Source organism: Pediococcus damnosus, assembly GCF_001611155.1.
Classification (GTDB): Bacteria; Bacillota; Bacilli; order Lactobacillales; family Lactobacillaceae; genus Pediococcus; species Pediococcus damnosus.
Map to the genome: position 1 here is coordinate 1,268,771 of NZ_CP012294.1, position 461,373 is coordinate 1,730,143.

Annotated in this window: 389 protein-coding genes, 8 tRNA genes, 3 rRNA genes, 11 pseudogenes, 4 riboswitches and 2 other annotated features (1 of these 417 running past the window's edge); of the genes and pseudogenes, 300 read left to right on the top strand and 111 right to left on the bottom strand. The window is 38.5% G+C overall.

Going from position 1 to position 461,373, the window contains the following annotated elements; genetic code table 11:
* Nucleotides 1–209 precede the first annotated feature (209 nt).
* The gene (locus ADU73_RS05990) at nt 210–1,439 is read right to left on the bottom strand and encodes an IS110 family RNA-guided transposase (RefSeq protein ID WP_062913283.1); all 1,230 of its coding nucleotides are present in this window, start codon (nt 1,437–1,439) and stop codon (nt 210–212) included.
* 351 nt (nt 1,440–1,790) lie between these two features.
* Here ADU73_RS05990 and ADU73_RS05995 point away from each other — a divergent pair, with 351 nt between their 5' ends.
* Nucleotides 1,791–3,419, top strand: coding sequence for an ABC-F family ATP-binding cassette domain-containing protein (locus tag ADU73_RS05995; RefSeq protein ID WP_062913284.1), 1,629 nt, complete (start codon nt 1,791–1,793; stop codon nt 3,417–3,419).
* A gap of 70 nt (nt 3,420–3,489) precedes the next feature.
* On the opposite strand, the gene ADU73_RS06000 is transcribed toward ADU73_RS05995, so the two are convergent.
* On the bottom strand, nt 3,490–3,972 hold the full coding sequence (locus tag ADU73_RS06000) for a nucleoside 2-deoxyribosyltransferase (protein ID WP_062913285.1): 483 nt from the start codon (nt 3,970–3,972) through the stop codon (nt 3,490–3,492).
* Nucleotides 3,973–3,992: 20 nt separating this feature from the next.
* On the bottom strand, nt 3,993–4,637 hold the full coding sequence (locus ADU73_RS06005) for an NAD(P)-dependent oxidoreductase (RefSeq protein ID WP_046871169.1): 645 nt from the start codon (nt 4,635–4,637) through the stop codon (nt 3,993–3,995).
* A gap of 143 nt (nt 4,638–4,780) precedes the next feature.
* Between ADU73_RS06005 and ADU73_RS06010 the strand changes: the two are divergent.
* A pseudogene (locus ADU73_RS06010) lies at nt 4,781–6,294 on the top strand (gluconokinase).
* A gap of 82 nt (nt 6,295–6,376) precedes the next feature.
* Nucleotides 6,377–6,583, top strand: a complete 207-nt coding sequence (locus tag ADU73_RS06015; protein WP_046871168.1) for a PLD nuclease N-terminal domain-containing protein — start codon at nt 6,377–6,379, stop codon at nt 6,581–6,583.
* A 93-nt stretch (nt 6,584–6,676) separates the two neighbouring features.
* Here the strand turns inward: ADU73_RS06015 and ADU73_RS06020 are convergent, their stop codons facing one another.
* The gene (locus ADU73_RS06020; protein ID WP_046871167.1) at nt 6,677–7,315 is read right to left on the bottom strand and encodes an AAA family ATPase; all 639 of its coding nucleotides are present in this window, start codon (nt 7,313–7,315) and stop codon (nt 6,677–6,679) included.
* A 29-nt stretch (nt 7,316–7,344) separates the two neighbouring features.
* Nucleotides 7,345–8,103 carry a hypothetical protein gene (locus tag ADU73_RS06025; protein WP_062913286.1) on the bottom strand — a complete coding sequence of 253 codons (759 nt, stop codon included), beginning with the start codon at nt 8,101–8,103 and terminating at the stop codon, nt 7,345–7,347.
* 174 nt (nt 8,104–8,277) lie between these two features.
* Between ADU73_RS06025 and ADU73_RS06030 the strand changes: the two genes are divergently transcribed.
* The 6 genes and pseudogenes from ADU73_RS06030 (at nt 8,278) to ADU73_RS06055 (ending at nt 13,999) form a co-directional block, all read left to right on the top strand.
* Nucleotides 8,278–9,087: an alpha/beta fold hydrolase gene (locus ADU73_RS06030; RefSeq protein WP_046871165.1), complete on the top strand. Its 810-nt coding sequence runs from the start codon at nt 8,278–8,280 to the stop codon at nt 9,085–9,087.
* 647 nt (nt 9,088–9,734) lie between these two features.
* The gene (locus tag ADU73_RS06035) at nt 9,735–10,775 is read left to right on the top strand and encodes an oxidoreductase (RefSeq protein ID WP_046871164.1); all 1,041 of its coding nucleotides are present in this window, start codon (nt 9,735–9,737) and stop codon (nt 10,773–10,775) included.
* A 125-nt stretch (nt 10,776–10,900) separates the two neighbouring features.
* Nucleotides 10,901–11,224, top strand: a complete 324-nt coding sequence (locus ADU73_RS06040; RefSeq protein ID WP_052694478.1) for a helix-turn-helix domain-containing protein — start codon at nt 10,901–10,903, stop codon at nt 11,222–11,224.
* Between the two features lie 129 nt (nt 11,225–11,353).
* Nucleotides 11,354–12,199 carry a sulfite exporter TauE/SafE family protein gene (locus tag ADU73_RS06045; protein ID WP_046871162.1) on the top strand — a complete coding sequence of 282 codons (846 nt, stop codon included), beginning with the start codon at nt 11,354–11,356 and terminating at the stop codon, nt 12,197–12,199.
* Nucleotides 12,199–12,600 carry a DUF1634 domain-containing protein gene (locus tag ADU73_RS06050; protein WP_062903910.1) on the top strand — a complete coding sequence of 134 codons (402 nt, stop codon included), beginning with the start codon at nt 12,199–12,201 and terminating at the stop codon, nt 12,598–12,600. Before ADU73_RS06045 ends, ADU73_RS06050 begins: the two co-directional genes overlap by 1 nt.
* Nucleotides 12,601–12,874: 274 nt before the next feature.
* Nucleotides 12,875–13,999, top strand: a pseudogene (locus ADU73_RS06055) (NADH-dependent flavin oxidoreductase).
* A 44-nt stretch (nt 14,000–14,043) separates the two neighbouring features.
* Here the strand turns inward: ADU73_RS06055 and ADU73_RS06060 are convergent.
* Nucleotides 14,044–15,258: a DUF2075 domain-containing protein gene (locus tag ADU73_RS06060; protein ID WP_046871160.1), complete on the bottom strand. Its 1,215-nt coding sequence runs from the start codon at nt 15,256–15,258 to the stop codon at nt 14,044–14,046.
* Nucleotides 15,259–15,379: 121 nt separating this feature from the next.
* Here ADU73_RS06060 and ADU73_RS06065 point away from each other — a divergent pair, with 121 nt between their 5' ends.
* The 4 genes from ADU73_RS06065 to lepB are packed head-to-tail and all read left to right on the top strand — an operon-like array spanning nt 15,380 to nt 17,252.
* On the top strand, nt 15,380–15,904 hold the full coding sequence (locus tag ADU73_RS06065; protein ID WP_046871159.1) for a GNAT family N-acetyltransferase: 525 nt from the start codon (nt 15,380–15,382) through the stop codon (nt 15,902–15,904).
* Between the two features lie 21 nt (nt 15,905–15,925).
* Entirely contained in the window at nt 15,926–16,633 is a 708-nt protein-coding gene (locus ADU73_RS06070; protein ID WP_046871158.1) for an SDR family oxidoreductase, read from the top strand.
* A gap of 14 nt (nt 16,634–16,647) precedes the next feature.
* A complete protein-coding gene (locus tag ADU73_RS10735; RefSeq protein WP_414477485.1) occupies nt 16,648–16,803 on the top strand; it encodes a S26 family signal peptidase in 156 nt (51 codons plus the stop codon).
* On the top strand, nt 16,803–17,252 hold the full coding sequence (gene lepB / locus ADU73_RS06075) for a signal peptidase I (RefSeq protein ID WP_371861581.1): 450 nt from the start codon (nt 16,803–16,805) through the stop codon (nt 17,250–17,252). The genes ADU73_RS10735 and lepB overlap by 1 nt, the downstream gene beginning before the upstream one ends.
* A gap of 40 nt (nt 17,253–17,292) precedes the next feature.
* Here the strand turns inward: lepB and ADU73_RS06080 are convergent, their stop codons facing one another.
* Entirely contained in the window at nt 17,293–17,844 is a 552-nt protein-coding gene (locus ADU73_RS06080; protein WP_046871157.1) for a YiiX/YebB-like N1pC/P60 family cysteine hydrolase, read from the bottom strand.
* A gap of 138 nt (nt 17,845–17,982) precedes the next feature.
* Here ADU73_RS06080 and ADU73_RS06085 point away from each other — a divergent pair, with 138 nt between their 5' ends.
* Complete coding sequence (locus ADU73_RS06085) at nt 17,983–19,170, top strand: MFS transporter (RefSeq protein ID WP_062913287.1); 1,188 nt, start codon at nt 17,983–17,985, stop codon at nt 19,168–19,170.
* 46 nt (nt 19,171–19,216) lie between these two features.
* Here ADU73_RS06085 and ADU73_RS06090 read toward each other — a convergent pair whose 3' ends face one another.
* On the bottom strand, nt 19,217–20,056 hold the full coding sequence (locus tag ADU73_RS06090) for an aldo/keto reductase (RefSeq protein ID WP_062913288.1): 840 nt from the start codon (nt 20,054–20,056) through the stop codon (nt 19,217–19,219).
* Between the two features lie 576 nt (nt 20,057–20,632).
* The gene (locus ADU73_RS06095) at nt 20,633–23,203 is read right to left on the bottom strand and encodes a cation-translocating P-type ATPase (protein ID WP_081113860.1); all 2,571 of its coding nucleotides are present in this window, start codon (nt 23,201–23,203) and stop codon (nt 20,633–20,635) included.
* A 121-nt stretch (nt 23,204–23,324) separates the two neighbouring features.
* Here ADU73_RS06095 and ADU73_RS06100 point away from each other — a divergent pair, with 121 nt between their 5' ends.
* Both ADU73_RS06100 and ltrA read left to right on the top strand, forming a co-directional pair.
* Nucleotides 23,325–23,522, top strand: coding sequence for a hypothetical protein (locus ADU73_RS06100; RefSeq protein WP_046870766.1), 198 nt, complete (start codon nt 23,325–23,327; stop codon nt 23,520–23,522).
* Nucleotides 23,523–23,626: 104 nt separating this feature from the next.
* Complete coding sequence (gene ltrA / locus ADU73_RS06105) at nt 23,627–25,012, top strand: group II intron reverse transcriptase/maturase (protein WP_046870767.1); 1,386 nt, start codon at nt 23,627–23,629, stop codon at nt 25,010–25,012.
* Between the two features lie 303 nt (nt 25,013–25,315).
* On the opposite strand, the gene ADU73_RS06110 is transcribed toward ltrA, so the two are convergent.
* From ADU73_RS06110 to ADU73_RS06135, 6 genes are all read right to left on the bottom strand, one after another.
* The gene (locus tag ADU73_RS06110) at nt 25,316–26,167 is read right to left on the bottom strand and encodes an alpha/beta hydrolase (RefSeq protein WP_145930487.1); all 852 of its coding nucleotides are present in this window, start codon (nt 26,165–26,167) and stop codon (nt 25,316–25,318) included.
* Nucleotides 26,160–27,413, bottom strand: a complete 1,254-nt coding sequence (locus ADU73_RS06115) for a PTS transporter subunit EIIC (protein WP_056985943.1) — start codon at nt 27,411–27,413, stop codon at nt 26,160–26,162. The genes ADU73_RS06110 and ADU73_RS06115 overlap by 8 nt, the downstream gene beginning before the upstream one ends.
* Nucleotides 27,414–27,537: 124 nt before the next feature.
* Entirely contained in the window at nt 27,538–29,151 is a 1,614-nt protein-coding gene (locus ADU73_RS06120) for a BCCT family transporter (RefSeq protein WP_081036054.1), read from the bottom strand.
* Between the two features lie 476 nt (nt 29,152–29,627).
* Nucleotides 29,628–30,203 (bottom strand): sugar O-acetyltransferase, encoded by a 576-nt coding sequence (locus ADU73_RS06125; RefSeq protein ID WP_062913290.1) that lies wholly within the window; start codon nt 30,201–30,203, stop codon nt 29,628–29,630.
* A gap of 107 nt (nt 30,204–30,310) precedes the next feature.
* A complete protein-coding gene (locus tag ADU73_RS06130) occupies nt 30,311–31,678 on the bottom strand; it encodes an ISLre2 family transposase (RefSeq protein ID WP_062913107.1) in 1,368 nt (455 codons plus the stop codon).
* Nucleotides 31,679–31,798: 120 nt separating this feature from the next.
* Complete coding sequence (locus ADU73_RS06135; protein WP_062913291.1) at nt 31,799–32,863, bottom strand: Mbeg1-like protein; 1,065 nt, start codon at nt 32,861–32,863, stop codon at nt 31,799–31,801.
* A gap of 207 nt (nt 32,864–33,070) precedes the next feature.
* Between ADU73_RS06135 and ADU73_RS06140 the strand changes: the two genes are divergently transcribed.
* The 8 genes from ADU73_RS06140 to ADU73_RS06175 all read left to right on the top strand — a co-directional run bounded on the left by ADU73_RS06140 (nt 33,071) and on the right by ADU73_RS06175 (nt 48,924).
* On the top strand, nt 33,071–34,813 hold the full coding sequence (locus ADU73_RS06140; RefSeq protein WP_062913292.1) for a thiamine pyrophosphate-dependent enzyme: 1,743 nt from the start codon (nt 33,071–33,073) through the stop codon (nt 34,811–34,813).
* Between the two features lie 166 nt (nt 34,814–34,979).
* The gene (locus tag ADU73_RS06145; protein WP_046871149.1) at nt 34,980–35,738 is read left to right on the top strand and encodes an exodeoxyribonuclease III; all 759 of its coding nucleotides are present in this window, start codon (nt 34,980–34,982) and stop codon (nt 35,736–35,738) included.
* A 14-nt stretch (nt 35,739–35,752) separates the two neighbouring features.
* Nucleotides 35,753–37,780 (top strand): NAD-dependent DNA ligase LigA, encoded by a 2,028-nt coding sequence (gene ligA, locus ADU73_RS06150; RefSeq protein WP_062913293.1) that lies wholly within the window; start codon nt 35,753–35,755, stop codon nt 37,778–37,780.
* Between the two features lie 100 nt (nt 37,781–37,880).
* On the top strand, nt 37,881–42,893 hold the full coding sequence (locus ADU73_RS06155; protein WP_062913294.1) for a bifunctional glycosyltransferase/CDP-glycerol:glycerophosphate glycerophosphotransferase: 5,013 nt from the start codon (nt 37,881–37,883) through the stop codon (nt 42,891–42,893).
* Between the two features lie 175 nt (nt 42,894–43,068).
* Entirely contained in the window at nt 43,069–43,884 is an 816-nt protein-coding gene (locus ADU73_RS06160) for an ABC transporter permease (RefSeq protein WP_046872457.1), read from the top strand.
* A gap of 21 nt (nt 43,885–43,905) precedes the next feature.
* On the top strand, nt 43,906–44,994 hold the full coding sequence (locus tag ADU73_RS06165) for an ABC transporter ATP-binding protein (RefSeq protein WP_046872458.1): 1,089 nt from the start codon (nt 43,906–43,908) through the stop codon (nt 44,992–44,994).
* A 22-nt stretch (nt 44,995–45,016) separates the two neighbouring features.
* Complete coding sequence (locus tag ADU73_RS06170) at nt 45,017–47,815, top strand: YfhO family protein (protein WP_062913295.1); 2,799 nt, start codon at nt 45,017–45,019, stop codon at nt 47,813–47,815.
* Nucleotides 47,816–47,889: 74 nt separating this feature from the next.
* Nucleotides 47,890–48,924 (top strand): acyltransferase family protein, encoded by a 1,035-nt coding sequence (locus tag ADU73_RS06175; protein WP_046872460.1) that lies wholly within the window; start codon nt 47,890–47,892, stop codon nt 48,922–48,924.
* Between the two features lie 89 nt (nt 48,925–49,013).
* On the opposite strand, the gene ADU73_RS06180 is transcribed toward ADU73_RS06175, so the two are convergent.
* A complete protein-coding gene (locus ADU73_RS06180) occupies nt 49,014–49,757 on the bottom strand; it encodes a DUF4811 domain-containing protein (RefSeq protein WP_046870624.1) in 744 nt (247 codons plus the stop codon).
* A complete protein-coding gene (locus tag ADU73_RS06185; protein WP_046870623.1) occupies nt 49,757–51,235 on the bottom strand; it encodes an MDR family MFS transporter in 1,479 nt (492 codons plus the stop codon). The genes ADU73_RS06180 and ADU73_RS06185 overlap by 1 nt, the downstream gene beginning before the upstream one ends.
* A 202-nt stretch (nt 51,236–51,437) precedes the next feature.
* Between ADU73_RS06185 and ADU73_RS06190 the strand changes: the two genes are divergently transcribed.
* The 3 genes from ADU73_RS06190 to ADU73_RS06200 all read left to right on the top strand — a co-directional run bounded on the left by ADU73_RS06190 (nt 51,438) and on the right by ADU73_RS06200 (nt 55,140).
* Nucleotides 51,438–51,875: a MerR family transcriptional regulator gene (locus ADU73_RS06190; protein WP_226996023.1), complete on the top strand. Its 438-nt coding sequence runs from the start codon at nt 51,438–51,440 to the stop codon at nt 51,873–51,875.
* Nucleotides 51,876–51,933: 58 nt separating this feature from the next.
* A complete protein-coding gene (locus tag ADU73_RS06195; protein WP_052694443.1) occupies nt 51,934–53,094 on the top strand; it encodes a hypothetical protein in 1,161 nt (386 codons plus the stop codon).
* Between the two features lie 294 nt (nt 53,095–53,388).
* On the top strand, nt 53,389–55,140 hold the full coding sequence (locus tag ADU73_RS06200) for a hypothetical protein (protein WP_056986375.1): 1,752 nt from the start codon (nt 53,389–53,391) through the stop codon (nt 55,138–55,140).
* Between the two features lie 198 nt (nt 55,141–55,338).
* Here ADU73_RS06200 and ADU73_RS06205 read toward each other — a convergent pair whose 3' ends face one another.
* Nucleotides 55,339–57,765, bottom strand: a complete 2,427-nt coding sequence (locus ADU73_RS06205; RefSeq protein WP_057772737.1) for an LTA synthase family protein — start codon at nt 57,763–57,765, stop codon at nt 55,339–55,341.
* A 128-nt stretch (nt 57,766–57,893) separates the two neighbouring features.
* Here ADU73_RS06205 and ADU73_RS06210 point away from each other — a divergent pair, with 128 nt between their 5' ends.
* The 4 genes from ADU73_RS06210 to ADU73_RS06230 all read left to right on the top strand — a co-directional run bounded on the left by ADU73_RS06210 (nt 57,894) and on the right by ADU73_RS06230 (nt 64,148).
* Nucleotides 57,894–59,261 carry an ISLre2 family transposase gene (locus ADU73_RS06210; RefSeq protein ID WP_046872291.1) on the top strand — a complete coding sequence of 456 codons (1,368 nt, stop codon included), beginning with the start codon at nt 57,894–57,896 and terminating at the stop codon, nt 59,259–59,261.
* An 879-nt stretch (nt 59,262–60,140) separates the two neighbouring features.
* Complete coding sequence (locus ADU73_RS06220) at nt 60,141–61,604, top strand: DUF6056 family protein (protein WP_145930488.1); 1,464 nt, start codon at nt 60,141–60,143, stop codon at nt 61,602–61,604.
* A 218-nt stretch (nt 61,605–61,822) separates the two neighbouring features.
* Nucleotides 61,823–63,190 carry an ISLre2 family transposase gene (locus tag ADU73_RS06225; RefSeq protein ID WP_046872291.1) on the top strand — a complete coding sequence of 456 codons (1,368 nt, stop codon included), beginning with the start codon at nt 61,823–61,825 and terminating at the stop codon, nt 63,188–63,190.
* Between the two features lie 122 nt (nt 63,191–63,312).
* Nucleotides 63,313–63,437, top strand: a riboswitch (FMN riboswitch).
* Nucleotides 63,438–63,554: 117 nt separating this feature from the next.
* Complete coding sequence (locus ADU73_RS06230) at nt 63,555–64,148, top strand: ECF transporter S component (RefSeq protein WP_046872079.1); 594 nt, start codon at nt 63,555–63,557, stop codon at nt 64,146–64,148.
* Between the two features lie 62 nt (nt 64,149–64,210).
* On the opposite strand, the gene ADU73_RS06235 is transcribed toward ADU73_RS06230, so the two are convergent.
* Nucleotides 64,211–65,284, bottom strand: a complete 1,074-nt coding sequence (locus ADU73_RS06235) for an aminopeptidase P family protein (RefSeq protein ID WP_046872078.1) — start codon at nt 65,282–65,284, stop codon at nt 64,211–64,213.
* A 250-nt stretch (nt 65,285–65,534) separates the two neighbouring features.
* Between ADU73_RS06235 and ADU73_RS06240 the strand changes: the two genes are divergently transcribed.
* A complete protein-coding gene (locus ADU73_RS06240; RefSeq protein ID WP_081036107.1) occupies nt 65,535–66,008 on the top strand; it encodes a GNAT family N-acetyltransferase in 474 nt (157 codons plus the stop codon).
* Between the two features lie 636 nt (nt 66,009–66,644).
* Here the strand turns inward: ADU73_RS06240 and ADU73_RS06245 are convergent.
* A complete protein-coding gene (locus tag ADU73_RS06245) occupies nt 66,645–67,007 on the bottom strand; it encodes a DUF1304 domain-containing protein (RefSeq protein ID WP_046872289.1) in 363 nt (120 codons plus the stop codon).
* A 139-nt stretch (nt 67,008–67,146) separates the two neighbouring features.
* Nucleotides 67,147–67,749 carry a nitroreductase family protein gene (locus ADU73_RS06250; RefSeq protein WP_062913298.1) on the bottom strand — a complete coding sequence of 201 codons (603 nt, stop codon included), beginning with the start codon at nt 67,747–67,749 and terminating at the stop codon, nt 67,147–67,149.
* 179 nt (nt 67,750–67,928) lie between these two features.
* Here ADU73_RS06250 and ADU73_RS06255 point away from each other — a divergent pair, with 179 nt between their 5' ends.
* The 5 genes from ADU73_RS06255 (at nt 67,929) to ADU73_RS06275 (ending at nt 72,414) form a co-directional block, all read left to right on the top strand.
* Complete coding sequence (locus ADU73_RS06255; protein WP_062913299.1) at nt 67,929–69,638, top strand: SH3-like domain-containing protein; 1,710 nt, start codon at nt 67,929–67,931, stop codon at nt 69,636–69,638.
* Between the two features lie 147 nt (nt 69,639–69,785).
* Nucleotides 69,786–70,106: a hypothetical protein gene (locus ADU73_RS06260; protein WP_046872287.1), complete on the top strand. Its 321-nt coding sequence runs from the start codon at nt 69,786–69,788 to the stop codon at nt 70,104–70,106.
* 146 nt (nt 70,107–70,252) lie between these two features.
* A complete protein-coding gene (locus tag ADU73_RS06265; protein WP_046872286.1) occupies nt 70,253–71,086 on the top strand; it encodes a YitT family protein in 834 nt (277 codons plus the stop codon).
* A 69-nt stretch (nt 71,087–71,155) separates the two neighbouring features.
* Nucleotides 71,156–71,770, top strand: coding sequence for a histidine phosphatase family protein (locus ADU73_RS06270; RefSeq protein WP_046872285.1), 615 nt, complete (start codon nt 71,156–71,158; stop codon nt 71,768–71,770).
* A 134-nt stretch (nt 71,771–71,904) separates the two neighbouring features.
* A complete protein-coding gene (locus tag ADU73_RS06275; protein WP_062913300.1) occupies nt 71,905–72,414 on the top strand; it encodes a hypothetical protein in 510 nt (169 codons plus the stop codon).
* A gap of 386 nt (nt 72,415–72,800) precedes the next feature.
* On the opposite strand, the gene ADU73_RS06280 is transcribed toward ADU73_RS06275, so the two are convergent.
* Complete coding sequence (locus ADU73_RS06280) at nt 72,801–74,657, bottom strand: FAD/NAD(P)-binding protein (protein ID WP_046872283.1); 1,857 nt, start codon at nt 74,655–74,657, stop codon at nt 72,801–72,803.
* Between the two features lie 197 nt (nt 74,658–74,854).
* Here ADU73_RS06280 and ADU73_RS06285 point away from each other — a divergent pair.
* From ADU73_RS06285 to ADU73_RS06310, 6 genes and pseudogenes are all read left to right on the top strand, one after another.
* Nucleotides 74,855–76,299 (top strand): annotated as a pseudogene (locus tag ADU73_RS06285) (glycoside hydrolase family 1 protein).
* A 413-nt stretch (nt 76,300–76,712) separates the two neighbouring features.
* Nucleotides 76,713–78,368 (top strand): peptide ABC transporter substrate-binding protein, encoded by a 1,656-nt coding sequence (locus ADU73_RS06290; protein WP_046872282.1) that lies wholly within the window; start codon nt 76,713–76,715, stop codon nt 78,366–78,368.
* 173 nt (nt 78,369–78,541) lie between these two features.
* Nucleotides 78,542–79,258 carry a gamma-glutamyl-gamma-aminobutyrate hydrolase family protein gene (locus tag ADU73_RS06295; RefSeq protein ID WP_046872281.1) on the top strand — a complete coding sequence of 239 codons (717 nt, stop codon included), beginning with the start codon at nt 78,542–78,544 and terminating at the stop codon, nt 79,256–79,258.
* Between the two features lie 299 nt (nt 79,259–79,557).
* Nucleotides 79,558–82,770, top strand: coding sequence for a YhgE/Pip family protein (locus ADU73_RS06300; RefSeq protein ID WP_062913301.1), 3,213 nt, complete (start codon nt 79,558–79,560; stop codon nt 82,768–82,770).
* A 516-nt stretch (nt 82,771–83,286) separates the two neighbouring features.
* The gene (locus ADU73_RS06305) at nt 83,287–83,913 is read left to right on the top strand and encodes an HAD family hydrolase (RefSeq protein ID WP_046870627.1); all 627 of its coding nucleotides are present in this window, start codon (nt 83,287–83,289) and stop codon (nt 83,911–83,913) included.
* 33 nt (nt 83,914–83,946) lie between these two features.
* On the top strand, nt 83,947–84,180 hold the full coding sequence (locus ADU73_RS06310) for a helix-turn-helix domain-containing protein (protein ID WP_062913302.1): 234 nt from the start codon (nt 83,947–83,949) through the stop codon (nt 84,178–84,180).
* Nucleotides 84,181–84,419: 239 nt separating this feature from the next.
* Here ADU73_RS06310 and ADU73_RS06315 read toward each other — a convergent pair whose 3' ends face one another.
* Nucleotides 84,420–84,962, bottom strand: coding sequence for a sigma-70 family RNA polymerase sigma factor (locus tag ADU73_RS06315; protein ID WP_052694444.1), 543 nt, complete (start codon nt 84,960–84,962; stop codon nt 84,420–84,422).
* Nucleotides 84,963–85,320: 358 nt separating this feature from the next.
* Between ADU73_RS06315 and ADU73_RS06320 the strand changes: the two genes are divergently transcribed.
* The 5 genes from ADU73_RS06320 to apf (ADU73_RS06340) all read left to right on the top strand — a co-directional run bounded on the left by ADU73_RS06320 (nt 85,321) and on the right by apf (ADU73_RS06340) (nt 89,995).
* Nucleotides 85,321–86,571: a PTS sugar transporter subunit IIC gene (locus tag ADU73_RS06320; protein WP_226996025.1), complete on the top strand. Its 1,251-nt coding sequence runs from the start codon at nt 85,321–85,323 to the stop codon at nt 86,569–86,571.
* Between the two features lie 30 nt (nt 86,572–86,601).
* A complete protein-coding gene (locus ADU73_RS06325) occupies nt 86,602–86,790 on the top strand; it encodes a hypothetical protein (protein WP_046870631.1) in 189 nt (62 codons plus the stop codon).
* A 17-nt stretch (nt 86,791–86,807) separates the two neighbouring features.
* On the top strand, nt 86,808–87,992 hold the full coding sequence (locus ADU73_RS06330) for a GNAT family N-acetyltransferase (protein WP_062903889.1): 1,185 nt from the start codon (nt 86,808–86,810) through the stop codon (nt 87,990–87,992).
* Nucleotides 87,993–88,375: 383 nt separating this feature from the next.
* Nucleotides 88,376–89,014: an aggregation-promoting factor gene (gene apf, locus ADU73_RS06335; RefSeq protein WP_046870633.1), complete on the top strand. Its 639-nt coding sequence runs from the start codon at nt 88,376–88,378 to the stop codon at nt 89,012–89,014.
* 270 nt (nt 89,015–89,284) lie between these two features.
* Nucleotides 89,285–89,995, top strand: a complete 711-nt coding sequence (apf, locus tag ADU73_RS06340; protein WP_046870634.1) for an aggregation-promoting factor — start codon at nt 89,285–89,287, stop codon at nt 89,993–89,995.
* A gap of 127 nt (nt 89,996–90,122) precedes the next feature.
* On the opposite strand, the gene ADU73_RS06345 is transcribed toward apf (ADU73_RS06340), so the two are convergent.
* Nucleotides 90,123–91,580 (bottom strand): NCS2 family permease, encoded by a 1,458-nt coding sequence (locus ADU73_RS06345; RefSeq protein ID WP_046870635.1) that lies wholly within the window; start codon nt 91,578–91,580, stop codon nt 90,123–90,125.
* A gap of 311 nt (nt 91,581–91,891) precedes the next feature.
* Here ADU73_RS06345 and ADU73_RS06350 point away from each other — a divergent pair, with 311 nt between their 5' ends.
* Both ADU73_RS06350 and ADU73_RS06355 read left to right on the top strand, forming a co-directional pair.
* Entirely contained in the window at nt 91,892–93,265 is a 1,374-nt protein-coding gene (locus ADU73_RS06350; protein WP_056986223.1) for an MATE family efflux transporter, read from the top strand.
* Between the two features lie 18 nt (nt 93,266–93,283).
* Nucleotides 93,284–93,472 (top strand): hypothetical protein, encoded by a 189-nt coding sequence (locus tag ADU73_RS06355; protein WP_056986222.1) that lies wholly within the window; start codon nt 93,284–93,286, stop codon nt 93,470–93,472.
* A 100-nt stretch (nt 93,473–93,572) separates the two neighbouring features.
* On the opposite strand, the gene ADU73_RS06360 is transcribed toward ADU73_RS06355, so the two are convergent.
* Complete coding sequence (locus ADU73_RS06360; protein ID WP_046870637.1) at nt 93,573–94,775, bottom strand: acetate/propionate family kinase; 1,203 nt, start codon at nt 94,773–94,775, stop codon at nt 93,573–93,575.
* Between the two features lie 225 nt (nt 94,776–95,000).
* Between ADU73_RS06360 and ADU73_RS06365 the strand changes: the two genes are divergently transcribed.
* The 3 genes from ADU73_RS06365 to ADU73_RS06375 all read left to right on the top strand — a co-directional run bounded on the left by ADU73_RS06365 (nt 95,001) and on the right by ADU73_RS06375 (nt 99,022).
* On the top strand, nt 95,001–95,960 hold the full coding sequence (locus tag ADU73_RS06365) for a LacI family DNA-binding transcriptional regulator (RefSeq protein WP_062913303.1): 960 nt from the start codon (nt 95,001–95,003) through the stop codon (nt 95,958–95,960).
* A gap of 91 nt (nt 95,961–96,051) precedes the next feature.
* Nucleotides 96,052–97,713, top strand: a complete 1,662-nt coding sequence (locus ADU73_RS06370; protein ID WP_062913304.1) for a glycoside hydrolase family 13 protein — start codon at nt 96,052–96,054, stop codon at nt 97,711–97,713.
* A 25-nt stretch (nt 97,714–97,738) separates the two neighbouring features.
* Nucleotides 97,739–99,022 carry an alpha-amylase family glycosyl hydrolase gene (locus tag ADU73_RS06375; RefSeq protein ID WP_062913305.1) on the top strand — a complete coding sequence of 428 codons (1,284 nt, stop codon included), beginning with the start codon at nt 97,739–97,741 and terminating at the stop codon, nt 99,020–99,022.
* A 237-nt stretch (nt 99,023–99,259) separates the two neighbouring features.
* Here ADU73_RS06375 and ADU73_RS06380 read toward each other — a convergent pair.
* A pseudogene (locus ADU73_RS06380) lies at nt 99,260–100,470 on the bottom strand (IS110 family RNA-guided transposase).
* Between the two features lie 442 nt (nt 100,471–100,912).
* Between ADU73_RS06380 and ADU73_RS06385 the strand changes: the two are divergent.
* The 7 genes from ADU73_RS06385 (at nt 100,913) to pgmB (ending at nt 109,800) form a co-directional block, all read left to right on the top strand.
* Nucleotides 100,913–102,169, top strand: coding sequence for an ABC transporter substrate-binding protein (locus ADU73_RS06385; RefSeq protein WP_046871574.1), 1,257 nt, complete (start codon nt 100,913–100,915; stop codon nt 102,167–102,169).
* Between the two features lie 10 nt (nt 102,170–102,179).
* Nucleotides 102,180–103,061 (top strand): carbohydrate ABC transporter permease, encoded by an 882-nt coding sequence (locus ADU73_RS06390; protein ID WP_046871575.1) that lies wholly within the window; start codon nt 102,180–102,182, stop codon nt 103,059–103,061.
* On the top strand, nt 103,061–103,936 hold the full coding sequence (locus tag ADU73_RS06395) for a carbohydrate ABC transporter permease (RefSeq protein WP_080945529.1): 876 nt from the start codon (nt 103,061–103,063) through the stop codon (nt 103,934–103,936). The genes ADU73_RS06390 and ADU73_RS06395 overlap by 1 nt, the downstream gene beginning before the upstream one ends.
* A gap of 16 nt (nt 103,937–103,952) precedes the next feature.
* Nucleotides 103,953–105,593 carry a glycoside hydrolase family 13 protein gene (locus tag ADU73_RS06400; RefSeq protein WP_062913459.1) on the top strand — a complete coding sequence of 547 codons (1,641 nt, stop codon included), beginning with the start codon at nt 103,953–103,955 and terminating at the stop codon, nt 105,591–105,593.
* A 69-nt stretch (nt 105,594–105,662) separates the two neighbouring features.
* Nucleotides 105,663–106,766 carry an ABC transporter ATP-binding protein gene (locus ADU73_RS06405; RefSeq protein WP_056986320.1) on the top strand — a complete coding sequence of 368 codons (1,104 nt, stop codon included), beginning with the start codon at nt 105,663–105,665 and terminating at the stop codon, nt 106,764–106,766.
* Between the two features lie 111 nt (nt 106,767–106,877).
* On the top strand, nt 106,878–109,139 hold the full coding sequence (locus tag ADU73_RS06410) for a glycoside hydrolase family 65 protein (protein WP_046871577.1): 2,262 nt from the start codon (nt 106,878–106,880) through the stop codon (nt 109,137–109,139).
* A 1-nt stretch (nt 109,140) separates the two neighbouring features.
* Nucleotides 109,141–109,800 (top strand): beta-phosphoglucomutase, encoded by a 660-nt coding sequence (pgmB, locus tag ADU73_RS06415; protein ID WP_056986321.1) that lies wholly within the window; start codon nt 109,141–109,143, stop codon nt 109,798–109,800.
* A 112-nt stretch (nt 109,801–109,912) separates the two neighbouring features.
* Here the strand turns inward: pgmB and ADU73_RS06420 are convergent, their stop codons facing one another.
* Nucleotides 109,913–110,920 carry an aldose epimerase family protein gene (locus tag ADU73_RS06420; protein WP_046871578.1) on the bottom strand — a complete coding sequence of 336 codons (1,008 nt, stop codon included), beginning with the start codon at nt 110,918–110,920 and terminating at the stop codon, nt 109,913–109,915.
* Between the two features lie 261 nt (nt 110,921–111,181).
* Here ADU73_RS06420 and ADU73_RS06425 point away from each other — a divergent pair, with 261 nt between their 5' ends.
* From ADU73_RS06425 to ADU73_RS06435, 3 genes are all read left to right on the top strand, one after another.
* Nucleotides 111,182–111,856 carry a CPBP family intramembrane glutamic endopeptidase gene (locus tag ADU73_RS06425; protein ID WP_052694509.1) on the top strand — a complete coding sequence of 225 codons (675 nt, stop codon included), beginning with the start codon at nt 111,182–111,184 and terminating at the stop codon, nt 111,854–111,856.
* Between the two features lie 104 nt (nt 111,857–111,960).
* Complete coding sequence (locus ADU73_RS06430; protein WP_046871579.1) at nt 111,961–113,622, top strand: glycoside hydrolase family 13 protein; 1,662 nt, start codon at nt 111,961–111,963, stop codon at nt 113,620–113,622.
* Nucleotides 113,623–113,718: 96 nt separating this feature from the next.
* Nucleotides 113,719–114,243, top strand: coding sequence for a DUF4283 domain-containing protein (locus tag ADU73_RS06435; RefSeq protein WP_046871580.1), 525 nt, complete (start codon nt 113,719–113,721; stop codon nt 114,241–114,243).
* Nucleotides 114,244–114,300: 57 nt separating this feature from the next.
* Here the strand turns inward: ADU73_RS06435 and ADU73_RS06440 are convergent, their stop codons facing one another.
* A complete protein-coding gene (locus ADU73_RS06440) occupies nt 114,301–115,128 on the bottom strand; it encodes a hypothetical protein (RefSeq protein ID WP_046871581.1) in 828 nt (275 codons plus the stop codon).
* 154 nt (nt 115,129–115,282) lie between these two features.
* Nucleotides 115,283–116,275: an ROK family protein gene (locus tag ADU73_RS06445; RefSeq protein ID WP_062913306.1), complete on the bottom strand. Its 993-nt coding sequence runs from the start codon at nt 116,273–116,275 to the stop codon at nt 115,283–115,285.
* Nucleotides 116,276–116,572: 297 nt separating this feature from the next.
* On the opposite strand from ADU73_RS06445, the gene ADU73_RS06450 reads away from it, so the two are divergent.
* A complete protein-coding gene (locus ADU73_RS06450; protein ID WP_046871583.1) occupies nt 116,573–117,436 on the top strand; it encodes a DegV family protein in 864 nt (287 codons plus the stop codon).
* Between the two features lie 84 nt (nt 117,437–117,520).
* Here the strand turns inward: ADU73_RS06450 and ADU73_RS06455 are convergent, their stop codons facing one another.
* Nucleotides 117,521–118,363, bottom strand: coding sequence for an aldo/keto reductase (locus ADU73_RS06455; protein WP_046871584.1), 843 nt, complete (start codon nt 118,361–118,363; stop codon nt 117,521–117,523).
* Nucleotides 118,364–118,855: 492 nt separating this feature from the next.
* Here ADU73_RS06455 and ADU73_RS06460 point away from each other — a divergent pair, with 492 nt between their 5' ends.
* Nucleotides 118,856–119,110 carry a GlsB/YeaQ/YmgE family stress response membrane protein gene (locus tag ADU73_RS06460; protein WP_046871585.1) on the top strand — a complete coding sequence of 85 codons (255 nt, stop codon included), beginning with the start codon at nt 118,856–118,858 and terminating at the stop codon, nt 119,108–119,110.
* Between the two features lie 453 nt (nt 119,111–119,563).
* Here ADU73_RS06460 and pnuC read toward each other — a convergent pair whose 3' ends face one another.
* Nucleotides 119,564–120,331, bottom strand: a complete 768-nt coding sequence (gene pnuC / locus ADU73_RS06465; protein ID WP_046871145.1) for a nicotinamide riboside transporter PnuC — start codon at nt 120,329–120,331, stop codon at nt 119,564–119,566.
* Between the two features lie 227 nt (nt 120,332–120,558).
* Here pnuC and ADU73_RS06470 point away from each other — a divergent pair, with 227 nt between their 5' ends.
* From ADU73_RS06470 to ADU73_RS06530, 13 genes are all read left to right on the top strand, one after another.
* Entirely contained in the window at nt 120,559–121,578 is a 1,020-nt protein-coding gene (locus ADU73_RS06470) for a YdcF family protein (RefSeq protein WP_062913307.1), read from the top strand.
* Nucleotides 121,579–121,615: 37 nt separating this feature from the next.
* The gene (locus ADU73_RS06475; RefSeq protein ID WP_052694475.1) at nt 121,616–122,530 is read left to right on the top strand and encodes a hypothetical protein; all 915 of its coding nucleotides are present in this window, start codon (nt 121,616–121,618) and stop codon (nt 122,528–122,530) included.
* A 182-nt stretch (nt 122,531–122,712) separates the two neighbouring features.
* Complete coding sequence (locus ADU73_RS06480; RefSeq protein ID WP_046871143.1) at nt 122,713–122,982, top strand: hypothetical protein; 270 nt, start codon at nt 122,713–122,715, stop codon at nt 122,980–122,982.
* Nucleotides 122,983–122,995: 13 nt separating this feature from the next.
* Nucleotides 122,996–123,565 carry an alkaline shock response membrane anchor protein AmaP gene (amaP, locus tag ADU73_RS06485; protein WP_046871142.1) on the top strand — a complete coding sequence of 190 codons (570 nt, stop codon included), beginning with the start codon at nt 122,996–122,998 and terminating at the stop codon, nt 123,563–123,565.
* Between the two features lie 10 nt (nt 123,566–123,575).
* Nucleotides 123,576–123,770, top strand: a complete 195-nt coding sequence (locus ADU73_RS06490) for a DUF2273 domain-containing protein (RefSeq protein WP_046871141.1) — start codon at nt 123,576–123,578, stop codon at nt 123,768–123,770.
* 76 nt (nt 123,771–123,846) lie between these two features.
* Complete coding sequence (locus tag ADU73_RS06495; RefSeq protein WP_062913460.1) at nt 123,847–124,392, top strand: Asp23/Gls24 family envelope stress response protein; 546 nt, start codon at nt 123,847–123,849, stop codon at nt 124,390–124,392.
* A 176-nt stretch (nt 124,393–124,568) separates the two neighbouring features.
* Nucleotides 124,569–126,104 (top strand): AcpB/EbpR/MafR family transcriptional regulator, encoded by a 1,536-nt coding sequence (locus tag ADU73_RS06500; RefSeq protein WP_046871140.1) that lies wholly within the window; start codon nt 124,569–124,571, stop codon nt 126,102–126,104.
* 213 nt (nt 126,105–126,317) lie between these two features.
* Nucleotides 126,318–127,823 carry a hypothetical protein gene (locus ADU73_RS06505; RefSeq protein WP_046871182.1) on the top strand — a complete coding sequence of 502 codons (1,506 nt, stop codon included), beginning with the start codon at nt 126,318–126,320 and terminating at the stop codon, nt 127,821–127,823.
* 42 nt (nt 127,824–127,865) lie between these two features.
* The gene (locus ADU73_RS06510) at nt 127,866–128,204 is read left to right on the top strand and encodes a hypothetical protein (RefSeq protein WP_145930489.1); all 339 of its coding nucleotides are present in this window, start codon (nt 127,866–127,868) and stop codon (nt 128,202–128,204) included.
* Between the two features lie 387 nt (nt 128,205–128,591).
* Nucleotides 128,592–129,320, top strand: coding sequence for a WxL domain-containing protein (locus ADU73_RS06515; RefSeq protein WP_046871184.1), 729 nt, complete (start codon nt 128,592–128,594; stop codon nt 129,318–129,320).
* Nucleotides 129,321–129,346: 26 nt separating this feature from the next.
* Nucleotides 129,347–130,420: a WxLIP family cell surface protein gene (locus ADU73_RS06520; protein ID WP_052694479.1), complete on the top strand. Its 1,074-nt coding sequence runs from the start codon at nt 129,347–129,349 to the stop codon at nt 130,418–130,420.
* Between the two features lie 257 nt (nt 130,421–130,677).
* A complete protein-coding gene (locus ADU73_RS06525; RefSeq protein ID WP_046871185.1) occupies nt 130,678–131,295 on the top strand; it encodes a response regulator transcription factor in 618 nt (205 codons plus the stop codon).
* A gap of 425 nt (nt 131,296–131,720) precedes the next feature.
* Nucleotides 131,721–133,502, top strand: a complete 1,782-nt coding sequence (locus tag ADU73_RS06530; protein WP_062913308.1) for a KxYKxGKxW signal peptide domain-containing protein — start codon at nt 131,721–131,723, stop codon at nt 133,500–133,502.
* 40 nt (nt 133,503–133,542) lie between these two features.
* Here the strand turns inward: ADU73_RS06530 and ADU73_RS10575 are convergent, their stop codons facing one another.
* Nucleotides 133,543–134,589: a hypothetical protein gene (locus ADU73_RS10575; RefSeq protein ID WP_193394630.1), complete on the bottom strand. Its 1,047-nt coding sequence runs from the start codon at nt 134,587–134,589 to the stop codon at nt 133,543–133,545.
* A gap of 28 nt (nt 134,590–134,617) precedes the next feature.
* Here ADU73_RS10575 and ADU73_RS06540 point away from each other — a divergent pair, with 28 nt between their 5' ends.
* The 3 genes and pseudogenes from ADU73_RS06540 to ADU73_RS06550 all read left to right on the top strand — a co-directional run bounded on the left by ADU73_RS06540 (nt 134,618) and on the right by ADU73_RS06550 (nt 138,831).
* Nucleotides 134,618–136,174, top strand: a complete 1,557-nt coding sequence (locus tag ADU73_RS06540; RefSeq protein ID WP_062904481.1) for an LPXTG cell wall anchor domain-containing protein — start codon at nt 134,618–134,620, stop codon at nt 136,172–136,174.
* 281 nt (nt 136,175–136,455) lie between these two features.
* A pseudogene (locus ADU73_RS06545) lies at nt 136,456–137,766 on the top strand (IS1380 family transposase).
* A gap of 858 nt (nt 137,767–138,624) precedes the next feature.
* Nucleotides 138,625–138,831, top strand: coding sequence for a glycosyltransferase (locus ADU73_RS06550; RefSeq protein ID WP_062913309.1), 207 nt, complete (start codon nt 138,625–138,627; stop codon nt 138,829–138,831).
* A gap of 163 nt (nt 138,832–138,994) precedes the next feature.
* Here the strand turns inward: ADU73_RS06550 and ADU73_RS06555 are convergent, their stop codons facing one another.
* Entirely contained in the window at nt 138,995–140,209 is a 1,215-nt protein-coding gene (locus tag ADU73_RS06555) for an IS110 family RNA-guided transposase (protein WP_145930490.1), read from the bottom strand.
* Between the two features lie 269 nt (nt 140,210–140,478).
* On the opposite strand from ADU73_RS06555, the pseudogene ADU73_RS06560 reads away from it, so the two are divergent.
* Both ADU73_RS06560 and ADU73_RS06565 read left to right on the top strand, forming a co-directional pair.
* Nucleotides 140,479–141,282, top strand: a pseudogene (locus ADU73_RS06560) (glycosyltransferase); the annotation flags it as partial.
* A 2-nt stretch (nt 141,283–141,284) separates the two neighbouring features.
* Nucleotides 141,285–142,268, top strand: a complete 984-nt coding sequence (locus ADU73_RS06565) for a glycosyltransferase family 2 protein (RefSeq protein ID WP_056986064.1) — start codon at nt 141,285–141,287, stop codon at nt 142,266–142,268.
* Between the two features lie 264 nt (nt 142,269–142,532).
* Here the strand turns inward: ADU73_RS06565 and ADU73_RS06570 are convergent, their stop codons facing one another.
* On the bottom strand, nt 142,533–143,738 hold the full coding sequence (locus ADU73_RS06570; protein ID WP_056986063.1) for a CotH kinase family protein: 1,206 nt from the start codon (nt 143,736–143,738) through the stop codon (nt 142,533–142,535).
* A gap of 30 nt (nt 143,739–143,768) precedes the next feature.
* A complete protein-coding gene (locus tag ADU73_RS06575; protein ID WP_056986062.1) occupies nt 143,769–144,269 on the bottom strand; it encodes a GW dipeptide domain-containing protein in 501 nt (166 codons plus the stop codon).
* Between the two features lie 231 nt (nt 144,270–144,500).
* Here ADU73_RS06575 and ADU73_RS06580 point away from each other — a divergent pair, with 231 nt between their 5' ends.
* Together ADU73_RS06580 and ADU73_RS06585 are read left to right on the top strand one after the other, a co-directional pair.
* Nucleotides 144,501–145,391, top strand: a complete 891-nt coding sequence (locus ADU73_RS06580) for a YihY/virulence factor BrkB family protein (protein ID WP_046871591.1) — start codon at nt 144,501–144,503, stop codon at nt 145,389–145,391.
* 85 nt (nt 145,392–145,476) lie between these two features.
* Nucleotides 145,477–145,788 carry a DUF3899 domain-containing protein gene (locus ADU73_RS06585; protein ID WP_145930491.1) on the top strand — a complete coding sequence of 104 codons (312 nt, stop codon included), beginning with the start codon at nt 145,477–145,479 and terminating at the stop codon, nt 145,786–145,788.
* Between the two features lie 52 nt (nt 145,789–145,840).
* Here the strand turns inward: ADU73_RS06585 and yidA are convergent, their stop codons facing one another.
* A complete protein-coding gene (gene yidA / locus ADU73_RS06590) occupies nt 145,841–146,647 on the bottom strand; it encodes a sugar-phosphatase (protein WP_046871593.1) in 807 nt (268 codons plus the stop codon).
* Nucleotides 146,644–148,020 (bottom strand): HD domain-containing protein, encoded by a 1,377-nt coding sequence (locus ADU73_RS06595; RefSeq protein ID WP_062913311.1) that lies wholly within the window; start codon nt 148,018–148,020, stop codon nt 146,644–146,646. The genes yidA and ADU73_RS06595 overlap by 4 nt, the downstream gene beginning before the upstream one ends.
* 227 nt (nt 148,021–148,247) lie before the next feature.
* Between ADU73_RS06595 and ADU73_RS06600 the strand changes: the two genes are divergently transcribed.
* From ADU73_RS06600 to ADU73_RS06625, 6 genes are all read left to right on the top strand, one after another.
* Complete coding sequence (locus ADU73_RS06600; RefSeq protein ID WP_046871595.1) at nt 148,248–148,688, top strand: YwiB family protein; 441 nt, start codon at nt 148,248–148,250, stop codon at nt 148,686–148,688.
* Nucleotides 148,689–148,733: 45 nt separating this feature from the next.
* Nucleotides 148,734–149,318: a DNA-directed RNA polymerase subunit delta gene (gene rpoE / locus ADU73_RS06605; RefSeq protein WP_062903871.1), complete on the top strand. Its 585-nt coding sequence runs from the start codon at nt 148,734–148,736 to the stop codon at nt 149,316–149,318.
* Nucleotides 149,319–149,493: 175 nt separating this feature from the next.
* On the top strand, nt 149,494–151,095 hold the full coding sequence (locus ADU73_RS06610; protein ID WP_062913312.1) for a CTP synthase: 1,602 nt from the start codon (nt 149,494–149,496) through the stop codon (nt 151,093–151,095).
* Nucleotides 151,096–151,328: 233 nt separating this feature from the next.
* On the top strand, nt 151,329–152,609 hold the full coding sequence (locus ADU73_RS06615; protein ID WP_046871598.1) for a UDP-N-acetylglucosamine 1-carboxyvinyltransferase: 1,281 nt from the start codon (nt 151,329–151,331) through the stop codon (nt 152,607–152,609).
* 9 nt (nt 152,610–152,618) lie between these two features.
* Nucleotides 152,619–153,911, top strand: coding sequence for a transcription termination factor Rho (rho, locus tag ADU73_RS06620; RefSeq protein ID WP_046871599.1), 1,293 nt, complete (start codon nt 152,619–152,621; stop codon nt 153,909–153,911).
* A 108-nt stretch (nt 153,912–154,019) separates the two neighbouring features.
* A complete protein-coding gene (locus ADU73_RS06625; RefSeq protein WP_046871600.1) occupies nt 154,020–154,277 on the top strand; it encodes a type B 50S ribosomal protein L31 in 258 nt (85 codons plus the stop codon).
* Nucleotides 154,278–154,391: 114 nt separating this feature from the next.
* Here the strand turns inward: ADU73_RS06625 and ADU73_RS06630 are convergent, their stop codons facing one another.
* The gene (locus ADU73_RS06630) at nt 154,392–155,624 is read right to left on the bottom strand and encodes a multidrug efflux MFS transporter (RefSeq protein WP_046871621.1); all 1,233 of its coding nucleotides are present in this window, start codon (nt 155,622–155,624) and stop codon (nt 154,392–154,394) included.
* An 89-nt stretch (nt 155,625–155,713) separates the two neighbouring features.
* Here ADU73_RS06630 and ADU73_RS06635 point away from each other — a divergent pair, with 89 nt between their 5' ends.
* Nucleotides 155,714–156,430: a class A sortase gene (locus tag ADU73_RS06635; protein ID WP_046871601.1), complete on the top strand. Its 717-nt coding sequence runs from the start codon at nt 155,714–155,716 to the stop codon at nt 156,428–156,430.
* Between the two features lie 44 nt (nt 156,431–156,474).
* Here the strand turns inward: ADU73_RS06635 and ADU73_RS06640 are convergent, their stop codons facing one another.
* On the bottom strand, nt 156,475–156,942 hold the full coding sequence (locus ADU73_RS06640) for a low molecular weight protein-tyrosine-phosphatase (RefSeq protein ID WP_046871602.1): 468 nt from the start codon (nt 156,940–156,942) through the stop codon (nt 156,475–156,477).
* Between the two features lie 104 nt (nt 156,943–157,046).
* On the opposite strand from ADU73_RS06640, the gene ADU73_RS06645 reads away from it, so the two are divergent.
* The 10 genes from ADU73_RS06645 (at nt 157,047) to ADU73_RS06690 (ending at nt 165,694) form a co-directional block, all read left to right on the top strand.
* Entirely contained in the window at nt 157,047–157,637 is a 591-nt protein-coding gene (locus tag ADU73_RS06645) for a LemA family protein (RefSeq protein ID WP_046871603.1), read from the top strand.
* Between the two features lie 30 nt (nt 157,638–157,667).
* Nucleotides 157,668–158,567: a zinc metalloprotease HtpX gene (gene htpX, locus ADU73_RS06650; RefSeq protein WP_046871604.1), complete on the top strand. Its 900-nt coding sequence runs from the start codon at nt 157,668–157,670 to the stop codon at nt 158,565–158,567.
* Between the two features lie 71 nt (nt 158,568–158,638).
* Nucleotides 158,639–159,421, top strand: a complete 783-nt coding sequence (locus ADU73_RS06655; protein ID WP_046871605.1) for a hypothetical protein — start codon at nt 158,639–158,641, stop codon at nt 159,419–159,421.
* Nucleotides 159,422–159,601: 180 nt separating this feature from the next.
* Nucleotides 159,602–160,978, top strand: coding sequence for a UDP-N-acetylmuramoyl-tripeptide--D-alanyl-D-alanine ligase (locus ADU73_RS06660; protein WP_046871606.1), 1,377 nt, complete (start codon nt 159,602–159,604; stop codon nt 160,976–160,978).
* A gap of 177 nt (nt 160,979–161,155) precedes the next feature.
* Nucleotides 161,156–162,718: a degradosome RNA helicase CshA gene (gene cshA, locus ADU73_RS06665; RefSeq protein WP_046871607.1), complete on the top strand. Its 1,563-nt coding sequence runs from the start codon at nt 161,156–161,158 to the stop codon at nt 162,716–162,718.
* A 292-nt stretch (nt 162,719–163,010) separates the two neighbouring features.
* Complete coding sequence (gene acpS, locus ADU73_RS06670) at nt 163,011–163,370, top strand: holo-ACP synthase (protein ID WP_046871608.1); 360 nt, start codon at nt 163,011–163,013, stop codon at nt 163,368–163,370.
* 6 nt (nt 163,371–163,376) lie between these two features.
* Nucleotides 163,377–164,504: an alanine racemase gene (gene alr / locus ADU73_RS06675; RefSeq protein ID WP_046871609.1), complete on the top strand. Its 1,128-nt coding sequence runs from the start codon at nt 163,377–163,379 to the stop codon at nt 164,502–164,504.
* A gap of 77 nt (nt 164,505–164,581) precedes the next feature.
* A complete protein-coding gene (locus tag ADU73_RS06680) occupies nt 164,582–164,854 on the top strand; it encodes a hypothetical protein (RefSeq protein ID WP_141306217.1) in 273 nt (90 codons plus the stop codon).
* Between the two features lie 18 nt (nt 164,855–164,872).
* Nucleotides 164,873–165,244, top strand: a complete 372-nt coding sequence (locus ADU73_RS06685; RefSeq protein ID WP_062913313.1) for a type II toxin-antitoxin system PemK/MazF family toxin — start codon at nt 164,873–164,875, stop codon at nt 165,242–165,244.
* 84 nt (nt 165,245–165,328) lie between these two features.
* Nucleotides 165,329–165,694 (top strand): DUF488 domain-containing protein, encoded by a 366-nt coding sequence (locus ADU73_RS06690; protein ID WP_046871612.1) that lies wholly within the window; start codon nt 165,329–165,331, stop codon nt 165,692–165,694.
* On the opposite strand, the gene ADU73_RS06695 is transcribed toward ADU73_RS06690, so the two are convergent.
* On the bottom strand, nt 165,691–166,179 hold the full coding sequence (locus tag ADU73_RS06695) for a GNAT family N-acetyltransferase (RefSeq protein WP_062913314.1): 489 nt from the start codon (nt 166,177–166,179) through the stop codon (nt 165,691–165,693). The two genes, ADU73_RS06690 and ADU73_RS06695, sit on opposite strands and share 4 nt — an antisense overlap.
* Before the next feature lie 42 nt (nt 166,180–166,221).
* Nucleotides 166,222–166,266: riboswitch (PreQ1 riboswitch) on the top strand.
* Between the two features lie 7 nt (nt 166,267–166,273).
* Between ADU73_RS06695 and ADU73_RS06700 the strand changes: the two genes are divergently transcribed.
* On the top strand, nt 166,274–166,783 hold the full coding sequence (locus ADU73_RS06700; protein ID WP_046871614.1) for a QueT transporter family protein: 510 nt from the start codon (nt 166,274–166,276) through the stop codon (nt 166,781–166,783).
* 377 nt (nt 166,784–167,160) lie between these two features.
* Here the strand turns inward: ADU73_RS06700 and cbpA are convergent, their stop codons facing one another.
* The 4 genes from cbpA to ADU73_RS06720 all read right to left on the bottom strand — a co-directional run bounded on the left by cbpA (nt 167,161) and on the right by ADU73_RS06720 (nt 172,210).
* The gene (gene cbpA, locus ADU73_RS06705; protein WP_046871615.1) at nt 167,161–167,808 is read right to left on the bottom strand and encodes a cyclic di-AMP binding protein CbpA; all 648 of its coding nucleotides are present in this window, start codon (nt 167,806–167,808) and stop codon (nt 167,161–167,163) included.
* A 333-nt stretch (nt 167,809–168,141) separates the two neighbouring features.
* On the bottom strand, nt 168,142–169,518 hold the full coding sequence (locus ADU73_RS06710; RefSeq protein WP_062913143.1) for an ISLre2 family transposase: 1,377 nt from the start codon (nt 169,516–169,518) through the stop codon (nt 168,142–168,144).
* Nucleotides 169,519–169,672: 154 nt separating this feature from the next.
* Complete coding sequence (locus ADU73_RS06715; RefSeq protein ID WP_046871616.1) at nt 169,673–171,064, bottom strand: L,D-transpeptidase family protein; 1,392 nt, start codon at nt 171,062–171,064, stop codon at nt 169,673–169,675.
* Between the two features lie 183 nt (nt 171,065–171,247).
* Nucleotides 171,248–172,210, bottom strand: a complete 963-nt coding sequence (locus tag ADU73_RS06720; protein WP_062913315.1) for an L-lactate dehydrogenase — start codon at nt 172,208–172,210, stop codon at nt 171,248–171,250.
* Nucleotides 172,211–172,537: 327 nt separating this feature from the next.
* Between ADU73_RS06720 and pth the strand changes: the two genes are divergently transcribed.
* On the top strand, nt 172,538–173,095 hold the full coding sequence (pth, locus tag ADU73_RS06725; RefSeq protein WP_046871618.1) for an aminoacyl-tRNA hydrolase: 558 nt from the start codon (nt 172,538–172,540) through the stop codon (nt 173,093–173,095).
* A gap of 145 nt (nt 173,096–173,240) precedes the next feature.
* Here the strand turns inward: pth and ADU73_RS06730 are convergent, their stop codons facing one another.
* Entirely contained in the window at nt 173,241–174,470 is a 1,230-nt protein-coding gene (locus ADU73_RS06730) for an IS110 family RNA-guided transposase (protein WP_056986621.1), read from the bottom strand.
* Between the two features lie 349 nt (nt 174,471–174,819).
* On the opposite strand from ADU73_RS06730, the gene mfd reads away from it, so the two are divergent.
* The 22 genes from mfd (at nt 174,820) to ADU73_RS06840 (ending at nt 198,620) form a co-directional block, all read left to right on the top strand.
* Nucleotides 174,820–178,326 (top strand): transcription-repair coupling factor, encoded by a 3,507-nt coding sequence (mfd, locus tag ADU73_RS06735; protein WP_046871619.1) that lies wholly within the window; start codon nt 174,820–174,822, stop codon nt 178,324–178,326.
* Nucleotides 178,327–178,345: 19 nt separating this feature from the next.
* On the top strand, nt 178,346–179,938 hold the full coding sequence (locus ADU73_RS06740) for a putative polysaccharide biosynthesis protein (RefSeq protein ID WP_420892288.1): 1,593 nt from the start codon (nt 178,346–178,348) through the stop codon (nt 179,936–179,938).
* A 519-nt stretch (nt 179,939–180,457) separates the two neighbouring features.
* Nucleotides 180,458–180,727 carry an RNA-binding S4 domain-containing protein gene (locus ADU73_RS06745; RefSeq protein ID WP_046871932.1) on the top strand — a complete coding sequence of 90 codons (270 nt, stop codon included), beginning with the start codon at nt 180,458–180,460 and terminating at the stop codon, nt 180,725–180,727.
* A gap of 212 nt (nt 180,728–180,939) precedes the next feature.
* Complete coding sequence (locus ADU73_RS06750) at nt 180,940–181,311, top strand: FtsB family cell division protein (RefSeq protein WP_062913316.1); 372 nt, start codon at nt 180,940–180,942, stop codon at nt 181,309–181,311.
* A 156-nt stretch (nt 181,312–181,467) separates the two neighbouring features.
* Nucleotides 181,468–181,959 carry a S1 domain-containing RNA-binding protein gene (locus tag ADU73_RS06755; RefSeq protein WP_046871931.1) on the top strand — a complete coding sequence of 164 codons (492 nt, stop codon included), beginning with the start codon at nt 181,468–181,470 and terminating at the stop codon, nt 181,957–181,959.
* Nucleotides 181,960–182,041: 82 nt separating this feature from the next.
* Nucleotides 182,042–183,439 (top strand): tRNA lysidine(34) synthetase TilS, encoded by a 1,398-nt coding sequence (tilS, locus tag ADU73_RS06760; RefSeq protein WP_062913317.1) that lies wholly within the window; start codon nt 182,042–182,044, stop codon nt 183,437–183,439.
* On the top strand, nt 183,439–183,981 hold the full coding sequence (gene hpt / locus ADU73_RS06765) for a hypoxanthine phosphoribosyltransferase (protein ID WP_046871930.1): 543 nt from the start codon (nt 183,439–183,441) through the stop codon (nt 183,979–183,981). The genes tilS and hpt overlap by 1 nt, the downstream gene beginning before the upstream one ends.
* A 96-nt stretch (nt 183,982–184,077) precedes the next feature.
* Nucleotides 184,078–186,255 carry an ATP-dependent zinc metalloprotease FtsH gene (ftsH, locus tag ADU73_RS06770; RefSeq protein WP_046871929.1) on the top strand — a complete coding sequence of 726 codons (2,178 nt, stop codon included), beginning with the start codon at nt 184,078–184,080 and terminating at the stop codon, nt 186,253–186,255.
* A 122-nt stretch (nt 186,256–186,377) separates the two neighbouring features.
* Nucleotides 186,378–187,262 carry an Hsp33 family molecular chaperone HslO gene (hslO, locus tag ADU73_RS06775; RefSeq protein ID WP_046871928.1) on the top strand — a complete coding sequence of 295 codons (885 nt, stop codon included), beginning with the start codon at nt 186,378–186,380 and terminating at the stop codon, nt 187,260–187,262.
* A 133-nt stretch (nt 187,263–187,395) separates the two neighbouring features.
* On the top strand, nt 187,396–188,403 hold the full coding sequence (gene dusB, locus ADU73_RS06780; RefSeq protein WP_062913318.1) for a tRNA dihydrouridine synthase DusB: 1,008 nt from the start codon (nt 187,396–187,398) through the stop codon (nt 188,401–188,403).
* Between the two features lie 94 nt (nt 188,404–188,497).
* Nucleotides 188,498–189,970 carry a lysine--tRNA ligase gene (lysS, locus tag ADU73_RS06785; protein WP_100078178.1) on the top strand — a complete coding sequence of 491 codons (1,473 nt, stop codon included), beginning with the start codon at nt 188,498–188,500 and terminating at the stop codon, nt 189,968–189,970.
* Between the two features lie 498 nt (nt 189,971–190,468).
* A 16S ribosomal RNA gene (locus ADU73_RS06790) occupies nt 190,469–192,046 on the top strand.
* A gap of 88 nt (nt 192,047–192,134) precedes the next feature.
* Nucleotides 192,135–192,209 (top strand) — tRNA-Ile (locus ADU73_RS06795).
* Nucleotides 192,210–192,222: 13 nt separating this feature from the next.
* A tRNA-Ala gene (locus tag ADU73_RS06800) sits at nt 192,223–192,295 on the top strand.
* A 173-nt stretch (nt 192,296–192,468) separates the two neighbouring features.
* Nucleotides 192,469–195,391: ribosomal RNA gene (locus ADU73_RS06805) — 23S ribosomal RNA — on the top strand.
* A gap of 91 nt (nt 195,392–195,482) precedes the next feature.
* Nucleotides 195,483–195,599 (top strand): 5S ribosomal RNA (rrf, locus tag ADU73_RS06810).
* Together the 16S, 23S and 5S rRNA genes with 4 tRNA genes alongside form the textbook arrangement of a ribosomal RNA operon.
* Nucleotides 195,600–195,605: 6 nt before the next feature.
* Nucleotides 195,606–195,678: transfer RNA gene (locus tag ADU73_RS06815), tRNA-Asn, on the top strand.
* Nucleotides 195,679–195,730: 52 nt separating this feature from the next.
* Nucleotides 195,731–195,803, top strand: a tRNA-Thr gene (locus tag ADU73_RS06820).
* A 114-nt stretch (nt 195,804–195,917) separates the two neighbouring features.
* Nucleotides 195,918–197,396, top strand: coding sequence for a peptide MFS transporter (locus ADU73_RS06825; protein WP_226996026.1), 1,479 nt, complete (start codon nt 195,918–195,920; stop codon nt 197,394–197,396).
* 132 nt (nt 197,397–197,528) lie between these two features.
* Entirely contained in the window at nt 197,529–198,350 is an 822-nt protein-coding gene (locus tag ADU73_RS06830) for a metallophosphoesterase (protein ID WP_056986386.1), read from the top strand.
* A 106-nt stretch (nt 198,351–198,456) separates the two neighbouring features.
* Nucleotides 198,457–198,539, top strand: a tRNA-Tyr gene (locus ADU73_RS06835).
* 9 nt (nt 198,540–198,548) lie between these two features.
* Nucleotides 198,549–198,620, top strand: a tRNA-Gln gene (locus tag ADU73_RS06840).
* Nucleotides 198,621–198,826: 206 nt separating this feature from the next.
* Here the strand turns inward: ADU73_RS06840 and ADU73_RS06845 are convergent.
* From ADU73_RS06845 to asnB, 4 genes and pseudogenes are all read right to left on the bottom strand, one after another.
* Nucleotides 198,827–199,690 (bottom strand): GW dipeptide domain-containing protein, encoded by an 864-nt coding sequence (locus ADU73_RS06845; protein WP_062913319.1) that lies wholly within the window; start codon nt 199,688–199,690, stop codon nt 198,827–198,829.
* Between the two features lie 503 nt (nt 199,691–200,193).
* Nucleotides 200,194–201,699, bottom strand: coding sequence for a UDP-N-acetylmuramoyl-L-alanyl-D-glutamate--2,6-diaminopimelate ligase (locus ADU73_RS06850; RefSeq protein WP_062913320.1), 1,506 nt, complete (start codon nt 201,697–201,699; stop codon nt 200,194–200,196).
* A 19-nt stretch (nt 201,700–201,718) separates the two neighbouring features.
* A complete protein-coding gene (gene dapG, locus ADU73_RS06855; protein WP_226996027.1) occupies nt 201,719–202,948 on the bottom strand; it encodes an aspartate kinase in 1,230 nt (409 codons plus the stop codon).
* Nucleotides 202,945–204,822, bottom strand: a pseudogene (asnB, locus tag ADU73_RS06860) (asparagine synthase (glutamine-hydrolyzing)). Before asnB ends, dapG begins: the two are co-directional and overlap by 4 nt.
* A gap of 294 nt (nt 204,823–205,116) precedes the next feature.
* Between asnB and proC the strand changes: the two are divergent.
* A complete protein-coding gene (gene proC, locus ADU73_RS06865) occupies nt 205,117–205,914 on the top strand; it encodes a pyrroline-5-carboxylate reductase (RefSeq protein WP_046872056.1) in 798 nt (265 codons plus the stop codon).
* 190 nt (nt 205,915–206,104) lie between these two features.
* Here the strand turns inward: proC and ADU73_RS06870 are convergent, their stop codons facing one another.
* Nucleotides 206,105–207,310 (bottom strand): IS110 family RNA-guided transposase, encoded by a 1,206-nt coding sequence (locus tag ADU73_RS06870; RefSeq protein WP_062913321.1) that lies wholly within the window; start codon nt 207,308–207,310, stop codon nt 206,105–206,107.
* Between the two features lie 350 nt (nt 207,311–207,660).
* Here ADU73_RS06870 and ADU73_RS06875 point away from each other — a divergent pair, with 350 nt between their 5' ends.
* Complete coding sequence (locus ADU73_RS06875) at nt 207,661–209,295, top strand: peptide ABC transporter substrate-binding protein (protein ID WP_062913322.1); 1,635 nt, start codon at nt 207,661–207,663, stop codon at nt 209,293–209,295.
* A gap of 53 nt (nt 209,296–209,348) precedes the next feature.
* Here ADU73_RS06875 and ADU73_RS06880 read toward each other — a convergent pair whose 3' ends face one another.
* Nucleotides 209,349–210,767: a C69 family dipeptidase gene (locus ADU73_RS06880; protein WP_046871890.1), complete on the bottom strand. Its 1,419-nt coding sequence runs from the start codon at nt 210,765–210,767 to the stop codon at nt 209,349–209,351.
* A gap of 453 nt (nt 210,768–211,220) precedes the next feature.
* Between ADU73_RS06880 and ADU73_RS06890 the strand changes: the two genes are divergently transcribed.
* From ADU73_RS06890 to ADU73_RS06900, 4 genes are all read left to right on the top strand, one after another.
* Nucleotides 211,221–211,418, top strand: coding sequence for a hypothetical protein (locus tag ADU73_RS06890; RefSeq protein WP_046871888.1), 198 nt, complete (start codon nt 211,221–211,223; stop codon nt 211,416–211,418).
* Nucleotides 211,419–211,503: 85 nt separating this feature from the next.
* Nucleotides 211,504–211,809 (top strand): hypothetical protein, encoded by a 306-nt coding sequence (locus ADU73_RS06895; protein ID WP_046871887.1) that lies wholly within the window; start codon nt 211,504–211,506, stop codon nt 211,807–211,809.
* Between the two features lie 93 nt (nt 211,810–211,902).
* The gene (locus ADU73_RS10665) at nt 211,903–212,037 is read left to right on the top strand and encodes a hypothetical protein (protein WP_257722202.1); all 135 of its coding nucleotides are present in this window, start codon (nt 211,903–211,905) and stop codon (nt 212,035–212,037) included.
* Between the two features lie 8 nt (nt 212,038–212,045).
* Nucleotides 212,046–212,708, top strand: a complete 663-nt coding sequence (locus ADU73_RS06900) for an endonuclease III domain-containing protein (RefSeq protein ID WP_371861580.1) — start codon at nt 212,046–212,048, stop codon at nt 212,706–212,708.
* A 423-nt stretch (nt 212,709–213,131) separates the two neighbouring features.
* Here ADU73_RS06900 and ADU73_RS06905 read toward each other — a convergent pair whose 3' ends face one another.
* Entirely contained in the window at nt 213,132–213,737 is a 606-nt protein-coding gene (locus tag ADU73_RS06905; RefSeq protein WP_046871886.1) for a TetR/AcrR family transcriptional regulator C-terminal domain-containing protein, read from the bottom strand.
* 125 nt (nt 213,738–213,862) lie between these two features.
* Here ADU73_RS06905 and ADU73_RS06910 point away from each other — a divergent pair, with 125 nt between their 5' ends.
* From ADU73_RS06910 to ADU73_RS06935, 6 genes are all read left to right on the top strand, one after another.
* Nucleotides 213,863–216,610 (top strand): YhgE/Pip domain-containing protein, encoded by a 2,748-nt coding sequence (locus tag ADU73_RS06910; RefSeq protein ID WP_062904007.1) that lies wholly within the window; start codon nt 213,863–213,865, stop codon nt 216,608–216,610.
* Between the two features lie 185 nt (nt 216,611–216,795).
* Entirely contained in the window at nt 216,796–218,409 is a 1,614-nt protein-coding gene (locus ADU73_RS06915; RefSeq protein ID WP_062913323.1) for a peptide ABC transporter substrate-binding protein, read from the top strand.
* 19 nt (nt 218,410–218,428) lie between these two features.
* On the top strand, nt 218,429–219,595 hold the full coding sequence (locus ADU73_RS06920) for an ArgE/DapE family deacylase (RefSeq protein WP_046871660.1): 1,167 nt from the start codon (nt 218,429–218,431) through the stop codon (nt 219,593–219,595).
* Between the two features lie 147 nt (nt 219,596–219,742).
* Complete coding sequence (locus ADU73_RS06925) at nt 219,743–221,041, top strand: Y-family DNA polymerase (protein WP_046871661.1); 1,299 nt, start codon at nt 219,743–219,745, stop codon at nt 221,039–221,041.
* The gene (locus ADU73_RS06930; protein WP_052694514.1) at nt 221,034–221,351 is read left to right on the top strand and encodes a hypothetical protein; all 318 of its coding nucleotides are present in this window, start codon (nt 221,034–221,036) and stop codon (nt 221,349–221,351) included. Before ADU73_RS06925 ends, ADU73_RS06930 begins: the two co-directional genes overlap by 8 nt.
* 4 nt (nt 221,352–221,355) lie before the next feature.
* On the top strand, nt 221,356–221,772 hold the full coding sequence (locus tag ADU73_RS06935) for a YolD-like family protein (RefSeq protein WP_046871663.1): 417 nt from the start codon (nt 221,356–221,358) through the stop codon (nt 221,770–221,772).
* Between the two features lie 180 nt (nt 221,773–221,952).
* Here the strand turns inward: ADU73_RS06935 and rlmD are convergent, their stop codons facing one another.
* Both rlmD and ADU73_RS06945 read right to left on the bottom strand, forming a co-directional pair.
* A complete protein-coding gene (gene rlmD, locus ADU73_RS06940; RefSeq protein ID WP_046871664.1) occupies nt 221,953–223,395 on the bottom strand; it encodes a 23S rRNA (uracil(1939)-C(5))-methyltransferase RlmD in 1,443 nt (480 codons plus the stop codon).
* Between the two features lie 41 nt (nt 223,396–223,436).
* A complete protein-coding gene (locus ADU73_RS06945; RefSeq protein ID WP_046871665.1) occupies nt 223,437–223,904 on the bottom strand; it encodes an 8-oxo-dGTP diphosphatase in 468 nt (155 codons plus the stop codon).
* A gap of 141 nt (nt 223,905–224,045) precedes the next feature.
* Between ADU73_RS06945 and ADU73_RS06950 the strand changes: the two genes are divergently transcribed.
* The 3 genes from ADU73_RS06950 (at nt 224,046) to ADU73_RS06960 (ending at nt 226,834) form a co-directional block, all read left to right on the top strand.
* Nucleotides 224,046–224,930 carry an NAD(P)-dependent oxidoreductase gene (locus ADU73_RS06950; protein ID WP_080945535.1) on the top strand — a complete coding sequence of 295 codons (885 nt, stop codon included), beginning with the start codon at nt 224,046–224,048 and terminating at the stop codon, nt 224,928–224,930.
* 68 nt (nt 224,931–224,998) lie between these two features.
* Nucleotides 224,999–226,210 carry a multidrug effflux MFS transporter gene (locus ADU73_RS06955; RefSeq protein ID WP_046871666.1) on the top strand — a complete coding sequence of 404 codons (1,212 nt, stop codon included), beginning with the start codon at nt 224,999–225,001 and terminating at the stop codon, nt 226,208–226,210.
* 81 nt (nt 226,211–226,291) lie between these two features.
* The gene (locus ADU73_RS06960; RefSeq protein ID WP_062913324.1) at nt 226,292–226,834 is read left to right on the top strand and encodes a MerR family transcriptional regulator; all 543 of its coding nucleotides are present in this window, start codon (nt 226,292–226,294) and stop codon (nt 226,832–226,834) included.
* A 61-nt stretch (nt 226,835–226,895) separates the two neighbouring features.
* Here the strand turns inward: ADU73_RS06960 and ADU73_RS06965 are convergent, their stop codons facing one another.
* Nucleotides 226,896–227,831, bottom strand: a complete 936-nt coding sequence (locus ADU73_RS06965; RefSeq protein ID WP_046871668.1) for a glycosyltransferase family 2 protein — start codon at nt 227,829–227,831, stop codon at nt 226,896–226,898.
* Nucleotides 227,832–227,957: 126 nt separating this feature from the next.
* Between ADU73_RS06965 and ADU73_RS06970 the strand changes: the two genes are divergently transcribed.
* From ADU73_RS06970 to ADU73_RS06985, 4 genes are all read left to right on the top strand, one after another.
* Nucleotides 227,958–228,608, top strand: a complete 651-nt coding sequence (locus tag ADU73_RS06970) for an ABC transporter ATP-binding protein (protein ID WP_046871669.1) — start codon at nt 227,958–227,960, stop codon at nt 228,606–228,608.
* Nucleotides 228,605–229,378, top strand: coding sequence for an ABC transporter permease (locus ADU73_RS06975; RefSeq protein WP_046871670.1), 774 nt, complete (start codon nt 228,605–228,607; stop codon nt 229,376–229,378). Before ADU73_RS06970 ends, ADU73_RS06975 begins: the two co-directional genes overlap by 4 nt.
* A gap of 123 nt (nt 229,379–229,501) precedes the next feature.
* The gene (locus ADU73_RS06980; RefSeq protein ID WP_046871671.1) at nt 229,502–230,944 is read left to right on the top strand and encodes an APC family permease; all 1,443 of its coding nucleotides are present in this window, start codon (nt 229,502–229,504) and stop codon (nt 230,942–230,944) included.
* A gap of 129 nt (nt 230,945–231,073) precedes the next feature.
* Nucleotides 231,074–232,486, top strand: a complete 1,413-nt coding sequence (locus tag ADU73_RS06985; RefSeq protein WP_046871675.1) for a C69 family dipeptidase — start codon at nt 231,074–231,076, stop codon at nt 232,484–232,486.
* Nucleotides 232,487–232,695: 209 nt separating this feature from the next.
* Here ADU73_RS06985 and ADU73_RS06990 read toward each other — a convergent pair whose 3' ends face one another.
* On the bottom strand, nt 232,696–233,868 hold the full coding sequence (locus tag ADU73_RS06990) for an IS256 family transposase (protein WP_010620873.1): 1,173 nt from the start codon (nt 233,866–233,868) through the stop codon (nt 232,696–232,698).
* Nucleotides 233,869–234,026: 158 nt separating this feature from the next.
* On the opposite strand from ADU73_RS06990, the gene ADU73_RS06995 reads away from it, so the two are divergent.
* On the top strand, nt 234,027–238,403 hold the full coding sequence (locus ADU73_RS06995) for a hypothetical protein (protein WP_046871682.1): 4,377 nt from the start codon (nt 234,027–234,029) through the stop codon (nt 238,401–238,403).
* 202 nt (nt 238,404–238,605) lie between these two features.
* On the opposite strand, the gene ADU73_RS07000 is transcribed toward ADU73_RS06995, so the two are convergent.
* Nucleotides 238,606–239,214, bottom strand: coding sequence for a C40 family peptidase (locus ADU73_RS07000; protein WP_062904010.1), 609 nt, complete (start codon nt 239,212–239,214; stop codon nt 238,606–238,608).
* A gap of 166 nt (nt 239,215–239,380) precedes the next feature.
* Here ADU73_RS07000 and ADU73_RS07005 point away from each other — a divergent pair, with 166 nt between their 5' ends.
* The 10 genes from ADU73_RS07005 to ADU73_RS10760 all read left to right on the top strand — a co-directional run bounded on the left by ADU73_RS07005 (nt 239,381) and on the right by ADU73_RS10760 (nt 254,055).
* On the top strand, nt 239,381–241,750 hold the full coding sequence (locus ADU73_RS07005; RefSeq protein ID WP_046871683.1) for an ATP-dependent DNA helicase: 2,370 nt from the start codon (nt 239,381–239,383) through the stop codon (nt 241,748–241,750).
* 212 nt (nt 241,751–241,962) lie between these two features.
* On the top strand, nt 241,963–243,255 hold the full coding sequence (locus tag ADU73_RS07010) for a NupC/NupG family nucleoside CNT transporter (protein ID WP_046871684.1): 1,293 nt from the start codon (nt 241,963–241,965) through the stop codon (nt 243,253–243,255).
* A 310-nt stretch (nt 243,256–243,565) separates the two neighbouring features.
* The gene (locus tag ADU73_RS07015; protein ID WP_062913325.1) at nt 243,566–243,838 is read left to right on the top strand and encodes a hypothetical protein; all 273 of its coding nucleotides are present in this window, start codon (nt 243,566–243,568) and stop codon (nt 243,836–243,838) included.
* 219 nt (nt 243,839–244,057) lie between these two features.
* Entirely contained in the window at nt 244,058–246,163 is a 2,106-nt protein-coding gene (locus tag ADU73_RS07020; protein ID WP_145930492.1) for a DUF7601 domain-containing protein, read from the top strand.
* A gap of 113 nt (nt 246,164–246,276) precedes the next feature.
* On the top strand, nt 246,277–247,701 hold the full coding sequence (locus ADU73_RS07025; RefSeq protein ID WP_046871687.1) for a SpaA isopeptide-forming pilin-related protein: 1,425 nt from the start codon (nt 246,277–246,279) through the stop codon (nt 247,699–247,701).
* Nucleotides 247,702–247,807: 106 nt separating this feature from the next.
* On the top strand, nt 247,808–248,638 hold the full coding sequence (locus ADU73_RS07030) for a class C sortase (protein WP_062916590.1): 831 nt from the start codon (nt 247,808–247,810) through the stop codon (nt 248,636–248,638).
* A 215-nt stretch (nt 248,639–248,853) separates the two neighbouring features.
* Nucleotides 248,854–249,570 (top strand): class A sortase, encoded by a 717-nt coding sequence (locus ADU73_RS07035; RefSeq protein WP_062913327.1) that lies wholly within the window; start codon nt 248,854–248,856, stop codon nt 249,568–249,570.
* Nucleotides 249,571–249,679: 109 nt separating this feature from the next.
* On the top strand, nt 249,680–250,597 hold the full coding sequence (gene rihC, locus ADU73_RS07040) for a ribonucleoside hydrolase RihC (protein ID WP_046871689.1): 918 nt from the start codon (nt 249,680–249,682) through the stop codon (nt 250,595–250,597).
* Nucleotides 250,598–250,761: 164 nt separating this feature from the next.
* Nucleotides 250,762–252,264 (top strand): SWIM zinc finger family protein, encoded by a 1,503-nt coding sequence (locus tag ADU73_RS10755; protein WP_226996028.1) that lies wholly within the window; start codon nt 250,762–250,764, stop codon nt 252,262–252,264.
* Between the two features lie 6 nt (nt 252,265–252,270).
* On the top strand, nt 252,271–254,055 hold the full coding sequence (locus ADU73_RS10760; RefSeq protein WP_257722208.1) for a DEAD/DEAH box helicase: 1,785 nt from the start codon (nt 252,271–252,273) through the stop codon (nt 254,053–254,055).
* 443 nt (nt 254,056–254,498) lie between these two features.
* Here the strand turns inward: ADU73_RS10760 and ADU73_RS07050 are convergent, their stop codons facing one another.
* A complete protein-coding gene (locus tag ADU73_RS07050; protein WP_056986240.1) occupies nt 254,499–255,929 on the bottom strand; it encodes an SEC10/PgrA surface exclusion domain-containing protein in 1,431 nt (476 codons plus the stop codon).
* 346 nt (nt 255,930–256,275) lie between these two features.
* Between ADU73_RS07050 and ADU73_RS07055 the strand changes: the two genes are divergently transcribed.
* Together ADU73_RS07055 and ADU73_RS07060 are read left to right on the top strand one after the other, a co-directional pair.
* A complete protein-coding gene (locus ADU73_RS07055) occupies nt 256,276–257,655 on the top strand; it encodes a GH25 family lysozyme (RefSeq protein ID WP_052694520.1) in 1,380 nt (459 codons plus the stop codon).
* 14 nt (nt 257,656–257,669) lie between these two features.
* A complete protein-coding gene (locus ADU73_RS07060) occupies nt 257,670–258,359 on the top strand; it encodes a hypothetical protein (protein ID WP_046871691.1) in 690 nt (229 codons plus the stop codon).
* 56 nt (nt 258,360–258,415) lie between these two features.
* On the opposite strand, the gene ADU73_RS07065 is transcribed toward ADU73_RS07060, so the two are convergent.
* From ADU73_RS07065 to ADU73_RS07075, 4 genes are all read right to left on the bottom strand, one after another.
* Nucleotides 258,416–258,850 carry a type II toxin-antitoxin system HicB family antitoxin gene (locus ADU73_RS07065; protein WP_046871692.1) on the bottom strand — a complete coding sequence of 145 codons (435 nt, stop codon included), beginning with the start codon at nt 258,848–258,850 and terminating at the stop codon, nt 258,416–258,418.
* Between the two features lie 21 nt (nt 258,851–258,871).
* Nucleotides 258,872–259,072: a type II toxin-antitoxin system HicA family toxin gene (locus ADU73_RS07070; protein ID WP_046871693.1), complete on the bottom strand. Its 201-nt coding sequence runs from the start codon at nt 259,070–259,072 to the stop codon at nt 258,872–258,874.
* A gap of 256 nt (nt 259,073–259,328) precedes the next feature.
* Nucleotides 259,329–259,451, bottom strand: coding sequence for an AbrB family transcriptional regulator (locus tag ADU73_RS10430; protein WP_100078054.1), 123 nt, complete (start codon nt 259,449–259,451; stop codon nt 259,329–259,331).
* Nucleotides 259,452–259,767: 316 nt separating this feature from the next.
* Nucleotides 259,768–261,144, bottom strand: a complete 1,377-nt coding sequence (locus tag ADU73_RS07075; RefSeq protein ID WP_056986623.1) for an ISLre2 family transposase — start codon at nt 261,142–261,144, stop codon at nt 259,768–259,770.
* Between the two features lie 184 nt (nt 261,145–261,328).
* On the opposite strand from ADU73_RS07075, the gene ADU73_RS07080 reads away from it, so the two are divergent.
* Nucleotides 261,329–262,762 (top strand): hypothetical protein, encoded by a 1,434-nt coding sequence (locus ADU73_RS07080; protein WP_062913328.1) that lies wholly within the window; start codon nt 261,329–261,331, stop codon nt 262,760–262,762.
* Nucleotides 262,763–262,767: 5 nt separating this feature from the next.
* Nucleotides 262,768–262,917, top strand: coding sequence for a hypothetical protein (locus tag ADU73_RS10520; RefSeq protein WP_158510933.1), 150 nt, complete (start codon nt 262,768–262,770; stop codon nt 262,915–262,917).
* A gap of 101 nt (nt 262,918–263,018) precedes the next feature.
* On the opposite strand, the gene ADU73_RS07085 is transcribed toward ADU73_RS10520, so the two are convergent.
* Nucleotides 263,019–263,888: a MurR/RpiR family transcriptional regulator gene (locus ADU73_RS07085; protein WP_046872188.1), complete on the bottom strand. Its 870-nt coding sequence runs from the start codon at nt 263,886–263,888 to the stop codon at nt 263,019–263,021.
* 156 nt (nt 263,889–264,044) lie between these two features.
* Between ADU73_RS07085 and ADU73_RS07090 the strand changes: the two are divergent.
* The 5 genes and pseudogenes from ADU73_RS07090 to ADU73_RS07115 all read left to right on the top strand — a co-directional run bounded on the left by ADU73_RS07090 (nt 264,045) and on the right by ADU73_RS07115 (nt 268,386).
* Nucleotides 264,045–264,734 (top strand): annotated as a pseudogene (locus ADU73_RS07090) (N-acetylmannosamine-6-phosphate 2-epimerase).
* Between the two features lie 105 nt (nt 264,735–264,839).
* Nucleotides 264,840–265,373, top strand: a complete 534-nt coding sequence (locus tag ADU73_RS07095) for a Dps family protein (protein ID WP_046872186.1) — start codon at nt 264,840–264,842, stop codon at nt 265,371–265,373.
* Nucleotides 265,374–265,974: 601 nt separating this feature from the next.
* On the top strand, nt 265,975–266,622 hold the full coding sequence (locus ADU73_RS07105; RefSeq protein ID WP_062913330.1) for a sulfite exporter TauE/SafE family protein: 648 nt from the start codon (nt 265,975–265,977) through the stop codon (nt 266,620–266,622).
* A 310-nt stretch (nt 266,623–266,932) separates the two neighbouring features.
* A complete protein-coding gene (locus ADU73_RS07110; RefSeq protein ID WP_046872183.1) occupies nt 266,933–267,526 on the top strand; it encodes a type IV toxin-antitoxin system AbiEi family antitoxin domain-containing protein in 594 nt (197 codons plus the stop codon).
* A gap of 20 nt (nt 267,527–267,546) precedes the next feature.
* The gene (locus tag ADU73_RS07115) at nt 267,547–268,386 is read left to right on the top strand and encodes a nucleotidyl transferase AbiEii/AbiGii toxin family protein (RefSeq protein WP_046872182.1); all 840 of its coding nucleotides are present in this window, start codon (nt 267,547–267,549) and stop codon (nt 268,384–268,386) included.
* Nucleotides 268,387–268,549: 163 nt separating this feature from the next.
* Here ADU73_RS07115 and ADU73_RS07120 read toward each other — a convergent pair whose 3' ends face one another.
* On the bottom strand, nt 268,550–269,320 hold the full coding sequence (locus ADU73_RS07120) for an acetoin reductase (protein ID WP_062913331.1): 771 nt from the start codon (nt 269,318–269,320) through the stop codon (nt 268,550–268,552).
* A 747-nt stretch (nt 269,321–270,067) separates the two neighbouring features.
* Here ADU73_RS07120 and ADU73_RS07125 point away from each other — a divergent pair.
* The 4 genes from ADU73_RS07125 to ADU73_RS07140 all read left to right on the top strand — a co-directional run bounded on the left by ADU73_RS07125 (nt 270,068) and on the right by ADU73_RS07140 (nt 276,387).
* Nucleotides 270,068–273,067, top strand: a complete 3,000-nt coding sequence (locus tag ADU73_RS07125; protein WP_062913332.1) for a type I restriction endonuclease subunit R — start codon at nt 270,068–270,070, stop codon at nt 273,065–273,067.
* Between the two features lie 18 nt (nt 273,068–273,085).
* The gene (locus ADU73_RS07130) at nt 273,086–274,672 is read left to right on the top strand and encodes a type I restriction-modification system subunit M (protein ID WP_371861602.1); all 1,587 of its coding nucleotides are present in this window, start codon (nt 273,086–273,088) and stop codon (nt 274,670–274,672) included.
* On the top strand, nt 274,669–275,322 hold the full coding sequence (locus ADU73_RS07135; RefSeq protein WP_062913333.1) for a restriction endonuclease subunit S: 654 nt from the start codon (nt 274,669–274,671) through the stop codon (nt 275,320–275,322). Before ADU73_RS07130 ends, ADU73_RS07135 begins: the two co-directional genes overlap by 4 nt.
* A 147-nt stretch (nt 275,323–275,469) precedes the next feature.
* The gene (locus ADU73_RS07140) at nt 275,470–276,387 is read left to right on the top strand and encodes a site-specific integrase (RefSeq protein ID WP_046872541.1); all 918 of its coding nucleotides are present in this window, start codon (nt 275,470–275,472) and stop codon (nt 276,385–276,387) included.
* Nucleotides 276,388–276,395: 8 nt separating this feature from the next.
* Here the strand turns inward: ADU73_RS07140 and ADU73_RS07145 are convergent, their stop codons facing one another.
* On the bottom strand, nt 276,396–276,896 hold the full coding sequence (locus tag ADU73_RS07145; protein ID WP_081113863.1) for a restriction endonuclease subunit S: 501 nt from the start codon (nt 276,894–276,896) through the stop codon (nt 276,396–276,398).
* Between ADU73_RS07145 and ADU73_RS07150 the strand changes: the two genes are divergently transcribed.
* Together ADU73_RS07150 and ADU73_RS07155 are read left to right on the top strand one after the other, a co-directional pair.
* Nucleotides 276,873–277,517, top strand: a complete 645-nt coding sequence (locus ADU73_RS07150) for a restriction endonuclease subunit S (protein WP_081113864.1) — start codon at nt 276,873–276,875, stop codon at nt 277,515–277,517. The two genes, ADU73_RS07145 and ADU73_RS07150, sit on opposite strands and share 24 nt — an antisense overlap.
* A gap of 150 nt (nt 277,518–277,667) precedes the next feature.
* Nucleotides 277,668–278,573 carry a restriction endonuclease gene (locus ADU73_RS07155; protein ID WP_062913335.1) on the top strand — a complete coding sequence of 302 codons (906 nt, stop codon included), beginning with the start codon at nt 277,668–277,670 and terminating at the stop codon, nt 278,571–278,573.
* 47 nt (nt 278,574–278,620) lie between these two features.
* Here the strand turns inward: ADU73_RS07155 and ADU73_RS07160 are convergent, their stop codons facing one another.
* The gene (locus ADU73_RS07160; RefSeq protein ID WP_046871636.1) at nt 278,621–278,857 is read right to left on the bottom strand and encodes a hypothetical protein; all 237 of its coding nucleotides are present in this window, start codon (nt 278,855–278,857) and stop codon (nt 278,621–278,623) included.
* Nucleotides 278,858–278,890: 33 nt separating this feature from the next.
* The gene (locus ADU73_RS07165; RefSeq protein WP_046871635.1) at nt 278,891–279,679 is read right to left on the bottom strand and encodes a competence protein ComK; all 789 of its coding nucleotides are present in this window, start codon (nt 279,677–279,679) and stop codon (nt 278,891–278,893) included.
* 457 nt (nt 279,680–280,136) lie between these two features.
* Between ADU73_RS07165 and sstT the strand changes: the two genes are divergently transcribed.
* Entirely contained in the window at nt 280,137–281,447 is a 1,311-nt protein-coding gene (gene sstT / locus ADU73_RS07170; RefSeq protein ID WP_046871634.1) for a serine/threonine transporter SstT, read from the top strand.
* 168 nt (nt 281,448–281,615) lie between these two features.
* On the opposite strand, the gene ADU73_RS07175 is transcribed toward sstT, so the two are convergent.
* Nucleotides 281,616–282,701: a GntR family transcriptional regulator gene (locus tag ADU73_RS07175; RefSeq protein ID WP_062913336.1), complete on the bottom strand. Its 1,086-nt coding sequence runs from the start codon at nt 282,699–282,701 to the stop codon at nt 281,616–281,618.
* Between the two features lie 183 nt (nt 282,702–282,884).
* Here ADU73_RS07175 and ADU73_RS07180 point away from each other — a divergent pair, with 183 nt between their 5' ends.
* From ADU73_RS07180 to ADU73_RS07200, 5 genes are all read left to right on the top strand, one after another.
* Complete coding sequence (locus ADU73_RS07180; RefSeq protein ID WP_046871632.1) at nt 282,885–284,180, top strand: glycoside hydrolase family 125 protein; 1,296 nt, start codon at nt 282,885–282,887, stop codon at nt 284,178–284,180.
* A 62-nt stretch (nt 284,181–284,242) separates the two neighbouring features.
* Nucleotides 284,243–285,541: a PTS sugar transporter subunit IIC gene (locus tag ADU73_RS07185; protein ID WP_046871631.1), complete on the top strand. Its 1,299-nt coding sequence runs from the start codon at nt 284,243–284,245 to the stop codon at nt 285,539–285,541.
* A 36-nt stretch (nt 285,542–285,577) separates the two neighbouring features.
* Nucleotides 285,578–287,023 carry a 6-phospho-beta-glucosidase gene (locus ADU73_RS07190; protein WP_062913337.1) on the top strand — a complete coding sequence of 482 codons (1,446 nt, stop codon included), beginning with the start codon at nt 285,578–285,580 and terminating at the stop codon, nt 287,021–287,023.
* A 318-nt stretch (nt 287,024–287,341) separates the two neighbouring features.
* Complete coding sequence (locus ADU73_RS07195; RefSeq protein WP_141306320.1) at nt 287,342–288,466, top strand: DUF3800 domain-containing protein; 1,125 nt, start codon at nt 287,342–287,344, stop codon at nt 288,464–288,466.
* A gap of 106 nt (nt 288,467–288,572) precedes the next feature.
* Nucleotides 288,573–288,887, top strand: a complete 315-nt coding sequence (locus ADU73_RS07200) for a hypothetical protein (RefSeq protein ID WP_046871628.1) — start codon at nt 288,573–288,575, stop codon at nt 288,885–288,887.
* A gap of 78 nt (nt 288,888–288,965) precedes the next feature.
* Here ADU73_RS07200 and helD read toward each other — a convergent pair whose 3' ends face one another.
* Nucleotides 288,966–291,248, bottom strand: coding sequence for an RNA polymerase recycling motor HelD (gene helD / locus ADU73_RS07205; protein WP_062913338.1), 2,283 nt, complete (start codon nt 291,246–291,248; stop codon nt 288,966–288,968).
* 262 nt (nt 291,249–291,510) lie between these two features.
* Here helD and ADU73_RS07210 point away from each other — a divergent pair, with 262 nt between their 5' ends.
* The 8 genes and pseudogenes from ADU73_RS07210 to ADU73_RS07245 all read left to right on the top strand — a co-directional run bounded on the left by ADU73_RS07210 (nt 291,511) and on the right by ADU73_RS07245 (nt 299,454).
* Nucleotides 291,511–292,434 (top strand): BglG family transcription antiterminator, encoded by a 924-nt coding sequence (locus ADU73_RS07210; RefSeq protein WP_062913339.1) that lies wholly within the window; start codon nt 291,511–291,513, stop codon nt 292,432–292,434.
* Between the two features lie 24 nt (nt 292,435–292,458).
* Nucleotides 292,459–293,409 (top strand): BglG family transcription antiterminator, encoded by a 951-nt coding sequence (locus ADU73_RS07215; protein ID WP_062913340.1) that lies wholly within the window; start codon nt 292,459–292,461, stop codon nt 293,407–293,409.
* Between the two features lie 21 nt (nt 293,410–293,430).
* Complete coding sequence (locus ADU73_RS07220) at nt 293,431–293,889, top strand: PTS sugar transporter subunit IIA (RefSeq protein ID WP_046871626.1); 459 nt, start codon at nt 293,431–293,433, stop codon at nt 293,887–293,889.
* A gap of 12 nt (nt 293,890–293,901) precedes the next feature.
* Nucleotides 293,902–294,216: a PTS fructose transporter subunit IIB gene (locus ADU73_RS07225; RefSeq protein ID WP_046871625.1), complete on the top strand. Its 315-nt coding sequence runs from the start codon at nt 293,902–293,904 to the stop codon at nt 294,214–294,216.
* Nucleotides 294,217–294,236: 20 nt separating this feature from the next.
* Nucleotides 294,237–295,280 carry a PTS fructose transporter subunit IIC gene (locus ADU73_RS07230; RefSeq protein WP_062913341.1) on the top strand — a complete coding sequence of 348 codons (1,044 nt, stop codon included), beginning with the start codon at nt 294,237–294,239 and terminating at the stop codon, nt 295,278–295,280.
* Between the two features lie 3 nt (nt 295,281–295,283).
* A pseudogene (locus ADU73_RS10435) lies at nt 295,284–295,448 on the top strand (glycoside hydrolase family 38 N-terminal domain-containing protein); the annotation flags it as partial.
* Nucleotides 295,449–295,566: 118 nt separating this feature from the next.
* The gene (locus ADU73_RS07240; RefSeq protein ID WP_046872291.1) at nt 295,567–296,934 is read left to right on the top strand and encodes an ISLre2 family transposase; all 1,368 of its coding nucleotides are present in this window, start codon (nt 295,567–295,569) and stop codon (nt 296,932–296,934) included.
* Between the two features lie 3 nt (nt 296,935–296,937).
* Nucleotides 296,938–299,454 (top strand): glycoside hydrolase family 38 N-terminal domain-containing protein, encoded by a 2,517-nt coding sequence (locus ADU73_RS07245; RefSeq protein ID WP_081113866.1) that lies wholly within the window; start codon nt 296,938–296,940, stop codon nt 299,452–299,454.
* 381 nt (nt 299,455–299,835) lie between these two features.
* On the opposite strand, the gene ADU73_RS07250 is transcribed toward ADU73_RS07245, so the two are convergent.
* Nucleotides 299,836–299,908 (bottom strand) — tRNA-Thr (locus ADU73_RS07250).
* Between the two features lie 1,579 nt (nt 299,909–301,487).
* Nucleotides 301,488–301,663 (top strand) — a binding site (T-box leader).
* A gap of 71 nt (nt 301,664–301,734) precedes the next feature.
* Between ADU73_RS07250 and trpS the strand changes: the two genes are divergently transcribed.
* From trpS to ADU73_RS10670, 7 genes are all read left to right on the top strand, one after another.
* On the top strand, nt 301,735–302,754 hold the full coding sequence (gene trpS / locus ADU73_RS07255; protein WP_046872466.1) for a tryptophan--tRNA ligase: 1,020 nt from the start codon (nt 301,735–301,737) through the stop codon (nt 302,752–302,754).
* A 631-nt stretch (nt 302,755–303,385) separates the two neighbouring features.
* The gene (locus tag ADU73_RS07265) at nt 303,386–304,309 is read left to right on the top strand and encodes a Ppx/GppA family phosphatase (RefSeq protein WP_046872468.1); all 924 of its coding nucleotides are present in this window, start codon (nt 303,386–303,388) and stop codon (nt 304,307–304,309) included.
* Between the two features lie 67 nt (nt 304,310–304,376).
* Nucleotides 304,377–305,642, top strand: a complete 1,266-nt coding sequence (locus ADU73_RS07270; RefSeq protein ID WP_046872469.1) for a hydroxymethylglutaryl-CoA reductase, degradative — start codon at nt 304,377–304,379, stop codon at nt 305,640–305,642.
* Complete coding sequence (locus ADU73_RS07275; RefSeq protein ID WP_062913343.1) at nt 305,635–306,591, top strand: hypothetical protein; 957 nt, start codon at nt 305,635–305,637, stop codon at nt 306,589–306,591. The genes ADU73_RS07270 and ADU73_RS07275 overlap by 8 nt, the downstream gene beginning before the upstream one ends.
* Before the next feature lie 90 nt (nt 306,592–306,681).
* Nucleotides 306,682–307,023 (top strand): hypothetical protein, encoded by a 342-nt coding sequence (locus ADU73_RS07280; RefSeq protein ID WP_062904541.1) that lies wholly within the window; start codon nt 306,682–306,684, stop codon nt 307,021–307,023.
* 709 nt (nt 307,024–307,732) lie between these two features.
* Nucleotides 307,733–308,947 (top strand): IS110 family RNA-guided transposase, encoded by a 1,215-nt coding sequence (locus tag ADU73_RS07285; protein ID WP_100077853.1) that lies wholly within the window; start codon nt 307,733–307,735, stop codon nt 308,945–308,947.
* 238 nt (nt 308,948–309,185) lie between these two features.
* Nucleotides 309,186–309,314, top strand: coding sequence for a hypothetical protein (locus ADU73_RS10670; RefSeq protein WP_257722203.1), 129 nt, complete (start codon nt 309,186–309,188; stop codon nt 309,312–309,314).
* 221 nt (nt 309,315–309,535) lie between these two features.
* Here ADU73_RS10670 and ADU73_RS07290 read toward each other — a convergent pair whose 3' ends face one another.
* The 3 genes from ADU73_RS07290 to ADU73_RS07300 are packed head-to-tail and all read right to left on the bottom strand — an operon-like array spanning nt 309,536 to nt 311,070.
* Nucleotides 309,536–310,414: a LysR family transcriptional regulator gene (locus ADU73_RS07290; RefSeq protein WP_046871935.1), complete on the bottom strand. Its 879-nt coding sequence runs from the start codon at nt 310,412–310,414 to the stop codon at nt 309,536–309,538.
* A 44-nt stretch (nt 310,415–310,458) separates the two neighbouring features.
* Complete coding sequence (locus ADU73_RS07295) at nt 310,459–310,863, bottom strand: type II toxin-antitoxin system HicB family antitoxin (RefSeq protein WP_046871936.1); 405 nt, start codon at nt 310,861–310,863, stop codon at nt 310,459–310,461.
* An 18-nt stretch (nt 310,864–310,881) separates the two neighbouring features.
* Nucleotides 310,882–311,070: a PspC domain-containing protein gene (locus ADU73_RS07300; RefSeq protein WP_046871937.1), complete on the bottom strand. Its 189-nt coding sequence runs from the start codon at nt 311,068–311,070 to the stop codon at nt 310,882–310,884.
* 260 nt (nt 311,071–311,330) lie between these two features.
* Between ADU73_RS07300 and ADU73_RS07305 the strand changes: the two genes are divergently transcribed.
* From ADU73_RS07305 to rsmA, 8 genes are all read left to right on the top strand, one after another.
* A complete protein-coding gene (locus ADU73_RS07305; protein WP_046871938.1) occupies nt 311,331–312,959 on the top strand; it encodes a malolactic enzyme in 1,629 nt (542 codons plus the stop codon).
* A gap of 83 nt (nt 312,960–313,042) precedes the next feature.
* Nucleotides 313,043–314,425 (top strand): class II fumarate hydratase, encoded by a 1,383-nt coding sequence (locus ADU73_RS07310; protein ID WP_062913344.1) that lies wholly within the window; start codon nt 313,043–313,045, stop codon nt 314,423–314,425.
* Nucleotides 314,426–314,494: 69 nt separating this feature from the next.
* The gene (locus ADU73_RS07315) at nt 314,495–315,460 is read left to right on the top strand and encodes an AEC family transporter (protein WP_062913345.1); all 966 of its coding nucleotides are present in this window, start codon (nt 314,495–314,497) and stop codon (nt 315,458–315,460) included.
* A gap of 482 nt (nt 315,461–315,942) precedes the next feature.
* The gene (locus tag ADU73_RS07320; RefSeq protein WP_046871941.1) at nt 315,943–316,791 is read left to right on the top strand and encodes a DUF72 domain-containing protein; all 849 of its coding nucleotides are present in this window, start codon (nt 315,943–315,945) and stop codon (nt 316,789–316,791) included.
* A gap of 333 nt (nt 316,792–317,124) precedes the next feature.
* Entirely contained in the window at nt 317,125–319,155 is a 2,031-nt protein-coding gene (gene metG, locus ADU73_RS07325; protein ID WP_046871942.1) for a methionine--tRNA ligase, read from the top strand.
* Between the two features lie 307 nt (nt 319,156–319,462).
* Complete coding sequence (locus ADU73_RS07335; protein ID WP_056986091.1) at nt 319,463–320,248, top strand: TatD family hydrolase; 786 nt, start codon at nt 319,463–319,465, stop codon at nt 320,246–320,248.
* Nucleotides 320,235–320,786: a ribonuclease M5 gene (rnmV, locus tag ADU73_RS07340; RefSeq protein WP_062913346.1), complete on the top strand. Its 552-nt coding sequence runs from the start codon at nt 320,235–320,237 to the stop codon at nt 320,784–320,786. Before ADU73_RS07335 ends, rnmV begins: the two co-directional genes overlap by 14 nt.
* A gap of 14 nt (nt 320,787–320,800) precedes the next feature.
* Nucleotides 320,801–321,676, top strand: coding sequence for a 16S rRNA (adenine(1518)-N(6)/adenine(1519)-N(6))-dimethyltransferase RsmA (gene rsmA / locus ADU73_RS07345; RefSeq protein WP_046871946.1), 876 nt, complete (start codon nt 320,801–320,803; stop codon nt 321,674–321,676).
* A 442-nt stretch (nt 321,677–322,118) separates the two neighbouring features.
* On the opposite strand, the gene ADU73_RS07350 is transcribed toward rsmA, so the two are convergent.
* Nucleotides 322,119–322,679: a TetR/AcrR family transcriptional regulator gene (locus ADU73_RS07350; RefSeq protein ID WP_062913347.1), complete on the bottom strand. Its 561-nt coding sequence runs from the start codon at nt 322,677–322,679 to the stop codon at nt 322,119–322,121.
* 179 nt (nt 322,680–322,858) lie between these two features.
* Between ADU73_RS07350 and ADU73_RS07355 the strand changes: the two genes are divergently transcribed.
* Complete coding sequence (locus ADU73_RS07355) at nt 322,859–324,292, top strand: MDR family MFS transporter (RefSeq protein WP_046871948.1); 1,434 nt, start codon at nt 322,859–322,861, stop codon at nt 324,290–324,292.
* 5 nt (nt 324,293–324,297) lie between these two features.
* Nucleotides 324,298–325,044 (top strand): DUF4811 domain-containing protein, encoded by a 747-nt coding sequence (locus ADU73_RS07360; RefSeq protein WP_046871949.1) that lies wholly within the window; start codon nt 324,298–324,300, stop codon nt 325,042–325,044.
* Between the two features lie 71 nt (nt 325,045–325,115).
* On the opposite strand, the gene ADU73_RS07365 is transcribed toward ADU73_RS07360, so the two are convergent.
* Entirely contained in the window at nt 325,116–325,427 is a 312-nt protein-coding gene (locus ADU73_RS07365) for a DUF2316 family protein (RefSeq protein ID WP_046871950.1), read from the bottom strand.
* A gap of 18 nt (nt 325,428–325,445) precedes the next feature.
* Complete coding sequence (locus tag ADU73_RS07370) at nt 325,446–326,447, bottom strand: amidohydrolase family protein (protein WP_046871951.1); 1,002 nt, start codon at nt 326,445–326,447, stop codon at nt 325,446–325,448.
* Nucleotides 326,448–326,744: 297 nt separating this feature from the next.
* Here ADU73_RS07370 and ADU73_RS07375 point away from each other — a divergent pair, with 297 nt between their 5' ends.
* On the top strand, nt 326,745–326,984 hold the full coding sequence (locus tag ADU73_RS07375; RefSeq protein WP_046871952.1) for a Veg family protein: 240 nt from the start codon (nt 326,745–326,747) through the stop codon (nt 326,982–326,984).
* Nucleotides 326,985–327,234: 250 nt separating this feature from the next.
* Nucleotides 327,235–328,089 carry a 4-(cytidine 5'-diphospho)-2-C-methyl-D-erythritol kinase gene (gene ispE, locus ADU73_RS07380; protein ID WP_056986094.1) on the top strand — a complete coding sequence of 285 codons (855 nt, stop codon included), beginning with the start codon at nt 327,235–327,237 and terminating at the stop codon, nt 328,087–328,089.
* A 359-nt stretch (nt 328,090–328,448) separates the two neighbouring features.
* Here the strand turns inward: ispE and ADU73_RS07390 are convergent, their stop codons facing one another.
* Together ADU73_RS07390 and trhA are read right to left on the bottom strand one after the other, a co-directional pair.
* A complete protein-coding gene (locus tag ADU73_RS07390; RefSeq protein ID WP_046871955.1) occupies nt 328,449–328,697 on the bottom strand; it encodes a hypothetical protein in 249 nt (82 codons plus the stop codon).
* A 38-nt stretch (nt 328,698–328,735) separates the two neighbouring features.
* Nucleotides 328,736–329,398 (bottom strand): PAQR family membrane homeostasis protein TrhA, encoded by a 663-nt coding sequence (gene trhA, locus ADU73_RS07395; protein ID WP_046871956.1) that lies wholly within the window; start codon nt 329,396–329,398, stop codon nt 328,736–328,738.
* Nucleotides 329,399–329,618: 220 nt separating this feature from the next.
* Here trhA and ADU73_RS07400 point away from each other — a divergent pair, with 220 nt between their 5' ends.
* The 8 genes from ADU73_RS07400 to ADU73_RS07435 all read left to right on the top strand — a co-directional run bounded on the left by ADU73_RS07400 (nt 329,619) and on the right by ADU73_RS07435 (nt 336,247).
* Nucleotides 329,619–330,131, top strand: a complete 513-nt coding sequence (locus tag ADU73_RS07400; protein ID WP_046871957.1) for a TetR/AcrR family transcriptional regulator — start codon at nt 329,619–329,621, stop codon at nt 330,129–330,131.
* A 205-nt stretch (nt 330,132–330,336) separates the two neighbouring features.
* Complete coding sequence (locus ADU73_RS07405; RefSeq protein ID WP_046872318.1) at nt 330,337–330,822, top strand: DUF2798 domain-containing protein; 486 nt, start codon at nt 330,337–330,339, stop codon at nt 330,820–330,822.
* A gap of 160 nt (nt 330,823–330,982) precedes the next feature.
* The gene (locus tag ADU73_RS07410) at nt 330,983–331,555 is read left to right on the top strand and encodes a histidine phosphatase family protein (RefSeq protein ID WP_046872317.1); all 573 of its coding nucleotides are present in this window, start codon (nt 330,983–330,985) and stop codon (nt 331,553–331,555) included.
* Nucleotides 331,556–331,642: 87 nt separating this feature from the next.
* Nucleotides 331,643–332,107 (top strand): universal stress protein, encoded by a 465-nt coding sequence (locus tag ADU73_RS07415; protein ID WP_046872316.1) that lies wholly within the window; start codon nt 331,643–331,645, stop codon nt 332,105–332,107.
* A gap of 171 nt (nt 332,108–332,278) precedes the next feature.
* On the top strand, nt 332,279–333,646 hold the full coding sequence (locus ADU73_RS07420) for an ISLre2 family transposase (protein WP_046872291.1): 1,368 nt from the start codon (nt 332,279–332,281) through the stop codon (nt 333,644–333,646).
* Between the two features lie 132 nt (nt 333,647–333,778).
* Nucleotides 333,779–334,015, top strand: coding sequence for a hypothetical protein (locus ADU73_RS07425; protein WP_046872315.1), 237 nt, complete (start codon nt 333,779–333,781; stop codon nt 334,013–334,015).
* A 163-nt stretch (nt 334,016–334,178) separates the two neighbouring features.
* Nucleotides 334,179–334,628, top strand: coding sequence for a universal stress protein (locus ADU73_RS07430; RefSeq protein ID WP_046872314.1), 450 nt, complete (start codon nt 334,179–334,181; stop codon nt 334,626–334,628).
* 83 nt (nt 334,629–334,711) lie between these two features.
* Nucleotides 334,712–336,247, top strand: coding sequence for a multicopper oxidase family protein (locus ADU73_RS07435; protein WP_062913348.1), 1,536 nt, complete (start codon nt 334,712–334,714; stop codon nt 336,245–336,247).
* 303 nt (nt 336,248–336,550) lie between these two features.
* On the opposite strand, the gene ADU73_RS07440 is transcribed toward ADU73_RS07435, so the two are convergent.
* On the bottom strand, nt 336,551–337,918 hold the full coding sequence (locus tag ADU73_RS07440; protein WP_046872291.1) for an ISLre2 family transposase: 1,368 nt from the start codon (nt 337,916–337,918) through the stop codon (nt 336,551–336,553).
* A gap of 388 nt (nt 337,919–338,306) precedes the next feature.
* On the opposite strand from ADU73_RS07440, the gene abc-f reads away from it, so the two are divergent.
* Nucleotides 338,307–339,815 (top strand): ribosomal protection-like ABC-F family protein, encoded by a 1,509-nt coding sequence (gene abc-f / locus ADU73_RS07445; protein ID WP_062913349.1) that lies wholly within the window; start codon nt 338,307–338,309, stop codon nt 339,813–339,815.
* A 125-nt stretch (nt 339,816–339,940) separates the two neighbouring features.
* Nucleotides 339,941–340,252, top strand: coding sequence for a hypothetical protein (locus ADU73_RS07450; RefSeq protein WP_046872308.1), 312 nt, complete (start codon nt 339,941–339,943; stop codon nt 340,250–340,252).
* 52 nt (nt 340,253–340,304) lie between these two features.
* Here ADU73_RS07450 and ADU73_RS10525 read toward each other — a convergent pair whose 3' ends face one another.
* From ADU73_RS10525 to ADU73_RS07465, 4 genes are all read right to left on the bottom strand, one after another.
* Nucleotides 340,305–340,481 (bottom strand): hypothetical protein, encoded by a 177-nt coding sequence (locus tag ADU73_RS10525; protein WP_155387000.1) that lies wholly within the window; start codon nt 340,479–340,481, stop codon nt 340,305–340,307.
* 12 nt (nt 340,482–340,493) lie between these two features.
* On the bottom strand, nt 340,494–341,849 hold the full coding sequence (locus ADU73_RS07455; RefSeq protein WP_046872307.1) for a PTS sugar transporter subunit IIC: 1,356 nt from the start codon (nt 341,847–341,849) through the stop codon (nt 340,494–340,496).
* A 241-nt stretch (nt 341,850–342,090) separates the two neighbouring features.
* The gene (locus tag ADU73_RS07460; protein WP_062913350.1) at nt 342,091–343,401 is read right to left on the bottom strand and encodes an IS1380 family transposase; all 1,311 of its coding nucleotides are present in this window, start codon (nt 343,399–343,401) and stop codon (nt 342,091–342,093) included.
* Nucleotides 343,402–343,579: 178 nt separating this feature from the next.
* Entirely contained in the window at nt 343,580–344,953 is a 1,374-nt protein-coding gene (locus ADU73_RS07465; RefSeq protein ID WP_046872306.1) for a glycoside hydrolase family 1 protein, read from the bottom strand.
* 196 nt (nt 344,954–345,149) lie between these two features.
* Between ADU73_RS07465 and ADU73_RS07470 the strand changes: the two genes are divergently transcribed.
* Nucleotides 345,150–345,863: a GntR family transcriptional regulator gene (locus ADU73_RS07470; protein ID WP_046872305.1), complete on the top strand. Its 714-nt coding sequence runs from the start codon at nt 345,150–345,152 to the stop codon at nt 345,861–345,863.
* Between the two features lie 55 nt (nt 345,864–345,918).
* Here the strand turns inward: ADU73_RS07470 and ADU73_RS07475 are convergent, their stop codons facing one another.
* Nucleotides 345,919–346,620 (bottom strand): GntR family transcriptional regulator, encoded by a 702-nt coding sequence (locus ADU73_RS07475; protein ID WP_046872304.1) that lies wholly within the window; start codon nt 346,618–346,620, stop codon nt 345,919–345,921.
* Nucleotides 346,621–347,004: 384 nt separating this feature from the next.
* Here ADU73_RS07475 and ADU73_RS07485 point away from each other — a divergent pair, with 384 nt between their 5' ends.
* From ADU73_RS07485 to ADU73_RS07520, 8 genes and pseudogenes are all read left to right on the top strand, one after another.
* The gene (locus ADU73_RS07485) at nt 347,005–347,319 is read left to right on the top strand and encodes a PTS sugar transporter subunit IIB (protein WP_046872302.1); all 315 of its coding nucleotides are present in this window, start codon (nt 347,005–347,007) and stop codon (nt 347,317–347,319) included.
* A gap of 249 nt (nt 347,320–347,568) precedes the next feature.
* Nucleotides 347,569–347,871 (top strand): PTS lactose/cellobiose transporter subunit IIA, encoded by a 303-nt coding sequence (locus tag ADU73_RS07490; RefSeq protein ID WP_414477500.1) that lies wholly within the window; start codon nt 347,569–347,571, stop codon nt 347,869–347,871.
* A gap of 75 nt (nt 347,872–347,946) precedes the next feature.
* Nucleotides 347,947–349,398 (top strand): 6-phospho-beta-glucosidase, encoded by a 1,452-nt coding sequence (locus ADU73_RS07495; RefSeq protein WP_046872300.1) that lies wholly within the window; start codon nt 347,947–347,949, stop codon nt 349,396–349,398.
* A gap of 136 nt (nt 349,399–349,534) precedes the next feature.
* Entirely contained in the window at nt 349,535–350,281 is a 747-nt protein-coding gene (locus ADU73_RS07500) for a MurR/RpiR family transcriptional regulator (protein WP_226996029.1), read from the top strand.
* 315 nt (nt 350,282–350,596) lie between these two features.
* Nucleotides 350,597–351,919 (top strand): annotated as a pseudogene (gene celB / locus ADU73_RS07505) (PTS cellobiose transporter subunit IIC).
* 211 nt (nt 351,920–352,130) lie between these two features.
* Complete coding sequence (locus ADU73_RS07510) at nt 352,131–352,592, top strand: hypothetical protein (RefSeq protein ID WP_046872297.1); 462 nt, start codon at nt 352,131–352,133, stop codon at nt 352,590–352,592.
* Between the two features lie 18 nt (nt 352,593–352,610).
* On the top strand, nt 352,611–353,696 hold the full coding sequence (locus tag ADU73_RS07515) for a DUF871 domain-containing protein (RefSeq protein WP_046872296.1): 1,086 nt from the start codon (nt 352,611–352,613) through the stop codon (nt 353,694–353,696).
* A gap of 403 nt (nt 353,697–354,099) precedes the next feature.
* Nucleotides 354,100–354,699: a lysophospholipid acyltransferase family protein gene (locus tag ADU73_RS07520; protein WP_052694556.1), complete on the top strand. Its 600-nt coding sequence runs from the start codon at nt 354,100–354,102 to the stop codon at nt 354,697–354,699.
* Between the two features lie 109 nt (nt 354,700–354,808).
* Here ADU73_RS07520 and ADU73_RS07525 read toward each other — a convergent pair whose 3' ends face one another.
* Complete coding sequence (locus ADU73_RS07525) at nt 354,809–356,038, bottom strand: IS110 family RNA-guided transposase (RefSeq protein ID WP_056986621.1); 1,230 nt, start codon at nt 356,036–356,038, stop codon at nt 354,809–354,811.
* Between the two features lie 350 nt (nt 356,039–356,388).
* On the opposite strand from ADU73_RS07525, the gene ADU73_RS07530 reads away from it, so the two are divergent.
* Genes ADU73_RS07530 through ADU73_RS07540 form a run of 3 tightly spaced genes read left to right on the top strand, consistent with a single transcriptional unit; the run spans nt 356,389 to nt 359,077 of the window.
* Nucleotides 356,389–357,222, top strand: a complete 834-nt coding sequence (locus ADU73_RS07530) for a glycosyltransferase (RefSeq protein WP_062913353.1) — start codon at nt 356,389–356,391, stop codon at nt 357,220–357,222.
* Nucleotides 357,223–358,209, top strand: coding sequence for a glycosyltransferase family 8 protein (locus tag ADU73_RS07535; protein ID WP_056986200.1), 987 nt, complete (start codon nt 357,223–357,225; stop codon nt 358,207–358,209). It begins immediately after the preceding gene.
* On the top strand, nt 358,196–359,077 hold the full coding sequence (locus ADU73_RS07540) for a lysophospholipid acyltransferase family protein (protein WP_046871075.1): 882 nt from the start codon (nt 358,196–358,198) through the stop codon (nt 359,075–359,077). The genes ADU73_RS07535 and ADU73_RS07540 overlap by 14 nt, the downstream gene beginning before the upstream one ends.
* A 650-nt stretch (nt 359,078–359,727) precedes the next feature.
* Here ADU73_RS07540 and ADU73_RS07545 read toward each other — a convergent pair.
* Complete coding sequence (locus tag ADU73_RS07545) at nt 359,728–360,363, bottom strand: TetR/AcrR family transcriptional regulator (RefSeq protein WP_226996030.1); 636 nt, start codon at nt 360,361–360,363, stop codon at nt 359,728–359,730.
* 233 nt (nt 360,364–360,596) lie between these two features.
* Here ADU73_RS07545 and ADU73_RS10675 point away from each other — a divergent pair, with 233 nt between their 5' ends.
* The 5 genes from ADU73_RS10675 to ADU73_RS07565 all read left to right on the top strand — a co-directional run bounded on the left by ADU73_RS10675 (nt 360,597) and on the right by ADU73_RS07565 (nt 363,315).
* Nucleotides 360,597–360,728 (top strand): hypothetical protein, encoded by a 132-nt coding sequence (locus tag ADU73_RS10675; protein WP_257722204.1) that lies wholly within the window; start codon nt 360,597–360,599, stop codon nt 360,726–360,728.
* Between the two features lie 218 nt (nt 360,729–360,946).
* Entirely contained in the window at nt 360,947–361,534 is a 588-nt protein-coding gene (locus ADU73_RS07550) for a hypothetical protein (protein ID WP_046871074.1), read from the top strand.
* 72 nt (nt 361,535–361,606) lie between these two features.
* Nucleotides 361,607–361,828, top strand: a complete 222-nt coding sequence (locus ADU73_RS07555; RefSeq protein WP_046871073.1) for a hypothetical protein — start codon at nt 361,607–361,609, stop codon at nt 361,826–361,828.
* 37 nt (nt 361,829–361,865) lie between these two features.
* Nucleotides 361,866–363,086: a CPBP family intramembrane glutamic endopeptidase gene (locus tag ADU73_RS07560; protein ID WP_046871072.1), complete on the top strand. Its 1,221-nt coding sequence runs from the start codon at nt 361,866–361,868 to the stop codon at nt 363,084–363,086.
* Nucleotides 363,087–363,111: 25 nt separating this feature from the next.
* On the top strand, nt 363,112–363,315 hold the full coding sequence (locus ADU73_RS07565) for a hypothetical protein (RefSeq protein WP_046871071.1): 204 nt from the start codon (nt 363,112–363,114) through the stop codon (nt 363,313–363,315).
* A 66-nt stretch (nt 363,316–363,381) separates the two neighbouring features.
* Here the strand turns inward: ADU73_RS07565 and ADU73_RS07570 are convergent, their stop codons facing one another.
* Entirely contained in the window at nt 363,382–364,560 is a 1,179-nt protein-coding gene (locus ADU73_RS07570) for a GNAT family N-acetyltransferase (RefSeq protein WP_046871070.1), read from the bottom strand.
* 194 nt (nt 364,561–364,754) lie between these two features.
* Here ADU73_RS07570 and ADU73_RS07575 point away from each other — a divergent pair, with 194 nt between their 5' ends.
* Genes ADU73_RS07575 through ADU73_RS07585 form a run of 3 tightly spaced genes read left to right on the top strand, consistent with a single transcriptional unit; the run spans nt 364,755 to nt 367,136 of the window.
* Nucleotides 364,755–365,660, top strand: a complete 906-nt coding sequence (locus ADU73_RS07575) for a metal ABC transporter solute-binding protein (RefSeq protein WP_062913354.1) — start codon at nt 364,755–364,757, stop codon at nt 365,658–365,660.
* Entirely contained in the window at nt 365,657–366,352 is a 696-nt protein-coding gene (locus ADU73_RS07580; RefSeq protein ID WP_046871548.1) for a metal ABC transporter ATP-binding protein, read from the top strand. The genes ADU73_RS07575 and ADU73_RS07580 overlap by 4 nt, the downstream gene beginning before the upstream one ends.
* The gene (locus ADU73_RS07585; protein WP_046871547.1) at nt 366,345–367,136 is read left to right on the top strand and encodes a metal ABC transporter permease; all 792 of its coding nucleotides are present in this window, start codon (nt 366,345–366,347) and stop codon (nt 367,134–367,136) included. The genes ADU73_RS07580 and ADU73_RS07585 overlap by 8 nt, the downstream gene beginning before the upstream one ends.
* Before the next feature lie 87 nt (nt 367,137–367,223).
* Here the strand turns inward: ADU73_RS07585 and ADU73_RS07590 are convergent, their stop codons facing one another.
* Nucleotides 367,224–368,129, bottom strand: a complete 906-nt coding sequence (locus ADU73_RS07590) for a helix-turn-helix domain-containing protein (protein ID WP_062913355.1) — start codon at nt 368,127–368,129, stop codon at nt 367,224–367,226.
* 114 nt (nt 368,130–368,243) lie between these two features.
* Here ADU73_RS07590 and ADU73_RS07595 point away from each other — a divergent pair, with 114 nt between their 5' ends.
* The 6 genes from ADU73_RS07595 to ADU73_RS07620 all read left to right on the top strand — a co-directional run bounded on the left by ADU73_RS07595 (nt 368,244) and on the right by ADU73_RS07620 (nt 375,880).
* Nucleotides 368,244–369,452, top strand: coding sequence for an MFS transporter (locus ADU73_RS07595; protein ID WP_062913356.1), 1,209 nt, complete (start codon nt 368,244–368,246; stop codon nt 369,450–369,452).
* Nucleotides 369,453–369,477: 25 nt separating this feature from the next.
* Complete coding sequence (locus ADU73_RS07600) at nt 369,478–369,753, top strand: hypothetical protein (RefSeq protein ID WP_046871544.1); 276 nt, start codon at nt 369,478–369,480, stop codon at nt 369,751–369,753.
* A gap of 204 nt (nt 369,754–369,957) precedes the next feature.
* On the top strand, nt 369,958–370,785 hold the full coding sequence (gene purR, locus ADU73_RS07605; RefSeq protein ID WP_080945526.1) for a pur operon repressor: 828 nt from the start codon (nt 369,958–369,960) through the stop codon (nt 370,783–370,785).
* Nucleotides 370,786–370,821: 36 nt separating this feature from the next.
* On the top strand, nt 370,822–372,231 hold the full coding sequence (gene glmU, locus ADU73_RS07610) for a bifunctional UDP-N-acetylglucosamine diphosphorylase/glucosamine-1-phosphate N-acetyltransferase GlmU (RefSeq protein WP_062913357.1): 1,410 nt from the start codon (nt 370,822–370,824) through the stop codon (nt 372,229–372,231).
* A 97-nt stretch (nt 372,232–372,328) separates the two neighbouring features.
* Nucleotides 372,329–373,318, top strand: coding sequence for a ribose-phosphate diphosphokinase (locus ADU73_RS07615; protein WP_056986595.1), 990 nt, complete (start codon nt 372,329–372,331; stop codon nt 373,316–373,318).
* Between the two features lie 288 nt (nt 373,319–373,606).
* The gene (locus tag ADU73_RS07620) at nt 373,607–375,880 is read left to right on the top strand and encodes a MucBP domain-containing protein (protein ID WP_062913358.1); all 2,274 of its coding nucleotides are present in this window, start codon (nt 373,607–373,609) and stop codon (nt 375,878–375,880) included.
* Nucleotides 375,881–377,089: 1,209 nt separating this feature from the next.
* Here the strand turns inward: ADU73_RS07620 and ADU73_RS07625 are convergent.
* The 3 genes from ADU73_RS07625 to ADU73_RS07635 form a co-directional block, all read right to left on the bottom strand.
* Nucleotides 377,090–377,413, bottom strand: coding sequence for a magnetosome magnetite crystal formation protein family (locus ADU73_RS07625; protein ID WP_046871540.1), 324 nt, complete (start codon nt 377,411–377,413; stop codon nt 377,090–377,092).
* 123 nt (nt 377,414–377,536) lie between these two features.
* Nucleotides 377,537–378,268, bottom strand: coding sequence for a C40 family peptidase (locus ADU73_RS07630; RefSeq protein ID WP_046871539.1), 732 nt, complete (start codon nt 378,266–378,268; stop codon nt 377,537–377,539).
* Nucleotides 378,269–378,524: 256 nt separating this feature from the next.
* Entirely contained in the window at nt 378,525–378,962 is a 438-nt protein-coding gene (locus tag ADU73_RS07635; protein WP_062913359.1) for a hypothetical protein, read from the bottom strand.
* Between the two features lie 210 nt (nt 378,963–379,172).
* Here ADU73_RS07635 and ADU73_RS07640 point away from each other — a divergent pair, with 210 nt between their 5' ends.
* Both ADU73_RS07640 and ADU73_RS07645 read left to right on the top strand, forming a co-directional pair.
* Entirely contained in the window at nt 379,173–379,823 is a 651-nt protein-coding gene (locus tag ADU73_RS07640; RefSeq protein WP_046871537.1) for an MIP/aquaporin family protein, read from the top strand.
* Between the two features lie 312 nt (nt 379,824–380,135).
* Entirely contained in the window at nt 380,136–380,462 is a 327-nt protein-coding gene (locus tag ADU73_RS07645) for a heavy metal-binding domain-containing protein (protein ID WP_046871536.1), read from the top strand.
* 75 nt (nt 380,463–380,537) lie between these two features.
* On the opposite strand, the gene ADU73_RS07650 is transcribed toward ADU73_RS07645, so the two are convergent.
* The gene (locus ADU73_RS07650; protein ID WP_062913360.1) at nt 380,538–381,296 is read right to left on the bottom strand and encodes a potassium channel family protein; all 759 of its coding nucleotides are present in this window, start codon (nt 381,294–381,296) and stop codon (nt 380,538–380,540) included.
* 230 nt (nt 381,297–381,526) lie between these two features.
* Between ADU73_RS07650 and ADU73_RS07655 the strand changes: the two genes are divergently transcribed.
* Nucleotides 381,527–382,498 (top strand): asparaginase, encoded by a 972-nt coding sequence (locus ADU73_RS07655; protein WP_046871534.1) that lies wholly within the window; start codon nt 381,527–381,529, stop codon nt 382,496–382,498.
* Nucleotides 382,499–382,568: 70 nt separating this feature from the next.
* Nucleotides 382,569–384,488, top strand: a complete 1,920-nt coding sequence (locus ADU73_RS07660) for a M13 family metallopeptidase (RefSeq protein WP_062913361.1) — start codon at nt 382,569–382,571, stop codon at nt 384,486–384,488.
* Nucleotides 384,489–384,821: 333 nt separating this feature from the next.
* Here ADU73_RS07660 and ADU73_RS07665 read toward each other — a convergent pair whose 3' ends face one another.
* Entirely contained in the window at nt 384,822–385,787 is a 966-nt protein-coding gene (locus tag ADU73_RS07665) for a hypothetical protein (protein ID WP_062904041.1), read from the bottom strand.
* A gap of 298 nt (nt 385,788–386,085) precedes the next feature.
* On the opposite strand from ADU73_RS07665, the gene ADU73_RS07670 reads away from it, so the two are divergent.
* Entirely contained in the window at nt 386,086–387,414 is a 1,329-nt protein-coding gene (locus ADU73_RS07670; protein WP_062913362.1) for an NCS2 family permease, read from the top strand.
* Between the two features lie 72 nt (nt 387,415–387,486).
* Here ADU73_RS07670 and ADU73_RS07675 read toward each other — a convergent pair whose 3' ends face one another.
* The gene (locus ADU73_RS07675) at nt 387,487–387,738 is read right to left on the bottom strand and encodes a hypothetical protein (protein ID WP_046871530.1); all 252 of its coding nucleotides are present in this window, start codon (nt 387,736–387,738) and stop codon (nt 387,487–387,489) included.
* Nucleotides 387,739–388,135: 397 nt separating this feature from the next.
* Between ADU73_RS07675 and ADU73_RS07680 the strand changes: the two genes are divergently transcribed.
* The gene (locus ADU73_RS07680; RefSeq protein ID WP_046871529.1) at nt 388,136–388,318 is read left to right on the top strand and encodes a hypothetical protein; all 183 of its coding nucleotides are present in this window, start codon (nt 388,136–388,138) and stop codon (nt 388,316–388,318) included.
* Nucleotides 388,319–388,459: 141 nt separating this feature from the next.
* Nucleotides 388,460–389,326: a ribonuclease H family protein gene (locus tag ADU73_RS07685; protein WP_046871528.1), complete on the top strand. Its 867-nt coding sequence runs from the start codon at nt 388,460–388,462 to the stop codon at nt 389,324–389,326.
* A 9-nt stretch (nt 389,327–389,335) separates the two neighbouring features.
* Here the strand turns inward: ADU73_RS07685 and ADU73_RS07690 are convergent, their stop codons facing one another.
* Nucleotides 389,336–389,863 carry a GNAT family N-acetyltransferase gene (locus ADU73_RS07690; RefSeq protein WP_046871527.1) on the bottom strand — a complete coding sequence of 176 codons (528 nt, stop codon included), beginning with the start codon at nt 389,861–389,863 and terminating at the stop codon, nt 389,336–389,338.
* Between the two features lie 527 nt (nt 389,864–390,390).
* On the opposite strand from ADU73_RS07690, the gene ADU73_RS07695 reads away from it, so the two are divergent.
* The 4 genes from ADU73_RS07695 (at nt 390,391) to ADU73_RS07710 (ending at nt 393,801) form a co-directional block, all read left to right on the top strand.
* Nucleotides 390,391–390,771 (top strand): iron-sulfur cluster biosynthesis family protein, encoded by a 381-nt coding sequence (locus ADU73_RS07695; RefSeq protein ID WP_046871526.1) that lies wholly within the window; start codon nt 390,391–390,393, stop codon nt 390,769–390,771.
* 145 nt (nt 390,772–390,916) lie between these two features.
* Nucleotides 390,917–392,110: an MFS transporter gene (locus ADU73_RS07700; RefSeq protein ID WP_046871525.1), complete on the top strand. Its 1,194-nt coding sequence runs from the start codon at nt 390,917–390,919 to the stop codon at nt 392,108–392,110.
* 11 nt (nt 392,111–392,121) lie between these two features.
* Nucleotides 392,122–393,288 (top strand): hypothetical protein, encoded by a 1,167-nt coding sequence (locus ADU73_RS07705; RefSeq protein ID WP_046871524.1) that lies wholly within the window; start codon nt 392,122–392,124, stop codon nt 393,286–393,288.
* A 12-nt stretch (nt 393,289–393,300) separates the two neighbouring features.
* Complete coding sequence (locus ADU73_RS07710; protein ID WP_046871523.1) at nt 393,301–393,801, top strand: O-acetyl-ADP-ribose deacetylase; 501 nt, start codon at nt 393,301–393,303, stop codon at nt 393,799–393,801.
* Nucleotides 393,802–394,020: 219 nt separating this feature from the next.
* Here the strand turns inward: ADU73_RS07710 and ADU73_RS07715 are convergent, their stop codons facing one another.
* On the bottom strand, nt 394,021–394,209 hold the full coding sequence (locus ADU73_RS07715; RefSeq protein WP_046871522.1) for an LBP_cg2779 family protein: 189 nt from the start codon (nt 394,207–394,209) through the stop codon (nt 394,021–394,023).
* 379 nt (nt 394,210–394,588) lie between these two features.
* On the opposite strand from ADU73_RS07715, the gene ADU73_RS07720 reads away from it, so the two are divergent.
* The 9 genes from ADU73_RS07720 (at nt 394,589) to ADU73_RS07760 (ending at nt 403,723) form a co-directional block, all read left to right on the top strand.
* Nucleotides 394,589–395,269, top strand: coding sequence for a YjjG family noncanonical pyrimidine nucleotidase (locus ADU73_RS07720; RefSeq protein ID WP_046871521.1), 681 nt, complete (start codon nt 394,589–394,591; stop codon nt 395,267–395,269).
* A 182-nt stretch (nt 395,270–395,451) separates the two neighbouring features.
* Nucleotides 395,452–395,904: a MarR family winged helix-turn-helix transcriptional regulator gene (locus tag ADU73_RS07725; protein WP_062913363.1), complete on the top strand. Its 453-nt coding sequence runs from the start codon at nt 395,452–395,454 to the stop codon at nt 395,902–395,904.
* The gene (locus tag ADU73_RS07730) at nt 395,904–397,640 is read left to right on the top strand and encodes an ABC transporter ATP-binding protein (protein ID WP_062913364.1); all 1,737 of its coding nucleotides are present in this window, start codon (nt 395,904–395,906) and stop codon (nt 397,638–397,640) included. Before ADU73_RS07725 ends, ADU73_RS07730 begins: the two co-directional genes overlap by 1 nt.
* Nucleotides 397,627–399,522 carry an ABC transporter ATP-binding protein gene (locus tag ADU73_RS07735; protein WP_046871518.1) on the top strand — a complete coding sequence of 632 codons (1,896 nt, stop codon included), beginning with the start codon at nt 397,627–397,629 and terminating at the stop codon, nt 399,520–399,522. Before ADU73_RS07730 ends, ADU73_RS07735 begins: the two co-directional genes overlap by 14 nt.
* Before the next feature lie 641 nt (nt 399,523–400,163).
* Nucleotides 400,164–400,487 carry a hypothetical protein gene (locus ADU73_RS07740; protein WP_046871517.1) on the top strand — a complete coding sequence of 108 codons (324 nt, stop codon included), beginning with the start codon at nt 400,164–400,166 and terminating at the stop codon, nt 400,485–400,487.
* A gap of 16 nt (nt 400,488–400,503) precedes the next feature.
* Nucleotides 400,504–401,322: a Cof-type HAD-IIB family hydrolase gene (locus ADU73_RS07745; protein ID WP_046871516.1), complete on the top strand. Its 819-nt coding sequence runs from the start codon at nt 400,504–400,506 to the stop codon at nt 401,320–401,322.
* Nucleotides 401,323–401,403: 81 nt separating this feature from the next.
* A tRNA-Arg gene (locus ADU73_RS07750) sits at nt 401,404–401,475 on the top strand.
* Nucleotides 401,476–401,629: 154 nt separating this feature from the next.
* The gene (locus ADU73_RS07755; RefSeq protein WP_046871515.1) at nt 401,630–402,712 is read left to right on the top strand and encodes a DUF6287 domain-containing protein; all 1,083 of its coding nucleotides are present in this window, start codon (nt 401,630–401,632) and stop codon (nt 402,710–402,712) included.
* 453 nt (nt 402,713–403,165) lie between these two features.
* The gene (locus tag ADU73_RS07760; protein WP_046871514.1) at nt 403,166–403,723 is read left to right on the top strand and encodes a DUF5067 domain-containing protein; all 558 of its coding nucleotides are present in this window, start codon (nt 403,166–403,168) and stop codon (nt 403,721–403,723) included.
* A 193-nt stretch (nt 403,724–403,916) separates the two neighbouring features.
* Here ADU73_RS07760 and ADU73_RS07765 read toward each other — a convergent pair whose 3' ends face one another.
* Both ADU73_RS07765 and ADU73_RS07770 read right to left on the bottom strand, forming a co-directional pair.
* Complete coding sequence (locus ADU73_RS07765) at nt 403,917–404,309, bottom strand: type II toxin-antitoxin system HicB family antitoxin (RefSeq protein ID WP_062913365.1); 393 nt, start codon at nt 404,307–404,309, stop codon at nt 403,917–403,919.
* 85 nt (nt 404,310–404,394) lie between these two features.
* Nucleotides 404,395–404,613 (bottom strand): hypothetical protein, encoded by a 219-nt coding sequence (locus ADU73_RS07770; RefSeq protein WP_046871512.1) that lies wholly within the window; start codon nt 404,611–404,613, stop codon nt 404,395–404,397.
* A 252-nt stretch (nt 404,614–404,865) separates the two neighbouring features.
* Here ADU73_RS07770 and ADU73_RS07775 point away from each other — a divergent pair, with 252 nt between their 5' ends.
* From ADU73_RS07775 to ADU73_RS07820, 10 genes are all read left to right on the top strand, one after another.
* Nucleotides 404,866–405,822 (top strand): serine hydrolase, encoded by a 957-nt coding sequence (locus ADU73_RS07775; RefSeq protein ID WP_046871511.1) that lies wholly within the window; start codon nt 404,866–404,868, stop codon nt 405,820–405,822.
* A 278-nt stretch (nt 405,823–406,100) separates the two neighbouring features.
* Nucleotides 406,101–408,308 (top strand): anaerobic ribonucleoside-triphosphate reductase, encoded by a 2,208-nt coding sequence (nrdD, locus tag ADU73_RS07780; protein ID WP_046871510.1) that lies wholly within the window; start codon nt 406,101–406,103, stop codon nt 408,306–408,308.
* Entirely contained in the window at nt 408,253–408,834 is a 582-nt protein-coding gene (nrdG, locus tag ADU73_RS07785) for an anaerobic ribonucleoside-triphosphate reductase activating protein (RefSeq protein WP_046871509.1), read from the top strand. Before nrdD ends, nrdG begins: the two co-directional genes overlap by 56 nt.
* Nucleotides 408,835–409,466: 632 nt before the next feature.
* The gene (locus ADU73_RS07790; protein WP_046871508.1) at nt 409,467–410,072 is read left to right on the top strand and encodes a VIT1/CCC1 transporter family protein; all 606 of its coding nucleotides are present in this window, start codon (nt 409,467–409,469) and stop codon (nt 410,070–410,072) included.
* Nucleotides 410,073–410,085: 13 nt separating this feature from the next.
* Nucleotides 410,086–410,883, top strand: a complete 798-nt coding sequence (gene sufC, locus ADU73_RS07795; protein ID WP_046871507.1) for a Fe-S cluster assembly ATPase SufC — start codon at nt 410,086–410,088, stop codon at nt 410,881–410,883.
* Between the two features lie 2 nt (nt 410,884–410,885).
* Complete coding sequence (sufD, locus tag ADU73_RS07800) at nt 410,886–412,073, top strand: Fe-S cluster assembly protein SufD (protein WP_046871506.1); 1,188 nt, start codon at nt 410,886–410,888, stop codon at nt 412,071–412,073.
* Nucleotides 412,066–413,301 (top strand): cysteine desulfurase, encoded by a 1,236-nt coding sequence (locus ADU73_RS07805; RefSeq protein ID WP_062913366.1) that lies wholly within the window; start codon nt 412,066–412,068, stop codon nt 413,299–413,301. The genes sufD and ADU73_RS07805 overlap by 8 nt, the downstream gene beginning before the upstream one ends.
* Nucleotides 413,291–413,734: a Fe-S cluster assembly sulfur transfer protein SufU gene (gene sufU / locus ADU73_RS07810; protein ID WP_062913367.1), complete on the top strand. Its 444-nt coding sequence runs from the start codon at nt 413,291–413,293 to the stop codon at nt 413,732–413,734. The genes ADU73_RS07805 and sufU overlap by 11 nt, the downstream gene beginning before the upstream one ends.
* Nucleotides 413,731–415,122 (top strand): Fe-S cluster assembly protein SufB, encoded by a 1,392-nt coding sequence (sufB, locus tag ADU73_RS07815; RefSeq protein ID WP_062913368.1) that lies wholly within the window; start codon nt 413,731–413,733, stop codon nt 415,120–415,122. Before sufU ends, sufB begins: the two co-directional genes overlap by 4 nt.
* A complete protein-coding gene (locus tag ADU73_RS07820; protein ID WP_046871502.1) occupies nt 415,119–415,436 on the top strand; it encodes a metal-sulfur cluster assembly factor in 318 nt (105 codons plus the stop codon). Before sufB ends, ADU73_RS07820 begins: the two co-directional genes overlap by 4 nt.
* A gap of 50 nt (nt 415,437–415,486) precedes the next feature.
* Here the strand turns inward: ADU73_RS07820 and ADU73_RS07825 are convergent, their stop codons facing one another.
* A complete protein-coding gene (locus tag ADU73_RS07825) occupies nt 415,487–416,554 on the bottom strand; it encodes an endonuclease/exonuclease/phosphatase family protein (RefSeq protein WP_046871550.1) in 1,068 nt (355 codons plus the stop codon).
* 629 nt (nt 416,555–417,183) lie between these two features.
* Here ADU73_RS07825 and ADU73_RS07830 point away from each other — a divergent pair.
* The 3 genes from ADU73_RS07830 (at nt 417,184) to yjeM (ending at nt 419,966) form a co-directional block, all read left to right on the top strand.
* Nucleotides 417,184–417,639, top strand: coding sequence for a hypothetical protein (locus ADU73_RS07830; RefSeq protein ID WP_046871501.1), 456 nt, complete (start codon nt 417,184–417,186; stop codon nt 417,637–417,639).
* A 164-nt stretch (nt 417,640–417,803) separates the two neighbouring features.
* Nucleotides 417,804–418,307 (top strand): hypothetical protein, encoded by a 504-nt coding sequence (locus ADU73_RS07835; protein WP_046871500.1) that lies wholly within the window; start codon nt 417,804–417,806, stop codon nt 418,305–418,307.
* Between the two features lie 132 nt (nt 418,308–418,439).
* Complete coding sequence (gene yjeM / locus ADU73_RS07840; RefSeq protein ID WP_307722727.1) at nt 418,440–419,966, top strand: glutamate/gamma-aminobutyrate family transporter YjeM; 1,527 nt, start codon at nt 418,440–418,442, stop codon at nt 419,964–419,966.
* A gap of 105 nt (nt 419,967–420,071) precedes the next feature.
* On the opposite strand, the gene ADU73_RS07845 is transcribed toward yjeM, so the two are convergent.
* The gene (locus ADU73_RS07845; protein WP_081113868.1) at nt 420,072–421,775 is read right to left on the bottom strand and encodes a hypothetical protein; all 1,704 of its coding nucleotides are present in this window, start codon (nt 421,773–421,775) and stop codon (nt 420,072–420,074) included.
* A gap of 436 nt (nt 421,776–422,211) precedes the next feature.
* The gene (locus ADU73_RS07850) at nt 422,212–423,618 is read right to left on the bottom strand and encodes a L,D-transpeptidase (RefSeq protein ID WP_056986530.1); all 1,407 of its coding nucleotides are present in this window, start codon (nt 423,616–423,618) and stop codon (nt 422,212–422,214) included.
* Between the two features lie 233 nt (nt 423,619–423,851).
* On the opposite strand from ADU73_RS07850, the pseudogene ADU73_RS07855 reads away from it, so the two are divergent.
* The 4 genes and pseudogenes from ADU73_RS07855 (at nt 423,852) to ADU73_RS07870 (ending at nt 429,241) form a co-directional block, all read left to right on the top strand.
* Nucleotides 423,852–425,319 (top strand): annotated as a pseudogene (locus ADU73_RS07855) (MDR family MFS transporter).
* A gap of 1 nt (nt 425,320) precedes the next feature.
* The gene (locus tag ADU73_RS07860) at nt 425,321–425,839 is read left to right on the top strand and encodes a DUF4811 domain-containing protein (protein WP_046872293.1); all 519 of its coding nucleotides are present in this window, start codon (nt 425,321–425,323) and stop codon (nt 425,837–425,839) included.
* Nucleotides 425,840–425,987: 148 nt separating this feature from the next.
* Nucleotides 425,988–427,544, top strand: a complete 1,557-nt coding sequence (locus tag ADU73_RS07865) for an amino acid permease (RefSeq protein ID WP_145930494.1) — start codon at nt 425,988–425,990, stop codon at nt 427,542–427,544.
* Nucleotides 427,545–428,026: 482 nt separating this feature from the next.
* Complete coding sequence (locus ADU73_RS07870; protein ID WP_100077853.1) at nt 428,027–429,241, top strand: IS110 family RNA-guided transposase; 1,215 nt, start codon at nt 428,027–428,029, stop codon at nt 429,239–429,241.
* 694 nt (nt 429,242–429,935) lie between these two features.
* Here the strand turns inward: ADU73_RS07870 and dapF are convergent.
* Nucleotides 429,936–430,937 (bottom strand): diaminopimelate epimerase, encoded by a 1,002-nt coding sequence (dapF, locus tag ADU73_RS07875; RefSeq protein ID WP_046871348.1) that lies wholly within the window; start codon nt 430,935–430,937, stop codon nt 429,936–429,938.
* Nucleotides 430,927–432,321: an aspartate kinase gene (locus tag ADU73_RS07880; RefSeq protein ID WP_046871347.1), complete on the bottom strand. Its 1,395-nt coding sequence runs from the start codon at nt 432,319–432,321 to the stop codon at nt 430,927–430,929. Before ADU73_RS07880 ends, dapF begins: the two co-directional genes overlap by 11 nt.
* 167 nt (nt 432,322–432,488) lie before the next feature.
* A riboswitch (Lysine riboswitch) is annotated at nt 432,489–432,672 on the top strand.
* Between the two features lie 103 nt (nt 432,673–432,775).
* On the opposite strand from ADU73_RS07880, the gene lysA reads away from it, so the two are divergent.
* From lysA to ADU73_RS07920, 8 genes are all read left to right on the top strand, one after another.
* Nucleotides 432,776–434,083 carry a diaminopimelate decarboxylase gene (gene lysA / locus ADU73_RS07885; RefSeq protein ID WP_056986212.1) on the top strand — a complete coding sequence of 436 codons (1,308 nt, stop codon included), beginning with the start codon at nt 432,776–432,778 and terminating at the stop codon, nt 434,081–434,083.
* Nucleotides 434,084–434,190: 107 nt separating this feature from the next.
* Nucleotides 434,191–434,901, top strand: a complete 711-nt coding sequence (dapD, locus tag ADU73_RS07890) for a 2,3,4,5-tetrahydropyridine-2,6-dicarboxylate N-acetyltransferase (protein WP_062913369.1) — start codon at nt 434,191–434,193, stop codon at nt 434,899–434,901.
* A 4-nt stretch (nt 434,902–434,905) separates the two neighbouring features.
* On the top strand, nt 434,906–436,072 hold the full coding sequence (locus ADU73_RS07895) for an N-acetyldiaminopimelate deacetylase (RefSeq protein WP_046871344.1): 1,167 nt from the start codon (nt 434,906–434,908) through the stop codon (nt 436,070–436,072).
* A gap of 28 nt (nt 436,073–436,100) precedes the next feature.
* On the top strand, nt 436,101–437,024 hold the full coding sequence (dapA, locus tag ADU73_RS07900; protein ID WP_046871343.1) for a 4-hydroxy-tetrahydrodipicolinate synthase: 924 nt from the start codon (nt 436,101–436,103) through the stop codon (nt 437,022–437,024).
* The gene (dapB, locus tag ADU73_RS07905) at nt 437,017–437,799 is read left to right on the top strand and encodes a 4-hydroxy-tetrahydrodipicolinate reductase (RefSeq protein ID WP_062913370.1); all 783 of its coding nucleotides are present in this window, start codon (nt 437,017–437,019) and stop codon (nt 437,797–437,799) included. Before dapA ends, dapB begins: the two co-directional genes overlap by 8 nt.
* Before the next feature lie 20 nt (nt 437,800–437,819).
* The gene (locus ADU73_RS07910; protein ID WP_062913371.1) at nt 437,820–439,019 is read left to right on the top strand and encodes an aminotransferase class I/II-fold pyridoxal phosphate-dependent enzyme; all 1,200 of its coding nucleotides are present in this window, start codon (nt 437,820–437,822) and stop codon (nt 439,017–439,019) included.
* A 28-nt stretch (nt 439,020–439,047) separates the two neighbouring features.
* Nucleotides 439,048–440,115, top strand: coding sequence for an aspartate-semialdehyde dehydrogenase (locus ADU73_RS07915; protein WP_046871340.1), 1,068 nt, complete (start codon nt 439,048–439,050; stop codon nt 440,113–440,115).
* A gap of 727 nt (nt 440,116–440,842) precedes the next feature.
* Nucleotides 440,843–441,043 carry a cold-shock protein gene (locus ADU73_RS07920; protein ID WP_056986216.1) on the top strand — a complete coding sequence of 67 codons (201 nt, stop codon included), beginning with the start codon at nt 440,843–440,845 and terminating at the stop codon, nt 441,041–441,043.
* Between the two features lie 218 nt (nt 441,044–441,261).
* Here ADU73_RS07920 and ADU73_RS07925 read toward each other — a convergent pair whose 3' ends face one another.
* The 6 genes from ADU73_RS07925 to ADU73_RS07950 form a co-directional block, all read right to left on the bottom strand.
* Nucleotides 441,262–441,525 (bottom strand): helix-turn-helix domain-containing protein, encoded by a 264-nt coding sequence (locus tag ADU73_RS07925; protein ID WP_052694488.1) that lies wholly within the window; start codon nt 441,523–441,525, stop codon nt 441,262–441,264.
* 42 nt (nt 441,526–441,567) lie between these two features.
* On the bottom strand, nt 441,568–441,807 hold the full coding sequence (locus ADU73_RS07930; RefSeq protein WP_046871336.1) for a hypothetical protein: 240 nt from the start codon (nt 441,805–441,807) through the stop codon (nt 441,568–441,570).
* Between the two features lie 109 nt (nt 441,808–441,916).
* Nucleotides 441,917–442,651 (bottom strand): ABC transporter ATP-binding protein, encoded by a 735-nt coding sequence (locus tag ADU73_RS07935; protein ID WP_046871335.1) that lies wholly within the window; start codon nt 442,649–442,651, stop codon nt 441,917–441,919.
* 10 nt (nt 442,652–442,661) lie between these two features.
* On the bottom strand, nt 442,662–443,669 hold the full coding sequence (locus ADU73_RS07940; RefSeq protein WP_062913372.1) for an ABC transporter substrate-binding protein: 1,008 nt from the start codon (nt 443,667–443,669) through the stop codon (nt 442,662–442,664).
* Entirely contained in the window at nt 443,666–444,430 is a 765-nt protein-coding gene (locus ADU73_RS07945; protein ID WP_046871333.1) for an ABC transporter permease, read from the bottom strand. The genes ADU73_RS07940 and ADU73_RS07945 overlap by 4 nt, the downstream gene beginning before the upstream one ends.
* On the bottom strand, nt 444,402–444,698 hold the full coding sequence (locus ADU73_RS07950; RefSeq protein WP_046871332.1) for a thiamine-binding protein: 297 nt from the start codon (nt 444,696–444,698) through the stop codon (nt 444,402–444,404). The genes ADU73_RS07945 and ADU73_RS07950 overlap by 29 nt, the downstream gene beginning before the upstream one ends.
* 104 nt (nt 444,699–444,802) lie before the next feature.
* Nucleotides 444,803–444,913, bottom strand: a riboswitch (TPP riboswitch).
* Nucleotides 444,914–445,136: 223 nt separating this feature from the next.
* On the opposite strand from ADU73_RS07950, the gene ADU73_RS07955 reads away from it, so the two are divergent.
* The 9 genes from ADU73_RS07955 (at nt 445,137) to ADU73_RS07995 (ending at nt 453,595) form a co-directional block, all read left to right on the top strand.
* Nucleotides 445,137–445,847 (top strand): glucosamine-6-phosphate deaminase, encoded by a 711-nt coding sequence (locus ADU73_RS07955; RefSeq protein ID WP_046871331.1) that lies wholly within the window; start codon nt 445,137–445,139, stop codon nt 445,845–445,847.
* A gap of 226 nt (nt 445,848–446,073) precedes the next feature.
* The gene (locus ADU73_RS07960; RefSeq protein ID WP_046872291.1) at nt 446,074–447,441 is read left to right on the top strand and encodes an ISLre2 family transposase; all 1,368 of its coding nucleotides are present in this window, start codon (nt 446,074–446,076) and stop codon (nt 447,439–447,441) included.
* Nucleotides 447,442–447,593: 152 nt separating this feature from the next.
* The gene (locus ADU73_RS07965; protein ID WP_062913373.1) at nt 447,594–447,743 is read left to right on the top strand and encodes a teichoic acid D-Ala incorporation-associated protein DltX; all 150 of its coding nucleotides are present in this window, start codon (nt 447,594–447,596) and stop codon (nt 447,741–447,743) included.
* Between the two features lie 29 nt (nt 447,744–447,772).
* Entirely contained in the window at nt 447,773–449,296 is a 1,524-nt protein-coding gene (gene dltA / locus ADU73_RS07970) for a D-alanine--poly(phosphoribitol) ligase subunit DltA (protein WP_056986564.1), read from the top strand.
* Nucleotides 449,296–450,492 (top strand): D-alanyl-lipoteichoic acid biosynthesis protein DltB, encoded by a 1,197-nt coding sequence (gene dltB / locus ADU73_RS07975; RefSeq protein WP_062913374.1) that lies wholly within the window; start codon nt 449,296–449,298, stop codon nt 450,490–450,492. The genes dltA and dltB overlap by 1 nt, the downstream gene beginning before the upstream one ends.
* A gap of 27 nt (nt 450,493–450,519) precedes the next feature.
* Complete coding sequence (dltC, locus tag ADU73_RS07980; RefSeq protein ID WP_046872072.1) at nt 450,520–450,756, top strand: D-alanine--poly(phosphoribitol) ligase subunit DltC; 237 nt, start codon at nt 450,520–450,522, stop codon at nt 450,754–450,756.
* Nucleotides 450,756–452,024: a D-alanyl-lipoteichoic acid biosynthesis protein DltD gene (dltD, locus tag ADU73_RS07985; RefSeq protein WP_046872073.1), complete on the top strand. Its 1,269-nt coding sequence runs from the start codon at nt 450,756–450,758 to the stop codon at nt 452,022–452,024. The genes dltC and dltD overlap by 1 nt, the downstream gene beginning before the upstream one ends.
* 153 nt (nt 452,025–452,177) lie before the next feature.
* Nucleotides 452,178–452,996, top strand: a complete 819-nt coding sequence (gene racE / locus ADU73_RS07990) for a glutamate racemase (protein ID WP_046872443.1) — start codon at nt 452,178–452,180, stop codon at nt 452,994–452,996.
* Nucleotides 452,997–453,001: 5 nt separating this feature from the next.
* Complete coding sequence (locus ADU73_RS07995; protein WP_046872445.1) at nt 453,002–453,595, top strand: XTP/dITP diphosphatase; 594 nt, start codon at nt 453,002–453,004, stop codon at nt 453,593–453,595.
* Between the two features lie 37 nt (nt 453,596–453,632).
* Here the strand turns inward: ADU73_RS07995 and ADU73_RS08000 are convergent, their stop codons facing one another.
* Nucleotides 453,633–454,388, bottom strand: a complete 756-nt coding sequence (locus tag ADU73_RS08000) for a mechanosensitive ion channel family protein (protein ID WP_158231690.1) — start codon at nt 454,386–454,388, stop codon at nt 453,633–453,635.
* A 275-nt stretch (nt 454,389–454,663) separates the two neighbouring features.
* Here ADU73_RS08000 and ADU73_RS08005 point away from each other — a divergent pair, with 275 nt between their 5' ends.
* Together ADU73_RS08005 and ADU73_RS08010 are read left to right on the top strand one after the other, a co-directional pair.
* Nucleotides 454,664–455,065 carry a DUF948 domain-containing protein gene (locus ADU73_RS08005; protein ID WP_046872442.1) on the top strand — a complete coding sequence of 134 codons (402 nt, stop codon included), beginning with the start codon at nt 454,664–454,666 and terminating at the stop codon, nt 455,063–455,065.
* Nucleotides 455,066–455,085: 20 nt separating this feature from the next.
* The gene (locus ADU73_RS08010) at nt 455,086–455,472 is read left to right on the top strand and encodes a hypothetical protein (RefSeq protein WP_046872441.1); all 387 of its coding nucleotides are present in this window, start codon (nt 455,086–455,088) and stop codon (nt 455,470–455,472) included.
* Between the two features lie 70 nt (nt 455,473–455,542).
* On the opposite strand, the gene ADU73_RS08015 is transcribed toward ADU73_RS08010, so the two are convergent.
* Nucleotides 455,543–456,640 carry a M24 family metallopeptidase gene (locus tag ADU73_RS08015; protein ID WP_046871676.1) on the bottom strand — a complete coding sequence of 366 codons (1,098 nt, stop codon included), beginning with the start codon at nt 456,638–456,640 and terminating at the stop codon, nt 455,543–455,545.
* 195 nt (nt 456,641–456,835) lie between these two features.
* Here ADU73_RS08015 and ccpA point away from each other — a divergent pair, with 195 nt between their 5' ends.
* The 4 genes from ccpA to ADU73_RS10620 all read left to right on the top strand — a co-directional run.
* A complete protein-coding gene (gene ccpA / locus ADU73_RS08020; RefSeq protein ID WP_046871677.1) occupies nt 456,836–457,840 on the top strand; it encodes a catabolite control protein A in 1,005 nt (334 codons plus the stop codon).
* Between the two features lie 283 nt (nt 457,841–458,123).
* Nucleotides 458,124–458,391: a binding site (T-box leader), on the top strand.
* A 51-nt stretch (nt 458,392–458,442) separates the two neighbouring features.
* Nucleotides 458,443–459,615 (top strand): trans-sulfuration enzyme family protein, encoded by a 1,173-nt coding sequence (locus tag ADU73_RS08025; protein ID WP_062913375.1) that lies wholly within the window; start codon nt 458,443–458,445, stop codon nt 459,613–459,615.
* A 19-nt stretch (nt 459,616–459,634) separates the two neighbouring features.
* A complete protein-coding gene (locus tag ADU73_RS08030) occupies nt 459,635–460,933 on the top strand; it encodes an O-acetylhomoserine aminocarboxypropyltransferase/cysteine synthase family protein (RefSeq protein ID WP_046871679.1) in 1,299 nt (432 codons plus the stop codon).
* 206 nt (nt 460,934–461,139) lie between these two features.
* Nucleotides 461,140–461,373: the beginning of a C39 family peptidase gene (locus tag ADU73_RS10620; protein WP_052694515.1), read on the top strand. 1,143 nt of this gene lie beyond the right edge of the window; 234 of the gene's 1,377 nt are visible here — the first part of the coding sequence; it begins with the start codon at nt 461,140–461,142; its stop codon lies beyond the right edge, outside the window.

The window sequence follows — 461,373 nt, forward strand, 5'->3', positions numbered from 1 at the left end:
CGAATAGCTTGCTTTCATGGGCTATTTTATGATACATTTTATAGATTGTGAATTAACTTGAACACAGATAAAGCCTTGTGGTGATAAGTCAAGTATGTAAAAAACTTTGTTTTTATTATTAATTAGTTCTTGAGAGTATACCTTCCCCAGCCCACTAAAACAGTTAATTTAGCGGGTTAAGAAGGGACTCAGTATCGTAAACTCGAAGGCTATACCACTTTGGGTGGTATATAAAATTGATGGTTTCTAAGCAAGACTTCCACCAATCTCACAAGCTTTCGTGCCGTCAAGACAATAGCTCGACGATGACGATACTTGGGTACCTCTTCATATTTTTTGTGGTAATAGCGTTGGTAAGTAATATCATAACGTCTTATCGAATTGGCAGCTTCAACTAGATAATAACGAAGATATTGATTACCCTTACGAGTTCGTGGCGTAGCTTGACGAACACTCGTACCTGATTCATGTGGTAACCAAGCCAGACCTGCATACTTGGCAATATGGCTTTCATCCGGAAAACGTTCAATTTGACCAATTTCTGCCACAATACCGGCCGCATAAACTGGACCAATACCGGGAACACTAGTTAAACAATTGATATCTGTGTTTTGAGTAGATATCTGTGTAATTGTTTTATCCAAAACTTGGATTTGTTTTTTTAACATCCGAATTTCATTAGCATAGACCGCTAAGATTTCATCAACAGAATCTGTTACGACTTTTGATAGACGATAAGAAGAACGAGTTGCTTTCTTAATGGCTTTAGTAACGGCTTCGGCATCACCAAATTTACCGTGGGCTAACTGTTGAAGATGTGTCACTAATTCATCAAGAGGTAGCGCCGCTGCCTCGTCCAAGGTTAACTCTTCATCAGTAATTAGGGTCATCATAGCTGAGCCAAAAACTGAGGTGGGTAACTCTCGTTCTAAAGTATTACAACGATAATAGAGGTTGTTCAAAAAATGATTTTTTGAATCGGTCATTTGTTTAACCAAGTGATAGCGTTCACGGGTTAAACGTTGCAGCGCAACATAATTTTCTTGGCGAGCAACAGGGGTTCCAAGTGGTTCTACACGTAATAAATCGGCTAATTGCTTGGCATCAATTGCATCAGTTTTACCGTCATTAAAGAGCTGACTAAAGTGATGTGATGTGTAGGGATTAATGGTAATTACCGATAAGCCTAAGGCTTGTAACTCGCTATCTTCGGCCAAAAAAGTCATTGGATGAAAGTTATAAACAGAAGTAGCTTCCATACCAGCTGTGATTTTTTCATAATGATGCGTTTGAGTTTCGGTTAGGACCGTCTGTTTGATCTTAATGGCGCCATTGAGATCATTAGTAGTTTCACCTTGAAAACAACAACGTTGATCCGAATCTAAAGCACAAAAGTCTAATTTATTTTTACCAACATCAATACCTAAATATAAATTCATAGGATAAGGACCTCCTTTCATTGTGAATTAATTGGATAAGCTTAGGTGCTGCGTGATGTTCCCTAATTCCAATTCTAACGGGCATCCTCGCAATATAAGTAGACTAGATTAAGTGATTCAGCTGCGTGTCACGCGAGTGAACACGAATCACTCTAATCGCTACAGCTTGTGGTTTGCGGTGTTTCGAATTGTCTGGGCGGCACGCTTAAAACGTAGATAAACTACAAGGGGAGAAAGCCTATACCAGTTGGACCTAAATCCAATGAACAATTAGAGAATATCACGCAGCATCTAAGTAGTGAATAGTAAGAAACAAAGTTTCAAAATATATAATACGAGTGAGGGAATTAAATGATAACAGTTACCGATATGAGTATGCAATTTTCAGATCGCAAGCTCTATGAAAATGTTAATTTGAAGTTTACACCTGGAAATTGCTACGGCATTATTGGTGCTAACGGAGCCGGAAAGTCAACTTTCTTAAAGATATTGGAAGGTAAACTCCAGCCAACGTCAGGACATATTTCCATTTCTGATAACGAACGAATGTCAAGCCTGGAACAGGACCATTATGCGTTTGAAACGGAAAAAGTTTTGGATACGGTCATTATGGACCATAAAAAGTTGTATGAAATTATGCAAGAAAAAGATGCTCTGTATGCGAAGGCTGACTTTACGGATGCTGACGGAATTAGAGCCGGTGAGCTGGAAGGCGAGTTTGCCGAAATGGACGGTTGGAGTGCTGAATCTGATGCAGCTCAACTGTTGCAACAACTCGGAATTGATGAAACCATGCAAGCTCAGAAAATGAGTGAGTTAACCGAAAGTCAAAAAGTGAAAGTCCTTTTGGGCCAGGCTTTATTTGGTTCTCCCGACATCTTAGTTTTGGATGAGCCTACTAATGGTTTGGATGCTCAGACAATTACATGGTTGGAAAACTTCTTAGGTGACTTCCAAAACACCGTAATCGTGGTTTCTCATGACCGTCATTTTTTGAATGAAGTTTGTACCATGATGTGTGACGTGGACTTTGGTAAGATTCAATTATATGTAGGAAACTATGATTTTTGGATGGAATCTAGTCAATTAGCTGCTAAGTTAAAAGAAAACGCGAACGCCAAAAAAGAGGAAAAAATCCAGGAACTGCAAGAATTTGTGGCTCGTTTTAGTGCGAATGCTTCGAAATCAAAACAAGCGACTTCCCGAAAGAAGCAATTAGAGAAGATTACGTTAGATGATATTCGGCCATCTACGCGTAAATATCCATTTATTAGTTTTACACCAGAACGTGAATTAGGAAATGATTTGCTACGAGTGGACAAGCTTTCCAAGTCAATCGATGGTGTGAAGATTTTAGATAACATTACGTTCACTGTAAAGCCCGGTGAAAAAGCTGCTTTGTTGAGCCGTAATGATGTCGCAACAACGACTTTGCTGCAGATTATTGCTGGTGAAATGGAACCTGATTCTGGAACTGTGACCTGGGGACAAACGGCCACAAAGAGTTATTTGCCAAGAGATATCAATGCCTATTTTGAAGATGATAGTTTAGATATCTTAGAGTGGTTACGTCAGTATGCTTCTAAAGAAGAGAGTGACAATACATTCTTACGAGGATTCTTGGGCAAAATGTTGTTCTCTGGTGAGGATGTTAACAAGTCAATTACGAAACTATCTGGTGGCGAAAAAGTTCGTTGTATGTTGTCCAAGATGATGTTGAGTAAGGCTAACGTGTTGTTGATGGATGACCCAACGAACCATTTGGATTTGGAATCAATTACGTCGTTAAATGATGGGCTCATTAACTTCACGGGCTCGATTATTTTAACTTCTCATGATCGTCAGGTTATTCAAACGATTGCGGATCACATTATCGAGATTTCTGATAAAGGTGTTGTTGATCGTTCAGAAACCAGTTATGACGAGTTTATGGATCATAAAGATATTCAAAAACAAGTTGAAGCTTTGTATGCTGATTAAAAAGTTTTGAAAACAAAAAAGATCGAGATAAGTATAATTTACTTATCTCGATCTTTTTTCGTGGAGAATTTTAAACAACATCTAACGGTACGTACTTGCTTTGCAAATTGTAGAAATCGTAATCCGCTAATTTTTTAATATCAGTTTCACCATTGAAAATAGCAGTATAACTCCCAGCTAACATTAAATTAATGGCCTGTTTTTCGTTTTTATCGAAACGAACGAGGATAACTGATTTATGTTGCCCATAGGCGTATCCACATTCCCAAATAGTGCCAGAATCGGGAACATGTTTGTCGTTTTCTAATTCATAGTCTAGGATGGCAACCACCACGTCGTCCTGGTCGATTTGACGAATGTCAGCGTTGAACGTAGCAATTTGCCATTCGAAGGAGCCTGCCTCTGCAGCAGTGTATTCATCTTTGCCAGGAAGAAAAATGGCTTCTGAATTAACGGTTTGGTTCTTTTCAAGTAAGCCTTTAATTGTGGTGACACGGTGATTTTGACCTTCACTGAAAAATGGACCAGCAAGGTAAACGGATTTGGGTTGCATGGAATTCTCCTTTAGGTTTCTTATTTGTTGCGAACGGTAAAGCGGGCCTGATGGATGCTTGGTTGCTCAAGTTCATCTAAAATAGCTGCAGCAAAGGTGCCAGTAGAAACTTCAGATTTATGATTATCATCAAATAATAAGTCATCAGAACCACGGACGTAGGCTGTTTTAGGGCCGACTGTGTAATTTGCAGAAGGTGACACACCTAGCCAATTTACGTTGGAAACGGTACGTAAAAAGTTGAGTTCTTGATGCTGAGCTTCAGGGGTATCAATCCAAGCTGCCGCACCGGGGGTTTTTCTTAATTGGTCAATTTCCAAACCACCGTCGGTTCGAAGACTGCCGGCACCTAAAATGAACACTAACCGAGGTGAGTCAGTTTCCCGAAACATATGAATGAGTTGAGCTGCTAGATCTAACTGATCGTATGCAAGATGCTTTTGGGTTGGAAAACTAATAGCATCGATTAAGACGTCTAATCCCGCAAAATCTTGTTTGTTAAAAGCGAAAGCATCTTTTGCAATGATCGTGACTGTATCTGCAAATAGTGATTTAGCTTTGTCGGCGTTACGCACGAGAGCAGTAACCTGATGATTGCGTCCCAGAGCTTCTTTAACAAGACTTGAACCAGTATTTCCAGTAGCACCAATAATTCCAATTTTCATATTTAAACGACCTTTCAATATTTTTGGTAAAACGTTTATTTAACATCTATAATTAAAATTATAAAACAAATCATACCCGAATGTTAGTAAATAGTTTTATAAGCTTTGATCGGGTTTATATTGAAATATATTGGAGAAAGTTCATGAAAGCAATTATTGGCGTTGATATTGGGACCACAAGTACCAAAACAATTTTATTTGATTTAAACGGTAAAAGTTTAGCCAGTCAAAATATTGGGTATCCGTTATATCAAAATCAATTAGGGATGGCTGAAGAAGATCCGGAACAGATTTTTTCAGCAGTGACCCAAGGAATTCGTAATGTTTTAAAAAATAAACAGGAAACTTTTTTGAATTGGTTGGTGTTTCGTTATCAGCGGCGATGCACAGTTTGATTTTAATGGATCAGAATAATCAGCCTTTAACGAGAGTTGTGACTTGGGCGGATAATCGATCAGAAAAAGTCAGTGCTGCACTACAGCAAAACGGAATGGCCCAAGAACTGTATAGACAGACAGGAACACCAAATCATCCGATGACACCCTTAACCAAAATTATGTGGTTTCGTCAGGAACGGCCTGATTTGTTTGCCCAAGCAACGAAATTTATTGGAATTAAGGATTATGTTTTATATCGACTGTTTGGGCGTTATGTCATGGATTATGGATTGGCCTCAGCGACGGGTCTACTTAATTTACAGACATTAGATTGGGATCAGCAAGCGTTAAAGATTGCAGGAATTACCAAAGCGCAACTACCAGAGCTGGTAGATACTGAAACGCAGCTAACTGGGTTGAGCGAATCAAATGCTAAATTATTGGGTCTGAAATCAGATGTGCCATTTATTATTGGTAGTAGCGATGGGGCTTTAGCTAATCTAGGGGTCGACGCAATTACACCTGGAAAACTAGCCGTCAGCATTGGAACGAGTGGTGCCGTGCGTATGGTAGTTGATCATCCGGTCTTTGATCCGCAAGGCAAACTATTCTGCTATGTGTTAGGAAAAGGGCGTTGGCTAGTTGGCGGTCCTGTTAATAATGGCGGCATTATTTTACGTTGGGTTCGTGATCAATGGTTTTCGGGAGATAAGAAACCAACCTATCCAGAATTAATGCAAATGGCGGCGAAATCAGTTTCTGGTGCGCATGGATTGGTTTTCTTACCGTACTTAGGTGGTGAACGTGCACCAATTTGGGATGCTAATGCGCGGGGAATATTTTTCGGATTGACACGCCAACATACTCAGGCAGATATGGTTCGGGCGGTTCTTGAAGGAATTGTATTGAATCTTTGTGAAGTGGCTCAACGAATTGATCAAGTTGCTGGACCGATCAAGAGTATTCAAGCAACAGGTGGTTTTTCTGAAGCAGATTTATGGATTCAAATTCTAACTGACTGTTTTGATCAGCCAGTAACGGTTCCAGATAATCATGAGGGGTCAGCATTGGGTGCGGCTGTGATGGGAATGCACAGTTTAGGATTAGTTTCGGATCTGACAGAAATTCATCGACTGGTTTCTGATTCTAAACAGTGGCAACCAAATAAAAAACGGGCACAAAGATACCATGAGTTCATGAAGATTTGGCTGGAAACTAGTCAGTTGGTTGAACCAGAGTACGCCAAAATTGCAGCATTTCAACAAAAGTATTCAAAATAATGTATTTGAATTGCAAACGTTTTCAACGTGGCGCATACTTAATTTAAATTAGTGAATATTTAATTAAGGGAGCGTGATTATTATGGGAAAGAAGCATGAGTTTAAACAACAGTATTGGCCAATCGTTGTTTTAGGAGGATTAATTCAACTGTTTGCCTTTGTAGATATCTTGAAGAGTCATGAATTTAAACATGGTAATAAGTTGATCTGGAGTGTGCTGGTATTTGTAGTGCCACCATTTGGAGCTTTATCTTATTATGGATTTGGAAAGATTCGGACGGATAAATAAAACTATTCAGGACCAGCAAAAATAATTAAGCAGTAGCCGATTTAATCATGAGAGTGATCAAATTAGCTACTGTTTTTTGTTAGGATAAATATTTTAAGAGTTTATTTTTAGTTTAAAAGTTTTTAAGTCACCTTGAAATTTGCAAGTACCATGATTAATTTGAACAATCCAAGCATTATAATTTGGAACATTTTCAATATGATGGGTCGTTAAAATAACTTGTTTTCCTTGCTGAATTAAATGCTCAAAAATAAACATAATTAACTTTGTTGCGTAAGGGTCAAGAGCGTTATCTGGTTCATCAAATAAGAATAAATTTCGGTTCAAACAACTTACGCAAAAGTCCATTATAAAGCGACGCTCGCCGCCTGACATATTTCCTAGGCGAAGTGGAGTTATTTTTTGTAAGTAGGACTTTGTTTCTTCATTTTGAAAATTGATTTGGACTTGGTCTAGGGAGCAAATAAGATCAATAATTTCTTGGCCAGTTGCTTCTTCAGGGAAGGACATGTGTTGTGTTAAATACGCAATTTGAGAGATTTCTGGGAATTGTTGAAAACAAGAATTACGTTGATTATCTACATTAGCGATTAAATCTAGTAGTGTAGATTTTCCAGTACCATTAGGACCGAGAATAACATTTAGCTGATTTGTTTTAAATTTTAAACTGAGATCTTTAAAAATAGGAGCGACTGTTTTTACGTAACTAAAATTCAAATGATTGATTTTCATATATCTTCTCCAAGTGAATACTGCGGTTATTAATATTTAGAAGTGTTTGTGGCAATAGAAGCGTGATTTAATGATAAAAAACCGATACTTAAATAACTGATGGTAACAATTAGGACTGTTAAAAGAACAAAAGGATCGACATTTTCCTGATGAAAGCTCATCAAAATAACATTCAAAATGTCAGTTGCGTAATTTAAAGGGAAAAAATCAATTAAAAAATGTAAGAAATGTGCACCGGGATGAACTGCACTTAACAACAAAGCTGCAAAAATCGTACCATTCGCCAAAACGTTATAAGTTTGAACCTTGATGTGGAACAACAAAAGAAGATTTGCAAAGATTCCTAAAGTGAAAACGCCAATTGAGGTATAGAAAATACTGATTAACAAGATAATAAAGTTAAAACTGTGCATTAAGAGCATAGCTGCTAGGGTGAATAAAAGAATTTCACCTAAAGTTAAGACTAGTTGGGTGATAAGATGCGCAAAAAAGAAAATCTTTTTATTACCAGTGAGATAGGTAAAGGTTTTTAAAAGGTTGTTTTCACGACCAGATACCATGGCGTCAGTGACACCGTTTAAAATAGAACAAATTAATATGTATGCCCAGAATTCAAAAAGAAGGTTTATGATATCGGTTGATGACTGGTGGGTCTGAGCAAAAATAAGTTTAGACTGACTTATCATAAAGTAGGCCGTTGGGAAACCTAGTGTATAAATAAAGACAGTTTTTTCTCTTAAATTCATTTTTAAATAAAAATGTGCCAAAACCATTATTTTATGTAGCATTTTAGAGTCTCCTCACAAACGTATATAATTTATTTTACAACGGAAAGCATATGAACACAATTATAAACTAATCTAAATTTAATTTATGGTAGCCATTTGAAAGCAAAAATAGCATTTATTAATTTTTGATTAGGATGTAAACTATACTTTATCGAAGTAATAGGGGATGACTTTATGAAAACTATTGATACAGGGCATGGATATATTCATTATTATTTTAAAATTGCAGCCAAAACTTATCCGACAGTTTTATTTTTTCAAGGTTCAAGTGGTGCAAATTGTTACCTGGGTTTTAAAAATATTATTACGGCATTACCTGATAAATATGGTATTTTAGCGATTGACCAATTGGGATATGGGGAGAGCGATCTGACACGTAGTGAAAGAACCATTGACAATATTCTTGCGGAAACTCAATCAATTGTGAATAAAGAGCAGATTCATAAAGTGATTATTTTTGCGCACAGTCTTGGTGGCCTGTACGCTTTAGGATATATAAAACGATTTTCAGATTATGTACAAGCCGTGATTGGGGTGGAACCAGTTACGGGAGTTGCCGAAATGGACGTAGATGATATGGTTAGAGTAACGAAGGAAGAAGCACAGGAGGTTGCCAGAGATCGGGCACAAGGTAAAATTCCTGAATCTGAACTAAAAAGTCTGATTAATCCAAATTTGAATAGTGTTGATTGGAACAAACAATTAGAAATTTTTCAAAAGTTGCTAGATAACGAAACTCAAGTTAATGAAGCTGAAAATTTAAAAAGCAGTATTCAAAGCGTAAAAAAAATTTCGATTCCAAACAAAATTCCCGTTTTGATTTTTTCACGAACAAAACGACAATCTGAGTATCAAACCTCTGAATTTAAAAATGATCACCCATTTTCTAAAATTAGTTGTTTTGGTGATTCTCATTTTTTGCATTGGACAGAAAGCAGTCGTGTGATTCATGAAACGACAAATTTTTTGAATCAACTTTTATAGAAGAAAGGCTTAAAAGTGATTCATTTTTTTAACACTTGAAAGCGGTTTCTACCTCGCTTATGATTAGGTTAATGGGCAAAGGATGATTAATCTGTTTATTCAGCTAGATGTGTAGCGGATAAATATTTGAACAGGAGCCAGTCCGCGTGGCCGGTTATCGGCCTAGAAGGATGGACATCCGTAGTGAAGATAAGATTTTGCGCTAGCAAAATTATACATTAATAATGAATAGGAGCCAGTCCGACTAGCCGCTTTAGCGGTGTAGCGAACTACTCCACGGTAAGGAGGATCATCAGCAAAGTACGCTAATGATCTTGGATGTTGCGGACGTTGACCATTCTTGTGGCCGAAGTTCAGACCGCAAGAAGCATGGCAGGATGGACATCCGTATGAAAATAGGATTTTGCGGATGCAAAATAGACATTAATATTTGAATAGGAGCCAGTCCGCGTGGCCGGTTTTTGGCCTAGAAGGATGGACATCCGTAATGAAAATAGGATTTTGCGGATGCAAAATAGACATTAATATTTGAATAGGAGCCAGTCCGCGTGGCCGGTTTTTGGCCTAGAAGGATGGACATCCGTAATGAAAATAAGATTTTGCGATAGCAAAATTATACATTAATAATGAATAGGAGATCATACAACATGGCATTAAAAATGGCAATCATTGGTTTTGGTAAGAGTGCAAATCGGTATCATTTACCTTATTTGAAACAGCGGAAGAATATTGAGGTTAAGTATATCTATAACCATCGCCGTCATCCAGAACGAGAGACTGCTTATCAAAATATGGGAATCAAATTTACGACGGATTTGGATGAAGTTTTAAAAGATGATGAAGTTCAGTTAATTACTGTTTGTACCCCAGCAGATACGCATTTTGATTTTGCCAAACAAGTGTTAGAAAGTGGTAAAAATGTACTTGTTGAAAAACCATTTTGTAAAACGGTGGCAGAAACCAAGCAGTTACTAGATTTGGCTAAGGAAAAGCATTTAATTGCGATGCCTTATCAGAATCGGCGTTTTGATAGTGATTATTTAACCTTAAAAAAAGTTCTGGACCGTGGCTATGTTGGCGAACCGCTTGAGATTGAATCTCATATGGATAAATATCGTCCAGATGACCAAGTTCATACCGGAGACAAGATTAATGGGACTTTTTATGGTTTAGGAATTCATATGTTGGATCAAATGCTGGCGTTGTTTGGCAAGCCAGAGTCTGTTGCCTATGATATTCGCGCAATTCAAAATTCAAAAAGTACGTTGGATGATTATTATCAAATGGACCTGCACTACGGAAAACTGAAGGTCACGGTGAAAACTAATCCATTAGTCGCTGATCCATATCCAAGATTTATTTTGCATGGAACAACGGGTTCTTATTTGAAATATGATATTGATCAACAAGAGAATGATTTAAAACAGGGAATCATGCCTGATGCAGATGATTTTGGTCAGGACACGCCTGATAAATTTGGTCATGTAAAGTATCATAATAAAAATGGTGATTGGATTGAAAAACAAATTCCAACTGTTCAGGGAGATTACGGCCGAATTTATGACACCTTGTATGACAGTATCGTTAATGGAAAGGCCAAGTTGGTCAGTGATGAAGAAACGCTCTTGGATATTGAAATCCTTGAACGCGGGATTCAACAACCAAGTCCTAGTGTTGTAAAGTTTTAAAAACCAATTGGAATTTTGAGTGTGCTAGTTTGTGGGCATTCAAGATTCTTTTTTTTGTTTTTACAGGCAGCTTTCTTTACTAAAAAGCTTATTGTTATCATAATTAAAGTAGAGAGGTGATGACAATGGAGCTGCAAAGTGAAATTATCAAAAATCGACAACGTTTGAAGTTATCCCAAGCTGAATTGGCAAAACGAGTTGGTGTGGGAGAAGAGAATATTAAGCAGTGGGAACAAGGTGGTCAGTCTCCAAGTGTAGAAAATTTGATCGATCTCAGTAATTTATTTGAAATTAGTTTGGACCAACTGGTTCGCGGAAAAGGTCAACAAGAGTTTAATGAAGTTGTGGCAGGGCAGCCAATGTCAGTATGGGACTTTTTGGCCCGCTACTGGTGGTTACTTTTTGCCCTGGGTGGATTCATAGTTTGGGCGCTTAGTCGATTTTCGTAAATTATAAATAATCAATTAAACTCTGGCTGAAAGGCTGGAGTTTAATTGATTGTTAGGGAGGTTTCCAGTAACATAGGTTGTGAGCTGCTTTACGAGTGGAAAGTGGCGATAGGAGCTGAGGAGGATCTCATGATAAATACGATTATGTTATTAATTGTTGTCGGATTGGCCGCTGGAATTTTTGGCGCGATTTTCGGCATTGGCGGTGGGATGATTGTGACGCCAATCCTGACACTTGCGATGGGGCTGGACATTAAATATGCAATTGGTGCCAGTATCATTTCGGTTATTGCAACTAGTTCGGGAGCGACCGTTGCTTACTTAAAAGATGATATGTTGAATTTACGAGTAGCAATGTTTCTGGAAATTGCGACAACCATTGGTGCAATTGCTGGCGCGATCTTAACGGGATTATTGCCATCCGCAGTATTATACATATTATTTGGATTGTTACTTTTATTTTCAGCATGGAACATGTATCGAAAAATGCGGTCTGGCAAAGAAACCACTGATAAAATTCAACCGGATTCTTTGTCGACTAAACTAAAATTAAATGGTAGTTATTATGATAATGCGGTCGACAAACGGATTGATTACCAGGTGGCAAATGTGCCTGGCGGTTTTACAATGATGCTGGGCGCTGGCTTGGCTAGTGGTTTGTTGGGGATCGGTAGTGGTGCATTTAAAGTGATTGCGATGGACACAATTATGAAAATGCCTTTGAAGCCATCAAGTGCCACTAGTAATTTAATGATGGGGGTTACGGCGGCGGCCAGCGCAACCGTGTACTTCTTTAATGGCTCAATCCAACCAGAAATTGCGGCACCTTTGGCCATTGGAATCCTAGTAGGCGCGGCAATCGGTTCCAAGATTATGAAACATTTGCGCGCCCGCGTTTTACGGATGATTTTCATTCCAATTTTGTTTTATATTGGATTGCAAATGTTCCTTAAAGGATTTGGGGTGACAATCTAATGGCACAAAATAAAAAAACAGAGTTAGCAGAAGATACGAAAAAAATGGAGGAAATGAATCAGATTGAACTGATCATTGGCCAGGTTTTACGGATCGGAGTTATTATTTCTGCCGCTGTTATTCTGATTGGAATTTTATTACTGGCAGTTACCGGAAAAACAGGCTACGCGCCAAATGTTTATCCAATCACGGTGAAGTCCATTACGGCCGGAATTTTAGCCTTAAAACCCTTTGCAATCATGATGTTAGGACTCTTCTTACTGATTTTGACACCAGTTTTACGAGTAGCTGTTTCCATTTATGCATTTGCGAAGGAAAAAGATCACCTTTACGTTTGGATCACGACCTTTGTTCTGGTTATTTTACTAATCGGAATGGGCATCGGGTATCTCGGTAAATAAAATTTACTGGCAAAATTAAGTAGCGTGGTATAATTGAGTTCCTTGGCAGGGGCACAATAAAACATGTGAGCAAGTTATCGGAAGTAGACGGTAGCTTGTTTTTATTTTGAAACTGAATAGTTTAGTAGATTCACGAACCGTATATCGGCCTAGTTTTGCCTTGTACCCTGTTCGAAAACTTCGCAATTAGTGAATCGATCAAGTCAAAATGAGCGGTGATTTCCAAGTAGTGAACTATACTGGATAAGTATTATACACGAAAAGGGATGAAAGTATGTCAGATTATCAATTTTTAAATGCGTATACTTTTGCAAATGGGGCAACCGTTAAAAACCGGATTGTGATGCCACCAATGACTGAACGAAGTGCTTTTGAGAATGGCGTTGTGTCGAACGACGAAATTGAGTACTATCGTAAACGGGCCGGTGGTGTCGGGATGGAGATTACTGGTTGTGCGAATGTTTCTAAGTTAGGCAAAGGATTTGAAGGTGAGCTTTCAGTCACTGAAGATCGAGATATCCCACAGCTTTCCCGGTTGGCAGCTGCAATGAAGAGCCAAGGCGCAAAAGCGATTCTTCAAATTTTTGATGCTGGGCGCATGACTAATACTGCGATTTTACGTGGTGAACAACCCGTCAGTGCGAGTGCAGTTAAAGCTACAAGAGCAAATTCGGAAACACCACGAAAATTAAGCGAGCATGAAGTTGAAAAAATTATTAAAGATTTTGGTGCAGCCACCAAACGGGCCATTCAAGCCGGTTTTGATGGTGTCGAGATTCACGGTGCTAATACCTATCTAATCCAACAGTTTTTCTCTCCAGATTCCAATCGGAGGCGTGATCAGTGGGGTGGCTCGTTGGAACAGCGGATGAACTTTCCAGTGGCAGTTGCTGAAGAAGTTCGCCGAGTAGCTGATCAGTATGCACCGCGGACGTTTATTGTCGGATATCGCATTTCTCCAGAAGAAATTGAAACACCTGGAATTCGGCTTGATGACACACTGACCTTAATTCCCCGCTTGATTAAAAGTGGGATTGATTACCTTCATGTTTCTTTAAACAAGGCATAGCAAACTTCTTTGAACGATTCAACGGATTCACAACCGATTATTGAAAAAATTCAAAAGGTGGTTGATCATCAAGTTCCAATGATTGTGGTTGGGCAATTAACCAAACCAGCTGATGTTGAAAAGGTAATGGATGCCGGATTTGAATTTGCAGCAATGGGTCAAGAATTAATTCGTGAACCAAATTGGGTTCAAAAAGTAATGGCCAATGATGAAAAATCTATTCGATATGAGCTATCGCCGAGTGATTTGGATGAATTGGGCATTACCGAACCATTATGGGACTTTTTGAAAGGTCCATTTAAAGATGCCATTCATATTACCAATGAATAAATGCAAAAAATCACTCCTAACAGATTACTGTTAAGGAATGATTTTTACTTTTGGGTGAGTCTTTTTCTGAGCGTAGGTTGGCTTGCATAAATGTATAGTCCATGGACACCGCGTTTTAACAAGACATTTAAGGTGTTCATAATCAAACGAATTTTGATTGCTTTTAATTTCTTAGGATCGGTTAAATCGTCCCTTTTTTTAAAAATTTCACTATCTGTCACTTTATCCAGGTTAACCGTCACGCCGTCCGTCTTAGGGACATATTCAATTGGCGGGCCAAGGATAACGCCCACATAATTCAAGTCAAATCCTTGAACAGTATAGATTGAGCCGACTTCGTTAATCGTGGTCGGTTTTTCTGCCCAGGATTGGCTGGAATAGTTGTATTGATCCCAGGGAAGTTTAAAGTTTCCTTCCACAATATAATGTTTACCACCATCTAATTTTGAGGGATAACCAGTTGTGGACACAATTCGCGATAAACCGACGCGGTCATTTTGTTTTTTTATTAATTGGTACATCTCTTCCGCGTCAGTCATGATACGAAAATCAAAGTGATCATTTCGTTTAAGCGGGATGGGTTCAATTTTGCCATGTGTAAAGCTATCAATCCAGTCTACCAATTTGGGATCTGCATGCATCCGGAATTGGTTGTGAAGGACATAGCTTTCATGAGGATAAGGCTGGACAAGTTTTTCTAAACGCTCTCGATTCCAAAAACTTTTAGTTTTGAGTACCTGATTTTCGTCAAAAACTAAAATGACGATTCTGCTATTATGAATAATTTCTGTCAGCTGATTTTGTTGATCAAAATTATTATAGCGATCGGGGCGTGATAACAAGAGATGAGCCTCGTCAATCACGGCAATGTCATACATGAGATGATCTTTATGACGACGATTGATAAACGTGGTTGGGCGATCAAAATCTTTTTTATACAGGTGAGGCTGGTCACCAGCAATTTCTTGATAAACTTTCAAAATTTCAGGATGGTTAACTAAAAAAATGTTTTTAGTGGCATAGATATCGCTGGTAGAATCACTGCGAGCGGCAGTTTGGATATCATTAAAAATTTGGCTTAGCACAACACTTTTACCGGTCCCAGCTTCACCGTAAATTGTGAAAATGGCGTGGTCCGAATGGTTAAGATGCTGGTTAATAAATTTTAGAATTTTGTTTTTAAGGCTTAATTGATCAGCAGATAGCGGCTTAAAAGGAGATAGTTTGTAGCGAGCATCGTTGGTATGGTCTTCAGACATGGGAATCCTTCTCTCTGGAAAAGTTACTTTCATAGTAAAACAGATTGAGGGTATTTGGCAATTTATGGCCAGAATGTAAATTAGTCAGTGGTATACTTAGCAAAAAAGGAAGTTACTGAAAATGATTGAAATTGTGGGCTTAACCAAAGAAAATATGGCAGATTGGGATGTGTCAAACACGCCATTTGAATTAACAGGACGTGTCATTCCAACGCTTAAGGGCGGTAAATGGACAGTTACTGAAGAACCTTTTGCAGTTGCTAAGAAAACTAAATTTCCTTCCGAAAAACCAGATGAAACTTATTTAACCGATCCTCAAAAGCAACTTTATTTTGCTTATTTGGATGGAAAAAATGTTGGCCAGATTCGGATGTTTAGAAATTGGAACAAGTTTTGTTATATTGAAAACATTGCGATTAAAGCCGGCCATCGGCATGCGGGGATTGGTCAACAACTCTTCGCAGCCGCAGAAAAATGGGCTCGAGAGAATGATTATGTTGGAATTCAACTAGAGGCTCAAGATGATAACCTCAATGCCTGTCAGTTTTATCAAAAACGTGGTTTACAACTAGGCGGGGTAGATACTTTATTTTATACGGCCAATCCAAACATTAGTGTGGCGTTACAATGGTACAAAATATTTTAAAAGACCAGTTGGAGGAAAACTGTGAATTTAAAAAATCAACGAATTTTAATTATCGGTGGAACGTCTGGATTTGGCGCAGAAGTTGCTAGACAAGCTCTAAAGAAAGAATCCGATATTCATGTTATTGGCCACAGTGAACAGCGGTTGAGTGAATTTCTGGACCAAACTAATGGCGTAATGGGGCAGGCAATTGATGCACGGGACCCCCAAGCGTTAACGGCTTTTTTTGAAACGCAGGAGCCATTTGATCACGTGATTTCGACTCTCGGTGGGGCGATGGGTGGTGGATTTTTGGATAGCTCACTCGCGTTAATTCGTAAAACCATTGAAGAAAAGTTCTTCGTGAACTTGCAACTTGCTAAAATTGCCAGCAAGCATTTGAAACGTCACGGGTCATTAATTTTCACATCTGGATCAGGTGGTCATCCAAGTGATGCTTCGGGCGCGATTGTTGGAAACCAAGCCATTAATACAATGGTGGCTGGTTTGGCTGTGGAAATGGCGCCAGATTATCGAGTTAACGCCGTTTCACCAACGTGGACACCAACAGGATTGTGGCGATCTATACCAGCTACTGAGTTGGAGAAACAGGCGGCAACGTTTGCCAAAAATGTTCCGCTTAAAAGAGTTGGAACTGTGGAAGAAGTGGCGTCGGCCTATTTATACTGTATGGAAAATGAATTTATGACGGGGCAGATTATGCGAATTGATGGCGGCGTTGATTTGTAGAAGGTAGGAGAAAATTGAAATATTTAAAATCAGTGTTAAGTTGGTTATTACCTGTTGCGATTGGACTTGTTTTAGCAATTATTATTCGGGCCAGTTTTTTTTCAGTAGCGGTAGTTAGGGGAGATTCAATGAAGCCTAACTTACAAAATAGTGAACGGGTTGGCTTTTAGTGCATCAGGCGAAGATTGAGCGAAACTCAGTCGTGATTTTTGGCGCTTATGGAGTTGACCCCGGAGTTAAAAATAAAAAGCTTGAATATGTCAAAAGAGTAACTGCAGTTTCGGGAGACCGGATTACCTATCGAGCTAATGGAACACTAACTGTGAACGGAAAAAGAGTTTCACAGAGTTATATTAGTAAAAATCAGCAAACGGCCGGAACTCTAGATATTATTGGCGTTAAGAGTTTTACACTGGCTAGCTTAAGTAAATTTGAAAATTGGCCGAAGTTTCGCGGAGCAACCCAGGTTCCAAAGGGCTATTATTTCGTGCTTGGTGATAACCGAATTGTTTCTAATGACAGTCGGTACTATGGATTTGTGCCTAAAAATAAAATTTACGGTGTCGTAAAAACGCCATTTTGGAATAAGAACCATAAATTAGTTAACGATCAAAATTAAAAATCAAAAGCATTGTCCAGAAATTTTGGGCAGTGTTTTTTTATGGAGTCAGGCTTTCAATTTTAGTTACTGTGCCTTGTTGAGTCATGTCATTTGGATTTAAACCTAACTCACCGTTTGGAACAGAATAACCTAACTTTGCATAATGGTTTCGCCAAAAAGGTAAAATTTGTTTATGTTCTTGATCCATGAAGTTCATCGGAATTAGATGGAATATTTGTGTGGGCTCAAAGGCTATATATATAAAGTCAGCACAGTAATAGCCCGGTGCACTGGGAACGTAGCTGGCATTATAAACTTGTCCGAGAAGCTGTTTGGCCTGTTCAATAATTAAAGGAGCATCTATTTTTTGAGTGGCGCGATATAAATCAATTTTTGCCCACTGACGTGTTTTGAACTTTTTAAAAGTTTCGCGAATACTTCCGGTTGAAGGAAGGGTGTGAAGAACAAAAAATTCGTTATTTGCGGTTACTTCAAGTAAGGCGACGTGATCATAATTAGGTGTTTTTGAAGTGGCGGTGCTTTCCAAGATGGCGTCTGACAAGTTATCGGGAACACTTTGGATAAATAAGAGATCAGCATTTTTAAACATTTTTTGACTCCTTGATATGTGTTTTAGAAACAGAGGATTGTCAGTCTAATTTTTTGATTGCCTTTTAACGATTCAAAACAAACTGTGATAAGCTAAAAAGCGAGTGTTTAAAATATTATAAATTTAGGAAGTTGTTTTATGTCACGAAAAAAGGATTCGGCCGCAATTTTAACGTTTGGAATCTTTCTGGTTGGAGCGAATCTCCGGCTCCCAATCACCATGTTACCACCGTTACTGTCTGATCTGAAGCGGAGCGTAGGCCTTGCTCCATCATTAGCAGGTTTGCTGACCACCATTCCATTGGTCATGTTTGCGCTGATTTCACCCCTCATTGCAAAAGCTGGAAACAAATATGGGAGTGAGCGGACTTTGTTAGCAGCATTAATTTTGCTAACCATTGGAAGCTATTTAAGAATTATACCTACTATCTGGGCATTGATGATCGGGACCTGTTTGGTTGGTGCCGGGATTGCAGGCGGCAATGTCTTGTTACCAGCAATTATCAAGGAACGGTTTCCAACTCAAATTGCAATAAAAACTAGTTTATATACTGTATCTATGGGATTAGTGGTCTCAATCGGGACTGGTTTTTCTGGACTCCTGGCCACCAAAACCAACCTCCAGACAACAATGGGTACTTTTTCCTTGGTCGGGGTTGCCGGATTGATCGTGTGGGTTTTATGTCTCTTGGTGATGAAACCGGTGCGAATTAAATACAATCAGCGCCCACAAACCTCACGTTCAGTGTGGCGGGCCTCGCTTGCGTGGATAATTACTTTATTTTTTGGCATCCAGTCGTTGCTTTACTATTCTTTGTTAACCTGGTTACCGACAATTTGGATATCACGCGGATTTTCGACAGTTCAGGCTGGAAGCTTAGCGACATTATTTCAGTTAAGTGTGTTGCCACTTTCACTTACAGTGCCGTTACTAGCTGAAAAGAAGCATGGCATGCGCATCATCGTTGCCATTGTGGGGATTGGGTTTATCGGTGGTGCTGCTGGATTGAGTGTGGTGACGCATGGATTTTGGATAAATGCGTTTTTTTCAATCATCATGGGAGCTGCTTCAGGAGCCGCCTTTAGTGTCTGTATTGTATTTTTTCAAAAAAAGGCAACGACTGTCCAAGAAACAACCGCACTTTCAGGAATGGCGCAATCACTCGGCTATATTGTCGGAGCGGTTGGCCCGGTCTTGTTTGGGTTTGTGCAAAATCGGTTAAATAGTTGGGAACCAATCCTTATTTTAGTTATGTTACTGTCAATAATTATGACGGGATTAGGAATTCTAATTAATCACCGCCAAACTTTATTTAAGAGGATCTAAAAGGCCCGCTTACTGAAATGTAAGTGAGCCTTTGTGGTATTAATAATTATTCGTTATGGTCTTCACCAGGAGCTGTATCTACTAAACTATCCAATGTTTCCATGTCTTCATCTGGAATCACAAAATCTAATTCCTTGTTTTCATTAATGTGAGCTGGATTGACAGACTTAGGTAATGGGAGAATGTCATGTTGGATACAGTATTTAATAGCTAATTGGGCAATGGTAACATTGTTTTGTTTAGCAATATCAGCGACGGTGTCATTTTTCAATAAATAGCCAGTAGCAAGTGGTGAAAAGGCCTCAACCAGCATGCCGCTTTCTTTTGCAAACTGCACATTCTGAGGCTCTGTGTAGCCAATGTAATATTGAAGTTGATTAACCATGGGTTCAATTTCACAATTTTCGAGAATGTTTTTTTGGTCCTGTACGTTAAAATTGGAGATTCCGATGGCTTTTGCGCGCCCGGATTTATAAATTTTTTCCATTGCACGCCAAACTTCTACGTTTTCTTTGGAATAATCAGCACCCATTTCTTCCCATGGCCATGGGGCGTGAATCAAGTAAAGATCTACGTAGTCTAGTCCAAGATTTTGCATGGTTTCTTCAAAGAATTTTAGGCTTTCATCATAACTTTTACTTTTTGCAGGTAATTTAGTGGTGACAAAAATTTGATCACGAGGGATGCCCGAATCACGAATGGCCTTACCCACACTCTTTTCATTTTGGTATTGCCAAGCTGTGTCAATATGACGATAGCCAGCTTTCAAAGCATTAGCGACGGCATTATAGGCAACGTCGCCATCGGGAACTTGCCAGGTACCAAAACCAACTTTAGGAATTCTAACCCCGTTGCGAAGCGTAAATGTATCAGTTAAAGCAGTCATCAAACATCTCTCCATTTCATTTTTAAGTTAGCTTAACAATACCACGAATAACAAAAAATGAAATTAAAAGTGATCAAGTGAGTGGAACAAAGCGGTTAAACTACAAAAACTAAGGGTGACGGCGGTGGGATCGCAATCCCGCCAGAGGCGCACTTAGATCTTGTGGTTTGCTTTGTGAAGCTGTCCTAAAAAGAGAGTTGGAAATAGGGCGGTTAGATTCCGAGCCATTGCCTTATTTCCATGTTCTAGGTATAAAATCTAAAGGTTGAAAGTAAAAAATGACTTCAGTTACTGTTATTAAACGATTTAATTCACCCAAATTAGGTTAATTACCGTTCTTCGGCTCACTTGGCCTGGAACGGGGTGCGAGTTCTTGCGGCTATCTTTGCCACAAGAACTCGCACTACGTTACAGCCCGAATTGCTGGAAGACGGAATCTAAACTAATTTGATTGTTACTAATCTTTTTGTGTCAGGTAATTAGGTGAAACTTTGTACTTTCAGCCTTTAGATATAAAGTTCGGAAATATAAAAATAAAAAGACTAGGAAAATACTTTCCCAGTCTTTTTAAAATCTTTAGTTTGCCGCTCGCTTGCGGAAAAAGTACTTTCGTAATTCTTCTATTAAAACGAGTGGAATTGGAATGCAAATTAATAATAACCATTCTCTTCCGCCAATGGCAGCTGTATTGAACAAGCCTTGTAAAAACGGAACATAAATGAGAAGAGCCAATAAAATCACTTCAAAGACAATGCCACCCCAAATTCGATGGTTACTGAAGAGGCCGATACTGAATACTGAAGAAAGTTTTGTTCGGCAATTAATGGCAGCCGCAATTTGACAGAAGACAATTGCAGCTAAAGTCATAGTCGTAGCTTCTTGATAGACATGACCACTTGCAGCAAGGGCAACATTTGGCCAACCATTTAGTTTGTTTACAAAGAAGTAAGCACACGTGGAAATGACTGACGCTATCATGCCGTACCAACAAAAGGCCTTTATAATGATGCCACGATTCAGTAAATGAGCTGTCCGTGCGCGTGGTGGCTGTTTCATGATACCAGGTTCACTCTTTTCAGCACCTAAACCTAAGGCAGGCAACATATCGGTACCTAAATCAACCGTTAAGATTTGCATAACTGTCAAAGGCAAAGGAACTAAACCTCGTGTAAACAGGAAAATGATGGATGGTGCAGCTTCTGGCATATTACTGTTAAGAATATATAACAGGAATTTCTGCAAGTTACTATAAACAGTTCGTCCTTCTTCGATAGCTGAAACGATGGATGCAAAATTATCATCGGTTAAAATCATATTTGCAGCATCTTTAGCGACATCAGTTCCGGTAACTCCCATTGCGACCCCAATATCAGCCTTTTTAAGAGCAGGTGCATCATTCACACCATCACCAGTAATTACCCGGGCTTTATCGCCGGTAATTCCGATTTTAGTAGCGATACTTTTAGCTGTTAAAGCACTATCACCGGTAACCATAATGATTCGAATACTTGCTTCTCGGCATTTGCGAACCGCTTCAAAAATTTCTGGACGTGGTGGGTCAGACATAATTGTTAAGCCCACAAAAGTAAGATGTTGTTCAGCATTTTTAATGGTCCAGTCTTTTGGATCAGCAGGCATGTCGGAATCATCAGTAGGAGTCCGATAGGCAATTGCTAATGATCGTAAACCGTCGGCTGCATATTTTTTATCGGCCTCGTTGATTTGTTTACGATCTGCATCTGTGATGGGACGGGCTTTTCCGTTATCCAAGATCGTATCACTAATTGGTAAAATACCATCTAATGAACCTTTTACACAAATTGTGTTTTTACCATCTACTTTATGGAAAGTGGACATCCGTTTTCGATCAGAATCAAATGGCAATGCTCCAATCCGAGGAACTTTTTTAGTTTCTTCTTCAACGTTAATGCCAGCCTTCTCAGCCAAAATAATTAATGCAGCTTCGGTTGGGGTTCCAATAATTTTAGGATTATCGCCAGATTTTTCTGGTGGGTTAACTTTCGTATCGTTATTCAGTGCGGAAACCCGTAATAATATTTGTAAACCAGGGTCCTTAGAAACATCAACATCTTGATCATCTAATTGAATGTGGCCGTTATTGACGTAGCCTTCTCCACTAACCGTATATTGATGGCTAGCTAACCAAAGATGATCCACGGTCATTTGATTTTGCGTTAGGGTTCCTGTTTTATCGGAACAAATTACGGTTGTTTCACCCAGGGTTTCAACACTATTCAAATCCTTTACAAGGGCGTGCTTTTTAGCCATTCGGGTCACGCCTTGTGCTAATGACAAGGTAACGGTTGGTAGCAAGCCTTCTGGAATAAACGCAACAATCATTCCTAAAGCAAAAATGAATGATTTGGCAATTGGATAGTGGACAAAAAAGATTGCCAATATGAAGAAGAGTACCCCGATTGAAATGGCAATTAATGATAACTGCCTGGTTAAATGATTAAGTTCAATTTCAAGGGGACTAGAATGATGTTTTTGACTTTGAGTAAGTTTTGCAATTTTACCAAATTCAGAATGCATCCCTGTTGCAACGGCTACTGCAGTCGCTGTTCCGCTTCCGGCAACCGTTCCAGCAAAAACTAAATTAGATTCTGCAAAACGACCAACGCCATGTGAATAACCAGGTTGTTTGTTTACAAGAACAGATTCACCAGTTAAGGCCGATTCATCAACTTGAAGTGAGTTCGAATCGATAATTCGAGCGTCTGCTGAGATACTATTCCCAGCTTGGATCATGAAGACATCGCCAGGAACAAGATCTTCAGAGTTGATTTGCTGTGGTTTTCCATCCCGTATAACCTGGGCGTAGGTGGGCAGCATTTTTAGTAATGAATTGGTGGCTTTTTGGGCCTGATGTTCCTGCCAATAGCTGAAAACACCGTTGATTATATTAACCGCCCAAATAGCAATTCCAAGTTCTGTCATGCTGGCAAAAATAGCAATGAAGCCACTGACCCAAAGTAAGATCGCCATTAAACTCGTAAAGTTTTTCAGGAATGCTTTGAGTTGCGATTGCTTTTGACTTCGTTGGATTGTATTAGGTCCAAATTTCTTTAATAAACCGGCTGCCTTTTCTGAAGTTAACCCGGTTTCTTTAGGTGCGCCCGGCATGGGCGCTAACTAGGCGGTGAAAGTCCGTTATGGGCCGTAGTAGTCGGAACCATGAGCCAATGGCAAGGGTGTCCACTGTGAAGTGGAATCCGAAGGAAGCCGCAGGCGAAGTACTGCACCGATGAACAAGAAGTGGCTACAAGGCCGAAATGACTGGATAAGGTTGCCTAACAAACTGAAGTCCGATACTACTCGAAGTCATGACGGTAAAGCCAACGGTGAGATGGTACGAAAGTTAGCGTTCTTACCCGGGGAGACCTGTATTACACGTTTCCGACAAGAGGAACGTTATGTTCCACAAAGACAAGCACTTCAGTGATGGAATGTTGAGTAATGCAGGAGTCAGCCGAGGTCATAGTAGTCCACGAAGTGAACGAAGGACCGAACAGTAATAACTCGTAATTGATATTGGAGGTGGAAGCAGTGCGAAAATCGCAGAAAACAGAACAAATAGCTGACCACCGATGGATGGCAGGTCTGGAAGACCAAGAGCATATCGGGGCGCGTAGCACTGCCTCTGGTGAAAATACAAGAATGAGTGGCATTAAGTTTCAAGACTTGGTTTTAGCCCGAAATAATCTGAATTTAGCCTATCAACGGGTGACCAAGAATAAAGGAGCAGCTGGTTTAGACGGCATGACCGTTGAAGACCTTTTGCCATACCTGAAAGAACACCGGAAAGAGCTACTTGAACAACTAGCAAATGGCACATATAAACCAGCGCCGGTTAAACGAGTAGAGATTCCCAAGCCCAACGGAGGTACCCGTAAATTAGGAATTCCGACAGTTGTTGACCGTATGGTCCAACAGGCGGTAGCCCAAGTTATGAGCCCAGTGTTTGAGCAAGCGTTCTCAGAGAGTAGTTTTGGTTTTCGTCCAGGAAGAAGTGCCCAACAAGCCATTAAACAGGTCGTTTCATTTTATAACGAAGGATTTCACCGAGTGGTTGACCTAGACCTAAAAGCGTACTTTGATACTGTGAACCACGATTTATTAATTAAGTTCATTGAACAATACGTGAATGATCCATGGTTAACAAAATTGATTCGTCGATTTTTAACCAGTGGGGTCATGAATCATGGCTTATTTGAAAGCAGTGAAAAAGGAACTCCCCAAGGAGGTCCACTTTCACCATTGTTAGCCAACATTTATTTGAACGAACTTGATAAAGAATTGACAAAACGAGGCCATAAATTTGTCCGATATGCGGATGACTGTAATATTTACGTTAAAAGTCAGCGAGCTGGGCAACGAGTTCTTGAAAGTATCTCTAATTTTCTGGAAGGTCGACTAAAAGTAACGGTCAATCAAAAGAAGACACAGGTTGGATCACCTCTACGACTAAAATTCTTAGGATTTTCATTGGGAGTCGGACATGGTGGTGCTTATGTACGACCAGCCAAAGAACCCAAGCTTAGAATTAAGCAAGCGCTTAAGCAAATTACTAAGCGCAATCGTGGGGTGTCAACTGACAAGATATTTCAAGAAATTCAGCAAAAGATGCGCGGCTGGATCCAATATTTTTCTGTTGGAAAGATGACTACTTTTATTCAGACATTGGACAAATGGTTAAGGTCTCGTATACGGCAGTATATCTGGAAACAGTGGAAGAAGACCAAGACAAAGATAAATAACTTGAAACGATTAGGATTATCTACAAGTGATGCGGTTAAGTCTGCCAATACCCGTAAGGGTTACTGGCGTACAGCGCATAGTAAAACCTTGTTATATACCTTAACAAATGAAAAACTGGAACGCCTTGGATTAATGAATCTAACCAAGACACTCCAGTTCATTCAAAGTGCTTAAATTACTGAACCGCCGTATACGGATCCGTACGTACGGTGGTGTGAGAGGTCGGTAGTTGAATTAATCAACTACCTCCTACTCGATTATCAAAATATTTATAGACATCGTTGAGCTGCATAGAAGCATACCGCGTTGTACTATTTTGATTTACTTTATCCAAAATATTGGCCTCTTTTTCTTCAATTTAAAGGGTTACTTGCCCTTACAACGTAACAGTATAACTCGAATTACTAGAAAGGGTATAGTATTTGCGAATAAGATTATCTATGTGTGATATTAGGCGGACATAATTAAATGGGATTGTTATTGTGGTGCCACATTAACTTCGGGTTGGGGGTTCTTATTAGGGTTACCAAGGATGTATTGTTGAATCAAACTGACAATTTCCCGATTTTGAGGTAAGTCATGATGGGTCGTGTCTTCCCCCGTGACGGTGATTTGCGTGTAACTTTTGGCCTGATCTTGGTAAATATATTTGCCGGCTTCAACACTCGCAAATGGAACCGTGCCATCATTATTATAATTTTCAGTTCCTGCAACCGAATACATTACTAAATTGGAAGGAATTTTTGATTTATCCCGGACTAGGTCACTCAGCATTTGGGTTCGTTTATCGATATTTGTTTCTGAGAAGTTGAAAGGAGACGCAATTGTCATCAAAGTATTCATTCGTAGTTTTTGACGATTAAAATATTTTTCAAGGTAGCGGGTCAAGACAAGGCCGCCGTTGGAATGCCCAATTGCGGAGAAATTATTAAAATGATAGCGTGCGGTCAAGATGAGCATGGCATGTTGGAACCATTGAGTTTGTTTTTTGATATTTGAATAACCATCTTTATTATTAGCGAACGCAATTACAATGTAGGGTTGGACGATTCCAGGCCGAAATTGACCGCTGTAAGATAAATGATCATCAGGATGGACGGTCACCTTTAATAAGCTGCTGGTCGTATGTGTGTTTTGATTTAATTCATTAACCATTGCATCGAAGCGTTCCTGAGTCGCACTGCTCCCAGGAACAAGAATGATGGGAGATATACGTGAATTGTTGGCCGGCATCGCGTTCCGCATATTCTGGCGCGTCCACTTTAGTCCAAAAATAGCGATTATTAGAATTAAACCTGCCAAAATTAGACCTCGTAACCATTTAGTCATGCATCTCATCTCCTTGCTCAAGGGTTGCCCGATTTAACATTTTTACAAAAGGATAGTAAATGATCCCAGAGACGGCCACACAGATTAGGCTAAGTATGAGGGCTCGCCAGTCGCCATTTGTGCCCAGAAAGGCACGTAAGAGACTAGGAGTGGCGTTAGGAATCATATAGGTTGCTGGGGGCACAAGTTTCCAGCTAATGAAAAGAAAGGCAAGTATCATACTGACTAAAGGTGACAGTAAAAATGGAATTAATAATAGCGGATTAAATAAAACAGGGATGCCGAATAATAAAGTGCCACCTTGATCAAACAGGGTTTGTCCCATGGAAAGCCGGGCAGCAAATTGCATTTGTTTGTCCTTAACTTTGAACAGGAGGGTACCGTTTAAAGCTAGTAGCATTCCACTACCACCAAGCATCCCATATGAATTATAAAGGGTGTGAAACGTAATCGGATAGGGAATCTTCCAGAGATTATGATGAGCACTGGCATAGGCCAGATTGGCGCTCTCATCAGGAAAGTGATTTGCAACTGTGTTTGTGAAATCGCTAATCATACCAAAAAAGTGGGCAATGTTTCGTAAACTAACAGCTAGTAAAATTTTAAAGAAAGAGGGATGTTGGCCGATATTTAATAGACTGGTCACCTGCTGATAAAATAAGGTGGCGTAGTACTGAGTTTGATGAACGGTCAGGCCAATGGCACCAACAATCAGAATGAAAATGAAAAATAGCAGGATAGAAAGATTGGTATCAAATGTTGAGTGGAAGTTTGACTGAAGTTTAAGAAAACTAAAGCCGATGATTAGGCCCATAACAATTGGAAGCAGAATATTTCCAGAGGATTCAGAAATTTGAAGCAGATTAAGACTAGGTGAAGTTTCAGAGATTAATGTGAAGTAAAGAATCAGGCTGATTAGACCAGCTAAATGATTATTTTGATACTTGGTTGATGATGAAACAAGCAGATCCGCCACTAAAAAGGCTATCAAAAGTGCAATCGAAAGGAAAATGAGGCTTTCTGATACCTTTAGCGTCATGCCGATTTGTTTAAACGCGGGGATATGTGAATGAAGATCAAAAATAGCCTCGAAAATTCCATTTCTGTGGAATGTCGTTTCATAAATAATATGTAGGGAAATTCCAATGAATTCAAATGGTAATAAAATTCGAAGCGCATTGATAATAGCTTGATAGAAATGTTTTTTGGTTAGTCGCTGTGTAAAGTTAATTAATTGATTTTCCATCATTAGATCTCCCCCGTGAATATGCCTTGATTATACAACAATTTTTGGTAATCTCTTGGCGAAAAGTAAAAGCTCATCAAATTGATCATATGTGGTCAACTTGATGAGCTTTTGTAATTTTAATTTAGCTTAATTCTGGATCGCTTTGGTTCCGAGGTTGTTCATGTAGATAACTCGCTAAAGCAATCTCGACACGCTTTTGTTTACGCACAATTTCTGGCGTAACGTGTGGCATAAATAAAACGGTTTTTTTCTTGGCTTGGATGACTTTTTGATCTTGATGAATCATCTGACAGATAGAAATCAGTAATAATCCACACACCACAATTAACGGGAATCCCGCAATTGAGCTAATGGCCTGAACGGTCTTAAATCCACCGACAAAGACAATTCCAAAGGAGAAGATGATGAAGACAATTACCCAAATCAAGCGATTAAACTGACTGGGTTGTTCTCCTGGCGCCAAGTGACGACTTGTAAACGACGACACAATAAATGCTGACGATGAAATTGTGGTGGCCAAAAAGATAAAGCAAGAAATACTATAAATAATTAACATTAACATTTTAAGCGGCAACGTACTGAGAACGGCCGCAATTGCAGCTGCTTGTCCTTGCGTGTTTAAAATGTGGACTAAATTGATAACCCCTGTTTGTTGCAGGTAAAGCGAGTAACCACCAAGAATGGCATAAAAACTCATGCAACCGAGGGCACCATAACCTAACATGCCAACGACAACCTGACGAATTGTGCGACCACGAGAAATGCGCGCAATGAATAATCCCATTACAGGCATGTAAGATAACCACCAGCCCCAATAAAAGATTGTTTCATTTTTTACGATATCTGGGGAACCAGTTGTTGTGGTCCCAGTACTCATCGTGATGAACTTGGTGACCATTAAACGTAAACTGTTACCTTCATCACGAAAAATGGTTAACGTTGGGCCAATAAACAAGACAATGAGGAGAAAACCAATTGCTGTCCAAATATGGGCAGCACTCAATCTATCAATCCCGCCTTTGATACCGTGAAAAACGGTGACGGCAAAGATAATAAATAAAATTAAAAACATAAATAGTTTTAAGAATAAGGTGTCGGGAACTCCGGTGATTTGATTGATGATTTTAGAAAGTACGGGAATTTCCATACCGACTGAAGAGCCAATCCCGCCCATAATACCAAAGACAACTAAGAAATCGATAATTTGACGAATGACTTTCTTATAGCGTTCAGGACCCTTTAAAAATGAAATGGCAGAACTGATTCGCATAACCCGGGCATTACGTACGTACATCACGTAAGCAATGGCGACTGTGGCCGAAGCAAACATCATCCAAGCCATGGGACCCCAGTTAAACTGACCAAGCATGTGTGCATCGCCGTAAGCGGCAGCAGAATAAGGTTTATCACCAAAAATAGGATGTTGAACATAACGTAATGGATCAACCATACTGAGCATGAGAATGCTGGCATCAATGGCAGTGGCAAAAACCATGCTGCCCCATTGGAAGCTACTGTATTCAGGTTTGTCGTTTGCATGGCCAAGTTTGATTTTGCCAAAGTGGCTGAAGGCCAAAAACATGAAGAAAATGAAGTTAATGATGTAAATGCCGAGGTAAGCCCAACTCATGTGAGCAGTGATGCCATTCATAAGGTTGCTAAGGACAATCCGAAGATGAGAACCGCCAAGAATGAGTCCAAGCGAAACAAGGGCGAAGAGACTAACGGTGGGAATAAAAACAGTTTTATCTATATTACTGTGGTGTAAAATAATAATCCTCCTAATATATAAGTAAGTGTAGGGGAGCAATTGAATCCTGTGAAATAATCGCGCAACGGGAAGGATATCCTGCGTTAGACGTGTTTGATTTCGCCAGGCATGCTTCCAAAAAATGAGCTAACAATAATAACGAAATAAAACGTGTGAAAGAAACTAAATTTTGGACCAAATAAAAACACCATACATTATCCATTGAGGATATCTGTACAGTGTTTTGGGCTTTACAAATATTAATGAATTCGCTCGTTTTTCATTGATTGAATTAAACGTGCCAAAAAAGGCAGCTTCTTCCGCTTAGCTACGATAACCAAACGATTCCAAGTGCGAATCATTCGGTTATCTAGGCTGCCATGAGAACTTGTTGCTTTAGCAACTTTAGTTCTATGGGCAACGACAGTATGCTCAGAAGCTAAACGTCTTTTTGGGACACTCTATTTTTTCATCACATCACCATTCTGATCCAAATGATGAATGATATGAGCAGGATTGCCCACAATCACAACATCATCTGGCACAGATTTGGTAACGACAGAACCTGCACCAACAACGACCCGATTACCAATGGTGACGCCGGGTAGAACAGTCACACGACCACCCATCCAAACGCTATCGCCAATTGTGATCGGAGCTCCCATTTCAACATCGGCATTGCGCCGCTTTGCATCTAAGGGATGAACTGGCGTGTATAAACCAACGTTCGGACCAAAATAGCAATAACTGCCAATCGTAATGGGACAAGTGTCCAGCATTGTGATGTCGTAGTTGCCATAGAAGTGATCCCAAATATGGATATTAAATCCATAATCAAACTTGAAATCACTTTCTACAAAGAAATGGTCACCTGTGTTTGCAAGAAGTTTCTGAAAACGTTGGTTTCTGTTTTCATTATCAGTAATCTGGTTAATTTCCTGAAGTTCTTGCCGAATTACCTTGCGACGGGCAATCAGCTCTGAATCGAACTCTTTGTAAGATTCATCAGCGGTAATTTTATCTCTTTCAGTTTTCATACACTAAGAGTACCACGTTTGCAGGCATTTGTTAAAAGCGGGTAAATGTCGTATGTGTCAAGTTTTCCTAGGTGCCTTATAATCAACCAAATATTTATACACAATAATTAGTTTGAAAATATTTTTGCCATTGCTCCGATAGGGCTACTTGTTGGGGCATCAACTGGTATTTTACCTGAAAGAACTCCAATATGCTTAGAATGGTGCTTGTTGCTCAGCTGAGCTGGACTCAACGTCTTCAATGATTCCGTAGCGATCTCAATCGTTAGCTCTTGTAACTTTCTTAAACCACCACGTAAGTATTTATCTAGCTTACCGTTTACCCGAGCTTCAATTAATTTCAACATAGCCTCAAGGCCCTTTTCGGACCATACTTTGCCCTGCTTTTTCATTCGATACGTGTACGCTCTGTGTGAGCTTTCAACGGATCCCAATTTGCCGACCCTCATGAAGCCACGATCGTGTGGAGACTTTATAAACTGCCAATTTCTTGCCAAATATTGTCTTAGGACCCTTAGGCTCTCAAGTTCCTTATCAGTTTTAATTTGCGACTCAAATGTATCTAAAATAACGTTTAACTGATTCTGATCATACAGGCTAACGCTCTTAACGGCCTTATCAACCAATGGATTAAATAAACCAAAGGTTTGTTTAATCTTTTTGACAAAGTGATACCGATCGATAGTAAATTCAACTCTTTGAGCACTCGGAACTATTTCTCGCATACTTTTCGGGTTATACCCTGGGCCACCATCACTTGCTGTAAACACGGTCATTTCACTGATTTTATAATACTTCTCAATGTAGTCAGTTACTCGTTTTTGAACCTTTTTTTGATTGATACCAACAAACTCAACTTTGTTTGATCTTGTTCCATCTAATCCTGATTCAAAAACAATGTAATGGTGGACGTCTTGTCTTCGTCGATTAATTTTGTGTATCTCAAAGGCATCGCCTTCAACCACTAAGTTTTCAACTTTTCGTTTCTTAACTAGTTTCTCTTCGGACGATTTTTCTTCTGTCTTCACGGTATCTGCCATGTCTCTGATAATTCGGTCTACTGACCAGGCACTAATATCCGTCTGACTTGCCAGATTGATCATTGCGGCCGTATTTCTCATCGTTGTCGTTTGCCCAATTTTGGCAACGACACTTTTAAAATAAGGTGAAATTCTTTTTCTTTCTTCCAACTGAAGTTGTTCATCCAACGGGAAGTAATAACTTCCATTGGGTCGAAGATAACATCTTCTTTCAAAATTCACGGCGCCAAACATAAACTCAATTGTTCTGGCCTGTCGATTAATGAATGTATTTTCTGCCGGAATTGATGGAACGAGTGTTTCATCTAATTGCCTCAGATATTCAGCTACAACCAGCTGGAATGACTTCCTAAGATGAAGAATTACCTGCTCCTCTAAATCAAATAAACTGTCTAAATTTCCCAATGATTCAATAAAATCTGCTAAAATATACATGAAAGACCTGTATCCTTTCCTTTAATCTTCGTCGATTAAAAGGCTACAGGTCTTTTTCTATATATTCAACTCAAAATGAATATTCCTAGAATTTTATTGACCATCTAGGAAAACCTTACACTAACTAAATGTCACGATAATTTGAAACACAGCTTGCAAGGTTTTTTGACCCATTTCTTGTGCAACTGGATCCCAAGCTTTACTTTGGTTTTGAAATAACTTAGTTACCTGTTGCCAGTGCTTGATTAGGTCGTTAACGGTAACGGCCTGGGTGTCGTTCAAGATGTCCCAGAAAGTGTTAATGAATAAGCGTGCATCATTTTGTTTCAAGGAGCAAAGCCATTTGCGAAGGGATTGGTTTAAAAATGGATTTGTTGAACTAGCCATGCCTAAAACGGTGGGGCTAGTGTCTGGAATTTGCCAACTGTACAGATCATGTTGCCAAATGCCAGTTGACTGGCTGCTTATGATTTGTGGGGATTGCGGATAATTTGAACCAAGTCCGAAAAACGGCAATTGTGGTAAATATGTATAAAATATCGATTGGAGAGGAGCAGATAAGTTAGGCAATTTGGAACCTTGCGGACCATCGAAGTTAACGACTTGTTGAAGGTGGTCTTGAATGCTCGCCGTTGTTTTTAACGCTGCGGCGGTGGCCATGCTGCCACCTTTAGAGAAGCCAATTAATTGTAAGGGACCAGAGATTGTGGAAGCAACTTGAGATAAATAACTTAATGAGAAAGTCTGCCAACTTGTATCTTCGGGTGTGTAAACAAGACTCATGTCTGCTTGCCAACCTAACTGGGTCCCGTCTGCTCCTCGAAAAGCAATAATTGTAAGACTGGGTTCAATTGTAATTGAAATGGCTGCATATTGGGTTTGGAGATCATCAGAATGATGTACTTGAAAGTCAGAAAGAGCTATTTTTTTGAATCGAAAAGAGTTGGATAGTTTTTCAATTAAGATTCGATCATTATGAAGTAGCAGATGATCAGAATTAGCAGCTAATTTGTTGGTTAACAGTTTTAGAGCCTCTGGCAAGTAAATTTGATTATCAGAATTTGCAGAGACGATGTTTTCAAATGGGAAAAAAGGCAAGCGCGAAAGTAGCATTTGATCCGCCACATTTAAATGAGGTGTAATAGGTCGGTTATAGTTATCCAAATAGTTTAGTAAGTCTGACATTTTGATTATCTCCAAAATTATCGTTTAAGAAACACCATAGAAACGCTGGCGAGTCAATCATATCACGGAGTTACGCTAAATTAAAAATGAATTTTAAAAATTAGAGCAAAAACACTTGCTTCTTTATAAGAAAGTAGGTAAACTGAAATTATTCACTTACGAAAAGTAAGCAAAAAACTAAATTTAATATTCACAAGGAGAACACACATGACAAAAATGAAAGCTGGACAAGCCTTAGCAAAAGTACTGGAAGATTGGCAAGTAGATCATATTTATGGAATTACGGCCGATTCAATTAACAATACTGTGGATGGTTTGTACCAAGAAAAAGATAAAATCAAATATATTCAGGTTCGTCACGAGGAAGTTGGTTCCTTAGCCGCTTCTGCAGATGCAAAACTTACCGGTAAGATTGGGGTCAGTTTTGGATCAGCTGGTCCTGGAGCAACTCACTTATTTAATGGCTTATATGATGCCAAAATGGATCACGTTCCTGTTTTAGCCATTGTGGGACAATCCGCGACAGGCGTTATGAACACTTCATTTTTCCAAGAAATGAATCAAGATCCTATGTTTGTTGACGTAGCATTTTTCCATGAACAAGTTGTTAGTGCCCAACAAATTCCGTACGTGGTTGATCAAGCCATTCGCGCAGCCTATGCGCATAAAGGACCAGCAGTTGTGATAATTCCTGATGATTTGTCTGGCCAAGAAATTGACTTTACTGATTTTAAAACAGCGCCAATTTATAAAGAACAAATGCAAACTAAATTTAATGAAGCAACGATTGATAAAGTTGTGAATGCTATTCAAAATGCGAAACATCCAATTTCGTGGGCTGGCGTTGGCCTGAAGGGCGCAACAAAAGAGTTAGTGGCAGTTTCTGAAAAGTACAGCCTGCCAGTCTTATCAACGGTACCGGCGACTGGAGTGATGCCAACTGATCATCCAAACTTCATGGGATCTCGTGGCCGATTAGGCACTAAGCCTGGCTTTGAGGTTTCCCAGATGGCAGATCTCGTTGTTTCTGTGGGGACAAACTACCCATTTCTACGTTTCTTGCCAGAAGGCGTTAAGATCATTCAGGTAAACAACAATGCTGCTGATATTGGTAAACAACGCGATGTTGATTTAGCCATTTTAGGTGATGGCAAAGGATTCTTAGAAGAATTGCTTAAGCGGGATGTAACCATTGCTCCTACCAACTTCTTAAAGGCTGCCCGATTAGACAAGCAGAATTGGGACAAATGGTTAGATACATTAGCTGATGACGATTCCGAGGGCTTACCTGCTGAAGCGGTTATGAAAACTATCAAACAACATGCCAATGATGATGCCATCTTTGGGGCCGATGTCGGCAATAATACTGAGTGGGCCGTTCGTCAGTTACCTTTAAATAAAAACCAGAAATTTACCCTTTCTTCATGGTTTGCCACGATGGGGTATGGCTTGCCATCTGGATTGGCTGGTAAATTGAGCTTTCCAGATCGCCAGGTCTTTACTATTTCGGGTGATGGCGGCTATGCAATGGTTATGCAGGACCTGTTAACGGAAGTGAAATATCAATTACCAGTTGTTAATGTAGTTTTGGAAAATAAGGTCTTTGGGTTTATCCAGCACGAAAAAATTGCAGCTAAGCAAGCTCCTTATGGGATTGATTTACAGGGGGCTAACTGGGCTGGCATTGCTGAAAACATGGGTGCCATTGGATTTACGGTCACCGATCAGAAATCTCTGAGCGAAGCCTTTGATAAAATTGATGAATTACAAAAGTCTGGAAATACGCGTCCAATTGTGGTAGATGCCAAGATTAAAAATGTGGATCCCGTCGATACCTCATTTATGCCTTTGGATCCAGATCAGTTTGATCAGGCAACGATTGACCGATTTAAGAAAACGTACAATATTTTTGGTCAACCAGCCTTGTCTGAAATTTTGAAAGATATGTAATTTTTAAAATTGGTTCCGAAGAAAATTGAAATATTTTCTTCGGAACTTTTTTTGTTTATTCCTGAAGTTTTACAAAAGAACAAGGATAACTTTAAGAAAATCCAAGCAAAATGGTATAATTCTAAGCATAGAGTTGTTAAAGCTATTTAAAGAGGTAATTAAAACCATGAAATTAATTTCTTGGAACGTCAATGGAATTCGGGCCGCCGTGACCCACGACTTTATGACATCATTTAAAACGCTTGATGCCGATATTTTTTGTATTCAAGAAACAAAAATGCAAGAAGGTCAGCTTGAGCTGGATTTGCCCGGTTATTATCAATACTGGAATTATGCGGATCGCAAAGGTTATTCAGGAACGGCTATTTTCACCAAAACAAAGCCACTCAGCGTAAAATATGGCATGGATGTTGATATCCACGATCACGAAGGACGGTTAATCACCTTAGAGTATCCAGATTTTTACATGATCACTAATTACACGCCAAATTCACAAACGAAACTAAAACGTTTAGATTACCGGATGACGTGGGATGATGCATTTCGGCAGTATGTTGACAAGCTCGCGCAAACGAAATCTGTTATTTTCTGCGGTGATTTAAACGTTGCCCACGAACCAATTGATATAAAAAACGATAAAACTAATCATCACAATGCGGGCTTTACGGATGAAGAACGCGAAAAGTTCACGCAATTACTAAATAGTGGTTTTACCGACACATTTCGTTACTTCTATCCTGATAAGGCTGATATTTATTCGTGGTGGAGCTATCGATTCCATGCTCGTGATAATAATGCGGGTTGGCGAATTGATTACTTTGTTACGTCCAATGATTTACAAACAAAGTTGCAAGGTGCAAAAATCCATAATGAAATTTTTGGATCAGATCACTGTCCGGTAGAACTCGACATTGCATTACCATAGTTGGAGGAAATAAGATGGCTTTATCAAAACTGATTACTGAATATTCTGAGCAAGAGGCAAGTGACACCGCACAACAGTTGCGGGAAACTTTAAACCAATGGAGTTCAGATTATTACACGAAAGATAATCCTGAAGTGGAAGATCATGTTTATGATGAAAAATATCGTGATTTACAGGATCTAGAAGCGGCCTTTCCATCGATCGTGACGCCAGATTCGATTACCCAGCGTGTGGGTGGTGAGGTGCTTAGTGGCTTCACAAAAGTGCATCATGACATTCCCATGTTATCCATGGGGGATGTTTTTTCGAAAGATGAGCTTGTCGAATTTGATAATCGAATCCAAAAAAATGTCGGTTATCCGGTTCCATATAATGTGGAATTAAAAATTGACGGGTTGGCAATTTCGCTAGTTTATGAGAATGGTAAGTTAGTGCAAGGCTCAACGCGTGGCGATGGTACAATCGGTGAGGATATCACGAAGAACTTAAAGACCATTACATCGATTCCCCAAACGCTTACCAAACCAGTCTCGATTGAGGTTCGTGGCGAGTGTTATATGCCAAAGCAGGCTTTCGCAGATTTAAATAAACAACAAGAAGAACGTGGAGAGGCTGTCTTTGCCAATCCGCGAAATGCAGCCGCCGGGAGTTTAAGACAATTAGATACAAAAGTGACTAAGGCTCGTAATTTAGATACATTCATTTATACCATCAGCACGTTCGGTGATTTACAAGTTACCACGCAACACGATGCCATCAACGTTTTAGCAGAACTAGGATTTAATACAAATCCAACTCAGCGAGTTTGTCAAAATCTTGATGAAGTTTGGCAATTTATTGATGAGTATCAAGACCAGCGTGATCGGTTAGCTTATGGGATTGATGGCATTGTCCTTAAAGTAAATGAGTTGGATTTACAAAATCAGCTTGGCCATACCGTTAAAGTTCCGCGGTGGGAAATCGCCTATAAATTTCCTCCAGAAGAAGCCTTAACTGTGATTCGTCAGATTGAGTGGACCGTTGGACGAACCGGCGTGGTAACGCCCACCGCAATTATGGATCCAGTGCAATTGGCAGGATCAACTGTTGCGCGGGCAACTCTGAAAAATGTGGATCAGATTGCCGCCAAGGGTGTGCGAATTGGTGACACAGTGAAATTACATAAAGCTGGCGATATAATTCCAGAAATTACAGAAGTGATTTTGGATAAACGGTCAGCTGAGAGTCAGGTGCTAGAGATTCCTACTCAGTGTCCTTCCTGTGGCCGTGATTTGGTTCATTTAGATGGCGAAGTGGCCTTGCGTTGCATTAATCCAGATTGCCCAGCTCAAATTGTGGCCCGTTTGGAGCATTTTGGATCACGAAATGCGATGAATATTAATGGTTTAGGACCACGTTTGATCCAAGTGTTCTTTGATCACAAATTAGTACGAAGCTTTGCTGATTTATATTCGTTGGATCCTGATGAATTGGCTAAGTTAGATAATTTTAAAGAAAAACGAATTAATAGTTTATTGGAAGCAATTGCCAACAGTCGCCAGAACTCATTAGAGCGATTGGTAAATGGTATTGGAATTCCTGGGGTTGGAACGAAGATGGCCCGAATCTTGGCTGAACATTTCTTAACTATGGATAAATTGGAACAGGCTTCAGAAGAAGAGCTTACGGAAATTAACGCGGTTGGTGGAATCTTAGCAGCCAACATCGTAACCTTTTTCCAAAGTACGGCTGCTCAAAAGACTATTGAGGATTTGGCGTCCGTGGGTGTAAACATGACGTATAATGGTCCGGTTGCCGCTCAGGTTGAAGATAATTACTTTAATGATAAAACGGTTGTTTTGACTGGTAAACTCGAAAATTATACTCGAGAAGAGTTAAAAGAAAAGCTAGAAAACTTAGGTGCTAATGTGACCGGCTCGGTATCTAAAAAAACCGATTTATTAATTGCAGGGATCGATGCTGGTAGTAAGCTGACGAAAGCGCAGACACTTGAGGTTGAAGTAATGAGTGAGAGTGAGATGGAAGAAAAGATACCGAAATAATATGACGATGGTTTTAGTGTATTCTCCATTGTATGGAACTAGCCAGCATGCTAATATTACTAATGTTTATAGAACGGGAAAGAATAGGTAGGTTAATAAAATGTCTAAATCAATTGCGCTAAGCGTTGTTGTGGCCTGTTATAATGTTGCAGACTATTTGGAGGAATGCTTAGATTCACTTGCAAATCAAACATATAAGTTAGTCGAAATCATTATGATCGATGATTGTTCGACCGATAATGATAAAACTAAAAATATTGTGGATAAATATGGGGAACGTTATGAAAATTTTCATGCGTATCACAACCCACAAAACTTAGGATTAAGCGACACCCGTAACCGAGGCGTGAAAATTGCAAAGGGAGACTACATTGCATTTGTTGATGGCGATGATATTGTCCCAAAGAACGCTTATCGAGATCTTATTAATTCGGTAGCGATGACCGGGTCACAAGTTGCTACTGGATTTGTGAGACGCTTTGATAAATTTAGGGATAAGCCTTCTTATTTACATAAAAAAGCAATTTCGGACACGATTCAGCAAACCGATCTTGAAAGAAATCCAGAATTAGTTTACGACTCTACAAGCTGGAATAAATTATATAGTTTACCTATGGTACGAGAGCACAACATGACATTTCCAGCAAATATGTTATATGAAGATATTCCGTTTGTTATGCGGGCTTTTGTTATTGCCAGTCATGAAAGTAGTATTGATATCCTTTCTAATGTTGTGTACCGTTGGCGTTGGCGAGATGGGGATAGTAAGTCTATTACCCAAGTTAAAAATGCAATGAAACCATACGGTGATCGGCTCAAAATTCTCAATATGGTTCGTGATTACTTTTTAAAAGCTCATGTCAGTCAGCGAATTCTCGATACTTTTTACGTGAAAGTATTGATGATTGATATTCCGCTGTTTATGGATGATATTGCGGATGCGGATGATGATTTTGTTTTTGATTTTCAACGGGCAACCTATATTTTTCTGCGTAATTGGGGCCTTTTGAAGAGTAATCTGTATGAACAACTTTCCGTTAAAATGCAGTTACAGTATCGGGCTCTCTTAGAAGGAAACTTTGATGAATTAAAACGTTATTCGTACTCAGGGTTTAAAGGAAGCATTGCAAAGCGTTTTGTTCGTCATTTCTGGGGAAAACGGGCACACACTGCTACTTCAGGGGCTGATGTTAAAAATACGATTCAAAGAGTCTCACAGCCGACTGAAGATACAATTCAAATTGAAGGATATATTCATCCTAAGTCTATAAAATTGCATCGTATTTGGTTAATGCCTTCTAACTTAAACGAACATATTACTGCCAATTTAGTTAATATTGATACCAATAAAAAAATGGCGATTAGCATAAATCGTGTTCGATCCATTAGTAATATCCATCTAAAAAAAGAGGATGCACCATATAGCGCATATAAGGCTGCCTTTAATGTTCAAGACGCTCTGACGACTTTAGGAAACGGGACATGGAAAATTCAGATCACTCTTCAGTATCATGGAGAAAAGTTTGAGTCCTTTGCGGGACAGCCTATTCATGGAAACCAAAAAATAGCTTCAGTTATTAATTCAAAATTAAGGCTTAATTTAATTCAAAGATATAATCGTCATTGGGATTTGACATTTGTTGTACAAAAAATGTTGAATAGTAATTCAACCCGGGACCAAAGTAAGAGCCAAATAACTGCATTAACGAATGTAATTGGTCGTGATGACGGAATTTTACTTACTTTTACCGATTGTAGTAACATCATAAAACCAACTTTACAAATTAATGATGAAAATATTGGTCAACTTGAGAAGAATACGGATCATCAGATAAAGTTTCTTGTATCCGGTGAAGAATTAGAAAAATATCGTGGTAATATGCAACATTTGGTGTTGATTGATGCAGAAACAAACGTTCCAGAAAGTTATGCAATGGATTATTCTCGCCAAACAGAGATTATTCATGGCAAAGATTATGATGTTTTTATTTCTTATAACAGTACAGATGGAATTTGGTTGATGCAAGAGGTTCCTTTTGCAGAATTAAAAAGTGCTAATTGGATTAAAACGGGAACCAATCTTGCTATTGAGATGAAAGTGAATATTCCGGCTTTTTCGAATGAAGAAAATTTTGGAAATTCTGGATCCGTTGAATTATTGAGTAGTAATAAGAAGAGTCGCTACCTGTCAATTGGGAGAGTGAAATTTGTAGAGGATGGCTGTTTTAATGTTCAAATTCCACTTGTGGCGGCAAATAATTTAAAAGTTTTATCTGGTAATTATCGCGTTTACCTAGTAGTTGCATATGGTGAGACGCAGAAACGCATTCGAGTTATAGATTTAAAAGCAGTTAGTGATCAGCTTGATACTTATACGAATAAACACTTTACGTTTGATCTTCAGTGCACAAACAATGGTTTTTTGGAATTTCATACAGTACAAACCACTTTTGGGATGGATCGCTCCAAGCTTCAGAGGGGAATCAATTATTCAATCCTTTATCCAATGATGCGGATGCTCCCAATCAATAAAAAAATGGTTGTATTTGAAAGCTACTGGGGTGATTACTTTAATGGTAGTCCCAAGGCAATTTATGACTATTTGCGTAAAAATCATCCAGAGCTTAAATTTGTATGGATTTTAACTAATGATCAAATTCCAATTGAGGGTAAGGCTAAACGGGTCAAACGATTAGGATTTAAATATTGGTACTACATGGCAAGGGCTAAGTATTTTGTTGAAAATACGAATTTTCCAAATCAATATTCGAAGAGATCTGGACAAATTGAAGTTCAAACATTGCATGGGACCTTTATGAAAACGATGGGCTTTGATGAACCTCATTTTAAGAATGCGACGGCTGGAGTACAAAGAAATTTTGCTATTCGGAATAACCGATGGGATATTTTAACGGTACCTTCAAAGTACATGGCTGATACTGCTACCCATGCTTTTGATTTTAAACACGAAATTGTAGAAAGTGGCTTTCCGCGAAATGATGCGCTTTATCAACATAATAATTCGGCTTATATTGAAAATGTAAAAAAGAATCTTCATATTCCGTTGGATAAGAAGGTAGTTTTGTATGCCCCAACGTTCAGGAACAACGATGATAGTGGATTTGATTTTGAGTTAGATTTAGATAAACTCAAAGAAAAATTGGGTGATGAGTACATTGTTCTTGTACGGTTGCATTATTTTGTGGCTCATTCTATGTCATTTGTTGATCACCAGGGGTTTGTTTGGGATGTGAGCGATTATCCTGATATTGCTGATTTATATCTTATCAGTGACGTAATGATCACGGACTATTCTTCGGTAATGTTTGATTACGGACACCTTAAGCGGCCAATGATTTTCTTCTCTTATGATAAGGATTGGTACTTAAATGGCGATAATCGAGGTGTTTATCTTGATTATGACCAAACGGTTCCAGGACCAGTCGTGGAAACTACAGATGAAATTATAAAGTGGTTGCAAAACTTCCATGATTTAACGGCTAATTATGCATCTAAAATTGACTGGTTTTATGATAAGTTCTGCACGTATGGGCGTAATGGGGATGCAAGCAAAATTGTTTCTGAAAAGATGCTGAGTTTACGACCTGAAACGCAGGATTCAATTGTGCATCATTTGTTTATAAATAAAGTGTTGCGAATGTTGCAACTAAATGACTTTCAATCAGACCTTTTGAATGTTTTGAGTCGAGTACTGAAGAAAAAAAATATCATTATTTTAGAGAGCTTTTTTGGAACGCAGTTTTCTGATAGTCCAAAGGCAATTTACGAATATCTAAAACGAACTCATCCAGAGTACAAACTTTATTGGAATGTTAATCGAAAAAATGTCGATTACTTCAAGACTCATGGAATTCCTTACGTTGTGCGTTTTGGGTATAAAGGCATTTTAAAACAGGCGCAGGCCAAATACTGGTTTACAAACACACGGCGTCCGTTCCGTTGGGCTAAGCCACGTGATGCTAAATTAATTCAAACATGGCATGGGACACCTTTGAAGACAATTGGAACAGATGTGCAGAACGTTACAATGCCAGGAGTGACACAACGAAGTTACCATAAACAAGTTATTCGAGATTCTGCACGTTGGGATTATTTGGTTGCTCCAAATGAATATTCTTATAATATTATGCAACGTGCGTTTAGAAAACCGTTCACTAAATTAATTAGTAGCGGTTATCCAAGAAACGATATGTTATATAACTATACAGATAGCCAGGTAAGTGAGATAAAAGAGGCCCTTGAAATTAGTCAGGATAAAAAGGTTGTTTTATATGCCCCAACCTGGCGTGATAATGAGTATGTTCACGTAGATGAATATAGTGCAAAATTACATTTGGATTTAGATCAGCTTTTAGAGAAGTTACCTGAGAATACAGTTATTTTGATTCGGACTCATTATTTAATTGCTAATCAACTTGACCTATCTAGTTATGGAGAACGTGTATTAAATGTTAGTGATTATGAGGATGTTACGGACTTATATCTTATTTCGAATGTCTTAATCACCGATTACTCCTCAGTTATGTTTGACTTTGCCAACCTTAAGCGACCAATTTTGTTTTTTGCTTATGATCTTGACGAATATGCGGGTGACATTCGTGGATTCTATATCGATTATCAAAAAACGGTTCCTGGCCCAATTGTGAAAACAAATGAAGAGTTAATTCCAGTGTTAAAAGATATGTTAAATAGCCCAGATAAATACGTCCACACATCAACTTATAGTGCATTCTTGGATAAATTTGCTTCTTGGGAGAACGGCAATTCAACACAAACGTTGGTTGAATACGTGCTAAGAGATGAACAATATGAAGTGTCTGAAAAGAGAACTGATTTACAGAAGATAACAATTAAAGATGGAACTCAATTATGGTCAGCTATTCCAGAAACGAAACAAGCAAAGTTTATTTCAAACTATAATTACAAATTAGCAGATTCTTATTCAACAAAAATGCAAGCGAAGCTACGTGATCCAATTCGTAAAAACGAAGTTGGAAATACTTGGATTGAAATTGAAAATAAGACTGATTTTGGGAAAAATGCTTGGATTCGTATGGAGGATGTTGAATCCAAAGCTAATATATTAGATTAGATGTTATAGGAAGAAAACTAGTCAGACTATGGTTTTTCATAATCTGACTAGTTCTATTATGGAAATGTTTAAATAGTATGAAAGGTTTTGAAACACAAATTGACGCTTTTCAATTAAACGACTATACTATCAGAATGTGAAATAAGAAACGATTAAAGAATAAGGGGTTAGGATAATGCATACGATGTTTCAGATAATCTCTGAACAATTTTCCAATTTCAAAATTATTCAAAGAATGTCAAAATTTGATGATAAGGCAACTTATCAAAGTCACTATTTAGGATTAGCATGGGAATTCTTGAATCCGCTAATTCAAATCGGAATTTACTATTTAGTGTTTGGGGTTGCCTTGCGTCGTGGTGATCCAATGCCCGGTGTACCATATTTGCCTTGGATGGTCCTGGGAATTACACCTTGGTTGTATATGAATAAAACGGTTTTAGATGCTTCCAAAAGTGTCTATCAACAAGTTGGATTAGTTTCGAAAATGAAATTTCCAGTGAGCGTTTTACCTTCTATCAAGATTGTGGGTAATCTTGCCAGTTTTTGGACAATGCTTGCTTTTTCAATTTTCTTAATGTTTTGTAACCATATGATGCCAACGTTTTCTTGGATTCAATTTCTTTATTATTTTGTTTGTATGATTGCTTTGATGTACGCGTTAGGAATTTTCAATTCAACCGTTACCGTTTTAATTCGTGATTGGCAAATTACGTTGCAGTCTATTTTACGGATGCTATTTTATATGAGTGGGGTACTTTTTAACTTTGCAACATCTAATTTCCCTGCTATTTTAATTCGAATCCTTGAATTGAATCCTTTTTATTACATTATTAACGGAATGCGTGAATCGATGCTAAATCGTGGATGGGTTTGGCAAGAACCTAATCTGACAATTACAATAGTATTTTGGATGTTTGTGTTTATTGTAATGGCTGTTGGGACTTTCTTGCACAACAAGTTCCGTGCAAACTTCGTGGATTTGATTTAGATAGAATGGAGAAAATTTATAATGTCTGAAGACTATAAAATCAAATTGGAAAATGTTACTAAAGAGTATGATTTATATCAAAGCAAAAATGATAAATTAAAAACTTTTTTTAGCCTTAAAAAGCGTCATGAGGTTCCTCACTTTTGGTCTCTTAAAGGAATTAGTCTTGAGGTTCATCAGGGAGAAGCACTTGGAATTATTGGTGTTAATGGTTCAGGAAAATCAACAATATCCAACATTATTTCAGGAATTATACCGCAAACAACAGGATTTGTTGACGTTAAGGGTGATACCTCAATTGTAGCAATTAGTGCTGGTTTGAAATGGAGCTTAACTGGATTAGAGAACATTCGGCTTAAAGGATTGATGCAAGGCTTGACTTTCGAAGAAATCGCTGCTGTCCGGGAAGATATCATTGAGTTCGCTGATATCGGAGATTTTATTAATCAGCCGGTAAAGGACTATTCTTCAGGTATGCGCTCTCGTTTAGGGTTTGCGATTGCTGTTCATATTAATCCTGATATTTTAATTATTGATGAAGCTTTGTCAGTTGGTGACGATACTTTCTATCAAAAATGTTTGAAAAAGATTCAAGAATTTAAAAAAGAAGGAAAAACAATTGTCTTTGTAAGTCATTCCCTTAAACAGGTTGAAATGCTTTGTGATCGTGTAGCATGGATTCATTTTGGAGAGTTACGAGAAATTGGCGATACTAAGAAAACTGTAAATGACTATCGCAAGTTTTCTTCAGATTTTAAAAAAGTAACATCAGCAGAACGCAGTAAATATCAAAAAGATAAAAAACAATTACAATTAGATTTTGATATTGATGCTTATGAAAAGTCAATAGTACAAAAAGAGCAAGAAGATCATGGTACTAGTGAGCATGAGGCTGCACGCAAAGTTCATAAAAACTTTTATTCAGAAGTTTTACCGACTAAGATGACCACTCTAACCAAGTGGCTGATTGGTGTTGCTGCTGTTATAATGGTGTTCTTTGCTCTTGTGACTGTTTCAGGTCATTCCATTACAAAGAGTATTTCTGATCCTAGTGTACTTATGCATCCAACTTACACAAAGACTCAGAACAAGGCGCAACAATTTAAATAGATTAGTTTCTTGGAGGTAAAAGATGCATTCTGAAGATAGAAGAGCCAAAAAGGGAATTTTTTGGAAATATACATTAGTTTTTCTAATCATTATCGGATTGACTTATGGAATTTTCTATTTTTTGGGTCTTTCTTTACTCTCAAATCATGACGTCATTCAACAACATGTGCCAATAAATTACGAACTTCACAAATTACTTTTACGTTTTTTTAAGGATCCCTTACACCCTCAATATTGGTCTTGGAAAATTGGTCTTGGGGGAGATATAATTCAGCACTTCGGATTTTATGTTATGGGGGATCCGTTTGCATACATAACCGCGTTATTTCCGACTAGATTTTTTGTGAAAGGCTTTCAGATAGTTAGTCTTTTGAGGTTGTATTTTGTTGGTCTGAGTTTTCTTATTATTTCATGGAAAATGGGACATCGAAAACTTGTGAGCACTCTGGCAGGCACAATTTGCTATATATCTAGTGGATTTGCTTTGTTTTCGGTAACATATCAGCCTTTCTTTCTGAATATATTAATATTATTACCAATATTTGTTTACAGTATTAATCTTTTGTTTTTTAGCAAACAAATTATGCCTTTTGCTTTAACTGTCATGCTCATACTATTAAATAATCTGTATTTTGCATATATGTTTGTTACTGGAGGACTTCTATATGTAATACTGCTTTATGCAATAAATTTCCAAAAAATAAAAAAAGAATCGTTTACAATTCTTGCTAGATTTAGTGGTGCGTCCATACTGGGCGTAGGTTTATCGGCGTGGCTGGTTATCCCTGAATTGATTGGTATGTTAAATTCCGGAAGATCCGAGGGTATATCTGGAATTTTTAAACTCATAAAATATCCTTTGAGCTATTATTTAAATTTGCCGAGTTTGCTTATTGGTGGGAATAAATTTAACTTATTTTGGCTCACTTCAATAGGGAGCTCATTAGTTTTCATTGCAATAGTTCATGTTATCTTTAACTACAGGAAATATAGAGAACTCGTATATATTTATATAGCTGCTACAGTAATGCTCTTATTACCGGTGTTCGCTTCAATATTTAATGGATTTTCGCTTCCGTCAAATCGTTGGACCTTCCTATTAACATTTCCGTTTGCATTATCAGTTGTATTTTTTATCGACGATTTATCAAAAATTAGTGATAAAGAAAAGAAACTTTGGTTCTATTCATGTGTGATAGTTTCTTTTTATGTTGCGTTAGTGGATTCAATACTTGGAACTGCGACAGCAGATATTTTGTCATTGGCATTTTTATTTGTTCTTTTGTTAATACTCTTGATGAAAAATCATATTGGAAAAAAATGGTCGAGAATATTCATCCTTGTTGTTATGCTTAATTCGATTATTTGGATATCTTTTAGTTTTTACCCCAGAGGAAGAAATCTAAGCAGAGAATTATTACCATTTAGACAGGCTAAAATGTCTATAAGAAATCCATTCTATAATAATCAAAAAAATGTAAAAACTAATACTAGGGTGATGTCGGCGATTGGCGTGAAATCACCAATTTCTGTAATTTCGCAAAATGCCTCTCTTGTCTCTCCATACAGCTATATTAACTCTTATTATTCAATTCAGAGCAAAAGCTTGACTAATTTTGGATCTGATATGCAAATACTTAATGGTACTAACTTAGTTCCATTGACTCATTTGGATAGTCGAAGTACTTTATTAAGATATTTGGGCGTTCAATATTATATAAATAATTCTCCAAATTATGCAATTAACGGGTATGAACAAAAGGCAACTTTTTATCAAAAAAATATATATTTTCACAAATCTATTTCGTCTTTACCGATAGCTTTTTGGCAGTCAAATTTGCAAGATATGCATTCCTATAATAAAGAATTACCTTCTGTAAAAGAAGCTGGGTTAGCGTACACAGCAGCTGTGAATGATCCTGCTGATTTGAAGCATGGATCGATCTCAAATAATGGTGGAACAGTATTACACCAATTTGGAACCGCCAAAAGAAAAAGCAAGGTAGTTTCCTTTTCCAAAAATAAAACCAATGTTATATCGTATAATACAAATAAGAGTAATACTAGTTTGAAATTAAGATTGCCTAAAGGCTTGTTGCAACAGCAAAATGAATTGCACTTGGATATTTCGAAGATAAGTTTTGAGCCTTATGAACCTGGGAAAAGATCAGTCCTAAAAAGATATCAAAACTTTGGAAATATCATTAACAATTCAAGTAGTGACAGGAATACCTGGTCCATGTTGTTCTCAATGAATAACAAAAGAGAGAGATTAGCGCAGCCGGGTTTTAATGATCCTGGAGGATTAAGCTTTTATAAAAAAATAACTACCGGTGTTGTGAATATGGGTGGCGTTCAAAACAAAAACGATTATATTACTCTCCGTTTTGAAAAACCCGGTAAGTACAAATTCCGCATTAAAATGATTCAACTTGATGCCCATTCACTCACAAAGAAGTTTTCTAAGTTAACAAAATCAAATAAAAAGGTTAGCTACTTTAACAATGGTTTAAATACTAGAATTAAAACAAAAAGCAGTGGCATAATTGAAACTACAATTCCATACTCTAAAGGTTGGAAAGCGACTATTGATAAGAAAAATGCAAAACTTATTAAAGTGAATAATGCATTTATAGGAGTTGTTCCAAATAAGCACAAAAATGTAGTGAATCTGAAATTAGTTTATAGAACACCTGGTAAATTAATTGGAGCGTTTATCACGGCTTTATTTATTCTAATGATATTTGTGTACTTTCTTTTGAAGAGAAAAGCTGTAGTAGATCCCCCCAAAAATAATTCAATCGATATGAATGCTGAGTGATATACTGGAACAGACGCTTGTTGACGTCTGTTTTTTTATGTTATCAAAATAATAACAAGGAGTTTTTACTATATATGAAACGAAATTCGAATATTGAACTTCTCCGTATTGTGTCTATTGTATTTATTTTGCTTTCCCATTTTTCACTTTGGAGCGAATGGGATACATCGCATCATGGACTTTTTAGCTATGCATTAACTATGATCTATCAGCCATTAGGAAAATTTGGAGCCTATGCGTTTGTGCTGATCACAAGTTACTTTTCGGTAAAAAAAAATATTGATCCAATTGAACACGAAAAAAAGCAATTAAAACATAGTTTTGTAACTATGCAAGAAGTTTGGTTTTACTCCATTCTGATTTTTGTCGTTACTTGGGCGTTAAATATAATGCAACCAAGCTTTGAAAATGTTATTAAAGCGTTATTCCCATTTATCAGTCAAGAGTATTGGTTTGTTACTGCCTACATAATGCTTGTATTATTAATTCCGTTTTTAAACATTGTATCGGTACAACTGGATTTTCGAGGGCATTTAGCTTTGCTATTTACATTACTGTTATTTGATACTTTATCCTTATTTCGAAACGGTACGATGTCGGATTATTTGGCTTCGTTCATAGTGGTATATTTTATCGGTACTTTTTTGCGTAAATATCAAGATAAACTAAAGCCGATTAAAACTTGGAGATTACATGCGACTATTATAATTATTTGGATACTTGAGATGTTATCAATGGTCATTCTCTATCATATGGGCTATGGTTCAAACAGTGTTCATTTCACCGATAAACTATTAGGCTTTGTTGGTGCCGCTGCTATTTTTCTTATTGTTTTACGTTCAAAAAAATTTTATAGCCCGATTATAAATAAAATAGCCAAAACAGTATTTTCAGCTTATCTGTTGACAGATAACCCCTTCATAAGACATTTCGTGTGGGATCATATCTTTCAGACTTATAAATTTCAAGATCAGTTTTGGGTACCACTATATGGGCTTGTCTGTATTGCGTTAGTTATTATAGTTGCTTTTATAGTTGATTCATTACGGGCTAAGCTTTTTCAGATCATCAAATTGCATTCTATTAGCAATTCAACGAATATCAAATAATTTTACTAGAAAAAGCCACTTGGTATCTCGAAACAACAAGTACGTTGTTCGAAACCACCAGGTGGCTTTTAAATGTTTTAAAGGTAATTTCACTTCTTAGCTTCAGCAATCATCTTAGCTGTTGCTTGTTTTTGATAGGCAGCCGTTGCTTTTTTAACAGTTGCCTGTTGTAGGGATTTTTGATCAGCCGCAGACATCTTTGGATTCTTCTTCATAGCTGCTGTGACTGTTTGTTTTACCTGAGCTCCAACATATTGCTTGCCTTCGTTTTTCATTTTTGCTTGATTCTCCTTGGCGAGTTTTTGAAGCTTTTTAGCTTGGGCACTACTTAAGGTCAACCAATCCTTGTTAATGTTAAAGGTATTGTGATGACGAATGAGCTTGTGACCATTACCAGCAATTCCAAACCAGAATCGATAGGCATCGTTCTTGTATTCCCAACGCGTCGTAGTTGTTTTAACTGTTGGGGTACCAGAAACGGTCTTAACTGTGTTGGTAGTATTGCTAGGATCTGGGTTAGTCGTAGTTGGTTTCTTTTGGCTCACGTTCTTTTTGTAAATATAAACTTTTTCTTTACCAGCTGTTCCAACTGGTTGATAAAGCAACATTTTCATTTCTTTAGAAGGGGAAACGGAAACGAGATCGCTTGTCTGTGTAGTATCAACCTTGTGCATCCCGTAATGTTCACGATCATTTCGAACCATGAAGACTGCACAAAGGATGATAATTACGGCAAAGATGGGACTTAAGATGTTTCTCCATGTGGCACTTGGAATATAAGCCATACTAATGAACAATAGGATGGCTGCAATAACAATACTATAAATTATCATTATTTGTCACCTCCATCAGCAGCTTCTGGTTTGATCGAGCGCGGGCTCCGACCACTAACAAAGAATGCTACAACTAGACCTAATACACAAAAGGCAATGGCGGCCCAGAAGGTAGCATGGTAACCACTTAGGGTTGCAGAAATGGCACTGTTCTTGTAAGCAAGTGGTTCGGATTTAAGCAATCCTTTTCCAGGCATATCAGATTTAGTTACGTTTGTTAAAATACTAATTAAAATTGCAGTTCCAACGGAAGAAGCAACCTGACGAATTGTGTTATTAACGGCAGTCCCAGTACTCATCATATTGAGTGGCAGAGCGTTCATACCAGCGGTTGTAACAGGCATCATTGTCATTGCAACTCCGAACATCCGGATTGTATACAAAACAATTAAATTAAGTACGGGCGTGGTCTTAGTAATAAAGGCAAACGGAAGTGTTCCGATTGTTAAGAGGAACATCCCGGTAATTGCCAAGCGCTTGGCACCAATTTTATCAAACACACGTCCCGTAATTGGGCTCATAACACCCATCATTAAAGCTCCGGGTAATAGGGTAAGGCCAGAGTCAAAAGCACTGTCGCCACGAACAATTTGGAGATAAAGTGGTAACACCATTTCAACACCAACCATGGCCATCATAGAAACAGAACTTAAAAGGGCAGAAATTGAAAATTCTGGAACTTTTAAAACACGGAGGTTCAAGAATGGATGTTCCATTGTTAATTGACGCCATCCGAAGAGGATAATAACAATTACACCGACAATTAAAGTGGTAATGACAGTAGGACTTTCCCAACCTTTGTCTCCAACACTTGAGAATCCATAGAGTAAACTACCGAATCCAAGGGTAGAAAGACCAGCAGATAACCAATCAAGCTTACTCTTCTTAGTTGGAAGAACACTCTTCATCAACCAAAAACCAGCGATGATAACGACAATGACAACTGGAATAATCATTCCAAATAACGTCCGCCATCTATAGTTATCAATAACCCATCCGGATAGGGTTGGTCCGATTGCTGGTGCAACACCAATTACTAAGCCAGCTAATCCCATGGCAGTACCACGTTTGTTTGCTGGGAAGATAGTGAGCATCAATGTCTGAAGTAATGGCATTGTAATTCCAACACCTAAAGCTTGAATCAATCGACCTGTTAACAAAGTCCCAAAGTTAGGGGCAATATAACATGTAATGGTACCTATTAAGAAGGTAGTCATTGCGCCTAAGTATAATTTCTTTGAATCTACACGTGAAGTTAGCCACGCACTAATTGGAATCATAATTCCGTTAACCATCATAAAACCAGTAGTTAACCATTGAACCGTTGAAGTATTAATATCAAAAGCCTTCATTAAAGTTGGAAATGCGGTAGTTAAAATTGTTTGATTTAATACCGTACAGAATGATCCAACTAAAAGGAGCACAATCAACCAAGTTCGGTTATATGGTTTTCCATTTTCATCTATTGCTGTTCCCATTTGTTAATTCTTCCTTTCATCTAAAAAATGTACGTTGAATAATATAGGTCATAAACTTATTTTTGTCAACTTATTTGACAACAGTGTAAATAAATATATAATGAATGTCAGGTAAGATTACAGAAATGAAAAGGAATTCAAAGCTAACATATAGGGAGTTATGAAGATGAGAATGGAAATTGATAAAGATTTTATAGGCCGCATGAAAAAAATTATGCAAAAAGATAATTTTTTGCTTGGAATTGGCGACATTGCGCGTGCTACTGGTGTTTCTCAACGTAAGTTACGTTATTGGGAGAAAAAAGGATATATTTCGCCTGATGATGGTATTGAGGAACGTAAGCATCGAAAATATTCATATTATACATTAGCGCAAGTAAGTATGATCGAATCTTATGTCAAAACAGGATTTACACTGAGTGCTGCGGTTGAAAAGACGAATCAGCATGATCAAGTTTCGCAAGCAATTCGAAAATTTATTTCAGATCGATTGACTGGGCTTGTTACGGTTGATAACGGATTTGAAATTGATTTGGGAGAAGTATGTGATGTGCCAAACAAACATTTATTTGCCATCCTTAAAGGAAATGAAGATACTAAGTTGGTTTTAAAGGATAACAATGTACCAGTCGAACAATAATTCCTTTTATTCAGTGCTATAATAAAAACGATTAATTAATATAAGGGGATTGATTGTTTTGAATGGAAAATTTGTTAAAAAGTTATTTATTTCAATGGCTACTGCGTTGACTTTACTTGGTAGTACTTCAGCAGTAATGGCGGCCACGTATACACAAAAGAGTAACGCATTGTCTTCATATAATTGTAGTAAGTTCAAGTATTTAAATAATTCTAACTATTTCTTGAAACAGAACTTTTCGTATTCAACGGCTTCAGGATACAATAATAATTCACATTTTCAGATGACACCTGACTCCATTAAGCATAATTCAAAAAAAAGCAATAAAGTTGTTGATTTTAAATCTAATTACTTTTTACCTGTGACTAAATGGAAAGGGTTAAGTTGGTCAAATCCACAAAGTATGGTAATGACAAGTGCAGATACGGCTTATGTCTTCAATACTAGCGGATCATATGGCTGGATTACTCGTTATAATCTGAAGGCGTTGCGGGCGTTAGGAGCTATGAAGTCTGGTACGATGGATATGATTCGGCGCGCAACATACTACAATGCAAATGCAAAAAAATATCCAGTTCAAAATAAAAATGCGACCTATAAAAAAGTTTTGGCAGCGATCAAAGTCGGTCCAAAGTTTAAAGGCTTTGGCCATGGCCAATCTTTGGCATTTAACCCCAAAGATCCTTCACATTTGTGGTTCTTGGGTACAAATACAAGTTCTGGCAATCACGTATCAACATATGCCAATGTCCAACAAGTTAAAATTAGTACATTAAAAGTGGATAAAAAAATCAATTTTCGCTTGAAGAGTAAATATAGTTACGTGGCTTCTGGTTTAAATTTGGCTTTTGACAAATATGGCAATGCCTACTTAGACTCTAAACAGGCTGGGTATGGTTTAAAGCTGTACAAAGGAAAGATTTACTCTAAATCTGTTAAATTTAGTTTAGTCATGCAAGGCCTGAAGTATGGTCCTGGTACACATACGCAATCACTTGCTTATAACAAGAAACGAAATCGATTGTACATGATTGCCGACGATAGTATTATTTCAGTGCCCGTTAGCAAGCTGGGTAAGCTAAAGAAGTCTGATGTTCAATCGACACAATTCACGGCTAAACGCGAATTTGAAGGGTTACAATTTACGAGTGATGGCAGTTCCTATCTATTAACTAATCGGGGTTACGAAATTCTTAAGGGTAGTATGAAATCCTTCTAGTAACTTAACTATTTAGTATTGTAGTGGCTTTCAATATTTATGGTGAATCCCATTACTTATTTAAAAAATTGTAGGTAATCTTTTAAGATTACTTATTTTTTTTATTAGAAATAGAAATCGGTTTCTGATTAACGGTTATGCCAATGTAAGTGCGGTTAAAAAGTTGAGGTTGATTTTTCCATTTTGATTTTGCATTAGTATTCCATATTTAACGACGAGGAAAAATTATTTATCAAAGTATGATACACTATAAAAAGTGTAATTTGATGTACTTGAAATTGGAGGATTTAAAGCATGCAAACGAAAGAAGTTGTTAAAAAGGAATCTATGCGAAGTGTTTCTCTATCTTTAGGTATTGTATTTTTTTACATTTTTATCAGTATTTTTTCAATAATACTTATCAAGAGATCTGGGTTCCTTTTTAAGGGAGATGACTTGCATTTTCACATTGATAGAGTTGAAAATCTTGTTGGGGTTTTAAAGGGACATAATCTTTTATCGTTTATTTCTACATATGCATATAATAGGACCGGAATTGCAGTAGATCAATTTTATCCGAATCTTTTTATGTATCCTTTTGCTATTCTTAGGATTTTAATTAAAAGCCCGGTATCTGCAATATATGATGGTTTTATTTTGATAAATTTGCTTACTTGTTTTATTGCACATTTATCATATAAAAGTTTTTCCGGGTCAAATTTTCAAGCATTTATTTTTACTAACTTTTACTTTTTTGCAACATGGCGTTTTACGGATATGTTTGCACGTTTTGACCTTGGAGAGCTATTGGCCATTGCCTTCATTCCATTGGCTTTTTTGGGATTTTATGAAGTGATGTTTCGTAATACCAAAAAATGGCCAATCTTAGCGTTAGGAATGAGCTTAATTCTTTATTCACATTTGCTGAGTGCATTAATGATTGCTTTTTGCTTTGTTTTGATGGTAATTGTTAATTTAAAAAAGATTCCTAATATTAAGCTAACTATCCTAAGATTCTTAAATGCCATGATTTTATTTCTAGTGTTATCTTTTGGATTCATTTACAGCTTTTTGTATACATCTCGTAGTGCAACTGTGAAATTACCGGTAGCACGCATATTACAGAATGAGGCGCTGAATCCCTTTTATGTTCTAAAAGATTCAATATCAAACAGTATATCTATTTATCGCCCTGAGGTTTATAACATTGGCATTGTAGCAATTGCAATATTAATTTTGTTGCTACGGGTCAAACCGATGAATAAATTAACTTCACAGTTGACAGGTTGGACTGTATTAAGTTTGTGGGCTTGTACAAATTTGTTTCCCTGGTTTATTTTTCAAAATACACCTGTGAAGGCTATGCAGTTTCCATGGCGGTGTTTTTTTCTTGCAAGCTTTTTTATTTCTGTTCTAGGTGTTCAGGTCATACTATTTATTTTTAAACCTGAAAAGAGAAAGTGGGTTGCTGCAGGATTACCATTGATTCTGCTCATGCTCAATATGAGTTCTATATACAGTTTTGTTCAACAAAGGGAACAACTTCCAACTTTGAATTACACATTAAATGCAGCTACTAGTAATTATAAAAATCATTTTTTTAAAATTGACGATAAGAATTATTCTCGATTGGCAAATTATAATTATGGTAGTGATTATATACCGGAGACAAAAGAAGCTTCTAATGAATGGAATAGCAAGCTATTTACTAATGTGGCTCAACACAGAGCTATTTTACCAGATGGCCAGTTAATGACCATGAGAAAAATAAAGAGTATTCCAAATGGAATGATATACAAGCTTCCTGTTCAAAGGAAATCGAGTGATGTTTCTTTACCTTTCTACGTATATAATAAAAATAATTATGTTGTTAAACGCAATGGTAGCGAAGTACCGTTTAAGGTTGATAAAAATAAATTATTGAATGTAAGAGCTTCGTCTTCAAAAAATGAGTTCAAGATACAGTATGTTCCAACTCACATGCAATTATTTTCAATTTTTGTTTCCATCATGGGTTTCTTTTTAATTTTAGGCTTGTGGGTGTACTATAGTGTGCGTAGGTCGTAGAAACTAAAAATAATGCCGCTCGTAATCAGCTTGATTATGAACGGTATTATTTAGTTTAACTTTCAGTTTTAAACATATATCCAAAAGTAATGTAATATTTGATGTCTTTTAGTTGGTATTTTATTTTACAAAGGGTTGATGACTTTTATAAAATTAAGGCAATCTCGATGCTCCAATTTGCGCTTCAGTCTTAATTTTTTATTTTATAAAATTTTTATTCTTTAAGGAATATTGTTTTCCTGCCGTAATATCGTACTGTATCAATTTATAATCCTGTAAGAACTTCTTTGACTTTTCTGACAGTGAATTCTTGGGAATATATTGACCATTGCTGTTCATGAATTTATTTCTTTCGGCAGCCGGCACATATCTGTTTATTTCAGTTAATAATGCAATATATGGTGAAACTTTTGTATTAGTCTGCTGAAAAACCATTGGTGTGAACATATTGGGAGAAACCACTTTGGTATGCGAAAGTGGTTGATGCTTGAAATTACTATAAATAAAATAGTTAGTTTGATGTAAACGATTATCATACTTAGTGGCATTTTTTCCTGCAACGATTGGACCATCATACAGTCCAGGCAAATGATCACCATACCAAACAATAGTGACGTGTTTTTTCATTTTAGAGACTCTTCCAATGAGTTTCTTAAGCGCTTGATCAGTATAATTGAGGCCTTGTGAATATGATTCTACTTTTTTTAGACTGTAATTTGTAAGCCTACCAGTAGCCTTATATTCATTTTTTGCATATGTTCCAGGAGTATAAGGCATGTGGTTCTGCATTGTTGAAAGTTGAATAAATTGGCCTTTTTTTGTTGAGTTAACTTGTTTTAAAAGCTGTTTATATGCCGAATCATCAGAAACGTACTGAGATTTGCCAATCTTTTTTGTGTATGAAAGTTTATTTCCATTAAAATTGTAAAAATGTTGGAAACCGAACTTTTTAAACACTGTTGTTCGATTATATGTTGTGCCAGTATAAGGATGAATAGCATTCTTTGTTTTGAAATAGTCAGTGATTACCGGTAAATTACTAACTTTTGGAACTAGAAATACATAAGGTGTGACTAAAGAAGGATCAAAGTTATTCATTGAAAGCCCAGTTAAGGCTTCAAACTCAATATTTGCTGTTCCTCCACCATAACCAGAGCTGTACATTAGTCCAGAAGTGTTAGTTCGTTCAATTTTTTGTTCATAAGGAATAGGATTTTTTGATAATTTAACTGAGGGAACCATTCTTGGATCTGCATAGCTTTCACTCAAAACATAAATGACTGTTTGTGAATTCAAACTATTATTTTCTCGTGTTTTATTAATCTGAGTTGCTAAAGCCTGATATTTTTGTGTAATGTTGTCAATCGATTTTTTGTTGTAATTATTTGGTTTGTCCATCGTTTTTATAATTACGGTTCCAAAGAATGTTACAACAGGTCCAAATTTATTTGAAGAATATTCTAAAGATTCAGGATGTGCATGAAAGCCTGAGTTATTTAAGGCAGTAAAGAAAATATTATCGTTAGTAGGTTTTTGGTTTTTCCAGGCAATCAAATTCAATTGATTTTCGGTCTGTGCAAAACCATACAAGATAAAGCCTGAAGCAAACAGTAAAATTATTCTTGTTGGTAAATTATAAATTTTGCCTTTTAAAAAATGTCGTTGCATAAAGGCTGATCCAATTATTAAAATAATCAGACCAACTAGCAAAAGTAAGACTATTTTTACGTTGACCATTTTTATGATATCTGGAAGAGATTTGATTAATCCAAGGTCGGATCCGATGATTGGTTCATCACGTGCTGATATTTTTGCAAAATTTGCGTAACTCCAAATTAGCATTAACATTACAAACGAAGTATTAGCATACCAAAATCGATTAAAAATGATTTGGATAATTAAGTACAGTAAGGTTATTAGAAAAAAGTTGAGCAAGCCAAGGTATAATTGACCATTCTGTCGCCAAATTAATGTCTTAAGCCCCTGCCCATAAAATTGAGAGTAATTAAAAATAAGGTAGCAACCACTGATTAAAAAAATAGAAACAGGTAAAGTGATCAATTTGTTTTTAACGCCACTAAAACGTAAAGATAAGCCTTTGGAAATGACAAAGGCATATATTATGGCTATTAGTATGGTGAAAAAAGAAAAGAGACTTACGTGTCTTAAAATGTTTGCTAGCAAAGCTGGACTCTGTTCTGAAAAGTAACGTGTTAAAATCTGTTTGGACAAGGGATTAGAAAAGATCAAAACAAGTCCTAAAATCATGCCTGACGAAGTCGATGAAAAAATTTCATTACCTTTATCATAGTTAAAAAGGGACGATGACCAGCTGGAAATGAATAGAAGACTAACAACTGGAAGGAAGATCAAGGTTATTTCTGATTGATAAATAATGGCCAAAGCGATGGATACTAATTCTAAGATGGTTACTATGATCCTTATTGTTTTTGGAGTTGCAATCTTTTGATAGAAATTTTGCAAGTAGACACCAAGTATAAATGCATAGCCCGTTAAAAGTGTGATATTAGCGGTTGGATGATTTGTAAGTAATAAGGATTCAACTAATAATAAAGCCAATATACCGACAAAAAGAATATTTGCAGTTTGGTTTTTTATTTTCAAAGGGTTAGTGTAAGGTTTTCCTAGATGGTCAATAAAATTCTAGGAATATTCATTTTGAGTTGAATATATAGAAAAAGACCTGTAGCCTTTTAATCGACGAAGATTAAAGGAAGGGATACAGGTCTTTCATGTATATTTTAGCAGATTTTATTGAATCATTGGGAAATTTAGACAGTTTATTTGATTTAGAGGAGCAGGTAATTCTTCATCTTAGGAAGTCATTCCAGCTGGTTGTAGCTGAATATCTGAGGCAATTAGATGAAACACTCGTTCCATCAATTCCGGCAGAAAATACATTCATTAATCGACAGGCCAGAACAATTGAGTTTATGTTTGGCGCCGTGAATTTTGAAAGAAGATGTTATCTTCGACCCAATGGAAGTTATTACTTCCCGTTGGATGAACAACTTCAGTTGGAAGAAAGAAAAAGAATTTCACCTTATTTTAAAAGTGTCGTTGCCAAAATTGGGCAAACGACAACGATGAGAAATACGGCCGCAATGATCAATCTGGCAAGTCAGACGGATATTAGTGCCTGGTCAGTAGACCGAATTATCAGAGACATGGCAGATACCGTGAAGACAGAAGAAAAATCGTCCGAAGAGAAACTAGTTAAGAAACGAAAAGTTGAAAACTTAGTGGTTGAAGGCGATGCCTTTGAGATACACAAAATTAATCGACGAAGACAAGACGTTCACCATTACATTGTTTTTGAATCAGGATTAGATGGAACAAGATCAAACAAAGTTGAGTTTGTTGGTATCAATCAAAAAAAGGTTCAAAAACGAGTAACTGACTACATTGAGAAGTATTATAAAATCAGTGAAATGACCGTGTTTACAGCAAGTGATGGTGGCCCAGGGTATAACCCGAAAAGTATGCGAGAAATAGTTCCGAGTGCTCAAAGAGTTGAATTTACTATCGATCGGTATCACTTTGTCAAAAAGATTAAACAAACCTTTGGTTTATTTAATCCATTGGTTGATAAGGCCGTTAAGAGCGTTAGCCTGTATGATCAGAATCAGTTAAACGTTATTTTAGATACATTTGAGTCGCAAATTAAAACTGATAAGGAACTTGAGAGCCTAAGGGTCCTAAGACAATATTTGGCAAGAAATTGGCAGTTTATAAAGTCTCCACACGATCGTGGCTTCATGAGGGTCGGCAAATTGGGATCCGTTGAAAGCTCACACAGAGCGTACACGTATCGAATGAAAAAGCAAGGCAAAGTATGGTCCGAAAAGGGCCTTGAGGCTATGTTGAAATTAATTGAAGCTCGGGTAAACGGTAAGCTAGATAAATACTTACGTGGTGGTTTAAGAAAGTTACAAGAGCTAACGATTGAGATCGCTACGGAATCATTGAAGACGTTGAGTTCAGCTCAGCTGAGCAACAAGCACCATTCTAAGCATATTGGAGTTCTTTCAGGTAAAATACCAGTTGATGCCCCAACAAGTAGCCCTATCGGAGCAATGGCAAAAATATTTTCAAACTAATTATTGTGTATAAATATTTGGTTGATTATAAGGCACCTAGGAAAACTTGACACATACTTCAAAGGTTTTAACTTGAATATTGTCAGAAAAATCATTAGTAAAATAATTATCGTTGAAAACCAATAATTTTTAATTAAAAAAGGGAAGAATGAATTTATAAATGTGTTCACATTTATAGTTGAAACGTCGATGCTGAAAAGCAATGGCGTAAGTGGTATGGAAAAGCATAAAAGAACAGTATAAAATTTTAGTACTGTAACCCATTTAAGTTGATGAAAATTTAACGCCTCCCCAAGAAAAAAGGCGAGAAGTACCAAACTAGTTTTTTGAAAGCCACCTATCATTTTCAATGTGCTAAGACTCCATGATGCTAGTTTTAGATTAGAGGCGTTATAAATAATAGAACAGAATATAGTTAGTACAAATATGAATCCCAATGCTATTGTTAAAATTGCTGATTTTCGATTTAGTTTTGAAAAAATCATGAATAAGGCCCCTTCAATATATTTGTGGCATCTTCTAATATAGTACCATGAATTTGGTGTGAATTTGCAAATGTGGTCAGGTGAATTTTTTTGCTTAACTATAATTGAACAAAAAAATATTAACTGGTTTGATGAAATAATTGGTGATTTAAAGTCAAATTCGATACCATTAATTGATTTGTTATAAATAATGATATAATTAATGCTGTTGTGCTCAGGTGTGCTAATAACAATAAATGACTAATGACGAATTTTCTTAATATGGTTGAGTGTATTGTTAGCTAGTTAAAATTAACCCTGTGTATGAATAGAATCGCGTTTTTATGGACGGCTAATTGGTTCACGTTTACTTACTGAAATGGTAATAAATGAATGAAATTAAGGAGACTTTTTCATGGTAAAAAGATTCACAAAAGGAATATATTTTAGCTTCATTTTTATATTTTTTGTTTGTTTTAGATATTTTCTAATATTATGTAGTGATGACTTTTTTTGGGCAGGGGATAAGGGACAATATCTTTTGCATCATTTTTTTGTTGGTAACTCCACATTTGGCGGAAGTGGCAATGGTAGATATTTGGGCAGTATTCTTGAAATTTATTCAGTTAGGCATTTGATTGTTGGTATGCTTGCTTATGGTATATTTCTAACTCTTTTAATTTACTTGATTTATAAGATTTGTGGATCAAACAATATTTCTTTGATTTTGGCAACACTTGCGATTCTATTGATACCGACTGGTATTTTTACCGATGTAATTGCGTGGAATGCAGCATTTGTTAATTATGTGCCACCAATGGTGACGTCTTTAACGTTTATTTGGATTAATAAACAAGGACTTAAAGATAATTATGGACTTGATGTATTTTTGTTGATTCTGATGCTTTGTGGCCAATTGTTTTTAGAAAGTATGACAATCTATCAGTTTTTAATGGTTGCTTTTATGATAATTCTTCAAAAATATGTTTTGAAAGATAAAGTCAGTAAATATAATTACTTTGCTTTTGTCGGATCAATTATTGGAACTATATTAATGGTGATCAATCCGTCCTATCATATGATTAGTAATTCTAGTTATAGGCAAACCTCACATAGTATATTACAAATTATGCATAATTATGTTTTTCAAACACATTTTTATTTTTTGACATTTAACTTTTTGTTAAACGTATTAATTGCCATTCTATTTATTATGATTTTACTTTCAAATAAAAATATTCGTTTTAGAAAAATAATTGTGACAATACTTATTGGATATTTGGTTTACTTTGTCGGTATTAATAAATATATTGATTATAAGACTGTTAGTTTTTTGTTTATAGTTAATAACTTGAATAAGACTATTGCATATTTGGATACTTTTGTAATGACTTCTTTCTGGATTCTTGTGCTCATATTGATATTGTATTTGTTACCTAAAAATTTAAAAGGTTTGGCCATATTTTTTCAAATTTCCGGAGGAATTACAGCCGGTCCTTATTTGATTGTTGCAAGTCCTTTGCGTGTAAGGGAGTATTTTGGAAATTATATTTTTATGGCGTTAGTTGCAATATTGATTGCCAATTATGCTTTTCATGTGACATTTAGAAATACAAATTTTAATCTTTCAAAACTTAATTTTATTAGTTTTATTTTAGTTGGGTTAGTATCTACAAATTTATTATTAATTATGGGAATCAACCATAACGCGAATTCAATAAGAACAAGTAATGAGGCTTGGCTTAACACTAATAAAACATTGACGACTCATGTGCCATTTAGGAAATATGTGAAGAATCTCGACATATTGTCAGGTCAGACTAAGTTTTATTATAAAAATCGAAGTAATATGAATTTCACTCAAAAAATCTTGCACTAATCGGGTTTTATAATTTTATAAAATTTGAAAGTAGCGTACTTGAGTTTTTGATGTCATACTCGGAAGTTATTTTAATTTTTGGACTGATAAGAAGTTAGTGTAAGGTTTTCCTAGATGGTCAATAAAATTCTAGGAATATTCATTTTGAGTTGAATATATAGAAAAAGACCTGTAGCCTTTTAATCGACGAAGATTAAAGGAAGGGATACAGGTCTTTCATGTATATTTTAGCAGATTTTATTGAATCATTGGGAAATTTAGACAGTTTATTTGATTTAGAGGAGCAGGTAATTCTTCATCTTAGGAAGTCATTCCAGCTGGTTGTAGCTGAATATCTGAGGCAATTAGATGAAACACTCGTTCCATCAATTCCGGCAGAAAATACATTCATTAATCGACAGGCCAGAACAATTGAGTTTATGTTTGGCGCCGTGAATTTTGAAAGAAGATGTTATCTTCGACCCAATGGAAGTTATTACTTCCCGTTGGATGAACAACTTCAGTTGGAAGAAAGAAAAAGAATTTCACCTTATTTTAAAAGTGTCGTTGCCAAAATTGGGCAAACGACAACGATGAGAAATACGGCCGCAATGATCAATCTGGCAAGTCAGACGGATATTAGTGCCTGGTCAGTAGACCGAATTATCAGAGACATGGCAGATACCGTGAAGACAGAAGAAAAATCGTCCGAAGAGAAACTAGTTAAGAAACGAAAAGTTGAAAACTTAGTGGTTGAAGGCGATGCCTTTGAGATACACAAAATTAATCGACGAAGACAAGACGTCCACCATTACATTGTTTTTGAATCAGGATTAGATGGAACAAGATCAAACAAAGTTGAGTTTGTTGGTATCAATCAAAAAAAGGTTCAAAAACGAGTAACTGACTACATTGAGAAGTATTATAAAATCAGTGAAATGACCGTGTTTACAGCAAGTGATGGTGGCCCAGGGTATAACCCGAAAAGTATGCGAGAAATAGTTCCGAGTGCTCAAAGAGTTGAATTTACTATCGATCGGTATCACTTTGTCAAAAAGATTAAACAAACCTTTGGTTTATTTAATCCATTGGTTGATAAGGCCGTTAAGAGCGTTAGCCTGTATGATCAGAATCAGTTAAACGTTATTTTAGATACATTTGAGTCGCAAATTAAAACTGATAAGGAACTTGAGAGCCTAAGGGTCCTAAGACAATATTTGGCAAGAAATTGGCAGTTTATAAAGTCTCCACACGATCGTGGCTTCATGAGGGTCGGCAAATTGGGATCCGTTGAAAGCTCACACAGAGCGTACACGTATCGAATGAAAAAGCAAGGCAAAGTATGGTCCGAAAAGGGCCTTGAGGCTATGTTGAAATTAATTGAAGCTCGGGTAAACGGTAAGCTAGATAAATACTTACGTGGTGGTTTAAGAAAGTTACAAGAGCTAACGATTGAGATCGCTACGGAATCATTGAAGACGTTGAGTTCAGCTCAGCTGAGCAACAAGCACCATTCTAAGCATATTGGAGTTCTTTCAGGTAAAATACCAGTTGATGCCCCAACAAGTAGCCCTATCGGAGCAATGGCAAAAATATTTTCAAACTAATTATTGTGTATAAATATTTGGTTGATTATAAGGCACCTAGGAAAACTTGACACATACGATAAGAATGATTACTGGTTATTTCTAGATAAGTAGTGTAATATTATTTTTGAAAATTAAATAAGGTTCGTCTTCAGGGGCAGGGTGAAATTCCCGACCGGTGGTTATACAGTCCACGACCCATCATTGTGATGGTTGAATCGGTGAAATGCCGATACCGATAGTTAAAGTCTAGATAAAGAAGATTGGGTTATTTGTGTACTTTAAATTCAATTGGTTCTTTATGCTCTGTTTCAGCATAAGGAACCATTTTTTTTTGAATACGAATAAGTCACCTGAGATGAGTCATTCAAGGAGGATGTCTCACATGGGTAGCAAAAATGTTACACGTTTGGTGGTCATTGCAATGATGGCTGCAATTTCATATATTTTATTGTTGTTTGGGTTTCCAATTTTACCAGGGTTTAGTTTCCTGAAAATTGATTTCGCGAATGTACCGATCCTAATCATCATGCTAATGTATGGGCCAGGAGCAGGAATTGCCACAACGGCCGTGGCAGGACTACTGGACATTGTTACAAAAGACAGTAGCATGGTTGGCATTATTGGTATTATTGCGAATTTCTTAGCCACAATGTGCTTTGCATTGCCAATCTATTATGCGGTTCGTAAGCATGTAACAGAAGGAATTCGTAAACAAATTAAATATGTGATCCGCGGAATTATTGTAGGAACCATATCAATGGCAGTGTTTATGAGCCTAGCTAATTTGTTTGTTTTATTGCCGCTTTATTTTAAATTAGTAAGTTTCCAAATTAACTTATCAACCCTTAAAATGGTGCTGTATGGTGTTTTACCATTTAATCTGATTAAGGGGGCAGTTGTTGGACTTGCGACTGGAATTATTTATGGTCGGATGGTTCCTTGGTTGCAAAGCCGTCTTCGAACTGCGAAACATTAAACTATAAAATAAAATGACTGTTTGAAATGGATTTTGAAATCCAAAGCAAACAGTCATTTTTACTATAAAATAATTAAATCTTGTGTGATTTGAGAAAGTCGTTGGCAACCTGAAGCGGTAACTAGAACATCATCTTCAATCCGAATACCACCAAGATCTTTTACATAGATTCCCGGTTCCACAGTTAAAATCTCGTTTTGTGAAACTTTGAATGCTGGCATAGCACCATAACTTTCAGGATATTCGTGAATATCTAAACCAATGCCATGGCCCATTCCATGATTAAATTCTTTACCATAGCCTTTAGAAGTAATAAAATCACGGCCAATTTTATCCAAAGTTTTACCAGAAACTCCTGGTTTAACCGCGTCCATTACTTTTTGTTGGGCAACTTTGACAATATTGTAAATTTCTTTTAGTTTAGGATCTGGGTCACCTAAAGCAATTGTCCGAGTAATATCAGAAGTATATCCATTTACGTAGTAACCAAAATCGATGGTGATCATTTCGCCAGAATTGATTACTTTTGTTGTGGCCGCTCCATGAGGCATGGCTGCACGGACGCCACTAGCAACAATGGTCTCAAACGAAGCACCGGTTGACCCATGAGCTTTCATCCAGTTATCTAAAATGTTAGAAACTTGAATTTCGGTTAATCCGGGTTTGATTTGGGTTAATAAATAGTTAAATCCTTGGTCAGAAAGTTCAATTGCTTTCGTATTGGCAGTAATTTCTTCAGGGCCTTTAACTGCTCTCAAGTGATTTACAACGCCATCAGTGGCTTGTAGTTTTAAATTGGGTAACTGTTCAAGTTTGGCGAAATCTGAATAAATGATTGTGTCTTCGAATCCCAATGTTTTGATAGATTGCGTGTGCACTAACTTGGTAATAACTTTCATGTAATCCCGCGTGATAACAAGCTGGATGCCATTTTCTAAACGTTCGTTGAGATCCTCTTCATAACGTGCATCAGTAATGAGGGTGGCACCAGATGGGGTGACGACTAAACGGCCATCACCTTGTTGGCCATCAAAACCAGTTAAATAGAGAAGATTGAATTCATTTTCAATCAATAAACCATCTATTTTTAAACTGGTTAATTTTGTTTGTAGGTTTTTAATTCGGTTGATATACATATAATGACCTCTTTCATAAAAAATGCTATAGGATTAGTTTAACCTAATTCTAATGAAAAACAACCTAATATTGCAGACTGATACATGTAAGAAAACAAATCAAATTGACTTTTAATCTTTCAAACGGTATAGTATTTACAATTTAGCGGGGAGATTTAGTAATGACAATTGAAGAAAAACTTTTATTGAATAATCGTTTAGAAACAAAAAGACTGTTTTGCGTCCGGTAACCGTGGACGATGCGGAAGATATGTATGCTTACGCAAAGGATCCAGAAACTGTGAAGTATTTGTCATTTGACTATTACAAAAATTTGACGGAAGCAAAAACGGAAATCTTGAACTATTTTGTCAAATCTCCTCAGGGTAAGTGGGGGATCAAACTAAAAGCTAATCACAAATTAATTGGCACAATCGATTTTCGTTTGGATGCACCAGATTTAAAAGCGGAAATTGGCTATGCAATTGGACGTGAGAATTGGGGAAACGGGTATGCACCGGAAGCTGCAACTCGTGTTTTACGACTTGGATTTGCAGAGCTAGGACTGAAACGAATTGAGGCGCTACATTGTTCAGAAAATCCAAAGTCTGGACGTGTCATGCAGAAGATTGGTATGCAAAAGGAAGGTGTGTTGCACAATAATACACAACTAAAAGGACGAACGGTGGATGATGTGTTGTATGCCATTACTGAAGATCAGTGGCGAAAACAAATAGGAAAATAGGGTGAGCAATTTAATTGTAACCGATTGCACACCGTGCTATTATAAGAGTTGAGGAAGGGGATAACTCCCCAACCAGAAAGTTCTTCTCAGTTTGATGCTAGCTGGTTAAATTTGGGCCAATCTAGTAAACGAATATTTAAAAACATCATCTACAGACGCGATGTAAAGATAAAGTCTGAGATTGTAACGAAGATAGACAGTTAGCGACAGGAACAAGAATTTTGTTGGAGAAATTTCAACATCGATAAGATAAACTGTTTAAACGATCGGAAAGCTCGCTGAAGCTCGAACAAGTGTGGAATCAGTAGGAGACTACTTGAATCGCAACAGTAGATATAAAAATGAGTAAATCGAGTGGGCTAGAGCGCAGATCGATAAAGATAATTAGTAAGACTAGGAGATTTGGTGTTTGAAGCGTAATCTGTGAGGTTTTACGAAGCAAAATAGATAGTTATGAAGGTGTAAGGTTATTTCAAAGCAAATACAAGTAATTGGTTGGGGTACTTCCTCATAGGGAATCCAAGAAATGAGAAGATCTTGGATTCTTTTTTTGTCTAAAATAAAACAAAAGCGTACTTAAAGAGAGATGGAAATCTCACAGTGAGTACGCTTCTTTGATTTGGGCCATGAAAAAAATTATAAAAATAGTAAAATGAAAACAATTGTGGCTGGTAATAACTGAAGGCCAAAGATTTTTTTGGTAACCGTTAACCCACCATAAGCACCAACGATCATCACGAAAAGCATTAAGAGGCGCATTATCGTCAGTAAAGTAGTGCCACTAAAGAAGAATAATGTACTAATGATTAGTAATCCGAGGGCTCCGTTATAAATGCCTTGATTTGCCAAGGCAATGCGGGTATTAGGTTGTTTAACAAAGTCAAACGGCATATCAAAGGCCTGAGATTGAGTGTGGGGTCCGGCAAACATTTCCAATAACATAATTGTTAAATGTTCGAAACCGATCAAAGCGGCCAAAATAAGTGTAAAAGTTGTCATATGATAGCTTCTTTTTTTAATGATTGTTCTCATTGTAAGATATTCATCTGATTAGTGCCAAGTTATTTATTATATTAAAAAGCATCTCAAACATTTCCAGTATTAATGGCAGGTTTAGAGATACTTAAAGGTTGTTATTCTATTTAAGTTCGCGGAACCATTCGTCATCTTTCATGTACGTTTTGGCAGCGGCCGGAGCTTCAATTGATCCAAATGGCATTTCAGCGCGTAAAACCCAATTTGCAGGAATATCAAAAGCGATTCGGGCTTCGCCATCAATGAGGGGATTATAGTGTTGTAAATTTGCACCAATTTCATTTTCGGCTAAAGCTGTCCACACACTCTGTTGCGCGCCACCAAGGGCTTGTTCTGCCCATGACGGAAAGTTTGTAGCGTATAACGGTGCTTGCTTTTCAAAATCAGCGACAACATTTTGATCTGTGAAGTATAAGATAGTTCCAAATCCAGCCTTAAAAGTATCAATTTTATGTTTTGTACCTGCGTAAACTTTTTCAGTTGGCACTTCAGATTTTAGCCGGTTTGCAACGATGTCCCAAAGTTGATCGTGCTTTTCACCATATAAGATTACGGCTCGGGTTGATTGGTTGTTAAATGCAGTTGGTGATTCCCGAATAGCACTTTCAATTAATTGGTCAATGTCAGATTTAGGTAAAGTTACATTTTTTCCCAAATTATAAATTGAGCGTCGTTGTTTTAAAATATCTAAATAAGTTGTTTTCATTTTGGTTTTCCTCTCAGTTAAATTACACTGATTATCCTACCAACTTGGATCAGGTAAGTAAAGAAATAAACATAAGAGAAAAATATGTCATTTTAATTACTAATGTAATTTGTTGCTTCGTAAATTTTCTTTAATGATATAATTATAGTGTTATAAAATAGTTCAGGAGGAGAAAAGATATGATAATTAAATTTAAACAAGCAATTACACGGGCAATTTGTGTAACCGCTGCCACAATAGCACTGGCAACTCCGGCTTTTGCGAGTGCAACGCATAAGGTAACTGGAAACAAAGCAGTAACTCATAGTTCTAAAGTTGTGGTTAGAAACTATCGTTCAAAATCAAACAACAAGCGGATTTATACACTGAAATCTGCTGGACAGGGAAAGTACACATTAAAGTCAAAATATTACGTACATAGTTTCACAAAATTCACTTTATTGCGTACTGCCAAAGTTAGTGGAAAAACCTACTATGAAGTTAAAAGCCCCAGTGGATGCACAGGTTGGATTTGGTCTGGTTATTTAGGTGATCCAACAACTTATTATAGTAAATTGTCTGCTAACTCTTTTCAGGTAAAGAGCAATGCAACCAATAACTTTTACAATCATGTTCCTGGTGGCGATTATGGCGCAGGAAAGCTTGCTCACTACGGTAAAAACTATCGTGGAAAAATTATGACGGTGACTGGTGAAGCTAAGAAGGTTTATAAAACTCATTATTACCGTGTAACTTACAATGGCAAAAACTTTGGTTGGGTATATGGAGCGGCCTTACAAAAAGTGGCAGCTACCACTATGAAAAATATCAATGGTGTTCCAGTTTATACACAATCAGCGGTTGCTTTACAAAGCTTTGATAGTGGTAAATATTCTGTTGTGAAGAATTCCAATCACTTTGTAACAGCACCAAGCACATATGGAGTTGCGCCAAATTATTCTGCATTTGACTCAGAAGCAAATACTATTAAACATTCAGCAGGAACAGGGACGACAAACTTCACTACTGACATGTATTTACCAAGTACTTATAACGCATCTGGTGATTTAGGAAATGCCCAAAGCGTGGCGTTAGTGGGAAACTATGCGTATGTGATGTATACGAAACAACACACAACATCGGATCAAGGTTTCGTGATTCGTTATGATTTAGCCAAATTACGTACCTATGCTAAAAGCGCAAATGATCTATCTGTTTTGAGACGCGCAGCCTATAATAAATTAAATAATAAGAATCTCACAGATGATCAAACTGCAGCCTTGTCTTGTATGAAGATTGGCCCAACCTTCACTACCGGACATGGACAGGCGATGGCATATGATAAAAAAACAAATCAAATTTGGTTTATCGGCAAGAGTGGCACTAGTGATGAAATGAGTAACCTTCAAGAATTGAGCCAAACAACCCTTAAGCCAGATAAAGAGATTGATTTTAAAATGGGTCAATATCAAACGATGCCAATGAATTTGACATTTGATGATCAAGGAAATATGTATGCGTATGTTAAAAATGCTGCATCATGGGCACCGACAAATAGTGTGAAGGTTTATAAAGGAACAATTAATAGTAACAATACCGTGAGGTTTAATTTGGTTATGCAGGGACTTAAATATGCTCCTGGCACGCATTCACAGTCAATTGGGTTTAATGCGGCAAACCAGCGTTTGTACTTTGTAGCAGATGGTAGTATTGAATCAGTACCAGTTAACAAGTTAGGAAAACTTTCTCCAAATGATGTTAAAGAGGAAACTTTCCAAAGCTATGATGCCAATAATAAGAAAACTGCGACACGTGAATTTGAGGGATTAGCTTTTGATCAAACGGGCAACGGATACTTACTGTCGCTTCGTGGTGTGGAGTTAATGAAAGCTACCAGCTCTGATTTTTAATTATTTAAATAGTTAAAGTAGGGATACTTCAAATCCAATCCGAGGCGTAAAAACCTAAGATGTAATTTCTGAAGGTTTTCGTCTTGTTTTACCTCCTATTTTTGGGCTATAATGCAGGTTAAGATATGCAGAAACGGGGTTGGCAAAATGATATCGGTATTTGATGTAATACGAATTAGCCGGATTGATCATGCAGTAGTGAATAGTCATCAGCTCGTCATTACTGATATAAATGGGAAACCCAATGGCTTGCTGACGGATTTGTTGCGTGATGTGATTGAAAAGATGAATATTTTTATGAACATTACGTTGAGTACGACGGTGGATGATGTGTTAGTCGCTTTAAGTAAGAACACACCGTTGCCTGAAGATGCACTTTCTGAGTACGAAAAAATCCTTACAGAGAATGTGACGCACCTTAACATTGGAACTCGAAAAAAAGTTATTGAATTAGTTTTAGATCGTTAAAAAATTCCGTTTGTCATGTAAAGTGGCAAACGGAATTTTTTTGTTTATTAATATTTGCTCAAAATTATACACATCATTAGCTTTATGAGTGGAAATTTGTAATAATAGGATTAACAAATAGAGTTTTAAGAAAGTAAGGTGATGTGATGAGAAAACTAAAAGTTCATTGGTTACTACAGATGGTAATCATTCTGGTTGCACTGGAGATTATTGCCGTTGCAATCAACATGTTCTATGCGCCTCACAACGTAGCTTCAGGTGGGACGACCGGGATCGCGATTTTATTACACGAGAGTTTTGGATTCAATATGTCCATCGTCGTCCTAGTTTTAAACGTGGCGATGTTAGTACTTTCGTATTTTACCCTTGACAAAGCAACGACAGCACGGATTACGTTTGGTAGTTTGATCTTGCCAATTTGTTTGGCAATAACACCGCAAATTAAGCTGGTAAATGATCGGTTGCTGGCGGTGATCGTGGGTGGCGCAATTTTTGCGTTAGGAGTGGCGATTCTTTATCGATTCGATGCTTCAAGCGGAGGGACCACGGTACCACCGTTGATTTTTAAAAAATACTTTAATTTAAAACCATCCTTTGGGTTACTGGCAGTGGATGGGCTAATCTGTTTCTTTAATATTTTTGTTTCTGGCTTTGAAGCCTTCTTCCTCGCGGCGCTTTCATCCATTTTAACCATGTTTATCATGAATTATATCGAAACTGGTTTGGATCGGAAAAAAGTTATTTACATCATGAGCGATGGAAATTTGGATGAGGTGCAACATAGTTTAGTGACAATTATGGAAAAAGGGCTCACGGTATTTGATGTTAGAGGCGGATACAGTGGTGACAAGAAACAAATGTTAATGATCGTGGTGGAAAATTCAGAGTATCAACATATTTTGAACCAAATTCATACGATCGCACCAGATGCCTTTGCACTAGTTTATAACATTGCTGAGGTTCGGGGCGGTAATATGTAAAAGGGTTTTCAATTCTCGCATAATAGCTGTAGTATTAAATTATTAACTATAGACGAGTGGAGATTTAATATGACAGAACTTTATATCGTCCGCCATGGCGAAACACGTGGCAACATAATGGGATTCAAGCAAGGCCAGATTGACGGCGCACCATCACAACTGGATGATAATGGCATCAAACAGGCGCAAAATTTACATGATCGGTTTGATGTTAGTTTTGCGGATCAGTTGATTGTGAGCCCACTAACGCGTGCTAAAGATACGGCCAACTTGTTGAACGCGGGCCGCCATTTGCCAGTTGAAGTTGATGATCGGTTGCTTGAAATTTCGTATGGCGATTGGGATGGTCAATATGATGCCGACCTTAAGGCAAAATATCAGAAGTATTTTATTCCTGGTAGCAATGCTGTCTATCCAGAGTATTACAAGGTAGCCCATGGTGAACAGTTTACCGATGTTGAAAAACGGGTTGCAGATTTTACGGACGAAATTCAGGAAAAATATCCAAATCAGAAAATAATCATTGTCACACACGGTTTTACGGTGCGAAGTTTTGCCCAAAATGCGGTTAAGGCTACAGATCCATTAGCCTTTAAAGAGCCACAAAATTGTAGTGTCACTAAAATTGAAATCGAATCGGGTGATCAGCAGGCCTTATACTATTATGGTCGTGTGTTCGAATAAGTGAACGCAGGAAGTCTGTGATCTTGAAAAACTAATAAAACTGATATTCACTATTTTTTAGAATAATTTGACAAGTTTAAAAGCTGTATTTAACTTTTGCCAGCCAATTTTACTCACATATATAGGAGAATCTCATGAAAAAAACAACCTTATTGCTGCTTCTTTCTTCCGCATTCCTTTTCCTAGGTGGATGTTCTAATAATACTGATAATAAAAATCAAACTAACGATTCATCAAGTAGTTCTGTTTCAAGATCGTCTAAAGAAAGTGCGGCATCAAGCCAATCTAGCTCGTCAAGAACGTTAAATAGTGATGACGAAATGTCGTTATTAGATAGTAGTTGGAAATTTAATAAGTTTACAGTTCATCAAGTTGAAGCAGAATTAGATGATGGGCAACTGGAAGTCAAAGTTTCTTGGGAACCAAAGACTGAGAAAAAAGCGCCGTTTGCTAATTTTGGTCAAGTTAAGGTTACTCAGGCCGGTCAAACGTTGAGTTCGGTTGATCGTGATGATGATATTGATAAAGGTGAAAAAGTTCGCGATCTGGATTTGACCTATGATTACAGGAATCGAACTGATCAGGTTAAGATTCAAATTATAGAATCAGATGGTAAGTCACGCACTGTGAGGGTTAATTTATAGTAATAGGCAGAGGAGTCTGAATCGGTTAGGTTGACTGGTTTGGGTTCTTTTTTTCTCATTCACTATCTTAGGACAGCTCGATAAAGCCAGAAAAACCACATAAGCAATCCTCACAGCGGGATGCGATCCCGCCTCCGGATCTCTTATGTGGTTTTTCTTAACGCTTCATCTCACTCACTATTTCAGGACAGCTCCACAAAGCCAACCACAAGATCTAAGTGCGCCTCTGGCGGGATTGCGATCCCACCGCCGTCACTTTTCACCTGCCTTTTTCCACTGAGCTTGAGGACAGCTCGGCAAAACAAGAGGCTGATCATAAGCACGACTCCCGTGGGATTACGATCCCACATCCGTCGCACTTATGATCAGCCTCTTACCGTTTTGTCTCACTCACTATAATTTAGCATTTGATTCGCTATCGTATCTGCCATTCTTAAGCGCACATCATTTACACTTGGAATTGGACTACCATTTGTTAACCAATGGCGACCTTCCGTTGAGATTCCCCAAATGTAAACATTTGGTACCGGAATGCCATCACTATCGATCATTTCTGCCGTTTCAGTTGTGACGTCCATAGCACCTAACTGCTTGGTACTGTCATCTTTGAAATGTAATTGGTACGGTCTTGCCATTCCGCTCTTTAACAAATCTTGAATTAGTGGATTTGTGCTCATGCGGATATCTGTCGATGCCAGTCTTGCCTCAACAATCCCATCCGTTTCCACTTTGTAATCCAAAAATTGTTTTGAATAAGCGATAAAATGGTGATGCTTCATTTCAACAGTTAATTTTGGCCCAAGGATTTTAACCACCCCAGCTTTAATCAATGCCAAGAGTTGCTCTAACCGTAAAATTGGCGGCCCTACTGCCAGAAAACTATTTAAACTATTAAAACCACCTAAAATGTAGCGAGCGTAATCATCATCAGAAATGAGTTTGTAGGTAATAACCTTACGAATATTGGTGCGTAATTCACGAAGAGTTTCCATTGCGCTGGAAAACGGACTTATTTTATTACCCCGTTTAGCTTCGGCAATATCTTTTTCCAAATATTGAATCATGACTTTTTGAAGATCTTGAGCAGTTTGCGCATCACCCTCAGGATGTTCTAATTTTTCTATATCTAAACGGTCTTCTTGGGCAATACCATAGTCATCCAAAACCTGTGATGAGAGCGGATCTTTTTGAAAAGCTCGTTCAAATTCATGCGCGCTAATCCCGGTGTATGCTTGGGCAACTAACTTTGTATAGTAGGTGCATGCGACCTCTGAATGAATTAAATCCAAAAACTTCTGGCCACTCATCTGTTCTTGATTTTCGATCATATGGTCCACAAGTTGGTTCGATAGGAAATAAAGCGGTCGTGTTTCACCAATCGCTTTTTGATCAAATCCGCGAGCATGATAAGGGAAGCCCCGTCCGGAGCCAGCATAGATTTTTGGCTCCTTACCTGATGGTTTATACCGAAGTGTATCATCATCCAATCGCTGAAAGGTTCCGCCACGATGAGTTGTTAGCATGATCATGACATCCATAAAGTTTAAGCCTAATCCGCGGAGTAACACTGCAGAAGCGGCTGGAATTTTATCGAAATCTTGTTCAGCAGCGTAACCACTACGCAAATAGATTAAGTTGTTTCTGCTAGCAAAATCCGCCAATTCTTTTTCAGAGTCGGTAGCTTCAGCAAGGCCTTCTCCCAATGCCATTGAGACCCCATCAAAAGTTTCGGCAGCATCGTCAAAATTTAGTTTATAGGTATGGTCATTTAAACGTTGGATTCCAGTGACGCGTTCTTTATGAAAAGAAACGGTCACGTTTTCAGGGAGATCTACCAGTAATTGTTGATAATACCATTCTTGATAAACGCCATATAAACCACGACTTGCGTAGCTATTGGTTGAAAGATGACTAATTTCGCTTAAAAACGCTTCTTTATTTTTATAATTATGATCAGCAATAAAGGCCCTTCCAGAACGTTGTGCCCATTCAAGCAGTGTCGGCCCTGGAATTGTCGGGCCTTCCATTTCAATTGTATGATCGGTGAACAGTGTGATTTTAGCTGCTAGGGAATTCATCAAAAGTTCGTGCGGTTGAGCTGGCTGCCAAACGCGTCCGGCAATGCCAGCTGGATCAAAAAGATGGATTTCCAAGTTGTTAACCGACATCCGTTGATTCCAAGCCAGCAGTCGTTCTAAAGCCATTAAATTACGTGGCCCAGCGCCAATTAAAGCAAGTTTCATGATAAATCACCTGTATTCTTTATTTTCAGTTCTATATGGTCATATCGTATCACAAAAGCGTCAAAATTAACGATATAAGTGTGTTTGATAACCTGAGTAGGTAGGGAAAAATAGAGTTCGTGATCAAAATTTGACAGCGCTTTCTAAAAACGGGTAAACTGATCTTAAGTGTTAACTGAATACGAGGAGGAAAAGTCATGACAACAAAATTTCCAAAAAACTTTTTATGGGGCGGCGCAACGGCTGCTAATCAAATTGAAGGAGCCTGGGATGTTGATGGCAAAGGGGTTAGTGTTCAAGATCTCTTAACAGGTGGCACGTTAGAAAAGCCACGTCATTTCACGGCAAAGGTGGAGAGTGGCGCCTATTATCCTTCCCACACAGCTAGTGATTTTTATCATCATTACAAAGAAGACATTAAATTACTGGCAGATATGGGTTTTAAGGTTTATCGATTAACTGGACACGGATTTTTCCAAATGGTGATGACGCGCAACCCAACCACGCGGGGATTGATTTTTATCATAAGGTTTTTCAAGAATGCCACAAATATGGGATTGAACCCTTAGTCACAATTTCACATTACGAAGTGCCCTATCATTTAACAGAAGCATATGGTGGCTTTTTAAATCGGAAAGTGATTGGTTTCTTTGAAAATTATTGTCGGGTTCTTTTCGAATCGTACAAGGATGAAGTCCATCTTTGGTTGACGTTTAACGAAATCAATACAGCCCTGATGTTTAGCGGTGGCTTTATTCAAGCTGGTGTACCGGTCAAAGATGGTGATTCAATTTTTGCATCCAGTTCCCATGAAATGGTTCAAAATGCCTTTCAAGCGGTCCACAACCAATTAGTGGCCAGTGCTAAGGCTGTGCAATTGGCCCATGAAATTAATCCCAAAAATAAAGTGGGTTGCATGATTGCCGGTTCCGAAGTTTATCCATTAACGCCAGACCCTAAAGATGTTTTATTGGCACAACAACAGACGGAAATGAATAATTTTTATTGCGGGGATGTTCATGTCCGCGGCGCTTACCCGGCATTTGCAAAAAAGTATTGGCGCGAACATGACATTCAGCTAGACATGGATCCAAGTGATGCGGAAACTTTGAAGAAAGGGACCGTCGATTTTTATAGTTTCAGCTATTATTCATCTGGAGCAGTGACAGTTCATCCTGAAAAACAAGAAAAAGTAAGTGGCAACATGTTGTCTGGAACCAAAAATCCTTATTTGAAGTATAGTGATTGGGGTTGGAGCATGGATCCAGAGGGTCTGCGAATATACTTGAATCAAGTTTATCAACGTTATCAAATTCCATTGATGATTGTTGAAAATGGTTTGGGTGCTTATGATAAAGTTGAAGCAGATGGCTCGATTAAGGACGATTATCGGATTGATTATTTACGAGGCCACGTAGCTGCAATGAAAGAGGCCATTGATGATGGCGTCGATTTAATTGGCTATACACCGTGGGGATGCATTGATTTGGCTTCGGCAAGTACTGGACAAATGTCGAAACGTTACGGTTTTATTTACGTAAATCGGCACGATGATCAAACGGGCGATTATTCACGGACACCCAAGAAGAGTTTTTACTGGTATAAAAAAGTGATTGCAAGCAATGGAGAAGATTTGAGCTAGTAATTGGCGCATAATCAAAATCACAAAGAAATCAGTTTTTACTTGACTTACAATAAGTAATTAGATATTCTAGGTATTGGAAAGAACAAACAGAAAGGAAGATAATTATGATGAAGTCAGAAATGCAAATCGAATGTTGTATGCCATGTTGCTCAAAAAACAACATGATTATTTGCGTATCTGCGAATTGTAATTATTTTTCGCCAACATTTGCCTAGAAATACTCGTAATAGGTTAAAAAGTTGAGCCGACTAATTGCATATGCAGTTAGTCGGTTTTTTTCTGTTAAAAAAGAAGGGGATGATGCTGAATGTCACCAGGCTGTCCGTGTTTAAATAAAAATTTGAAGTTAAATGAAGTTCGCGTCACCGAATTCAACACATAGAAAATTCAATCAGGGGAGACTTATTATAATGAAAAAAAGATGGATAATTTTAACCACGTTTGCTGCTGCACTAGGGTTGGTGCTCGCAGGCTGTGGTAACCAAAGCTCCGATAAGGCAAGCAACGGATCTTTAGCATCGAGTCAAGTACTTAATTTATCGGCGGATGCACCGCTTGATACGATTGATATTGCGAAGTCTACCGGTTATGGACAAACAGGAAATGTTTTTGAAAGTTTGTACCGTTTAGGAAAGAATGGAACGCCAATTGCTGGATTAGCTTCATCTGGAAAAGTTTCAAAAGATGGTAAAACATGGACTTTTAAAATTCGGAAGAATGCAAAGTTTAGTAATGGGCAGAAAATTACGGCTCAAGATTTTGTTTATTCTTGGCAACGAACACTGAATCCAAATACCAAGTCGCAATATGCATACTTATTTACTGGCATTAAAAATGCTGACAAAATTAATGCGGGTAAACTAAGCCCATCGAAATTGGGTGTTTCAGCATCAGATAGCCATACATTTGTGGTTCACTTGGATGAACCAATTGCTTATTTTAAGGTGTTGATGACTTACCCATTATTCTCACCAGTTAGCAAAAAAGTAATTGACAAATATGGCAGTAAATACGCCACAACTTCCGAATACATGGTTTATACAGGTCCTTTCAAGATGACAGGTTGGAAGGGTACTAATGATCATTGGTCATTTGTGAAAAACGACCAGTATTGGGATAAGAAGAAAGTTAAGTTGAGCAAGATTAATTACTCAGTTAATGAGAATCCGTCGACAATTTTGAGCTTGTATCAATCCAAAAAGTTAGATATGGCCCAGCTTTCAAGCGAACAAATCAAAAACTTCAAGAATAATCCTGATTACCAGACAGTGCCATACAGTATTACACGATTCTTGGCATTTAATTTCAAGGCTTCAAATTCTAAGGTACGCAAGGCCATGAACAATAAACATATTCGTCAGGCAATTTCATTATCAATTGATCGTAAGCAATTAATTAATAAAGTTATTGGGGATGCTTCGACGACGCCAAGGGGCTTTGTACCAACTGATTTAGCTAAAGATCCAAAGACAGGCAAGGACTTTGCTGATGAAGCCTATTTGAAAGGAACTGTTAGCTATGATAGTACAGAGGCTAAGAAACTTTGGAAACAGGGTATGAAGGAAATTGGTGAAAAGAACCTTAGTGTGACGTTGATGTCAACTAATGACAATGATGATAAGAATATTTCTGAATATTTCCAAGTTCAATTGCAAAAAGAATTACCAGGAATGAAGGTTAATTTGGTAAATATTCCTGATAAGGTTGCTTATTCACGAGCAGCAAAGGGTGACTTTGATATTTATGTTTCTGGATGGGGAGCGGATTTCACGGATCCAATCTCTCATTTGCAGGTACTGCAATCGAATAGTGGTTACAATTATGGTAAGTGGAGCAATAGTGAGTATGATCAATTGATCAAAAAGGCCCAGAATCAAGATGCCAACAATAAGAGTAAACGTTGGAATGATATGATTAAGGCCGACCAATTGGTTGTTAAGGATGCGGCAATTGCCCCATTGTATCAAACAAATTACTCGTTCTTGATAAATCCAAAATTAAAGGGTGTTATCCACAATACGGCAGGCACACAGTGGAATTATAAGACGGCTTATTTAGAAAAGTGAACGAAACAAGTCGGTAGGTGAAAAAATATAAGCAAGGTGGAAGCGGGATCGCATCCCGCTGCGAACCTTGTTTATATTTTTTTGCCTGACTTGTGAAGTTGTCCTGTGGTCTAGCAAAAAAAGAGTCTGGTGTACAAGCTAAAAAAAGAATTGCGAACGGGAGGAGTAAAAAAATGAAACCTAGAATTGGCATTGTTGGCAATGTGTTTACCGGCGATTCCACTATTTTTTATCATAATCATGCAACTTATACGTTTCAGGGAAACGTTGACGCAATTGTAAAAGCGGGTGGGTTACCAGTCATTATTCCGATTCAATCGGCAGAATTGGCAACAGATTATTTTGAAAACATTGATGGCTTATTTTTACCTGGTGGCCAAGATGTGACACCCGCCCTGTATGAACAAGATCCAAGTCCGCTACTAAAAAAGACCTCTTTAGAGCGTGATGAATTTGAATTGGCTTTGTTTAAGTTGGCTTGGGCTCAACGTAAGCCAATTTTAGGAATTTGTCGCGGAATGCAGCTGATCAATGTTGCGTTAGGTGGAACCCTATATCAAGATCAATCGTTAATGTCACGGTCCGTTGAAGTTCAGCACGATCAAGCACCCGAAAGCTTAGGAAATATTGCCACACATCAAATTGCGGTCAAACCCAAATTGAAGCGTGTTTTGGGTGAACATGTGCTCGTAAATTCTTTACACCATCAGTTGATTCATGATTTGGCAAAGTCATTAATTTCCTTGGCGGTTGCAGAAGACGGTGTGGTTGAGGCTGTGGCACCCATTGATGATAGTCGGCCACTTCTTGGTGTTCAGTGGCATCCAGAGATGATGTTAGATAGGCCAGAAATGGTGGCTATTTTCAAAAAATATATGACGATGTTCTAAACGAGAGCAAATCTCTTTGTCAAATGTTATGTTTCAAATTCATCACTTTGTCACTTTCTAAATTAAAAAGCCGTTAATCCTATGAGTACCAAGGCTTTAGAGGAATATTACCCCGAAAAATAAAGTTGATAATAAAACTAGTTCAAGGCCTTATCTAATTAGGCCCTGGGCTATTTTTTTGACTTCAGTTATTTATTTTAAAAAATATCTCGGTTTTTGACCTAGGCTTAAACAAATATTAAAGTTTTATTTTGTTGAGTAAGTTAAGTACGTGAAATAAAACAGGAGATGGTAAAGACATGATTTTTAAGAACTGGAATCCGCGAACCAAACGATGGAGTTTTTTGATCTTGGCACTATTAATTCCAATCTTATTAACGGGTGTAATTTTTAGATATATCAATAATTCGCAAGAAGAACATACTACCAATACGAATGTGGCGGTGGTAAATAAAGACAAATCGGCCAAATTTCAAGATACAAAGGTTGATGCTGGTAAACAGGTGATTCAAAACTTGAGTCATAACACGCAGGTTAAATGGCACTTCGTTTCCGAAAAAAAAGCTAAGAAAGAATTGAAGAATGGTCATTATCTGATGACAATTACCATTCCTAAAAATTTCTCTGAAAATATTACAACGGCGTTAGATAAAACTCCTAAGGCCAGTAATTTAAAGATTGATTTATCAAAACATAATAGTTATGTTTCCGGGCTTATTAATGAACAAGTTGCTTCACAGGTAAAAACGGAAGTTGTATCCAGTATTCAAAAGTCTTATGACAAGACCTTGCTTTCATCCATTAATCAACTGGGTACCGGAATTAAGAGCGGTTCAAATGGCGTTAAAAAACTAAAGAATGGCGTTGTTCAGCTTAAGGATGGTAATGGCAAGGTTGACCGTAATTTACATACATTAGCTACAAGTATGATTACGTTTGAAGATGGTACAAAACGATTGAATGATGGCATTAATACTTATGTGGCTGGTGTGGATACTTTGGCATCTGGAAATAAAACGTTGGCCAGTGGTATGAATCAGATGAAATCACAAACAGCACCTTTAGCTTCCGGTGTTCAACAATTAGCTACTGGTAGTAAAACATTGAATACAGGAGTGCACAGCTACACAAATGGTGTTGGCCAAAGTCAAACTGGTGCGAGTCAACTCAGTACCGGTTTAGCCCAATTATCGAATGCTACATCGGCCTTACCATTAGGAGTGACACAATTATTTAACGGGTCAACGCAAGTTACAAATGGATTGAAAACTTTGTCGAATAAGACGGGGGAGTTAGCTACTGGTGTGGGGCAATTAAGTGGCGGTTCAAATGATTTAGCGACAGGAATCAATTCATATACAACTGGCGTTTCAACATTAAATAGAGGGTTGAGTACACTGAATGGCAATTCTAATACATTGAATTCTGGGTCTACAAAATTGTTATCAAGTGCAAATGATCTTTCTCAAGGTGTTTCACAATTAAACACTGCCGCTGGGGAAGCTAATCAAAAAATTGCTGATATGCAACAAATGTTATCAGCAGATACGACGGCAATGAATAGTTTGAAAGATGCCCCTGCAACGATCAAGAGTGCTCAAGAATTACAAACGAAGCTGCAGACCCTAGAGCCTGTTTTAAAACAGCTTTCAGGTTTGGGAAGTGTGTTATCTGAACTAAATAATGCCAAGGGTAGTTTAGCAGATATTAACAGTTCGTTTGCAAGCTTAGACAGCGCAACTAGTGCTTTGACAGATGCTGCAACGAAAGCGCAAACTTCTGCAACAGATAGTCAAAAGGTTGCGACATTATTAGACGGTATCGACACATCTAAGTTAAGTGCTGCCGATCAGGCCAAATTAACGGAAGCTAAAGGTCAAGCCAAAGCTAGTGCCACTAATGCAGCTGCTTCTGCAAAAGAAGTTTCAGCGACTGGCACAAGTTTGCAAAGTTTGAGTGGGGCTAAAGATAAAATTAATGGTTTGGCAACGACATTGAATAAGATTAATGTTGATAGCAATACAACGGAGGCCATTTCAAGTTTAAGCAGTGTTGTTAACCAGGCAAATGAATTATTATCTTCACCTTTGATGAGTGATAATACGGTTCAAACTTTGGACGCACTCAACAAACAGTTACCAACATTAAATACCAATTTGAATGATTTCAAAACACTTGTTGCTGGAATCTCTCAGTTGAATGATCAAGTGAACGGTAAAAATTCATTGATTGCAGGTGTTACCGGATATACAACTGGCGTATCACAATATACGGCTGGGGTTAGTTCGGCTAGTGACGGTGCTTCAAAACTAGCGACCAATAACAATAGTTTAACGAGTGGTGCTTCTCAAATTCAAAATGGATTAGGCACATTGAACGGCCAGGTTCCAAGTCTCACGTCTGGAGTTACACAGTTAACAAATGGTTCGGGGCAGGTATCTACAGGTCTTTCAAGTCTAAATAGTCAGATACCAAGTTTAGTAAGTGGTGTTGGTCAAATGAAATCCGGATCTGGTCAATTAACGACTGGTCTGACAACTCTGAATACCAACTCAGCACAACTGAACAATGGTTCTCAACAATTAAGCTCTGGTCTTCAAACCCTTAATGGGCAAGTTCCAACATTGATTAGTGGTGTGAACCGGTTATCTAATGGGGCAAACCAATTAGTTGCTGGCGGAACAAAGCTTACAAGTGCAAGCCCTCAACTTACAAGTGGGGCTGGACAATTAGAATCAGGTGCTAAACAAGGTAAATCTGGTGCTGATCAGTTGGCAGCCGGTTCTGATCAAGTTCAGGACGGTCTCCAAACTGCTAATTCAGGGATTGGGTTATTAAACACGAAGTTAGCAGATGGTGCTAATCAGGTTCAAAATGTCAATGCAGAGCCCGAAAATGTCAATCATTTTGTCAATCCAGTTAGTCAAAATGAAGCTTTAGAGTCGGTTGGTTCTGTTAAAAACATGTTTGCACCTTTAGTTATTGCGATGGTTCTCTTCATTGCTGCTATCTTGAATCAATTAGGTCAATATGCTCGACGCAAAGGTCGTCGTAACAGTGGCTTTGGTCTTTCCAATAATATGTTACTCGTACTGACCTTGTTACAAGTTGTAGGAGTTCTGGCATTTATCGGAATTGATAACATTTCTGTCATTCATCCAGTTGGGTTAGTGATTGCTGCAGCGGTAACTGCCATCAGTTTCACAGCACTGTGTGTCGTTATTGATCTCTTGTTCGGGGCCCCGGGAATCTTATTCTCGCTAGTGCTGATGTTGGTTCAATTAGCCGGAGTTCTGCTACCAACGTCAATGCTCACCACTGTTTATCACGCAATTTCCGAATTGTTACCAGTTACCCATGCGATGAGCGCGTTTAATTATGCCATCAACGGGGTTGGTAATGGCATGGTTCTCCAAAGCGTTATTGTAATGCTGTATCCAATTGTGATTGGTGGAATTTATTACTTTGTCGCACGGAGTCGAAAACTTAGTTTGAAAAACGCAAAAGATTAATGTTTAAAGGTTGAAAGTACAAAGATAACTTCAGTTACTGCTATTAAGCAGTTTAGCCCAACAGAATTAAGTTACTTGTCGTTCTCCAGCTCCCTTGGCCTGGAACGGGGTGGGCACGATTTGAAGCCAAGCAAGTCACTTGTCTTCAAACTCGACCTTTATCTAAGCAAAAATCGCTAAGATAAATTTCACCCCTGAGGCCAAAACGCCTCCGAATTGCTGGAAAACGGAATCTAAGCTAATTTAATTGTTGCTAATTCTTTTGTATCAGGTAATTAGGTAAAGCTCGTACTTTCATCTCTTAGTTAATGTCTAAAATAATTAAATGATTTAAGGTAAGTCAAAAATATTTGGCTTACTTTTTTTGTGAAAAATGGACAAAAGCGTCTATTTATAAGATCGATAGATGAAAATTCAAATTGTTAAAATAAAATTTTAAAAGTAGCGTTGAGGGGAAGCAATTTCTTATGCTATAATGCATTGTTTCATTAAAAAAGTAGAGGAGGCGTTTAAGGCATGTATCAAGTTATTTTATTTGATGTTGACAACACGCTTCTCAAAACGGATGCAGCTGTTTGGGCAACTGTAAAGGTCATTTTTAAGCGGCTATCAATTCCGGTGACAGAAAAAGAAACGCGCAAGTTAATGGGATTATCAGCAGTTGAAATTTTTCAAAAATTGGGCTCTCCTGATCCAGAACAAACGGTTAAGGATTATGGAAAAGAATTTTTGAAACATCAGGATCTAGTTCGTGAGTTTCCCGAAGTAGAGCCACTTTTTGCGGAGTTGAAAAAGAGAAATATCCAGATCGGGATTGTGACTTCCAAAACTCATTATGGATGGCAAACACAGGTTGCTCAGTATAATTTTGCAAAACAGGGTGACAAAATTATCGTTTCAGAGGATACTAAAGAGCATAAACCTAATCCTGAACCAATCTTGGCTGGTATGCGCAAATTTCCTGGAGTACCTAAAGATCAGTTTTTGTACGTTGGAGATGCGCAGTATGATATGCAAGCAGCACATGCAGCCGGAATCGATTTTGGGAATGCAAAATGGGGTGCAATTCCGGGAGCCGATTTTCAGGATGCCGAGTATATTTTTGAAACACCGTTGTCAGTTTTAAATGCTTTTAAAAAATAAATAAATGGTTAAAACCAAAGTGGAGGAATCAAGATGATCAAGCAAGAGATGACAAAAGAAGAAGCAATTAAAATACAGGTTGCTAAAGAGTTAGTGGAGTTTCGCCTGCGTAAGGGATTTACACAAACGCAATTAGCTGAAAGGGCTGGCAAACGCCAATCGCAAATTGCCCGCATGGAAAGTGGTCGTGCTAACGTATCATTCAAAACACTTGATGAAATCGTCAGTCGTGCAGGTGGAAAGATCACACTAAAAATTGTGGATTAATTAAAATTTTTTAGAGAATTGAATCAATAAAAAAAGTTCGAAACTAGGATAAGGGATCTTATCTTAGTTTCGAACTTTTTTGGGTTCTAATCAGTCGAGATGGCTGCCATACGGTGCAAATTAAATAGAACTATTCCATAACTAGGCGTTGCTGGAAGACGGCATTTAAACTAATTTGCTTGTTATTAACTCTTTTGTACCAGGTAATTAGGTGAAGCTCTGTACTTTCAGCCTTTAGATTAGCGCCTATTTTTTGATATACAGGCTAGAGCCTTGTTGCCAACACTTCGGCGTAAGTTAGAAACACACTGTCGCGAAACGTGGTGTTTATCAGCGATTTCTCCGTTCTTTAAATGAAGAACATAACAATCAATTAAAAAATTTTGTTCAGCATGGGTACAGCAGTGGTAGAGCTCTTGAAACAATTGATCATTATAAACAGATTCAAAAGCCAAATCGTTCGTTGATTGAATTTGGGCATTTATTGATTCTTGATCAAATTGAATTTTCTCGGCAAGTCTGGACGTTTGACGAAGTAAATCTAATAAGCGCCAGTAGACGGCCTGATAAGCAAAAACACGGAATTTTTGAGGATGATCCTCAACAGAGGCTGGGTACCGAGCATAAGCCTGAACAAAGGCTAAGTAACCTTCTTGAATAAAGTCATCATAATCGGTTTGCATGCGCGAAATGTGTAACCGTTTGGCGGCACCGTGGATAATTTTTTCGTTGTTATCCTGAAATAAAAAGTTGAATCCTGCTTGAATAGTTTGTTTTTCCAATTCTTGAATCTCCTCGTAAGATAAGATCCAAGGGCCCTTGGTCATTAATTAGCATATAGAAAAATTAATTAATAAAAAACGGGATAAAGTGCGTAGGCACGTAGTAAACGCAAATTGAAAATGCTTTAGGATAAAAGCCAAATAACATAAATCGGGTTGCTGAGCAGTAGAACGGAGAGGATTAGAGAAAATACTTAAGCGGGCTAAAAGGTCTATACCTATTATGAAAACGAATATATTTATCAGAATACACTCGCAATATAATGAATATTACTAATAATTAGAGAATTTTCTTATGAAAAGGTTTACATTTACAAATGGAGAACTTATACTGATATTGTAATTAATTTATGGGAGGGTGATTATTTTGAAGAAGTTTATGGATTGGATTCAAAATGTTTTGATGCCGCCTTTAGCAAAGGTTGGGAACAATAAGTATCTGGTTTCGATTCGTAACGGGTTAGTTATGACGTTACCGGCAGTTATTAGTGGTTCTGTATTCTTGATTATCGGAAATATTCCAATTCCGGCTTGGACAGCCTTTATGAAACCATATATGGGGGCCATTGGGGTTGCTGTAAATGGATCGTTTGGGATTATTTCATTGCTGTCAGTCATTGGAATTGGTTATGAACTGGCTAAGAATCTTGACCTTGATGCAATTAATGGGGCTGGATTGGCGACGATGGCCTTTGTGATTGTTTCTTTCAATGATAAGTACGTATTAGACACGGCCAACTTTGCTTCAACTGGGTTATTTACTGCTATTATTTGTGCTTTTGCATCTGTTTTAATTTTAAATTTCTTTGTTAAACGTAATCTAGTTATTAAATTACCAGATGGGGTCCCTGATGCGGTCAGCCATTCATTCAGCGCTCTAGTACCAGGATTTGTTGTTCTACTCTTATTCTGGACCATTCGGGTACCACTTCACTTCGATATTAATGTTTTTATTCAAGATATCTTCCATCCTTTACTGTTTGCAATGAACAGTTTGCCAGGAATTATGTTCTATACACTATTAGTTAGTCTACTCTGGGTCGGTGGTATTCATGGGGATATGACTCTGGAAGGAATTGCAGATCCTATTTTTCTTCAGTTTGTAACGGCTAATGGGATTGCATGGGCGCATCATCAGCCAATTCCATACATCACCTCAACTGGTTTTTCCAGTCTTTTTGTAAACGTTGGTGGAACTGGTGCCACAATTATGTTGGTGTTCTGGATGCTTTCTTCCAAGAGTAAAACGTATCGGGAATTAGGAAAAGTTGCTTTTCCAAGTGCCCTATTTGAAATTAATGAACCTGTTATCTTTGGATTTCCAGTTGTCATGAACCCAATTACGTTGATTCCTTTCGTGTTGCTTCCCCAGATTCTTGCGGTGGGAACTTATGGATTAATGGCGCTTCACTTGGTAAGACCAGCTGTTACAATGGTGCCATGGACAATGCCACCAATTATCGGTCCCTTAATGGCAACTGGTTGGGATTGGCGAGCTGGTGTTTGGTCCGCAGTCGAATTGGTAATTGCTGCAGCTGCCTACTATCCATTCTTTAAAGTAGCTGAAAAACAGATGGTTGAAAAGGAAACAGCTAAAGTTGCTGCATAATTAGTATTAATATAGAAGGAAAAATAAATTATGAAACCAGGAAAGATTATTTTATTAGGAATTATTGGTGCGGTTATCATTGGATTATTAGTGGTAATCACTACACTTTTGCCCACCACTTTTATTTCACAACAGAGCTTGATCGACGTTGTGGGAATCGTAATGTTTGCCGGATTTGGTTTTTATATTGCAAAGATTCGTGATAAAGTGAAAAAATAAATGTGGAGGTGCTAGTAATGAATGAGGTTGTGAAACTAAGTGAAAAAGATTTGGATGAATTCTATCATCTTTATTTATATGCGTTCAATAATCAAGATAGTGAAGAGCGACGAGCATTTTTTGATAATCGTTACAAACACTCACAGGCCTATGGGATTCACCATCGAAATAAATTAAGTAGTGGGATGTTAAGCATTCCATTTCAGATTAATTTTCATGGGGTTACTTATAAGATGAATGGAATTGGGGATGTCATGAGCTATCCTGAATTTGGTGGGCATGGTGCCATCACGGATTTAATGCGGCAAGCTTTTGCGGACATGCGAGACGATGGAGTTTCACTTTCTTATCTGGCACCTTTCTCTTATGATTTTTATCGGCGATTTGGTTATGAAGAAGTGTTTGATCGTGCTATTTATCAAATTAAAAATACTGATTTGCCCCGAGTTAAACTATCTGAAGAGCGTGGGACTTTTATAAGGTTGCCACTTGCTGATGCAATTGCGTTGATTGATGAAGTTTATGAGAACAATGAACAGAGCCGTAATGGTGGGGTAAAACGTGATCCTTGGTGGTGGAACTATCTGTGTTTGAAACATCCACAATGGCAAGTAGGCGTTTATTTGGAAGATGATAAAAACGCTTCTGGGTATGTGATCTATGAGCCTTCAGGTGATACGTTTAAAATCCAAGAACTTATGTATACTAATCAACTTAGTTATCAGTATTTGCAACGTTTTATATGCCAACATGAGTCAATGTTTGCCAAATTTGAGTATGCAAATGGTGATCCAAAGGGCTATCCAGATGTGATGGCAAATCCAGATACCGTAGATGTTCGAATTCGTCCTTATATGATGGCCCGAATTATTGACCTACAAAAATTTGTTGCAGATTACCCGTTTATGCAGAAAGTAAAAACAGTACGGTTAGCTGTTAAAGATGAACTAATTCCACAAAATAATGGAATTTGGCGTCTGAAAGTTAACGTGAACGGGACAAACTTTGAAAAACTTAGTAACAATGAGCAAAATATGGCGGATATTCATTTGAATGTTCAAAATTTGACAAAGGCATTCATGGGCTATCGACAATTAGACTATTTGAAACGAACTGGTGCCATTACTGGAAGCCTTGATTCAATTCATAATTTAGGCAATGCTTTGCACTCAGAATCGCCAATGTTGTGGGATTACTTTTAAAAGTAAGTTTTGTGTTTTCAACCTTTAGCAATTAGTTGGAAGTAGTGTGGAAATCTCATTTTGAGAAAATCTACGCTATTTTTTTGTCTAATTTGGAATGAATTTTGCCGTAAATCCCGGTAAATATAGTAAATAAATGATCAAAAGAGGGGGGATCTCTAAAAAAATTCAATTTTTTAATTATTTTAGAAGCAATTTTGTCATTTAAGCAATTTGATAACAACGGGATTCACGGCGGTTATCCAGTTATTGAATTACAGTATATTTCAGAAATACCCTAAATCGATATCTTTTTGAAATACTTTTGTAAAAAACGGAGGGTAGTATGATACACATAAATTAAATAACAAACAAAAACTTAAACAAACGAGGGGTATATATTTATGACATTAAGAAGCAAAATCACAAAATTTTCAGTAGCATTATTATCAACAGTTACTTTGGGTTCAACTGTAATTACTGCAGCAGCACATGCTGATTCAGTTTACACTGTTAAATCTGGCGATACACTTTCAGGTATTGCATACGATTTAAACAAAAATAATGATTATTCAGCATTAGCAACAGCAAACAAAATTAAAAATGTTAACTTGATCTATGTTGGTCAAAAATTATTAATCAAGAGTGATGGCGAAGTTAAGGTTGCTACAAAGAGCGAAGTTAAATCAACTCCAGCTGTTAAGAGCATCGCTTCAACAACTCAAAACTCATCAGCAAAGACACAAAGTGCTAACACAAACACAGCAAGTTCACAAAGCTCAAATACAGCAAGCAAGACTACTACATCTACAACAAATGGCGGTGATTCATCAGCTAAAGCATGGATTGCTAACAAAGAATCAGGCGGTTCATATACAGCTACAAACGGCCAATATGTTGGTAAATACCAATTAAGTTCTTCATACTTACATGGTGATTATTCAGCTGCTAACCAAGAAAAGGTTGCTAACTCATACGTATCTTCACGTTACGGTTCATGGTCAGCTGCTAAATCATTCTGGCAAGCAAACGGCTGGTACTAAGCCGAAAAACCGAAAATTTAATCCGAGTTTTTTAAACTCAATTTAAAACAATCCATTTTATGGGTTGTTTTTGTTTTATCTTGTAATGCAATTGAAGGTAAAGAAATGCTCAACCATGGGGTAGAAAGCGTTTTTCATTGAAATAAGGTTACAAAAGATTACAAAAATAGCAAAATAGATATATTCGTGAAACCCCCTTGAAAACTCAAGGCTGTAATATAGCAAACGTTGGTTAACAAATGGCAAAAAATAAGAGGAGAATTTACTTACATGAAACTAAATAAATTTACGAAATATACAGTAGCATTTCTTTCAACTATTACTTTGGGCACACTTGCTTTAACAACAGCAGCAAGCGCCGACGAAACATATACGGTTAAGTCTGGCGACACACTTTCAAGCATTGAATACGCATTTAAACAAGATACAAATTACCAAAGCTTGGCAAGCACAAATAATATTTCAAATGCCGACGTAATCTACGTAGGTCAAAAATTAGTAATTAGCGATGGCACAACTAAGGCAGCAGCACAGCCACAAGCTGCACCAGCTGCTAGCACACAAAATAACACACCAACACAAAGTACACAAAGCAGTTCTGCATCAACACAACAAACACAGCCACAAAGCACACAAAGCAGTTCTGTTTCGACACAACAATCACAACCAAAGACTACTCAAAGTTCAACACAGAGTCAGTCAACAAACACACAAAGTTCAAATACCGCAAGCAAGACTACTACATCTACAACAAGTGGTAGCGACGCATCAGCTAAGGCATGGATTGCTAACAAAGAATCAGGCGGTTCATACTCAGCTACTAACGGTCAGTACATTGGTAAATATCAATTGAGCTCATCATACTTGCATGGTGATTACTCAGCTGCTAACCAAGAAAAGGTTGCTAACTCATACGTAGCATCACGTTACGGTTCATGGTCAGCTGCCCAATCCTTCTGGCAAGCAAACGGCTGGTACTAAAATAAAAACTGATTTAAAACGTGTCTTTTAGACACTTTTCAAACTAACTTAAAAAGCTCGTTCAGCAATTGGAAACGTAACTTTCCTTAATTGCTGAACGAGCTTTTTTATTTATGAGATTTAATATTTAAGCGATGGCCAATACGGTAAAGTTGAGGATAAAGAGTGCAGATACAATCCAAATCAATGGGTGCACTTCCTTGGCCTTTCCAGTGACAGTTTTGACGATGCAGTAGAAAATGAAGCCAGCGGCAATTCCGTACGTAATGTTGTAGCAAAACGCCATAAAGATGGATGCCATGAATGCAGGAACTGCTTCTTCAAAGCTATTCCAATTAATGTCCTGAAAAGAGCTCATCATCATGATGCCGACAATGATCAATGCTGGGGCGATGGCAGCATTGGGGATGATTGAGAGCAATGGAGACGCAAAGCTACTTAGCAAGAACAAAACGGCTACTGTAACACTTGTTAAACCGGTCCGACCACCGGCACCAATTCCAGCTGAGCTTTCTACGTAAGTTGTAATGTTCGAAGTTCCGAATAGGGAACCAACTCCAGTAGCAATGGAGTCCGCAAACAATGCGCGATCTAGTTTTGAGGAAAGGCCCGGCTTAGCTTCGAGATCTTTTTCATCCTCTGCTGAGAAAATTCCGGTGCGCCGGCCCGTTCCGATAAAGGTGCCAAGTGAATCAAAAATATCTGACAAACTAAAAGAAAGAATCGTCATAAAGACTAGGATAAGACGATGACTATCGCTGAATAGCGACCCCATTCCTTTAGAGGAGAAAGCCGCCAAGAAAGTTGTTTTCAAGGCACCGATTGAGTTTGCGAGGGAATTAGCATCTGAAATATGTAAATTTGTGACGCCCATTGGAATTCCAATGATGGTTGTGGCAATAATTCCGATTAAAATACTTGCTGGAACTTTTTTGATTTGTAATATGATGGTTAAGGTAATTCCAATAAGGGCCAGGACAACACTTGGATTGTTAAACAAAGTCATTGACGGGGTAATGCCACCACCTGTGACAACGCTAGTAACCCCATGTGTAAAATGAGTAACGGCTGAGTTATAGGCTTGGCCGTTAATGGAAACAATGCTGCTTGAATCACTAGAAAATTGAAGGATGTTAGCATTCTTTAAACCTAGATAAGCAATGAAAACACCAATCCCGCCACTGATTGCAAGTTGAATGGTGTTGGGAATGGCTGTAATTAGCATTTTCCGAAGTTTGGTAATGGTAATCACGATATTGATCACCCCACAGAAGAACACGAGAGCCAGGCCTTCTTGCCATGTAAAGCCAAGTGACATGACGACGGTATATGTAAAGAAGGCTTGTAAACCTACCCCAGGTGCCAATGCATAAGGCACATTAGCAAAGAGTCCCATAATAAGGGTACCTGTGACAGAAGCAATAATCATGGCTAAAAACACAGCTTGAGCCGGCATTCCAGTTTGACTAAGGATTTGCGGGTTCAAAAATAAAATATATGACATCGCGAAGAAAGTCGTAATTCCGGCAGTGATTTCTGTAGAAACAGTGGTACCGTTCTTTTCCAATTCGAAAAATTTTGACATGATTTTCCTCTTTTCTTATGATGTACGTATAGCATAAACGATTTCAAAGAAGAAATCTACTCAAAACACGTAATTTGATGTTTTTAATTGTAAAAATAGTTCGTGTTATACATTAAAAGTAACAATATCCATGAGTAATTTTCTTTTGTAATTCTGAAACACGATTTAATAGATAACTTCGGTTTGTGGATAAACTAAAAAAGGTAGTTCTATTCTTTGTAATTAGGGGGCGACTAGTTATAATATAAACTTAATTGATAATTTCAGAAATTGATTTAAAATCAAAAAAGATGGTTTTAAGGAGGCGTAAAATGGAATATTCACTTACTAAGGGTAATCCAATCAAAGGAATTATTGTCTTTAGTATTCCATTATTTTTGGGAAATATTTTCCAACAAATTTATACGTTATCGGACACTCTAATCGTGGGGCGTGCGGTTGGTGTAAATGCACTGGCCGCCGTTGGTGCAACCTCTGGATTAAGTGGATTGATTATCGGGTTTGCGCAAGGAATGACGGTTGGACTCTCGATCTTAACCGCACAGGAGTTTGGAAATGGTGATCTCAGAAGTGTAAAGCGCAGTTTTGCGAGTAGTATTTGGATTTGCATAACAATGAGTATCGTCCTTACCATAATCGGAGTTTCGTTGGCCCGGCCATTATTAGTCCTTATGCAAACACCTAAAGTTCTGTTAGATGGCGCCGAAACATTTATTGGGATTATGTTTATGGGCTTATCGGTTACGATGTTTTATAACTTGTTTGCAAATATGCTGCGTTCTTTAGGTAATAGTCAAGCACCGCTCTTCTTTTTGATTGTTGCGGCAATTACTAACGTTGTTTTAGATATTGTCTTAGTTATCGGACTGCATATGGGAATTGCTGGGGCTGGAATTGCAACTGTTACTGCTCAGCTACTTTCTTGTGTTTTATGTATACTGTATATCAGGCGACAAATTCCCGAATTAAGTTTAAGTCGGGAAGATATGAAAATTGATAAAGAAATGATTAAAAGCGAGCTGAAACTTGGTATGCCGATGGGATTTCAATCTTCAATTATTTCGATTGGTTCCATTATTTTACAGGTTTCATTGAATCAATTAGGGCCAAATTCAATTGCGGCCTATACGGCAGCTGGTAAAATTGACTCTCTAGCTACGCAACCGATGGTCTCATTGGGAATTACGATGGCCACTTTTACGGCTCAAAATTATGGTGCGAAAAATTATGACCGAATTTTGGTGGGAATTCGCCAATGCTTGATTGCAACGGTATCGTTTAGTATTGTGATTGCCGCTGTGATTATTCTGAATAGTCATGCGTTAGTGAACCTCTTTATTGGGAATTCGGCGCCTCAAGTTACTCATCTGGCACACACTTATTTCTTGGTTGTCAGTACAAGTTATTTCTTACTCTCTATTCTTTTTGTGGTACGATATGCTTTGCAGGGATTAGGACGAAGCTTTGCGCCGACAATGGCTGGCGTGGCAGAACTGGTCTCGCGAATATTTGTTGGGGTTGTATTGGTGCCTCAGTTCGGTTTTATTGGGGCCTGTTTTGCAAGCCCACTTGCTTGGCTGGCTTCCGTTGCCGTTTTGATCGTGTCATTTACCAAAACGATGCGAGATTTGCGGAAAGTGGATGAGCAGCAAGAAAGCGTATCATTAGAAAATGAAGAAGAATAGGCATAAGAGGCGAAGGTTATGAAGATTTGGACGATTATTTTATTAGTATTAGATGCTTTAATTATTCTTGGTTTAATTGGTGTCGTGATTAACCAAATTCGTCAAGGTGATTTTTCTGATAAGTTTTGGATTGGGATTGCTGGGGCAGCAGCGTTTACCTATTGTGGAAACTATTTACTAAAATCTGCTAAAGTTGTTAAAAAATGAAAAAATGACAAACTGATATTTTTAAATAACAGTTTGTCATTTTTTATTTTTCGCGCTTTTTTAAATTTACCGAAAAGGCAATATTCAGATGATACTAAAACTATTCACCCTTTGGTTCATTTGTTAATTTCTTAACAGATCTAGCGATGGCTAATTCTTCATTTGTAGGGATCATTAATACTTGTACAGAAGAATCGTCTGAGCTAATAACGCGAGGGCCCTTACCATTCTGATTACGATTTTCATCAAGTTTAATCCCCAAAACAGCTAAGCGATTAATTACATCTGTTCGGAGAGAAGCCTGATGCTCACCAATGCCGGCTGTAAAGGTGATAACATCTAAGCCGCCCATTTCGGTGAAATAGCCGCCAATATATTTAACGGCTGAATTGATAAACATATCATAAGCCAGTTTTGCCCGTGGATTGGTTGCTGAATTTGAAACAATATCGCGCATGTCAGCTGAAATTCCGGAAACACCTAAGAGACCAGATTTTTTATTGAAGATGTCGATAATTTGGTCGGCGGTCATATGCAGCTCGTTCATTAAGAATGGGACAACCGCTGGATCAACAGAGCCAGATCGCGTGCCCATTGGAAGACCTTCGAGAGGTGTGAAGCCCATTGAAGTATCAAATGGTTTGCCATCTTGGCTGGCTGTGATTGAAGCACCACCGCCTAGATGCAAGGTGACTAGTTTTAAGTCATGATAGTCTTTCTTGAGAAAATTTGCCGTTTCGTGCAACACGTACTCATGACTGATACCGTGTTCACCATATTTACGAATATGATATTTTTTGGAGTAGTCATACGGAATCGCATAAAGAGCAGTTTCTTCAGGCATATTCAGATAGAATTGACTGTCAAAAACCGCAATTTGTGGCGTGGTGTCTGGCAGCACATCCATGAGGGTTTCAATACACTCAACTTGAACTGGATTGTGAAGGGGTGCGTATTTGTTGAGCGCTTTTAGTTTACCAATGTTATCTGAAGTGATTTGAGTAGGATGTTTAAAAATTGTTGCACCCGCAACCACTCGGTGACCGACCGCCGCAATTTCGGAAACAGCATCGATTAAGTGGAGATGTTTAAGTTGATCAAACAAAAGCTCAATACCCTGCTTGTAAGTTAAATTGCTGATTTGTTGTGTAAAGTCTTCGCCGTTGCGCACAATTGTGAAAATAGCTTCCGGTGTGTTCATCCGTTCCATGACACCTTTGTTAATAAGAGACAGATCGTCGATGTTAAAAAGTTGCCATTTTAATGATGAGCTTCCGGCATTAATAACTAATATTTTTTTCAAAATGAGATTACACTTCTTTCAATTAATGATTTTAAGTCAATTGTGGACCTGCTTCTATAAAAAATAAGCCACTAAGGTCTCTGAAAAGAGTAGCACATTTTTTCCTATTATATGAAGTAGTTACGTGAAAATAAGAAATTACATAAAATAAAGCGGTTTTGCAAGGGCTTACTTGGTATAATGATCATGAATACATATGAATTACTCGGTGAGGAGAGAAGTTTAATGGCAACTTTAAATGATGTCGCAAAATTAGCTAATGTTTCAAAAATGACGGTATCACGAGTAATCAATCACCCCGATAAAGTTACGAATGATTTGAAGCAACTCGTTTATCAAGCGATGCATGAGGTAGATTATCATCCTAACATGGCTGCAAAAGCGCTCGTGAATAATAGTACTCAGATTATTAAGTTTTGTGTACTCGAGGATATTGATACGACGGAACCTTATTATATGAATTTAATGATCGGAATTGCGCGTGCATTGGATGCCCAGCAATATTCATTACAGTTGGTTACCCGCCGAAACTTTGATATTGGAAATTGTGATGGGTACGTAGTGACTGGCATGCGTAAAAAAGATTTTGATTGGATTGGCAATTTAAAGAAACCGGTCGTGATATTTGGCGAAAATCGTTTTGGCTTTGATTATGTGGATACAAATAATAAGGCTGGAACTTTTATGATCTCTGAATTAGCTGTCAAACGAGGGTACAAGCGACTTATTTTTATTGGGATGGATAGTCATGAATCATTTGAGTATTCACGAGAAGCTGGCTATCTGCAGCTGATTCAAGAGAATCAAATGGTATCTGAAATCCATCGATTTGATAATCATAGTCATCTTTCTCAACAATTTATTATTGAGAACTGGGATGATTTCGGTCCCGACACTTGTTTTATCTGCGCGTCTGATCGGCTTGCACTTGGAGCAGAGCGCGGTATTGAAAGTTGTGGAGGACTAATTCCCGTAGATTATGGGGTAACTGGATTTGATGGCGTATTTTTGAACCAGGTGGCCTTTCCTCGGATTACAACGGTTAAACAGTCTATCGTTGAGATGGGAATGGCTTGTGGTGAAAAATTGCTTAATAAAATTGTCAATCATATTGATAAGGATGGGTCACTCATGTTTGAACCCAAAATTAGTATGGGTGGCACCGTTCGAGACAGTTCAAAATAATGTTATCGATAACATTGCCAATGGGCCTTGCAATTGTGAGGCTTATTTTTTATGCTGTTAATGAAAAGGCTTTCAGAAAGAAGAGATTGTGATGGGTGAGTGGTATGAAAAGGCAGTGATTTATCAGATTTATCCGAAAAGTTTTAAAGATTCTAATAATGATGGTGTGGGTGATTTGCCTGGGATTACGGAAAAACTGGATTATGTTCAACAGTTAGGGGCAAATACAATTTGGTTAAATCCGATTTTCGTTTCGCCTCAAATTGACAATGGATATGATGTTTCAAATTATTTTGCAATTGATCCCATACTTGGAAATATAGATAATTTTCAACAAATGGTTACTGAAATCCATAAACGTAACATGTATTTGATATTGGATTTGCCAATCAATGATACGTCGGACCAGCATCCGTGGTTTCAAGATGCTGTAAAAAATAAAGAAAGTATTTTCCGCGATTATTATATTTGGGGCGAGAATAATGGCAAACGACCAAACAATTGGGGATCGTTTTTTGGCGGTAGCATGTGGGAACCAGATCCAAACGGTGGTTCGCAATATTATTGTCATTTATTTGATAAAAAGATGCCTGATTTGAATTGGGAAAATCCCGAAGTCCGTAAATCAATGGCAGATATTGCTAATTTTTGGATCGATAAGGGTGTGGATGGCTTTCGGCTGGATGCATTCATTCATATTGCTAAGGCTAATTTTGAACAAAACATTCTTAATCAAGATGAAAAATTTCCAATTGATTCGTCACTTTATGCGAACTTACCTAATGTAAAAACTAATTTACAAAACTTTATTAAGCTTGTTAAAAATGATCATCCAGATGCATTTTTTCTTGGAGAGGCTTCTTCGGCAGATGCCTATCAGGCAGCTGAATATACGCGTCCAGATCAGCCTGGGTGCGACATGGTGGTAACTTCTGACAACTATGGGGAAATCTATCCAACGAAAGATCCGCAAATTCCCAAATTCTTTCAACCTCGTCAGTTAGATGCTGAAAAACTGAAAGATACTTTTTCAGTTTGGGAAGCGGTGCTAAAAAATATTAGTTTACCAGCTTTAACCTGGGGGAATCATGATATTAGTAGAGTTTTGGATCGTTTGAATATTAGTGAAGACAATCTGGATATGCCTAAAGCTTTAGCGGTTGTCATGTATTTGCAACGAGGAATTCCAATTATTTATTATGGTGAAGAAATTGGTATGCGCAACTTAAAGTATAAGAAACTGAAGGATTTTCATGATCAGCGGGCATTGGACTTAATTCAATTATTGCAAAATCTTGATTATCCTGATGAAGAAATTCTGCAGTTGTTAAATCAACAGGATGAAATGACGGCTCGTGGACCATTTCAATGGCAAGTTGGGAAATACGTTGGTTTTTCAAACCATCATCCGTGGAATTGGGCCGATCATAATGCAGTCACGGCCGAAAGTTCTATCGCTGATAGCGAAGGACTGCTGGCTTTTTACCAAGCGGTATTGAAAATTAAAAAACTTCCTTTGTTTTCTGAAGGCAGTTATGTGTTATTGGATACGGAAAGGGACGTTTATGCTTACAAGCGCGAACTTGATGGGATAAAAGGATTTGTGGTTGTTAATTTAGGAGATAAATCAGTAACCTATCATATTCCAACAATTAAAATTATTCATACAATTTTATCTAACAAGGCGAATTCGTTGGTTGATAACGTTGTAACGATGGATGCAGGCGGCAGTATTGTGTTGACGGAGAAATAACAAAGCAAACAGGAGGAGTTAGCAAATGGCAGATGAAACAAGTGTAGATTTACGCAAATTACAAATTTATAGTGTTTTTGTGAGAAATCACACGCAAGAAGGAACGTTGAAAGCATTAGAGAAGGATCTTCCCAGAATTAAAGTTTTAGGGACAGATTTTATTTGGTTGTTACCGATTAATCCGATTGGCAAAGTGGCTCGCAAAGGGAAATTAGGGTCACCATACGCAATTCAAGATTATCGAAAAGTGGATCCGGCGTTAGGAACTTGGGATGATTTAGTGCATTTAGCAGATCAAATTCATCAATCCGGTATGAAACTGATGATTGATATTGTTTACAATCATACGTCGCGAGATTCAGTTTTATTAAAAGACCATCCAGAGTGGTTCTTACATGATGAGACTGGAAAGTTGTATAACAAAAATCCTGAGTGGTCTGATGTGGCGGAGCTTGATTATAGTAATCATGATTTATGGAGTTATCAGATTGAAACTTTAAAACAGTACGCGAAAATTGTGGATGGTTTTCGTTGTGACGTAGCCCCACAAGTACCTTTGCCATTTTGGCTGGAAGCCCGTAAAGAAGTTGCCAAAACTAATCCTGATACAGTTTGGTTAGCAGAATCAACGGGTGGAGATTATATTCGTGAAATTCGTAGCAAAGGATTCTGGATTTCATCGGATGGTGAGATCTATCGGGCCTTTGATATGGCCTATGACTACGATATTGATCAGGATTGGCATGATTATTTGTCAGGAAAATCGACATTGGCTGATTATGTGAACGTGTTGAATCGGCAGGACGTTGCATATCCATATAATTATATAAAAATGCGTGATTTAGAAAATCATGACAATTTAAGAGCACATCAACTTATTCAAAATGAAAATGATTTATTGAATTGGACAGCATTCTCTGAGTTTCAGAAGGGTGCGATGTTAGTTTATGCCGGGCAAGAATATGGAGTAAAGCATACACCGTCATTATTTGAGGATGATAAAATCCATTGGAATACTAACTTGGATTTTTCTGGTTTAATTAAAAAAATGCATGAGTTGAAGCAGGATAGAATACAAGTTGCTGGTAAGTATGAATTGACAAGCCAGCAAAACGATATTGTTCAAGTTCAATTCTCACAAAAAAAGGAAGTTAGGATTGGTATTTTTTCTTTAAAAAGTCAAAGTGGTGTAGCAAAAGTAAAACTTGAAGATGGTTTATATACTAATCTAATAGACGGCTCAGACGTGAAAGTGAAGCATGGGGTTATACAAATAAATCAAAATCCTGTAATTATTGAAAATAGATAAAAGAAAAGTGTTAACGGTAACATTAAGAAAGCGGTTGCAACCGTTATGATTTCGTATAACAATAAAGGTGTTCAGAAAAACATCGGATTAAATGATTTAAGCCTTGTGGTGATAAGTCAAGTATGTAAAAAACTTTGTTTTTATTATTAATTAGTTCTTGAGAGTATACCTTCCCCAGCCCACTAAAACAGTTAATTTAGCGGGTTAAGAAGGGACTCAGTATCGTAAACTCGAAGGCTATACCACTTTGGGTGGTATATAAAATTGATGGTTTCTAAGCAAGACTTCCACCAATCTCACAAGCTTTCGTGCCGTCAAGACAATAGCTCGACGATGACGATACTTGGGTACCTCTTCATATTTTTTGTGGTAATAGCGTTGGTAAGTAATATCATAACGTCTTATCGAATTGGCAGCTTCAACTAGATAATAACGAAGATATTGATTACCCTTACGAGTTCGTGGCGTAGCTTGACGAACACTCGTACCTGATTCATGTGGTAACCAAGCCAGACCTGCATACTTGGCAATATGGCTTTCATCCGGAAAACGTTCAATTTGACCAATTTCTGCCACAATACCGGCCGCATAAACTGGACCAATACCGGGAACACTAGTTAAACAATTGATATCTGTGTAATTGTTTTATCCAAAACTTGGATTTGTTTTTTTAACATCCGAATTTCATTAGCATAGACCGCTAAGATTTCATCAACAGAATCTGTTACGACTTTTAATAGACGATAAGAAGAACGAGTTGCTTTCTTAATGGCTTTAGCAACGGCTTCGGCATCACCAAATTTACCGTGGGCTAACTGTTGAAGATGTGTCACTAATTCATCAAGAGGTAGCGCCGCTGCCTCGTCCAAGGTTAACTCTTCATCAGTAATTAGGGTCATCATAGCTGAGCCAAAAACTGAGGTGGGTAACTCTCGTTCTAAAGTATTACAACGATAATAGAGGTTGTTCAAAAAATGATTTTTTGAATCGGTCATTTGTTTAACCAAGTGATAGCGTTCACGGGTTAAACGTTGCAGCGCAACATAATTTTCTTGGCGAGCAACAGGGGTTCCAAGTGGTTCTACACGCAATAAATCGGCTAATTGCTTGGCATCAATTGCATCAGTTTTACCGTCATTAAAGAGCTGACTAAAGTGATGTGATGTGTAGGGATTAATGGTAATTACCGATAAGCCTAAGGCTTGTAACTCGCTATCTTCGGCCAAAAAAGTCATTGGATGAAAGTTATAAACAGAAGTAGCTTCCATACCAGCTGTGATTTTTTCATAATGATGCGTTTGAGTTTCGGTTAGGACCGTCTGTTTGATCTTAATGGCGCCATTGAGATCATTAGTAGTTTCACCTTGAAAACAACAACGTTGATCCGAATCTAAAGCACAAAAGTCTAATTTATTTTTACCAACATCAATACCTAAATATAAATTCATAGGATAAGGACCTCCTTTCATTGTGAATTAATTGGATAAGCTTAGGTGCTGCGTGATGTTCCCTAATTCCAATTCTAACGGGCATCCTCGCAATATAAGTAGACTAGATTAAGTGATTCAGCTGCGTGTCACGCGAGTGAACACGAATCACTCTAATCGCTACAGCTTGTGGTTTGCGGTGTTTCGAATTGTCTGGGCGGCACGCTTAAAACGTAGATAAACTACAAGGGGAGAAAGCCTATACCAGTTGGACCTAAATCCAATGAACAATTAGAGAATATCACGCAGCATCTAAGTAGTGAATAGTAAGAAACAAAGTTTCAAAATATATAATACGAGGGAGGTTGTTTATGAAAAAAATGAAAAAGTGGAAATGACTGTAGGGGTCGAAAAAAGTAGTTTGGAAATGCAATGAAAAATTCTAGTGAAGAAGGAAAATAAAATGAAGAAGAGTACAAAATTATTAGTTGGATTGGCAAGCATGCTTTCATTATCGTTATTACTTAGCGGATGTGGCAGTTCGTCATCCAAATCAACAACAATTCAGTTTTTCTCAACTAAGACGGAAAATGCAAGTACTTATAAGCAATTAATTTCTCAATTTGAGAAAAAGAATCCAAATATTAAAGTGCAATTATCATCTCCAAGTAATGCAGGAACAGTTTTAAAATCTGATCTTGCCAAAAATTCAATTCCTGATGTTATGGCAGTTGGCGGAGACGTAAATTACCAACAAGTACAAAAAGCAGGAGTTTTGGAAGATCTAAGCGGTGAGTCATTCACGAAGACAACAATGCCTGAATATCAGAAAATGATTACTTCAATTTCAAAAGGGAACAAGTTGGACGCTGTGCCTTATGCAACCAATGCATCTGGTATTGTTTATAACAAGACACTTTTTGCTAAGGCTGGAATTACTAAAACGCCAACTACATGGAACGAATTAATTACAGATGCAAAAACGTTAAAAGCTCATGGAATTACTCCATTTGAGATGCCCTTTCAAGATAGTTGGACAACAATGGGTGTTTTCAATCAATTAGATTCAAACATGATTAGCAGCTCATGGATTAATAAACGACTTGATAATAAGACAACGTTCCTCAGTTCACATAAAGGTGTTATGCAAAAGTATTTGACACTTTGTAAATATGCCCAATCAGATTACATGGGTACATCATACAATGATGGAACGAAAGCTTTAGCTGAAGGAAAAGCCGCTATGATGATTAATGGTAACTTTGTAATTCCACAGGCCAAACAGTTAAAGAAAAATATTAAATTGGATATGTTTAAGATGCCAGTTAATAATGATAGTAGTAAAAATAAAGTAACATCAGGTATTGACGTTGCTTTTGCAATTTCCAAGAAATCAAAGGTTCAGGCTGCTGACAAGAAATTTGTTAAATTTCTGATGAGTAAAAAGAATTCGCAGTTATATAATAAACAACAATTTTCGTTTTCCGCAATTAAAGGAGTTGCACAGAAAGACGCTTCTCTTGAAGGAATTTCATCGTATCTTACTAGTGGTAATGTTGTAAATTATCCTGATCACTATTATCCAGATGGTTTTGACATGACTGCAGTACTTACACAAACAGGTGTAAACCAATCTAAAGGTATGAGTGATTCGAAAAATATTACGGCAACTTTGAAGAAAGCTGACAAAGCGTTTGATTCGGCAAATGTAAAGGATTAGTGATGAAACAATGAAAAGTAGGAAAAAAGGGAAGAAGATACCACTTACTTATTACATGATGGTTGTGCCAATTGGTATTCTATTTTTCATTTTCCACACAGTTCCATTTCTTCGTGGAGTGTTTTATAGCTTTACTAATTGGACAGGATATGGTTCATGGAAGTTCGTTGGTTTAAAAAATTATTTATATATGTTTGGTAATAGTAATATTACGGATGCATATTGGTTTACTTTTAAGTTTGCTCTGTTCGCAACCATTTTGGTTAATGCTATAGCACTTGCTATTGCTATTGGTTTAAATAGCAATATTAAATTTCAGAGTCTTTTAAAAGCAGTTTACTTTGTGCCATACATGTTGGGGAGCTTAATTGTAGGTTTCGTATTTAAATTTATTTTTAGTAACCTGATCCCACAATTTGGACATCTTATTCATCTTCCAATTTTGTACAATAATATATTAGGTACAACACATGCTTGGATTGGTATCTTAATTGTTACTATTTGGCAAGGGCTTGCATTTAATACATTAATTTATTTAGCAGGTCTTCAATCAGTGGATCCAGAAATATATGAAGCTGCGGCCTTAGATGGAGTTGGGCCTTGGCAAAAATTTAGAGATATTACTTTTCCGTTGATTGCTCCCTTCTTTACCATTAATTTGGTCTTATCTGTAAAAGGATATCTAATGGTGTTTGATCAAATTATGGCAATGACTAATGGTGGGCCCGGGAACAGTACTACATCAATTTCAGTTGAAATATATACTCAAGGGTTCCAAGGATCACAGTTTGCTATTCAGTCTGCAAACGCGGTAGTTTTGTTCATAGTGGTTCTTGTAATATCATTAATTCAGCTAAGAATTTTAAATAAACGAGAGGAGAAACTAAGCTAATGCAGGCAAATGTAGAAGTTAAAAGTAACGAACCAAAACCAAAAAAACGTGCAAAAAATAAACACATTAACTGGACACTTACTAGTGTATTAATGGTTGTTGCAATTTTTGCAATACTTGGTCCAATTTATATAACAATTGTCATTGCGTTAAAGGATCCTTCACAGATGACCAACATACTTTCTTTACCCAAAAAAATACATTGGGAAAACTTTGCAAATGCTTGGTCAATGACGGATTTCCCTCGAATGTTTTTTAACACATTGTTTATCACTGTGGTGAATATTATATTCACAATTCTTACTAATTCAATGGCTGCATATGTAATCACCCGATATAGATTAAAAAATAAGTTTTTTAACATGATGTATTACTACTTTATCAGTGCAATGTTTATTCCGTTTAATGTAATTATGCTTCCTTTAGTTAAAGAAGTGAGTGCATTTCATATGGATAATATTCTAGGGATTACATTCCTATATATAGTGTTTGGATTACCTCAAAGTATCTTTCTTTATTCGGGGTTTGTAAAAGGAATTCCAACTGCTCTAGAAGAGGCCGCCATTATGGATGGTGCCAAACCATATCAGGTATTCTTTAAGGTCATTTTTCCATTAATGAAGCCTATGCATGCTACAGTAGCAATTCTTTCATTTATGTGGACTTGGAATGATTTTCTGATGCCATTAGTATTGTTAAGTGATCCACATCAGCAAACATTACAGTTAGCTCAATATGTATTCCAAGGACAATTTTCTACACAGTATAATTTAGCATTTGCTTCCTATGTTTTAGTTTTGTTACCGGTATTGTTGATGTATGTATTTTTCCAGAAGTACATCATTGCTGGAGTAACAAGTGGATCAGTTAAGTAACTACAAGGAGAGTATTGTGGAAAACAAAAACAACGAACATTGGTGGCAATCAGCGGTTGTCTATCAAATATATCCTAGAAGCTTTCAGGATTCGAATGGTGATGGAATAGGCGATATTCAAGGCATTATTAGCCGATTAGATTATTTAAAGAATTTGGGAATTGGAGCAATTTGGTTAAGTCCGGTATATAAATCACCTAACACTGATAATGGTTATGATATTTCAGATTATCAGGATATCATGCCTGAATTTGGTACTATGCAAGATATGAATCAGTTGATTTTTGAAGCAAAGAAACGTCAAATTAGAATTGTAATGGATTTGGTTGTAAACCATACTTCAGATGAACATAAATGGTTTGTTGAGGCAAAAAAATCTAAAGAAAATCCGTATAGAGATTTTTATATTTGGCGAGATCCTGTAAATGGCAAAGAACCTAATGATTTAAGGGCTTCTTTTGGCGGTAGCGCTTGGAAGTTTGATGAAAATTCTGGTCAATATTATTTTCATTTGTTTAGTGAAAAGCAACCGGATCTTAACTGGGAGAATAAACAAGTTAGAAATTCAATTTGGAAGATGATGAATTTTTGGATTGATAAAGGTATTGGTGGATTCAGAATGGACGTTATCGATTTAATAGGTAAACAACCTGATAAAATGATTACTGCAAATGGACCACACCTGCATGATTATTTGCAGGAAATGAATACTAATACGTTTTCTGGAAAAGATATGTTAACGGTTGGGGAAACATGGGGTGCCACGCCAAAAAATGCTGAGTTGTATTCCAATCCCGAACGACATGAGCTTTCAATGGTTTTTCAATTTGAACACAGTGTGTTAGACCAAGCTCAAGATGGTGAAAAGTGGGATTTAAAGCCACTTTGTGTTGCAGAATTAAAAAAGGTGTTATACAAGTGGCAGATTTCATTGAAACACGGATGGAATAGTTTGTTTTGGAATAACCACGATCTACCAAGAATAGTTTCTCGTTGGGGAAATGATTCTAAAGAATATCGAGTGAAAAGTGCAAAAATGTTTGCTATTCTTCTACACATGATGAAAGGTACACCTTACATTTATCAAGGTGAAGAAATTGGAATGACAAATTATCCGGTTAAGGATATATCTGAAGTGGATGATATTGAAAGCATTAATATGTATAAAGAACGAAAAGCTAAGGGATATGAAAAAAGCGAAATTATACATTCGATTAATGTAAAAGACCGCGATAATGCCAGAACACCAATGCAATGGAATAACAAAAAAGAGGCTGGTTTCACAACGGGAAAAGCATGGCTACATGTGAATCCAAACTACAGTCAAATTAATGTTAAGCAGGCATTAGAAGATCCAGATTCAATTTTCTATACCTATAAAAAATTAGTTAATTTAAGAAAAAATTCAAAAACGCTTGTTTGGGGAGATTTTATTGAGATTAAGAAAGTTCCAGAAAATGTTTTTGCTTATGTGAGAGAAGATGTCGATCATAAATTCTTAGTGGTTGCTAATTTTGATCAAGAAAAGAATCAGCTAAATTTACCAGAGTATGGCATTCAAAAAAATATAATACTTGGAAATTATAATGAAAAAATAATTGATCTATCTAGTTACGAATTGAAACCGTATGAATCCTTTGCAATTCAAGTGAAATAAATTTTCTTATATTGATACATTAGTTTAATAAAAAAAGTTACCAAATTAAAACCTAAAGGGGATGTCATAATGGTTGAGATTAATTTAAAGCATATTTATAAGGAGTATGATGGGAACTCTTCATATTCGGTAAGTGATTTTAATTTAGACATTAAAGATAAAGAATTTATTGTTTTTGTTGGACCTTCTGGTTGTGGAAAATCTACAACCCTACGGATGATTGCTGGCTTGGAAGACATTACTGATGGAGATTTGGTAATGGATGGAAAAGTAATGAACGACGTTGCACCTAAAGATCGAGACATTGCAATGGTTTTCCAAAACTACGCGTTATATCCAAATATGACAGTATTTGACAATATGGGTTTTGGATTAAAAATCAAAAAAATGCCTAAAGATGAAATACAAAAAAAGGTAGAAAATGCAGCAGAAATTCTTGGACTAACTGAATTTTTACAAAGAAAGCCAGCTGCATTATCTGGTGGTCAGCGCCAGCGAGTTGCACTAGGACGAGCAATTGTACGTAATCCTAAGTTGTTTTTGCTGGATGAACCTTTATCAAATTTGGATGCTAAATTACGTGTACAAATGAGAACGCAGATTGCACAGCTACATCAAAGGCTGCAAACAAACATGATCTATGTAACTCATGATCAAGTTGAGGCTATGACTATGGCTGATAGGATTGTCATTATGAATGATGGAAAAATTCAACAAGTAGGGACACCTTCGCAACTTTATAATGAGCCTGTTAATAAATTTGTAGCAGGGTTTATGGGATCACCTGCAATGAATTTCTTTGATGCTACCTTACGTGATGGTCACGTGGTTAACAATAAGGGATTAAATGTTGTTGTACCAGAGGGACGATTGAAGAAGTTAGTTGATCAAGGATATAACAACAAAAAATTGGTAGTCGGTATCAGACCAGAGGATATTCATACTGAACAAGTTGCCATTCAAACAATGCCTGATTCAGTGGTTGATGCAACTGTTGTAGTTTCAGAACTATTAGGTGTTGACTCAATGCTATATTCTAAAACCGGCGATACGGAATTCGTCGCACAAGTTAATGCAAGAGATTATCATGAGCCAGGAGAAAGCGTAGAAATGGCCTTTGAGATGAGTAAAGCACATTTCTTTGACATGGATACACAATTAACCATTGAATAAATAAAGTAAAAAGGGATCAGGCGTAAGTCTTGCCTGGTCCCTTTTTACTAAAGGAATATGGTTTTGCTGAAAGCAAAATATACATTATATGACGAGGAGGAGTAGATACTCATGCAACGAACTTTTGAGATCGATCCATGGAAAATTGTTACGCATAAATTAGATAAAAAAAATAAACGACTTCAGGAGTCCATGACTAGCATTGGCAATGGCTATATGGGAATGCGTGGGATGTTTGAAGAAGACTATTCTGCTGATACACACTCCGGAATTTATGTTGGCGGGGTTTGGTATCCCGATAAAACAGTTGTTGGCTGGTGGAAAAATGGTTATCCAAAGTATTTTGGTAAGGTAATCAACGCAGTTAACTTTGATAAAGTAAATGTGTGGTTGGACGATCTAAAAATTGATTTAGCCAAGATGGCAATTAAGGATTTTGAACTATCCTTGGACATGCAGACGGGAATTTTAACCCGTAAATTTACCTTAACAGAACAAGATAAGAATGTCCGTTTCACTATTCGACGCTTTGTAAGCGTTGCCCAAAAAGAACTTTTTGATGTTGATTATCAAATTGAAAACTTAGGCAATCAACCAGTTAATGTGAAAATTGTTTCCGATCTTGACGCTGATGTTTTTAATGAAGATGCCAACTATGACGAAAAATTCTGGAATCTTAAAACTAAGAAACAAACTACCAATTCGGGATATCTAATCGCAGAAACAAAGCCTAACAATTTTGGGACGCCACGGTTTACAGTTGGCATGGAAATGACGCACAAAACGGATCTTAAAGCAGTTGACCAGCCTGAAACAGAGCAGCAAGTTTCAAACAAATTTACAGGTCAGATTGAGGCACACGAATCTGTGAAATTTGAAAAACGGGTGATTGTTGTGACGTCGCGGGATTACGATGACGAAGCAACCCTCAAGGCTGGTATGCAAGTTTTAACTCAAAAAATTTCAGGAATTACACGTGACAGCTTGGTGGAAGATCAATCGAAGGCCTGGGCAAAACGCTGGGAGAAAGCAGATGTGCAAATTACCGGCGATGATGCTGCACAACAAGGGATTCGATTCAATCTATTCCAATTATTTTCGACATTTTACGGCGAGGATAAGCGCCTGAATATTGGGCCTAAAGGTTTTACGGGTGAGAAGTACGGTGGCGCAACTTATTGGGACACCGAAGGATTTGCGATTCCCCTCTATCTTTCACTTGCTGACAAAAAAGTATCAGAAAATTTGTTAGAGTATCGATATAATCAGTTGGCGGGCGCTTTTCATAATGCCCGTGAACAGGGCCTTAAAGGTGCTTTATACCCAATGGTGACTTTCAATGGAATTGAGAATCATAATGAATGGGAAATCACGTTTGAGGAAATTCATCGTAATGGCACGATTGCGTATGCAATATATAACTATACGCGGTATACCGGTGATGAAACGTATCTCAAAACCAAAGGAATTGATGTCCTAACCGCAATTTCACGTTTTTGGGCGGATCGCGTCCATTGGTCAAAACGAAATGGTGTTTACATGATTCATGGTGTTACTGGGCCAAATGAATATGAAAATAACGTGAATAATAATTGGTACACAAATTTATTGGCACAATGGACTTTAAAATATACGTTGGAAACCTTAAGAAAAGTGAGCGACGCAAAGTTAGCTCAACTAGATGTTTCTGATACTGAAAAGGCGCATTGGCAAGATATTATTGATAAAATGTATCTCCCTGAGGATAAAAAACTTGGCATCTTTATTCAAAACGACTGCTTTTTAGATAAGGATTTAGAGCCGGCTTCATCGATTCCAAAGGATCAATTACCAATCAATCAGCATTGGTCCTGGGATAAAATTTTACGTTCACCTTACATTAAACAAGCAGATGTCCTTCAAGGAATTTGGTATTTTATTGATCAGTTTCCTGAGGACGTAAAGAAACGTAATTTTGATTTCTATGAGCCTTTGACTGTGCATGAATCTAGTCTTTCGGCCTCAGTGCATGCAATTTTGGCTGCTGATCTCCACTATGAAGATAAGGCCGTTGAAATGTATGAGCGAACAGCACGACTAGATTTAGATAATTATAACAATGATACTGTTGATGGGTTGCATATAACGTCGATGACAGGCAGCTGGTTGGCGATTGTTCAGGGGTTTGCAGGGATGCGTGTTCAGGATAATACATTATCATTTAAACCATTCTTACCTAAAAAATGGACTTCCTATCAATTTCGAATTAACTTCCGCGATCGCTTAATTGAAGTTCAGGTTGATCGAAATGGAACCGAAATCAAATTATTAAAAGGGAAACCTGTGAATGTAAAACTAAATGGTGAAGTTTTGAATTTAGTAGGAGGCCAGTAGTATGCAAGGCGTTTTGTTTGATCTTGATGGGGTTATTACCGATACGGCTAAGTTTCATTTCAAGGCTTGGAGTCGCTTGGCCAAAGAAAAACTTGGTGTGACGTTACCTGCGAGTTTCGAAAGTGATCTTAAAGGAATCAGTCGGATTGATTCTATGAATCGCATTCTAAAATTTGCCAAAATGGAAAATAAATATTCGGCAGATGAAGTTGATGCAATGGCTCAGTATAAAAATGAGTTGTATCTAAAAGAGATTGGTAAACTTACACAGACGGATATTTTTCCTGGCATCGAGAATCTTTTGGATGAACTGGCAGTTAACAAAGTAAAGCTGTCGGTTGCTTCGGCGAGTAAAAATGCACCGTTTATTTTGGAAAAACTTGGACTACGAGAACAATTTGATGCAATTGCAGATCCAGCCAAGGTAGCTCATGGGAAACCGGCCCCAGATATTTTCCTTGAGGCGGCAGCTAAGATCGATGTGGATCCAACTAAATGTGTTGGAATTGAAGACGCAAAGGCTGGCGTAGAAGCGATTAAATCCGCTGGTGCTGTCGCTGTCGGTGTTGGTGATTCGAATGATTTGAAGGAAGCTGATTCAGTGGTCGCAAGTACTGAAGAGTTAACTTATTCAGTATTGGAACAAGCATTTCGAAAATAAATATAAAAAATCCTGCAACTTTTCAAAGTGCAGGATTTTTTGAATAGATTGGAATCGGTTTGCAGAAATCTAATCCTCATAGCTTAAATCGTAACTGGCAGTTGGTCATTAACTAATTAAATGTATACGTGTTTTGATAAATCAGTGGATTGTCGGGGGTAATGACAATATTACCAAAATCCGGATGATTAGGTGCGTCGGGTAACATTTGGGGTTCAATGGCTAATCCTAATTGTGAGGTCATTTTACGATTGCCATCAACCAAAAAATCACCTTCAAAACCAGTGGTAGAAAATAGAATCATTGAATTTGAATCTGTATGAATTGCAACCCGCCGACCGGATTCTGGGTCGAAAAGCTTTAATTGTGGTTGACCACTCGCTACTTGGTTTAGTTTGAAAGGGGTATCTAATCCATTTGGTAATTTTTCTAGAGCTTTACCCAAGTCAGTGGTTTTACGAAAATCATATGGTGTACCAGTTACTGATAATAATTCGCCCGTTGGCACGTTATTTGAATCTGTTTTAGCTACTGCATCTGATTGAACGTCTAATTTATGATTATCGATAAGACGTTTGGCATTTCCCGATAGATTGAAGTAAATATGAGTCGTGGGATTAAACAAAGAAGTCACGTCTGTTTTGCCAAAGTAAGTAATTGTGAATTTGTTGGTCTTATCTAACACAAACATTGCGGAAATAGTTAAGCGACCAGGGTAGCCATTTTCACCAGCAGGGCTTACATAACGTAAAACCACCCCAACCTGCGTATCCGTGCGAATTTGTTTGATCAATCCCCAGCGTGAATAACTGATTGACGGGTGATCCCCACCGTGGATATGATTTGGATCACTATTTTTATCTAATTGATGTCCCTCCCAGGTTGCGTTGCCTAAGCGACCAGCAACCCGAGCCACGCTTGCGCCAAAGTAGTCATGATGTTTCGCGTAATCATGAGAATGCATGAAACCTAATGTGATATTTGCGACGTTGCCCTTTTTGTCAGGGGTGTTGATAGCGACAACGGTAGCTCCAAAATCGCTAATTACAACAGAAACATTATGGTCATTAGTTAAGGTAAACCAGGTTGATTTATTGTGCACTTGTTGGGAAATTTTCATTAAAAAGCCTCCATATTTATGTGTTGGGTTGAACGTGCCAAAAAATATTAGTGTTTGCTTCGATGCTGGTTGTCCTTAACGAATAAAAACGGCAACAAGGTAACTAGTTATTTTTCAAAACATTCCATAGTATTAAGAATACCGCAACCGCTTTCAATAGTGAAGTGACGTGATTAAATTTCGGAGTTTAATTATGAGTTGCGTTTGAGAGCGGTAACGTCTAAACTAAAATCAACCTTAGAACGAGATGGAGGAATTCTGATGACAATTAATTGGAAACAAATTTTTTTAAACATCTTAAAATTTATCGGAATGTTTGCCATCTATCAAATTGGTACCATTCCATTGCAGATGGCGTATTTAATGCCAAGTAATCAAACTTTTGTGTTGATCGCGTTTGTAATGTATTTAATTACCACGGTCCTGATGTTGGTGCTGTTCATTCAGATGTATACGGCCCAACTCAAAACGCATAATTTGGCCCACTTTGGGCGCACCAAACCGACTAAAAGAATCACAATTTTTATGGGCATCGTCGTGATTGTCTGGATTTTATTTATCGCATTGCAAATCTATTTAAATCAAAGAAACGCTTTGCCGCAGTCGGCTAATCAGCAAACAGTTGTGGAGTTCTCAAAAGCGATGCCGGTCTGGATGGCATTGGATGCGATCGTTTTTGCACCAATTATTGAAGAAATCTTATTTCGAGGATTCTTCTTTAACTGGTTTTTTAACTCATCGGACAAAAGAATTCAACTTCTTGGCGTATTTTTTAGTGGGGCTGTTTTCGGGGCAGTGCACGATATTAGTAGTTTTTTAGGTTGGTTAGTATACGCAGTCATGGGATGGTTATTGGCACTCACGTACGCATATACCAAGGATATTCGTTACAATATTGGACTGCATATGTTTAATAATTTGATCTCGCTTATTTAAGTTAATAAAGGCTAATAATCGGGATAATTGAAACCGATCTCAATACGGACCATAATGAGTGTTGAGTGAGTTTTAAATTTTAAAATACAAAGGAGTTTTTGTTCATGGAAAAACACTGGTGGCAAGAAGCAGTAGTCTATCAAGTTTATCCGCGAAGTTTTCAAGACACGAATGACGATGGAATTGGTGATTTGAATGGTGTTACTGAACATTTGGATTACATCAAAAAATTAGGGGCCGATGTCATTTGGTTGAATCCAATTTATCAATCACCAAATGATGATAACGGCTATGATATTGCTGATTATGAAAAAATTATGACTGAATTTGGAACCATGGCTGATTTTAATCGGTTACTAAAAGCAGCTCATGATAAAAAATTGAAAATTATGATGGATTTAGTTGTTAATCATACTTCTGATGAGCATCATTGGTTTGTGGAAAGTCGCAAGAGTCTGACCAATGATTATCGTGATTATTATATTTGGCGCGATCCTAAAAATGATCAAGAGCCTAATAATTGGAAAAGTGCGTTTAGTGGATCAGCATGGCAATTTGACGAGGCAACTGGTCAGTACTATTTACATTTATTTTCAAAAAAACAACCCGATTTAAACTGGGATAATTCTGATGTCCGAAAATCGGTATTTGATATGATGCATTTCTGGCTTGATAAGGGGGTTGATGGCTTTCGAATGGATGTCATTAACTTAATTTCGAAGCCGGAGGGATTACCTGATGTGAAAACTGAAGGCCAAACAAACCTAGCAGCCAACGGGCCACATGTGCATGACTATCTAAAGGAAATGAATGACAAAGTTTTATCCCATTATGATGTGATGACGGTCGGGGAAACTCCGGACGCAACGACTAGGGATGCCATTCGATATACTGGTTTTGATAGTCATGAATTAGAGATGGTTTTCCAGTTTGAACATATGGGACTGGATGCCAATGAGGATGCAGCTCTAGGAAAATGGAGCACCAATAGTGTTAAGCTGACCGATTTAAAGCAGGTCATGTCAAAATGGCAAATAGATCTAAATGACAAGGCTTGGAACTCGCTATACTGGAATAACCATGATCAGCCACGGGCCGTTTCACGGTTTGGAAATGATCAGGGCAAATATCGAGCATTGTCCGCCAAAATGTTGGGGGCAACCTTACATTTCATGCAGGGAACACCTTATATTTATCAGGGTGAAGAGCTCGGCATGACAAATGCTAAGTTTAAGAGTTTGGATCAGTACCGTGATATCGAAAGTTTAAATGCTTATCACGAATTTGTGGATCAAAAGCAGCTTGTAAGTTCCACACAAATGTTGAAGTATTTACAGCATTCTTCTCGTGATAATGCCCGAACACCAATGCAGTGGGATGATACTGACAATGCTGGTTTTACTAAGGGAATCCCTTGGTTATCAGTAAATACTAATTACAAGAAGATTAATGCGGCCCAAGCAGTAAATGATAAACAATCAGTGTTTAACTTTTATCGAAAGATGAATCTGTTACGCAAACAGTATGAAATTATTGTCTATGGTGATTATCAATTGTTGGATCCAGATGATGATCAGGTTTGGGCATTTACCCGCCATCTCGGGGATCAAGATTTACTGGTCATTAGTAACTTTACGGAACGGACGGTGCAACGTTGGTATGATTTGAGTCAACAAAGCAACAAAACTGAATTAATAAGTAACTATGCGGATGATGAAAATGAAACTTTGCGTCCGTATGAATGTAAGGTTTATCTCATTCAATAAAATTACTTAAAAGTTTTTCATGCACTTTCGACGATTAGTTGTATAATAGAATTTTATGAAATGAAATCGCTGATTAATCAGTGTAGGAGGTTTGAAATGCTTTACCAATATCCAGCATTAGCAAAGATTAACGAAACAGGAAAATCAATCGAAGTGAGCAATCAAAGTGTGATTCAGAGTTTACCCGGTCTCAATGGGGTGGATTATTTTGTAAAACACAAGAATCATCATGATTACTATGCGTTTGTTGATAATGGTAAGCAAGGTGGAGCAGTTGTTCATACCGATAACTACAGTGATTTAGGATTTGTTTTGATTGAAACACCACTTTCAGATTTTTATTTGGATATTAATCCAGAGACAAATTTAAGTGAAATGTACGATGGTGCCGGAATCGTAACTGATTTTACCGATGCGGTAGAAGAAGACGAGATTAAAACAATGTGGACTAAGTTTACAAATTCATCTGATGAAGACTTGGAAAATAGTGATGTTTATAAAGAATTAGATAAGTATGTCAGCCAATATTTAGAATTGGATGAAGAAACTGAAAGAAAAGTCAACCTTTCGATTATTCGCGTGGCAATCTTACGACTTAGCCAGGATAGTGTGGAAGAATAAAATCCAAAAAGCGATCAATTCAGAAAATGCTGAATTGATCGCTTTTTTAGGCCAAATTTAGTAAATGAAGATATTAAAACACGTTCCTAAGAATTGTTTGAAAGTTTTGTGTACCCGCGCACCATTTTTGGTAAAATTTTTGAGAACGTAAATTGGCTGATTGTGGGCGTCTTTAAAATAGAATACAGCCTGTTTTGAAGGAGACTCTTGAAGTGGCCAGTAAAATGGCAAGGATTCGAGTGAGGGTAACACAGCTAGATATTCAAACTGGTGAGAAAAATTCATTTGAAGAAATTTTTGAATAGCGGAAATATCATAATTAGTGGCTCGCCGAAAACCATAATGGCCTTCCGTAATGTGGGTTATTTTTTCCCATTGGTTTTGTTTTGAGTTTGGAAGCTTGGCAATCGCGTGGGTTAGATTGTCCGTTGCGGATAGTTGCGTAATAATTAGCGAATGATGATTATTTATTTTATAGGCATAGCCTGTTTGGAGTAGCCGATTGTTTTTCTGAAATTGTGCGAATAAGGTACGAATTTTAGTTTCCCGAACGAGTTTTTCAATGAGTTCATAAATAACGGCGAGTTCCCAAATGGTTACACACCAATATAAAATTGAAGTTGGTTCAAAAGTAAAAGGAATTGTTAGCAAAACACTGAGTTGAGGTACTAAAAGTTTAAACAGTGTCCCAATTGAAATCCCAGCACCAAACGCAAGCGGGGCAAGAACAACGAGTCCAGTAATGTACAGAAGAGGGCCAAGCCAAGCTACTACACGAGGAATAAGTGCATAGTTTATAAAAAGGGCTCGTTTGAAAACATGGAAGTTTTGAAAATTTTGGTGAAAGTCTTGTTGTAGTGCCGTCCGTGAAGTGGGATGTGTCATAAGGTTAGCCTTTCGTTTTCAATTTATTAGACAGTAGAAATGTGGGGAAATTATGGCAATAAATTATATTTAAGGTCAACTTTACCATAAATGCGGCCATTAAAAAATGGGATGTAGCATCATCCCATTGTAGTTACTTCTTATTTTTAAAATGTTACTCGTTCGATGGATCAGAAGAATCCTTATTATCGGGATCTTCGTTTGAAAGATCCTGGATCAATTTCTCATCGTTCAGTTGTAATAGTAGGTTGTAAAGAGCACCATAAAGGGTTGCGTCACTCTTGAAACTAGCCGTTAAAATTTCTGGTGCGGATAAAGATTTTCGTAATAGTGAGTTTTCATCAAAGAGCAACTGTAATTGGTGTTTAATTTCTGGAACAAGGATACTTTCACTACTGATGCCACCACCAATCACAAAGCGGCTGAGATCCAAAATAGATTGAATGTTTAAAATAATATACGCAATTCGGCGACAGTATTGTTCAAAAATGTGACGTGCCTGTTCATCACCATTTTGAATGGCCTTAAAAACGCGCATACCATCTGTGCGATCGTTAAAATCGAGAGCCGTGGCGATGTCGTCAATCATTTGAACGGCGGATCCAGCGGTGAACATTAAATTATTAGGATCCTCTGCAGGTCCGTTAATTTGAGAAAGCATAAAGCCAAGTTCGCCGCCTTGAATATTAGATCCATGCCAGAGTTCACCATTTAACACAATACCGCCTTCTACTGAATTACCAAGGATAATCGCGGCTCCGTTTTTAATATCTTTCAAGTTTCCTAGCCAGAGTTCCGCCAAGGCCGCCGAATTTCCACTATTTTCCATACTGACGGGTAACTCGTAACGGCTACTAATAATTTTGCTTAGGCTTAAGCCATGTAACATAGGAAGAGAGCCACCGTAATAGATGATTTGTTCTTTTTGATCAATTTTTCCGGGGACACTAAAGGCAACCCCCTTAATGTTTGGAAGAACTTCATTAATGACTGCATAGATTTTTTTTAAGAAATTATTCACGTTATCACGTGGAGTTGTGAATTGAGACTTTATTTTTAAATTGCCACTGTGATCGATTAGCGCGTACTTTGTGTAAGTTGCGCCGATATCAATACTTAGGTAATCTTTTTCTGGTTTGTATTTCATTGATAATTGCTCCTCTGGGGTGATTAATGCTATTATATCGCAATTGGTAGCGATGTCACAATTTAAATTTATTTTCCTGAAATAGTGGATGTTGTTGGTGCTTGTATTCGTGATTCTTTACATAAAGAACCGATTTTTTAAAAAGCCGATTAACAATAACTCTATATTCAATTTAGTTGAAATATGACTAAAAAGCTAATTTTTCGGGCTCGCCAGCAGATTTCAGTTGCTATTCTCGGATAACGCTTTATACTTAATAGTAATTAATATGCGCAATTAAACAGCAGGGAGAAATGTATGAAAACAGCAATTGTAACGGATAGTTCAGCTTATCTTAGTGATCAGCAAGTTCGCGAAAATGACATCATTGTCGTTCCAATTACAGTGATTTTTGGTCAAGAAACATTCTTGGAAAATATTGATATTGATGACCAATTGTTTCATGAAAAGTTGCAAACTTCAGGAGTGATGCCATCAACAACCCAAATTACTTTGGGGCAGATGCAAGAAGTGTTTGATAAACTAATTGCTCAAAATTATGATGAAGTGATTTGCATTCATCTCTCTAGCGGAATCACAAGTTTTATTGAAAATCTAACCGAGTACGCTAAAACCATTACAGAAATTAATGTGATCCCATTTGATTCAAGGATGACCAGTCAGGGTGAGGCCAACATGGTGTTACTGGCTGCAAAGTTGCGTCAAGAGGGAAAAACGGGTAAAGAAATTGTCCCAGTTTTAGAGCACCTTCGCGAGACAACTAAGGTTGATTTTATGGTCGATAATCTGAGCTTTTTAATGCGCTCCGGTCGAATTACCAATCGCTCTGCCATTATGGGAAATTTGTTACGCATTAAACCCATTTTGGATATGAACGAAAAAGGCCAAATTGTCATTCAAAGTAAGGAACGCACACGTAAACGAGCACTGCAAAAAGTTTTGGAAAATTTGCATTCTGATTTAGATCGGGGTGCTGAAGAGTATCGAGTTTCCATTATCTATGGGATTGATCATGACTTAAGTGCTAAATGGGAGGAAACGATTCAGCAAGAGTTTCCTGCTGCCCAATTTGAAAGTAACCAATTAGGACCAGTTATCATGTCACACACTGGTGAAGAAATCGTGGGTGTGATCTGGGGTAAAGATTGGGAAAAGATGTAAATTTAATGGTATGTTAAAGCAAAATAAAAAGTTGGTAAACTCAAATCGCTGAGTTGCCAACTTTTTTGATTTTTAGAAAGAATTTTAGAATTCTTCATATACCGCAGGATCTTGGTTCTTGTTTCGGCCATCAGGGCAATCCAGATTAGTAATTGCGGTCATTTCTTCTTCGTTTAATTCAAAATTGAAAATGTGTAAGTTTTCCCGTTGACGGACAGTTGAACTTGATTTGGGAATTGGTAGAACCCCCAGCTGAATTTCCCAACGCAAAATGACTTGTCCGACGGATTTATGATGGGCATCAGCAATTTTTTTAATAACGGGATCTTCTAATACGGCACTTGCGCGGCCTAAAGGACTCCAAGCCTCGGTAACAATATGATGATCAGCATCGTATTTGCGTTGTGGTGCCTGTGAGAAATAGGGATGCAATTCAATTTGATTGACAGCTGGAACTACTTCAGTTTCATCAATCAAACGATCAATGTGTTCTGGTAAAAAGTTAGAAACTCCAATAGAACGAACTAATCCCCATTTTTGGGCGTCAATTAAAGCTTTCCATGCTTCTACATAATGATCTTCTTTGGGGTTTGGCCAATGAATAAGGTAAAGATCAAAATATTTTAGACCAGTTTGGTAGAGAGATTCTTGGATATTTTCTAAAGCTTCAGTATATTTATGATGACGCCCAGGTAACTTGGAAGTAATCATGATTTGTGAACGGGGAATATCACTTTGGCGAATTGCTTCACCTAAAGCACCATGATTTTCATAATTGTAAGCCGAATCTAAAGCGCGGTAGCCATTATCTAGGGCACTACGAATGGCGCTTACCCCTGTGGCACCGTTTAATTTATAGGTTCCAAAACCGATTTGTGGAAAAGCAGTTCCGTCGTTAAATTTAATTTGTGGTATTTTATGACTCATATTGACATCTCCTAAATTTAAAATGATTGGCCAAATTAGTTAATAATGAAAGCGTTCTATACTTTTAGCATAAGCTAAATTAAGTTTGCATGCAAAAAATAACTTCGAAACTTAGTGAAAGACCAAGGAATTAAAATATGCAAATTCAATGTGGTAAATAGTGAAGCATTGATGTTAGGCGGTAAAACAGTCTGATTGTGGGGGCTACCTGCACTGCAATTGGGTTAACTTAGCGATCAATAGTTTTCGCTAAAGTTGTAAATTAGTAATATTAAATAGAAGTATTCTGAAAAATAGTCTAGATACTTTTATCTATCATAAGTAATAAGAAATGATAATAATAAGCATTAAACTTGTAGAAAACCGTCGGACTTTGCTAAGCTAATCTTGTAAACAAGTCCCATATTACATGGTGAAGTGTTTATAGTAGCAACTAAGTGATCACTAGTTGATGTTGTTGGGATTTACACAAAAATTAAAGGAGTGAGCAGCATGTTTGGATGGCTATGGGCTTTAATTATTGGTGGAATTATCGGAGCAATTGCGGGTGCACTTACGAGTAGAGATTTACCAGCGGGATGGATCGGCAATATTGTCGGGGGTCTGGTCGGAGCATGGCTAGGTCAATCCTTACTGGGCACGTGGGGACCACAATTAGCAGGAATGGCATTGGTTCCTTCTATAATCGGAGCAGTGGTGGTTGTATTAATCGTTTCTGCACTTTTTGGGATGAGAAAGACAAAGTGAATAAAAGTGAACGGAACAAGTCGCTAAGATACTGATAAATAAGCAGAGCGGAGGCGGGATCGCATCCCGCTGGTAGCTCTGCTTATTTATCAGTATCTGACTTGTGAAGTTGTCCTGCAGCCTAGTGGTGGAAAAGAGTCAAAGGCAGAGCGGAGGCGGGATCGTATCCCGCTGGTAGCTTTGCTTATTTATCAGTATCTGACTTGTGAAGTTGTCCTGCAGCCTAGCGGTAAAAAAGGAGTCAAGTGCAAGGCGGAGGCGGGATCGCATCCCGCTGGTAGCTCTGCTTATTTCTCAGTCCCTGACTTGTGAAGTTATCTACTGTCCAGTAAGGATATAACCAATCAAAATTTGGTTAGCATGTTTCGGTTTATACAAATATTCTCAGATTATATATGTTAACAAAAAAACGCCCTTTCAGCTAATTAACTGAAAAGGCGTTTTTTAGAATAACTATGCGTGAGCATGAGTTACATTAGAAGTTGAGTCTTCGTTGTAACTTGATTCTTCTTTGATAAGACGAGCACGTTCTTTTTTGTTGTACCATGGAGATGTCGTAAATGCCAAAACATCGTTAATTAGATAGATTGAGCTGTTTACAAACATAGCAAGTGTTGCTGATCCTTGGCGGAATGAGATGAACCAAAGAACCATTTGGGCAAGCCCGGAAGCAACCCACCAGAAGTACTGATTGTTGAAACGTAAGAAGCAAATGACACCAGCGGTTAAACTGATTGAAAAGCTGATGGCATCAACCCAAGGACGTGGATCGTTGGTGAAAGTTCCAATTAGGGATCCAGAAACGAAATAAACAACGATCGTAGCGGCGATGGCGATAAACCAAGTTTTGCCAGTAAACTTACGGATTTTAGAAACCATGTTTACATTCCAGTTAGCACTTAACAAAACTGGTAAATCAAGAGTTACAACGTAAGCCAGCTGTTCAGCCATACTTAGGTAGTTTTTTGCGGCCAAACCAGTCACAATAAAACAAATTGCAGATAAGATTCCTAACCAACCGTTAACAGATTTGGCGGCGTTGATTGCTAAAATACATAAAACGCCTAAAGTAGTTCCGATAAATGTTGTGATTGTTAAGGCAGTGATTGGTGAACTAACCAGGTTCATAATTTGACAACCTAAACTAAAGAAAAATAAATAGTAATTTTGTTGAGGCCATCCCTTTAATTGGTGACCTAAAAAGTGTAAGTAATTAGACATTTGCTTCTCTTCCCCTCTTGTATCTATGTATATGGCCATATACTATATGTTCTAATTTCGAAATCCGACAACACTATATATTGTATCTCGAAATTAAATAAATGAAAGGGTTGAATTTAAATTTCTTTTGATGTATGACAATAATCACCCCAAAAGCCGGCGAGGTTTAAACTTTTCTTTTGACCGTTAGATCCTTAAAATAGAGTTAAGAAAGCGGGGTGCTTGGGATGAATTTCAGTTATTGGGGCAGTATCTGTTTGGCCGTTTTTGTGACACTGTGGTTAACCGATCGAAGACGTTTTTTAAACGGATATTTTTTTACGGCCAGTGCAGTCTGCTTTTTTATCGCGGGGTGGCAGTGGCTTGAAGTCACCCAGGCACCGTGGATGCAAGCCTTATTGGTGATGATCAAATTGACGTTTACGATCATTACGCCAATTGCCTTAATCCTTTTCGCGTTGGCCTGTATTATTTATAGTCGCCGATTAGTCCGTGAGACTGGTGCGCATCTCGAATATCGGTTGCCTGAAATAGTTGGATTTATCATTTTGGAAATTCTCGTTTTCACGCTGCTTAATTTGTTTGTCTTCCATAATTCTGCCATCTGGATTCTATTGGGTTTATTTTATGTCTGGATGGCCTACTTTATGATTGGTTTTATTTCATATGCGGTGGCCTCACTATTAGATGAGCTGCCGGTCCATTATTCAGTAGATTTCATTGTCATCCTTGGCGCAGGGCTATTACCAGATGGGACAGTGTCCAAAATTTTGAAGAAACGCTTGGACAAAGGAATAAGCACGTATCGAAAACAGCGAAAACGTGGTATTCATCCGCAATTTGTTGTTTCAGGTGGGCAAGGAACTGATGAAATTAAGCCTGAAAGCCAAGCAATGAGCAATTATTTAATAGAAAAGGGAATTTCAAGTACCCAAATCATTCAGGAAAATAAATCCAAATCAACTTATGAAAATATGCGAAATTCACAAGTCTTGATGGTTGAAAAGAAGCCATTTTATCGAGCTATCTTTGTAACCAGTAGTTTTCACGTTTTCCGAGCTGGACTGATTGCCAAACAATTGAATTCAACAATGACTGGAATCAGTGCCCCAACTTCAATGCATTATTTACCATTTGCGGCTTTTCGGGAATATCTGGCTTTAATTGTGATGTTTAAAGGAGCTAATCTAGTTGCTCTGATTGTGACAACTGTGGGTTATTTGATTTATTGTTTAATAATTCATTGAACTAACATGGTATAATAGTGATAAGGAGGAGACAATTATGACCTTGAAATTAAATCTTAAAAAAAGTTTTACTAGTTTAATTGCGGTATTGATGCTAATTTCGTTAACTGCATGTGGTACAACAAGTAAACAAAGTGGAAGTGCGAAAAGTTCTTCTGTTTCGTCAACGTCCGAAAAGTCTAATCAGCAAAAAGCGGCAAGTTTATATAAAAAAGCGCAAAAACAAATTGAAGATAAACAAAGCGAGGATGCTTTAGCTACATTAAAGTCAGCTCAAAAACTTGATGAAAATAACGGAAAAGTGGCCGAACTGTTATCAAAGGTTCAAAACTATTTGAACGCTAAAGATGCACTGAATGATGGGGATACAAGTTCAGCAAATTCTAGTTTGGCCAAGGTTACATCTGGACAGACGAATAATGCAGCGCTAAACTCACAAGCAAAAGATTTAGGAAATCAGGCAACCCAATTACAGAACGCTAAGAAGTATTATCAAAATGCCTACGATGCGTTATCCAATGGTTATTACGAGACGGCAAGAGCTGATTTGGCATTGCTTAATAACTTATCATCAAGTATTAGTGGTGTTAAGTCCTTGCAAGATCAGGGTAAGGCTTTAACTAACCAGATTAATTCAATGGCCAGCAATTCCTCTTCTAGCCAAAGTTCTAGCGAAAGCTCGACAAGCAGTTCGTCTGCACAGCCAGCTGGTAATTTAACGGATACAAAAACGGATCAAGTAATTACTTCATTCCAAAACGCAGCGGGGATCAAAAGCCAAAGCGGTCTGTCATATGGGGTAAATCAATTAGGAAACGGTTATTATCAAATTGAAGTTCGTCAAAATAATCCGTCAAATACAGTTGGTAGTTTGACCGGAATTTATCGATATAATTCACAAACTGGGAGTGTTTCAAAGCTAAACACAATTTCTGGTAAATATGAAAAGTAATTAATAAAGTAATCAAAGGTCCTGAACTAGGTTATCTAGTTCAGGATTTTTTTGACGAATTTTTTATATTTTTAATGAAGTGATACTTATAATTTACATAAGAAAGAAATGAGCATTTTTCTGTTAATGGGCTTTTCTTTTCGATATGCTTAATTTATCAAACAGAGAAGGAAGTGAAGCCAATGGCACCAGATTTGAAGGATCCTCGTTATCTGGATCATGAGGATGGTTTTGATAAACAAAATCAGGACACTCCCGTACTTCAGGACAAAATGGTTCCCGTTTCTGATTGTAGTGAAAGCAGTTATCGAGGAAATCATAGGTTAGCGAGCCAGCGTGCTGACCATCCAGTAGCGATAGCACCGGTTTATAATTTCTTAGCTTCAAGTGAGGCAAGTTATGTGACCGCACAAATATACGGAGTCGCGGGTGGAGAAGCCATTAATCTATGAGGAGGACAAAGTTATGAACAAATGGTCTAAAACGTTCCTCATTATTTGTTCGCTAGTGCTTCTGCTGCTTAGCTTAGTGATTGTTTCACTAACGTGGCCATGGGGAACCAGTTCGGCATTCTTGTACGCAATTAGGGAATTCTTTTTCGCTAATTATTATGCGCATATGACGCTCTTTTGGTTAGGGATTGCAGTTGCGGCTGCCTCGGTGATTGCAATTATCGTTGTACTATTTGTACCACATAATAAGACAACGTTTAGGCTGAAAGATGACCGAGGAAAATTAACGATTCATAAGAAGGCAATTGACGGCGTTGTCCGTTCAATGCTTAATGAAAAGGATTTTATCGGATCTCCTAAAGTCAACACAACGGCAACTAACCGAAAGATTCATGTGAACGTTAGTGGTGATATCAAACGAACTTCAGCGTTGGTGGATCACATGGAAGAATGGTCAGCAAGAGTAGAAGAGCGTGTGCGAAATCTGGTGGGCTCCGATCATAATGTCAAAGTGAAGGTGAAGCTGGAACGCTATCAAAAAAGAGGCAATGCGACATCTTCCGGACAGCCCCGGGTAGAGTAGGAGGATGCAAATGCAAACATTTATTGATAAATACAAGCTTCCCATCATTGGTGGCGTCATTGGTTTGATACTGGCAATTTTGCTAGTCACAATCGGATTCTTTCAAACCCTGTTACTGGTAGTTTTGGTGATTTTGGGCGCTGCGGTGGGAATGTATGTAGATAGAACCAAATTATTGGAAAGATACCTAAACAACAAAAACTAGGAGGAAACAAATTATGACAGACAAAAATGTAATGCAACCAAATGGTAAAAACAACTTCTCTAATACAAATAATTCAATGAACTCAGGGCGTCCAACGCCACCACGGCCAAATGATCACAAAACTGATTCTTCTGTCAAAGGTGAATTAACCTATGAAGATAAAGTGGTACAAAAGATCATTGGCATTGCTTTAGAAGAAATTGATGGCTTATTAACAGTTGATGGTGGCTTTTTCTCAAATGTTAAAGACAAATTGGTTAATAATGATGATGTCCGTGCTGGCATTAACACGGAAGTCGGTAAGAAACAAGTTGCCGTTGACATGGATATCGTTGCTGAGTATGGCACAGATATTGAAGATATCTTCGAACAAATGAAACGTGTCATTACGCGTGAAGTGAAAGAAATGACCCATCTCGAAGTTATCGAAGTTAACGTGAACGTGGTTGATGTAAAAACCCGTGAAGAATACGAAGCAGACAGCGAAACTGTTCAAGATAAGGCAATGAATGCCGCCGATAAGACCGGTGATTTTGCCTCACGAAAGACAGAAAATGCCAAACATGCGATGAGCAAGGGGCGACACAAGATTGACGAAAAAACAGAACCTCGGGTTGAATAGAAATTAATTAAGGGCTGTGAACAAAATTTTGTTTTGTTCACAGCCTTTTTTTGTGGCATTTAAAATGTGACGAAATGATCACAAATAAATTACTGATGTAAGCAATACCATTCCTTATGTTACAGTATATAAGGAGTATGTAGGAATTAGTAATTAACCGTTGAGGTGAGAGAGAAATGAATAAGGCGGATTTATTAGAAAAAACGCAACAAAGTTTATTCAAAATAATGGAAATCCTTTATTTAAGTGATGGTTCAGTTTCAAAACAAACTTTAGCTCAAAAATTAGATTTATCTCCAGCCACCTTGAAACGTTATTTAGATGATCTTCAGGTAGACGTTCAACCGCTAATTGATGAAAAAAAGATAACGTTTTGTATTGGTGCCAATACGGCAGAATTTAAATTGATTCAGAACTTTGCTCTTGATGATTGGATTTTTCGACTGTATCTAAAAGACGCGCCTAAATTTCAAATTTTAATGTACATCTATAAGCACGGTAGTATGGATAGTTATCAATTGCAAGATGACTTGAATATGAGTGAGGCATCATTGTATCGGGTGATTAAACAACTTAATAAATTGCTGAAAGAATTTGAGTTAACTATTCATAACGGTCACTTGCAAGGAAGCGAGTTGCAGGTTCGTTTTTTCTATTACATACTGTTTCAACTAACCAATTATTTTCCGCCTAAAAAAAGTTTTGCCATTGATAAATTTGTGGATGGCCTCCAAAGTGAACTGCATTTTTATTTTCATTCAGAGGCAGTCCACAGAGTTGATTCTTGGTTAATCATTTCGCAACAACGACTAGGCTCACAATCAGTTATGGATAGTGAAATTCCAAAGCGAGTTCGAGAACTCTATCAGAAAAACGAATTGTATCAACAGGTCAGCAAATGTTACAAGCAGGCTTTTCACATGCGGTCGGCTACCAAAGAACAATTTGAAATTGAAGCCTTCTGTGTCATGTTGATTAGCATGTCGGTCTTTAATAGTAAGACCAATGTGGCTAGACGTTTCTATGATATTTATAACTCACAAAAAACGCAATTAGCAGACCTGGTAGAGAAAATGAATCATACGATTACGAGTACTCTTAAAATTAGTCGGCATCAATGGCCATTCGAATTAATGAAATTGGTTTTTGACATTTGTGCTCGTCCATTTTGTTTTACGGGGGACCTTGCCCATATGGATGAGATTTATAGTGAGTATTACATGACGCATTTCTTTTCACAGGAGGCTCGTTTAGTGGTCAAGGAGCTGATGCAGATCTTTAAAAAAGAGCCATCTACACCGTTTAGCCAATTTATTAAACAAAATGAAAATTATTTTCAACGGCGGCTATTATTTGTGATTCGTGATTTTCGTTATCAGCAGATAAAAGATATTGATATTGGCGTAGATACAACGTTTGATTATTATATTAGTCAGATGGTAATTGATCAAGTTCGGCAAATTTTTAAAAAGGATATTCGAGTGAACGTGACCTATTATCAGCCCGGGAATGCTTATGATTTGGTTTTAACGAATTATCATGAAGAGCCGTATGATGATACAGACTATACTTATTGGCTAACGAATTTAGGGACTATTCATGATTTAGAGATGATCAAAAAGATTGTAGAGAAAAATTTTTATGCGGAAACTCCAGTTCATCATTTGATGTTGAAACAACCAAATAAATTGCATAATACTAAAAAGTGGTAATTATCAAATCAGATAATTAACGCTTTTTTAGTATGTTTAAGTATTAATACGTACATATGAGTTTAAAAACGAAACATAAAGGTGGCCTGAACGATTTTTATTTCTGTCAAGAATAATGAGTGAACTATAAAAACATGAAATCGCTGTCACAAATTACCTGCTATGATTACCTTGTAAAAAGGAAGTGGAATTCTACAAAGAGAGGTGATGGTTGTGAAAAGAATTCTTAAGTCATTACTTGTATTTGTTGCTTTGACTAGTATTTTTGGATTTTATAGTCATCGCAACACTTATGCAGAAGAAGCCGATCCAATGTTCAGTCTCACCGCAACAAAGTCTTTAATGAAAGTTGGCGACAAGGTGGAGGTTAAGGCTACTCGGCTACGAGAATTGACAGCGGATTCGGAGAACTTTACTTTAGTGGTGCCAACGGGGATGCAGCTTGATGAAAATGCCTTGAGCCAAAGCAGTCAAGCGGCTAACTTCCAGTCACATCAAGAATCGGACAAGCTGATTTTGACAGTAACTGATCAAACGGTTAAAAACTTCACCATTCCGTTAATCGCGGAAACGGCCGGAACGTTTTCATTGAGTGTTCTGAGTGCAAATCAATTAGTAACAAGTAATGTTGTCCATGTTACGGCAATGGCGGTACCAGTTGAGTCATCGAGTTCCACCACGTCAGGTACGCAAGCCGAATCAACAAGCTCTTCAGCAATTTCTGACAGCTCATCAACCGCTTCCAGTACGTCGGAGCAACCAGAAAGTAGCTCAAGTGCAGATGTTGTTTCAGAAAGTAGTTCGTCAAGCAGTTCGTCAGAAACGGTTGCGAAATCGGCAACAAGTTCAGCAAATAAAAAAGTGATATCTGGACGTTCAATGGCAACTGCCGCTATCTCAATTGACCAAACACCCAACATCCTCCAAGTTTCAGATTTATATTATTACGGAGGTAGCACAGGGCAACCTATATCTGGATTCTTTCAAGATCCAGACAAAGAAAAGGTAACAGTAAATTTCATTATTACCAAAACATCTGGAGGGGGAGCAACTCCTCCAAATTCAGGGCAGGTACAAACTCTTGGAGTAATTAATACTAGTGGAGGAAATGTTAAAGACAAATTTAGTTATATGATTCCTGCAAAAAGTCTGGCAGTTCATAATGCCGGTTCGGTAGGTTCCGTCTATAAACTTACGATTCAGTTTACTGATGGCGGGACAAAGCCTAGTAGCATTCGGCAAGCAAATTTCCGGCTCCTTTACGTTGACGGTGAATTAACGCTTACTGCTCCCGATAGTATTGGTTTTGGCACTGACTTGGATGCTAAAGCGACAGGCAATCCAGTTTATATGAACAAAACGGTTACTGGAAACCCTTTGGCAGTGAAAGATACACGGAAAATTCCTACTGGTGCCATCGTGAATGGTTGGAGTGTGACGGCAACATTAGCCAAACAAATGACGGGTACTAACAATGAAGGAGTTTTGGCAAACAGCTTACACTATATTAATGCCGGAACGGATTATGTGTTAGGACCCGCAGCTGTTCCTGTGAAGGCCTTGCCGAAATCAGAGCCGGGGACCACAAATAATATTTCTGCTACCTGGAATAGTACAAACGGTTTGGCCTTTGAACCCACTGCGGGGCAACCAGTAGGTGGAGGAGCCTATTCTGGAGCGGTTACTTGGACACTGCAAGACACGCCAGGAAACAAATAAAGGAGATGAGGTCACGTGAAAAGAGGGTTGCTACTCACTATATTGACAATTACGTCAATGTGTTTGATTAATTCACCGATTCGCGGTGATACCCATGTCTCAGAGGTTACTTCAGAAGGACGAGTGGGGTTTACAAAGGGAACAATATCACCAAGTTATCCTCCGTCAGATTTAAGGCCCGCTGACAAAGTACCTAATGGTCCAGATACAACAATTAAGCCAACGGTTCCTGTTTCAGCAGCAAAAAAACAACAATTTTTACCGCAGACGGATGAAGAATCGGATGGAATTTTGCAAGTGTTTGGTAGTTTAGGTTTTGTCGTAGTTGCTTGGTATTGGATGAAAAAAAATCAGGTACGCAGGCACAATCAAAAAAATTAGTGTAGTGATTAGAAAAAATTGGATAGTAGGGTTTTGCTAAAAGCAAAATAGACAGTTAAAAACGAAAAGGAGCCAGTCCGAGTTGCCGTTTTAACGGTGTAGCGGACTACTCCACAGTAAGGAGGATCATTAGCAAAGTACACTAATGATCTTGGATGTTTCGGACGTTGACCATTCTTGTGGCCGAAGTACCGACCGCAAGAAACATGGCAGGATGGACATCCGTATGAGAATAGGATTTTGCGAAAGTAAAATAGCTATTTAAAAACGAAAAGGAGCCAGTCCGACTAGCCGCTTTAGCGGTGTAGAGAGGATGGACATCCGTATTGAGAATAAAATTTTGCTGAAAGCAAAATAGTCATTTAAAAACGAAAAGGAGCGATACTCATGATTAACAAAAAATTATTACTCTCAGTTCTTAGCATTGGAACCTTGGTTTTAGGAGCGGTTGCCCCAGTTACAGCTTTTGCGGCCGAAAGTCGCATTGAACAATCAACTGCGACTGCTGCATTTAAAGAAAATACTGTTGATCCAGTTGACCCAGTTGACCCCACGAATCCAACAGATCCAACTGATCCTGAAATTCCTGGAACTGGTGAAACAGGCCCACTGACAATTGATTATGTATCTAGTTTTGATTTTGGCACACACAATATTCCAACCGCGGATGCGACCTATACAGCAGCAGATGCGAAAAAAGGCGATGGGACCGCAATTCCAAACTATGTCCAGGTTAGTGATCGTCGGGCTGGAACTCCTAAAGGTTGGAGTTTAACAGTGAAAGAAGAAAAACAGTTTGTAGACACTACAGGTAGCGAATTATCTGGTGCTGCATTAAGCCTTGGAACAAGTCAAAAGCAAGCTGCTTCTGTTGGATATCCAACCTCAAACGATACAGTAACTTCAACGACAACGGACACCGCATTAGTTCCAGGAGCAACAACAAGCGTTATGAAAGCTGATGTCGGTGGTGGTGCTGGAACCTGGGTCGATGTTTTTGGGGAAGCAGGCGCATCATCAGTTAAACTAATGGTACCGGCAGCAGCTCATCCCAATGCAGATAGCTACAGCACAAAGTTAACATGGACTTTAGCTGATACACCATCAGGCGATTAATTTAAACTGGTAAGGGGGTCATCACTGTGAAACGTAAAAATTTATTCTTGATTTTAATAACTATGGTGCTTGGGGTGTTACTAACTATCCCAGTCTCGGCAAGTGAACTGTCTTTTGGGGTAGAAGCCAATCTACCAGAAAATCAAGTAGATAAAGGTGTGACGTATTTTGATCTGAATTTAAAGCCTGGCGCAACCCAAACTGTGACGGTAACGGTCACGAACAGTTCTAAAGATCAGGTTAAAATTGAACCCGAGGTCAACACAGCGACGACCAACTTGAACGGGACAGTAGAGTACCAAAAAGTTGCCAAGAAGAATCTTGATACCAGTTTAAAATATTCCTTGGCAGACTATGTCAAACCAGTGGAAAAAACCGTGGTGCTAAACGGTAAACAAACGAAAAAGATTCATTTAAAAATTACAATGCCAAAAGAGAAATTTAACGGCGTTATGGCGGGGGGATTGCGGCTTCAGGATAAAAATCAAGAAGTTAGCAAAAATGCGAAAAAGAAGAAGGGAACTACGGTTCAAAATGAGTATGCCTATTTAATTGGGATCGTGTTGCAACAGAATACTAAAAAAGTGCTACCGGATATGAAATTGGCGAGTGTGAAACCAGGGCAAGTTAATTTGCGAAACGTGATTAATGCCCGATTACGAAACGTGAAGGCAACTTACCTCAATAAATTATCGGTTAACGCAAAAGTGACTAAGCAGGGAAACTCTAAAGTTCTTTATCGGCAAAAAAGAACTAACATGCAAATGGCTCCCAATTCTGTTTTCAACTACGGCCTCCAATTGAATGGACAAAGTTTAAAGGCCGGGAGATATGTAATGAATATCACCGCGAAATCTAAAAAACAGACCTGGCATTTCAAGAAGACGTTTACGATTACTCGAGAAAAAGCGGCTAAGTTAAATGCTAAAGATGTTTCGATCAAAAAAGATTACACGTGGATTTATGTTTCAGTAGGTGTCCTCATTATCCTTCTCTTAATTGCCATCGCCTTTTGGTTAAGTAGAAGAAAGCTAAAAGCTAAAGAAGCCGAGAACGAGGCCCTTCGGCAACAGCTAAATAAGCACGAAGAAGATGACTAAGTTTTGTACAGAATTATAAATGGAAAGCAGCTTACGTAGGGATGAATAAATCTACGAGGCTGTTTTTTTGTTGGATATTGGTTATATAAGAGCTATCTTCGTCAAAAATATGTGATTTTTAAATTTAAATACTTTAAGGAAGTATTCTATTTTGCTATAATTGGGTCACAAAAGAAATTTTAAATGAATAGAATTCATTTGGTTAACGGCCAAAAAGCTTCAATTAAAATTAATGTTTTATTTGGAGGAAGATACTTATGATAAAAATAATGATTGTCGATGACCATCCGATCTATAGAGATGGTTTAAGGGTCGCATTTAAAGACAAAAAAGATTTAAAAATTATGGCCGAAGCAGAAAATGGTAAAATAGCTCTACAAAAACTAGATACCGTTGAAATTGATATTGTTTTACTAGATATTCGGATGCCAGTTTTAGATGGTATTGCAACGCTGGGGCGAATTAAGAGTCAATTTCCGAAAGTAAAAGTTATTATTCTTACCGGTTATGAAGATGTCAACGTTTTTAGTAAAGCAATGTCACTAAAGACGGATGGATTCATATTAAAAAGTGCGACGGCACAAATTATTTTTCAAACAATTCATGATGTCATGGAAGGAAAAGTAATTGTATCACCTAAATTACTAAGAAACACGACTGATTATCGAAATTTGAGATATGAGTTAACAGATGAAGATTTGGACGTGCTGACTAGGATTGCTAAAGGTGAACGTACTTCCAAAATTGCTGGCGACCTGCATTTTGGTGAAAGAACGATTAAGAGCCATTTAACTAATATTTATGAAAAATTAGGTGTGAATAGTCGTGTAGCAGCGGTTGCAAAAGTGATGCAACTTGGATTAATTAAATTATAAGTGGAAAACTAAAATTTAAGTATTGAAAATTATTATGGCAAATTAATAGAAAATGAAAATTAAAAGTGCAATTTAGTGATAGAAAAACTAAATTACACTTTTTTTCCTTAATTATTTTAAGATATTTTAAGATTAAGTTTTATAAATCAAATCTATAAAAAAGTGCTATTTTGCACGTGATTTCTTAAAACAGTATTTAATGTTGCTATTTTTTTAATTATTTTTCCTCTTTGGGCAACTATTGTGGCCCAAAAGTACATTGAGGACAGCACCTTTTGAATATACCATTGATTATGGTTATATTATGGTCATGAGATAGAGAGAGGGCGTTTTCATTTACCAATATAGATTTAAAGAACCTTTTAAAAATGAACAATGCAAAATTGCTTTAATTTATACTTTTAATAAAGGAGGAGTTGTAGATAATGGGTAAAAATAATATACTCGGACGTGCTAAAAAGATTGACGAGCACTACAAGATGTATAAGGACGGCAAACGATGGATGTTTGCCGGCATGGCTATGCTTTCATTAGGAATTGGCATGGCCACTCAAGTAAATGATGCACATGCTGACACAGTAGTTCCTACTGCTAATGTAGCGACCACGAGCTCTGCATCAAAATCAAGCGCGGCTAGTTCAACAGCTTCAAGCTCTGCTTCTGTAAGCTCTGCATCGAATTCAAGTGTGACCAGTAATTCAGTAAACTCAAGTTCTGCTTCTGTGGGCTCTGCATCGAAATCAGGTGCGACCAGTTCAGCAACTTCAAGTTCTGCTTCTGTAAGCTCTGCATCGAATTCAAGTGTGACCAGTTCAACAGTTTCAAGTTCTACTTCTGTTAGTTCTGTATCAAAATCAGGTGCGACCAGTTCAACAGCTACAAGTAACGTTACATCAAATGTAAAGGTACCAAGTTCGGTGACATCGATTTCAGATGCTACTAGTTCGGCTACGGTAACTAATTTGGTCGATCCGACCAATGCAGACATTGCTGCTGCTAAATCTGCTGCTTTAATAGCCTATGAAACTACTGGTAAACCACAAATGATTACTGCTGCTGCTGCAAGCGTTACTGCGTTTACAAGCACAAAAACAACAGTTGATACTAATCCAAGTACTGAGACGGATGTTTCAAAAACTAACCCAACAAAGGTTACAGAAGATACCGGGCAAGGTGAACAAGGTACAGATGCTTTGCAGGCTGGTTCAGGAGCTCCGACGTCAACGAATATGAATGTTGTAGTTGGCTCAACAATTGGTGTTTCTGGAACAGTTGCTGGTGATCAAAAGACCTATTTACAAGTTGAAGTTCCTGATGGCCTTAAAGTTAATACAAATGGTAATGCAACAGTTTATACGACCATTTCTATTCCTGCTGATGATTTATCAATTTTAACGGGCTTAATTGAAGGTATCGGAACAGCTTTGAGCAATGGAGCTAAGCTTGTGGACGCAATACCTGGTGTTAATTTTAATGCCCAAGGAGTTGTTGATGCGTTCGATGTTTCAACGCTGATTTCTAAGCTTGGGACCGGTGTATTCTCAGCTCCAGTTACGCAGAGCGCCGATGGTAAATACATGTATGTTGATATTACTGGTGACACTGGAATTTCAAATATTTTGACGCAAGACATTACTCAGACTATTACTAATTTAACGAACGCAGTTAGTGCTATTCACGTTACAGCTACTGTACTTGGTTTTACTACAGACGTTTCTGGTACGGCTGCGAGTGATATCATGAGCTTTCTGACACCTGCGATTAATGCACTTAAAGCTTCAATTACAACTGGTGGATCATTTATTAACAAAATTGGTAGTGCTACACTAGTTGGCCAAATTCAAACAACAGTTCCTGTAACTGCAGTAACGCCAACAGTTACTGGTGCTACGGGTTCGTATACTCTTGAAGCGCAATATGTCAATGACAATACTCTTGAAGCTGACATAGCGGATTTGGGAAACAATACTGCAAAAGCGGTTCTGACTTATAAAAACACACCAGTTGTTTCAGTTTCTAAAGTTGCTGGCGACTCTAAATCTGGGTACCAGATTACTGGAACAACAACTGGAGGAGGAGCTGCGGCTCGAGGAGTTACCGTTACTGTAACTGATAGTGCTGGAAATGTTGTAGGAACGGGAGTTTCAGATGCTAATGGTAATACACAGTCAGAGTTGATGGCAGCGTTGGGCCTGAAAGTACTTTAACTATTACACCGTCGTATGCACAAGCAAGTAACGATACAATCTATGGTGCAAATGATAAAACTAATACTGATAATATTGCAGGAGAGCCTGTAACTGCTGTAACGCCAAGCGAAACAAATACCTCAGGTGGCACAACAAAGACACCAGGCGGTACAACAACGACAACAACGCCGGGTGGTACAACGACAACAACAACACCAGGTGGCACAACAACGACACCAGGTGGAGAAGTAACAACACTAGGCGGTACAGTAACAACGCCGGGTGGTACAATAACAACGCCAGGTGGCACAACAACGACACCAGGTGGAGAAGTAACAACACCAGGCGGTACAATAACAACGCCAGGTGGCACAGTAAAGACACCAGGTGGAAAAGTAACAACGCCAGGTGGTTCAACTATTACGCCAGGTGGTACAAAAACAACACCAAATGGTACGGTAACATCGCCAGGTGGCACAACAATAAAGACACCAGGTGGCACAACAATAACTCCAGGTGGTGGAACTTCAACACCAACGACTAGCACGGGTTCAACAACAGGTACCGGATCGACAACTGGCACTGGTTCAACGACTGGGACTGGTTCGACAACAGGTACTGGTTCAACAACAGGTACTGGTTCAACGACTGGGACTGGTAGCACAACTGGCACCGGATCAACGACTGGAACAGGTTCAACAACTGGGACTGGTAGCACAACCGGAACAGGCTCAACAACTGGGACTGGTAGCACAACTGGCACTGGCTCAACGACTGGAACAGGTAGTACCACAGGTACAGGTTCAACAACCGGAACTGGTTCAACAACAGGTACAGGTTCAACAACAGGTACAGGTTCAACAACCGGAACTGGTAGCACAACTGGGACTGGCTCAACAACTGGAACTGGCTCAACAACTGGAACAGGCTCAACAACTGGGACTGGTAGCACAACTGGCACAGGTAGTACCACAGGTACCGGCTCAACGACTGGAACAGGTAGTACCACAGGTACTGGATCAACAACCGGAACTGGATCAACAACCGGAACTGGCTCAACAACCGGAACGGGCTCAACAACTGGGACTGGTAGCACAACTGGCACAGGTACAGTTACAAAGCCAAGTCAACCAGTGAAGACCCCAGGTGGTAGTGTTGTAACTTCAGGCGGAACTACAACAACTCCAGGTGGCACTGTAAAGACACCGGGACAAAATACGAAGACACCAGGCGGCACAACAACCACACCGGGTGGCACGATCATCACAGATGGTGGTACCACAATCACCAAGGGTGGTACAACAATCACCAAAGGTGGTAATGTAACAACTCCAGGTGGTAACAAAGTTACCCCAGGTGGGACTACAACTACACCAGGCGGTAAAGTAACCACACCAGGACAGAATACTAAGACTCCAGGCGGTACACAGACCACACCAGGTGGCAGCAAAGTTTCAAATGGTGGCACAATTACGACTCCAGGTGGCACACAGGTAGGACCAAACGCTGGTGGTGACAACACCACAAAGCCAAGTCAACCAGTGAAGACCCCAGGTGGTAGTGTTGTAACTCCAGGCGGAACTACAACAACTCCAGGTGGCACTGTAAAGACACCGGGACAAAATACGAAGACACCAGGCGGCACAACAACCACACCGGGTGGCACGATCATCACAGATGGTGGTACCACAATCACCAAGGGTGGTACAACAATCACCAAAGGTGGTAATGTAACAACTCCAGGTGGTAACAAAGTTACCCCAGGTGGGACTACAACTACACCAGGCGGTAAAGTAACCACACCAGGACAGAATACTAAGACTCCAGGCGGTACACAGACCACACCAGGTGGCAGCAAAGTTTCAAATGGTGGCACAATTACGACTCCAGGTGGCACACAGGTAGGACCAAACGCTGGTGGTGACAACACCACAAAGCCAAGTCAACCAGTGAAGACCCCAGGTGGTAGTGTTGTAACTCCAGGCGGAACTACAACAACTCCAGGTGGCACTGTAAAGACACCGGGACAAAATACGAAGACACCAGGCGGCACAACAACCACACCGGGTGGCACGATCATCACAGATGGTGGTACCACAATCACCAAGGGTGGTACAACAATCACCAAAGGTGGTAATGTAACAACTCCAGGTGGTAACAAAGTTACCCCAGGTGGGACTACAACTACACCAGGCGGTAAAGTAACCACACCAGGACAGAATACTAAGACTCCAGGCGGTACACAGACCACACCAGGTGGCAGCAAAGTTTCAAATGGTGGCACAATTACGACTCCAGGTGGCACACAGGTAGGACCAAACGCTGGTGGTGACAACACCACAAAGCCAAGTCAACCAGTGAAGACCCCAGGTGGTAGTGTTGTAACTCCAGGCGGAACTACAACAACTCCAGGTGGCACTGTAAAGACACCAGGACAAAATACAAGCACACCGGGCGGTACACGAGTTAACTTTAGTGGTACTGAATTACAAAATAATACCAATGCTAACTTGAATAATACTTCTGGTAGCTCAGTGAATGCTTCTAAAAATTCACAAAATGTTAACGAAAAGGGTAAATTACCACAAACTTCGGATGCATCGAATAATCTTTCTGAATTAGGAGTATTAGGCATGTTACTTATGTCACTCTTATCTCTAGTAGGATTGAAGAGACGTAAAAGAAATTAGAGCCACAAATGCCCGGACGTTAAGTTAAATCAAAAGGTCACACATCAAAATTGATGTGTGACCTTTTTTTGTATCAAATTTTATTGATAATAAATTTCAAACGTAATTGAATACCTGAAATATTCATAGTAAAGGACCCAACGTCAGTGAATTACCACAGTCACTGACGTTGGGTCCTTTTTTATTTGCACCTTTTGGGTGCGCAAATTTTATATGCAAAGAGCTCCCTTTTCTGATATAGTTATTATCGCTAAAAAAGAACCATCAGAAGGAGAGCTCCTATGACAACTTTACAGGAAAAGCAAGTCCATTTCAATTCTAAATTACATATTTCTCACACTGGTGGTGAACTTTCCAGTGATGCAGGGTTAGTGCTCATCAAAGAGATCATGCATAAACTTGATTTCGCAAACCTTGCTGAAAAACTAGTTTCATTTAAAGACCAGCGACGCTATTACCAGCACAGTAATGTTAGTCTAATGGAACAGCTATTATTACAGAAGATTGCTGGCTACGCCACCGATCAGGTTGCTACCAGTTTGCGTTTTGATCCTATTTTTAAATTGCTACTTGATAAACCTGCTATAGCTTCGCAAGCTTCTATTTCGTGATTTTGGCAACGTTTTGATGAAAAATCTGTCGCTTCTTTACAAGTGTTAAACCAGACTCTGCTTGACCGAGGACGCCTGACTACTAATCAAACGGAACTAATCATTGACGTTGATTCGACTCATTCTGATACCTTCGGTAATCAAGAAAGCAGTGATTTCAATGCTCACTATCAAACGAACGGCTTTCATCCATTGGTTGCTTTCGATGGTCAAAATGAAGCTTTTTTAGCGGCCCAATTGCGACCAGGCAATGTTTATACCAGTAAGGAAATCCGTCCATTTTTAGAACCTCTATTACAACACTATCAAAATAGTCTGCCTTGTACTGAAATCCTGGTTCGTGGAGATAGTGGCTTTGCCACACCAGAACTCTATGATACTTGTGAAGAAAACAAGGCATTTTATTTGGTACGTTTAAAAGCTAACCGCCGATTGCGTGATTTGGCTGAGGGCTATGTACGAATTGACGATGAACAACAATGGGATCAAACCGAGATTCACTATTATTCGGCTAAATATCAAGCTGGTTCTTGGAATCAACCTCGCCAAATCTATATTAAATCAACGCGTGAAGCTGGTGAATTACTCTTTAATCATGAATATGTGCTTACCAACTTAACCAAATTAACACCGGAAACAACCTTCGAATTATATCAACATCGTGGTCAAATGGAAAATGATATTAAAGAAGCCAAAGAGGGTTTCTTTTTCGACAAAACTAACAGTACCGGTTTTATTGAAAATCATGCACGGATGATGCTGAGTGTCTTAGCTTATAATTTAGTAAGTCTCTTCAAACAACTATGCTTACCACCGCAACACGTCAGTGTGCGTGTTGGAACGCTCCGTCTTTGGCTGTTTAAAATTGCAGGAAAGTTAGTTCGAAGTGGTTGAAAACTATATTTAAAATTAAGTAGTTCGCACGTTTACCAAAAACTGTTCTATCAGGTATTGGCCAAGATTCAACAATTACATTGGTAACTATCGAATTGTGTCAAATTAATCAAAATTTTCAAAATAGCTCTTAATGAGTTTATTTGGAGTACATAAATTTTGACCTGCACATCACTTTCGATTTAAAAACTTGCTATTTCCTTGTTGTAGAAGCCCCAAAGTCAAACCCATTAAAAAAAATAGCCCTTGCAAGAGCTATTTTTTAAATACATAAGCATTATATTTCGATCTATGAATATTTCAGGGAATATAATAAAAAGTTGAATAGCTTTAGAATTCATTTCTTTTACACTTGTTTGTATTCAATGCCGGTTTGTTTTTATGACTAAATAGCAATGCTTATGTGAATTGAAGATAACATTAGGATTTGGTTAAGTATCTATTAGTTTATTTAGCACGTTATAATGTTTTGAGTTATAAGCATTAAGAATCCTTTTTAACCTCGTTTAGATGTTTTTCATTGGTGAATTTTATAACTTCGCTTGTGTAAGAAATGAGACAGATTACTCTAATAATATTTCTTAATTTTTTGGTTCTTAATATGGTAGACTTTTTTATTAATTAGCCAACTAATTAAACAAAAATGGTATAATTAGTTGTATAAACAATTATGAGCGTTAGTGACTAACTAATGGTCTGGAGAAAATATTGACGATAAATTGTTTAGAATCTTTGGCATAGGATAAATAATATGTGAAGTATAAAAATTTGTGGTTACACAATTTTCAACAGATGATTCATGATTGAATGGATTAATAAATAAAAGAAGAGTTTATGGATTCTATATTTATTCTTGAAGTCATAGTTGACTTATAATTGTTAGGTGATATGAATAAAAGAATTTATTAAATATGATGAAGTATATTATAGAGGAGTTGCAGTGTTATGCAGAAAACAGTTTCGATTATTATTCCATTCCATAATGAGCCGATTTACACAGTGTTTAATGTATTAACCTCAATAAATAATCAAATTGGTATTAATTTTGAAAAAGTTGAAGTCATTTTAGTAAATGATGGCGGTCCTGAGCTTCCAAATGGTAAGGATACTTTTAGACTACTAAAAAATTTAGATGTAATTTTCTACCATTAGTCAAGAGAAACCTTTGATATCAGTAACTCTGTTAACTATTTATTTATTCTTAGCTTAAGATTGCTACTTTTGGACTGAGAAATTAATATTTAGGCTACGCCAAAAAACACCTCAGGTATTTAAATTTTTTGAGGTGCTATAATCAGTTTAGATGAATTGTGTATTAGTGTTGTGGTAGGCACTTTCTGGAATCATACAATTCATTATTCTTAATTAGGTGGTAGATGGTTCTAATGAGCCGTCCCATCGCTGCTATGGCAATCTTCTTAGTGTGGGTTTCACTGGAAGATTGCTTTTTGCGTTGATAAAGAATACTGACGTTGGAGGGATGATATTTAGCAGCACACACCATATTCAAAACAGCTTTGAACAATATTTTTCGAGCGTATGAATTTCCACGTTTTCGGATGTGCTGTCCCATTTCGTAGTCTCCAGATTGATATTGAATTAAGTCAATTCCGATATATGCATTAATGGCATTAGAACTATGGAATCGACTAATATCGCCAAGTTCGGCTAGAAGGCAAACCGCTGTTTTAATGCCAAATTCTGGAATTGATTGCAGGATAGGAATCTCATTGAGTGATACTGAAATTTGGGACATTTCTCTAATAATTTCGTCTTTTTTATCATTGAGACGCTCTACTTCACCAGCTAGGTAAACGACAGAGCTAACCGCACACGCATCGCTACTAACCGCCGGAGCGGATTTGTTTGCTAATTCTTTAAGGTGCTCGGCTAAGCCAAGCGCTCGTTTTTCACTCATGTTCTTGAGTGTCGCTTTTAAAATTAGTTGCGCTAATTCTGATAGTTTAGTTTCTAATACGAAAGTTGGATGCGGAAACTGCTGTACAACGTGCCAATATAAAGTACCATCTGTTGTACTTATAAATTGTTCAACTTCAGGAAAAGTGAGCTGCAGGTTCTTATGCAATCGATTCTTGGCTCGCACGAGATCTTCGTTGAACTCTTGATAGGTTCGCTCTAAATCATGCAGTTCTTCATAGACGCCTGCTTCTCTGAACGTCGATTGATAATGATAGTGTGCCATTGCAGTGGCTAATGCTACTGCGTCCAGCTGATCATTCTTATTGTGCCGAAAACCATCCATATCTTTCTTGGCCGCCAAAGGATTAATCTCGGTATAAATCCAATTTTTTCTCTGTAAAAAGGCACGAATACTTCGTGAATAGATGCCAGAAGATTCAAAAATTACCTTGGGTGACTTAAAGCTATTAAGAGCGTCATCAAGGGTTTCATAACCTATACGATCGTTAGTTATCTTGAATTCTTTAATGACACTGTCATCGGCTAAAATTGCTACATTTGAACTATGTTTACTTACATCTATGCCAAATATGATTTCGATATCAATCATATTTAAACACCACCTTATCAAAGTTGTATTCATCGATTCACTCATCTCAATTTTCAATACACGACTTTTAGTAGCCAACGGACTTCGAGCGAGCTTATTGGTGAACCAAATGAAGTTGCCAATTTATCTTGCGACGTCATCGTATGATGCGCCAAATGACACTTCGACATGTCAACTTCATTACCACTTTAACAGAATGAAAAAGTGGTGAATCATAATTTCGTCGAATTATGATTCACCACTAATGTTAGTCCGTTTACCTTCGTTCAAGTGAAGGGCATGGTCCTGGGCCTGCTCGACAAATGGGAATGGATCATGCAAGTGGCCAGTATTTTATGTTTATGGATGCGGATGATCAATTCCATATTGATGGGGCTTTGTTAGATTTTTTCAATGTTACTGATAAAAAAAATTATGACATAATTGCTGGTAAGTATGTTGAACAAGCAAAGAGTATTGAGAACGGCAACCTGTTTTATGTTTTCCATGATAACAATGAAAACTATTCTATTTTTTCTAAGTGGTTTAATCGTGATCTTATTGAGCGCTATCATATTCGCTGGGCTGATGATTTGAAAGTGTTTGAAGATACTTATTTTGTTGGGCTAGCTTATGAATTTGCAACGAATATTAAGCAAATAGATGCTTACAGTTATACTTGGTTGTATAACAGTAAATCAGTTGGCCGACGTATTGATAATTCAGGGATTTCCTTTGATGACCAGTTACATATTTGGAGTAGAGGACGTCGATATTTTCTTGAACAAGTACAAAAATACAAAGCTGCGCGTGTGGAAGATTGGTTTGTGGATTATGTTGCAGATATTTATTATCGACAAAAGAAATTTAAACCAGCAAATATGGAAAAATTTACAGAAGAGCATATTCATTTGCTTCGTGAATTTAGTTCGTATTGGCTACCGGCACGCGTAAAAATTATGCAAGCAATCATAAGTTACAACATAAAAAAAACTAATTACACAGGCTTAAGTAATGATGATGCAATTAAATTTTTATACGATACAGAACAATACGCGTTAGGAAATCAATTTTCTGAAAAGGAGACGAAGTAATAATGGATGCAAAGAAAGAATTCAGGCCAACTGTGTCAATTATCATTCCCTTTTACAACGAAGATGAGTATCAGCTGATGATTGCTTTATCATCAATTAACTATCAAATTGGGATTGATTTTCGTGAAGTGGAAATTATTCTAGTTGGAGATGGTGGAAAAAAACTAAAAAGTTTAGATGATTTTTCAGTGCTTAATAATCTTAATATTCGTTACAAATATTTTACGAATAGTGGGGGCGCCGGGGTTGCTAGACAGCGTGGCATGGAAATGGCCAAGGGCAGATACTATATGTTTGTTGATGCTGATGATGAATTTTATTATGATGGTGCTCTGCAGGAGTTTTTTGATGTAGTTAAAAAGGGTGACCATGAAGTAATAGTTGCCAAGTATATTGAACAAGGTAGAAATGCAGACGGCAGTTATTTTTATTTACATAATGATCCTGTTTGGAGTGCTGCCTATGCCAAATGGTTCAATCGTGATTATGTCGAACGGATGGGCTTGCACTGGCTGGATGATGTTCGGATATTTGAGGATGTGTATTTCTGTGCCATGGCGGTAGAATTAGCGAGTGATGTTGTTTGGCTTGACTCGTTTGTTTACAGTTGGTTGTATAATGAAAAATCTACTGTTAGAGATCCTGCCTTAAAATTTAATATTCGGTTAGATCAATGGGCTAAAATGAATAAATATTATTTGCGTAAGATTAAAGAAAAGGCACCCCAGAAATTAGCGTTTGATTTTGGCAATTCTATTGCCACATTGTTTTATTGGGAGAAAAAGAATCCTGGATATGATGAGAAAACATTAGACCATGAACAACAGCTGATGTTGAAAGAAAACGCTGATTTATGGGGCTCCACACAAGATATAATGCAACAGCAATTACAGGCATTGCATCAGCCAGGTTCAGAATATGAGAACTATGATATTTCTGATTTTAGTAAATACTTGGCACATTCTGAAAAACTTTTGAAGAGTTAAGTTGAACTTTGATCCAGTTGCTTTGAAGCTAAGATAACATGAAGGTTATGACAAAAATAGATAAGGCGATTTATTATAGTTTGATTCCTATAAATTTAGGATTCAAGCTATTTTTTTAACATAGTGAATTTTAAGTAGAGTTTAGCTTTAGTATATAAAAATTAGTTTTTTCGGTATTAGAAATTTAATTTTAAAAAATCCTGTTAATTGGTTACCATTTGGGCAATTTATTAACAGGAAGATGTACATACAGTGAACGATTCCTTATTTGAAATCTATTTTAAATCCGTTTAAAAGGTTGCTATGAAATGATTTTTCAATAATATGATCGCACTTAGGTAATTGTCGGTGAACAAAGTTAGTTACATTGGCTAAACTACTCGTTGGACCGGTTGGACTGTGCCAAATGTTTTGATCAGCAGCAAAATTTGTTCCGCCAATTTCGTCCATCTTTTGTTTGTAAGCGTCAATTACATGGTCTTCACTGAGAATTGTTTTGCGTAATTCCTGCCAGCGGGATTCTACCTCTTCTGGGAAGCAAGCAAAAATTCGTTTGAACAACGGTGAATCAATATGATTCAAAACTGGATGTGGATTAGAAAGAAGTTTGCCATCTGCATCAATATCAAAACTAATATCTAAATCAATTAATGAAAACAACCAATGCTTGCCATCATAAGTGAAGACAGTTGTATTGTGAGTAACATTATCAAAGGCGTCAAGGGCCCCCGTAAACAAAATGTAATCAATCAAATTGAGAGGATCAAAGTAATTTTGGGCATTTTTATGAAATTCTTGATCGGTTGAAGAATGGATAAATTTCATTAAACGATTTGTATTTGTAAACAATTTTTTATCGGCAGCTGTATGGTGTGACATGACGCCAAAGTCAGAATCATTTAATCTGGCAGTTGGGTTTGCAAAAGCAAGATCTTTATCATTTGTGTAGCCATCAAGTGCTAACAGGAGGATTTCATCTTCATTGTTAGAATCGAGCTTGAGACTATTCGCATCGAAATAGCTTGAAAGACTGTAAATGCCATAATTCATACCATCAAAGAAGACATTGACTGGCTGGGTTTGAATGGTTCCCAACATCTCTTTATCTCTGATTTTTTCAGGATAGATTTTTTCAGTTGCTAAAATTTCTTTCCATAAAGAGTAGCCAGTTCCATTTCTGGAATGGGTTTGGTCGGTATAGTCACCACGCAAAGAAAATTTACTTCTTGGCTGCCAAGTGCCAAATTTAACTAATTTAGATTGGGATTGCTCGAAATCATTATAAAGTTCGAATTCGAAATTACGGCGCTTGAAATCTTTGGTGTAATTGCCTTGGACAGAAAACTTGATCTGGGCCAGCGTATTTTCACCGTTTGGTTGTCGAATTGTCACACTACTTATTTTAGATTTAGCTTTTGAGCGCGAGGCAGTGTCACTACCAATAAATAGAGTTGCCAATGGCTTGCCCATCTTTGTGACGGCCTGAGAACTGACCCAAAATCATGATCCGTTGGTAAAAAACTGTTTAAATTCTTGATTATCACTACGAATGGCACGAGCGGTTACCAGAATGGTTTGACCGGCTATTCTATCCTTATTAATATATCCGATCGGAATATGACTAAATTTTTTAGTTTGTGGAATGTCCTTAAAGTAAGGATAATCAATGTTAGTTTTGGCTAACGTTGCTAATTGGTTAGTGAGACTAATTTGTGAATCAAATGTGGGCGGAATAACTCCTTCTTTGGGAATCCAAACATCGTTTCCTTGCCAATTAAATTTCACAAAGGTCATGCCTGTATTCAGATTTGCTTCTTGTGTAACATGGATTGCTGTTCCGTGTAATGGTCGTGCGTCACGATTGCCAGCCACATCACCATGGTTATACGGCCACATCATTCCCTTGTAGAGACCATCGAAACGGGCAGTTTGGTCGATCGTTGCATCATAGTTCACTTCTACCATATTATTCACATATACATCGTAGTTACTATCTGACATAAACTCACCTCAACTATTATATTATGATTTAATTTTAACATTATTTTATTAGATAGATTACTATTTTTAGATATATTCCTCCTGTAATTGAGTACTGAAATGCAAATCAGTTTTGTCGTTTAATTAAAAAGCAAAGTTAAATAGAAAACGTGATTATCTTATTATTTTTATAAGCAGCAATCACATGGTAAACTAAAGAAAACAACCATATCGATACAGAGGAGGACAGCCATGCTTAGAAGATTTCAACAAACCTCATTTTTTGATTTTATCACGATCTTTTTGCGGCGGTATAAAAAAGGAAACATCTCAAACAATGGGATTGTGTTAGCTTACTATACGTTGCTATCTTTCTTTCCTTTACTCTTATTGATTGGGAATGTATTACCCTTATTAAATTTACCGGTAAACACCGTTTTGAAATATGTAAATCGAATTATGCCAGAAAATATTTATAAGATTTTGAGTCCCCTGATTAAACAACTACTAACAACTAACAATGGTGGCGTGTTATCAATTGGGGTGGTAGTGGCCCTCTGGTCTGCCAGCAAGGGGATCAGCGCCTTCCAACAGGCCTTAAACGCGACCTACGACATGGAGAACACGACCAATGCAATATTAATGCGCATTCTATCATTTTTAATTGTCCTTTTATTTATGGTGGCGTTGATTATAATTGTCTTTTCTTTTTCATTCGGGCAAGTTGCGTTAGCTTATCTCACGCCGTTGCTACAAATACCACAGGATTTTATCAATTTTGTAGAAACTATCAAGTGGCCAATTACAATTCTCGGAATTTGGTTGATTTTGACCATCTTGTATATGATCGTGCCGATGGCTAGGGTTCGTTGGCGGTACGCGTGGGCTGGTGCACTCTTTGCGATGATTGGTCTCGTTATTTTGACCCAATTTTTTACGTTATATTTACGCTATTTTGGCGGAGCAGTTACTACGTATAAAACGATTGGAACTTTTATTATTATCATGTTGTGGTTAGATTTTTTGGCCGAAATCATGCTAATTGGGGGCGTTATCAACGCAGCCTTACAAGAAAAAATTAGTGGGTTACCATTCAAACCAAAACTGAGCCATTTAAAAAGAAACCACCAAACTAGTCATTAACTGGTATAATACAAACATAATTTAAGTTAAAGGTGTGACAATTACGGAAAATATAAAAAAGCACAAAGCCTTGACCAGTGAAGCCTTGATTGTAATATTAATGCTTATTGATTGGTTAATTTTTAAAGACCCGTTAAAAGTGAGCAATCACTTTTTTATGGCAGGATTGTTACTATTGATCGTTGGTATTTTCTTTGTATTGGAGCGAGGTCATTTATTCACGGGTTGGTTTCGGCGTCCCGCTAAGGGTGAAGATGATTCGGATAGAAAGAAAATTGATGTGCATAAGGTTGGCCGAGAAAAAAATGGCCCGATTGTGATAACCAAGCCGGCCCGTTACTTCCTAAATATTGGGAGTTTTACGATTATTGTCAGTGTTTTAATTTCGTTATTTTAAATCAAAAAGGGCACGCCAGCTTAAAAGCCGGGGTGTCCTTTATTGGTAATTTTTAATCTAAAACGAATTTTTGAATTGCTTTTGCGACGCCGTTTTCTTCATTGGTACTCGTGATAAATGTAGCCAGTTTTTTAGCTTCAGGGATGGCATTTCCCATGGCAACAGGAGTACCGGCAAATTGTAACATGGATAAATCATTGCCCTGATCACCGATGGCCATGACATTTTCTGGCAGCAAATTTAGGCGCTTAGTTAGACCTTTCAATGCGTTGCCTTTGCTGGCAGACTTGTTCAATACCTCTAGAAAATAAGGTTCACTTTGAACAAAGTAGTACTTATCTAAAAATGTTTGTGGAATTTTTTTTCGAAGTTCCGTAATTTTTTCGGGTGGGTCAATAAACATACCTTTAGAAATTTTAAAATTAGCCGGCATATCGCCAACCGCCCGATAACGGATGGCCATGCGTACATAAAAACTTTCGCCAATCGTATAAGGACTAATATTTTTATTTGCAGTGTAAATGTGATTTTCTGTTTCAACATGAAAATGGTTATGCAATTTCCGGCTTAAGGCTTCTAAATCTGTGTAGTCATTATAATTTAGCGTGTGATGAATCAGGACACGACCTTCAATAGTCTGCACTAAAGCACCATTAAAGGTGATGACATACTGATCATTACCGGAAAGACCAAGTGTGTGGAGGTGCTCAGCCACGCCGGTAAGGGGACGACCGGAGCACAAAACGACTTTAACACCTGATTGGCTGGCCTGTTTGATGGCCGTAACTGTTTCTGCGGCAATGTGTTTGTCGTCTGTTAAAAGCGTGCCATCTAAGTCAATGGCAATTAGTTTAATCATGAAAGATGGCCCTCCTTTGCGTCCATAAGCACGCCATTTTTAATGTAAGACTGAAATTCTTGGTAAAGCGGATGGAATAGTTCGCCGGCATCTTGAGAAAGCATCTTTTTAGGGAAGAAGAATCGCTGATCTCCGGAAACACGACCGGTAATTGCAGCTACTAGGGCACTAGCGGTGGATAATTCGACTAAAGTGCCATCGTGTTGCATGAGCTCAATTTGGGTTCGTGGTTTGCTGGTGCTGGGATCGTACGCATCGTAAGGGAGATCGTAACTATCATTGACCGCCGTGTAATACGTACTATTGAAACCAGCTTTTTCAATTAGATTGCGTAATTCTGGTAATAAATATTCGGTTTCATGTGTAAATCGGACTGATTTGAGTGGAATGCGGTTTAAAAAGCGTTTCGATAAATCATTCAAGACGGGATCTTGATCGTCTTCCCATTGTTGGAAGTAAGTATTTAAAACGCCGTCGTCTAAGCGCAAATAATCGGTAACGGTTGCTGTGTGATCAAAGAATGGAAGCAAGAAATAAGGGACAAAATTTCGTTGCTTATCGGCATCTTTTTGATTGCCACCGTAAATTTCATTTGCGCGTTGCAACAAATGACTTAAAATCATTTCCATCGAGCGTGAAACGGGATGAAAATAAACCTGTAAGTACATTTGAAACCGGCTGACAATGAAATCTTCGACCGCATGAATGCCGCTGATTGAAAAGGCAATACCACCCTTATATGGACGCATGACCCGTAAAATTCGAGTTAAATCAAACGTGCCATAATTGGTACCGGTATAGTAAGAATCTCGAAGCAGATAATCCATTCGATCAGCATCAATTTGGCTAGAAATCATTTGGACAACTTGAGGATTTGGATATTTATGTGAAATCACACTGGCAACTTCATCCGGAAATTTAGGTAAAACGCGTCGCAAAACCTTGTTTACTTCAGTTTCTGGGCTGGTGATAATTTGTTCTGTATACCATTCGTGATCCGTATGAAAAATGTGCTCGAAAGTATGAGAATACGCACCATGACCGATATCATGAAGAAGGGCCGCACAAAGGGTGACTAACCGTTCGGAGTTGTCCCAAAGGCCATCACCTGGTGTTTTTGTCGGATAGTTGCGTTCAAAATTATCACAAATTCTGCGCGCTACTTCGTAACAGCCTAAGGAGTGCGAAAAGCGGGTATGCTCAGCGCCATGGAACACAAGTGAAGTCGTACCCAATTGATGAATGCGCCGTAACCGCTGAAATTCCTTTGTGTTAATTAAATCTAAAATAACTTGGTTTTGAACATACACATAATCATGAACCGGATCTCGAAACACTTTTTCCATTGGTAACATTTGATTGCGATAATCCATGAAAACAAGCTTCCCTTCATTAAATCATTTGTTACTAACTAGTATAACAAAGATTTGCCCATTGGTTGATGTTAAGCGGATATGTTCGTTCCCTAACCACCAATAAAAAAGAAGTTGGTTTTGTTTTGTATTCATAAGTAAATTACTGAACCAAAACACTATGATGAATGACGCATATTGGTTTATACTATAAGGAAGATGTTTTTTGAAAAGGGGTGCTGACTTTGATGGATGAATTAAATACTGGCGTGCCAATCGCCATTCACCTGGATACGTATATTACACAAGAAGGTGAACAATCTCATTTTACCTTTGATGAAGACGGTCAACTATTTCAAATGGGTGACTCAGTTTATTTACGTTACCAGGAAACAGATGAGCACACAAAGGAACCAGTGCCAGTCACGATGAAAATTGATAATGAAGGCGACGTGTTACTAACTAGATCCGGTGAAAATAAATTACGGTTGCGTTTTAGTAATGGTAAACGAATTCAGGCTCGCTACCGCACGCCATATGGGATATTACCAGTAGATACGGTAACGCCATTTTTAGAGGTCCGTATGCGTGATCAACCAATTTCAGGAACTGTAAATGTAAATTATCAATTGTTTGCCGGTGAAAGTTTATTAGGAGACTATAAAATTAGATTGCAATTTACGGCTTAAGTAATGTATCATGGAGAGTAGACTGTTGAAAGGACGTGTACCATTTTGGACTTGAAAATTTTTGATGGACAAGACAAAACAGAACTCTCATTAATTGAGGTTGCCCATGCAATTCTTGCGCAACACGGTGATTCCATGGCTTTCGTGGATCTCGCCAATGAAGTTCAACAGTATCTTGGCAAAACTGATGAAGAATTCCGTGAACGTTTGTCACAATTTTATACTGATTTAAACACTGATGGTAGCTTTATTTCTTTGGGGGATAATAGTTGGGGCTTACGTACTTGGTATCCCTTTGAATCCATTGATGAGGCTGTTATTCATACTGAAGATGATGAAGATGATGATCGTCCTAAGAAAAAGAAGCGTAAGAAGGTTAATGCTTTCTTAGCTGATGCTGCTGACGACGATGATGTGATTGATTATGATGCCGATGATCCAGAAGATGATGACGATGTTGTGGCCGGAAACGACGACGATGACTTTGATGCGACTGCGAACAACGATGATTATACAGACACCTCAAAAGATGATGACGATAATGATGATTTACCTGACGATGATTTGCCAGATGGCATTGAAGGCCAACTTTCAGAGCTTGATGACGATGATTCCGATGATGACGAATAAGTCTGTTTGTAAGGCTTGACATTATCTTAGTTACCTTGTATTATCTTTATTGGGCGCTTTGCTGTGTGCAAAGCCAACAGTACGGATTTTAGATTGTGCTCCCTATTCCAAATGGATAGGGAGCTTTTTTATTATTTTTTGAATGTCCCTTAAAAAACCTCAAAGGAGTTAGAAAATGACCAAATATATTTTTGTTACCGGCGGTGTTGTTTCTTCACTTGGTAAAGGAATCGTTGCAGCTTCTCTCGGCCGTTTACTTAAGAATCGTGGTTTGAAAGTGACCATCCAGAAGTTTGATCCATACATTAATGTGGATCCTGGAACGATGAGTCCTTATCAACATGGAGAAGTGTTTGTTACAGATGATGGCACGGAAACGGATCTTGATTTAGGTCATTATGAACGGTTTATTGATAATGATTTAAATAAGTATTCCAATGTGACCACTGGAAAAATTTATTCTGAGGTTTTAAAAAAGGAACGTCATGGCGATTACTTGGGTGCTACAGTTCAAGTCATTCCCCATATCACAGATACAATTAAAGAGAAAATCATGCGGGCCGGAACCGTTACCGATTCAGATATTGTGATTACTGAAATTGGCGGGACAGTTGGTGATATTGAATCATTACCATTCTTGGAAGCTTTACGTCAAATGAAGAGTGAAGTAGGTTCAGAGAACGTGGTTTATGTTCATACAACCCTGATTCCATATCTGCGTGCAGCTGGTGAAATGAAAACTAAACCCACCCAACACAGTGTTAAAGAATTACGGGGCGTGGGAATTCAACCAAATATTTTGGTTGTGCGGACTGAAAAGCCCATCACTCAAGCAATGCGCAATAAAATTGCTTTGTTCTGTGATGTTGATCCAGAAGCAGTTATTGAATCTCGGGATGTGGACAATCTTTATCAAATTCCTTTGAATCTTCAGGCTCAAGGAATGGATCAAATTATCATGGATCATTTTGGTTTGGATACACCACAGGCTGACATGGAAGATTGGCGGAAAATGACCGAACATGTCCGTAATGGGCTTGATCATACACTTAAGATTGCCTTGGTTGGTAAATATGTTGCCTTACAAGATGCTTATATTTCTGTTTCAGAAGCATTAAAACATGCCGGATATCCTGTAAATGCAAGAATTGAAATCAAAAAATTAGATTCGGAAAAAATTACACCGGAAAATGTTGGTGAAATTTTAGTCGATGTTGATGGCCTCATTGTGCCAGGTGGATTTGGTGATCGTGGAATTGAAGGGATGATTACGGCCATTCAATATGCGCGTGAAAATGATCTCCCATTCTTAGGAATTTGTTTAGGAATGCAGATGGCTTCAGTAGAATTCGCACGGAATGTGTTGGGCTACAAAGACGCTAACTCTACAGAAATGAATAAAGATACTAAGCACAACATTATTGATTTAATGGCTGATCAAGAAGATGTGCACGACATGGGTGGTACCCAACGTTTGGGACTTTATCCTTGCAAATTGAAGCCCGGTTCTGTAGCAGCAAAGGCTTATGATAATCAAGATGTTATTCAAGAACGTCACCGTCATCGTTATGAGTTTAATAATGAATATCGGGATGCCATGCAGGAACATGGATTGGTATTTTCTGGAACATCACCTGATAATCATTTGGTAGAAGTTATTGAGTTGCCTGAAAATAAATTCTTTGTGGCTTCTCAATATCATCCGGAATTTTTATCACGTCCACAACGTCCAGAAGGATTATTCAAAGCATTTATTGAAGCCGCTGACGAACAATAAAATAAAATTGAAAGTAGCAGATGAATTTTTTCGATTTCATTTGCTATTTTTTCATTTTATATGGATGAAGATTACCAATAAGTTAATCAAGAATAAGTTATATGGGCAAAACGACCCTTGTACGGGTTTACATGGGAATTTATTTAAATTCATGGTTGTTTTTTTCATATAGATTATTTATGATTAGAATTGACTGTACATTATTAGGATGTTTATAAGTGAGGAAAGTACACATGAAAAAAATGGTAATCCGAGGCGGACGACAACTTTCCGGTGAGGTAACAATCGGCGGTGCAAAAAATAGCACAGTGGCGTTAATTCCAGCTGCAATTTTAGCCGATACCCCTGTCCGCCTAGACTCTGTTCCTGACATCTTGGACGTTCATAATTTGATGATTATTTTAGAATCTATGAATGTCCACTCAACGTTTAAAGATGGTGTCATGGAAATTGATCCAACTAATATAATTGAAAGTGCCTTACCTAGTAGGGCAATTAAAAGTTTGCGTGCTTCCTATTACTTTATGGGTGCACTGCTTGGTCGTTTTAAACGAGCCACGGTAAGTTTTCCCGGTGGTGATAACATTGGGTCTCGTCCAATTGATCAACACATTAAAGGGTTCAAAGCTTTAGGAGCCACGGTTAACGAAAAAAATGATTCTGTCTACATTACGACCGATACGCATGAATTACATGGAGCCCATATTTTCTTAGACGTTGTGTCAGTAGGAGCGACGATCAATGTGATTTTAGCAGCTGTTAAGGCACATGGACAAACAACCATTGAAAATGCGGCTCGTGAGCCTGAAATCATTGACCTGGTGTCCTTCTTGAATAGTTTGGGCGCTAAAATCCGGGGAGCAGGGACTGATGTGATCCGGATTGAAGGCGTGGACAGTCTTCGAAGTAACGCGACGCATACCATTATTCCAGATCGTATTGAAGCTGGGACTTATTTGTCATTAGCAGCCTCAGTTGGTGATGGCATTCAAATCAATAACATTATTCCAGAGCATTTGGAATCCTTTAACTCGAAACTTCTTGAATTGGGTGTTGATTTACAAGTTGGCGATGATAGTATTTATGTTCCAAAAACGAAGAATCTGCATCCAATTGAAATTAAAACAAATCCATTTCCTGGTTTTGCCACCGATTTACAACAACCAATTACCCCCGCGCTGATGAAGGCTGACGGAAGCAGCGTGATTATTGATAGTATTTATCCTAAACGAATTAAACATATTTCTCAGCTCCAGAAAATGGGAGCTAACGTCCGGGTTGAAAATGATATTATTATTGTCGATCATACCGATGAGTTGCATGGCGCAACGGTTGAAGCAGGAGAGATTCGTGCTGGTGCCGCATTAATGATTGCTGGACTTATGGCAAATGGGACAACAATTATCCAAAAAGCAGAAAATATTCTTCGCGGTTATGATCGGATTGTCTATAAATTAAAGCAATTAGGTGCCGATATTAAAATTGTGAGTGACGAAACAGAAAAAGTAAAATAGAGGTAAACTATGAGCGATTTTTTAACGATGGCGGAATTACAAAATATGACGCTCAAACAGATTTATAGTTTTGCTCGCCAGTTTAAGATCCCGTATTATGGACAAATGAACAAGGCTGAGTTAGCACTTGCCATTGTTCGTGCCCAGGCTAAAGAACAAGATTTTGTGGAAATGGAAGGCGTCTTGGATATTGTTTCCCAAGAAGGCTTTGGTTTCTTAAGGCCGATCAATTATGGTCCATCTCAAGAAGATATATACATTTCAGCATCTCAGATCACTAGATTTGGGCTCCGTAATGGCGATTTAGTAACAGGGAAAGCAAGGCATCCTAAGCCTTCCGAGCGTTACTACGGTTTGATGCATGTGGATCAGGTTAACGGAAAAAATCCTGAAGAAGCAAAGCAAAGACCACATTTTCCAGCTTTAACCCCGGTTTATCCAAAACAACAAATTAAATTGGAAACAACCACTGATGTATTATCAACGCGCTTAGTTGATATTTTTACGCCGATTGGATTTGGCCAGCGGGGATTAATTGTAGCTCCACCTAAAGCAGGAAAGACAACTCTTTTAAAGGCGATTGCCAATGGAATTGCAACCAATTATCCTAAGGTTAAACTCATTGTGTTGTTGATTGATGAACGGCCCGAAGAAGTTACTGACTTGGAACGTTCAATTAAAGGCGAAGTGGTATCGTCTACTTTTGATAAAGAACCCAAAAATCATATCAAGGTTTCGGAGCTAGTTTTAGAACGGGCACTTCGTTTGGTAGAGGACAAAGAAGACGTTGTGATCTTGTTAGATTCCATCACTCGGTTAACACGTGCTTACAATTTGGTGATTCCACCGAGTGGACGAACTTTATCAGGTGGGATTGATCCAGCTGCTTTTTACAAGCCTAAAAAATTCTTTGGTGCCGCTCGTAATATTGAGGAGGGTGGTAGTTTAACCATCCTGGGGACTACTTTGGTAGAAACGGGCAGTCGATTAGATGATGTCATTTATGAAGAATTTAAGGGAACAGGTAACTCAGAATTAACATTATCGCGGGAACTTGCAGAACGACGGGTTTTCCCAGCTCTAGATATCAAACAATCAGGAACTCGAAAAGAAGAGCTTTTACTGCCACAAAGTACTTTGGACGAAGTTTGGCGCATTCGACGGGCAATGGTTGGCGATTCACTGGAAACCACAGAGCAATTGTTACAATTTTTACGTAACACCAAAAATGACAAAGAATTTTTGCGTGATATTAAAAATGTTAAGTTCAAATCTGCGGGACGAAATCGCCAATCTCGGTAAAATTGGTTTGCGTATAACAGATATTCATGATATTATAATGAACGTTGATTAATTATGAAAAATAACTATGTCTCAGTAAATGACTCATGGCAAAGGAGTGTACTAACAATGAAAAAAGGAATTCATCCAGATTATCACGATGTCGTATTTCAGGATTCAACAACTGGTTTTAAATTTATTTCCGGTTCAACAAAGAATTCTGCAGAAACCATTAAGATGGACGATGGTAAAGAATATCCATTAGTTCGTGTTGAAATTTCATCTGATTCTCACCCATTCTACACAGGTCGTCAGAAGTTCAACCAAGTCGATGGAACTGTCGATCGTTTCAACAAGAAATACGGTCTTACAGAAGACAAAAAGTAAGCATAAATTTGAAAAGCTCAAGTCACAGCAATGTTGGCTTGCGCTTTTTTATTATATTAAAAAATCCAGCTTTCTCTCAATAGCAGTTCTACTGCTAGGGGAAAGCTGGATTTTTTAGTTTGCACGTGCATGGCGATCAGAATGTGTGTTTATTTGGACAAGGATAAAGTTTATAGCGACTAGGATGGAAGTAGAGATGAAAACTGATCCGTAATCAAAGGCGCCAGAAACTGCCGATCCAATTAAGGGTCCGGACATGTTGCCTAGTGCTTGGAAAGATTGGTTCCAACTAAATACTCGGCCGGTAACTTCGGCAGGCGATCGCTTGGAAAGAATGGCCTGAACGGCGGGTAACATAGCGCCATCAGAGATACCAACCATGAAACGGAAAAATCCCAATAACCAAACGGAATGGACAAATGCCATCGGAATATACATACAGATCGCAAAAATGAAGCCAATCGACAAAATCTTTTCAGTGCCGATGCGATCACCAACCTCACCCAAACGAGGAGCCGAGAACAGTGTTGCAATTCCCGGAATTGCTGCAATTACGCCGGCAACTAAGGTGACTGGGCCGATATTGTGCATCAATTGGCGGACATATAAACTTAAAATGGGGGTGATCGAATTATTCGAAGCTTGGATGATCATGGTAGTTATAAACATACCAAACACAATTTTGGGATTTTCTAGTTTACCGATAACTTCTTTTGTCGACAAAGGTTTGGCCCGTTTTACCGGATGAAAATGCTCATGAACAAAGAAGTAACTGAGGAAAAACACAATCAGTAAAAGCCCGCCGGTAATAAAGAAGGTTACGCGATACGAGAAGAACTCAGCTAAAGCACCTCCAAGCAAGGGACCAATTAGATTACCGCTGACATAACCTGTTGAGAGGGTTCCAAGTGCCAACCCGCTTTTTTCTTTCGGCGTTTCGGTAGCTAAAAGTGCATTAGAATTACTAATATATCCGGAAAAGACTCCCTGAAGCATTCGGAGGGCAATGAGTTGCCAGACGTTTTGGACAAAGCCCATCGCCCCAAGCACAAATGCCATCCCAAGTGAGGCGCGCAGAATCATTAACTTACGTCCTTTTGAATCTGCTAGTCTTCCCCAGATTGGCGAAACCAAGGCGGTTACTAAATAGGTTGCGGAATATGTAATACCACTGTAAAATGTAAGTTGTTGCTTACTGAATTGCCCAAGGGTATCGACGTATAAAGACAGAAAAGGCATGACTTCACTAAAAGCCATTCCTGCCATGAAAGTGCCAAACCACAGGACAATTAAGTTTTGCTCCCACGGGGCGCGTTTTTTTGAAAAGAAATTTGTTATTTTAGAAATCACAGTTTGACACCCTTTCTAAGATTATAAATGAATCAGTAAAACCATATTTATTAGAATACCACTATTTAAGTGACAAGGAGATACACATGTCAAAAAAATCTACTTCAAAAAAAACATCTAAGTTTGGAAGATGGCTAGCCACCATTTTAGTTTTTCTTTTATTACTTGTGAGTTTGGCGTTAATTTTTAATGCCCAAATTAAGGACTGGCTGGTTGATTCATACAAACCACAGGTTACGCAACAGTCAATTGCAAAAAATAAAAAGAAGAAAGCCAGTTATGATTTTCAAAGTGTTAAATCACTAGATTTTCAAACAGTGGCTAAAGCCCGCACCAATGCCTCAAAATTGGACGTAGTGGGCGAGATAAGTATCCCAAAGGTAAAGTTAAACCTCCAGATTACAAACGGGATAACCAATGAAAATTTGGCTTTGACGGCAGCTACCTTAAAAGCCAATATGAAGATGGGTCAAGGCAATTACGCCTTGGCAGGTCATCATATGGTACGTAAAGATATTTTGTTCAGTCCGTTATATTGGAAGATGCGGCCAGGAATGATGATCTATGTAACTGATCTTAAACGGATTTATAGTTATAAGGCAACGGAACGGAAGTTTATTGCCGCGACTCGGGTGGATGTTATCAATAATGTGCCAAACAAGAAATTGATCACATTGATTACGTGTGATGCAACCGGAGCCAATCGATTAATGATTCGTGGTAAATATGAAGGTTCAGTGCCATATAAAAAAGCTCCTGAAAAAATTCAGAAGGGCTTTACAAAAAACTTTAATAATAAGTAATGCTTTCTAGAGTGCAAAGGCCTGACAAAAATTGTTAGGCCTTTTTACTTGGACTGAGAAGTTAAAAATTTTATCCAGTCATCAACGCCAGTCGAAATTTGTTGATAGGCTGCTTCGAATTTATGCGTGTACCAGGGATCTGGGACGTCTGTATTTGGTTTTTTAGAAGAAACGGACATGAACAATTTGATCTTCGCAGTGGAAGCTGCCGGCGCAAGATTTTTGAGATCTAAAATATTTTGATGATCCATTCCGATTAACCAATCAAATGTTTGGAAGTCGCTAGTGGTGACGGGACGTGAAATTAGACCTTTAGGATCAACGTGGTGTTTTTGAAGGACAGCTAAAGTTTGAGCGTGAGGCGGATTGCCTTCTTCCCAATCACTGGTTCCGGCTGAATCAGCTGAAAACTGGTTAGTCAAGTTTGCTTGATTAATTTTTTGCTGAAAGAGGGCTTCTGCCATTGGTGAACGGCAAATATTGCCGAGACACACAAATAAAATTTTTTCCATAAGATCACCTATTTCTAAATATTGTTTGAATTCCCACCCTAATGCTTTATAAAGCAGCAGTGGTCTGGTATCATCAAGTTATCAAATCGTAGAGGAGAATTCATATGACAGGGATAATAATCGCAGTCGTTGTGGTCCTTTTAATCGGATTGTATATTCTATTATATAACAACCTAGTTAAGGCCAGAACTTATACGCAAGAATCATGGAGTCAAATTAATGTGCAACTTAAACGCCGGAATGATCTGATTCCCAATTTAGTTTCAACCGTTCAGGGATATGCATCGTATGAAAAAAGTACCTTTACTAAGGTAGTTGAATTACGAAACCAGCTTGTTTCTGCAACGGATAAGCCTCAGACCACTGACGCAGAGCGGGCACAGACCATGGCATTATCTGACCAATTAAGTGGGCAGTTAAAGAGTGTGTTTGCGTTATCTGAAAACTATCCAGACTTAAAGGCCAGTGCAGAGTTTTCTAAGCTAATGGAAGAACTAACGAATACAGAAAATAAAATTGCGTATTCACGTCAGCTGTATAACTCAAGTGTGGCTAGTTACAACATGAAGTTACAAACGTTCCCAAGTAATTTGGTGGCCAGTATGACAAAATTCAAAGCTGCTACCTATCTAGAAGTACCAAAAGAAGAGACAAAAACACCAAAAGTGTCATTTAAAAAATACGAAGATTTATAGAATCGGTTGGCTAACGGGGAGTGATGAATGATGCTGTTTGAACAAATTGCGCGAAACAAGCGACGAACTGTTTATGTAATGATTGGATTTAGTCTACTGGTCCTTTTTATTGGTGGTGCCTTAGGATATGTATTCTATGATAGTGCCATCTCGGGAATAGTAATGGCTGCTGTGGTTGCTGCAGTTTATATGGGGCTTATGATTTCACAGTCTACTTCAGTCGTAATGCGGATGAATCACGCCCACGAGGTTAGCGAAGCCGATCAACCAGAACTTTGGCACATTGTCGAAGATATGGCGATGGTTGGGAAAGTTCCAATGCCAAAGGTATACATTATAGATGATGAAAGTCCTAATGCGTTTGCGACCGGGAATGATCCCAAGCATGCATCAGTGGCTGTAACGAGTGGCATTATGAAACGACTGAATCGTGAAGAGTTGGAGGGCGTTTTAGGTCACGAAATTTCTCATATTCGTAATTACGATATTCGATTACAAACGATTGCCTTGGCGCTATCTGCGGCAATTTCAATGTTGGTCAATATTGGAATGCGTTCTTTTTGGTGGGGCGGTGGCAGACGGCGAAGCAATAACAACAATTCAGAAGGCGGCAATATGCAGATTGTGTTGTTGATTGCCTCAATTGTGTTAATTATTTTGGGACCGTTGGCTGCTTCGATTGCCCAAATGGCCTTATCACGAAACCGTGAATATTTAGCGGATGCGTCGAGTGTTGAACTTACCCGTAATCCACAGGGGCTAATTACGGCGTTAGAAAAGATTTCGTCAAGCGATCCTATGAAAGAGGCGGATCCGACTAGTTCCGCTTTGTATATTTCTGATCCGTTAAAAAGGAAAAAAGGTTTTTCTCATTTGTTTGATACCCATCCGCCAATTGAGGATCGCATCGAAAGGCTAAAGAAGATGTAAGCCATTTGATGAAATTGGGCGTACAATAATAATATGAACAGATAATTCATTGAAAGTGAGCTATTAAGATCATGCGGGATGATTTCGTTTATATCCATTTGGAGCCGATTGCAAATTTAATTTACTCAAGAGGACTAAGTGTTGAAGATTTCTTACGTGGCATTCCAAGAATACCTACGCATATTTTGCTGTTGAACACGCCGATCAACGATAATTTAAGTGTTGAACCGCATACCCAACTAAATACGATTAGTGGGACTTTTAATATCCGTAAATATCTAACCAATCCTAAAGCGGAGCATGTTAGCTGGTTGGACTACTCTCATGCAGAGGGTTTGGAAGAATTGTTACCGGAAGAAATTGCTGAATTGTTATTTTTGGGACATATGCATACGCATTATACGACGCCATTTTCATATAAATTACAAAATGAATTTGTTTTTCTTTCTTTAGGAAGTAAACATTTAAAGGTTTACTATCGAAAGTTGAAAAACTTTTACCCTGTTCTAAATGATTCATTAATTCGGCATACGCGGTTAGCATTTAATGAACGACGAATGTTTCGAAGGTATGATAATTTTGCAGAGATTCCGCAGTCAATGCTTCGGCAGTTAACGCCAATTTTGAGTAATGGAATTATTTTTGCGTTTGATCAGGCTTTTGAACAGGAAAAACAATATCGGATTCCAATTTTAGTGGTGGCGGATAATGGGCAATCACCTATCTATCGAAGTCGCACTTCACTATATAATAAGGCTAAACAGGTAGCTGTGCTCCGTTACAACATGACAAGCGGCCATTGGCATTTAGTGATTACCGATTCTCACGCATTTGAGGATGATCAATTCTATTAAAGATTCAATTAATGAATTTAGTTTAAAATTAAAATTGTTGTTTTAGAATTAAGATACTGGCCGGTTTAATAGGCCTGAGTACCTTAATTCTTTTTGTTTTAGTGGGCATAAAAATAGAAAAATAGCATTATGTGGTATAATTTAAAGGTTGTAAATCAAAAAATTAGGAGTATGGATAAAATGAAAATGCAGTTGACAGAGATTGCCAATGCGATTGGAATTGAAGATGTACCTGAACATTGGGCGGCAATTACGATTGCAAACGTTGAGTTTGATAGCCGCAAGGTACGACCAAATTCACTATTTATTCCATTACAAGGGCAGCGAGACGGGCATGACTTTGCGGACACCGCGATCAAAAACGGGGCGGTTGCCACATTATGGGCAAAAGACCACACGAATGTTCCAACCGATTATCCAGCTTTGGTTGTGGATGATCCGTTGGAAGCATTGCAAAATCTAGCAGTTTATTATTTAGGAAAAATCAATCCTAAAGTTGTTGCCATTACAGGCAGCAACGGGAAAACAACGACTAAAGATATGACCGCTTCCTTGTTGGAAACTGAATATAATGTAGTTAAAACTGAAGCTAATTTTAATAATGACATTGGGGTTCCAGTGACATTATTAAATATGAATGCAAATACTGAAGTTGTGATTGTTGAAATGGGAATGGATCGCCCTGGGCAGTTAGACTTTCTAAGCAAGATGGTCCAGCCAGATACAGCTGTCATTACAATGATTGGTGAAGCTCACATTGAATTCTTTGGTACACGTGAAAAAATTGCGGATGCCAAAATGGAAATTACGGACGGTTTGAAAGATGATGGTTTGTTTATTTATAATGGTGACGAGCCCCTCTTAAGGGAACGAAGTAAGCAAGTTGACCAAGAGCAGTACACATTTGGCGATAGTGCGGCTGATAATCTTTTTTCTAGCAATGTCCAATTGGCAAAAAATCACACCGACTTTGAGATCAATTTAGTTCCTAACAAAACATATCGAATTCCGATGATTGGCAAGTATAATGTGATGAACGCGTTGGCGGCCATTGCGGTGGCGAAAGCTTACCACGTAGATCCTGCAAAAATTGGGGATGCACTCAGTAATTTTCAAATCACGCATAATCGGACTGAGTGGGTGCAAGGAAATGCCGGCGAGGCAATTTTAAGCGATGTGTATAATTCTAATCCTACAGCAGCTAAAGAAGTTTTGGATTCCTTTAGTCATACGGATACTGAAGGTCAACGAATGGTTGTTTTAGGGGATATGCTTGAATTAGGTGAGCAATCAGACGAAATGCACGTTAGTTTATCCGATTATTTGGACCCTAAATTAATTTCACAGGTCTATTTGGTCGGTAATCACATGAAAGCCTTAGCCCAGGCACTAGAAGCAAAATATAAAAAAGAACAGATTCATTGGTATACAGTAGAACAAGAAGATCAGGTAATTAAAGACCTTCAAGCTCGCTTAACGAAGCAAGATGAAATCTTGATTAAAGGTAGTCACGGGATCCATCTTGAGAAAGTTCTAGCAGGCCTGAAAGACTCATAAAGTAAGCGTTATAAGCAAATCAGAGCAATTGGTCTGGTTTGCTTATTTGCATTCACGGGTGTATGATACTAGGGTTATGTTTATAGTAGTGACTTCTCAGAATTGCAAGATAAAAGAACGGATTTTCTTTTGGATTTTGACAGAAGCACTTCACGATATCACTAGGAGGAAATTCATTTGAAGTTTACAGATTTTGAGTTATCGGATGATTTGCAAAAAACCATCAAAGAAAGTGGTTTTGAGGAACCTACCCCGATTCAAGCTCAGACAATTCCCCATGTTTTGGCTGGCAAAGATATTATTGGTCAGGCCCAAACAGGAACGGGAAAAACAGCCGCATTCGGCTTACCTATTTTAGAGCATGTTGATGTAAATGACCCTAATGTACAAGCATTAGTTGTTTCACCAACGCGTGAACTTGCCATTCAAACACAAGAAGAACTTTACCGTTTAGGTAGAGCAAAACATGTTAAAGTGCAAGTTGTATATGGTGGTGCCGATATTCGTCGCCAAATCAAGAATTTAAAGAGCCATCCCCAAATTATTGTTGGGACACCTGGTCGTTTATTAGATCATATTCGTCGTCATACAGTTAAATTGGAGCACGTCCAAACATTAGTTTTGGACGAAGCTGATGATATGTTAGATATGGGATTCTTACCTGATATCGAATCTATCATTTCCGAAACACCAGCCGATCGTCAGACTTTATTGTTCTCAGCAACAATGCCACCAGCTATGAAAAAGATTGGTGTTAAGTTCATGACGGATCCAGAACAAGTAACGGTTAAATCAAAAGAATTAACTACTGACTTAGTGGATCAATATTATATTAAATCAAAAGAATTTGAAAAATTTGATATGTTGACTCGTATTTTGGATGTTCAGACACCCAAATTAGCTTTGGTGTTTGGTCGTACAAAGCGTCGTGTTGATGAAGTTTCCCGTGGATTAGAAGCTCGTGGCTATAATGCTGCTGGAATTCATGGTGATCTTACCCAACAACGTCGTTCTAGTATTTTACAAAAGTTCCGAAATGGTCAAATCAGTATTTTAGTTGCAACTGATGTCGCAGCTCGTGGACTTGATATTTCGGGAGTTACCCATGTTTATAACTATGATATTCCCCAAGATCCTGACAGTTATGTCCATCGAATTGGCCGTACAGGCCGTGCCGGAGCACATGGTGTTTCAGTTACTTTTGTAACTCCTTGGGAAATGGATTATCTTCGTGATATTGAAAAGCTTATTAAGAAGCGCTTGCTTCCACTTAAGCCACCAACAGATGACGAAGCTTTACAGGGCCGTATAAAACTTGCTGAAGATGCTATTGATACTCTTGTTAAGAGCACGAAGGAAGAAAAATTCAGTGATCAGACCAAGGAATTGCTTGAGAAATACACACCTGAACAATTGGCTGCAGCCTTACTTAATAGTGAGACCAAGAGTGATTCAAGCCAAGTTAAGGTAAAAATCACACCTGAACGCCCATTACCAAATCATAAGGGCGGCAAGGGTCATGGTGGTGGCGGCCATCGTGGCGGTGGTTATCGTGGTAAGCGCCGTAGCAACAGTAGCAGCAGCTATCGTGGCGGTCGTGGTAATAACCGTGATAATTATGGCAAATCATCAGATCGTAGCCATGGTAATTACAAGAAGAATAATAGTAATGGTAGCAATAACGGTGGAAATCGTCATTCTTCATCGAATCGTAAATTTACCATTCGCGAACATAATTAGAAATTAATTGATGTTTAAAATAAAAAACGATTATTTGAACGCTCTTTATGAGAGTGTGGGATAATCGTTTTTTTGTAGTTATAAAAGGGTAATTCGAAAATGAAAAAAATTCATTTTGCCTTGAGTAAGATGAGTTTTACTTTCTATTGGTTACGATTTACACTTAAAAAGGTTTGTGATCGCGTGTTTTTTAATTTTAATCTCTTACACTATCTATGTGATTCAAAGATTCTAGCCGCTTTTTTGATTCTATCTGTTAACATAAAGTTAACTTTACTTTGGAGATGAGCCCATGATTTATGGAACAGGAATTGATTTGACCGATATTGATCGTGTAACTGAAGTGCAAGCACGGTTACCCAAATTTGCAGAACGTGTTTTGACGCCGCAGGAACTTAAGGTCTACCAAAAATATACAGGAACACGTGCAAGTGAATTTTTGGCCGGCCGTTTTTCCGCTAAGGAATCATATAGTAAAGCACTTGGCACTGGAATTGGTTCCGGAGTTGGATTTCAAGATGTTGAGATTTTGGATGAAGCTTCTGGACGCCCCAAAGTTAAGCGTCAGCCTTTTGATGGAATTGCACACGTCTCTATTTCACATACCGAGCACTATGTGATGACCCAAATGATTTTAGAAAAGAAAGGGTAATTTTTTATGAATGCAGGTACACATCGTCCAACAATTATTGAAGTTGATGCACAAGCAATTCGAGAAAATATTCATCAAGAATTGGCGAGAATGGATAGAAAAAGTGATTTGTTTGCGGTGGTCAAGGCAGATGGTTATGGGCACGGATTAGTCCAAGTTGCTAAATTTGTATCCGAAGCAGGTGCCACTGGATTTTGTGTTGCCATTTTGGACGAAGCACTCGAACTACGGACGGCTGGTTTTACACAACCAATATTGATCCTGGGAATTGTGGAACCAAAATATGCCCAGTTGTTGGCTGAACAAAAGATATCCGTTGCTGTAGGAAGTTGTGATTGGCTTAAAAAAGCGGCTCCGTTTGTGCATGGCGATGAACCAGTCCGAGTTCATTTGGCTTTGGATACAGGAATGGGTCGGATCGGATTTCAAGATCAAGATGAATTAAAAACAGCGCTAGATTATCTGCAAACTCATTCAGATCAGTTTTTATTTGAAGGAATTTTTACTCATTTTGCTACGGCAGATGAAACGGATGATCAGTATTTTAAATTGCAACTTTCGCGATTCAACGCATTTATGGATGTTTTGCCTCAACGTCCGCGTTATGTTCATGTTGCCAATTCAGCAACGAGTTTGTGGCATAAAGTTTGTGAAGGAAATATGATTCGATTTGGAATTGCGCTATATGGGATGAATCCATCTGGGAAAGCACTCTCTACGCCATATAAACTAAAACCAGCTATGGCGGTTACTTCTGAATTAGTATTTACCAAGCTTTTAAAGAAGGGCCGATCAGTTGGTTACGGGGCAACCTACACAGCTCAGCAGGATGAATGGATTGGAACGTTACCAATTGGCTATGCAGACGGATACCCGCGTTGTTTACAAGGATTTCATGTGCTTGTAGATGGCCAGAGCTGTGAGATTGTCGGGAGAATTTGTATGGATCAGTTGATGATTCGTTTACCCCATGATTATACAGTTGGTACGAAAGTGGTACTGGTTGGTAAGAGTGGCGAACAAGAAATAAAAATGGAAGATGTGGCGGAAGCAGCACATACCATTAGTTACGAAATTGCATGTGGTTTTGCTCCACGAATTCCACGAATTTATCTTCATGAGGAGAAATCTTAACAAAAGTGTTACCATTTAGTGCTAAAACGTGATATAGTAATGGTAATTCACGAGGATAGACGATGGGAGTTTTGATCATGGAAAATAAAAAACAAAATTTGATTGTAACTAATATTGCAACTAATAAGGATGTAACTGTGAGTCACTTACAGGCTTATTGTGATTTATTTGGCGTGAGTCAGGATGAAGTTTCCGATGATATGGTAAAAAATTATTTTGCGAATCATCAATTCGATCGCGTTCAAGAGTTAATTGATGGCTATGCTAAAATGGCTAATTTGAACGAGCAGATTGTGCATGAATTTCAAGCATGCGATGATGAGTGTTTTAACGAATTCTTGAGAAATTAAATAGGGGTGACAAACGTAATGAGTGAAGCCAACGTTAAACGTGGCGACATTTTTTATGCTGACTTGTCTCCTGTAGTTGGGTCTGAACAGGGTGGTTTGCGCCCTGTTTTAATTGTCCAAAACAATATTGGTAACCACTATAGTCCTACTGTGATTGTGGCAGCTATTACTGCTAAAATACAAAAACCAAAAATGCCAACCCACGTTGGAATTACAGCTGCAGAGACGGGTGTTGAACGAAATTCGGTTATTTTGCTAGAACAAATTCGAACAATTGATAAACAACGACTTAAAGATCAGGTCGGACAATTGGCTGTTAGCAAAATGCTTGAGGTAGATACAGCCTTAAAAGTGAGTGTCGGCCTGGCTGAGAATGTTCAACATACATAGAAATTGTTAAGACATCATATATATAAAGAAAAGGTGGCACTGAGTTATTGGTGGCCATCTTTTTTATTTTTTGGAGGTATTTTTATGGAAATTAAGTTGGAACGTATTTATACAAAGCCCGCAGATTTATCGGGATATCGTGTCTTGGTTGACCGATTATGGCCACGGGGGATTTCTAAGGTTAACGCTCAGTTAGATTGGTGGGCAAAAGAAATAGGACCAAGTACCGAACTAAGAAAGTGGTTCGATCATGATCCTAAAAAGTTTGAGGAATTTTCCAAAAAGTATGAAACAGAACTTAACACAGCAGAATTTAGTACGGAATTTATGACACAGATTAAAAAGCAACTGCAGACCCAAGACGTAATTTTTTTGTACGGGGCTAAAGACGAAAAACATAACCAAGCAGTTATTTTGAAAACGTACGTTGAAGCTAAACTTGCAGATTAGTCAAAAAAGTAGGACATTTGATAATCTGCCACAAAAATGCCGTTAATGAAAAATTCGTCTTTTAAAATTCCTTCGGTTTCAAAACCGTGTTTTTGATAAAAACGGATGGCGCCAGGATTTGTACCTAACGCTCTGAGATGTAATTTATGAACGCTGGAATCCTGGGCAAATTTTTTAAAGTGTTCCAGTAGTTTGCCACCGATCCCGTCAGATTGATGGGCAGGATCAACACCTATTCCGAATGTCCATGTGTATTTCGATGTTGGTTTTGAAGAGGCAGGATGGTAATCAATTGAACCTACCGGAAGATCATTAATGAGTGCAACGATTGTATTGTTACTAGAATGATCCTTAAGGTAATCCTGGGCCGTTGAATAATTAACGTCGACGGGGGTATTGTTAGAAGTCCAAATTTTGTTTTCAATTTTAAATAACGATTCTGCGTCAGATTGACAAAAAGGCCGGATCATTAATGTGTTTTTCATAGAAGCCTCCTGAATTAGTAATGATTTTATGATATCATAAAAAGGTTCGTGGTTCGCAATTATCCCACACAAAAAAACTAAGGAGGTATTTCTAATGACTAATCATCAGACGAAAACCTGGATTATTAATGCAATGGTAGCGGCATTGTATATTGTATTATCATTATTAGTTGGTATTTTGAACCTTGCATCTGGTGCAATTCAGTTTCGAATTTCTGAAGGGCTAAATCACTTGGTTGTCTTTAACAAAAAATATATTTGGGGAATCGTCGCGGGTGTATTGTTATTTAATGCGTTCGGACCTGGTAATTCAATTCCTAATGTTATTTTTGGAACAGGACAATCCTTATTAGCACTATTGATTGTGGCATATATAAGTCCAAGATTGCCAAAAATGTGGCAAAAAATGGCATTAAACACCATTTTGTTCACAGTATCGATGTGTTTGGTAGCATTAGAGTTAAAACTGACGTTAAATCTACCATTTTGGTGGACGTATTTCACAACGGCAGTTTCTGAATTAATCATCATGACTATCACAGCACCAATTATGTATTATCTAGATAAGTTTGTGCACTTTAATCAACGAATTGAAGAAAAGTGAGTGAGTGGAACAAAACGTTAAAGCCCAATGAAATAAGAAAACCGGAAGTGGGATCGTATCCCGCTGTGAGGTTCACTTATTTCATTGGGTTTGTTTTGTGCAGCTGTCCTCAAAATGAGTGAGTGGAACAAAGCGGTTAAACCTCGAAATATAAGAGTGACGGCGGTGGGATCGCAATCCCGCCAGAGGTGCACTTAGATTTTGTGGTTTGCTTTGCGGAGCTGTCCTCAAAATAATGAGTGGAACAAAGCGGTTAAACCTCGAAATGTAAGAGTGACGGTAGCCTAAATAACCTTATTCCCCACGTTTTAGACATAAAGTTCGAAAACATAAAAAAGAGGCTGAGAAAAGTATTTTTTCTCAGCCTCTTTTGATTCTTAAATATGATCATAGGACTGTAAATCTTCAATTTCAGGAACGCGGAACTCTTTTCGCTCAAGATTATCAACAATCCGGTCAAGTTTTTTCTTGCCCACACCAGAAGGTAATGTGAAGAGTGTTCGGTGAACCAGCTCGCCACCTTGAGCATCTAATGACATAACACTCGCGATTGACGTATATTTAGTGATGATTTTAGCCATTGAAGCTAAATCGCCACGTTCGCCGATGGAAACAACGGTCAATACATAACTGCCGACGTTAACATTCCATGATTGAGATAACATGTCTAACAAACGGGCATGAGTTAAAATACCATAGAAATGATTATTATCATCTAAAACAGTGATGTACGGTAAATCTTTGATGGAGAAAAAAACATTAAAAAATGCTGAGTTCACGGAAATGAATTTGGTTGCATTTTTTAATAGCGTTGTCACAGGTAGGCTCATATCGCCGCCTCGTGATTTATGCCGATAAATATGCATTTTATAAATATTCCCGCGGAATAATTGCCGGGTTTCATCTAAGATAGGCACACAACGAAAGCCTGAATCCTCAAGAATTTTTAATGCTTCCTCCAAAGTTGCGTCTTCACGAATGGTGGTTAGACGTTCCTTGGGTTTAACAAGTGATTTTAAGAGCATAACAACATCCCTCCAACTGAATAACTAAATAAAAGTAATCTTCACAGACCTAATAATAGCATGTTTTCAAAAAGAGTGCGATAAAATAATGAGAGTTGTATGTGTCAAGTTTTAGTAGGTAGTGTCTCTAATTAGATTTTATTTATGTTTTTAACTACTTTTTGTTTCGTTCCGGCGTTGATGCGGGGCCGTGTGGGTCGCTTACGAGCTAACTTCTTGCCCTTCAGGCCAAAAGTGGATCTCTCCAGTCTCCCATGTCTCTAAGCGATAAATCGCTAAGTGACATCGACACACTCTTTCACCAACGCCTCCACTCCACTTGTTATTCAAATCCTATGAAATAGCCTTCACCAAATTACCCATAGCACTGCTAGTTGCTGCGTCTAATGAAATACTGCCGTGCCTAATTCCTTGATGTTGCGTAAAAGGCTGTTTAAGAAAATAACTAGCGGCCACTTTAACTGGCATGATGCTTATTGGCAAGGTATTGGGCATCTTTATCATTGCTGTTTCTAATTGCCCGTTAATTTCACTGGTAATCACCGCAATCATCGCCTTCAATCCAGCTTTACTCCAAGAGCGACCTTGATGTTTTAACCGATAGGTAAAGCGTCGATGATTACTTTCACAGCCACCTAAACACACGGTTTCGGTAGCTAAGCTTCGCTTGTCAGCTGGCTTTAAATAATTCCAGTTACGTTTCAAGTAACTCCGTAAAAGCTGAATTGCTTCCAGACTATCCGCATCATTGGCTTGGAACTCACACGTATCAAGGACAATTTGAACTTGATCATTATCCCAATTATGCACACCCTGAAATAGTTTACTTTGCAGAATTTTAGGCATCTTGCTTAATCGACTACGAATTTTTCGGTTCAAGTGATAACGATCTAAAAAGTGCTCATGTTTTTTGGCCCCAACCGCTAATTCATCAAAGCAGGATGGTTCATAGCCACTCCCATTATCGCTACCGGTAATCATTGTAGTTGCTCGTAAATCATAATTCTGATCGAGATAATCTTGTACTTGATTAAAAACTGCTTGCCGGTTTAATCCCGTAAATACATGTCGGTTTAACGTCTGTCGGCGCTGGCCATTTTGGCTAATACCTTCCGTTAGTTGCAGTCGATGAATAAAGACATTTTTATGGTGTTGCTTAGCCTTTAAGGCCACACAAAAGGCATCGCCTTCCAAATACAGATAAGGAACTCGCCGTTTCTTTTCGATGTTCACTAATGTGGTTTCTTCACGCTGCTTTTCACATTGCGTACCGGCTGCTTGATAAAGTTGACCAACTTTTTGATGACTGATAGAAAGTGGGGTTAAAAGGTTAACAGCCAAAGCTGTTGTCCGTAAAACACTATGTGAAGCTAGCTTGGCAACCTTTTCGACCATTAAGGGTGAAAATCTACTTCGTGGAATTAACTGCAAATAACGATCCAAAGGAAAGACATACTTTTTATCAGCTAGCTTCACTAACCGGCGTTTGAAAGTTACGGCCCCACACATGAAATTCAAAGTTCTTTCGCGTTTACCGACAATTTCTTGGTATTTTGTTTCACCAATTAAAAGATCATCCAACTCTTCTAGTGCTTGACCTAAAGCAGTGGCAATCAACGCTTGACACCGAATCATTAAATCTTGTTCCGCATTAAATAAACTATTACTATCCTTTAAAACTGTCATGATTTCTGTTAAGATTTGAGACATGAAGACCGTTACCTCCTAATTTTTGGCTACCAACCTAATTAGAAGATTAACGGTCTTCTCGTGTTTTGAAAAGGCTTTTTTTTACTTTCCTACTAAAACTTTACACTAACATGAGAGTTCTCATTATTCTATCGCATTCTTTTAAGAAATCTCGTTAAAAAACGATAACTGGGGTTCCTAATGCAACGAGCTTATAAACTTTAGGCATGACAGACGGTGGTGTGTTGACACAACCATTTGATCCATGGGTTTTATACCAGGTCCCGCCAAAAGTTGGTTGCCAAGAAGCATCATGAATACCAATACCGGTATCATCAATTGGCATCCAGTAACTAACTTTGGATGCATAGGCGGTTCCATCAAGCTCGTTTCCTCTTAGTGTTGTATTCCGCTTTTTTGCCCATACGGACCAAACACCAGTTGTAGTGGTTTGTTTGGGTGGCAAACCAGTTACAACGTTGGTTTTTAATTTTAATTTTCCGTCTACATAGATGAACATTTTTTGATTTTTCTTATCAACTTCAACATAGGTATTTCCAATAATTTGTTTTTTGGTATTATAACCGGTTCCTTGAATAACTGGTTCACGTTCAAAACTTTTGCCTTTAAGAATTTCTTGGGTGAGGGCTGTTGTTTCATCGGCAATTTTGATGCTCCAGCCGTAAAAACCGCCGCTAACTTTTACAGTACCTCGGAGTGTGCTCTTAAACGTCTTTGTTTTTCCGTAAGTTTTGTACTTATTATCTATTTTTGTCACATAAGCCTTCACAAGTCTCTGGTTTAGGGAAATTTGATTATTGTTATAGGTAATCCATTTAGCAAGATCAGATGTAGGAATGGTGACTTTATGACCACCGACATTAATAACCGCTTTTTCGTTAACAATCTCCTTAACTAGCTTTGCGTCAGTGGCAGTTTTTGCAGAAGAATTAGCTTGCGCTGTTTTATAAACTGAAGAGTCTAACTTTAAGGCAGTTGCCCCATTAGTTAAAGCTTTTTTGAGACTGGTTGCTAATTTGGTTACATCAACTTGATTTCCTTGTTTCGCATCAGTTGTCGTTACTTTGCCATTGCTCACTTTAAGGGAAGCTGGTGTGCTAGCGGTTCGGTTCTGATTTAACTTAGCAGTTTCTGTAGCAACTAATTTATTAAATTGGCTGCTATTTACAGTCGTGCTAGAAAACTTTGTTGTTTTACTGGCTTCAACGCTACTTACGAGATGCAGTGGCCAGGACCAACTGGTTTGGTTATTTAGTGCAGATTTTAGAGAAGAAGAGTGAAACGTAAATCCAGTCTGATTCGTATTAAAGCTTGTGAGAATCTTGCCATTTTGTGTAATAGAAAATTTGCGATTAGCAAGTTGCTTGTTGATCAGCGTTGAAGCTTGATGGGCAGTTTTGTTACCAACATTAACGCCAGCAATTTTAGTGTTTGGTAAAAAACGATTGTTGGAGTCAAAGTGATAAGCGCCAATTCCGTAGATAATTGCTAATAAAATAATAAAGAGGCCAATGAAGCGCCATGAAGGTTTAGATTTGTGTCTCATTTAATTTCTCCTTGTCACTAATTTATAGTTCCATAACTTAAGATACCAAAAAAGTGATAAAACTACAATAGTGGTTTTTACTTTAATTCAAGTTGGAAAATTTGCAGATAAAAAAATCGATAACTCGCCGAAAAGGAATTTCGCGAATTACCGATTTTAATGGATGTTTTGTTAAGTTTAACTTTATTTTTCTAAGTTAGCCAAACCATCGTTTAAAACTTTTTTCAAAGTCTTAGCAGATGCAGCCATCTTTTGTTTCTCATCAGCATTTAATGGCGATTCGATCACACGTGCCAAACCAGAACCATTAATAACAGCTGGTGTACCGATGTAAATGTCTTTCAAACCGTCATATTGGCCGTCCATGTAAGCACCAACGGGGAGAACAGCATTTTCATCACGTAAGATTGCTTTTGAAATTCTTGTTAAAGTAGTTGCAACACCATAGAAGGTTGCGCCCTTTTTGTTGATGATTTCGTAAGCTTTGTTACGAACATCATCTTCAATTTTAGCAAGATCATCAGCTGTAACGCCTTCTTCTTTAGCAATTTCAAGCAATGGCTTTGTACCGATTGTTGCTGCTGAGTAGCCAGCAAATTCGGAATCGCCATGTTCGCCCAAGATATAAGCATCAACAGAAGTAGGTGAAACATTAAATTTCTTACCAAGTGCCACACGTAAACGAGCAGTATCCAAAGAAATTCCTGAGCCGATAACCTTTTCCTTAGGGAATCCTGAGAATTTCCAAGTAGCGTAAGTTAAGATATCAACAGGGTTAGCAGCAACCAAGAAGATACCATCGAATCCTGAATCAACAACTGGTTTAACGATTGTTGATAAAATCTTCAAGTTCTTGTTTACAAGGTCTAAACGAGTTTCACCAGGTTTTTGAGGTGCGCCAGCTGTAATAACAACTAAGTCAGCATCCTTACAATCTGAGTATTCACCAGAATAGATATTCTTTGGTGAAGTGAATGGGATTGCATCTTCAAGGTCAAGTGCATCTCCTTGAGTACGATCCTTAATGACATCAACAACGACAAATTCTTCGGCAATTCCTTGTTGAGCCATAGCAAATGCATAACTAGAACCAACAGCGCCATCGCCAACTAAAACAACTTTTTGATGATTTGGTGTATTAGACAATATAATAACATCCTTTCAATTTATAATTTCAGTACAAGTATAACACGTTACCCTTTAATTTCGTATTTAGTAACTCATATTTATTGAAAAATGTTGTTAAATATTTAGATTTTAATTGCGACGAAAAAAATTTGGTTCAAAGCTTCTTGTGAGGAGCTTCAGTTAATGGAGAAAAACACTGTAATTTTTCTTGATTTGAGGATCCAAAACTGCAACAAATAGGCGAATATGCTACAATTGGGTAATTGTTAAACGGAACGCTGAACAGATTAATTCTGTTCGGCCATTTTGTCTGTTTCAGATAAAAATAATGGGAGCGTAATACAAATGAAAATGATCGTTGGTTTAGGAAATGTTGGTGCAAAGTATGACGGGACACGCCATAATACAGGATTTATGGTGGTAGATGAATTTGCTCGTGTTCATCAGGCTACTTTTTCTAAACATCAAATGGAAGCGAGTCTGGCAACTACTGTTGTGAATGGCGAAAAGATCTTATTGGTAAAGCCCTCAACTTATATGAATGATTCGGGAAGGGCAGTCCGTCCTTTGCTAGATTATTACAAAATTGATATTGCTGATCTGATCGTTGTGCATGATGATATGGATTTGCCAGTTGGTAAAATCCGATTTCGGCAAAAGGGAGCAGCTGGTGGTCATAATGGTATTAAAAGTTTAATTGCTCATTTAAAAACACAAAATTTTGATCGTTTAAAAGTAGGGACGGATCATCCTCAAAAAACAACCGTAGTTAATTATGTGCTGAGTAAGTTTACAGCCACGCAACAACCTTTATTTGATGAAAGTGTTGATCATAGTGTTAACGGATTGGAAGATTGGGTGAATGGGATGTCCATTGCTGATCTAATGAATAAGTACAATTAAAAGATTAAGCCTTGTGGTGATAAGTCAAGTATGTAAAAAACTTTGTTTTTATTATTAATTAGTTCTTGAGAGTATACCTTCCCCAGCCCACTAAAACAGTTAATTTAGCGGGTTAAGAAGGGACTCAGTATCGTAAACTCGAAGGCTATACCACTTTGGGTGGTATATAAAATTGATGGTTTCTAAGCAAGACTTCCACCAATCTCACAAGCTTTCGTGCCGTCAAGACAATAGCTCGACGATGACGATACTTGGGTACCTCTTCATATTTTTTGTGGTAATAGCGTTGGTAAGTAATATCATAACGTCTTATCGAATTGGCAGCTTCAACTAGATAATAACGAAGATATTGATTACCCTTACGAGTTCGTGGCGTAGCTTGACGAACACTCGTACCTGATTCATGTGGTAACCAAGCCAGACCTGCATACTTGGCAATATGGCTTTCATCCGGAAAACGTTCAATTTGACCAATTTCTGCCACAATACCGGCCGCATAAACTGGACCAATACCGGGAACACTAGTTAAACAATTGATATCTGTGTTTTGAGTAGATATCTGTGTAATTGTTTTATCCAAAACTTGGATTTGTTTTTTTAACATCCGAATTTCATTAGCATAGACCGCTAAGATTTCATCAACAGAATCTGTTACGACTTTTGATAGACGATAAGAAGAACGAGTTGCTTTCTTAATGGCTTTAGCAACGGCTTCGGCATCACCAAATTTACCGTGGGCTAACTGTTGAAGATGTGTCACTAATTCATCAAGAGGTAGCGCCGCTGCCTCGTCCAAGGTTAACTCTTCATCAGTAATTAGGGTCATCATAGCTGAGCCAAAAACTGAGGTGGGTAACTCTCGTTCTAAAGTATTACAACGATAATAGAGGTTGTTCAAAAAATGATTTTTTGAATCGGTCATTTGTTTAACCAAGTGATAGCGTTCACGGGTTAAACGTTGCAGCGCAACATAATTTTCTTGGCGAGCAACAGGGGTTCCAAGTGGTTCTACACGCAATAAATCGGCTAATTGCTTGGCATCAATTGCATCAGTTTTACCGTCATTAAAGAGCTGACTAAAGTGATGTGATGTGTAGGGATTAATGGTAATTACCGATAAGCCTAAGGCTTGTAACTCGCTATCTTCGGCCAAAAAAGTCATTGGATGAAAGTTATAAACAGAAGTAGCTTCCATACCAGCTGTGATTTTTTCATAATGATGCGTTTGAGTTTCGGTTAGGACCGTCTGTTTGATCTTAATGGCGCCATTGAGATCATTAGTAGTTTCACCTTGAAAACAACAACGTTGATCCGAATCTAAAGCACAAAAGTCTAATTTATTTTTACCAACATCAATACCTAAATATAAATTCATAGGATAAGGACCTCCTTTCATTGTGAATTAATTGGATAAGCTTAGGTGCTGCGTGATGTTCCCTAATTCCAATTCTAACGGGCATCCTCGCAATATAAGTAGACTAGATTAAGTGATTCAGCTGCGTGTCACGCGAGTGAACACGAATCACTCTAATCGCTACAGCTTGTGGTTTGCGGTGTTTCGAATTGTCTGGGCGGCACGCTTAAAACGTAGATAAACTACAAGGGGAGAAAGCCTATACCAGTTGGACCTAAATCCAATGAACAATTAGAGAATATCACGCAGCATCTAAGTAGTGAATAGTAAGAAACAAAGTTTCAAAATATATAATACGAGGGGGATCACTATGAACATTCAGGATTTCTTTGCCCAAAGTCATGAAGTCCAACAAGTTCTCAGTGCTACGAATCCTGACAGTCGCCAATTAGTCACGGGTTTAGTTGGATCCGCAAAGACGCTTTTATTAACTGAATTACTTAGTCATCAAAATGCGCCTATTTTAACAATTTCGGATAATCTATACCACGCGCAACAATTAACCGATGATTTGCAAAATATTCTTGAAGAATCCCAAGTTCATTTGTTCCCGGTAGAAGAAACAATTGCGGCATCGGCAGCTACCAGTGCCCCTGTTTATCGTGGGCAACGCACTGAGTTCTTACACGCGTTGATTACGAATGAACCAGGAATTTATGTCACTTCAGTGTCAGGATTGCGCCGATTTCTTCCGCAAAAAAAGGTTATGCAACAGGCAGTTCTTGAAGTTAGTGTTGGCAAAGAGTTTGAGCTGACAGAGCTTGAAGACCAATTGGTGGATATGGGATTTGTGCGAGAAGAAATGGTTGCACGACCAGGAGATTTTGCGGTGCGGGGCTCAATTGTGGATATTTATCCATTAAATATGGATTACCCTGTGCGAATTGACTTCTTTGATACCGAGGTTGATTCATTACGTTACTTCGATGCAGAAAACCAACGAAGTGTTAAAAATATTGAAGCCGTGACAATCTTGCCGGCAACGGACTTTATTGTGACAAAGGCTATGCTGGAAAAAGGCATTGAAAATTATCAAAAAGCAGTTAAAAGCGAAAAAAAGCGTTTAGAGTCCGATAATGATATTCAACTTTTGGATTCACAGGCTGAAACGATTTTGGCCAGGTGGCAAGATCGAAATGTGCAACCGGAAGACATTGTCCTTTCTGACTATCTTTATGATGAAAAAGATAGTTTGTTGGATTACATGGATGAAACCGGGGTCCTTGTTTTCGATGACTATTCTCGAATCTTGGAAGCCGAACGTGATCTGCAAGATGATGACGCCGAGTGGGTAGCAGATAAACTAAAAACGCATCAGGTCATTTCAAATGAAAAATTTGGATTTGAAATTCGCAAATTAATCAAGGATCACAATCAGGCTCAAATTTTGTTATCTTTGTTTCAAAAGGGCCTTGGACGCTTAAAATTAGATCAACTGGTGGATATTAGAACGCGGGCAATGCAAGAGTTTTATGGACAAATGCCCGTTTTAAAGACAGAAATGGATCGTTGGCAAAAGCAGGAACAAACAATTGTTGTTCTTATTCAAAAGAAGGAGCGTTTGGATAAGGTTAGTTCTACGCTCCGAGATTTTGAGATTTCAGCGGTTGTGGCCCGTGATCAGGAAGTGCAACCCAAGGCAGTTACCATTTTGCAAGGGCAGTTAGCAAGTGGATTTGAATATCCAGAGTCTAACTTAGTTGTTATTACTGAGCATGAACTGTTTGCAAAGATCCCGAAGAAGCGGCCAAAACGCCAAAAAATGGAAAACACCCAACGACTCAAAAGTTATACAGAGTTAAAGCCGGGTGATTTTGTCGTACATGTGAATCACGGAATTGGCCGGTATACAGGGATGACCACAATGCTTGTAGATGGAGTTCATCAAGACTACATCACAATTCAGTACGCTGGGAGTGGCAAATTATTTATCCCCGTGACTCAGCTGAATTTAGTGCAAAAGTATGTGGCTTCTGAAGGTAAACATCCGCGTTTAAATAAATTAGGTGGCAGCGACTGGTCCAAGACCAAGCGTAAAGTGGCAGCCAAAATTGAAGATATTGCCGATGAATTGGTTGATTTGTATGCGCAACGAGAAGCAGAAAAGGGATACGCCTTTTCAAAAGATGACGATTATCAACGTCAATTTGAAGACGATTTTGCTTATTCTGAAACGCCTGATCAGTTGCGAAGTGTCGTTGAAATTAAGCACGATATGGAACGGCCTAAACCAATGGATCGCTTGTTGGTCGGCGATGTTGGGTATGGAAAAACTGAAGTTGCTTTAAGAGCAGCCTTTAAGGCAATTGAAGATGGTAAACAAGTTGCCTTTTTGGTACCGACAACCATTTTGGCACAACAACATTATGAAACAATGATTAATCGTTTTAGTGGTTATCCGATTTCAGTAGGGGTGTTATCCCGTTTCCGAACGAGACCACAAATCAAAGAAACTTTGGATGGGTTACAAAATGGAACCGTGGATATTGTGGTAGGAACCCATCGGTTATTATCAAAGGACGTTAAGTTTCAAGATTTGGGTCTATTAATTATTGATGAAGAGCAACGATTTGGGGTTAAACACAAGGAAAAGATCAAGAGGCTCAAATCTGACGTTGATGTTTTAACTCTGACGGCCACGCCAATTCCACGGACACTTAACATGTCGATGATTGGGGTTCGCGATCTTTCCGTTATTGAAACGCCACCAACTAACCGGTATCCCATTCAAACATATGTAATGGAAGAAAACGCCGGAGCCATTCGCGATGGTATTCATCGTGAATTACAGCGTGGCGGTCAAGTTTTCTATTTGCATAATCGGGTTGAGGACATTGAAGAAACGGTTAGTCAGGTTGAAGCATTGGTTCCAGAAGCAAGTGTGACTTACATTCATGGCCAAATGTCGGAAAAGCAAATGGAAGGCGTTTTGTATGACTTTGTTCAAGGCGAGTACGATGTGCTGGTGACGACCACAATTATTGAAACTGGTGTGGATATTCCGAATGTGAACACATTGTTTGTTGAAAATGCGGATCATATGGGATTATCACAGTTGTATCAGTTACGAGGTCGAATTGGGCGGAGCAGCCGGGTGGCTTATGCATACTTTACGTATAAACCTAATAAAGTCCTCACTGAGGTTAGTGAAAAGCGTTTAGAAGCGATCAAAGATTTTACGGAGTTAGGTTCTGGTTTTAAAATTGCGATGCGGGATCTATCCATTCGTGGGGCCGGCAATTTGCTTGGGCAACAGCAACATGGATTTATTGATTCAGTTGGGTACGATTTGTACACCCAAATGCTGACAGATGCAGTGAATCAAAAACAAGGCAAAAAAGCTAAGGTCGCAACCGATTCAGAAGTTGAACTGGGTGTGGAAGCTTATTTACCAAGTACGTATATTGAAGATCAACGACAAAAGATTGAATTGTACAAACGAATTCGTCAAATTGAGAATCAAGACCAGTATGTTGAGATTCAAGAAGATTTGATTGATCGGTTTGGCGAATATCCAATTGAAGTTACTAATTTGCTTGCAATCGGGCAGCTTAAAATGTTGGCCGATGAAGCTTTGATTGAAAAGATTCAACGTCATGACGATGCGATTCAAGTTACCTTATCGCCGCGGGCTACTGGTAAGTTACAGCAAGCTGATATCTTTGAGGCATTATCAGCCACAAAACTGCGCGCGATGGTCAATGTTGACGGTGGTAAAATGCAGATTAAATTAGTGATTCAACCAAAAATGCAGGAAAAAGATTGGTTAGCGCAATTAAAAGAATTCGTGGAAGCATTGATAAAAAAAGTGGCGTAGTTTAAAGGAGGACACTCCCGTGCAAAATAAAAAGATGAAAAATGCGATGCAAGGAGCGTTTATTTTAACCTTCGCGTCACTGGTGGCAAAGGTGTTAAGTGCCGTTTATCGAATTCCTCTCCAAAATTTAGTGGGTAACACCGGTTTTTACGTCTATCAACAAATAGATCCGATCTATGGGATTGGGATCACGTTTGCGCTGAGCGGCTTTCCGGTTTTTGTTTCTAAATTAATTGCTGAACAAGAAACTGAAATACAGAAGGTTAAAATTGCGCGGCGAGCATTTGTTATTCTGAGTGGTATTTCACTTGTAATTGTTATCTCATTGTTGAGCTTTGCTCCTGAGATTGCTGGTGGAATGGGAGATGCTGGGCTTACACCTTTGATCCGCTGTGTTTCGTTAATGTTTATTTTCATGCCTTTTCTGGCAGTTGGGAGAGGCTATTATCAAGGGATTTTTCAGATGATTCCCACGGCCCGCTCACAAGTAATGGAACAGGTGGTCCGCGTAGCAATCATTATTGGTGTGGCCTACACAGCAGCTAGTCAAAATTGGAACGTATATCGAATGGGCACCTGGGCAATGTCAGGAGCAGTCGTGGCTGCAATTGTGAGCACTTTATACTTTTTACGATTATTTCGGAAAAAAATATTTGCACCCTTACCAAGTCAAGCTGGTGTTTCGTTAGAGCCAGTTACTAGCTACTCAAAATTAGGCAAACGGTTTTTGATAGAGGGTGGCACAATTTGTTTATTTGCAGCCATTATCATTCTGTTGCAGTTAATTGATTCGTTTACTGTGAAAAATGGGCTGGTAGCAAGTGGTGTGTCTAATGGAAACGCAAAGGCACTAAAAGGAATTTACGATCGTGCTCAGCCCTTGGTTCAGTTGGGGTTAGTGGTGGCAACTTCATTTTCAACCACCTTATTGCCGACCTTAACCAAGGCAGTTCAAAAGCATAATCGTTACGAGTTTAAAAGAACCGTTCAATCAATGTTGCACATTAGTTTGGCAATTTCGGTTGCCGCAACGGTAGGGATGATCACCTTGCTTCCTCAAATTAACCGGTTATTGTTTGGAAATACCGAAGGAACCTCCGCAATCATGATTTATGTGATCGCTGTGATTTTAGCTGCCCTAATTGCGACTTATAATAGTGTGCTCCAAAGTGTGAATGTTTTCAGACCGGCAATATTGGCCTTTTTTACAGGTTTAGGTGTGAAATTAGTTTTCAACCGGTTGGCAGTGACCAAGTATGGAATCAACGGTGCTAGTTTAGTAACGGTGCTCAGTTTGGCCGTGATTCTGATTTGCATGCAAATTGGTAGCCCAGATTCTTTGAAGGATAACCTTAAACTAGATTGGCGATTCTTCGCAAAATTGGTACTTGCAAGCGGAAGTATGGCACTGGTGGTTAATTGGAGTAAACTGGTGTTGCTGGGACTGTTTCCTGATGTAGGTCGAATAGAATTAGGAATTATTGTTGTGGCTGTGGTTTTATTGGGTGGCTTAACATTCATTGGGGTTGCCATTGGTGTGCGTTTGTTCACGATTCGCGAATGGTTAACCATTCCATATGGAAAGAAATTACTCAAAAAAATAGTTAGATAACGAGGATTTTCAAAAAAGTAAATTACTTTTGGATAGCATTATTAGGGGAGAAGGCACAAAAATGATTCCGGGTACTGCTATTAAAAAATTTAGTCCATCGAAATTAGGTAAACTGCCGTCCTCCGGCTCACTTGGCCTGGAACGGGGTGGGCACGATTTGAAGCCAAGCAGGTCACTTGTCTTCAAACTCGACCTTTATCTAAACGATAAATCGCTAAGATAAATTTTACCCCTGAGGCCAAAACGCCTACGAACTGGGGAAGTTGTTGTCTATAGATAATTCGTACGAGCACCTCCATAACAATCTTTGTGTTAAATATAATTAATTTTAAAACTTGAATCAGTCTGGAAGAAAATGGGCTCAGTCGTGCCCACTACGTTCCGGCCCAGATTTGCTGGAAGACGGCATCTGAACTAATTTGATTGTTATTAACTCTTTTGTATCAGGTAATTAGGTGAAGCTTAGTACTTTCAACCCTTAGTAGCATTACGATAACTAAATAGAAACGAGGAGAACAAATGCGATTAGATAAATTTTTAAAAATCTCGAGAATCATTAAACGACGTTCTATTGCCAAAGAAATTGCAGATCAGGGACGGATTACAATTAATGGGCGCGTAGCGAAATCATCTACCAATGTTGTTGTGAATGACAAGCTTGTGATTAAGTTTGGAAATAAAACGCTGACGGTTCGGGTCGATGCATTGTTAGAGACAACTAAAAAAGATGATGCAGAACGCATGTTTACAATTTTGGCGGAAGATTACGAGAAAGATTATCGAAAATAAATTGTTTGGGCGTTAGCTTTCTCAACCAATTTTAAAAACCAAAATAAATGGGGTCAGGTTTCCACTTTGTGGTTGCTTGGCCCCATTTTTAGTGCATAGGAAACCACTTACAAAATTTAATGAAATCTTCGCTACAAAGCCATGGACAGGTTTCTGAGAGGTTGTTATAATTACAGGTAGAAATAGTAAAAATCAAAAGTGGGGTTGCATAAATGGTGAGTAATGTGAACGATATTAAGAAACAAAATACAATAGCTACTGAAAAAATAAGCAAAATTCGTACAGCTCGTTTACATCGCTTTTATATTATTATGGGGATCTTTATTGTTTTTGCCGGCATCCTTTCCTTCCAACTCATCCATACGCATTATGAAAGGGCGCAAGTTGAACAACAAATTAGTACAAGTAAAAAACATTATACAACTGCTAAAAATCAAAATGAAACTTTAGATGTCCAAGTGAAACAATTAAATAATGATAATTATTTACAAAAGTTACTTCGGGAAAAGTATTATTACAGCAAGTCGGGTGAAATCATTTACAGTTTGCCTTCTGATCATTCTGAAGATGTGAGTCAAAAATAAAATTTAATTTTTTAAAAGACCAATTATTTTGAAGCTCGTTATTTCAAAAATATAATTGGCCTTTTTTATTGGTCAGCTTTGCTTCTGATTTTCTCGCACTCAACGTTAGGTGGTGCTATACTAATTACACATAGTCTAAGGAGGAAGTACTTTTTTATGGCAATTGAAGTTGGGTCAAAAGTATCTGGTAAAGTTTCTGGAATCACTAATTTTGGGGCGTTTATTGATTTAGGCGATCACAAAACAGGATTAGTTCACATTAGCGAAGTTTCCAACAAGTTTATAAAAGATATCCATGATGTTTTAACTGTTGGGGATACGGTCACAGTCAAAGTTCTGACAATCGGTGATGATGGCAAGATTGGACTATCAATGCGTAAGGCCGAGGATCGGCCAGAACATGAACATGAGCATCATAGTCACTCTGAACATGCTAATCATTCGAATCATGCAGGACATACTACTAATTCGCATTATTCTTCAAAATCAAGTTCTCATTATCAGGGACACAACAATAGTCATCATGAAGCACCAAAGGATTTTGATTCCTTACTTTCTGGATTCTTGAAAGATAGTGAGGAGCGCCTTACAACCTTGAAACATAATACTGAAGGCAAGCGTGGCGGTCGTGGCGGTCGTCGCAGTTAAATTAGTAAGATAAAGTATAGGGTCTGATTCAAAACATTTGTTTTGGTCGGGCCTTTTTTAAAAAGTTAGAAGGTGAAGTCACGTGAAGAGCCAACTCCAAGATGAATTTAATTTAGCGATTCGTGATTACCAATTAACACCAAAAACGGTGGTCGTCGTTGCTGTTTCGACGGGAGTAGATTCGATGGTGTTGCTCACGCTGTTGGAAAATCTTCCATTGGCCAAACGGCCTAAAATTGTAATTGCCCATGTAAATCACAAATTAAGGAACCAAAGTAGTGAAGAGCAGGCGTTCATTGAAGTTTACGCTAAAGCACATCAGTTAAAGCTGGAAATTGAAGTTTGGCCAGTTTCAAAACATCCCAAAACGGGAATTGAAAATGCGGCTCGAAAAATTCGTTACACTTTTTTTGCGAAAGTTGCTGATAAATATCAAGCACAATTTTTATTTACGGCTCACCATGCTGATGATCAAGCTGAAACGTTTTTGATGAAGTTAGTGCGTGGCGGATCGCTTCAACAATTGCAAGGAATTGGGGTGCGACAATTAACAAAACACACGCAAATTCAGCGTCCACTCTTAAATTTTGCTAAGACTGACATTCGTGAGTTTGCAACTGATAACCATGTGAAGTGGTATGAAGATGAGACCAATACAGATCAAAGCCTTACGCGAAATCGAATGCGAACAGAAATTGTGCCAAAACTTAAGCAGGAAAATTCAAAGTTTTTGGCACATGTTCAAAGTTATGAAACACAACTTCAAAGGCTGTTGCGGGCCACATCACAACATGCAGATGAACTTGTTAAACAAATTATGAGCAAGGATGGGTATCAAACCGAGGCCTTTTTAAAGCTGAGTCCGGAATGGCAAGATTTGGTTTTACAAGAAATTGCTTTGCAGAAACTTGGGGCAGGCAAATTGACAGATTCTCAGCGGATAGAAATCTTGCATCTTTTACATAATCAACAAAAACCAACCGCGCAGATTCAGGTCTCTTCTCAGATGCTTTTTTCAAAAAATTACGCCCAATTTGGCTTTTTTCCTGCAAGTGAATTGCGAGAAAAAGGCCAAGCACCTGTGTATTCTATGTTAAAATTAAATCAATGGCATGATATTGGAGAGTACGGGACGGTTGGATGGTTTGATGCCAACAAAATATCTCAGGATTTAGTAAATGCCGATCAAGTAATGAAACTTAGTAAGAACCAAATTAAAACACCATTTTTTGTGGGAGCTGGATCAGTAGATATCAAACTTCGCTTAAAAAATGGTGGCCATAAATCCATCCGTCGCGTGTTGATGGATGCTAAAGTACCGGTTTCAAAACGCAAAGGTTGGCCAGTATTAAAGGATGCCAATCAACAAGCAGTTTGGCTATTGGGAATTCGTAAGAGTTGGCTTGAAGAACCTTTTGACAGCCAGCAACAACAGTATTTCATAATCTGGAAAACAAATAATCTGGAGGAATTGAATTGATGAACGATGATATTGAACGTATTTTGTATAGTCAAGAGGACATTGCCAAAGCAGCTAAACGGTTGGGACAGCAAATAACGACGGATTATAAGGATAAGGTACCAGTTGTGATTAGTGTATTATCTGGGGCTGTTTTTATTACAACCGATGTTCTGCGCCAAATGGACGTTTACACACAGTTGGCGTTTATTGACGTTTCCAGTTACAATGGGGGAACAAAATCTTCCGGAGAAGTTCGGCTGGTAACTGATATTACTCAAAATGTCGCTGATCGTGACGTTTTAATTATTGAAGATATTGTTGATACCGGACGAACTTTGAAGTTTATTATTGACCTTTTAAAGCAACGCCATGCTAAAAGTGTTCGAGTTTGTACTTTATTAGATAAACCAACTGGACGAGTTTTAGAAGTTAAAGCAGATTATGTTGGTTTTAAAGTTCCTGATGAATTTGTCGTTGGGTATGGACTAGATTATAAAGGTGAGTATCGCAATCTGCCATACGTAGGTGTTTTGAAGCCTAAAATTTATCTGGATAAATAATTGGTCAAAATTGGTCAAGTGTGATATTATCTATCTATCGAAGGTAAAGCAGAGGTTTGCTCAGCATTCGTAAAACCGTTATCAAGGAGGATTCCAATGAATAAAAAAGGGAATAACAACGGACTTTTAAAAAACAGTTTGTTTTATATCGTTATTTTCTTGTGTATTGTGGGGATTATTTATTTCTTCACTGGACAAGGTAGTTCAACACAAACAAAGACGATTTCATCAAGTGATTTTGTGACCCAATTGCAAAAGAATAAGGTTAAGAGTTTTGAAGTACAGCCTACGAATGGTGTTTATAAAATTACCGGTAAATATCGTACTGCACAAAAGGCTTCTGCCCAATCTGGTTTATTCCCGGCGTCTGGTTCGAGTACTACAGTTGATAGTTTTACAGCAACTGTTTTGCAGAATGATTCTACGACTGCACAAATTACCCGAGCTGCACAAAAGGAAAATGTCAAAATGGACACAAAACCAGAGGCTTCTAACAGTTTCTGGGTCCAGTTATTAGTTACAGGAATACCACTTCTTATCTTCATCGTTTTCTTCTACATGATGATGAGCCAAGCCGGCCAAGGTGGCGGTGGCGGCAGCAAGGGTGTTATGAACTTTGGTAAATCAAAAGTTAAACCGGCTGATAAAAAGTCTAACAAAGTTCGTTTCTCTGATGTTGCAGGTGAAGAAGAAGAAAAACAAGAATTAGTTGAAGTTGTTGAATTCTTGAAGGATCCTCGTAAGTTTTCTTCGTTAGGGGCGCGAATACCGGCCGGTGTCCTCTTGGAGGGGCCCCCGGGTACTGGTAAAACTTTACTAGCAAAAGCTGTTGCTGGTGAAGCGGGTGTTCCATTCTACTCAATTTCTGGTTCAGACTTCGTTGAAATGTTTGTCGGAGTTGGTGCTAGTCGAGTACGTGATTTGTTTGATCAAGCTAAAAAGAATTCTCCTTCCATCATCTTCATTGATGAAATTGATGCGGTTGGTCGTAAACGTGGCAGTGGCATGGGTGGTGGCCATGATGAACGTGAACAAACGTTGAATCAATTGTTGGTTGAAATGGATGGATTCACGGGTAATGAAGGCGTGATTGTCATGGCGGCTACTAACCGTTCTGATGTCTTAGATCCAGCCTTACTTCGTCCCGGCCGATTTGATCGAAAGATCTTGGTTGGTCGTCCCGATGTTCGTGGTCGTGAAGCAATTCTGAAGGTTCATTCTAAAAACAAACCATTGGATAAAGATGTTGATTTAAATGAGATTGCAAAACAGACTCCAGGGTTTGTTGGTGCTGATCTTGAAAACTTATTAAACGAAGCAGCTTTACTTGCGGCTAGACGTAATAAGAAGGTTATCGATGCATCCGATTTGGATGAGGCTGAAGATCGAGTTATTGCTGGTCCAGCCAAGAAGAATGCAGTTGTTAACCCACTTGAACGTAAGACAGTGGCTTACCATGAGGCTGGTCATACAATTGTTGGTTTAGTATTGAATGACGCTCGTGTTGTTCATAAAGTTACGATTGTTCCTCGAGGTCGTGCAGGTGGTTATGCCATCATGCTTCCTCGTGAAGATCAGAACTTGATGTCTAAAAAAGACGCTATGGAGCAGATTGCCGGGTTAATGGGTGGTCGTGCTGCTGAAGAAACGATCTTTAATTCGAAATCTTCTGGCGCTTCTAATGACTTCCAGCAAGCAACTGGAATTGCTCGCGCGATGGTTACCCAATACGGGATGAGTGACAAGATTGGCCAAGTTGAGTTAGCAGCTCCTGGACAGTCGTACTATGGCGAAAGTGGTCCTGCATACTCTGAGAAGACAGCTGGAATTATTGATGATGAAGTTCGTCGTCTTACTGATGAAGGGCATCAAACCGCGTTGGATATCATTGCTTCACATCGTGAACAGCATAAGATTATTGCTGAAGCACTTTTGAAGTATGAAACTTTGGATGAAAAACAAATTTTGAGCTTGTTTAAGACTGGAAAGATGCCCGACAGTGGGGCAGCTTCTGATTTCCCAAGTGAAAAGGCAGCTACATTTGAAGAATCAAAACGTGAATTAGAACGTAAAGAAGCAGAACGTCATGCGGATGATGATAGCAAGGATGATTCAGATACCGATAAAGAAGATACACCATTGAATACACCAAGCGAACATGATACGGATGATTCTGGTAGTGAACATCGTTTACCAAGTTCTCATGATCAAAATTCTAGTGATTCTAAGAAAGATTCACAAGATGATCATTCAGACGATCACACAAATCTTTAAATTCAAACTATAAACAGTAAACTTTCTTTATTGAGAGTTTACTGTTTTTTGTAGCATTGGGTTGGTTTCAACCTTAAAATGTGTAAAAATATAAGATAGTGAAGAAAAGCTGAGGAGAAGATATGGAAGATTATTTAATAAAAAGTATAATTAATGACGGGATGTTCCGTGCATATGTGATTAACGGAACGAATCTTGTTCAGGAAGCACAAAAAAGACATGATACTTGGAGTGCAGCGACCGCAGCCTTGGGGCGTTCATTAGTTGGAACTACCATGCTGGCGGCTTCTTTACTAAAAGGTGAAGAAAAAATGACCGTTAGAATTAATGGTGGTGGGCCTGTTGGTGGGATCGTCGTTGACGGAAACGCAAACGGTACGGTCAAGGGATACTTGCAGCATCCACATGTTTCATTGCCATTAAATAAACGCCATCATATTGATGTGGGTAAAGCAGTTGGTAATCAGGGAACCCTTTCAGTCACCAAAGATATGGGACTAAAGGATCCGTTTACTGGTAAGGTTGGGTTGGCTTCAGGTGAAATTGGAGATGATTTCACTTATTACTTGGCGCAATCTGAACAAATCCCTTCTTCAGTTGGTGTGTCTGTTTTTGTGAATCCAGATGAAACTGTTGAAGTTGCTGGTGGGTTTATGATTCAAGTCATGCCGGGTGCTAGTGACGAGGCAATTAATCGATTACAAACAACGTTAACCCATTTACCACAGGTATCAGATTTGTTGCGGCAAGGGAAAACACCTGAAGATATTTTAAAACTAATATTTAGTAATGATAAAGTGAAAATTCTGGATAAAATGCCCGTTTCATTTGTTTGTGATTGTTCTAAGGATCGATTTGCAAAAGCAATGGCGAGCTTACCATCCAAAGAAATTAAGACGATGATTCAAGATGACCATGGTGCGGAAGTTAGCTGTCGTTTTTGTGGGAATAAGTATCAATACAGTGAAACTGACTTGAAGGCTATTTTGCTTAAGGCTAAGAATTGAGTTTCGTTTGGTGAGATATCAGTAGTGTGCTATGATAATTCTCATGATGTCAGCGATATTAGGACGGAAAAGGATTGTTTTCAAAGCTGACTTAGTGAAAGTAACTTAGACCACTTTTTATGAGGTGAAAAATATGGAATGGCAAATTGGTGATGTAAAAATTCCCAATCAAGTTGTTGTGGCACCAATGGCAGGCGTAACAAATTCAGCGTTTCGTCTGATTTGTAAAAAATTTGGCGCAGGATTAGTTGTTTGTGAAATGATTTCTGATCGTGGAATTATGTATAAAAACAAAAAAACGCTGAGTATGATGAATGTAGATCCACGTGAACATCCAATGAGCATTCAAATCTTCGGTGGAACTAAAGAAACGCTGGTAGAAGCCGCTAAGTTTGTTGACCAACATACGGCCGCTGATATTATTGATATTAATATGGGCTGCCCAGTGAATAAGGTTGTGAAAACGGAGGCCGGCGCTCGTTGGCTTTTAGATCCGAACAAGGTATATGAGATGGTTTCCTATGTAACAGATGCTGTTAAAAAGCCAGTGACGGTCAAGATGAGAACGGGTTGGGATTCCGATCATGTTTTTGCAGTTGAAAATGCGTTGGCTGCTGAACGTGCCGGAGCTTCAGCATTAGCTATGCATGGGCGAACTCGAAAACAAATGTATACAGGACATGCCGATTGGAATATTTTAAAAGAAGTTTCTAATCAACTTACAATTCCTTTTATGGGGAATGGTGATGTTCGAAGTGCTGAAGATGCTAAACGAATGCTTGATGAAGTTGGCTCCACGGCAGTTATGATTGGTCGTGCAGTTTTAGGAAATCCTTGGATGCTCCATCAAGTTTCGACCTATCTTGAAACTGGTGAATTGGTTGATGAACCGGAACCAGCTGAAAAGATCAGAATTGCAAAAGAACATTTGCATGGATTAGTGGAATTGAAGGGTGACTATGTGGGTCCACGTGAGTTTAGGACCCAAGCTGCCTATTATTTAAAGGGGATTTCGCATTCTGCGAGAACCAAAGTTGCTTTGAATAATGCTGAAACGGAAAAAGAAATGGATGATATCTTTGACCGATTTGCAGAGAAGCAGCAGGAACGAGAAATTAAACGTCAACAAATGGCAAGGTAAATATTCACTTGCTTTTTTGGTGCGAAATAGGCATCATAGATACGTGTGACTAACGGTAGAGGAGGATTTTTAAGTGGCAAAAAAAGAGCAGGACATGAATGATCAATTGAAGGTTCGTCGTCAAAAGATGCAAGATCTACGTGACAAGGGGATTGATCCTTTTGGACATGCATTTAAACGAACTCATTTGACTAATCAACTTCATGAACAATATGGTGACTTTGATAAAGAAGAGTTAGAAGAGAAAGATGTTCAAGCAACCATCGCCGGCAGAATGATGTCAAAACGTGGTAAAGGTAAAGTTGGCTTTGCTGATCTTAAGGATCGTAAAGGAACAATGCAGATCTATGTTCGTAAGGACACGGTCGGTGAAGATGAATATGCACTTTTTAAACAGGCAGATATAGGTGATTTTATTGGGATTACTGGCCAAGTTATGAAAACAGATATGGGCGAATTGACGGTTAAGGCAACAGATTTAACGTTCCTTACCAAAGCTCTTCGTCCACTGCCTGATAAGTACCATGGTTTGCAGAACGTTGAACAAATTTATCGCCAACGTTACTTAGACCTTATTTCTAATGATGATAGTTTTGATCGCTTTATTAAGAGAACTAAAATCATTACAGCAATACGTAAATATTTGGACAACCTAGATTATACGGAAGTTGAAACACCAGTTTTACATGGTCAGGCTGGTGGCGCTAATGCCCGTCCGTTTATTACGCATCATAATGCTTTAGATATTGATTTGTATTTGCGGATTGCCTTGGAATTACATTTAAAACGCCTAATTGTCGGTGGTATGGAACGAGTCTATGAAATTGGCCGTGTATTCCGGAATGAAGGAATGGATACGAAACATAATCCTGAATTCACGATGCTGGAAACCTATACTGCTTACTTTGATTTTCATGATGTTATGAATGAGACGGAAGGAATTTTCAAAGCGGCAGCTAAGGCAGTTTCGCCAGATGGAAAAATTACTTATCAAGGAACTGATTTAGACTTGGGTAAGGATTTTGAGCGGATGCACATGGTTGATGCTATCAAGAAGTATACGGGTGTCGATTTCTGGCCAAAAATGTCTGTAGAAGATGCACGCAAATTGGCTGATGAACATAAGATTCACTATGAAGACTGGTGGCAAGTTGGTCACATCATTAATGAATTTTTCGAACGATTAGTTCAAGACAAGTTGACACAACCTATCTTTATTTATGGTCATCCAGTTGAAATTTCACCTTTAGCTAAGAAAAATGCAGATGATCCTCGCTTTACAGATCGTTTTGAACTTTACATTAAGGGTAATGAATTTGGTAATGCATTTACTGAACTAAATGATCCAATTGATCAACGCGAGCGTTTTGAGGCGCAAGTTAAAGAACGTGAACAAGGAAATGATGAAGCAGAAGGCATCGATGAAGATTTCATTGAAGCTTTGGAATACGGAATGCCTCCGACTGGTGGATTAGGAATTGGAATTGATCGGTTGGTTATGCTTCTTACAGATGCACCATCAATTCGCGATGTAATCTTATTCCCAACGATGCGTCCAGAAAAATAAACATAAAATAAACTATTTGTTTTTTTGCAAATAGTTTATTTTTTTATTTTGTGAATGCTAATATATAGAAAATGATAATTATGATGATTAATTGTTATAAATAGAAATGAAATTTAAAAGGATAAAAAGAATAGTTCGTGTTTATTGAAAAAAGCTAAAAATGATCTTCTTTTAGGGATGAATTATTATGAATTTAGGTATTGACCAATGGACACTTTTTTGGTTATACTAGTAATCGTTGCTTAGGAGATGTGGTGTTAAGCAAAAGTAATTAAAAAAACTTTTCTTGACATGCTTAATTCTAAATGCTATTATTATATAGCTGTCAAAATTACTTGCATCTTTTTAACGGCGACATAGTAGACCTTTGAAAACTGAACAAAGTTTCGACAAAGTAAAATGTGTAGGGTCTTCAAATGAAAATTTTGAAGCAAACATTTGCGAAGTCAATTCGTTTTAAACAATGAAACAACAAATGAGCTTGTAAAAACTCAAGTATAATATGAGAGTTTGATCTTGGCTCAGGATGAACGCTGGCGGCGTGCCTAATACATGCAAGTCGGACGCACTTTCGTTGATTGAATTAGAGATGCTTGCATCGAAGATGATTTCAACTATAAAGTGAGTGGCGAACGGGTGAGTAACACGTGGGTAACCTGCCCAGAAGTGGGGGATAACACCTGGAAACAGATGCTAATACCGCATAATAAAATGAACCGCATGGTTTATTTTTAAAAGATGGCTTCGGCTATCACTTCTGGATGGACCCGCGGCGTATTAGCTAGTTGGTGAGATAAAGGCTCACCAAGGCTGTGATACGTAGCCGACCTGAGAGGGTAATCGGCCACATTGGGACTGAGACACGGCCCAGACTCCTACGGGAGGCAGCAGTAGGAAATCTTCCACAATGGACGAAAGTCTGATGGAGCAACGCCGCGTGAGTGATGAAGGCTTTAGGGTCGTAAAACTCTGTTGTTGGAGAAGAACGTGTGTGAGAGTAACTGCTCATGCAGTGACGGTATCCAACCAGAAAGCCACGGCTAACTACGTGCCAGCAGCCGCGGTAATACGTAGGTGGCAAGCGTTATCCGGATTTATTGGGCGTAAAGCGAGCGCAGGCGGTTTTTTAAGTCTAATGTGAAAGCCTTCGGCTTAACCGAAGAAGTGCATTGGAAACTGGGAAACTTGAGTGCAGAAGAGGACAGTGGAACTCCATGTGTAGCGGTGAAATGCGTAGATATATGGAAGAACACCAGTGGCGAAGGCGGCTGTCTGGTCTGTAACTGACGCTGAGGCTCGAAAGCATGGGTAGCGAACAGGATTAGATACCCTGGTAGTCCATGCCGTAAACGATGAATGCTAAGTGTTGGAGGGTTTCCGCCCTTCAGTGCTGCAGCTAACGCATTAAGCATTCCGCCTGGGGAGTACGACCGCAAGGTTGAAACTCAAAAGAATTGACGGGGGCCCGCACAAGCGGTGGAGCATGTGGTTTAATTCGAAGCTACGCGAAGAACCTTACCAGGTCTTGACATCTTCTGCTAACCTAAGAGATTAGGCGTTCCCTTCGGGGACAGAATGACAGGTGGTGCATGGTTGTCGTCAGCTCGTGTCGTGAGATGTTGGGTTAAGTCCCGCAACGAGCGCAACCCCTATTATTAGTTGCCAGCATTAAGTTGGGCACTCTAGTGAGACTGCCGGTGACAAACCGGAGGAAGGTGGGGACGACGTCAAATCATCATGCCCCTTATGACCTGGGCTACACACGTGCTACAATGGACGGTACAACGAGTTGCGAGACCGCGAGGTTAAGCTAATCTCTTAAAACCGTTCTCAGTTCGGACTGCAGGCTGCAACTCGCCTGCACGAAGTTGGAATCGCTAGTAATCGCGGATCAGCATGCCGCGGTGAATACGTTCCCGGGCCTTGTACACACCGCCCGTCACACCATGAGAGTTTGTAACACCCAAAGCCGGTGGAGTAACCTTCGGGAGCTAGCCGTCTAAGGTGGGACAGATGATTGGGGTGAAGTCGTAACAAGGTAGCCGTAGGAGAACCTGCGGCTGGATCACCTCCTTTCTAAGGATATTTAGAAACGGAAACCTACACATATGTCGAAACTTTGTTTAGTTTTGAGAGGTCTACTCTCAAATGTATAAGCGCGAACGGGCCTATAGCTCAGCTGGTTTAGAGCGCACGCCTGATAAGCGTGAGGTCGATGGTTCAAGTCCATTTAGGCCCATAGGTACATTTTTGGGGAATTAGCTCAGCTGGGAGAGCGCCTGCCTTGCACGCAGGAGGTCAGCGGTTCGATCCCGCTATTCTCCATTGACGGCTTAGCCGTCGAATTTGTTCTTTGAAAACTAAATAATATCGAAAAATTTTCTAATTTTAATTATCAGATAATTAAACCGAGAACATTGCGTTTTATAGAGTTTTAAAACAAGATTAGTTCAAAAATAATCGCTAAACTCAAAACCACTTTATCTTTGATAAAGTTAGGTTAAGTTATAAAGGGCGCATGGTGAATGCCTTGGTACTAGGAGCCGATGAAGGACGGGACTAACACCGATATGCTTCGGGGAGCTGTAAGTAAGCTTTGATCCGGAGATTTCCGAATGGGGAAACCCAACAACATTAATCCGTTGTTACCGCCACGTGAATACATAACGTGGTTGGAGGTAGACGTGGGGAACTGAAACATCTCAGTACCCACAGGAATAGAAAGAAAAATCGATTCCCTGAGTAGCGGCGAGCGAAAGGGGAACAGCCCAAACCAGGAAGCTTGCTTCCTGGGGTTGTAGGACCGAACATTTGAGTTACCAAAGATTTTCATAGCCGAACAGTCTGGGAAGACTGGCCAGAGCGGGTGACAGCCCCGTAGGCAAAATGAAAATCCCTCAGTTCAGGATCCTGAGTACGGCGGAACACGTGTAACTCCGTCGGAATCCGGGAGGACCATCTCCCAAGGCTAAATACTCCCTAGTGACCGATAGTGAACCAGTACCGTGAGGGAAAGGTGAAAAGCACCCCGAAAGGGGAGTGAAACAGTTCTTGAAACCATGTGCCTACAAGAAGTCAGAGCCCGTTAATGGGTGATGGCGTGCCTTTTGTAGAATGAACCGGCGAGTTACGTTTGCATGCCAGGTTAAGTTGAAGAAACGGAGCCGTAGCGAAAGCGAGTCTGAATAGGGCGACTGAGTATGCAGATGTAGACCCGAAACCAAGTGACCTACCCATGTCCAGGTTGAAGGTGCGGTAAAACGCACTGGAGGACCGAACTCGTGTACGTTGAAAAGTGCTGAGATGAGGTGTGGGTAGCGGTGAAATTCCAAACGAACTTGGAGATAGCTGGTTCTCTCCGAAATAGCTTTAGGGCTAGCCTCGGACTTAGGATCATGGAGGTAGAGCCACTGTTTGGACTAGGGGCCCATCTAGGGTTACTGAATTCAGATAAACTCCGAATGCCATTGATTTATGTCCGGGAGTCAGACGGTGAGTGATAAGATCCATCGTCGAAAGGGGAACAGCCCAGACCACCAGTTAAGGTCCCTAAATATATGTTAAGTGGAAAAGGATGTGGAGTTGCATAGACAACTAGGATGTTGGCTCAGAAGCAGCCATCATTTAAAGAGTGCGTAATAGCTCACTAGTCGAGTGATTCTGCGCCGAAAATGTACCGGGGCTTAAACATATTACCGAGACTGTGGATGCCACTGTAAGGTGGCGTGATAGGAGAGCGTTCTAAGGGCGATGAAGGCAGACCGTGAGGACTGTTGGAGCGCTTAGAAGTGAGAATGCCGGTATGAGTAGCGAAAGACAGGTGAGAATCCTGTCCACCAAATGACTAAGGTTTCCTGGGGAAGGCTCGTCCACCCAGGGTTAGTCGGGACCTAAGTCGAGGCCGAGAGGCGTAGACGATGGATAACAGGTTGAGATTCCTGTACTAGTTAAACTTGTTTGAACAATGGAGGGACGCAGGAGGCTAAGAAAAGCACACAGTTGGATAAGTGTGCCCAAGCAACAAGTCTTAGATAGAGTTAAATGCTTTATCTTTTCAGGACAAGTTGTGATGGGGAGCGAAATTTAAGTAGCGAAGTTTCTGATGTCACACTGCCGAGAAAAGCTTCTAGTTAGAGTTTAACTACCCGTACCGCAAACCGACACAGGTAGTCGAGGAGAGTATCCTCAGGTGAGCGAGAGAACTCTCGTTAAGGAACTCGGCAAAATGACCCCGTAACTTCGGAAGAAGGGGTGCTGATCGCAAGATCAGCCGCAGTGAATAGGCCCAGGCGACTGTTTATCAAAAACACAGGTTTCTGCAAAATCGTAAGATGACGTATAGGGGCTGACACCTGCCCGGTGCTGGAAGGTTAAGTGAATGAGTTAGCTTCGGCGAAGCTTTGAAATGAAGCCCCAGTAAACGGCGGCCGTAACTATAACGGTCCTAAGGTAGCGAAATTCCTTGTCGGGTAAGTTCCGACCCGCACGAAAGGTGTAACGATCTGGGCACTGTCTCAACGAGAGACTCGGTGAAATTATAATACCCGTGAAGATGCGGGTTACCCGCGACAGGACGGAAAGACCCCATGGAGCTTTACTGTAGCTTGATATTGAGTGTTTGTACAACTTGTACAGGATAGGTAGGAGCCGTAGATATCGGAACGCTAGTTTCGATGGAGGCGTTGGTGGGATACTACCCTCGTTGTATGAACCCTCTAACCCGCGCCACTAAGCGTGGCGGGAGACAGTGTCAGGTAGGCAGTTTGACTGGGGCGGTCGCCTCCTAAAGAGTAACGGAGGCGCCCAAAGGTTCCCTCAGAATGGTTGGAAATCATTCGCAGAGTGTAAAGGCACAAGGAAGCTTGACTGCGAGACAGACAGGTCGAGCAGGGACGAAAGTCGGGCTTAGTGATCCGGTGGTACCGTATGGAAGGGCCATCGCTCAACGGATAAAAGCTACCCTGGGGATAACAGGCTTATCTCCCCCAAGAGTTCACATCGACGGGGAGGTTTGGCACCTCGATGTCGGCTCATCGCATCCTGGGGCTGTAGTCGGTCCCAAGGGTTGGGCTGTTCGCCCATTAAAGCGGTACGCGAGCTGGGTTCAGAACGTCGTGAGACAGTTCGGTCCCTATCCGTCGCGGGCGTAGGAAATTTGAGAGGATCTGTCCTTAGTACGAGAGGACCGGGATGGACATACCGCTGGTGTACCAGTTGTTCCGCCAGGAGCATCGCTGGGTAGCTACGTATGGATGAGATAAACGCTGAAAGCATCTAAGTGTGAAACTCACCTCGAGATGAGATTTCCCATTCCATTTATGGAAGTAAGATCCCTGAGAGATGATCAGGTAGATAGGTTGGGAGTGGAAGTGTAGTGATACATGGAGCGGACCAATACTAATCGGTCGAGGACTTAACCACAAAGTGGTGTTCTCAAGAGAAGGATTCGATATTATTTAGTTTTGAGAGAATAAATTTCTTTCACACGAGCCGCGTAAGTGGATCGGAGAAGTGTGGTGACGATAGTGAGAAGGATACACCTGTTCCCATGTCGAACACAGAAGTTAAGCTTCTTAACGCCGAGAGTAGTTGGGGGATCGCTCCCTGCGAGGGTAGGACGTTGCCATGCGAATATTCCGGCATAGCTCAGTTGGTAGAGCACCTGACTGTTAATCAGGTTGTCGACGGTTCGAGCCCGCCTGCCGGAGTAGTGATAGATGTTAACCTTCTGAATTGAAAGTTAGCATCTTTTTCTATAATGCCGGCTTAGCTCAGTTGGTAGAGCATCGGTATCGTAAACCGAGGGTCGGGTGTTCAAGTCGCCTAGCCGGCATTATAAAGACACCTCAAAAAGGTGTCTTTTGTTGTTTTTAGGAGAATTTGGGAAGCACCACTGCTAAAAATGATGTCACATAATTTCGGAGAGATGTTTGGAGGAAGAAAGAAATTGAATAACAAAAACGACGTGAGCGATGATAAGTCCTTCTTTGGACAGCCAAGGGGATTATCAACGTTGTTCTACACGGAGATGTGGGAGCGTTTCAGTTACTATGGAATGCGAGCCATTTTACTCTTCTATATGTACTACGCAGTATCAAAAGGCGGACTTGGTTTTAGCCAAACAACCGCCGCTTCAATTATGTCCATTTATGGATCACTAGTATATCTTACAAGTGTTATCGGTGGATTTGTTAGTGACCGAATTTTGGGACCAAGAAGGACCGTCTTTTTAGGCGGGATCTTCATTATGTTTGGTCATATTGCCTTATCCTTACCCTTGGGTGCTCCGGGCTTATTTATATCAATTGCTTTGATCGTAATAGGTACTGGTTTATTGAAGCCTAACGTTTCGGAAATGGTCGGTGGATTATATACAGAAGATGATATTCGTCGTGACTCTGGATTCAGTATCTTCGTTTTTGGTATTAATTTAGGGTCGTTAGTTGCGCCTCAGTTAGTTGGCTGGGTCGGCGGGCACGTTAGTTTTCATGCTGGATTCTCTCTTGCAGCGATTGGTATGTTCTTTGGATTAGTACAGTATTATTTTGGTGGTAAGAAGTATCTTAACAAAGATAGTCTGTATCCTTCAGATCCTATTGATCCTAAAAATGCCCGTAAAATTGAATGGTCGGTTACCCTTGGAATAGTCGTTTTTGCGTTGATTTTACTTGCGATGAAACTTGCAAATATTATGAACATTGAAAATGTTATCTTGTTATTAAGTGTGATTGCTGTAACGACGCCAATCGTATACTTTGTCCTCATGTTTTCAAGTAGTAAAGTTACTAAAATTGAACGTTCACGATTATTAGCTTATGTGCCTTTGTTTATTGCAGCTGTTATCTTTTGGGCTATTGAAGAACAAGGTTCAACCGTTCTTGCTTTATTTGCCGCACAAAGAACTCAATTACATTTAGGCGCTATAACGTTGTCGGCATCGCAGTTTCAATCCTTAAATCCATTGTTTATTATGCTTTATACACCATTCTTTGCATGGATGTGGATTAAATTAGGAAACCGCCAGCCATCATCACCACATAAGTTTTCTTATGGATTAGGGTTTGCTGGACTTTCGTATCTGTTCATTGCCCTTCCTGGAATCCTTTTTGGAACATCCGGGAAAGTTAGTCCACTTTGGTTAGTTGGCAGTTGGGCAATTGTAGAAATTGGCGAAATGCTTATCTCACCAATTGGATTGTCGGTTACGACAAAACTAGCACCAAAGGCTTTTGGATCCCAGATGATGAGTATGTGGTTCTTGGCTGATGCAGCTGGGCAAGCTATTAACTCGCAGATTGTGCGCTTTTATAGTACTGCTACAGAAGTTCCTTACTTCTTAATTGTTGGCTCTGTCAGTATTGTTTTTGGCTTCCTGCTGTTACTTATATCGCGGTGGATTTCTTCAAAAATGGTTGGTATCAATTAAAACTAAAAAGATTAGATCAGTTTCTGCTCTCAGAACTGGTCTTTTTATTTACATTGAGTCTTTCGTGAGATGTCGACTAATGGTTAGTGTAAAATTAGCTTTAAATAGATTCAGATTGTTAGGGGTGAGATTATGAAAATTGCAGTTACTAGTGATAATCATTTCGATGTTAATCGCCTGGATGTTGACGAGATGATAAAAAGACAAGCTGAGTATTTGGCAAGTAAAGAGGTTGGTATTTACTTGATTGCTGGAGACTTATTTAATGACTTTGAAAAAAGTTTAAATTACGTGCATCGTTTGCAAACAGAGTTGAGATCACAGACAGTTGTTAAATTTATTGCCGGTAATCACGACATGGTTAAAGGAGTTACTTTCAGTGAGCTTGAAAGTGCATTGGATGATAGTTACATGCACAATCAATTTTTAGATGTCCCTGGAACAAATTGGCGTGTGATTGGCAATAATGGCTGGTATGATTATAGCTTTGCCGATAATGTTTCTGGCAAAACAGTTGCTGATTTTGAAACTTGGAAACGTGCCTACTGGATAGATAGCTCTATTCAGCAACCAATGACTGATACTGAACGAATGGACTTAGTTTTGGATGAGAGTACGAAACAGCTGAAAATGGCTGAGAAGGCTCAAAAACGCGTTTTATACTATACGCATTTTGTACCAAGACGGGATTATATTCGATATGCACCAGAAGGCAACTTGTGGAATATGGCTAATGCCTATATGGGTAGCGAACGCCTGGGAAAATTGTTGGAGCAGTTTGGAACAGAAATAGTGGTGTTTGGACATATGCATATTCATCCTAAACCGAAAAAATTCGCAAAAACGGTGTACTATAATCAAGCAGTGGGGTATCATAATAAGAGGATTAATGAATGGCAACATGAAACGTTTTTAGAAGAATGGCAAGCGCGATTAGCTTGTTTTGAATTATAATTTTACAAATTATTTTAACAAATTTGCTGAAAGTACTTGATATTTGTCTGGATTTTCGGTATCATATTTTAGTCGGATGCGTTTCAAACGTTGAAGCAATTCATAGGGAAGGGTAGCGAAGTCTGGCTAAACGCGGCGGACTGTAAATCCGCTCCTTCGGGTTCGGTGGTTCGAATCCACTCCCTTCCATTTTATGAATGGGCTATAGCCAAGCGGTAAGGCATCGGGTTTTGATCCCGAGATGCGATGGTTCGATCCCATCTAGCCCAATATATATGTTAAGAGCTGTTATTCAATCGTAAAGGTTGATATAACAGCTCTTTTTTAAAATTATCCCTTAACTTTGAATGAGAATCAATATTGTTGAAAGCTTGTTCTTTCAATTTCTATTATGATCATAATAGAAATTGAAAATAAAAAATGGCTACCTTAGTCGGCAGTCATTTTTGTGTATCCATGGTAATTATTTATTAGTTTTAACGGAAGTTAGATAATGCGCCGCCGTAAATCCAACCGATATTTTTACCACTTACTGAACAACGATAATAAGGGGTCTTGGTTCCTTGGCGGGTAGCTTGCATGTTGATGGTTACTTTCTTGTTTTTGTAAGTTTTACCAAAATGCGTTAATTTGGTCGCGTAGGTACTTAAAGTTACGTGGTTGTAAAAATTGTTTGTTGGTTTTGCAATCACAGTAGCAGTCTTCTTTACTGTTTTATAACTTGTCACGTTTGCGAGGGCACCACCGTAAATCCAACCAATATTTTTGCCTTTGTAAGAGCAACGATAGTAAGGTGTTTTGGTACCTTTCTTAACGCCACTCATATTGATGGTGATTGTCTTGCCTTTGTAGGTTTTACCGTAATGAGTGCGTTTGGCAGTGTATTTGCTGCCAGGAACATGGTTATAAAAGTCATGGCCGGGTGCTAATTTAACTTGTTTTGATAATTTTTGGTTTTTATAAGTTACTGGAGTTGCTGTTTTTGTGTAATATAACTTTTTGGATAGTTTGGTTAACTTAGTAGTTCCGTTATACGTGAAATTTATTGAACCTTTGATATTAGGAGTATAACCTGAGATATTTGGTGCCCATAATATTCCTTTCATATTCTTTTTTCCAACACCGTTACCTGCATAGGAGGAAATTAGATCACGCATCTTATTGCCAACCATTACTTTAATATGGATCGTAGGTGAATATTGAGAATTTCCAGCAATGGTTTCTGCATGTACACTCACTGAATCATTTAATATAGAGCTTGCGCCCACACCGATCCCCAGCATTGAAACGCCTGCCAGTAAAGCAAGTATAGATTTCTTGATTCTTAACTTTTTGTTCATTGTAAAACTCCTCCTGTTTTTCCGTTTAGTTATTTAAAATAACCATGGACAGTGTACAATAGGCAGATGACACAATATGTCATTAAAATAAATAAAATGAAATGTTGTACAATAATAAATAGCTGGATGAGCCAGTAACAATAATTTATAAGTAAGGATGGATAAATTGGAAAATTTTAACAAATGGGTCAATAAATGGGGAATGATGATTGTTCTTGCGTCAATCGTAGTGACACTGATTTTCCCAATTACATATTATCCCATCTTGATATGTTGGTATATCGTCGTCTTCTTTTATTTTTTCTTATCTTTGAGGGCCAAGAATACTCGCAATATTGTTTTTTGTATTCTTTTGATTTTACTAATTAGTTGGATCTTAATTGGGCATTTTGCTAGATAGTTTCATAATAAATTAGCCTTGTTTGATTCATAATAAAAAAGAGGTTTTAGATTACAGTTGGTGTGTTTAGCACACACTAGTTGTTATCTAGAACTTCTTTTTTCTAAGCTAATTTTTGATCAATAACGGGTCTCAAGGCAAGATCTTTAGCAGCTTCCTCACTGTCATCAAAGTGATGCTTGGTACAACCGATGAGCTGGTAATCTTCATGTCCCTTTCCTGCAATTAAAACGACATCACCTGGTTTAGCATCCTGAATGGCCTGTTGAATGGCCTGTTGAATGGCTTCATGACGGTCAATATATACCGGAACTTTTGTCTCTGGGACACCAGCAATCATGTCACAAAGAATATTTTCTGGGTCTTCGGTGCGAGGGTTGTCTGACGTGAAAATGGGCTTTGTACTGTTTTCAACGGCAATTTTTGCCATCTGCGCACGCTTTCCATGATCACGATCGCCACCGCAACCAATAACACAATAGACGTCTTGTTTTGCAAAGGAATGAATGGTCTTTAAGGCGTTTAAAAGGCTGTCAGGTGTGTGTGAGTAATCCACAATCACACGAACGCCAGTATGAGAGGGGATGGATTGAAACCGACCCTTAACTCCGGTGACCTTTTCTAACGACTTAATGATCTGATTAGAAGGTAAACCGCTGGCATAAGCGGCCGCAAACGCCGCTAACATATTGTACACATTAAATTTCCCAATCAATTTCATCGTGACATGAGTAACCTCACCAAAAACGGCTAGATCAAATTCAGTGCCGTAACTACAAATTTGAATATTTTGGGCTCTAATCATGGCATCAGGGTTTAGCCCATACGTTAACACGTGTGCGGCCGTGTATTGTTCAAATTCACGACCAACCGGATCATCCGTATTCAAAACAGCTACTTTGGTTGTTCCGCTTGCGGTATATTTATTTCCTAACTGGGCAAACAAGAGACTTTTGGCGTGAATATAATTTGCCATTGTTTTGTGAAAGTCAAGATGATCACGGGTAAGATTTGTGAAAACAGCTATATCAAAATCAATGCCCCAAACGCGGCCAAGATCCAAAGCAATCGAAGAAACTTCCATGGCAACTGTTTCAACGTTTTCTTGATGCATCTTTGCCAGAGTCCGTTGGGTCGTAATGGCGTCCGAAGTCGTATTATTCGTTGGCAGAGTTTCATCCTTAATTTTGCGATACATGGTACCCATTAAACCAGTAGCCTGATTTTGATCACGATAAATCTGTTCAATTAGGTGGGTTACCGTTGTTTTACCGTTAGTACCCGTTACCCCAATCATACGCATTGACTGACTTGGTGCTTGATAAAAAACGTCAGCTAAAATGGCCATGGCGCGTTCAGTATTTTGAACATAGACAACGGGAACGGAAACATTAATCCGTTCTTGAGCAACAACGATTATGGCTCCTTTTTCAACGGCCTGAGCGGCTAATTTGTGGCCATCAATGTGATACCCATTTACGGCAATAAACATGGCACCAGGTTGCACTTCACGGGTATCTTGGGTCAGCATGGTCACATCAAAATCCGTGGTAATTGCTGGATAAATTTGTTTGAATTTGAGACTGTCAATTAATTGGGTAACTTTCATTGAGGGTTCCTCCTTAGATTTATTGTTCTTGAACTTTTATGTGTTGATACACGTTTAAAAATTCATCATGTAAAACATTTAAAGCGGTTTTTAAATCAGATTGTTTGATAAGGATCCAGATGGTTGTGTAGCTATCCGCCGATTGCAAAATGTCGATGTGATTAGCTAACAAGGTGGTCACGATTCGGGCAGTGATGCCGGGTGTGCCGGACATGCCTGCACCAACAATTGATACCTTGGCGCAGTCCGTAATAGTTTGATAAGCAATATTCTCTCGTGATAAAAGTTTTTTGGCATTGCTGGCAGCACCGTTAACTAAATTAAATACAACTCGGTGACGGGTGATGCTAATGAAATCAATGCTTAATTTATGGGTTGCCAGTAATTGAAATATCTCTGCAGAAGTATCTTCATTTGTTGAAACTGAAAACTGAGTAAGGCCTGTCTGATGCGCAATCCCAGTTACGGAACGGTAACGTTTAATAGGTGCCAATTGATTGGTCACCAATGTTCCTAATTCAGTTGGTGATTGATAAGTTGCTCGAATGTGCATCGGAAGGTTGGCTTGCTTAGCAATTTCAACTGCTTGGGGATGAATCACGCGAGCACCGTTGATGGCCAAATTAGCCAATTCGTTATAACCAATAATTTTGAGACAGCGAGCGTGAGTGACCAGACGGGGATCGGCTGTCATAATGCCTTCAACATCTGTGAAGATGTCTACGCGCTTAGTCTTTAGCGCTGCTCCTAAGGCAACAGCAGAGACATCGGAACCGCCACGGCCAAGCGTGGTAATTTGACCGTTTTTGGTGGCACCTTGAAAACCGGTCACAACCACAACGTCAACTTTTTTAAAGGCGTTTTGAATTGGTTGTGGATCGACTTTTAAAATTTTAGCGTTTTGAAATTCGTTGCTTGTGATAATGCCGGCGTCGTGACCAGTTAGCGCCATGGCAGTTAATCCTTGCTCACGAGCCAATTCGGTAAATACGGTGGCAGAAATGGTTTCACCAACTGACATCAACATGTCACGTTCACGATTGGAAAGCTTATTTTGGTCACCATGAACGAGGTTTAAAAGTGCATCGGTTGCATAAGGAGTTTGCCGGCTTCTAAAGGCTGATACGACAACGATAACTTTATTACCTTGGCTTACTGCTAATTTCACGTGCTGCAAGGCTTTAAGCCGGGTTGGTCCATCTTTAACAGAAGACCCACCAAATTTTTGGACGATGATGTTCGTTTTCACTTTATCAACTCCTTCGGCTGCTCGAGTATCGGTGCTTCTACATAAAGTTTGTGCCAGGTCATGAATGTTAAGACCGTCCATAACTTTCGGGAATTATCACGAACATTATGACGATGATCTTCTAATAATTTTAAAAAATAATCTTTATTTAGGTATTGACCAGTTTGCGATTCATTAATGATTGAACGAGCCCAGTCGTACATTTCGTCTTTTAACCAAAACCGAATCGGAACTGGAAAACCGAGTTTTTTTCGATTTAAAACATGGTCAGGAACGATTCCTTCAGCAGCCTTTCATAAAATATACTTTGTGGTGTCATGCGTAATTCGCAAATTGGCGGGGATGGTTGATGCCACTTTATAAACTTCCCGATCAACAAAAGGGGTGCGCAACTCTAAGCTATGGGCCATGGTGGTGCGATCAGCATTGTGCAATAAATCGCCGTTTAACCAAGTGTGCATATCGATAAATTGCATTTGCGTAATCGGATCATATGATTTAGATTCGTCATAAAAAGGCTTGGTAATTTTTTGAAATGGATGATCATAATCATAGTTTTTAAAGAAACTTTGTTTTTCATGTTCATTGAAGATAAAGGCATTGCCAACGTAACGGTCCTGAAGAGGGGTTGTGCCACGCAGTAGAAATGAGCGACCTTTAACGCCCTCAGGTATCAACGTCGCAAGGTGGTTCAGCGCCCGGTTCAGCGGTTGGGTATAACTAAACATTTTCAACGACTCCGGTTCGTGATAGATGGTATAGCCACCGAACAATTCGTCAGCGCCTTCTCCTGTTAAAGCAACTTTAACGTGTCTAACAGCTTCCTTTGCTAAAAAATATTGAGGAACTGCCGCCGGATCGGCTAAGGGATCATCCATACTAAAGACAAAATTAGGGAAAGCTTTCATAAACTCTTCTGGAGTGATGATCATGCTGTAATTTTTGACGTTTAACTTTTCGGCCGTTTCTTTGGCAACATCTAGCTCACTGTAGCCAGCACGTTCAAATCCGACTGAAATTGTTTCCAAGTGAGGATTGAAATTTCTGGCGATAGCGACAATAATTGAGGAATCAATGCCACCAGATAAGAAAGAACCGACCGGGACATCAGAACGCATATGCATTTTGACCGAGTCAATGAGGCTATCACGGACACTCTTGATATAATCCGCTTCAGGTTTGATAACGGGATGAAATTCACGATAAAAATAGCGATTGATGACAGGCGCTTTTTTCAATTCTTTAGTCAATGTGCAACCAGGAGCCAACATTTGGATTTCGTTTGTGAGCGTTTCTGGTTCAGGCACAAATTGAAAGGTCATGTAATCTTGCAGAGCATCCTCATTAAAAGTCTTTTCTTTCAAGATTTTATAAATGGCCTTACTTTCGGATGCATAATAGAAATTATCGCCTTGAATAGCGTAGTAGAAAGGTTTGATTCCAAATTGATCGCGCGCTGCAAAAAGGGTTTTAGTCTTTTTATCCCAAATTACGAAAGCAAACATACCACGTAAATATTTGGTAGCAGCTGCCTGATATTTTGCGTATAGAGCCAAGATAACTTCAGAATCGGATTTAGTTTTAAACGTGTAGCCATCTTTAATGAGGTTTTCACGTAATTCAATAAAATTATAAATTTCGCCATTAAAAGTTAGCCAATAACGTTCGTCATCGTAAGAAAGCGGCTGGTGGCCACCGTCTAAATCAATAATGCTTAGCCGGCGAAAACCCATAGTAATGTGATCATCTGAAAAGTACCCACTGTCATCAGGGCCACGATGAACCAACATTTTCGTCATGGTATGCACGGTTTGGTTATCTGAAGCTTTTTCAGTTAGAGAATGATTGGTTAAACAGCCAGCAAATCCACACATGAAAAATGACCTCCTTATTTTCCTTGATCTTTCGTTTGGATTGCGGATCATCAAAAATAGATATTTGACGAATCACAAACGAAGTTACTATATGGTGCATACTCAGAACTATAAGGGGATCAGATTAAATCAACTTTAAAAAGGGTTGTAGGCACCGCAATTTTTACAAGTGAAAGTAGATTTAATTTTAAGCTAGCCTAGCAGCAAACTAAAGATAGACGCTTACAAAGAACGTTATTACCCGCAAGCATGATAAAATAAAGATATTTAATACGAAAGCGAGAGGGTTTAAATATGAAAGTTGGATTTATTGGGGTTGGAAACATGGCAAAGGCGATTATTACAGGAATGGTTAGGGCAGGATTCTCTGGCGAAGATATCTTGGTACATAGTGGTCATCTGGAGCACTACGAGGGTTTTGCAAAACAGAACCAGTTAGTAATTGAAACTAGTAATGCAATGGTTGCTCAAAAGGCTGACGTTGTGGTGCTAGCAGTTCAACCAATGATTGCAGAAAAAGTGCTAGGTGAAATCAAAGATGCCTTGCAAAGTGACGGAAAACTATTGGCTTCAGTAGTTTCCGGATTAGACATTGCCCACATACAGACGATTATTGGTGAACGACCGGTTTTACGCGTGATGCCTAATGTAAACGTTGAAATTGGTGAAGGGATGACTGGTCTTGCAGCTAGTGGACAGCTTAATCTGAATTTAGCACCATTTAAAAATGGTAAAAAAGTTTTTGAACTGGTCGGTAAAGTAATGGAAATTTCTGAGGATGATTTCAGTACATTTGGTGCCATCGCTGGTAGTGCGCCCGCATATGCCTATTTTTTCATTGATGCGTTATCACGAGCAGGCGTTAAATATGGGTTGAATAAGCAGGCTGCTACTGAAATTGCTGCCCAAGTGGTTAACGGTAGTGCCAAGATGGTTCTTGAATCTGACGAAAACCCGGCAGCCTTGATTGATAAAGTGTCTTCACCTGGTGGTACCACAGTGGCAGGCTTTTTGGCGATGGAGGAGGCCGGATTTATGACTGCCGTTGTAAAGGGAATTGATGCAACAATTGGCAAAGAAAAAGAAGAATAGAATATTTTACGAGAACTGAAAACCCCCTTAGAAATTTGATTGTAAATTTCTAAGCCTTGTGGTGATAAGTCAAGTATGTAAAAAACTTTGTTTTTATTATTAATTAGTTCTTGAGAGTATACCTTCCCCAGCCCACTAAAACAGTTAATTTAGCGGGTTAAGAAGGGACTCAGTATCGTAAACTCGAAGGCTATACCACTTTGGGTGGTATATAAAATTGATGGTTTCTAAGCAAGACTTCCACCAATCTCACAAGCTTTCGTGCCGTCAAGACAATAGCTCGACGATGACGATACTTGGGTACCTCTTCATATTTTTTGTGGTAATAGCGTTGGTAAGTAATATCATAACGTCTTATCGAATTGGCAGCTTCAACTAGATAATAACGAAGATATTGATTACCCTTACGAGTTCGTGGCGTAGCTTGACGAACACTCGTACCTGATTCATGTGGTAACCAAGCCAGACCTGCATACTTGGCAATATGGCTTTCATCCGGAAAACGTTCAATTTGACCAATTTCTGCCACAATACCGGGAACACTAGTTAAACAATTGATATCTGTGTTTTGAGTAGATATCTGTGTAATTGTTTTATCCAAAACTTGGATTTGTTTTTTTAACATCCGAATTTCATTAGCATAGACCGCTAAGATTTCATCAACAGAATCTGTTACGACTTTTGATAGACGATAAGAAGAACGAGTTGCTTTCTTAATGGCTTTAGCAACGGCTTCGGCATCACCAAATTTACCGTGGGCTAACTGTTGAAGATGTGTCACTAATTCATCAAGAGGTAGCGCCGCTGCCTCGTCCAAGGTTAACTCTTCATCAGTAATTAGGGTCATCATAGCTGAGCCAAAAACTGAGGTGGGTAACTCTCGTTCTAAAGTATTACAACGATAATAGAGGTTGTTCAAAAAATGATTTTTTGAATCGGTCATTTGTTTAACCAAGTGATAGCGTTCACGGGTTAAACGTTGCAGCGCAACATAATTTTCTTGGCGAGCAACAGGGGTTCCAAGTGGTTCTACACGCAATAAATCGGCTAATTGCTTGGCATCAATTGCATCAGTTTTACCGTCATTAAAGAGCTGACTAAAGTGATGTGATGTGTAGGGATTAATGGTAATTACCGATAAGCCTAAGGCTTGTAACTCGCTATCTTCGGCCAAAAAAGTCATTGGATGAAAGTTATAAACAGAAGTAGCTTCCATACCAGCTGTGATTTTTTCATAATGATGCGTTTGAGTTTCGGTTAGGACCGTCTGTTTGATCTTAATGGCGCCATTGAGATCATTAGTAGTTTCACCTTGAAAACAACAACGTTGATCCGAATCTAAAGCACAAAAGTCTAATTTATTTTTACCAACATCAATACCTAAATATAAATTCATAGGATAAGGACCTCCTTTCATTGTGAATTAATTGGATAAGCTTAGGTGCTGCGTGATGTTCCCTAATTCCAATTCTAACGGGCATCCTCGCAATATAAGTAGACTAGATTAAGTGATTCAGCTGCGTGTCACGCGAGTGAACACGAATCACTCTAATCGCTACAGCTTGTGGTTTGCGGTGTTTCGAATTGTCTGGGCGGCACGCTTAAAACGTAGATAAACTACAAGGGGAGAAAGCCTATACCAGTTGGACCTAAATCCAATGAACAATTAGAGAATATCACGCAGCATCTAAGTAGTGAATAGTAAGAAACAAAGTTTCAAAATATATAATACGAGGGGATTGGGATATGAAGAATAAGTGGAAAAAGCTAGGCACGGCGACACTTTTATTATCAATTACATTGGCAGGTTGTGGAACAGCCAAGAGTTCAGAATCTAAAGAACAAAGTTTTAGCGTTATGGAGCAGTCGGATTTACTATCGATTGATAGCTCTAAGTCCATTGATTTAACCTCCTTCAACATGATTAATAACAGTCAAGAAGGATTGTATCGAGTTGCCAAGGGAAACAAGGTAGTTGCAGGATTGGCAGAAAAGGTTGTTAAACCTACCAACAATGGGAAAACGTACACGTTTAAATTGCGTAAAGGTTTGAAATGGAGTAATGGGGATGCTTTAACCGCCAAAGATTTTGTTTATTCATGGCGGCGAACGGTTAATCCAGATACGAAGGCTGGGTATGCCTATATCATGGATAATGTGAAAAATGCGACGGCAATTAATGCTGGGAAGATGAAGCCAAGCAAGTTGGGGATCAAGGCTTTAGATAAACGAACTGTCCAGGTCACTCTAACGCAAGCAACACCATACTTTAAGTATCTGATGGCGTTTGGAACGTTTTTCCCACAGGATCAAAAAGCAGTTGAAAAGTATGGCTCAAAGTACGGAACTGCCAGCAAATACATGGTTTACAGTGGTCCGTTTAAGATGGAAGGTTGGAGTGGCACCAATATGAGTTGGAAGTTAGTTAAGAACGATAAATATTGGGATAAGAAGAACGTGGCCTTAAGTAAAATTCCAGTAAAAGTTGTGAAGGATCCTAATACAGCCTTGAACCTTTATCAAGGGGGCAAATTGGATGATGCCTTACTATCCGGTGAGCAAGCTACGCAAGAGAAGAATAATAAGGCCTTCGTGAAGTATTCGGAAGGGCAAACTGCTTATCTTGCCATGAACTTCAAGAAGGGTAAATCGACAGCTAATGTGAATGCGCGGAAGGCAATCTCCTTAGTTATCAATCGAAAGACGTTAACCTCTAAAGTTTTGGCAGATGGTTCTACACCAGCAACCGGATTTATGCCAGCTAACTTTGTTAAAAATCCAAAAACTGGCACAGATTTCACTAAAGATGCCAGCAACTCAGAAGCCGTTGAATATAATGTTGCTAAAGCTAAAGCGTACTGGAAGACAGCCCTTAAGGAAACCGGCAAAACTAAGATGAACTTTACCTTGGTGGTTAGTGATGATGATTTCCAGAAGAAAGTTGCTGAATCTGTTCAAAGTGCTGTTGAACAGAATTTGCCCGGGGCCACAGTTACGCTGCGGTCATTGCCTACCAAGGGTGCTCAAAGTGCAGAGCTTAGTGGCAATTTCGATATGGCCGTTGTCCGCTGGATCGGTGATTACACGGATCCCCTGACATTCGCTCAATTGGAAACCACAGGGAATACGTATAACTATGGAAGCTTCTCTAACAAGACTTATGATAGTTTGGTAGCTGCCACAAATGGTAAGGATTCTAATAACGAACAGAAACGCTACGAAGATTTTGTTAAAGCTGAGAAACTTTTGATGGACCAAGAAGCCGTTGTGCCACTTTATCAAGCGGTCCAAACGCAATTGGTAAATCAAAAAGTTAAAGGCGTTGTGTTCCATCCAACTGGTGCCCCTTATGATTATAAATGGGTGCACGTTGAAAAATAGGTAGCAAAAAAGAGCTAATCCCGTGAGGTTAGCTCTTTTAGTTTGAACAATTTTTAGAGGTTCTTATCCATATTAAATGTTAATTTTGAAAGGGTTAGCCCTTCTGTTAACAAGTGGTAGAACAAGGACATGGTGCGTTTCTTCATTGCGGCAACTGTTTCGTGGTTAGCATTTGTCAAATACTCAGTGAGTTTTTCACCAGAATAGTTGGCTGCTTTTTTGTCAGTAGCGGCTACCAAACCACGTAATTGTTCTTGAGAAGCCGTGATATAGTCGGTATCTTCTTGAACAAACTTGTTGTAATGACCTTCCACAACTGAGGAAAGGGCCCGATACATCCAATAAGCATCGTCCAAGTTCATAGTTTCTGAAGTGTCACTGTAGCTTGGGTCCGTGTCTGTTGCGTTATTGTAGAACGGTACGTAAGGACAAAAAGCTGGGACACCAAAGTTTAACCAGAAAATCGCAGAGAGTTCTTCAGGCACATTGTTGCGAATCTGCAAAACATGTGAGTTTTGAGTCCGGTTCATGGAGATTGGTCGGAACTTCAAGCGATCTTTGTCATCAGCATGGCCAAATGGATCGTAAGGAGTTTCGTTGTAGTGGGAGCTCAAAATGTAACTCACATCTTCAACAGAAATCTTGTGTTCTGTATGGCAGATAAAAGGTAATTCAGGAGATTGAGGATCTTGTTCGATCTCTGGATTCAAGTAATGTTGACCAAACCAAACACGTGGGGTGTTGTAGTGGCGGTCTTTTTCATTTGAAGTACCGAAAATATGACGGAAGTTCCAGCCAGTTTTATCAGGATTTAAATGATTAGTTTCAACGAATTTTTGAATATTTTCTGACCACATAAAGTTGTCAGGATCATTGAAATCAATTTGCTGAATGGCAACTTGATTAGCTGCAACAGCGTAGGCATCATCAGGGATGCGTTGGGCAACCCATTGATGACCAGTGACAATTTCCATGTACCAAACATCGTGTTTGTCACTGAAAATGACCCCGTTACCTTCAGGAGAACCATATTTGGCAATTAATTTACCTAAATAAGCAACGCCGTCTTTGGCAGAGTTAATATATGGTAAAACCATGGTTGGCATGCTGTCTTCAGCTAAGCCATCAACAACAAAAGGATCGTAAGCTAATGATTTAGGATTACCGTAAACACTTTCGGTTGCACTCATAGCGACATTTTTTTCATTAAAGCCACTTTCGTCATAGATCCCATCTTTATCAGGGTTGATATTAGGTACGGCACTGTGACGATAGCCATTGCTTGGTAATTTGGCAGTGAAGCCATTCTGTGATGAAGTAATGGTTTCATTGACATCGTGTTCTGCGGGATGCATATAGAAACGATGAGGTGCGACTGGCAAAAATGTGTCATCATTGCGGGCAATCATTGTTGATCCGTCAATGGAAGCATTTTTACCGACTAAAACAGTTGTACAAGCTTTTTCAATCAATGTAAAAACTCCCTTTATATATATTTGATAAACCCATTCTACCCCAAATTAAAAAAGACTTCATGAGTGACAAGTTAAAGAGCTGTGTGGAGAATGATGGCTTACATTAAAGCGGTACCATTACGATTGGATTTTTGAATAAATAGAGAATTGATTATAAGTTTCAGGTAGGCAAGGAAGAATAATATGAAAAATGGTAAAATTAGTCATAAAAGTGGGAAAGGAGTTGTTTTTTGTGAATGTTCAACGTGCAAATAGCTTTTTCATTAGTAGCATTGTCTTCTCACTAGTTATATCTTCTATTTTTCCAAGCACATGGGTTAAAATCCTTTTAACGATATTTGTAGTATTAGCTCTAATCAATACGCTGTGGGTGGATCAAAAGAAAAAGAAATAAATTGATTTTGTTTAATCTTGAATATGTAAAGTTTATAAATATGGGGGAAAATATCAATGTCAGAATATTTTAAAGGATTGTTCAAAAGAACACCAAAGGAATGGGCAATTATATTAGGAACAGGAATCGTGTTGGCCCTTTTGGAGGTTTTTGTTTTTTCAAAAAGTACTGTCTTGCCATTCGTTCTTTTCATTCTCTGGTGCTTGCTCATAGATTATATTGATGCTCGGGGCAAAAAAAGCAAAGAAAAATAATGCCTGATGATTTTAAGTAAATTGCTATCAAGCATAAGGACAAAATTCATTACCATAGGCAGGTTTTTAAGGCAGGTTTTTAAAAATGGAAAAAGTGCAAAAAGCGTTAATTAATCTTCTCAATATGGGATTACAAGATGATAATGTATCAGATGACTGGAATTATGATGTTGAAGAAGATGGACATCTTCATATTTTCGTGGCCAAGGTAACTACTGCGTTCTTTATTTTAAGTTTAATAGGTAATATGGCTGTAGAATTCACTGTCTCGTACTCTTATGATCCCGATGATATGGAACATGTTCTGCAAAATGTTTCTAAAGATGAACCTATTGAGATAGATATCAGTGCAATTCCGAAAAAGGTCATGGCATTCTATAAACGATGTTAGTAAGGATAGTTTTTCGCAAATTGTCAGAATCACTTTTAGTTGCTTTGTGTGCTATTTTATATGAAGATAAATACAGAAATGGAGTGATCGATAATGTTATTTTCACAATTAGTATTAGGATACGGCGGTTTAACGCATATTCCGTTTCCCCGAACCACAGCTAAAATTTTGGCACTTTTGATCATTGTCATTGGTGGCTATCTTTATAAGTGGTGGCAGAATCGCTGATGAGTTCGATGAAAATTACGCTAAAAGAGTTATACACAATTATGAATACGCATATGGGTCCACAGGTTTGGCTGCAGGATGGAACTGATTGGGCTGAATCACCCTGGGAAGTCATATATGGGGCAATTCTGGTTCAAAATACCAATTGGAAAAATGTGGCGCCCAGTTTGCTTAAACTGAAAAAGGCAACCAATTTTGATCCGAAACGGGTAGAGAACCTTTCATTAGAAGAGCTGACTGATCTGATTCGAACCAGTGGGTTTTATACACGAAAAACGCAAACCATTTACAATGTTTGTCACTGGCTAGAAAAATATCAGTTTGAACTTCCTAAAATCAAGTCTGAACCCCAGACTAAATTACGCCATGAATTAGTCAGTTTAAAGGGAATTGGCAATGAAACGGCCGATTATATTTTAATGTATGTGTTCGACAAACCTAGTTTCATGGTAGATGCTTATTCTCGCCGTTTATTTGGCTGGCTTGGCTGTCAATTACCTAGTCAGTATTTACAGGCGCAAACCTTGATTGAATCTCAGTTGGACTTTAATTTATCTGAATGGCAGAATTTTCATGCGTTAATTGTAAATTATGGAAAAGATGTCAAAAAGCCAGCTGACTTTGAATTAAGTTTTCTGGGAGAATATGCCGGTCAGCTTAAACTTACCTAAAGGTTGAAAGTACACAAACGACTTCAGTTACTGCTATTAAATGGTTTGCTCCACCGAAATTAAGTTAATTGCCGTTCTGCGGCTCACTTGGCCTGGAACGGGGTGGGCACGATTTGAAGCCAAGCAGGTCACTTGTCTTCAAATAGCTCGATGACCACGTCCATAACAACTTTTGTGCTAAATATAATTAGTTTTAATACCTGATTCAGTCTGGAAGCAAATGGGCCCAGTAGTGTCGTTTATCTTAACGATTTTCGTTTAGATAAAGGCCGAGCTTAGAGACGCGTTTTTCGGCTCTAAGTCGTGCCCACTACGTTCCGGCCCAGATTTGCTGGAAGACGGTATTTTAATCTAATTTTGTTATCATGAACGTTTTTGTATCAAGCAATTGGATGCAATTTTGTACTTTCAACCTTTAGAAGCTTACTTAGAAATTAATAGCTGGTAGGGCGCAAGTAAGCGACTTTTTAAAATGATCCTTGAGACTTCTGCGGGGGTTTCGGGATCTTTTTTTTGTAGCCAATAATAGATAATATTTAGTAAACTTTGTAAAACAATTTCGTGTGCATAATCTTCTGGCAATTCTTTGGTGGAAATGCTGCTTACTGCGAATAGTTCTTTGTCGACTAGTTCTTTAATTGCGTCCAAAAAAAGAGGATCACCTTTGGATGAAGTAAGGGCCCGAATGGATTCTCGTTGCGCATATACATAATCCAGTGACTGCAAAATATAGCGATAAGGAGAATTTAGAATTTCAACTAGTTGTTTGGAAGAATGCTCACCAGTATTGTGCGTTTTAGTTATGTCAGTTGCCATCCGCTGTTTAATATTTTGAAGAAGATTACGTTCAATTTTATTAAGTAAATCATATTTATCAACATAGTGAATATAAAAAGTTCCTCGGCCAATCTGTGCTTCACGGGTAATATCAGTAATTCTGATGTTATTGAATCCCATTTCTGTCACAAGCTTGATGAAGGCTTTTTGAATGCTTGCTTCAGTTTGTTGATTACGAATATCTGTTTTCATAGCTCCTCCTAATTTTATGAACACTCTGTTCAAAAATGACCATTGAATTTCATGGTTACAGGCCCTATTATAGAGAACGTTATAAAAATAATCAACACGGTGTTCATGAAAAAGAGGAAAGTAATATGATCAAAGCAGAATGGAAATACATCAAAACACACTCATTTGTCATGATTGTGCTAGCGGTATTAATTTTGATACCATCGTTGTATGGCGTGATCTTTTTGAGTTCTATGTGGGATCCATATGGAAAGATTAAAGATTTACCGGTAGCCGTGGTTAATGAGGATCAGCCAGTAAATTATCAAAATAATAAATTGGCCGTTGGAAAACAGTTAAAATCAAATCTTGAAAAATCTAATGCACTAGATTTTCATTTTCCAAGTAAAAAGAATGCCGAAAAGGGCCTTCATAGTGGCAAGTATTATATGGTAATGACCATTCCCCATGGCTTTTCTAAAAATGCTACCACGTTGCTAAATAATTCGCCGAAGAAAATGAAGCTTAATTATGAAACGAGTGCCGGGCATAGTTTTATTGCCGCGAAGTTTTCTGAATCGGCTGCTAAATCAATGCAAGATACCGTTTCTAATAAGGTAACAAAGATTTACGCCCAAACGATGTTCCAGGAAGTTGGACAAATGGGTACGGGAATGGGTAAAGCAGCAAAAGGAAGTAAGAAGCTTACCCAAGGTGCCGAAAAGCTGGCAACTGCTGATGGCGAGATTAGTGGTAATTTACAAAAGTTAGCGAGCAGTACCTTGACCTTCCAAAGTGGTGCTCAGAAGGTATCTCAAGGAATCGGCCAATATGTAGGCGGCGTTTCAGAAGTAAATACTAATGAACAAAAAGTAAATAATGGTATTCAACAACTTAGTACTTCGGTGGCTCCCCTAGCGACTGGGGTGACGAAACTTGATAATGGTGCGCAAACCGTGAATACGGGAGTTGGCCAATATACAGGAGCTGTAAGTCAGTTAAATACTGGGGCCACTTCACTGACAGGTGGGCTACAAACTGCAAGTAATGGTGTGGACTCTTTATCAAGCGCAACCGGGAAATTAGCTAACGGTGAAAACCAGATAAATAGTGCCACAGGTGAATTGCAGAGTGGTAGTGCTGAAATTACGGCCAATTTGAACAAATTAAGTTCTGGAATTTCTGGTCAGAACACCAACTTAAATGAAGTTAAATCTGGTTTAACCCAGCTTAAGGGCCAAATGAATAAGTTAAGTGGCCAGACAACTAGTGCAAGTTCACAGGCAGCAATGACGCAAGTTAAACAACAGATGGCAACTTTGCAAAGCGACGTTTCATCTATGGATAAATCACAAACACAGTCGAGCAGTAATAATAATGTTCAACAAAAAGTTGCGGCTGCTGCCGATGCCCAACATTTAACTGCCGCCCAGAAGAAGGCCGTTGTTGATGCTGCTGCAGGAAGTAATGCGACAAGTAATAATAGTAGCTCAACTGCGAAATTATCAAAAGATCTCCAAGGCTTGTCAACTGAGTTAAATACTTTGAGCACGCAACAGAGCAGTTTGAAAGGAATTAAATCACAAGTTAGCTCCGTTGATCAGGTGTCTGACGGCGCAATTGCTGCGATCAATAGTTTCCAGAAGGTTGGCACACAAGTCGGGGCTCTTGGAACGGCGTCACAAAAAGTTACGAACGGCTTAGATAAAGTTTCAACGAATTCACAGAAAATTAATTCAGGCTTAAATGAAGTTCAAAATAAATTGCCAGAATTAAATAGCGGCTTAACGCAACTGACAAACGGCTCAGACAAACTTTCAAATGGATTGAACCAGTTGAATAGTAAGAGTGGTACGTTAAGTTCAGGAACAAGTCAACTTGCTAATGGCATGGCAAGTATGGATGCTAAAATACCAACGTTGACCAACGGGGTTACTACTTTGAGCAAGGGCAGTAACCAACTTGCTAGTGGCACGGCAACCTTGGCTTCAAAAGGTGGCCAATTACAAAGTGGGATGAATCAGTTAGGTTCAGGTGCTTCCCAAATTAGTAGTGGTGCTGGGAAGCTCGCCACTGGATCCAAACAGCTTGGAACTGGCATTAATTCCGTGAAAAATGGGAATAATAAGTTAACTGGTTCATTACAGTCGGCAAGCGATAAGGTTAGTGACATAAAACCTAATCAAAAGACGTATAATCAGTTTGCCAAACCAGTTTCAGCGCATCATAAGGATCATGATAAGGTTCCAAATAACGGAACTGGGATGGCTCCTTACATGATGACCGTTGCTTTGTTCGTCGGCGCTTTGACATTGAATCTAATGTACGATACTTACACACCACGGAGATTCCCTCGTTCTGGAACTTCTTGGTGGGCAAGTAAGATGAGTGTGCTGGGGGTTGCTTCAGTACTTGAATCAACTTTAATGTATGTCCTCCTTTTGGTAGTCGATCATATGGCACCACTTCAAGCAACTAAGACATACGGTGTATTGCTCCTAATTGGATTGGCATTTGTGGCGTTAGTCACGTGGGCCAACCTGTTCTTTGGAAGGATTGGGGCGTTCTTCACGCTGATATTCTTGATTCTGCAACTGAGCGGTTCAGCGGGGACCTATCCAATTCAACTTTCAAATGGATTCTTTGAAGCAATTCATCCTTATCTACCAATGACTTATGCGATTCATGCACTACGAGAAACGCTAATGATTGGTGGTAGCGTTCGAAATGATGTCCTTGTCTTGTTGGGAATTGCCATTGTGTTTAATATTTTGATTATTTGGTTCTTCTCTATTAGACGGGGACGTTTAAAGACGATCGATTTCGATGATCCAAAACAAGTTGCGGGGACGCAAAGTAAATTAGCTGCAAAAATGGCAGAACAAGAAGACTGATTTTTGCATAAAATGCTGAATAAAAGCATTGATAGTGATTAAAAGCCATCATTAATGCTTTTTTTGTGCATAAATAATTAAAAACTCCTTGACTTAGAAACCTAACGTGGTAATATACAGATATTGAATATTTATTCTATTTAATCGGCAAAACATGAATATTAATACTACGGGGAGTAATAAATATGAAAAAACAAATTTTAGCAATGGGAGCCATTTTATTTTCAGAAATTTTATTCGCGGGATGTTCTTCCACCAAAGCAAGTAACAACACAGAAGCGATGAACGTGACGTTGGCTGGCAATCCAGCCACTGCTGATCCAAATAAAGGCGGCGATACGAATAGTGGCAGCCTCTTTGCACAAACAGATGAAGGATTGTATAAATTAGACAAAAATAACAAGGTGGTTGCGGGAGCGGCCACTAAAGTTGTGAAGCCAACTAATGGTGGAAAGACTTACACATTTACAATTAAAAAGAACGCCAAATGGTCAAACGGTAAAGCAATTACGGCCCAAGACTTTGCCACTTCTTTCCAACGACAGGTTAATCCAAGTACAAAATCACAAGTGGCCAATTTATTGACCTATGTGAAAAATTATCAGGCTGTTCAAGACGGTAAAGTGAAACCTTCTGCTTTGGGTGTCAAGGCCTTAAATAACCATACCTTACAGATTCAATTATCAAAACCAGAACCTTATTTAAAAACAGTCTTGGCGACATCTTTATACCCAGTTAACAGTGCCTATGTTCAAAAATATGGGGCTAATTATGGCAGTTCATCCAGCAAGGTTGTTTCTAGTGGGGCGTACAAACTAGTGGGCTGGAACGGTACTAAAGATACTTGGACATATGTGAAGAATCCTTATTATTGGAATGCTAAACAAGTTAAGTTAAGTAAAGTTGATGTTCAAGTTGTGAAAGACGATACAACGGGAACTAACCTATTTAAGGGTAACAAGGTTCAAGAAACAGCAATTTCCGGTCAAACCGTTAGCCAGTTTTCTAATTCAAGTAATTTAAATACGCATCTCATTTCACGAATGGCCTTTTTGGAATTTAACTACAAGAAATCAGCAACTAGCAACGAAAACCTTTCTAAAGCAATTAGTTTGATTTTAGATCGGAAAACGATGACTTCTAAAGTTTTAGCTGACGGTTCCGTACCGGCTCTTAACATGGTACCAAAGGGTGATGCAACGGATACTGCGAATGGCAAAGATTTTGCTGGCGAAGTTGGTAATTCACTTTCATATAATGTGAAGGATGCTCAAAAAGATTGGAAATTAGCTCAGAAACAATTGGGTAAGAAGAAGTTGACGTTAACCATGTTAGTGGATAATACCACCACTGATAAACAGGTCGGACAATATATTCAGGGACAGGCTCAAAAGTATTTAAAGGGTCTCGCAATTGATGTCAAAGCGATGCCCCATGCCCAACATATTGGCGTGGCTTCTAACGGTGGTTATGATATTAACTTGGATGGTTGGACAGGTGATAACCAAGATCCAGAAGAATTCCTGCAATTGGGGAATGGCGAAGATCCAGTTAACTTTACCAAGTGGAGTGATAAACACTACACCAAATTGATGAATGAAATTGATGATACAAATAATCACACAACTAGCGAACGGTGGACATTAATGCAAGAGGCAGACAAGTATTTGATGGCTAAACAAGGAATTGTGCCTCTTTATCAAAGTACTGCCAGCCACTTAGTTAGTAAAGATGTTCAAGGGCTGACGTACTCTAACCAGAGTGGTGATGCTTTGTATCAATACGCTTCAATCAAATAAATAAAACGAGGACAATAATATGACAGATAACGAAAAAATTAGTATCTTACAAAACTTGATTCAGATTCCATCCGTAAATGATCACGAAGAAAAAGTGGCAGACTACATTATTTCACTGTTTGAACCCTATTCAGATAAAGTTCAAATTAAAAAAGTGCCATTTGCAACTGGCCGAACAAATCTAGTGATTACGATGGGAAACCCCAGCGGAAAACATTTAGGCTTTTCTGGGCATATGGATGTGGTTGACCCTGGAAATCTTGATCATTGGGAACATGATCCCTTTGCTGGCGTTGTGGATGAAAAGGCCGACAAGTTGTTTGGCCGTGGTGCTTCTGATATGAAGAGCGGACTGGCAGCCGCCATCATTATCATGTTGGAAATGTTAGAAAGTGGAACTTCAATTGAAGGTCAAATTAAGTTGTTAGCCACCGTTGGCGAGGAAACCGGTGAATATGGCGCGCATGTTTTGACTCAGCAGGGTTATGCTGATGATTTGGATGGGTTAATTATTACAGAACCTCATATGGACGGCATTATCACGAGTTGCAAAGGGGTAATTGACTATCAAGTAACTTCAGTTGGGGTACCTGCTCACAGTTCTCGTCCAGATGAGGGTGTAAACGCCATTGACAATTTGATGCAGTTTTATCTGGCCGCTCAAAAGCTGATGAGTCAACATACTGAAGTAAATGCAAAACTCGGAAAGATGACGCATAGCATTGATATTATTGAGGGTGGCAAACAGGTTAATAGTGTGCCGGATTATGCAATGCTCAAAGGTAATATTCGTTCAATTCCAGAATATTCAAATGAGCAAATTTTCACCGACCTTCAGCAAGTTGTGGATGACTTAAATGCAAGTGATCCAAAAATGAAATTGGCAATTAAATTTATTTATCCAGAGGTGCCAATTGTCAATGGTGAGAATTCGCTAACCAAACTAGCCCAGAAGGTCAGCGGTAAGTATTTTGATAAAATTCTTCCTGTTGAAAGTTCATCAGGTGCCAATGATGGTTCGGAATTTGTTCAAGCAAAAAAAGATTTCCCAATTATCTTAGTTGGACCTGGAAATGGTTCTTCTCACGGTTATGATGAATATGTGGATATTTCTCAGTATCTAACCAGCATTGCCTACCTAAAGGATGTGGCTAGCCAGTTTGTTGGGGTATTGGCCTCTGTCTAAATTTAGATTCAGAGAACGTTTAGAAAAATAAATTCTAGACGTTTTTTTGTTGACTTTTTAGAACGTATGTTCGTATAATGAGGTGAAGAGGTGAAGAGGTGAAGAGGTGAAGAGGTGAAGAGGTGAAGAGGTGAAGAGGTGAGGACGATGAATTATGATCGAGAACCACATGGTTTGTTTTTTATGATTGATAATAAATCATTTTATGCCAGTGTTGAATCTGTCACCCGTGACGAAGATCCGTTGAAATCTGTTTTGGTTGTGATGTCAGAAGAAGACAACACCAATGGCGGTCTTATCTTAGCGGCCTCACCGCGGGCCAAAGAAATATTTGGAATTACCAATGTGTCACGTTGCCGAGATTTGCCGCAAGATGATCGCATAACAGTGGTGCCACCACGTATGAATTTGTACATAAAAAAGAATTTAGCAATCAATAAAATTTTTCTCCAGTTTGTGGCTGACGAAGACTGTTATCCATATTCAATTGATGAATCTATTTTGGATATGTCGAAGTCTTGGCGGTTATTTGGTCGGACTCCCTTAGAAGTAGCTAAACGAATTCAAACGGCGGTTCACGATAAATTAGGATTATGGACGACGGTTGGAATTGGTGAAAATCCAGTGCAGGCTAAGTTGGCCTTAGATTTGATTGCCAAACACGATGATGATCGGATGGGGGCCTTAACTTATGAGACTTTTCCAGAAAAAATATGGCCAATTACAGATTTGCAGTCTGTTTGGAGTATTGGTCGGCGAACGGCGGCACATCTAGAACGGGTTGGGATTCATAGTATGGATGATCTTGCCCATTCGAACCCGTATCAGTTGAAAGCCGAGTTTGGCATTATCGGGACGCAGCTTTTGGCATTAGCGTGGGGGATTGATCGTAGTCAGTTATCAAATTTGATTAAGCCGAGTGATAAAAGTTGGGGAAATTCCCAAGTTTTGGCTAGAGATTATGTCGTACAACGCGAAATTGAAACAGTCATCAAAGAAATTGGAAATCAAGTTGCTTCACGCATGCGGCATCACCATCAACAAGCTGGGTGTGTGAGTTTGATGATTGGATTTTCATATGTCAGTGCCGAGACTAGTGGTAAGAGTGGGTTTGCGCATTCTATGCGAATTGAGGTTACAGAAAGTTCGGATCAGATTAATCAATATTTAATTTACCTTTTCCGAAAAACATGGGATGGCGAGGGAATCCGTAACATTGCCGTTTCCCTTTCACACTTATCTTCAAATGAGGGATTGCAATTAAATTTGTTTATGAATCCTCATACGCAAATTAAGCATGATCTCATGACCCGAGTTTTGGATAAGGTCCATGATCAATTTGGGACTACGGCGCTTGTCCCGGCCAGTAGTTTATTGCATGGGGCAACGATGCTAGGCAGAGCATCCTTAGTGGGTGGTCATAATGGAGGAAATAGTTTTGATTGAAACCAGTGAACAAGCAGCCAAGTTAATTTTAGAAAGATTACAGAAAGATTTTTTACGGAAGTCACGCACAATTTATCAAATGTTAGTGGTTCGTGACCATTTTAGTCAGACGTTTAACTTTTTTCTGGAGATTAAGCCCAAGAATCAACGAGAAAAATCGATCCCTTTACACACCATCGAAAATTATGATTTAGCGTATTTAGAGAGTGTGATTCGTAATCTCCAAAAGAAAACTCAAATTACCATGCAGTTTAAAGGATTTCATGAATTAGTTTGGCCGGAAAGCCAGAATCGGATTTCAAAGGGATGATTTAATGATCATTAAACGGGTCGATGAATCTGTCACGGAACGATTTTTCAAAAATGATTATCATGATCGGGGTATGCTGAAATGGGGTGGATTTTTCCTATCGGATCATACCAGCGCCATTAAAAAAATGAAACAAGCTGAAGTTCCAGAAAAGCAACTTCCAGAACAATCACTCGAAAAAATTAGTCAGCGATTACAACAAGCATGGATTAATAAGCATTTCATACATATCCAGTTAAAATCTCTGTTAGACGGTGAAAAAGTGGATTCGTTGACAGGAACGGTAAGTGGTTATTATGAAGAAGAGATCATTCTGGCTGATTCTGAAGGTGAGTTACAAGCAGTAAAGCTTGAAGATATCCGAAATGTGCATGAACAAACTGGTTCGGTGGATTGGAAAAACTTAAATTCAAAGACATAAAAAAGTCCTTATCTGTTTTGAAAAGATAAGGACTTTATAGATTGTTTGGAGTTTTAACTGACCAACGTAAAGTTAATTGCTGTTCCAGCCCGAATTTGCTGGAAGACGGGATCTAAACTATTAACATTTTTATATTAAGTAGCTGCTTGAAATCCTGTACTTTCAACTTTTAGTTATTTATTACCAACGACGCGTAAACTTAACAACTGCTTCACAACGAGCTGTTTGCGGGAACATATCGATTGATTGAATGTAATCGATAATGTAGTCAGTGGTCAATTTAGTTAGGTCTCGGGCCAAGGTAGATGGGTTGCAAGAGATGTACACGAAGCGTTCTGGTTTGGCAGCAAGAATGGTTTCAATGAGCTTATCGTCTAGGCCGGTCCGTGGTGGATCAACAATCAATGCATCCGGATGAAAACCAGCCGCCATCCATTGTGAAACAAGGTCTTCAGCACGACCGACCTCATACGTAGCATTAGTGATGCCATTTAATTTGGCGTTCTCGTTGGCATCTTCAACGGATTCTGGAATGATGTCCATACCACGAACTTCTTTAACCTGGTCAGCCAAGGAGAGGCCAATGGTGCCGACTCCAGAATAGGCATCAACTAAGTTTTCATCGGAAGAAAGATCCAATGCTTTGCGAGCTTCTGCATATAATTTGGAAGTTTGAGAAGGATTCAACTGGTAAAAGGCCCGTGCGGATAAATTGAAGGTCAATCCATCTAATTTATCTTGAATAAACGTCTTACCGGCTAAACAAGTTGTGTCATCTCCCCAAACAAGGGAGGTTTTGCCTTTATTGACGTTTTGCATATAAGAAACAATTTCAAGAAAATCTTTTTGAAGTTCAGCAATCATTTCACGTTTATGGGGAAGCTTGGTAGAGTTGGTAATGAAAACCAACTGAGCTTCATTAGTTGCAACTGCCACCCGCACAACGATTGTTTTAACGATTCCGGAACCATGTTCTTCGTCGTAAATTGGCACGTCAAGTTCATCCAACAGGGCAACGACGCGACGCATAATTTTCATTGTGAGGGGATGTTGCACACTGCACGTTGGTAAATCAACGAGGTCATGACTCCCTTCCTTATAGAGGCCAGCAGCAACCTTACCATCTAATTTACGAATCTGGAATTGAGCCTTATTCCGATATTCATAGGGATTATCCATACCGATTGTTGGTAAAAGTTTGTAGTATTGATGACCGGCAGGACGGTACTTTTCAAGGGCCTGGCGAACAACATCACGCTTGAATTCCAGCTGAGCCGGATAGGCGAGGTGTTCTAATTCAAAACCACCCACTTCGTCAGCGTAGGCATCGCGTGGTTCCACCCGATTTTTACTTTTTTCACGAATGGTATGCAATTCAGCTGTCATATATCGAGGATGGACGGTAGTTACCGTTGCAGTCACAACTTCATCAGGCAAAGCTCCTTTGACAAAACAAATGGTGTGCTTGAAATAACCAATTCCTTCACCGTTAATGCCGAGGCGTTTGATAGTTAAAGGAATGCGTTGGCCAATTTCGATCGTGTCTTGCACAGAGGTCTTGGGCTGGTTCGATTTATGATAATTTTTTTTAAATTGTGGTTTGTAATTTTTGTTGTCGTTCATTGGAATTCCTTTCTGAATTAGAGTGAATAGCATGTGTAAAGCTATTCAACGCGCTTGACGGACTGACCATTATAATCTTGATAGTATAATTCTGAAACATCATAACTTTTAAAAATCTGTAACAGATCAAAGAAATCATCAACGACTTGCGATTGTTTAATTTCATAAGGATTCTTCCAGAAAACGTCGCCCTCGCTAGAAGCTTTCAGGGTTCCTTTGAATTGGTTGGTTCTAAATAGAAATACGATGTAACGAACATGGGGATCAGCCATAAACTGTTTGACCCCGATTAATTGTGGATTCTGAATTTCAAGGTGTGTTTCTTCATAAACCTCACGAATTGCGGATTCTACAAAGGATTCACCAGAGTTAACGTGGCCACCAGGAAACGTAATACCAGCCCAATTTTGATTGCGGCGGTCTTCAAGAAGCACTTTTTTCGAAGCGGGATCTTCAACCATGACAAGGGTTGTTAAAATCGTTTTTTCTGGCAAATGGACTTGTGACATGGGTATTATTCCTCCAACAATGATTTCATCCTCTATCATACCAGAAATTAGGGTTAAAAATTTATTTTTACAAAGCTCGATCGCTGTAATTTGGCGAAAAAGTGCGTATGATAATGGTGTAAAGATTAGGAGATGAACTAGTTGAAAAAAATTGGATTTATAGGAACTGGTGTGATGGGGACCGGAATTATTAAAAATATGCTGAAGGCTGGTTATTCGGTAACGGTATTTAATCGGACCAAAGCTCATGCCGATCCAGTCGTTGAAGCCGGCGCAACTTGGGCAGATTCTGCAAAAGCTGTCACCGAAGTTAGTGAGATTGTCTTCACAATGGTTGGTTTCCCGCCGGATGTTGAAGAGGTTTATTTTGGAAAAACCGGCATTTTTGCTGGCACTAAATCAGGGCAGATCGTGGTCGATATGACGACCAGTACCCCAACTTTAGCCAAGAAAATTAGTAAATATGGAACGGATAAGGGAACTCAAGTTCTCGATGCTCCTGTTTCAGGTGGTGATATTGGCGCCGCAAAGGGCACACTAACAATTATGGTTGGCGGAAATAAGGCTGCTTACGATAGTTTACAACCAATTTTTGATGTGATTGGCCAACAGACAAACTACTTTGGCGAAGCTGGAGCCGGACAGAACGCTAAGATGGCTAATCAAATCATGATTGCCGGCACAATGACCGGGATGAGTGAAATGTTAGTTTATGCTAATGCCGCTGGACTTGATTTACCAAAGGTTCTGCAAACTCTTGAAAGTGGTGGTGCTGATAATTGGAGTATGGAAAATTATGCACCTCGAATTCTTAAAAATGATTATACGCCAGGCTTTTTTGCAAAACATTTCTTGAAAGATCTACGTATTGCGTTAAATGAAGCTGATCGGATGCATATTAGTTTACCCGCGACAGATGCGGCCCGTAATTTGTATGCGCGGTTAGTCGATGAAAAACATTTAGGCAATGATGGTACTCAAGCACTTGTAAAACTTTGGTGGACAACCGGAAAATTACCAGATTGATTTGTTTTTTAAAGCTAAACTAGGTTACACTGAGTTCTGAAGTTAAATTCGGAGCAGGAGTCATATAAATGAAAACTAATCAAGTCTCAAAGGGTCGGAAGCTCTGGTTAACCTTTTTTCTTGGATTAATCAGTGCAACCGGTCCTTTATCGTTAGATATGTATTTACCAGCGTTACCAACTATGCAAGCAGCATTTCACACAAGTACCTCAGTTATTCAATTAAGTATTACTTTTTGTTTGATTGGGCTTGCTGTGGGGCAATTAATTGTGGGCCCGTTAAGTGATAAATTTGGGCGAAAAGTGCCACTTGCCATTGGTTTCGCGTTGTTTGCTTTAACCTCAGTTCTGATCATGCTAGTCCATTCGATTACCCTGTTCCTTGTGCTGCGGTTTATTCAAGGGCTGGCAGGATCAGCTGGGCAGGTTCTTTCACGGGCGGTGGCTCGCGATTTGTTTTCAGGCAAAGAATTAATCAAGTTTTTTTCTATCTTAATGGGTGTGAACGGCATCTTTCCAATCATTTCACCTATCATCGGCGGATTCTTATTGAACTTCATGAGTTGGCGTGGAATTTTTGGGTTCTTAACAGTGATTGGCGTTTTAGTCGTGTTCGGCATTTGGCTGACGTTAGATGAAACCTTGCCCCAAAGCTCACGAAGTACACAAGGCGTTCTTCAGAGCTTTAGATCATTAGGATCCGTGTTCAAACAAAGAGAATTTATCTTAATCGCACTCATTCAAGGGCTCGTTTTTGGCGCTTTATTTAGTTATATTTCGGCTTCATCGTTTGTTTTTCAGAATTTCTTTCGCTTAACTGCCCAACAATTTAGCTTACTATACGCCCTGAATGGACTAGGCATCATCATTGGTAATAATATTCCGGCCTACTTGACCAACAAACTTTCTGGTCGGCAAGTATTAAGCTTGGCGTTAATTTTGGGATCGGTATCCGGGGTAATTATGGTCGGTAGTTTATTGTTAACCCCGAATATTTTGTTGGTGGCTGTCCCATTGTTTGTGGTGGTAATCTGTATTGGCATAGTTAATACGATTGCGACCTCGATTGCAATGAGCAGTCAAAGCACTAACACTGGGAGTGCTTCGGCAGTTTTAGGCCTTTTAATGAACATTGTGGGTGGTATATTTACGCCGTTAGCTGGCGCACTTGGCAATCGTAGTTATGCACCAATGGCCGTTTTGATCTTAATTAGTGAGTTAGGAGCGCTAGGATTATTTGGCATTCTAACAAAACTCGAGGGAAAAAAACAAAACCAGTAATTATGGCCTTTGTGAACTTAATTTTAACTTCAAATTTTGAACTAATTGTAGTACAATTAAGTTAAAAGCGGGGTGGACAATATGGCAAAAGATATTAAAGCAGATGAATACATAACAGGCTCTGAAGTTGTTAATAAAGTAGACCGAATTGGTAGTTTAGCAACTTTAGGTAATTGGGCTAAAGAAATGGAACAAATGGGCCATAAGTTCCAACATGATGGTCGAGGACGTCGGATTTATTCCGAAGATGATATGAAGCTCTTGCAACAAATGAATGATTTGTTGGGAGATCGGCATACATTAAAACAAGCTGTCGATGTAACTTTGGGACTTACAGACAAAGAAGCAGCCGAAAAAAGTAAAAAGGCAGATACGAAGTCACCAGCCGTAGTTGATACAAAGATGTTTGAAGCTCAGAATAAGGATTTGTCTGAGATCAAAGAAATGTTGGCTCAAGTGGTTAAACAAAACCAACAGTATCATGACGAAAATGTGAAATTACAAACTCAGATTTCTGAATTGACTGATGTCACTAAGAAGAACGCACAATTGCTACAAGAACCACCAAAAAAGAAATCGTGGTGGCAACGGCATTTCGGTTCTGATGAAACAGATGAAGCCTAATAAATAAAGCATTTGGAATAGTCCAGCGGCTAAATTCCAAATGCTTTTTGTTTTGTTAAAATTATTTTTTCTCACTAACGACATAAACAGGACGGTGTTTACTTTCCGAATAGATCCGGCCGACATAATTGCCAAGAATTCCCAAACAGAAAAGCTGAATTCCACCAATGAAGAGGATGATTGCTGCCAACGAAGGCCAGCCAGCCGTTGTAGCACCAAAGAAAAGCGTCCGAATAATGATGAAAATAACGGCGATCACGGACACAACGCAAGCAAAAATTCCTATAAAACTAGCGATTGCCAGCGGTGCTGTAGAGAAATCAATAATGGCTTCCAGTGAATATTCAAATAGTTGCCAAATTGACCAAGATGTATTACCGGCCACCCGTTCACGATTTTCAAAGTCTAAATATTTAGTTTTGAAACCAACCCAGCTGAAAATTCCCTTTGAGAAACGGTTTCTTTCGGGTAAATTCAAAACGGCATTGACCACTTTGCGGGTCATCACGCGATAATCCCGGGCATTAGGGACAATTTCAACTTTAGAAATTTTATTGATTAATTTGTAGAACATGTTTGAAAGGAATGACCGGAATGCTGGCTCTCCTTCACGACCAACGCGGCGAGTGCCAATTGCATCATACTCACCAGTATGTAGTTCACGAAGCATTTTTGGAAGTAATTCAGGAGGATCTTGCAAGTCAACATCCATCAAGCCCACAATTTCACCAGTTGCTGCTTCTAAGCCAGCAAGGATTGCAGATTCTTTCCCAAAGTTTCGAGAAAACGAAATATAATGCGCTGTTTCAGGATGTTGGGCATTGAGAGTTTTAAGTTCATTTAAGGTCGCGTCTGATGAACCATCATCAATGAACCAAAGTTCCAAAGTGTAATCTTTCATTTGAGGATCTTCAAAGACTTTAGTAATTGCTTTAAAGTAAATTGGCACGGATTCTTGTTCATTAAAACATGGGACGATCATTGATACAGTTTTCATTAGCTAAACTCCTCCTATTTCTTTTAAATTATAACATCTCCTTCGGAAGTAAGTACAAAAAGTTCTCAATTCAATGACGACAAGATATAATGGAGTTAATAAAACGAAACGTTTGGAGATGGTAATATGACGGCAATTTTAGAGCTTCAAAATGTTGGATATCGAGCTCAAGAAAATCAAATTTTACAAGGAATTTCATTATCAGTAGGAGCTGAAGACTATTTGACAATTACAGGGCCCTCCGGTGGTGGTAAGAGCACCTTACTACGCGTCCTAGCGTCATTGCTCACCGCGACTGAAGGTAAAATTTTGTTTAAAGGACAAGATATTAGCGAAAAAGATCCAATTGAATATCGCCGGCAGGTGTCTTACTGTTTTCAACAACCTACGTTATTCGGGAGAACCGTGGCCGATAATTTAGACTTTCCCTTTCAAATCCGCAATGCTGATATTGACGTGGCCAAACAAAAATCGGCCCTTGAGTACGTTGGGTTACCAGAAAGTTATCTAAGTAAAAAGATTACGGAACTTTCTGGTGGTGAAAAACAACGAGTGGCGATGATTCGTAACATTATGTTTTCACCAGATGTCTTACTTTTAGACGAGGTGACGGCTGGTCTTGATGAAGCGAATAAGGACATTGTGCATAATTTAATTGAGCATTTTCATAAGGATCACCATGTCACAATCCTGGCGGTGACCCATGATGCAACTGAAATTGCACAGGCTAGTCACATAATCACCATTGTAAAAGGAAAGTTGGAGGTCACAAAATGAATCTTGATGTGAGTAATTGGTCATTAACCCTAGCAGGTTTGCTGGTTTTAGTTGCGATGTGGATTGGCTATCGGGAAAAGTTAGGAATTGATCGAGAAATTATTACGGCGGTTATTCGGGCCGTTATTCAACTTTTTGTGGTTGGCTATTTATTGAAATATGTATTTAGAGTAAATAATGTCTTTTTAACGTTAGTCATGATTCTAATTATCTTATTTAATGCTTCATGGAATGCGCAAAAACGGAGTAATGGAATGGCACATGCCTTACCGATCTCCTTTGTGGCTATTCTTGCAAGTACCGGCGTAACGTTGGGAGTTTTGATTCTATCAGGAGCCATTAAACTAATTCCATCGCAAGTGATTCCAATTTCTGGAATGATTGCAAGCAATTCGATGGTGGCGATTGGGCTGTGCTACCGCAGTATGAATACGAAATTTCGTGATCAGCGCCAAAGTGTTATGGAACGCCTGGCTTTGGGCGGAACGGTGCGTGATGCCTCGATTGGAATTCTTCGCGAAAGTATTAAAACGGGGATGGCGCCCACAATTGATTCAGCTAAAACAGTCGGGATTGTGAGTTTACCAGGAATGATGTCTGGACTTATTTTTGCTGGCGTCGATCCAGTTCGGGCAATTAAGTATCAAATCATGGTCACCTTTATGTTACTTTCAGCAACCAGTATTGGCTCCGTAATTGCCTGTTACTTGGCATATCGAAATTTTTACAATTCTCGAAAACAACTTAAAGACATGCCCAATAATGACTAACTAATAAAACTATGAGTAAAAAATTAGCAATTTGTGAAAACGCTCACTAACATCACAGGAAGCCCTTACAGTTCTCCGGTATAATAGACTTAAATAATCTAATAATATGGGGAGCTGGTTAAATTGGGAGACACGAGTACTAATACAAAGCAATTTCGTTGGTTTACAATTGCATTGATCGCGTTCAATACTGTTTGGGGATTTAACAATGTTGTGAATAACTATGCGCAACAAGGCGCGTCGGTTATCACATCATGGATTATCATTTTAGCGGTCTACTTTATTCCGTATACATTAATGGTAGGCCAGCTTGGATCGACCTTTCAAAAGAGTGGTGGTGGGGTTAGTTCTTGGATTGATGCCACTTCTACGCGAGGATTGGCTTACTTTGCAGCCTGGACATACTGGGTTGTGCATGTGCCATACTTAGCACAGAAGCCACAAAATATTTTAATCGCCATTAGTTGGGCGTTTACCGGAGCTGGAACCTACTTTAGTCATTTTTCAACAGCCATTTTTTCAATTTTATGTTTAATTGTTTTTCTATTTTTCATGTGGGTAGCTTCAAAGGGAATTACAACGCTTGGAGTCATTGCGACGTTTGCCGGAACCGCAACGTTTGTCATGTCGATTCTGTTTATTTTCCTGGCAATTGCGGCACCCCATTTACCAAACGTTACCGCAGCAACGCAGAACTTAACGCATGTGAAAACATATATTCCAAACTTTAATTTTAGCTATTTTACGACGTTATCGATGTTAGTCTTAGCGGTTGGTGGTTCTGAAAAGATCGCGCCATATGTTAACAAAACCAAAAATCCGTCCAAAGAATTTCCGCTTGGAATGATTGTGTTAGCTATCCTAGTGGGAGTTTGTGCAATTGCTGGATCCGTCGGCATGGCCATTTTATTCAACAGTAAGGCGATTCCTAAGGATTTGATGATGAACGGAGCTTACAGTGCCTTTCAGCGGCTGGGCCAGTATTATCATATCGGCAATGCTCTGATGATCACTTACGGATTAACCAATTCCATTGGTCAGATTGCGGCCTTGATTGTTTCGATTGATGCGCCACTACGAATTTTACTTTCAGGCCATAATGATGAATATGTTCCTAAGTCATTAATGAAACTCAACAAGCATGGGGTATTCATTAATGGTTACAAGATGACGGGAATTCTGGTTGGAATCTTGATTATCCTTCCTGGACTGGGAATTAAAAATATTCAACAGCTTTACAATTGGCTCTTAAACTTAAACTCAATTGTCATGCCGCTTCGTTACCTTTGGGTCTTCGTGGCCTTCATGCTTTTGAGCAAGCATATGAACAAATTTCATTCTGATTATATGTTTGTCAAAAATAAGACGATCGGCTGGTTACTTGGTTTCTGGTGCTTCATTTTTACCGCCTTCGTGTGTGTCTTAGGAATGGTTCCAAAGGTTAGCTTTTCTTCAGATCCTCACGGCTGGTTTTTACAATTAGGCTTAAACATTATTACCCCAATTGTGTTAATCGCATTAGGCTTTATCATGCCGATGATTGCACGTCGCGATAAAAATAAATAAGATTTTTAAATGAGTTTGGCCATTTAACGATGGGCAGGCTTTTTTTGTCAATCTACGCATTCGTTTTCTGGTAGAATGGGGTTATTGACACAGAAATGGAGACGATGAAACGTGAATAAAGTAACCAGTATGTGTACCTCAGTTTTAGTTGGAAAAAAGGCCAGTTTAGATGGTTCAACGATGATTGCTCGAAACGAGGATCGGTATTTGCCGATTCACCCGAAGAAGTTTTATATGCACCCTGCCGTTAAAGGTCAAAAAGTTGTTTTAAAGTCCAAATTAAATGGATTTGAAGCACCATTGCCTGCAGATGGTTATCGGTATACCGCTACTCCTGATGCGGATCCCAACAAGTTACACGAAGGTGTGAATGATGAAAGCGGCATTAATGAGAAAAACGTCGCCGTTAGTGCAACTGAAAGTACCTATGGCAATGAACGGACATTAGCCTATGATCCTTTGATTAAAGATGGCTTAGGTGAAGATTCGCTTGAAACGATGGTGCTTCCTTATGTGGATTCCGCGCAGGATGGAGTCAAACGCCTTGGGGATCTGATTGCTAAATATGGGTCGAACGCTGGAAACAGTGTGCTTTTCAGTGATAAAGACAATGTTTGGTACATGGAAATCGTGACTGGTCATTACTGGGTGGCACAACGGATTCCAGATGATGCGTATGCGATAGCTGCCAATGAAGTTGCGATTCAGCAAGTTGATTTCAATGATCCTGATAATTTCATGTGGGCAGATGGCATTCAGGACTTTGTTGAGAAACATCATTTGAATGTGGATGCGCAAGGATGGAATTTCCGACATATTTTTGGCACGTTTAACGAAAAAGACCGCCATTACAACACGCCACGAGTTTGGTATGCACAGAAATTTTTGAATCCTGAAATTGAACAGGAACCAGAATCTGGTGAGCTTCCCTTTATCTGTCATACAACGCACAAGATTTCGGTCGAAGATGTCGAATTCATTTTAGGTTCCCACTATAACGAAACTCAATATGATCCATTGGCACCTGGCGAGAGTGCCGACAAGTATCGATACCGTCCAATTTCCATGAATAGAACGCAAAATTCACATGTTCTGCAAATTCGGAATAATGTGCCAGCTGAACAAGCGGCCATTTACTGGTTGAACTTTGGGGTGCCATCTTTCAGTCCTTACGTACCGTTTTACAGTAATGCGACCGATACAGATGATAGCTACAAGAATACAGCCATGAGTTTCAACTTTAGTGACGCTTACTGGATGTACCGCACATTATCGATGATGGTCGAAAGTCATTATCCGCAATTTGTCCAAAACTCACGTGATTACTTAACTGCCATTCGCGAAACACAACGCCGTTATTTGGAAAATACTGATAATAAAGCTCGTGATTTAACAGGATCAGCCTTATCGGATTATTTAACTGAGCAGAATAAGGTTTTGGTTACTGAAATGCGTAAACAAACCGTTGATTTCATAGGGAGTTTGGTTGTGCAGGGCGCTGGATTATCTAAATTGACGTTTAATATGGATAAGAATTTATAAGATGTTCTAGAATAAAAAAATGGCTGGCTTTCATAAAGAAAGCCAGCCATTTTGTACTTAAAATAATTAAATATCATTTGAAAGTTGTTAATCAGATGTAGTTACTTACAAATAAATTATCTTTTATATGTATATATTTGTTGACGGTTATCAGTTTAAGCGAGAGTGTCAAATTTTATGTGTAAATGAAAAAGCCTCTCACTTTTGAACTAAAACATTGATTCTAAAGTGTCTTGAACTAGGTTGAACCCTTTATGTGTTCGTCGCCCAAATTTGTCATTGTAATCAAGAATTACAGTCATTAAGGTTCTTTCCAAAGATTCTTCGTTGGGAAATTGTTCACGTTTCTTTGTTTGTCGCTTAAATTTTTTGTTAAATGATTCGATAAGATTGGTACTATAAATACTAGACCGGATAGCCGGTGGAAAATTAAAAAATACCAGTAATTTCTGGTTCTTTAATAAAGCTTGCGTAACTTTGGGATATCTTTTGCGCCAATGGTCAACAAAGTTGGCTAAGCTGTGCTCAGCCATTCGTTTATTGGTTGCTTGATGAATTAACTTAAAATCATTTAACACAGCTTTACGGTCATGAACCCGTACATGATGCGAAATATTACGACTTACATGAACTAGGCATTGCTGAATAACGGCGTTTGGATAATATTTACCAACGGCAGTTTCGAGGCCAACCAATCCATCGGCCACAAAAAGTAAGGTTTGTTGTACGCCACGATCCTTCAAATCAGCTAATACTTCAGACCACACAGAACTAGATTCTGTCGGAGCTATCTTGTAAGACAGCACTTCCTTATGACCATTAGGTTGAATGCCAATCGCAATATGAACTGCTTCTTTGGCAACTGTGTCACGTCGCAAGGGAAGATATGTGGCATCTAAATAAACGACAGCGTACCGTTCTGATAACGTTCGATTCTTGAAAGCTTCAACTTGTTCGTTAACTACCTTAGTTAGATTGGAAACTGTCTGTGGCGTGTAATAGGAACCATACATTTTTTCCATCAGATCGGCGATCTCATGAGTGGTAATTCCCTTTTGATAAAGCTGAATGATGGTTTGTTCTAACTGGTCTGTTCGTCGTTGATAGGCTGGTAATGTGTGGTTAACAAATTCTCCGTTTCGATCACGGGGAATCGTAAGATTCAATTCGCCATATTTTGTATTAAAGGTTCTCGTGTAGTGGCCATTACGAGAATTTCCTGAATTGAAGCCATTCCTATCATAGGGCTCATAACCTAAAAATGCAGAAAGTTCATTTTGTAATAGCTCATTAACGGCCGTTTCTAGTTGATCTTTGAAAATAATATCTAGATCCTGACGCTGCGCTAGTGCTGTGACGATTTCTTTGGTAAACTGATTCATGGGGAAGCCTCCTGTGATGTTTGTTTAGACGCTAACTATCATAAGGGAGAGGCTTCCCTTTTTCAATGAATCATTTACACATAATTATTTAAACACTCGTTTAAGCTTTTATAATCATTTATAATAACCATAAAATAAATATTATAAAGGGGATCCTAATGAAGAAAAAAGTATATAAAAAGCAAAGTAGTAAAATTCGGCGATTGATTGTAATGTCTTGTACTATTCCGCTTCTCTCAACGTCAATTCTACCCATGGTAAATATTTCTGCACAAAATGTTGAAAGCTCGCAAAAGACGAGCAAAAAAAATCAGGATGTTAAGGACGCTGAACAGCTACCTGATTTATCTAAAAAGGTAGAAAATATGGCTGTAGAATCAGACGACGAAAGTTCAAAAAAAGTTGATAGTAATTCTAAAGATAAAGAACAAACAGAATTAAAAAATGATAACAACTCTAAAGACGAAGAACAAGTAGAAAACTCTAAAAATAAGATAGCATCGGAAAAGGTCGAAGAAAAAGTGAAGGATAAGAAAGATGCAAGAGCGTCGGCGTCAGTTACCATATCTCCTTCAGAAGTGAATGAATGGGATAGCTACAGTCCAGGTGGTCTGGAAACTGCATTACTTATTTTGCCTGTTTCAATCGACGCCTCAGCCAACACGAGAGTGACGTATGGACTGTATTTTAAACCAGATTCTGGCCCAGAACATTCTGTATCACATGGAATGGTTACTACAAATTCTGTTGGGCAAGCAACTTGGGAAGCGGGAGCATGGAGTGAAAAGGAGTCTGGGAATTACATTATTCGCTTTTCTTCAGGGATGTCGGGTTCAACATCAGCTAGATATACCTACAATAAGGCAGAAATTCCAACGGTGGCAAGTCACACAATTTCAGCTGGAGTATCGGTAACTTTTACAGCTGAAAATATTAATGCCGATCACGTAGCTGAGTATCAGTGGCAAAAACGGGAAAGAGGTCAGTGGGCAGATATTGAGGGAGCAACAAATAGAACTTATAGAACTGATGGAACTGATGCTGTTGGAACAACAGAGTATCGAGTTACAGTAAAATATGGTACAGATAATGTATTGACAAAGACTTCTAATGCAGCGACACTTACGGTTACTGGCATAACACCTACTATTGCAGATCAAAGCGTTCTTGAAGGCCAGAAGGCCACATTTAAAGTTGAGGAACCCGTTAGTGGTGTTCATTACCAGTGGTTAAAGAAAGATGGTGATTCTTTTGAACCCATTAGTGGTGCGACAAGTTCAACTTACACAACTAATGGTGATGAAGCTGATGGTACTCAATACAAAGTAAAAGCAACAAGTGGAAGTTTAGTTGATGAATCAAATGTGGCAACTTTGACTGTTGCTGAGTTAATGAATCCTGAAATTGAAAATCAAGAGGTTTTAGAAGGCCAAAAGGTAACATTCACATCTGAGGCTGTTGCCGGTGTGAATTATCAATGGCAACAATGGATTGATGATGAATGGAAAAATATCGATGGGGCTACTAATCATGAATACGAAACTAAAGGTACAGAAGCAGATCAAAGCAAGTTTCGTGTGAGAGTAAATAATGGTTATATTAATAAGTATTCAGATGAGGCAGTGCTGACGGTTACAGAGTTAGTCAAGCCTGAAGTTGCTGATGAAACAGTTTTAGAAGGCCAAAAGGCAACATTTACAACTGAAGCTGTTTCGGGTGTAAGCTACCAATGGCAACAACTAATTGATGGTGACTGGGAAAATATCGCTGGCGCCACTAACCATGAATACGAAACTAAAGGTACAGAAGCAGATCAAAGTAAATTTCGTGTGAGAGCAAATAATGGGCATATTAATAAGTATTCCAATGAAGCAGTGTTGACAGTTACGGAATTAGTTAAGCCAACAGTTGCTGACAAAACAGTTTTAGAAGGTGAAAAGGCAACCTTCGCAACTGAAACTGTTTCCGGTGTGAGTTACCAATGGCAACAAAAGGTTGATGGCGACTGGGAGAATATTGACGGGGCTGATAAAAACGAGTACGAGACTAAAGGTACTGAAGCCGATCAAAGCGAGTTCCGGGTAAAAGCTAATAATGGTCATATCGATAAATATTCAGATGCGGCCGTGTTGACGGTTACCGAATTAGCTAAACCTGAAGTTGCTGATAAAACGGCTTTAGAAGGCCAAAAGGCAACCTTCACAACTGAAGCAGTTTCTGGTGTAAGTTACCAATGGCAACAACTAATTGATGGTGATTGGGAAAATATTGATGGTGCTACTAAACATGAATACGAAACTAAAGGTACAGAATCCGATCAAAGTAAGTTTCGTGTGAGAGCAAATAATGGTCATATTAATAAGTATTCCAATGAGGCAGTGCTGACGGTTACAGAGTTAGTCAAGCCAACAGTTGATAATGAAACAGTTTTAGAAGGGCAAAAGGCAATTTTCACAACTAAAGCAGTTTCTGGTGTAAGTTACCAATGGCAACAACTAATTGATGGCGATTGGGAAAATATTGACGATGCTGATAAAAATGAGTACGAAACCAAAGGTACAGAAGCCGATCAAAGTGAGTTCCGTGTAATCGCAGATAATGGTCATGTAACTAAGACATCAAATGCTGCAAGCCTTACAGTTAAAGAACTAGCAAAACCATCAGTTGCAGATGAAACAGTTTTAGAAGGTCAAAAAGCAACTTTTAGTACGGAAAAAGATGCAGATGTAAAGAGTTATCATTGGCAACAAAAGATTGATGGTGATTGGAAGGATATTGACGGCGCTGATAAGAATGAGTACACAACTGAAGGCACTGAAGCCGATCAAAGCGAATTTCGTGTAATTGTAGATAATGGCTATATAACTAAGACATCAGAAACGGCAAAACTGACAGTTAAAGAATTAGCCAAACCAACAGTTGCTGATGAAACAGTCTTGGAGGGCCAAAAGGCAACATTCACAACCAAGGGCGGTTCGACAGCAAAGAGCTATCAGTGGCAACAAAAGATTGATGGTGATTGGAAGGATATTGACGGCGCTGATAAGAATGAGTACACAACTGAAGGTACTGAAGCCGATCAAAGCGAATTCCGCGTAATTGTAGATAATGGCTATGTAACTAAGACATCAGAAACAGCCAAACTGACCGTCAAAGAATTGGCCAAACCAGAAGTTGCAGATGAAACAGTTTTAGAGGGCCAAAAGGCAACATTCAAAACAAAGGCTGATCCGACTGCAGAGAGTTATCAATGGCAACAATTGATTGATGATGAATGGAAAGATATTGACGGAGCCGATAAAACGGAGTACACGACTGACGGTACTGATGCTGATCAAAGTAAGTTCCGTGTAAATGTTGATAATGGGCATATCAATAAATATTCGAATGCGGCAGTGCTGGCAGTCAAAGAACTCGCGAAACCAGAAGTTGCAGATGAAACAGTTTTAGAGGGCCAAAAGGTAACTTTCACCACAAAAGCTGACCCGACCGCAAAAAGTTATCAATGGCAACAATTGATTGATGATGAGTGGAAAGATATCGATGGGGCTGATGAAAATGAGTACACAACTGAAGGTACTGAGGCAGATCAAAGCAAATTCCGTGTGATCGTTGATAACGGCTATGTAACTAAAACATCAAATGCGGCCAGTCTCACTGTTAAAGAATTAGCCAAACCACAGGTTAGTGATAAAACGGTTTTAGAGGGCCAAAAGGCAACATTTACCACAAAAGCTGACTCGACCGCAAAGAGTTATCAATGGCAACAATTGATTGATGATGAGTGGAAAGATATTGATGGCGCTGATAAGAATGAGTACACAACTGAAGGTACTGAGGCTGATCAAAGTAAATTCCGCGTGATTGTTGATAACGGCCATGTAAATAAGACATCAGATGCAGCCAGTCTGACGGTCAAAGAATTAGCTAAGCCTGAAGTTAAAGATCAAACGGTTGCTGAAGGTCAAAAAGCTACATTTGTAGCAAAAGCTGATTCGGACGTGAAGAGTTATCAATGGCAACAGTTGATCAATGGTAAGTGGCAGGATATTAATGGTGCAACAAACCGCAAATATACCACCAAAGGAACAGAAAGTAATCGAAGTAAATTTAGAGTTGTTGTTAGCAACAGCTATGTAACTAAGACTTCAGATGTTGCATTTTTAACAGTCATAAAAAATGGTAATACTGATAATAGTGGATCAGATGGACAAGATTCGCAGAAAGACAATTCTAATGCTGGACAAAGTAGCTCCAAAAATGGCAAAAATCAAGGGAAAGATGCAAATACTGATCAAAGTAATCAAAGCCTGGGGAAAAATGTAAATACTGATCAGAATGATCTCAAAAATAATCAAAACCAAGTGGGCAATACAGCTAAGGCTGCCGATGGCAATGATCAGGATCAAACGCAAAATGATAAGTTACCACAATCTGATGAAAGAAGAGAAATTGGGTTAATGATTATTGGAGGATTACTGCTTGTCTTGACATTGCTTGCAGGACCAATTCTTCGTTTAAGAAAGAAACAATAGAAATAATTGTAGTGTGGATCACTAACGAAAAGGATTAAAAAATTAACATAATCAAAAATAGTACTGATGGGTATTCACGGTTGTGAAATCTATCAGTACTTTTTTTATAAAAAAAGAAGATAGCTAGATTGCTATCTTCTTCATAAAGGAAATCATTTCTTTTTTAGTGTGCTATGTTTAATTTGTACAGTTTGGTTTTAAGCTATTTAAGATCCATCACATGTGCATAGCCTGCAATATAAGGTTTCCAATAAGAAGCCATGTAACTTTCTTTAAGGACACCACGATCTTGCGCATCAATCATTTGGTTATCGCCAGAAACGACAATTCCTACATGATCAATTGAAGCGCCACCGTTGTAACTGAAGAAAACAAGATCTCCAGGCTGAACGTCATCATGAGAAACGTGGTCAAAAGCTGCATATTGAGCTGCGGCCGTTCTTGGCAACGTCTTGTTGTAGGCATTGGCAAACAAGTATTGGGTTAGACCAGAACAATCAAATGTATCTGGGCCAACCGCACCCCAAACGTAATCTTTACCAAGTTGCTTACGAGCCAAGTTAATTAAATCACTGTAGTTTTTAGTCGCTTTCTTATCACTTGTGTCAGCAACGTTTGCTTTAGAATCGGATTTTATTGCTTGGATTTTTTCAGGAATGCTAATCGAAGACAAGGTGTCTGTATGGTTGGCAGTGGCCTGAATGCCCTGAATTGGCTTAATGCTATCCGCCGAAATTGTGGATTGGCCGAAGAAGATCGCCAAAAAGGTTGCAAAGAATAGTAAAATGGGAAGTGCAGATTTAGTTTTCATAAATACTCCTTATTTAATGGACCGAATTTATCAATCATAACAGCCTTATGTTACGGGAAGTTAACAAAAATATTTTAAATGTAAGTCTAGATGTTACTAAAGAGTGACCTCAAAAAACGATCAGCTTTTTGAGACACGTTTAACTATTAAAGAAAGGTCGTCGCGGATGGCAGCAAAAAAAATAGGGATTCGAGAACTAGTTGAGTTCGTGCTTCGTGCTGGCGACCTGAATTCATCAAGTAATAGTCAAAATACCGCCTTAGAAGGGGCGCAGATTCATCGGAAGCTGCAAAAGGCGGGTGGTGAAAACTACGAAAAAGAAGTTTACGTCAAACGAACGGTTTCGATGGCTGGTGAAGACTATGTCATTGATGGTCGTGCGGATGGCGTTATTCAAACCGCCGATCAATTATTAATTGAAGAAATTAAAACGTCCGATCCTGATTTTGAGGATCTGTCGGAAAATACACTAACCTTGTATTGGAGTCAGGCCAAAGTTTATGGCGCAATTCTAACCCATGATTTAGATTTGCCAAAAGTCACTTTGCGGTTAACTTATTATCAACGCACAACTGACGAGATTACCAAAACAGAACATACTTACACAAGCGAAGAATTGCAGACGTTTTTCGATGGCTTAATTGAAGAATATCGAAACTGGCTGGTCATGCGCAGTGATTGGCGAAAAACGCGTAACAAAAGTATTAAAGCTTTAAAGTTCCCGTTTGATGAGTATCGCAATGGCCAACGAGATTTGGCTGTCGCCGTCTACAAAACGATTGCGCTAAAAAAGCGGTTGTTTGTGGAAGCACCAACCGGAACGGGAAAAACAATTTCAACACTGTTTCCCAGCATTAAAGCCATGGGAGAGGATCTATGTGACCGGTTATTTTATTTAACGGCCAAACAAAGTACCCGCAGTGTCGCTGAAAAAGGGTTGCAACTAATGGTCGATAAAGGCCTGCAGATTAAAAGCATTACCCTAACTGCAAAGGATAAAATTATTTTTCCCGAAGAAGTGGATGTGGCTCCGGAAGACAATCCTTATATGATTGGTTATTATGATCGCCTGAAGGATGGTATTCGGGATGTCTTTGAACACGAGAACCAGATTACGCGACCAACCATTGAAAAATATGCGAAAAAGCATACCTTAGATCCATTTGAATTTTCACTGGATATCTCGACGTTTATGGACGTCATTATTTGTGATTACAATTATCTGTTTGATCCAATTGTCTATTTACAACGATTCTTCACCCAACCAGAGGATGCCAACTTCTTCTTGGTTGATGAAGCGCATAATTTAGTGTCACGATCTCGAGACATGTATACTGCGCAGGTAGATGATGGGGATACCGACGATTTAATCAAGGCTGGAAAAACGGCGGGCAAAAATGAAGATATTCAGGGAATTACCAACCAATTAAAGAAAGTTCAAACCGTTTTTGATCAAGTGAAAATTCCATTGACGGAGCAACATAAAACGCAGGCGGTGACGACCGAAGAGCTGACTGGTTTTCGGCATGGCCTAGAAAAATTTAATAGTTTTGTACAGGATTGGTTACCAAAACAGCCGCAAACCCCATTCACCTCCCAAATCTTGGATTTTTATTTCACATTATTAAGGTACGTCAAAATCTCGGCGTTCTACGATGAAAGTTATCGTGTAATTGTGACAATTGAGGAAGATCAAAGTGTGAGTGTCAAAGAGTTGTGCTTAGATCCAAGTCCATACTTAGATATGTCATTAAAAATGGGTCGGGGTGTGGTCTTCTTTTCAGCAACGCTGTCACCGATGGATTATTTCAAAGAAACGCTGGGATGTGCCGAAAATGGATTGAGTTTGCAGTTAACTTCGCCATTTTTAGAACAACGCCAAAATATTTTAATCACGCAATATGTAAACACGACTTATCATCAGCGGGAAAACAGTTTAGGTAGCATTGTCGACAGCATTTTTGAAATGGTAAACGCCAAACAAGGAAATTATTTAATTTTCTGTCCCTCATACAAATACATGACGCAAATTGAGAATGCGTTTCTCCAAAAATATCAGCAGTTCAACGTGATTGAACAAAGTAATCAAATGAATGAAGCGGCTCGAAAAGAATTTCTCGATGCCTTTGCTAAAAACTATCCGCATTCCTTGATCGGATTTAGTGTGCTGGGCGGCATTTTTTCGGAAGGCATTGATTTGGTGGGTGACTACCTCATTGGCGTGGCAATTGTGAGCGTGGGGTTACCGGGATTGAGTGATGAACGCAATTTACTCCGCGATTACTTCGATCAAAAAAACGGCAAAGGATTTGAATATGCCTACCAGTTGCCAGGGATGAATCACGTGTTGCAGGCGGCGGGGCGTTTGATTCGTAGCGATCAGGATGCCGGCAACGTGGTATTGATGGACAATCGCTTTGGTAATCAACGGTATACCCGTTTGTTTCCAAGACATTGGCAACATTATCAACGCGTGTATTCGGTGGAACAGTTAGCGAAAAATGTGCAAGGATTTTGGCAAAAGCTGGACGAATAGTCTCAGAAAATAAAATTACTTATTTTTTCTGAAAATTGTGTAGAAACTCGGATAGGGAGTTTTTACACAATTTTTGTTTTAAAGTAAACAAGTTTAACCGGGAACAAACGATTTCTTACATTGGCTGTTTACAGGGGTACGCTTAATCGGTATATTATATAAGGAGCATTTTAATTATTGGGAGCATACATATAGGAAGAGGAGCTAGCAGAATGGGAAATGGCAGATATTTAATTGTTAATATTATTGGAATTTTTGTATTTATTGGTGTCGCATTTTTGTTCTCCAAAGATAAGAAACACGTTGACTGGCGTTCAGTCATTACAATGTTAGTGATCAACATTTTCTTGGCTTGGTTTTTGACCGGCTTTTCGATCGGAATCGACGGAGTGAAAGCTGCAGCCGGCGCATTTAACTGGATGGTTCAAATTTCGTATTCAGGAATCGGTTTTGCCTTAGCCAGTTGGGTGAAAGTTAAACCAATGGATTTTGTCACTAGTTCATTGTTACCAATTTTGATGATCGTGCCATTATTCGATATTTTAACTTATATTGGGTTTTTACCTTGGTTAATTAAATGGGTTGGTCGCGGTTTGGCATTTATTACCCGTCAACCAAAATTCGAATCATTTTTTGCGGTTGAAATGATGTTCCTTGGTAACACCGAAGCCTTGGCAGTTTCTAGTCTTCAATTGAAACAGATGAAGGCCCAACGTTTGGTGACAATCGCCATGATGTCAATGAGTTGTGTGACGGCTTCAATTCTTGGTGCGTATATGCAGATGATGCCTGGCGAGTATGTAATCGCCGCGGTGCCAATTAACATTGTGAATGCAATTATTGTCACCATTATTTTGAATCCTGTTACGGTGACTCCAGAAGAAGATACAATCGCTAAACTTGGTGGCAGTGCGCAGGTTGAAGAAAATACGCAGACTACAGAAACGAGTGGTTCTGAAGACTTGGCAGAAGATCAAGTTAAAGCAGATATGAAACCTAAGAAAGAGCCATTCTTCTCATTCTTGGGAGATTCAATTCTTGGTGCTGGTAAACTGGTTTTGATTATTTTAGCCAACGTAATTGCCTTCGTGGCCTTGGCTAAATTGATTGATTCTTGTTTACAATTAGTAGCGCCATGGTTGACGATGGAAAACATTTTGGGTGTTATCATGTTTCCCTTTGCTTGGCTCTTGGGCTTGGATGTGCCAACGGCCTTTAAATTTGCGCAGTTCATGGGAACCAAATTAGTGACCAACGAATTTGTGGTCATGGGGAAAGTTTCCCCCGTTATTTCAACATATGCGCCTCATTTTAAGGCTATGTTAACAGTTTTCTTAACTTCTTTCGCAAACCTCTCAACGACCGGGATGATTATTGGAGCGTTCAAGGGAATTGTGGATCGTAAGAAAAACGATGTGATTTCAAAAAATGTTGGCTACATGCTGTTATCCGGTGTGTTAGTTTCACTGATGTCAGCTGGAATTGTTGGGCTGTTCAGTTGGTAGAATAAATTAAATAACTAATTTAATCCCCTTGGGGTTAATAAATGAAAATCATTTATTAACTTCGAGGGGATTTTTTTATCCAAAATGATAACGATTTTGACCACAACATTCTGTGGTTGAGGTTTTGCAAATTTCAGAATAGTTTTTATTTTTATAAAATTAAAAAGATAATGTACTTAACCATAATATTATCGTAATCATAAGAAAAGTGTGGTCATATTGGTTTTATCTAAATAAACACCATGTTATGATTCATATAAGAAATATTGAAGAGCCGACCACACACAACATTTTATAGGAGGATAACTGTATGGCCATCAGGAGAGTTTACTCGGTCTTAATGATCTGTTTGTTACTCTTTGGAATTGGATATCCCGCTACGGGAGCCTTTGCTGAAGGAGACAAAGATGATCAATTTAAGATCACAGAAACAGAGTTTACAAACGAAAATGACGAAAAGTTGGAGGAAGTTGATGCAGATCAGCAAGTGAATGCTAAATTTCACTTGAAGATGACGGGAAAACAAGCCCGTGAAAATGATAGTACATCAATTAAATTGCTTGGAACAGACAGTTTAACTTAAAAAAAAGAGACACAAACACTTAAACCAGAAGTGGTTAATGGAACCTTTGTAAAGGCTCCAGCAATGACCTTTCAACATGATGCAGCACTTAATAGTTACATGCTGAAATGGAACAAAAAAGATTTCGAAAATATTGAAGATGATTAGGTGTTTAATTATGAGATAGCGCTTCCACTAGAAATCCAAAGTATTACAAAAGATTTTGAAGCTGATTTAGAAATGAAATTTAGTGGTTTGAAGGAAAACGTTAAATTTGGTTCTCTTTCATTCCTGGCACCGGTAGAAAATGAAAAAGTAGAATCAGAGGATAGTTCAGCAACTGAAAAAGAATCTGAAACTTCTAAAGAAGAAAGTCAAAGTAGTGGAAGTACTGAATCAGAAGATAACGACGATGCGGACACTGATGTTGACCAAAATAGTAGGGCAAGAACGAATAGTGATACCGGTAGTGCTACAGAAAAGGCAACACGTGCAGTAACAGAAATTCCTTTACCAGAATTTCCAGATCGATCTGGTAACCCATTAGGAGTTGCAGCTAACTTTCATATTTTTGCGGAAAATTTTGCAAGAGGTGGGAATGCGCATACCAGTGGAAATATTGCCGTTAATTCTTTGACTAACGTATCTGAAATTGGTAATGAAGGACGTGATACACGTTGGCAAGAAACAAGTTACGTAAAAGCGTATGACGGACGTCGAGATCGGCTTACCTTCAGAGCAGCCGTTTTTGGAAATGAGCATTCACTTACGGATATTAATAATGGTGCTCAGACTTTCTTGACTGGTGGGCCTTTAGGAACTGGACGGGTTAGTTATCAATATAATAATAGTGGTGACAACATTACAGGAGCCGCAATTAATGGTAATTGGATTGATGTCACAGATACTTTGACAACCTTAAAGCAAACAAGAGATAACCTAGTTAATACCCCTTATGCCATTGATTTTGATGACACTCGCTATTTAACAGAAGATAGCAATGGATTGACATTAAACTTTGAAGATGAAGCGGTACAAAATACTTTTGTAATTAAAGTAAGTAATAGTCAAATAGCGGGTAAGACCTTAAATATAAAATTAAGAGATGAACAAAATGTTATCTTTGTTGCTACACCGGACAAAGATAGTGGTGCACTAGGTAGTGCCCACATGCATGTATATGTGGATGGCGAGCTTATTGGACCTGATCCCGAAGCTGGGAAAGGAACCCGATATAATTATTCAATTTTATGGGCAATTCCAGAAGGGTCCGAAGAAGTGAACCTTGTTGGAAATATGTTCTTTGGATCTGTATTGGCACCTTCTCAAACCGTACAAAGTTATACGAACTTCAATGGAACAATTGTTGCAGATACTTACTTGGGATCATCTGCAGAAACCCATTCTTGGACGTATAACCCTACAACAGAAGTTGAGCCAGAACCAGAAGAGACTCAATTAGTTGTTAAAAAGACAGTCGAAGGTAGTGATGATGATAAGAATAAAGAATTCAAGTTTGTTATCACTCGTTTAGATGAAGAAAATTTTGACGGCACCTTAAAAATGAAAATCAATGGTCAAGGTGAGGAAATAAATCTTAAATTTACAGATGGTAAATCAGAAGAAATCACCTTAAAGCATGGACAATATGTCTCATTAGTTGTACCAAATGGTTCGAGGTTCTCGATTAACGAAACAGAAGCTCACGGTGCAAGTACAGGTATTGAAATTGATGGCAATGCTGTTGAGTCAGACAATCGAGAAACTGGACCAGTTCAAATGGGTGAAGCCGATAAAGGCCAAAGTCACATCGTTGATTATACGAATAAATTTGAAGAAGAACCAGAAACCAAGGATCTTCAGATTAAGAAAACGGTGACTGGCGATGTTCCTCATGGGACTAAATTTAAATTCAATTTAAGTATTGATCCTAAAAAAGCTGGTACCTATAAATATACTGCTGGTGATGGCAGTGAACAAGATATCACTTTTGATGAAGATGGAAAATCTACCTCTTCAATTGAACTAGAGGCTGATCAAACAGCAACTATTAAAGGGTTGCCTAAAGATGCCAAGGTAACAATTACAGAAATTGATGCGGATGGTTATAAAACAACGATTAAGCATGAAAATAATGGTGCTGAAGAGAAAAAAGAAATTACAATTGATTTTACAACCATCAATTCTAATTCCACATCTGTCGTGTTTAATAATCACTTAACTAAACCAAATATGCCTGTTACGGGTGGAATTGGTAATCTCATATTTATCCTTGTTGGATTGCTGGTAGTAGCTGTTGGAGGTTACTTACTTTATAAAAACCGACGAGGTAATGTGAATGGATAATTGGATTATTCTGCCACATATATTGGGACGACGAGGTTAAGTTGGTTCCTATTAAAAATTAGGCAACAAAAAATCAAAGAGGGTAATAGCTAGACATTATAGGAGGAAAACACATGATAGCAACGAAAAAAGGATTTTTCAAAAAGATTGGAGCCGGTCTGCTGGTTGCAGCAGCAATGGCACCGCTGGCACTCGGGTTGACGAGCATTAAGAGTGTGAGTGCAGCTGATGATAAAGTTACAGTGAGTTTGCACAAGATGGTGCGAGACCAAGGTACTACGGGAGGTATTACTAGTGATGGTACTAACCAAGGAACTATTAATGGTTTCAGTGACTGGAATAAAAGCAGCCACGGAGATGTAGAATTTTCTATTTATAGTGTAGATTCAGCATTTACGGCCTGGAAAGCTAAGCCAGGAACACCAAGTTATGATAATGATGGGGATGCATTTAATGCTTTCCAAAAATACATTTTAGATTTTGGCGATGACCATACAGCGCTACTAGCAGACTTAGGTATAACAGAGGCAGACCAAACAATTGATTCACGAAAAGATGAGAATAATGCTAATTTGTTTAATTTTACTCAAATTACAAATAGTGGTAAATACATGATTCTTGAAACATATGCAGATGCAAGTCACACAACTACCAAAGCAGCGCCAATTGTCTTCAACTTACCTTTAGAAAAAGCTACCGGTGACACAGTTCATTTATATGCTAAGAATGATGTGCCAAAAACAGATCCAGAACTTGAAAAGAAAATGGAAAATCCTAATGAACCAGGAGAATTTATTTTTAAATCAGGAATTAAGTTTACTTTAACTAAAGACACAGGAGATTTTACACCTGTAGAATCTTCTACAAATGCTCAAGGTAGAATTAAGATTGAAAATCTGGCTGCAGGAGATTATACATTAACAGAAACCGCAGTGGATGGATATACACCTATTACAATTAAATTTAATGTCTCGGGTGGAAATATCACGATCACTGACTCACCAGATGATGTACACGCAAAAAAGGAAGGTAGTGTATGGACAATTTACGCAAAAAACTTCCTTAAATTTGGTGAAAAAGACTTCACAAAAATTGATAGTAAAGATAGTGAAAAATTGGCCGGTGCTGTTTTCTATGTAAAAAATAATTCAGTACTTGGTCAAGGAGAGTTCGCACAATTTGAAGGTGGTAAGTTTGTGAAATGGGTGGCAAACAAGGAAAATGCAACGCCATTCACATCTGGTGATGGAGATAATGGCACTACATTAGGTGCATTTAATATTCCATTAATGCCTTATGGAACTTACTATCTAGAAGAAGATGTGGCTCCAAATCACTATGGTAAATTAGATAGTACTATTCCATTTACTATTGATGGAGACTCAGAAGCAGAAGCAGCAAAAGAAATTAAGAATACAAAATATGACTTACCAATTACTGGTGGTATGGGAATCTGGGTATTCGTCCTTGTCGGTGCAGTATTGATGGGTGGCGCAGGATTCTACTACTACAAATCACGTAAAAATAAATTAATTTAATCACTAATTTAATTTTTACGACATAAGTTTCATTAACAATAAGGATGGTTACGACGCATCCTTATTGTCATACATAAATAGAAAAACTTAAATTTTATTAAAGGAGGTGTTAGTCATTAAAAAGAAATGGCTAAAACGGACAATTGCAACGCTAATATTTGTTATCGGATTGGGGATCATTTCGTTCCCGTTCGTTTCAAACGCAATGTCGCAACAACAACAGTACCGCATGATCGACACATATAATAGTGTTTCACGACATAGTAAACAGGCAGTCGTTGTTTCCACCTCCCAAATTAATAAAACGTTATCTTGGTTCAAAAATCCATTTCAGCAGTTTAATGTTAAAAAAGTGGATGAAGATAAAAAATCAAATACAATCAACGGAATGCTGACCCAAGTTGAAATGTTGGGAACCATCAATATTCCTGGCATTGATGCCAAGTTACCGATCTTTAAAGGAACCGACGATCTGCAACTTAGTGAAGGCGCTGGTCTCATGGAAAAGACGTCCCCACTAGATGGAAAAAAGGGTTCGCATAGTGTGGTTACGGCTCATCGTGGCTTACCTGGAAGTAAACTTTTTACTGATTTACCCAAACTAAAAAAGGGTGACCGTTTCTTCATTAATTCTAAAGGTAAGAAAATGACCTATAAGGTTGATCGAATTAAGACGATTACGCCAGATGAGCTCGGTAATTTTGCGAAGGATGATAAGTATAATTACGTAACGCTGATGACTTGTACGCCATACATGATCAACAGTCATCGGTTGTTGGTTCGGGGACATCGAATTCCAAACGAAAAAGAACCAGCACCTAAGCAACAAATTCCATGGATATGGATTGGCCTAGGGGTCGTTGTGGCCGGTGGTGCCGCATACGGTGGTTATCGTTGGTATAAAAAAAGACGATCTGGATATGTGAAAAAGCATTAGGAGCCAGTCCGACTAGCCATTTTAATGGCGTAGCGAGGATGGACATCCGTCTTGAAGATAAGATTTTGCGAGAGCAAAATAGACCTTAGATTTTGAAAAGGAGCCAGTCCGACTAGCCATTTTAATGGCGTAGCGAGGATGGACATCCGACATGAAAATAAGATTTTGCGAAGGCAAAATAGACCTTAGATATTGAAAAGGGAGGGCATGAGTAGATGAGTCGAAAAGCAAAAAAGTGGTTAGTAGCTGGAATCTTTTGTATCGGTTTGATAATTGCGATGGTCGGGTTATTGAGTAATCCTTTAATTGAGCACATGGGTAATGAAGAAGTCGAAAATATGACGCCAAAAAAGGTGGAAGCTTCCAAACGAAAACCAGCTAACTTTGACTACTCCTCTGTCGAAATGCTAAATCCGGTCAGTGTTAGTGTTGAGGCTGCCAAGAATGCCACAAAGGGATTTACCAATGGTCTTTCTCAGGGTGATGATGCCGGTGACTATGCACCCCTTGGCAAAGTTTCCATTCCAAGCGTTGCCCTCCGTTTGCCAATTGGAAAAGGGTTAGGGCACGAAGTCCTTTCACGCGGTGCCGGTACCATGAGCGAAGACCAACAAATGGGGCAGGGTAACTATGCCATATCAGGGCATTATATGACGAATACCCGAATTTTATTTTCACCCCTTAAACAAGTCAAAATTAGCGACATGATCTATTTAACGGATATGAAAAAAGTTTATCGCTACCGCACATACAGTAAGCGAACCGTTCCTAAGAGTGAAGTTGAAGTGCTTAAAGAAGTCGCTGGTAAAAAAGTGGTTACGTTAATTACCTGTGCGTCACCGGCTACAAATGAACCCAATCGAATTGTTGTCCAGGGTGAATTGGTGGGAACCAGCACTAATTTAAACAAGTACAAGAATATTTTTGGTTAAGTTTAAACGCTTGTGAGATCCCACCCAAGCACTTAAGACTATTAATAATCCGAGAATCCAGTACAATGGAAGTGTACTGAATGGAGTTAATAGATGGGGGATAATAAAAATGACCACCAAAATAATTATGGACTGTGATCCAGGAATTGATGATGCTGCTGCGATTTCGGTGGCTTTAAACAATCCGGCGCTTGCCGTTAAATTAATCACAACGGTTGCTGGAAATGTGACCGTGGACAAGACCACCAAGAACGCCTTGAAACTCGTCCACTTTTTCAATAAGAAAGTGCCAGTTGCCAGTGGTGCCGAACAACCTTTGATCAAACCATTTGAAGATGCTGCCCGAATTCACGGTGAATCAGGGATGCCCGGATATAATTTTGACGAACTGGTTGGCGACACGGTTAAACATACTGCTATGGAAGCTTTGTATCAGACAATTATGAAAAGCCCAGAACCAATCACTTTAGTGCCAACGGGAGCTTATACCAATATTGCTTTGTTGTTGGCAACGCATCCTGAAGTTAAACCGAAAATTTCGCGAATCATTGCGATGGGTGGTTCCTTGGGTCGCGGTAATATGACCAGTGCTGCCGAGTTTAACGTGTATACGGATCCGGATGCGGCACAGATTATGTACAATTCTGGGATTCCGATCGTGATGATTGGGCTGGATGTTACGATGAAAGCTTTACTAACGCAAAAAACGTTAAATACCGTTGGGACGTTAGGTGAAGCGGGCAACATGCTGGCTTCCATTTTTAAGCATTATTATGAAGGTCATGAAGGTGGTATTCCGATGCATGATGTGAACACAATTTGTTATCTATTGCATCCTGAATTTTATCAAACTGCCAGGTACTGGATTGATATTCAAACGAGTGGCCCGGCCATTGGGGAAACGGTCGCTGATATTCGGGGCGCTTATCATCTGGGGAACACCAATGCCCAAGTTGCCGTTGGTATTGATGCGGATGACTTCAATCAGTGGTTTATTGAAGAAGTTCAGAATATGAAAACTGAATAAATTGAACTTAAATTAAGTTAAAAGCTTTTTGTAAATGAGGTGAGCAAGGCGCCTCGTTTTCAAAAAGCTTTTTGATTCCGGCCATCGCTGCTAGTAATTCCCGTCCGGGGTAGTGTAGAATGGACTCTGTAGTGATAAAGATATTGAGAAGTTGGAGCGATTAAATGTATCGAAGAAAAATGCCCGCGAAAATTTGGGCGCGCGGCAAGAAAATTGTTCAAAATGATAAAGTTCATATTGAAAAGATTGATAAAACGAATAAAGTGGTCAAGGCGACAGTTTTTGGGACGTATCCGTATGCCGTGGAAGTTAATCAAGCTGATCCAGATGCTGATTCTTGTGAATGTCCGTATTTCCCAGGAAATGGCTACTGCAAACACATTGCGGCTGTGATTGAATATTTCAAAGCACAAAATACACCGATTGAAGCCTTATTTGATAATGATGAATCGAATGCCCTCGATGATGGGAAAACAACAATGTCCACACATTCTCATTCGAAGCCAGTAACCAACTTTCCCGAAATTAGAATGGTACATAGAAAAAAGCCCCAGGCTGATGAGTATGGTGAGCTGTTTTTGAAGAACCTAGATATTCCTGAAAAGCAGTATTTTCAACCCCTACCAGAAGCGGCTGCTGAGCCCTTAAGTTTAGAAGTGACCTTAATGGTCGGTCAAGTTAATGAAGGTTTGGACTACGATACCTTAGAAAATCGATTTTTTATAAAATTCCGAGTGGCCGCTCAGTCTGACCAAAGATTTTATATTGTTAATAATTTAGATCGCTTTTTTGAAGCTTATAAAAATAATGACGTGTTTCAAACGGCTGGTAAAGCTGACTTTCAACTAGGTAAATCGGCATTTTCTGAAACTGATCAGAAATTGTTGGATTTCATTGTTGAAGCTGGCAAACCTGATTTTACCGGGAACAGCACCCTTAGTCCCAGCAAGTATTTATTGCTATCAACGTCACATGTTTCACAATTCTTCAAACTTTTTGAAGAGTTACCTGATTTTAAATTTCAACAAGCAGAGCATAAAACGGTTTTTAATGAGATTATCTACAAACAATTCCAACCAGATGATGGGTTGCTTGAAGGCACGTTGGCCCAAGACGACGGCTACAAATTAACGATTACAAGTCATGTGCAAACCTACGTTGCTGCTAACGCTGTTTTGATTGTGCAAAATAAGTTGTATCAAGCGACACCTCGGCAAATGGACACCGTTAAACAGATTTTGAGTGCTTACAACACAATTATGGGTAATGAAATTACGCGTAAGCTGCGTCAAGAAGCCGATGTCGCTGACCCAGCGGCGATGCATTTTGCGTGGGGTAGCGAAACTGAATTAAACGACTTCATTGAATTCTTTAAAGAAGTCGGCGTTATTACCGTGCCCAAGGTGTTTATGACCAATCAAATGACCCCTCATTTTGATCTAAGTAAAAATGGTAATGAACTTCAATTAGAGTTGAATTACGAATACGATGGCGAGTTGATTTCGAGTGCCAATATTGGCAAATACTCGAAGGCCAGCCGTAATTTAGATAAAGAAAAACAAACCAAGGATTATTTAGCGAGTTTGAAATTTAAACCGCAAAATGATGTATGGGTTAAGAACTTTGATCAAGAAGATGTGTTATATCGCTTCTTTATGCAGGAATGACCTAACCTGCGGGCAAATGGGATCGTTGCCGTTTCAGAAGATCTCCAAGCATTATTGCATGATTCGAATGACTTGAAGCCAGCGGTGGATGTTTCTGAAAAGGACGGCTTATTGACAGTTAAGTTTTCGGTGGATGGCGTTAGTGAAAACGACGTTGACCACATGCTGGAACAACTGGATGTGGAACAACCGTACATTTCCCAATCTGATGGTTCAATTATTCTGGTTGATGACGAATTTCGGAAGGTTAGCAAGGCCCTGCTCAAGATTCGAAAACAAGGTAAGTTTAAACATGGTGAAATGCAGGTCCATGCTTCCCAAGCGCTTGCGGTTCAAGCAGCTTTAAAAGATACGGCGAACTTTGATGAAAAGTTTCAAGCATTGTCTACCAACTTAGCCCACCCAGAAAAATTCGAAGTTAAGACGATTAATCCGGTTAACGGAACGTTGCGTCCTTACCAAGAAGTAGGGGTCAGATGGTTAGAAATGTTGGATTCCTACAACTTCGGCGGGATTTTGGCCGATGAAATGGGACTCGGTAAAACAATACAGATGATCGCCTTTTTGATGAATCATTTGGATGAAAGCAAGCCAGATTTGATCGTGTCACCAGCTTCCCTAATTTATAACTGGCAAGAAGAATTCGCGAAGTTTGCGCCGAATGTGACGACCCAGGTAGTGGATGGCAACAAAGAAAATCGCCGTGAATTGATTGAAAAGGGTAAAACGGAAGTCTTAATCACGAGTTACAACAGTGCGCGTTTGGATGTGGCCGAATATAACGAGCGCAAGATCAATTACTTGGTTTTGGATGAAGCGCAATATGTTAAAAATGCCAGTACCAAAACGAATCAGAGCATTCGCAAACTAACACCGAAAAATACTTTCGCGTTATCAGGAACGCCCATTGAAAATCGGGTGGAAGAGTTATGGGCAATTTTTGAAATCATTATGCCCGGACTATTACCTGGCAAAAAGGCGTTTAAAAAGCTCTCGCCCGAAGAAGTGGCCGTGCGGGTTAAACCGTTTATTTTAAGACGGGAAAAATCGGTTGTGCTGAAGGATATTCCGGCAAAAGTGGAAACTAATTTGTATAATGAGCTAACTACGAAACAAAAGACCGTTTATTTAGCGCAATTGAAGCAAATGCAGGTTAAGGTGCAAGGGATGACTAGCACCAGTTTTGTGAAAAATAAGTTGGCCATTTTGGCCGGGCTCACGCGTTTGCGCCAGATTTGTGATACGCCGTCCTTGTATATGGACGAGTATCGGGGTGATTCCGGTAAGCTGGAGCAATTATATGAAATCTTGCGGCAGGCGGAAGAAAATGACCGGCACGTTTTGATTTTTTCACAATTTACCAGCATGCTGGATATTATCGGCAACGAATTAACCAAACAAAAAATGGATCATTATGTGTTACAGGGAAGCACCAAACCTAAAGAACGATTGGATATGGTCAATGAGTTTAACGCTGGCGAGAAGAATATTTTCTTAATTTCGCTAAAAGCCGGCGGAACCGGATTGAATTTGACCGGCGCTGACATGGTGATCTTGGTAGACTTGTGGTGGAATCCGGCCGTTGAGGATCAAGCCACAGCGCGGGCCCATCGAATTGGCCAGACCAAGAAAGTTGATGTTTTCCGTTTAATCACAAAGGGAACCATTGAAGAACAAATCTATAAGTTACAGGAGAAAAAACGTAACTTTGTGGATCAAGTGCTGAGTGGTACTGAAAATAAAGGATCGTTGACTGAAGAAGAAGTTCGTTTGATATTAGGAATTGAATAACATTTTGTGTAGTCACCCTAAAGGTTGGAAGTGCAATGTGACGCTAATTACTGTCATTAACAGTTCAGTTTACTGAAATTAGGTTAACTGCCGTTCTCCGGCTCACTTGGCCTGAAACGGGGTGCGAGTTCTTGCGGCTATCTTTGCCACAAGAATCGACAGCGTATGAAGCATTGCGGGTTTTCGGTACGAAAACCGACCTTTATGCGTAATAGCGGGCACGATTTGAAGCCAAGCAGGTCACTTGTCTTCAAACTCGACCTTTATCTAAGCAAAAATCGCTAAGATAAATTTCACCCCCTGAGGCCAAACGCCTCCGAACTGGGGAAGTCGCTGTCTTTTTAACCTTTTTGTAGTTACTAAAATAAGCTCCGTTATTGGATTAAAAACCAGTAACGGAGCTTATTTTTTAGTTTTAAAATTAACTCATTAATTGATAAAGACTAGTTTGATGGTATTGCGTAAGTTGTCTTCGTATTAAACTTGGAAGGAGTCGTAATGTAAAATGGATCGTTAGGAATCAATTCATAATGAGTCTGATAGGCGTAACGATCACCATCAGTAAAATGTTGGGCAGCAAACCCAAAGTAAGTTTTCTTTTCAGTGTGGCATCCCGCGATTGATTGGGCATGGCCATATGAACTCCCGGCATCTTTAAATAAGAAAATAAGCATTGATTGATAGATGCCACCCTTTAAGTCTGCCAATGTGTTGTATTCAGATTTGTTAGTACTTTCCAAGACAGACAGGTTTTCATAGTATTGTTCATCGGCATTTAGACCAAATGATTTGGCTGCCTTTTGAATGGCCGGAACATCATGAGCACTCTTCTCCATAAGATTCCAATTGTCAGCCATGTAGCCTTTATTAACAGCAGAGGCAAAGTCAATGGCACCTTTTGAAACAGTCACACCAGGATTGCCAGCTTGTTTGCGAATGTTATTAATTAATTGAGCCGCAAACTGAGTTAATTGTAACTGAATTGTTGATGATAATTTGTTTACATCATCAATTTTTACAGCCTGGTCACTTGATGATTGTTTATAAGTTTGAGCTGAACCAGTTTTTGCAAATTTATCAATGGCCTTAGCATCATTAGTTGTACTTTTACCAGCATCAGCATCTTTTGCATATTTTGCTAAAGCGGAGTAATAGCCAGCAGGTAACTTAATTGAGTTCTTATCAGCAGCAACACTTGGTTTTATAATTGTTGTTTTGGCTGGTTTTACGTAAGCACCTTTTGTGACGTAACCATGCCATACATAGCCATTAACCTTACTATTGTTCTTATCAATTACATGATAATAATTACTCTTGGCGCCCTTAGGTGATTTCCAAGTAATCGTCTGATCTACGTACCAAGTGGTGGTTGGGTAGTTCTTTAAATTATGAACAGCCTTTTTATGACCGGTATTCCAAACGGATACGGACTTGCTGGAAGCGCGGTGATATTGAACTTTACCATATTTGTGATTGTATGTAACGGTATAACCGGGAGCTTTGTAAGCACCTTTTGTCACATAGCCAGTATAAACGTAGCCATTGATCTTAGAGTTTTTTGAATCTTTCACATAGAAATAATTAGTTTTCTTACCATTATGTTTGAGTGTAATCTGCTTGGTCACATTCCAAGTTGTTTTGGAATAGTTTTTAAGATAATGTAGTGCCTTAGTATGACTGGCATTCCAAACTGTCCCAGTTGAACTCTTCCGATGGTAAGCCGTTTTCTTAATGTTGCGACTGGCTACTTTCTTGTAACTAGAACTAGCCTGAACGCTGACGGCTTGACCCAAAAGTGAAGGCGTGATCACACCAGCACCAACCATGTTGACGGAAGCCAACGTAGCTACTGCAATTTTACTTAGTTTGTTCATTGCAAATCCCCCTATAGTTTATATAACATCTAAATGATAGCACTTTTATTCTTTATAGTGTATACAAATTTGGAATTCTAATTAATCTTGCTATAAGAATATTCATAAACTCGTTATTTTTAATATTCATTTAAAGTTGGATGCTTAACCTAATCTTGAGGAATGCTGGAAACTCAATTGATTTTGTGAGCACACGGAGTATAATTAATAAGATGTAATCACCAAACAGCTCCTCAATAATCTAATTATTGGGGAGTTTTGAGCATAAAAGTATGGAATCTTTTCTTGCTAAATTAATTTGTTAGTGGTTTTAGATTATTTTTTTATTTAGGAAGGAAGTTACAAAATGGATGTCATACATACGCATCAAAGATCAAAGAAGTCATTCTGGTTAAAGGTAACAATGGTTATGATCAGTCTCCTTATTTTTACGGGGGTTGCTACTCAGCATGCCCAGGCGGCCACGCTAAATTCACAGATTCCGGATCTGTCTGAGTGGCAAGGAGAACTTTCTGCTAGCCAGGTTAAAAAATTGGCAAAAGTTGAGCCATTTATTATTTTGCGGGTGCAACAAGGCAGTGATTATAAGGATAAATATTTCTCTCATAACGCGGCATTGTGTCAGCAATATGGTTTGAAATATGGCGCTTACTCATATAGTCAGTATTCAAGCACATCGGATGCTAAACAAGAGGCAAAAGATTTATATAATCGGGCTCCAAATGCTAGTTTTTATGTAAATGATTATGAAGAGCAAACAGTTACGAGTGGCACCACCAACTCGGCAACCAAGGCTTGGTATACAGAATTACATAGTTTAACAAGTAAACATGTTCTGTTTTATTCTTACAATAGTTTTGCCCAATCATATGCAGCTAGTGCACTTAAAAGTTACGATGGTTTTTGGTTAGCAAGTTATACACAGGCTGAACCAACTGGAATTTCACATGTGCTCTGGCAATATACCGATGAATGGAATTGTTCCCCAATCGGCGAGCTTGTAGATGCCAGCCTGAAGAAGGGCAAAACAAATTCTTGGTTCGTGGATTCTACCAGCAACGCCATCAGTTATAAAAAATATGTCACCGAAAATGGTGCTAAATCCAGTTACACCATTTGGAAGAATTTGTCGTTTACTGCGAAGAGTGGGCAAACGGGCACCTCTGGCAAAACGTACTACGCAAAATATTATTATAAACATAGTAATGGCAGTACCTACCTATCGCTTTATGATAAGAACGGCAAGTGGGTTGGCTATGTGAATGCCAACGCAATGACGGTGATGACGGCGCATTCCTTCAATCATTCCGTAACAATTTATGACCCAAATTACACAGTTTGGAATAACTTTGTGTGGGCCAATGTTAAACATTACAGTAAAAATTATGTGAATCAGCAGTTTACCGTTAAGTACCAATATTACCGAGGCAACGGTCAGGCATACTACTCCCTTTATAAAGGAAATACATGGTTTGGTTATGTGAATGCCAACGCCACTTGGAAAGCCATTGGGACCAACAAGACGGTCCAAATTGCGAAACAGAATCAAACAATTTGGCGCAATCTTTCGTTTACAAAAAAGTATGGCAGCACCAATACTTATTACGGCCAAACGTATACGGTGAAATATTATTATAACCATCCAAACGGGAGTACTTACTATTCCTTATACAACGGAAAGACCTGGATCGGTTATATCAATAAAAACATGGTTACGAGTAATTAGGGGAGGCAAATCAAATGAAAAAACAAGTCGTATTAGCAAGTTGTAGTTTAATTTTAGGAGTTGCACTTCTTGGAATTGGTGGTGCAAGCCATTCACAAAATGCCGCCACCATTCATGCGGTGACAACGCCGGCCAGCAGTGGGTTAGCAGCCCCAGAAAAAGTGGATGGCACGAATACTGAAGTTCAGTCTGTGACTGGCAATAGTACCAGTGGCAAAGTTACCTACACAAATGGCGCCAACACGGCCACCGCAGCAACTTATAAACAGAATAAATACCAAAGTAACAGTCAGGCAAAGAGTAGTTTTGCTAATTATCATAATGTGACTGAAACCAATGGCCCTAAAATCACTCTTGCAGACGGAACCAAAGCCGTTAAACAGGGCGTCATGGGACATGTTTATATTCAGTGGCAAAAAAATGGTTGGGATGTGACCGCAGTGGCAAATTCTGATCAAATGGGCACGGGAACAGTGAATAGCTCGAATAAAGCTGCAACCAAAGTGGCTAACAAAGTGCAAAAGACGTTGAAATCAACCAAAGTGACAACTAAAAAAGTTACGCATGGTGATGTGGTAGTTTACAATTCTAATCAAACTAAACCAGCGAACAGCATTAGTTGGCAACAAGGCAAAAAAGTGGCGCGAGTCACTGGCGTTAACGCAAAGACAACCGCAAAGATTGCTAAAGATACTTTGAAATAAAAATTTTGATTTAATAAAACCCCAACCATTGATTTGGCTGGGGTTTTATTAGTTATTTAGTTATTTAGTTTTTTGTTAGCGATAGCATCGGTTAGCGTTTGTGAAAAATTTAGTTTTAACTCTTTACCGAGTTTGTCGGCCCATTTTGGAATTGTTAATGTTTTTTTGATTGGCTGACCGGAATCAATATAGCCAGTTAGATCAACTAGTACCATTGAAACAAAGGATAAAGCAGGATCATATTTAAGATCATTAGGATAAGGATTATCTTTTTTTAAGGAGAGCGATTTAATATCAGATGGCTTAGGCAAATTACGATTATTCTCTAAAGAGTCAGCAATCGTAATGCCAAGCCAATCAGAAGCCATTGCCATCGCATCAGAAATACTTGTTCCTTGGGTGGCCGAGTTTGTGAAATCTGGAAATGTGATAAAAAAAGGAACTTTCTCTGATTTATCATAATAGAATAACGCTGGATAACTAGCAAACATAAAAATTCCTCCTCAAATAGATTACAAATGAAGTTGACTACTCTCTAAGTCAGCTTCTTTTTTTATAGCACGTTCAGTAAATTTATTAAGCTCCCCATGGGGCACAGTGATAGGTCGTTTTACCGGTTTCGACATTTTGATGTGGGATCCTTTACCACCAGAAGATTTGATCCATCCATTAATTTTTAGTAACTTAACCATTTGTTTTTGGGTCATCGGCATTATGCACAAACTTTCTGACAGTTATTATTTTACACGTGTAGTACGTGTTACGTCAAAGCATATTATCTATTGAGTAAAAATAATTATTTGTTTTGAATTTTCATTCTCTATATAAACTACGCAGTTTTGGACAATGTTTTTTAAAGCGAAGTTTGAACAAAAAATAAAAACCCCCGACCAAATTAATGGTTGGGGGACATACTTATGCGCGCAAGAATAACTGTATTGAATATCAGTTGATAGTTGTCAGTATTTATTAATCATCAATTACCTCAGCACCAACGTCCGATCCGAAATCTATTTGTGGTGTGTCGATGCTGCCATACTTGGCGACATGTGCGTTAACCTTGTCCCAAAAAGTATCCTTTTTTTGATCCATGATATTCAGCTCCTTATGCTTCTTCCATTTAGAGTTTATTAGTAAGTGGTCTTTTAGTCAATTAACTCACTTCAACAGTATGTGTCAAGTTTTAGTAGGTTGTACTTCTAATTAGATTTTATTTAAGCTTTTACCTGCTTTTTGTTCCGTTCCGGCGCTGATGTGGGGCCGTGTGGGTCGCTTGCGAGCTAACTTCTGTCCCTCATCAGGCCAGAAGTGGATCTCTCCAGTCTTCCCATGTCTCTAAGCGATAAATCGCCAAGTGACATCGACACACTCTTTCATCAACGCCTCCACTACACCTATTATTCAGGTTTTACGAAATAATCTTCACCAAATTACCCATAGCACTACTGGTTGCTGCATCTAGGTGAAGACTACCATGCTTGATTCCTTGATGTTGCGTAAAGGGTTGCTTAAGAAAATGACTTGCAGATATGTTAACTGGTTTGACGTTTATTGGTGAGGCGGCGGGGACATTTAACATTGCCGCTTCCAGTTGACCATTAATTTCACTCGTAATCACATTGACCATTGCTTTTAAGCCAGGTATACTCCAAGAACGACCTTGATGCTTTAATCGGTACGTAAAACGACGATGGTTACTTTCACAACCACCCAAGCACACATTTTCAGCCGTTAAGCTGCGCTCAACAGCTGGTTTTAAGTAATTCCAATTACGCTTCAAATAACGCCGTAAAAGTTGAATTGACTCAAGACTATCTGTATCGCTAGCTATTGATTCACAAGTATCAAGAATAACCTGAATTTGGTCACTATCCCAATTATGAACAGCCTGAAATAACATATTTTGTAGTTTCTTAGGCATCATGCTTAATCGCTTACGAATTTTTCGATTCAAGTGATAACAATCTAAAAAATGTTCATGTTTTTTTGCCCCAATTGCTAATTCATCAAAGCAGGATGGTTCATAACCACTGCCATTATCGCTACCGGTGATCACCGTAGTGTGTTGTAAATCATAGTTTTGACTTAAATAATCTTGTGCTTGCTTAAAAACTACTCGGCGGTTTAATCCTGTAAACACATGCCGGTTTAGCGTCTGTCGGCGCTGGCCATTTTGGGTAATGCCTTCCGTTAATTGAAGTCGGTGCACGAAGATATTCTTATGGTGGTGTTTAGCCTTTATGGCGACACAAAAGGCATCACCTTCTAGATATAAATAAGGAACTTGACGTTTCTTTGCTACAGTTACTAACGTGGTTTCTTCACGCTGCTTTTCACATTGCGTACCTGCTGTTTGATAAAGTTGACCAACTTTCTGATGACTGATAGAAAGTGGGGTTAAAAGGTTAACAGCCAAAGCTGTTGTCCGTAAAACACTATGTGAAGCTAGCTTGGCAACCTTTTCGACCATTAAGGGTGAAAATCTACTTCGTGGAATTAACTGCAAATAACGATCTAAAGGAAATACATATTTTTTATCAGTTAGTTTCACTAACCGGCGTTTGAAAGTCACGGCCCCACACATAAAATTCAAAGTTCTTTCGCGCTTGCCCACAATTTCTTGGTATTCTGTTTCGCCAATTAGAAGATCATCAAGATCTTCTAACGCCTGGCCTAAGGCAGTGGCAATCAACGTCTGACACTGCATCATTAAATTCTGTTCCGCATCAAATAAATTATTACTATCCTTTAAAACTGTCATGATTTCTGTTAATATTTGAGACATGAAGACCGTTACCTCCTAATTTTTGGCTGCTATACCTAATTAGAAGATTAACGGTCTTCTCTTGTTTTGAAAAGACTTTTTTTCACTTTCCTACTAAAACTTTACACTAACACTTCAACATTGTAAAAGTTAGTCGTTAGTTTGATATACTAAGGCTAAACAATAAAATGAGAGGAGGGTTACAATGGCAAAATTTCATTCTGGTTTTCGTCAGCAGCAGCGGGATACAAAACACAAACAACAAGCGGATCACCGGAAAAAATTGGCTGAGTTTCGAAAACAGCAATTGGATCGGCAAGCTAGCGAGACAATTGCGCCAGAAGCCACCGCTAAATCACAGTCATCATTGCCGAAAAATGATCACGAGAAGACAAAGTATCGGAAGTTAAAGCAGCAGTATACCAAACTCCAAAAGAAATTGGTGGCCAGTGGTAAACAAAATTTACAGTTAAGTCAGCAATTAAATAAGCAAAAACGAAACGCTAATCAGACTAATTTGCAACAAAAATTACAGGCCAAAGACCAGCAACTTAAGGATAATGAACAAGAGCTGCAACAAAAAGAAGCGGTGATTAAACGGCTCCTCGCAGAAAAATCCCTCGCAAACGATGAAGTACTGGCGATTCATGAAGAAATGCAAAGAACTAAAGCGAACTTTACCATATTAGCTCGCCACGTCAAACCAAAGTTAGCTGCCGATGAACATCAAAAACAGGTTCAAAGTTTATCAAACGTGTTAATCGGTTTTTTAGCGAATCGTTATCTTGGGCAGAAAACACATTATTACCAGTTATCAGCAGCTGATATGCTCAAATTATTTAGAGAAGAGATTAAAAATCAAGAAACAACCAAAGCTGAAATGAAAACCGTTCACCAAGAAAATCAACAGCTAAAAATACAAATTAAAGCTGCTCAAAAAGCGGCCAATCAAGCTAATTTAAATCGCCAAATTATCAGTAACCGTTTTGAATCCTTGGTAAATTTCAACGTTGAACACCAATTGCATCGCGTTTCGACTAAAACATTATTGGAAACGTTAATGACGAGAGTTGGGCGAGCGGATCTATCCGAATTCGATTTATTGGAGCGTTTATATGATGCCTATATGCGGCGTGTTGAGCCTCAAATGGCGCAAGAAGTTGAAAATCAAGATCCGCAGATTCGGTTTGGGTTTATTCATATCACAGAGAATGTCACAACATTTACCGACGTGAATTTTGTCATTCACTATAATGTTAAAAATCCGAAGCAACTTGAATTGGTAAATGGCAATGCATACCGTGGTCGTTTGGTACAGGACGATACAGAACTTGTTTTAGAGAAAGCTTTGCCATTTTTCAAGCGGCGTTTGGAGCGAGTGGCGCATCATAATCATAAACAACGGCTATCGACGAACAAAGTTATGCCTGAAGTGAAGTCAGCTTTGGATGGTAAGCAGGTGTTGATTGCCACATGGAAACGGAATTTTGATTATAAGGAATATTTGAAGCCATTTGGCGTAATCACGACGGTGGCAGATACGGCCGAAATTAAGGGCGACCGATTAGCGATGCTGGCTGGGGCAAAACGATTTGATCTTGTTTTTTGTGATACCGGGGGATGCACCATAGCCAGGTAGCTATCATGGATAAATCAGTGCCAAAAAACAAACTTATTCATTTTTATCGCTTAAATACCCATGATATGGTGGGCGCTTTGCTAAGCAAATTCGGTTTGTATCCGCAACTCACAAAGTACGGTTTTGCGACTGGTGAAAATAAAGGGTACTGGTAGTAAATAAATATGAGCATTAAAGCCTGCAATTATACGGGGCTTTTTTTTGATGTTTATCGGTTTTAAAATTTCCTTAGTTAACAAAAAAGAAGCTAGCTTTCCTAAATGGCAAAAAAGCCATTAAATTGGAAGTTAGCTTCCTGAAAAGGATAGTCCATCGATTTATTAATAATTGATCGTAAAACGCGTTCACGCATTTTCAACGAGTTTATGTGATAAGTAATTGTGTAACCTGTAATCAAGAGATCACACACACAGAGTTGCGAAATCTTGCCAGATAGAGAACCGCCGTTCATTAACAGTTCTTCCACTGCAGTTTGCAAGACGACATCACCCTGTTTGGCAATTGGAGACAACAAATGGTTGGTCACAATGATTAATTTGGCACCATTCTGTTTGGCAACTTTGCAAGAATCAAAAACATCCTTTGTGCTTCCCGACAGACTAAAGGCAATGACTAAATCGTGTTCGTTCATCAACGCGGCATTTTGTGCCTGATAATGTGAATCGGTAATCGCTTCGGCTTGAATGCCTTCGCGCAGAAACCGCGAAGCCATGTCCATTGCGGTGACGCCACTTGAACCCACGCCAAAGATAAAAATTCGCTGAGCATTGTGAATGAGCTCAATGCCGCGGTTGAGGTCTTTGACGTTTACTAACGCGGAAGTGGAGCGGATGGCATCCATCAAACGATTGCTGACGAGATCCACGTAAGAATCGGGTGACTCTTTGGCTGTGTCCTGTTTATAGGCAACTTTTGCAATGGCAATTTTTAAGTCAGAAAAGCCCTGATAGTTTAGTTTTTGACAGAAACGGACAATCGTTGCGTCACCCACACCGGTTGCTTTTTTGACATCCGTTAAAGTTTGGTTGATGAGTTTATCGCCCGCTCCAATCACATAATCGGCAACTTTCTTTTCAGATTTGGTTAAATCATCATAGCGCAACTTGATTGTTTCTACATAGGTCATGGCAAATTTTCCTCCAGTTTCTCTTACTAATTATTTTACACTCCAAAAACGCAAAAAGAAATCGATTTGTTGTATCCGTTTACAATTAAAAAGTAACGTGGTATTCTTTGCTTGTGGAGAAATTATCCAATATAAATATATTATGGAGGAAAAACAATGAATAAACAAGCATTTGTCAATCAAGTTAAAGGAAATCTCATTGTATCTTGCCAAGCCCTTACTAATGAACCGATGTATACCGAACAGGGCGGCGTCATGCCTTTGTTTGCCAAAGCAGCAGAACAGGCCGGTGCCAAAGGATTACGGGCCAATTCGGTTCGTGATATCAAACAGATTCAAGCTGTGACGGATTTGCCAATTATCGGCATCATCAAACGGGATTACCTGCCAGAAAAACCATTCATTACCGCGACCGCAAAAGAGGTATCTGAATTGGTTGCCACAGGAGTTGCCGTGATTGCGTTTGATTGTACAGATCGCCCAAGACACGATGGTTTGACGGTGCCTGAGTTTATTCATCAGATGAAAGCTAAATATCCTGATCAACTTTTCATGGCCGATACTTCGACGTTTGAAGAGGGCAAAGTGGCTTATGAGGCCGGTGTGGATTTTGTGGGGACCACGTTAAGTGGCTATACATAAGAAAGCCAAACGCAAACGGGGCCTGATTTTGTTTTAATTAAAAAGTTAGTTCAAGCGGGAATTCCAACGATTGCGGAAGGCAGAATTCACGAACCGGGAATGGCAAAAGAGGCTTTGAGGATTGGTGCAATGAGTGTTGTGGTTGGTGGTGCGATTACGCGGCCCAAAGAAATTGCAGAACGATTTGTGGCAGCCATTCAGTAACTAAAAACGGTGGTCAAATTCCTTGAGTCGAGCGCTGAAACCCTTTAAGCTGAAAGTATAGCCAATGGTTGGCTAAGCCTGGGAAACTGGAAGGAGCTACTTTTTATGAGCGAAGATCAATTTCCCAAGACTCAAGCACATTTAAACCAATTGATTGCTGATTTGAGTCAGTTACAAGTCAATGTTCAACAGATTCACTGGTATATGCGAGGTCCCGAATTCTTTAAATTACATCCAAAAATGGATGACTTCAATGAAGAGTTTGCGGAACAATTAGATGAAGTGGCAGAACGGTTAATCGCTCTTGGTGGGAAACCATTTGCGACGACCCATGAATTTATCGATCACACAAATTTACCAGATGAGATAATCGAGTTTGGTCAATTTCCACTTCCTGAACTGATGCAACATTTGGATCATGATTTTAGGTACGTGCGCGATCAGTACCAACAAGGAATTGAGATCACAGATGAAGAGCACGACCTACCTACGCAGGATATGTTAAACGGCTATAAAGCCGAAATGGATAAACTGATTTGGATGGTGAGTGCCTTCTTGGATAAAGGACCACAGGAGAATGAAGCAAAGCCTGAGAGTCCTAAAGGTCCGGACGGCCCAGGAGATCCAGAGGACAATTAAGATCCGAAATAGATAGAATCGGTGCAATGACCGTAGTTCTTCACTCTGATCGGTGGAGAAGTATTTTTGTGTAAAAAAAGACGGCATACCTGGACGTATGCGTCTTTAGAGAATATTTTCCTTGAGTCATGGACTCTTCATTTCTATTACACGCTATCATCATTGCTGGAGATTGTCCATATTGACGGGTGGCTCTTCAAGGAGAATATTTTAGATTAAAGAATTTAAATTCTGAATGGCTTACAACAACTAATAATTCGTTAAAAATACAAACAATGCCATCGGTAAAAATGGTTAGGATGGGCCAATATGATACACTTGCTAGGTATGGAAATTATGGTAAAACGTGTGCTAACTTGAAGATCATTTGTTGGTTGACCCATAATCGGCTCATTAAACTGGTTCCCACGGAATTTCAAATAAATAAAAGAGCATGCCTGGTCTCAACGAATGATGTTGAAGCCTTTTTGTTCGAAAAAAGTATAGTGAAGCAAAGAATTTTATTCAATTCCCGATTCGGTAGTTTTAAGCTAATGAAGTCATTGACCTTGGTCTGTGGTTAATCTATACTAGATGCATAACTTATTAGAGGAGATTCGTCATGGCAACTTGGTTATTAATTTTCTTTCCGGCAATGTTGCCGATTGCTCCGGCCGCCGGAATCGCTGGATTAAGCATGTTGGCAAGCATGGTCGGTTTGACGTTCAGATATCGGCATGAATTTAAGTTAAAACGCGTGCTACCACCATTCATTATTTATGCGGCGGTGGCCACCTGGTCAGTGCATCTTAGTAGCGTTTTGGATACCCATGTGATGCGGATGATGTTGGGTGGTTTGCTGGTGGCGCTGTATTTGTACTTTACATTGGTCAAAAACTCGGGTGATCGCAAGTTTCCTTGGTACATAGCAGTTGGTTTTATGATTATTTCTGGATTCTTCAATGGCTTGCTGGGGATTGGCGGTCCTTTGATGGCACTCTATTTCCTGTCATTATCTAAGTCAATTCCGGAATATACGGCTAACATCCAGGGATTCTTTTTAATTGATGCTTTTTACATAAACAGTGTGCGAGTGGCCAATGGAATTCTGGTACCCCATGATGTACCTTACATCTTGGTGGGGATGGTTGCCGCTGGAATTGGAACAATTATCGCAACCAGAATTGCGTCTAAACTTGATGACCAAGTGTTTAGAAAATGGATTTACCGGTTTATTGGACTGAGTGGGATTTATTATTTGTTTTTCTAGAGCTGGGACTAAATTGATCTTGTGAAAAATAAGAAGTATTTAGCTAATGAAGCATAAATGTGATTTTTAAAATTAAATGGGATTAATTCGAAACGTCGCGACTATTTAAAGTCACAATGTTTTTTGGTTCTTCAGAATAAATCTATATTTCATAGATAAATAGTTTGAAAATTTGAATTAAAACATCAATTGATGAACTTAATGTGTATTTATATTTTGAGGGGGAGGTGCAGAATAGGAAATCCTTTTTATTTAACGAATATGTTGCATAGATGATATAATGAAACAAAATCGTTAAAAGAGGTTACTAATGCAAACAAATGAAAAAATAATTGCCTTTATGCAAGAGAATAACGGGTATATAACCAACAAAGATGCAATGCAAATTGGTATTAACAGGTTTTATTTGTCCAAGTTGGCTAAGGCTGGAGTTATTGAACGAATGGAACCTGGTATTTATGGTGACCCTGATTTATTTGAAGATGAAATGTTTAATTTACAGTATCGTTTTAAAAAGGGAATTTTTTCATATAACACAGCACTTTTTTTACATGAAATGACGGATAGAACGCCACGTAAATTTGATATGACGTTTCCACGACCATACAATACGGCATCGTTGCCTAAGGAAAAAGTTAGAGCTTATTCTCAGAAGAAAGACTTATATAATCTGGGCATTGTAACTGGGATTACACCCAATGGAAACAGTGTGAAAGTTTATAACATTGAAAAAACGCTTTGTGATTTAGTTCGCGGAAAAAATCGTAAGGACGCTGAACTAATTTCACAGGCAATGAACGAGTATGCTCAGTTAAAAAATAAAGATGTCACTAAACTTATGAAATATGCTGAAATAATGAGTGTTGAAAAAATCATTAGAAATTACATGGAGGTTTTGTTATAAAAGATCATTTTGTGAACGGTATGCAGTTTAAAGCATATTTAAAGAAGGAAGCGAAAGAACGAAATATTTCTGTACAGTTAATGCTACAAGGAGTCATGCTAGATGAATTACTCGAACGAATTTCAGTATCTAAAATGAAAAATAATTTTGTTTTAAAGGGTGGTTTTCTAATTGCATCACTAATTGGGACCAATACGCGAACAACAATGGATCTAGATACAACCATTGTGGGGTTATCAGTAACAATGCAATCGATGCAAGCAGCGGTTATTCAAATTTGTTCAATTCATTTACCCGATGATGCAATTTACCTTGAATTTAAAAAAATAGAACCTATTCGTAAAGATGATGAATACAATGGATATCGTGTTCATATCAGTGCACATTACTTTAAAATACAAACTACAATAAAAATCGATATATCTACGGGTGACAAAATCACACCTAAAGAAATGAAGTATGGGCATAAACTTTTGACTGAAGAAAGAACTATCCATGTTATGGCATATAATATTGAAACTATTCTTGCAGAAAAAATGGAATCCATTATTTCCAGGTCCATTGATAATACTAGAGCCAAGGATTTTTATGATGTTTATATGTTAGAAAAGTTAGAAAAAAAGAATATTGATTTCAAAATACTTAGAACAGCTATAAAAAATACCAGTAAAAAACGTGGTAGTTTAAGTTTAATACCTAACTATCTAAAAATACTAAAATTAATTGAGAAAAATCCAGAATTACAGAGAACATGGAGAGTTTATGCAGAAGATAATGATTACGCGATGAATATTGAATTTTCAGAAACGTGTTTGGCAGTACGTCGACTTTTTGATTGTATTTTCGAGAAAAGTAAATAGTGGTAGACAGTTTAATTTAGTATTGAAAATTGACACGAGTTGATTAAAGATTTTTTAACCTGTCAGATAAAACATTCTTATCAATAACAGATATTGAAGAACAAAGAATTAAAAAGTACGTTTCTGTTTATAAAACCAGAAATGTACTTTTGTAATCATATTTTTAATGGAATCTCATACCGCCATCAACCTGTAGGGACTGGCCTGTCACATAACCAGCAGCGTCAGAGGCAAACCAGGCAACCACTTCAGCTATATCAGCAGGTGTCGCTTCACGACCAATAGCGATTTCGGTTAAACAATCAGCCTGTTGTTGCGCAACAGTTTTATGTTTGATACTGGCGGTTTTTTTATCAATCGCGTCGCGCATTTTAGTACGCACAATGCCAGGATTATAAGCATTAACGGTAATTTTGTATTTAGCCAGCTCCTTAGCGGCAGACTGGGTTAATCCACGGATCCCAAACTTTGAAGCAGAATAAGCACTTTGTAATGCGGAAGCTTCATAGCCAGCAAGGGATGCGGCATTAACAATGCGGCCACCATGACCCTGGTTTTTAAATTGTGTTGCCGCAGCTTGAATCCCCCAATAAGTTCCCTTGAGATTAACATCCAATAAACGTTCGACGCCATTTGGGTCAGAGTCGATAAACGAATCAATAAATGCAACGCCGGCGTTGTTAACATATACGGAAAGCTCGCCTAAGTCAGCAACTGCATCAGCAACTAATTGGAAAACTTGTTCACGATTTGCGACGTCTACTAAGTAGGACTTAGCAGAATAACCATCGTCCTGTAAATCCTGTGCAACTTTGTTAGCGGTATTTTGATTGATATCTGCAACAGCGATCGCATAACCATCTTGGGCCAAGCGATGAGCGATACCCTCGCCGATACCTTGACCGGCGCCTGTAATAATAGCTAATTTACTCATATTTTTTCCTCTTCTTCTTTGATTTAAGATGTTTAGTTAGCAACAACAGATGATGTGTTTCAAATGAATTTAATTCAGACTATATGGCGGTTAAATTGGTGATGCCTAGTGTTTTTTGTAGTTTCACCTCTGTTTTGTAATTCAAAAATAAAAAAGCAGTTTCGTCCTTAATCTTTCAATAGATTAAGGACGAAACTGCTTTTCGCGTTACCACCTTATTTTAAATAACTCTCACAAGTTATTCCTTTTCGAGTACTACATAATTTGAATACTCTAGCGTGCTATCAGGCGCGTCCGCTGTCACTTAACTGATTAGCTCAGTGGCAGAAAACATTAAATTAGACCATCTTCAATTATTAGTCCCTACTGCCTTACACCAAAATGACAGTTCTCTGTGAAGTAATAATAATTTACTCATCTATTTGTTTGCTTATCTATTAACTTAATACAGCATATTATTATACGGAATAATGTGGATGTCAAGGCTAAGTTAAAATATTATTAAAATTGTATTTGAACAGGCTAATTAGGTGATGGATCATCATAACATGAATAAATGTAGTGAAAGTGTTAGTTTGTTGAAGGATTCTTGACCAAATGAAGTTAAGAATCTTTTTTAAGTGAAGTTAAAAACACAAGCCGACTTATATACTGTAAAATAGATAAAGAGATACATGTTACTTAAGTTGGAATTATATAAAACTAGAAACAGAAAAAATAAAGTTTTGGAAAACATGAGGAATCAAAATGGCACTTTATAAAACCAAGGGAGAGATTCCCTTTGAAAATGAATTCATTGAAACACTCTGTCATAATGGCTGGACGTATTTATCAGAACTAGAAAATGCGACACCAAAACAACTTGAAAACCATTTTAGAAAAATTTTAAATCAAAATAATCAAGATGTTTTATCAGGTGTTGATATCACCGACAAAGAAATGGAAGATATCATGCGCTTCATTAGTGGATTGACTCCCACTGATACCAACCGTTTCCTAACCAAAGGATATGTTGCCGAAATCAATCTGACTAGAGAAAATCCAGATTTTGGTAAGATCCAACTTCGGACATTTTGGCGTGATGCTGTAGCTGGTGGTCAAATGCACTATGAAATTGTCAAACAAGCAATTCGTCCAGGAATGGAAGACAAACCTGATGATCCCAATCGCCGTTTTGATGTGACCCTTCTTTTTAATGGGATGCCATTAATTCAAATTGAAGAGAAAAAAGTGGATGTCAGCTTGAAACATGCCACAAATCAAATTGCTAAATATAAATCAGAACATAAGTATGATGGTTTATATTCTTTGGTTCAAATTTTTGTTGCACTTAAAGAAGATGCAAGCCGTTATTTTGCTAATCAAAAGTCTGAAAAAAGTTTTAACAATAAGTTCTTCTTTGAGTGGCTCGATTCTTCCAATAAAGCAGTTCGAAATTGGAAACAATTTACTGAAGAATTTCTAAAAATACCTATGGCACATAATATTATTAGTAACTTTACGTTAGTTAATAGCGAGAATTTGGTAGTTTTACGTCCCTATCAAATTCATGCGGTTGAGGCAATTCGAAACGCTTTTGCCCAACACAAAGATGGATATGTTTGGCATGCAACGGGATCTGGTAAAACGATGACTGCATATAAAACAGCGACGTTATTGCAGCGTGATCCTGGTAATCAGGTAATCTTTTTATCTGATCGGAAAGAACTAGATTCACAATCTGGTAAAAATTTCTCTATGTTTTCTAGTGGTAGTGATGATAATGTTTTTGAGATTAACAGTACCAACGATTTGATTCGCCATTTTAAATCTAATAAGACCGGTGTCATTGTGACAACCATTAATAAAATGAAGATTGCGGTTGATAAGCACAATGCTCGAATTGCTGAAGGGAAAAAAGGCATTCTTGATAAGGTAATGAATCAGCGGTTAGTTTTCATTGTAGATGAAGCGCATCGATCCCAATTCGGAGAAATGCAACGAGTTATCAAGCAGGCATTTCCAAAACAAAACTGGTACGGGTTTACAGGAACACCGATTTTTGAATTTAATAAAACGGCTCAGGATCAGACAACCGAAACGCAATTTGGGCCGGAACTTCATCAATATAATATTGGAAATGCATTAAATGATGGAGCTATTTTAAAGTTTAATTCAGAATATGTTAATTTGGCTCAGGTTACAGACCAAGATAATAAAGAAGTTGAGGAGCCTGATTTACCAGATGATTTTTATGACGGGGATTCTGAAGAGTCAGATAAGTACAGAGACAAAGTAGTAAAATGGATTATCAAAAATTGGCAGAAAAAATCAGTGAATGGCAGCTTTAACGCGATTCTAGCAACTAGCTCGATTCGACAAGCTTTAAAGTTCTATTCCATATTTAAAAAGAAACGTGATAATGGTGAATCTAAGTTAAAGGTCGCAATTACGTATTCATTAAATGAAAATGGTGATGCAAATCAAGGCCAACGTGAGGGCTTGGTAGAAGCAATGAAGGATTATTCGCGGCAATACACCAACAGTGATTCCACATTTAATTTAGATAATATGAATGCTTATATTGAGGATGTGGCAAAAAGATCTGCGCGCATGGAAGGTCAATATCGGCATATTAAACCTGAAGAATCGATTGACTTAACAATTGTGGTCGCGCGGTTACTCACTGGTTTCGATGCTCAACGGCTTAATACCCTTTATTTAGACAAGTTGATGGAATATCAAGGATTAATTCAAGCATATGCACGTACTAACCGTGTATTTGATAAAAATAAGTCTCAAGGCAATATTGTTGTTTTCCGGAGGCCTAAAATGATGGAAGAAAGAACCAAGGATGCTTTTGAAAAATATGCTGGCCCGGGAACCTTTAAAAAAGTTTTTCGACCTGAATTTGATCAAATGCAAAATGAATTTCATGAAGAGGTAGATAATTTACGAAATAATGTACCTCAACCAGAAGATGCTAATGATTTACAAGATGCAAGTCAGGATGATCAGATCGAATTTTTAACGTGTTTTCGAAGTGTAGCCAAAAAACTACAATACATTGCCTCTTATTCCGAATTCAATTGGGATCAGCAGGCAGATGAATATGGCATTACCCAAGAAGAATATGGTTATTATCAGGGTGCTTTTGAAAATATTAAAGCCATCGTCACTGAGAGCCAAGATGAGGAGCCAGATGATCCTGAACAACAGGAGTTATTAAATTTTGATTTTGAAGATGTCGTTATTCATGAATTAGTTATTGATAAGGAATATGTGCTGACCTTAGCAACTAAAGCAATTCAAACTCAACATGAATTTATGGAAAGCCAAACAGAAAAAGATAAACAACGAACAGCAGATGCACAGAAGAAATTAGAAGTAGCTTTAGAGAAATACGCTAAGTCTGGACATTCACTGACTGCCGAACAAATTAAGAATTTTGTGAATGAAACGCCTGTGTTAGAGGGAGATAAGGATTTTGATGCAATTAGTGCGTTTGCTATTCGTCAGGATCGTAAGAAAAAACGTGCGATTCTCGATTTTTGTGATGAATGGGGACTGGATCCGGATCAATTGACACGTTTAAACACAGAATACGTTGCGAACGGTAAGTTTGATCATGAACGTGATTTAAGAAGAACAGCCGATAAAACGACGGCCGAAATGAATGGACATGTTTTTAAGAATGTTCTTCAATATAAGACGGCTGCTACGACAGCATCGAAAGAGTTTATAAAAAAAGAATTAGCCAAATACTAGTGAAGAAGGATATATATTATGAAAGACAGCAGTCAGACTTTAGAACAAGCCCTATGGAATGCCGCCAATGTGTTACGTGGAAAGATGGATGCTAATGAATATAAAAACTATTTATTAGGATTAATTTTCTATCGATTTTTAAGTGAACGAACTCTTAAAACGGTTATGACAGAAACCGAGGAAGATGGAGATCCATTAGAAATTTACAAGCGCTATTGGAATGAACAACATGATGATATTGTAGATGTTTTGTATGATTCATTGGGTTTTATTATTAAACCAGATGAACTATTTGATAGCATCGTTACCCGTATTCAAAATCATCAATTTCAGGTTTCAGATTTAAAAAATGCATTGTTTAATTTAGAACAATCCGTTAAGGGACATGAATCTGAAGAAGATTTTGATGGTTTATTTTCAGATATTGATTTAGATTCAACTCGGCTTGGCAAGAACCCTAGTCAGGTAATGAATGATACGATTATGGCTCTCAAGGATATTGATTTTACTGAAGATCGGGATGTCTTAGGGGATGCCTATGAATATTTAATTAGTGAATTTGCTATGAGTGCTGGGAAAAAGGCGGGTGAATTTTATACACCTCGAACAGTAAGTGAAATCATTTCTAGAATTGTCACGATTGGTCACAAAGAAGGGAAAAACCAAATTCGAAGCGTTTATGATCCCGCGTTGGGGTCTGGCTCCTTGTTGCTAACTGTGGCAAGTCAAGTTACCGGCGATTTGCACATTAGTTATCACGGGCAAGAATTAAACACAACGACTTTTAATTTGGCACGAATGAATTTAATGTTACATGGTGTCCATTACGAAGATATTTTTGTGCGTAACGGAGATACACTTGATGCTGATTGGCCAACCGCCGAACCTTATCAGTTTGACGCGGTCGTTATGAATCCGCCTTACTCTGCACATTGGGATAACAATGAAAAACGTTTGAGTGATCCACGTTTTCGCGATTTTGGTGTATTGGCTCCTAAGTCCAAGGCAGATTATGCTTTCTTATTACACGGGTTATATCATTTGAAACCCACAGGAACAATGGGGATTGTATTGCCTCATGGCGTGCTCTTCCGAGGTGCCAAGGAAGGCAAAATTCGGCAGCAATTGGTTGATAAGAACATGATTGATGCAGTGATTGGATTGCCAGCAAATATTTTCTTTTCTACTTCAATTCCAACCTTAATTATGATTCTAAAGAAAAATAAGGACAATAAGGATGTTCTCTTTATTGATGCTTCAAATGAGTTTTCTAAGGAAAAGAATCAAAACGTCCTTACCCAAGACAATATCGACAAGATTGTGCATACTTATGAAGATCGAAAGGACGTTGATAAGTATGCACATGTGGCCAATTTAGACGAAATTAAAGAGAACGAATATAACCTAAATATTCCCCGTTATGTCGATACTTTTGAAGAAGAACCACCAGTAGATGTTGATAAGTTAAGTCAAGAAATGCATGAAACGGATGCAGAAATTAATCAGCTAACAGGCGATATTAGTGGGATGTTAGACGATTTAGTGGGCAAAGATACTGACGCTCAACAGCAGCTTACGAAAATTAAGGAGTTGTTTAAACAATGAGTGATCAAAAACAACCAAATGTCCGCTTTGCGGGATTTGATGACGCTTGGGAACAGCGTAAACTTAATGAAGTTGTAAATATAATAGATGGGGATCGAGGGAAAAATTATCCTCATGAAAGTGATTTTTATAATCACGGGGACACATTGTTTCTTGACACCGGAAACGTTAGAAAGAATGGTTTTAACTTTCAAACGTTGAAATATATAACAAAATATAAGGATAGCCAACTACAAAAAGGTAAATTAAAAATTCATGATTTTGTACTTACTTCCAGGGGGACGCTAGGTAACTTAGCATATTATGATAAAGATGATCATGGTCAATTCCCATCGGTACGTATTAACTCTGCTATGTTAATACTTCGTCCAATTTTGAATAATATGGTTTCGAATTCTTTTCTAGAATCAGTATTTAGAGGCAGAATTATTGATCTGTTCATGAAGAAAGATCATGTCGGGTCAGCTCAACCACACATAACAAAAAGAGATTTTTCCAGAGTTGTAATAAATATTCCTGTAAATAAAAATGAACAATCCAGCATTGGGTTGTTGTTAAAAAGTGTTAATGATCTTATCGCTGCCAATCAAAGTAAGTCCGAACAACTCAAAAAACTAAAAAAATGGTTTATGCAAAATATGTTTATATGATATTTTGTATAATCAATCGCGCTAACCCTGCTGATAAGCGACAGCTATGATGTAAGAACAACTAAAAACTAGTAAATATTGTTATAAATCTGTATGACTAAATTAGGAAATTTAAATTTTCCTAATTTTTTATATGGAGGTGTCGTAATGACACAAGAATTAAAGCTACACACGTATTTTGATCAATGGATGAAACTGTATAAATTAGATGCAGTTCGACCAGTAACGTATCGAAAGTATGAGATGACCCATCGGCAGTTAGTCGGCTTAGTGCCTGATTTAAAGATGTCTGAGTTATCTCGGTTAACTTATCAGCAGTTGTTAAACGATTATGCTGAAACACATGAACGGCAAACAGTGATGGACTTTCATCGACATATCAAAAGCGCCTTGATTGATGCTTTAGAAGAAGGTTTGATAGATCGTGATCCAACTCGAAAGGCCATTATTAAGGGTACACCACATAGAAAACATAAGGTTAAGTTTCTTAGTCAACATGAAGTACAGGATTTACTGAATATATTAGTTTTGGATGAAGGAGTTAATTGGGATTACTTTATTCTATTAACTGCAAAGACAGGATTGCGATTTGCGGAAGCTTTGGCAGTCACCCCAAAGGACTTTGATTTTGCTCATCAGTACTTAAATATCAGCAAAACATGGGACTATAAGTCGGTAGAATCGGGGTTTGCACCGACTAAAAACAAATCTTCGGTTAGGAAAGTTCAGCTGGATTGGCAAACAGTGATTCAATTTTCACAATTAACTAAAGGACTGCCAGAGAATGAACCTATTTTTGTGCGATCTAAGGTGTATAACGATACGGTCAACCATTATCTCGAAAGGTTGTGTAAAAAGGCAAATATCCCCGTTATATCAGTGCATGGATTAAGGCACACTCATGCCTCGTTGTTATTATATGCAGGTGTCAGTATTGCGTCAGTGGCTAGGCGATTGGGACATTCTAACATGACTACGACCCAACAAACGTATCTGCATATTATTCAAGAGTTGGAGAATCAAGATAATGATAAGGTAATGAAGCATTTGGCCAGTTTAATATAAGAAGATGCTTATAAGTCATGGAGAACACAATAGCCATGGCTTTTTTGCTGTCGTTGATTGGCAGCGATAAGGCTATCAAGGCTTTTAAAGAAGATCCCTATTCGAGTTTGTTCCTTTAATGAATTTGGTACTGTAATTAATAATTGTGCTAGTGATTTTTGACTAACGCCTTTTGCTGTGGCACCACTAGACAAAGTTTGTAGTCGGTTAAAGACATTTTTTGAACTTAAAATAACTGCAAGAAAATCATTTGTAATTTCATTATCTAAAACTTCGAATGCAATTGTCCGCTGGCTTAGAACATATTTCTCGTTGTCGGGAATTTGAGCAACGTTTCCCATTGGAGCTTCGGTCGTAAATAATACTTGTCCCTTTTCCAACTCGTTACCTGTCATCCATTTTTGATATAAATTTTCATCAGCATAATGTGCATTAACCGACTTATCAATATACCCATTCTTAACATTTAAAGCAGAGAGTGCAAGATGCCCTTTTTCACTCCATTCCATTCCCAATTTCTTTGGAGTTCGGCCGCGAAAATCTATTGTTCTTTTTATATTATTAAAAAACTTACGCGGTTCCCAAGCGTTATTACTAATTTACTAGTAGAAAAAACGGGGCACGTTTGGGAACTGCGTAAGTTAGACGAGGTTGCCGAATTCAAAGACAATTTAAGAATACCTGTTACAAAAAGTGATAGGATTTCAGGGAATATTCCATATTATGGAGCAAATGGTATTCAAGACTATGTTAAAGGTTATACACATAATGGCGAATTCGTTTTAATTGCTGAAGATGGTGCAAACGACGTAATGAATTATCCAGTTCATTATGTTAGTGGTAAGGTTTGGGTAAATAATCATGCACATGTTATTACTGGAAAAAATGAGGTTTTAGATAATTTATATTTGTCTTCTCTAATTAAGTCAATGAATATCAGCTCGTGGTTGGTTGGCGGAGGTAGAGCAAAATTAAATGGTGAAATCTTAAAAAAGATACCAATTAATCTGCCAACCCTTGATGAGCAACGAGAGATCGGAACCTTTTTTAAAGGTATTGACCGCCTTATCGCTGCCAATCAACGACAGTCAAAATACCGATTTTTTGCGTGTTTCCTTGATAGTTCATAGTATATTAGATGAAACTTATATTAGTTTGGTTGAAAGGCTTTACAGAAACTAAGATTTGGACAGTTAGTTATGTAAATTTTTAATAAAAACCAAAGTTGAAACGCAAACTATAGTAAAATTGAACTATTAGAGGAAATCAAAGGAGAAATCATGAAATTCAAGCAGGCGTCTCAAAAAGAACGAGAAGAAATGTTATTTCCAATCATTTTAAAGGCTTTAAAAAAATTAGGCGGTCAATCTAATATTAACGATCTTAAAAAAGAGATAGCGTTATATTCAGATGATTTAGGGGAATTTACCACATTTGAAAAAATGAGTCGGGGAAACAATCTATATCGTCCATTTGACTATGTGTTTAATTTTGCGGTAGCAAGCTTAGGATTTGCTGATTTTTTATATCATCCGGAACGTGGTGTTATCGAATTAACGGAAAAAGGGCGTACATTTGATTTTGATAAATTAGATGTCGAACGAGATATAAGAAAATTAGCGAATCCTAAATGGGACGAACGAAAACAGCAAAAAAAGAATAAAATAAAGGCTTCAGAAAAAGATATAGACAATACTGATGCCAAAATTGAAGATGAACCTGAAGCCGATTGGAAAGGTGATTTGGCCCAATCTCTTAATGCATTCACACCTGCAAAATTTGAGTTATTTGCTCGTTTATTAGTAAAGAAGATGGGTGTAGAGTTAGATGAAACGCTTGGCACTAAACTAACGGGTGACGGTGGAATTGATGGATTTGGCTATCTAACAACCGGTGATTTTCGAACTGCTAGAGTAGCTATTCAGGCAAAAAGGTGGAATGGTGCTGTTTCTTCTCCTGAAATTGATAAATTTCGTGGTGCTATGGATAAGTATAATGCAGAGTACGGTATATTTATTACAACTTCGGATTATACAAAAGATGCGATTCGAGCTTCACGAGTTGGAACGCGGGTTATTACGTTGATTAACGGCGATAAGATAGCTGATCTCGTTTCTAAACTTGGAATTCATGCCAAGCCAGTAACGACTTATGTATTGGATGATTTTTATTCTAGCAATAATTAAAAATCACATTCTGCATAGACAGAATGTGATCACAAAAACGATGTAGCTTAAGAACGCTTTCCAGTTCTTAAGCTATTTTTTTCCATCTCAGCGGTCTTTAACTCCCAGCCGATATAGAAGGCAACTAATTCATGAGCAGTAGGCATAACTGCCGCAAGTGCCAATTCTTCAGTGTCATGATATTGATGTTCAACCAGCATGCCATTAATGCGGATTGAATTAATACAGTCGTTAGTCGAAATGATCACGTGCATGTTGTGAAAAGTAAACTCAAATTTGTTCATTAGCTAGTCCTTTCTAGTTGTGGGCAAGTTTTTTTACAGCATACTGCGTTCTTTAAGCATGTCCTTATAAAGGCTTTCCATGTCATCGAGTCTGATCCGGTCTTCTGGGCTCATTGTTTTATAAACCTGAAATAAAATGCGGATCAGGATTTCCCGACAATTTTGATATTCAGTTGCGGGTAATTCAGCGGTTTTAGGGATGCGTGTGAATAGATAACTATTAGCTTGAGGTGCGACAAATTCAGTCGTAAACTGTTTGCCAAGGAACTTAGCTAAACTTACTTGGAAATCATAGTATTTTCGCACGGTCGTTAGTTTACGCTCTAAATGTTTTAAATCGATGCGGACGTTCAAACGCATCCCTTCATTAAACAACAAATAGAGTCGTTTTGGATCTTCTACATCTTGATAAGCGTCCTTCAAATGATGAACCGCAATCCAATTGGTTGAGGTATATGTAGCGCCACTCGTTGGTACAAATTGAACATTTCCTAAGACATAAGGCCAGCAGCGTTTGACTTCAAGCTGGCGGCCCATTGCCTGCATCAACATAAAGTTGGCTTCTTTTGACCGAGCAAATTTATTGATTAATTGCTTGGTCGTTTTCTTTGTTTTGTGTAGGCCGCGATGCGCGTCAAAAACAATACTGTTGTAATCAGTGTCCCAATGTGAGGTGTCATGAATATAAAAAGTCGTGGTCTCACAAATTTCCGTTTTATCAATCGTTTGCGCATTATCCGCAATTTCTTGAAACCGACTAATCGTTCTTCGTTCAATAACCTCATGTAGCTCGTTTAACTTCTCCAAATGTACTGTATCCATGTAAAATCCCCCCGTGTTTTCTATAACTAATTCATGATACTTTTAAGAGTATACCAGAACTTTAATTTTTGTATAGTCTAAAATTAGCCGTTTGGAACGGCTTATTTGTCACGTTCTGGATGGGTAATTTGGGAATCTTAAATTAAATAGTTTGAATTGACATGGATTTTTGTGTGTAAAACATTTCATTTGGTTGTTTATTTAACCAAATGGGTAGCTGAATGATAGAAATTTAGTCTATAAGGAATAAGAATTCATCAAAAAAATATTTTATCTGTGATGAATAGGCGAAAATAATATAATCTTTGATATAAACAAGAATCCTGAAATAGCGTGTTTAAGGCCATTTAAAAGTGGCATTCACACGGTCAAATTAAAAATAAATTAAAAAAGCATTTGTTTATTTCTCATAATCAGATATACTAGTGATTAACTTAAAAGAATGGATGTGAAACTTATGTGGGATAAATTTACTAGCATTTCGCTGATTAAGCGAATTTTGATTGGAATTATCGTTGGTGCAGTTCTAGGAGTGGGGGTCCCACATTTGACCTGGATCACGATCCTCGGTGATCTTTTCGTCAATTCACTAAAAGCAATTGCCCCATTGTTAGTCTTCTTGTTAATACTATCTTCAATGGCAAAGCACGAAAAGGGTTCGAAAACCCACATGCGTTCGATTGTGGTTCTATACTTAACAGCAACTTTGGTGGCCGCGGTGGTTGCGGTTGGCGCTAGTTATCTTTTTCCAGTTGAAATCTTTTTGCCTAAAGTATCAGAAACAACCACTGCCGCACCGAAAGGGATTGCGACTGTGTTGAAGGGTGTCCTTAACAATGCGATTGAAAATCCTGTTAAAGCACTGGTAGAAGGCCAATACTTATCAATTCTAGTCTGGGCAAGTTTGATTGGGGTTGGTTTACGAGCAGCCGGCAAACAAACCAAACAAGTTGTCAATGATCTTTCAAACGCAGTGACGAGCGTGGTTCAATTCATCATACAGTTGGCACCTTTTGGGATCGTCGGTCTTGTATTTACGTCAGTTTCAGAATCGGGGCTTAACGGTTTGGCCAAATATGGTCAACTTGTATTATTGGTGGTCGGCTCGATGATGTTTGTTTCGCTGATTGTCTATCCGGCAATGGTGGCACTGATGACGCACCAAAATCCTTATCCGTTAACGCTATTTACGCTTCGTGAAAGTGGCATTCCAGCATTTTTTACCCGCAGTTCTGCCGTGAATATTCCGATTAACATGGAACTTTGTCGCCGCCTGGGGTTAAGTAAGAAAACCTATGCAATTTCGATTCCACTAGGAGCTTCCGCCAATAGTGGTGGAGCAGCAATGACCATCTCAATTATGACATTGGCAACAACGCACACGCTGGGGATGGAAGTTTCATTTCCATTGGCATTCCTGCTTTGTTTACTATCCGCTATTTCCGCAACGGGAGCTTCAGGGATTGCGGGCGGCTCGTTGCTTCTGATCCCGATGGCTTGTAGCCTATTTGGGATTTCTAATGACATTGCGATGCAAGTAGTGGGCGTTGGGTTTATCATTGGAGTGATTCAGGATTCCGTTGAAACGGCCGTTAACTCTGCCAGTGATTTACTCTTTACAGCAACCGCAGAGTTTGCAGATCTCCGTCGTGCTGGCACACCGGTAAACATCAGTGAACGTGTCCGGCAGGCAAAAGCGAATGATTCGGCAACTCAAGAAGATGAGGAGCTGGATGCTCAAGCAGTTGAAAATGAAGCAGGCGAATAATTAACGACACTGAGTAATTTTTACAGGACTGACTAAAAAATTCTTTATAACCAAATTTCGATTAATGAAAATACCAGCTACTACTTTCGTATAAATAAAGTAGTTAGCTGGTATTTTTTAATTTATTCAAAAATTTCATGGAAAATGAAAAACAAGATCAATATAAATTTACACCGGGAACACAGAATGATTATCAAGGTATTTAGGTTCAATCAAAATCTTTGTAGACGGCACTTCCACGCCATTAATCAAGTTATCCAATAGTTTAATCGCTTGATGAGCAATTTCACCTTCGTCTTGGACAATGCGATTGTATTTTACATCCGAAGTGAGATAGGGTGGCCCATCAAAGCCCAAGAAACTAACACGATTAATCTTTTTGGTTAGCGAATCCTTGGCAATGATGAAGGTATTGATGCAAGAAAAATCCAAGGCCATATAGCACGTGAACTTCTTGTTAAACACTAATCGGTTTCTGATTTCGTCAAGTGATTTCTGAAAGCGATCATAGTAGTGCTCTGAAGTAGCATCCGGAATATCCAGCTGTTGCCACGCATCATCGGGAATGGTGCGTTGAAAATCATGATAGGCGTCCTTGATACCGCGGATGCGTTCATCCATTGCCGAATTATTAGAACCTTTTCGCAACATAAACACGGTATTGACGTGACCCATTTGGAGCAATAATTTGGTTAATGTTTTTGCGGCATGATAGTTATCCGTGGAAACAATTGGCAGTGAATAATTTTCTATCTGCCGATCCAATAACACGGTTGGGACCCTTTTAATATTAGAGGTTAAAACCTCTGATTTTTCGGCGTAATTTTCGACGGGAAAAACTAACAGACCGGCGACACCAAAATCGATCAGTTGTTTGATGTAAAGCGCCTCGTCATGAGCAGACTGATTGGAAAAGCGCATGATGACGAAGTAGTTCATTTTTAGCGCGTAAGCTTGAATTGCTTTAAGCAGGCTGGTGCCATAGCTATCGGTAAAGCCCACCATTACTAACCCAATAATCTGCCGATTGGTATTTGGCATGCCTGCAGGATGCGGCGTCGTTTTTTTGATTATCTTGGTGCCTCGACCTCGGTGGCTTTGAATGACATGGGTTTCCTTTAGCAGTTCTAGCGATTTGCGAATGGTTGTCCGACTTACCTTATAGGATTTCATCAGTTCTTGTTCGGAAGGAAATGTCGAAAGTGACTTAGTGTCGATGGCATTACGAAGATCACTGGCTATTTTTTTGTACATCGGTTGGTAAGCTATGTTGTTACCTCATTTTTAGAAAGTTGATTTATAAAGATTATTTTTACTTAAATGTATCTTTTTTTAATACATTTAGCTTTATTTTGCATTATATCACTTTTTTAAAACCCTTTGAGCAATAATAAAGAAGTTGCAACACAAACAATTTTGAAAGCGGTGCCATTGCCAATGAAAATCAAAGAGATTGATATTACCAATGCACAAAGGGAGCTCAAACAAGCAACGGAAACGATGCAAAATGCCAGTCTAAGTAAAAAAGCCAATGAACTTTTTTTCAAAGGAATTAATTCGATTCTTGCGGACAATGCTAGTGTTCTGGACGATGAATATTTTTTCTTGGCCACTGGAGATATTCCAGCAATGTGGTTACGCGATTCCACTTTTCAGATGTTACCGTTAGTTAAATTTGCGGATCACTTACCGGCAGTCAAAAAATTAATTCATGCTTTAATTACGACGCAATGTCACTTGATTCAAATTGATCCGTATGCCAATTCGTTTCGGAAGGATGCTTTGAAAGTTCACACCAGTGATGTTTCGAACGTTCCCATTTCACCTAAAGTTTGGGAACGTAAGTACGAACTTGATTCACTATGTGCCCCGATTTTTATTGCTTACAAGCTGTATGAGCAAACGGGAGATACGGAACAGTTTGACCAGAATTTCTGGGAAACCGTGAAATTGATTCTGGCGGTATTCAAACAAGAACAGCACCATAATGATTCGCCATATACGTTTGAACGTTCTAACGGGGCACCAACCGATACATTAACAAACGAAGGCAAAGGGGAACCGGTTAGATATACCGGCCTGATCTGGAGTGGGTTTCGACCAAGCGATGATGCCTGTAAATATGGCTACTTAGTTCCGGCAAATATGTATGCGGTGGTCATTTTGCAGTATTTAGAGGATTTGATTAATCACGGCTTAGGAGATCAATCCTTGCTGAGTACAATTGTTGAGATCAAAGATCAGGTTATCCAAGGAATTCAGGAATCAGCTTTGACAACTGTGGGCGATTACCAAATATTTGCCTATGAAGTTGATGGGCTTGGAAATTACAATTTGATGGATGATGCGAATGTTCCCAGCTTACTGTCGTTGCCATATCTTGGCTATTGTTCCAATGAAGACGAACTTTATGTTAATACGCGAAGGTTTATTTTAAGTGATCAGAATCCGTATTATTATAAAGGTAAGTTTTTATCCGGAATTGGGAGTCCGCACACTCCAGAAAGTTACGTTTGGCCAATTGCGCTTTCGATGGAAGGTCTCACAAGTGATTCCGTCGCCAAACAAAAAGTAGTATTAGAAACAATTGCCGATAACGATGGCGACACGCTGCATGTGCATGAAAGTATTCACGTTGATGATCCAAAGAAGTTTACAAGGGAGAGCTTTTCTTGGGCAGATATGACGTACTGCCAATTGTTTCTCAACGTATTTGAAAATCAGGTTAAATGAAATATTAAAAGTTATTGCACTTATTGTTAATCACAGCAGTCATGAAGTTTGGAGGAAGTAACATGCACAAAATAATTGATATTTTTCAAAACAAGATTATCCCGCCAATGACTAAAGTCGGTGAACTTAAATATTTAGTCGTCTTACGAGACGGGATGATTCCAACCATTATCTTCACCGTATTCGGAAGCATTTTCTTAATTCTTTCGAATTTTCCAATTCCAGCGTGGCAGGCATTTGTTAAGCCATATCAACCAATTTTAAATTCTGCAACTAACAGTACCATTGGGTTAATTGGACTGGTTGTCGCAATTGGAATTAGTTATCAATCTGCGCGAGCCAATAAGATTGAACCCTTAACTGGGACGGTTATTGGCGTTATAGCATATATGATTGCCAATTTAACTGATAAGTTGACATTAAATGTAAGCGATTTAGGTTCAAGCTCGATCTTTTCAGCTATTCTTGTTTGTATTCTTGCTAGTGAACTTGTTCATTTTGCTATTAAAAGAAACTGGACGATTAAATTACCTGATACTGTCCCACCGGCAGTTGGAAATACCTTTTCAGCATTGATTCCCGGGATGTTTACGTTAATGATTGTCTGGATCATTCGTGTTCTCCTTAGAATCAATATTAACCAAATTATTCAAAATGTTCTTTCACCAATCATCGGTGGCCTAGATACCATCTGGGGTGTTGAACTGGTTATCTTCCTAACCATGGCCCTCTGGTTTGTCGGAGCTCATGGAACAATGATTATAGGTAACGTTGCTTCACCAATCTTCTTTGTTTTCTTAACGGAAAACATGGCCGAAGTTGCAAAAGGTCAGGCACCAACTCATATTGCTGCTGATGGATTTCTTAACTTTGGGATGACCATTGGTGGAACCGGAGCCATTTTAGGTTTAGTTCTATGTATGTTTACGGCGAAGAGCCAACGATATAAGGCTGTACGAAACGTTGGATTTGTGCCATCACTATTTAATATTAGTGAACCAATTATGTTTGGATTCCCAGTTGTCTTAAATACAGTTCTTTTAATTCCAATGGTTTTAATTCCGATGATTCTACAATTAATCACCTGGTACTTTATGGAATTTGGCGTCATTAGTCACATTGTCGCTGCGGTTCCGTGGGTAACGCCAATTGGAATAATGGGCTTCTTAATGACAGGAGGCGATTGGCGTGCCGGACTTTGGCAACTTATCGAGGCCGCACTCGCAACGATTGCATACTATCCATTCTTTAGAGCTCTTGACAGCAAGGCAGTTAAAGAAGAAAACGAAAATGCAAAGAAGATTGCCGCTGCTAAGAAAGCCGAAGTAAAAGATCCAGACACGACAACTGAAGCACTTTAAAATAAAAAGCATAAAGAAACGGAGGAAAATTAAGATATGCCAAATAAAACCGGTTTTTCAAAAGATTTTTTATGGGGCGGTGCAGTTGCAGCCCATCAACTTGAAGGTGGTTGGCAGGAAGGCGGCAAGGGAGTTAGTATCGCCGATGTCATGACCGCAGGATCTAATGGGGTTCCGCGCGAGATTACGGATGGTGTGTTGCCTGAAAAAAACTATCCCAATCATTTTGGAATCGATTTTTATCATCATTACAAAGAGGATGTCAAACTGTTTGCTAAAATGGGATTCAAGTGTTTCCGAACATCCATTGCTTGGACACGAATTTTCCCAAACGGTGATGAGAATCAACCTAACGAAGCTGGCTTGAAATTTTACGATGATCTGTTTGATGAATGTCACAAGTATGGCATTGAACCTGTCATCACGTTGTCTCATTTTGAAATGCCTTACCATCTGATTGAAAAATATGGTGGGTTCACAAATCGTAAGTTGATTGATTTTTACATGAACTTTGCGGAAACCTGTTTCAAACGGTATAAGAACAAAGTTAAGTATTGGATGACGTTTAACGAAATTAATAACCAAACTAGTTATAATCGTGAATTTTCCGTTGCTACAAATTCAGGAATTCTGTTTAAAAATATAAAAGATGAAGATCATGAGGACGCTATGTACCAGGCAGCACATTATGAATTGGTTGCAAGCGCTAAGGCTGTGAAATTAGGTCATGAAATTAACCCTGATTTCAAAATTGGGTGCATGATCAATATGACGCCACTTTATCCGGTAAATGCGGATCCGAAGAACATTATGTTTACAGAACGGCTGATGCAACGGCGTTACTATTTTGCGGATGTGCATGCAAATGGTGTTTATCCAAAGAACATTGAGGCTTACTTGCAGCGGAAAGGTTTCCGAAAGGACATTACCGATGAAGATCGCGAAATTCTGAAACAAGGAACGGTTGATTACATTGGGTTAAGTTACTACAATTCGATGACCGTCACGTCTGACGGTTTTGATATTGATGGTGATTTTGATGCCGACAATGCAGCGACTGAAAACAAGTTTTTGAAAACCAGTGAATGGGATTGGCCGATTGATCCAGTTGGATTGCGATATTCCTTAAACTGGCTAACAGACCGTTATCATTTGCCATTGTTCATTGTTGAAAATGGATTAGGTGCGCGTGATAAAGTTGAGGCAGATGGCAGTATCCACGATCCTTACCGTGTGGATTACTTGAAGGCTCATATCACGGAAATGAAAAAGGCCGTTGAACTTGATGGTGTTGATTTGATGGGTTACACACCATGGGGTTGTATTGACTTAATCTCTGCCGGAACTGGCGAAATGAAAAAGCGTTATGGTTTCATTTATGTCGATCAAGATGATTATGGACATGGTTCAAAGAAACGCTCGAAAAAGGATTCCTTTGAATGGTACAAACAAGTTATTGCATCAAATGGTGAGAAACTGTAAGTAAAAATATAGGCATCCAATCGCTTTCCCAGAGCGTTTGGATGCCTATTTTTTATTGTGGTTACAAAGTATCAATCAAAATTTGCAAATAAAAAAGAATCGCATGTTAGTAATCAATTTTAATGATAATTTGATGTAACAAGATTATCTTCCATGGACAAAACAGTACCCAAATTTAATGAATCGGTACAATAAGCGAATTAATACAAGTCAAAGACTATGGTAATTGTTATACTGTAATTACGATGCCACTAATTAAATGAAGGAGAATCAGACTGCATGGTATCATTTATTAAGAATATGAGGAATCAATTGACTATGTTAGATGAAGAAGCCTATAAGAAAAAAGGGTTATCATATATAGATGAAACAAATAATTCAGGAAACTTTAATATAAAAAAAGGTTGTTTTAATACTGACAACACTTATTTCTTAAGAGGGGGAATATTTATTCCTACCAAGAATCCGCATTCGTTTGAAAATAATATTGAGAAAAATATCGAATGTCTATTTGAAAAGTTCGATAAAAAAACAAGAGATAAGTTTAAAAATCAAGATGAAGTTAAATATAAGGGGCTTCTTTCTAATAACAAGAGTACTTTTCTAGATATACTATCGATCCCAAATATTCAAGAAATAATCCATTGGCTATATATGAATAAATATTTAATACATTATGGTGTTATAGACAATTTATTCTATAGTATATCGGATATACTTGAACCACTTATTATGTCCTCGAATGACGTAGTATATCCTAAGAATAAAGCGGATTTTTTCAAATCTACAGTAACTGAAATAGCCTATAATCATCAAAAAGAATTTGTAAATTTAGCAAAAAAATATAATGTGCCTAACGTAGTAAGAGAAAGGTTAGTTAATTTCTATAAAGAATTTAAAGTGTTCATTATTGGTCACATTGGTGAAATTCCAGATAAATTGCCAATTGCTTATACTAAAGAATTTGTTGATAAAGCAGTTGATTACGACTCTGCATCGATTTTACTTTCTGGAAATAAAGAGGATGTATTAATTGATAAATATGTTGAAGAATATACAGTGTGGGTATCGTCTTTTCCAAGCAGTTACTATATTATTGACAAACAGGATGCAATTGAGAGGTCTTTTAAGAATCTAAATATACCAGAAAGTCTTGCTGTTTTTGAGGATTCCAAACAAAATAGTGGGCTACAATTGGCTGACTATATTGTTAATATTTTAAAAACATATATTGACTTTTTAAACAATTATGAGACTAGTGATTTATTGAAAATAGTTCAAGAAGAAAAAAACAATCCAACACTAATAGAGTTTGCTACAATTCTGCATCGTTCAAGGGAATATAGTCCGTTATTGAATATATCAGTAATGTCTCGGTTTTTATTGAAAAAAATGCAGTTTTTTGAAAATATTTTGATCGATAAATCTGAGTGCGTAAAATAGTTGATGTTTCGAAGCTTATTCCGCTATTGGAGAATTAACAAATGTTTGACAATAATATTTTTAAAAAAAGTATTGTTGCTGGCAGATTTAGAAGGAGGGTTTTTTTATGATCGACATCACTCTAAATAAGAATAGTGTTTTAAAAAGAATTAAAAACAAGCAACATACAATTGGTACTGATAAATATACGTATGATGCTAAATTTGATATTTTACGTATTAGCATGCTAACCGATGCAGATTTGTATTTAGTCACTCACGGAAATTTGTCGGTTAGTTATGTGAAGGGCAAGCCTGGTTTTGTTGAAATTCGTGATTTCTTAAGCAACTTTGAGCCTGATCGATATGCCAAATACATTGTGGATACAAATGTTATGGAAAAGATTGTTTTATTACATGCCAAGTTGCTAAATCTAAATTAATAACTAAAAAATAGGCAGCCAAACGCTTTCTCAGAGCGCTTGGCTGCCTATTTTTATTGGATTTGAACGAGTTTATCTTCACTTGTCACCGCTTCTTGGACAAGAGGGGGAAACAGGTCCGATACTCAAAAGTGTTAACTGATGCATCGCCCGGGATGCCATTGTATAAATAATACCAGTCGAACTAGCATCCGGATAATTTTCTTTAGAGATGTTATAGGCAATTACGGAATCAAACTCTAGTCCCTTAGCCAGGTAAACAGGCATGACCAGCACACCCTTAGGCAAAGCAAGGTCTGTATCTGTCAGTAAGTGAGCTTGGGTAGCCTGATGAATTTGATTAAACGCGTGCTGACTTTCCGCAATGTTGCGCGTTAGGATTGCCACAGTTCCGTAAGTTTGTAATTGTTTTTTACAAAGATCGATTAAGGTATCGCGACTTTCCGTGGGGGTATCACGAATTAAAATGGTGGGCAAACTGCCATCCCGGCTGAAAGCCTGAATTTGATCACCATCTGGCAATAACGCTTTGGCAAAATTGGTAATGGGAAAGGTTGATCGATAACTTCGATTCAAAGTGATCAGGTTTGCGCGCCGAACCGCAAAGGCCGATTTTAAATTGTCCAATAAACGTTGAGGAGCTTCGACGTTTTTGAAAAGAGCCTGTTCGCTGTCACCAAGTAGTGTGAATTTTGCATTCGGAAACGCGTGCTTAAAGTAAATCATCTGGGCAAGCGAATAATCCTGCATTTCGTCAACGAAAATATGTTGAATTTGCCGATTGCGGCCACCACCAGTGATCAAGTCCCGCATTAAAAGGAGAGGGGCCGCATCGATTAAATGTAATTTATGGAATTCGATTGATTGTTGGAAAGCAAAGTTATGGGCTTGCCAATCTTTGGTAGAAATTTCTTCAGGTAGCTGAACCTGTTTGAGAAACTGCATAAATTGGGTATAAGGATCAATAAAATAATTGTTGTACAGGGCATCATAAACAACCTGGAAATGTTTAGCTACCAATTTGCGACCAATGTAATGAATTTCATCATCGTAGTTTTCAAAATCATGAAGTTTCTTGGTTCCGGTTAAATTATTGTATTGTTCGTTGTTCAAATGATCGATTTGTTCATGAACCCAATCTGCGTCGGCCTCTTTATCAATTCGATTCTTTAAGCGTTTGATGAGGGTGTTCTTGGTTTTTAAAAAGCGGTCGGCAGGAGCCATGGTTGTTGGTAATTGGCGATAAATCTCACGAATTTCATCAGCCGTAAAGAAAGGCTCTTCATTGAACAATACATTCGAAAACTGGATGTCGTCAGCAGTCAGATTGGCCACATAATCAGTGACTAACTGCATGAAGTCGGTACTTTCTTCAAAGGTCGTAATTGCCTGTTGTGATGCGGAACGGTGGTCATCTTTTTCGTAACGATCAAATAACGATTCGACGTTTAATCCTTGAAAACGCTGGGACAAAAAGTCGGCCAAAGTAATTTGCCGCATATTGTGTTCACCCAAACTTGGTAAAACATCAGAAATATAGCGACTGTACAGGCGATTAGGTGAGAACAAGACAATTTCTTCCGCGTTTAATGATTGGCGACTGTGATATAACAAAAAGGCAATCCGTTGAAGAATGGCGGAAGTCTTTCCACTTCCAGCAACGCCTTGAACAACCAGTAAATCACTGGTTGTATCCCGAATAATGTCATTTTGTTCCTTTTGAATCGTGGCGACAATGTTTGCCATATAGGTGTCATTTTGTTGACCAAGAACTTCTTGAAGAATTTCGTCGCCAACGATTTCATTAGTATCAAAGAGATTTTTGATTTTGCCGTTTTGAATAGAGAATTGGCGTTTTTTAATTAAATCGGTCGTCATTTTACCAGCGGGGGCTTGATAGGAAACTTTTCCGAGACTTCCATTGTAGTAGACACTGGAAATGGGAGCGCGCCAGTCGTAAATTAGAAAATTCTCATGTTCATCGGTAAATGAGGCGGTCCCGATATAGAGCGTTTCTGGTTCCGATTCATCAGGATCTTGAATATCAATGCGACCGAAATAAGGAGACTTTTGTAGTTGTTTATAAGTTGCCACTTGCCGATTAAGAATCGTTTCATTTTCAACAGCACTGGCAACGAGGCCTTTTTGTTGTTGAACCTCCGCGTTAGTTTCAATTCGGTCATCGGCTTCAAATGTATTAATTTTAGCATTTTGAGAGTAGTTGCCTTCAACGGAACGTCTTTCGTTGTGAGCTTGGTTATAAAGCTTTTTAGTGTGGTCGGCTTGCTTGCCGATCTTTTTTATGATGTCATCAACGCGTTGTTGTTCGCGTTGAAATTCTTCTGGATCAACAGTGCTCATAACATGACTCCTTAGTAAAAAAGCATTTTAATGTGTAAGTATCTTAGGCTGTTTGGGTGGGTAAGTCAAGGATAGTGAACGGGTTTAGATTTATTGACAATAGAAAGTGTAGAACAGCAGCCAATCATGTATGAACAATTGGTTTTAGAAGATACAGTTATTGACTGGTGTTTAAAAAGTACACTATCTTAAGTATACTTTTTAATATATTCTAATTTGAGTATTCATTATACAATGTAACCGTATTCAGGAGGTGGATGAAATGCAAGAATCAATTCAAGACTTAACTGATCAAGAAGTCGATATAGTGAAATTGATTCTGAACTCTGGAGTCGTTCATTATTCTGATATTTCTAAGCATATTGGAAGATCCAGAAAGACAATATCAAAATATTTAGATAGCATTCAGGAAGTTGTTCGGACGTATGACGTCAAATTAGTTCGAAAGAGGAATGTTGGAATTTATTTTGATGGAAGTACTAATGGATTACAAAATGCTATACAAAATAAGCCTCGTTCAACTTTAAAGAGTAACAGAGATGAACGTGTGATTTCAATATTATCTAAGCTGTTGTTATCAGGAAAGCCACAAACAATTCAAGATTTAGCAGATAATGCATTTGTAAGTCGAAGTACCTTGGAAAAAGATTTTAAACAAGTAAAAAGGATGTTAGCAAAATTTGGGGCAACGATTAACACAAACCATAACGGGATGGTAATTGATGCCACAGAAAGTTCCAAAAGAAAATTAATGTCACAGCTACTTACAATGTATTGGGGCGAAACGGCTTATTCAGAAGACAAAAAGGGGGAAATACACCGACAGATAGATATTCCTAGTGCAATGAGGCCATTTTTTAGTAAAGCTACTTTTGATAATGTTTTAAAATCTCTGAAGGAGTTCGAAAAACAAAGTACAATACATTTTACAGATTATGAGTTTCAATCATTAGCAATTCATTTAGTGGTTTCAATTGAACGAATTCGAAAAGATAAAACACTTGCCAAGAGCGGTACTGAGGTTGAGCTTGAAGCAGATACAAAGAAACTTGTCTCTATTTTAGAAAATAATTTTAAGTTTTCTATTCCGGAAGATGAATGTCAATATATAAACATCCATATATTGGCAGCTGAGGGGCAGCCGATTGACAATGATAAATTAGAAAAAGCTGATATGCCTATTTAAAAAAATAATATTCATGAATTCTTGGTGGAAGCTTTAGTTAATTATGATGAGGCATTGCTTCGTGGGTTAACAGTACACCTGACCTCGGCATTAAAAAGATTGTCGCTGGGATTGAACCTCTATAATCCCTATACTGCAGATATAAAAACTTTTTTTCCGTTAGCTTTCAACACTGCAATGGATTTGGGAACAAAAATTGAAAAAGTATTTAGTATTAAATTGAACGATGATGAGATTGCTTTTATGGCACTCCATATCGAAGCATTTATTGAAAGAAAAAAAGATATGGTTGATGCAGTAATCGTGTGCAGCACAGGGTTAGGTACAGCAAGATTGTTGGAACAGAGGATGCGCAACTTTTTTACTGATACTATTCATATTAATCGTATAACATCTATTCAGGATTTAATGAGGAATCCGATTAGTGAAGATTTAGTTATTAGTACAATTAATATAAAAATTCCTGGAAAGCATGTGGTCGTTGTTTCGCCATTTTTGGATGAAAAATCGACAAATAGAATTCAAAAGATTAGTAATAAGGTTTTATCTGAAAGGCAAGATTCAAATAGTTTTGGTAAGCTTCTTACAGAAAAATTAGTTTATATTGCTCATGGAGCTGAAACCAAGCAGGAAGTTATTAATAAAATTGGTAATGATCTTGTGGATCAAGGATTTGGACGAACAGGAATTTGTCAAGCAGCTATGAAGCGAGAAAAAATGGCAAGTACTGCAATGAATAATATTGCTATGCCACATGCTCCAATTGATTTTGTGGTTCATCCATGTATTGCGATTTATGTTAATTCTGATGGAATTTTGTGGGGTGACAATCAAGTAAATATCGTCTTTTTCTTAGCAATGAATAGAGAAGTACAATCAGAAATTGAACAAATTTATAAGCATTTTAATAACGTTTTAGAAAATAAAAAGCTTATAAAAAAATTATTAACAGCAAAAGAAAGAATGAGATTTTGAATTTACTGAGAGGTGATTTAATTGAATGAACAACTAAGTGATTTTATTTCCGATAAAAATATTGTGATGAATTTGCATGCAAGAACACGAGATGAGGCGATTAAGGATTTATCGTTTATCTTACAAAAAAATGGAAGCGTTTCCGATTCTGACGATTTTTACAAAGACGTCTTAAAAAGAGAAAGTATGACGACTACAGGAATTGGTAAGAATATTGCCATTCCACATGGGCAAAGTAAGTCGGTTATTTCTTCAACAATGCTTTTTGCGAGAAATGATCAGAAATTGGAATGGAATTCGCTAGACGGAAGTAAGGTGGATATAATTTTCTTGATGGCGATTCCGCCTGATGATCAAGGTGATGAGCATCTCAGAATGTTAGCAAAACTTTCGGGAAAATTAATGGACGATGCTTTTGTAGATTCAATTAAAAAAGCAAGTTCATCTGAACAAATATTAAAAATTTTGAGACAACAATAGGAGGAATTAATTATGACAAAAAAGATTGTAGCCGTTACAGCATGTATCGCAGGAATTGCACACACATATATGGCGGCAGAAAATTTAAAAAAATATGCTAAAAAAGAAGGATACAGCATTAAAGTTGAAACTCAAGGTGCGATGGGGCTTGAAAATCGACTTTCTCAATCAGATATTGATGATGCCGATGTTGTGATTTTTGCAGTTGATACTACTGTTCAAGAAGCAGATCGTTTTGAGGGCAAGAAGGTTTATAAAGTTGGAACATCTGCGGTTGTTAAAGATGGTAAGGCGGCTATTGATAATGCCGTTGCACAGGTTGAATAAAATAGAATGAGGTGAATTTCATGAATTTGAAGAAATTTGGTAAAGAATTAGCAAATCACTTTCAAACAGGTGTCTCGTATATGATCCCATTGGTAACCGCAGCTGGGTTATTAACATCAATTGCTGTTATCTTTGGTGGACAAAATGTGTGGAATGAAACAAGTGACATTTGGGGAAACTTAAGGCTTTTGGGTCAAACTGGTTTAGGATTTATTCCACCAATTATTGCAGCATATATTTCCTTCTCTATTGCTGATCGTCCGGGATTAGCTCCCGCCTTTATTGTCGGGCTAGTTGCAGCACAAATGGGTACCGGATTTTTAGGCGGTATGTTAGTTGGAATACTGGTTGGATATTTAGTTCAGTGGCTTAAAAAGATTCCAATGCCAGCAAATTTAATGTCCGTTAAATCACTAATTATTATTCCATTTTTGGCCACGCTAATAGTGGGGCTAATCCTGATATACATTGTTGGAGATCCAATCAAAGCAATGACAGTTGGATTGACTGCTTGGTTAAAAGGCATGAGTGGTGGCAATGCAGTGCTAGTGGCTGCTATTTTAGGAGCCATGATGGCCGTAGATATGGGAGGCCCTATTAACAAAATTGCTTACGCATTTGGTATGGCTGCATTTACTTCAGGTGGTTATCAGGCAAGTACTGCTATGCTTATGGCTATCGGTATCTCACCTCTTGGCATGTTTGTTGCAACTTTGTTAGGTGGTAAACGTTTGTATAGTTCAGCAGAGATTGAAAGTGGACGTTCCGCATTGGTAATGGGGATTGTTGGCATTACAGAAGGAACGATTCCTTTTGCAGTTGCTGATCCTGTGCGTGTAATTCCAAGCATTATCGTCGGAACATCTGTTGGATGTGCAGTGAACGCTTTCTTTGGGACAGTTCAAAAGACTGCGTTATCGACAGTCATGGCCATCCCATTCTCTTCAAATGCAATATTGTATACAATAGCAATTTTGATTGGCGTTTTAGTTGAAGCTTTGCTTGTTAACTTTTTGAAACGATTTACAAGACATGATGCTAATGCTGAAGGAGAGGAAGGTTAGTTTATGACTAAGGCTTATATCGTCAATCATACGCACTGGGATCGTGAATGGTATTTCACGACTGCTGATGCTTTGACCTTAAGTGAACAATTATTTACTGAAGTATTAAGTGAATTAGAGAAAAACAAAGATGCAAATTTCTGTTTAGATGGACAAACGTCGTTAGTGTAAGGTTTTCCTAGATGGTCAATAAAATTCTAGGAATATTCATTTTGAGTTGAATATATAGAAAAAGACCTGTAGCCTTTTAATCGACGAAGATTAAAGGAAGGGATACAGGTCTTTCATGTATATTTTAGCAGATTTTATTGAATCATTGGGAAATTTAGACAGTTTATTTGATTTAGAGGAGCAGGTAATTCTTCATCTTAGGAAGTCATTCCAGCTGGTTGTAGCTGAATATCTGAGGCAATTAGATGAAACACTCGTTCCATCAATTCCGGCAGAAAATACATTCATTAATCGACAGGCCAGAACAATTGAGTTTATGTTTGGCGCCGTGAATTTTGAAAGAAGATGTTATCTTCGACCCAATGGAAGTTATTACTTCCCGTTGGATGAACAACTTCAGTTGGAAGAAAGAAAAAGAATTTCACCTTATTTTAAAAGTGTCGTTGCCAAAATTGGGCAAACGACAACGATGAGAAATACGGCCGCAATGATCAATCTGGCAAGTCAGACGGATATTAGTGCCTGGTCAGTAGACCGAATTATCAGAGACATGGCAGATACCGTGAAGACAGAAGAAAAATCGTCCGAAGAGAAACTAGTTAAGAAACGAAAAGTTGAAAACTTAGTGGTTGAAGGCGATGCCTTTGAGATACACAAAATTAATCGACGAAGACAAGACGTCCACCATTACATTGTTTTTGAATCAGGATTAGATGGAACAAGATCAAACAAAGTTGAGTTTGTTGGTATCAATCAAAAAAAGGTTCAAAAACGAGTAACTGACTACATTGAGAAGTATTATAAAATCAGTGAAATGACCGTGTTTACAGCAAGTGATGGTGGCCCAGGGTATAACCCGAAAAGTATGCGAGAAATAGTTCCGAGTGCTCAAAGAGTTGAATTTACTATCGATCGGTATCACTTTGTCAAAAAGATTAAACAAACCTTTGGTTTATTTAATCCATTGGTTGATAAGGCCGTTAAGAGCGTTAGCCTGTATGATCAGAATCAGTTAAACGTTATTTTAGATACATTTGAGTCGCAAATTAAAACTGATAAGGAACTTGAGAGCCTAAGGGTCCTAAGACAATATTTGGCAAGAAATTGGCAGTTTATAAAGTCTCCACACGATCGTGGCTTCATGAGGGTCGGCAAATTGGGATCCGTTGAAAGCTCACACAGAGCGTACACGTATCGAATGAAAAAGCAAGGCAAAGTATGGTCCGAAAAGGGCCTTGAGGCTATGTTGAAATTAATTGAAGCTCGGGTAAACGGTAAGCTAGATAAATACTTACGTGGTGGTTTAAGAAAGTTACAAGAGCTAACGATTGAGATCGCTACGGAATCATTGAAGACGTTGAGTTCAGCTCAGCTGAGCAACAAGCACCATTCTAAGCATATTGGAGTTCTTTCAGGTAAAATACCAGTTGATGCCCCAACAAGTAGCCCTATCGGAGCAATGGCAAAAATATTTTCAAACTAATTATTGTGTATAAATATTTGGTTGATTATAAGGCACCTAGGAAAACTTGACACATACCAAACGTCAGTAGTTGACGAGTACGTAGAAATACATCCAGAGGCAAAAGAACGTATCAAAAAATTAGTAGCTGAAGGACGTTTATTTGTTGGACCTTGGTACACTCAAACAGATGCATTGATTCCAGATGCGGAATCTATTGTTCGCAATTTAGTAATTGGAATAAATGATACAAAACAGAATTATGGAAATCCAATGATGGTAGGGTATTTGCCAGATACTTTTGGATTTAATGCACAGATGCCAACACTATTGCAGCAAGTTGGAATAGATAATTTTGTTTTCTGGAGAGGTACGAATTTTAGACTTCAAATGAATTCAGTTTACTTTAAATGGCATGGACTATCTGATAAAGAAGTTTATGCAGCAAATTTTCCGTTCGGTTATTTTACTGCACAAATCACGACTGAATCTAAGCGTAAATTAAAACAGTTTGTAAAAGAACGTTATGATCCCTCTGCAGAATTTGAAGCAACACACCATAATAACGATGAAGTGTTGATGCCTTCCGGTATTGATCAAATGAATATTGTGAAAGATATGTCAGAAACGGTAAGCAATTTAAATAAGCTTAGCAAAGTTGAGACGCATATTAGTACTTATCCAGATTTTATTGATAAACTCCGTAAACGTAAAGATTTACCAAGTTATCAAGGAGAGCTGCGTTTGCCAACATATTCACGTGTTCATCGTACAATTGGATCAGTTCGTCATCGAAATAAGATACAAAATTTTGATTTGGAACAAAAAATTCTTCGTCGAGTTGAACCACTGGTTGTAATTGCCAAAAAAAATGGAATTGATATTGGAAATGGATTATTAATCAAGCTTTGGAAAAAGTTACTAGAGTGTCAGGCACATGATACGATTGGTGGGAGTGTGTCGGATAACGTTGCAGTAGACATTAATCATAGATTTAAAGAAGCAAACGAAATCGCTGATGGCGTTGAAAATATGATTGAAAAGAAGCTGGCAGAATACCTGGAGCTTGACGATCATGATGTTTTAATTCTTAATACGGATCCAAGTGAATTTCATGGTATTAAGGAGATTAGCATTGTAACAAGTTCTAAGAATGTTGATTTTGATGGGTTGAAGAATCCAGTAATTATGGACAGCAAGCATTTTCCGGCTCGACATCACATTTTGATGATGACACCCAAAGGACAAGAATATACAGATGAACCTGAGTATTTTCAGTTAAAAGTGCAAGGTCGAGTAGACCTACCAGGTTTGGGATATAAAGTTATTCATTTTACTGATGCACAAAAAGCAATTCCAGAATTGGGTAATGCAAAAATCAGTGGTAACAGCATTGAAAAAAATGGACATAAGATTGAATTTGTGAATGGTGCTATTAATCTTAAAACTAACGGAATTATGATTCCTGATGTTGTACGATTAGTCGATTCTGCGAATGATGGTGATACCTATGATTATTCACCATTAGAAAATGACCAGGAAAAAGAATTAACGTTTGATAGTTCGTTTGTAAATAATATCAATAATCAACCCTACGAGTTAGTTGTAAGTGGTTCTAGTAGATTGCCATTAAAATTAGTGGATAGAGAGAAGACTGATCCAACATACGGTTTTGTGGATTACAAACTTTACTTCACATTCCTTGATAACGGTATGCTGAATGCCAAGTTGGTTTTAAACAACCAGGTATATTCTCATAGATTGCGACTTCAAATTAAACCATCTATTCACACTCAAGAGGCAGTTGCTCATATACAAGATGGGTTTATTAAAACTTCTAATCAAGTTATTGATAAAAATTGGCAAAAAGAATTTGTCGAAAAACCAGTTAATATTTATAATTTTGACAAAACGGTTACAATTACGGATAAAAATAAATATTTAACCTTCTTTGGTAAGGGACTTAAAGAGTATGAATTTAAGGATGAAAAGTTATTTATCACACTAATGGCAACTACCAGTCAACTGGGTAAGAGAAATCTTGCATGGCGGCCAGGACGCGCTTCAGGTGATACCACTAATCAGGGACACGTGATGATGGCGACACCAATGGCTGAGGAACTTGGCTTAAATGAATTTGAGTTTGGAATTGTGTTTGATGATCAGCCATTTTCCGAACAAGAGGTTAGCGAAAAAACAAGAGATTGGTTATCACAATCTGTTTCTTATCAGACTCAAAAATTAAATTACTTTATCAATCGATTGGACAACAAAATTTGGGGAACTGAAAATAATCCACAAATTCCAAATTCTTATTCATTATTAAACTTGGATAAGAGATTGATTGTTTCAGCGATTTATCCATCATATCAAGATCAAGATAGTTATATTATCCGGATTCAAAATCCAACTGGTAAGGATATGAAATTACCTGATGATTTGTTCAGAAATGCTGAATTTATCAATGCCTTAGAAGAAAAAATGGAGAGTAAGAAGTTTATTGGAACTTACGACATGATTTCTTTGAAGCTGAAGTATTGATGAAATCGATAAAAGTACAGGAATAATTTTTTAGGAAAGCAGCGTAAAAACCCACAAAGCATGGGATTTTGCGCTGCTTTTATTGCTTTTATTGTTGCTATTTGCTTAGCAACTTAGGAGAACATGGATTTTGAATGGTTCAGGTGTCTATAAAGTATACTTAGCTTTGCAGGTAACAATATTCCATTTTTTGATTTTTTAAAACGTTTGTTTGGGCTGAAATCTTTCTGTATATAAATGTTCTAAATCGTCTAAATTGCTCTAGTATTCAATATAGAAAATTATATAGTTACTGATAATTTTATTGCTACAAGAAAACTGACATGAAGTTTTAAATAAAAAAGTCATCCCAACTATGATCGTTAGAATGACTTATAAGAATGCTTGTTGCCGGTCTCGAACCAGCGACCTCATCATTACTAGTGATGTGCTCTGCCAACTGAGCTAAACAAGCAATTATTACATTAGTAAGCTTACTATATTTAAGTTTGAAGAGCAAGTAAATTCTAATAGAAGTTTTGACACAATGGTCAATAAGTCGGAATGGTTTTTGCGTAGGTGGTCTTTCACGAATTAATGATAAAAAGTAGACCAATAATTTCTGTAGAGCATTCTATATATCATGTTAAAGATACTTTTATGGGTGGTCATAATTCTTCTTTGTGGCCATCAATTCTTCCTGTATACTAAAATAGTTGCCTACTGATTCAAAGCAAATTATGCAATGGATTGGGGGTGCAATTCTTGTGCTATTTTCATTTTTAGGATCGCTTTTAGTAGCGCTCTTAAACTCCTTGTTTGCCTATTGGTTGAATAGACATGACAGGATGTAGGTCATAGGTGACATCAACCCACCCGCTTTGTTTTGAATTTGGCCGAAGTCAGGTTTGAAACGAATTAAATAAGTGCAAAAAAAAGCCTTAACTATAAACGGTAGTTAAGGCCTTTGGTGCAATTCCTGTGTTATTTTCATCTCGTGAATTCATTATAACCCGTTTTCACAAATCTGGCAAAAATTTAATTTTTATAAAACCGTATGTATCGCGTTAAAGATACTTTTACATGTGGTCATAATTCTTCTTTGTGGCTTTCAATTCTTCCTGGATACTAAAATAGTTGCCTACTGATTCAAAGCAAATTATGCAATGGATTGTAAGTGTGACTATTTTGTTATTTTCCTTTTAGGATCGCTTTTAGCAGCGATCTTAAACTCCTTGTTTGTCTATTGGTTGAATGGACATGACAGGAAGTAGGTCATAGGTGACATCAACCCACTCGCTTTGTTTTGAATTTGGCCGAAGCCGAGTTTGAAACGATTTAAATAAGTGCAAAAAAAGGCCTTAACTACAGCAATAGTTAAGGCCTTTGGTGTGATTTTTTGTTATTTTCCTCTTGTGAATCCATTATAACCCGTCTTCATAAATCTTGCAAAATTCTAATTTTTATAAAACCGTATATATCGTGTTAAAGATACTTTTACACGGGACGTAATTCTTCTTTGTAACCATCATCCTTCCTGTATACTAAAATAGTTGCCTACTGATTCAAAGCAAATTATGCAATGGATTGGGGGTGTATTCGTTGTTTAGCTTCATCGCTTCCCTTTTGGTAGCAGTGATTAATTCTCTGTTCGTTTATTGGTTGAATAAACGAAACCAAAAGTAGAATTTAGGTGACATCAACCCGCCCACTTTGTGTAGGCATTTACCGAAGTAAGTGCCTGGATGATTTCAATAAGTGCAAAAAAAGGCCTTAACTATGTACAGTAGTTGAGGCCTTTGGTGTATCTGTTGTTTAGCTTTTCGCTAAAGTAAGTATAACCTATGATTTTGAATCTGGCAAAAAATAAATTTTTTACTTTTTTCTTTCTACACAGCTTATTACCTACTGATTCAAAGCAAATTACGCAATGGGTTGTTCTTCAGTTTGTAAATTCATTATAACTCCTATTTATGAATCAGGCCAAAAAATAATTGGCTTTTTTGTTTCAGTTAAACTTGCCCACACCCATAAATACAGGTACAATTACTGTATTAAGTTCGATGAAGAAATAAAGTAGTTTTTCATCAACAGAGAGAAATCAAATGCTGAAAGATTTCGAAAAACGAAATGGGTTTTGGAGAACAAATGTGACGGGGCACCGTTAACTGCATTGAGTGGCAGAGAGATTCTGCAAATTAGGTGGCACCACGGTGAATTCGTCCTATTGCTAGGTTAACTAGTGATGGGATTTTTTTGTAAATAAAATTAGGTATTTATATAGGAAGAAGGATTTTTAAAATGACAAAAAAACACGTAATTTTAACGGGAGATCGTCCTACAGGCAAGCTGCACATTGGACATTATGTCGGTTCTTTGAAAAACCGTGTCGAATTACAAAACAGTGGCAATTACGATAGTTACATCATGATTGCGGACATGCAGGCTTTGACTGACAATGCGCGTGATCCAGAAAAGATCCGCAACAGTTTAATCCAAGTGGCTTTGGATTATTTAGCGGTTGGTATTGATTCAGAGAAATCGACAATTTTAGTGCAGTCGCAGATTCCTGCTTTGAGCGATTTAACCGAAATTTATTTGAATTTGGTGACTGTTTCTCGATTGGAACGTAATCCAACGGTTAAATCTGAAATTAAACAAAAGAAGTTTGGTGAAAGTGTGCCCGCTGGATTCTTTATTTACCCAGTAAGCCAAGCTGCTGATATCACGGCATTTGGTGCAGATACGGTCCCAGTTGGGGATGATCAGGAGCCAATGTTGGAACAAACGCGTGAAATTGTGCGAAGTTTTAATAACATTTATGGCAAACCAATTTTGGTGGAGCCTAAAGGTTATTTCCCACCAAAAGGATTGGGCAGAATTCCCGGTTTAGATGGGAATGCCAAGATGAGTAAGTCATTGAACAATGCGATCTATTTGTCAGATGATGAAGATACGATTCAAAAGAAAGTGATGTCCATGTTTACCGATCCAACCCATATTAAGGTGTCGGATCCGGGTCATGTAGAGGGCAACACGGTATTTACGTATTTAGACATTTTCGATAAAGATAAGGCAAAAGTTGCGGATCTTAAGGCTCAATATCAAGCTGGTGGTCTGGGTGATGTCAAAATTAAGCGGTATTTAAATGAAGTTTTGCAGGAAATTTTGAAGCCAATTCGCGAAAGAAGAGAGCAGTATGCACAGGATATTCCTGGGGTATATGACATTTTGAAGCAAGGTAGTGAAAAGGCAAATAAAGTAGCTAACAAGACTTTGGATGAAGTACGGGATGCAATGGGAATTAATTATTTTAAGTAGTGAGTGAGACAAAGCGGTAAAAAGAGCATTCTAAGTGTGACGGATGCGGGATTGCAATCCCGCGGGAGTCATACTTAGAATGCTCTTTTTGACTTGTCGAGCTGTCCTAAAACAAGTGAGTGAGGTAAAACGGTAAGAGGCTGATCATAAGTGCGACGTATGTGGGATCGCAATCCCACGGGAGTCGTGCTTATGATCAGTCTCTTGTTTTGCTGAGCTGTCCTAAAGCTCAGCGGAAAGCAGCAGGCAAAGACGACGGATGCGAGTTCTTGCGGCTGAACTGTGCCACAAGAATCGACAGCGTACGGAATATAAAGGACTTTCGGAACGAAAATCATCCAAAAGAAAATGAAGTAGCGCGAGTTCTTGCGGCTGAACTGTGCCACAAGAATCGACAGCGTACGGAATATAAAAGATTTTCGGAACGAAAATCATCCAATGTAATGAAGTAGCGCGGGATCACAATTCCGCGAGAAGGATACTTATATCTCTATAGCTGTTTCAAGGAGCTGTCCTCAGTCTCCCCAGAAATTCACCGCATATGCGAGCAATGCGCATTTTCGCCTAAAAACATGTTAAAATAAATACAATTAAATTAACGGGATTAATCGAAAAAATCGAGGCGTGAAAAATGGAAAACTTGGTAATTGTGGATTTGGGTTCTAATTCAGTACGGATGGCAATTAATGAAGTCCACGACGACGGCAGTTTTCACGAAGTTCGGCGCATCAAGGAAGACTCGCGCATATCTGAAGGGATGGGTGCTAATAGTATTTTACAGCCGGTTGCCATGGATCGTACCATTGCAGCTTTAAAACGGTTTAAGCATATTTATGAGGGCTATCCAAATCGAACAGTGCGCGGAATTGCTACGGCGGCTGTTCGCGTGGCTCAAAATCAAGCTGAATTTTTGAAACGCGTCCAAGATGAAGTTGGCATTGATTTGGATGTTTTATCCGGTAGCGATGAGGCCTATTACGATTATTTAGGTGTGATGAATTCTTTAGAAATTAAGGACTGTCTGATCCTTGATACGGGTGGCGCTAGTTGTGAGTTAATTCATGTGCAAAATGGTAAACCGCGTAACTTGATTAGTGTGCCATTTGGGGCAGTGAGCCTTTCCGAAAGGTTTCATTTAAACAATGTGGTTCGTGCTGATCGCCTGTTTGCGGCGCAAATTTTTGTAAATAAACAGTTTCGGGATATCTGGTGGATTATGGATGCAATGCAACTGCCAATTATTTTGCTTGGGGGCGCTAATCGCTCGTTGGCACGTATGAACCGCCAACATCAAGGCATGTCACGGGTGGATAATATCCATGGATATCGTTTAAAAACTGAAGTTGTCAATAAAACTTTTCGCGCATTATTATCGCGAAACCTAGCGAATCGTAAAAAGATGCCAGGATTAGAAACCCAACGCGCAGACATTATTATTGGTGGAATTTTACCTTTAGTGATGTTGCTACAGATGTTAGATGCTGATCGGGTGATCTTTTCTGAGAGTGGGGTACGAGAAGGAATCATTTCGGAATATGTTCAGAATCGTAAATGATGAGCAGAAGTCGAAAACATTCTGAAGCAAGTTTCACCGATCTATTTAATTGAGGAGTCAAAATTCGATGGATTTAAATCATTTCTACAAAAAGAACTATGGCGATCGTTTAGCCCTTTTGAAAGCTCAATTGGGATTAAATGAAGCGGATCTTGAGGTGATTGCCAATGGTCGGACGGAAAAAGGCAACCAAATTATTGAAAATTATTTAACGGATTTTCCTGTTCCAGAAGGGGTGGCCGTTAATTTTTTGATTAATGGCAAAGAAAAAATTGTCCCAATGGTTACGGAAGAACCGTCTGTGATTGCGGCGGCTAGTCATGGTGCGAAGATGACTCTTGCTGGAGGTGGCATTCAGGCTCGAACCACAGATCATTTGATGATGGGCCAGGTTTTAATGGCCAACGTTGAAGATGCTGATGAACTCAGCACGCAACTTAATCAAAATGAGGCTGCTATTTTAAAAGTGGCTAATGATGCGCATCCCTCAATTGTTAAACGAGGCGGGGGCGCCAAAAAGCTACGCATTCGCAAATTAGCTCACCAGTTTGTTTCGTTAGATATCTTTATTGATACCAAAGAAGCCATGGGTGCTAATATGATTAACACCATGCTGGAAGCAGTAGCCACTTATTTACATATCAAATTACATCAGACTAGTTTAATGGCGGTGTTAAGTAACTTATCCGATGAATGTCTTGCTACGGCTACCTGTCAAATTCCGGTCGCAAGCTTAGCCACTAAAAAATTGAGTGGTGAAGACGTTGCTGATCGAATTGTGATTGCCAGTTTGGCGGCTCAAGTGGATCCATACCGAGCTGCTACACACAATAAAGGGATTATGAACGGTGTCGATGCTGTGGTGATGGCTACAGGCAATGATTGGCGGAGTATGGAAAGCGGTGCGCACGCGTATGCAGTTAAGGATGGGCAATATCGAGGCCTGAGTGACTGGAAAGTTAGCGACGGGAAATTAATCGGAACACTAACCTTGCCAATGCCGGTCGGATTTGTGGGCGGATCGATTAACATTAATTCCAGTGCACAGCTGGCGCATAAATTTTTACAGATTACTTCCGTAAAAGAGCTGGAAACAGTGATTGTGAGTGTGGGTTTGGCACAAAACTTGGCAGCCTTAAACGCGTTAGTTTCAGAAGGTATTCAGCGCGGGCACATGCATTTGCAGGCCAAATCCCTTCTATTAAGTGTGGGAGCAACTGACACGGAGCTGCCAAATGCGCAATTGCAACTGGAAAAATGCCCCGTTATGGATGCCAATACGGCTAAACAGGTGCTAAAAACGTTGCGAAACAAAGGAGAAATTAATGAGTGAAGAACGACTTAATGCTGAAGTAACCACATTGTTCGATCGAATTGATGCGATGATTCCAGAACAGTTAACGGTGCAATATGGTGATCAAAAATCAGGCTATGTTCGCTATGATCAGTCTTACCAAACGGTTGAAAATGGGCAACTAATTATTCATGTGCAGGATGTGACAGCTCTAAATTATACAGTTTCACACGAACTTTTGCATAAGTTGATGGAAATTAAAAAGTATCCACAAATCCAATTTCAGCTAACCAGTGGAAATCGTGAGTTTGATGAACAACTTATGATTATTACAACTGCCTTGTATGATACTGTTTTACATCTGAATATTTATAACTGGCAGCGGCAGCACGGATTATTGACCGAAGCGGTTCAGGCAGATTATCTAGCGGGAATTGTCAAAACAATTACCCCTGAGCAAGGCGACAAGCTGGATTCAATGATGCACTTGCGCCTGATGACGATTTTAGATGCATTGGTATTTTACGGGGATGATATTGATCAGGTGGCGGCGCAGTTTAAACGTGACTATCCAATTACCTTAACGGTAGTTCAAAAGCTCTATAATTTAATTACTGAAAAACCAGTGAACTCGCCATTTGCAGTCCGGCGAACGGTAGTGTCATTATTTGCTGAGTTTGATAAACAATTAAAAAGTTTAGATTTACCAACCCTAGGAAGTAGTGAATTTGTGACCTTGGAAAGTGTGATGAGCCAACGACAATTGCGTTTGGAAGTGCGGCAGCTTTTCCAAATTGCCCATTCTGAAATTCAAGACGCCAAAACGCAAAAACGGGCGTACATCGGCCTAGGCGTTCAAGATCAACAAAATGCCTTTGTTTTACCGATGCCACCGAAAAGCAAAACTGAAGAGTATTTTAAAACCTTGTACGGCTTATCAGTGAAGGAATTATTTGAACAAATGCAAATTCCTTATTTAATTCGTTAATCGAGTTTAAACACAAATCAATTGGTTTACCTGCTAGCAGTTTTAGCTTAATATATAGATATGTTTAGAGTTGGTAGATGAAGTCTCATAGTGAAGGGAAGCCAAACCGTGAAGCGACAAGACATTTTTCAACAACTTATCAAATTAAAAAATCGGATGCAAGGACTGGTCCGAGTACAGTTAGTAATTGATGTGGTCATGATTTACGCCTTTATCACAACAATGTTAAATAGTGATACCGTAAACTTGTTTGGTAAGATCATGTCACAAGATAATGCGATGGTCGTGACATTTCTGATTGCGATTGTTGATTTGTGTTTTACACAGATCCGTAAAAATTATCGCAAAGTAGGGCGAACACTGATTGGTCATTTAGGTGGTCAATTATCGGAAGATGAGATCTTAGTTATTCGACAGTTCGAAAGATACTAGTGAGTGAGGCAAGTCGATAAAAGACAGAAAATAAGTATGCTGTATGCGGGATCGTAATCCCGCGGGAAGCGTACTTATTTTCTGTCTTTTGACTTGCCGAGCTGTCCTAAAGCTCAGCGGAAAAGTGCAGGTGAGGATGACGTATGTGGGATCGCAATCCCACGGGAGTCGTGCTTATGATCAGCCTCTTGCTTTGCCGAGCTGTCCTAAAGCTCAGCGGAAAAGTGCAGGTAAGTGCGACGTAGGTGGGATCGCAATCCCACGGGAAGCGTACTTATTTTCTGTCTTTTGACTTGCCGAGCTGCCCTAAAATAAGTGAGTGTAACAAAGCGAATAGTTTAATTGCCGTTCTACGGCTCACTTGGCCTGGAACGGGGGTGGGCACGATTTGAAGCCAAGCAGGTCACTTGTCTTCAAACTCGGCCTTTATCTAAGCGAAAATCGCTAAGATAAACGGACTAACATTAGTGGTGAATCATAATTCGACGAAATTATGATTCACCACTTTTTCATTCTGTTAAAGTGGTAATGAAGTTGACATGTCGAAGTGTCATTTGGCGCATCATACGATGACGTCGCAAGATAAATTGGCAACTTCATTTGGTTCACTAATAAGCTCGCTCGAAGTCCGTTGGCTACTAAAAGTCGTGTATTGAAAATTGAGATGAGTGAATCGATGAATACAACTTTGATAAGGTGGTGTTTAAATATGATTGATATCGAAATCATATTTGGCATAGATGTAAGTAAACATAGTTCAAATGTAGCAATTTTAGCCGATGACAGTGTCATTAAAGAATTCAAGATAACTAACGATCGTATAGGTTATGAAACCCTTGATGACGCTCTTAATAGCTTTAAGTCACCCAAGGTAATTTTTGAATCTTCTGGCATCTATTCACGAAGTATTCGTGCCTTTTTACAGAGAAAAAATTGGATTTATACCGAGATTAATCCTTTGGCGGCCAAGAAAGATATGGATGGTTTTCGGCACAATAAGAATGATCAGCTGGACGCAGTAGCATTAGCCACTGCAATGGCACACTATCATTATCAATCGACGTTCAGAGAAGCAGGCGTCTATGAAGAACTGCATGATTTAGAGCGAACCTATCAAGAGTTCAACGAAGATCTCGTGCGAGCCAAGAATCGATTGCATAAGAACCTGCAGCTCACTTTTCCTGAAGTTGAACAATTTATAAGTACAACAGATGGTACTTTATATTGGCACGTTGTACAGCAGTTTCCGCATCCAACTTTCGTATTAGAAACTAAACTATCAGAATTAGCGCAACTAATTTTAAAAGCGACACTCAAGAACATGAGTGAAAAACGAGCGCTTGGCTTAGCCGAGCACCTTAAAGAATTAGCAAACAAATCCGCTCCGGCGGTTAGTAGCGATGCGTGTGCGGTTAGCTCTGTCGTTTACCTAGCTGGTGAAGTAGAGCGTCTCAATGATAAAAAAGACGAAATTATTAGAGAAATGTCCCAAATTTCAGTATCACTCAATGAGATTCCTATCCTGCAATCAATTCCAGGATTTGGCATTAAAACAGCGGTTTGCCTTCTAGCCGAACTTGGCGATATTAGTCGATTCCATAGTTCTAATGCCATTAATGCATATATCGGAATTGACTTAATTCAATATCAATCTGGAGACTACGAAATGGGACAGCACATCCGAAAACGTGGAAATTCATACGCTCGAAAAATATTGTTCAAAGCTGTTTTGAATATGGTGTGTGCTGCTAAATATCATCCCTCCAACGTCAGTATTCTTTATCAACGCAAAAAGCAATCTTCCAGTGAAACCCACACTAAGAAGATTGCCATAGCAGCGATGGGACGGCTCATTAGAACCATCTACCACCTAATTAAGAATAATGAATTGTATGATTCCAGAAAGTGCCTACCACAACACTAATACACAATTCATCTAAACTGATTATAGCACCTCAAAAAATTTAAATACCTGAGGTGTTTTTTGGCGTAGCCTAAATATTAATTTCTCAGTCCAAAAGTAGCAATCTTAAGCTAAGAATAAATAAATAGTTAACAGAGTTACTGATATCAAAGGTTTCTCTTGACTAATGGTAGAAAATTTCACCCCTGAGGCCAAAACGCCTCCGAACTGGGGAAGTCGTTGTCTTTCGATAGTTCGTATGAACGTTGCCATAACAACCTTTGTGTTAAACATAATTAGTTTCAAAACTCGAATCAGTCTGGAAGCAATGGGCTCAGTAGTGTCGTTTTTCTTAACGATTTATCGTTTAGATAAAGGCCGAGCTTAGAGATGTGAATTTCAGCTCTAAGTCGTGCCCACTACGTTCCAGCCCGAATTTCTGGAAGACGAAATCTAAGCTAATTTAATTGTTGTTAACTCTTTTGTACCGAGTAATTAGGTGGAATTTCGTATTTCCACGTTTACATAAAAACTTAAAAATAAAAAAATAAGAGATTGAGAAAAGTGTTTTTTTCTCAGTCTCTTATTTTTGTGGAAGTTTAAGTTAAGCTAATTTTTGATGTCCAAACAGATATCCACAACTTTTTGTTGCACGGGCGAAAGAATGTGGTTAGTTCTGTAAGCTAAACTCATATAAAATTCAGGTTGGGGATCATCAAGCAGGTTTAACTGCACAACGTTGGGATTGGTAACGGCGGATTCTGCAAGGAAGCTAATGCCGACATTTTTCTCAACCATCCCTTGAATGACCTGTGGATCCTCACTTTGATAGGTAATTTTGGGGCGGAAATGATTGGCATGACTCAGCTGTTTTAAAGCTTCCGAATGAACGAAACTGCTCCCAAAAGTAATGAAGTTTAAATCTTGTAAATCACGAAACCAAACATCAGATTGGTTAGCCAAGGGGTTATCCTTACCAACAATAATTTTAAAATTAGTTTTCGCAAACGTCTGACTGAACAAGCGCGCCGAATCAAAGGGCTGAATTGAACCGACCAAGGCCATGTCTAACGTCCCATTTAAAAGGAGCTTCAATAATTCAGCGGATCCGCGCTCGACTGGAATAATCTGGGTCAACAAATCTTGTTTTGCGAGTTCAGCGGCAATTTGCGGGAAATAGGACTGACTAATTACTGGTGGCAAGCCCAAGACAATTTTGCCGGTGTTAATGTTTTGAATTTCATTTTTGGCAACCCTAACTTGGTTCAAAATAATACCAGTATGTTCAGCAAGTTGTTGGCCACTTAAGGTAGTTGTCAATCTATGCTGGCTGGCATCACGCACAAACAGCTGGGTGTTTAACTCAGTTTCCAGACGTTTAATTGCAGTACTAATGGTTGGTTGGCTAACCTTAAATTTGGCTGCCACCCGCGAGAAATTCCGTTCTTGGAACATTGCCTGAAAATACTCAAAATCCTTAATATTCATTAGTTGCCTCAGTCTGGTTAATTTTTAAAATGACTCGAATTTTATTAAACGCCCAACTTTTCTTTTAAGGCAGTTGTCATCGTTTCTGAAAAGTTAATCGCTTGTTCACGGCCTAATTCGTTTAGATAACTGGGAATGGTGATCGTCTTTTTTACGGTTCGGTTGTCCGAGAGTTTTCGATATTTTGCGAGATCAATATCTACATAGGTGACGATTGTATGTTCGGGATGTTTAATATCAAAACTGGGTTCAGGGATGGAAAGGCCCGCATCTTGACGGGCCACACCTTCTTCGGATAAGGCATCTCGCGCCATTTCGATTGCTTCTGATAACGTTGCTCCGCTGGTATCACTATCGAAATCTACGATATGGGCTAGATAAAGGTCAGGTTTATCGCGATTAATAATTACCGGATAAGCCGCTCTAAAATTTTTATATTGTTTTTGCATGATTAGCTTTTCCCTCACTCACTTGTTTTTTTCTGGCATTACATTTGCTGCCACAATGTACAAAATGATACATGGAAAAAATCCAGGAATTGAAATTGCCGCGTAAATTATCCGTAACAACGCCTTATCAACACCCAAGTATTCCGCAAAGCCGCCAATGACACCCGAAATTACCTTGTCTGATGATTTTGTTAATTTTTTATTCATGATATTCCTCTTTTCCGTTATTCATAAATTTTCCTCTAAGTTTACAAAACTTTCTTGATACTTTTATTATAACTTTTTGGACTATTAAATCCCATTAAAAAGTGCTAAAAATAGGACACCAGATAATCCCTTGAAAACACAGAGTTTCTGGAACCAGTTATTACCTTTTTTAATACTTTCTTAAACGTTTGACTATAGTTTTTTTGACCGCGTATACTGGCGCTGTTGATTAGAAAAGAAAGTAATTGGAGGCTATAAATATGGCAAAAAGTCCAGTAGAAATTTTGAACGATCCATTTTTAAATAAGGGGACCGCATTTACAAAAGAAGAGCGTCAATCACTTGGTTTGGTTGGGTTATTACCACCTTACGTCCAAACATTAGATGAACAAGCTGCGCAAACGTATGCGCAAGTCGAATCAAAAACAAGTAGTTTAGAAAAACGAATTTTCTTAATGGAAATCTTTAATGAAAATCGCGTATTATTCTATAAATTATTTAGCCAGCACGTAGTTGAATTCATGCCAATCGTGTATGATCCAACCATTGCCGACACAATTGAAAACTATAGTGAGCTGTTTGTTCAGCCCCAAAATGCAACATTCTTATCAATTGATGATCCAGACAGCATGAAGGATTCTTTGAAAAACGCTGCTGATGGTCGCGATATTCGTTTGATCGTGGTCACAGATGCGGAAGGAATTCTAGGAATTGGTGACTGGGGCACAAATGGTGTCGACATCTCTGTTGGAAAACTAATGGTTTATACAGCGGCTGCCGGAATCGATCCTAGCCAGGTTATGCCAGTTGTTTTAGATACTGGAACAAATAATCAAGATTTGTTAAAAGATCCAATGTACCTTGGCAATCGTCACGAACGCGTAACTGGTGATCGTTACTACAAATTTGTGGATCAGTTTGTAAACACGGCTGAAGATCTTTTTCCAAAACTTTATCTCCATTTTGAAGATTTTGGTCGGGATAATGCTGCTAATATCTTAAATACGTACAAAGACAAAATCACGACATTTAATGATGACATCCAGGGAACTGGAATTATTGTTTTGGCTGGGATTTTGGGTGCTTTGAATATTTCTAAACAAAAAATGACGGATCAAGTTTATCTTTCATTTGGTGCTGGAACTGCTGGCGCTGGAATCACGAAACGGATTTATGATGAATTCTTGCAACAAGGCTTATCTGCAGATGAAGCAAAGAAACACTTCTATTTGGTTGATAAACAAGGCTTGTTGTTTGATGATGACAAGACGTTGACACCAGAACAAAAGCCATTTGCACGTTCTCGTTCTGAATTTGCCAATGCCGATGATTTAACAACTTTAGAAGCGGCTGTAAAGGCAATTCACCCAACGATTTTGGTGGGAACTTCAACTCAACCAGGAACGTTCACAGAATCAATTGTGAAAGAAATGGCTGCTCATACTGACCGCCCAATTATTTTCCCGTTATCAAATCCAACTAAATTAGCAGAAGCTAAAGCTGAAGATTTGATTAAATGGTCTGATGGGAAGGCTTTAGTAGCAACAGGAATTCCAGCAGATGACGTTGAATACAATGGCGTCACTTACCAAATTGGTCAGGCTAACAATGCGTTAGTTTATCCCGGTTTAGGATTAGGTGTGATTGCTTCCACTGCTAAAGTTTTAAATGATGAAATGATTTCAAAGGCTGCCCATTCATTAGGTGGAATTGTGGATGGTAACAAGGCTGGTGCTGCTGTATTACCACCAGTTTCAAAGCTCGATCAATTCTCATACACGGTGGCAAAGGCTGCAGCGCAGAGTGCGGTTGATCAAAAATTGAATCAGGAACCAATTTCAGATGTTGATAAGGCAATTACCGATATGAAGTGGGAACCAAAGTATTAGGATGTTTTCGAAAGTGAGTAAGAGATAGTACATGAGCTATTTTATGGCTGGCAACCTAGAATAGGATGTGGGAGGCTACAATCATGTCAGATTATCGGATAGAGGAAGATGCTTTAGGACCAGTCAAAATCCCAGCGGATGCGCTGTGGGGCGCACAAACTCAAAGAAGTTTACAAAACTTTTCTACCGGCGAAAAAATGCCACTGGTGCTAATTAAAGTCATGCTTCAATTAAAAAAAGCGGCGGCACTAGCTAACCAAGATGAGAAAGCAATTTCTGCAGAAAAGGCCAGTTTAATCGTTGCGGCAGTTAATCAATTGCTTAGTTTAGATGATGTTCAATTAAGAAAAGATTTTCCATTGGTTGTTTACCAAACTGGCTCAGGCACACAAACTAACATGAATGTGAACGAGGTTGTGGCCAATGTGGCCAAGAAGCTTAATTCGAAAGTTGAGATTTTACCAAATGATGATGTTAATCATAGTCAGAGTTCGAATGACATTTTTCCAACGGCCATGAATATTACCGCAGCCCTTGCTGTTGAAAAATTGGAAGTTGCAGTACAGCATCTGATTGACAAATTGGACGAAAAGCAAAAAGAATTTTGGCGAGTGGTAAAAATTGGTCGAACTCATTTACAGGATGCAACGCCCATAACTTTTGGCCAAGAAATTAGTGGTTGGAAGAGTACATTAGAACATGATCTCGGCTACTTGAAAGAATTGAACGGCACGCTGAATGAACTAGCGGTTGGTGGGACAGCGGTTGGCACCGGATTAAATGCGGTTCCTCACTTTGCAGAAACAATTGCTCAAAAAATGAGTGACATTTATGGAATTAAATTTACGGCCGATTCAAATAAGTTTTATGAATTGGCTGCTCACTCTGGGTTAAACGTTGTTCACGGGGCTATGAAAACTTTAGCAAGTGATTTAATAAAAATTGCTAATGATGTGCGTTTCTTAGCTAGTGGACCACGTGCCGGCTATGGCGAAATAAACATTCCTGCCAATGAACCAGGATCCTCAATTATGCCTGGAAAAGTTAATCCAACTCAGGCTGAAGCAATCACAATGGCTGCGGTTAGGGTAATTGGCAATGATGTCGTAATTTTGCTTTCTGCCAGTCAAGGAAATTTTGAAATGAACGTCTACAAACCAGTTATCATCAGTACTTTTCTTGAATCTGCCGAACTTTTAACCGGAACAATCAGTAATTTTACTGATTTAATGATTGCTGGTTTGACTGTTAATCAAGACCGCATGAAAGAACTGGTTGATCGATCCTTGATGATTGTGACTGCCCTATCTCCACACATTGGATATCATGCCAGTGCTAAGATTGCACAACAAGCTCAAAAAGATGGCGTTACTTTACATCAGGCCGCAATTCAGTCTGGAAAAGTCACGAATGCCCAGTATGATCAGTGGGTTGATCCGATGAAAATGACTGGAATTGACGGTTAATAAAAATAAGTTATCTATGTTTTAAAAAATTTAAGTTTTAAAAAATTATCGAGTGGAAGAAGGATTATCATGGCTTTTATAACTTCTGTTGAAAGTGTTGTCACAATTCTGTTGATGATGGCGTTAGGTTATGCGCTTCGTCGAATGGGTTGGTTTGATGATAACTTTAGTGGCAGTATTTCCAAACTAATTATGAATGTTGCTCTACCTGCTTCAATTTTTGTAGCAATTATGAAATATTTAACGTTGCCAAAATTAATCAGTTTATCTAGTGGATTAGTTTATTCATTTGGTGGGGTAATTATTGGGTATATCATTGCCTGGTTGGCGGTTAAGGTTTTAAAGATTCGTCCAGGTCGACGCGGAATCTTTATGAATACCGTTGTTAATGCCAATACTATTTTTATTGGCTTACCTTTGAACATTGCGCTCTTTGGATCCGTAAGTTTACCTTACTTCTTGGTTTACTACGTTACCAATACCGTTTCTACTTGGGCATTTGGGGTGTTCTTAATTTCAAATGATGATCCAACTAAGAAGAAGGGTGAAAAGAGTTCCGGTAACTTTAACTGGAAGAAATTATTGCCACCCCCATTGCTAGGGTTCTTGGTTGCTTTAGTATGGTTGATTTTGAACTTACCAGTTCCAGCATGGGCTAACAATACGTTGACTTACGTTGGTAATCTGGTTACACCACTATCCTTGATCTACATTGGGATTGTGTTAGCAGATGCTGGTTTAAAGAGTATCAATTTTGATAGAGATACAATTTTTGCCTTGCTCGGTCGTTTTGTCTTGTCACCAGTTGTGATTACTTTATTGATCATGCTTGGGGCAAAAATGGGCCATGTAATTCCAAAAATGGAAATGCAAACCTTGATTGTGCAAGCTGCTGCGCCCACATTGGCCGTTATGCCAATTTTGGCAAATGAGTCGCATGGTGACGTGAAGTTTGCGACCAACTTAGTCACAACCAGTACGATTCTCTTCATTGTGGTTGTGCCGATTGTCATGACTTTGATTCAGTTTATTTAATAGTAGATAAAATAGTTTATCAAATGGGTGATTTTTTGGTAAACTATTTTTTGCTAAAGCTAAATTCATGAGTTATAATGAATTTACAAAGAAGTGGGAAACAAAAATCACACCAAAGGCCTTAACTATGTGGAGTAGTTAAGGCCTTTTTTTACACTTATTTGCGTTTAAAATTTAGCTTCGGCCAAAATTTAAACCAAGCGGGTGGGTCGACGTTGCCTAGAAGTAGTCTTACTTCTGGTCATATCTATTCAACCAGTAGACAAATAACGAATTTAGGATCGCTACCAGAAGTGATGTTAAGAACGTGGGCAACAAAATTCACACCTCCGACCCATTGCAGAATTTGCTTTGAATCAGTAGGCAACTATTTTAGTATACAGAAAATAAAATAAAATCCTACAAGAATATTTGGCTAATGTTTGCGTAGAGAAACTGTGATAGACTAGGCGTAAACAATCGATAAATTGAGGCAAAGAGAATTGATTACAATTGGTTTAACAACGTGGACTGACCATCCCACATTAATTGAAAATGAAGATCGTAAAGTTACGCTGCAAGAATATGCAGGCTTTTTTCCAGTGGTCGAAGTGGATACCTCATTTTATGGAATTCCAAAACTGAGTACAATCGCTAACTGGCAAAAATCGGTTCCAGAAAAATTTCAATTTATTTTGAAGGCCAATCAATTGATGACGTTGCATGATGGCGTGAGTGCTAATGATTATCTAAGTGACGATCATCGATTAGCATTTACAGAGTTTCGCAAAATGGTCCGGCCATTAGTTGAGGCGCAACAACTTAAAACGATCTTGTTCCAGTTTCCACCGTATTTTAATTGTGAAACAGCTAATATTCGCTACTTATGGGATATCCGCGAACTGATGGGCGATTTACCAATTTCTGTAGAGTTTCGTAATCGCAGTTGGTATGATCCAGCGGTCCAAGAAGAAACGATGCTGTATCTGAAAAAATTGGAAATGAGTCATGTAAGTGTGGACGAACCGAGTTCAGTTCCAAACGGCGTTCCGTTGATTAAAACGGTAACTAATTCTCATTTGGCAGTTTTACGATTACATGGTAAAAATGCTGAAGGTTGGGCCAAACAAGGACAAAACTGGCGGAAAACACGTACTTTGTATCGTTATTCCGAAACTGAGCTGCAAAATTTTGCGACCCTTGTGCGCCAAATGCAGGGAAAAGCGGATGAAGTTTGTGTTATTTTTAATAATAATAGTGGCCATGACGCTGCAGATAATGCGTTGCGTTTGAAAAAAATTCTAAATATTAGTTTTAACGGTTTAGGTCCCTTACAACTTGATCTATTTTAAGACCCAAATCAGAACGAAACGGGCTTGGCCACGCGTTTCTTTGTGATATACTTAAAGTTAAAATAACTCAAATATAAATTTAATAAAGCTAGAGTGCTGCAAAAGGCGAATAGCTTCCGAGCATTAGCCTAGGGAACCGAATGATTTGGGTTTAGAATCGTTTGGTTGCCGTAGCTACTACTCCGCAAGTGTAGATGATTTTCGTTCCAAAAATCTTTCATGCTTCGGACGTTGGCCATTCTTGTGGCCGAAAATCAGACCGCAAGAACATGGCAAGCGGAGGTAGCTGCCTTTTAAAGCACGTTTCAGCATAAACTAGGAAGGAAATCTCATATGGCAGATAAACCCACTTACTATATAACGACACCAATTTATTATCCATCTGGAAAATTACACATTGGAAATTCATATACAACCATTGCTTGCGACGCGGAGGCTCGTTTTCAGCGTTTGGAAGGCAAAGACGTTTTCTTTCTAACCGGAACTGACGAACATGGTTTGAAAATCGAACAAAAAGCCGAAGAATTAGGAACAACTCCCCAGGCTTATGTGGATGACATGGCAGTTGGGATTAAAAAGCTTTGGAAACTTTTGGATATTTCCAATACGAAGTTTATTCGGACAACTGACGATTATCACGAAAAGGCTGTTCAGAAGATTTTTCAAAAATTGGAAGACAGTGGCGACATTTATTTAGGCGAGTATGAAGGCTGGTATTCAGTCTCAGATGAAGAATACTTTACCGAAACTCAGTTAGCTGAAGTGTATCATGATGCCGATGGTAATGTGACCGGTGGCAAGGCACCATCTGGGCATGAAGTTCAAAAGGTTAAAGAAGAATCGTACTTTTTCAAAATGAGTAAGTACGCTGATTGGCTGCTCCAGTATTATAAAGAGCATCCTGATTTTATTGAACCAGCAAGTCGGATGAACGAAATGATCAATAACTTCATTAAACCTGGTTTGGAAGACTTAGCCGTTTCCCGAACAACCTTTAATTGGGGTGTTAAAGTAAAGAACAATCCTAAACATGTCGTTTATGTATGGATTGATGCTTTAACAAACTATATTACGGCACTAGGGTATGGTAGTGATGATCATAGGAACTTTGATAAATACTGGCCAGCTGATGTGCACATGGTTGGTAAGGAGATCGTTCGTTTCCATACAATTTATTGGCCAATTTTATTACATGCCTTAGGCTTACCTTTACCTAAGCATGTGGTTGCCCACGGTTGGTTGCTAATGAAAGACGGTAAAATGTCGAAGTCAAAGGGTAACGTTATTTATCCAGAAACCTTGGTTAACCGTTATGGACTAGATGCGCTACGCTATTATTTGTTAAAGGCCATGCCTTATGGAAATGACGGAGTATTCACACCAGAAGATTTTGTCGACAAAATTAATTATGATCTGGCCAATGATTTAGGTAATCTCCTAAATCGGACGGTCGCAATGATTAACAAATACGAGGATGGGGTAATTCCAACCTTTAAACCTGGCGTGACAGAATTCGATGAGGATCTTGAAAATACAGCTGCCACAGTTGTGACAAATTATCGTGAATTAATGAATTCACTTCATTTTTCTGATGCGCTTTCTGAAGTTTGGAAGTTAGTGAGTCGTTCTAATAAATATATCGATGAGACCCAGCCTTGGGTTTTAGCTAAGAGTACCGATGAGGCTGATCAAGCTAAATCGGCGAGTGTCATGAACCATTTGGCAGAGAGCTTACGGTTACTAGCCCACTTACTCCAACCCGTTTTAACGCAAGCACCCGGTAAGATTCTGGGTCAATTAGGCTTATCTGCACAAACTGTTAGTTTAGATGAGCTTCATTTTGGAACCATTCCTGCAGGCACAAAAGTTGTGGCTAAGGGAACACCAATTTTTCCTCGTTTAGATGCTAAAGAAGAAGTGGCCTTTATTAAGGCGCAAATGACCAAAACAGATAAGAAAAAGGGCCGTGCAGCAATGGAAGCCGCCAAAAAGGCCGTGCAAACTGCTGACGAACCTGAATTGAAGTCAACAAAAAAGCCGATTCGGATTGAAGCCTTTGATAAAATTGAATTAAAAGTAGCCGAAATTAAGTCCGTCGACCATGTTAAAGGTGCTGACAAACTGCTTAAATTTAAATTGGACGCTGGCGATGGAAGTGATCGCCAAATTCTTTCGGGAATTGCGGAATATTATCCAGATCCAAGTGTCTTAGTAGGTAAAAAGGTAGTGATTGTTGCTAACCTTAAACCACGTAAGATGCGCGGCGAGATTAGCCAAGGCATGTTATTGTCAGCAGAACACGATGGCCATATTCAAGTGGTTGAGGTACCAAACAGCCTCGTGAATGGCTCTGGAGTGGAATAAATAAGAGAGTGTCCTCAAAAGGCGATTGCGACTTGTACTTGCCGATCTTTGGCTTAGTACAATCGACATCGACACGAAAGTTAGCAGCTTCTGAGCATACTGACGTTGTCCATAGAACTAAAGTTGCTAAAGCAACAAGTTCTCATGGCAGCCTAGATAAGCGAATGATTCGGGTTTGGAATCGTTTGATTATCGTAGCTAAGCAGAAGAAGCTGCCTTTTGAGGCACGTTTCAGAAATGATAAAACTAACTCAAGACTAACCGTTTTCCCAGATGTCTTGAGTTATTTTAGTAAATTGGAGGAAGCATGCAATTATTTGATTCACATACACATTTAAATGATGCAGCCTTTTTAGGACAAGAGGCCAGCTACGTTGAGCACGCCCATAAGTTAGGCGTTCAGAAAATGGCCATGGTTGGGTCAAACGCCCAACTAAATGCAGATGCGATTATGTTAGCCCATAAATATGCCGGGCTTTACGCAGTAGTTGGTTGGCATCCAGAAGATTCCAAAGACTTTCATGAACCTCAAGCTGAAATTTTGAAAGAACAATTAAATGATCCCAAGGTTGTTGCTTTAGGCGAAATTGGTTTGGACTATTATGAAACAAAATCACCACGAAAAATTCAGCGACGGGTGTTCGAGGAACAATTGGCGATTGCAAGCGAGCTAAATGTGCCAGTTGCCATTCATAATCGGGATGCGTTTGAAGATACGTATGCTGTTTTAAAAAATGCGCATGTTGAAAACTTTGGTGGCGTGATGCATAGTTTTAATGGTTCCCCAGAGTGGTTGGAAAAATTCCTGAATCTCGGCATGCACATCTCGTATAGTGGGGTGGCTAGTTTTAAGTCTGCCAAGGATGTGCACGCATCTGTGCAATCCACACCACTAAATCGGATTATGGCCGAAACGGATGCTCCTTACTTGGCACCAATGCCTTTCCGAGGCAAGCAAAATGAGCCTGCCTATACGCTTTATGTGGTGGAAGCCTTGGCCCGTTTACGGGATGAAGATCCCAATGTGATCGGAAAAGCAACGTATGAAAATGCCAAAGAATTTTATAGGATAACTGACGATGAAAAAAATTAAAGAAGTAATTGTAGTTGAAGGCAAGGATGACACGGTCCGGATTAATAAAGCTGTAAATGCGGATACGATTGAGACCCGTGGATCTGCTATTTCGGAGCAGACAATCGATCAAATTCGCCATTTGCAAGAAGAACGGGGTGTGATTGTATTTACTGATCCGGATTTTTCTGGCGAAAAAATCCGTAAGACCATTTCTGCGGCTGTCCCTGATGTTAAACATGCTTTTTTGGCCCGAAAAGATGCGGTTCCCAGCAAGAAGGGGAGTTTAGGGGTTGAACATGCGACGCCCCAGGCTATTCGTGATGCGTTGGATAAAGTGTACACGGAAGTTTCAGACGCACCGCAGACAATCACACGTACGGATCTGTTGGATGCCAATTTGATTGCGGGGCAACATGCAAAACAACGACGCATGGAACTGTGTGAAATTTTGAATATCGGCTACGTAAATGGTAAACAACTTTTAAAGAGGTTACAGTTGTTTCAGATTAGTGATGAAGATTTTCAGGATGCAGTTTCTAAATTGGGACAAGAGTAGAGGAAGGACAACCGATGACAGAAGAAATAGATATTGCTGATCCAATTAGGACGCGCGGAATTTTAGAACGTTACGGATTAAATGCCAAGAAAAGTCTTGGACAAAACTTTTTAACTCATCCACAAATTTTGAAAGACATTGTGGCTGCTGCTGAAATTACTGAAGCTGATGATGTTATTGAAGTGGGCCCTGGGATTGGAGCTTTGACGGAACAGCTAGCTCGGCATGCTCACCATGTGTTGGCGTTTGAAATTGACGAAAATTTATTGAACGTTTTGGATGAAACGTTGGCACCTTATAAAAATATTACCATCATTAATGATGATATTTTGCAGGTGGATTTACCAAAAGTTGTGTCTGAGGAGTTAGATGGTGAACACACCCTTAAAGTTGTGGCCAACTTGCCTTATTACATCACGACACCAATTTTGAAGGGCTTATTGCGTAGTCCGTTGGAACTGGAACAGATTGTGGTCATGATGCAAAAAGAAGTTGCCGAGCGGTTGAATGCAGTACCCGGTACAAAGGCTTATGGATCATTGAGTGTTGCAGTTCAACTAGAAATGAATGTCAGTGTTGAGTTTGAGGTGTCAAGAAAGGTATTTGTGCCTCAACCAAAAGTTGATTCTGCAATTGTGAAATTGACGCATCGTGAACCAAGAGAAGTGCAACCATATTCAAAGGATGCATTTTACAAAACGGTACGAGGCTGTTTTACTCACCGTCGAAAGACTTTGTGGAATAACCTTGTGGGAATGCATGGTAAGGATGATGACACAAAGGCGAAGTTAGAAGCTGTGTTAGCAAAACTAGAAATCAAGCCAGGCATTAGGCCGGAGCGGTTGACGGTGGATGATTTTATTAGGTTGACGAATGAATTAAGTGAGTGAGACAAAATGGTAAGAGTAAAGAAATAGGCGTGCCGTATGCGGGATCGCAATCCCGCGGGAGGCATGCCTATTTCTTTACTCTTATTTTGTCGAGCTGTCCTAAGGCTCAGCGGAAAGCAGCAGACCAAGATGGGACGATGCGGGATCGCAATCCCGCGGGAGGCATGCCTATTTCTTTACTCTTATTTTGTCGAGCTGTCCTAAGGCTCAGCGGAAAGCAGCAGACCAAGATAGGACGATGCGGGATCGCAATTCCGCGGGAGTCATGCTTGTGATTCACTTTTTGACTTGTCGAGCTGTCCTAAAGTAGTGAACGAAACAAGCCGTTAAAAGATAAAAAAATAAACAAGGTGGAAACGGGATCGCATCTCATTTCATCTTGTTTATTTTTTCTCTGACTTGTGAAGTTGTCCTCAGGCCCAGCAGAAAAATTTTCCATAAGTTAATCAAACGTAATCTGGTCAATTGCTAACTGCATAGTTTGTTCAAATCGTTGATCGAGGTCTTCAGAATTTAAACTAAAAAATCCGCCAATTTCTTGTACGATAAAGCCAAATAATGTGGATCGGTAAAGAGTTGATTCTACTTTACCAGGATCATCATTTAAATGAAGGGGATCAAACAGTTTTCGATATAAGTTAATCAATGCTTGGTGCGTTTTAGTGGTTTTAGATAGCATGTTTGGATTGAGTAAAAGGGGAGCCATTCCGGGATGTTGTAGGCAAGCCTGTCGGAATTCATGTGCAAAAACAGTTAGCGCTTCAGGGCCAGCTACACCGATAAGTTGTTGAGTTAATTGTTCGGAAACTTCCTGAACAAATTGAAGACCAACCTGATCGAGAAGATCCTCTAAACTCGAAGCATAATTGTAAATTGATTGTGGGCGCACATTCAAGGCTGTTGCTAAGTCATGAATTGCGAGCCCATTGAGTCCCTTTTGTTCAATGAGATGTTCGGCTGTTTCTAAAACTTTTTCGTGAGAAAGGGTTCTTTTTTTTACCATTAGTAATCACCTGTTTTTCCTATTATAGCGCGGTTAGTTTGCCTTATAAACTTGTTGAATTTATTTTAACACAAAACAAATGATTAAAAACAGTTTATTTTCTGATATAATCAGTTTATAATGAATTCTTGTAAACTTATACTATCAGTTTGCAAGAAAAATAAATCGAGGTTTTATTCATGGACAATAATGGGAAGGCTTATAACAAATTTTTACTAATGCTAACGTTGCTGCTGGGGACATTTTGTACATCCCTAACGACTAATATGCTGGTTACAGCGTATCCAACTTTAATGAACCGATTCTCAATTTCAAGTGCCACGGTTCAATGGCTAACCACGGGGCCTTTGCTCGTGATGGGAATTATGATTCCAGTAAGTGCTTGGCTGCTAAACAATTTCAGTCTAAGAATTATTTATTTAACTGCGCTGGGATTTTTCTTTGGTGGTTTGTTGATTAGTTACACTGCAGGTAATTTCGGTCTAATTTTGACCGGTCGATTAATTCAAGCAATTGGCGTTGGAATAACTTTTCCAACAATTCAAACGGTTCTTTTAGTGATTTTTCCACCAGAGAAACGTGGATCGATGATGGGGTTAGGCGGAATTGTAATTGGATTAGCACCAGCTCTTGGCCCAACAGTTGCAGGCTTTATCTTAGATAATTACAGTTGGCGAGATTTGTTTGGTCTCATGTTGATTCCAGTGGGGATTGCAATCGTCATGACAATTGCGTTTGTCCGTCCTGTAATTGAAGTTAAAAAGTCCAAAATTGATGTTTGGGCAATGATGCTTTCCACAATTGGTTTTGGGGCCCTTCTTTATGGACTCTCATCAGTTGGTTCTGATGGTTGGACATCCAGGATTGTCATCACAAGTATTGTGGTGGGATTAATCTTTATCGGTGCTTTTGTCCGACGTGAATGGCCCCAAAAAGAACCATTCTTAAATGTTAGACTGTTAACAATTCCTTCTTTCACTGTGGCATCAATGATTACAGCACTATCGAACACCACAATGATTGGCATTCAGGTTGTCTTGCCAATGTATCTTCAAAACGTGCGCGGAATGAGTCCTTTACATTCTGGATTAATGATTCTTCCAGGCGCTTTGATTTATGGTGTCGTCAGTCTTATTAGTGGTCATCTTTATGACCAAATGGGTGGTCGGCGTTTAGCCCTTGTTGGAACTTTCTTACTTACCATTGCCACGGTACCATTTGCGATGTTGACACGCCAAACGTCATATAGCTTTATTATTTGTGAATATACAGTTTTGATGATTGGTGTTGCTCTGGTTACGATGCCACTGACAGCTGCAAGTTCTGTGGATTTAAAAGGGATTCAATTAAGTCACGGAACTGCGGTTAACAGTACAATGCGTCAGGTAATGACTTCAATGGGAACAGCAATTTTGGGCAGTGTCTTGGCAAATGTTATGTCAAACAGTAATCCAGCCCATTCTTTACTGCAATCAGCACCCTTGGTCTATCGTAATCAATCCTATATTGCCGCAATGCACGGATTTCGAGCAGCTTTTTTAGTGGCCACTGTTTTTGGAATCATTGACTTTATCTTTGCTTGTTTTGTAAAGAATGAAAAGAAAGGGGCCTAACCAACATGATTTTAGTAAGTCTATTTGTAGGCGTCATTTGTTTTATTATTGGATTGCTACTATTGAAAGCGACTTGGCAACAATTGTTAGTCGGTGGGATTGGTTTTGTCCTGTTAGTTGGTTCGGCGGCTTTAATGATTGGAAATGATACGAATCATTGGGGAATGCACAAAGTAACTTATGAAAAAAAAGAAAACATTTCTTCATTAGTGACTGATAAACGAATGCCCTTGTTAGTATATGAACCGATCAGAAAATCAGATTCTGAAAAAGTGTACATTTATCGACATTTAAATTCAACCAAAGATATGCATACGCAAGCTAGTTTAAAAACTAAGAATCGGGTTGAACAGCGTGGTACGAAGGCTACGTTAAAGACAACCACGACATACTGGAAAATGAATGCCGGTTTCTGGAAGTTTTGGTTTGCCGGGGTTACCTCACAAAGGCGTTTCAGTAGCCGTGAAAATAAGTTCACAATTTCCAATAATTGGCACATTTTAAGTCGAAATCAGGCAGAGTGGCTCTCAAAAACAGCAACTGCCAAAGAAAAGGCTGGGAGATCTGAGATTAAAACGGTAATTACTCAAAATGTAGAAAAGGCGGTTAGGGCTGATCCAACAATGTCTAAAAAAGATCAACAAGTGCTTGAACAAAGGGTTAAATCTCAAGTCGAAGCTCAAGCGAAGCAAAAAGCAACTGCAGAATTACAACAACTTGTCACCGAAGCTAAGCAACAATCGGTTCATTAAGCTAAACAGACAAAAAACACGATTACCGAATAACCAATCATTCGATAATCGTGTTTTAATTCACAATAAATTTAATTATCACCAGGGGTCATTTGTTGTGCATCAATGGCTCTCGTATCTAAGAACCAGTATTGGTGCCAATCACCAAGTAAAGCGGTGTATGAAACAGGAGTCTTACCCTGTTCTTCAACTTTTTCATTTAAATAATTTCGCAAAATCCACGGATCAGAAAGTGATTGTTGGGTAAGGGTGAACAAGTGATCCAGCTTTTCCAAACTGATATTAAGGTCGCTAGCAACTTGTTCCTTGGTTAAACCAGAAAGTTCAAAGTTTTCCTTGAGTTCCTTGCGCGTATTTTTCATTTGAGTTGGATTTAAAGACATTTTAAGTTTCCTCCTATATTAAAGTTTGAGTAATTTCTCTGCGTTACCGTGGGCAAAGAGCTCACGTTGTTCATCGGTTAAAGCAGAGTTTTCCGTCAAGAAAGTTTTGCCATTCTTAGGTTGTTTGTAAGGATAGTCTAGGGAATACATGATGTGTTCAGGTCCCATTTCATCTAAAATAAATTTGAGTTGAGGTTCGCTCAGCATCCCACTTGGTGTGAGCCAAACGTTATGACGGTAGTATTCAGAAAATGGTTTTTTCAGACCTGAATAATTTGTGAGTTCATCATCTAAGCGTTCCAAGAACATGGGAATCATTTCGCCCCAATGACCGGAAATTAGTTTTAAGTTAGGTAATTTGTCAAAGATCCCAGACCAAATCATGCGCATGACTTGAATACCGACGTCCATGTGCCAACCAAAACCAGCACTAGAGGCAATTCCAGTCACCACATCAGACCATTCACCGTTACCAAAGTAGTGATCGGTAATGTTTTGCGGGATGAATGAGGGATGGAAGTAAACCGGCACATCCAAATCACTTGCCATTTTGAAAATTGGGAAGAAAAATGGATCATCAAAGAATTTATGATCAAAGTTGCCCTTTAAAAGCACCCCTTTGAAATTCAACTTTTCAACGGCTCGCTTTAATTCCGCCGCTGCGGCTTGCGGATCACCAACTGGCAATACTGCTAAGGCAGCAAATCGATCTGGATGACCTTTTACAACTTTTGCGAGCTCATCATTGGCGAGTTTGCAAAGCCGGACCGAAACTTTTGGATCCAAATTTTGCGGTTGCGAGTTACCATAAGAGAGAACTTGCATATCAACGCCATATTTATTCATAAATTTTAGGCGATTATCGACATCCTGCATATCGGCAGGAGTAGGTAGAGAAGTTTGCATGTAATTTTGCATATCTTTACTTAAATCTGGTAAAGTTGGCTTACCAATGGCCTTATTAATTTCATCGGTCAGTAATTTTGATTCAATATGCTCTTCAAGCGTAATAACTTTCATTTTAAAGTGCTCCTTTCGTTATGAGGATTGATATCCTTCATACAGTAGATATTATAAAGAGCCGTGACCTTGAATGAAAGCATTTTGCAAGACACTTATCCATGAAATGTCTCATAAAAATGAAACAGAATTTGGACTAGAAATCAGAAAAGTGAAAGCGGTAAAACAAAAATGGATTTTTTGATAAAAATTCGGGTTAATTTCAAAACTAGCTGTTGCGAGGCATTGACCATTGTGGTATAATTTGCAATTTTTGTGAAACTATGCTATAATGTTTCACATGGGAAGGTGAAGCCAATGCCAAATACACTAGCCACAATTAAGTCAGATTTAGATACCAAAGTTGGAGAAGAAATGATGGTTGTTGCGCAAGCAGGTCGTAAGAAGATTACGAAACGTCATGGAATTCTTCATAAAACGTATCCAGCAGTTTTTGTTGTTGATTTGGATCAAGAGGAAAATTCTTTTGAGCGCGTATCTTATAGCTATACTGATATCCTTACCAAAAACATCGAGATTGCATTCGGAGAAGAATAAAAATAATTGGGCCTTGAAGGTCTTTTTATTTTGCCAAAAATTTGACATATATTGAAAAGCTAACTACATTGGTTAGCTTTTTTAGAAATAACTCCATTTGGTTTGATGACCGGTGAAAAATGTGAATTATAGTTTTGTGAAATTTGTCTTTTATTAAGAATTCTGGTCGTAGCGTAACTCACGCTGGTACTTTGCCCAGTTTTTAAGTATAATTGTGATAAAATACTGGATTATCAAACTAGGTGATTGAATGGAGACAACAGAAAAGGCCCCAGCCAAACTCAATTTGTTTTTGGATACACCTTATAATCACTCGGATGGGCTCCAGGAATGGCGGATGGTTATGACATCAGTCGACTTGGCTGATTATGTGAAGATTGAAACAAAGCCTGGTAAACGCGCAATTAACGTGCATACCGATACAGGCTTTTTGCCTAATGATAGTCGCAATCTTGCCTACCAGGCTGCCAAGCTACTTCAACAGGAGTTTCACGTGCAGGCAGGGGCTAAAATTCGGATCAAAAAAAACATTCCAGTTGCGGCTGGAATGGGCGGTGGCTCTTCGGATGCTGCCGCGGTGTTACGCGGATTGAATAATTTGTGGAATTTAAAAATTTCGCAAGAAAAGTTAGCCAAACTAGGCTTACAAATTGATTCGGATGTGCCGTATTGCGTCTATAGTCAAACGGCGTATGTATATGGAAAAGGTGAAAAGATTCAACTTTTACGGCAATTGCCAGCGATGTATATTGTGATTGCTAAACCCAGATTGAGTGTTTCAACACCTAAAATATTACGGCAGATTGATCATAAGAATTTGGACCATTTAAAAATTGACGGCATTTTAGAGGGAATTAGACAAAATGATTTTGCCAAGATTTGTGCCAATGTGGGCAACGTCTTGGAACCAGTGACAGGTCAACTACATCCGCAAATTATTCAACTAAAAGATCGTATGCTCCGTTATGGTGCTGAGGCGGCTCAGATGAGCGGGACAGGACCAACGGTGTTCGGCATTTGCCATAAAGAGAGTCGCGCACAACATTTAGTGAATAGTTTAAAGGGATTTTGTCCTGAGGTGTATCTAGTGAGACCCTTAAATTAAAAACAGAGAGTCACCAATTTTGGTGGTCTCTCTATTTTTTAAAGTAATGCAGCAATGCCCAGGCCAACAAGTATCAAGCCAAAAAATGCGCTGTACCAAAGGGCGTACGGCATGAATACCGATGAGCTAGAAGTCATCTTTACGCGTAACGTCTTCCAGCTAGTAAACACGTTGTAAAACTGAAACAAACCAATTAAAACAGCTACAGTACCAATTAAGATACGAGTAATCATTATAATCGCCTTCCATCAAATTTACGAAACCTAACCATTGGTTCTTATAGGGTGGCTCTGCATTACAACTGAATTATATCATCGAATATTAGTATAAGTAAACGCTTAAAACTATTTAAATGATGCTTAATAAAAATCTTTAAACATTAAGAATAACAAAACGGTCCCCAGTAAAACGACCAGTAACATTAGTAAAACATTGCGGTGGCTATAGTGTTTTGATAAATACATAGAACCGCCAGCCAAGCTAAGGCTGATGGCGATCAAGCCGAAGACTAACGGGATTGGAAAACCAAATTTGATCAGAAAATAGGCCATTATAGCGTAACCGAAAAGATATTGAACAAGCAAAAATTTATTATTTGGGCGTTTCATTTGTTGCCTCCATGTGTCTCTTGTAGACACGTACTACCTTAAATATACAACAAAATGGAGAAGTACATGAGCATGGCGCCTATCAAAACCAGAATGTGCCACCAAACGTGGACATATTTAACGTGAGGAATGTTATAAATTAAGCCACCCAATGAAAAAGCAATGCCACCAGCGATTAAAAGCATGAGTCCTGTGAATCCCAAACTCTGGTAGAGTTCTTTGGCACCAACTAAGCATAACCAGCCCATTAATACATAGATCAGCGTTTCGATTTTTTTAAACTTGCCAACTGCGAAAAATTGAAAAGTGATTCCGCCAATTGCCAGGGCCCAAATTACCACACAAAGGCTGATACCTAGCCAACCACGGATCGCCAACAAACAATAAGGTGTGTAAGTTCCGGCAATTAAAAGATTAATACTGCTATGATCGAAAATTTGGAAGACATGACTAGCTCTTGTGAAATATAGGCTATGAAACATAGTAGATGAGAAAAAAAGAACTAACAAACTACCGCCATAAATCGCGTAAGCAACTAGATCAAGTGGTTTACCAAGTCTAATTGCCTTGGTAAGTAATAGAATCGTACCGATAATGCTTAAAATAAAACCAATTCCATGTGTAATTGCGCTCCAAATTTCATTTAGTAATTGAGCGTGCTTATTGGACAAGACCTGTTTATTTGTTGAAGATGATTTCATCGAGCATCCTCCCTTTCAACTAGACATTATATACTAATCACCTAGTATTTAAAACTAGATGATATAAAAAACGGCTAATTACGTAAACTACAAGGAAAATGGTATGATACTAGCAAGAATGAATTTAGGAATGTTTATTTAAAAATGATTGGTACTTTTGAAAGAGACTGCCTTCTTTTGGGCATGCTGGCAAAGGGATAGATAGTAAAGAGGGAAAATCATGGCAAAACGTGTTGACACCAAACAAAAAATCGTGATGGCGTTGTTCGAATTAATGCGGACGCGTTCTGTCGATGAAGTGACAGTTAGCGATATCTGTAAACAAGCATCAGTTTCAAGGATGTCTTATTACCGAAGCTTCAAATCAAAACAACAAATTCTAGAATATCAATTTGATGAAGTATTTCAAGAATTCTTCAGTTATTTGGAAGTAATGAATAATCATGACTTAACGGCGTTTTTAGATGCATTTTTTACGATTATTCGTCGTCACCAAGGAACTGTTAGTGTGCTTATTCAAGCGAATTTGACACCCATTATTTTAGACAAGCTGCAGTTTTACATTACCGATCTTATTGATAAGGATGTTTTAAGACTTCGTGAACGAACTTCAAAAATGTGGATTGCCTTTGTAGCTGGAGGTCTGACGCAAATGATTGTGCGATGGGATAAAGACGAGATGGCTGAGTCAAATGAAGAAATGGTTATGATTGCGCGAAAGTTCTTGAGATAGCAGGGATGCATTGAAATATAATTTCAATATTTAAATTTGTTTCAGAAAACCTTTGAAATTTTCAATCCTTGTCTGGTATACTGAACGATAGAGAGCTCATACTGCGTATAATTGATCAGCGTATGTTTTTTTAAAAAACATGCGCTGATTTTTTGTATTTTTTTATAGATAAATGCTATCAGTTGAAAAATAGGAGGAAGCATACATGTTATTTAGGATGAGGTTACCACAGAATAAGAAAGAAACGGCTTTATTTATGTTTTTAGTCTCTGCAATTTCGGTAAATATTATTGCACCAGTGATTACGGGGTTTGAAATTGGATTTAGTTGGCAAACATGGCATCAGGTTTTAACCATTATTCCATTTATGTGGATAATGGTTTTAGTCATAGTGATTCTTACGCAACGGCCAGCTGGTTGGTTGACAAGTAAAATTGTTGATCCAAAAGATAGTTTTGCATCTCACATGGTTATTAATGGGCTGTGTTCAGTTTTATTGATTTCAATTTTTATGACAGTTTTGGGGACTTGGATTGGTAGTCAACAAATTAGTTGGACGCCAATTCAACAATTTTTTGTGAAATGGCCGCGTAATTTCGCAATTGCATTGGCAGTGGAATTATTGCTTGCTCAACCGATTGCTCGTCAGGTCATGCAAGTTATTCATAAGCAACAAAAGTTGATGGCATAAGGTTTAGTTACGGCGCCAACAAATGTTTTTGTAATAAACTTGTTTTGAAATTTTCGTAGGCATCTAACTTGGTCTTGAATTCTCAGTAAATGTCTGTTTGACTTAACATATAACCAGTAATCATAGCGGTTTCATTTTAAATTAAAAGAGGTTCAAAAAGATGGCTAAGACACTTTATTTAATGCGTCACGGAGAAACGTTATTTAATGTACGTAGGAAAATTCAGGGATGGTGTGATTCACCACTTACTCAAAAGGGCATTGATCAGGCCAAAGTGGCGGGTCAATACTTTAGCAAACTACCGATTGATCATGCCTATAGTTCCACATCTGAGCGGTGTTGTGACACAATTGAGATTATCCTCAAGAATCGGATCCCTTATCAACGCGTTAAGGGGTTAAAGGAAATGAATTTTGGAGTTTTTGAAGGTGAAAGTGAAGATCTTAATCCCAAACGCGAAGAATATGAAACATTCTTTGTGCCTTATGGTGGCGAAGTGGCCAGTGCAGTTGGTAAACGGATGTTAAAAACGTTGACGGATATAATGGAAAAGCCAGATCATCAAAATGTGCTGGCTGTTTCACATAATGGGGCCTGCGTTGACTTCCTTAAGGCCTTGCAAGTAACTACCAAAGATTTGAAGAATGGGTTTCCTAATGGTAGTGTGCTTAAATTTGAATATCAGGATCATCAGTTTAAGTTACTGGAAGTTGTGCGTTTCAATAAAGACTAAATTAGGTATTTTTTCTTAAATGGTAGCGCTATAGCCTCATATTGACTATAATCAACTTAATAGATAAAAGTATGAGAGGTATACCCGATGCAATATAAAAAAATTTTAGTTCCCGTAGATGGATCAAAAAATGGTGAATTGGCGGTGACCAAGGCAGTATTCACTGCGAAGCGCAATCACGCCCATTTGGACATTGTTTCGATTATTCAAACCAGCCGTTTTTTGGACGTTTATGGGCACATGGGATCAAACACAGACTACTTAGATATTACCTATCGGAGAACTCAAGAGTATGTTGAAATGCTGCGAGATGCCATTAAAGAAAAGTATGATTTTGATGATGTTTCGATTTCCGTAGAATCTGGGAATGCTGGAAAGATTATTGCGGAGTTGATGCCGCAACAATTTGGTAGTGATTTGATTATGATGGGAGCTACTGGGATGAGTGCCTTACAAAGGACCATGATCGGTTCTGTGGCTGATTATGTCGTGCGTGTGGCAACTTGTGATGTTTTGTTGGTTCGAACCGATTTGAATAATAAACGACAGTAAAATATGGTTGCGAGGCTTTTATCTTAAGGATTGGTAACCTTGTTTTGTTAGTGTAAGGTTTTCCTAGATGGTCAATAAAATTCTAGGAATATTCATTTTGAGTTGAATATATAGAAAAAGACCTGTAGCCTTTTAATCGACGAAGATTAAAGGAAAGGATACAGGTCTTTCATGTATATTTTAGCAGATTTTATTGAATCATTGGGAAATTTAGACAGTTTATTTGATTTAGAGGAGCAGGTAATTCTTCATCTTAGGAAGTCATTCCAGCTGGTTGTAGCTGAATATCTGAGGCAATTAGATGAAACACTCGTTCCATCAATTCCGGCAGAAAATACATTCATTAATCGACAGGCCAGAACAATTGAGTTTATGTTTGGCGCCGTGAATTTTGAAAGAAGATGTTATCTTCGACCCAATGGAAGTTATTACTTCCCGTTGGATGAACAACTTCAGTTGGAAGAAAGAAAAAGAATTTCACCTTATTTTAAAAGTGTCGTTGCCAAAATTGGGCAAACGACAACGATGAGAAATACGGCCGCAATGATCAATCTGGCAAGTCAGACGGATATTAGTGCCTGGTCAGTAGACCGAATTATCAGAGACATGGCAGATACCGTGAAGACAGAAGAAAAATCGTCCGAAGAGAAACTAGTTAAGAAACGAAAAGTTGAAAACTTAGTGGTTGAAGGCGATGCCTTTGAGATACACAAAATTAATCGACGAAGACAAGACGTCCACCATTACATTGTTTTTGAATCAGGATTAGATGGAACAAGATCAAACAAAGTTGAGTTTGTTGGTATCAATCAAAAAAAGGTTCAAAAACGAGTAACTGACTACATTGAGAAGTATTATAAAATCAGTGAAATGACCGTGTTTACAGCAAGTGATGGTGGCCCAGGGTATAACCCGAAAAGTATGCGAGAAATAGTTCCGAGTGCTCAAAGAGTTGAATTTACTATCGATCGGTATCACTTTGTCAAAAAGATTAAACAAACCTTTGGTTTATTTAATCCATTGGTTGATAAGGCCGTTAAGAGCGTTAGCCTGTATGATCAGAATCAGTTAAACGTTATTTTAGATACATTTGAGTCGCAAATTAAAACTGATAAGGAACTTGAGAGCCTAAGGGTCCTAAGACAATATTTGGCAAGAAATTGGCAGTTTATAAAGTCTCCACACGATCGTGGCTTCATGAGGGTCGGCAAATTGGGATCCGTTGAAAGCTCACACAGAGCGTACACGTATCGAATGAAAAAGCAAGGCAAAGTATGGTCCGAAAAGGGCCTTGAGGCTATGTTGAAATTAATTGAAGCTCGGGTAAACGGTAAGCTAGATAAATACTTACGTGGTGGTTTAAGAAAGTTACAAGAGCTAACGATTGAGATCGCTACGGAATCATTGAAGACGTTGAGTTCAGCTCAGCTGAGCAACAAGCACCATTCTAAGCATATTGGAGTTCTTTCAGGTAAAATACCAGTTGATGCCCCAACAAGTAGCCCTATCGGAGCAATGGCAAAAATATTTTCAAACTAATTATTGTGTATAAATATTTGGTTGATTATAAGGCACCTAGGAAAACTTGACACATACCTTGTTTTTGTAAATATTGGTATTTTAAACAGGGTATGATAGGATATAGCATAAAGCCGAAAGGGAGTTTATTAATTGAAACAATTTGAGTTTAAAGTATCTTATGAGAATGGGCGCGTTGTGACTTTTTATCTTAAATATGAGGATCTTGAGGCTGCTGAAGAAGCACTTTTAGCTCACATGTCCTCAGCCTCAACGATTAAGATTACCGAAAAAGGATTGGTTGGCATGTTGTCATTTCGCGGCGCAGTCAGTTATTTGATTACGGAAAAAGATCGCCCAGCCGACGTTGAAGCAATTACTTGGGAATAAAGATAGATTAAGATACGTGAATTAATCAAATCATTTAGAAAACTTCAGGAAAAATGAGGTTTTCTTTTTTTGTAAAAAATATGTAAGCCCTTTAGTCGTTGAACAGGCAATTAAATGTTAAAATTAGGTTGTAAAAACTATCAAATTACTGGGGGAATTTAAAATGAGTGAAAGCCACTTTGATCCAAAACATTTTTCGAAGATTTTAGTTGGGGTTGACGATTCTCCAGACGCACAATTGGCGTTTCGATTCGCGATGAACCGGGCTAAACAAGATAATGCCGAACTAGATATTGTTTCTATTCTGGAAGAGGATGAAATTAATATTTATCAGGCTTTAAACAAAGATTATATTCAAAACAAACGCGATGACCTTGAAAAGCATTTGCAGGGGTATCGCAAGGTTGCCGAGGAATTTGGCATTAAAAAAGTAGAAACATACACTGCTGAAGGGGATGCCGGCGAAACGATTGTCAAAGACGTGATTCCACATGTTGAGCCAGATTTATTAGTAATTGGTTCTTCTTCTAGATCGGGAGTTGCACGATACTTTGGTAGTCAGGCATCTTATATGGCTAAGTATTCGCCAGTTTCAGTTTTAGTGATTCGCTAAACTAACGGGTAACTTGAAATTAAGTACGTGGCAAGTTAGAATGATTCTAGAAACAAACAATTCAAAAAGAAGGCTTGAAAGTAATGGCAAAGCAAGTTTATGACGATTATTTTTTTGATGAACCAGCATGGAATACGCATGATGGTGGGTATGTACCGCTTGAAGAATCCACGGCACCTCAACAAAAGCTTCGAGTTCCAGCTGTTCTAGAACCCGACAAAGAAACGGATACGGATATGTACTACACCGTAATCGCTGAAGAGGGTGAAACACAATTGCTGCCTGGGCCAAAGACGAAGACCTGGGGATACAATGGAGCCTTGCTTGGGAAGACAATTATTTTTAAGCGCGGTAAAAAAATTCATATCACGTTAAAAAATAATCTTCATGAGCTGACTACCTTTCATTGGCATGGTCTAAACGTTCCTGGTCCTTATATCGATGGTGGTTGTCATGCGCCCGTTTATCCTGGTGAATCTAGTGATATTGAATTTGTGTGCAACCAACCTGCTGCAACGTTGTGGCTTCATGCCCATCCATGTCCATCAACTGCTCAGCAAGTTTGGCACGGACTTGCCACCCCGGTTGTCATGACCGATGATGTCGAAGCTAAATTACCATTACCACGAAACTATGGCGTTGATGATTTTCCAATTGTTTTGCAAGATCGGACTTTCCACGAAAATAATCAGTGGGACTACAAGGCAGACTATGATCCCGATGGTGTTCAAGGGAAAACGGCCATGATTAATGGCACAATTAATCCTTATATCGATGTGACCACCCAACGAATTCGTTTACGTGTGTTGGATGGTGCTAACCGACGTGAATTCCGTTTGCACTTTAATGATGGCTTGGAATTTGCCCAAGTTGCTTCAGATGGCGGGATTCTGCCCAAACCAGTGTACTTCAAAAAAGTGATGATTACCTGTGCAGAACGTGATGAATTTATCGTTAACTTTGCTGGGTATCATGATGGGGATGAAGTAGCGTTGATGTCAGATGATGTACCGCTAGTTCGTTTTCGTATTCATGCATTTGCAAAGGATGACACTAAATTACCTGATCGTTTGATTGCTGATCCTGAATTACCAGTTACACCAGGGACCGATGTTCGTCATGTGGTGATGTCTGGGATGGACGAAGAAGTAGAAATTGACGGTAAGAAATTCAATATGCAACGAATTGATGCCCGCCAAAAAGTTGGCGACGTTGTGGTTTGGGACATTACCAACACTAATGATAAAGTGGGTGGTATGATCCATCCTTTCCATATTCACGGGACGCAATTCTTGGTGGTTTCCCGAAACGGCCATGCCCCTTATGCAAACGAGCATGGGTGGAAGGATACTGTTAGTGTTAATCCAGATGAACATGTGCAAATTAAGGTGCGATTCGAATATACCGGTGTTTACATGTATCACTGTCATATTATTGAACACGAAGACGGCGGCATGATGGCTCAGATTGAGTCGTATGATCCAGAGCATCCAAAGACGTATAAATTAATGGATATGGATACTTTGATGAATGCCTTTGCTAAGGAAAACAACATTGAACCCAAAGATTTGTGGCTTGGTGGCATGGGATCCTATGAAAAAATGGGTATGAAGATGTAAAAGGTACCTCTAGACTATCTTTAATATTTTAAAAAGGGAACATCATATTTTAAATTGATCATTAACATGATCGGTTCTAGAATATGGTGTTTTTTGCACAAAAATAGTGTTGATAGAGAAACATCTATCAACACGTTAGAACGAAGTGTCAGGACAACTATTTTCAAATCTCAAAGTACTTATACAGATCGTCCATTGTCAGTTTTTGTTTTTCAGCACCAGTCACATCAATTTTAATTTGACCTTGTATGTGTCAAGTTTTCCTAGGTGCCTTATAATCAACCAAATATTTATACACAATAATTAGTTTGAAAATATTTTTGCCATTGCTCCGATAGGGCTACTTGTTGGGGCATCAACTGGTATTTTACCTGAAAGAACTCCAATATGCTTAGAATGGTGCTTGTTGCTCAGCTGAGCTGAACTCAACGTCTTCAATGATTCCGTAGCGATCTCAATCGTTAGCTCTTGTAACTTTCTTAAACCACCACGTAAGTATTTATCTAGCTTACCGTTTACCCGAGCTTCAATTAATTTCAACATAGCCTCAAGGCCCTTTTCGGACCATACTTTGCCTTGCTTTTTCATTCGATACGTGTACGCTCTGTGTGAGCTTTCAACGGATCCCAATTTGCCGACCCTCATGAAGCCACGATCGTGTGGAGACTTTATAAACTGCCAATTTCTTGCCAAATATTGTCTTAGGACCCTTAGGCTCTCAAGTTCCTTATCAGTTTTAATTTGCGACTCAAATGTATCTAAAATAACGTTTAACTGATTCTGATCATACAGGCTAACGCTCTTAACGGCCTTATCAACCAATGGATTAAATAAACCAAAGGTTTGTTTAATCTTTTTGACAAAGTGATACCGATCGATAGTAAATTCAACTCTTTGAGCACTCGGAACTATTTCTCGCATACTTTTCGGGTTATACCCTGGGCCACCATCACTTGCTGTAAACACGGTCATTTCACTGATTTTATAATACTTCTCAATGTAGTCAGTTACTCGTTTTTGAACCTTTTTTTGATTGATACCAACAAACTCAACTTTGTTTGATCTTGTTCCATCTAATCCTGATTCAAAAACAATGTAATGGTGGACGTCTTGTCTTCGTCGATTAATTTTGTGTATCTCAAAGGCATCGCCTTCAACCACTAAGTTTTCAACTTTTCGTTTCTTAACTAGTTTCTCTTCGGACGATTTTTCTTCTGTCTTCACGGTATCTGCCATGTCTCTGATAATTCGGTCTACTGACCAGGCACTAATATCCGTCTGACTTGCCAGATTGATCATTGCGGCCGTATTTCTCATCGTTGTCGTTTGCCCAATTTTGGCAACGACACTTTTAAAATAAGGTGAAATTCTTTTTCTTTCTTCCAACTGAAGTTGTTCATCCAACGGGAAGTAATAACTTCCATTGGGTCGAAGATAACATCTTCTTTCAAAATTCACGGCGCCAAACATAAACTCAATTGTTCTGGCCTGTCGATTAATGAATGTATTTTCTGCCGGAATTGATGGAACGAGTGTTTCATCTAATTGCCTCAGATATTCAGCTACAACCAGCTGGAATGACTTCCTAAGATGAAGAATTACCTGCTCCTCTAAATCAAATAAACTGTCTAAATTTCCCAATGATTCAATAAAATCTGCTAAAATATACATGAAAGACCTGTATCCCTTCCTTTAATCTTCGTCGATTAAAAGGCTACAGGTCTTTTTCTATATATTCAACTCAAAATGAATATTCCTAGAATTTTATTGACCATCTAGGAAAACCTTACACTAACTTAAAATTTTTTTTATTAAATATGCATGAGATAAATTGTAATCATAGACGGTACCAGTGAACCATGCTATACTTTAGAAAATTATAAAAGTGAGGGATCTGCCATTGAGAAATTAAGCTAATTCTGTTGAATCTGTGAGTAAACCTGTCATAGGGAGTGCTCTGCAGTTTTTCAGGATCAGCTAATCTTTCTCGATGAGCAGGTCTTTTTGTATGCTCATTTTTAGCTAGTCTTGAAAAAAGCTAGAAATATGAGGTACCTATATGTCTAAAATTGAAATTAAAAATCTTACGTTTGGTTATGAAACACAAGGAAATCTGTTATTTGATCATGTCAATCTAAATCTGGATAGTAATTGGAAACTCGGTTTGATTGGACGTAATGGTCGCGGTAAAACGACCTTTTTAAACCTATTGCAAAATAAATTGGCTTATCAAGGCACGATCATAGCCAACTTAGCCTTTGATTATTTCCCCCAAACAATCACGAATCCCAATCAACTGACTTTTTATGTGTTAAATGATTTGGGGGTTGATGAGCAGTGGAAAGTAGAACGCGAATTAAATTTATTGGGAACGAATCCCGATATTTTATGGCGAAAGTTTACCAGTTTATCTGGTGGTGAACAGACCAAAGTTCTCTTAGCCAGTCTGTTTACACAAGGGTTTAATTTTTCTCTGATTGATGAACCCACGAATCATCTGGATATCAAAGCCCGTGACCAAGTAGCGGCTTATTTAAAACAAAAGAAACAAGGCTTTATTGTGATTAGTCATGACCGTAACTTTGTGAATCAGGTGGCCGATCACACATTATCGATTGAAAAATCGAATATTCTTATGTACCAAGGCAATTTTGCCACTTATGAGGAACAGAAAAAATTGTCGGATATCCATGAAAAAATGGAGAATGCCAAACTCAAGAAGAGTATCACACGCCTTAAACAGACTGCGGCAGAAAAGGCTGAGTGGTCACGGTCTAAAGAGGGCGATAAGTATGGAAATCCGCATAAGAAGGGCAGCGGGGCAGTATACGATACGGGTGCGATTGGCGCCCGCGCGGCCCGCACAATGAAACGGTCACTAACTTTGAAGCGGCATATGGAAAATGATATTCATGAAAAAGAAAAATTGCTGAAAAATATTGAGTATATTGATCCTTTAACGATGAATTTCCAACCCAGTTATCATGATCGGTTGTTGACAGTAAAAAAGTTAACTCTCCAGTATCAAGACACTTCGCAACCACTGTTTGAGCCGATCTCGTTTGATCTAAAGAAAGGTAATTGTGTTGGGATTGTTGGACCGAATGGTGCTGGGAAATCCACATTGGTGCGGGCCATTTTAGGAGATTTTACTGGCAAGATAAACGGTGAGATTGTGCAACCGCAGCATTTAACAATCAGTTATGTGCGTCAAAGTTATGATGATAATCGAGGAACCCTGCAGCAATTTGCCGAACAACAACATCTAAATTACCAGGAGTTCTTAAATAATTTGCACAAGCTTGGCCTGGAACGCAACGTGTTTACGACTAAAATTGAACACATGAGTATGGGCCAGCAGAAAAAGGTTGAGTTGGCAAAATCTTTATCGATTCCAGCAGAATTATATTTGTGGGACGAGCCGCTTAATTATCTGGACATCTTTAATCAGGAACAGTTGGAAACACTAATTACTTCAGTAAAGCCTTCCATGCTGATTATCGAACACGATCGTGAGTTTATTAAACATGTGACGACGGATGTGGTGGAGTTGAAAACGATTAAGTAGCGTGGAAAATCGTTGAGTAAACTGAAAAAAATACGTAAAAAAAGCGACAGATTATGGTAAAATGAGTGTAAACGGATATACTTAAAATTAAAAAGTATATACAAACTATTAAAGGAGATCTGAACATGGCTCATTTGATTTACACGGTTTTATTGACGGCTTTGGGATTACTTTGTATTTTTGTTCCACTATGGCTGTTAGTGAGAGCTAACAAGTCCATTTCAATGAAAATTGAACCAACGGACGATGATAGCAAAGTCTTTTATACTTATGTTTGGTTTTATGAAACTGGCAAGCTCAGCGTGTTAAACAGTGATGCTTATCAGGTTGGAAAAGAAGTTCAGGCAACAAATGCTGGTAAGTATATTATTCAGAAAGTAAATAAAGAAGTCTTATTTATGGGGATGCAAAGAAAATATGAGTTTGTTTTAGAATAATCTTTGAAATCAAAAAATGAGATTCGCTTAATTGCGAATCTCATTTTTTTGATTACTTTGATTTCTGATCTTTAAGCTTCCAAACTTTGTATAGATCATAACTGAATAGAATAAAGATAGCAATGGTACTGACAGTGGTGATTGTCAGGCCAAATGATACGAGATCAACAATCGACAAAATCAACATGAAGATTGCACCAATTAAACTAAAGATTAGTTTTCCGTTCATAAATATCACGACCTAAGCATTTTGTTGTTCGGCTTGTACTTTAGCAACACGTTCACTAATTCGCATGAATGGAAGATAAAGAAAAACACCGAGAATAATAATGAACAATTGAAGCACAGGAGCTCGCCAATCACCAGCCGTTGAGAGATAAGGCCCAATTAGTGGCGGTGTTGTCCAGGGAACCAGAATCACGGTTCTCCGTACCCAACCAGCTGCAGTTGCGGCATATCCGATGATACTTCCAATAGTTGGAAATAGTACAAAAGGAATCATCATTGGTAAGTTGAAAACGATTGGATAACCAAAGATCATTGGTTCGTTAATGTTAAATATTCCTGGAGCCAATGATAAGCTGGCAACCTGTCGTGAGGATTTAACTTTGCTAAAAATTAAAATGGCAATGATTAATGAAATCGTACTTCCTGAACCACCAATCAACGTGTAGCTACTTACAAATGATGTTGTGATGATATTTGGAATATGTGCAAATGAATGAGAATGTGCATATGCAGTCATATTTGCATTCATATTAATTAAGACTAAGGGATCCATCAAAGTTCCAGAAATAACAGTTTGGTGAATACCAAGTGTAAATAGGAAGTTGGCAACGGTGTAAATAACACAAAAACCAACAATGTTTGTATTAAAGCCACGTAATGGTTCTTGAATCCAAGTTTTGATCAAATTGATTAAATCAGTATTGAAAAAGCCTGATAATAATGCAGCAACAATAGCAAAAATTGACATTAAGATTAAAGCAGGGAGCAAGACACTAAATGATGATGAAACTGCAGGTGGAACATTGTCCCCTAAATGGATCTGTAAACTTTTGTAGCCTGACAATTTAATGAAAATACCGGTGGCTAGTAAACCAACAATAATACCACCAAACATTCCTTGAGTACCAGCATTAAGATAGCTAATTCCGCCTGTAACGGTGGCCATCTTGGCACCGCCTGATGCTACGGTACCTAAGGAAATGTTTCCTGGCATCATAATTAATAAGCAAGCTAGTGACATTGCGGATGCCGCAATTGGATCATTAAAACCCTTATTTTTTGCTAAAGCATATCCAATCATAGGGGCGACTAATAATCCAGCAACGTTTAAAGTACCATTACTAATTGCATTGCCGAAAACCTGTACTTTTGTTAATGTGTCCCCATGAAATATCCATGTAAATACAGTGTTATTGAGTAGTACACCCAGACCAGCAATGATAAACACAGGTAAAATAACTGCGAAAGCATCACGTAAGGAACGGAGATAAACCCAGTTACCAACTTTAACGGAGACCTCGGTAAACTTAGTAATAAAACTCGAATTTTCAAGCTTATCACTTGAACTTTGGTTTTTATCTTCACTCATAAGTTTTTTCCTCCTTTATTTGACCTGAAATATTCATAGATCGAAATATAATGCTTATGTATTTAAAAAATAGCCCTTGCAAGGGCTATTTTTTTTAATGGGTTTAACTTTGGGGCTTCTACAACAAGGAAATAGCAAGTTTTTAAATCGAAAGTGATGTGCAGGTCAAAATTTATGTACTCCAAATAAACTCATTAAGAGCTATTTTGAAAATTTTGATTAATTTGACACAATTCGATAGTTACCAATGTAATTGTTGAATCTTGGCCAATACCTGATAGAACAGTTTTTGGTAAACGTGCGAACTACTTAATTTTAAATATAGTTTTCGACCACTTCGAACTAACTTTCCTGCAATTTTAAACAGCCAAAGACGGAGCGTTCCAACACGCACACTGACGTGTTGCGGTGGTAAGCATAGTTGTTTGAAGAGACTTACTAAATTATAAGCTAAGACACTCAGCATCATCCGTGCATGATTTTCAATAAAACCGGTACTGTTAGTTTTGTCGAAAAAGAAACCCTCTTTGGCTTCTTTAATATCATTTTCCATTTGACCACGATGTTGATATAATTCGAAGGCTGTTTCCGGTGTTAATTTGGTTAAGTTGGTAAGCACATATTCATGATTAAAGAGTAATTCACCAATTTCACGCGTTGATTTAATATAGATTTGGCGAGGTTGATTCCAAGAACCAGCTTGATATTTAGCCGAATAATAGTGAATCTCGGTTTGATCCCATTGTTGTTTATCGTCAATTCGTACATAGCCCTCAGCCAAATCACGCAATCGGCGGTTAGCTTTTAAACGTACCAAATAAAATGCCTTGTTTTCTTCACAAGTATCATAGAGTTCTGGTGTGGCAAAGCCACTATCTCCACGAACCAGGATTTCAGTACAAGGCAGACTATTTTGATAGTGTTGTAATAGAGGTTCTAAAAATGGACGGATTTCCTTACTGGTATAAACATTGCCTGGTCGCAATTGGGCCGCTAAAAAAGCTTCATTTTGACCATCGAAAGCAACCAATGGATGAAAGCCGTTCGTTTGATAGTGAGCATTGAAATCACTGCTTTCTTGATTACCGAAGGTATCAGAATGAGTCGAATCAACGTCAATGATTAGTTCCGTTTGATTAGTAGTCAGGCGTCCTCGGTCAAGCAGAGTCTGGTTTAACACTTGTAAAGAAGCGACAGATTTTTCATCAAAACGTTGCCAAAATCGCGAAATAGAAGCTTGCGAAGCTATAGCAGGTTTATCAAGTAGCAATTTAAAAATAGGATCAAAACGCAAACTGGTAGCAACCTGATCGGTGGCGTAGCCAGCAATCTTCTGTAATAATAGCTGTTCCATTAGACTAACATTACTGTGCTGGTAATAGCGTCGCTGGTCTTTAAATGAAACTAGTTTTTCAGCAAGGTTTGCGAAATCAAGTTTATGCATGATCTCTTTGATGAGCACTAAGCCTGCATCACTGGAAAGTTCACCACCAGTGTGAGAAATATGTAATTTAGAATTGAAATGGACTTGCTTTTCCTGTAAAGTTGTCATAGGAGCTCTCCTTCTGATGGTTCTTTTTTAGCGATAATAACTATATCAGAAAAGGGAGCTCTTTGCATACAAAATTTGCGCACCCAAAAGGTGCAAATAAAAAAGGACCCAACGTCAGTGACTGTGGTAATTCACTGACGTTGGGTCCTTTACTATGAATATTTCAGGTTTGAGTAATTTATTTAAGATCATTGCCATTTGAGGCGATGACTTTTTTAAACCAACCATAACTTTTCTTTGGAATGCGTTTCATGTCGCGTAAATCATGATTACCACGATTGACATAAACCATTCCGTAACGTTTTTCCATATTCCCAGAAGAACTTGGAATATCAATTAATCCCCAACCAAGATAGCCAATTACTGGAACACCATCTTCAAACATGGCATCTTTCATGGCTTGGATGTGGGCGCGATGATACTCAATTCGATAGTCATCTTGAATTTCGTGACCATCGTAGGTTTCGCGAACGCCAATCCCATTTTCGATTGGAAACATTGGGATGCCATAACTGTTATACGTTTTTGTGAGAATATCACGGAAACCAAGTGGATCAATGGACCAACCCCATTCGGAAACCTTCAAGAATGGATTTTCTTTGCCACCAGCGTCTAGATAATAATTTGGGAGGGTACCATCTGAAACGATAGTGCTGCTGATCGTGACACTTTGATAATAGCTAAATGCGATAAAGTCACTAGATAATTGATTGAATACGGCTTGATCCGCTTCGGTAAAGTCCATGTTGATGCCATGATTCTTCACAAAAGTAAGAACTTCGTTTGAATAGTGACCATTCGCGAAAACGTCTAACAAGTTGCGGTTCAAGAATTCATCGATTTGACGCGCATATTGCACATCCTTTGGTAGGGATGAAGCTGGATAAACTTCACTATAGGCAAGCATCCCACCAATTAAATCATCTGTTTGTTTATGTAGATAGTTGGCAACACCTGCATGAGCTAACATGACGTGATGTGAGATTTGATACAGTTCGTCGTCAGTTCGATCACCTTTAAGATAGCCTGCAATCCGAAATGCTTCTGATGTCGAATATAAGTTTTGTTCATTAAAGGTGATCCAATACTTAACCCGATCACCGAAGCAATCGATCATTTTCTCGCCATATTTAATAAACGCATTGACTACATGACGATCTGAAAAGCCGTTGTATTGCTCGGCAAGATGAAGCGGCATATCAAAATGATAAAGGCAAATCATTGGTTGAATGTGGCGGGCCAATAATTCATTAATTAAATTATCGTAGAATTTGATGCCTTCTTCGTTAAATTTGCCATCACCTTCTGGATTAACCCGACTCCAGGAAACTTGGAATCGATAACAGTTCATTCCTTGGTTGGCCATAAGATCTAAATCTTCGGGGTAGTTGTGATAATCATCAATTGCAACTTTCCAGTCCGAAGAGTTTTCTGTGGCCGGAAACGTGTCATAGACGGACTTTCCTTTTCCGCCTTCGTTATAACCTCCTTCTGTTTGCATACTTGACACTGAATTTCCCCAAAGGAAGTCTTTGGGCATTTCTTTTTTCATATTTCTATCTCCGCCTTTCTTGAATCCGGTTTCATTATATAACCATAACAATAACTATGTAAAGTCTTTTATTTAAAAAGTATATACATTTATTTTAATGACCGTAGTATTGAAACAGTGTATCTTGTAAAATGCTGTATAAAATAAGGACTTAAAAGGGTAAAATGGATTTAATAAGAGATCAGAGGAAAATAAAATGTATAAATATCAAGAAATATCTGAAAAAATTAGAGAAGAAATTGTTAATGGTAACTTTAAGGCTGGTGGATTATTACCGGATCAGAACCAGTTGGCTGAAGCTTACGATACAACGAGGATCACAATTAGAAAGGCAATTCAATCGTTAATTATTGAGGGAATTGTCTATACAAAACGTGGTGCAGGAACTTTTGTACGGAAGGATTATTTACAAAACTTAGATGAAGGGAATTCCATTGATAAACCGCTTGGGACAACTCGCACACATCCTAATAAAAAGGTGACTAGTAAAGTATTGAACTTAGATGCACGGTTGCCAAATCAAGAAGAGCAGGCTAACTTGATGATTACAGCGACCGAGCCGGTTTATGTGATCGATCGAGTACGTTACATTAATAAAAAAGTTTATAGTTATGAACATACAATCATGCCGACTGCAGTTGCGCAAATTACAAGAGAAATTTTGGAAGGCTCTATTTATAGTTATTTAATGGATAAATGCCATTTAACAATTTCTGGATCACATCGAATTGTGAAGGCAGACAAGGCAACACAACAAGACACTAAGGCTTTGGGTATAGGGGAAGGGGAACCAGTGCTTGTTATTCAGCAGGTTAGCTATCTCGAGGATGGTGAACCTTTTGAATTTTCAAAGTCACGGTTTCCATATCAAACGAGCCAAGTGACTGCAGATGTAAATTTGAAGAACTAGGTTAAACAAAAAAGGCCTCCTCATTTTGAGGAAGCCTTTTTAGAAACATTAAGTATTAATTTCCCGACTGATTTGTCACATGAAAATAGAAGCTAAGATTCGGGTAAACATAAATGGTTTGGGAAAAATTAAAAAGCACATCATTTTTATAATAATTTGATTGCTGCAAGACCATACAAGTTGTTTTAGGTTCTAGTCCAAGCAAGTTTGCCTGTTCACTTGTTAACTTATCTTGAGACAAATATTGATCACAGTTATTAATTCGAATGCCATATTTTCGATCAATGTAATCGAAAATCGAATGATTAATACTAACTAAAGATAGGGAAGGAACCTCGCTTTTAACATAGTAGGCATATTCGAGACTATAAAGTTGCTTGTTGATGTAGCGGAGCCTGATGATGCGATGCAACGCCTCACCATTACGGGCACCAAATTCTTTTGCCAAGGATTCATCTGCATGAATTTCGTCAAAAGTCACAATTTTAGATGTCATCTGTGTGTGATACCGGGTGCGACTATTGCCCATGGTTAAATTCACAACAGTGTGTTTAGCCTGACTGATATCATTAATGAAATAGCCGCTGCCTTGAACACGGCGGACCAATCCCTTTTGGGCCACAATATCGATGGCTTTCCGAATGGTGTTGCGACTGACGTTATATCTTTCCATCAACTGATGTTCAGTGGGAAGCTTTTGACTAAAGAGCTTATTTTCTATTGAATGAATCAAATCATCCGCAATGTCATGATACATTGAAGGCTACCTCCAATCTCAAATTATTTAACTAGGTCAATTTGTACCTACCTATGTCATTCCTTATTGTAATGAAAACGGTTTAATAGTCAACTAGTTTGATAGGAAAAGCACATATTATTTACAATAAGAGCATACTTTTCCTTTAAAACGGGCGTTTTCAAGAAAATTGAATTTAATGAATAAGGAACAAATTATATTCATTTATTTTATAAATATTAATCTTTTTACTGACATGAGAGGGATAGCAAGTTTATTTTTAAAAAAATCGAGAAACATACTTGTAAAATTTGTACCTACGAGTTACAATTCAATTGTAATGAAAACGGTTTTACAAAAGACCGTTAATAACAAAAATAATACAAAATTATAGGAGTGATTATCATGGCAGAAAAAACAATTATGTTAGTTTGTGCAGCAGGTATGTCAACAAGTCTTTTGGTATCAAAAATGCAAAAGGCAGCAGAAAAAGAGGGCGTTGATACAGAAATCTTTGCAACAGCGGCTTCTGATGCTACCAACAAATTGGAAGAAAAACATCCAGACATTTTAATGCTTGGACCCCAGGTTCGTTACATGGAAAGCAACTTCAAGAGCAAATTAGATATTCCAGTTGAAGTTATTAACATGCAAGATTATGGCATGATGAATGGCGAAAAAGTTTTGGCTGAAGCATTCAAGACAATGGGCGTGAAATAAGCGTACCGGTCTTAGCGCATTTTTAAAAAATGTGCTTATATAATTTTGAAAGCGGAAACAGAAATTGCTTCCGTTTTTATATGATTCGAATGAAGCATTGAGAGAGCAGGATGTTCAGTTTGGCTAAAATAGCCGAGTGTGAAGACCTGCAAGGAGAAAAGGAGAAATTAAATAATGGCTGAAGACAAAAAAGAGACAGAGAAGACAGAAGAATCATCAGAAGAACAACCACAAAACCTAGAAGCAATCATGGGTTTGATTATGAATGGTGGGAATGCTAAAAGCTCTGCATTTGAGGCAATTAATGCCGCAAAAAAGGGTGACTATAAAACAGCAGATGCTAAATTAAAAGAATCTGATGGTTTCTTGACAGCAGCTCACAATTCTCAGACTGGCATGTTAACTGATGAAGCAAACGGGATTCATGCCAAAGTTACGTTATTAACAGTTCATTCACAAGATCACATTATGAATGCAATTACATTTCGTGACTTGGCTGGCGAAATTGTTGATTTATACAAACGTCTTGATGGCGTTAAAGTTGAGGATTAGATAATCAAAAAGCAGCCAATGATGTTTCATTTGGGCTGCTTTTGTTTTAAAAAATATTAAATTGAGGTGCAAAAAATGAGTGAACAAAAAATGCGAATGCCAGATGGATTTCTCTGGGGTGGTGCTGTTGCAGCCCACCAATTAGAAGGTGGCTGGCAAGAAGGCGGTAAAGGCGTCAGTATTGCCGACATCATGACTGCGGGAGATAAAGATCATCCTCGCCGCGTTACTGATGGTGTAAAAGATGGTGAAGTTTATCCTAACCATTGGGGAATTGATTTTTATCATCGTTATCCAGAAGACATTAAGTTATTTGCTGAAATGGGCTTTAAATGTTTCCGGACATCAATTGCTTGGACCCGAATTTTTCCTAATGGGGATGAAACAGAACCCAACGAAGAAGGACTTCAATTCTATGATGACTTATTTGATGAACTTTTAAAATACAACATCGAACCCGTTGTGACGTTGTCTCATTTTGAAATGCCTTATCATTTGGTTAAGGAATACGGCGGTTGGTCAAACCGAAAGTTAATTGGTTTCTTCACCAATTATGCAGAGGCCGTCTTCAAACGGTATAAAAATAAAGTTAAATATTGGATGACATTTAACGAAATTAATAATCAGACTACTTGGGACGATCCTCATCCAATGCTACAGAATTCTGGTCTCCAATTAGGTAAGGATGATAATTGGGAAGAGTCTATGTATCAAGCAGCCCACTATGAGATGGTTGCCAGCGCCCAAGCTGTTAAGATTGGCCATAAAATCAATCCTGACTTCCAAATTGGTGACATGATTGCAATGTGTCCAATCTATCCATTAACGGCCGATCCAAAGGACGTTATGGCAGCTGAACGAGCTATGCAAACCCGCTATTACTACGGCGATGTTCAGGCAAACGGTTTTTATCCAAATTGGGTTCTAAAATATTGGGAACGCAAAGGATTTAAAATTGATCGGACTGAACAAGATGCCAAGGATTTACGGGAAGGAACAGCTGACTATGTAGGTTTTAGTTACTACATGTCATTTGTTACAAAATATAGAAAAGATAATCCAGATTATGTTTATACAGAATCGAAAGATCAGGTCGATAATCCTTATACAGAGAAATCTGACTGGGGTTGGCAAATTGATCCAATCGGTCTACGTTACGCCATGAATTGGATGCAAGATCGTTGGCATAAACCAATGTTCATCGTTGAAAACGGTTTTGGTGCGTATGATAAAAAAGAGGCCGACGGTAGCGTTCATGATGACTATCGAATCAGTTATTTCCATGATCATATTGAAGCGATGGAAAAGGCTGTAGTTGAAGATGGCGTTGATCTCATGGGTTATACACCATGGGGATGCATTGACCTCATTTCGGCCAGCACTGGTGAAATGAAGAAGCGTTATGGCTTTATTTATGTTGATCAGGATGATGAAGGAAATGGTTCGCTAAAACGTTCCAAGAAAGATTCATTTGACTGGTACAAGAAAGTTATTGCTTCAAACGGAGAAGATATTTCAGAAAAATAGAACCTGATTTAAAAGCAGTTAGCTAATAAAATGGTTGGCTGTTTTTTTTATTTGAAACTTGTTCCACAAATTGGTGGGATGTGCTAAGGTGTAATCATATATAGGGAAGGTGAAGTATGTGTTTCCATACGAAAGAGTGAAGTTATTAAATCAATTGGAACTAAGTATCTATAAATATATTATTGCTCATCCGGCCGAAGTGGCCAACATGACCATTCGACAATTGGCTAAGAAAAGTCACGTATCCCCAACCACCATTTTGCGATTTCTTCGAAAAATGAATTTTGATGGGCATTCAGAATTTAAATATGCGTTGAAACGCCAACAAAAAATAGAGGTTGAACAACCTTCACAACAGCAATCAGTTCCGATGGGTCAATTTTTTGATCAAGTTAATGATGATCACTTTCTCAATAAGATTAGTCAGGCCGCTCAATTTATTGTTGATGCCGATACCAGTTTGTTTTTTGGACTGGGAACGAGTGGAAGCCTTGCCCAATATGGATCACGTTTATTAGCAAATTACGGTCTTTATACGCTAAGTTTTACGGATCCTTTTCAGCCTAAACCCTTGGCACGACGTGATTTTTCTGATACACTGCTAATCTTGTTGTCAGTTTCTGGGGAAACAATGCAAGTTCTGGATCAAGCCAAATTTTATCGGGAAAATGGCGCCAGAACGATGTCAATTACGGCCAATCGCTATTCTACATTAGCGCAACTCGTGGATTTTAATATTTCATATAATGTTCCCGAGGTACGAATGGCAGATTTGAATCTGACATCGCAAATTCCGGTTGTTTTTCTTCTCGAACAAATTGGCATTATAGCTCATAAAGATCTTTTGAAATCTACAAATGGGAAAAAAGATTCGGCTTTTTAAAGAAATAAGAAAACGCTTAAATTGGCCCGTACCAGTTTGGAAACAATCCCATTATGGACTTTAAACAACCACTTTTAAAAGCAAACCAATCATAGATTTGAAACATGTTTCTATTCGAAACATGTTTTTTTTAATAAAAACTTAAGTTTTCTTCTTGAAATAGGTAGGCACAAATATCTAAATGTGCTATATTAAAGGAGATGAAAGCGCACACAGTGTGATTTCAAATAAACTTTATCACTTGCAAAGTTATGCTTATTATTTTAGATTTTGCTATTTATATTTCGTTGCAAGTGATATCTGGGAGGGTTTTACATGAGTGAGAAAAAATCCAGCTTCGTGCAGGATAAGCTTATTCCCTTAGCAGGGAAAATGGCTGCTTCTCGTCATTTGGTTGCACTTCGTGATGGATTTGCGCTGGTAATGCCACTAATCATTATCGGTTCAGTCTTCATGATCGTTAGTCAGTTTCCAATTCCGGCCTACATTAATTGGATGGGTTCGGTGTTCGGTCCTAACTGAGCAACTGTTGTTGGTTGGGCGACAAATGCAACATTCTCAATTATTGGGTTGGTTGCGGTAATTGGTATTTCTTATCAATTAGCTAAGTCGTATGATGGTGTTGATGCACTGTCAGCAAGTATGATTTCTTTAGGTGCCTTTTTACTTACAATTCCATTGACTACTGATAAGGCTGGTAACACGTTCGTGCCTTTGACAATGTTAGGTTCAATGGGACTGTTTGAAGCCCTATTGGTTGGATTGTTCGTTACTGATTTTTATGTATGGATGATTCATAAGAACTGGCAGTTCCATATGCCAGACACAGTACCACCCGCAGTTGGGAATGCCTTTTCTGCATTGATTCCTGGCTTCGTTATTATTTCAGTTGTTTGGTTAATCAGAATTGGCGTTAGCTTCACAGCGTTTAAGACGATTCCAAACATCATCACAGTTATCTTGTCTAAGCCTTTGACGGCCGTTGGTGGGACAATCTGGGGTGCGTTAGTAGCTGAATTCTTTGTTTCATTCCTTTGGTTATTCGGTATTCATGGTGCCAACGTTGTTGGTGGTATCATGGCACCAATCTGGATGGGTCAAATGGGACAAAATGCTGCTGCTGTTAAAGCACACAAACCAATTCCAAACGTTGTCAGTCAACAATTTGTTGATAACTTCGTCCATGCTGGTGGTTCTGGTGAAACTATTTCACTTGCCTTAATGATGTTCTTCTTTGCTAAATCAGCAAACTTGAAGGCCATTGGTAAGTTGGCTGCTGCACCTGCACTGTTCAACATTAACGAACCTATTATGTTTGGTTTGCCAATTGTTTTGAACCCTGTTATGGCGATTCCATTTATCGTTGTTCCATTAGTTTCTGTTGTTACTACTTACGTATCAATGAAGACTGGTCTGGTAGCACGAACCATGGGTGTTGCTGTTCCTTGGACAACGCCGCCAATTATTTCAGGTTGGTTGGCAACTGGTCACATTTCTGGTGCTGTTCTTCAGTTAGTTAACTTTGTAATCGGTGGTGCCATCTGGTATCCATTCTTCAAGATTGCTGATCGTCAAGCATTGAAACAAGAAAAAAAAGTTGCTGACAAAGAAGCTGCAGAAGCTGCTGCAAAGAACTAAACATTCGTTTGTAAGTTTTAATAAAATCTGTCGAAATCATTCGGCAGATTTTTTAGTAAGAAGCAGAGGGCTTGAAAAGAAGTTGTCTTTTTAAACCCGTTTCGGAAGAATCAGTTTCAAATAATTTTGGTTAAAATACAAGCGCTTCATTAAAGTGAGTATAATTAAGAGTGAATGAGAAATTGAGTGTTTAAAAAGAGGAGCGAGAACCATGAGTAAACATAAAAAAAATCGACCAAGTTCAGCTGTTGAGCGTAATGCCCAGGCCAATGTGGATAAGATTAGAGAACAAACCAAGACGAAACAAACTAGTATTAAGGATCTACCTGGATGGGCGCAAGATATGGCGTACAGACGGTTTGGACTAAGCGAAGTGATTTCTTTTATCCCTTTGGTCATTGCGGTATTGACAACACCTATGTTAAATAATCGTGTTTCCATGGGTGGGGGACTCGTGGTTAATAAAAATGCGCTATTCATTATTCCTTTCGTTAGTTTATTAATTTCTGGTGGTAGTTACGTTAGTATCAAGATCCGTCGAAAATCTGAACAAGTTACAGATATTGAACATTTTGCTTGGAACGAAGTCTTTGCATTTCTTGCAAATGTCCTAGTTGTCGTAGTTTGTTCGGCAGTTCTTATTTATCAATTATTTCGAGCATTTTCAGCTTAATTTTTAGGAGGTATTATTTTGGGACGATTAGGAATTTCTTTATATCCAGAACATTCTACATTTGAAAAAGATAAAGCATATTTAGATTTAGCACATAAATATGGTTACACACGGGTCTTTACGTCACTATTACAAATTAATGGTGATCAAGATGCGGTAGTTGCAAACTTCAAGAAAATTGTGCAGTACGCGAAATCATTAGACTTTAAAGTCATGGTGGATATGAATCCATCTTTGTTTAAACAACTAGGAATTACGTATGATGATCTTTCTTTCTTTGATGATCTGGGTGCCTGGGGATTACGTTTAGATGAAGGATTTACTGGCATGGAAGAAGCCCGGATGACCCGTAACCCATACGGAATTAAGATTGAAGTGAACATGAGTAACGGAACCCGTTACTTGGAGAATATTCTCAGTTTTGCACCTGATAAACAAAACCTATTGGGTTGTCATAACTTTTATCCTCAAGAGTATACCGGACTTGGCGAAAACTTTTTTGTAAAATGTTCGAAACTATTCCGTGAAAATAACATCAACACAGCCGCTTTTGTGAGCTCAAAAGCAGCTGGATTCGGTCCTTGGCCAGTTCAAGATGGCTTGCCAACGATTGAGGATGATCGTCACTTACCAATTGATACGCAAGTTCAACATTTATTATTGACGGGCTTAATTGACGATGTCTTAATCGGAAATGCTTATGCTTCAGAAGATGAATTAAAAGCTGCTTCAAAAGCATTTTTCGGTCGTTACCCCGTTTTACATGCAAACTTTGTGGACGATTTGACGGAAAATGAAAAACTAGTTGCGCTTGGTAAACCTCATTTGTATAGAGGCGATGCATCTGATTACCTATTACGTGATACCATGCCACGTGTTTGGTATAAGGATAAAGAGATTCCTGCTCACCATGAACTAGAAGATTTTAAGCGTGGCGATATCATCGTGGTTAACGATGTATATAGTCGATATAAAGGAGAACTTCAAATTGCATTGAAGGCATTTCCAAATGATGGTCGCCGGAATGTGGTTGGTCATTTAACGGATGATGATTTGTTCCTTTTGGATTATATTAAACCATGGAGCACATTTGAACTAAAATAATATAAATAGTTATAAAATACGTAGGGATCTAAAAAAAATCCTACGTATTTTTTTTACGCTTTTTATAATGTTGTCAGCTTTCACAAACATAAGTTAGGCCTTACTAAATAAAAGTTAGGGTTGACTAAATAAGACAAATGCTTATAATCTAATTGAGTGTCCACTTAATTAACTCAGGAGGGAGGTCGTCATTACGGGGAATAATCGGGAAAAAGATAAGAGTAAACGAACAGTTCAATATTATGAATCTTTTACGGATGATGTTGTGACCACTAAAGAGCAAAATTATGAATTGCCGGATGACTATTCCTGGGACCATACAAATCCAGTTTATAATTTACTCTCAAAGCTGTTGTATATGATAGTATGGGTGGTGAGTTTTTGTTATTGTCGTTTCTGCCATGTGTCAATTAAAAATCGACAGGTGCTGAAACCTTACAATAATCAAGGCTACTTCCTATATGGAAATCATACCCAACCGGTTGGGGATGTCTTGACGCCCAGACATGAAAGCCCGTTTAAAAGTGTTTATACATTGGCGGGGACGGCCAATCTAGGAATTCCGATTCTTGGACCGATGCTCACAATGGGTGGTGCAATTATTGTGCCTGATTCTTGGCGAAAACTACGGGAATTTGATCGGGTCGTTAAAAAGCGAATCGACCAAAAACATGCGATTATGATCTATCCAGAGGCTCACGTTTGGCCATATTATACGAAGATTCGGCCATTTTCAGATAGTGCGTTTCATTATCCAGTGCAACAACAAGCACCGTCATTTTGTGTGACAACGACTTATCAAAAACGCAGATTTGGTTCAAAACCGCGCCGAACCGTCTATATAGATGGTCCATTTCTCCCGAAAACTGGTTTAAACAAAAAAGAACAACAAGAACAACTACATCAGGATATTTACAACTGTATGGTTGCTCGGAGTAAGTCCAGTACTTACGAATATATTAAGTATAAAAAAAAGCCTTGTGGTGATAAGTCAAGTATGTAAAAAACTTTGTTTTTATTATTAATTAGTTCTTGAGAGTATACCTTCCCCAGCCCACTAAAACAGTTAATTTAGCGGGTTAAGAAGGGACTCAGTATCGTAAACTCGAAGGCTATACCACTTTGGGTGGTATATAAAATTGATGGTTTCTAAGCAAGACTTCCACCAATCTCACAAGCTTTCGTGCCGTCAAGACAATAGCTCGACGATGACGATACTTGGGTACCTCTTCATATTTTTTGTGGTAATAGCGTTGGTAAGTAATATCATAACGTCTTATCGAATTGGCAGCTTCAACTAGATAATAACGAAGATATTGATTACCCTTACGAGTTCGTGGCGTAGCTTGACGAACACTCGTACCTGATTCATGTGGTAACCAAGCCAGACCTGCATACTTGGCAATATGGCTTTCATCCGGAAAACGTTCAATTTGACCAATTTCTGCCACAATACCGGCCGCATAAACTGGACCAATACCGGGAACACTAGTTAAACAATTGATATCTGTGTTTTGAGTAGATATCTGTGTAATTGTTTTATCCAAAACTTGGATTTGTTTTTTTAACATCCGAATTTCATTAGCATAGACCGCTAAGATTTCATCAACAGAATCTGTTACGACTTTTGATAGACGATAAGAAGAACGAGTTGCTTTCTTAATGGCTTTAGCAACGGCTTCGGCATCACCAAATTTACCGTGGGCTAACTGTTGAAGATGTGTCACTAATTCATCAAGAGGTAGCGCCGCTGCCTCGTCCAAGGTTAACTCTTCATCAGTAATTAGGGTCATCATAGCTGAGCCAAAAACTGAGGTGGGTAACTCTCGTTCTAAAGTATTACAACGATAATAGAGGTTGTTCAAAAAATGATTTTTTGAATCGGTCATTTGTTTAACCAAGTGATAGCGTTCACGGGTTAAACGTTGCAGCGCAACATAATTTTCTTGGCGAGCAACAGGGGTTCCAAGTGGTTCTACACGCAATAAATCGGCTAATTGCTTGGCATCAATTGCATCAGTTTTACCGTCATTAAAGAGCTGACTAAAGTGATGTGATGTGTAGGGATTAATGGTAATTACCGATAAGCCTAAGGCTTGTAACTCGCTATCTTCGGCCAAAAAAGTCATTGGATGAAAGTTATAAACAGAAGTAGCTTCCATACCAGCTGTGATTTTTTCATAATGATGCGTTTGAGTTTCGGTTAGGACCGTCTGTTTGATCTTAATGGCGCCATTGAGATCATTAGTAGTTTCACCTTGAAAACAACAACGTTGATCCGAATCTAAAGCACAAAAGTCTAATTTATTTTTACCAACATCAATACCTAAATATAAATTCATAGGATAAGGACCTCCTTTCATTGTGAATTAATTGGATAAGCTTAGGTGCTGCGTGATGTTCCCTAATTCCAATTCTAACGGGCATCCTCGCAATATAAGTAGACTAGATTAAGTGATTCAGCTGCGTGTCACGCGAGTGAACACGAATCACTCTAATCGCTACAGCTTGTGGTTTGCGGTGTTTCGAATTGTCTGGGCGGCACGCTTAAAACGTAGATAAACTACAAGGGGAGAAAGCCTATACCAGTTGGACCTAAATCCAATGAACAATTAGAGAATATCACGCAGCATCTAAGTAGTGAATAGTAAGAAACAAAGTTTCAAAATATATAATACGAGGGGGAGGAAGTATGAATATCTTGTACTGTGGCAATGAAAAGATGGAAGACGGCTTGTTGATTTCAATTCTTTCGTTACTAAAAAATACCAAGCAAACACTGAACATTTATATTATGACTGCATTTATTCAGACAAACGGAAAAAATTATTATCCACTCAGTGAAGCAACAGTAAATTTTTTAGATAACCAAGCAAAAAAAGTCAATCCCAAAAATTCAGTCACTAGGCTAGATCTTACAAACCTATTTAATGAACAGCGACCAACTGCCAACATGGGAACAATCTTTACACCTTACTGCATGTTGCGGCTATATGCTGATTTATGCCCTAGTTTACCCGATAAAATATTATATCTAGATACTGATGTAATTTGTCGAAAGGACTTTAGGTCGTTTTATAACCAAGATATCAGTAAAAATGAGGTTGTGGGAGTGGCTGATTATTATGGAAAATGGATTTTCAAACATAAGAAAGGTCATTTCAGTTATATGAACTCCGGGGTTTTATTAATGAACCTAGGGTTGATTAAACAGACGCAGTTATTACGTCGATGCCGTGATTTATGTCGTACGAAGAGAATGTTTATGCCTGATCAATCAGCAATTAACAAATTGGCAGTTACTAAAAGAATTGTGCCACGTCGATTTAACGAACAACGTCGCCTCCATCGGAATACTGTTTTTCAACATTTTACAACTAGTTTCCGGTTATTCCCATGGATTCATACGTTGACGGTTAAACCATGGCAAGTTGACGATGTTCATGACAAATTGAAATTACACAAGTATGATGATGTTTTAAGTGAGTATCAATACTTGAAACCACAAATGGAAGGACTTAAATAAATGCAAACAAATCAAGAACGACTGCCACTATTTTTTTCCGTAGATGATCACTATGTGCCATTTTTATTGGTCGCATTAAAGTCGATGATGGCTAACGCAAAATTAGCATACAAATATCAAATTATTATTTTACATGAAGGTATTAAAGAAGAAAATCAGAAGCAAATTTCAGAATTGGCTAACGATCAATTTGACATTAAGTTTGTGTCAATGAAGGGCCAATTGAATAAGGTAATGAAAGGTAAAGAAGCAAAGTTACGTGGGGATTACTTCACATTTACAATTTTCTTCCGTCTGTTTATTGCTGATATGTTTGCTGAATATGATAAGGCAGTTTACCTTGATGCTGATATTATTGTTCCCGGCGACATTGGTGAACTTTATCAAACTGATATCGGTGATAATTTAGTTGGTGCAACGTCAGACTTCTTTATCGGCGGGAATCCATTTTTAGCTGAGTACAGTGAAAATTCAATTGGCGTACCAGCTGCTGATTATATTAATTCTGGTGTGTTAGTTATGAATCTTAAACAATTCCGATCTCAAGAGTTTTCTAATGAATTTTTGTATTTGTATAACAAATATCATTTCGAGACAGTTGCACCGGATCAGGATTATTTAAACGCGATTGGACAAGGCAGGATTTATCATTTGGGTGACGAGTGGAATGCCCAAGCTGGCTATCCACAACGTGTGGTAGATCAACCAAAGTTAGTTCACTATAACTTGTTTAACAAGCCATGGAGCTATGCAAAGGTGGCCTATGGAGACTACTTCTGGAAATACGCAAAACAAATTCCAGGCAGCTATGAAGCTGCTAAGGCAATGCAGGCAGCATATAGCCCAGAACAAATTCAAGCTGATAAAGATAATTACAAAGGTTTGGTTAAAAACACACAAAGTATTATCAAATCAGGGGAAACTTTCAAAGTGCTCTATAAGCAAAATCACAAACCAAATCATGGCGTGAATTATGCGAACAACTAATCTGGTTCCTGGTGAACGCGAACCAGTGATTGCTAATATTCAAAAGGCTGTGGCAAAAAATCAATTTAATGCCAAAGTCGAAGTTAGTGACGCTAAGTTGTCGAGCGAGCAAGAACGAGAAATTCTCACGAATTATTTAAAGCACTATAATCATTTTGGGTATAAATTTAACAATATTTTTGCTGATGAATTATCTGATATTGGCATTTCGTTAGTTTCAAGACAGACTGAAATTGTTGGGCTTGAAAATATGCGGAATGTGTCTGGCGGGGGAATTGTGACTAGTAATCACTTTAATCCAATGGAAAATTTGGCTGTGCGAAAAGCTATGAAAAAGGCTGGCAAAGGGCAAATATTTATGGTCAGTCAATTGGCTAACCTAAAAATGCCTGGGATTCTTGGCTATATCATGACATATTCGGATACCATTCCGATTGATGATAGTACAGATTATATGGGTCACCAATTTCCAGAGCAATTACAGCAAATTTTAGCCAAGGATCGATTGATTTTAATTTATCCGGAACAAGAAATGTGGTTTAATTACCGTAAGCCACGGCCACCAAAGCGTGGAGCATATTATTATGCGGCTCGTTTTAAGGTGCCAATCATTTCATGTTTCGTAGAAATTAGAGATTTGGATAAAATGGAATCTGACACATTTAAGGAAGTTTCTTTTGTGTGTCATATCCTAAAGCCTATTTATTCAGATCCAACTAAAAGTGTCAGAGAAAATAGTCTGATGATGATGCATAAAGATTATGCGCAAAAATGTAATGCTTACGAAAAGGCGTATGGGAAACCACTAACCTATGATTTTGAACCTAGTGACATTGCGGGATGGGCGCCACCAGATAAAACAAAATAGTTAAAAACGCCTCTGAAAGTTTAATTCAGAGGCGTTTTTGTGTATTTAGTTAAAGATTGAAAGTACAAAAATGATTTCAGTTACTGTTATAAAGCAGTTTACTCTACCAAAATCAGATTAATTGCCGTTCTCTGGCTTAATTGGCCTGGAACGGGGTGGGCACGATTTGAAGCCAAGCAGGTCACTTGTCTTCAAACTCGACCTTTATCTAAGCAAAAATCGCTAAGATAAATTTCACCCCTGAGGCCAAAACGCCTCCGAACTGGGGAAATTGTTGTCTTTAGATAGCTTGATGACTGATTCCATAACAACTTATGTGCTAAATATAATTAGTTTTAATACCTGATTCAGTCTGGAAGCAAATGGGATCAGTAGTGTCGTTTGTCTTAGCAATTTATCGTTTAGATAAAGGCCGAGCTTAGAGACGTGTTTTTCGGCTCTAAGTCGTGTCCACTATTATGCATAAAAGTCGGTTTTCGTACCGAGAACCCGCAATGCTCCATACGCTGTTGGTTCTTGTGGGAAAGTTAGCCGCAAGATCCGATCCGGATTTGCTGGAAGACGGTATTTCAATCTAATTTTGTTACCATGAACATTTTTGTATCAAGCAATTGGATGTGATTTTGTACTTTCAACCTTTAGGTATTTAGTTAATACCTAAGTGCTTTTACTAAAGCAGTGATGGCGTGTTTTGTACTGGTTTTAGACAGCGGCTGATCAAAATATAAATAACCAAGAATTGTGCCGCCAGTAATTGACCACATGGTTTTGAGAATTTCAATGTTTGACCAATCTACGATCAAATGTTTACTTTTCAAAAAATCGAGTTGTTTGTTAATTTCATGCCAATAGGTACCAGTAAATTCAGTAGTTAATTGAGCGCGAACCTTTTGGTCATAAAGCATTTCAGAAACTAAAATTTTAATCACTTTAGAATTCTTCTTTAAAAAAGCAAATCGATCCTGAACCAATGCCGTGATGAAAGCTTCTAGTGATGGATATGTTTTGGTTAGTTGTGTTTTAACGAAGGTATCTAGGCTAGCCGGAAAAAAAGAATGCATAACGGGTGTCACAATGGCATGGAGCAAACCTCGTTTATTTGTAAATTTGTTGAAAATATTTCCTTCGGCGACGCCCGCCTTTTTCGCAATTTCCTTGGTGCTAGTGTTGGCATAGCCTTTTTCAGCAAAAACATCCACTGCAGCGGCTAAAATTTTAATTTGTTTGTCTGTCATGCTGTCAAATGCGTGGGCATTTTCAAAAAGTTTTAATTCAGAATTAGTCACGGTGTGTGCTCCTTTAAAATATACCTAGTTAAGGTAGCTGTTTAAGTTACCACTCAAAGTCTAAACGGTGGTGACGTAATTTGTCAATGGTGGAGGGTGGGTTAAAAATAAAAAGCCTAAAGCAAGGCCAGAAAGCGATTGCAAATAACAAATATAAAGTTTATGCTCTATTTAAATACAATTAGTACTTGGCGGGCAATGACGATCATTTTGCAAGTATAGGGGTGTTAACTATGGGTGGAACAGTTGGTATCGTGTTGGTGGGGCTTGTCGTAAGAGCTATTGAGATCGGTGCAGTGATTTATTTCTTTTATTTATTACATCGCATTGTAAAGTTGTTGGAAAAGATTAGTAATCGTCAGTAATAAATGATATTGAAAATATATATGAGCTTATAAAAATTAATCCTTAAATTTGTTGAAACAATGGAGGCAAATCCTATCATAGTTAAACTATGATGGGATTTTTTTATTACGTGGTACAGTTTATTTAAGTATTTGTTGTTTATTTATAAAAATGGTGCTATGATATCAGTGTAATATCAAGTAAGCGATTTCATATAAAAATTTGGGGAGGTTTTATTATGTATATGATTCCAGCATCAGCATTTAAAATGACCAATAGTTTTTCTGTGGATAAAGCAGGGACACTGACTAAATCGTTCACATCCATGCGGATCAGCATTGGTGGCCAAGTGTATCCAAAGTTTCCATTGAAAACTAATGGTGAAGCAGCCAAGATAGCTAGAGGCTTTTTGGGATTACCTGCGACTTCAACAATCGAATTTACTGAAAATGAGATGAAGGTTCATGACAAAGAAGATAAGGTTGTTAAAGTTGAAAAAATTAGCGATTTTCAACTCGTTCAATTCGGAGTTATCAGAAAAATGGGATTTGCAATGAGAGTTCCAATGCTCACTAGTGCAATGACCATGGCGGTTGTGACAAACGATCAAAATTACTATATTTTAAATTCTGATTTTACCCCTTTCAAACAGTTAGTCGATCTGTTTAAGGCTCAATCAGTTGAAATTGAGGATCCGTTTGATATTGCCTCATTACCTAATAATGATAAACGTGATGAATATTTCAATAAAACATACGAAGATCGAATTAAAGGTACCAATTATCCTATATCATATGGGTCAAATTATGGGATAAAAGGTTTTTAACCAAAATTCAAAGTGTGGTGCAGAGAAAAATATGCAAGTTGTTTCCAAAAAATATTGAGAAAGGTGAACATAATGAAAACATTTTTAGGAATTATCATTATATTAATTAGTATCGGGATTATTTACTTAGGGATTCGGTACATTCGAGATAACAAAAAGACTTATGCTAAAGCTGGCGTTAAGGTTGATTTTAAGAAAACACCCGTAGCCAATGGTTTTGCACCTGGGTTGATAGGTACCATGATGATTCTAGTTGGTATTTGTGGCTTGGTATGGGGCGTAGTTGTTCTTTAAGTAGGTAGATATTTCTGGCTTTGGGGGGGAGTAACACATGGTAAATAATTTATCAGTGAAATACGTTCGGGTGTTGAAGCAATGGTATATGTGGCAATTAGGAAGCATGCTTCTCGCGTTTTGTCTGACTTTCTTTTGGGAGCCATTTGGACCGACACGACTCGTTGAAGTGATTTTTGGACTGTTAGCGGTAATTTTCGGAATTGGTATTCCGTTTGAAAAACCTTTTCGAACTGATCAGAAAATCAGAAGAGGGCTGAGAAAGTGCAATTATTATTTTCAATCAGTTATCCAATTATTACTATTACCACTAGGCTTGGCAGCTTTTACACTGATTTTTCATAAAGTTTTACTTATCAATTATCCGATTCTTGCGGTTTTAGCACTTTTGTATTTGTTGGTTATGTATTTGCCTGTTGCTTACTATGTGCTTGTAAATATTCAATCTTACATTGGCAGAATTATTTTAATTCTGGTCATCATTTTTGAAACTCTCGGTTCCGGATCGTTACTTTCATTAATGTATACAAGGCCAAATGAAATTGGCTCAGTTTTACAAACGATTGATATGAGTGGGATTATGAATGCTTTTGCATTTATGATTACGGTTGGCTTTTTGATGTATTTATGGGGATTTAAGCAGCCTGGTTTTCGGATCTCTCGCCATGTAAATTGGGTGATCATGAGTTTTGTGATTGTGCTGTTGTTAGCAATTGTGGTTTGGAATGCGTTTGGATCTGGAGACAAGCTTTCAAACATGTTTACAAGTTTTGATTTTTCACCTGGGCATTTTAGTTTAAAAGTAATTTTGAGTGCCCTTGAAACAATTTCTGAGGAATGGGCATTTCGTTTTGCCGTACTATTTCTGAGTTTAAGAGCGTTTAGCAAACGGAAAAATCAATTTGTGTGGGTAGTTGTTATTAATGGAATCCTGTTTGGATTATGGCATGCTTCCAACGTGCTTGCTGGACAAGCGGTAAACGCAACGCTGAACCAAATGATATTCGCTGTGGGGCTAGGAATGTTGTTTGCAGCCGTTTATCTATACACGCAGAGCATTGCTGTTACAATGATTACACATTTTCTTTTGGACGTCTCGGCCTTTTCATATATGAACGGCAATTTCTTAATGTCCAGTCCGGATGGTTTTGATTGGGTAGAAACTTGGATTTTGTTTGTGGTTACCGTGACAGTAGCAATGTTCTTAATTACAGGTAAACGAAAACAGAGTATTCAAAAATCACTGGTTTACCAATAAAAATAGGTAATGTGGGGGAATAAATATGTTAATTGAAAGATTAGTTGGTGTGTTGGTCATATTAGGGGCCGTTTGGCAGTTTTATGCATTTCAAAAGTCTTTTAAAGAGATGAAGGCGACAGCCAATAAAAATACGAATGTATTAATTGGTTTCGCTTTGTGGATGGGCTTGTTTTTTGGAATTATTTTGTTGCTTGGTGGCCTGGGTTTACTTTTCGGAGCTTTTTAAAGACATAATAAAAATGTCATTCCAATTAAATTTGGAATGGCATTTTTGATTGTTGAGCCTTAATTATTAGAAATAATCCGCCAAAATTGGCTTTTCTTGCACAAATAAATTGTCTAATTTTGTAAGTTTTTCCGCATTGGTATCAATTTGGCCAAAGGCGCTTTGTGATGCCAATGAGCGATAACCAAACGCCGCCTTTGTAAATTGTTGAATGGTGAACGTTGGAACCGTCGCTTTTAATTCTGAATCATGTTCAATCCCTATTTTGCCGTCGGTTGCGGAAATCATCCACGTTCCCGAATTTTGGGTAATGATCTCATCTTGAATATTAAAACTAATGGGTTCAAAGTCAGTTTGGGCAAATGGATACTTTGCGAGAAAAGCCTGCAAGCTCACGATGCGGCCCATCATATAAGGCTGAGTAGTAACTTTCAAAGGATATGGGTCAGCCAATAAATCACCTTGATAGTCAGAATTGGCATTTTCAAATGTGTAGCGTTGGTAACCAGCACCATGTTTGAAAACAAAACTTAAAAGTGACTGGTAACTATCAGATTTGAGATGGACAAATTCTTGGACGTGAAATTCATCAGCTGTGCGCGTATAAACGAGATATCCGGTCACTGATTGTTGGTCATCTTGGTAGTAAGCAACTTGCCATTCAGGATGCTTTTCGGTCAGGTAGTGCCACCACCAATTTTGGCGAATCAATCCACCGTTTTGACTGAGCGATGAGTTAAGATAAGTGCCTCGAATCAATGGAATGGCTTTTTCAAGGGTTGTCCGACGAACGCGTCCGTGTTTACTTGGCCGTACCCGAGGTAGTTTGTCACTATCAAGCTGATAAACTTGGTGATCAAAGAGTTGCTCATAGCCAAATTTGCGATAGTAGGCAAAAGAGAAGGGCGCCAGATAGGATAGGACAACCTGATTTTCATACATATCAGTGAGTGCGGCTTTCATGAGGGTTCCCGCTGCCCCTTTTCCAGAATATTCAGGCACGCTCATCACATCGGTAATTCCGTTCATAAGAAAAGATTGACCATGAAAATTGATCTCAAACGGCATACTAAACAGGCCGCTGACTAGGTCGTTATCTTCGTAAATACCGTAAGGAATCCCATGATCAAAGCGAGTGGACCAAAATTGCTTACGAAAAGTACTATCCGATTTATTAAATGCATAGAGATATAAATCATATAGAGCAGATTTTGCTGATTCATCGAGCACGAAACGTGATTTCATAAGAGCCTCCGTATCATTGTTAATACCTTAATTTTAGCATAATTAGCAGTGGTATAGACAGATTTATGATTGAAAGATAAGTTGGAATGTTGTTGCGATGTTTTATTGCAGAAGCTTGCTTCAAACGGTTCTTCTTTGCTATAATATATTTTGTTGCTAAATAGTAATGATTACTTTTTAAAAAGTGAGGACACATGAAAAAAAGAAAGTGGCTTTACGGCGCTCTTATTTTTATGGGCGTGTTAATGATTGTGCTGGGCGGCTGTGGTCGCAAACCACAAACTTCTAATAAATTACATATTGTGGCCTCCCTAAATTTTTATGGAGAAACAGCAAAGGCCGTCGTTGGAAAGTACGGCACCGTTAAATCAATTATTAATAGTCCTAATATTGATCCGCATGATTTTGAGCCAACTGCCAATTCTGCTAAATCAGTTGCGAGGGCAGATGTTGTTGTTTATAACGGTTTGGGGTACGATAGTTGGATGCAAAGATTGATTAGCTCTGATTCTGAGGGTAATGTTAAGGCTTTAAATGTGAGCAAATCTGTTATGAATAAGAAAACAGGTGATAATCCGCATTTGTGGTATAACGACCAAACGATGGCGAAACTGGCCAATCAGCTTGCCAAAACTTTTGCCAAAAAGGATCCTAAGCACCGTAAACAGTTTGAGGCCAATGCCAAAAAATATGTGGCGTCTTTGAAACCAATGCAGACAAAGGTTAAGCAGCTTAATCAAAATCGGCAAAAAACATTGGTTGATGTGAGTGAACCAGTTTTCAACTATGCGCTTACCAAAATGGGCTATAAAATCAATAATTCACATTTTGCTCTAGCCGTAGAAAATGGTTCGGATCCAACCACTCAAGATATTCGCCAAATGCAAAACGATATCAAACACCAAAAGATTGCGTTTTTTGTTAATAATCCGCAAGCTTCAGATCCAATTGTGAAGAACATGGTGAACTTGGCTAAAAAGCATCATGTGCCCGTTTTGAATGTGACAGAAACGCAACCGAATAATAAGACGTATTTAGAATGGATGACTGATCAATATCAGCAGGTAGCAAAAATTCAAGAGAAAGAAAGATTGCAATGAGTGAACCCGTATTAGATATTAAAAATTTAACCGTGGCATTTCCGGATCACTTAGTTTTAAATGATCTTTCGGTTCAATTAAATAAAGGCGACTTTTTGAGTGTGGTTGGTCAAAATGGGGTTGGTAAAACAACTTTAGTCCGAGTGATCTTACACCAACTGGCACCACAGAAGGGCAGTGTGACCTATACGCCTAATTTTAAGCAAATGAAAATTGGCTATGTTCCCCAATTTCGAAATATTGACGAGGAATACCCGCTATCTATTCGTGATTTTGTCGGCTTAAATCTGCATGATAGTCATTTGTCATGGCTATCTAAAAATGAACGAAAAAAGTTAAACCGAATTATAAAAGATACTAACTTAGAATCCATCCAAAATACACCACTTGGTGAGGCGTCAGGTGGCGAAAAGCAAAAAGCTTACTTGGCCCAGGCCCTGATCAATGATCCAGATCTTTTGATTTTGGATGAATCAACGGCCAGTTTAGATAGTGTCCGTAAATTTGAATTGTTGGATCTGGTCCAAGAATTTAATGTGCATCAAAATGTGTCAGTTTTATTCATTACCCATGATATTGAGCTGGCACAAAAGTATGCCAATCAGTACTTGCTTATGCGCCACGGTAGTTACGAGAGTGGCCCGATTAGTCAGTTTAAGGAAGCAGATTTAGAGGAGGCCGAACATGCTTAGTTTTGCGTTTATGCGTCATGCCTATATGGCGGGAACGATCATTGCGGTTATCAGTGGTATTATCGGCGTTTACGTAATTGGTCGTAACATGTCCTTTCTAAGTCATATGCTTTCTGAAATTGGTTTTTCGGGAGCTTCATTTGGAATCTTTATGAATTGGCCCCCGCTAAATGGAATGTTGATTTTTACAATTATTAGTTCCGTTTTGATTGGTCAGATGAGTTCCAAGTCTTCACGAAGAGAATCTTCAATCAGTGCGATTTCCAGTTTGTTTTTAGGGTCAGGAATTTTATTTCTGTCGTTAGCAAATAAAAACGCGAGTGATGCCACCAGTATTTTGTTTGGCAGTATGATTGGTATTAGTTCAGCCGAAGTTAAACAAATTATGTGGTTATCATTGGTGGTTCTGGTTGTGATTTTTCTGGTTTATCGTGATCTAAAGTTTGATTCATTTGATCATGTTGGGGCAGCGGTAAAAGGCGTTAATACACAGGCTATTTCGGTTGTTTTCTTGGTGATTCTGGCCTTGAGTGTGAGCGTTGCAGCTCAAATCGTAGGCTCTTTACTAATCTTCGTGTTATTGACGTTGCCTGCTTCAAGTGCAAAGTACTTTACGAGGACGGTTAGCGGCATGATGGTGTTTGCGATTGGCGCGGCTTTATTAGGTGTTTGGCTTGGATTATATTTAGGCTACGTCACCAATTGGCCGGTTAGTTTCTTCATCGCCATCATTGAATGCCTTATTTACTTTGGAGCATTGGGATGGCATCGAATTAAGAGTTAGTAATATTTAAGACTTAGTTAGTTTTAGATAAATCTGCTGGCCGTTTTATAAAAAAGCTTCAAGCAAATATTATTGCTTGAAGCTTTTTTATGTTTGTTGTTTATGATTTTGTCTATAACGTTTGCTGTATGGAATGTGGTAATCATAAATTTCTTTAAAGACAACGTAATCCTTAAAATTTAGTTTTTTAAGCATCGTTAAAAATTCTTTGCTATCAGAAAAATCTTTTTCTGAATTATTTCCGAAATATAAATTTTGCAAAAATTTTGAAAATTGTATGGTTAGTTGAGATGAGAAATCATCTACATCCTGTGTATTGGGATATTTGTTAACAAGGCTATAGTGGTCACGATTATAATCGAAGGATACTAAAGCTATTTGAACATAGTTTAAGAATATACTAGCAATGCTTTGTTCAGAAGATGATTTAAGTTCATAAAGGCATCTATATTTTTTAAAACTTTTAACCGCTCTTTCCATACATAAAGGTAGGCTATCCAAATCTCTTCGAAACATAAATATGCCATCAACAAAAGCTCGAAGCTCAAAAAATGTCCACTCTTTAGTTTGCTCAAGATGAATTTTTAAAGGAATGGTTGGCATCAGACTCATAGATAAAGGATTATGACCATGAACATAGATTTTAACATATGCTAAGGCTAATATAGCCTGGTCATGGAGACTTGTACTATTCTCGAACTTTTGATGAATCTTTTGTAACTGAGAATAATCACCAGTAGTTGCTGCCTGGTCAATGATGGAAAGCACGTAACTAAATTTGTCATCATTTTCGCCATAATGCAAGAATTCAAATTCATTTATGCTAGTTCCAAGTCGTTGAAGAATTTTAAATAATTTCTCACTTTCGATATTATAATAACCATTCTCAAAATTGGATGCAAAAGTTCGTGAAATAATTCCAGCATACGTTTCCTTTTGAGTTAGTTTTTTTTGTTTACGTATATATTTGATAGTTGTTCCAATCTTTTTCATTTTTTAAAACCCTTCCTGTGGTAATTGTTAACTATAGTTACAGTATACTTTACAAAATAGAAAATTAACACTTCTCATTTCTGATATATTTAATATATTGACAGGAGGATTGATTTGAAAAAACAATTTAGCTTAATAAGTTTAGTCACCTTTTTCTTTAATATAGTAGTTACATCGGTTAATTTTATGGTTGGTTTAGTTTTTTTAAAAGAGACCGGTTCAGCATTTGTTTTTGGAACTTTAGTTGTTATTGGTCCATTAGTGAGTCTAATTTTGACCCCATTTATGACAAAAATCGTAGATCAAAATAATCATAAAATCGTAATGCTTGTTTCACAGATATTTACACTAGTAAGTTTGTTTCTATATGAAGTAGTAATGCAGTTACTTCCTAGATGGAATCTGGAATGGACATATCTTTTGATTGTTGGAATTAGAATTGGAGAAGAATTGTTCACAGTGTGTTTAAAGGCTTCTGTTCCACAAATTGTAGATAAAGGAAACTATCAGCGTGTAAATGCAGGAATGCAGACTTCCATTGCGATTGCAAATATTAGTGGGCCAATTCTAGGTGGATTTGTATTCGGGCTTATCACATTATCGGTATATGTATGGATTGCAATTTTAGTAGTTATTGTTTCAACACGTTTTACTAAGTTGATTAAATTCAATGAGCAACAAAAACAAGCTATGAGTGGTAACCAAACCTTTGGTAAAGTGTTAAGTTATCTAAATTCGCAAGGAAATATTAAAAGCTTGGTGCTAATTGCGATGTTTGTTAATTTCTTTGCATCCGCAATTACTATTGGTCTTCCCATAGTTGTTTTACGACAATTGCATCTGTCTAATCTTACATATAGTTTTCTTGATAGTATGACAAGTGTAGCAATGCTATTGGGAGGAGTACTATTAACTATTCATGTTAGTGAGGATGAATTAAAAACAGTATATAAATCCATGTTAGGTTTCGGAGGTATTCTTTTTCTTTTTGGTATTCCAGGATTGGCCAAAAATCATTCTGCAATTGCCATTATGTTATTAGTGGTGTTAACTTCTGGATTTGGGCTGTCAGCAGTGTTTGCGAACACTAGTATGACAACTTATATACAAAAAATAGTACCAAACGAAATTCAAGGGGGAATTTATTCTATTATAAATGCCGTTTCTCAGCTATTTGTTCCGTTAGGGTCTCTTGGGTACGGTATTTTATTTGATAAGTTTTCGGAGACAATAATTTTCTTTGCTTCTGGATTAATAGCAGTTATTGGAACTGTAATAGTTATGAAAAAATATATATTTAGGAAAGTAATGGAAAATAGATGAAACCATATTTAATTAAAAACGCAACATGGACTTTTGGTATCAAGATCGAATTAAGTATTTTGGAGACAATGTGAAAATAGATTACCTAAATATAAATTGGGTACAGTCTCCGCATATTTTACGTGCTAATCAAGCATATAAGTATTTGTCAGCTTGGATAATTGGTTTTTATTTATCCAGAGAATATCATGGATTTAAAAATATGTTTAATCCAGAAAAATGGAAATTGACAAATAAACGAATAGACGAAGCAATAGATTTTTTTGAAGATGGGGTAAATAATATGACTGAGTTTAATTAAAGCTCTTATATTTGTGAATGATACTAGATTTTAAATATCCATTATAAATTAATCATAATTTTTTGATTGATTTCTAATGGTTTTTTTTGTTACAGTCATATATATATAAATAACGGTAATATTTACAAAATTATGTTCAAAACACGAACATTTATGCTATGATCGAGAGTAAAGTAACTTTTAATTTAGAATGGAGTGTTAACGTTGAGTGTCCGAAGAAGTGATCGATTAATCGATATGACAAGGTATTTTCTAGAACGACCACACACGTTAGTAACGTTAAGCTTTTTTGCTGAACGGTATGCGTCTGCAAAATCTTCGATCAGTGAGGATATGGCCATTATTAAACGAACATTCGCGAATCGGGGCACTGGGAGATTAGAAACAATTCCTGGAGCGGCCGGGGGAGCCTTATTTATACCAACTATTAAAAAAGGCGAGGCTAGTGAAATTATTGAAGATTTAATTCAACAACTTTCGACGGCGGACCGGATTTTGCCAGGTGGCTATTTATACATGTCTGATTTATTGAGTGATCCAACCGTTCTTAAAAGGGTGGGTCGTTTGATTGCCAGTGAGTATGCAGATGAAAAAGTTGATGCAATCATGACTGTTGAAACAAAAGGAATTCCGATTGCCCAGAGTGTGGCAAATTATTTAGGGGTTCCGTTTATCATTGTGCGGCATGATTCAAAGATTACAGAGGGCTCCACGATCAGTGTGAATTACGTGTCTGGATCATCTGCACAAATCAAGAAAATGGAGCTCTCTAAACGGAGCCTGAAAGCTGGAACACGAGTTCTAGTTGTCGATGACTATATGAAGGGTGGCGGCACCTTAAAAGGGATGCAGGCGCTGATTACTGAGTTTGAAGCGGAATTGATTGGCACAACCGTTTTTGCGGAAGGTAGTTTTACAGGACACCGCATGATTGATAATGTCACTTCTTTATTGAGTGTGGATGCCAACAGTGACGAGATTCGGATTCAACCGGGTAATTATTTAGATAAAGTCTTCGAACAAGCTGATTAGTTTGTTATTAAATTTAAAAATTAAGGAGAACATTTAATGAGTGGAAAGTATACGGTTATCTTGGCAGCCGGTCAAGGAACACGGATGAAATCAAAATTATATAAAGTGCTGCACCGCGTTTGTGGAAAATCGATGGTCGATCATGTGTTGACCCAAGTCGAAAAAACTAACATGGATAAAGTGGTTACGGTTGTGGGTAGTGGCGCTGAACAAGTTGAGGCAGAACTTGGCAAACGGACTGAATATGCATATCAAAAATCGCAATTAGGAACGGGACACGCCGTTTTACAAACTGAAGATATTTTGGGAGACCAAGACGGGATGACAATGGTTGTAAGTGGTGATACGCCACTTTTCCGTGCCAGTACTTTTGAAGATTTATTTGAGTATCATAAAGAAAAGGGTGCTGCAGCAACAATTTTAACAGTCGATGCAGATGATCCATTTTCCTATGGTCGAATTGTCCGTAATAATGTTGGGGTTGTGTCTAAAATTGTGGAAGAAAAAGATGCGACGCGTGAAGAAGCAGCCATTCATGAAATTAATACAGGCGTTTACTGTTTTGATAACAAAAAATTATTTTCGGCTTTACATAAAGTAAAGAATGATAATGCGCAGGGCGAGTATTACTTACCAGACGTAATTGAAATTATGAAATCCGAAGGCGAGATTGTTGCTGCGTACGAAATGAAAGACTTTTCTGAATCAATGGGTGTGAATGATCGTAAGGCTCTTGCCAACGCAACTAAAATTATGCAAGAACGCATTAATGATCAGCATATGGCTAACGGAGTTTCGCTGATTGATCCAGAAAATACGTATATTGACGTGGATGTCAAAATTGGTTCTGACACAATCGTGGAACCTGGAGTGTCAATTTCTGGGAAAACTGAAATTGGTTCTGACTGTGTAATTGGAGCTAATTCTAAAATTGTTTCTTCTAAAATTGGCGATCGAGTTCATGTTACTTCATCGACAATTGAAGAATCAATTATGCATGATGACAGTGATATTGGGCCTAACAGTCACTTACGCCCAGAAGCTGAGATTGGGGAATCCGTTCATATCGGAAACTTCTGTGAAATCAAGAAGACAAAATTGGGTGCCCGAACCAAAGTTGGTCATTTAACTTACGTTGGGAACGCCGTGTTGGGCTCAGATATCAACGTTGGCTGTGGGGTTGTATTTGTTAACTACGATGGGATTAATAAACATACATCTATCATTGGCAACCATGCATTTATCGGAAGTAATTCGAATATTATTGCGCCTGTTAAGATGGCAGACTATTCGTACGTTGCAGCTGGTTCAACAATTACCGACGATCTGGCGAAGTACGATATGGGTATTGCACGAGAACGACAAACAACTAAACCGGGTTATTTTAAAAAATTACCTGTTTATGAAGCAGCAAAAAAAGAGGAAGCAGAACGACAAAAAGACTAATTTGATGTCGGTTTGGACTTGCTTTTGGTCCTGTAAATGACTTATCATATAGAGTGGTAATCGAACAGATTCTTAAAAATCATTATTGGAGGATTTCATGTCTGGACAATATTCTGATCCAAAGCTGAAGATCTTTGCTTTGAATTCAAACAAGCCTTTAGCAGAAAAAATTGCTAAAGCAGTTGGTGTTAAGCTGGGTAAGACGTCTGTTGATCGTTTTAGCGATGGTGAAATTAGAATTAACATTGAAGAAAGTATTCGTGGGGACCAAGTGTATATTATTCAATCTACCTCGGCACCTGTTAATGATAATTTGATGGAACTTTTAATTATGATTGATGCATTGCGGAGAGCGAGCGCACAGACTATTAACGTTGTGATTCCTTATTATGGTTATGCTCGTCAAGATCGTAAGGCCCGTTCACGGGAACCAATTACCGCAAAACTTGTGGCTAATATGATTGAAAAGGCTGGTGCAACGCGGATTATTGCGCTTGATTTACACGCTGCACAAATTCAAGGATTCTTTGATATTCCAATGGACCATTTGATGGGTGCGCCATTATTGGCAGATTACTTTATCGAGCATCATCTTGATAAAGATTCTGTTGTGGTTTCTCCTGATCATGGTGGTGTCACACGAGCTCGTAAATTAGCTGAATTTTTGAAAGCTCCCATTGCCATTATTGATAAACGACGACCACGAGCTAATGTGGCTGAGGTTATGAATATTATTGGTGAAGTGAAGGGTAAGCGTTGTATCATGATTGATGATATGATTGATACTGCTGGTACCATTACTTTAGGAGCCCAGGCTTTGATGGATGCGGGTGCAACGGAAGTTTATGCAAGCTGTACACATCCAGTTTTATCTGGCCCAGCGATTGAAAGAATTGCAAACTCTCCAATCAAGGAATTGGTTGTGACAGATTCGATTAATTTACCAGAAGAAAAGAAAATAGATAAGATTACGCAGATTTCAGTAGGACCTTTAATTGGGGAAGCCATTCGTTTAATTCACGAAAACAAACCAGTTAGTCCATTATTTAATAATCGTTTCAGTAAAGAAGAAGCGTCCCGAAGTTAAAAATCAAAATTATATCCAGAAGAAAATTTCATTTTTTCTTCTGGATTTTTTTATCCAAAAACATGATTATTAAGCATTGAAATTATGTAATATTTGGTTGTATAGATGAAAATGAAATAGATGAGAGAATTAAATGCTAGCGCTACCATTAATGTCACCGAGGTGTTAGAATTTAAGTAGGTACAGGTTATAATTTTTTACATAGTTGGCTGGATTAATTTGGGAAAAATTTTCTTGAACAAAACAGCAAAAGTTGAATGCCATGGTTTTATTTGAAGGGAGAGAAATATGAAAAAAGCCGAATTGAAACAAAATCGTAAGTATGCTTTGCTGGCAAGTACACTACTGTTTTCAGCGGGTATTTTAGGGATGGGTGTTACGCCACCCCAAATAAATGCGGATGTTTCAAATGTAGCTGAGTCTTCAAAACAGAACACGGCTACCACTGCTAAGACAGTTAAAGCAACATCAAAATCTGGTAAAACAAAGGTTGCGGATAGTAGTTCGAATTCAGAGGCCGCGCAAGGCACTTTTAAACAGACAAGTGAATATCAAGATGAAGCTGGTAAGAGCATTGCCAGTTCAGACAGTGTTTCGCTTAAAGCTGGCGAAAAATACAGTTTAAATGCACCTAAAACGATTGCAGGATACAAAGTAAATTATGCTAAGAGCAGCTATACGATCACGAATGAAGACGGAACTAATAGTGGTTCGTTAGCTAAACTTGCCGCAAATGTCGGTGTCACCAGCGATCCAAGTAGTTGGACCACTGCGGATTGGCAAAAAGTACTAGATGCTTTTAATGCAACTACGGTGTCTGAAAATGGGGTTGGCAAAGACTATAGTGTTACGCTGACTTACAAATATGACGCTGAAGCACCAAAGGGCACGTTAAATCAAAAGACGGAGTATCAAAATGAGGCCGGAAACACCATTGCGGATTCTGATACAACGGCGCTCAAAGCTGGCGAGAGTTATAGTTTGAGTGGACCTAAGAACATTTCTGGTTATCAGGTTAACAAGGACAAGAGTAGTTATACAATAGTTAATGAATCTGGAACTCACAAAGGATCACTTACTGAACTTGCTGCAGCCGCAGGAATAGATACTAGCAAATCATGGACAATTAACGATTTGGTAGCCATTCTTAATAAAGATACGGTGTCGGCTAATGCAGTCGGTAAAGATTATAGTATCACGTTGACTTATAAGTATGATGCCGAAGCGCCAAAAGGGATGTTAAATCAAAAGACGGAGTATCAAAATGAGGCCGGAAACACCATTGCGGATTCTGATACAACGGCGCTTAAAGCTGGCGAAAGTTATAGTTTGAGTACTCCAAAAAACATTTCTGGTTATCAGGTTAACAAGGACAAGAGTAGTTATACAATAATTAATGAATCTGGAACTCACAAAGGATCACTAACTGAACTTGCTGCAGCCGCAGGAATAGATACCAGCAAATCATGGACAATTAATGATTTGGTAGCCATTCTTAACAAAGATACGGTATCGGCTAATGCTGTTGGTAAGGGCTATGCAATTACGCTGACTTACAAATATGATGCTGAGGCGCCAAAAGGAACGTTTAATGAAACAAGTGAATATCAGAATGAAGCAGGAAAAACACTTGCAAAATCTGATAGCGAGGCGCTTAAGGCTGGTGAAAAATACAGTTTGCATACACCAAAGCAGATTGCTGGGTATCAAATTAATTATAGCAAGAGTACTTTTACTTTAATAAATGAAGATGGAACGCATACTGGTTCACTTGCCGAATTTGCTGCAAATGTTGGTGTAACTGGTAATCCAAACACTTGGACATCTGCTGACTGGCAGAAGGTATTAGATGTCTTCAATAATACAACGGTGTCTGAAAATGGTGTTGGTAAAGGCTATGCAATCACATTGACATACAAGTATACTGCGATCAAGCCAACTATCAGTGTTAAACCTAAGATTACGATTAAAAAAGGTTCCAATTTTAAACTTCAAGATTTATTTAATTCAATTGTTTCTTCAACAGGGACAAAGTTAAATTATGCTGAAGCAATTGCAAATGGCAGTTTAACAGTAACGGGACCAAACAACTTTAATACGAACAAAGTAGGGAACAAGGGTACCTATACCTTCACTTATACGGATCCAGTTACTGGGTTGTCTGTAACAGCTACAGGAGTTGTTATTATTGTGGCCGATGGAACACCTGGGAAACCAGGGGAACCTACAACACCTAAACCAACTCCGGGCGATAACGATGGCTCTGGAGATAAAGAGGGTTCCGGTAATGGCGAAACAGACTCCAACTCGGGCCAATCCGGTAATCAAGGTAACGGATTAAGCCAAGGTAATAATGGCAAGGAAACAAGTCAAATTCCTTCAGCTAATGGGCAAACCGTTTCAGGAGCAACCAAAAATAGTCCGAAATCTGTTTCAGCAAATAAAGAATTACCACAAACTGATGAAGCAAATAGTATTGCTGGAAGAAACATTGGGTTGATTGGATTGTTCTTAATGGCCACGCTTGCACTATTCGGAGTAGTTAGAAGAAAAAGATATTAGATTTTAAGATTGCAAAAATGAAGTGTTTCAAATTTCATCGATTTTATATTTAAGAAATAAGCTGTTCCTCTAAAAAGGGGAGCAGCTTATTTGTGTATTAAAGTGGGGATTTTCGTGACCGTTTTTATTTTTTGACAACAAAAAAGTAGACTCTAAGTTCTTCTCAAAGCTTAAAGTCTACCTACGAGGAAAGGTTTTCGCGATTAACATCTTCAGAATCTAAATTGTTAATAACATTACACCTTCATTGTTTAATTGTTCTACCGTCGTGAACCTGACCTACCTGTGATCGTCGTTATCAAAATCTGCTGATATGATCAACGTAAGTTTGAACTCACTTGATACATACATAAATACAGGCTAACGGTGATTAAAGACGGTTTTGGAAGCATTAAGTTTTTTTATGCTAAATACCCTCCGCAAACGTACTTGTTATTTTGTTCTTACTACACAACGTATCTAAACTATTTAGTACTCTGTAAGCTATTTCTAACTCACGTTTTCTCTTGTCATTGGCAACACCTACTTAAACCGAAGCTCAACTACATATCAACCAAACATGAATCTAAATCTGAATCTAAAAACTGAACCAAAATCAGTTGCAACATTTACCAAGAAAGCTATGCACTTACTATTCGCACATCCAGATTTTTGAGCCAAGTAACAACTACTACAACTGCTCACGATGTCTTTCAACATCAAAACTTTATTAAATCGATGCTCATGGTTTGTGATGTCGTATTTCCATAAACCGCACATCCAGGTTTCTTGAGCCAAGTACTAACTACTTTTGCTACTCAAATGTCTTCCAACATCAAAAACTTTATTAAATCGATGCCCATGATTTATAGTATCAGATCATACTCATATAAATCGCGCATCTAAACCTTTGAGTCAAACACATAATTCTGATTGTAACTGCTCACATGTCTTTCAACAAGCAAAACTTTTACATGATGCCCATGAATGGTAAGCCTTCACAACATAGCTCTCAGCTGCGCTTCTACGTTAGATCACCATCGGCAACTATCGACTGACCTAAAGCGCTTTGAGAAGTTTGAGTTAATCGGAAAATTTAACTTTTCCCTTTCCTCACTTATTATATTAGCACGTGATGTAACCGTTTGCAACATAAATGTCTGACTTTTTTTAAACTTATAAAATGGGCCAACAGAATTACCGTTATAAAGGGTTTTGTAGTAAAAAAAGTTAATCAACAAGAATCTTAATTCCCTTGTAGATACTATAAATAGTTAGAGCTAAAACAATAATTGCACCAAGGCCAATAAGAATAATGATAAACCAGCCGGTTGACTGGGCATTCTTTGTGATTAGCCCGTGAACTCCGGCAAGGACAATAAATGTAAGGATCAGCAAAGTAGGTAAAATATGCAACAATAATGCATGTAAGGCATTTCGATGAGTTTCTGGTCGATTAGCTGTTAACAGCCAAACAATTAATGGAAACAAAACAGGTAAAAATAAAATGCTCAGATAGGAAAGGGAACTTAATAATTTATCTTCAATTGTCATAATCTCAACCTCCACGTTCATTTGTTGCCTTCATTTTACCTAAAATGGACAACTTAAGATAGAGATAAGAACCAAACAAAAAAACAGTAGCCAAGTTGCGCTACTGTTTAATCAATTATTTATTTAGTTAAGATTTGCTGGGCGTGAATAACCAACACAGTGCCACCATGGAGAAGCAACTTTTTCAGTAATGACGCCACGATTTTGAGCATCGATCATTTTGCCACTACCGACGTAGATCCCTACATGAGAAATATTCTTTTTACTAGAACCAAAGAAAACTAAGTCGCCTTGTTTTCGTGAACTAGTTGAAGCTTTTTTATAACTGTTGTATTGAGATTGTGCGGTTCTTGGTAAGGTTTTGTTGATTGCTTTTTTATAAACATATTTTGATAAGCCGGAACAGTCAAAACGATTTGGACCAACAGCGCCATAAACATAGCGTTTGCCTAATTGTTTTCGTGCATTTGTGTAAATCTTATTGTAAGTACCTGTACCAGGCTTAACTTTGAGATAACCATGCCAAACCCAACCAGAATACAGACCATTACTACTAGTAGCATAAAAATATTGGGTACGAACGCCATTTTTCAAGACAATTCGTGATTTTGTGACCTTAAAAGTAGTTCTTGGGAAATTCTTTAAATAATGAGCTGTTTTAAAGGTGACATAGGGAAGTTTCCCGTTTAGGTTGTACATATTCCCCTTGGCACTTGATCTGATGTAAGATTTTGTAGTTACATTTTTCGTAGAAACTACACGGTATTTTGTAGCTGCGTGAGCTTCAGTGTTTGAAATAGCAGTGATACCAATAAACATGGAAAGAAGCGCGAATAATTTAATTATGTTTTTCATGAGTTACCCCCGTATAAATTGTATATTTATAATAATACGGGTTATATATTACAAAAACGTAACTAAGGTATCTCATTAAGATTAAGTAAAGAACATATTGACGAAATAATTCATTCCAAGCCCAAAATAACACTTCAAATAGCTATAGAATGTGCATAAATTGATCGTATCGTAATTTGAGATAGCAATTTTTTTAATTTTAAAATAAAAAGAGCCACTGTAAAGTGGACTCTTAATAATTGCATAATTATAAAAATTAATTGGCATGATCTAAAGGAATTCTCTTTTTGTTACGTTTCTTCTTTAGTAGGCTTAATTGATCCTTCAACACTTGAACCTCATCATTATGTTTCTCTTTCCAATCCTTGTATGTAGATCGTGTATCAGTATCGCCAATTTCCAGTCCAGTTTCAAGCCAAAAGACGGCTTCTGTTAGGCTACCGAAATTCTTCATCCACAAAGTGTGACCGTTGTCTGAATCAAACGCAACATAGGATTTGTAATGCTTTGTAAGGTAGGTATGTTTCATGATTTTAAAAGCTTTACGCTGCCTTGTCAGTTTGTAATCAGGTAAAATAAAATGGCCTTGTGATTTGAGCTCGGGAACGTTATTATTTCGTTTTTGTTCTTTATAATCGATTAAAAATTCTTTAGCTGTTGGTTTAGTGATTAGTTCGACATCGATTTGACTCATGGTCATTCCCCCTAAGATATAATAGTTATATTTTACCATAAGACGTCCATTTTTACTTCTACAAACCAGGCGATTAGTACAAATTTAAAGGAGAATTAAAAAGTTTTCGCGTTTTCAGCGCATCAATATTGAGTATTTTATTTAAATCTTTTATACTTTTAAGTAGATAGAAATTATAAAAGGTTTTTAATATACGTAGGAGATGACCATATGCGAAAATATATTGCAGAAATTATTGGAACGTTTGTTTTGGTTTTTGTTGGAACGGGTACAGTTGTGATTGCTAAAGGTAGCACACTTACGATTGGTTTGGCCTTTGGATTAGCGGTAACTGTCATGGCTTATTCAGTAGGTGCCATTTCAGGTGGGCACTTTAACCCGGCGGTATCCCTGGGTATGCTTTTAAATAAGCGAATTAGCGGCAAAGATTTTATTGGGTATGTTATTTCCCAATTTATTGGGGCAATTTTGGCATCAGCGATGGTTTTTGATTTGGTCCATGAATTAGGTTTGTCCACGAAAGATTTAGGGCAAACGGATTTCCCTAATATTTCTGTTGGTGGTGCGTTTGTCACTGAAACGCTCGTGACATTTTTGTTTGTTTTAGTTATTTTGTTGGTAACAAGTAGAAAACTAGGCAATTCAAATTTTGCAGGCTTAATTATCGGATTAACATTAGGTTTGATGATTATTGTGGCATTGAACTTGACGGGCGGTTCATTGAACCCGGCACGAAGTTTTGGCCCAGCCCTCTTTGTGGGTGGATCGGCAATGGCGCATTATTGGTTGTACTTAACGGCTCCATTGGTAGGAGCGGTGTTGGCAGCCGGTGTGAGTCAGTATTTGGGTAGTGAAGAATAAAAGTGAGCGAGGCAAAGCGTTAAAAGCCAAGAAATACCTGTCCTGGATGCGGGATCGCAATCCCGCGGGAAGGATAGGTATTTCTTGGCTTTTGCTTTGCCGAGCTGTCCTAAAAAAGAGTGAGCGGATTGAAACGGAAGCTAAAGAGCTATAAACGCGTCGTTAGCGGGATTGCATCCCGCGGTTAGACGTGTTTATAGCTCTTTAGCTGTTTCAAGTAGCTGTCCTAAAGCTCACCCGAAAAAAAACAGGCAGTGAATGCAACCCCGCCATGCTATAATACAAATATCAAACAAGATGGGGGAGTCCATAATGGCAAATAAAATTTTAGTGTCGACGACGGAAAATATTCCAGGGCATAATTATGAAGTGATTGGGGAAGTGTTTGGTTTAACCACGCAATCTAAAAACGTGTTCAAAAATATTGGTGCGGGTCTTAAAGGAATTGTTGGTGGTGAAATTAAGGCTTATTCGGAACTACTGACGGAGGCACGTGATACAGCGATCAGTCGCTTACGGGATAATGCAGCAGAAATGGGCGCAGATGCCGTGGTGATGATGCGTTTTGATTCAGATTCAATTAGTCAAGATATGGAAACGGTGGTTGCTTATGGGACAGCTGTAAAATTTGTTGAGTAATTTTAAAAAAATAAAGGCCAGTATTCTAAGAGATTACTTTATGGTAATCCTCTTAGAATACTGGCCTTTTTGAAACTAAGATTTCTTTTTTTTATGTGGCTTTTTCTGAAGTTGAGAAACTTGTTTTTGTAAGTGGTCAACTTGTTTGGAGAGACTATCAATTTTATTTAAGAGTAAAGTTAAATCGTTATCTTGAATGTTGGTATTATCTGAAGTGAAGAATCCGGTAATTGTACTGGTTAACAAACCAATAAACCCAATTCCACCAAGCATTAGGATGGCCGCAATGATTTTTCCAATGGCCGTATGCGGGAAAATATCGCCATAACCAACGGTGGTTGCGGTGGTGATTGCCCACCATAATGCGTTTGATAGAGAAATTTTTTCAACAATGGAATACAAAAGCGCACTCAAGACGACGATTACAACACTGGCGTAGAGAAGATAAACAAAGCCAGTGGAGTAAAAGAAACGGTGGACAGATTTTGTAAACTTGCCATCCAGGCCTAGATGCCAAAAAATATGATAATAACGAACCATGCGAATGACCCGTTCAAATCGAAAAATGGCAAAAATCGGGTGCAACGGAACCAATCCAAGCATATCAAAGGAGTTATCAACCAGAAAACCTTTCTTATTTTTTGATAGCCCTAAACGAACTAAGTAGTCTATTAAGAAGATTACTAGGATGATGTTCATGATGACTCCGATTGAGCCTTTTAATAGATTAATGTGGGTAAAGAAAGTTGAAAAAGCTAGACCACTAGAGAAGAGTGCCAGAGCACCAAAAATAATGTGGTAACAAATAAGCCAACCTCTTTGTTTTTTAGACATTTTATTCACCTGTCATTTCACGTATTAAGCTTATTTTAACTCTTTAATAAGCTGTGTAAACAGATGGGCTTTGATCACAATGATTTTTTAAAAATTGAAATGCTGAATTTAGCTAGTAAGTCGGCTTTTAATCGATTAGAATCAAGAAAGAGCAATTCAAATGTTTTTTATTTATAAAGTAGAGTATGTAACTAAAATAATAAAATGAATAATGATTGGGAGGTTTACGTTTGAAAAAAATATTAGCACTCCATACAGGTGGAACCATTTCAATGTCGGCCAATGAACTAGGTGAAGTTTCTACAAATGAGGAGAATCCGTTATTAGATAGTCGCTTTATTGACGACAATATCGAATTAACCAATGAAACTATTTTGAATAAACCATCAGAACACATCACACCAGATGATATGTTCAAGATGCAAAAACGCGTAAAAAAAGCAGAAGGTCAAGGGTATGATGGAATTGTGATTACCCATGGAACAGATACATTAGAAGAAACGGCGTATTTTTTAGATTTAACTTTGCCAAATCATCTACCAGTAGTTTTGACGGGAGCAATGCGTTCTTCTAATGAAATCGGATCAGATGGTGTGTATAATTTTCAGAGCGCAATCTTAACCGCCGCCGCTGATGAATCGGTGGATAAAGGCGTTTTGGTGGTTATGAATGACGAAATTCATACGGCGCGCTATGTCACCAAAACGCATACTACCAATGTTGATACGTTTCGGACACCGACATTTGGACCGATTGGCTTGGTTGGAAAACGTGGTATCCACTATTTCCAAGAATTAATTCAACAAGCGGTTGTGCAAGTTGATGAGCTTAAACACAATGTCTATTTACTGAAAGCCTACGCAGGGATGCCCGCAAGTCTCTTGAGTTGTTTAGATAAAAAAGAGACCAATGGCATTGTTATAGAAGGCTTGGGTGCTGGAAACATGCCGCTAGAAACGGTAGGTGCCATTCAACAGCTACTTGCAGACGAGATTCCAGTGGTAATGGTTTCCCGTTGTTATAATGGGGTAGCGGAACCCATTTACGATTATCCAGGTGGTGGCATTGCGTTGGAACGTATGGGTGTTACTTTCTGTCAGGGACTAAATGGACCCAAGGCGCGGATTAAGCTGCTGGTTGGAATTAGTGCCGGTTTTACTGGAGAGAATTTAAGAAATTATATTAGTAACGCAGTATCGTAAAATTAAAATTTTGTGAGAAGATTAAAAATGCGCTATACTATTGCTATCTGAAGAAAAAGGTTGGGATGAAATGGCTGATAAAACGAAATTAAGAAATGATTTTTATGACGCAGTGAATGGCGAATGGCTTGAAACTGCCGAGATTCCGGCAGACCACTCTTCGACGGGTGGATTCATGGACTTAGTTGATGATGTGGATGAAAAATTGATGAGCGATTTTGCTGATATGAAATCTGGCAAACTTGTCAACAAGGATCCTTTGATGACCGAATTTTTGAAGTTTTATGAATTAGCAGCAGATTTCAAGAAACGTGATCAAGATGGTACAGCACCTTTAAAACCATATATTGATAAAGTTGAAGCAGTTTCTAGTTTTGAAGAGCTCAGTGCCCAGTTCAAAGACTGGTTTGTTGAGGGATTTCCAACGCCGTTTGACATTGGCGTGCAACCTGATCTTAAGAGCCAAGGCAAAATAAAATTGAATGTGCTTTGGGCTGAGGGTGGTAATTTGATCCTTCCTGATAAAACTTATTATGACAAAGATAATCAGGCTGGCCCACAACTCTTAGCAGTCTTTACCCAAATGACTGAAAAATTACTCACAATGGTGGGTAACTCTAAAGAAGATGCTAAAAAGATGGTGGCAGACGCTAAACAGTTTGATGCTTCAATGGCGCCTTTCAAAAAGAACTCCGAAGAAATGAGCGATGTGGCGAACTTATATAATCCAATTGATTTTGATGAGTTTATCAAACAATTAGGTGAATTTAAGATTGGCGATGCCATTACTGAGGTATTGGGTGAAAAAACAAAACAAGTTATTGTCACTGAACCTAAATTCTTTGAAAACTTTACCAAGATTGTTAATAAGGACACTTTCCCAGCATTTAAAAACTGGGTAATTGTCAATGTGGTGCGTCACTTAGCAACATATCTTGGCGAAGACTTCCGCCAGACTGCAGGAATCTATCAACGAACCTTATCTGGTCAAAAAACAGCCATGAAGCAAGAGAAGAGTGCCTTTTATTTGGCACGGCGAATCTTTAGCCAAGTTGTTGGTGATTACTATGGTAAGAAGTACTTTGGTGAAAAGGCCAAACAAGACGTTCATGATATGGTTGTTGCGATGACTGGTGTTTACAAGCAGAAATTGCAAAATAATACATGGCTCAGTAAGGCTACGCGTGAAAAAGCGGTCGTTAAGTTGAATGCCATGGATATTCATGTTGGCTATCCAGATAAGATGGAAGATGTCTTTAAAAAACTACATACGACGACCGCGGCAGAAGGCGGCAGCTTATTAGAAAATGTCCAAGCCTTTTCTAAAGTGTTTGCTGAAGATGAACTCAGTAAATTTAATCAGCCCGTGGATAAAGAAAAATGGGAAATGAGTGCTGATACGGTTAATGCATATTATTCACCAGAAGGTAACTTGATTTGTTTCCCAGCGGCAATTCTTCAAGCACCATTTTATAGTTTGGAACAAACACCAAGTCAGAATTATGGTGGAATTGGGGCCGTAATGGCTCATGAAATTTCGCATGCTTTTGATCCTAATGGCGCTTTGTTTGATGAAAACGGAAGCTTGAATAATTGGTGGACGGATGATGATATGAAGGAATTCAAGAAACGTTCACAAGCCATGATTGATGAATTTGATGGGCTTCCATATGCAGGTGGCAAGGTTAACGGTAAATTAGTGGTCACTGAAAACGTAGCAGATGATGGAGGCCTGAGCTGTGCATTGGGTGCGGCTAAATTGACAGGTAATCCTGATTTGGAAGAGTTCTTTGTGAACTGGGCCACAGTATGGCGTAGTAAGGCTACAAAGGAACGCAAACAATTGCTTCTTTCAATTGATGTGCATGCACCAGATAAATTGCGGGCAAATGTCCAAGTGAAAAATTTTGATGAGTTTTACGAAACGTTCAATGTGCAACCGGGGGATGGCATGTATCTGCCACCAGAAAAACGGGTGCAAATCTGGTAGTGAGTGAGACAAAGCGTTAAAAGGTGCTAAATAAGTGTGACGGATGCGGGATCGCAATCCCGCGGGAGTCATACTTATTTAGCACCTTTTGCTTTGTCGAGCTGTCCTAAAAAAAGTGAGCGGAGTGAAACGGGAGCTATAGAGATATAAGGACGTCGGTAGCGGGATCGCAATCCCACGGTTAGACGTGCTTATATCTTTATAGCTGTTTCAAGAAGCTGTCCTAAGGCGGTCGAAAAAATACAAACAGAGATCAGCAGTGTAGGGTGCATAAAAAGGCGTTCACAGATTATGGAATTCTCCAAAGTCTGTGGACGCCTTTTAGATTTTGTCTTATTTAGTAATGTAAATATAAAGATGAGTTGTAGAGTAACCAACTTCGAATTTCACGCCGTTAGATTTAATCACATTAGTGGCAGTTGAGGTACTGCTACTCTTTTTAGCATCTTTTAGTAATTTCTCAAATTGTTTCATAACTGATTTAGGATTTGCACCTAATTCATTGGATAGAAGTGAAAAGACCGTTCCAAAATCCTTTTGGCCTGATTCCTGTTTCATAGCTTTTACGGGCACAATGAGGGTTAAGCCCATTAAATTCTTATCCTGATAGTTAGCACGTACTGTGTAATTATTTTGTGTGATGACGTTTTTGACGCCGTTTGACATATTAGTTGGCAACAATTTATCTTTGTTTTCTTTTTTAGCAGTGGCCATTGCGGCTTGGACTTCTTTGCCTTCTTTTTGAAGAGCAGCCATTTCTTTACCCTGAGCTTCTAACTTAGCGAGGGCTGCTTTTTGTTGAGAGGCTGGTAACTTAGCAATTTCAGCTTTGGCTTTAGCAGCCGAAGTTGGTTTTGAGGAACTAGCTTTGGCCTTTTTTTCAGCAGCGGCTAAGTCCTTAGCTTTTTGTTGATCTGCTTTTGACAAGGACATGCCAATTACAGCTTGATTATAGTTGTTAGCAATTGGTTTATATTGACCAAGTGCTTTTCGCTTATTAATAGTGACTTTTTTAGTAATCACATCTGAACCTTTTTGAGAAGTGATGTTAACCGTCTGTTTTTTGGTTTTTGCAGGAACTTCGACTACATAAGCCCCATCAGTATTTTTAACGGCTTTTTTAGCTTGCTGATCGATTTGATAGCTTATTTTCGCGTTTTTGCTTGTTTTTCCTTTAATAACGGCTACCATGCCACTCGGCGTTTTAGTGGATGCACCCACTGATAGGCTGTGATTGCCACAACCAGCTAATGCAACGAGTGCAAAGAGCCCAACAACTCCAGTTAAAAACTTTTTCATAACGTACCATCCTCGTATTAATTTTCGAATTATCCGTGTCAAATATGACACGCTGTCATAAACATGAATTATACACCCATCCACTAAGAATTACGAGGGTCAATTAGGTAAATTTGGAATAAATTCACGAGGATTCGCCAAGTGGTTTTGATTATTACTTTTAAGCAGAAAATATTGTAAAGTTTGTGTTTTACTTTGAAACGGATTTATAGTAAGATGAATATTGTTGTTTGGAGAGTAAAACACGAACAAACATAAAGCTAATTCTAAATTAGCCAGGTTAAGGGAGAAAGTACTTATGGGAGAAAAGATTAAGAATTATTTTCAAATTGATCAGTTACATACGACTGTGAAACGTGAGATCTTGGCAGGATTTACTACGTTTATTTCCATGGCCTACATTTTATTTGTGAATCCAAGTGTTTTAGGTGCTTCAGGGATGGACAAAGGAGCTGTGTTTACGGCAACTGCTTTGGCAAGTGCGTTAGGTTGTTTTTTGATGGGAATTTTGGCTAAATACCCAATTGCAACTGCTCCAGCCTTAGGAATTAATGCCTTTTTCGCCTATTCTGTTTGTATCGGAATGAAAATTCCTTGGCAAACTGCCTTAGCGGGTGTGTTTGTGGCTTCATTAATTTTTATTGTGATTACAATTTTTAAATTACGTGAAATGATTATTAATGCGATTCCTGCTGATTTGAAATATGCAATTTCTAGTGGGATTGGATTGTTTATTGCTTTTATTGGGTTACATGATGGTGGCTTGATTGTTGCTAACAAATCTACAGTGGTTGGTTTAGGATCACTGGGCGTGGCAACAACATGGTTGACGATCTTTGGTTTGATTTTAACTTCTATTTTAATGGTTCGTCGGGTTCCAGGCGGTATTTTTATTGGGATGGCTGCAACTGCAATTTTAGGTCTACTGACTGGCTTGATTAAGGCCCCCGCACAGTGGGTATCCACGGCTCCAAGTTTGAAACCAACATTTATGGTTGGTGTTGAACACATTGGTGATATTAATACCGTGCAATTATGGGTGGTTGTTTTAACCTTTTTATTGGTTACTTTTTTTGATACGGCTGGTACTTTGGTAGGACTGGCGCAACAAGCTGGTTTTATGAAAGACAACAAGATGCCTCGAGTTGGTAAAGCATTGATGTCAGATTCGACGGCAATGTTAGCTGGTTCTGTGTTGGGCACTTCACCAGTTGGCGCATATGTTGAATCTTCAGCCGGAATTGCGGTAGGTGGTCGTTCTGGATTAACAGCGGTCACAACGGGTGTCCTGTTTATCTTAGGTCTATTCTTCTCTCCAATGTTGGCTGTTGTAACAAGTCAGGTGACGGCACCAGCTTTGATTATTGTCGGTGTTTTAATGGCTCAATCAATGAAGCACATTGCGTGGGAAAAGATGGAAATCGCAATTCCTGCATTCTTGATCTTGATTGGAATGCCATTGACATACAGTGTTTCAGATGGAATTGCGCTTGGGTTCATTATGTATCCAATCACAATGGTTGCTGCAAAACGAGGCAAAGAAGTTCACCCAATTATGTATGGATTATTCTTTGTATTTATTTTCTTTTTGATTTGTCGAACTGTCCTCAAGCTCAGCGGCAAATGACTAGGTAGAAGCTTGTGAAATAAAAGATGGTCCACTTGTAAAACAACGGTCAAAATTTAATGGGTCTTTTCTTTATTTTTTATTATCATCATTACTAAACTTAGTAACAGAATTTTTTCTTGGATTATTTTTTTTATTAGATGAATTTTTATCAGGAAGTGACCACATGTGTTCCCACCAAGCACCGTAAGTACTATCTTGTTTGCTAGAGCCAACAGTACTAGTATCAAAAGAAGCTTTGTGGTCACCACATGATGACAAGGTTAAAAATACTAATCCAACAAGAACTACGCCTATAATAGATAACGTAAATATTTTTCGCATATTGAACCCCTCCAATTCAATTTAGCTGTTAATATCTTAAACTATAAAACAAAAGATTAGGTACTTTTTAAATTCCTGAAATCGTTTACATTATACACCCAGCTGTGTAAAACAGATAAGTTAATTGGAGTATGAAGATTAATCAATAAAAGAGCAGGTTCTTAGGCTCTAAATCTTTTTGATTGCTTTTTCTCTCAACATAGTGTTATCATCAAAAATGGTAGTTAAAATTATATTTTTAGCAACTACTATTATGAAACAAAGGTAGTTTTGGTACGACATATCATTTTTGAAGGGAAGAACGCGGCTGCAGCAAAAAATATTCATTTTGAAGCATTGATATTTCGTATCTCATTCTAAGCCTTTGTTGAGAAACAAAAGGAAAGAGGGTTTTACAATGAGATTTGGAAATTTTAGTAATCGTGATTATCGTATTGCGTTAGATACAGAAACACAATTATTCTGGGCAAGCGAAAAGAACGATCCAAGTATTAAAGCTAGCGGTGTTACAATCACCGAAGCACTTGACAAGTTAAACGAAAAAACTAATGGTCTAGTACAACAACAGTACGCAAACTAATAAGAAATTCGAGGTCTAGCAATTTTGAATGCTGATGATTCCGTTTCGGGTAACGTGTTCGATTCCTCTAGGATAAGTTGATACAATGGTATTAAACTTATTCTAGAGGAATTTTTTTATACATATGAATGGAGAATAAAAATGGCAGCTAAAAAGAAATTTTATGCAGTTGCAAAAGGAAAACAGACTGGGATCTTTACAGACTGGAATGAGACTAAGCCAATGATCGATGGTTTTCCTGGGGCAAAATATAAAGGTTTTAAAACTGAAGCAGAAGCTCGTCAATGGTTGAATGATGGCGGGGTAATATCAAAAACTAAGCCTACTAAAAAGGTAAATACGGCCCAAAGTCATCAAGCAAATGATACGGAAATTATTGTGTATACCGATGGTGGTTCGCGAAATACAGGAAATGTGAACGGTGGTCATGTTAAAAAGCAAGATAAAGCGGCCTGGGCCTACTTAATTAATGTTGCTGGCAAACAAATATCCGATTCACAAGGTGAGTTTGGGGCAACGAATAACCGGATGGAAATTATGGCGTTGCTTCGGGCGTTAGAATGGTTAGTGGAAAATCAGAAGCAAACTGATGAGATTTCGGTTGTGACCGATTCACAATATGTTTTAAATGCGATCCAAAAGCATTGGCTAGCGGGTTGGAAACGACGTGGCTGGAAACGGGGATCTGGACAGCCTTTGGCTAATAGTGAACTATGGCGCCAATTGGACGGGCTGCTGCCAAAGTTTTCCCATCTGCAATTTTACTGGACAAAAGGCCATGCAACTAACGAGGGTAATGTTTTTGTGGATCACTTACTAAATCAAACGATGGATAAAATGAGTGGCGGGCAAGTTGCTAACAAGGCAATTAGGGCATCATCTCCAGCGCAAACGGCGTCTAAACTGACAAAAAAAGCACAGAAAAAAAGCGTCCCAACTTCTGAAACGCAGAAATCATTGGACGCCATTAAAAAAAGTTTGGAAAAATTGGAATGGTACAATGATTAGCTGAAAAATTTATCGAGTAGTTGCACACAACGAAAAGCTTAAAGTGTTTTGACTGCCAGGGTAGGTTGGGTCAATTTCAAATCCGGTTTTCTTCAAAACAGTAATGGCAGGAGTGTTAGATTGCTTTGCAACTGCATAAAGTTTTTCCAGGCCTAATTCGTTAAACGAAAATTCTGTCATCCGTTGCAGGATTTCAGTCATGATGCCATGATTTTGTTGGTTAGGAAGAACTTCAAATCTAACTTCAGCAGCAGTTTTGGAATCGTTAAAATTCCAAATGCAAAATGTGCCTAAAAACTTTTCAATTTTGCGTTCAGAGATACCCCACAGTAAAGAATCATTGTTCATGATGGCACGCATGATTTTATTTACATAATCAACGGTAGCCTGAATATCTGAGTCAACATCACGGTCGCTCATTTTAGCAACGTTTGCGTCGTGACGAAGTGCGTAAATATCTTTTACTTTTGCAGCGGTCAGCCAATCTAAAGTAAAATGTGGGGTTAGAATTGGGCGATACTTTTCGAATTTCTCCATGGAAAGTTGCTCCTTTTCATAATTAATGGTTATTTTGCTTTCAGCAAAATCCTATTTTCAAAACGGATGTCCATCCTTCTAGGCCGAAGCTCGGCCAGGCGGAATGGCTCCTTTTCAGTATTAATGGCTATTTTGCTTACAATAAAATCCTATTTTCAAAACGGATGACCATCCTTCTAGGCCGAAGTTCGGCCAGGCGGAATGGCTCCTTTTCAGTATTAATGGCTATTTTGCTTACAGCAAAATCCTATTTTCAAAACGGATGACCATCCTTCTAGGCCGAAGTTCGGCCAGGCGGAATGGCTCCTTTTCAGTATTAATGGCTATTTTGCTTACAGCAAAATCCTATTTTCAAAACGGATGACCATCCTTCTAGGCCGAAGTTCGGCCAGGCGGAGTGGCTCCTTTTCCTTGTTAATGTCTATTCCTAGCATAAAGCATTTTGCAAACGTTCCAAGCAAAGTTACTTGGTGTTTTACTATTAAGCGGTTACAATAAGCCTAAAATAAAATTTGGGAGGCGTTGATATGAATATTAAATTTGATTCTGTATCTGCAGATAAAGTTCAAGCCCATTTAGACGATAATAAACGATTGTTACTAACTTTTGAAGATGGCGTTGGAGATTATTCTCAACACGCAATGATTCATATGCAAGTCCAGTTTACCATTAATGTGGTGGCCAAAGATATGCCAACGACTGGTTACAACGCGGTCGTGCATTCCAATATTGGCGATTTACTAATTAAAGATTATTCGACTGATGATTTGGAAGAAAATATGTCTATGAAATTTAACACGCACCTTGGTACTTTGCAATTAAGTGGCGATGGCGGCGCAATTGATGATAACGTTGGCTTCATTGATTTTACAGATAAAAATGGAATTAAAAATAATCCTGCGCGCTAAACTTACTCAAAATTATAACTTTAGATTTTCAATAGCAATCACAGCCCAATAGCTTATGTGGTTGCTTTTTTACTGTCATTTCAGCATTGTCACTCTTGCTGAACTCTTGTAGAATGAAGGAACATACTATTTTGGAGGTGTGAAAATGGATGATCGTACAAAACAAACATTCAGTTGGCCGTTATTTCTTAGTCCATTTGTGTCTCGACTAGGGGATGCCCTCTTTGTCTTTGGGTTAAACTGGTTTATTGTGCGCGCAACCGGTCACGCCTCTTTACTGGGAATTGTGCAAGGAATCGGGGGCATTGTATTAGTGGCTGGCGATTTATTTGCGGGACCGTTAGTTGATAAATATAACCGTAAATTGATTATGTTGCTTGCGGATATCGTCAGTTTTTTGGCCTGTTTAATTATGGCTGGAATTATGGATGTTAATAAGCCCGTTTTTTATCAATTAGTCTTGTTAACGTGCATCATTGATATCGGATTGGCGTTTAATTTTCCAGCTGCGAAAGCGGTGGTTCCTGAAATTATTCGCAGTGATAAATTATCAACTTTTAATTCTTGGTCAAATACAGGATTGACGTTAGCTGATATTGTAGCGCCATTATTTGGTGGGTTCCTACTGACTTTACACTGGATTAATTTTCGTTCATTCTTGTTTATTAATGCGTTGTCTTTTTTATTATCCTTCATTTTTACTTTAGCGTTAAAATACAAACCTGAAAAAGATCACACGAAAGAATCCATGCCTATTTTGGAGAGCTTAGTTAAGGGACTGAATTATGTCCGCAATAAACGAGATGTGTTTCGACTAATTATTTTTGATGCCTTTTTAGCCGCAATGTATGCAGGTTACACGTTATTGTTGCCCTATGATGTGGATCATTACTATAATGGGGATGAGAAGTTATACAGTTATGTCTTGACGTTGGTGGCCGTGGGCGGTATGCTGGGTGGCCTATCTTTGGTCTTAAATAAACACCAACCAAGAATCAAAACAAATTATCAGGATGCTTTCATTCTCGCAATTGTTTTAATTTTGACAGGAATATGGATCAATTATGGATTATTGTTGGTCTCTGCTTTTGCCTATGGATTTTACACATCACGAATGAGTATTCGGATGATGACAATTGTTCAAAACTTAACGGACATTGCATTTTTAGGGCGCGTTTTTTCGATTTGGTTTTTATGTTTTGACAGCATGCACCCATTAGGATCGTTTGTCTTTGGTTTCATTTCCGACTGGTTTAATCATGGGACATTTTTTGTCTTAGGCGGATTAGTGTTGTTGGGATTATTGGTCGTATATTTAATGGGCAGAAATTCGGATTAGGAGATGGTTAAATGGATTCAGTTTTATATGACTTAGAGTTTGCTAAAAATGATCAACGTTTAGCCAACGTTTTTCCTAAAGAGCAGGAAACTTTCTACACAGGGTTCGTAAATAGTATTGGTGCCGACGGAGTGATTCTTAACACTTATGATGACACTGGGCAGGCTGATGGGGCCGTGTATGTCCAATTTGACGCCATTGAAAACGTGGAGTTTGACAGCCCAGATCTTGATAATATGTTAGAAACAATTCAGATTGCCGAGAATGATCAACTATTTACGGTGATGGATCGGATTCCGGATTTTGTTTCGACTAGTGATTTAATTAAGCAGGTTGTAGAAGATGCTTATAAAAATGAACAATTTTTAGTTTTAACAAGAAGTGATTTGGAAAATTATCAAGAAGGAAAAGTGACGGCTGTTCACGAAAATGATTTTGAAATGCATTTAGTTGATAAGTTTGATCTGACCCACGAAGTATTGACGACCATTAAATATACAGAGGCGGAAATCGTGGAATTTTCTGGACGAGAATTGGCAGTGGAAACAGCAACTTGGCCAGAGATTGCTAAACAACAACCAGAATCACGATTAACTTTAACGGATACGAAAGACTTTTATGCCGTATTGAAAAATGCGGAACAAAAACAAGAGCTTATTACAATTAATGACGAAACAAAATCTTCAAACTTTTTTGTTGGGACTGTAAATGCAGTAAATAAGAGTGAGGTTTTATGTAATTTAGTTGATATGGCGGGGCAATTTGGGGGTTATTCCTTGATCCGACTGGATGCAATTGTTAGCATCACCCTGAAATCTGACTACATGCAGGTTATGGAAGCTTTTATTAACTATCAAAAAAAGAACCAGACTTTTGTGCAGCCGGTGCTCAATGAGGAGCGTTTATTTGATGCTACTGATGATCTAATCATGGCGCTGATCAAACAAACTGAGACATTTTCGCGAGTTTTGAGTATTTCTTTATTAACTGGTGCGCGTGAGATGGGATACATTACAGATGTCACTACGGATACTTTTCGGTTTCACGTGATTGATGCTGATTTGTACGTAGATCAAACCGGAATCGAAATTGTGATTGAGGATGTTGATGAACTATCCTTTGATTTTTTGAATGCGGTCCTTATTGAAAATCATTTACGTGATAAAGGACTCTTGTAAGAAGGTGAAAAAATGGCATTTAAAGTAATTCGTGGCGACATCACGACTATGAAAGTGGATGCAATTGTCAATGCTGCTAACACAACGTTGCTTGGCAGTGGTGGTGTTGATGGTGCGATTCATCGAGCTGCAGGTCCAGAATTACTGGCCGCTTGTCGACTGCTTCACGGTTGTCAAACCGGTGAAGCCAAGATCACACCTGGATTTAAACTACCGGCGAAATTTGTTATTCACACACCAGGGCCAATTTGGCGTGGTGGCCATCAGCATGAGGCTGAATTGTTACATAACAGCTATCAAAATAGTTTGAACCTGGCTGATCAAAATCACTGTGTCAGTGTTGCTTTTCCGTCTATTAGTACTGGTGTTTATCGTTTTCCTTTACAAGCCGGCGCAAAAATTGCCGTTACAACTATTCGGGAGTTTTTAAAGACTGCTCAGAGTGTGAAAGATGTGACGATGGTTTGCTTTGATGAAGGTACCTATCAAGCCTATTTAGAAGTTCAAAAATAAAAAACTAAAAATTAACTTCTGGTGAAACCTTCCAGCAGTTTGATTTTTAGCTTTTTATTTAAGTATATCTACTATCTAAAAGCGAGATGTTTCGATCCATTCACTATTTTAGGACAATTACTTGAGATAGCTGTTAGATTATAAGCACGTTTCCAGTGGGATTGCGATCCCACCTCCACCATGCTTATAATATGACAGTTAAACGTCTCAATTCATTCACTACTTGTTATCTCTCATATAGTCGTTAATGCGACGGATATCGTCTTCCGTTGCGTTATATTTGTTAATTTTAATATTGTGAATTTTTTCTACAGACAGATGAGTGCCAAATGCAATAGAAGCATCCGTTAAATCATGTTTCTTTTGATAATTGATAATCTCTTCTGCAAGCTTTGTTAAATCACCCATGGTAAATCCTCCTCGATTTTTAAATGACTATTTTGCATACGCAAAATCCTATTCTCGGTACGGTGTCCATCCTTGCTATGGCATTCCAATGCCAAGTCGGACTGGCCCTCCTCGATTTTTAAATGACTATGTTGCATACGCAAAATCTTACTCTCGGTACCAAAACCTTATTCTCGGTGTGGGGTCCCTGCTGTGGAGTAGTTCGCTATGGCATTCCAATGCCAAGTCGCACAGACCCTTCTTGTAATGTAAATCCCTTACATTCAATGTACCATAGTTGAGAGAAAAATGAACATTAATTGGGCGTGTTTTTAAAGAAATTAGTGAAATTGATGGAGAATTTGTTATAATGCAACACAAGAGGGATTGAGGTGAAAGCATGAAATATCAGAATCTATTGTTTGATGTGGATGATACACTATTAGATTTTCACGCAGCTGAGAACCAAGCACTTAAAGCATTGTTTGCGGAAATTAAATATCCACTAACAGATGACATGGTTACCTATTTTCGAGCACTAAACGAGCATATGTGGCAACGTTTTGAGCTTGGACAATTGGACCGCCAAACACTGGTTAACACGCGTTTTACCAAACTTTTCGCGCATTTTAATGAAACAGTTGATGGGATTAAGTATGAACAAATTTATCGCGAATTCTTAAATCAGGGGCACCAATTAGAACCCCACGCGTTAGAGTTATTAAATAGTTTAAAGGATCAGTTTAATTTATTCATTGTTTCAAACGGAATCGGGTCTGTGCAGCAGCATCGATTAAACGACTCAGGATTGAGTACATACTTTAAACACATATTTGTTTCCGAGGAAGTTGGTTACCAAAAACCTAGAATTGAGTTCTTTGATTTTATTGCTAATCATATTTCGGGGTTTACACCCAAAAATGCTTTAATAATTGGTGATTCATTGACTTCAGATATTCAAGGTGGGGCTAACGCAGGAATTGATTCGGTATGGTTTAATCCGGCATTACAACCGAACCATTCATCAGTGAGCCCAACGTATCAGATTGATGATTTATTAGATCTAAAGGAAATATTATAGGCTCAACTGAAACGTATATAAACAGTTACTCATTCAATTCGAGAGGAAAAACCGAATTTGGAGAGGAGACTGTTTATTTTTTTACCCAAAAATCTAAATCATTTGCATGCACTTTTTGAAAGTGGTAACGTATATTGTTAGAATTCTAACAATAATAAAACAGAGGTTAATAGAGGTTACTTATGGAAAAACATCTTGTGATCAATCGCCAAATTCATGTTTTGGCGAATTGTTCTACGCGTAAATTTAATGAAAGCTTTTTAGACGATGATATTACCGGTAAACAGGGAGGCGTACTGCACTTTTTGTTGATGCGGGCCGGAAAACAGAAAATTTATCAACGTGATATTGAAGAGCACTTTGGAATCCGCCGTTCATCGGTAACCAGTTTGCTTCAAAAGCTGGAAGATAATGGCTATATCACGCGAGAATCGGTCGCAGATGATGCGCGGTTGAAATTAATCGTGCTGACACCAAAAGCAATGGCGTTTCAAAAAAGTGTGGTTCAAGGCACAATCGATTTTGAAGCCAGAATGCTCCAAGGTGTATCCGAAGATGAGATTGCGACTTGGCAGAAGGTTACACAACAGATGACAAGAAACTTAAAAGATAAAAAAATAGGAAGTGACAAATAATGCTGAAACGAATTGGCCATTCAGTTAGAGAATATAAAAAGTATGCTTTGATTTCACCAATCTTGGTTGCAATCGAAACTTTTATTGAAACTTTTATTCCATATCTAATGTCAAAAATGATTGATAAAGGGATTATTCCAGGCAATTTAGCCTATATTGAAAAATTAGGCGTGTTTATGCTGATCGGAACCTTTATTTCTTTGGCAGGTGGTGCTGGGGCGAGTTGGTATTCTAGTAAAGCTAGTGCCGGTTTTGCCAAGAACTTACGGCATGATTTATATCATCATATTCAAGATTTTTCTTTTGAAGATGTGGATCATTTTTCCACTTCTAGTATTGTGGTGCGGCTCACGACGGATATCATGAATATTCAACAGGCATTTCAAATGCTGATTCGAGCCGCGGCTAGAGCGCCACTAATGCTGATTTTTTCGATCACAATGGCTTTCACAGTGGATGCCCAGATGGCAATGGTCTTCGTTGTTTCTGTACCCCTGATGGCAATTGGATTGACGGTAATTATTGCAATTGGCCGGCCACTTTTCAAAAAGGTTTACCAACGCTATGACGGATTAAATCGCGTTGTTCGCGAGAATTTGCGAGGTATTCGGGTAGTTAAAACGTATAACCGGGCTGAACTGGAAGATAAAAAGGCTGAAAAAGCATCATCTAGTATTTACGAAGTCTTTAGTAAAGCAGAACGAATTCTCCAGTTAAACAGTCCAATTATGCAGTTTGTGATGTATGGAACTTTGCTATTTTTGGCATGGTTTGGCGCCAAACGAATTGTTGGGGGCACGATGCAGACCGGCCAATTAGTAAGTTTGCTTGCCTATGCGATGTCAGTTTTAATGAGGTTGAATATTTTATCTAATGTCTTCAACCAAATGACCATTTCATTAGCTTCAGCGCAACGAATTGACGAAGTTTTGACCTATAAGAGTACGTTAACGAATCCTAAAAATCCGTTAACCGATGTAAAAACTGGTGAAATCGATTTTGATCATGTGGATTTTGCGTATGCGGACGATGGGGTAACACGTCTAGAGGATATTAATTTGCACATCAAGCCTGGTGAAACCATTGGAATTATTGGGGAAACTGGGAGTGGCAAAAGTAGTTTGGTTCAACTCATTCCACGCCTCTATGATGTCAGTCATGGATCCGTGAAGGTTGGTGATCAGGATGTGCGTGATTATGATATCCGAACCTTACGGGATAATGTTTCAATGGTGCTTCAGCAAAATGTCCTGTTTTCCGGAAGCATTGCGGACAACTTACGTTGGGGTGACGAGCAAGCGACAGATGAACAATTAGTTCAGGCAGCTAAACTGGCCCAGGCGGATGATTTCATTAATAGCTTGCCAGATGGCTATGACACCTATATTGAACAGGGTGGGAGTAATGTTTCTGGCGGTCAAAAGCAACGGTTGACGATTGCCCGAGCACTTTTGAAAAATCCGAAGATTCTAATCCTTGATGATTCAACGAGTGCGGTTGATACCCATACGGATAGCTTGATTCAAACGGCCTTTCGTGAAGAATTACCAGAGATGACCAAACTGATTATTGCACAACGAATTTCATCTGTTCAGGGTGCGGATCGAATTGTGGTTATCGATCAAGGTAAGATTGAAGCAGTCGGTACGCATGATGAACTAATGAATTCAGACGACCTTTATCAAGATATTTATAATTCTCAAATCAAAGGAGGAGAAACGCATGCAAAGAACTAGAGTTGCTGGAAGAGCTAAGTTAGATGGTTCAGCTTGGCAGATTTTATGGCGGTTATTAAAATACATTATGCAAAAAAGTCACTTTGCGTTATTTATTGCGTTCTTCTCTGTCATTGTTTCGGCCGGAGCATCAGTCGTTGGGACACTGTTTATTCAACGTTTGATTGATGACTATATTACGCCCTTGATGAAAGTTGCCCATCCGAACTTCACGCCATTACTGCATATGATTATTTTAATGGGAGCAATTTATCTCTTAGGTGTGATTGGGACGTTGTTATATTCGCAACTGATGATTATGACGGGCCAAAAGTTACAAAAACGGATTCGGGATGAAATGTTTACCCATATGCAACAATTGCCGTTAAGTTATTTTGATTCAAACGATTATGGCGATGTCATGAGTCGGTACACAAATGATGTAGATACCTTACGACAAATGGTTGAACAGAGTTTTCCCATGTTTATTAATGCGCTTTTTAATGTGGTCTTTACTTTGACGGCGATGATCACGCTGAGCCCAACATTAACGATAATTAGTTTGATCGTTTTTGCGTTGAGTATTTTTATTGTGCGGAAATTGAGTTCCAAAAGTAGTTATTATTTTCGAATGCAACAAAAAGCATTAGGAAATATTGATGGTTATATTGAAGAAATGTTGAATGGCCAAAAGGTTATTAAAGTATTCTCTCATGAGGATCAGGCTAAGGCCGGCTTTGATAAGCGAAACGAAGCCTTACGGCAGGATGCTAGTATGGCCAATGGATTATCAACAATGCTATTCCCAATTATGGGAAATGTCGGCAACATTTTGTATGTCTTGATTGCTGTGGTTGGTGGCTATTTTGCCGTCAATCACATAACTCCCATTACATTAGGTGAAATTGCTGCTTTCGTACAGTTGAGTCGTTCTTTTAGTCAACCGATTGCGCAAATTACAATGCAATTGAACTCAATTATTATGGGCCTTGCCGGTGCGCAACGCATGTTCCAGTTGTTTGACGAACCAGTGGAACAAGATTCCGGAGATACAACCCTTGTCTATGTTACTGAAAATGAACAACATGAGTTGACGGAAACCAGTGAACGGACCGATAAGTGGGCATGGAAAACTCCTGAAAAAGATGGCAATGTCAAACTAACGCCAGTTAAAGGGCACATTGAGTTTAAGGATGTTAGTTTTAGCTATGATGGTAAGAAGACAGTTTTGCATCACATTTCCTTAGATGCAAAACCTGGAGAAAAAATGGCTTTTGTTGGAGCAACCGGGGCCGGTAAGACGACTATCACAAATATGCTAAATCGATTTTATGATATTTCGAGTGGCCAGATTCTTTATGATGGCATCGATATTCAAAATATTCAAAAAGCAAGTTTACGATTATCCATGGGAATTGTTTTGCAGGATACGAACCTATTTACGGCTTCGATTCGCGATAACATTCGTTACGGCCGTTTAAACGCAACGGATGAAGAAGTTGTGGAGGCTGCTAAATTAGCTAATGCTGACAGTTTTATCCGCAACTTGCCAAAAGGTTACGACACGGTGATTGATGGTTCTGGATCTGACCTGTCACAAGGACAGCGTCAACTATTATCGATTGCACGGGCAGCCATTGCGGATCCGCCAACCATGATTATGGATGAGGCTACTTCAAGTATTGATACCCGAACGGAAGCTTTGGTTCAGTCAGGGATGGATAATTTAATGAAGGGGCGGACCACGTTTGTGATTGCTCATCGTTTGTCGACAATTCATAATTCAGATGAAATTCTGGTAATTGAAGATGGCCGAATTATTGAAGCGGGTAATCATGAGTCCTTGATGCAAGAAAAGGGCGAATATTACGAACTTTATACCGGTAAAACGATTCTGGAATAACGATTAACATTATTGGGAAGTTAGGGTTTTCAATGATAGAATGTACTAGTGACTGGAGTGTGACTAAAACTTTGGTTACTGGTATTTTTTGTTGCTCTACTAAAGGTTGAAAGTACAAAAATGACTTCAGTTACTGATATTAAACGGTTTAATCCACAAAAATTAGGTTAATTACCGTTCTACAGCTCCCTTGGCCTGGAACGGGGTGGGCACGATTTGAAGCCAAGTAGATCACTTGTCTTCAAACTCGACCTTTATCTAAGCGAAAATCGCTAAGATAAATTTCACCCCTGAGGCCAAACCGCCTCCTAACTGAGGAAGTCGTTGTCTTTAGATAGCTTGATGACCTTTTCCATGACAACTTTTGTGCTAAATATAATTAGTTTTAATACCTGATTCAGTCTGGAAGCAAATGGGCCCAGTAGTGTCATTTATCTTAACGGTTTTCGTTTAGATAAAGGCCGAGCTTAGAGACGGGTATTTCGGCTCTAAGTCGTGCCCACTACGTTCCGGCCCAGATTTGCTGAAAGACGGTATTTTAATCTGATTTTGTTACCATGAACGTTTTTGTATCAAGCAATTGAATGTGATTTTGTACTTTCAATCTTTAGTTACTCTATTTAAAAAGGACGTGTGACGATATGATTCAAATTCCACAAGACATGACAGAAGTTAAAGTAAAAATTGCTCAATTAGAAGAATTGGGACATAAAAGTAATGAAAAACAAGTTGTTTTCGACGCAATTCAAGACAACGCGCAGGCAATATTAGATGAACAATTAGAGGGCCACTATGACTCTTGTACGTTAGATAATGACAAGATCACTATTTATGAAACCCCCGAAAAGCCAATTGGTTCCGTTAAATCACAGGGAGCTTCGTTTGAGGAAGATTTTCGAAAGAATGCAAACAACATGTTTATTTATTTACAACAAGAAATCAGCAAAGTTATAAATCAACGCTAATTTTAAGGAGTTTCAAATGAGTATTAAACTAATTGCAAGTGACATTGACGGCACATTTTTAGATGATCAGCATGAATTTGATCGAACTCGTTTTCAAAACCAACTTGATGAAATGAATCGCCGGGGCATCCATTTTGTCGTAGCTAGTGGCAACCAGTATTTACACTGTACAAAGGTAATGACCGGCATTAATGGTGATCTCACTTATGTAGCAGAAGATGGTGCTCTGATTGTGGAAAAAGGCAAAATGCTTGATTCCAGTCCAATTGAACCAGAACTTTGGCAGAAAGTTGTGACCAGTGTCGATGAGCAACCAATCCTTGCCAACGCTGTTATTATTTTATCTGGGGAAAAGGCTGCGCATACGAATGTCACACCTCAAAATGAAGTTTGGGGGCGGACCGGTTATTTTTACGAAAATTTAACACATGCTTCGGATTTCTCAACAGTGACTGATGAAATTTACAAAGTGGATGTTAATTGGCCGGATTTAGCCGATATTCGTGATAAGTATAATGTACTAACTACTGAATTTGGCAATCAATTGACGGAAGTGATGAGCGGCTATAGTGGCATAGATATTATTAAGCCTCATGTGACCAAAGCTTATGGTTTAGTACAATTACAGCGGATTTGGAACGTTTCGATGGCTGAAACAATGACGTTCGGAGATAATCAAAATGATGCCGAAATGTTGAAACATGCCAAATATGGCTATGCGATGAAAAATGCATCACCAGAAGCTAAGGCGGCAACCTCGCTGGTGACGCCACTTGATAATAATCATAGTGGTGTTTTGGATATGATTGACCGCGTATTAAACGATCAAATTTAGGTATGAATTATTTAAATTTAGATTGCTGCTTAAAAGTTAAGGTTGAAATTTGCGCGTAACTTCATTAGAATTACACTATAGGCGTCGGTAGTGTAATGGATAGCACATGAGATTTCGGTCCTCATGATGGGGGTTCGATTCCCCCCTGACGCATTGTTGATATAGCGGGATTTAAGCATGGGTTAATAGCCTATGCTTTTTTGCATCTCAATTTTATAACGACATAATGTGTCACACTCTTTTAGTACACTAGGTTTAGTTTCTAATTTAGATAGTGACATAGTCTAGTAAATGGAGTGATCAAAAGATGAATGGTAAAAGAATTAAGACAGTAATTTTGGCAACTTTGGCAATGCTGGCTTTAACAGCATGTAGGAGTCAAGATCAAAAGCGCTCTTCTTCAAAAGCAACGACTTCGGTGAGTCGATCTGCGACGAAGGTCAGTAAAAGGAAGACTGTAAAAACAAGTGATACAACCAGCCAAAGTTCTTCAAGTGCTAAAGAATCAGCCCCCAAAACAAACACGATGAACTTTGATCAAATTAAACAAGGCAATTATGGTAGTTTGCAAGGAACTTGGACGGAAACCGGTCATTCGGCAAGTAAGGATGGTCAAGCGGTTGAAAAAGGTGGAACGGATACGCTGACGGTTTCAAATGGAACTATAACAAATGGATCAACTAAGGTTCAAAAACAAACATTAACAGATGCAGCCGGTGAGCATTCTTTGGTTTTCAAGACTAAAGATGATGTATTGACGGCTAATCTTGCTGATGAAGATGTGGCGATTAATTGGATGGTTACGTTTTATCCTAAAGGAACAACGAATAAATATAAGACCAATAATGATTCGGGCAAGAATTCTCAAAACATGATTGTTGTTTGGACAAGCAATAATTCATATACGGAGATTTTTGCGCAGACTTCTACCACTCCGAGTGTTTCAAAAACAGCCAATGCAGCAAAGACTACAAAAGCTACGAAGCCTGTCGAAACTGGACTTAATCTTGCCCAGATTAGCCGAAATAACTTTTCGAGTTTGGTTGGTACTTGGAAAAATACTGATGGTAAAACAATTATTGTAACAAACGAAGTAAAGAATAAACCGACTGGTAGCAACGTTGCCTATAGTAAAGGGGCAGTTGTGAAGGGCACAGACGGCAATGGCCATTCGCGAGTAATCACGGCGGGTAAGGTTACGAGTGGGTATATTCAAGGTGGGATAGGAACCTTTGATTCCGATGCTGCCGTATCTGCATTTGATCCATTAACCATTATTCCTAAAAATGTTAAACTTTCTGATGCTGATGATTCAGATTCTACGCGTGATCGTTTGATTTTGGGTGGCGGTCAAGGCGGTTATGCAACGCAGGCCTATTACAAGGAATGAAAATTTTTGAGTTATTAAAAAGTAATTGTAATTTTTTAGAAAAGAAAATAAAGGTTTCAAGACGAGCAAAACTTACAGGATTTCTGCTGCGATAAAATAAAAGTGATTACGTTTAACAAATATATTAAACTTCTTGAGATTTTGTATGCCAGTGGGGATAAGTATTGGCTCTTTATGTTTTTTACAAACAAGGTAATTTTATGATAGGATTTTGATCTTTTCCTTAACGCTTCGTTGGTATAACGATATTTAGCATGGGCTAATAACCTATGCTTTTTTATTTTATTCTAAAGATGAGTGATCGTTATTAACTTAGAATATACTATATTTAAGTTTGACGTATTTGTAATATGCTTATAGCTTTTATAAGCAATCTAATAATGATACTCTTTAAATAAAGGCAGGAATCTATTGGTAATGACACTATGTTAATAAACACGAGGAGAGATTTATATGAAAAAAAAGAATGAAGCGGGAACTGCTACGAAGAAAAGGCCAATATATAAGCGAATTTGGTTTTGGCTGTTGGTATTAATTATGATTGGTGGTATTGGTGCAATTGCCGGTGGTAGTGGTAATGATAGTAGCGAAAACCAAGCCGATTCAAAAACGGAAAAACAGAGTGAATCAACTGCAGATAAATCTCATAAAGTTGGAGATGAAGCGACAGTAGGTAAGGTATCGTATAAGCTGAATAGTGTTGAAACTACAGATGAACGGAATGAATTTGAAGATACTAATCCTAAAAATGTGGTAGTCGCAAAATATACAGTTACAAATAATTCTGATGAAGATGTGCCTGTTGGAACGGACTTAGATGTTTATGGGTCAGATGGTAAGAAACTAAAAAGTTATGCCGTTTCAGACAATACGCTAGATTCAGTAGCGAGTGGTAAAAAGGCAGATGTAGAAGCAGCTTATGGTGTTGATGAACTTGGAAATATTGAGTTACATTTCAGTCCCTTAGCTTCCTTTGATGATGCCGTTAAATTTCACACGACTGTAGAGTAATGTGTGTATGTTGTGTAAAGTAAAAAGGAATTGACCACTTCAAAATGGTCGATTCCTTTTTTTACTAAGAAGCATATGCATTATTCTATCGGATACTATTTGAAAAAATTTAAATGATGTTAAATGAAAAAATAAAAGATTTGGAAGAATCAATTTTTTTTGGTAAGTTCTAAACATTAATATTTATTTTGGTTTAATTAGAAAGCTTTTCTTCCAAGGCAGCAGTTAACGTTGCAGAAAAATTAATTCCTTGATTTTCAGCCTTCTTCGCTAGTTCAGCGGAAATTCTCGTATTCTTTTTTACGGTTGGCTTATAAGAATTCCTTCTAATGAAGTCTAAATCAACTGAAATATATGTCACGATCTTATCTGGATTTTGTTTTTGAATAGTCTGCAAAGAACTTGATTTAGGAAGGACCTTTTCATCAAAGAGCACTAATCCTAAGGCTTCTGGCGCATTATAGAGAGCCTCTTCTAAATTATTTCCATCTGTAATAGCCCCAGGAACATCTGGAAAAGTAACGGTATATTGTCCGGGTTTATTTTCAGAATCATCTAATATGGCTGGGTATGCAACTAATCTCATTATTATTTATCTCCTTTCAAAAAAAAACTGACCGCTTCATATGAAAGCTTGCCAATTTCTTTAAAGTTAGAAAATTATTTAGTTACTAACCAGCGATTGCTTGGAAAAATAGAACAGAACCCCATTTTTCGCCTTTGATCAAGCTTTTCGCAAGTTTTGCAGCAGCTGCATCATCGGCAGTTGTTTTGAATTCCATCTTCATACCTGTTTTTTTAACAAACTCGAAATTTACGTCGTCGCTTTTGTAATCAGTTAAAAGTTTGATAATTTCGTCTTGTTTTTGTGGTGAATTTACTATAACCATTTTGTGTATCTCCTCATCTCATGTAATTTTTTGCAACCTTATCAATTAAATTTTATAATAAAGAAGACAAAAAGTAAACCCTTTCACAAATACAACGATATTGTCTGCAAATCAGTAATGGAGGGCTCTTAATAACTATAAATACTGACTTTTTTGTGAAGATTATCAAATTCTATATTAAATGATAGTGCCAAAGCGTATGATTGGAATGTATGTTTTTAAGTTAATTGAAAAATAAGGAATTAAACGAATATGAACGATAAAAGAAGAAGAAAAATAAACCGAACAGCGTTTAAGGCGTTCCCGTGGATTATGGGAGCAATTTTAGTTGTGTTGGTAATTCTCCAAATTAATGGAAATAGTAGCGAGGCTCAGTCGAAAGAAGCCAATAAGGCCAATCAACAGGCAGATTCTGGATCTTCGCAAGTTATAAAAAAGCAAAGCAAAATTAAATCTGAACTGGCAAATTATCTAAAAACGGTGACCAAAGATGGAACAGTGAGCGTTAGTTTTTATAATTTAGGAGCTCCAGCTAAGAGCGAGGCCGCGACTGGTTCCGATGCGGCAGTTTATAAAGCGGGTAGTTTAGCAACTGAATCAAATGCGCACAGTGCTCAAACTGCAGCGAGTACCTACAAGCTGTTTATTGCAGCTTATCTGATGCAGCAAAAACAAGCCGGAAACTTCAGTTGGACGGCAGCCAACGAAGCTGGGTTTTATCAGATGATTGTGGATAGTGCAAATACATTTGCGGATAGTGAATTGCAAAATTACAGTATGGCGTCAGTCAATAAATTCATTGCTGATCAAGGTTGGTACTCACCGGTATTTCAAGAAACTGTGATTGCGAAAACTACTAGTCACAGCTTGATGCTTTTACTTGGGCAATTAAATGCTGGAACTGGGCCCTTTAAGAACGCAAATGATCGAAAGAAAATTTTGAATTTAATGAGTAAACAAATTTATCGAACGGGAATTCCAGCAGGGGCTCGTGAAGCCGAAACAGGGACTAAGGTTGCGGATAAAGTTGGTTTCTTGAATGATACGAATAATGACGCCGGAATCGTGACATTACCAAATGGTCAAAAATATATTTTGGTGATTATGACTCATGGACATGGACAATCTGGATTTAGTGGATTTCCCAAGATGGCTGAAATTACTAAAAAAGTTCAAACCATTGTTTATGGGACGAATGCTGGAGAATAAGGCAAATGCACGAAATACGGGTCAAAGATTTCTTAATTGAAATTTCTGATCCTTATTTTTTTGTCTATAATTCGATTCAAATTTTTTTGGTGAACGAACTGCGGCACACCAAGCTTACGAATGAACAGTTACAAAATCACCTAAAAAAGTCATACACAAACGCAACTAGATGAGCTACTATATATAGTATGCACATCACATGAAATCACAATATATTGTGCAATTTTACTTACTAAAACAAAATAATAGATTTTATATAAAGCAGTAGGAGGTACAAGATGATATCAGCAATACAGGACAAATTAGGACTATTAAGTACAGTGACAATTCAAAAAAGAGATGGCGAACAAACAAAATTTTACGCTTATAAGTTAATTTTTAGTTTAAGTCAGGTGGTAACAGATGAAAAAATTCAGGGCCAAATTTGTGAGGCTTTGGTGAATCAGTTTAAAGGAAATTCAGTTATTAAAACCGAAGCCATTCATAATGCAGTGATTGAACAACTAACGGCGCACGGGTTAGAAAAAGCGGCCAGTGCCTACGCAAATTACTTCGATCAGGATCAACAGAAATTTTCTGAAGCGACCAATGTGCAGAAACGAATTGAAAAAGTTTTTGAACGGGATGCCGAAGTGGTTCATGAAAATGCGAATAAAGACAGCACAATTTTTAATACCCAGCGTGATTTGGAAGCGGGGGCGGCCAGTCGTGCAATGGGTCTAAAAATGTTGCCAGAATTAGTTGCCAAAGGCCATTTACGCGGAGACATTCACTGGCACGATTTGGATTATTCGCCGGTAACCCCAGAAACCAATTGTTGTTTAATTGATTTTGACGGCATGCTCAAAAATGGCTATAAAATTGGGAATGCCGAAGTTGCATCACCACGGTCAATCCAAACGGCCACCGCCCAAATGGCCCAAATTATTGCTAATGTGGCCTCTTTACAATATGGGGGTTGCTCAGCAAACCGGGTCGATCAATTACTGGCACCCTATGCGGAGATTAATTATCAAAAACATTTAGCAGATGCCAAACAGTGGGTAGCGCCCAATAAACAGAAAGATTATGCCAAGAGTAAAACCAGAAAGGATATTTACGATGCCATGCAGGCGCTGGAATATGAAATTAACACTCTGTATTCCTCTCAAGGGCAAACACCGTTTACAACCGTTAACTTTGGTCTGGGCACAAGTTGGATTGAGCGTGAAATTCAAAAATCCATCTTAAAAATTCGAATTAAAGGTTTAGGAACGGAACATCGGACGGCCATTTTTCCAAAGTTAATTTTTACCCTAAAACGCGGTTTGAATTTGCATTCGGCTGATCCTAATTATGATATTAAGCAACTGGCCGTTGAATGTGCCACCAAACGGATGTATCCCGATTTATTAATGTATGACAAAATCAAGGAATTAACGGGTAGCTTTAAAACGCCAATGGGATGCCGTTCCTTCTTGCAAGGTTGGCGGGATGAAAATGGCAAAGAAGTGAATTCTGGACGGATGAACTTGGGAGTAGTAACTGTCAATCTGCCTAGAGTTGCCTTGGCATCCAATGGCGATCAGAAATTATTCTGGGAGATTTTTGAAGAGCGGATGACCTTATGTCACCAGGCCTTAGCCTACCGAATTGAACGGACTAAAAAAGCCGAACCAAAAAATGCGCCATTGTTATATATGTATGGTGCGTTTGGCAAACGACTTCCAGCGGATGGCAATGTCGATGATCTCTTTAAAAATGAGCGGGCTACGGTTTCGTTGGGGTACATCGGATTATATGAGGTTTGTACCGTATTCTACGGCCCAGATTGGGAACATAATGCTGAAGCTCATGATTTTGCGGAAAAAGTAGTCAAGGCGATGTGGCAAAAGTGTGCCGACTGGACCAAGGAAAGTGGCTATCATTACAGTCTGTATTCAACACCAGCCGAGTCCTTAACAGATACCTTTTGTCGTGATGATATTGCCAAGTTCGGGAAGGTCGCAAATGTGACCGATAAGGAATATTACACGAATAGTTTCCACTATGATGTGCGCAAACATCCATCACCTTTTGAAAAACTCACGTTTGAACAAGATTTTCCCAAGTATGCTTCGGGTGGTTTCATTCATTATTGTGAATATCCAAACTTGACGCAAAATCCCAAAGCTTTAGAAGCTGTGTGGGATTGGGCCTATGATCACGTTGGCTATTTAGGAACCAATACTTCAATTGATAAATGCTACAAATGCGGGTTTAAGGGTGAATTTAAAGCAACTGCCCGTGGTTTTCAATGTCCTCAGTGCGGAAATCACGATCCTCAGTTCTGTGACGTGGTTAAACGAACGTGTGGTTATCTCGGAAATCCCCAACAACGGCCAATGGTTCATGGCCGGCATGTGGAAATTGCTTCAAGACAAAAAAATTTAACACCGGAGATGATAAAAAATGTCGCGAAAAACGCTCGGTCCAAACAATCCGACTCCGAAAGAGTGGTTGGCTAAGGATCTTAGCTTACAATATATTGCTGATTATAAAGCCTTTAACTTTGTTGATGGGGAGGGAGTTCGCTGCAGTTTATATGTGAGTGGCTGTCCCTTTCATTGCCCAGGTTGTTATAACGTGGCCGCCCAGAATTTTCATTATGGAAAGCCCTATACGCAAGAATTGGAAGATCAAATTATTGAGGATTTAAGTCAGGACTATGTTCAAGGATTGACGTTACTTGGTGGGGAACCATTTTTAAATACCCAAGTTTGTATCAGGCTTTGTAAACGAATTCGCCAAGAGTTTGGTCATTCCAAGGATATTTGGTCGTGGACAGGCTATAACTGGGACGAACTCCTGAAAGATTCTGATGATAAATTGGAAATGCTATCTCTGATTGACATTTTGGTTGATGGCCGTTTCTTAGAAGAACAAAAAGATTTAACGCTGCAATTTCGCGGAAGTGCTAACCAACGCATTATTGACGTCCCCAAATCTTTAGCAACTAATAAAGTGGTTATTTGGGATAAGTTGGTGCGCTAAAACAAACTAATCTAAGGGTTGAAAGTACAAAACAATTTAGTCCACCAAAATTAGGTCAATTGCCGTTCTCCGGCTCCTTTGGCCTGGAACGGGGTGCGAGTTCTTGCGGCTATTTTTGCCACAAGAATCGACAGCGTATGAAGCATTGTGGGTTTTCGGTACAAAAACCGACCTTTACGCGTAATAGCGGGTACGATTTGAAGCCAAGAAAATCACTTGTCTTCTCTTCAAACTCGGCCTTTATCTAAGCAAAAATCGCTAAGATAAATTTCACCCCTGAGGCCAAAACGCCTCCGAACTGGTGAAGTCGTTGTCTTTTGATACTTCGCATAAACATTACCATAACAATCTTTGCGTTAAATATAATTAGTTTTACAACTCGAATTAGTCTGGAAGCAAATGGGCTCAGTAGTGTTGTTTATCTTAACGATTTATCGTTTAGATAAAGGCCGAACTTAGAGACGTGTATTTCGGCTCTAAGTCGTGCCCACTACGTTCCAGCCCAAATTTGCTGGAAGACGGCATCTAACCTAATTTGATTGTAGCTAACTCCTTTGTATCAGGTAATTAGGTGAAATTTTATACGCATGAAGCTTTGAAAAATAAAATATGGAAAGGATTGGCGCAATTACATGCTAGAAATTCGCAAATTTGTAAGGGCAAGAAAGTTTCATTTTTGGGATAGTTTAAACGTGACACGGGCCGGCATTCTAGGTGCCAATGATGGCATTATTTCCGTCTCTGGGATTGTCCTTGGCGCAGCTGCTGCAAATCTTAGCAGTTATACCTTGTTCATTAGTGGCGCTTCGGGAATGTTAGCCGGAGCCTGTTCGATGGCTGGTGGCGAATACATTTCAGTGAGTGCTCAAAAAGAAGTGCAGCTCAATCGTTTGAATATTCAAGCAGCAGGATACGAAGCTTACAAAAGTGACTACAAAACCAAAATTAGTGAAATTGACGTCTTAAATCCGTTTCACGCCGCAACGGCATCGTTCTTTTCGTTTTTGTGTGGCGCCATTATTCCGTTGCTGGCGATTAGTCTGTCTAGCAGTCGCTGGCGCGTGGTAAATACGGCCCTAGCCATGATTATTGCTCTTTCAATTAATGCCATGATTGGGTACAACAAAGCAAAAACACCGATTTATAAAGCGGTGTTGCGAAACGTGGCGGTCGGCGTTTTTACGACAGTAGTTACTTATTTAATCGGGAGTCTGTTAGGCATTGCAGTTTCAGCATAGGAAGGTTAGAAAAATGGAAACACTTGAAATTAAAGATTTACATGTATCCGTTAAAGATGACGACACGCAAGTAGAAAAAGAAATTTTAACCGGGGTGAATTTGGTGATGCACACCGGTGAAGTCCATGCCATCATGGGGCCAAACGGAACCGGTAAATCGACCTTGTCAGAAACTATCATGGGCAACCCTCATTATCATGTGACGCAAGGTGACATTCTTTTAAACGACCGAAGTTTATTAACAGAACCGGTGGACGCGCGGGCACGCGCAGGGCTATTCTTGGCCATGCAGTATCCGGCCGAGATCAAAGGTATCACGAATATGGAATTCTTACGTGCGGCGCTGAATGCCCGGCGACCGGATGATCAACCGATTCCCATTAAAGATTTTTTGGCTCAACTGGATCAAGCACTTGAAATTTTAAACATGACGAGTGACATGGCCGAACGATATTTGAATGAAGGATTCTCTGGCGGGGAACGCAAACGAAACGAGATTCTTCAGTTATTGATGATTAAGCCCACGTTTGCCATTTTAGATGAGCTGGACTCTGGCCTTGATATTGATGCGCTGCAGGTGGTCTCAAAGGGCGTTAATCATGTGATTGGCCCTGATTTTGGCACGTTAATGATTACGCATTACAAACGGATTCTGAAATACATTCATCCTGATCAGGTGCATGTCATGATGGGGGGCCGCATTGTCAAAACGGGAGATGCCACGCTGGCAGATCGGTTGGAAGATGAAGGCTATTCTGGATTACGTGATGAACTAGGAATTGATGTTGATCTGGTGGATTCGGAGGTTTAGTGATGAGTGAAGCAATTGGTAAAACAAAGTTGCATGCAGCCTTATTTCCAAATGAACCAACCTGGTTTACAGATATGCGCCAGAGAGCTTTTGAAGAAATGCAGATAACTAACGATCCGCGGTTTGCCAAGGTTGATTATCGAAATTGGGGACTGGGTGAGTTGTCTGCTGAAGGACCCACCAAAGATTTGGCGTTGGTTGACCACAGTACCGACGATTACATTTTGTGTCCGATTGCAATTGCCATGGTGAAATACGAAAAACTTTTTCAAACTTATTATATGAAAAAAGCTTTAACAGAGTTGTCGGATCGTTTAATTAACTTTAGTACGGCCTTTGTGAATGCAGGGAATTTTTTGTATGTTCCGGAGAACACTAAACTAGCGAAACCAATTTGTTTAAATCAAATTGAGTATTCGCAAACTTCTGATGAAATTAGTCACAATCTAATTGTTTTAGGCGAGGGTACACAAGCCACGATCTGTTTGGATAATCAGCCAGAGCAGGCTGGAGAAAAAATTCATCGGATTTCTGAAATCGTATTGGAAGCAGGCAGTCACTTAAATTTAATCACTGTGGATAATTTTTCAAGTAACAAAGCAGTTTATGTGAATCGGCAGGCTTATGTAGGCGAACAAGCCAAATTGGATTGGACGATTGGTTCGTTTAGCGATGGCAATGTTGTGGCGGAAATGAATGCCGAATTGGTCGGCAGACGGTCAACCGCGACAATTAATAATGCCGCGATTACCTCTGGAACCCAAACGCAGGGGATGAACACGCGTCTGACTAACTTGGCACCCTACACGACTGGTAAGATTCGCCAACGCGGGGTGGTTTTAGATCAGTCACGACTAGTTTTTAATGGGATTGGAAAAATTGTTCACGGCGCTCACGGAACCATCGCCGAACAGGAAAATCGGCTCTTGATGTTGTCGGATCAGGCAAGTGGGGATGCTAATCCAATTTTATTAATTGATGAAAATGATGTGGAGGCCGGCCACGCAGCTAGTGTCGGACGTTTAGATAAGAAACAGCTGTACTATTTAATGAGTCGGGGATTGTCTAAAGAAGTTGCCAAACAACTGGTGGTTCGTGGATTTATTGGTATTTTTGCCAAAGAAATTACGAATCGCCGAATCCGGGAGGCTTTCCAGAAAACCCTAGAAAGAAAGTTGACTAATGGATAAAAAATTTGAAAACGTGATTAAGGATTTTCCCATTCTTTCTCAAAAAATAAATGACGAGCCACTATTATATTTAGATAATGCTGCTACCTCACAAACTCCGAATCCAGTTTTAAATGAAATGGTTAGTTTTTACCAAAGTGAGAATGCCAATGTGCATCGGGGTGTCTATACGTTAGCGAATGAAGCGACGACGGCATATGAAAATGTCCGGGAGCAGGTGGCTGAATTTATTCATGCGCCCAATGCAAAATCCATCGTTTACATCCGTTCAACGACCGAAAGCCTCAACCTGGTGGCCAGTAGTTTTGGTGATTTAGTTGTTCATGAAAGTGATGAAATTTTAATCACGATTATGGAACATCACAGCAATTTAATTCCATGGCAGCAACTTGCCAAACGCAAGCATGCCAAGCTGAAATATGTGGAATTAGCGGATGATCAAACACTGGATATTGCCGATTTTAAACGTAAATTAACGGAGCGGACGAAAATTGTGGCGGTCGCCCAAATGAGTAACGTTTTGGGAGTGACGAATCCAATTAAAGAAATAACACGCTTAGCTCATCAGCAGCATGCGTATGTGGTGGTGGATGCCGCTCAATCCGTGGCCCATCAAAGCATTGACGTGCAAGATTTGGATGTCGATTTCTTGGCTTTTTCTGGACATAAAATGCTGGGGCCAACTGGCATCGGGGTGCTGTTTGGTAAGGCAGAGTTGCTGGATGAAATGAACCCCGTTCAATTTGGTGGTGAAATGATTGAAACGGTTAGTCGGACACAGGCCAAATGGCAGTCGGCTCCGTGGAAATTTGAAGCCGGTACTCAAAATATTGGCGGTGTGATTGGGCTAGGAGCTGCAATCACATATATTTCCAAACTTAAAATGACCTGGATTGAGGCTACCGAACACAAATTGCTTACTTATTTGTTACCACAACTCGTTCAAATCAAGGGACTGACAATTTATGGTCCGCAAACGGTTGCCGAACACGGTAGTATCGTGACATTTAATTTGGCCAATTTGCATCCTCATGATGTTGCCACTGGTTTGGATATGCTGGGAGTTGAAGTGCGCGCCGGTCATCACTGTGCGCAACCCTTAATGACAACGTTGGGTGTGGAATCAACCGTTCGGGCTAGCTTGAGCTTTTATAATTCTTTGGCCGACATGGATCGATTTGTGTACGATGTGAAAATGGTAAAGGAGTTCTTCAATCGTGAGTCTTAATAAACTAAATCAACTTTATCTGGCCGTGGTAATGGATCACGCAAATCATCCGCATCATAAAAGTTCCCTACCAGATGCGACTAAAAGTGTTGAATTACATAATGTCTCTTGTGGGGATGATATTCGGGTGTTTATTAAAACAAAGGCTGATTGGATTGAAGAAATTTCGTTTACTGGCAATGGTTGCACCATCTCTCAGGCTTCGGCCAGTATGATGACCGACGCCCTCAAGGATCTGACAATTCCGGTGGCAATTAAAACATGCGACGATTTTTTTCAATTGACCATGGGAAAGACACTTACTTCAAAAGCCAAGAAAGCATTGGGAGATGCGGCCATTCTTGGAAGTCTGGCAGAATTTCCTGCACGGATTAAGTGTGCGACCTTAGCTTGGCACGCGGCTAAAGAAGCAGTGGGAGGAGAAATTAAATGAGTGCGAAAACTTCAGACGAGTATGAATATGGCTTTCATGATGATGTCAAACCAGTTTTTTCTACTGGCAAAGGCTTGAATGAACAAATTATTCGACAAATTTCGGTCGAAAAACAGGAACCCAAGTGGATGCTGGATTATCGTTTGGCAGCTTATAAAATTTATCAAAGCATGCCAATTCCCAAGTTCGGTCCAAAGTTAGATGATTTGGATTTGAAAAATATGTTGTATTATCAAAAGGCCACGGATAAGAAATACCGTAATTGGGATGAGGTGCCGCCGACCATTAAGAAAACCTTTGATCGTTTGGGTGTCCCAAAAGCAGAAAGAGAATACCTGGCCGGGTCTTCTGCGCAGTACGAATCGGAAGCCGTTTATCACAATATGCGGGAATCTTTTGCCAAACAGGGAATCATTTTCACCGATACCGATACTGCCCTGAAAAAGTATCCCAAGCTTTTTAAAAAATGGTTTGGGAAACTAGTTCCACCAACTAACAATAAGTTTGCAGCCCTTAATGCGGCTGTCTGGTCAGGCGGAACTTTTCTGTATGTGCCGAAAGAGGTGCAAACGCAAATTCCCGTTCAGGCGTATTTTCGAATTAATGCGGCCAACTCGGGTCAGTTTGAACGCACACTCATCATTGTGGATGAAGGTGGCCGGATTGATTATGTGGAAGGCTGTACCGCGCCGAAATACGATACGGATAGTTTGCATGCTGCTGTGGTGGAAGTCAACGTTTTGAAAGATGCTTATTGTCGCTATACCACGATTCAAAATTGGTCGACGAATGTGTATAGTTTGGAAACGAAACGAGCGCAAGCGTTGGAAAACGGCACAATGGAATGGGTTGATGGCAATCTCGGTTCGAAAACCACAATGAAATACCCATCAGTCTATCTGAATGGCCGCGGAGCACGAGGAACCATGCTATCAATTGCGGTGGCTGGTCATAATGTGGATCAGGATACCGGGGCACAGATGATTCACAATGCCCCAGATACCTCTTCGTCAATTGTTTCGAAATCAATTGCGAAGGACGGGGGCATTGTGGATTACCGAGGAAATGTGAAATTTGCGCGCAACTCCGCTGGGTCGTTTGCCCATGTGGAGTGCGACACGATCATCATGGATGATGAATCCTCCAGTGACACGATTCCCTACAATGAAATTTTAAATAGCGACGTGGCGATGGAACACGAGGCTAAAGTTTCAAAGATTTCCGAAGAACAACTCTATTATTTAATGAGTCGGGGAATCTCGGAACGCAAAGCAACCGAAATGATTGTGATGGGATTTGTGGAGCCTTTCACCAAAAAACTACCGATGGAATATGCCGTTGAATTGAATCGGTTGATTAGTTTTGAAATGGAGGGGGGAATCGGATGACCGCAGTGGATAAAACATTTGAAAAACAAGCCTTTGCAGCTTTGGAAAAGGTGATTGATCCCGAAATTAGGGTTGATTTGGTCAGCTTAGGACTCATTTATGGCGTTACTTGTGATGCTAGTGGCTTATGTACCGTCACCATGACATTAACCATGATGGGTTGTCCATTGACCGATGTTTTAAATCAGGCAATTTCTGAAGCCTTAATGACATTAGTGCCAGTACAAAAAGTAAAAATTAATTTAGTGTGGGATCCGATTTGGACAATCGACAAAATGAGTCGCGAAGCACGGGTTCAATTAGGAATGTGGTAAAAAATATCGCCATGAAGGATTAAGTCTTTCATGGCGATATTTTTAGTTGGTTACTTTAATTCGAAATCTAAAACAACGGGGTTATGATCAGAATATTTAAATTCGGTATTGTGAACGTGAATTTTTTTGGCAGAAATATTTTTGGATAGGATATAGCCATCAATCATCGTTACGAAAGTACGTCCCTTTTTATATGGCTGGTTTAAGTTACGTACAGAAGGCGTTGCAGCCTGTTTCAAACCCATTGTCGGGATATAAAAATCGTTGGGTAATTTATTTTTTGGAAAAGGATTGGTCCAAGTCAGTTTTGGTGTGCTAGTTTTAAAGATCTTAGAACTATTTTTCAAAATTGCATGGTTGTAATCACCGGCCACAAGGACATAATTTCCTTTTTGATATTCATCTTGAATGAAAGTAAATAACTTTTTGAATTGCGCGTTTTGAATTGATTTGTCCTTTGTGTACGCCGACATATGAATGTTAACCATCAAAAAATATTTTCCATTACTTACCCGACTTTTGGTCACTGTAAACGCTCGGTCAAGATCGGTAAATTTACTGAGGTCAGTTGCAATTGGTAGGGAATGACGAGATGCGTTTACGACATTTGCCTTAGTTAAGGTGAGAAGGCCTGAGCGTGCTTTACCGATTGGATGTGTGAATGGATAAAATAAGTAAGGTGAGTCATAGTTTTGGCCAAAAACCGAGCCATAATTGGTTAAGTGTTTCGTGACAAGATTAACTTCATTTACGTGCTGCGAACGATCACCGTTAGTATCGATTTCTTGGTAAAAGGCGAAGTCGGGATCAACCTTTTTAGTGGTTGAGGTAACGCCTGCAATACTCTGTCTAACGGATTTTTTACTGTAAGCTACCGATAATTTACCGCCGTCCATGAAAAAACTGTAACTAGGCGGATAAGAGCCATAACCAATGTTGTAAGTCATGGCCCGGTACTCGCGTTTGGGCTTTAACAAAGTAGATTGTTTATTGGAAGCTGCCAACGTTTGATAGTTGGGTAGGCGATAATAGGTTGCAAATAAATAGATGATATATCCGATTATGATTGCAAAGATGATACCTAACAAGATTAAAAAATATTTTTTGATGCGTTTCAGTGCCACGATTAATGTGCTCCTTTAAAACCATATTTAGTGTGCCTAATCCATTGTGTTAGTAACGGATAGGAATGTCAATCAGCAATCCCAAATTTTGAAACATCTAAAAATGATTTGCCAAAATATGCGTATTTTATAATGGGTGCTTGAAATTTAAAAGAAGTACCCTGGATATCGAATAAATTACTTATTGTGACTATCACGAATATTTCAATCGATAAAATTCGACGATTGTTACTATTTTAAATTAATGAACGGTACATATCCTTTCTTAAGCAGTATAATAAAAGCAAGAGACATATTTTTAAAAAGTATTATTAAACGCTTAACTAAGTAATTAACCATAAACATTAAACGTTTTTGTGAAAAAGGCCTTCTGAAGGCTCAATATAATGTTAATATGAGTCTGTATATTTTATATATCGACTTTTATATAATTATTGACATTATTTGGTATTAAGAAACGCAGAAAAAATAAAAATTAACTAAGCAAACCTGCTTCTAGATGACCAAAAATGACGGATGAAATATGCGTATATTTGCGGGATAGGTAATGAATTAGAAGTGATTAGGCTTAAATGCTGGATTGCTTCTTTTTTGGTTATGTTCGGTAATAGGCGGTGACTGATATGTACGACTTGACGGGACAAAGATTTGGACGACTGCTTGTCATCAAGCGTTCTACTAAAAAAGTTAAAAATCGAAACGCACAGTGGAAATGCCTTTGTGACTGCGGTAATCATGTGATTGTAGACGGTTATAATTTAAGAAATGGCACTAGCAGAAGTTGTGGATGTCTTCGACGGGATTTGGCTAAGCTAAATAGTCAGAAAAACTGCTTCTTCGAGAAGTCTAAGGGAAATCCCAATAATTTTACTAGCCCATCAGGTGTAAACTACGCCTCAATTCGAAAGGGGAAAAAGAATCATAGCGGCGTGATTGGCGTATCATACGATCAACAGCAACAGGTATGGTTTGCGAGATTAATGTTTCGTGGTAAATATGTTTTGCTTAAAAGCTTCGTTAAATTTGATGACGCAGTTGAGGCAAGAGAAGAAGCAGAAAGAGAATATTTTCATAAATAAAATAAAAAGCGTAGGTTGCAACAAGGACCTGCGCTTTTTATTTGCCAAATAGTTACTAAAATCAATGGATTGATTGATAAACTACGAATAGGTTGTATAATGGAGTCGTATATGAAGCGCTTTCAAAAAGCTTAAATTAATCATTTAGGGGAGGATGAGTAATTATGATTGCAAAATTTAAATACAAATTAAGTGGTGTTATGTTGGCAAATATTTTTCTGGAAATTCTCACAGTCATGTTTTTTGGTGATAATCTGCAATTACAGATTCCAACTCTAATTAATTTCTGGGGGCATCCAGTTTCTGAATTTACAGCTGCAAATGGTGATCAGATGACTTCATTGGTGATGGTATTGATTGTGTTTTTCGTAGCCGAAATTTTAATCGGATTGGTAAGTTTCACTATGAATAACCATACAAGGGATGAATTCTGTTTCCATATACCAGCATTTTTAGATGTTTTAAACGTAAAGCTATGGAATCTTTCTTTACTAGATGGTTTGGTGATTTGGTTAATTGGTCAATCGTGGGCCTTCGTTGCAATTGCATTTGAAGCATTTGCCATCGCAACTAGCTTAGCCGTCATTTTTAACTTAGTATTTTTACTATTTATTGTTGGAACGGTTGTTGCAAATGTGGGGATACATCAAAAACACAGATTAAGTTAGATAGCTAATATTTTGAGAGACTGGATTTTTCCAGTCTCTTTATTTTTTCTTATTATTTAAAAAAATGCATATTTTGTGTATAAAAAGTGCTAGAATAGGCAAGTATTTTTATTTTAGAGAGAAGGATTTGTTTTGGACGATTTGGAAAACACGAAGCAACATAAAATCGGGCTTGTCGGCCTGATTCTTATGGTGTTTACCTCCATTTATGGGATTTCAAATACCACAGTTGCCTATGATCAAATGGGGTATGGCGCGATTTTATGGTATGTATTGGGGGCAATTTTCTTTTTCTTGCCCAGTGTAATGATGTTTGCCGAGTATGGATCTAGTTTTAAAGAGGCCCATGGCGGAATTTATTCTTGGTTAGCCGGATCGATTGGCGAAAAACTAGCATTCATTGGAACTTTTATTTGGTTATCAGGTTGGATTGTGTGGCTGGTATCTGAAGCATCAAAAATTTGGATTCCGTTTGCGACGATGTTTTCGGGGCACGATACTACCCAATCGTGGCATTTTTTGGGATTCAATAGTATCCAAACGATTGGATTAATCGCGATTGTCTTCATGATTGCTGTGACATTTTTCTCTACGCACGGAATTAATCAAATTGCGCGATTCGCAGCGTTTGGTGGGACGATCACGTTGACAATTACGGCGCTATTCTTATTAATTAGCTTAGTATTGTTGGCAGTGCACGGGGGCCATTTGGCACAGCCATTTACGGCTCGTTCAATTATCCATTCACCAAATAGTCAGTTTTCTTCACCAATTGCGATTATGTCCTTCATTGTGTATGCAATTTTTGCTTATGGTGGGATGGAAACTATGGGTGGCGTTGTGGACAACGTTAAAGATTCCTCCAAGACGTTTCCACGCGCAATGATTATTTCAACCATCATTATGTTAGTTGCCTATTCACTCGGAATCTTTCTTTGGGGAGTCAGCGCAAACTGGCATGCCGTCCTTGGTAACAAGACGAGTGATTTAGGAAACGTGCTTTACGTTTTAATGAATAATTTAGGTGTTTCAATTGGGAAAACGATGCATTTATCGGCAGCCGCCAGCATTACGATGGGAAATTGGTTTGCTCGGGTAATTGGAATTGAAGAATTTCTATCCGATATGGGTGCCTTTTTCGTGCTTGTTTATTCACCTTTGAAATCATTTATCATGGGGTCACCAGCCAAGTTTTGGCCTAAAAAGATGACCAAACTAAACAAATATGGTGTGCCGGCTTATTCAATGTGGGTGCAGGCCATTATCGTGGTTGTGATCATATTTGCCGTCTCATTTGGTGGTAGCAACGCCCAGTCGTTCTACACCATTTTACAAGATATGGAAAATATCTCGTCGGCGGTTCCATACTTATTCTTGGTTGGGGCCTTTCCATTCTTCAAAAAACGTACCGATTTAGAGCGGCCCTTTGTCTTCTTTAAGACGAAGGCGATGACGTTGACAATTACGATCATTACGTGGTTAGTTATTCTGGTTGGAATTATTTTCACGGTGATTGAACCACTTTCTATTCATGATTATTACACGGCATTTTGGACAGTGATTGGTCCTGTTTTCTTCGCACTAGTTGCTTGGATCTTTTATGAAGTATCAGTTAGAAAGAGAAAGATTGACGTGCCACATATTGATGATATTGATTAGGAACACTAATAATCTGGAAATTCTGGCTTAATAATGAATATTAAACAAAATAGGAATCAAAATTTCTTAATTGAAATTTTTGATTCCTATTTTTAATGAACTACTTTATTTTAGATTAGTATTTACAAATTTTTCAACATTACCAATCGATTTGCTTTTAACTACATAAGCTTTAGCTGTTATTTTATCTCCAGTTTGAGTTAATAGTGCTTTTTGGAAATCATCGCCATCAACAGTATAAATGGTGTTGCTACCACTCAAGGTAAATAGTAAGGCTTGATTGTTGCTCTTTGTAACGATGACAGCTCGAGAAACGGTTCCCGAAATGGTTTTAAGCTTGGCACCGGCCGTATTGCCTGCACTGGTACCACTATCGACTAACGCTTGGCGGAAATTATCCACAGCTTCGTTGGCGTTATCCCCAGTGGCGTGGACAGATTGGTCGGACGCATCAATATAATAATATCCGCGGAAAGCACTAGTGCCATCTAAAATTGAGAGGACCCAAGTCGGCTTGCCGTTAATGTTATAAATAACCGGCATTGAGGATTTCCATTGCTGTGCCTTATAGTTGTTATCGGCATTATTCTTTGCACCATCTGAATCCATAATTCCGTGTGTCTTGTAGTAAACTAATTTCCCGGTCCGGGCGTTAATCATGGAATAGCCTAACGCACTATCTGCATCTGAACGTGGATTTGTAAAATCAGTGAAGTATTGAACCTGGCCTTGACGATCAAACGTTGAGATCACTTCACTGTTGGTGGGGACCTGAATGCCAGTTTTACTGAGGTGCATATTTAACCAACCACGTTGATATTTTCCGTAGGCGGTGTTCATATAGTCGGCAACGTCGGACGTGATTCCTTCATCAATCCAACTTGGCAGATTCTTTAAACTATATAAATTAGTTTTTCCAGTGACCGCGTTGACCGCAATGACATGCAGTTTTGAATAATTAATTCGATGACTTAATGCCATGGATTTGTAGGTTGTTTCAATGTAATAAGGGGTTCCATTTTCATCAACTTCTAATTGAGGTTCACTATTGTCAGCAACGAGCCATTGCGGATAGTCCTGATAAATATGCCGTTGCGCGTTGTTGTTAAAGTAGCTGGCGTTGGTATATTTCATTGCTTTGCGGACAAATTTAGGTTCTGCGTTAACAGAAGTGGCGTCAATTATAAAGTACCCTGGGGTTCGTTGCTTAGCCGATAGATATTTGAAAAAGCCATCAAACTCAACTGGGGCAATGTAAACAGGCTTGCCATGATAGTATTGGGCCTGAATGTCACCTAAATGAAAATATTGAGAATTAGGCACGTCACTCATATTTTTGTTCATGCGATTTTTAACTTTTTTTGGGGATAAGGCAACTGGGGTAACACCTTTTTTAAAGGTAGGCGCTGCCTTGCTGGAAACTTTTTTAGATTGAATACTTTGCGCCACTGACTTTACGGAGAAAGCCGAATGTGCTTCACCACCGCCAACGATGATGACAAGCACGAGTAGTCCAGCCCCTGCTGCAATGGTTGTGCGATTAAGACTGGAATCGGTGGTCGCTCTGAACAAAAAGTAAAAAGCGGCCAGACTAACTGCGCCCCAAATTAAGTTAGCCCCCAACAGAGAGAGGGAATTTCGGGAAGGTAACCAGACATAAGTTTGAATGATTTTTAAAATCACCAAAGATATCAAGATCCACGCTCCGTTGACAATGGTGGTGCGTCGATCAGCTGGATTAGCAGTGGCAATAAAGCCAAGCCAAATCAAAACGGGGGCAATAAAACTGAGCAAAATAATATATAGCATAATGACTCCTCCAATAAATTTATTTCTTTGCAGACTAAAATGAAACAACCTATGCATAGGATCTCATAGGTTGGCAGTTTCGTCACTATTTTTTTGAGTGTTGGGGACATTAAAAGATTAATTGGGGAAAAATGCTAAATCTAAAATAGTCTGTACAATAGGGCTATGAATAAAAACGTTTTTAAAAGATGAATGCTTTCGACGGAGATTGTTATTTGGGGGAAAATAGGAAATTACTAAAAAAATAAATATCTGGCCATTGCAACTATCAATGCTGCTCGTGATAATGATATGAAAGATAATGGCGAAATCCACGCTATTTATGTAGATTCAGATCACTATCACCGCGAATATAAATTAGAGCAATTTAAAACTGTTAGTAATACAAAAAAAGGTGTTGAATTTTAAAATTCTCAACACCTTTTTCATTCAATACTTATTTATAAATAATTACTGGCTCAGTTGTAGATGTGTTATCCCAAACGGATTTCATTTTACTTGGTGGATTATTCAAACAACCATGAGAATGATACGTATCGCGATAACTTGGATTTCCGTAAACCTTTGCTGGTTGCCATGGGCTATCGTGCATTCCCACACCATCTTCGGTCAATGGCTCCCAGTAAGAAACTTTACTGGAATATCTTGAGCCGTTATCGTTGTTTCCTGTCAGAGTAGAAGGACTTTGCTTATACAAAATGTGGAATAAGCCGGTTGGCGTTTCGTGATTTCCAGAAAGTGTGCCACTCATAACCGGAATGTCGGCTTTTTGTTTGCCATCTACATAGACATATTCGTGTAAAGTGCTTAAATTAATTTCTACACGGGTAGATCCAATGGCAGATGAACGATTGTAACTAATATTTTGGCCAGAATAATTTTTCATATCAACCTTTGCGTTTGTTTTGACAGAAGAATCAATGAATTTCTTGGCTAACATTGCGGCTTCGGTATTTACATTTAGTGACCAGCCATAATTTGAAGCTGTTGATGTGTTGGTCGAAACGGTTTTACCACTGTTTAAAAGCTTGACATCAATGGATTTACCTTGAGTACTGTCTGCATTATTAATATCTGTTAATTCAGTTTTTAGGGCTGATAAATCAACTGAAGGCGTCTTACCAGGAGTTGAATTTACCAAGTACTTTGAGCCAGTCAATTTATAATCTTTTCCACCTACGTGATAAACCAATGTCTTTGAAAGACCCTGTTCTAAGTCTTGTTTAGTTTTCTTTGCACGCGTGGAATCAGCTTTGGTGGCTTTCACATAGTCGGTATTAATCTTGATATCCTGTAACTTATTAACTTGAGATTTGTACTTAGCCAAGACTTTTGCAGCATCTACTTGAGTGCCAGTGGTGCTGGCTTGTTCTTTGATTGCGCCATTTTTTAAATAATAATAGGTAGGATGAGCGGCAGTTGCTTTTTTATTATAATCGGCAACTGCTTGAGTGACTTGCTTTTGAAGCGTGTTGTTGCGATAAGTTAAGGTAGTGTCAGAGTTGCTGATATCGACGGTTTTATTTGTTTTTGAAGCAAACAGGCCGTGATGGTTAGTTAATGCGTCCTTTACTTGAGCCGTTGTTACTTTAGTTAATTTTTGATCTTGACCATCAACTAGTAATTTATTGTTCAAATAAACGCGATTCTTTACCTTTGAAGAAGAGCTTGATAATTTTTTATCAGCTTGCGTAACGGTTAACCGTGAAACGGATTGACCGTTGATAATGGTTCCAGGTGCAAAATGGGTTTGACCATAGTGCCAGGCAAAGCCACACCCACCAATAATTATGATTACTAGTGCGGCAATCGCCCATGCAATCCCATGTTTATTTTTAGTCAATTTCTTTTTCCCCCCATTTTTTACTTTTAAAATACCTTGGACAAGTATGAAACGTGTGTCAATGGATGTCAATGAAAAAGTATTTTCTTAAATAAATCGTTGTGAACTAAATAGTGCCAGTGGCTAAGGCTGTTTTCATTAAAAAGGGCGACTTGATTTCCTATGGTACAATTAAGTTTGTGGCTATTTTTTTATATACATAACAATAATAAAATTTTTGAGGTGAGTTTTTAATGAATAATTTTGATGTACCTGATCAACCGGTTGACCAAAATGGCCGACCTTATAATCGCCTTGCCTTAGTTGTGACGCTGCTGGTTGGGACATTTAGTACCTTTCTAACAACAACCATGCTGACAACTGCTTTCCCAACTTTAATGAAATCATTTAACATTTCAACGACGACGGTTCAGTGGTTGACGACTGGATTTATGTTAATGATGGGAATTGTGATTCCAATCACAGGCTTTTTCCTTCAGCGTTTTGATACGCGAAAATTATATTTGTCGGCAATTGCGATATTTTTTGTTGGAACTGTTGTTTGTTATTTTGCACAAAGTTTTTGGACAATTTTAATTGGTCGTTTAATTGAGGCCGCAGGAGTGGGAATTACTTCACCTGTCTATCAGACCATCATGACGACCATCTTTCCACCTTCCAAACGGGGAGCCGCAATGGGGAGTGCCGGAATGGTTATCGGATTGGCGCCTGCGATTGGGCCCACATTCGCTGGGTGGGTTTTGATGCATTATTCTTGGCGGATGTTATTCCTTTCAATTATGCCAATTTCCTTATTGGTCTTAGTCTTGGGATTTTTCACATTAAGAAAAGTTTTACCTACAAAAAAGGCACCGGTTGATTGGACATCTGCGGCGATGTCAATGGTCGGATTTGGGTCAATGCTGTTTGCTTTTTCTTCAGTAGGGACGTATTCATGGACGGATCCAATTGTCTACGGAACCTTGATCATTGGGATCGTGGTAGTGGGATTATTTATTATGCGATCTTTGAAAATTAAAAACCCGTTATTACAATTTAAGGTGTTTGAACATTCTGACTTTACTTTATCGGCGATTCTGGTATCCATTTCCAACATGTCGATGAATGGATTTACGCTGGTTTTACCTTTATATTTACAAACCATTCGGGGTGAATCACCATTAGTTTCTGGTTTAACTCTGTTACCAGGGGCAATTACAATTGGAGTAATGAACCCAATTACCGGTCGAATTTTTGATCGACTGGGTGCTCGAAATATGGCGATTGCCGGGATGTTCTTACTAACCCTAACAACTGCAGCCTTTATCCCGATCACGACTCAAACACCCATTTCTTATCTGGTTTGTTTGTATGCGGTCCGGATGTTCGGAATTTCAATGGTTATGATGCCAATTACGACGACGGGAATGAATGCATTACCGCTTCATTTGATTGGTGACGGGACCGTCGTGAATAATATGGCGCGTCAAGTATTTGCTTCAATGGGAACGGTTATCTTGGTTTCTGTCATGGCAAGTGTTACGTTAAATCACACACCATCATCAACGGTTGCCCCATGCCACACCGGTTCTGTTTCAAAAATTATTGGTAGACGCAAACGTGCTGGGATTCCGATATGCCTTTCTAATTGCGACGTGTTTCGCGTTAATCGGTTTGGTACTAACTTTCTTCTTGAAAAAAGACACACGGGAGGAATATTAATATGATTGTTATTCTATTAATTGCTGGGGCTTTAATTTTCGCAATCAGCATGATTTTCATTCGGCCGGGTGTGAAAAAGCTTGTTTGGGTGTTTATCGGACTGATTTTAAGTGTGGGCAGCGTCGTTGTTTTAACGCTAAACTACAATACATTTCTAGGGATGAAAGAAGTTAGTAAAACGCAAACGTATCCACTGACTTCAAGTGTCCATGGCCAACATGTACTTTCATATCAGCAACTCGGAACCAAGAACGAACGAGTTTATTTTTATGCAACCAATCCATTGCAACAGAAATTAGCTAAAACTGATCCAAGTACTGGCAGTGTAAAAATCAAGCATAATTCAAAAATGAATCAGGTGAAAATTACCCGAGTTACGCGGGTTTATCGAAGTGAAGAAATGAAATTGCTCTTTAGCAATGGGGTTCCGAATCATCAGTTTGTCAGTCAAAACTATGAATTTAGATTAATGAGTGGCTGGAAATTGAAACAAGTTACAACTCAAGGTAAAAAAGGCTGAAATAATCGTGGTTGTAAAATATGACAGATGTGAATTAGGAGCCTAGAATAGAACTAAACTGAAGAAGGTTTAAGCCTTCTTTTTTTACGCACTCAGATTGAACCTGATCACAGTTTTGAAACGAACATACTTAATCAAAGAGGTAATCATGACAAAAAAAGCATCGAAATTAAATTTATTTGGTTTCTTTACATTAACGGCATCCATGTTGATGTCAGCGGATGAATATCCAGCATTTGCTCAATCGGGGTTACTGGCTGTATGCTATTTAGTTTTAGCCGGCGTATTTTGGTTTTTACCCGTGGCGCTTTGCTCAGCTGAAATGGCGACCATTGATGGTAATACACAAGGTGGGGTGTTTGCGTGGGTTAAGAACAGTCTTGGTACGAGATGGGGATTCTTAGCAGTCTTTTTCCAGTGGTTACAGATTACCGTCAACTTTATTACAATGATCTATTTCATTATCGGGGCGCTGTCCTACGTTTTAAATTTTCCAGCTTTGAATCATAATCCGCTGATAAAATGGGCGGCGTTTTTGGTGATTTATTGGGTGATGACCTTCATTCAATTGGGTGGGGTCGCCAAAACAGATAAATTAGTGAGCATTAGTTTTATGATTGGCATTATTTTGCCATCTGTTATTTTATTGATAATGGGAATTATGTATGTTTTAAAGACCGGTCATGTTCAGTTTGACGTGAGTCTTACTGATAATGTCCATACATTAGCGACTAATTTTTCAATTGGAACGATCGTGCCGTATATTTTAGCGTTTACGGGAATTGAAGCTTCGGCGTCATATATTAATGATCTTGATCGTCCGAGTCGTAATTATCCACTTTGTATGATTATTTTGGTTGGTTTTGCAATTCTGGTTGATTCACTAGGTGGCCTTTCCGTTGCAGCAGTGATTCCGGCGAACCATTTGACCTTAAATCAAGGTGTGATTCAGGCCGTTGCACAAATGATGAAAGTGACTTTTCCTGCTATTCAGTGGGGAGTTCATGTGATTGGTATTTTAATGGCACTGGGGATGCTTGGCGAAATTAGTTCTTGGATCATTGGGCCAGTTAAATCCTTGTTTGTGACTGCAGAAGATGGTATCTTGCCTCATTATTTCATGCATGTTAATCATGACGGGGTACCGGTGCGTTTGATTATGGTACAAGGCATTGTTGTGACGCTGATTAGTGGTTTTTTAACCGTAGTCCTCAAAGGTAGTAATGATGCTTATCAAATGGCAATGGCGCTGACGGTAATGCTGTACATCGTGACCTACATTTTGATTTTTGTGGCATATATCCATCAAGAAAAGAATGCTCCGCAAATAAAACGAGGGTTTCAAATTCCTGGAGGAAAAGTTTTTCGTTATGTGGTTGCCAGCATTGGTTTGGTAACTTCAGTGGTTGTATTGGGGTCAACGTTTATTCCATCTACCAGTATCAAAACGATTTCACCACATTTATATACTTTACTCATGGTGTTATTTTTCGTGGTTGTGATTGGGATAACCGAATTAATTTATGAGGTCGGTATTCATCGGCACAAGAAACCAACTTATAATTTTACGATTCGACATCGCCGTCCTGAAGAGGTGGATAAGCATGTTTTTCTAAAGGGGCGTTATGAACATGTGTTGCAGCATGTTGAAAAAGATGTTTCCAAAAAGTTTGATCAAGAAGAAAAGAAGTTTGAAAAACGGTAAGAGTTCAAATTTATCTTTTAAATTTTTAAGAAAGTAACAAGAACTAAAGGTTGAAAGTACAAAAATGACTTCAGTTACTGATATTAAACGGTTTAGTTCACCCAAATCAAGTTAATTGCCGTTCTCCAGCTTACTTGGCCTGGAACGGGGTGGGCACGATTTGAAGCCAAGCAGGTCACTTGTCTTCAAATTCGACCTTTATCTAAGCAATAAATTGCTAAGATAAACGGACTAATATTAGTGGTGAATCATAATTCGACGAAATTATGATTCACCACTTTTTCATTCTGTTAAAGTGGTAATGAAGTTGACATGTCGAAGTGTCATTTGGCGCATCATACGATGACGTCGCAAGATAAATTGGCAACTTCATTTGGTTCACCAATAAGCTCGCTCGAAGTCCGTTGGCTACTAAAAGTCGTGTATTGAAAATTGAGATGAGTGAATCGATGAATACAACTTTGATAAGGTGGTGTTTAAATATGATTGATATCGAAATCATATTTGGCATAGATGTAAGTAAACATAGTTCAAATGTAGCAATTTTAGCCGATGACAGTGTCATTAAAGAATTCAAGATAACTAACGATCGTATAGGTTATGAAACCCTTGATGACGCTCTTAATAGCTTTAAGTCACCCAAGGTAATTTTTGAATCTTCTGGCATCTATTCACGAAGTATTCGTGCCTTTTTACAGAGAAAAAATTGGATTTATACCGAGATTAATCCTTTGGCGGCCAAGAAAGATATGGATGGTTTTCGGCACAATAAGAATGATCAGCTGGACGCAGTAGCATTAGCCACTGCAATGGCACACTATCATTATCAATCGACGTTCAGAGAAGCAGGCGTCTATGAAGAACTGCATGATTTAGAGCGAACCTATCAAGAGTTCAACGAAGATCTCGTGCGAGCCAAGAATCGATTGCATAAGAACCTGCAGCTCACTTTTCCTGAAGTTGAACAATTTATAAGTACAACAGATGGTACTTTATATTGGCACGTTGTACAGCAGTTTCCGCATCCAACTTTCGTATTAGAAACTAAACTATCAGAATTAGCGCAACTAATTTTAAAAGCGACACTCAAGAACATGAGTGAAAAACGAGCGCTTGGCTTAGCCGAGCACCTTAAAGAATTAGCAAACAAATCCGCTCCGGCGGTTAGTAGCGATGCGTGTGCGGTTAGCTCTGTCGTTTACCTAGCTGGTGAAGTAGAGCGTCTCAATGATAAAAAAGACGAAATTATTAGAGAAATGTCCCAAATTTCAGTATCACTCAATGAGATTCCTATCCTGCAATCAATTCCAGGATTTGGCATTAAAACAGCGGTTTGCCTTCTAGCCGAACTTGGCGATATTAGTCGATTCCATAGTTCTAATGCCATTAATGCATATATCGGAATTGACTTAATTCAATATCAATCTGGAGACTACGAAATGGGACAGCACATCCGAAAACGTGGAAATTCATACGCTCGAAAAATATTGTTCAAAGCTGTTTTGAATATGGTGTGTGCTGCTAAATATCATCCCTCCAACGTCAGTATTCTTTATCAACGCAAAAAGCAATCTTCCAGTGAAACCCACACTAAGAAGATTGCCATAGCAGCGATGGGACGGCTCATTAGAACCATCTACCACCTAATTAAGAATAATGAATTGTATGATTCCAGAAAGTGCCTACCACAACACTAATACACAATTCATCTAAACTGATTATAGCACCTCAAAAAATTTAAATACCTGAGGTGTTTTTTGGCGTAGCCTAAATATTAATTTCTCAGTCCAAAAGTAGCAATCTTAAGCTAAGAATAAATAAATAGTTAACAGAGTTACTGATATCAAAGGTTTCTCTTGACTAATGGTAGAAAATTTCACCCCTGAGGCCAAAACGCCTCCGAACTTGAAAAGTCATTGTCTTTAGATGATTTGCACGAACACTTCCATAGCAACTTTTGTGCTAAATATAATTAGTTTTAATACCTGATTCAGCCTGGAAACAAATGGGTCCAGTAGTGTCATTTATCCTAACGGTTTTCGTTTAGATAAATGCCAAACTTAAAGATGTGAATTTCAGCTCTAAGGCGTGCCCACTATTACGCGTGAAGGTCGGTTTTTGTACCGAAAACCCGCAATGCTCCATACGCTATCGATTCTTGTGGCAAAGGTAGCCGCAAGAACTCGCACTACGTTCCAGCCCAAACTGCTGGAAGACGACAGCTAACTTAATTTGACTGTTATCAACTTTTTTGTACCAGGTCATTAGGTGAAGTCTTGTACTTTCAAACTTTAGACAAGAAATTAAATAAAGCAGCGGGTCAGATTTGAATTGACACGCTGCTTTTTAAGTTGAAAAAAGACTCTCCAACAATTAGAGAGTTTGAGACATTTATGATTTTACGGAGATGTCGTTAATCTTTGGTAATTGAGTAACAAAAGCCTGATAGGCGGTTTCTTCCTCTGTTTTGGTAATGGTGACATTGTCCAAATTGGCCGCATGAAGATCGGCTTCAGAGATATCAACGTGATGAGTTACCGTTGCGTTACCAATCAAATTGATTTTGTACGTTTCTCCAGTTTTGTGAACGTTCGTTTTAACCATGCCGCCAGGATTGTAAACGGTGATTTCTTGATCAAATTGTCCTTGATCAGGATGAGTCAGCGCAAACGCCAAGCTTGTTGCTGACATGCCGGTTCCGCAGGCATTTGTGAAGCCAACGCCGCGTTCATACGTTCGTACGAAAAGCTTGTTCTTTCCAAGAATCTGGGCAAAACTAACATTTACGCCATCCGGAAAGTAAGGATTTTTTGCGTTTAATCGTTTCCCAAGATTGCCCAAATCATCAGAAGCCAGTTCTTCAGCAGAAACAAAACTAATTAGATGTGGATTGGGAACGGCCAGCGATGTGAATTTAAGGTTAGGTAAAAATTCTGGAACGGCTTGATCAATTAATTCGTCAGTATTTAAATTTTTAAATGGTAATTTTTCAGCCGCAAACGAAACGGGAGAAATCTCAACACTAAACGCCGGAACGTTGGGGGCAAAACTTTCTGATTTGCTAACTTGAAGATCCGCGTTTAATGTTTGGACTTTAAATTGGTCTAGGCTTAATTCTTGGGCCAGGTAACGAGAAACAGTTCGCAAACCATTACCACACATGGACGCTTCACTACCATCGGCATTAATCACTCGCATTTGGGCAACGGCACCTTCATGAGTAGCTTGATCAATAACTAAAACGCCATCGGATCCAGCTAAGATTCCGGTTTGTGGATTGGCAATTTTTTTTGTAAACTCTACCAGTTCTTGATCAGAGAGCTTGGTTTGTAATTTGGTTTGATCTAACAAGAAAAAGTGATTTTCTGAGCCATGAACTTTCTCAATTTGCATGGATTTTGCTCCCTTCATCATTTGTTGATTCGGTTGTGAAAAATTGTTGGTAAATTTGTTTAACCGCCTTGTGGGCATCGGCACGTTTGGTTCCCAACATAATGGAAATTCGTGAAGCACCCTGATTAATCATGTGAACCCCGATCCCATTTTTGGCGAGCGGGCGAATGATATTTTCGATGGTTCCAATTCGGGAACGCATCCCTTCGCCAACCACCATAATAATGGCGTAATCGTCGATCCAATCAAGCTGATCAGGGTGGAGGGTATTGCGGATATCATAGCACATTTCATGAATTGTTTGGTCATCTAACTGATTCTTATCGAAAATGATGGTTAAATCATCAATTCCTGAAGGCATATGTTCGTAAGAAACATCATATTTATACAAAATTTGGAGAAGTTTCAGCGTAAAACCGACTTCTTTGTTAAGCAAATAACGGTGTAAATACAAAGCGGCAAACCGTTCGGAACTGGCAACCCCTGTGATTGTGTTTTGCGGATGAAAATTTTCTTCAGGGACGATCAGAGTTCCTGGAAGTTCGGGATGATTGGTATTTTTTACGTTAATTGGCACTTGGCCTTCAATAGCGGGAATAATGGCCTCATCATGAAATACAGAGAAACCGGCGTAAGAAAGTTCCCGCATTTCCCGATAGGTCATTTTTTTAATGGCCTGCGGATGGGCAATGATTTTGGGATCAGCTGCGTAAATGGCGTTCACATCTGTAAAGTTTTCGTATAAATCAGCGTGAAGGCCACGGGCAACAATGGCACCGGTAATATCCGAGCCACCTCTTGAAAAAGTAGCAATTTGCCCATTGGGTGTAAATCCAAAAAAGCCGGGGAAAACGAGTTTTTTATCAGTAAATTTTAAGTGAGCTAAATTTTCATAGGTTTCGGGGCGTACGGTTGCATCGCTAGGATCATCAGTTACAATGATTCCTGCTTCAAACGGGTCAACAAAGCGCGCTGGGACGTTGAGATGATTTAGGACACTAGTTAGCAGCATGGCATTTAAACGCTCACCATGGGCCTTAAAAGCGGCCATGAGGTACTCATTACTTGGATAGTATTCATTTGGTAAGGATTTTAATTTAGTAATGATTTTTTGGATAGGTCTAGCCGGTAGCTCAAAAAATTCACCAATCGTTTGATAACGGTTGGCAATTTTTTCGATCACTGGAGTTGCGTCCTTATGATGAATAATGGCCTGGGCGTATTTAATTAGTAAATCAGTTACTTTGATATCGGCCGAAAATCGTTTTCCTGGTGCGGAAACGACAATGACTTGTCGCTTAGGATCTGCTTTGATAATGTCGATGACTTTTTGAAAATGAGCGCCGTCCGCTAAAGAACTTCCGCCAAATTTAACAACATTCATGATTAGTTATGCCACTCCCTAAAATAGTAAAAAATAGTTTTATTAGAACTTGATTAGTTATTGTGAATTTTAGCATTTTATTTTTGAATAGCAATAAAAATATTTCTTTTTGAGTTTGGTTTTGAGCGGGAGGGTTGACTATCTGTGAAAAGTATTATAAAATTTTTAATAATTTAAGAGGTTGCAACCAACATGAGTAATGAGCGGAGTTTCTATCAAACAAAGAAACTTGTGAAAGGGACGGTTGCCGAAGCGCTGGGCTTGGATAGGAGTTCAGTATGCTGGGACGTAGTTTAAGAGATTACGGACTGTCACAGCAAAACATGTCGGCTGTGGGGCGCTATCGACGATTGATACAGAATAATGAAAAATTAATTCTGGGATCTTTTTGTTTGCGCAAAACAAAAAGATCCCTTTTTTTATTTAAAAAATAGAATTTTACGGGGGAAATTTAATGGATGAGCAGTTGGAACCAAACAAAATTAATGTAGCGGGACATTTAACAATTGGTGGCGTCGATGCTACTGAGTTAGCTCACCAGTACGGGACACCCTTAATTGCTTATGACGTGGCAGCAATTCGTCAGCAATTTCGACGTTTTAATAAAGTTTTTGAAGAAAACCAGGTTGAATACGAAGTCAGTTATGCTAGCAAAGCTTTCGCGACCGTGGGGATGTTTCAAGTAGTTGCCCAGGAGAAGGGCCATATCGATGTTGTTTCTGGTGGGGAGTTGTATACGGCGATCAAGGCCGGTTTCCCAATGGATAAAATTAGTTTTCATGGGAATAACAAATCACGCGCTGAACTTGAAATGGCTGTTGAACATCAGATTGGTGTTGTCATCGTGGATAATTTTCATGAAATTGAGTTGCTAAGTGAGATCTTGGAACAAAAAAAGCAAACCATGAACGTCATGATTCGGATCACACCAGGAATTTCAGCGCACACGCATAAATATGATCAAACTGGACAAGAAGATAGTAAGTTTGGCTTTGATATTCAGTCGGGACAGGCTGAAGAGGCACTAAAACAAATTTTGACCAATCCTCGTATGACGATGATCGGCATTCATACTCATATTGGTTCACAAATTTTTGAGGTCGAAGGTTTTGTGATGGCGGCCAACAAGTTAGTAGATTTGGCTGCGGATTGGCATGACAAATTTGATTTGGATACACAAGTCCTAAACGTTGGGGGCGGCTTTGGGATTCGGTATACTAAGGAAGATGATCCGATTGCCCCTGAAAAGTTCGTGGATGCAATTATCAAGGCCGTTCAAAAACGGGTTGGACAACGTGATCTGAAAATGCCAGCAATCTGGATTGAACCAGGCCGCTCAATTGTTGGTCCGGCTGGATACAGCTTGTATACAATTGGATCCCGAAAAGATGTCCCCGGACTGTTGCCATATGTCACGGTGGATGGCGGCATGGGTGACAACATCCGTCCCGCTTTGTACCAGGCCGACTATGAAGCTGTTTTAGCTAATCGCGCAAGTGATAAAAATGAAGAAACAGTGCGGATTGCCGGTAAATATTGTGAATCTGGCGACATTCTGATTCAAAAGCAAGCTTTACCAAAATCACAACCAGGCGATACATTAGCGATTTTAGCAACGGGCGCTTATGGGTATTCAATGGCTTCAAATTATAATCGCAATCCAAGACCAGCAGTGGTATTTGTCGAAAATGGGCAGTCTAAACTGGTGGTTAAACGGGAAAGTTACGAGGATTTAGTTCGTCTGGATCAAGATTTTATTTAGATACTTGAATGCCATATAATGTAAGAAGAGAAAAATGTTTTAAAGTTGGCTTAATTAAACAAACTTAAAGTAGAAAAGCAACGAAATTTGAAGGGTAGGCTCAAGATATGGCAAAATTAGATGCACGCAAAATTATTGATTTTATTAGTAATTCTAAAAAGAAAACAGCAGTTAAAGTATATTTGAAAGGTGATTTAGCCAAACTTGATTTTCCTGCTAGTATTCAGAATTTTGTAGAAACAAAAGCTGGAACCATTTTTGGTGATTGGGCAGATGTTAAGCCATTTCTTGAGGCAAACAAGGCCGTGATTGATGATTACGTGGTTGAAAACGATGGTCGCAATACCGCCGTGCCATTGTTGGATACTAAGAACGTGAATGCCCGCATTGAACCAGGTGCGATCATTCGTGATCAGGTGGTCATTGGCGATAATGCCGTTATTATGATGGGTGCTTTAATTAACATTGGTGCTGAAATTGGCGAAGATACAATGATTGATATGGGCGTTGTCATGGGCGGTCGCGCAATTGTGGGTAAACATGCTCACATTGGTGCCGGCACAGTTTTGGCAGGAGTTGTTGAACCTGCTTCTGCACAACCAGTGCGGATTGACGATGACGTTATGATTGGTGCCAATTCAGTCGTTTTGGAAGGCGTGCACGTTGGAAAAGGAGCGGTGGTTGCCGCTGGAGCAGTAGTTACCAAAGACGTTGCGCCTAATACTATGGTTGCTGGGGTTCCGGCTCGTAAAATGAAAGATATTGACGACCAAACGCGATCCAAAACGGAATTAGAGGACACTTTAAGAAAGCTGTAAAAGAATGGAAAAACAACGCCAAGCTCCATTAACTGAGTCGCAATTAATTAATATTTACCAAGAATTGCATCAAATTCCAGAGCTAGCAATGCAAGAGGTTGAAACCCATGCCTATTTGGAAAAAGTTGTGCGTCAGTTTGATCAAACTAATCTAGAAATTAAAGTTCCAGATGAAATGCCTACAGCTCTTTTGGTATTAGTGCATGGCAGTGCGCCAGTTCGGACCATAGGCTACCGCACAGATATTGATGGCTTACCGGTTGAAGAACAGACTGGATTACCTTTTTCATCAACTCATCCAAACGTGATGCATGCCTGTGGTCACGATATTCACATGTCAGTCGCCCTTGGTTTACTCAGCTATTTTGCGAGTCACCAACCCAAAGACAACTTGTTATTTTTCTTTCAACCTGCCGAAGAAAGTTTGAATGGTGGGAAAACCGCCTATGAACAAAATGTGTTTACCGGAAAATGGCGGCCAGATGAATTTTATGGCTTGCATGACAATCCAGATTTACCAGTTGGGGCGATTGGCTGCCGAATGGGAACTTTATTTGCCGGGACCACAGAAGTCGACGTCGATTTCTACGGTAAAGGTGGACATGCGGCATTTCCACAGGATGCTAATGATATGGTTGTCGCAGCTAGTCAATTTATTAATCAGGTTCAAACGATTGTGTCACGGAGCGTGGATCCAATTGAAGGCGGCGTGATCACATTTGGTAAGTTTGAAGCTGGGAGCATTCGAAATGTCATTGCGGGTCGGGCTCATTTAGAAGGGACCATTCGTGGACTTACGCAGACAATGATTGAACATATTGATCAGCGAATTAAAGAAGTGGCTGATGGCATTGCCCAGAGTTATCAGGCGCGGGTTGAAGTTAAACTCAATCAGGGTGGTTACTGGCCTGTCGAAAACAATCCAGTACTAACCAAGAATTTTATTACCTGTATGAAGCAGGCCAAAAACGTTCAGTTTATTGAAACGCAGCCAGCAATGACCGGTGAAGATTTTGGTTACTTGTTGGCAAAGATTCCCGGAACCATGTTTTGGCTGGGAGTTGAGGACGATTCGCAGCTGCATTCAGCTACCCTTAAACCCAACCCAAAGGCAATCTGGTTGGGCGTTACTGCCATTAGCGGATTTTTAAATGATCGAATGAATCAGTAAGTAATTGGATTTGAAAGGACTTAAAATTATGTTTAAAAATGCAGATATATTAACTGCCATTGTGACCCCGTTTGATGATCAGGGCCAAATTGATTTTCCAGCTTTAAAAACACTCACTAATCATCTTTTAGATACTGGAAGTCGCGGTTTTATTATTGGTGGGACAACCGGTGAAACGCCAAATTTAACCCATGATGAAAAAATTGAATTATATACGCAATTTGCAAAAATTATTGATGGACGGGTACCAATTGTTGCCGGAACTGGAAGCAATAATACGCTTGAAACGGTCCAGTTTACCAAAGAAGTGGGGCAAATTGAGGGAATTGATATGGCACTTGTCGTTGTACCTTACTACAATAAGCCTAATCAACGCGGCATGGTTGCTCATTTCACAACGGTCGCTGATCAGTCACCAATTCCAATTGCTATTTATAATATTCCAGGCCGAACCGGGGTCACCATGCAAAACGAGACGGTGGTTCAGTTGGCTCAACACCCTAATATTCAGGCGGTTAAACAATGCACATCTTTGGAAGATTTGGAATATTTAGTTGAAAACACACCAAATGATTTCATGGTCTACACGGGTGAAGATGCGCAGACGTTACCAGGAATCGCGATTGGCGCAACTGGGGTCGTTTCTGTAGCTGCCCATATTTATGGAAGAGATATGCGGGCAATGCTGGATGCCTTTTATAAAGGTGACACAAAGTTGGCAGCTGGTTTGCAAAGACGATTAACCCCAAAGATGGCAGCACTATTCCTTTATCCTTCGCCATCACCAGTCAAGGCTGTTTTAAAGGCGCAAGGATTTCAAGTTGGCGGCAGTCGTTTACCAATTTTGCCGTTGAATCATGAAGAACGACAAACCTTGGCAAAGGCGTTGGGATTAAACGAAGATGCGCTAGAAACGGACGATTTAGAAGAGTTAGGAGTTACAGATGATTAAAATAATTGTTGCTGGATTTAACGGTTCAATGGGCCAAAAAGCGGTTCACCTTGTGAATAACACAGAGGATTTTAAATTGGTGGGCGTTTATAGTCCCTTAGTAAAGGATTTACAACCCGCAAGTTATGATTTACCAAAGGATGTTCAGGTTTTCAATGATTTCTCTGCAATTAACATTGAAGCTGATGTGTGGATTGATTTCAGTACTCCAAAAGCAGTTTTTGAAAATACCAAATTTGCCTTAGGCCATCATATTCGTCCGGTCGTGGGAACTAGTGGTTTAACAGATCAACAAGTTGAGGATCTTAAAGCCTATGCGAAAACCCAACACATGGCTGGTCTGATCGTTCCTAATTTCGGAATTTCCGCCGTCCTATTGATGAAATTTGCTAAAGAGGCGGCTAAATACTTCCCCGAAGCAGAAATTATTGAAATGCACCATGCCGACAAAACGGATGCTCCTTCTGGAACGGCTCTGAGTACTGCCAAACAAATCAGTGAAGCGCGCGAACCACAAGCGGCTGATAACAAAAAGTTTGATGAAAACTTGCCGGGAGCACGTGGCGGTAATTATAAAGGAATCAGAATTCATTCCGTCCGTTTGCCCGGTTACGTAGCTCACGAGCAGGTCTTATTTGGTAGCGAGGGTGAGGCGTTGACAATTCGGCAAGATTCCTTCACACGTGATTCGTTCATGAAGGGTGTCGAAATCGCGGTTAAAAAAGTTGGTTCATTAACTGAATTAGTAGTTGGCCTAGAAAATGTTTTATCTTAAAAAATACGAGGAGTGGTAGAATGCCAAAATTAAACACAGCATTATCAGATCAAGTTAATCAACGCTTAGATTCCATTGGACCGTCTGGAATTCGGGCGTTTGATCAGAAAGTTACGGGGATTCCCGGATTGGTCAAATTGACCTTAGGAGAACCTGGTTTTAATACTCCGGAACATGTCAAAGAAGCAGCAGTTGAAAGTATTCGTAATAATGATTCCCATTATTCAGCCCAAAAGGGAACCCCAGCATTACGAAACGCCATCAGTGGTTTTCTAAAGACCCGTTATAATTTGGACTATGATCCAAAAGCAGAAATTGTAACTACGATTGGGGCTACTGAAGCCTTAGCGGCAAGTTTAATGGCCATGTTAAACCCTGGGGATAAAGTGATTGTGCCAACCCCAGCTTTTGCACTATATGTGCCATTGATTACCGTTGCAGGTGGAACGCCAGTTGAAGTGGATACTTCAAAAGACAACTTTGTGTTAACTCCTCAACGTTTGAAAGGAACGCTTGCCAAAGAGGGGGATGCCGTTAAAGCAGTTATTTTGACGTATCCTAATAATCCGACCGGTGTGGAGTACACAGAAGCTGAATTACAGGGATTAGCAGATGTAATTGCGACGAAACCAATTTTTGTGATTGCTGATGAGATTTATAGTGAACTTACATATGACATTACGCATCATTCAATCGCAGCAATGATTCCTGAACAAACAATCTTAGTGAATGGGTTGTCAAAATCCCATGCAATGACAGGTTATCGGATTGGGTATATTGCTGCTCCTGCTGATTTTGTCAAAAATGCCGCCAAAATGCATGCCTTTTTGGTTACTGCACCATCTAATCCAGCGCAAGCTGCAGCTACTGAAGCTTTAACTAATGGGTTGGATGATCCAAAGAAAATGTGTGTCCAGTATAAAAAGAGCCGTGACTATGTCATTGATTGTTTAGATAAATTAGGATTTGAAACGGTTCCGCCAAAGGGTGCTTTTTACATTTTTGCAAAAATCCCAGCAGGATTTACGCAAAATTCAGTTGATTTTGCCACGGAATTAGCCCAAGACGGTAAAGTCGGTGTCATCCCAGGAAGTGCGTTTGGCCCTGGTGGTGAAGGCTATATTCGCTTATCATATGCAGCAAGTGTGGAAGATTTACATGCCGCAATGACGAATATGAAAGGCTTTATGGCAGCTAAGACGGCATCAGCATCTAAGTAAAATTCAGCAGATAAAAGAGGAAAATGAAATGAGCGAATATAATGTAGCTATTTTAGGTGCAACGGGAGCGGTCGGAACACGTCTAATTCAACAATTAGAACAGTCCACAATTCCAGTTAAGTCAGTGAAATTTTTGGCTTCATCACGATCAGCCGGTAAACAATTAAAATTTCACAATCAACCAGTGACTGTTGAAGAGGCTAAACCAGAATCTTTTGAAGGTGTTGATTTAGTATTGGCATCTGCAGGTGGTGATGTTTCAAAACGGCTATTGCCAGAGGCTGTTAAACGAGGCGCTGTTTGTGTAGATAATACGAGTGCGTTTCGAATGGATCCCGATGTCCCACTGGTTGTGCCAGAAGTGAATGCAGAGGCACTCACTCGTCATCATGGCATTATTGCTAACCCTAATTGTTCAACAATTCAGATGGTAGTGGCTTTGGAACCGATTCGCAAAGCATTTGGTTTAAAACAGGTAATTGTGTCCACTTATCAGGCGGCATCTGGTGCTGGTCAACAAGCTTGGAATGAAATGAATGCCCAGGCCCAAGAACATTTAGATGGCAAAGAAATGCAAAGCACTATTTATCCTGTAAAGGGTGGCGCAAAACATTATCCATTGGCCTTTAACTTATTACCTCAAATCGATGTATTTGAAGATGATGGGTATACGCATGAAGAGTGGAAAATGATTCATGAAACCAAAAAGATTATGTTGGATGATATGGACGCGCCTGATATTAAGGTGACGGCTACGTGTGTGCGCGTACCGGTTGGCATTGGACATGGTGAAGCAGTGTATTTTGAAGTGGCAAATCCTAAGGAAGCCAGTCGTGAAAAGATTCAAAAGGTGTTGGCAAAGGCACCGGGAGTGGTTTTGCAAGATGATCCAGACCAACAATTATATCCACAACCAATTAATGCGGAAGGTAAACGAGAGACGTTTGTGGGCAGAGTGCGTGGAGATCAAGAAAATCCGGGTAACTATCACATGTGGGTAGTGGCGGATAACTTGTTGAAGGGTGCGGCATGGAATACGGTGCAGATCGCGGAGAAGTTGGTGGAAAAAGATTTAGTGAGCGTAACAAATCGTTAGTCAAGAAAATATAAGCGAGGCGTATGCGGGATCGCAATCCCGCGGGAGCCTTGCTTATATTTTCTTGACTGATTTGTGAAGCTGTCCTCAGGCCTAGCGGTAAAAATTAAAAAGAGTCGAGGTGCGTATGCGGGATCGCAATCCCGCCGCGAGTTCTTGCGGCTGAATTATGCCACAAGAATCGACAACGAACGAAAATCATCAATAGTTCGAAGTAGTGGGAGCCTTGCTTATATTTTCTTGACTGATTTGTGAAGCTGTCCTCAGGCCTAGCGGTAAAAATTAAAAAAGATGATCGGTTCGCAGTCTAAATAGACTTGCCAACCGATCATTTTTTAGTTAATTAGTTTTCCGAAGAGGTACTTTTCTGAGTTTTAAAGTTCACAATTTGAAGAACTAACATGATAAGTTCCATGATAATGAGAAAAATAAAATCATGTCGGCTTCCAAGACCGGTTGCTTTTACGAAGGATAGGCCATGGGCGTTTGATTGGCTGATTCCAATAAACGTGGCCATTAATGAAGCACCAATCGAACCTGAGTACTGTTGGATAGCATTGGAAGTCGTTTTATTTGTAACAATGTTTTTTCCCTGTTAAACTATTACTAATGTGTTTTATCAGTTTATTATCAAAGGTACGGAGTTCTAAGAGCGTCACTCCTTTCGTAATTAGCTTGTGGGATACAAAATTTTTAAACGCGCATTGCGCAAGGAGGATTCATTCACATGGAAAAAGGTAAAGTTAAATGGTTTAACCCTGATAAGGGTTACGGTTTTATTAATCGCGAAAACGGTGACGATGTATTCGTTCATTTCTCAGCTATTCAAGGCGACGGTTTTAAGACATTGGAAGAGGACCAAGAGGTTACTTTCGACGTTGAAGACAGCGACCGTGGACCACAAGCTGTTAACGTTCAGAAACAGTAAAACATTCGCGCCTGATAAGTTACTTCTTAGGCAATCTTAAAAGCGAGGTTTTATATATTAAATATTCTGACAAAGAATGCAAAACAGAAAAAAATACGTTATTAGAAGATTTAGAGGCTGAATTCGGCTCCAATGTCGATGTCTACTAAAACTTAGCGTAAAAAAGAAGCTTCGTAATTGAAAAATTACGAAGCTTCTTTTTATTACTTAGAAACAAACTACTTTTTCTTTAATGCGTGGTCAAACTGGCTTAACCATTTAGAAGCACTAACTGTTTTATGTGGTCTTGGACTTAAAACGAGTTCATCTAAACTGATTTGATAAAGTTTGTGCAGTTTGATTAGCGCTGACAAGTCTGGTTCGACTTCGCCATGTTCCCACTCGCTAATTAAATCTGGACTAACTTTTAATTCTTCGGCTAGGGCCTTTCTTGTATAGCCGGCCCGTTTTCTTTGCCTAACAAGTTGATCTGCAAAGGTCATTGCGGGTCCTCCCTTTTTTGACAAGGCACGTAAATATTCGTTTTATAAATGTTTTGAGATGGTGTACTGGGTTCCGTGATTGTTTTTAGTTTTTGGATCAACAGCATCCTTAGCATAAAAAATAAGGTAGTCTTCGTCACTCTTAGGATCTGTTGCAATAACTAATTCATGCGGCGTATTATCCTTATGCTTATAGAGTTGCCCACTACGAACAGCCTCGTTATAATCATGAAAATTTCCTAGTGAGTCTCCAGGGTTAAAAAGTACAACTTCACTTGCCATAAAAAACAGCTCCTCTTTATCGTTCTATAGTTTGACTTAACTAGAATATATAATAAAAAATTATAGAAAGCAAAAGATTCGAATGATTTAGTCCCAAATCTTCTGCTTTCTATAATAAATTCAATATTTTTCGCTTATAAACCAAAAAATCGGTACTTAATTCAAAGTCAGGTTGTTTCTTTAAGTTGGGATCAATCGTAATTTCTTGAGTGATCGAAGCGGGTGTCCCACTTAGAATATAAATGCGGTCAGATAGGAGAATGGCTTCGTCCACATCGTGCGTAATGAGCAGAGTGGATAAGTCGATTTTCTGCATCAGCTGGAGATACCAGCTGTGTACTTGTCGCTTAGTAATCTCATCTAAGGCACTAAAGGGTTCATCCAGTAAGGATACCTCTTTTGAAAACATGTAAGTTCTTAATAAAGCTGCTCGTTGCCGCATGCCACCAGAAAGCGTTTGTGGATATAGATTTTCAGTATTCTCTAAACCAAAAATTTTAAAAAAAGGTGCGGCTTTAGTTTCCGCTTCTTTTTTGGGGATGTTTTGCATCAGTGCTGGTAAAATGACATTGCCCATAATTGTGCGATAGGGAAGGAGCAGATCTTTTTGCAGCATATAACTGATATGACCAGTGGTATTGGTGATTTCGTGATCTTTAAGCAAAACTTGCCCAGCTTCTGGCGCTTCTAGTCCAGCGATGATGTTAAACAATGTGCTTTTACCGATACCACTGATTCCAAGAATGCTGACCAGTTCACCTTGATTTAGATGAATATTAACGTCTGAGAGAACTTCGCGATTGTCATAGTTTTTAGTAATGTGCTGCGTTTGCAATAACGCCATAATTAAACCCTCATTTTGGAAGATATTTATTCGTAAATCCTTGATCTTTTTTTAACTTTACAGAAACTAAATTATTTTTATTTAACCAAGTGTAGAAGCCATTCCAGCGGGTTGCACTGATTTTTCCCCATTGTTTTGACCCAAGGGCATACTGTTTAGAAAGGTAAGTTTGACTTGCATAAACAAGTTTTCGATTACTTTTTAACTCTGGGACCTGATCCATTAAAATGTCAGCAGATTGGTGCGGGTGATTAGAAGCGTAATCGTATCCTTTAGTAGTTGCTTTCATGAAATCTTTTGCAACTTGGAGATTATTTTTTAAGAAACTATTATTGCCAATTAAGGTTGGTGTGTAATAGTCAAAAACTTTGTTCAGTGAACGAAACGAAAAATAATTAATTGGGAAGTTCTTAACTTTGGCGTTTTGTCCTGCCCAGCCATAAAATACCCAGATATCATCTGTCTGTTTGGATTTTAAAGCGGCTACTTCATCAGTGATGTTATTCGGAATTAATTTTAGTTTTTTATAGTTACCATGGTCATCATTTACAACTTGTTTTATGGTTGCTTGTTCAATTGGCAAGTCCCAAGTGGAATAACGTTTGCCCATCATTTTCTTAGGAGAAGTGATCCCGTCGGCTTTTCGCGACATGATTCCCGAAGTGTTGTGCTGGATAATTCCGGCGATAGTAGTAATCGGCAATGGATCCTTTCGGGCAATTGCACCCGCAAATGTATCCTGTGCAGAAACGCCAAATTCAGCCTTACCACTTGCGACTAACTGTTCAGCACCATCCTTAGGCGGCTGCATAAACTTTACATTGAGATGGTACTTCTTATAGTAACCTTTTTGTTTTGCGACATACATGCCGGTATGATTTGTGTTTGGCGTCCAATCTAAAACAACGGTTACTGTGCGATTTTTGGACTTACTTTGCTTAGATTGACAGCCACTAAGCATAACAATTAGGGAAAGACTAAAGAGTAAGATTAGCCATTTGTGTGTAATGGTTCTCATTTTTTGGTTACCTCCCAAGGCATGACTTTGCGTTGTATAAAGGATACGAGCCAAATAAGGACAAGACTGATGGCGGAAATTAGGAAAATTACAGCGAACATTTTATCATATGCATAAGCTTTCATGACGCGGGTCATATAAACCCCAAGGCCACTGAAACCGCCAACCCATTCCGATACAACCGCGCTGACGATGGCATAGGATACAGAAATCTTCAAACTTGAGAAGAAATGATTTAAGGAGTTTGGAAACTTTACATAATAGTATAGTTTCCATTTACTGGCTCCCATCGTTTGCATTAGTTTAATTAAGTCGGGATCTGTGGCTCGAAAACCAGTCAGCATTTCCACAGCTACCGGGAAAAAGGTGGTCAGAATGACCAAAACAATTTTTGGTAGCATTCCATAACCTAACCATAGAATTAAAAGTGGGGCGATTGCCACGGTTGGGATGGTTTGGCTAATGACTAGTAGCGGATAAACAGCTTTATAGAGAGGATTAAACAAATCCATCAAGATAGCGATTAGCAAACCGCCGCAGACACCTAATAATAGGCCCCAGAACGCTTCTAACAAAGTTACCCAAGCATTACTCATGAGTAATGAAAAGTCGCCTACAAACGCTTCAACGACGCTTACAGGTGATGGCAAAAGAAAAGATGGAACGAGTTGAAAACTACTGACAAGTTGCCAGACAACTAAAAGTAATAGAATAACGAGCGCTGGTAAAAAATTAATGTTGATACTTGTCTGTTTTTTCATGAATTCCTAAAACCTTACCTGCTGATTTATAGTCAATCTTAACGTAAGTCATCACTTGAGGAGCCCCAGCATCTGCGGCAATTTTAGTGATATTTTTAACGATTTCCATTAGTTGATCGTAATCACCCTCGATGGTTGTTTCAAAGGCACCAACTGCATAAGTAACTCCAGTTGACTGAATGTATTCAATTGCTTTATCGACTACGGCTACGACCTTTTTGTCATCTTCCAACATGGGAAGTATTTGAATTGCGACACTTGTGTTCATTATTTTATATCCTTTCTTAAAGCAAAATAAAAAGCCAGCAAAAATTTGCCAGCTTGTCCAAGACATACTTAAATTAATTATTATGAGATTTATCCAAGTCAAATAATAATTAAAAAAAGACTTCCTGCGCTGGCATTATCCATATCAGGTTCGAGGGTCAAAAGCCACTAGCCTTTATCTCAGCCGGATTGGATCCAGCACCCCTGTATTAAATATGAATTTAGTATAGCTATAAAAGTAAAATTCGGCAACTAATTTGTTATGCATTTGTTGATCGCTTCTATAAAAACACTAAAGATTGAAAGTAAAAAATAAAATCAAAAATTTTGGTCTATACCCTTGCAATTTAAACAGAGAGATTATATAATTGGGCTATACCAATACGAATGGTGTTTCGTGATTGCAAAATATACATTAAAAATGAAAAGGAGATTAATTATGCAAATTATTATTGTTAAAGATGAAGTTGAAGGCGGCCAAAAAGGCTATCAAGTATTTGCAGATGCAAAGAAGAACGGTGCTCATGTTTTTGGCTTAGCTACAGGTAGTACACCAATTACAACGTACAAAGATATTATTGCTAGTGACCTTGATTTTAGTGATTCTATTTCAATTAACTTAGATGAGTATATCGGTTTATCTGCTGATAATGATCAAAGTTATAACTATTTCATGCACAAGAACTTGTTCAACCAGAAGCCTTTCAAGACTTCATACTTACCAAATGGTTTAGCAAAAGATATTGATGCTGAAGCAAAACGTTATGACAAGGTCATTGCAGACAATCCAATTGATCTTCAAATTTTAGGTCTTGGCCGTAACGGTCACATTGGTTTTAACGAACCAGGAACTTCCCGTGAAATTGGAACTCATCGTGTTTCTTTGACTCAATCAACTATCGATGCCAATGCCCGTTTCTTTGAACACGAAGAAGATGTTCCTAAGGAAGCTTTATCAATGGGATTGTCTTCAATTATGAAGTCTAAACATATCTTATTGGAAGCTTATGGAGCAGAAAAGGCTGACGCTGTTAAAGGCATGATTGAAGGCCCAGATACACCTGATTTACCAGCAAGCATTCTTCAAAACCATGACAATGTCACAGTTATTCTTGATGAAGCTGCTGCAAGCAAATTAACTAACAAATAAATAAGTTCGATTAATTTTAAGATTCATCCTATCTCGGTTTTTACATCGAATAGAATGGATCTTTTTGAGTTTAAGAGTTAAAAAGATTGGAGCAAAATGGTGTTAGTGTAAGGTTTTCCTAGATGGTCAATAAAATTCTAGGAATATTCATTTTGAGTTGAATATATAGAAAAAGACCTGTAGCCTTTTAATCGACGAAGATTAAAGGAAAGGATACAGGTCTTTCATGTATATTTTAGCAGATTTTATTGAATCATTGGGAAATTTAGACAGTTTATTTGATTTAGAGGAGCAGGTAATTCTTCATCTTAGGAAGTCATTCCAGCTGGTTGTAGCTGAATATCTGAGGCAATTAGATGAAACACTCGTTCCATCAATTCCGGCAGAAAATACATTCATTAATCGACAGGCCAGAACAATTGAGTTTATGTTTGGCGCCGTGAATTTTGAAAGAAGATGTTATCTTCGACCCAATGGAAGTTATTACTTCCCGTTGGATGAACAACTTCAGTTGGAAGAAAGAAAAAGAATTTCACCTTATTTTAAAAGTGTCGTTGCCAAAATTGGGCAAACGACAACGATGAGAAATACGGCCGCAATGATCAATCTGGCAAGTCAGACGGATATTAGTGCCTGGTCAGTAGACCGAATTATCAGAGACATGGCAGATACCGTGAAGACAGAAGAAAAATCGTCCGAAGAGAAACTAGTTAAGAAACGAAAAGTTGAAAACTTAGTGGTTGAAGGCGATGCCTTTGAGATACACAAAATTAATCGACGAAGACAAGACGTCCACCATTACATTGTTTTTGAATCAGGATTAGATGGAACAAGATCAAACAAAGTTGAGTTTGTTGGTATCAATCAAAAAAAGGTTCAAAAACGAGTAACTGACTACATTGAGAAGTATTATAAAATCAGTGAAATGACCGTGTTTACAGCAAGTGATGGTGGCCCAGGGTATAACCCGAAAAGTATGCGAGAAATAGTTCCGAGTGCTCAAAGAGTTGAATTTACTATCGATCGGTATCACTTTGTCAAAAAGATTAAACAAACCTTTGGTTTATTTAATCCATTGGTTGATAAGGCCGTTAAGAGCGTTAGCCTGTATGATCAGAATCAGTTAAACGTTATTTTAGATACATTTGAGTCGCAAATTAAAACTGATAAGGAACTTGAGAGCCTAAGGGTCCTAAGACAATATTTGGCAAGAAATTGGCAGTTTATAAAGTCTCCACACGATCGTGGCTTCATGAGGGTCGGCAAATTGGGATCCGTTGAAAGCTCACACAGAGCGTACACGTATCGAATGAAAAAGCAAGGCAAAGTATGGTCCGAAAAGGGCCTTGAGGCTATGTTGAAATTAATTGAAGCTCGGGTAAACGGTAAGCTAGATAAATACTTACGTGGTGGTTTAAGAAAGTTACAAGAGCTAACGATTGAGATCGCTACGGAATCATTGAAGACGTTGAGTTCAGCTCAGCTGAGCAACAAGCACCATTCTAAGCATATTGGAGTTCTTTCAGGTAAAATACCAGTTGATGCCCCAACAAGTAGCCCTATCGGAGCAATGGCAAAAATATTTTCAAACTAATTATTGTGTATAAATATTTGGTTGATTATAAGGCACCTAGGAAAATTTGACACATACGATTAAGTGGTTATACTAAAAATATATTTACAGGCTAATTAATTCATGAGATACTGTGATTGATAGAGACGTGCATTCTAGGGGGGAAACAAAACATGAAAGATTTTTTTAAAACATTATGGCAACGGGAATGGGTGAAGTTCCTAGCACAAATGTTTTTTTATTTTGTCGTTTTCTTAATACTTGTGTATTTATACGGCTATAGTGGTATTAGTGGCGGTACATTTATTTACAATGAAATTTAAGTGTTTTAAAAGTTATTAGGGGGGAAACAATGCAAATTACAAACGTAATTAACGCGATCGACAAAAACAGTGAGCAAACACCAGATCGCATTGCTTATGATTATCTGGGTGAAACCCATACATATCATGAGTTGAAATGTTATTCGGACGCGTTGGCCAGTAAAATCGGTCAAATGAATTTAGACGCTCAGGCACCAATTATGGTTTTTGGTGAACAGAGTTTTGAAATGGTAGCAACCTTTCTCGGAATTGTAAAAAGTGGGCATGCATATATCCCCATTGACCAGCATTCTCCAAATGATCGGTTGGAAATGATCCAAGAGATTGCTAAGCCCACTGCTTGTATTGCAGTAGAGAAATTGCCGATTCAGATTAAAGGAATTCCGGTGATAAATGCTGATGAATTAGCTCAGATATTTAAAACGACTGGTCGATTTGATGAAAAGCTTGCAGTTTCGGGCGATCAGAACTACTACATTATTTTTACTTCTGGGACAACGGGAAAACCAAAAGGAGTTCAAATTAGTCATCAGAACTTAACAAGTTTTGTAAATTGGATGTTAAAGGACTTTAATTTACCTGATGCACCGGTCAGTCTTGCCCAGGCACCGTATTCCTTTGATTTATCAGTGATGAGTCTCTATCCGACATTGGTTAGTGGTGGAACTTTACAGGTTTTACCTAAAAAAATTACGGATAACTTTAAAGAGCTTTTTGATTACTTACCCAAGATGAATTTAAACGTTTGGGTTTCGACACCTTCTTTTGTTGATATTTGTTTATTGCAACCGGAGTTTGATGCTGCCCATTATCCAACGTTAAGTCACTTCATGTTTTGTGGTGAAGAATTAACCCATCGGACGGCAGTACAGTTAAAAGAACGGTTTCCACAAGCAAAAATTTATAATACGTACGGACCAACTGAGACTACCGTTGCGGTGACGGCGATGGAGATTACACAGAAAATCTTAGACGAAGATCAACGGCTTCCCATTGGCAAACCGAAATCAGACATGAAAATTAGTGTGCTTGATCAATCTGGAAAGCCTGTCGATGTTGGTAAAACGGGTGAGTTGGTTATTTCAGGCCCAAGTGTGTCCAAAGGTTATTTAAATAATCCAGAAAAAACGGCTCATGTTTTTCAGCAGGTCGGAAATCATGATGCCTATCATTCAGGTGATTTAGGTACAAAGGATGAAAATGGTGTTTTACATTACCTAGGACGCCTTGATTTTCAGATTAAGCTGCATGGGTATCGCATAGAGTTGGAAGAAGTTGATCACTATTTAAATGCGCAAAAGCTTATTAAACAGGCAGTAGCGGTTCCTAAGTATGATACTAATCATAAGGTGTCGCAATTAATTGCTTATGTGATTGCAGAGGATAATGATTTCGAGAATAACATGGATCTAACAGTGGCAATTAAAAAGGGCTTACAAGCTACGATGATGTCGTATATGGTGCCAAATCGGCTTGTTTTCAAAAGTAGCTTACCAATCACAGCCAATGGTAAGGTAGATATTAAATCGATCATGAGAGAGGTTAATTCATAATGCTAACATTTATACCTTATGAGAATCCTACTTACTTTGGCATATTGGCAATTGCACTATTGCCGATAGTGATTGGATTACTTTGTGGGAAGAGATTTCACTGGTATGAAACACTGATTTCCTTTTTCTTTTTAGTTCTTATTTTTGGTGGTTCTAAGTTAACGCAAGGAATCGCTTTAATTGCGTATTTAGTTTACGAAGTGTTACTGGTTTGGGGATACACTACGTATCGTAAAAGTAGGAATCAAACGGGGATCTTTGTGGGTGCTGTAATTCTGGCAATCTTACCATTAGTAGTTGTTAAGCTCACACCGGCCATTAATGGTACCCAGTCAATTATTGGATTCTTAGGAATTAGTTATTTAACGTTTAAAGTTGTTCAAACGATTATGGAATCTCGCGATGGTGTTTTAAAGAAATTTGAACCGTGGTTCTTTATACAATTTCTGGTCTTTTTCCCAACCATTTCATCAGGACCAATTGATCGTTATCGACGTTTTAAACGTGATTATGATCATGTGCCTAGTCAAGATAAATATTTGAAGCTTTTGCAAAAAGGTGTACACAATATTTTCCTAGGGTTCGTTTATAAATATATGTTGTCCTATCTTTTTGGAACTTTGATGTTACCAAAGATAGAGCATCAAGCTTTAATGGCACATGGCATGTCTTGGTCATTGGTTGGAGTCATGTACGTTTACAGTATGTATCTATTCTTTGATTTTGCTGGTTATAGTTTGTTTGCAATTGGGACAAGTTATTTTATGGGTGTCGAAACACCAATTAACTTTAATGCACCATTTAAATCACACAATATCAAGGAATTCTGGAATCGTTGGCATATGACTTTATCGTTTTGGTTTCGTGACTTCATTTATATGCGGTTAGTTTTCTTTTTGATGAAGCACAAGGTTTTCAAGAGTCCCAAAACAACAGCTAATGTCACTTATATCATCAATATGACGATCATGGGATTTTGGCATGGAGTTACTTGGTATTATATTTCTTATGGTATCCTGCACGGGGTCGCGCTCGTTGTGAATGGCTGGTGGTTGAGGTACAAGAAAAAGCATCAGGACAAGTTACCACACAATAAGTTTACAGAGCTTTTCGCAACTTTTATAACTTTTAATTTTGTTTGTTTTACATTTTTACTATTTTCAGGGTTTTTAAATACAATGTTGTTTGCGAAGTAAATTAATTTTTGAAGGAGAGTAATTATAATGGATACAAAAGAAAAAGTTTTAAATATTTTACAGGATTTAACAGGTAATGATGTAAGCGAAGATATGGACAGTAATCTTTTTGATGCTGGGTTGTTGGACTCAATGGGGACAGTTCAACTCCTTTTACAATTACAAAGTGAGCTGGGAGTTAATGTGCCAGTTTCTGAGTTTGAGCGTAGCAAATGGGACACGCCAAACAAAATCATTGCACAAGTTAAGGAATTACAAGCCTAGTGGCAAAGAAACTTTTTCTGATTTTTGGGCCAGTTCTTTTAGCAGGGCTGCTGTTACTTGCAATTCTGTTTTCCCCATTTAAATTGAGTCATATCAATTCTAAAACGGAACGTCAGGCAGCAACATCTTTATCACCTAATGTTCTTAAAGGACAGGTTATTAAAGAATCAGCACTTTCCCACAAAAATTTTGTACCTTTTTTCGGATCTTCAGAATTTTCAAGGTTTGATTTTTCTCATCCATCCGTATTAGCATCAAAGTACAAACGATCTTATACGCCATTCTTAATGGGTGCACCTGGGACGCAATCTTTGACTCATTATTTTCAGATGCAGCTTGTTGATCCCCAGTTGAAGAATCGCAAAGCAGTATTTGTGATTTCACCACAGTGGTTTGTGAAAAAGGGAGCCCGTAAAGATGCCTTTTCATTTTACTATTCACCTTTACAGTCAACGGTGTGGCTTTTAAAGCAACATGGAAGTCAGCAAATGGACCGGTATGCAGCTAAAAGATTATTAGAAATGCCATCCGGAAAAGCAAACCGGACAATTACCAGTGCGCTTAAAAGAGTTGCCGATGGGAAAAAGATCACGTCGGGGCAACGGACCTATTTAACGTACGAAAGACGACTTTTACAGCATGAAGATCAGCTTTTCTCGGCCCTTAAGTTGAAAGATAATCAGGGACGAATTGATCAATTTGCCAAACAATTACCGAATAATTATCAAATGGGTGCACTGGATAAATTAGCGGTGAAACAAGGAAAAGCGCATACTACTAATAATCAGTTTGGAATTGATAATCAATTTTATCAACGGCGTTTAGAAAAAAGAAAAACTAAATTCAAGGGATTAGAACGTAACTGGAACTATACGCAGTCACCGGAATTTAGTGATTTTGAGCTTGTTTTAAACCAGTTTGCTAGTTTGCATACGAATGTTGAATTTATTATTCCTCCAGTAAACCAAAAGTGGAGTGAATATACTGGATTATCACCAAAAATGTTAAAGATATTTGATCAAAAGATTCGGTATCAGTTAACTTCACAAGGATTTACTAATATTTGTGATCTTAGTGATAAAGGTGGTGTACCTTACTTTATGCAAGATACAATTCACTTGGGTTGGCGTGGATGGTTAGCGGTAGATCAGAAAATTGATCCATTTTTAACGAAAAAACAAAAGACACCGCAGTATCAGATCAATTCAAAATTCTATTCGAAAAATTGGCAAAATCTAACGTCAATTCCTAAAACAGAAACTAACTAAAATTTTAAGTAGTTAGAATTTTTGCAACTCATTTATAAAAGTAAAGCAGTGCATTTGTGCTGTTTTACTTTTTTGATTACCGTGATAACGCTTGATTTTCTTTTTTTTAAAAGAGATAATGTAGTTTCAGAATATGTGAAGAGGATGAATAAAATGGATAACCGTGCAATTGGATTTATGGACTCGGGGGTTGGTGGTTTAACCGTCGTCCGAGAGGCTTTGCGTCAATTACCACTTGAGTCTGTTTGCTTTATTGGAGATCAAGCTAGATTACCTTATGGGCCTCGGTCCAGTGATGAGGTACGCCAATTTTCTGAGCAAATGGCGGCATTTTTAACGCATCAAGATATTAAAATGCTTGTTATTGCCTGTAATACTGCAACTTCTGCTGCTCTGAAGGATCTTCAAGAGAAGCTTTCCATTCCGGTAATAGGGGTAATTTCACCAGGTAGTCGTGCTGCACTTAAGGCAACCCGTAATCGTCGAATCGGGGTTATTGGCACAGAGGGTACAATTAAAAGTCGTGCATACGAAAAGGCAATATTGTCTAAGGATAATTCGGTTAAGGTATTCAGTTTGGCCTGTCCAAAATTTGTACCTTTGGTGGAAAGCAATGAATATAACTCTCCGATTGCCAAAAAAATAGTTGCCGAGACATTACAATTTTTTGAAAGCAAGAATGTTGATACCTTGATTTTGGGATGTACACATTATCCATTACTAAGACCCATTATTCAAGATGTGATGGGTAAGCAAGTTAAACTAATTGATTCCGGAGCTGAAACCGTTGGAACCGTATCAGCGTTACTCGATTATTTTGAAATTGCCAAAGACTCGGCCGGAGATCAAATCAAGGATGCTTACTATACAACAGCATCACCTGTTAGTTTTAATCAAATTGCTAGCCAGTGGTTAGGGATTGATATTCAGTCTAAAAAAGCAAAAATTGATGAACTAGAATTGGGGAAATAAAAATGATGAAGAATCATATTGTGATTGCAACTAATAACCTTGGAAAATTAAAAGAATTCCAGAAGCTGTTTGCACAGAAACATATTGAAGTTTCATCGTTGAAAGATTATCCTGAAATTGGAAAAATTAAAGAGACTGGCCTTACTTTTGAGGAAAATGCCACGTTAAAGGCTAAGGCAGTTACTAAGGAAACAAGCTTGCCTGTTTTGGCAGACGATTCAGGTCTTGAAATTGATGCTCTTAATGGGCGCCCAGGAATTTTTTCAGCCCGCTATGCAGGAGATCACGATGATGCTGCAAATAATGCAAAAATATTAAGTGAGCTTGCAGGAGTGCCATTTGAAAAAAGAACGGCAACCTTCCATACAACCTTAGTTTTAATGAAACCAGATGAGAATAAATTGGTAGTCGATGGTGATTTGAAAGGATGTATTCTTTTGGTGCCAAGGGGATATAACGGGTTTGGTTATGATCCTTTATTTTGGGTACCAGAAAAGAAAAAATCTCTGGCTGAAATGTCAGCTGCCGAAAAAAATCAAATTAGTCATCGCGGGAAAGCAAGTGAAAAGTTACTCGAAGTTTTTGATCAGTGGTGGTAGAAAAAAGGGTTACGAAATTTGATTTCGTAACCCTTTCCTATTTATTAGTTTTGAGTAATTGATTATTAATAATTTGGATATCGTTTTCAGAAAGTTTTGTTAAATAGCTCTGTAGAAAAGAAGTTTGGACGGTATCAACGGTGCCGTTAGCCACATACATTTTAATACGCAAGCCAATATTTCCACGTGAATCTTGAACGGGTCCCGTCAAAGTTGGATCTGTTGTAACATCCTGTAATTTAGAGGTTAAATCAGGATTGACTTGTTCAATAATTTTTTTACCATTTTCTAAATCGGTTAGGTTTGTGAAAGCCAGAAAGATTGTCACAACTTGATCATTACGAGAATGGTTGGCAATGGCTGTGATTGAACGATTAGGAATAAAGTTAGTTGTGCCATCATCGGAAAGAATTTGCGTAGATCGTAAGCCAATTTCGGTTACTTTTCCATTAATATTTTGAATAGTAACTTGATCACCAACGTCCAACTGACCATCTAATAAGATGAACAATCCATTCACAATATCGCTAACTAAGCCTTGAGCACCTAGCCCAACGGCAATACTAATGATTCCAGCTCCAGCAACAAGTGTGCCGATTGGAACGCCAATGATGGAAAGAATTGCGTAAAGATAGAAAAATAAAACGACATAGTGAAAAATATTAATTACTAATGCCAATAAGGTCATGGCTCGGCTAGGCATTGCATCATTAAGATGATGATACTTATGGAGACCTCTTGTTAATAAACGTTTTCCAATTGAATTGAGTAACCAAAAAAATATTGAAATCAAGACAATTTCAAATAAATGATTAATTAAACTAGTTGCAATTTTTTCCCAGTCAATGGAGTTGAAATAATTCTGAAAGGCTTTAATTAGCGAAAGAGGGGAACTTGTGGCGCCGATAATAAAATTAATATTGACCATCTCCTTATGTACTGATTTTAACAGACCAAAAAAGTTTTGTAATCCATTTCATAAAAAAAGTGTTTTGCTACTTTTTTAATTGCAGTGGGTAATTTGTAATGATATGCTTAAGCTATTCAAGTTAACAAGGAGGCTGAATTATGACAGGTGGCGGAATTGCAGCGATTATCGCGGCAGTGGCTTTATTAATATTAGTATTGTTTATTGGGGTTGTTTTAATCCGTGCTTCAAAAATTCTGGTGGAAATTAATCGGAGTTTGGCGGTAGTTACAAAAGATGTAGATTTACTTTCTAAAGAAGCAGAGGATATTATGGCTAATGCAAATGATTTGTTAGCCGATGTAAATGGTAAGGTAGCAAAGATTGATCCAGTATTTCAAGCAATGGCTGACTTAGGGCAGAGTACCTCTGACTTAAATGAGGCAACACGCAATTTGACAACAAAATTAACGAATCCAGGTAAGAAATCTGGAAAAGTTTCAACGGCTTTCAAAGCTGGTAAGGGTGCCGTAAATTTATACCGAGAACATAAAAATAAATAGAAAAATTGGAGGCTTTATAAATGAGTAAAGGTAAATTCTTGTTAGGAGCTTTATTAGGTGGTTCTGCTGCTGTTTATGCCACATTAAAATTAACTGGTACTACTAAGGATGAATTGATTCAGGGAACGCAAGAAAAAGTTAAACGATTTAGAGAAGAAAATGATCTTGAGGGCGATGACTGGGAAAGTGAATTAAAGGATCGTATTTTTGATTCTGCCGCTGATCTTAAGGACAAAGTTCTTGAAAGTAAAGACGATCTTTTTGAATCTGCATCTGATAGTTTTCAGGCATCCACAGATCAATTACGAGATGAAATGGATCAGGAAAACGATATTTTTGTTAAGGGTGAGGATGCTTACGAAGCGCCAACAGAAGTCTTTATGCCACATTCCAAAAAAGAAGCTTAAATTTTTAAACGATTCAAAAAAGACTCTTTCGTTTACGCGAAAGAGTCTTTTAATTTGTTAAAATTTTTAATTACCCCACATAGGTGAGTTCTTTTGACGTATGCGTAAATGGTTCACAACCGTTCTTTGTAATGTGGACGCAGTCTTCAATGCGGACACCAGCTACTCCTGGAATGTAAATACCAGGTTCGATGGAGAAACACATACCTTCTTTAAGAACCATTTCATTACCTTGCATAATTGATGGAAATTCGTGTTCACCCATTCCCATACCATGGCCGAGGCGATGGATAAAGTATTCACCATAACCGGCCTTTGTAATAATATCACGGGCAATTTTATCTAGGTCTTGGGCAATCATGCCTGGTTTAGCCTGTGTTTGAGCCGTTAATTGAGCTTCTAAGCAAACTTTGTAAATGTCCATGGATTTTTCGTTTGGTTTTCCAACTGCAACCGTTCGGGATGCGTCACTAATATATCCTTGGTGAATTGTGCCTAAGTCAAACAAAACTAATTCGTTATTTTGAATTTTATTCATAGCAGTGGCACCGTGTGGTTCTGCTGCATGAGCGCCAGCTTGGATTAGGGTGTCAAAACTCATTTGCATGACACCTTTTTTCTTAAGAACGTATTCTAATTCTGCTGCGATTTCCGCTTCAGGACGGCCAACTTGAACAGCTTCAAATCCAATCTTAAATGCCAAATCGGCTTCACGGCCAGCTGCGTCTAATTTCTCGATTTCATCTGGGGTTTTAATTAAGCGAAGTTGTTCGATGGATGGGGTTAAATCCATATCAAAGTTAGCGGTTGGAAATTGAGACTTAATGGCATTGAAGTGGGCAATTGTTAAGTTGTTTTTTTCAATTGCCCAGTGAGTCGGATTGGCCGAGCGTTTTTTAATCTCACTCGCGATCATTTCGAAAGGTTGCTCATGATCAAGATAACCATACACAGGGAACCTCCAGCCGGTATCACGAATGGCTTCAACTTCAAGGGCAGGTGCAAACAAAAATGGTTCTTTATCTGCAAAAACGAACAAACCAAGTATACGTTCTACTGGATCGCTTGCAAATCCTGTAAGATATTCAATTGATTTGGGATCACTAATATAGGCAACATCAAGCTTGTTGTCATTGACCCATTTGCGGACCTTATCTAGCTGTGTCATGTAATCGCCTTCTTTCTTTTTTTTCTTAATAATATTATATCATACAGTTTATCCTTGAAATAAAGCTAAAAAAGATGTATATTTTTCATGAAAGCGTTTCCAATACTTGCAGAGCTAAGCGTTTTTTTGTAACCTTAACAAGGCAATGAAAACATGTGAAAACGTATAATAACGCACAAAGGAGACTTTATTCAAATGGAGAAACAAACTGTAACAATTTATGATGTCGCACGAGAGGCTGGGGTTTCAATGGCCACAGTTTCACGAGTTGTGAACGGAAACCAAAATGTCAAGCCCGCTACTAGGCAAAGGGTTAACGATGTGATTGAGAAGCTTGATTACCGACCTAATGCGGTTGCACGTGGGTTGGCAAGCAAGAAATCAACAACGATCGGGGTTATTATTCCAGATGTAACAAATGGTTATTTTGCTTCATTAGCCCGAGGAATTGATGATGTTGCTTCTATGTATAAATACAACATTATTATGGAAAACTCTGATGAAAATGATCAAAAGGAAATTTCAGTGCTAAATACCTTACTAGCTAAACAAGTAGATGGCATTATTTTTATGGGTAATCGCGTTAATGACAAATTACGTGATGAGTTTTCGCATTCAAGAACTCCCATTGTCTTTGCCGGTTCTGTGGATGATCAAGAAAGCGTGCCATCTGTAAGTATTGATTATGTTAAATCAACAGAAGATGCTGTTTCTAAGCTAATTAAAGAAGACAATAAAAAAGTTGCTTTTATTAGTGGCTCATTAAGTGAACCAATCAATGGTAAATATCGATTGGCTGGCTATAAAGAAGCTCTTAAAAAGGCTGGACTTAAGTTTGACGAAAAATTAATTTTTGAAACTGATTATAGTTATGAAGCCGGAATTAAATTAGCTAGCCAGCTTAAGGGTACAGACATTGGTGCCGCTTTTGTTGGTGATGATCGGCTTGCTGCCGGTGTCTTAAACGGTTTAACGGACCAAGGAGTTAAAGTGCCTGATGAATTTGAGTTAATCACAAGTAATGATACCCAGGTTGCTCAACTTGTTCGTCCACAATTAACTTCAGTTACCCAACCTCTTTATGATATTGGAGCAGTCTCAATGCGGTTGCTTACCAAACTAATGAATAAAGAAGAAATTGATGAACCAACGATTACCTTACCCTATGGGTTAGATAGCCGACAAACAACAAAGCAATAAAGCAATCAAGTTCTAAAACGCCCCCCAAAGTTTAATGGTGGGCGTTTTTTTATATGAAAAAGTCAGATTAAACCTAATTTTAATTATGTTGAGGTTGGAAGAATCATATTCATTTTTTCCTGTTGGGATTATTAAACTGGATTAGTCCTTAGTTGGTAATAAATATCTGTGCTGTGTTATCCGGTGTTTCAAGAAATTAGTTAAATAATTATTAATTAATAATGAGAACTAAGTTAAAAAAAGGATTGACATTTATAAGTTAGAGATGAATAATAACGTTAATAAATAAAGAATGTATAGATGAGTAAACGAGTGATTGTTTGCAGAGAGTCGTTGGATGGTGGAAAACGATAATAACAACTGGTTGAAGATGGTCTAATTGCAATTTCTTTAGTCGAGCACTGTAGTGTAAGGCTAAAAGCGGGCACTCCCGTTACAGGGTTAGGGTATCTGAACTACTAAAAAGCTAAGTCATGTACCTAAAGAGGAATAACTTGTGAAGGTTATTTGAATTAAGGTGGTACCACGGAAAGCACGTTTCCGTCCTTGTCTAGAAATAGACTGGGATGGAAACGTGCTTTTTTTAATTGGAGGTAATAATTATGACAGGATTCAATACACAATTAGTACATGGTCAAAATGTTCACGATAATCAAACGGGTGCAATTAACATTCCAATATATAATTCGTCAACTTATGCCTATCCAAGTGCAACAAGTAAAGTACGGTGGGATTATGAGCGCTCAGGGAATCCAACTCGTGAATATTTAGAAAAACAAATTACATTATTGGAAAATGGAAAAAATGGTTTTACATTCGCTTCTGGGATGGCGGCCATTCATGCAGTATTTGCAATTTTTAAACCGGGCGATCATATTTTGGTTGGAAATCAAATTTATGGCGGAACTTTCCGAATCTTGAATCAGTATTTTAAGGAACGTGGAATTGAATTTTCGGTAGTGGACACGACTAATTTGGCAACGATTGAGCCTGCTATTAAAGAGAATACGAAGGCAACTTATTTTGAACCCGTTACGAATCCCTTATTGCATGTTTCCAGTGTGGCGGGGGTGGCAAAAATCGCACAAAAACATCATTTGCTAACAATTGTGGATAATACTTTTTTGACGCCATATTTGCAAAAACCACTTGAGTTAGGTGCAGATATTGTGGTGCACTCGGCAACTAAATATTTGAGTGGTCATTCTGATGTGATCGCTGGATTAGTGGTTACAAATAGTGAAGAATTGGGCAAAAAAGTTTATTTCGTTCAAAATGCATTGGGCGGAGTACTATCACCAGAAAGTGCCAGCCTAGTAAGGCGAGGTATTCAGACACTTGCGGTGCGGATGGATCGGCAACAACAAAATGCATTCGAAATTATTCACTTCTTAGAACAACGCCCTGAAGTTACAAAAATTTATTATCCTGGTATAAAGGGAACGAAGGACTATTTAATTGCATCCGCAGAATGTCAAGGATTCGGTGGCGTACTTTCTTTTGAACTGGCACCGAAAATCAATGCATCTGCTTTTGTTAATCAATTACAATTAATTAGGTTGGCAGTTAGTTTAGGCGCGGTTGAAAGTTTAGCAGAATTACCATATGAGATGAGCCACGCAGAGTTGCCACCTGCTGAACGTTTAAAAGCAGGAATTAGTACACAATTAATTCGATTAGCAGTGGGAATTGAAGATAGTTCAGATTTAATTGCGGATTTGAAACAGGCAATTGATTTTGCGGTGCAACACCCAGTTAATAAACAATCAATTTAAAAAAGGATGGTTGACAATAATGACAACAAATAAATTTGATACTTTAAGAATTCATGCCGGATACGATCCAAAAGATCACCAATTTGCATCTTCTGTGCCAATTTATCAAACGGCCGCATTTGGACTGGAAAACACAAGAATTGCTGATCAAATTGTGGCAGGAAAGTTACCTAATCGCTATGATTATTCCCGAGATGGTAATCCCACAGTGCGAGTTTTTGAAAAAAGGATGGCCGAATTAGATGGTGGTGTGGATGCGGTCGCGGTTGGTTCTGGAATGGCTGCCATTTCATACACAATTTTGAATGTAGCTGAAAACGGTGGCCGGATTATTGCTCCAAGTAATATTTATGGATCCAGTCTGGATGAATTTCGGACATTTTTCCCTAAGTTTGGGATTGATTTTGATTTTGTCGATGACATTAATGATTTTGTTGCTGTGCGTCATTTAATTGGTTCGGAAACAAAAGCAATTTATGTTGAAAGTGTGGCAAATCCAAGCACAGAAATTGCTGATTTAGACAAATTAGCGGAAATCGCGCATAACGCAGGAATCCCATTAATTGTAGACAATACATTTCCAACTCCGTACTTGTTGAAACCATTTGAACATGGCGCAGACATTGATGTCTATTCTTCAACAAAGGGAATTAACGGACATGGAAATGTTGTTTCTGGTGTAGTTGTGGATCATGGAACTTTTAACTGGGATAATCCTAAATTCCCTCAGTTTTCTGAGCTAGAGTTTACTTTAGGTGATGAGGAAACGGGTGCACAAGAGAGTTTTATAAGTAAATTTGGTAAAAAAGCCTTTATCAATCGGATTCGGATTAAATATTTACGGTTGCTGGGAGCTGTATTGGAGCCAATGGATGCTTATCTGGTTCTAATCGGTTTAGAGACAATTTCTGAGCGATTAGATCGTGAAGTTGCCAGTGCAACCAAAATTGCTAAGTTTTTAGCGCGTAATTCCCATGTCAAAAAAGTTTTTTATTCCGGAATTGAAAAAGATAATCCTTTAGTGAAAAAATATTTTCCGAGAGGGGTTGGCGGCATCCTATCTTTTGAGTTAAAGGGGAATGCTAGAAACGTAGCCAAATTGATTGATCATGTTCAGGTGTTCAGTTATTTGCCAAACATTGGCGACTCGCGATCTCTAATTGTTAATCCAACGCGAACAACCCATCGTGAAATTCCTGCAAAAATTAGAAAACAGCATGGGCTGACCGATCAGGTGTTGCGATTATCGATTGGTTTAGAAGATGTGGATGACCTGATTAATGATTTAGAACAAGCAATTAATCAAGCATTTAAGTAATTGAAAACTACTGTATAAATTAGTGTAGATAATAAATGTTGCTTAGGAATTCCTTTATGGGGGATTCTTTTTTTTACGACATAAAGTTAATTAATTACTAATCAGAAACAAGCGTAGGTAAGCGCTTTATACAAGAATTAGGTAGTATTGTAAAGGATGGTGAATTATAATTAGCCTGTTTAAGCAGTGAGAGGGGGGGAGATAATGTGTTAAAAAGATTTGTACTGATCAGTGTAATTTTGTTTTCTTGTGTCGTAAGTGGCCAGTCCGTGTACGCAGATAGTGATGTGAGTTCTGTAAGTAGTTCGCAAGCTAGTATGAATAGTTCAAGTGATCAAAATAAAAATTCTGGTCAAGCAAGTTCATCAAGCTCAGTTAGTAAGGCTGCAAAGGTGATAACTACAAATTCACAGGCAGAGACAAGTGCTAAGTCAACCAGT

Coding starts and splice junctions, on each gene's coding strand:
- ADU73_RS10525 (WP_155387000.1), bottom strand. CDS start 340,481: ATGAACGGAAAACTAATCTTTAGTTTAATTGGTGCAATCTTCATGTTG.
- ADU73_RS07020 (WP_145930492.1), top strand. CDS start 244,058: ATGAAATTTAGTGGTTTGAAGGAAAACGTTAAATTTGGTTCTCTTTCA.
- ADU73_RS06230 (WP_046872079.1), top strand. CDS start 63,555: ATGGGTAGCAAAAATGTTACACGTTTGGTGGTCATTGCAATGATGGCT.
- ADU73_RS07805 (WP_062913366.1), top strand. CDS start 412,066: ATGGATAAAAAATTTGAAAACGTGATTAAGGATTTTCCCATTCTTTCT.
- ADU73_RS06155 (WP_062913294.1), top strand. CDS start 37,881: ATGTCTAAATCAATTGCGCTAAGCGTTGTTGTGGCCTGTTATAATGTT.
- ftsH (WP_046871929.1), top strand. CDS start 184,078: ATGAATAAAAAAGGGAATAACAACGGACTTTTAAAAAACAGTTTGTTT.
- ADU73_RS06185 (WP_046870623.1), bottom strand. CDS start 51,235: ATGGGAACAGCAATAGATGAAAATGGAAAACCATATAACCGAACTTGG.
- ADU73_RS06395 (WP_080945529.1), top strand. CDS start 103,061: ATGCAGGCAAATGTAGAAGTTAAAAGTAACGAACCAAAACCAAAAAAA.
- ADU73_RS06095 (WP_081113860.1), bottom strand. CDS start 23,203: ATGCCGGGCGCACCTAAAGAAACCGGGTTAACTTCAGAAAAGGCAGCC.
- ADU73_RS07370 (WP_046871951.1), bottom strand. CDS start 326,447: ATGAAAGTTATTACGCTTGAAGAGCATATTGAATCAAAATTACTGACC.
- ADU73_RS07600 (WP_046871544.1), top strand. CDS start 369,478: ATGGACTTTTGGTATCAAGATCGAATTAAGTATTTTGGAGACAATGTG.
- ADU73_RS07350 (WP_062913347.1), bottom strand. CDS start 322,679: ATGGTAAAAAAAAGAACCCTTTCTCACGAAAAAGTTTTAGAAACAGCC.
- ADU73_RS07405 (WP_046872318.1), top strand. CDS start 330,337: ATGTTATTTAGGATGAGGTTACCACAGAATAAGAAAGAAACGGCTTTA.
- ADU73_RS07435 (WP_062913348.1), top strand. CDS start 334,712: ATGGCAAAGCAAGTTTATGACGATTATTTTTTTGATGAACCAGCATGG.
- ADU73_RS06325 (WP_046870631.1), top strand. CDS start 86,602: ATGAAACCAGGAAAGATTATTTTATTAGGAATTATTGGTGCGGTTATC.
- ADU73_RS06730 (WP_056986621.1), bottom strand. CDS start 174,470: ATGAATTTATATTTAGGTATTGATGTTGGTAAAAATAAATTAGACTTT.
- ADU73_RS06130 (WP_062913107.1), bottom strand. CDS start 31,678: ATGTATATTTTAGCAGATTTTATTGAATCATTGGGAAATTTAGACAGT.
- ADU73_RS06875 (WP_062913322.1), top strand. CDS start 207,661: ATGAAGAATAAGTGGAAAAAGCTAGGCACGGCGACACTTTTATTATCA.
- ADU73_RS07710 (WP_046871523.1), top strand. CDS start 393,301: ATGGCATTTAAAGTAATTCGTGGCGACATCACGACTATGAAAGTGGAT.
- ADU73_RS06610 (WP_062913312.1), top strand. CDS start 149,494: ATGACCAAATATATTTTTGTTACCGGCGGTGTTGTTTCTTCACTTGGT.
- ADU73_RS06580 (WP_046871591.1), top strand. CDS start 144,501: ATGCTTAGAAGATTTCAACAAACCTCATTTTTTGATTTTATCACGATC.
- ADU73_RS07585 (WP_046871547.1), top strand. CDS start 366,345: ATGCTTAGTTTTGCGTTTATGCGTCATGCCTATATGGCGGGAACGATC.
- ADU73_RS06345 (WP_046870635.1), bottom strand. CDS start 91,580: ATGTCAAAATTTTTCGAATTGGAAAAGAACGGTACCACTGTTTCTACA.
- cbpA (WP_046871615.1), bottom strand. CDS start 167,808: ATGCTCTTAAAATCACTTGTTAAACCCAAGGAACGTCTAACCACCATT.
- ADU73_RS07695 (WP_046871526.1), top strand. CDS start 390,391: ATGAATATTAAATTTGATTCTGTATCTGCAGATAAAGTTCAAGCCCAT.
- ADU73_RS07240 (WP_046872291.1), top strand. CDS start 295,567: ATGTATATTTTAGCAGATTTTATTGAATCATTGGGAAATTTAGACAGT.
- ADU73_RS06025 (WP_062913286.1), bottom strand. CDS start 8,103: ATGCTACATAAAATAATGGTTTTGGCACATTTTTATTTAAAAATGAAT.
- ADU73_RS10665 (WP_257722202.1), top strand. CDS start 211,903: ATGTTATTTTCACAATTAGTATTAGGATACGGCGGTTTAACGCATATT.
- ADU73_RS06140 (WP_062913292.1), top strand. CDS start 33,071: ATGACAAAAATGAAAGCTGGACAAGCCTTAGCAAAAGTACTGGAAGAT.
- ADU73_RS07865 (WP_145930494.1), top strand. CDS start 425,988: ATGACAAAAAAAGCATCGAAATTAAATTTATTTGGTTTCTTTACATTA.
- ADU73_RS07200 (WP_046871628.1), top strand. CDS start 288,573: ATGATCGACATCACTCTAAATAAGAATAGTGTTTTAAAAAGAATTAAA.
- ADU73_RS10670 (WP_257722203.1), top strand. CDS start 309,186: ATGAACGTTGCCATAACAACCTTTGTGTTAAACATAATTAGTTTCAAA.
- dapB (WP_062913370.1), top strand. CDS start 437,017: ATGATTAAAATAATTGTTGCTGGATTTAACGGTTCAATGGGCCAAAAA.
- pgmB (WP_056986321.1), top strand. CDS start 109,141: ATGCAAGGCGTTTTGTTTGATCTTGATGGGGTTATTACCGATACGGCT.
- ADU73_RS06265 (WP_046872286.1), top strand. CDS start 70,253: ATGAGAAAACTAAAAGTTCATTGGTTACTACAGATGGTAATCATTCTG.
- racE (WP_046872443.1), top strand. CDS start 452,178: ATGGATAACCGTGCAATTGGATTTATGGACTCGGGGGTTGGTGGTTTA.
- ADU73_RS07820 (WP_046871502.1), top strand. CDS start 415,119: ATGACCGCAGTGGATAAAACATTTGAAAAACAAGCCTTTGCAGCTTTG.
- ADU73_RS07645 (WP_046871536.1), top strand. CDS start 380,136: ATGGCAAATAAAATTTTAGTGTCGACGACGGAAAATATTCCAGGGCAT.
- ADU73_RS07955 (WP_046871331.1), top strand. CDS start 445,137: ATGCAAATTATTATTGTTAAAGATGAAGTTGAAGGCGGCCAAAAAGGC.
- ADU73_RS07630 (WP_046871539.1), bottom strand. CDS start 378,268: ATGAAAAACATAATTAAATTATTCGCGCTTCTTTCCATGTTTATTGGT.
- hpt (WP_046871930.1), top strand. CDS start 183,439: ATGAACGATGATATTGAACGTATTTTGTATAGTCAAGAGGACATTGCC.
- ADU73_RS07210 (WP_062913339.1), top strand. CDS start 291,511: ATGCAAGAATCAATTCAAGACTTAACTGATCAAGAAGTCGATATAGTG.
- ADU73_RS06460 (WP_046871585.1), top strand. CDS start 118,856: ATGTTTGGATGGCTATGGGCTTTAATTATTGGTGGAATTATCGGAGCA.
- ADU73_RS06645 (WP_046871603.1), top strand. CDS start 157,047: ATGACAGGGATAATAATCGCAGTCGTTGTGGTCCTTTTAATCGGATTG.
- pnuC (WP_046871145.1), bottom strand. CDS start 120,331: ATGTCTAATTACTTACACTTTTTAGGTCACCAATTAAAGGGATGGCCT.
- ADU73_RS07705 (WP_046871524.1), top strand. CDS start 392,122: ATGGATTCAGTTTTATATGACTTAGAGTTTGCTAAAAATGATCAACGT.
- ADU73_RS06640 (WP_046871602.1), bottom strand. CDS start 156,942: ATGGAAAAAATTTTATTTGTGTGTCTCGGCAATATTTGCCGTTCACCA.
- ADU73_RS06210 (WP_046872291.1), top strand. CDS start 57,894: ATGTATATTTTAGCAGATTTTATTGAATCATTGGGAAATTTAGACAGT.
- ADU73_RS06600 (WP_046871595.1), top strand. CDS start 148,248: ATGGATGAATTAAATACTGGCGTGCCAATCGCCATTCACCTGGATACG.
- ADU73_RS07635 (WP_062913359.1), bottom strand. CDS start 378,962: ATGAGTCAAATCGATGTCGAACTAATCACTAAACCAACAGCTAAAGAA.
- ADU73_RS06660 (WP_046871606.1), top strand. CDS start 159,602: ATGAAAATGCAGTTGACAGAGATTGCCAATGCGATTGGAATTGAAGAT.
- ADU73_RS06290 (WP_046872282.1), top strand. CDS start 76,713: ATGAAAAAAAGATGGATAATTTTAACCACGTTTGCTGCTGCACTAGGG.
- ADU73_RS06300 (WP_062913301.1), top strand. CDS start 79,558: ATGATTTTTAAGAACTGGAATCCGCGAACCAAACGATGGAGTTTTTTG.
- ADU73_RS07685 (WP_046871528.1), top strand. CDS start 388,460: ATGGCAGCTAAAAAGAAATTTTATGCAGTTGCAAAAGGAAAACAGACT.
- ADU73_RS07065 (WP_046871692.1), bottom strand. CDS start 258,850: ATGTTTGCTAGTTATCCAGCGTTATTCTATTATGATAAATCAGAGAAA.
- ADU73_RS07470 (WP_046872305.1), top strand. CDS start 345,150: ATGTATAAATATCAAGAAATATCTGAAAAAATTAGAGAAGAAATTGTT.
- ADU73_RS06830 (WP_056986386.1), top strand. CDS start 197,529: ATGAAAATTGCAGTTACTAGTGATAATCATTTCGATGTTAATCGCCTG.
- ADU73_RS06845 (WP_062913319.1), bottom strand. CDS start 199,690: ATGAACAAAAAGTTAAGAATCAAGAAATCTATACTTGCTTTACTGGCA.
- ADU73_RS06525 (WP_046871185.1), top strand. CDS start 130,678: ATGATAAAAATAATGATTGTCGATGACCATCCGATCTATAGAGATGGT.
- ADU73_RS07275 (WP_062913343.1), top strand. CDS start 305,635: ATGAGTGAAGAACGACTTAATGCTGAAGTAACCACATTGTTCGATCGA.
- ADU73_RS06750 (WP_062913316.1), top strand. CDS start 180,940: ATGGTGAGTAATGTGAACGATATTAAGAAACAAAATACAATAGCTACT.
- lysA (WP_056986212.1), top strand. CDS start 432,776: ATGGATGAGCAGTTGGAACCAAACAAAATTAATGTAGCGGGACATTTA.
- ADU73_RS06975 (WP_046871670.1), top strand. CDS start 228,605: ATGAATCTTGATGTGAGTAATTGGTCATTAACCCTAGCAGGTTTGCTG.
- ADU73_RS06020 (WP_046871167.1), bottom strand. CDS start 7,315: ATGAAAATCAATCATTTGAATTTTAGTTACGTAAAAACAGTCGCTCCT.
- nrdD (WP_046871510.1), top strand. CDS start 406,101: ATGATATCAGCAATACAGGACAAATTAGGACTATTAAGTACAGTGACA.
- ADU73_RS06060 (WP_046871160.1), bottom strand. CDS start 15,258: ATGTCTGAAGACCATACCAACGATGCTCGCTACAAACTATCTCCTTTT.
- ADU73_RS06700 (WP_046871614.1), top strand. CDS start 166,274: ATGACTAATCATCAGACGAAAACCTGGATTATTAATGCAATGGTAGCG.
- ADU73_RS07535 (WP_056986200.1), top strand. CDS start 357,223: ATGCAAACAAATCAAGAACGACTGCCACTATTTTTTTCCGTAGATGAT.
- lysS (WP_100078178.1), top strand. CDS start 188,498: ATGAATGATCAATTGAAGGTTCGTCGTCAAAAGATGCAAGATCTACGT.
- ADU73_RS07755 (WP_046871515.1), top strand. CDS start 401,630: ATGAATGGTAAAAGAATTAAGACAGTAATTTTGGCAACTTTGGCAATG.
- ADU73_RS06385 (WP_046871574.1), top strand. CDS start 100,913: ATGAAGAAGAGTACAAAATTATTAGTTGGATTGGCAAGCATGCTTTCA.
- ADU73_RS06850 (WP_062913320.1), bottom strand. CDS start 201,699: ATGAAAGTTACCCAATTAATTGACAGTCTCAAATTCAAACAAATTTAT.
- dapA (WP_046871343.1), top strand. CDS start 436,101: ATGTTTAAAAATGCAGATATATTAACTGCCATTGTGACCCCGTTTGAT.
- hslO (WP_046871928.1), top strand. CDS start 186,378: ATGGAAGATTATTTAATAAAAAGTATAATTAATGACGGGATGTTCCGT.
- ADU73_RS06625 (WP_046871600.1), top strand. CDS start 154,020: ATGAAAAAAGGAATTCATCCAGATTATCACGATGTCGTATTTCAGGAT.
- ligA (WP_062913293.1), top strand. CDS start 35,753: ATGGCTTTATCAAAACTGATTACTGAATATTCTGAGCAAGAGGCAAGT.
- ADU73_RS07095 (WP_046872186.1), top strand. CDS start 264,840: ATGAGCGAAGATCAATTTCCCAAGACTCAAGCACATTTAAACCAATTG.
- apf (WP_046870634.1), top strand. CDS start 89,285: ATGAAACTAAATAAATTTACGAAATATACAGTAGCATTTCTTTCAACT.
- ADU73_RS07335 (WP_056986091.1), top strand. CDS start 319,463: ATGCAATTATTTGATTCACATACACATTTAAATGATGCAGCCTTTTTA.
- ADU73_RS06900 (WP_371861580.1), top strand. CDS start 212,046: ATGAAAATTACGCTAAAAGAGTTATACACAATTATGAATACGCATATG.
- ADU73_RS07475 (WP_046872304.1), bottom strand. CDS start 346,620: ATGTATCATGACATTGCGGATGATTTGATTCATTCAATAGAAAATAAG.
- proC (WP_046872056.1), top strand. CDS start 205,117: ATGAAAGTTGGATTTATTGGGGTTGGAAACATGGCAAAGGCGATTATT.
- ADU73_RS06050 (WP_062903910.1), top strand. CDS start 12,199: ATGGCACAAAATAAAAAAACAGAGTTAGCAGAAGATACGAAAAAAATG.
- ADU73_RS07965 (WP_062913373.1), top strand. CDS start 447,594: ATGAAAGATTTTTTTAAAACATTATGGCAACGGGAATGGGTGAAGTTC.
- ADU73_RS07690 (WP_046871527.1), bottom strand. CDS start 389,863: ATGGAGAAATTCGAAAAGTATCGCCCAATTCTAACCCCACATTTTACT.
- ADU73_RS06250 (WP_062913298.1), bottom strand. CDS start 67,749: ATGAAAACAACTTATTTAGATATTTTAAAACAACGACGCTCAATTTAT.
- ADU73_RS07700 (WP_046871525.1), top strand. CDS start 390,917: ATGGATGATCGTACAAAACAAACATTCAGTTGGCCGTTATTTCTTAGT.
- ADU73_RS07455 (WP_046872307.1), bottom strand. CDS start 341,849: ATGAGTGAAGATAAAAACCAAAGTTCAAGTGATAAGCTTGAAAATTCG.
- rsmA (WP_046871946.1), top strand. CDS start 320,801: ATGACAGAAGAAATAGATATTGCTGATCCAATTAGGACGCGCGGAATT.
- ADU73_RS06935 (WP_046871663.1), top strand. CDS start 221,356: ATGATCATTAAACGGGTCGATGAATCTGTCACGGAACGATTTTTCAAA.
- ADU73_RS06375 (WP_062913305.1), top strand. CDS start 97,739: ATGGCAGATGAAACAAGTGTAGATTTACGCAAATTACAAATTTATAGT.
- ADU73_RS06555 (WP_145930490.1), bottom strand. CDS start 140,209: ATGATTGATATCGAAATCATATTTGGCATAGATGTAAGTAAACATAGT.
- ADU73_RS07165 (WP_046871635.1), bottom strand. CDS start 279,679: ATGGATACAGTACATTTGGAGAAGTTAAACGAGCTACATGAGGTTATT.
- ADU73_RS06570 (WP_056986063.1), bottom strand. CDS start 143,738: ATGGGCAAGCCATTGGCAACTCTATTTATTGGTAGTGACACTGCCTCG.
- ADU73_RS08030 (WP_046871679.1), top strand. CDS start 459,635: ATGACAACAAATAAATTTGATACTTTAAGAATTCATGCCGGATACGAT.
- ADU73_RS07375 (WP_046871952.1), top strand. CDS start 326,745: ATGCCAAATACACTAGCCACAATTAAGTCAGATTTAGATACCAAAGTT.
- ADU73_RS07305 (WP_046871938.1), top strand. CDS start 311,331: ATGGCAAAAAGTCCAGTAGAAATTTTGAACGATCCATTTTTAAATAAG.
- ccpA (WP_046871677.1), top strand. CDS start 456,836: ATGGAGAAACAAACTGTAACAATTTATGATGTCGCACGAGAGGCTGGG.
- ADU73_RS06495 (WP_062913460.1), top strand. CDS start 123,847: ATGAACTCAGGGCGTCCAACGCCACCACGGCCAAATGATCACAAAACT.
- dapF (WP_046871348.1), bottom strand. CDS start 430,937: ATGCAAATTGAGAAAGTTCATGGCTCAGAAAATCACTTTTTCTTGTTA.
- ADU73_RS07285 (WP_100077853.1), top strand. CDS start 307,733: ATGATTGATATCGAAATCATATTTGGCATAGATGTAAGTAAACATAGT.
- ADU73_RS07390 (WP_046871955.1), bottom strand. CDS start 328,697: ATGAAACGCCCAAATAATAAATTTTTGCTTGTTCAATATCTTTTCGGT.
- ADU73_RS07575 (WP_062913354.1), top strand. CDS start 364,755: ATGAAAAAAAGAAAGTGGCTTTACGGCGCTCTTATTTTTATGGGCGTG.
- ADU73_RS07615 (WP_056986595.1), top strand. CDS start 372,329: ATGTCTGGACAATATTCTGATCCAAAGCTGAAGATCTTTGCTTTGAAT.
- ADU73_RS07130 (WP_371861602.1), top strand. CDS start 273,086: ATGAAAGACAGCAGTCAGACTTTAGAACAAGCCCTATGGAATGCCGCC.
- ADU73_RS06260 (WP_046872287.1), top strand. CDS start 69,786: ATGATATCGGTATTTGATGTAATACGAATTAGCCGGATTGATCATGCA.
- ADU73_RS06350 (WP_056986223.1), top strand. CDS start 91,892: ATGGAATATTCACTTACTAAGGGTAATCCAATCAAAGGAATTATTGTC.
- ADU73_RS06550 (WP_062913309.1), top strand. CDS start 138,625: ATGCAGAAAACAGTTTCGATTATTATTCCATTCCATAATGAGCCGATT.
- ADU73_RS06915 (WP_062913323.1), top strand. CDS start 216,796: ATGAAAAAACAAATTTTAGCAATGGGAGCCATTTTATTTTCAGAAATT.
- ADU73_RS07145 (WP_081113863.1), bottom strand. CDS start 276,896: ATGGAATGGAGTGAAAAAGGGCATCTTGCACTCTCTGCTTTAAATGTT.
- ADU73_RS06310 (WP_062913302.1), top strand. CDS start 83,947: ATGATCAAGCAAGAGATGACAAAAGAAGAAGCAATTAAAATACAGGTT.
- ADU73_RS07140 (WP_046872541.1), top strand. CDS start 275,470: ATGACACAAGAATTAAAGCTACACACGTATTTTGATCAATGGATGAAA.
- ADU73_RS07835 (WP_046871500.1), top strand. CDS start 417,804: ATGATTGCAAAATTTAAATACAAATTAAGTGGTGTTATGTTGGCAAAT.
- ADU73_RS07945 (WP_046871333.1), bottom strand. CDS start 444,430: ATGAAAAAACAGACAAGTATCAACATTAATTTTTTACCAGCGCTCGTT.
- ADU73_RS06410 (WP_046871577.1), top strand. CDS start 106,878: ATGCAACGAACTTTTGAGATCGATCCATGGAAAATTGTTACGCATAAA.
- ADU73_RS07360 (WP_046871949.1), top strand. CDS start 324,298: ATGATTTTAGTAAGTCTATTTGTAGGCGTCATTTGTTTTATTATTGGA.
- ADU73_RS08025 (WP_062913375.1), top strand. CDS start 458,443: ATGACAGGATTCAATACACAATTAGTACATGGTCAAAATGTTCACGAT.
- ADU73_RS06235 (WP_046872078.1), bottom strand. CDS start 65,284: ATGTATATCAACCGAATTAAAAACCTACAAACAAAATTAACCAGTTTA.
- ADU73_RS06965 (WP_046871668.1), bottom strand. CDS start 227,831: ATGAAAACTGTATCAATGATCGTCCCATGTTTTAATGAACAAGAATCC.
- ADU73_RS06440 (WP_046871581.1), bottom strand. CDS start 115,128: ATGACACATCCCACTTCACGGACGGCACTACAACAAGACTTTCACCAA.
- ADU73_RS06370 (WP_062913304.1), top strand. CDS start 96,052: ATGGGTGAGTGGTATGAAAAGGCAGTGATTTATCAGATTTATCCGAAA.
- ADU73_RS07590 (WP_062913355.1), bottom strand. CDS start 368,129: ATGAAAAAGATTGGAACAACTATCAAATATATACGTAAACAAAAAAAA.
- ADU73_RS07490 (WP_414477500.1), top strand. CDS start 347,569: ATGGGTTTGATTATGAATGGTGGGAATGCTAAAAGCTCTGCATTTGAG.
- ADU73_RS06005 (WP_046871169.1), bottom strand. CDS start 4,637: ATGAAAATTGGAATTATTGGTGCTACTGGAAATACTGGTTCAAGTCTT.
- ADU73_RS07565 (WP_046871071.1), top strand. CDS start 363,112: ATGTTAATTGAAAGATTAGTTGGTGTGTTGGTCATATTAGGGGCCGTT.
- ADU73_RS06490 (WP_046871141.1), top strand. CDS start 123,576: ATGCAAACATTTATTGATAAATACAAGCTTCCCATCATTGGTGGCGTC.
- dltC (WP_046872072.1), top strand. CDS start 450,520: ATGGATACAAAAGAAAAAGTTTTAAATATTTTACAGGATTTAACAGGT.
- ADU73_RS07560 (WP_046871072.1), top strand. CDS start 361,866: ATGGTAAATAATTTATCAGTGAAATACGTTCGGGTGTTGAAGCAATGG.
- ADU73_RS10675 (WP_257722204.1), top strand. CDS start 360,597: ATGGGTGGAACAGTTGGTATCGTGTTGGTGGGGCTTGTCGTAAGAGCT.
- ADU73_RS07185 (WP_046871631.1), top strand. CDS start 284,243: ATGCACAAAATAATTGATATTTTTCAAAACAAGATTATCCCGCCAATG.
- ADU73_RS07665 (WP_062904041.1), bottom strand. CDS start 385,787: ATGAAAAAGTTTTTAACTGGAGTTGTTGGGCTCTTTGCACTCGTTGCA.
- ADU73_RS06295 (WP_046872281.1), top strand. CDS start 78,542: ATGAAACCTAGAATTGGCATTGTTGGCAATGTGTTTACCGGCGATTCC.
- ADU73_RS07550 (WP_046871074.1), top strand. CDS start 360,947: ATGTATATGATTCCAGCATCAGCATTTAAAATGACCAATAGTTTTTCT.
- ADU73_RS07115 (WP_046872182.1), top strand. CDS start 267,547: ATGCAGTTTAAAGCATATTTAAAGAAGGAAGCGAAAGAACGAAATATT.
- ADU73_RS07745 (WP_046871516.1), top strand. CDS start 400,504: ATGAGTATTAAACTAATTGCAAGTGACATTGACGGCACATTTTTAGAT.
- ADU73_RS07570 (WP_046871070.1), bottom strand. CDS start 364,560: ATGAAATCACGTTTCGTGCTCGATGAATCAGCAAAATCTGCTCTATAT.
- ADU73_RS07460 (WP_062913350.1), bottom strand. CDS start 343,401: ATGACAACTTTACAGGAAAAGCAAGTCCATTTCAATTCTAAATTACAT.
- ADU73_RS07910 (WP_062913371.1), top strand. CDS start 437,820: ATGCCAAAATTAAACACAGCATTATCAGATCAAGTTAATCAACGCTTA.
- ADU73_RS06755 (WP_046871931.1), top strand. CDS start 181,468: ATGGCAATTGAAGTTGGGTCAAAAGTATCTGGTAAAGTTTCTGGAATC.
- trhA (WP_046871956.1), bottom strand. CDS start 329,398: ATGAAATCATCTTCAACAAATAAACAGGTCTTGTCCAATAAGCACGCT.
- ADU73_RS07640 (WP_046871537.1), top strand. CDS start 379,173: ATGCGAAAATATATTGCAGAAATTATTGGAACGTTTGTTTTGGTTTTT.
- ADU73_RS07715 (WP_046871522.1), bottom strand. CDS start 394,209: ATGGGTGATTTAACAAAGCTTGCAGAAGAGATTATCAATTATCAAAAG.
- ADU73_RS07935 (WP_046871335.1), bottom strand. CDS start 442,651: ATGGCGTTATTGCAAACGCAGCACATTACTAAAAACTATGACAATCGC.
- ADU73_RS08010 (WP_046872441.1), top strand. CDS start 455,086: ATGAGTAAAGGTAAATTCTTGTTAGGAGCTTTATTAGGTGGTTCTGCT.
- ADU73_RS06925 (WP_046871661.1), top strand. CDS start 219,743: ATGAATTATGATCGAGAACCACATGGTTTGTTTTTTATGATTGATAAT.
- ADU73_RS07400 (WP_046871957.1), top strand. CDS start 329,619: ATGGCAAAACGTGTTGACACCAAACAAAAAATCGTGATGGCGTTGTTC.
- ADU73_RS06955 (WP_046871666.1), top strand. CDS start 224,999: ATGAAAACTAATCAAGTCTCAAAGGGTCGGAAGCTCTGGTTAACCTTT.
- ADU73_RS06685 (WP_062913313.1), top strand. CDS start 164,873: ATGAGTGAAGCCAACGTTAAACGTGGCGACATTTTTTATGCTGACTTG.
- rho (WP_046871599.1), top strand. CDS start 152,619: ATGAGCGATTTTTTAACGATGGCGGAATTACAAAATATGACGCTCAAA.
- dltA (WP_056986564.1), top strand. CDS start 447,773: ATGCAAATTACAAACGTAATTAACGCGATCGACAAAAACAGTGAGCAA.
- ADU73_RS06530 (WP_062913308.1), top strand. CDS start 131,721: ATGGGTAAAAATAATATACTCGGACGTGCTAAAAAGATTGACGAGCAC.
- ADU73_RS07950 (WP_046871332.1), bottom strand. CDS start 444,698: ATGAACACAAGTGTCGCAATTCAAATACTTCCCATGTTGGAAGATGAC.
- ADU73_RS07265 (WP_046872468.1), top strand. CDS start 303,386: ATGGAAAACTTGGTAATTGTGGATTTGGGTTCTAATTCAGTACGGATG.
- ADU73_RS07660 (WP_062913361.1), top strand. CDS start 382,569: ATGGCTGATAAAACGAAATTAAGAAATGATTTTTATGACGCAGTGAAT.
- ADU73_RS07410 (WP_046872317.1), top strand. CDS start 330,983: ATGGCTAAGACACTTTATTTAATGCGTCACGGAGAAACGTTATTTAAT.
- ADU73_RS07730 (WP_062913364.1), top strand. CDS start 395,904: ATGCTGAAACGAATTGGCCATTCAGTTAGAGAATATAAAAAGTATGCT.
- mfd (WP_046871619.1), top strand. CDS start 174,820: ATGAACATTCAGGATTTCTTTGCCCAAAGTCATGAAGTCCAACAAGTT.
- ADU73_RS06475 (WP_052694475.1), top strand. CDS start 121,616: ATGACCTTGAAATTAAATCTTAAAAAAAGTTTTACTAGTTTAATTGCG.
- ADU73_RS07085 (WP_046872188.1), bottom strand. CDS start 263,888: ATGACCTATGTAGAAACAATCAAGTTGCGCTATGATGATTTAACCAAA.
- ADU73_RS10430 (WP_100078054.1), bottom strand. CDS start 259,451: ATGGATCAAAAAAAGGATACTTTTTGGGACAAGGTTAACGCACATGTC.
- dltB (WP_062913374.1), top strand. CDS start 449,296: ATGCTAACATTTATACCTTATGAGAATCCTACTTACTTTGGCATATTG.
- ADU73_RS06905 (WP_046871886.1), bottom strand. CDS start 213,737: ATGAAAACAGATATTCGTAATCAACAAACTGAAGCAAGCATTCAAAAA.
- ADU73_RS07725 (WP_062913363.1), top strand. CDS start 395,452: ATGGAAAAACATCTTGTGATCAATCGCCAAATTCATGTTTTGGCGAAT.
- ADU73_RS06000 (WP_062913285.1), bottom strand. CDS start 3,972: ATGCAACCCAAATCCGTTTACCTTGCTGGTCCATTTTTCAGTGAAGGT.
- metG (WP_046871942.1), top strand. CDS start 317,125: ATGGCAGATAAACCCACTTACTATATAACGACACCAATTTATTATCCA.
- ADU73_RS07075 (WP_056986623.1), bottom strand. CDS start 261,144: ATGTCTCAAATATTAACAGAAATCATGACAGTTTTAAAGGATAGTAAT.
- ADU73_RS06420 (WP_046871578.1), bottom strand. CDS start 110,920: ATGAAAATTTCCCAACAAGTGCACAATAAATCAACCTGGTTTACCTTA.
- pth (WP_046871618.1), top strand. CDS start 172,538: ATGAAAATGATCGTTGGTTTAGGAAATGTTGGTGCAAAGTATGACGGG.
- ADU73_RS07920 (WP_056986216.1), top strand. CDS start 440,843: ATGGAAAAAGGTAAAGTTAAATGGTTTAACCCTGATAAGGGTTACGGT.
- ADU73_RS07120 (WP_062913331.1), bottom strand. CDS start 269,320: ATGAGTAAATTAGCTATTATTACAGGCGCCGGTCAAGGTATCGGCGAG.
- ADU73_RS07365 (WP_046871950.1), bottom strand. CDS start 325,427: ATGTCTTTAAATCCAACTCAAATGAAAAATACGCGCAAGGAACTCAAG.
- ADU73_RS06255 (WP_062913299.1), top strand. CDS start 67,929: ATGATAATTAAATTTAAACAAGCAATTACACGGGCAATTTGTGTAACC.
- sufD (WP_046871506.1), top strand. CDS start 410,886: ATGAGTGAAGCAATTGGTAAAACAAAGTTGCATGCAGCCTTATTTCCA.
- ADU73_RS06275 (WP_062913300.1), top strand. CDS start 71,905: ATGAAAAAAACAACCTTATTGCTGCTTCTTTCTTCCGCATTCCTTTTC.
- ADU73_RS07000 (WP_062904010.1), bottom strand. CDS start 239,214: ATGAAAACTAAATCTGCACTTCCCATTTTACTATTCTTTGCAACCTTT.
- acpS (WP_046871608.1), top strand. CDS start 163,011: ATGATTTATGGAACAGGAATTGATTTGACCGATATTGATCGTGTAACT.
- ADU73_RS06710 (WP_062913143.1), bottom strand. CDS start 169,518: ATGTCTCAAATCTTAACAGAAATCATGACAGTTTTAAAGGATAGTAAT.
- ADU73_RS06175 (WP_046872460.1), top strand. CDS start 47,890: ATGAAACGAAATTCGAATATTGAACTTCTCCGTATTGTGTCTATTGTA.
- ADU73_RS07190 (WP_062913337.1), top strand. CDS start 285,578: ATGCCAAATAAAACCGGTTTTTCAAAAGATTTTTTATGGGGCGGTGCA.
- ADU73_RS06515 (WP_046871184.1), top strand. CDS start 128,592: ATGATTAACAAAAAATTATTACTCTCAGTTCTTAGCATTGGAACCTTG.
- ADU73_RS07050 (WP_056986240.1), bottom strand. CDS start 255,929: ATGAACAAACTAAGTAAAATTGCAGTAGCTACGTTGGCTTCCGTCAAC.
- ADU73_RS07880 (WP_046871347.1), bottom strand. CDS start 432,321: ATGAATGTTGTTAAATTTGGCGGAAGTTCTTTAGCGGACGGCGCTCAT.
- ADU73_RS06500 (WP_046871140.1), top strand. CDS start 124,569: ATGAATAAGGCGGATTTATTAGAAAAAACGCAACAAAGTTTATTCAAA.
- ADU73_RS07625 (WP_046871540.1), bottom strand. CDS start 377,413: ATGACAATTGAAGATAAATTATTAAGTTCCCTTTCCTATCTGAGCATT.
- ADU73_RS07035 (WP_062913327.1), top strand. CDS start 248,854: ATGAGTCGAAAAGCAAAAAAGTGGTTAGTAGCTGGAATCTTTTGTATC.
- rihC (WP_046871689.1), top strand. CDS start 249,680: ATGACCACCAAAATAATTATGGACTGTGATCCAGGAATTGATGATGCT.
- abc-f (WP_062913349.1), top strand. CDS start 338,307: ATGTCTAAAATTGAAATTAAAAATCTTACGTTTGGTTATGAAACACAA.
- ADU73_RS06655 (WP_046871605.1), top strand. CDS start 158,639: ATGCGGGATGATTTCGTTTATATCCATTTGGAGCCGATTGCAAATTTA.
- ADU73_RS06715 (WP_046871616.1), bottom strand. CDS start 171,064: ATGAGACACAAATCTAAACCTTCATGGCGCTTCATTGGCCTCTTTATT.
- ADU73_RS07430 (WP_046872314.1), top strand. CDS start 334,179: ATGAGTGAAAGCCACTTTGATCCAAAACATTTTTCGAAGATTTTAGTT.
- ADU73_RS07845 (WP_081113868.1), bottom strand. CDS start 421,775: ATGCTATATATTATTTTGCTCAGTTTTATTGCCCCCGTTTTGATTTGG.
- ADU73_RS06160 (WP_046872457.1), top strand. CDS start 43,069: ATGCATACGATGTTTCAGATAATCTCTGAACAATTTTCCAATTTCAAA.
- ADU73_RS06135 (WP_062913291.1), bottom strand. CDS start 32,863: ATGTCAGACTTACTAAACTATTTGGATAACTATAACCGACCTATTACA.
- ADU73_RS06190 (WP_226996023.1), top strand. CDS start 51,438: ATGAAAAAAATTATGCAAAAAGATAATTTTTTGCTTGGAATTGGCGAC.
- ADU73_RS06970 (WP_046871669.1), top strand. CDS start 227,958: ATGACGGCAATTTTAGAGCTTCAAAATGTTGGATATCGAGCTCAAGAA.
- yidA (WP_046871593.1), bottom strand. CDS start 146,647: ATGATTAAACTAATTGCCATTGACTTAGATGGCACGCTTTTAACAGAC.
- ADU73_RS07135 (WP_062913333.1), top strand. CDS start 274,669: ATGAGTGATCAAAAACAACCAAATGTCCGCTTTGCGGGATTTGATGAC.
- ADU73_RS06450 (WP_046871583.1), top strand. CDS start 116,573: ATGAAAACAGCAATTGTAACGGATAGTTCAGCTTATCTTAGTGATCAG.
- ADU73_RS06365 (WP_062913303.1), top strand. CDS start 95,001: ATGGCAACTTTAAATGATGTCGCAAAATTAGCTAATGTTTCAAAAATG.
- ADU73_RS06445 (WP_062913306.1), bottom strand. CDS start 116,275: ATGAAATACAAACCAGAAAAAGATTACCTAAGTATTGATATCGGCGCA.
- ADU73_RS06895 (WP_046871887.1), top strand. CDS start 211,504: ATGGAAAAAGTGCAAAAAGCGTTAATTAATCTTCTCAATATGGGATTA.
- ADU73_RS07055 (WP_052694520.1), top strand. CDS start 256,276: ATGGATGTCATACATACGCATCAAAGATCAAAGAAGTCATTCTGGTTA.
- ADU73_RS06635 (WP_046871601.1), top strand. CDS start 155,714: ATGTCAAAAAAATCTACTTCAAAAAAAACATCTAAGTTTGGAAGATGG.
- ADU73_RS08015 (WP_046871676.1), bottom strand. CDS start 456,640: ATGACACAGCTAGATAAGGTCCGCAAATGGGTCAATGACAACAAGCTT.
- ADU73_RS07620 (WP_062913358.1), top strand. CDS start 373,607: ATGAAAAAAGCCGAATTGAAACAAAATCGTAAGTATGCTTTGCTGGCA.
- amaP (WP_046871142.1), top strand. CDS start 122,996: ATGAACAAATGGTCTAAAACGTTCCTCATTATTTGTTCGCTAGTGCTT.
- dusB (WP_062913318.1), top strand. CDS start 187,396: ATGGAATGGCAAATTGGTGATGTAAAAATTCCCAATCAAGTTGTTGTG.
- ADU73_RS07760 (WP_046871514.1), top strand. CDS start 403,166: ATGAAAAAAAAGAATGAAGCGGGAACTGCTACGAAGAAAAGGCCAATA.
- ADU73_RS07110 (WP_046872183.1), top strand. CDS start 266,933: ATGCAAACAAATGAAAAAATAATTGCCTTTATGCAAGAGAATAACGGG.
- ADU73_RS06015 (WP_046871168.1), top strand. CDS start 6,377: ATGGGAAAGAAGCATGAGTTTAAACAACAGTATTGGCCAATCGTTGTT.
- ADU73_RS06080 (WP_046871157.1), bottom strand. CDS start 17,844: ATGTTTAAAAATGCTGATCTCTTATTTATCCAAAGTGTTCCCGATAAC.
- nrdG (WP_046871509.1), top strand. CDS start 408,253: ATGTCGCGAAAAACGCTCGGTCCAAACAATCCGACTCCGAAAGAGTGG.
- alr (WP_046871609.1), top strand. CDS start 163,377: ATGAATGCAGGTACACATCGTCCAACAATTATTGAAGTTGATGCACAA.
- ADU73_RS07225 (WP_046871625.1), top strand. CDS start 293,902: ATGACAAAAAAGATTGTAGCCGTTACAGCATGTATCGCAGGAATTGCA.
- sufB (WP_062913368.1), top strand. CDS start 413,731: ATGAGTGCGAAAACTTCAGACGAGTATGAATATGGCTTTCATGATGAT.
- ADU73_RS06890 (WP_046871888.1), top strand. CDS start 211,221: ATGTCAGAATATTTTAAAGGATTGTTCAAAAGAACACCAAAGGAATGG.
- ADU73_RS07295 (WP_046871936.1), bottom strand. CDS start 310,863: ATGCAAAAACAATATAAAAATTTTAGAGCGGCTTATCCGGTAATTATT.
- ADU73_RS07080 (WP_062913328.1), top strand. CDS start 261,329: ATGGCAAAATTTCATTCTGGTTTTCGTCAGCAGCAGCGGGATACAAAA.
- ADU73_RS06960 (WP_062913324.1), top strand. CDS start 226,292: ATGGCAAAAGATATTAAAGCAGATGAATACATAACAGGCTCTGAAGTT.
- ADU73_RS07015 (WP_062913325.1), top strand. CDS start 243,566: ATGGCCATCAGGAGAGTTTACTCGGTCTTAATGATCTGTTTGTTACTC.
- ADU73_RS07555 (WP_046871073.1), top strand. CDS start 361,607: ATGAAAACATTTTTAGGAATTATCATTATATTAATTAGTATCGGGATT.
- ADU73_RS07540 (WP_046871075.1), top strand. CDS start 358,196: ATGCGAACAACTAATCTGGTTCCTGGTGAACGCGAACCAGTGATTGCT.
- apf (WP_046870633.1), top strand. CDS start 88,376: ATGACATTAAGAAGCAAAATCACAAAATTTTCAGTAGCATTATTATCA.
- ADU73_RS07465 (WP_046872306.1), bottom strand. CDS start 344,953: ATGAAAAAAGAAATGCCCAAAGACTTCCTTTGGGGAAATTCAGTGTCA.
- ADU73_RS06145 (WP_046871149.1), top strand. CDS start 34,980: ATGAAATTAATTTCTTGGAACGTCAATGGAATTCGGGCCGCCGTGACC.
- ADU73_RS07495 (WP_046872300.1), top strand. CDS start 347,947: ATGAGTGAACAAAAAATGCGAATGCCAGATGGATTTCTCTGGGGTGGT.
- ADU73_RS07720 (WP_046871521.1), top strand. CDS start 394,589: ATGAAATATCAGAATCTATTGTTTGATGTGGATGATACACTATTAGAT.
- ADU73_RS07300 (WP_046871937.1), bottom strand. CDS start 311,070: ATGAATAAAAAATTAACAAAATCATCAGACAAGGTAATTTCGGGTGTC.
- ADU73_RS07960 (WP_046872291.1), top strand. CDS start 446,074: ATGTATATTTTAGCAGATTTTATTGAATCATTGGGAAATTTAGACAGT.
- ADU73_RS07060 (WP_046871691.1), top strand. CDS start 257,670: ATGAAAAAACAAGTCGTATTAGCAAGTTGTAGTTTAATTTTAGGAGTT.
- ADU73_RS10520 (WP_158510933.1), top strand. CDS start 262,768: ATGGATAAATCAGTGCCAAAAAACAAACTTATTCATTTTTATCGCTTA.
- ADU73_RS06110 (WP_145930487.1), bottom strand. CDS start 26,167: ATGACTAAATGGTTACGAGGTCTAATTTTGGCAGGTTTAATTCTAATA.
- helD (WP_062913338.1), bottom strand. CDS start 291,248: ATGAGCACTGTTGATCCAGAAGAATTTCAACGCGAACAACAACGCGTT.
- ADU73_RS07230 (WP_062913341.1), top strand. CDS start 294,237: ATGAATTTGAAGAAATTTGGTAAAGAATTAGCAAATCACTTTCAAACA.
- ADU73_RS07770 (WP_046871512.1), bottom strand. CDS start 404,613: ATGGTTATAGTAAATTCACCACAAAAACAAGACGAAATTATCAAACTT.
- ADU73_RS06220 (WP_145930488.1), top strand. CDS start 60,141: ATGGTAAAAAGATTCACAAAAGGAATATATTTTAGCTTCATTTTTATA.
- ADU73_RS06100 (WP_046870766.1), top strand. CDS start 23,325: ATGAACAAGAAGTGGCTACAAGGCCGAAATGACTGGATAAGGTTGCCT.
- ADU73_RS07650 (WP_062913360.1), bottom strand. CDS start 381,296: ATGTCTAAAAAACAAAGAGGTTGGCTTATTTGTTACCACATTATTTTT.
- ADU73_RS06115 (WP_056985943.1), bottom strand. CDS start 27,413: ATGGAAAATCAATTAATTAACTTTACACAGCGACTAACCAAAAAACAT.
- ADU73_RS07860 (WP_046872293.1), top strand. CDS start 425,321: ATGATTGTTATTCTATTAATTGCTGGGGCTTTAATTTTCGCAATCAGC.
- ADU73_RS07830 (WP_046871501.1), top strand. CDS start 417,184: ATGTACGACTTGACGGGACAAAGATTTGGACGACTGCTTGTCATCAAG.
- ADU73_RS06065 (WP_046871159.1), top strand. CDS start 15,380: ATGATTGAAATTGTGGGCTTAACCAAAGAAAATATGGCAGATTGGGAT.
- ADU73_RS07010 (WP_046871684.1), top strand. CDS start 241,963: ATGGGAAATGGCAGATATTTAATTGTTAATATTATTGGAATTTTTGTA.
- ADU73_RS07580 (WP_046871548.1), top strand. CDS start 365,657: ATGAGTGAACCCGTATTAGATATTAAAAATTTAACCGTGGCATTTCCG.
- rlmD (WP_046871664.1), bottom strand. CDS start 223,395: ATGAACGACAACAAAAATTACAAACCACAATTTAAAAAAAATTATCAT.
- ADU73_RS07895 (WP_046871344.1), top strand. CDS start 434,906: ATGGAAAAACAACGCCAAGCTCCATTAACTGAGTCGCAATTAATTAAT.
- ADU73_RS07485 (WP_046872302.1), top strand. CDS start 347,005: ATGGCAGAAAAAACAATTATGTTAGTTTGTGCAGCAGGTATGTCAACA.
- ADU73_RS07155 (WP_062913335.1), top strand. CDS start 277,668: ATGAAATTCAAGCAGGCGTCTCAAAAAGAACGAGAAGAAATGTTATTT.
- ADU73_RS06035 (WP_046871164.1), top strand. CDS start 9,735: ATGGCATTAAAAATGGCAATCATTGGTTTTGGTAAGAGTGCAAATCGG.
- ADU73_RS06870 (WP_062913321.1), bottom strand. CDS start 207,310: ATGAATTTATATTTAGGTATTGATGTTGGTAAAAATAAATTAGACTTT.
- ADU73_RS07415 (WP_046872316.1), top strand. CDS start 331,643: ATGCAATATAAAAAAATTTTAGTTCCCGTAGATGGATCAAAAAATGGT.
- ADU73_RS06280 (WP_046872283.1), bottom strand. CDS start 74,657: ATGAAACTTGCTTTAATTGGCGCTGGGCCACGTAATTTAATGGCTTTA.
- ADU73_RS06170 (WP_062913295.1), top strand. CDS start 45,017: ATGCATTCTGAAGATAGAAGAGCCAAAAAGGGAATTTTTTGGAAATAT.
- ADU73_RS07450 (WP_046872308.1), top strand. CDS start 339,941: ATGGCTCATTTGATTTACACGGTTTTATTGACGGCTTTGGGATTACTT.
- ADU73_RS06920 (WP_046871660.1), top strand. CDS start 218,429: ATGACAGATAACGAAAAAATTAGTATCTTACAAAACTTGATTCAGATT.
- ADU73_RS07735 (WP_046871518.1), top strand. CDS start 397,627: ATGCAAAGAACTAGAGTTGCTGGAAGAGCTAAGTTAGATGGTTCAGCT.
- ADU73_RS07440 (WP_046872291.1), bottom strand. CDS start 337,918: ATGTATATTTTAGCAGATTTTATTGAATCATTGGGAAATTTAGACAGT.
- ADU73_RS06125 (WP_062913290.1), bottom strand. CDS start 30,203: ATGAAAACTGAAAGAGATAAAATTACCGCTGATGAATCTTACAAAGAG.
- ADU73_RS07995 (WP_046872445.1), top strand. CDS start 453,002: ATGAAGAATCATATTGTGATTGCAACTAATAACCTTGGAAAATTAAAA.
- ADU73_RS06245 (WP_046872289.1), bottom strand. CDS start 67,007: ATGACAACTTTTACACTTATTTTGGCCGCTTTGATCGGTTTCGAACAT.
- ADU73_RS07160 (WP_046871636.1), bottom strand. CDS start 278,857: ATGAACAAATTTGAGTTTACTTTTCACAACATGCACGTGATCATTTCG.
- dapD (WP_062913369.1), top strand. CDS start 434,191: ATGGCAAAATTAGATGCACGCAAAATTATTGATTTTATTAGTAATTCT.
- ADU73_RS07790 (WP_046871508.1), top strand. CDS start 409,467: ATGCTAGAAATTCGCAAATTTGTAAGGGCAAGAAAGTTTCATTTTTGG.
- ADU73_RS06330 (WP_062903889.1), top strand. CDS start 86,808: ATGAATGAGGTTGTGAAACTAAGTGAAAAAGATTTGGATGAATTCTAT.
- ADU73_RS07070 (WP_046871693.1), bottom strand. CDS start 259,072: ATGCCGATGACCCAAAAACAAATGGTTAAGTTACTAAAAATTAATGGA.
- ADU73_RS05995 (WP_062913284.1), top strand. CDS start 1,791: ATGATAACAGTTACCGATATGAGTATGCAATTTTCAGATCGCAAGCTC.
- ADU73_RS06565 (WP_056986064.1), top strand. CDS start 141,285: ATGGATGCAAAGAAAGAATTCAGGCCAACTGTGTCAATTATCATTCCC.
- ADU73_RS07195 (WP_141306320.1), top strand. CDS start 287,342: ATGTTAGATGAAGAAGCCTATAAGAAAAAAGGGTTATCATATATAGAT.
- ADU73_RS06435 (WP_046871580.1), top strand. CDS start 113,719: ATGCTTTACCAATATCCAGCATTAGCAAAGATTAACGAAACAGGAAAA.
- ADU73_RS06910 (WP_062904007.1), top strand. CDS start 213,863: ATGATCAAAGCAGAATGGAAATACATCAAAACACACTCATTTGTCATG.
- sufC (WP_046871507.1), top strand. CDS start 410,086: ATGGAAACACTTGAAATTAAAGATTTACATGTATCCGTTAAAGATGAC.
- ADU73_RS07355 (WP_046871948.1), top strand. CDS start 322,859: ATGGACAATAATGGGAAGGCTTATAACAAATTTTTACTAATGCTAACG.
- ADU73_RS07775 (WP_046871511.1), top strand. CDS start 404,866: ATGAACGATAAAAGAAGAAGAAAAATAAACCGAACAGCGTTTAAGGCG.
- glmU (WP_062913357.1), top strand. CDS start 370,822: ATGAGTGGAAAGTATACGGTTATCTTGGCAGCCGGTCAAGGAACACGG.
- ADU73_RS06165 (WP_046872458.1), top strand. CDS start 43,906: ATGTCTGAAGACTATAAAATCAAATTGGAAAATGTTACTAAAGAGTAT.
- ADU73_RS06240 (WP_081036107.1), top strand. CDS start 65,535: ATGTATGCTTACGCAAAGGATCCAGAAACTGTGAAGTATTTGTCATTT.
- ADU73_RS06200 (WP_056986375.1), top strand. CDS start 53,389: ATGCAAACGAAAGAAGTTGTTAAAAAGGAATCTATGCGAAGTGTTTCT.
- ADU73_RS07870 (WP_100077853.1), top strand. CDS start 428,027: ATGATTGATATCGAAATCATATTTGGCATAGATGTAAGTAAACATAGT.
- ADU73_RS06595 (WP_062913311.1), bottom strand. CDS start 148,020: ATGGATTATCGCAATCAAATGTTACCAATGGAAAAAGTGTTTCGAGAT.
- ADU73_RS06695 (WP_062913314.1), bottom strand. CDS start 166,179: ATGAAAAACACATTAATGATCCGGCCTTTTTGTCAATCTGACGCAGAA.
- ADU73_RS06030 (WP_046871165.1), top strand. CDS start 8,278: ATGAAAACTATTGATACAGGGCATGGATATATTCATTATTATTTTAAA.
- ADU73_RS06615 (WP_046871598.1), top strand. CDS start 151,329: ATGAAAAAAATGGTAATCCGAGGCGGACGACAACTTTCCGGTGAGGTA.
- ADU73_RS07105 (WP_062913330.1), top strand. CDS start 265,975: ATGGCAACTTGGTTATTAATTTTCTTTCCGGCAATGTTGCCGATTGCT.
- ADU73_RS06990 (WP_010620873.1), bottom strand. CDS start 233,868: ATGAATCAGTTTACCAAAGAAATCGTCACAGCACTAGCGCAGCGTCAG.
- ADU73_RS06305 (WP_046870627.1), top strand. CDS start 83,287: ATGTATCAAGTTATTTTATTTGATGTTGACAACACGCTTCTCAAAACG.
- ADU73_RS06690 (WP_046871612.1), top strand. CDS start 165,329: ATGGAAATTAAGTTGGAACGTATTTATACAAAGCCCGCAGATTTATCG.
- ADU73_RS07420 (WP_046872291.1), top strand. CDS start 332,279: ATGTATATTTTAGCAGATTTTATTGAATCATTGGGAAATTTAGACAGT.
- ADU73_RS07740 (WP_046871517.1), top strand. CDS start 400,164: ATGATTCAAATTCCACAAGACATGACAGAAGTTAAAGTAAAAATTGCT.
- ADU73_RS07915 (WP_046871340.1), top strand. CDS start 439,048: ATGAGCGAATATAATGTAGCTATTTTAGGTGCAACGGGAGCGGTCGGA.
- ADU73_RS06355 (WP_056986222.1), top strand. CDS start 93,284: ATGAAGATTTGGACGATTATTTTATTAGTATTAGATGCTTTAATTATT.
- rnmV (WP_062913346.1), top strand. CDS start 320,235: ATGAAAAAAATTAAAGAAGTAATTGTAGTTGAAGGCAAGGATGACACG.
- ADU73_RS06575 (WP_056986062.1), bottom strand. CDS start 144,269: ATGTCAGATAGTAACTACGATGTATATGTGAATAATATGGTAGAAGTG.
- ADU73_RS07125 (WP_062913332.1), top strand. CDS start 270,068: ATGGCACTTTATAAAACCAAGGGAGAGATTCCCTTTGAAAATGAATTC.
- sstT (WP_046871634.1), top strand. CDS start 280,137: ATGTGGGATAAATTTACTAGCATTTCGCTGATTAAGCGAATTTTGATT.
- ADU73_RS06085 (WP_062913287.1), top strand. CDS start 17,983: ATGTCACGAAAAAAGGATTCGGCCGCAATTTTAACGTTTGGAATCTTT.
- ADU73_RS05990 (WP_062913283.1), bottom strand. CDS start 1,439: ATGAATTTATATTTAGGTATTGATGTTGGTAAAAATAAATTAGACTTT.
- ADU73_RS07675 (WP_046871530.1), bottom strand. CDS start 387,738: ATGCGAAAAATATTTACGTTATCTATTATAGGCGTAGTTCTTGTTGGA.
- ADU73_RS06040 (WP_052694478.1), top strand. CDS start 10,901: ATGGAGCTGCAAAGTGAAATTATCAAAAATCGACAACGTTTGAAGTTA.
- htpX (WP_046871604.1), top strand. CDS start 157,668: ATGCTGTTTGAACAAATTGCGCGAAACAAGCGACGAACTGTTTATGTA.
- ADU73_RS07315 (WP_062913345.1), top strand. CDS start 314,495: ATGGCTTTTATAACTTCTGTTGAAAGTGTTGTCACAATTCTGTTGATG.
- ADU73_RS07530 (WP_062913353.1), top strand. CDS start 356,389: ATGAATATCTTGTACTGTGGCAATGAAAAGATGGAAGACGGCTTGTTG.
- ADU73_RS06180 (WP_046870624.1), bottom strand. CDS start 49,757: ATGATAATTTATAGTATTGTTATTGCAGCCATCCTATTGTTCATTAGT.
- ADU73_RS06995 (WP_046871682.1), top strand. CDS start 234,027: ATGAAGAAAAAAGTATATAAAAAGCAAAGTAGTAAAATTCGGCGATTG.
- ADU73_RS07005 (WP_046871683.1), top strand. CDS start 239,381: ATGGCAGCAAAAAAAATAGGGATTCGAGAACTAGTTGAGTTCGTGCTT.
- ADU73_RS07175 (WP_062913336.1), bottom strand. CDS start 282,701: ATGTACAAAAAAATAGCCAGTGATCTTCGTAATGCCATCGACACTAAG.
- ADU73_RS07925 (WP_052694488.1), bottom strand. CDS start 441,525: ATGACCTTTGCAGATCAACTTGTTAGGCAAAGAAAACGGGCCGGCTAT.
- ADU73_RS06480 (WP_046871143.1), top strand. CDS start 122,713: ATGGCACCAGATTTGAAGGATCCTCGTTATCTGGATCATGAGGATGGT.
- ADU73_RS06045 (WP_046871162.1), top strand. CDS start 11,354: ATGATAAATACGATTATGTTATTAATTGTTGTCGGATTGGCCGCTGGA.
- ADU73_RS06225 (WP_046872291.1), top strand. CDS start 61,823: ATGTATATTTTAGCAGATTTTATTGAATCATTGGGAAATTTAGACAGT.
- ADU73_RS07310 (WP_062913344.1), top strand. CDS start 313,043: ATGTCAGATTATCGGATAGAGGAAGATGCTTTAGGACCAGTCAAAATC.
- ADU73_RS06455 (WP_046871584.1), bottom strand. CDS start 118,363: ATGAGTCATAAAATACCACAAATTAAATTTAACGACGGAACTGCTTTT.
- ADU73_RS07940 (WP_062913372.1), bottom strand. CDS start 443,669: ATGAGAACCATTACACACAAATGGCTAATCTTACTCTTTAGTCTTTCC.
- ADU73_RS07150 (WP_081113864.1), top strand. CDS start 276,873: ATGCCCTTTTTCACTCCATTCCATTCCCAATTTCTTTGGAGTTCGGCC.
- trpS (WP_046872466.1), top strand. CDS start 301,735: ATGACAAAAAAACACGTAATTTTAACGGGAGATCGTCCTACAGGCAAG.
- ADU73_RS08005 (WP_046872442.1), top strand. CDS start 454,664: ATGACAGGTGGCGGAATTGCAGCGATTATCGCGGCAGTGGCTTTATTA.
- ADU73_RS06945 (WP_046871665.1), bottom strand. CDS start 223,904: ATGTCACAAGTCCATTTGCCAGAAAAAACGATTTTAACAACCCTTGTC.
- ADU73_RS06390 (WP_046871575.1), top strand. CDS start 102,180: ATGAAAAGTAGGAAAAAAGGGAAGAAGATACCACTTACTTATTACATG.
- ADU73_RS07180 (WP_046871632.1), top strand. CDS start 282,885: ATGAAAATCAAAGAGATTGATATTACCAATGCACAAAGGGAGCTCAAA.
- ADU73_RS06680 (WP_141306217.1), top strand. CDS start 164,582: ATGGAAAATAAAAAACAAAATTTGATTGTAACTAATATTGCAACTAAT.
- ADU73_RS06985 (WP_046871675.1), top strand. CDS start 231,074: ATGTGTACCTCAGTTTTAGTTGGAAAAAAGGCCAGTTTAGATGGTTCA.
- ADU73_RS10755 (WP_226996028.1), top strand. CDS start 250,762: ATGTATCGAAGAAAAATGCCCGCGAAAATTTGGGCGCGCGGCAAGAAA.
- ADU73_RS06745 (WP_046871932.1), top strand. CDS start 180,458: ATGCGATTAGATAAATTTTTAAAAATCTCGAGAATCATTAAACGACGT.
- ADU73_RS07930 (WP_046871336.1), bottom strand. CDS start 441,807: ATGGCAAGTGAAGTTGTACTTTTTAACCCTGGAGACTCACTAGGAAAT.
- ADU73_RS07270 (WP_046872469.1), top strand. CDS start 304,377: ATGGATTTAAATCATTTCTACAAAAAGAACTATGGCGATCGTTTAGCC.
- ADU73_RS07670 (WP_062913362.1), top strand. CDS start 386,086: ATGGGAGAAAAGATTAAGAATTATTTTCAAATTGATCAGTTACATACG.
- ADU73_RS06090 (WP_062913288.1), bottom strand. CDS start 20,056: ATGACTGCTTTAACTGATACATTTACGCTTCGCAACGGGGTTAGAATT.
- ADU73_RS06405 (WP_056986320.1), top strand. CDS start 105,663: ATGGTTGAGATTAATTTAAAGCATATTTATAAGGAGTATGATGGGAAC.
- ADU73_RS07025 (WP_046871687.1), top strand. CDS start 246,277: ATGATAGCAACGAAAAAAGGATTTTTCAAAAAGATTGGAGCCGGTCTG.
- ADU73_RS06270 (WP_046872285.1), top strand. CDS start 71,156: ATGACAGAACTTTATATCGTCCGCCATGGCGAAACACGTGGCAACATA.
- ADU73_RS06425 (WP_052694509.1), top strand. CDS start 111,182: ATGACAATTAATTGGAAACAAATTTTTTTAAACATCTTAAAATTTATC.
- ADU73_RS06430 (WP_046871579.1), top strand. CDS start 111,961: ATGGAAAAACACTGGTGGCAAGAAGCAGTAGTCTATCAAGTTTATCCG.
- ADU73_RS07680 (WP_046871529.1), top strand. CDS start 388,136: ATGAGATTTGGAAATTTTAGTAATCGTGATTATCGTATTGCGTTAGAT.
- ADU73_RS07510 (WP_046872297.1), top strand. CDS start 352,131: ATGAGTAAACATAAAAAAAATCGACCAAGTTCAGCTGTTGAGCGTAAT.
- ADU73_RS07290 (WP_046871935.1), bottom strand. CDS start 310,414: ATGAATATTAAGGATTTTGAGTATTTTCAGGCAATGTTCCAAGAACGG.
- ADU73_RS07765 (WP_062913365.1), bottom strand. CDS start 404,309: ATGAGATTAGTTGCATACCCAGCCATATTAGATGATTCTGAAAATAAA.
- ispE (WP_056986094.1), top strand. CDS start 327,235: ATGGAGACAACAGAAAAGGCCCCAGCCAAACTCAATTTGTTTTTGGAT.
- ADU73_RS06470 (WP_062913307.1), top strand. CDS start 120,559: ATGAATTTCAGTTATTGGGGCAGTATCTGTTTGGCCGTTTTTGTGACA.
- ADU73_RS07525 (WP_056986621.1), bottom strand. CDS start 356,038: ATGAATTTATATTTAGGTATTGATGTTGGTAAAAATAAATTAGACTTT.